Raw genomic sequence first — 461,373 nt, forward strand, 5'->3', positions numbered from 1 at the left:
GCTTGACCAACCGTGCATCCAGGCTGTTTTGCGCCAGGCGTTTGGCCTGGTCCTGGGTCATGCCCAGCGAGGTGTACAGCGCATGGAAGTTCTCGGTGACATAACCGCCGAAGTACGCCGGATCGTCCGAGTTCACCGTCACTTTCACCCCACGCTCAAGCATGTCGAGGATGTTGTGCTGGGACATGTCGTCGAACACGCAGAGCTTGGTGTTGGACAACGGGCACACCGTCAGCGGGATCTGTTCGTCGATGATCCGCTGCATCAGGCGCTCGTCTTCAATGGCGCGTACGCCATGGTCGATACGCTGGATCTTCAGCAGGTCGATGGCTTCCCAAATGTACTCCGGCGGGCCTTCTTCACCGGCGTGGGCGACGGTCAGGAAACCTTCGTGACGGGCACGATCAAACACGCGCTGGAACTTGCTCGGTGGGTGGCCCATTTCCGAGCTGTCCAGGCCCACGGCAACAAACGCGTCACGGAATGGCAGTGCCTGGTCGAGGGTTTTTTCGGCCTCTTCTTCGCTCAAGTGGCGCAGGAAGCTCAAGATCAAACCGCTGGTGATGCCCAGTTGTTGCTCGCCGTCTTTCAAGGCGGCGGCAATGCCGTTGAGCACCACTTCGAACGGTACGCCACGGTCGGTGTGGGTCTGTGGGTCGAAGAACGGTTCGGTGTGGATCACGTTCTGCGCCTTGCAGCGCAGCAGGTAGGCCCAGGTCAGGTCGTAGAAATCCTGGGAAGTGCGCAGTACATCGGCGCCCTTGTAGTAGAGGTCGAGAAACTCTTGCAGGTTGTTGAAGGCGTAGGCCTTGCGCAGGGTTTCGACGTCGTTCCACGGCAGCGCGATCTTGTTGCGTTCGGCCAGGGCGAACAGCAGCTCAGGCTCCAGCGAGCCTTCCAGGTGCAGGTGCAATTCAGCCTTGGGCAGGGCGTTGAGCCAATCGTACATTTATAAATTCTCATCAGGTGCAATGGCGGCATTCTACAGGCGCACGCCGAAATAATCGGCAAAACCTGACCAAGCGGTGAGCATCCACAGGCACCGTGCAAGCAGTGCATGAACTAAGGTGTAACGAAACGTTAGCGGCGCGGTGCAGTCTGTACCCCATCAATGACGGATTCGCCGCGTTCAAAAGGCCTGCAATGCTCACATCTATCAAGCAAGAAAAATTCATGCTGCTGGCGCTGATTGCCGCCATCGCTGCCTACCCGCTGGAGCACTGGATGCTGCACAGCGGGCAGATGGTGGCGCTGTTGGCTGGCATAGCGCTGATCGGCTTTATCGTCGTGGCCTCGATGCGCGTGGCCCATCACGCCGAGCAACTGGCGGAAAAGGTCGGCGACCCCTACGGCACCATGATCCTGACCCTCGCCGCCGTGCTGGTGGAAGTGGTGATCCTGGCGATCATGATGAGCAACGAGCCCTCGCCGACCCTGGTGCGCGACACCATTTATTCGGCGGTGATGCTCGATATCAACGGCATCCTCGGCCTGGCCGCGCTGATGGGCGGCATCAAGCATGGTGAACAGTCCTACAACGACGATTCGGCGCGCACCTACAGCGTGATGATCCTTACCGCCATGGGTGTGTCGATGGTGGTGCCGGAATTTATCCCCGAGGCCGACTGGAAAATTTACTCGGCCTTCACCATCGGCGCGATGGTAGTGCTCTACACGTTGTTCCTGCGGATGCAGGTGGGGCCCCACAGTTATTTCTTCAGCTACAGCTACCCGGAAAAACGCCGCAAGAAACAGCCGGAAGAAGAGTCGCCGCCGATCAACCTGGCGTTTTCCATCGGGACGTTGGTGTTTGGCGTGATCGTGATTGGCGCGTTGGCCGAGGTGATGTCCAAGACCCTCGACCTGGGCCTGGAAGGAACGGGTGCCCCACCTGTGATCACGGCGATCATCGTGGCCGCGATTTCCGCCGCCCCGGAGATTTTGACCGCGTTGCGCGCAGCGCTGGCCAACCGCATGCAGTCGGTGGTGAACATCGCGCTGGGGGCTTCTCTGTCGACGGTGATTTTGACCGTACCGGTGATGGAAGCCATGGCCTTGTACACCGGCCAGCCGTTTCAGATGGCGATGACGCCGGTGCAGACCGTGATGGTGTTTATCACGTTGATTGTCAGCGCGATCAACCTCAACGATGGCGAAACCAACGCCATCGAAGGGATGACCCATTTTGTGTTGTTTGCGACGTTTATCATGCTGTCGCTGCTTGGACTGTAACCAATCCTGAAAACACCGCAGAAATAATTGTGGAAACCGGGCTTGTGTGGGAGCGGGCTTGCTCGCGAATACGGAGTGTCAGTCGCCAGATATGTTGACTGACCCAACGCATTCGCGAGCAAGCCCGCTCCCACATTTGAAAAGTGTTTCTTCAGTTAAGTCCGGTTGATCAGTTCCCGCGCCGCCTGGCTGTGATCGGCAATCAAGCCTTTCAGGTCCAGGCCCTCGACCTGCCCGTCGATCACCCGCCATTTGCCGCCGACCATCACCCGGTCCGCTCGGTCGGCGCCACACAGCAGCAGCGCCGAGATCGGGTCATGGCTGCCGGAGAAGCGCAGTTCATCGAGCTTGAACAACGCCAGGTCGGCCTGTTTGCCTACGGCCAGTTCGCCGATGTCGCTGCGACCGAGTAACTGCGCCGAACCTTTTGTCGCCCAACCCAACACCCGTTCCGGGGTGATCTTCTCTGCCCCGTAACGCAGGCGCTGGATGTACAGGGCCTGGCGCGTTTCGAGGATCATGTTCGACGCATCATTGGACGCCGAACCGTCCACCCCCAGGCCAATCGGTGCGCCGGCGGCCAGCAGGTCCAGCGTTGGGCATATCCCGGAAGCCAGGCGCATGTTCGAGCTCGGGCAATGGCAGATACCGGTACCGGCAGCTCCGAGGCGTGCGATTTCTTCAGGGTTGAAGTGAATCCCGTGGGCCAGCCACGTGCGCGGGCCTAGCCAGCCGACGCTGTCGAGGTAATCCACGGTGCGCAGGCCGAAACGCTGCAGGCAGAAGTCTTCTTCGTCGAGGGTTTCCGCCAGGTGGGTATGCAGGCGCACGTCGAGGTTGTTGGCCAGCTCGGCGCTGGCTTCCATGATTTCCGGGGTGACGGAAAACGGCGAGCAGGGCGCCAGGGCGATCTGGATTTGTGCGCCGTCACCGCGCTCGTGGTACTGGCGGATCAGGCGGCGGCTGTCTTCCAGAATCACTTCGCCTTGCTGCACGGTTTGTTGCGGTGGCAGCCCTCCGTCGGCCTCGCCCAGGCTCATGGAGCCGCGCGTGAGCATGGCGCGCATGCCCAGATCGCGTACGCTGTCGACCTGCACGTCGATCGCCTGTTCCAGGCCGTCCGGGAACAGGTAGTGGTGGTCTGCCGCCGTGGTGCAGCCCGAGAGCAGCAGTTCGGCCAGGGCCACTTTGCTCGCCAGGGCGAGTTTTTCCGGGGTGAGTCGGGCCCAGACTGGATACAGGGTTTTCAACCAGGGAAACAGCGGCTGGTTGACCACCGGCGCCCAGGCGCGGGTCAGGGTTTGATAGAAGTGATGGTGGGTGTTGATGAGTCCAGGAAGGACGACATGCTCGCGGGCATCGAATACTTGTCCACAGGGCACGGCCGGTTCTTGGCCCCAGCCCAGCACTTCGGTGATCACACCGTCTTGCAGCACCAGGCCGCCACGGGCGTCGAGGCCATTGGCAGTGAAAATCGCGAGGGGGTTTTTTAACCAGATACGGGTCGCAGGCATTGGCCGGCTCCTCTGAATGATGGGTTCAGGTTTGCCAGCTCAGTGTTGCCCTGTCTGCTGATCCAGGGTCGCCGGGGAGGGCGAGGTGCGCAGTTTACGTGTGGATCGTTATCGACGGCAATCGGCCGATAACGATCCCGGTTTTTTTACCAGGCGATGGTGTCGCCCTTGTAGTCCACAAAGTGATGGCCGCCCTTGCCGGTGTAGGCATTCACCTGGTCAACCAGGCCGCGCACGCTGGTGGGCACGTCGATGTGGGCGTTTTCGCCACCCATGTCGGTCTTCACCCAGCCCGGGTGCAACGACAGCACGGTCAGTTTCTGATCGCCCAATTGGGTGACGAAGCTGTTGGTCATGGAGTTGAGGGCGGCCTTGCTGGCCTTGTACAGCGCCAGGTCCGAGCCGTCGGGAATGGTGACACTGCCCAGGATCGAACTCATGAAGGCCAGCACGCCGGTGCCTGGGCGGATCTGCCCGACAAAACGCTGGGCCAGGTTGATCGGCGCCACGGCGTTGGTGAAAAACAGTTGGCCGACTTCAGCCAGGGTGGCGTGGCCCGGTTCCTGGTTGGCCGGGCCTTTGACACCTGCGTTGACGAACAGCAGGTCGAAGGTTTTTTCCTTGAGGCGCTGGCTGAGGGCGATTACCGCCTGCTGGTCATCCATGTCGAGCTTTTCGATTTGCACCTCGCCCAAGGCCTTCAAGGCATCGGCCTTTTGCGGGTCGCGCACGGTGGCGGTCACCTCCCAGCCGTCCGCCAGCAGTTGCTTGGCCAGGCCAAGGCCCAGGCCCCGGGAGGCGCCGATAATCAGTGCGGTTTTTGAAGTGGACATGAATGGCTTCCTTTGACGGTGGAGGTTCACGGGTTCAGTGGACAACGCTGGCCGAGCCTTTGCTGCAACTCTTGGCGCAGTTGGTCGAGTTCGGCGATGCGGGTTTCGATCAGGTGGAGCTTGTCTTGCAGGAGCTGGGTCACGGCGCTGTCGGGGTCTGGAGCTTGCCATAATGCGCCGACGCTGTTGCCGATTTCACCCAGGCTGAAGCCCAGGCGCTGGGCGGTCTTGATGTACAGCACCAGTTGCACCATGTCGGCGGGGTAGTCACGGTAACCGTTGGCACTGCGTTGCGCGGCAATCAGCCCGCGTTGCTCGTAGAAACGCAGGGTGTCGCGACTGACCTGGCTGGCCTGGGCTAATTCGCCGATACGCATGTAGAGGGCTCAAGGGGGCTTGACCCTGGAGCATACTCCAGGCTTTAGCCTGCTGGCTTCTTGAATTTAAGGAGCTTACGGCTATGTGGACCGCACACCAATACCGTCGACTGGTTCGGGCCAGCGGTTGGTACGACCTGATCGTCACCGCCGCACTGGTCACACCCTGGACGTTTGTCCTGCTGCATAACGCCCTGGTGGCGTTGAACCTGCCCGGCGAGCTGCCGCCGTTCGCGCCTGTGCATATGTTGATGGCGAACCTGATGGGCTCGATTGTCTGCGTGTGGTCGGTGCTGCGAATCCGCGACCCACAAGCGATCTTTGGCCGCTACGACGCCGCCGGCCGAGTGCTGTTTGCCACCTGGCAGATCTACGCGCTGGCCCATGGTGCCAGTACTGTATTGGTGATTGTCGTGGTGTTTGAAGTGCTGTGGGCGGTGGCTCAGTTGATACCGGTGCGCCGAGTAGCAAGTTGATCAAAAAATGCTCAGTTGTGCCGGAACGTTGCAGGCTCTGCTGCGGGGTCACTCTTGCACGGGTTATCCACAGGTTGCTCCACAGTAATTGTGCGCAAGCGTGACCGGTGGATATAAGCGCTGTGGCCCTTTGTTCTAAAGGACATAACCCGCCTAACTGACTGTTTTTGAGCTGGATTAATACTTTCGTGCAGTGCCTTGAACAAAAACTGTACAACCGCCTGAAACCCTGATGACAGAAGGGTTACAGGCGAGTGTGCTCAGGTTATCCACAGGCAGGTGCACAGTAGATGTGGGCAGTTTCAGCGCTCCAGCAGAATGCGCCCGCGACTCAGGTCGGCGAGCTGCGCTTGCAGGGTGTCGATATGTGCCTCGCCGAGGGCCAACTGCAGGTCGACGCCATTGGCGGTGAAGGTTTCTTCCATCACCAGCCCACCCAGTTCGGCCACTCGCAGCTTCACCAACTGCAGCTCGGCAAAACCACAGGAGCAACTCAGCGGCACCCGTTTGATCAGCTCGACGCGTTCGGCGGCTTGCAGGCATTTGTTCGCGCCGCCGCCATAGGCGCGGGCCAGGCCGCCGGTGCCCAGTTGGATGCCGCCGTACCAGCGGATCACCAGCACCACGACCTGGTCGCAATCCTGCGCTTCGATCGCGGCCAGGATCGGGCGCCCGGCCGTCCCGCCGGGTTCGCCGTCGTCGTTGCTGCGGTATTGATCGCCGAGTTTCCAGGCCCAGCAGTTGTGCGTGGCGTTCAGGTCGCTGTGCTGGTCGATGAAGGCCTGGGCGTCCTGGGGGCTGCTGATCGGGGCGGCTAGGGTAATGAAGCGGCTTTTGCGAATTTCTTCGCGAAACTCGCAAAGGCCGGTAAGGGTGAAAGGCATGGGTAACTTCGTTTAGAGGGCCGGCTTGATGCCACAGCCTTTGAGAATGATGTGGATAAGGTTGGTGCCGGCGTCTTCCATGTCCTGCTTGGTCAGCTTGGTGCGCCCGGTCACGCGGCAGATCTGGGTGGCAAAGTCGGCGTAATGCTGGGTGCTGCCCCACAGCAGGAAGATCAGGTGCACCGGGTCGATAGGGTCCATCTTGCCGGCGTCGATCCAGGCCTGGAATACCGCCGCACGGCCGCTGAACCAGGCGCGGTAGTCCTGGCTGAAATATTCGGTCAGGCACTCACCGCCGCTGATGATCTCCATCGCGAAGATCCGCGAGGCTTGTGGCTGGCGCCGGGAGAATTCCATCTTGGTGCGGATATAGCGGGTCAGGGCGGCCGCCGGGTCATCCTCGGCGGTCAGGGTGTTGAAGGTGCTGTCCCACAATTCGAGGATGTTGCTGAGCACCGCGATGTACAGGCCCAGCTTGTTGGTGAAGTAGTAGTGCAAGTTGGCTTTCGGCAACCCGGCACTCGCCGCGATGGTGTTCATGCTGGTGCCTTTGTAGCCATGACGGGCGAACTCGTCTTCGGCGGCCTGCAAAATCGCTTGTTCGTTCTTTTGGCGAATGCGGCTTGCAGGTTTTCCGGCGTGGTTGCTGTGGGCAGGAACTTCGAGGCTCATGGAGGTTTCCGTGCAGATCGATGAAGGCGACGTGTGCACAGATAACCCACCCTCAAGCCCCAGACAAGTCCCGATACGATAAAACCCTTAAAGCGGCTCCAGAGTGTCGCTTTCCAGGGTCCGGTTTGCGGCATCCACGGGAGCCTTGGCTTCAGGTAGCAGCAGGCACAATACGATGGCGGTCAGGCCGCCGCTGGTGATGGCCGAGTCGAACAGGTTCTGCACCAGGGTTGGCATCAGGTGCAGCAGGTTCGGTTGCGCCGCGATCCCCAGGCCGACGCCGAACGAGGTGGCGATGATCAGCATGCTGCGCCGATCCAGCGGGGCCTGGGCGAGAATGCGCACGCCGGCCGCCGCTACGCTGCCGAACATCACCAGGGTTGCGCCGCCCAGCACCGGCTTGGGGATTTGCTGCAGCACCGCACCAATCAACGGAAACAGCCCGAGGCAAAACAGTACCGCGCCGATGTACAAGCCGACGTAACGGCTGGCCACGCCGGTCAGCTGGATCACGCCGTTGTTCTGGGCGAATGTGGTGTTGGGAAAGGCACTGAAGGTGGCGGCGATCATGCAACTGATGCCATCTCCCAGTACGCCACCCTTGAGTCGGCCTATATAGGAAGGGCCGCTGATGGGCTGGCGGGCGATCATGCAATTGGCAGTGAGGTCGCCGACGGTTTCGATGGTGCTGATCAGATAAATCAGTGCTACCGGCAGGAAAGCGCTCCAATCGAAATTGAAACCGAAGTGGAACGGTGTAGGCAGGCTGATCAATGGCAAGTCAGGCAAGGCTTGGGGCACCAACTTGCCGCTGAACCAGGCGGCGAGGCTGCCCAGTGCGAGGCCGATGATGATGGCGGAGAGCCGTACCCATGGCGTGTTCGAGCGGTTCAGCAGGATGATGGTCAGTACCACGAACAGGCCGAGTGCCAGGTTGGTTGGCGCGCCGAAGTCCGGGGCATTGAAGCCGCCTCCAAGGTCAGTGATGCCGACCTTGATCAGGCTGATGCCGATCAGTGTGATGACGATGCCGGTCACCAGCGGCGTGATTACCCTTTTGAGCTGACCGATGAAACGGCTCAACACGACCTGCACTGCGGCGCCAAAGAAGCAGATACCGAAAATCATCGCCAGGATGTCTTCCGGGCTGCCGCCGCGTTGCTTGACCAGAAACCCGGCCGACAATACGGCGCCGAGAAACGCGAAGCTGGTGCCCTGCAGGCAGATCATCCCGGCGCCAATGCCAAACGGCCTGCGCGCCTGGATGAAGGTGCCCACACCGGAAACCATCAATGCCATGCTGATCAGGTAGGGCAGGTGGGCGGTCAGGCCCAGGGTAGAGCCGATGATCAGCGGCGGGGTGATGATGCCGACGAAGGCAGCCAACACATGCTGCAACGCGGCAAGCAATGCAGGCAAAGGTTTGGGCCGATCGTTGAGGCCGTAGATCAGGTCGCTGGGGGTGTTGGATTCTGGCGTCATGGCGGGGAACTCATGGCTGACGGTTCGAGATCCCCTTGTCTTGCAAAAAGCTGTCCAGCTGCTCAGGTTTTTCTGTAAGGCCCGTGTTAGCGCGTTGCGGCCAGACTTTCGAGAAAACTTTCCAGCACCAAATGAGGGCGACGGCCCTTGCGCGTGACCGAAGCGAGGCTCAAATCGTAAAAACGTGTAGCCGGTTTCAGCGCGCGCAGTCGGCCTTGTTGTACCCACAGGCTGGCGTAGTGGTCGGGCAGGTAGCCGATGTAGCGGCCGGTCAGGATCAGGAAGGCCATGCCCTCGCGGTCCGAGGCACTGGCGGTGCAATTGAGTGCCTGGTAGTGCGCCTGGATATCCGCGGGCAGGCGGAAGGTCGGGGCGATGGCGTCCTGGCTGTTGACGCGGTCGTCGTCCAGTTGCTTGTCGTCGGCGTAAAACAGCGGGTGGCCCACTGCGCAATAGAGCAGCGAGCGTTCGCTGTACAGCGGCTGGTATTCAAGTCCCGACAAGGCGCTGGCCTGGGGGACTACGCCGACATGCAGGCGGCCGTCGAGCACCCCTTGTTCGACTTCATTGGGGGCGATCATGCGGATCTGGATCTGTACATCCGGGCCGCGTTCCTTCAACTGTGCCAGGGCGTGGGTGATGCGCATGTGGGGCAGGGTGACCAGATTGTCGGTCAGGCCGATGATCAGTTCGCCGCGCAAGTGTTGGTGCAGGCCGTTGACCTCGGTGCGAAAACTTTCCAGGGCGCTGAGCAGCTGCAACGCCGACTGGTACACCTCGCGTCCCTCCTCGGTCAGGGAAAACCCCGCCCGCCCGCGTTGGCACAGGCGCAGGCCAAGGCGCTGTTCAAGATCACTCATTTGCTGGCTGATGGCCGAGCGGCCAATCCCCAGTACGGTTTCCGCCGCCGAGAAGCCACCGCACTCCACCACGCTGCGAAAGATGCGCAACAGTCGGATATCGAAGTCGCTGACTTGGGCCAGAGGGTCGGGTCGACGGCTGCTCATAGTTTAGTGAAGGCCTGACTGAAGGTTAGAAGAGTTGGATTTCACCGACTTTATCCCCGTGGCAATTTAGCTGCAACAACGCTTTTCAATCCCGACGCTGCCTTTTGCCTTGCGAGGTTTTGCTCATGAACATGCCCGAAAACGCTCCGTCCACCCTGGCCAGCCAATTGAAGCTGGACGCGCACTGGATGCCGTACACCGCCAACCGTAACTTCCATCGTGACCCGCGCCTGATCGTGGCGGCCGAAGGCAGCTGGTTGACCGATGACAAGGGGCGCAAGGTGTATGACTCGCTGTCGGGTCTGTGGACCTGCGGCGCCGGGCACACCCGCAAGGAAATCCAGGAAGCGGTCTCCAAGCAACTGGGTACGTTGGACTACTCGCCGGGCTTCCAATACGGTCATCCGTTGTCGTTCCAACTGGCAGAAAAGATTACCGACCTGACCCCGGGCAACCTGAACCATGTGTTCTTCACCGACTCCGGCTCCGAGTGCGCCGATACCGCGGTGAAGATGGTGCGTGCGTACTGGCGCCTGAAAGGCCAGGCGACCAAGACCAAGATGATCGGCCGTGCCCGTGGTTATCACGGCGTGAACATCGCCGGTACCAGCCTGGGCGGCGTGAACGGTAACCGTAAGATTTTTGGTCAGGGGCTGATGGATGTTGACCATCTGCCTCACACCCTGCTGGCGAGCAATGCGTTCTCCCGTGGCATGCCGGAGCTGGGCGGGATTGCCTTGGCGGACGAGCTGCTCAAGCTGATCGAGTTGCACGATGCGTCGAACATCGCCGCGGTGTTTGTTGAGCCGATGGCGGGCTCTGCCGGCGTGCTGGTTCCGCCGCAGGGTTACCTGAAGCGTCTGCGTGAGATCTGCGATCAGCACAACATCCTGTTGGTGTTCGACGAAGTGATCACCGGCTTCGGTCGTACCGGTTCGATGTTTGGTGCTGACAGCTTCGGTGTGACCCCGGACCTGATGTGCATTGCCAAGCAAGTCACCAACGGCGCGATCCCGATGGGCGCGGTGATTGCCAGCACCGAGATTTATCAGACGTTCATGAATCAGGCGACGCCTGAGTACGCGGTGGAGTTCCCGCACGGCTACACCTACTCGGCCCACCCGGTTGCCTGCGCGGCTGGCTTGGCGGCACTCGACCTGCTGCAGAAGGAAAACCTGGTGCAGAGCGTGGCCGAAGTCGCACCGCATTTCGAGAATGCGCTGCACGGCCTGAAGGGCAGCAAGAACGTGATCGACATTCGTAACTATGGCCTGGCCGGTGCGATCCAGATTGCCCCGCGTGATGGTGATGCCATCGTGCGTCCGTTCGAAGCGGGCATGGCCTTGTGGAAAGCCGGCTTCTACGTGCGCTTTGGCGGCGACACCCTGCAGTTCGGCCCAACCTTCAACAGCAAGCCGCAGGACCTGGATCGCTTGTTCGATGCGGTCGGCGAAGTGCTGAACAAGATCGACTGATTCCTCCTTCTATATAGAACAACTTTTCAGGAGCCCTGCATGAGCCTCATCCAGCATTTGATCAACGGCCAATTGGTCACCGAAAACGGTCGCACTGCCGACGTGTACAACCCGTCGACTGGCCAGGTGATTCACCAGGTGCCGTTGGCCAGCCGTGAAACCATTCAAAGCGCCATCGATTCGGCCAAGGCAGCTTTCCCGGCCTGGCGTAACACGCCACCGGCCAAGCGTGCCCAGGTGATGTTTCGTTTCAAGCAATTGCTTGAGCAGAACGAAGCGCGTATCTCCCAGCTGATCAGCGAAGAGCATGGCAAGACCCTGGAAGATGCGGCCGGTGAGCTCAAGCGCGGGATCGAGAACGTGGAGTACGCGTGCTCGGCGCCGGAAATCCTCAAGGGCGAGTACAGCCGTAACGTTGGCCCGAATATCGATGCCTGGTCTGACTTCCAGCCGTTGGGTGTGGTGGCCGGTATTACGCCGTTCAACTTCCCGGCGATGGTGCCGTTGTGGATGTATCCGCTGGCGATCGTCTGCGGTAACTGCTTCATCCTCAAGCCGTCGGAGCGTGATCCAAGCTCGACGCTGCTGATTGCACAGTTGTTGCAGGAAGCTGGCTTGCCTAAAGGCGTGCTGAGTGTGGTGCATGGCGATAAAGGCGCGGTGGATGCGCTGATCGAAGCGCCGGAAGTCAAGGCGTTGAGCTTTGTCGGCTCGACGCCGATCGCCGAGTACATCTATTCCGAAGCCACCAAGCGCGGCAAGCGTGTACAGGCGTTGGGCGGGGCGAAGAACCATGCGGTGCTGATGCCGGATGCGGATCTCGATAACGCTGTCAGTGCCTTGATGGGCGCGGCGTATGGTTCTTGCGGTGAGCGTTGCATGGCGATCTCTGTTGCCGTGTGTGTCGGCGACCAGGTGGCTGACGCATTGGTCGCCAAGCTGGTGCCGCAGATCAAGGCGCTGAAGATTGGTGCGGGCACCACGTGTGGATTGGACATGGGGCCGCTGGTCACTGGCCAGGCGCGCGATAAAGTCAGTGGCTATATAGAGGACGGCGTTTCTTCGGGTGCTGAGTTGGTCGTCGATGGTCGTGGCCTGAGTATTGCCGGTAATGAAGATGGCTTCTTCCTGGGGGGCAGTTTGTTCGACCGCGTGACCCCGCAGATGCGCATCTATAAAGAAGAGATCTTCGGGCCGGTGCTGTGTGTGGTTCGGGTGAACAGCCTGGAAGCGGCCATGCAGTTGATCAACGATCACGAGTACGGCAACGGCACCTGTATCTTCACCCGTGACGGTGAGGCGGCGCGGTTGTTCTGTGACGAGATTGAAGTGGGTATGGTTGGCGTCAACGTGCCGTTGCCGGTGCCGGTGGCTTATCACAGCTTTGGTGGCTGGAAGCGCTCGCTGTTTGGCGACTTGCATGCCTATGGGCCGGATGGGGTGCGGTTCTATACGCGTCGCAAGGCGATTACCCAGCGCTGGCCGCAACGGGCCAGTCATGAGGCGTCGCAGTTTGCCTTTCCTAGCTTGTAGGTTCGGTAAGTAGAAGGCCGGCCCCTTGGGGCCGGCCTTTGCTTTTCAGGGCTTTTTTGACCGATATGACAGTATTGTGAAAAAAGGTGTTGACGGCAGATTCTGGAAGTCTATAATTCGCCCCACTTCCGGCGCAGTCGAAACGGAAAACTCCTTGGTAAACAAAGAGTTATGTAGGTTTCGACAGCGGGTTGCTTCAGATCATCGAAGCCTAGAAGGAGTTAGTAAGGCAGTGTTGTTTGGCCCTATTAACGTTTCGATCTTCTCGGTCGAAAGCGGAGAAAAAGAGGTGTTGACAGCAGCGTGTAACGCTGTAGAATTCGCCTCCCGCTAACGAGAGATCGGAAGCGCAAGTGGTTGAAGTTACAAAGGAAACTTTGAAAACTTCTGAAAATAATCACTTGACAGCAAATGAGGCTGCTGTAGAATGCGCGCCTCGGTTGAGACGAAAGATCTTAACCAACCGCTCTTTAACAACTGAATCAAGCAATTCGTGTGGGTGCTTGTGGAGTCAGACTGATAGTCAACAAGATTATCAGCATCACAAGTTACTCCGCGAGAAATCAAAGATGTAACCAACGATTGCTGAGCCAAGTTTAGGGTTTCTTAAAAACCCAAAGATGTTTGAACTGAAGAGTTTGATCATGGCTCAGATTGAACGCTGGCGGCAGGCCTAACACATGCAAGTCGAGCGGTAGAGAGAAGCTTGCTTCTCTTGAGAGCGGCGGACGGGTGAGTAATGCCTAGGAATCTGCCTGGTAGTGGGGGATAACGTCCGGAAACGGACGCTAATACCGCATACGTCCTACGGGAGAAAGCAGGGGACCTTCGGGCCTTGCGCTATCAGATGAGCCTAGGTCGGATTAGCTAGTTGGTGGGGTAATGGCTCACCAAGGCGACGATCCGTAACTGGTCTGAGAGGATGATCAGTCACACTGGAACTGAGACACGGTCCAGACTCCTACGGGAGGCAGCAGTGGGGAATATTGGACAATGGGCGAAAGCCTGATCCAGCCATGCCGCGTGTGTGAAGAAGGTCTTCGGATTGTAAAGCACTTTAAGTTGGGAGGAAGGGCAGTAAATTAATACTTTGCTGTTTTGACGTTACCGACAGAATAAGCACCGGCTAACTCTGTGCCAGCAGCCGCGGTAATACAGAGGGTGCAAGCGTTAATCGGAATTACTGGGCGTAAAGCGCGCGTAGGTGGTTCGTTAAGTTGGATGTGAAATCCCCGGGCTCAACCTGGGAACTGCATTCAAAACTGACGAGCTAGAGTATGGTAGAGGGTGGTGGAATTTCCTGTGTAGCGGTGAAATGCGTAGATATAGGAAGGAACACCAGTGGCGAAGGCGACCACCTGGACTGATACTGACACTGAGGTGCGAAAGCGTGGGGAGCAAACAGGATTAGATACCCTGGTAGTCCACGCCGTAAACGATGTCAACTAGCCGTTGGGAGCCTTGAGCTCTTAGTGGCGCAGCTAACGCATTAAGTTGACCGCCTGGGGAGTACGGCCGCAAGGTTAAAACTCAAATGAATTGACGGGGGCCCGCACAAGCGGTGGAGCATGTGGTTTAATTCGAAGCAACGCGAAGAACCTTACCAGGCCTTGACATCCAATGAACTTTCTAGAGATAGATTGGTGCCTTCGGGAACATTGAGACAGGTGCTGCATGGCTGTCGTCAGCTCGTGTCGTGAGATGTTGGGTTAAGTCCCGTAACGAGCGCAACCCTTGTCCTTAGTTACCAGCACGTAATGGTGGGCACTCTAAGGAGACTGCCGGTGACAAACCGGAGGAAGGTGGGGATGACGTCAAGTCATCATGGCCCTTACGGCCTGGGCTACACACGTGCTACAATGGTCGGTACAGAGGGTTGCCAAGCCGCGAGGTGGAGCTAATCCCAGAAAACCGATCGTAGTCCGGATCGCAGTCTGCAACTCGACTGCGTGAAGTCGGAATCGCTAGTAATCGCGAATCAGAATGTCGCGGTGAATACGTTCCCGGGCCTTGTACACACCGCCCGTCACACCATGGGAGTGGGTTGCACCAGAAGTAGCTAGTCTAACCTTCGGGGGACGGTTACCACGGTGTGATTCATGACTGGGGTGAAGTCGTAACAAGGTAGCCGTAGGGGAACCTGCGGCTGGATCACCTCCTTAATCGACGACATCAGCTGCTCCATAAGTTCCCACACGAATTGCTTGATTCATTGAAGAAGACGATAGAAGCAGCTTTAAGCTCCAAGCTGATAGCTCTTAGCTAATCAGTTACGCGCTCGAAATTGGGTCTGTAGCTCAGTTGGTTAGAGCGCACCCCTGATAAGGGTGAGGTCGGCAGTTCGAATCTGCCCAGACCCACCAATTTTGTTATGGGGCCATAGCTCAGCTGGGAGAGCGCCTGCCTTGCACGCAGGAGGTCAACGGTTCGATCCCGTTTGGCTCCACCATTAACTGTTTCTACTGTTAGAGTTTAGAAATGAATATTCGCCAATGAATATTGATTTCTAGTCTTTGATTAGATCGTTCTTTAAAAATTTGGGTATGTGATAGAAAGATAGACTGAACGTTACTTTCACTGGTAACGGATCAGGCTAAGGTAAAATTTGTAAGTAATTGCGAATTTTCGGCGAATGTCGTCTTCACAGTATAACCAGATTGCTTGGGGTTATATGGTCAAGTGAAGAAGCGCATACGGTGGATGCCTTGGCAGTCAGAGGCGATGAAAGACGTGGTAGCCTGCGAAAAGCTTCGGGGAGTCGGCAAACAGACTTTGATCCGGAGATGTCTGAATGGGGGAACCCAACCATCATAAGATGGTTACCTTACACTGAATACATAGGTGTATGGAGCGAACCAGGGGAACTGAAACATCTAAGTACCCTGAGGAAAAGAAATCAACCGAGATTCCCTTAGTAGTGGCGAGCGAACGGGGACTAGCCCTTAAGTGGCTTTGAGATTAGCGGAACGCTCTGGAAAGTGCGGCCATAGTGGGTGATAGCCCTGTACGCGAAAATCTCTTAGTCATGAAATCGAGTAGGACGGAGCACGAGAAACTTTGTCTGAATATGGGGGGACCATCCTCCAAGGCTAAATACTACTGACTGACCGATAGTGAACTAGTACCGTGAGGGAAAGGCGAAAAGAACCCCGGAGAGGGGAGTGAAATAGATCCTGAAACCGTATGCGTACAAGCAGTGGGAGCAGACTTTGTTCTGTGACTGCGTACCTTTTGTATAATGGGTCAGCGACTTATTTTCAGTGGCGAGCTTAACCGAATAGGGGAGGCGTAGCGAAAGCGAGTCTTAATAGGGCGTCTAGTCGCTGGGAATAGACCCGAAACCGGGCGATCTATCCATGGGCAGGTTGAAGGTTGGGTAACACTAACTGGAGGACCGAACCGACTACCGTTGAAAAGTTAGCGGATGACCTGTGGATCGGAGTGAAAGGCTAATCAAGCTCGGAGATAGCTGGTTCTCCTCGAAAGCTATTTAGGTAGCGCCTCATGTATCACTGTAGGGGGTAGAGCACTGTTTCGGCTAGGGGGTCATCCCGACTTACCAAACCGATGCAAACTCCGAATACCTACAAGTGCCGAGCATGGGAGACACACGGCGGGTGCTAACGTCCGTCGTGAAAAGGGAAACAACCCAGACCGTCAGCTAAGGTCCCAAAGTTATGGTTAAGTGGGAAACGATGTGGGAAGGCTTAGACAGCTAGGAGGTTGGCTTAGAAGCAGCCACCCTTTAAAGAAAGCGTAATAGCTCACTAGTCGAGTCGGCCTGCGCGGAAGATGTAACGGGGCTCAAACCATACACCGAAGCTACGGGTATCACCTTCGGGTGATGCGGTAGAGGAGCGTTCTGTAAGCCTGTGAAGGTGAGTTGAGAAGCTTGCTGGAGGTATCAGAAGTGCGAATGCTGACATGAGTAACGATAATGGGTGTGAAAAACACCCACGCCGAAAGACCAAGGTTTCCTGCGCAACGTTAATCGACGCAGGGTTAGTCGGTCCCTAAGGCGAGGCTGAAAAGCGTAGTCGATGGAAAACAGGTTAATATTCCTGTACTTCTGGTTATTGCGATGGAGGGACGGAGAAGGCTAGGCCAGCTTGGCGTTGGTTGTCCAAGTTTAAGGTGGTAGGCTGGAATCTTAGGTAAATCCGGGATTCTAAGGCCGAGAGCTGATGACGAGTCATCTTTTAGATGACGAAGTGGTTGATGCCATGCTTCCAAGAAAAGCTTCTAAGCTTCAGGTAACCAGGAACCGTACCCCAAACCGACACAGGTGGTTGGGTAGAGAATACCAAGGCGCTTGAGAGAACTCGGGTGAAGGAACTAGGCAAAATGGCACCGTAACTTCGGGAGAAGGTGCGCCGGTGAGGGTGAAGGACTTGCTCCGTAAGCTCATGCCGGTCGAAGATACCAGGCCGCTGCGACTGTTTATTAAAAACACAGCACTCTGCAAACACGAAAGTGGACGTATAGGGTGTGACGCCTGCCCGGTGCCGGAAGGTTAATTGATGGGGTTAGCTAACGCGAAGCTCTTGATCGAAGCCCCGGTAAACGGCGGCCGTAACTATAACGGTCCTAAGGTAGCGAAATTCCTTGTCGGGTAAGTTCCGACCTGCACGAATGGCGTAACGATGGCGGCGCTGTCTCCACCCGAGACTCAGTGAAATTGAAATCGCTGTGAAGATGCAGTGTATCCGCGGCTAGACGGAAAGACCCCGTGAACCTTTACTATAGCTTTGCACTGGACTTTGAATTTGCTTGTGTAGGATAGGTGGGAGGCTTTGAAGCGTGGACGCCAGTTCGCGTGGAGCCAACCTTGAAATACCACCCTGGCAACTTTGAGGTTCTAACTCAGGTCCGTTATCCGGATCGAGGACAGTGTATGGTGGGTAGTTTGACTGGGGCGGTCTCCTCCTAAAGAGTAACGGAGGAGTACGAAGGTGCGCTCAGACCGGTCGGAAATCGGTCGTAGAGTATAAAGGCAAAAGCGCGCTTGACTGCGAGACAGACACGTCGAGCAGGTACGAAAGTAGGTCTTAGTGATCCGGTGGTTCTGTATGGAAGGGCCATCGCTCAACGGATAAAAGGTACTCCGGGGATAACAGGCTGATACCGCCCAAGAGTTCATATCGACGGCGGTGTTTGGCACCTCGATGTCGGCTCATCACATCCTGGGGCTGAAGCCGGTCCCAAGGGTATGGCTGTTCGCCATTTAAAGTGGTACGCGAGCTGGGTTTAGAACGTCGTGAGACAGTTCGGTCCCTATCTGCCGTGGACGTTTGAGATTTGAGAGGGGCTGCTCCTAGTACGAGAGGACCGGAGTGGACGAACCTCTGGTGTTCCGGTTGTCACGCCAGTGGCATTGCCGGGTAGCTATGTTCGGAATAGATAACCGCTGAAAGCATCTAAGCGGGAAACTAGCCTCAAGATGAGATCTCACTGGAACCTTGAGTTCCCTGAAGGGCCGTCGAAGACTACGACGTTGATAGGTTGGGTGTGTAAGCGCTGTGAGGCGTTGAGCTAACCAATACTAATTGCCCGTGAGGCTTGACCATATAACACCCAAGCAATTTGCGTCGAAGAGACCAGATTGCGGTGTGTGAAGACGAAACGAACCGAAAGTTCGAGATCTTGCAAAACACCGAAAGCTATCACATACCCAATTTGCTGAAGCGAGGCCAGCTGGCCGCGACTCAGTACCCGAATTTCTTGACGACCATAGAGCATTGGAACCACCTGATCCCATCCCGAACTCAGCAGTGAAACGATGCATCGCCGATGGTAGTGTGGGGTTTCCCCATGTGAGAGTAGGTCATCGTCAAGATTAAATTCCAGAACCCCTGATTGCTTACGCAGTCAGGGGTTTTGTTTTGCGCGGTCGGAAAGTATGGCGAGCGTCTCCAAGTGTTCCTCACTTGCAGCCTACGATTGTCTTCAATGCTAAAGTCCATCCCTCGATTTTGCTTTTCCCAAGGAAGCCGTTATGCCGGATGCGACGTCCCTCAGTGCTGGATTCATGGTGGTTCACGGCAACCGCCTGGATGAGCTGCGCAGCCTGGTTGTCAGCTGGATGCGCCGTTACCCGCTGGCTCCCCTGGAAAACGAAATCGCCCTGGTACAAAGCAACGGCATTGCCCAGTGGCTGAAACTGGCGCTGGCTGAAGACCCTGAAGACGACGACATGGGCGGTTGCGGCATCGCTGCCGCTATTGATGTGCAGCTTCCCGGTAGCTTCATGTGGCAGCTCTATCGCATGGTCCTGGGCAAAGACGAAATCCCGCCCAAGTCCCTGCTGGATAAAGCCCCACTGACCTGGCGCCTCATGCGCCTGTTGCCGGAGCTGATCGATCAGCCCCATTTCGAACCCCTGCAACGCTTCCTGACCCACGATACGGATCTGCGCAAACGCTACCAACTCGCGGAACGCCTCGCCGACCTGTTCGACCAATACCAGGTCTACCGTGCCGACTGGCTGGAAGATTGGGCTGCCGGTCGCCATCAACTGCGCAATGGCCGTGGCGAATCCAAACCCTTGAGCCCGGCCAACTGCTGGCAAGCCGAACTGTGGCGCGCCCTGCTGTTGGACGTAGGAGAGGAGGGCATGGCTCAAAGTCGCGCCGGAGTTCACCAACGCTTTATCGAGCGCATCAATAGCCTGGAGCAGGCACCGATAGGCCTGCCCTCCCGCGTGATCGTGTTCGGCATTTCCTCCTTGCCAGCCCAAGCGCTGGAAGCCCTTGCCGGCCTCGCCCGTTTCAGCCAGGTGCTGCTGTGTGTGCACAACCCTTGTCGCCATCACTGGTCCGACATCGTCGCCGACAAAGACCTGCTCCGAAACGAATACAAGCGCCAGGCACGCAAGGCCGGAATGCCGGTCACCATCGACCCGCAAACCCTGCATCAGCACGCCCACCCGCTGCTCGCTGCCTGGGGTAAGCAAGGTCGCGACTACATCAACCTGTTGGACAGCTACGACGACCCCAACAGTTACCGCTCGGCATTCCGTGACGGTCGTATCGACCTGTTCAGCGAGAGCGAGCCCACCACCTTGCTCAACCAACTCCAGGACGACATCCTCGAACTGCGCCCCCTCAACGAAACCCGTGAACTCTGGCCAAGCGTCGACCTGGCGCGCGACACTTCCATTCGCTTCCACATCGCCCACAGTGCCCAACGCGAAGTTGAAGTTCTTCACGACCAGTTACTGCAGCGCTTCAGCGCCGACCCCACGCTGCGCCCACGGGACATCATCGTCATGGTCCCCGACGTCGACAACTACGCGCCGCATATTCGCGCCGTATTCGGCCAGCTTGAAAGAAGCGACCTACGCTTCATTCCGTTCACGCTTACGGACCAGGGCCAGCGCGGCCGCGATCCGTTACTGATCGCCGTCGAGCACCTGCTCAAGCTCCCGGACAGCCGCTTTCCGGTCAGCGAAATCCTCGACCTGCTCGACGTCCCGGCCCTGCGGGAACGCTTCGCCATCAAGGAACGCGACCTGCCGACCCTGCACCGCTGGATCGAAGGCGCCGGTATCCGTTGGGGCCTCAACGCCGAACAACGCGCCGGCCTCGGCTTACCCCAGGAGCTGGAGCAAAACAGCTGGCGGTTCGGCCTGCGTCGCATGCTCCTGGGCTACGCCGTCGGTACGGGCTCTGCCTGCGATGGCATCGAGCCGTACGATGAAATCGGCGGCCTCGATGCTGCCTTGATAGGACCGCTGGTCGCACTGCTCGATGCGCTGCACGACGCCCACCAGGCACTTTCGCAACCTGCCGCACCGACAGAGTGGGGCGAGCGCCTGCAAAACCTGATGCAGCTGTTCTTCCTCCCGAGCAACGAGCACGACGACTACCTGTTGGGTCAGCTCGAGCAACTGAGAGAAACCTGGCTGGAAACCTGCGAGTCCGTCGGACTGCATGACGAATTACCCCTGACCGTAGTCCGCGAGGCCTGGCTGGCAGGCCTCGACCAAGGCCGACTGTCCCAGCGCTTCCTCGCGGGAGCTGTCAATTTTTGTACCTTGATGCCCATGCGCGCGATCCCATTCAAGCTGGTTTGCCTACTCGGCATGAACGATGGCGACTACCCACGCGCACAACCGCCGCTGGACTTTGACCTGATGGGCAGCGACTACCGCCCAGGCGATCGGTCACGTCGCGAAGACGACCGCTACCTGTTGCTCGAAGCCCTGCTCTCCGCCCGCGACCAGCTCTACATCAGTTGGGTCGGTCGCAGTATCCGCGACAACAGTGACCGCCCGGCATCGGTCCTGATCGGGCAGTTGCGCGACCACATTGCCAGCGGCTGGCACACCACCAGTGGCGAACCACTCCTGGAAGCCACCACCCAGGAACACCCGCTCCAGCCCTTCAGCGCCCGCTACTTCCATGAAGGTGACGAGCTGTTCAGCTACGCCCGCGAATGGCAGTTGCTCCACGCAATCCCGGACAGCCTGCCCGATACCGGCAGCCTCGCACCCTACACCCAGGAAGAACCGCTGAGCCTTGGCCAACTGCAAGACTTCCTGCGCAACCCGGTCAAACACTTCTTCAGCCAGCGCCTGAAAGTATTTTTCGAAGCCGCCGAAGTCCCGCTGGAAGATGAAGAACCCTTCGTCCTCGATGCACTGCAGCGCTATAACCTGAGCGACAGTTTGCTCACGGCGGCACTCACCCGCCCCGACAACCTCGACGAAGCCCTCAACGCCCAGGCCCTGCGTCTGCAAGGCAGTGGCTTGTTGCCGATGGTTGGTTTCGGCGAATGCCTGCGCAAAGAACTGATCGAGCCTCTGCCCGACCTGTTGCAGCGTTACCAGCAACTCCTGGCACTCTGGCCCACTGCGCACACCAGCGCCGAACCGATCATTTTTGAGCATCAAGGCATCCAACTGGAAGGTTGGATCAGTGGCCTGCATCAACGCAGCGATGGCGGCTTTCTAAGCGTCACCGCCATCCCCAACAGCATCGGCTCGATCAAGACCCGTAAGTGGCATCGCCTGATTCGCCCATGGGTCAACCACCTGGTGGCCTGTGCCTGCGGCCTTCCGTTAAGTACCGGCCTGGTCGCCAGCGACGACACACTGCTATTGGCCCCACTTGAGCAAGCCACAGCCCGGGAGCTCCTCGGCAACCTGCTGCTCGCCTGGAAAACCGGCATGAGCGAACCACTGCCGGTCGCCGTTAAAACCGCATTCGCCTGGCTCGGTCAAACCGACCCGGCCAAAGCGCAAGCCGCCGCCAGCAAAGCCTACGAAGGCGACGGCCAAACCAGCGACGGCGAGCGCCGTGAAAGCCCTGCGCTCATCCGACAGTTCCCCGACTACGCCGCCTTGATGGCCAGCGAAGAGTTCGAAGGCTGGTGCGAAACCCTCTATCGACCGTTGATCAACGCTCCCTGGCGATCACTCACCAGCGCGGAGGCCAGCGCATGAGCGGTACAAAACCCCTGGCCCTGGCCTTCCCGCTCAAGGGCAGCCAACTGATCGAAGCCAGTGCCGGCACAGGCAAGACATTTACCATCTCAGCGCTCTACCTGCGGCTGGTACTCGGCCACGGAGGGGACGAATCGGGCTTCGGCCGCGAGTTGCTGCCGCCGCAAATTCTCGTCGTGACCTTTACTGATGCCGCCACCAAAGAGCTGCGTGAACGCATCCGAATCCGCCTGGCAGAAGCCGCGCGTTTTTTCCGCGAAGAAATCGAAGAACCCGACGCGTTGATCGCGGAACTGCGCGACCAATACAGCCCCGAACAATGGCCCGGCTGTGCCAATCGCCTGGACATCGCCGCCCAGTGGATGGATGAAGCCGCCGTCTCGACCATTCACAGCTGGTGCCAGCGCATGCTGCGCGAGCACGCCTTCGACAGCGGGAGCCTGTTCACCCAGACCCTGGAGACCGACCACAGCGACCTGCTCGGCGAAGTGCTGCGCGACTACTGGAGGCTGTTCTGCTACCCGATGCACGACGATGCGCTGAACTGGGTGCGCAACAATTGGGGCGGCCCGGCGGCCCTGATGCCACGGGTACGCGCGCTGTTCGGCAGCGAGCGGCCCACGGATGAAACGCGTGACCCCGCCGAGCTGATCAACGAATGCCTGCAAGAGCGCCGCCAAGCACTCGTCGCGCTCAAGGCACCCTGGCAACAATGGGCAGAAGAATTGCGCAACATTTGCCTGCAGGCCGTCGCCGCCAAAACCGTCGATGGTCGCAAGATGCAAGCCCGTTACTTCGAACCCTGGTTCGAAAAAATCAGCGCCTGGGCAGCTGACGAGTCTCTCGAACAACTGGACATCGGCACCGGTTTCACCCGCCTGACCCCCGACGGCATGGCCGAAGCCTGGAAAGGCGAACCACCACGCCATCCGGGTATCGACGCCATGGCCAGTCTCAAGGCCAGCCTCGACGCCCTGCCAACGCCCGATGCTGCTGTGCTGCAACACGCCGCCGGCTGGGTGGGAAAACGCTTCGAAGAAGAAAAGCGCCGGCGCGCCGAAATGGGCTTCGACGACATGCTGATCCGCCTCAACGCCGCCCTGCAAGCCGACGGCGGCGAGCGTTTGGCCAGCGTGATCCGCGAGCAATTCCCGGTCGCCCTGATCGACGAGTTCCAGGACACCGACCCGGTGCAATACAGCATCTTCGACAGCATCTACCGCATCGAAGAAAACCACCTCGACAGCGGCCTGTTTCTGATCGGCGACCCAAAGCAGGCGATCTACGCCTTCCGTGGCGCCGACATCTACACCTACCTGCGCGCGCGCCAGTCCACCACCGGCCGCCATCACACCCTGGGCACCAACTTCCGTTCGAGCCACGCCATGGTCGAGGCGGTAAACCACGTATTCCAGCGCGCAGAAAAAGGCCGTGGAGCGTTCCTGTTCCGTGAGCCCGACGGGACGAATCCGGTGCCGTTCCAGTCGGTATTGTCCCAAGGCCGTAAGGAACAACTGCAGGTCAACGGTCAGACGTTGCCTGCGCTGAATCTCTGGCATCTACCCACCGACCAGCCGATCTCCGGCGTGCTCTACCGCCAACAGTTGGCCGCGTCCTGTGCCAGTCAAATCGTCGCGTTACTCAATGGCGGCCAGCAGGGAACTGCCGGATTCCTCGGCAAAGACGCTAGCTTCAAAGGCGTGCTGCCGTCAGACATCGCCATCCTCGTGCGCGACGGCAAGGAAGCCCAGGCCGTGCGCGGTGAACTGGCTGCCCGTGGCGTGCGCAGCGTTTACCTCTCCGATAAGGATTCTGTGTTCGCCGCCCAGGAAGCCCACGACCTGCTGGCCTGGCTCAAGGCCTGTGCCGAGCCGGACGTCGAGCGCCCACTGCGCGCCGCCCTGGCTTGCGTCACCTTGAACCTGTCGCTGCCCGAACTGGAGCGTTTGAACCAGGACGAACTGGCGTGGGAACAACGCGTAATGCAGTTCCGCGATTACCGTACGATCTGGCGCACCCAAGGCGTGCTGCCGATGCTGCGGCGCCTGTTGCACGACTTCAAATTGCCGCAAACCCTGATCACCCGCAGCGATGGCGAGCGGGTATTGACCAACCTGTTGCACCTCTCGGAATTGCTGCAACAGGCGGCCGCAGAGCTGGACGGTGAACAAGCGCTGATTCGCCATCTGGCCGAACATCTCGCGCTTTCCGGCCAGGCCGGTGAAGAGCAGATCCTGCGCCTGGAAAGTGATGAACAACTGGTCAAAGTGGTAACGATCCACAAATCCAAGGGGCTGGAATACGACCTGGTTTTCCTGCCGTTCATTTGCTCGGCAAAACCGGTGGATGGCAGCCGCCTGCCGTTGCATTACCACGACGCAAACGGCAAATCCCAGGTCAGCCTCAGGCCCACCGCCGAGTTGATCGCCCAAGCCGACGATGAACGGCTGGCCGAAGACTTGCGTCTGTTTTACGTGGCGCTGACCCGCGCCAAACACGCCTGCTGGCTGGGCATCGCCGACCTCAAGCGTGGCAATAACAACAGCTCGGTGCTGCACCTGTCGGCCCTGGGCTACTTGCTCGGCGGCGGCGCTTCACTTGGCGAGTCCGGCGGCCTGGCCCGCTGGTTGCTTGACCTGCAGGAAGGTTGCCCGGCACTGCATTACGCAGAAATGCCCGAGGCCGATGCGGTCGTATTCCACCCGCCGCGTAACCAAGCCACCTTGCTCGCGCCGCTGCTGCCCAAGCGCAAGGCGGCAGAAAACTGGTGGATCGCTTCCTACAGTGCGCTGCGTATCGGCGAGAGCATGAGTGCGGCGAGCCTCGAAGCGCCGGAAAGCCCACAAGCGCAGAAGCTGTTCGATGACGAACGCCTCGACCCGGATGCCCCACGCGAAGTGCCGGCTTCCGGTGGCGATATTCACCGTTTCCCACGCGGGCCGAATCCCGGCACCTTCCTCCATGGCCTGCTGGAATGGGCGGGCGGCGAAGGCTTCAATGTTACCCCGGAGGCCATCGAAGATGCGGTTGCCCGCCGCTGCAACCGACGTGGCTGGGAAGGCTGGATCGGCACACTCGGCGGTTGGCTCGGGCATCTGTTGCAAGCCCGGTTGCCGCTGGGCAACGGGCAGGTGGCCCTTAGCGAGTTGCGGCAGTACCAGATCGAAATGGAGTTCTGGTTTGCCAGCCACAAGGTCGACGTCCTCGCACTCGACAAACTGGTGTGCCAGCACACTCACAATGGCGTATCCCGCGTGGCCGCCGAACCGGTGCTGCTCAATGGCATGTTCAAGGGTTTTATCGACCTGACCTTTGAACACGAAGGCCGCTACTACGTGGCCGACTACAAATCCAATTGGCTTGGTCCCGATGATTCGGCCTACACGCAGCAGGCCATGGAACTGTCGATCCTCGACCATCGTTACGACCTGCAATACGTACTTTACCTGCTGGCCCTGCATCGCCAGCTGAAGGCGCGGCTGCCGGATTACGACTACGACCGTCACGTCGGCGGCGCGTTGTACCTGTTCCTGCGGGGCACCCATTCCGCGAGCCAGGGCGCGTATTTCACCCGACCACCCCGGGAATTGATCGAAAGCCTGGACCTGCTGTTCCAGGGCAAACCGCTGCCACCCAAGGCCGAGCCCGCCTGGGAACAAGGAGAGCTGCTATGAGCCTGTCGCCGTTACCGCTTGAGGAGCTGACGCCCCTCAGCCGCGCCGCCGACCTGGTGCAACTGCTCGATCTCTGGGTGCAGCGCGGCTGGTTGCGCGCGCTGGACAAGGCCTTTGTCGGCTTCCTCCACGAACTCGATCCGCAGGCTGATCCTTTAGTCCTGCTGGCCGCGGCCCTGACCAGCCACCAACTGGGCCATGGCCATGTATGCCTGGACCTGTTCGAAACCCTCAAGGCCCCGGATTTCGCTCTGTCGCTGCCACCCGAAGGCGATGTGCAAACCGGCGTCATGCTACTGCCATCACAGTTGCTCGACGGCCTGGACGGCGCCCATTGGTGCCATGCCCTGGCCGCCAGCCGTCTGGTGGCACTGGCCGTCGACGGCAGCGAGGAGGCGCAAAGCCGGCCACTGGTGCTGTCGGGCAAACGCCTGTACTTGCGCCGCTACTGGACCTACGAACGGCGTATCGACAGCGCTTTGCGCCTGCGACTCGCCACCCGGGAAAGCGTTGCCGCCGATCTGCCCGAACGCCTGAATCGCCTGTTCGACCAGGCCCCGCCAGACGGTGTTGTCGACTGGCAAAAACTCGCCTGCGCCTTGGCCACCCGCGGTGCATTCAGCATCGTCACCGGCGGGCCGGGTACCGGCAAGACCACCACGGTGGTGCGTTTGCTTGCGCTGTTGCAGGCCCCCGCCGTGGAAGCGGGCAGCGCGTTGCGCATCCGTCTGGCGGCGCCCACCGGCAAGGCGGCCGCACGCTTGACCGAGTCCATCAGCCAGCAAGTGCTGTCGCTGAAAGTGCCTGATGCGGTGAAGGACAAAATCCCGACCCAGGTCACCACCGTTCACCGTTTGCTCGGCAGCCGTCCCGGCACCCGACACTTCCGGCATCACATCGGCAATCCGTTGCCCCTGGATGTGCTGGTGGTAGACGAAGCCTCGATGATCGACCTGGAAATGATGGCCAACCTGCTGGACGCCTTACCACCCCATGCTCGCCTGGTGCTGCTGGGTGACAAGGACCAGTTGGCCTCGGTTGAAGCCGGGGCGGTGCTGGGGGATTTGTGCCGCGACGCCGAAGCCGGTTTCTACAGCCCGCAAACCCGCCAGTGGCTGCAACAGGTCAGCGGCGAAGACCTCGGCGCCAGCGGCCTGCAGGAAGACCTCGACGGTAGCCACCCCTTGGCGCAACAAGTGGTGATGCTGCGTTACTCGCGGCGTTTCGGCGAAGGCAGCGGCATTGGCCAGCTGGCCCGCTGGGTCAACCAGCAAAACCCTGAGCAGGCCCGCAAACTGCTGGCTGCCCGCAGCCATGCCGACCTGTTTTGCGTCAGCCTCAAGGGCGAGCACGACCATGCCCTGGAGCGCCTGGTGCTGGACGGCCATGGCGACGGTGCCCACGGTTATCGCCATTACCTGAAACTGCTGCAGACCGCGCGTCCGTCCCTGGAGACGCCACGGGATGACGAGGCCTGGACGCTCTGGGCGCAAAAGCTGCTGAAAGCCTTCGACGCATTCCAGTTGCTCTGCGCCGTACGCAAGGGCCCATGGGGCGTGGAGGGCCTGAACCTGCGCATTACCGCCGCGCTGCTCAAGGCTCGGCTGATCGACAGCGACCAGCAATGGTACGAAGGGCGCCCGGTGTTGATGACTCGCAACGATTACGGCCTGGGCCTGATGAACGGCGATATCGGTATCGCCCTCAAGCTGCCCGAAAGCGACGGCGGGCCGCAGGTTCTGCGCGTCGCGTTCCCGCGCAACGATGGCCAGGGCGGCGTACGGTTTGTGTTGCCCAGCCGGCTCAACGACGTCGAAACCGTCTACGCGATGACGGTGCACAAATCTCAGGGCTCTGAATTCACCCACACCGCACTGATTTTGCCGGACGCCTTGAACCCGGTGCTCACCAAAGAGCTGATCTACACCGGCATCACCCGCGCCAAGGACTGGTTCAGCCTGATCGAACCCCGGGGTGGCGTATTCGAAGAGGCGGTGAGCCGCAAGGTGAAACGCTTGAGTGGGCTGATGCTGGAACTGGGCACTTGATCGTCAAAGAAGCTGACCGATGGGACATCTAAATTTTCTGATCCAAATGTGTGATTTTTCTTAATAAAATGTCGGAATCCTCCTGGGTGTCACCTCGGGGGTTTTCCGCCGTTGTGCTATCGTTGCGGCATCATCCCGAGAAGATCAAAGAGAATCGCTGCATGAACGTGGCTGTCTCGCCCACAGAGCGAAGTTTGAGCTGGAGACGAATGCTGCTGTTGGCGCTTCTGTGCGTGTTCACGCCCCTCGTTTTTGCCCAGCCGCCTGCCGGCATGGCCGATCAGCGGGCCAAGGCCGTCACCCAAGTGGTCCTGGGAATTCTCAGTTACGCCCGCTGGCCGGTAGAGCCCGCGCAATTGCGTTTGTGCATCGTCGGGCCAACCCAATACACCGATGACCTGGTCAAAGGCACCACCCAGGCTACCGGCCGTCCGGTAGTGGTGCAGCGTTTGCTGGCCGACCATCCAGACATCGCCAATGCCTGCGATGCCGTGTACATCGGCCAATTGACCAGCGACGAGCGCAGCCGCCTGTTCGCGGCATTGATCGGCCATCCAGTGCTCAGCATCAGCGAAGGCGGCGACCAATGCACCGTGGGCAGCCTGTTCTGCCTGCGGGTAGCCGACGAACAGGTGTCGTTCGAGGTCAACCTGGATTCCGTTGCCCGTAGCGGTGTGCGCATTCATCCGAGTGTGCTGCAGCTGTCCCGACGTCGAGCGCCGGGGTCATGAGTGTCGATAAGGCGCCAGTGCGTCCTACCTTGCGTTCAGTGATCGGGCGCGGGCACCTGAGCCTGGCGCTGATGGCCGTCAGCATGGCCAGTATCTCCCTGACCCTGCTCGGCGTGCTCGCGCTGCGGGTGTATGCCGACCACAATCTGCACCTGATCGCCCGCTCCATCAACTACACCGTGGAAGCGGCCGTGGTGTTCAACGACAGCGCGGCGGCCACCGAGGCGTTGGGCGTGATCGCCTCTGAGGAAGAAGTGGCCGAGGCGGAAGTCTTCAACGTCGACGGCAAGCAACTGGCCCATTGGGAGCGCCCTGAAACCGGGATGCTGTCGATGATTGAGCTGCAGTTGGCGCATGCCCTGCTCGAACAACCCATCACCCAGCCGATCCTGCACCAGGGCCAGGTCATCGGCAGCGTGCACCTGACCGGCCACGGCGGCAGCCTGTTGCGCTTCCTGCTCAGCGGCCTTGCCGGGATTCTGGTGTGCACCGCCCTCAGCGCCTGGGTTGCACTGTACCTGGCGCGGCGTTTGTTACGCGGCATCACCGGACCGTTGCACAGCCTGGCCTCGGTGGCCCACGCCGCCCGAAGCGAGCGGGCCTTTGACCGACGCGTACCGCCGGCGAAAATCGCCGAACTCGACAGCCTGGGCAATGACTTCAATGCCCTGCTCGACGAACTGGAGGCCTGGCAGACCCACCTGCAAAGCGAAAACGAAACCCTCGCCCACCAGGCCAGCCACGACAGCCTGACCGGGCTGCCCAACCGTGCGTTCTTCGAAGGGCGGCTGATCCGCGCCCTGCGCAGCGCCGCCAAGCTCAACGAGAAAGTGGCGGTCTTGTTCCTCGACAGCGACCGCTTTAAAGACATCAACGACAACTTCGGCCACGCCGCCGGCGATGCGGTATTGGTGGCAGTGGCTAAGCGCATTCGTGCGCAACTGCGAGAAGACGACCTGGTGGCACGCCTGGGCGGCGATGAATTCGCCATCTTGCTGTCGCCTCTGCACCGACTTGAGGACGCCCAGCGCATTGCCGAAAAAATCATCGCCAGCATGGACGCGCCCATTGCGCTGCCCGGCGACGCCCACGTATTGACCTCACTCAGTATCGGCATCGCCGTCTACCCCGATCATGGCGCCACCCCCGGTAACCTGCTCAACGCCGCCGATGCGGCGATGTACCAGGCCAAACGGCTTTCCCAGGGTGGCCAGCAAACGGCGGAATCGGAGTCCCCCGCCGCCGACGTTCAACACAGGAGTTGATCCCTTGTTCTCGACCGCACGCTTTTTATTCATCACCTTGCTCGTGGCTCTGCTCGCCCTGAGCGGCTGCCAGACCCCGCCGCCAAAAGGCCTGACACCGGCGCAAATCGCCGTGCTCAAACAGCAGGGTTTTGAACTGACTGACGAAGGCTGGGCCTTCGGCCTCTCGGGCAAGGTGCTGTTTGGCAGCGACGTCGAAAGTCTGAATGCCCCCAGCACCGAGATCGTCCAGCGCATCGGCAAGGCGCTGCTGGGCGTGGGCATTCAGCGCGTGCGGGTCGACGGCCACACCGACGCCTCGGGCAAGGAAACCTACAACCAGCAACTGTCCCTGCGCCGAGCCAAAAGCGTCGCGCACGTGTTGGCAGGGGTTGGGATGAAAGAAGAAAACGTACAACTGCGCGGGCTGGGCAGCAGCGAGCCGGTGGCGTCCAACGCGACAGCGGCGGGGCGCACCGAGAATCGCCGGGTGTCGATTGTGGTGATTGCGGACTAGTCTGGCTTTCGGGCCGTTCGAGTTGCAATGCAATCAATGTGGGAGCCGGGCTTGCCCGCGATGGCGGTGGATCAGTTGATGTATTGGGTGACTGACACACTGCTATAGCGGGCAAGCCCGGCTCCCACATTTTATTTAATCGGCAAACACCATCTCCCGCGTTTCCCCCATCAACAACGGCTGATTCTGCTCCGTCACCTCACGGATGTAATCCCACAGCAGGGTGATCCGTTTCAACTTCCTCAAGTCCTCGCGGCAGTACATCCAGAACTGCCGCGTGATATTGATTTCCTTGCCCAGCACCGGCAGCAATCGCGGGTCCTGCGCCGCCAAAAAGCACGGCAGGATCGCCAGCGAGCGCCCTTGCTGCGCCGCCACATACTGCGCAATCACGCTGGTGCTGCGCAAACTGGCGCTGGCGCCGGGCACTACATTGGCCAGGTACAGCAGCTCTGAACTGAACGCTAAATCATCCACGTAGCTGATAAACGGATGCTCGGCCAGGTCCGCCGCCCGGCGGATGGGCGGGTGCTGGTCCAGGTATTCCTGCGTCGCGTACAGCTGCAGCTTGTAGTCGCACAGCTTGCAGCACACGTACGGCCCGTGTTCCGGCCGCTCCAGGGCGATGACGATATCCGCCTCGCGCTTGGACAGGCTGATGAAGTGGGGCAGGGGCAGGATGTCCACCGAGATCGCCGGGTAGGTGTCGACGAAGTGGCTCAGTTGCGGGGTGACGAAGAAGCTGCCGAACCCTTCGGTGCAGCCCATGCGCACGTGGCCGGACAGCGCCACGCCGGAGCCGGAGACCTGTTCGCAGGCCATGTGCAACGTGCTTTCGATGGACTCGGCGTAACCCAGCAGGCGCTGGCCTTCGGTGGTCAATACGAAGCCGTTGGTCCGGGACTTTTCAAACAGAAGAGTGCCCAACGATCCTTCAAGGGAACTGATACGCCGCGACACCGTGGTGTAGTCCACGGCCAGGCGCTTGGCAGCGACGCTGGCCTTGCGGGTACGGGCGACTTCGAGGAAAAACTTCAGGTCATCCCAGTTCAGGGAGCCCAGTGACGTGATGTTTTTTTGCATATTGGACCGGCTTTTATGTGCGTTCTTATTAGAAGTTTGCACATCTATACTCCAAAAACAGTCCGAACGCCTCATCCTCAAGGCGATTCAACGCCTTGGTTCTCTGCATACCTACAAGAATTGGAGACCACATGAACGCATCTGCCGATATTTCCGTAAAACAGGTCAAGCTGCTGATCAACGGCGAGTGGGTCGAATCCAGGACCACCGAATGGCAAGACATCGTCAACCCCGCTACCCAGCAAGTGCTGGCCCGCGTACCGTTTTCCACCCCTGAAGAAGTCAACGCTGCCATCGACGCCGCCCATCGCGCCTTCCAGACCTGGAAGCTGACGCCGATCGGTGCGCGCATGCGCATCATGCTCAAGCTGCAAGCCTTGATCCGCGAGCACTCCAAGCGCATCGCCGTGGTCCTGAGTGCCGAGCAGGGCAAGACCATTGCCGACGCTGAAGGCGACATTTTCCGTGGCCTGGAAGTGGTCGAGCACGCGTGCTCCATCGGCACCCTGCAGATGGGCGAATTCGCTGAAAACGTCGCCGGCGGTGTGGACACCTACACCCTGCGCCAGCCGATCGGCGTGTGCGCCGGCATCACCCCGTTCAACTTCCCGGCGATGATTCCGCTGTGGATGTTCCCGATGGCCATTGCCTGCGGTAACACGTTCGTACTCAAGCCATCGGAACAGGACCCGCTGTCGACCCTGCTGCTGGTTGAACTGGCGCTGGAAGCCGGGGTGCCAGCCGGCGTGCTGAACGTGGTTCACGGCGGCAAGGACGTGGTGGATGCGCTGTGCACCCACAAAGATATCAAGGCCGTGTCCTTCGTCGGTTCGACCGCCGTCGGTACCCACGTCTACGACCTCGCCGGTAAACACGGCAAGCGCGTGCAATCGATGATGGGCGCCAAGAACCACGCCGTGGTGCTGCCGGATGCCAATCGCGAACAAACCCTGAACGCCCTGGTCGGCGCCGGTTTCGGTGCGGCGGGTCAGCGTTGCATGGCAACTTCCGTGGTGGTGCTGGTAGGCGCGGCCAAGCAATGGCTGCCGGACCTCAAGGCCCTGGCGCAAAAGCTCAAGGTGAACGCCGGCAGCGAAGCCGGCACCGATGTGGGTCCGGTTATCTCCAAGCGCGCCAAGGCACGCATTCTCGACCTGATCGAAAGCGGCGTGAAAGAAGGCGCCAAGCTGGAACTGGATGGCCGCGGCATCAAGGTGCCGGGTTTCGAGGACGGCAATTTCGTCGGCCCGACGTTGTTCTCCGGCGTGACCACCGACATGCAGATCTACACCCAGGAAATCTTCGGCCCGGTGCTGGTGGTGCTGGAAGTCGACACCCTCGACCAAGCCATCGCCCTGGTCAACGCCAACCCGTTCGGCAACGGCACCGGCCTGTTCACCCAGAGCGGCGCGGCGGCGCGTAAATTCCAGAGCGAAATCGATGTGGGCCAGGTCGGCATCAACATCCCGATCCCCGTGCCGGTTCCGTTCTTCAGCTTCACCGGTTCCCGTGGTTCGAAACTCGGCGACCTGGGCCCGTACGGCAAGCAAGTGGTGCAGTTCTACACCCAGACCAAAACCGTCACCAGCCGCTGGTTCGACGACGACAGCGTCAACGATGGCGTCAACACCACCATCAACCTGCGCTGATCGAGGAGACGACCATGAAGATTGCATTTATCGGCCTGGGCAACATGGGCGCGCCGATGGCGCGCAACCTGATCAAGGCTGGCCATGCGCTGAACCTGTTCGACCTGAACCAGACCGTGCTCAAGGAACTGGCGGAACTGGGCGGCACCATCAGCGCTTCACCGCGCGCGGCAGCCGAAGGCGCCGAGTTGGTGGTGACCATGCTCCCGGCTGCGGCCCATGTGCGCAGTGTGTGGCTCGGTGAAGACGGCGTGCTCGCCGGCATCGGCAAAGGCGTGCCGGCGGTGGATTGCAGCACCATCGACCCGCAGACCGCCCGCGATGTAGCGGCGGCGGCAGCGAAACAAGGCGTGGTGATGGCGGATGCTCCAGTGTCCGGCGGCACCGGCGGTGCCCAGGCTGGGACGTTGACCTTCATGGTCGGCGCCACCCCGGAACTGTTCGCCACCCTGCAACCGGTGCTGGCGCAGATGGGCCGCAACATCGTCCATTGCGGCGAAGTCGGCACCGGGCAAATCGCCAAGATCTGCAACAACCTGCTGCTGGGTATCACCATGGTCGGCGTCAGCGAAGCCATGGCCCTGGGCGATGCGCTGGGCATCGACACCCAAGTGTTGGCGGGAATCATCAACAGCTCCACCGGGCGCTGCTGGAGTTCGGACACCTATAACCCATGGCCCGGGATTATCGAGACGGCGCCGTCGTCCCGGGGTTATACCGGTGGGTTTGGTGCAGAACTGATGCTCAAGGATCTGGGACTGGCCACTGAAGCGGCCCGCCAGGCACACCAGCCGGTGATCCTCGGCGCAGTGGCGCAGCAGTTGTATCAATCGATGAGCCAACGTGGGGAAGGGGGCAAGGACTTCTCGGCGATCATCAACAGCTATCGAAAACCAAAGTAGGGCGATTGTCCTTCTTCACTGTGGGCCCCTGATTTTTTACTGCGTAGACCTTCCAGCACCAGCTCACTACTGGTGCTTTTTTTTGGCCTGAATAAACCCCTTCGCGACGGTTGTGGGAGGGCGGTATTACTTATCGACTAATGCCTAGGGATAAGGTTTTTTTGCATTGTTATAGTTGTGAAATAAACTTTTACAAGTTTCAGGTGTGACGCTGAAATATCATGTTTTTGATCATGGGTTATTCATTTGGTGAGTGTCCATGGGGCGCTCGATTATCATGCCGTTATAATTGATTTCTCGGTTATGTGTGTTCGGTTTGTCGTGGCTTCCCTCATTAAATACCCATGTTTATTGCGTGTTTACATTTCTCTTTGATGTTGACTACTGCCTCGCTAGTATCGGTTTTGCGAGCGTTGTCATGGTTGCTGCGTCTCGATAACTTCCGCCGAAGCGTTGTACTTTCAAAGTTGTGCAGGTGTGTCAGAGATGGCTAGCGAATGGATGCGTACATCGGGTTTCCCAGGGCTATCGGCCTCATCGAACGAGGCCGCCCTGGAACTTGAAAAAGCCCGCATCCTGGCCCGCCACCTCTCCCGGTTGCTCGACCTCTGGGCTGCGATGCAGTCCAGCCCAAGGCCCGGGCAGGCTTATTCTGACGCCAAGGATGTGCCACCTCATTCGGTGTCAGCGTGTTGCAAGCGCACGCGTGTGGGTCTGCAATGTCGTGAAGAAACCGGCGTCGGTTGATCGCTGTAAATCCTGACCAGTCCTATATAAACGCAAAAAAAGTTTCGTGCTCGGCGGTAACTACCGTCGTGGGCATTCGCTCGCGCTGAAATACGTGTGTCCATATAAAAAACGGGTGAGAGATGAAAAACATAACTATTGTCGACAAGGCAACGGGGACGGCGACAGAGCATGCCTTTGGCAACGCCAGCCTCAAGGGAACCAGCATTGTAAAACTGCCGTTCGGACAAGAAAGCGTTCAATCGTTTCAACAGTCCGGCCAAAACCTGGTGGTCACTCTAAAGTCTGGAGAAACCATCACCATTCAGAACTTTTTTGTGGTGGGAGCCGACGGCTCCGCTAACCAACTGGTACTGGAAAATGCCGACGGAACATTGTTGCTCGGCAACTATTCCACGCCGTATTCGGGTTTCAACTTCACCGAAATCTCGACCCTGGACGACCTGGGTGTGGCAGCCATTGCCGCTGACAGTGCGGTGCCGGACTGGGTGCTGTGGGGCTTGGGCATCCTCGCCGTCGGCGGTACCGCCGCGGCATTGAGCGGTGGTGGCGGTGGTGGTGGCCATCATCATCAAACGCCAGTTCCTGCACCCGGTGCTGCGACCGGTTTGTCGGTCAACAGCGCGGGCACGGTGGTCAGCGGTAAAGGTCAGCCTGGCACCACCGTCACGGTCAAGGATGCCGCCGGTAACGTACTGGGCACAGGCACTGTGGGTACCGACGGCAACTTCCAGGTCAACCTGGACAAGCCGCAAACCAATGGCGAAACCCTGCAAGTCGTCCTCAAGGATGCCGCGGGTCAGGAATCGCAACCTGCGTCTGTGGTAGCGGGTGATACAACCGCCCCCGCCGCACCGAACGGTTTGGCCGTCAGTGCAGACGGTACAACCGTCAGCGGTAAGGGCGAGCCTAACTCGACCGTGATCATCAAGGATGCCAATGGCGAGGTCCTCGGCACCGGCACCGTGGATGCTGAAGGCAACTTCCAGGTCACCCTGGGAACTGCGCAAACCAATGGCGAAACCCTGCAAGTCACCCTCAAGGATGCTGCCGGCAATGAATCGTCCGCCAGCCCCGTGGTGGCTGGCGACAGCACCGCCCCGGATGCGCCGACCAACCTGGTGATCAGTGCCGATGGCGCAACTGTCAGCGGTAAAGGTGAACCGAACGCTGCCGTGAGCATCAAGGATGCCAGCGGCAACGTGATCGGTACGGGCACCGTCGGCGCGGATGGCAATTTCCAGGTTTCGCTCGACACACCCGCGTCCGAAGGCGAAAGCCTGGCGATCACGCTCAAAGACGCTGCCGGCAATGAGTCGGCTCCGGGTGCGCTGGTTGTCGCCGATATTGAGACACCGCTTGCGCCGCGCAACCTGGCAATCAGTGACGTGGGTGACACGCTCAGCGGTGAAGGCGCCGCGGCCCACAAAGTCATCATCCTCAACGATGCTGGTGAAGTGGTCGGCAGCGGAACAGTGGCAGATGACGGCACATTCCTGGTGCAACTGAACTCGCTGCACATCAATGGCGAGCGGCTACGCGTGTTCCTGCGCAACTTCTCGGGCAAGGAATCCCTGCCAGGCATCGTCATCGCGGGGGACACCATCGCCCCGGATGCCCCAACAAACCTGGTGGTTGGCGAAGATGGCAGCACCGTCACCGGCAAGGGCGAACCGCGCGCGACCGTTACCGTGAAAGACGCCGATGGCAACGTGATCGGTACTGGCACGGTCGGCGACGACGGTAATTTTCAAGTCACCCTGGATCCGCTTCAGGTTAACGGCGAAACACTGGCTGTCACATTGACCGATGCAGCAGGCAACGAGTCTGTTCCGGCTTCTGTGATCGCTGTTGATATTGATGATACGGACGCTGATGCGGATGCGGATGCTGACGCGGATGCCGATGCCGATGCCGATGCCGATGCGGACGCTGACGCTGACGCTGATGCGGATGCGGATGCGGATGCCGACGCTGATGCTGATGCTGATGCGGATGCGGATGCCGACGCTGATGCTGATGCGGACGCCGATGCTGACGCGGATGCTGATGCGGACGCCGATGCTGACGCGGATGCTGATGCGGACGCCGACGCCGATGCGGACGCTGATGCGGATGCTGATGCTGATGCGGATGCCGACGCCGATGCTGATGCTGATGCCGACGCCGACGCCGACGCCGATGCGGACGCTGACGCTGACGCTGATGCGGATGCGGATGCGGATGCCGATGCCGATGCTGACGCGGACGCGGATGCGGATGCCGACGCTGATGCGGATGCTGATGCGGATGCGGATGCGGATGCCGACGCTGATGCTGATGCTGATGCGGACGCCGATGCCGATGCCGATGCCGATGCCGATGCTGATGCGGACGCTGATGCGGATGCCGATGCCGATGCCGATGCCGATGCTGATGCTGATGCTGATGCCGATGCTGATGCGGACGCCGATGCTGATGCCGACGCTGATGCTGATGCTGATGCCGACGCTGATGCTGATGCTGATGCCGACGCTGATGCTGATGCTGATGCTGACGCTGACGCTGACGCTGATGCTGACGCTGACGCTGACGCTGATGCTGATGCTGATGCCGACGCTGATGCTGATGCTGATGCTGACGCGGATGCTGATGCCGACGCTGATGCTGATGCTGATGCTGATGCTGATGCTGATGCTGACGCGGATGCTGATGCTGATGCGGACGCCGATGCTGATGCCGACGCTGACGCTGACGCTGATGCTGATGCTGATGCTGATGCTGACGCTGACGCTGACGCTGACGCTGACGCTGACGCTGACGCTGACGCTGACGCTGATGCTGATGCTGATGCTGATGCTGATGCTGATGCCGATGCTGATGCCGACGCCGACGCCGACGCCGACGCCGATGCTGATGCCGACGCTGACGCTGACGCTGATGCGGATGCTGACGCGGATGCCGATGCCGATGCCGATGCCGACGCTGACGCTGATGCGGATGCGGATGCCGACGCGGATGCCGACGCTGACGCTGACGCTGACGCTGACGCTGATGCTGATGCTGATGCCGATGCGGATGCGGATGCTGACGCGGATGCCGATGCCGATGCCGATGCGGACGCTGACGCTGATGCCGACGCCGACGCCGACGCTGATGCCGATGCCGATGCTGATGCGGACGCCGATGCTGATGCCGATGCTGATGCGGACGCCGATGCTGATGCCGATGCCGATGCCGATGCCGATGCCGATGCCGATGCCGACGCGGATGCGGATGCTGACGCCGATGCTGACGCCGATGCCGATGCCGATGCCGATGCCGATGCCGATGCTGACGCTGACGCTGACGCTGACGCTGATGCGGATGCGGATGCGGATGCGGATGCGGATGCGGATGCGGATGCGGATGCGGATGCCGATGCCGACGCCGACGCCGACCTCGAAGCCTTCGACGACCTCGCCACCGGCGAAGTAACCATCAAACCCGTAACATCCAACACCGGCCTGGCCGATATGCGCGTGTTCACCCTGTTGGGTGTCGGCGGCATCATTCTGGGCGATCACACCAAGCAGCAGGAGTTCTCGGTTGCCGAGGGTTCCAGCGGAACGCTGAACCTGCAGTTTGCCCAGGCCGACCTGGTCTCGCTGTTGGGCGGTGGCTTCACTGCCACGCTGGAAGTGAGCGACGGTGCCGGTGGATGGTTGCCGGTGCAACAAGGCAGCAACGGTTCGGGCTTGCTCGACCTGTTGGGTCTGTTTGGACAAAGCTCCAGCGCCAAAATCGAAGGCCTGGAAGCCGGGCAGTATCGCTTTACCCTCAAGCTCGACCCCAACCTGGTCAGCGTTGGTGCAGGGGCCACGGCCAAGTTGAGCGTCACCAATGACAGCCTCACCGACTTCACCGGTGAAGCTGGGCCGGATGTCACCGGCAACGTCATCACCGACCCGGGCATTGGCGGTAAACCGGATGAACCGGGAACCGGCGGGCCAGTGAAGGTGCAGGTCGAGGTCAACGGCGAATTCGTCGATGCCGACGCCACCACCGGCACGGTGCTGCAGGGCCAATATGGTCAGCTGACCATCTTCGCCAACGGCGAGTACAAGTACACCCCGAACGGCGATGTCGCCAGCATCGGCAAGGTGGATGCCTTCGAGTATCACCTGGTCAATGGTGCCGGTGCTTCGGCCTCGGCAACCTTGTATGTGCGTATCGACAGCCCGAGTGTCAACGTGGACTGGAGCGCTACCGATCCATCTGCGCCCGGCGTGATCAACACGGTTGCCAATGATGACCTGGGTTCGGCGCAGATCGACATCGTCAACCTGGTCACCCAGGCCGACCTGGCGCCCCTGAGCTACAATCTGGCACTGCTCGGCAGCAGTACGGGTACGGGTGCAGCGATCAACGTTGCCACGGGCACGACCGCAGAGCTTGCGATCAACGTCACCGTCACCGGCATTGCGTTGTTGCCAGGCACGACCGTCAATCTGCAGAAGTTCATCGGTAACGAATGGGTCACGCAGCAGACCACTACCCAGGCGAACCACACGTTCCAAGGGTTGGATGCCGGGACCTATCGCGTGACCGGGACGACCGGTGCCGTGCTGTCGCTGAGTGCGCTGCACATTGCGCAGAAGCTCACTACCACCTCCCTCACGGAGTTCGTGACCGGTGCAATGAGCAATGCGACTGGCAACCTGCTGTCCGACAGCTTGTCCGGGCCGGATGTCCTCGGTTCGCCGCTGACGGTACTCAGTGTGCTGGTCAACGGGGTCTATGTGATTCCTGGGCAAACGGGGACGAAAATCAACGGTGACCACGGCACATTGACCGTGTTTGCCGATGGTAAGTACGTCTACACCCCGCATGCCGGGCTGACGCTGGACGAGATTGGCCAGGTGGATAAATTCACCTACAAGCTCACCACGCCAACCGGCCAGGAAGACACCGCCGACCTCTACGTGCGCATCGACTCGCCGGATCGCGACCTGGTCTGGGACGACGCCAACCCGGGTGCGCCAGCCACTGAAGGTGCCGGCATTGCCGCTGCCCACAGTGCGGTGGACCAGGCGGCGGATGACGGCGCCAACGTTGACGGCGATCACCACGATGCCGTGGTGGCCGACGACACCGACTTCACCCATGTCGATGCTGGCGCGGGTGCAGACGGGTTGTTGTGGGAAGGCGGCGATGCAGCCATCAACCTCACCGACCTGATTGGCACAGTCAGTGGGGTGCACAGCATCGACCTGAACGATGTCAGCGCCGTCGACCTGACCCTGAGCCTCGAAGACCTGGTGTCCATCACCGGGCCTGAGTCGGATCGCTTGATGATCCAGGGCGACGATCAGGACAGCGTGCACCTGACAGGTGACTGGAGCGCCGGTGCGACCCAGGTAGAGAACGGTCTTGAGTACGTGATCTACACCAGTCCGGAAGATGAAACCCATCAGCTCTGGGTACAGAGCGGCATCAGCGTGGTGTAACGCCACCCCTGCCGGCCGGGCCGCAAGGCCCGGTTTTCCCTACCAACGGTAATGCAGCGATGGGCCGTGACGTCAGTCACGGTCCGTTGTTGTACTCATCAGGTTTGACAACAGTCAGGTGACTAGCAGTGAGGCAAAAGAGTTTGGCCAAGCAGCTGTCTGCCGTAATTCTGGCAGTCGCAATGATCGCGCCCGAGCGTGCGCCGGTCATGGCAGCGTCGTATATCGACGATGAAGAACGCGTCAACATCATCAGCCCGAGCAACCTGGGCACACATTTACCCGGCGGGCCAACGGGCGTCAGCGCACCGGTGGCACCCGAGCACGTCATACCGAGCAACCTTGACCTGACACGCGCCATTCAACTGGCGGTGGAATGGCACCCGGCAATTTCCGAGGCGATCGGCCAGCTGTACCAACAAAACGAGAACGTGAACATCGCCCGTTCCGGTTATTACCCGCAAGTCAGCGGTGGCTTCAACTCCGGCTACGACAGCGGCCTGAGGGGCAACGGCCAGAGCCGTGCGTTTTCGTTGTCGGCGTCGCAGATGCTTTATGACTTCGGCAAGGTCTCAAGTTCTGTCGACAGTGCGCTGGCACGGGTCAGTGCCAGCCAGGCGTCGGTGTTGCTGTCGATCGATCAGGTGGCGCGCGATACCTCGTTCGCCGTGATCGAACTGCAGCGCTCGCAGTTGCTGGTGCAACTGGCTCGCGAGCAAATCGACGGCATTTCGGCGATTGCAGAGCTGGCCAAAAAGCGCAGCGACATGGGCGCCAGCACCCGTTCGGACCTGATCCAGGCCCGCTCGCGGGTCGAGGCCTCGGTGGCGACGCAATTGCAATTCACCGCGCAATTCAATCGCTGGCGCAGCACGTTGAGCAGCCTGCTTGGGTCGCAGGCGCCAGTGAGCGTGGTGAATGGTTTTCCGGCAAGCCTGGAGCAATCCTGCGTGGGCGTGGTACCCGATACGGCAGTCACGCCGACCCTGCTGATCGCCCAGGCGCAGCGTGTCGATGCGCTGGCGCTGATTGCACAAGCCCGTGCCGAGGCGTTGCCGACCGTGTCGCTGGACCCGTCCATCACGCACTACCTGGACAACAACGACGACAGCAACGTCCCCGGCGGCCGCGACCGTACCCGTTATGGCGTATTTCTCAACGTGAAAATGCCGCTGTACCAGGGCGGCGCAATCACCGCCCGCAAATCCGCCGCGCAACAGGCCCTGCGTTCCGCCGATGCCGCCAACGACGCCGCGCGCCTTGCGGTTCGCCAGGGGTTGCTGGAGGCGCGGGATCAAATCTCAAGCCTCAGCCAGCGACTATCCACCCTGGATTTTCGTGAGCGCAGCATCTCCGAAACCCGCGACCTGTATCGCCAGCAGTACCTCGAACTGGGCACACGGCCGTTGCTCGACCTGCTGAATGCCGAGCAGGAAATTCACCAGGCACGCATGGACCGGGAAAACACCGCCGCTGACCTGCGCCGCCTGAAAATCGATTGCCTCTACAACACGGGCGCACTGCGCACGGCGTTCCACCTGGACAACAGCACCCTGCAAGGTGTGGAGATTCGGCCATGAATGATGCTGTGATGCTTGCGGACGAAACCAACGCAGTACAAACACCGCTGAACCCGGCGCCCGCAGTGGATTATGAAGTGTGGCTGGAGGCCGTCCTGAGCGTGGCCCGGCATTACCGCCTGGAATGCTCGGCCCAAAGCGTGCGCATCGCTGCACAATGGACCGAAGGCGCTTCGGTGGAAGAGGTGGTACGGCAGATGGCCCGCCAGGCGGGGTTGAACTGCGTGATTGCCGACTTCAGCGAAACCACGCTGATGCAGCGCCAATTACCGGTGGTGCTGCAATTTGCCGACGGCCAGGTGGGTGTGCTCGAAACCCTCGGCGACGGCGACAACCTGGGCATCGCCTACAGCGGCGACGGCGGCCTGCAAAGCCGGCTCACCCGCCAGGACCTGTTGGAGCAAGCGCGCAAGAGCGTGATTCTGCGACCCATGGCGGCAGTGCGTGACCGGCGTGTCGACGACTACATCAAGCCTTACGAGAAGGCGTGGTTCAAAAACATCGTGCTGCGCGACCTGCGGCCCTATGGCTATGTGATGCTCGCGTCGCTGGTCACCAGCGTGCTGGGGTTGGCCGGGGTACTGTTTTCGATGCAGGTGTACGACCGGGTGATCCCGGCCGAATCCATGCCCACCCTGTATGTGCTGTTTGGCGGGGTGATGCTGGCGCTGGTGTTTGATTTCATCATGCGCATCACCCGTGTGCGCATCACTGACATGCTCGGCAAACGCGCGGATCTGCGCGTTTCCGACCTGGTGTTCGGGCATGCCATTCGCTTGCGTAACAGCGCCCGGCCGAAGTCCACCGGCTCGTTCATTTCGCAGCTCAAGGAACTGGAACAACTGCGTGAGCTGATCACCTCCAGCACCGCCACGGCGCTGGCCGATCTGCCGTTCTTCCTGCTGTTTCTGGTGATCTACTGGTTGATCGCCGGCCCGCTGGTGGCGGTGCCAATGGTGGCTGTGCTGTTCCTGATAGTGCCCGGGCTGTTGGCGCAGAAAAAACTCGCGGCACTGGCGAATGAGTCGATGCGTGAAAGCTCGTTGCGCAGCGCCATGCTGGTGGAGACCATACAAGGCCTGGACGACATCAAGGCGTTGCAGGCCGAACAGCGCTTCCAGCAACAATGGAATCACTACAACGCCACCTGCGGCGACGCCAGCCTGCGCCTGCGCCTGCTCACCAACAAACTGGTGGCCTGGAGCAACAATGTGCAGGGCTCGGTGTTTGCCGTGGTGGTGGTGTTCGGTGCGCCGATGGTCATGGCCAGCGACATGACCACCGGTAGCCTTGTCGCGGCGTCTATCCTGGCGTCGCGGATGATGGCGCCGATGTCCCAGATCACCCAGGTGCTGACGCGCTGGCAGCAGGCCAAGGTTGCGCTGCAAGGCCTGAACCGGATCATGGAATTGCCGGTGGACCATCCCGAGGGCAGCAAGCGCGTGCACCTGCCGGTGATCAAAGGCCAATACGCGCTGAGCCAGGCCACATTCCAGTATTCCGACGATGCCCCCGTGCCGGCGCTGCGTGTGGCCGACCTGAAGATCCAGCCGGGCGAGCGCATCGCGATTCTGGGGCGTAACGGCGCGGGTAAATCCACGCTGTTGCAGGCATTGGCCGGGATGCTCGACCTCAAGGCTGGCACCATCAGCCTGGATAGCGTTGCCCTCAGCCACATCGACCCCGCCGACGTGCGCCGCGACGTGGGGCTGATGACACAAAACTCGCGGCTGTTCCACGGCACGCTGCGCGACAACCTGATCATGGGGGCGCCGCATGCCAGCGATCAGGAAATCCTCCAGGCCCTGGCGCTGACCGGTGCGGGCGACTTCATCGGCAAGTTCGCCGACGGCCTGGACCACATGATCCTGGAAGGTGGCCTGGGCCTGTCGGGCGGGCAGCGTCAGTCGCTGCTGCTGTCGCGGCTGATGATTCGCCAGCCGCATATCGTGTTGCTCGACGAGCCCACCGCGTCCCTGGATGAAGCGACCGAGCGCCAGTTGATCCACAACCTCGACCGCTGGGCAGCCCACCGCACGCTGATTATCGCCACGCACCGCATGAGTGTATTGAGCCTGGTGAATCGGGTGATCGTGGTCGACAACGGCCAGATCATCGTCGATGACAGCAAAGCCAACGCGATTGCGCGCCTGTCCAAACCGAAGGGGAAAACCCAGTGAAAAGCCCTGCGCCGAAAACCATACCCCTGCTCGCCACCGAAGACGAAGGCGCCCGGCATACCCACGACGGCGTGGATGAACGCACCGTGGTGCGCGCCACGCGCGTGGTGGGCTGGGTGTTTGTCATGCTGATTGCGTTTGGTGCCTGGGCCTACTTTTTTGAAGTGGACGAAGTCTCGACGGGCAGCGGCAAAGTCATCCCGACCTCGCGTGAGCAAATCATCCAGTCGCTGGAAGGCGGCATCGTCACGGAGTTGAATGTGGGGGAGGGCGATATCGTCAAAAATGGCCAGACGTTGGCCAGGCTTGACCCGACCAAGACCGAATCCAACTTTGATGAAAGTGCCGCCAAGTACCGGGCGTCGCTGGCCAGCGTCGCGCGTTTGCAGGCCGAGGTAGACGGCAAACCGTTACTGTTCCCCCCGGAACTTGAGCGTTACCCCGCACTGGTGCGCGCCGAAACCGACCTGTTCAACACTCGGCGCAAGGGCCTCGAAGAATCATTGGCCGGCGTGCGTTCGTCGCTCGGGCTGGTGCGTAGCGAGCTGGAAATCACCGAAAACCTGGCCAAGGTCGGCGCCGCCAGCAACGTTGAGGTGTTGCGCCTCAAGCGCCAAAAGGCCGAGCTGGAGTTGAAACTGACCCAGGCCCGCTCCGAGTATATGGTGCGGGCCGGTGAGGACCTGGCGAAGGTCAATGCCGACGTCGAGACGCTGTCGTCAGTCATGCGCGGGCGCTCCGACTCGGTGACCCGCCTGACCCTGCGCTCGCCGGTGCGCGGTATCGTCAAGGGGATAGAGGTCACCACCATCGGCGGGGTTATCCCGCCCAACGGGCGCCTGATGCAGATTGTGCCCCTGGATGAGCAGTTGTTGATCGAGGCGCGTATCTCCCCGCGAGATATCGCCTTTATCCATCCCGACCAGGTGGCCAAGGTCAAGATCACCGCCTACGACTACGCCATTTATGGCGGCATGGACGGCAAGGTCGTGACCATTTCTCCGGACACTATCCAGGACGAGGTCAAGCCAGAAGTTTTTTACTATCGAGTGTTCATCCGCACCGACGCTGACACCTTGAAAAACAAGGCCGGCAAGTCGTTTTCGATTGTGCCTGGGATGATTGCCTCGGTGGATATCAAGACCGGCCAGAAAACCGTGCTCGACTATTTGATCAAGCCCATGAACCGTGCGCGGGAGGCCTTGCGCGAGCGTTAGGCGAGGTGGCTGTGGCCAGGTTTACGTTGTGGTGGATGCTGTTGTGGGCCGGCGTGCCGGGCGCGTGGGCCCTGAGTGAGGGGTCGACACCGTTGCTTTGGAACACCCCGGCCGACCAGTCGACCTGCAACCAGGTCGACTCTTCACTTTGGGTCGAGTTGGCCGGGGGCGATGAGTGCATTCGCTATTTTTCCGGGGCGGTGCTGAGCCGTGCGCCCGTGGTGATCGTGATGTTTCATGGTGACCGCAACGTGGAAATGCACCGCTCGCCCGAGTCGATCCGTGGCAATACCCTGGCCGCCAAGGCCAGGCAGGCCAAGGCCCTGAGCCGGCGTGCGGGCGTACCGGTGGTGATTGTGGCGCGACCTGGCACCTACGGTTCCAGCGGCAACCATGGGCAGCGGCGCCAGGCGCGGGAATTCATTGTGCTGGACGCTGCGCTCAACGAGCTGCGCAAGCGTTACGGCATCGGGCAGTTTGTGTTGCTGGGGCACAGCGGCGGCGCCACGGTGGCCGCGGCGTTGTTGACCTTGGGGCGTACCGATGTGAAGTGTGCAGTGATGACTTCCGGCGCGTTTGCCCTGGTGCAGCGCGCGCAGATGTTGCGTCAAAGCAAAGGCCTGCCTTCGCGTCCGGGACGCGACACCAATGGTTTATTGCACCCCTACGATCCCCTGGAGCACATGGCCGGCATTGCCGTTGCGCCTGCGCGGCAGTTGTTCGTGATTGGCAGCGTGGATGACCAGGTAACCCCATTTGTGTTGCAGGAGCGTTTTTACCGGGCGTTGATTCGCGCCGGGCATCAGGCGCAGTTGGTCAAGGCGCAGGGTGTGCCTGCGATGTTTCACCAACTGCGCAATGACATTGGCCTGAAGACAGCAGCGGGCTGCGCGGGCTAACCCGCCGGCACCGCCTGTTCGGTCGTGTTCAGCCAATCACAGATCTGCGACAACCCGGTACCACCGGAGCTTTTCACCAGTACCCAATCCCCCGCCTGGAACCACTGGCCGGGGTGGCGCGCCAACGCCTGGCCTAATGCCGTGGCATCCTCGAACCACTGCACTGACAGCTCACTGCGCAGCACCCGGTACACCTCACGCATCAGCGGCCCGCACAGCACCAAATGCCGGGGCGCCGCCGCGCGCAGCGAGTCAGCCAGTTCCAGGTGGTAGCGCTGGGCGTCGGGGCCCAGCTCCAGCATGTCGCCCAACACTACTACCCGGTGCCGCGAGGCCACGGGCAGGTCGGCCATCGAGCGCAAGGCCGCAGCCATCGAGCCCGGGTTGGCGTTGTACGCATCGTTGATCAGCTGGAAATGCCCGTCGGTGCATTTGATCGAGCGGATATTGCCGCGACCTTCCACCGGTTGGAAGCCGGTCAGCACTTCCAGTGCCTGGTCGGCGTCAAGCCCGGCGGCGAACAGCGACGCCAGCACCCCCAGTGCGTTGAGCACCATGTGTCGGCCGCGAGCACTCAGGCTGAAATCCAGCCGTTGCGTGTCACGTTGCGCGGTGACGTAGACCCGGTCGGCCTCGCTGCACACGTCGAGCAGGCGCACATCGGCATCAGCGTGTTCGCCATAGCTGGTCACGTGCAAGCGCGCGACTTCGGCGGCCTGGGCGAACACCTCGTAGTGCGGCATATCGCGGCACAGCACCGCGTGCCCACCCGGTGCCATCGAGCGGAAGATCGCGCTCTTTTTACGCGCCAGGTTTTCCAGGGTGCCATGGTATTCCAGGTGCGCCGGAGCCAGCCCGGTCACGATAGCAATGTGTGGGCGCACCAGCTCCGAGTTAATCGGCATGCGGCCCACGGCCATTTCCAGTACCCAGAATTTGGCCGGCCGGGGCATGCTCGCCAGGTTCCAGGCGATCCCATGGGGCAGGTTGGCGTTGGCCTCGGTGTGGCCCACTTCGCCCCAGTGTTTCAGGGCGTGGCCGAGCATGGCGACCACGGTGGTTTTACCGAAGCTGCCGGTGACGCCGAACACCTGGCCAGTGAATTGCTGCCTGGCGTATCGACCCATTTGCAGCATGGCCTCGCTGGTATCGGCGACCTGTAACACCGGCAGGCCGCTGTCCAGGTAGGGCGTCGGGTCTACACACAAGAACGCCGAGGGGCGCCGCTCAGGACTGGCCTGGGCCCAGCGCAGCGCCGACTGCACTTCGTTCGGTCCCACCTTGCTGGGGTGCCGATTGAGCATGCGCTGGGGTTTGAAAAACTGCATGGACGGCGTCAAACCCGACGTGTACCAACCGGGCGGTGGCTGTTTGGCCCAGGTGCCGTGTGTCACCCGAGCCAGGGTGTTGGCGTCCCAGACCCAGCCGAGGGGCGCTGCGTCCTGGGCCAGGCTCACTTGCGGCGCGCCGTCGAGCAGGTAGCGGTGGTAGGCAATCAGCCCCGAGAGGTAATGCTCCACGTCGTCGATGCGCACCCTGAACGCGTGGTGACGGATAAAAAACGAACCGGCAATGCGCGCAGGATTGGCGAAATACATCGCCGTTTCCGGCCAGAAATACCCGTTGAACAAGTAGCGCGCACGATGATGCAGGGCGCGGTAAAACGCGTGCAGGTCGATCTCGGTGAGCAGGTGGCGCAATTGCGCTTGCTGGGCGATGCGTTCGAGCATCTGCTGCGCAGCCATCATCAATTCCAGTAGCGTCGGAAAGGTGGTGATGCGCTGTTGCACGAACCCCAGATAACCGGCGACGTTATTCAGGCCGAAGCGGAAATACTTTTCGTCAGGTCGGTAGCGGGTCAGTTCGTTCACGCAATAGCTGAGCCAGTGATCGTGCTCGCGCCAGTGCTGTTTTTCGATGAAGTAGTCGAAGGCTTTTTCCACCACGGTTAACCAGCGCTCATCGCCGGTGAGGCCGTAGAGGCGGATCAACCCGAACGCGGCCTCGCCGTCGTAGTAGATGATCCGGAACGCCTCTTTGACGGTAAGGTCACGGCCATGCAAGACGTGCACGAAGGCGCCGGTGGTCGCGTCCTGCATCCAGGCCATGCCATTGGCCAGGGCTTCCAGCACGGGTAGGTAGTGGCGGGTGCCGGTGACTTCGCTGTATTTGACCAGCGCCAACAAACACACGGCATTGCCACCCAGTTTGATCTCGTCACCGGTGTCCAGCAGATACGCCGCCACACTGCCGTCGGGCAGCACGTAGGACTTGATCAGTTCCTGGGTAAGGTAGGCCAGCGAGCGGTCGATGGCGGATTTAAGCGCCTCATCGCCGGTCAGTGCCCAGGCCTCGATCATCGAATAGGTGGTACTGGCGTGGCGCAGGGTGTTGTAGTTTTTTATCGCCCGGTCAAAGCACGGGAAGTAGCCGTAGACGAACTGGCCGCTGTCCTGCACCTGAGTGCTCAGGTAGCTTGCGGCGCTGATGATGCTCGCCTTTACCATGCCGGGCTCCAGCGCTGCGAGGGTGCGCCAGCCGGTTTCTGTCGGGCCAGGGTTCAGCGGGTGGGGCACGCCGTCTTCGGCACAAAAAACGCCCTTGGTGTCGAACAGGAACACGGGGGTCTCGGGTTCAAGTGTGGCGATCAGGTCGGCTGTATTGAGCCCGGTAAAACGGCGCCTGGCGTACACCGAAAAATTGCCGGCATTGAAGCTCGCGTGATTGATAGCGTTGCCGCCATACAGGATCGCGTTGGCGTTCAGTTCCTGTTCGGTGATCGCGATGTGCAGCGCCGCATCGAAGGCGATGCCGCGCCGGAAGTAATTACGCTTGTGGCGCTTGAAGCGCGCATTGAGTTCGGCCCAGGTGATGGCGGTTACGTTGATCGCGCATTCGACGCGTATCCATGAACGTTCGACGATGTTGCCTGACTGCGCACGGTCTCGTTCGTAGGCTCCCTGCAAGCGCTGCACACCGGTTTGCCAGGCGGCTTCGAAGTTATCTGCCGTGATATGAAAAACATGCGCGCGCTGGGTGCCGTCGCTCATGGAGAAAAACAAGGTACAGGGCTGCGCGGTGTCTGATGATACAGCAGGCCCGTTCATTTCTTTGCTTAGATGAGCATAACAAGCAAGCCATTGCTGTTTCACAGGCATAGTTCATCACCAGTCTTTAACTTGGAGAGGGGTGGCGCGCAGTGTTCATGATTAAACTGCGCGCCAGCTGATAAATAAGCAGAAAGTTATGCCGCACAGTTTTATAAAGGCAAATTAACCAGGCTTATATATCAAGAGCAGAGCGATGAATCCTCTTTCTCCGGCTCCAGCACGGAGGGCGGGACTTGGCTCTCGTATTGCTGGAGATGGTCACGAATCAGCTTGCGAATAACCTGAGAAATAGTAAGGTCAACTTCCTCGGACAGCGACTCCAGACGCTGCTTGGTCGGGAAGTCGATGAGAATGGTCAGACGTGTTGTTTTTTCAGGCATTTTCTTGATCCTTTTGCAAAAGCGCGGTCTCGACTGCCGCGTGCAGTAAGTGCTGGAAGACGTGTGGAGTCCTTAGAACAAACCAATGGGGTAATCAACTGATTCATTGGAGTCTAATTCAAATCGCTGCGCGTTTTCCATCAATGTGCAGTGAAGGTTGCGATTATGTGAAGTTCTGCACCTTCTCCGTACCTCTTATTATCATCGGGTTATAATGCTATGAGATTCGAGTATAGACCGGTTGCAAGAAAGCTATCTCAAAGTGTAGGGGGTGTCAAAAGTCAATCTTATCTATAACTAAAGTAGTGGTTGTACTGTTTGGTGAGTTTGATTATGTATTTTGCGCATTACGTCATGAGATTTTTTCAAGAACTTGGCGCTCACAATATTCTGTCACAAAATACTAATTGATTGTTTTCGAATATCAAGGGTTGTTGTCACGAATAACAGCGATTGTTATTGGAAGAGGGGCAGGGAGGTGCTGCTTTTATCAGAAGGGCGCGACGGTCGTCGTTGAGGTAAAAGGGGCCAGGGCGACCCCTTTCCAGGAGGTGGGATCAGGCAAACACAAAATACTTACGCACCGTCTCGACCACTTCCCACGTCCCCTTCATCCCCGGCTCCACCACAAAGATATCCCCAGCCCGCAAATGGATCGGCTCCAGGCCGTCCGGGGTGATCACGCAGTAGCCTTCCTGGAAGTGACAGTATTCCCACTTCACATACTCCACCCGCCATTTGCCGGGGGTGCAGATCCAGGTGCCCATGATCTTGCTGCCGTCCTCGCTGGTGTAGGCGTTGAGGTTGACGGTGTGCGGGTCGCCTTCGAGTTTTTCCCATTTGCAGGCGTCCAGCACCGGCAGTGGATGGGTGTCGCGCAGTACGGTGATTGGCTTGGACATGATGATTCCGAGGCAGTGGAAGGGAAGTCCGAACCCTATCGCCTTGGGCGGCCCGCCAGTGGTCTGGACTCGACATCGGGATGCCCAGAAGCGCAGTCATTTGCACAGCCGTGAGTCACTGCCAACCCCTGTGGGAGCCGGGCTTGCCCGCGATGGCGGAGTGTCAGGCGATGGAAGGACACGCTGTGCCGACCTCATCGCGGGCAAGCCCGGCTCCCACAGGGGATATTTGTTGTTTGAAGGATTGAGTCGGTACGAAATATCTGTGCGCCAATCAGCCATTTCCTCGCAGTAAGTGCGAAAGATTTCCCGCTTTGCGCTGGAATTCGCAAGAATATTTACAGCCGGCCCTCGTATCATTCACCCCAGTAACGACCGAGAGCCTTGAAATGAATCCAATAAAAACGTGGTGGGACATCAGCCCGCCCTTGAGCACCGCGACCCCGACCTGGCCGGGTGATACGCCGTTTCAGGAAGAGCGGGTCTGGCAGTTCGGCCCCGAGTGCCCGGTGAATGTCGGGCGCATCACCCTGTCGCCCCACACCGGCGCCCATGTGGACGCGCCGTTGCACTACAGCACGGACGGCGCGCCGATTGGCGAAGTGTCTCTGGATGTGTACATGGGCCCGTGCCGGGTGCTGCATTGCCTGGGCAGCGGCGCGCTGGTGCAGCCGCATCAGTTGGAAGGCCGCCTGGAAAACCTGCCGGAGCGTGTACTGTTGCGCACTTATCAACAGGCGCCGCTGGATGCCTGGGATTCGAATTTCACCGCCGTCGCCCCGCAAACCGTCGAGTTGCTGTTCAGCCTCGGTGTGCGCCTGATCGGTATCGACACACCGTCCCTGGACCCGCAGCAGTCCAAGACCATGGACTCCCACAACGCCGTCGCCCGGCATGGCATGGCGATTCTCGAAGGCATCGTCCTCGACGACGTGCCGGAGGGAGATTACGAGTTGATCGCGCTGCCGCTGCGTTTTGCCAACCTCGATGCCAGCCCGGTACGAGCCATTCTCCGCCCGCTCAAGGAGCCCACGCGATGAGCCAGTGTCCTTTCTCCCCTGACTACCAGCCGCCGGAAGAATGGCATAACGCCGAGCTGAATTTTTCCGAGTCCATGAGCTACGGCGACTACCTGGACCTGGGCAAAGTGCTCAGCGCCCAGCACCCGCTGTCGCCGGACCACAACGAGATGCTGTTCATCATCCAGCACCAGACCTCGGAGCTGTGGATGAAGTTGATGCTCCACGAACTCAAGGCCGCCCGCGAACACGTGCGCCTGGGTGAGCTGCCGCCGGCGTTCAAGATGCTGGCGCGGGTGTCGCGGATCTTTGACCAACTGGTGCACGCCTGGGCGGTACTGGCGACCATGACGCCGTCGGAGTACAAGTCGATCCGCCCGTACCTGGGGCAGTCGTCGGGTTTCCAGTCGTTCCAGTACCGGGAAATCGAATTCATCCTCGGCAACAAAAGCGCGGCGCTGTTGCGGCCTCACGCCCACCGGCCGGAGTTGTTGAAGGAGCTGCAGGTGGCGATTGCCACGCCGTCGCTGTATGACGAGGCGATCAACCTGATGACCAAGGCCGGGCTGGCGATCGACCCCAAGCGCGCCGAACGCGACCCGACGGCGCCAACGGTTCACGATGATTCCGTGGAGGCGGCGTGGCGCGAGGTTTATCGCGATCCGAGCCGGTATTGGGACCTGTACCAGTTGGCCGAAAAGTTTATCGACCTGGAAGATTCCTTCCGCCAGTGGCGCTTCCGCCATGTCACCACCGTGGAGCGGATCATCGGCTTCCAGCCTGGTACGGGCGGCACCGAAGGCGTGGGCTACCTGCGCAAGATGCTCGACACCGTATTGTTCCCCGAGCTGTGGCGAGTGCGTTCCACGCTGTAATCAAGGCCCAACAAAAAGCCCCGGTACTCATCAGTACCGGGGCTTTTCATTTGCAATACGATCCAAATGTGGGAGCGGGCTTGCTCGCGAAAGCGGTGGGTCAGTCAATACATCAGGTGACTGACACGACGCCTTCGCGAGCAAGCCCGCTCCCACACAAGCCCGCTCCCACATGGGTTATTGCGCTGTTACTGCCTTCGCGTTGTTCAACCGCAACCGGTACGCCACATAGATAATCCCGACCCAAACCGGAATCGCATACACCGACGCCCGTACGCCCGGAATCGCCAGCATCACGCAGATGATCATCAGCATGAACGCCAGGCACAGGTAGTTGCTGAACGGGAACCAGAAGGTCTTGAACGACGGCACCACGCCTTGCTCGCCCATGGCCTTGCGGAACTTGATGTGGGTCAGGCTGATCAGCGCCCAGTTGATCATCAACGAGGCAACCACCAGCGCAAACAACAGCTCCAGTGCGTCATGCGGCGCGACGTAGTTGATCACCACACACAGCAGCGTCACCAGGGCCGAGATGCCCAGGGCACGCAGCGGCACGCCTTGCTTGTTCAACTTCATCAGCGCTTTCGGCGCGTCGCCTTGCTCGGCCAGGCCGAACAGCATGCGGCTGTTGCAGTACACGCCGCTGTTGTACACCGACAGTGCCGCGGTCAGGACCACGAAGTTGAGGATGTGGGCGGCGGTGTCGTTACCGATCAAGGAAAAGATCTGCACGAACGGACTGCCGCTGTAGGCATCGCCCGACGCGCCGAGGGTTTGCAGCAGTTGGTCCCATGGGTACAACGACAGCAGCACGGTAAGGGCGCCGACGTAGAAAATCAGGATCCGGTACACCACCTGGTTGATCGCCTTCGGGATCACCTTGCGGGGTTCGCTGGCTTCGGCGGCGGTAATACCCACCAACTCCAGGCCGCCGAACGAGAACATGATGAACGCCATGGACATCAACAGCCCCATGCCGCCATTCGGGAAGAACCCGCCGTGGCTCCACAGGTTGCTCACCGAGGCTTGCGGGCCGCCGGTGCCGCTGAACAGCAGGTAGCAGCCGAGCACGATCATGCCGACAATCGCCACCACCTTGATGATCGCGAACCAGAACTCGGTCTCACCGAAGAACTTCACGTTGAGGGTGTTGATCAGGTTGACCAGCACAAAGAACACCACCGCACTGACCCAGGTCGGAATTTCCGGCCACCAGAACTGGATGTACTTGCCCACCGCTGTCAGCTCGGCCATGCCCACCAGCACGTAGAGTACCCAGTAGTTCCAGCCGGCGAGGAAGCCTGCGTAACCGCCCCAGTACTTGTGGGCGAAGTGGCTGAAGGAGCCGGCCACCGGTTCCTCGACGATCATTTCGCCCAGCTGGCGCATGATCAGGAACGCGATGAACCCGGCTACTGCATAGCCCAGGATCATCGACGGCCCCGCCGACTTGAGCACGCCCGCCGAGCCGAGGAACAGCCCGGTCCCGATCGCCCCTCCCAAGGCAATCAGCTGAATATGCCGGTTCTTCAGGCCACGCTTGAGGCCCACCGGGTTAACCATGTCATCCGCCATTAACATTCCCTTCTACTTGTTTTTTTCAGGGTTGATCGCACACCGAACCAGCCCCTCAAACCGCTGAGGGGTCAGATATTACTCTCGGTAAACTTTTCGTAATACAGCTGAACGCCATCAAGTGCCTGATCCAGCAGCCATTGTTTGATGGATTCGACCATCGGAGGGGGGCCGCAGACGTACATATCTGCCGATTGATCCCGCAATTCGGCCAGGTCGAAATGCTCGGTGAGGTAGCCGCGTTTGCCGGCCCAGTCCGAAGGTGGGTCGCTGAGTACCTCGGTGTAGCGAAACCCCGGGATCGTATCGGCGTAGGCTTTTATGCGTGTTGCCTCGCATAAATCGGCCGCACCCCGCACGCCGTAATACAGGTGCACCGGCTGTTGGCAGCCGCTGGCGGCCAGGTCATCGAGCATGCCCAGCAGCGCCGATAAACCAGTGCCACCGGCCACCAACACCAGCGGTCGGGTGACATGCCGAAGGTAGAAGGCACCCAATGGCGCTTCCAGCAGCAACTCATCACCGACCTGGCAGCGTTCGCGAATGTAGTTGCTCATCACGCCATCGGGCAGCAGGCGGATCAGGAACTGCAACTGATTGCCCGGGCGGTTGGCGAAAGAGTAGGAGCGCCAACTGTCGGTGCCGGGAATCGACAGGCGGGCATATTGGCCCGGCAAAAAGTCCAATGGGTGTTCAAGCTGCAGGTGCAGGATCGCGGTGCTGGCCGAGACCTGTTGCACTTGGCTCACCGTACTGCGGATTTGTACTGGCCCCGGCGCGTTGCACAGGCTGGAATCAAAATCGAAGTAGAACGCCGCATCGGATTGGACCCGGGTCTGGCAGCTGAGCATTTTGCGTTGTTGCAGGTCGAGGCTGGAGAGGGCTTCCTCGTCTACGTAGTCCTGGCTGTAGTCGCCGGACTCGCAGCGGCCCTGGCAGGTGCCGCATACGCCTTCGCGGCAGTCGAGCGGGATCTTGATGCCGTTGCGCAACGCCGCATCCAACAGGATCTCATTGGCGCCCACCGGGAAAAACAGGGTCTTGCCGTCGGCAAAACTGAAGGCCACTTTGTGATTCATTCGCAGAACTCCGCGAGTTTGATTTTCTATGCCTGCGATTTACCTGTGGCGAGGGAGCTTGCTCCCGCTGGGCTGCGCAGCAGCCCCAAAAAGCCGGGGGCGCTACGCACTGGAGCGCCAACCCGGTCCAGCGGGAGCAAGCTCCCTCGCCACAGGTGTAATGCATCAGGTCACAGGTGATAGAAATCCAGCACCGAGTTGATGGTGTCGTTGAGCAGCAGCGCGTGCTTGCGGGTGATCAACCAACTGTCGCCATCGGGCTTGAGGCTGTAGGTGGCGCTGCCATAGAACTGCTCCGACGTCGCCAGCCGATAGAACAACGTGTGCCAGTTCAACTTCACTTCCAGCAGCCCGCCCGGTTGCTCGGCAATCCGCACGTTGTTGATCAAATGCAGCGTCCTTGGCATCGGCGTGGCCGACGCAGCCTTGCCCGTACGCAGGCGAAACACCCGATCCTCCAGCCCCGAGCGGTTGGCGTAGTAGATCAACGACATTTCGCGCTTCGGGTCGCGGGTGTAGACATGTTCCGAATCCCACTGCGGCAGGTGGAATTCACTCTGCGGGTCGAACAGCTGCACGTAGGCGTCCCAGTCCTGGGCATCGCACAGCTCGGATTTACGATAAAAAAACTGCTCGATCCGGTACTGCAATTGCGCATTCATCATTCCACCTCCCGCAGTTTCAGGGCTTGCTGGTCGAGCCCGTCCAGCAGGAATTTCTGCCAGTTGCGGTGCTGGTTGACGTACAGCCCTTCGTGGGTGAATTCGGTGCCGGTCATCGCCGGCTGGATACCGATGGATTCGCTATTGGGGGTCGGCCCGGTTTCCCAGCGGTGGCTGCCACGGGAAATATCGCTCCAGCGCTCCAGGCGGCCCTGGAAGCCGCGCTGGGCTTCGCGAAATTCCACCAGGTCATCCGGCGTGCCCATGCCCGAGACGTTGAAGAAATCCTCGAACTGGCGAATACGGTTTTCACGGTCGGCGTCAGACTCGTTCTTCACCCCCAGGCACTGGCTGATGATTTCGGTCTTGTTCCACGCGATGGGCCGGATGATCCGCAGCTGCGAGCTGATCTGGTCGAGGAAGAACAGGCTTGGGTAGATGTTCAGGTTGCGTAGGCGGTGCATCATCCATTCGGCTTTTTGCTGGCCGTGTTCTTCGATCAGGCGCGGCATGATGGTGGCGTAGCCCGAACGCACGGTGGGGTTGGGCATGTCGCTGAACAACAGGCTGTGGCCATTGTTGAAGGCGAACCAGCCGTCATCGGTGTTCGCGTCGCCGGCGCCGAGCTTGCTGTAGTCCAGTGTCGTGCCCGAGCCGGTGCCGTTTTCCGTATTGACCTGCTGGCGATGCTGCACCGTGGCCACGTAGTTGTAGTGCACGGTGCTGACGTGATAACCGTCCAGGCCGTTCTCGTTTTGCAGTTTCCAGTTACCGTCGTAGGTGTAGGCGGACTTGCCCGGCAGCACTTCCAGCTCACCGGTGGCCGATTGGGCGACCATCATGTCGAAGAACACTTTGGCGTCGCCGAGGAAATCTTCCAGGCTGTTGGTGCCGTTCACGTCGAGGCTGATGAAGACGAAACCCTTGTAGCTCTCGATCCGCGCTTTTTTCAGGCCGCGAGTGGCCTTGTCGAAGCCTTCCGGGTATTCCCCCGGCGCCTTGACCTTCACCAGCCGGCCATCGCTCTTGTAGCACCAGGCATGGAACGGGCAGGTAAACGTGGACTGGTTGCCCTTGCCAACCCGGGTCAGGGTAGTGCCGCGATGCTGGCAAGCGTTGATCAGCGCGTTGAGCTGGCCTTCGCCGTCGCGGGTGATGATCATCGGCTGGCGCCCGGCGCGCATCGTCACGAAGTCGTGCTTGTTGGCCAGTTCGCTCTCGTGACAGGCATAGATCCAGTTTTTTTCGAAGATCAGCTCCATTTCCAGCTCGAACAACTCCGGCTCGGTGAACATGTCCCGGGCGATGCGGAACACCTCATCCACCGGACGGAAGTCCAGGCAGCCTTCGATAAAGCTTTTCCACTGCTCGACGCTTCTTGCACCACTCATGGGAGGCACCTTTTTGATAATGGCTAGACGGGTAGGCCATTAAGAGGCTGCGGCGGGGCACCGGGCTATCCGGTTAATGGGGGAAGGTGGGCCACTTAGTTGGGCACGAAATACCCACGGCGGTGCAGGGCGGTGGCGGAATGCGCTACTGTCTTGCAAGGCGATTGTCGGAAAAGTCTGCTTGTTATCCACTTAGTCGACGGTTGCTATCCACCCAGTGGCGATCCCGCTGGCGTGGCGCAAAACTTGCTGTCGATCTACCAGGACGCGCCGTCAGAGCGCGCCGGCCACAATTGCCGTGGGTGCCCCGTGATGAGTAGCAATACACGCGATATACGTATCGAGCGCTTCGACCTTGAAGGCGCCTGCAGCTGGATGTCCGGCATTTGCGGGCCGCACCGCCTGCAAACCGCGACGCCGGAGCGCATCCGCTTTCACCACAGCGCCAATGTGTTCAAGTCCCGCGCCACGACGCTGGGGATTATCGAATACGGCACCGACGTCACCATCGACATCGAAGACGCCGAGCACTTCAGCAGCTACAGCCTGACCCTGCCGCTGGTGGGCGAGCAGGAACTGAGCAAGAACGGCGTACGGCTCAGCTCCAACCGTGACCAGGGCGTGATCATTTCGCCCAACGAACATCAGGTGCTGGAGATCTCCGGCGACTGCCGCAAGTTGCAGGTGGTGATCACCCGCGCGGCGATGAGCGAATCCCTGGAAGGCCTGCTGCAGCGGCCGATTGAAGCGCCGCTGCGCTTCGAGTCGGCGATGGACGCGGTGGACGGCGCTTCCGCGTCGTGGTGGCGCATGGCGCGGTATTTCATCGCCGAACTGGAGCGCAGCAGCGAGCTGTATGACCAGGTGGCGTTTACCCGGGACCTGGAAAGCTCGCTGATCAAGGGCCTGATCCTGGCCCAGCCGAACAACTATTCCGAAGAACTGCGGGACGTGCTGGGGGTGAAGCTGCCGCACTATTTGATTCGTGCCCGACAGTACATCCACGACAACGCCCGGGAAGCGGTGCACCTGGAGGATCTGGAGGCGGCGGCGGGCGTTTCGCGCTTCAAGCTGTTCGATGCCTTCCGCAAATACTTCGCCCTGTCGCCCATGGCCTATCTGAAGAAATACCGCCTGGGTGCCGTGCGCCAGCAAATCCTCGAACATGGCTCCACGCGCACCATCTCCGAAATCGCCCTGGGCTGGGGCTTTACTCATCTGGGGCGATTCTCGGCCGAATACCGCAAGCTGTTCGACGAATCCCCCAGCCAGACCCTGCAACGCAACGACGCCCGGCGCATGCGTGGATGAATACCTTACGCAAAAACAACGGAGATCAACTGTGGGAGCGGGCTTGCTCGCGAATGCGGTGCATCAGCCAACTCATTCGGTGACTGACACTGCGCATTCGCGAGCAAGCCCGCTCCCACATTGGATGTGTGGTGTTCTTTTAAATCAACTCTTCCACCAGTTGCAGGCAATGACTGAGCCCCGGCGACTGGTCATTGATCCGCCGGCTGAGAATGATCGGCGACGTGGCGGTGGCCTCCACCACCGGCGTATAGCCAATGTCTGCGCGGTGCAGCACCTGCACCGAGGCGGGTACCAGGGTCACGCCCATGCCTGCGCCGACCAGACCAATGGCGGTCTGCAATTCGTTGGTCCACTGCGAAACCTTCAGGCTCAAGCCATGGGCATCGAACAGCGCGATCACATGGTCGGCGTAGCTCGGGCGCGGGTTGCCGGGATACAGCACGAAGGGTTCAGCGGCCAATTGCGCCAGGGTGGCCGGGGCGCCCAGCAGGGGATGTCCGGCGGGCAACACCGCCACCAACCGGTCCTCCACCAACACCCGCTGCACAATGGCCGGGTCGTCGATGCGAATCCGCCCGAAGCCCACGTCAATCCGCCCGGCCTTGAGAGCTTCAACCTGTTGCAGCGTGGTCATCTCCGACAGGCCCAACTCCAGCTCCAGGCCATCGTGGCTGCGCAGCCGGCGAATCAACTCCGGCAGCACGCCGTACAGCGTCGACGGCGCAAAACCGATGCCCAGCCAGGTTTTCTGCCCAAGGCCGATGCGCCGGGTGTTGTCACACACCTTGCCCAGTTGCTCCAGCAGCACATTGGCGTGCTCATAGAAAAACCGCCCGGCTTCGGTCAGGCGCAACGGGCGCCCACGTTCCAGCAGCACCACACCCAGTTCGTCCTCCAATTGCTGGATCTGCCGGCTCAGCGGCGGCTGGGCAATGTGCAGGCGTTCGGCGGCGCGGGTGAAGTTGAGGGTTTCCCCCAGCACCTGGAAGTAACGCAGATGGCGCAGTTCCATAAAGACTCCATTCATACCTTAAGGGTATTGTTCGAGACTCATTCTATATTGGAAGCCAGCAGAGATCCGGAACAGAATCAGGCCAAATCTATAAAGAACCCAACGGGTATTGCCATGCCGATTTGCGCCATCGAGTCGATCGAGACCATCATCGTCGATCTCCCTACCATCCGCCCGCACAAGCTGGCGATGCACACGATGCAGAACCAGACCCTGGTGATCATCCGCGTGCGCTGCGCCGACGGTATCGAAGGCATCGGTGAATCCACCACCATCGGCGGCCTGAGCTACGGCAATGAAAGCCCCGACAGCATCAAGATCAACATCGACCGGCACTTCGCGCCGCTGCTGCTCGGCCAGGACGCGAGCAACATCAATGCCGCCATGTTGCGCCTGGAGCGCAGCATCCGGGGCAACACCTTTGCCAAGTCGGGTATCGAAAGCGCCTTGCTCGACGCCCTCGGTAAACGCCTGAATTTGCCGGTCAGCGAATTGCTCGGCGGCCGCGTGCGGGACGCCTTGCCGGTGGCCTGGACCCTGGCCAGCGGCAACACCGAAAAAGACATCGCCGAGGCCGAGAAGATGCTCGACCTGCGCCGCCACCGCATTTTCAAATTGAAGATCGGCGCCGGTGAAGTCAGCCAGGACCTGGCCCACGTCATCGCGATCAAAAAAGCCCTGGGCGACCGCGCCAGTGTGCGGGTCGACGTCAACCAGGCCTGGGACGAAGCCGTGGCCCTGCGCGCCTGCAAGGTGCTGGGGGACAACGGTATCGACCTGATCGAACAACCGATCTCGCGCAACAACCGCGGCGGCATGGTGCGGCTCAACCTGTCGAGCCCGGCGCCGATCATGGCCGACGAATCCATCGAATGCGTGGAAGATGCCTTCAACCTGGCCCGCGAAGGCGCGGCCTCGGTGTTCGCCCTGAAGATCGCCAAAAACGGCGGGCCGCGTGCGGTATTGCGCACCGCGGCGATTGCCGAAGCGGCGGGCATCGGCCTGTACGGCGGCACCATGCTTGAAGGCGGTATCGGCACCCTGGCCTCGGCCCATGCCTTTCTCACCTTGAACAAACTGGCGTGGGACACCGAGCTGTTCGGCCCGCTGCTGCTCACCGAAGACATCCTCGCCGAGCCGCTGGTGTACCGCGATTTCCACCTGCATGTCTCCACCGCTCCGGGCCTGGGCCTGGCCATCGATGAAGAGCGCCTGGCGTTCTTCCGTCGCGATAACTAACAAGAGGACACCTGCGATGTTGTTCCACGTAAAAATGACCGTGAACCTGCCCGTCGACATGAACCCCGAGCGCGCTGCCGGCCTCAAGGCTGAAGAAAAAGCCTTCTCCCAGCGGCTGCAGGAGCAAGGCAAATGGCGCCACCTGTGGCGCATCGCCGGGCTGTACGCCAACTACAGCGTGTTCGATGTCGACAGCGTGCAGGAACTGCATGACCTGTTGATGCAACTGCCGCTTTATCCTTACATGGCCATCGAAGTGAATGCCCTGTGCCGGCATCCATCGTCGATCCGTGAGGATGATCGCTGAGTCTGTTTTTTCACCTAATAATTACAAGATGAGGATTGCACCATGTCCATCCGACTTTCCCAGACTGCTCATGCCCAACAGTTTCTCGAAGAAGCCAGCGGCAACCTTAACGACGGCGGCAACCCACGGGCCAAGGCGCTGATCTACCGGATCCTGCGGGACACGGTGAACATCATCGAAGACCTGGAAGTGACTCCGGAAGAGTTCTGGAAGGCGGTCAACTACCTCAACGAACTGGGCAAGAACCAGGAAGCCGGCTTGCTCGCGGCAGGCCTGGGCCTGGAGCATTACCTGGACATGCTGATGGACGCGGCGGACGAGGAAGCCGGCAAGTCCGGCGGCACCCCGCGCACCATCGAAGGCCCGCTGTATGTGGCCGGTGCGCCGCTGTCCAAGTTCGAGGCGCGGCTGGACGACGGGCAGGACCCGGGCGTGCCGCTGTTCATGCAGGGCCAGGTGCGCGACACCAATGGCAAGCCGTTGGCGGGGGCGATTGTCGATGTATGGCAGGCCAATACCGGTGGTACGTATTCGTGGTTTGACAGCACGCAGTCGGAGTTCAACCTGCGTCGGCGAATCGAGACCGATGCCCAGGGCAACTACCGTTTTCGCAGCATCGTGCCGTCGGGGTATGGCTGCCCGCCGACCGGCCCGACCCAGCAGTTGCTGGACCAGTTGGGGCGCCATGGCCAGCGGCCGGCGCATATCCACTTCTTCATCTCGGCGCCGGGCCATCGGCACCTGACCACGCAGATCAACCTGTCGGATGATCCGTACCTGCATGATGATTTTGCCTATGCGACGCGGGATGAGTTGATCGCCGAAATTCGCTTCAGCGAGGACGCGAACCTGGCGAAGGAATTTGGTGTGGAAGGGCAGTTTGCGCAGATTGATTTTGACTTTGAGTTGCAGCCTGCGGCGGCGCCGGTAGAACAAAAGCGCATGCAGCGAGTGCGCGCCCTCGAAGACTGAACGCGGTAAAAAAATGTGGGAGCGGGCTTGCTCGCGAATGCGGTGGATCAGTCAATATTTCCGGTGACTGACACTCCGCCTTCGCGAGCAAGCCCGCTCCCACATTGGCGCTGTATCGTTTGGCCTATTTGCGAACAACCAGATCGAGCAGATCATCCCGATCCTTGATCTTCTGCAGCACGATCTCCGAGCGAATATCCATCACCCCCGCCGTGCGGTTCAGGTGGTTCACGATAAAGTCAGAAAAATGCTTGAGGTTGCGCGCCTGCACCCGCAGCACATAATTGCTCGCCCCGGTAATCACGTACGCACTGGCCACCTCCGGCCACCCTTGCACCTTCTTGATAAACGTCTCGTGCCAATCCTCCACATCCTGGCGTAACGACAGGTGGACGATGGCCTCCAGCTCGATCCCCAGCTGCTCGGCGTTCAACACCGCCCGATAACCACTGATGATTCCCTCGCTTTCCAGCAGGCGCAAACGCCGCAGGCAGGCCGACGGCGACAGGGCGACTTTCTCCGCCAGTTCCTGGTTACTGATACGGCCATCCTGTTGCAGGAAATGCAGAAGGCGCAGGTCGGTGGCGTCGAGAATCATGGTTAGAATAAATCCGCGTGTTTGGGGGTTAAATTCGAATTTCCTACAGCTTAATTAGCCTGTTGCCCACCACTTTGCACGAAAATTCTCTAAAGCTTCGTTCATTATTTGGCTCATTGTTACTACAACAACAGGACTGACCATGACCACCCGCACCCATTGCCTGACCCTCGACGCCCAGGATCCGCTGGCGCCATTGCGCAACCAATTCGCCTTGCCGGCCGGGGTCATCTACCTCGACGGCAACTCCCTCGGTGCGCGCCCGGTAGCGGCACTGGAACGGGCGCAAGCGGTGATCGCCGAGGAGTGGGGCAATGGCCTGATTCGCAGTTGGAACAGTGCCGGCTGGGCCGACCTGTCCCAGCGCCTGGGCAATCGCCTGGCACCGCTGATCGGTGCCCGCGACGGTGAAGTGGTGATCACCGATACCACCTCCATCAACCTGTTCAAAGTGCTCAGCGCCGCGCTGACCGTGCAACGCGAACGCGCGCCAAGCCGCAAGGTGATCGTCAGCGAAGCGAGCAATTTCCCCACCGACCTGTACATCGCCGAAGGCCTCACCGAACTGCTGCAACAGGGCTACTCCCTGCGCCTGGTCAACAGCCCGGACGAACTGCCGAAAGCCATCGACCAGGACACGGCCGTGGTGATGCTTACCCACGTCAACTACAAGACCGGCTACATGTACGACATGCAGGCCCAGACTGCCTTGAGCCATGAATGTGGCGCGCTGGCGATCTGGGACCTGGCGCATTCGGCGGGCGCGGTGCCGATCGACCTGCATCAGGCCGGTGCCGATTATGCGATTGGTTGCACTTACAAATACCTCAACGGCGGGCCCGGCTCCCAGGCGTTTGTGTGGGTCAACCCGGCGCTGGTGGATGTGGTTACGCAGCCGCTGTCGGGCTGGTTCGGGCATACCCGACAGTTCGCCATGGAATCGCGTTATGCGCCGAGCCAGGGCATCGCCCGCTACCTGTGCGGCACCCAGCCGATTACCTCGCTGGCGATGGTGGAGTGTGGCCTGGATATTTTCGCCCAGACCGATATGGCCAGCTTGCGCTCTAAATCCCTGGCGTTGACCGACCTGTTCATCGAGTTGGTGGAAAGCTGTTGCGCCGCCCACGACCTGACCCTGATCACCCCGCGTGAGCATGCCCGACGGGGTAGCCACGTCAGCTTCGAACACCCGGAAGGCTACGCGGTTATCCAGGCCTTGATCGCTCGTGGCGTGATTGGTGATTATCGCGAGCCGCGCATCATGCGTTTCGGGTTTACCCCGCTGTACACCAGCTTTGCTGAAGTGTGGGATGCGGTGGAAATCCTGGGTGAGATTCTCGATCAGAAAACCTGGGACCAGCCGCAGTTCAAGGTTCGCCACAGCGTCACCTGAGTAAACGCAGAGCAAAACTGTGGGAGCGGGCTTGCTCGCGAATGCGGTCTATCAGTCTCTGATGTATTGACTGGCACACCGCATTCGCGAGCAAGCCCGCTCCCACAGGGAACAGTGTTTCAACCAGAAAGCAGTGCAATCACAATAATAAAGGGGCACGCCACGTGACCACGCCAGACCAAGGCTTTGCCGAAATCACCAATCGCGAACTGGGCCTCAGGCGCCAGCTCACTTCCGGCCAGATGAGCATGATCGCCATCGGTGGCGCCATCGGCACCGGGCTGTTCATGGGCAGCGCCTACGCCATCGGCTATGCCGGGCCCAGCGTACTGGTGAGCTATGCCATCGGTGCGCTGATCACTTTGCTGTTGATGGGCTGCCTGGCGGAGATGACCGTGGCGCATTCCACCTCGGGCTCCTTCGGCGCGTATGCCGAATTTTACGTCAGCCCGCTGGCCGGTTTCCTGGTGCGTTATGCGTACTGGGCGGCGATTGTGCTGGCGGTGGGCGCCGAGGTCACGGCGGTGGCGATGTACATGAAGTACTGGTTTGCCAACGTGCCGGAATGGGTGTGGATCGTCTCGTTTTCCAGCGTGCTGATCGTACTCAACGCCATCAGCGTCAAGACCTTCGGCAACTTCGAGTACTGGTTCTCCACGATCAAGATCAGCGCCATCGTTGGCTTCATCATCCTCGCGGTGTACGTGGTGTTCGGCTCCGGCAATCCGGATTACGGTGTGCAGAACTACGCGGCCCACGGCGGCTTTTTCCCGAACGGGTTGAGCGGCATGTGGATCGCGGTGATCGTCTCGATCTTCAGTTACTTGAGTGTGGAAATGATCGCGGTGGCCGCCGGTGAAGCGGCCGACCCGGAGCAGGCGGTGAAAAAAGCCTTCCGCGCGACCATCGTGCGGCTGGTGGTGTTCTACCTGCTGACCCTGGCGCTGATGTTGGCCATCGTGCCGTGGAACCAGGCCGGCCACGCCCAGAGCCCGTTCGTCACGGTGATGCAGACCATCGGCATTCCCGGCGCCACCGGGGTGATGAACTTCGTGATCCTGATCGCTGCGCTGTCGGCGATGAACAGCCAGCTCTACATCACCACCCGCATGATGTTCAGCCTGTCCCGCGCCGGTTTCGCGCCCAAGTCCATGGGCGCCTTGAGCAAGAGCGGGATCCCGTTGAACGCCTTGTTGCTGTCCGGCTCGGGCATTGCCCTGGCGACCCTGCTGAACGTGGTGTACCCGGAAAGCTCGTTCACCCTGATGATGGCGATCTCGATGTTTGGCGCGATCTTCACCTGGTTCATGATCTTCCTCACGCACCTGTTTTTCCGCCGCTACCGCAAGCGTCACGGCGGGGCGAAGCTGTCGTTCCAGCTGGCGCTGTTTCCCTACAGCACGCTGCTGGGCCTGGTGCTGATGGGCGCGGTGATGATCACCACGTTTTTCACCGATGCGTTCAAGATGACGCTGGTGTTCGGGGTGCCGTTCCTGCTGATTCTGTCGGCGGTGTACTACGTATTTTTCCGCAAGGGCGCGGCCAAGGCATCGAACAAGGCTTTGGCATAACCCGGCAATTGCTCGAACTCTCGGGCGCATAACAGCAGTTTGCGACAGGCCCAATCCTCGCTCAGGGGTTGGGCCTTGAAGCGCCGCTCCAACGGCCAGCGTTCCAGCGCGGCCAGGGGCACGATCCCCAGCCCGGCGCCCCGGGCGACCATGCGAATCAGCCCGTCAAACCCATCTGCACGGATGCGTGTCTGCAAGCGAAAGCCTGCGTGCAATGCCTGTTCCTCCAGGTACACCGCCAGCGCGCTGTCGGCGGCCAGGCCCACATAGTCGTGCTGCAAGCTGTCGATAAAACTCACGGTGCGCCCGGCCAGCGGGTGATCCAGCGGCATGATCAGCACCAGCGGGTCGTCGCGAAAGGGCAGGGTTTGCAGGCCGTGGGTATCTACTGCGTCGGAAATAATCCCCAGGTCTGCCGCGCCCTGGCGCAAGGCGTGGGTGATGCGCAGGCTTGGCAGTTCCTGCAGGTCGATGTCGAGGTTGGGGTGCTCGTGCAGAAAGTCCGCCAACAGTTCCGGCAGGTATTCGCTCAGGGCGGTGGTGTTGCACAGCAGGCGCACCTGGCCCTTGACGCCGTTGGCGTATTCCGCGAGGTCTTGCTGCAGGTGATCGGCTTGCTGCAACAGCAGGCGGGCGTGACGGGCGAGGGCTTTGCCCGCAGCAGTCGGGGTGACGCCACGGCGGCCACGTTCAAGAAACTCGATGCCCAGGGAGGCTTCCATCGCCCGGATCCGCGCACTGGCCGCCGCCAGGGACAAATGGCTGCGGCCGGCGCCGGCGGTGATATTGCCGGTGTCGAGGATGTGCAGGTACAGGCGCAGGTCGATCAGGTCAAAGTGCATGGGCTGGGGATCTCAGTGTCTGTACGGGCCTCTTCGCGAGCAAGCCCGCTCCCACATTTAGATCTGTGAACCCTTTCAAAATGTGGGAGCGGGCTTGCTCGCGAAGAGGCCATCTGCCTCATGCAAAACAAGAGGCTGCCTCAGTATATGGCGAATTTTCAGACATCACCCAAACCTGCAAAATCGACCCATGAATACCTTACTCGCGTTCTACCAAAACCTCGGCCCGGCCTTGACTTTGCTGGTGATCGGCACCTTCCTGCTGGCCGGTACGGTCAAGGGCGTCATCGGCCTGGGCCTGCCCACCGTCGCCATGGGCATGCTCGGCCTGGCTATGTTGCCGGCGCAGGCTGCGGCGTTGCTGATCATCCCGTCCACCGTCACCAACCTCTGGCAACTGGCCTTCGGCGCTCACCTGAGCGCGTTGATCAAACGCCTGTGGCCGATGCTCCTGCTGATTTTCCTCGGCACCGGGCTGGGCTCGGTGTGGCTGGGCATGGATGGCGGGCATTGGGTGGTGCGGGCGTTGGGCGGCGCGCTGCTGGTGTATGCCTTGAGCGGGCTGTTGCTGCCGACGTTCAAGGTCAGCCCGGCCACCGAGCGCTGGCTGGGCCCGCTGTGCGGCGTGCTGACCGGGGTCATCACCTCGGCCACTGGGGTGTTCGTGATACCGGCGGTGCCGTATCTGCAAGCGTTGGGCTTGAACCGCGATCAGCTGGTGCAGGCGTTGGGGCTGTCGTTCACCGTGTCGACCCTGGCGCTGGCAGCCGGGCTGTTCTGGCGTGGCAGCCTGGGCGGCGGCGAATTGAACGCCTCGTTGCTGGCGCTGGTTCCCGCGCTGCTCGGGATGTGGCTGGGCCAGGCCCTGCGCCAGCGCATCAGTGCCGTGCTGTTCAAGCGGGTGTTCTTTATCGGCATGGCCGCGCTGGGAGGTCATCTGCTGATCAGTGGTTAACAATATGCCGTTGATTCGTGCGCTTTGGTCAAATGTATTTTGCCGCCGGGACGCTTATTCCAAAGCACCGACCCCGTTACCCTGCCTTCAGACATTTTTAATCTTTAGGCACCCCCTATGAAAAAAGTACTCCTGCTCAACGGCGGTAAGAAATTCGCCCATTCCGACGGTCGCTACAACAGCACCCTGCATGAAGCCGCCCTGGCGGTACTGGACCGTGGCGGCATCGACGTCAAGGAAACCCACATCGACGCCGGCTACGACGTGGCCGAAGAAGTCGCCAAATTCCTCTGGGCCGACGTGATCATCTACCAGATGCCCGGCTGGTGGATGGGCGCTCCGTGGATCGTCAAGAAGTACATCGATGAAGTCTTCACCGAAGGCCATGGCAGCCTGTACGCCAGCGACGGCCGCACCCGCTCCGACGCGTCGCAGAAATACGGCAGCGGCGGCCTGATCCAGGGCAAGCAATACATGCTGTCCCTGACCTGGAACGCTCCCCAGCAAGCGTTCGACGACCCCACCGACTTCTTCGAAGCCAAGGGCGTGGACGCGGTGTATTTCCCGTTCCACAAGGCCAACGAGTTCCTCGGCATGACCGGCCTGCCGACCTTCCTCTGCGTGGACGTGATGAAACGCCCGGCCATCGAAGCCGACGTGGCGCGTTATGAACAGCATCTGGCACAGGTGTTTAACCTGAGTCTGTAATGCGGCTAGTATCCGTGCAGCCGCTATAAAGAGGATTCACGTTGAAAGCCCGGTCCGATGAGCTACAGATCTTCGTCTGCGTGATTGAATGCGGGTCGATTTCCGCCGCAGCCGAGCAGGTCGGGCAGACGCCGTCGGCGGTCAGCCGCACTTTGTCGCGCCTGGAAGCCAAGCTCGACACCACCCTGATCAACCGCACCACCCGGCGCATGGACCTGACCGAAGAGGGCAAGTATTTCTTCGAGCGGGCCAAGGTGATCCTCGAGCAGATGGACGACCTGGAAGAACGCCTGTCGTCGCGCCAGCAAACCCCGTCGGGGCGCCTGCGGATCAACGCGGCGTCGCCGTTCATGCTGCATGCGATCGTGCCGTACATCGCCGAGTTTCGTGGCCTGTACCCGGATATCCAGCTGGAACTGAACAGTAACGACCTGATCATCGACCTGCTGGAACAGAGCACCGACATCGCGATCCGTATCGGAGCCCTGGCCGACTCGACGTTGCACGCCCGCTCACTGGGTTGCAGCCCGCTGCATATCCTCGCCAGCCCGGTGTATCTGGAACAGCACGGCACGCCCACGACCGTTGCCGAACTGGCCGAACACACGTTGCTCGGCTTCACCCAGACCGAAACCCTCAACCACTGGCCGTTGCGCCATGTGCACGGCGATCGCTGGCAAATCCAGCCCGGTGTCGCCGCTTCCAGCGGTGAAACCTTGCGCCAGCTGGCGCTGGAAGGGCAGGGCATCACCTGTTTATCGGACTTCATGACCGCCCAGGACATCAAGACCGGACGCCTGATACCGGTGCTGGCCGAGTTCAACAGCGGCTATCGTCAACCGATCAACGCGGTGTACTACCGCAACTCGCAATTGGCCTTGCGCATCCAGTGCTTCCTGGACTTTATCCAGGGCAAGCTGGCCAGCTACGCCAGCTGATTCGTGACCTCTGCGCAAGATTGAATTGGGCAATACGGACTTATTCGGAATGGATAGGTCCGCAATACTGAGTCCATCAATTACTCACGCAGGGAGACACCTCCATGAACGTATTCATCACCGGCGCTGCCGGTTTTATCGGCGGTTCCATCGCTACTGGCCTGGTCAAGGCCGGCCATAACGTCACCGGCCTGGTGCGCAGCACCGAACAGGCTGCGGAAATGACTGCACTGGGCATCACGCCGGTAATCGGCACGCTGGATGACAACACGCTCTTGACCGAACAGGCGAAGAAAGCTGACGCGGTGATCAACGCCGCCAGCAGCGACCATCGCGGCGCCGTGGAAACCTTGCTGGCCGCGCTGCGCGGTTCCAACAAAACCTTCCTGCACACCAGCGGTTCGAGCATCGTTGGCGATGCGTCGGGCGGTAAGTCCAGCGATGTCATCTACTTTGAAGACAACCTGCCGGCGCCGACTGTCGACAAGGCTGCTCGCGTGGCCATCGACAACCTGATCCTGGCTGCCGCCAAAGATGGCGTGAACTCGGCAGTGATCTGCAACACCCTGATCTACGGTCACAGCCTGGGCGTCAAGCGCGACAGCGTGCAGTTGCCACGCTTGCTCAAGCAGGCACGCAAAAGCGGTGTAGTGCGGCATGTAGGCACCGGGCAGAACATCTGGTCCAACGTGCACATTGAAGACGTGGTTGCGTTGTACCTGCTGGCCCTGGAAAAGAATGTGCCGGGCACTTTCTACTTTGTGGAGAGTGGCGAAGCGGCGTTTGTCGACATGACCACCGCGATTGCCGAAGCGCTGAAGCTGGGTGAACCACAGGATTGGCCATTGGCGGATGCCGAGTCCGAGTGGGGTTATGAAATGGCCAACTATGGCCTGGGCTCCAACAGCCGGGTGCGCGGCAAGCATGCGCGGGAATTGCTGGGATGGGCGCCGAAGCGGACTTCTGTAGTCGAGTGGATTCGCAACGAGATGGTGTGATGTTCGCTTGAGACCGAGGCGAGCTCTTCGCGAGCAAGCCCGCTCCCACACTTAACCGAGTTCCCACTTTGGAATGCGGTCAAATGTGGGAGCGGGCTTGCTCGCGAAAGGGGCGACTCGGTCCAACGGTCTTACCCAACACTAGCCCCACCCCGCCCAATTCCGTACCATCCCCCGCCTAATCCCTCGCAACTCCCCGGTACTTCAATGAACCTCACCCGTCTGCGCGCCGACGCCCTGGCCGGACTCACCACGTCTTTTGCCTTGCTGCCCGAATGCATCGCCTTTGCCCTGGTGGCTCATCTCAACCCGCTGATGGGCCTCTACGGCGCATCCATCATCTGCACCCTCACCGCGCTGTTCGGCGGCCGGCCCGGCATGGTCTCCGGGGCCGCCGGCTCGATGGCGGTGGTGATCGTCGCGCTGGTGGTGCAGCACGGCGTGCAGTATCTGTTGGCCACGGTATTACTGGGCGGGTTGATCATGGTCGCCTTCGGCCTGTTGCGCCTGGGCAAGCTGGTGCGCATGGTGCCGCACCCGGTGATGCTCGGGTTCGTCAACGGCCTGGCGATCATCATTGCCCTGGCGCAGCTGGAGCATTTCAAGAGCGGTGACACCTGGCTCAGCGGCACGCCGCTGTACGTAATGACCGGGCTGGTCGCGGCCACCATGGCCATCGTCTACCTGCTGCCGCGCCTGACCCGCGCCGTACCGCCAGCCCTGGTGGCGATCCTCGGCGTGGGCCTGGCGGTGTACCTGCTCGGCCTGCCGACCCGCACCCTGGGCGACATGGCCCACATCGCCGGCGGCCTGCCGACCTTCGCGTTGCCGCAGATTCCCTGGACCCTCGAAACCCTGCACATCATCGCGCCTTACGCGATCCTGATGGCCATGGTCGGCCTGCTGGAAACCCTGCTGACCCTCAACCTCACCGACGAAATCACTGAAACCCGCGGCTACCCGGACCGTGAAAGCGTGGCCCTGGGCGCAGCCAACATGGTCTCGGGCTTGTTTGGCGGCATGGGCGGCTGCGCGATGATCGGGCAAACCGTGATCAACCTCAGCTCCGGCGGGCGCGGGCGCTTCTCCGGTGTGTTTGCCGGGGTGATGATCCTGTTGTTCATTCTGTTTCTGTCACCGCTGATCGAGCGCATTCCGCTGGCGGCGCTGGTGGGGGTGATGTTTGTGGTGTCCCAGCAGACCTTTGCCTGGGCGTCCCTGCGGGTGATCAACAAGGTGCCGCTCAACGACGTGCTGGTGATCATGGCGGTGACGGTGATTACCGTGTTCACCGACCTGGCGACGGCGGTGCTGTGCGGGATTGTGATTGCGGCGCTGAACTTCGCCTGGCAGCAGGCGCGCGAGCTGTACGCGGATGAGCACATGGAAGCGGACGGCAGCAAACTCTATCGGGTGCACGGCACGCTGTTTTTTGCCTCGACCACGCCGTTTTTGAATCGCTTCGATCCGGCCAACGACCCGGCCCAGGTGACGCTGGATTGCCGTCACTTGAGCTTCGTCGACTATTCAGCGATTGCTGCGTTGATGACCCTGCGCGAGCGCTACACCAAGGCCGGCAAGCATTTGCGGGTGCTGCACCTGTCCGAGCGCTGCCGCAAACTGCTCAAGCGCGCCCGGGTGCAGCACGACTGACCGTTGTTGAAGTGCGATGATCGTTCCCACGCTCTGCGTGGGAACGATCATGGTCCGACCAGGTTTTCCAGTTCCTGGGCGCGGGTCTGGGTCATGTCCAGCACGCAGCCGGAGCCGTTGACCTGATCAATAGTGCCGCCGGTGGCCGAGCCGATGAAGCCGCAATTGGCATCGCGAAACTTGAGCCACTGGCGTTGTACGTCCTGCAACTGCTGCTTGCGGTTGCCTTCCATCGCGGTCATCGCGGTTTTGTAGGCGGTATTCAGGCGCGCGTCCTGCACCTTGGTTTCCTTGGCGTTGCAATCGACCATGTCGGCGGTGGTGTTGGCACCGTCCATGCATTTTTTCAGGGCCGGGTTCTCATCGGCCGAGGCCGTGCCGCACAAGGCCAGCAACAGTGCGCCGGCGGCGAAAGGAACAAGCAGGGGGTTACGATTCATTCTGGGTTTTCCTGGTCATGAGTCGGTGTGCAGTCTAAGACTCGGCCTGCGCAGTTGAGTTTCCAGCCCCGGCGATCTTTATGTAAGAACGCCTCCCGAATTTTCATCCACTGACCCCGGGCATATCCCTGCGCGACAGGGCTTGTCTGTGGGCGAAAATTACTTTCATAAAAATTGAAAATACACCCCGGTAATGATTTATGACTTTCACAACCTATTCGACGTGACCCTTTCCGAGGAGTACCGCATGGCCGCATCACCGGGGTATTGGCTGTTGATCTACGCCGCCATCGCCATCATTGCATTGATCGTATTGATCGCGCGTTACCGGCTCAACCCGTTTATCGTCATCACCCTGGTGTCTATCGGCCTGGCGCTGTTGGCCGGGATGCCGGCGGACACGATCATGGGCTCCTACGAGGCGGGCGTCGGCAAGACGCTGGGGCATATTGCGCTGGTGGTCGCGCTGGGCACCATGCTCGGCAAGATGATGGCCGAGTCCGGTGGCGCCGAGCAGGTGGCGCGCACGCTGATCAACCGGTTCGGCGAGCGTAACGCGCACTGGGCAATGGTGTGTATCGCGTTCCTGGTGGGGCTGCCGCTGTTTTTCGAGGTCGGTTTTGTGTTGCTGGTGCCGATCGCGTTTACCGTGGCGCGGCGGGTGGGCGTGTCGATCCTGATGGTCGGCCTGCCGATGGTGGCCGGCTTGTCGGTGGTGCATGCGCTGGTGCCGCCGCATCCGGCGGCGATGATGGCGGTGCTGGCCTATAACGCCTCGGTCGGGCAGACGGTGCTGTATGCGATTTTGATCGGCATACCCACCGCGATCATTGCCGGCCCGCTGTACGCCAAATTTATCGTGCCGCACATTCACCTGCCGGCGGAAAACCCGCTGGAACGCCAGTTCATCGACCGCGAGCCGCGCACCCGCCTGCCGAGTTTCGCCCTGACCATGGGCACCATCCTGTTACCGGTGGTGCTGATGATGATCGGCGGCTGGGCCAACCTGATTTCCACACCGGGCACCGCCTTTAACCAGTTCCTGTTGTTTATCGGTAACTCGGTGATTGCGCTGCTGGTGGCGACCCTGGTGAGCTTCTGGACGCTGGGCCTGGCCCAGGGTTTCAACCGCGAATCGATCCTCAAGTTCACCAACGAATGCCTGGCACCGACCGCCAGCATCACCTTGCTGGTGGGCGCGGGCGGTGGTTTGAACCGGATTCTGGTGGACGCCGGGGTCACCAATGAGATCCTCGGCCTGGCCCACGCCTTCAACCTGTCGCCTTTGGTGATGGGCTGGCTGTTCGCCGCGCTGATGCGCATCGCCACCGGCTCGGCCACCGTGGCCATGACCACGGCCTCAGGCGTGGTTGCACCGGTTGCGATGGGCCTGGGTTATCCCCACCCGGAATTGCTGGTGCTGGCCACCGGCGCGGGTTCGGTAATCTTTTCCCACGTAAACGACGGCGGCTTCTGGCTGATCAAGGAATACTTCAATATGACGGTGATCCAGACCTTCAAGACCTGGACCGTGCTGGAGACCCTGATTTCGGTGGTCGCCTTCGGTCTGACTTATGGTTTGTCCTGCATCTTGTAACCCGGAGCCGAACCGATGGACATCCTCTACCAGATCCGCGCCCGCCAGGATTCCTTCAGCGCCGGCGAAGGGCGTATCGCCAAGCTGATGCTCGATGATGTCGGCTTTGCAGCGTCCGCCAGCCTGGAAGAATTGTCCCAACGGGCCGAGGTCAGCACCGCCACCTTGTCGCGTTTTGCCCGCAGCGTCGGCTGCCGCGACCTGCGTGACCTGCGCCTGCAACTGGCCCAGGCCAGCGGTGTCGGCAGCCGTTTCCTCGACCCGGCGGGCCTGCCGGAGCAGTCGGCGTTTCACCGGCAGATTCTCAGCGATATCGAGGCGACGTTGCGCCGGCACCTGTCCGGTTTCAACCAGCGCAGTTTTGTCGACGCCGTGAGCCTGCTGGGCAATGCGCGGATGATCCACGCGTTCGGCATGGGCGGGCCGTCGAGCCTGTGCAGCGACGAGTTGCAAGTGCGCCTGGTGCGCCTGGGCTACTCGATCAACGCCTGCCACGACCCGGTGATGATGCGCGTGACCGCCGCCACCCTGGGGCCGGAGCATGCGCTGATCGTCTGCTCGCTGACCGGCATCACCCCGGAGGTATTGGGCGTGGTGGCGCTGGCGCGCAACTACGGCGCAAAAATCATCGCCATCACCCTGCCGGACTCCCCGCTGGCGCAGTTGGCCGACGTGCTGCTGCCGCTGCAACCGGCCGAAACCAGTTTTATCTACAAGCCAACGGCGGCGCGCTACGGAATGCTGTTGGCCATCGACGTGCTCGCCACCGAGCTGGCCTTGGCCATGCCGGATGACAACCAGGAACGCCTGCGACGGATCAAGCTGGCCCTGGACGATTATCGCGGCGGCCCTGACAGCCTGCCGCTTGGAGATTGAGATGAAGTACCACACGCTGATCCGCCAGGCGCTGATCATTGATGGCAGCAACACCCCCGGCTATGTCGCCGATGTGGCAGTGCACGAGGGCCGTATCGAGAAGATCGGCGACCTGTCCCGGGACAGCGCCGAGCATGAAATCGACGCTGCCGGGCGCGTATTGGCGCCGGGGTTTATCGACGTGCACACCCACGACGACACGGTGGTGATCCGTCACCCGCAGATGCTGCCCAAGCTGAGCCAGGGCGTGACCACGGTGATTGTCGGCAACTGCGGCATCAGCGCCTCGCCCGTGAGCTTGCAGGCTGATCCGCCGGACCCGATGAACCTGCTGGGCACCGCCGAGGCCTTTGCCTACCCACGGTTCAGCGATTACCGGGCGGCGGTGGAAAACGCCCACCCGGCCGTCAATGTGGCGGCGCTGATCGGCCACACCGCGCTGCGCAGCAACCATATGGACGACCTGCACCGTACCGCCACGCCGGGTGAAATCACCGCGATGCGCGCGCAGTTGCAGGAGAGTCTGGCGGACGGTGCCCTGGGTTTATCCACCGGGCTTGCATACGCCAGCGCCTTCAACGCCGAGACCGATGAAGTGCTGCAGTTGAGTGAAGAACTGACGGCGTATGGCGCGGTGTACACCACCCATTTGCGCAGCGAATTCGAACCGGTGCTGGAGGCGATGGACGAGGCTTTTCTGATCGGCCGGCATGCCAAGGCGCCGGTGATCATTTCCCACCTCAAGTGCGCGGGCGCCGGTAACTGGGGGCGCAGTCCGCAGTTGTTGGCCTCGCTGGAACACGCGGCGAAGACCCACCCGGTGGGCTGCGATTGCTACCCGTATGCGGCCAGCTCTTCGACCCTGGACCTCAAGCAAGTCACCGATGCGTTTCGCATCACCATCACCTGGTCTGCGCCGCATCCGGAAATGGGCGGGCGGGATCTGCAGGATATCGCCGCCGAGTGGGCGGTGCCGCTGATGGACGCCGCACGCCGCCTGCAACCCGCCGGGGCGGTGTATTACGGGATGGACGAGACCGACGTGCAGCGCATCCTGGCGCATCCGCTGTCGATGATTGGCTCGGATGGTTTGCCGGAAGATCCGTTTCCTCATCCACGTCTGTGGGGCGCGTTTCCCCGGGTACTGGGGCATTTCAGCCGGGACCTTGGCTTGTTCCCGCTGCACACCGCCGTGCACAAGATGACCGGACTGTCGGCGGCGCGCTTTGGCCTGGCCGGGCGCGGTGAGATCCGTGAAGGGCATTGGGCCGACCTGGTGCTGTTTGATCCGTTGCGGGTGCGGGATGTGGCGGACTTCAAAGAGCCGCAGCGCGCGGCGGAAGGGATTGACGGTGTGTGGGTCAACGGCGTGCTCAGCTACAGCGACGGGCAGGCCAACGGGCAGCGTCCCGGACGATTCCTGGCGCGCAGCGGAGATTTGCGAAAGGGTTTTGTCACTCTATAGTGGCTGCTCTCAAACACGGAGCAATCGCCATGCACTTAGGAAAAGTCACCCCCATCTTGCGCAGTTTCGACGAGGCCAAAACGTTGGAGTTCTACGTCGACTTCCTGGGGTTCAAGGTCGATTGGCAGCACCGGTTTGAAGACAACTTTCCGCTGTACCTGCAGGTGTCGCTGGGGGGCTGCGTGCTGCACTTGTCCGAGCACCATGGCGATTGCACGCCAGGTGCGGCGGTGCGGATTCAGGCTCAAGGGTTGGAAGCGTACCAGCAACAATTGCTGGCCAGGAATTACCGCAACGCCAAGCCCGGTATTGAAGACACGCCGTGGGGCAGCCGCGAGATGAGCATCAGCGACCCGTCTGGGAACCGGTTGGTGTTTGTTGAAGAAGTAGCGGTTTAAACCCGTTCCAATGTGGTGAGGGAGCTTGCTCCCGTTGGGCTGCGCAGCAGCCCCAAAACCAGGCGCCGGGTTTACCTGAACGGTCTCGGTTGTCTGGACTGGGGCCGCTACGCGGCCCAACGGGAGCAAGCTCCCTCGCCACAGTTTGAGGGTGCTTGCGTTGAAGGTGTGTTTACACCCGGAAATGGCTGACCATCTGCTGCAACTGCCCGCCCAAACGCGCCAGTTCCACACTCGACTTGGCCGTCTCGTCACTGGCCGCTGCCGTCTGCTCCGACACGTCCCGCACATTCACGATGCTGCGGCTGATCTCTTCCGCCACGGCACTCTGCTGCTCGGCGGCTGCGGCGATCTGCTGGTTCATCGACTGGATATTCGACACCGTACGGGTGATGTTTTCCAGTGACACACCGGCCTTGCGCGTCAGTTCGACGCTGCTGTCGGTGAGGCTGCGGCTGTTGTTCATCACGGCGGCCACTTGCTGGGTGCCGTTCTGCAAACCGGCCACCAGGCCTTCGATTTCTTCGGTGGATTTCTGGGTGCGCTGGGCCAGGCCGCGCACCTCATCGGCGACCACCGCAAAACCGCGACCGGCTTCACCGGCACGGGCGGCTTCGATGGCGGCGTTGAGCGCCAGCAGGTTGGTCTGCTCGGCCACGGCCTTGATCACGTCCATCACGCTGCCGATCTTGTTGCTCTCTTGTTGCAGGTGCGTCATGGCGTCGGTGGAGCGCGCCACTTCAGCTGCCAGGCGTTCGATCTGGGCGATGGCTTCGGCCACCACTTTGTCACCGGCACGGGCTTCGCCGTCGGCGGCCGAGGCAGCCTGGGACGCTTGTTCGGCGTTGCGTGCGACTTCCTGCACGGTGGCAGTCATTTCGTGCATGGCGGTGGCCACTTGATCGGTCTCGATCTTCTGGCTGTTGACCCCGGCGCTGGTCTGTTCGGTCACGGCTGACAGCTCTTCGGCGGCAGCGGCGATCTGGGTCACGCCGTCGCGGATGCCGCTGATCAGTTCACGCAGGGTGGTGCCCATGCGCTGAATGCCTTGCTGCAACACGCCGAGTTCGTCGCGGCGGGTCACCTGGATGTTGTGGCTAAGGTCGCCGGAAGCGATGCGCTCCACCACCGCGAGGGTCTCGCGCAATGGGCGGGTGATCTGGCGGGTGATGATCACGGCCGCCACGATGCCCACCAGCAAGGCCAGCAATGTGCTGATCAGTTGCAGGCTGCGGGCCTGGGCGCTTTCGGCGTCGCGGCGTTGCAGCTGGATGTCGTACAGCTTGTCGCTGATGGTCACGATGTCGGCACCCTGGGTGGTCATTTCTGCCCGGGCCGAGACGATGTTGACGTTGGCTGCCTTGTAGTTCTGGACGGCGCTGCGATAGGCGCCGAGGGCGGTTTCCAGGGCCGTCAGTGCAGGCTGTTGGCTGGCGCCAAACGCTGCGTGCAGGCCTTTCAGACCGTCGATGGCTTTCTCGATCTGCGCGGCGGCACGGGCTTCAGTCTCGGCGTTGACGTTGCCGGTGTAGCCGCGCACTTCGTAGCGGGCCAACTGGAACTGTTCCTTGGCGCTGGTCACGGCCTCGAACTGGGCAAAGCGCTCGGTGCTCTCGGGCATCTGGCGCACGCTGGCGTCCAGGGCACTGATCTGCGCATTGGCGATGTCAGCCTTGTCGCCCATGACCTGGCGCGCGGCGTTACCGTTGCGGTAGGCCTCGCGCATTTTGTTCAAGGACTGCTGGTAAGCGGTGATGATCGCTTTTTGCTCATTGAGCAGCTTGAGGTTGTCCGGGCTCTTGAAGCTGTCCAGCAGCTTCTGTTGCTGGGCCACAAAACTGTCGAGGTTGGTCTGCACGTTTTGCGCCACGGCTTCGTCGCCGTTGGCCAACATGTATTGCAGGCGCACGATGCGCAGTTTGGTCAGCGAAGCGTTGAGCTGGGTGATGTCGCTCATCCAGTTGCTGCGGTCGATCAGGCCGCCCAGGCTGGTCCAGCCGGTGAGCGCGAGGATCGAGGTGAGGACCAGTACCAGGCCGAAGCCCAGGCCCAGTTTCATGTTGACGCTGATGTTGCCGAACCAACTATTCATCGCATTCCTCCAGGAACAGATTTGCGGGTACATCCGGTTGCTGGAAGTAGCGACCAGCCGATGGGTAGTCAGGAGGTATCGGCAGCCCTGGCGAGAGCTGAAACGGTTTTTTCGTGAGGGGAAGATTTATGGACCGTGAGCGACGAGCGGTCGCACCGCCCTCATGCAGAGGGCGGTGCGAGGGTCAGTGGACTTGGCGCATTCTTTTGCTGGTGGTGATGATGTCGATCAACGCTTCCCTGCTGCGGAAACGGCGGTCATCCAGGTTCCAGCGATTGACGAAGTGCCCCCTGGCATCCTGCTGCAACGAGGTGTGGACCAGTACACCGTCGCGGTTTTTATGGACCATCTCCAACCCGTCGTCCAAGGTGCGCTGAAGCAGGTAATCGCCTTTGCGCCGCAGGCGTTGTTCGAGGCTGAGGGACGGCGCGGGCACGACCGGTGGCGGCAATGGCGCACCGGCGACTTCGACGTTTTTCTTGAAGTCGTAGCGCACCAATGGCCATTGCTGCTCGCGCGGCAGCGCCTGGACGCTGGCGGGCTCACGCACAAAGCCGCTGGCCGAGCCGGGAGGCACATCGTCCAGCAGCAGACTGATGCCGGTGTTGAGCTCGGCAATGCCCGGCACGCCGCGATGGGTATTGGCGTGCGTTTCGCCTACCAGTGCGACCCACTTGTGTGGCCCCTGTTGAAGCTGGTCGGCGCGGATCACCTGGGTTGCAAAGTAGTTGAACATTGATGTCCTGGAGGCGGGCATGCCGTCCACCCGCAAGCTGGCGACACAGTCGAGCGCGCGGATCCGCACGTTATGCTTCATCGCCACCTGCACCAGGCTGACAAAACCGTAGGGGCTGTCGGCCGGTACGCCGTGGCCTTTGTCCAATGCGTTGAGGTAGCTCCACAGTTCATCTGGCATAAAGCCCAGGCTGTGGACGATATCCAGGTCGGCTTGATGCAGATCGGTGGTGAGTTGCTCCATGTACAGGGTTTTTACTTCTCGCGGGCCCTTCAGGTATTCCATGTGCCGGCTGAGGAAGCCTTTGCTCGACGTACCGGCGTGGGCTTCGCCGACGACCAGGCCATCGGCGGTGTCCAGCAGTTGATCGATAAACTTCGCCTCATCCAGGGCCGGGTCGACCGCAGGCAGTGCTCCCCGCGCAGGCGGTGTGTGTTCGGTAAAAAACGCCTGGGCCTGATCCTGAAGTTTTTTGCGAGTCTGGTCGAACGTGGTTTGCGCCGCGCGACGGCTGCTGGCGGTCTCCCTGTAGGCGGTGGCGAAGAGCGCTTCACGCGTGCCCATCGGCAAGGTGATTTCTTCGCTGATCAGGCCCAGGTGTTCATGGGGCAGGTCAAAGGTGCTGAAGTGGCGCGGCGCCTCAACAGGCAGAGGGCGCGTTGGCCGTAGCGCATGTGAGCGCTCCACCAAGGGGCCCGGGTGCGGCGCCGGTTGGCGTGCCGTGTGCAACGACAGCTTCAGGTCGCCCTTGGCCAGGGCATCGCCGGGAATGCCGCCGGCCACATCCGCGATGACTCGGGTGGGTTGGTCGAAGGCGTCGTCGACCCGCAGGGCAATGCTCTTTTGCAGGTCGGCCAGGCCCGGCGTGCCGCGATAGGTACTCATGCGTTTTTGATCAACCAACGCTATCCAGCGTTCGCCCGGTTTTTTCGCCTGGTCGTCGTTGATGAGGGTGTGGGAGTAAAAGTTGGTCAGCCGGTTGGCGCGAATCGGTGCCGGGCGTGAATCAAACAGGCACAGGGTGTTTTCCAGGTCGTAGGAGCTTGAGGCGTTCAACGGCCGAACCTCAATCCCGTGCTGTTGCGCGGTGTTTACCAGCATCCAGTGGCCGTGCAACCCGTCGGGGTCGCGGTAATTTTCCTTGTCGATGGATTTGAGCTGGCCCTCGGCCCGTTTGGAGAGACCACTGGAAAACCGTGAGTGGGTTTTCAGGTGATGAATGTCGCGCCACAGCGGCTCGATATAGAGAACCGTGACGTTCAGTTCGCGCAGGTACTGCATGTTTTCGATCAGCACCTGTTTAGCCACGGTGGAAAACGGTGCCTCGCCTACCACCAGGTTGTGCGCGTCATCGATCAGCAGCTTGAGCAAATCACGCAGGGCAATGTCTGGCGCCGGGTTCAGGGTTTCGGCCCGGGGAACCACGGCAGGCAACCGTGCAAAAAACGCGTCGGCGTCATCCGTCAGGGCCCTGACATTGTCCAGGTGCTGTTTGAGTGCCGGGGCGAGTTGCCGACGCGAGATCCAGATGCTGTGGGTATTGAGGTCTCGATCCAGGTAGGCGATCTGCAGGAACAGCGCCGACCGGTCCTCGGGGGCGATGACAGCCGATACGTCCCGGCGAAACTTTTCCGACAACTCATAGGGCTGCCCGAGCCTTTCCGGGCCAGGCATGCCACCGATGACACCGGAGCGCTGCCACTGGCCGTCCACCGTCTGGTTCACCAGCTTGCCGGTGGAGCGCAATTGCCCGCTGGTGTTGTCGTAGCGAAACAACAGGAATCGCCCCAGGCTGTCCGGGGTGTGCGAGGCCCACAGGCTGTCGCCGGCAAACAGCACAGGCTGCATGCCCTGGGGCAATGGGGGCTGCGGTTGCAGTTGCTTGATCAAGGTCATGGCCTGTTGGTCCTTGGGCACCCGGGCAATATGGCGTAACGGCGGACGGGCGAGCTTGACGGGGGCGAACAGCAGGGGTCGCAGGTCGGTCAACAACGTCCCGCCGGCATTGAGCAGCGCACCCAGATAGTGTCCCAGCGCGGCGGCGGTGTCGTTGCGGCTGTAGGCATGCAGGGCGAGCATCGAATCCTTGAACACCAGCAAGCCGCCCAAGGCCAGGCTCAGTGCCGGGAAGGGCGCGGTCAGCACGGCAATGGTGATTTCGCCGATGACGCTGACCAGTTCCATGATCATCTGCAAGCGCCCGGTGGTGGTGCTTTTGACTTCGTCGATACGGTGACGCAGCTTTTTGTCGTAGGTGTGGTAATGCAGGTTCTTCAGCGGCAGTGCGGTGCGAGGCACTTCGTCGAACACCGGCTTGGAATACAGCCCCTTGAGCTGTGCCGGCAGGCCGGCCACCAACGCATGCAACCTCGGCTCGAACGCCGCGCGCTCAACGCTGGCGACCCGGCTGATGTAGTAGGTGTCCATGCCTTCAAGGTTTTTCAGGCGTTCGTTGAATTCCCGTTGCGGCCTGAAGGCGATGCCATCCGGTACGTGCGGGGTGTAGAGCAGGGGCAGGTCGTTGGCGTGGTGGAACAGGTAGCAGCCATCGATCACTTGCCCGCTGATGTGCAGGGGATAGAGCCGATACCGATTGCGCACGGCATCGCTGTTATCGGCCAGGCTGTCGATGCTTTTTTCCAGCCAGGCCAGGTCGCTTGTTGCCAGGCAGCCTTGCAGGCAGCACTCAAGCGCAGCGACGTGCATGTGCAGTTGGGCAACCTCCAGGGCCATGTTGCGGCGCCATGCATAGTGGGGGCCTTGCGGGTCCAACAGGGTTTTCTCGACCTCGGCGACATAGCGGTCACCGATCCAGGTGCCTCTGACCGAGTTGCTCACCGTTTGCGCGGTGAGTCGACTCAGGTCGACGCCGGGCGGTCCCTTGAACTGCGCGGTGGTGCTGGCGTCGGGGTTGATAAAGCCCAGGCTGGCGTCGTAGCCATTGCGGTACAGCGTGGTGTAGCTGACGCGTTCGCGCGGGGTGATCACGCCCACGAGATTTGGGTCTACCGCCGGGATCGGGTTGCCGAGCAGTTGGTTGAGGGCGGTTTTTGCCGCCTTGTGCAAGTAACTGTCGAAGTCGGGAAACTGTTCTGGGCTACCCGGGCTTGCGGCGTAGGCCTTTGCCGCGCCCAGTGCCTGTTCCTTGAGATCGGCGAGTTTCTGTCGGTCGGCTGCCGATGCCTGGCTCAGCCACTTGGGCATCTGATACAGGTATTCATCGGCCTGCATGGCCAGCGTCGTGGTGCTCATTTCCACCAGGCACGCCTCATAGGTGGAGGGCGCGCCGAAACTGATCATCAAATACTCAAGGCTGGCCGGGGTAAAACCCAGGGCGGAAAGCATCGCGCTGTATTTGGGCCGGATCCGGCTGACCAGTTGTTCAAGCAGGTAGTCTTTCATGCTGCGCGAATCGGGAGCGGACGCTATCTCCTGGCTCCAGCCGAGGATATGCGCCTGCAATTCCCGCTCGCTGCCAAAGGCCTGGAACTGTTCGGCGCGTGGCGCGTGAGGCGTGCACAGCAGCAAGCGTTTGACCGCGCCCGTTGCATCGGTCTGGCGCAGCACCCACAGGTCCTTGAGCGGAGCCTTGTGCAGGAACAGGCAGCAGGCAGTGAGTGTGGGCGAGGGGCCTTCACTCAGGGTTTGCAGCAGTGCGTAGTCATCTGCACTGATGTGGTTTTGCAACGACGCACTGTAGGCCAGCGCGTGCAGGCGGCTGTCGAGCATCTGCTGCATGGCTTCCTGTACGGCGGGCAAACTGTGGGCGCGCTTTTGTTCTTCGGCGAAGGTCAGGCTTGGTTGAACCTTGGCCAGCAGCTCGGCGAGGTAAGCCGGGGTGACGTCTTGGAACTCGGGCGGCAATGGCTGCTGGGCGTAGGTCAGTTGGGTGTGCTCGAGAAACTCGGAACCGGCGTGTTCATCGCCACGGTGCAAGCCACGTACCGCCAGTTGCACCAGGTTGTTGTGCTGGTTGTACGAGTTGCCTGACTTCAGGGTGCGCTCGGTGCTGATCTGCAGTTGCTCGGGGATCAGGCCCTGGATATCCAGGTCGTCGTCCAGGTGCTCAAGCAATTGCAGGCGCGCCATGGCCTCGGGCGAGGCCGCCGGGCCGAGCAGCGCCAGCACTTGCAGGCTGAGATGTTCGTAAGTGCGCAGGTGTTCGGCGAGGGTTTTGCGCTGGGCCTCATTGGCGCTGCGGTACCAGTCGGGGGCGGATTCGTGCAGCAGTTTTTCCAGTAACTGTTGCGCGCGCAGTTCCAGGCGCGAGGACAAGTCCCAAGGCGAGCAGCGCAGCGCCTGGTCCAGTTCGAGGTTCATTCTGGCGACGTCTGTCGGCGCGGGGTGGCCGTCCAGGCCAAGGGCAAACGCGATGTCCTGATGTTGTTTGTCCTGCAGGGCGTTGTAGGTGTGTTCGTTCAGCGGGAGGCTGTCGATAGGGCCTGGCACCGGCGGCCAGATACTTGCCGCGCGCAAGTGCTGGTAACGGCGCGGCAAGTGTTGCAGCAGCTCCTGGCGCCAGGCCGCCTGCTTCATGCGCTCTTGCAACGTGCGATCCAGGTGTTTGAGCGAGGTGAAAGCCTCCAGGCCTCGGGAAGGGGTGAACAGCAACACATCACCGTCCTCGATCTCCAGGTGGGTGACCGGTGTCTGGCTGCGCGTGAGTATGAACACCCCGGCGAACTCGATGGTCTGCTGGCGGTAGCGAAACGTCAGGCGATGGATACCCGGGCGCAGCTCGGGGCCGCTGACGATATTCGTCACCAGCAGCTGGTCGGCAGGGCTGAGCAGGCGATCCTTGACCTTCAGCCTGGCCTCGGCCTCCAGCATCGGCTGATGGCTGTCGAGTATCCAGTTCTTGCGTAGATGGCCGTTGGGACGCCTTTCGATTTCCAGGGCGGCCAGCTTCTTGTGCAATGCCTGGCTGATGCGCGTGCGGTTCAACCGGCCGGGCTCGCCCTGGATCAGCCAGTCGCCGGGGACGGTGTAATGCACTTGTGCGTTCTGCAGGCTCCAGCGGCTTTCTTCTGCCAGGGCGGTGTGCAATGCCTGCACCTCCAGCAACTCGGTAGAAGACTGCGCTGCCGGTGCGTGGCCGTTGGGGAAAATCTGTAGACGATGACCGATTTGCAGCAGGTAGCCGTTCAGTTGTTCCGGGGTAAGTGGTGATGTGTTCGGGGGCTGGGCGGGCATGGCCGGTCCTCAGGGAGTCAATGGTCCCTGAGGGTGCGCAGTCTCGGCGTGTGGATGGCGGTAGTTAGTTACTCAAGGCCTCGACCACGGTCAGTATCAGGCGTGACGGGCAATCGGTACTCAGGTGTAGCGTGTTGCGCGCCACCCTGGGATGTTTTGCCTGGCCGGGTGCTTCGCCGCTGTTGGGGTTGACGTCAAAGCGCGGGAAGTTGCTGCTGGCGATATCCAGGCGCAACCGGTGGCCGCGCTGGAACAGATTGCAGGTGGCGAAGGGTTCGATCACCACCTTGACCCGCTCACCTGGGGTCAGCAGGGTGGGGTGCTCCCAGGTGTTTCGGTAGCGGGCCCGCAGGATGCCGTCGGTGATGTTCATGGCGTAGCCGTCCGGGTAGACGTCGACCAGTTTGGCGGTGAAGTCGGTGTCGGGCGCATCGCTGTCGATCCACAGTTCCACGCGCAGCGGGCCTGCGACGATCAGGTCGTGGCTGAGTGGCTCGGTCTGGAAGCTTAAGACATCGCTGCGCTCGGCCAGGGGGCGCTGGTCGCCACGGGTACCGAAGAAGTCCGCCCGCTCGCGTTGGTCGAAAGCGCCGCCGACAAAAATCGGCGCGCCGGAGGTCAGGGCGCCACCGATGGTCGGCACCGGATCGGCCGGGTCGGCGCAGTAGCTGAGCTGGCCCTCGGTGGTCGGCGGTTCAGGTTGCAGTTGGCGTTGTGCGGTGAGGTGCAGGGTGAGTTGCCGGCTATCCGGTAGCGGCCATTGATGACTGTCGATCCAGTGCCCGCCATGTTGCAAGCGCCCCTGTTGATCGCGCTCACCGGTGCCACCGCCCATCAAGAACACCTTCACCGCAGCGGGTGCAGGCAGCGGCGAACCCTTGAGGGTGCGTTCAAACCAGTCCAGGCGGCAGCTCAACCAGTCTTTCGCCACCTGCCCGTCGAAAGCCGCTGGCGCACCAAATTGCGCATCGCCACTGTGAGTGATATTGCGATCACCATGCAGCCAGGGGCCCATGATCAACTGATGCTGCGCCGTACTGCCGGCGCAAAACGCCGCGTAGTTGGCGAGGGTCGAACTGACATAGGCGTCGTACCAACTGGACATGAACAGCACCGGGATATCCGGCAGATCGTGGTAATGCCCTTCGGCGTAGATGCCCGGCGCTTGCCAGTACGGGCCGAAGTCGCCCTGGGCCCACTGCTCCAGCAGATAGGCTTCGTACTCCGGCACATGCCGCAGGGGCGATTGCCCGGCGTGCCACGGCATGCGCTTGAACCACTGGTGGATGTCTTCCTGTTCGAGGGCTTCGAGGATCTTCGGATCCGCCAGTGCCGCCGGGCTTTCCTTGGCCTGGCGAAACGCCCAGGTGGCTTGCTTGAGCTCCAGCGCGCCGCCCTGGCGAATCCCGCATTGGTAGGCGTTGGCGAAGCCGCCGCTGTCCAGCACCATGCTGGCGAGGCCCGGCGGATGCAGGCAGGCCATCGCCAGTTGCGTGTGGGCGGCGTAGGACAGGCCCATGCTGCCAATCTTGCCGTTGCACCACGGCTGCTCGACGATCCAGGCCAGGGTGTCGCAACCGTCTTCGCCCTCGGCGGTGTATTTGGTGAACACGCCTTCGGAGGCATAGCGCCCGCGGCAATCCTGGAAGATCGCGACAAAGCCCTGGGCCGTGAACCGCGCGGCCATTTGCTCGCGGGAGATGTGCTGGCCGTCGAGCTGGATTTCCGAGCGCGATGGTTTGCTCTTGTCGTACGGGGTGCGTTCGATCACCACCGGAAAAGGGCCTGGACCGTGGGGCAAGTAGATATCGGTGGCCAGGTGGATGCCGTCGCGCATGGCGATCATCTGGTTGTGCAACGTCTGCATGGGAAAAACACTCATGGGTTCAGTACCCGGTGCCTACGGCAATGGCCAACAACACCATCGCCAGCACCGCATAGATCAGAAACAGCGGCAGGATGTAGCGTGCCCACTGGCCCCAGCCGACGTTGGCGGTGGCCAGCAATACCAACAGGCCGCTGGAGGTCGGGGTGATCATGTTGGTCAGGCCGTTGCCCATCAAAAACGCGAACACCGTGGTTTGCGGGCTGACGCCGGAGAGCTGTCCCAGCGGCCCGAAGATCGGCATGGTCACCGCCGCCTGCCCCGAGGTGGACGGGATCAGTACATCCAGGCCCAGTTGTGCGAAGAACATGCCGTAGGCCGAGACCACCGGGCCATGATCGCCCACCAGGTTGGCGAGGCTGTTGACGATGGTGTCGAGCACCTGGCCGGTGCTGAGGATGATTTCCACGGCGGTCGCCAGGCCGATCAACACACCGGCGATCAGCACCTTTTTCATGCCGTCGACAAAGGCGCTGGCGGCGGTGCTGGCACCCAGGCCGGCGATTACGCTGAACGCCACGGTCAGCAGCAGGTAGAACGCCGACAGCTCGTGGTATTTCCACTCCCAGCGGTTCGAGGCGTATATCAGGAAACCAATACCGGCCCCCAGCACGATCAGGTTCAGCAGGTGGCGCAGGGGCAGCGGTTTGCGTTCGAAGGTGATCTGCGCGCTGGCATCAAACCCATGCTTGCGGATACTCCACAGTACGAACGCGATGCCCACCAGCAGGAACGTGCAGTAGGCCAGGACGCGCATGCTCAGGCCGCTGAAAATCGGCAGCCCCACCATCGGCTGCGCCACGGACAGCGCCACCGGGTTGGAGATGGAGGCCAGGTAGCCGATCTTCACCGAGATGGCCACGATGGCCAGGCCGATCAGGTTCGACAGCCCCAGGCGGTTGGCCATGGCCACCATCAACGGCACGATCAGGATGAATTCCTTGGCCAGGCCCATGAAGGTGCTGCCGGCGGAAAACACCAGCATCAGGCTGGGCACCAGCACGTAGATATTGCCCCGGGTCAGCCCCAGCAGGCGTTCAAGACCGGCATCAATCACACCGGCCTTGTTCAACACGCCGAACATCCCACCGATGAACAGCACCATGAAAATCAGTGCGGCGCGTTTTTCGATGCCTTGGGGAATGGCCATGAAGCCCTCGACCAACGATACCGGCCGAGCGACCGTATCGCTGGCCTTGCGCGGTTCGAGGGAGAACAGTTGGCCCAGGGAGTCGTGCTTTTCCAGCACCTGATAGGAGCCCGGAACCACCAGGCCGTTCTGGCGCTGGAACTTGCCCGAGTTCACCGCGTAGGTGAAGGCGACAGCCAGCAGCACGATGCTCAACAGAATGATGGCCGGGTTGATCTGCTTGCGCTGCGCGGGTTTTTCCACCGGCGTTTCAGTGGGCGAGTGGGTACGGACGATCTGCGGTTCGGTCATGCTGGTTGCCCCGGTGTGCGCTGTTATTGTTGTGTCGGGTGACACTTGTGGTGCGGACACTAGGGCAAAGTTTTAGCGGCGACAACGTTATGCGCGGGCTGGGTTGGGCTATGCGTTTTGTGCGGCCAGGCGGTGCTTGAGGTGCTCGGCAAACGCCGTCACCACCTTGGACCTGGGTTCATCCGCGCGAAACGCCAGGCCGAATGCATAGGGCAACGCGGGTCGAAACGGGCGGACCACAATCGGCAAATGCATGAAGTGGCTGGCCAGCAAACCATTGACGATCGACACCCCCAACCCCTCGGCGACAAAACTGCATGCGGCGCCCACCGAGTGCACTTCCACCCGCACCTGGGGCGTCAGGTTGGCTGCGCGAAACACCTGGTTCAACTCCGCCCGCAGGGCCCGTTGCCGGCCCAGCATTACCAGCGGCACGTCCCGCAAGTGTTGCACTTCGATGCAGGCGTGGCGGGTCAGCGGATGGTCAGCGGGCATCACGCACACGCCTTCGGTTTCCAGCACCGGTTCAATCTCGAAGTCGGGAATCTCGGTAGGCAAGCGCACAAAACCGAGGTCGGCGGAGCGGTCGAGCACGGCCCGTTCGATCATGTCGTAGGAACCGGTCAGCAGCTCGACGACGATGTCTTCCCGGCCCTTGAGAAACTCGGCGACGATCCGCGGCAGCAGCTCCTGGGTCATGCTGGTGGGCACCCCGACCTTGATCAGGCTCTTGCGCGAACGGCCCACGCGCATCTCATCTGCCAGGCGCTGGATACGCTGCATGCCGTCGACCAGGCCGGCCACTTCGGCGAGCAGTTCTTCAGCCTCCGGGGTCGCCATCAAGCGGCCCTTTTTGCGCAGGAACAACGCGAAACCCAATGCCTCTTCCAGCTGGCTCAACAACCGGCTGACCGCGGATTGCGACAGGCCCATGCGGGTCGCCGCACCGATGGTCGAACCGGTGGACATGATCGCCTTGAAGGCTTCGAGCTGCTTGAGATTCACCGTGATTTTCCTGTGGTTTGAGGGCTTTGCGCATAGCCTGATGCGCTTCTCGCATAACGTTGCCGGGCGTTCGAGGAGCCGTTAGTGTCCGCCGCAATGCGAGGCGCCGTCCAGCGTGTCGCAGGCAGCAACTGCCCATAAAAAATCACAATACGGCATTCGGGAGACGGTTATGCGTGAGCTTTTCACGAGGGGAGCAGTGGTGTGCACGGGCTTGCTGGCGAGCCTGTCACCGGCACTGATGGCCCAGGGTTTCTGGGAGGATTCCCACGGCAAATTGACCTTGCGCAATTACTATTTCAACGACGGTTACCGCGACGGCGGCGAGGACCGCAAGGAGTGGGCCCAGGGCTTTTTGCTCAACCTGCAATCGGGTTATACCGAAGGCACGGTGAGTTTCGGCCTGGATGCGCTGGGTTTGTCGGGGATCAGGCTCGACTCCAGCCGCGCCCATGCCGGCACCGGGCTGTTGCCGGTGCACGACGATGGCCGCGCGGCCAGCGAATTCTCAAGCCTGGGCGTGACCGCGAAGATGCGCATCGGTGAAGCCGTGGTGAAAACCGGCACGCTGCTGCCGAAGATTCCAGTGCTGGTGTACAACGATGGCCGGCTGTTGCCACAAACATTCCAAGGCACTCAAGTCGAGTACAGCGGCGTCCGTAACCTGTACGTGCACGCCGGGCACCTGGACAAGTTCAAGCTGCGAAACTCGACCGACAGCGTGGACATTTATCCCCAGGGTTACAGCGGCAAAAAGGGCAGCGACTTTGATTTCGCCGGCGCCACCTATGCCTTCACGCCCAAGCTAAGCGGTACCTGGTACTACGGCGAAATGCGTGAATTCTATCGCCAGCAGTTCTTTGGCCTGGTGCATAAACAGCCAGTGGGTGCCGGCAGCCTCACCAGCGACTTGCGTTACTTCATCAGCAACGAAGCGGGCGAGGCACGCAATGGCAAGGTCGACAGCGACATGTTCAGCGGGTTGTTCACCTACCGGCTAGGGCCGCAGGCGCTGGGCGTGGGTTATCAGAAAGTCACCGGTGATACCGCGTTGCCCTACGCCAGCGTGTCGACGGTGTATTCCTTCAGCAACGCCGGCGTCGGCAAATTCATCCAGGCTGGTGAGCAAACCTGGATGCTGCGTTATGACTACGACTTGGTCGCTGTGCTGCCGGGCCTGACCTTCATGACCCGTTACTACAAGGGCCAGAACGGTGACTTCAAGGGCCGCGAAGCCCGTGAGTGGGAGTCGGACACCAACCTGCGCTACGTGATCCAGGACAGCACCTTCAAAGGCGTAGGCATCGAGTTGCGCAAGGCCACGTATCGCTCGACCTATGCGAGCGATCGTGACAACTACCGGGTCTACCTCACGTACGACCTGGCGCTGTGGTGACAGGCCCTACTGCTCGACGAAATAGTACGGCTGACGGTTGATCGCCATCTCCTTGACCACCCTCACCGGGACGTTCAGCCGGTCAGTATTGTCCACCAGGGCCACGTTGCCGGGCTTGGCGGCGAGGTAACTTTTGAGTTCCTCCGGCGTCTGCAGAATCGTCAAATAGGCCTGCATGTAGAACACCCCGGCGCCGGCGATTCGCTCGTTGGCCTGATACAACACCACCTCTTTGCCCTGCGCCTGCATTGCCTGGATCTGGCTGATTACCGGCACAAACGACTGGCGCACATCGGCCTTGGGCGCGAACCAGAAAGCCGCAATCAGGTAGCAGGCCACCACCACGGTGAAGAAGCCACCTACCAGCCCCCGCCGGTTTTCATAAACGTGTTCGGCAACGTGTGAAACCTGCCCACGACTTTTCAGCCAGCCCAGCAGCACGCCGCCATACTCGGCGGCCAGCACTGCCGCGGCGGGCGTCAAGGCCATCAGATAAACCGTGCGCTTGCTGGAGGCGAACGTCAGCAGGGTGAACTGCGCCACCAGCCATATGCTGAAAAACAGCCGGTAGCGGTTGCGCACCAGGCTCTTGCGGAAGTGCCACAGCCCCAGGTACACCAGGATATTCCAGGGCAAAAAGGCTTCGGGCAGTTTGACGATGTAGTAATAGAACGGCTCGTAGTGGCCGGCTTCGACAAACGAACCGCTGAAGCGCCCGACGCTGTTGGTCAGCAGCACTTCACGTACCCCCTGCAACCCGTCGCGCTGGTAGAGGAAACCCAGCCAGATCATCAGCGGCACCAGCGCCAGCAGCGTGAACAGCCCGGGCTTGATCCAATCGCCGAGCTTGAAGCGTTTATCCATCAGGCTGGTACTGGCCAGATAGACGAAGATCACCACGCCCGGCATGGCCAGGCCCAGAACCCCTTTGCTCAAGGTGGCGATGACCATCCCAAAGGTGAACAGCAACCAGGTGCCCAGGTTGGAACGGTCGCGCTCCGACTCGGGGCGGTTGGCTTGATAAAACGCCAGCAGGGCCATGGTGACCCCGAGGGTGAGCAGCGAATCCTCACCCACACCGCGCACGTTGCTCCAGTAACTGGCCATGGTCGCCAGCATCAGGCCCGCGACAAACGCCAGCGTCTTGGGCCGGCCAAACTTGCGCAGCATCCCGTACAGCAGCATCACACTGAACAGCCCGGCAAACGCCGACGCCAGACGCACTGCCCAAGTGGTACCGCCAAACAGCCGGATCGCACCGGCGTCGAGCCACAGGCTCAGCGGCGGTTTCTCCAGGAAGGGTTCACGGAACAGTCGCGGCACCACCCAATCGTTATCCAGGTGCATGGCCATGGCGATCCCGGCCACACGGGCCTCGGTCGAGCCTTGCAACTCGTGATTGCCAAGGGAGAAGAAGAACAACAGCGCAGCGAGCAGGAGCAGCAGAGGAGCGGAACGCGTCATGGATTCTGGCTACCGGGGCAGGGGGCCGTTCGGGGGAACAGTCCGGGCGATCGGTGAGTATACGAGGGGGATTCTTAATAATTCGTGAATGAATGTTAGGTTTTTGTAGGGTCAGGGTTGTTTCAGCAGTGGCCAGTGGGTTAGCCAGCCTTTGGAGGTGATGCGTTGTTGGTAGATGGCGTGTTTTTCCTGGGTAAAGCGGGGCGTGGGTTTGAGTTGGAGATTGAACAGGTCTTCCAGGCCGAGAGGGGCTGCAACTTCACATAGGTCTTCTGCGGTTCTCCTGACGGCTACTGCGGTGGCGGTTTCGGGCCAGAAGCGCATGGCGTCGCTGGCGTTGCGATAGGGCGCATCGCCGTTGCGCAGGTGCATGCGGGCCTGGTTTTTGACGGACCAGTCGATGGAGGGTTCTGCTGCGTGTAAGAGGGCTTCGAGGCGGCGGTCTTCGTCGGGGCTGGTGCAGGTGGCGTCGAACCACAGTACGTCGACGTCACCGGTCAGTGGAGATAGTGGGCGACCGTGGAGGTGATCCCATACCGCGTTGCGTACGAAGCCGGCGCCGATCCAGCAGTCGGGGAGGGCGAGGGAGCGGACGATGTCCAGTAGGTGCCAGCGTTGGGCATCGCTGCTGATCAGGGTCTGGAGGGCTTTCTCGCTCAAAGGATAACGGCCTCTTTCACAACGATCCCCAGGTCATTGCTGACTTTCACCACCCTCACTTCATCGCGATAACCGATCCACGTGGGGCGGCAGATTTTAATCGTATTATTCAGCTCAGCATCGAAGACCGTGATTCCGCTGCAGCTTTTACTGCCGCCTGACGAATATTCGTAGTGAGCCGTATAGCTGCTGCGGGTGCCGCCCGAACATAAAATGGCCAACGAAAACAGCGTTACCGAGAACAGCGTGCATAGGATGAACATCCCGGCAAACGCCTTAAGCAGGGTCCATTTTTTTTCGAGCCGCAGCTGAGGTTTTCTTACCCGCCAGACAATCACGGACGCAGCCAGGGTCAGGACGAGAGATACGGATAAACAGGCTTTCTCCGCGACCGGTTTGAAGTGGATGGCTGGTGAGATGCTGAACTGCCATATAAACAGCACGGCCAACAGAAGCTGTACGCCCAGCACGACAGGTATCAGGTAGGCGTAGGAATTCTTGTTCACTGCGGCACACATCCTTATGTTTCAACAAAGGTGGGGTTTATCTTAAAAGAAAATAGACCCTCACCTTTTTCTTACTTTTGGGGCGCTCAAACGGATCGTCATGTTTCCTGTCAGGAAACGGACCTTCCCGTAGCTTCTGAATCTGCCGTTGGCACAAGAATGTCCAGTGCGCGCTTCACCAGCAACTCACCGAGGACGCTCAATTGCTGGGTGGCCAGGAGTTTATGGCGAAAGGCGCCATCGAACTCGAAAGCCAGGTCGGTAGTGAGCGCGTTCAGTGAGGCGAGGGTTTCGCAGGCCTGTACGAGCAGGGTTTCGGGGTCGATGTTTTGGGCGATACAGAAGATATCCGTGCCGGATTGGCTGGGGCATGGAGGATTGGGGGTGTGCTTTTTCATGACTGCAACTCCTTGATTGGTGGAGTCGCCAGACATCGCTGCTAAACGAAAAGGGTGGCGACTGTACGCGGGTTAGCAGACCAGGAATCAAGGAACCCAGCGCACTCGAAAGTGCCCCACGCACAGCCGCCATAACGCGGACTAGCGAACGCGGATGCTCGCTTGAACGGATGGTGGCATTGCATGCCTTGATATTAACCGAGCTGCTAAACCCGGTCGCTGATTTTGCAGCGACGTTTCAAGGCTAGTCGTGTCGATTGATGAGCACCAGTTCACCAAGGGCGCGATGTCTTGCGGGAAAAATCCGAAGGGCTAATCTGCTGTGTGCTTCCAGGAGCACAGAAACAACAAAACCCGCACAAGGCGGGTGCCGGGGTAATCTGAACAAGTCATCCAATATTATGATTAATAAAGAAATTATCTGTTGAATTATTTTAATGGAATACCATTTGGAATACCGATTCATAGATTGCGGGGAAATACGATGCGTCCCATTTTTCTTAGGGAGTCACTAGGTTAACGGTTTTCCGATTTCCGTCAGGTATTTCCCTGCTTTCGCTTCTGCTGTAATCAGCCGCTCCAAAAACGAGCCACGCTTTAGATCGTGCGTTTTTGCCAGCTCATCGAGGAGTGTGATTACGTTTGTCGACAACATAACGTTGACTTGCTTCTTATCTGGTGTGCGTTCGCCGAACTGCTGGCGGCTCCATCGCTGCTTGATACGCTGAATAATGGCCTTCTGCTCGTTTCTCTCAATCTTCGCTCTGTCGAAGAAGATGAGCAGGTCTTCATAGCTGCTGATAGGCAGCTGTGTAGTGGTCAACTAATCCCGGACACGACGTTAAGTTTTTCTTCGGCCCGAGCTGGCGCCAGCCCACCGTTGAATTGATGGGGTCGAATCCAGTTGTACCGATCCATCAAGAATTGGCTGATATCGCGCTGGGCTTCTTGAGCCGTTCTGTAACCCGTGGTCGGTACCCATTCCGTTTTCAAACTGCGGAACACGCGCTCCATTGGCGCATTGTCCCAGCAATTTCCCCGGCGACTCATGTTCTGGCGCATTCGATAGCGCCACAGCCGCTGGCGAAATAAACGACTCGCATATTGCGACCCTTGATCCGAGTGAAACAGCAGGCCCTGAGGCCTTCCTCGTTGTTCGTAAGCCATATCCAGCGCCTTGATAACCAGATCGGCGTCCGGCTTTTCCGACAACGCCCAGCCCACTACCCGGCGCGCGCAAAGATCCAGCACGACCGCCAGATAGTGCCATTTCCCCTGGGCCCAAATGTAGGTGATGTCGCCGCACCACACCTGGTTGGGTGCCGGAACATTGAACTCGCGGTTCAAGGTATTCGGGATATCGAGTCGTTCTACCGTCGCTCTTTTGTAGGCATGTGATCCGGGTTGTTTGCTGACTAGATCAAGCTCGCGCATCAAGCTGCGCACTTTGAATCGACCTAGCTGCTCACCGTCGTCACGCATCAGCGACAGGATGCTGCGGCTGCCCGCAGCACTACGACTTTGCGTGAATAACTCGCTCACCCGACTGCGCAACCGAAGCCGTTCGACATCAGGCGTGCGGCGCCTAAGGCGCTGGGCGTAGTAGCACGAACGGGTGACTTCAAACACCTTGCACAGCCAGTCAACCGGCTCATAGACGCTCAACTGATTGATCAGCGCGTACGCTCGTGATCTTCCGACATCAAGAGCGCGGTAGCCTTTTTTAATATCGATTTTTCCCGTTCCAGGCGGGCGATCCGGGCTTCCAACTCCTGGATTTTCTGCTGTTCCGGGGTCAGCGCTTTGCTCTGCGGGGTAACGCCTTTGCTCTCTTGTTGAACCTGGTCGACCCAACGGCGTAGTGCCGACTCGCCGACGCCGAGTGAACGGCTGGCTTCGATGTAGCTGTAGTTTTGCTTGAGCACGAGGTCGGCAGCCTCGCGTTTGAATTCAGCAGAAAAGGAACGGCGTTGTTTGGTCATTTGACACCTCGATCTGGCGAGCATTCTCGCCTAAATGGGTGTCCGGTTTCATTAGACCACTACACTGTCTTCTCGGCATGGACTGATGGTTTTTCTCCAACCACTCCCATGCGCATTCGCAGCGTTTTGCGCCTGTCTTCTTATCTTCAAACCAAGCGAACGCGCCGTCCCCTGCTTTGTGCCTAAGCCACTCTCGACGGAGGCGTTCGATTTCGTCTGCCTTATCTGCAATATCGGCATTCCAGAGGTCGAGCATGGCTATCAGGCGGTTTCTTCCGGCGAGGTGTACTGCTCCTCGGGGTAGACCTCGAAGAGGCCCTAAATCCGTGATGTCTTCAATCCGGCCTAGCAGCCACTGATATTGCCTTTCGTCGCCGTCAATCCATTTGAGGTGTTCATCCAGGACCATAAACCGGTCTTTCTCCTGGCTCAATCTCCTGCGCACATCATTTTTCCGCGTTAGGCACTGAGCGATCGTATTCCTCATGGTCAGTCCGTTGCACGTGGCGGGGTCTAGGTCGGCCTTTTCAAAATGGTAAAGGTACAGCCATAACCAGATGTCGCGACGGGGGCTCTGTTTCGACTCGTTGAGTAGCTCAGCCAGCTCATCTCGCCCAGCATCTTTTACAAAAAGCAACGCCATCTCTTACTGTCATAGGTAAATCCTATCAATAATAAAAAATATTAAGTTTATAGCTATGTCTATAGGTCGCTATTCTAGTGCAGTTCTATGTCAGCTCTATGAATATTCAAGGAGAATTCTATATCTATTCTAGGTTGATTCTATGTTTTAAATAATCGTAAAAAGCTTTGTATTTATTGGAGTCTATAAGGGTTTTTAAAGGGTTAGTCGGTAAGCGGATGATGCATTTACCGTATGATTTTCTCAATTTTAGTGAGGCTCTTTTTTTGGAGCTGCCACAAGGGCGCTGGCGGATGGTTGAAACAGAGGTTGTGTCGAGTACCGATGAGGTCAGTCGGAGCCGGCGGAGGCGTTGATGGTGGTGCTCTCATTGCCAATGAGTTAGTGACGTCGACTGCACCTATGAGCGGTCACGGGAGAGGAGATAGGGTTTGCCTCTATGGGCCCGTCGCGGCTTATCCAGGCAAAGGACATGGTCGAGGGAAGGGCTGTTCGCGGCGGGGGGGGCATTTGTCGTCATGGCGATTGAGCGGCTAAGGTATTTGCGGAGCGACTGACATCGGAATGGATGGGTAGCCATTGAAATCCTCACGCCCATCGACTCGCGCTTGCAGGTAGGTTTTGCCTTGGCGGATTCAAGCCAGTTGAAGCATCAGGAAATGCTAGGGCGATTTACGTTGCGAGGGAAGTAACCAGTTTTTTCATACCGGCCCCGCCAATTCTCTGAACCAATCAGAGGGCTGCGGCCATGAAGAAATTGCTCCGTAAGAAAGACGTGCTGGCGGCTACAGGCTTTAAGAACTCAACGCTGTACAAATACATCTCCGAGGGCAGATTCCCGAAACCTGTGTCATTAGGGGAGCGTGCGGTCGCGTGGGTCGAAAGTGAGGTCGAGGCTTGGATCGAAGCGCGGATCAGTGCGCGTGATTTGGCTGAAGAGATGTAGGCCGGCGACCACGGTGACGGGTCTGAGTAACGATTCTTTATGATACGCCATGACCGCCTCGCTGCCGGTCATGGCGTTTATGCGGCCTGGGGTGGGTGTACTCTCGGCTAACTCACTCAGAAGGCGGTTGGGTGAATTTCTCGGCAGGCTTGGGAGCTTTGATCCTTATTGCCCTATCTGGTCGGGAGCGTTCACTTGAGTCGGAGCTGCATCTATTTATATAGCTTCTAGTTAGACATTCACTACCAATCTACTAGCCATGAGACAGTCATGAACGACCTATGAATAATCTACCTGTAGTCCAGTCATCGCTGGTTATCAAGTAGGAGGGCCACCAGTTATAAATTGCACAGTCGGTATCTGGTATGTGAGCAACCAGCCAGGTGCATAACCATGACTCATTACAACCCTTACACCAGTCTTTCCCAATCAGATATCGCCATCGAGATTGAGCGGCTCGTCAAGTCCATCGAGCAATACGACACCCCTGCATTCCGGTTGCCAGGCATACGCTCAGCTCATGAGCAGCCAGAGCGGACGAGGCTCTCCCGGTACTTCGATCGCATCCAGCAAATGGTTGATTTATTCGATGATCGTTGCCAATACCGTTACAGCGAACACCTGCAAGCGTTCTGGGACGCCTGTCAGGACATTGGGCTGGAGCGGAGTCCTGTCGGGCCTGTGTGCTTGAACGAGAGCGCTACAGCCTACCTGGATCATCACCGCAGCATGAACGTACTCGTCGAGCGCATCCGTCAGCTAACAGGTAAGCGATGGTACCGCCGCCCGAAGGGAGACCGACGTCAGCAAGCCAGGGTCAATGCTGTGCGTGTCTGTGACTACTCAGACGCGATGCTTGCTCGCTACTCGCGGACTCTGATCATTCGGGTCAACCTGTATTACTACCAACAGGCCCAGATCAGGTTGCGAGTCGAGCAAGTATTCGATGATCTCGACCGGTTGCTTGCTGAACGTGAGCGTAACCCGATATTCGACCACCTTATTGGCTATATCTGCGCAGTAGAGCAGGGGGAGGATCGCGGCTACCACATCCATGCGGCTTTCTTCTTCAGCGGTAACGAGGTATGGGCTGACGTCTACAAGGCCCAGCAGATTGGTGAGTTGTGGGAGCGCATTACTTGGGGGCAGGGCTATTTCCACAGCTGTAACCACGACAAGGAAAAGTACAAAGACGAGGAGGAGGACAGGCTGGGTATAGGCATGATTCTTCGAAGCGACCAAGATATCCGTCCCCATATCCACTATGCGATGCGCTACCTGGTCAAAGATGATCAGCAGCTCCGGTTGAAGCCCTCGGGGGCTCGATGCCTGCGGATGGGGCAGATTGGAAGATAGCTCGTCAGCGATAGAGTCAGGGGGGGGCGCGTGGGCGGCAGCGTGGAGCTTGGCGCGCGGCGACAGGGTAAGTGGTTTGCTGACTGCCTCAAGTGTGGAAGCCAGAATTTAAGCCAACGGCGGGCAGGAGTTATGGATCGAACGCTGGGCGACGCGATCCTCGACCGGCTGTGCATAACGCTTATCGGATCGAACTGAAGGGCGAAACGATGCGCAGACGCGTGACGAAATTAACGATGACAGGGGCTTCAGATTAACAATGCAAACCTGCGTCGCTGCACTCCGACTGTCTGGCGGGGTGAGCGTGGAAGAGGTGGCCGGATATTGGCGAGCTTGGTGGCCGGATAGCGTGGAATGCGCAATTGAATCCTGAAAATCAGCTTTAACCTTATTTAAACGGGCAAAAACCGCTAATATCAGCACGTTTTTTTATCGGCAGATTTAGCTATGACTGATCGTTGGCACAGTGTTGATGAAATTGCCGAACACCTCGGCGTCAGCAAGGACACCGTTTATGCATGGATTGCCAAACGCAGTATGCCCGCCCACAAGGTCGGTCGGTTGTGGAAGTTCCAGAAGGTTGAGGTGGATACCTGGGTCAAAGCTGGTGGAGCCAGTGACGAATCACAGCAGGCGCGAAGTGATGGCTGAGCGTTATCGTCTTTCTTTCACCACGGGCGGCCTGTTTTTGCAGGAAGCACCGCTGGTTGTGGAGCGCTATCTAAAGCTGCGTGATTGGAAGCAAACACGGGAGCAGGTGCGTGGTGAGAATCTGTTGCAAGTTCGTACAGCAGCTGCTGCGACACGTATCAGTAAGGAGTTGATCGCGCGTCTAGAGCTTTTGGATCTAGATGAGCTGGAGTTTTTGGTGGATGGCAGCCTGCGTGAGCAAGGCTACCTTCTGTGGGCTGCAACTTGCCGGCGCTATGCCTTCATCCGCGACTTCGCTTGCGAAGTTCTGCGCGAGCATTACCTGCTTATGCGCCGCCAACTCACGACAAGCGATTACGATGCGTTCTGCAATGCCAAAGCTTTGTGGCATACCGAGCTGGATGAATTGGCTGCGTCCACGCAAAGCAAATTGCGGCAAAATCTGTTCCGCATGTTGCGGGATGCCGACTTGATCAACACACAGCACCAGATCCAGCCTGTGTTGATAACTTCAGCGCTGGCCCATTTACTTGCTCGTCACGATATCGAGCAATTGCTGATATTCCCGGCAACTGACCATGAACTTAAAAGGTGGCTGCAATGAGCCAAAAAATCAGTCAGCAGCCGCTGGCAGCCCGCTTTGAACACCTGTTGAATGTCATGAGCGGTCAGCGCTTTCTGGAAATGAAGGGGCTGAATAATGATCTGCCGTTCTACATCTGCGAATTCAAGGCGGCTGAAGCCTTTGAGATACAACGCATGCAGCGGCAACTGGTCAACACGCTGGCCGGTCTGCGTGTCGATTGTTTGCAGGGGCGTGGTGTAAAGGTATTGGAAGTCAGCTTGTACGACCTGACCATCGACTTGCTAAAGGCTCGTGAGGGCAGTGACGAAGGTGTCAGCTTGTGGGAGCAGATCCGGGCGGTTGAGCCCGATGTGGAAAAAGAAGTTCTGCTAGAGCTTTTGCAGGGTGTATTGGACATCAAGGAACACCTGGTCCCGGCTATTGGCGAACGTATTGCCCAGGAGGATTACGACGTGCTTTTCCTTTCCGGCATCGGTGAAGTATTCCCCTATATTCGCTCGCACAACGTACTCAACAATCTGCAAAGCACGGCCAAGGACAAACCCACGGTGATGTTCTTTCCCGGTGAGTATCGGCATTCGCTGGAGCAGGGCGCGTCTCTGGAATTGTTTGGCTTGCTGCACGATGACAAGTACTACCGTGCATTCAATATTTTCGAGTCTCAGGTGTAAGGAAGCAGTCGATGAAGCTCCATGGAATTTTCGAGAACCCGGTCAGCCGTCCGATTGAGGGCGTGATCAAAGCCGATGACGAGACTAGCCTTTATAACGAGCTGAGTGAGTACGTCCTTACTGACGAGGTCGCCAAGCGGTTAGAACATTTTCTTGATGCCTATACCGACTACCACCACGCTAACGGCGTCTGGGTGTCTGGCTTCTTTGGTTCGGGTAAGTCGCATCTGCTGAAAATGCTCGCCCTATTGATAGAAAATCGCCAGGTCGACGGCAGTACAGCGCTGGATATTTTTCTGCCCAAGATTAAGACTGACGATGAGCTGCTGCGCGCTCAGCTCAAGAAAGCTGTCGCCATTCCGTCGAAAAGTATTCTGTTCAACATCGACCAGAAGGCCGACATCATCAGCAAGACTCAGGTCGACGCTTTGCTCTCGGTGTTCGTCAAAGTCTTCAATGAGATGTGCGGTTATTACGGCAAGCATGGCTACATTGCCCAGTTTGAGCGAGATCTGGACAGCCGCGAACTGTTGCTGCCGTTTAAGGCGGCCTACCAGAGCATTGCCAATAAGCCCTGGGAGCGTGGCCGCGAACAGGCGTTACTGGAGTCAGGCAACATCGCTAAGGCCTACGCCCAGATAACAGGTGAAGACCTCTCTTTGGCCAAGGGCATCCTCGATAAATACCGCGCCCAGCACAGTGTTTCTATTGAAGACTTCGGCAACCAGGTCAGGGAGTGGTTGGACAAACAGCCGTCCAACTTCCGCCTGAACTTCTTTGTAGATGAGGTTGGCCAATACGTTGCAGAAAACTCCAAACTCATGACCAATCTACAAACAGTGGCGGAAAGTCTGGCCACCAAGTGCGAGGGGCGAGCGTGGATCATAGTCACTGCACAGGAGGATATGGACTCCGTGATGGGCGATATGAGCAAGCAACAAAGCAACGACTTCACCAGAATTCAAGCTCGCTTTGCCAACCGCCTAAAACTCACCAGCGCCGATGTCGCAGAGGTGATCCAGAAGCGTCTGCTAACCAAGAACGATACGGGTGCTGACCTGCTAAAAACCGTTTACGAGCAGCAGTTCAATAACTTCAAAACCCTGTTCGATTTTACCGATGGTGCGCAGCACTACACGAATTTCCGTGATATCGCGCACTTCACCTACTGTTACCCCTTCGTGCCTTACCAGTTCCCGCTGTTCCAATCGGCTATTCGTGGCATCTCCATGCACAACGGTTTTGAGGGCAAGGCCAACTCGGTGGGTGAGCGCTCCATGCTTGGTGTATTCCGCGAAGTCGCCATGGCTATCGACAACGAGCCAGTCGGGCAGCTGGCTACCTTCGATCGTATGTTCGAAGGTATTCGAGGCGCACTGAAAAGCGCCATTCAAAGCGCCATCAATAACGCCGAGCGGCATCTGGGTGACCCTTACGCGGTGCGCGTGCTCAAGGCCCTGTTTCTGGTCAAGTACGTCAAGGAGTTCAAAGCCTCTCTGCGCAATCTCAATGTATTGATGCTGGAGCGTTTTGCTGAAGACGCTCCAGCTCAGCGCAAAAAGCTTGAGGGCGCGCTCGACCTGCTTGAGCAGCAGACCTACATTCAGCGTAATGGTGAGCTTTACGAGTACCTGACTGACGAAGAGAAGGATGTCGAGGAAGAGATCAAGAATACCGAGATCGAGTCCACCGATGTCATCAAAGAGCTGGAGACGCTGCTGTTCGATGGGGTGATTAAACAGCGTAAAATTCGCTATGAAAACGGTCAGGACTTCGCCTACACGCGTAAGATGGACGATCGTTCGCTCAGTCGTGAGTCTGAGTTGGCCATTCACATAGTCACCCCGTTGAGCGACAACTTTGACAACCCCACCGTACAGCGCATGCAGAGCATGGGGCGCGACGAGTTGCGCGTGGTGCTGCCGGCCGATGCCCGCTTTATGCAGGATCTCACCCTGCACAAGCGCACTGAGAAGTACATCCGCCACAACAGCAGCACCCAGCAGGAAGCGATCAAACGCATCATTGATGCTAAGGGGTTTCAAAATACTGAGCGGCTGGCCGATCTGCAGGATCGTGCCAAAGAATTGCTTGGCAAAGCGCACTTGATCATCAATGCGGCCGACGTCGAGGCCACTAGCAACGACGGCCAGACACGCATCCTCAAGGGTGTCTACCAACTGATCGAAACCACCTACCCGAACTTACGTATGTTGCGCGATGTGCCGTTCAATGAGAACGACATCGGCAAATATCTGCGTCAGGCCCAAGATGGCTTGCTCGGCAACGACGCAACCAGCCTGACTGAGCCGGAGCAGGAGCTGCTGGCTTATATCCAGAGCAACGCTCGAAGTGGTGTGCGCACCACGGTAAAAACGCTGCTGGAGCGCTTTGAGCGCAAGAACTACGGCTGGTACTACGCGGCTATTCTCTGCAACCTCGCATTGGTCTGTGCGCGTGGCAAGGTAGAAGTGCGGCAAGACAGCAATCTGTTGGAAGGCGATAGCCTAGAACGCAGTTTGCGTAACACCAACGCCCATACAACCCTAGTGCTTGAGCCTCAAATCGAGTTCAGCGCCTCCCAAGTTCGTCATCTCAAAGAGTTCTGTGCAGACTTTTTCGACCGTCCAGCCAGCAGTAACGAAGCCCGTGCCCTGGCGCGTGAAACCATCGACGCAATCAAGGAGCTAGAGATCGAACTGGCCGATCTGCACGGGCAAAAAGCCCAGTACGGGTTTCTTGGGGTGTTGGATGGCGTGATGGCCACCCTTAAGGAAGTCGCAGGAAAAAACGTCAGCTGGTTCCTTACCGACCTATCCCGCGCCTCGGATGCCTTGCTCGACGCTAAAGAACAGATTATTGAACCTCTGCGTCGCTTTATGAGCAGCCCGCAAAAAGCCATCTACGATCAGGCTCGCCAACTGGTGCAGGCGCAAGAAGACAACTTCGCTTACGTATCCGCTAACGAAGTCGAGGCCATCAAGGCGCTGCTCGTAGACAGCAAACCTTGGCAAGGCAACCGCTTACAACTGGCTAAACCGCAGCTCGATAGCCTTGCGCAAGCCATTGCCCATCAAGTGGCCTGCGAGAAAGACTCAGCGGCACAGCGACTGACTGAACGGGAGCAGAGCCTGCAGGGTACCGACGAATACGCCAAACTCAGCACTGCACAGCAAGCGCCGCTGGTTCAGCCCTTTGTCGACGCTCGCCAGGCACTGCAAGGGCAAAAGCGCATAGCCATGATTCGCGATCAATTGCGACATTTTGAAGACGTTCTCTATCCGCACCTGTTGCTGCAACTTGAGCTGCTCGCTCGCCCCAAGCCTGTCGAACAACCCAAACCGCAGCCAGGCTCAGGTACATCCGTTGAGAGTCCCATTCCCGGAAGCCCCGGCGATGGTGCGCCTCCCCCAGCGCCGGTCGTGATCCCTGAGCAGCGCGTAGTGCCCGCGCGCACCATCAAAGTGGGTTACAGCAAGCCTTGGCTGACCAGCGAAGCTGATCTGGATGATTACCTGCGACAGCAACGCGAAGCTTGGTTGAAAGAAATTTTGGCCGGCAACCGCGTACAGATCTGACAAGGACCAGTGCCTTGAGCATTTGCATGACAGTATGCAAATGCTCAAGAGCCGATAAAGAGAAGAATGATGGAAACCAGCAAACTCAAGAAATTTGCCCAGCAGGCACGTCGCCTGCTCTTGGAGCAAGTGGGTGCCAAGCTCGCCCTGGTGTTAGATACCAGTAGCGCTGCCCGCCGTGAGAATCTGCAAGCCGTGGCTCAGCTGGAAAAGCAGATTGCCGCTAGCGGCCGCGAACAGCTGATCGATAAGGTCGCCTACACCTGGTTCAACCGCATCTGCGCCCTGCGCTTTATGGACGTCAACGGCTACACCCGCATTCGCGTGGTTTCCCCTGCGGAAGAAGGCCAGTTTCAGCCAGAAATCCTCGCTGAAGCCAAAGCCGGTCATATCGATGAAGAGCGCGTGCCGAAGCAAATCCGCCAGCAGATTCAGGCTCTGCTCAGTGGCACCGCACCCAGCCGTGATCCGCAGCAGGAAGCCTATCGCCTGCTGGTGGTGGCCGAGTGCAACGCCTTCCACAGTGCAATGCCGTATCTGTTCGAGCGCATTGCTGACTACACCGAGTTGTTGATGCCCGATGACTTGCTTTCGGGAAACTCCGTTTTGGCCTACACCCGTGAAGCGATGACGCCTGATGCTTGTCAGGACGTAGAAGTCATCGGCTGGCTGTACCAGTTCTACATCTCGGAGAAAAAGGACGCGGTGTTTGAAGGGCTGAAGAAAAACCAGAAGATCAAAGCGAAAGATATTCCTGCCGCCACCCAGCTATTTACCCCGCACTTTATTGTGCGTTATCTGGTCGAGAACTCCCTGGGCCGCCTGTGGTTGCTCAACCACCCCAGCTCATCATTGGCCGGGCAGATGGACTACTACATCAAACCTGATGCGCCAGAAACCGACTTCCTTAAGCTTGCTCGCCCCGAAGACATTAAAGTGTGCGATCCAGCCTGCGGTTCTGGTCACATGCTTACCTACGCCTTCGACTTGCTGTATGCCATCTACGAAGAAGTGGGTACCGACCCCAGCGAAATCTCGGAGAAGATCCTTACCCATAACCTCTATGGCATCGAGCTGGACGAACGAGCAGGGGAGCTGGCAGCTTTTGCGTTGACCATGAAAGCGCGCGCCAAGCAGCGGCGCTTTTTCAACAAGGCTATCAAGCCAAACATCTGCGTGCTGGAAAAGGTGGAGTTTAGCCACGGTGAGTTGGATGAATACATCACTGCTGTGGGGCGTGACCTGTTCACTCTCGACCTGCGCGAAACTCTCAAACAGTTTGAGGAGGCCGATAACTTTGGATCGCTGATCCGCCCCAAGCTCACCAGCGTACAAAATGTATTGTCCGTGCTGGAGGCTAAGGACATGGCAGGCAACCTGTTCCTTAAAAGCACACACGAAAAAGTGTTGAGGGTGCTGCTGCAGGCAGACTATCTGAGCCAAAAATACCAAGTGGTTGTCGCCAATCCACCCTATATGGGCGGCAAGGGCATGAATGCGCGATTGGCTGCATGGGCCAAGGAAAGCTACCCCAGCAGCAAGTCCGATCTGTTTGCCATGTTTATCGAGCGTAATCTCGATCTGGCTGTGCCTGCAGGAGCGGTGGCCATGATCACCATGCAAAGCTGGATGTTCCTGTCCTCATTCGAGTCGCTGCGCGCCCGTATCCTGAACCAGAACACCATTTTGTCCATGGCACATCTGGGCGCACGGGCCTTCGACAGTATCGGTGGCGAAGTGGTCTCAACGACGGCTTTTGTGCTGGAGAACCAACACAAACCGGAATACAGGGGGGCCTATCTGCGCCTAGTGGATGGCACTTCCGAAGCCAAGAAGGCCGCAATGCTCAAGGAGGCCATTCAATGATGGCGACCAGCACGCTGAAAGTTAGAGATGACCACCGCCCTGTTTGTTTTGAAGCTGCAGTCGAGGCCAGTAAGTTCAAGCCCTGCGAAGGTGCGGACACAGTATTAGAGAGTGAAACCGATGAGTGACGAGCGCGAGCAAGCGGCCGAAGCTGGGGTGGGTATGGAGCAGTATTTCTTTCGGGCTTCGGCGGCGGATTTTAAGAAGATTCAGGGGAGTCCGATTGCGTATTGGGCCTCTGAAGCACAGCTAAAGCTATTCGATAGCCCCAAAATTTCCGACTACGGAAGGGTAGGTGTGGGGCTTCAAACAGGAAATAATGACAAATATATTCGCTATTGGTTTGAGGTTGGCTTTCTAGGTGTGAATTTTCTAGGGGCTAAAGGAGATCGTTCTTCAACATGGTACCCATGCAATAAGGGTGGAGACTATCGGAAGTGGTATGGCAATGGGTTAGAGGTCATAGTTTGGAAAAATAATGGGGCTGCAGTAAAAGCAAATACTCCGAGTGCGGTTATAAGAAATGAGTCATGCTATTTCAAACCTTGCGTGACGTGGTCGCGAATAACGTCAGGATCCATTTCGTTTAGATATCTTGGTGAAGGTTTTATTCATAATGATGCAAGCTGCTTTGTGGTTGGGTTCGACGATGACGTTAACAGAAATCTGCTTGCATATCTGAATTCGCCACTTAGAAAGCTGGTGCTTGAAAGTATCAATCCAACGCTTAATCTTTTGCCAGGGCAAGTAAATGACACGCCTTACTTGAATTGTCAGAATGCAGGGGTAGGTGAGCTTGTTGATATTGGTAAAGCAGACTGGAACTCATACGAGACTTCATGGGATTTTACCGGCCTGCAGATGCTTCACCCAGATAATCGCCAGCCCAAGATAATAGCCACCTATCAGCAACTCCGGATCCATTGGAGTGAAAGTACGCGGGAAATGCAGCGCCTCGAAGAAGCGAACAACTGCATCTTCATCGACGCCTATGACCTGCAGGACGAGTTGACACCCAAAGTACCACTGAAGGAAATCACCCTTACCTGTAATCCGTATTACCGCTATGGCGGTGAAAAGACCGAGGCCGAGCTTGAATCGCTTCTGCAGGCGGACACCATGGCCGAGTTTCTCAGCTACGCCGTGGGCTGCATGTTTGGTCGCTACAGTCTGGATAAGCCGGGGCTGGTATTGGCTAATCAAGGCGACACGGTGGCTGAGTATCTGCGCCAGATCCCCGAGCCGAGTTTTATGCCGGATGAGGACAATGTCATCCCGCTGTTGGATGGTGAGTGGTTTGCCGACGATGTAACCGAGCGTTTCCGCACTTTCTTGCGCATGACCTTTAGTGAAGAGCATTACGAAGAAAATCTAGCCTTTATCGAGCAATCGCTTGGCAAGGATGTGCGCAAGTACTTTGTCAAGGACTTCTACATCGACCATGTGAAACGCTACAAGAAGCGGCCGATCTACTGGCTGTTCGCCAGCCCAAAGGGCACCTTCAGCGCACTGATCTACCTGCACCGCTACCGCCAAGATACTGTGAGTGTGGTGCTGCAATACCTGCGCGACTTCCGCAAAAAACTGGCTTCTCGCCTGGACTATCTGCAACAGGTAGGCATCAGCACCAGCGTCAGCCAAGGTGAAAAGACCCGTGCCCTGAAGGAAATCGAAACGCTTAAGAAGCAGCTGCTAGAGTTGGACGACTACGAGCGCGACACCCTCTATCCGCTGGCTACTGAGCAGGTGGCGCTGGACTTGGATGACGGCGTCAAAGTGAACTACCTCAAGCTCGGCCCAGCATTGAAGAAGATCGTCGGGCTAGATGCCAAGGGGGATGAATGAGGGCGAATAAGGAGCAGACACAATGCTGATTCAGTCCATCCAGCTGAACAATTTTTTGAGCTTCGGCGCGTCATCTGCCGTCATTCCGCTGGGGCCGTTGAATGTCATCATCGGGCCTAATGGTTCACCTTGGGCCAGGCGATTTGTCGAAACGCTGCAGGCTCGGATGTGGAATGCATGAACATGAGTAACCCCAAAATCACTCAGGCTCTGAGCAACCTGTTCGACAAGCAGCGCATAGTGTTCTGGTATGACACACGCCAGGAGTTTCGCGCTGATTTCGAGACGCTGCAGCTGCCGGATGTCGAGAAAATCGAGCTGGCTAACAATGAGTTTGGCGTGAAGTACCGCCTACTGCGCGAGCAGCCGGAACAGAAGTTTCTGCTCTACCGTGAAGGTGCCGAACCTCCGCATTTGCAGAATTGGTTGTTGGATGTGCAGCTCGCCAGTGGCAATTGCTTCCGTACTGATCAGGTTGCCTTGTGGCTGGCTGAGCTGGAGTTGGGGCCGGACTGCTATCCGCTGTTGGAAGCCCACGTGGCGTTTTTTGAATCCGCCAAGCGCCGTGAGGCCCTGAGTAAGTTACTTGAGCCGGGTGATTCGCAGAACCTGCTGCAACGCAAGATGCTCGCCGTGTGTGCTGGCAACGAGCCGCGCCCGGATGTAATTCTGGAAAGCCTGCTGGGTGATCTGGCCGCTGGCAAAGATGTGCGGATCAAGTTAATCGAAAGCAGCGGCTTGAATGCCTATCTGTGGGAGCAGGTGAAGCGCGCCTATGGCTATAGCTCCGAGCAACCAGGGTTGCACGATTTCGTTATCGAGCTGTTTAAGGCTTGTTTCATGCTTGGGATCGATCCGGCTTACAAGGCGCGACTGTCCGCAGAGGCGCTGGTGTTCCTCAAGCGCTGGAAGGACAGTCGTTCGCATGAGCAGAGTTTCGAGACACTGTCTGAGCAATGCGCGGCGGTGCTGCAGATCGACGATAAGCTACAAACTCTTGACTGGCGTAGCCTGCTGGAACTGGATTATTTCGAGCTGATCGACCGCAAGATCCTTAGTGAGCTGGTACGTGCCGTAGTGGCCCGTACGGTGACCGCTCAGGAGGTGGAGCAGTGGGTACGCCAGCGCCGTCAAAGCCACTGGTTTGAGCGCTTCAAGGATGTATACCTGGCGCTGGAGCACGCAGCGCAGTTCATCCAAATGCTGGACATAACGCAGCTGCAAATGGAATCGCTGACTGATGGCGTACAAAAGTACGCCAGTCAGTGGTTCAGGCTGGATCAGCGTTACCGCAAGTTCGTCTATCACCTGCGTGAGTCCGGTCAGGCTTCGCTGCTGGGTGAGTTGGCTATGCAGGTCGAGAATCTGTACGTCAACAACTACCTGGGCCGCCTTAACGACCGCTGGCAGCAGCATGTGGATGCGGCGCAGCAGTGGGAGGCCGCGCCCGTAGTGCTACAGCGCAATTTCTTCAGCCGCTATGTACAGCCCTTTGTGGAGCGCAGAACTAAGGTGTGTGTGCTAATTTCCGATGCGTTCCGCTATGAAGTAGGCGAGGAACTGCAAAGTCTGATTCGTCAGGAAGATCGCTTCGATGCCGAGCTGGATCCGATGCTGTCGATGCTGCCAAGTTACACCCAGCTAGGAATGGCGGCGCTGCTACCCAACAGCAGTCTGCAACTGGCCGACAATGACAGTGGTGATGTCATAGTGGATGGTCAGAGCGCTCAAGGCTCGGTCAACCGGGGCAAGATACTGGCGACCAGGGTGCCAGCATCTCAGGTGGTACGAGCCAAGGATCTACTGGCGATGAACCAGGCTGATTCTCGTGCCTTGCTGCGCGACAACGAGGTGGTTTACGTCTATCACAACCTGATCGACAAGACCGGCGACACTCGTGATACCGAGGAACGGGTCTTTGCGGCGGCCGAAGAAACGCTCAGTGAGCTGATCCGTCTGGTGAAGAAGCTGACCAACGCCAATGCCAGTAACCTGCTGATCACTGCCGATCATGGCTTCATCTATCAGAATCATCCGCTGCAGGAGAGTGATTTTCTCAGTAGTGAGCCGGAGGGCGGTGAGGTCCTCTATCGCGATCGGCGTTTTTTACTGGGTCGTAGCTTGCGCGAGGGAGCCAGCTTCAAAACGTTCAGCCCGGGGCAGATAGGGCTGACGGGTACGCTTATGGTGCAGATTCCTAAGTCCATTAACCGTCTACGCCTGAAAGGCTCCGGCAGCCGTTTTGTACACGGTGGTGCTACGCTGCAAGAGGTTGTGATCCCGGTCATCCGAATTAACAAGAAGCGCCAGAGCGATGTGGGCCGGGTGGATGTGGAGTTCATCGGTGGCGGTGGGAAGACCATCACCACCGGGCAGTTGGCCGTGGTGCTCTATCAAATCGAGGCAGTGACCGAGAAACTGCAGTCGCGCCGTCTGCGAGCAGGTCTGTTCACGCTGGATGGTGAGCTAGTATCCGATCAGCATGAGCTGTTGTTCGACTTCAGCTCTGCTAACCCGCGTGAACGGGAGTTGCCCGTGCGCTTCATTCTCAGCCGCAAGGCAGATGAAGCGAACAATCAGCAGGTGGAGCTGCTCCTTGAAGAGACCGTGGAAGGCACTTCACACTTCACACGGTACAAAGCCGCGCGTTACTCCATTCGCCGCTCGTTCAGCAGCGAGTTTGATTTTTAAGCAGGAGCTCTAATGAGTCAGCTCGACGACAAGATCAACCAGCACTTTGCCGGCCTGGTGGTGCGCAAGGACCTGGTCAAGGCGGTGAAGGGCAACGCTATTGTGCCTTCGTATGTGCTGGAGTACTTGCTCGGCCAGTACTGCGCGACCAATGACGAGGCGACGATTCAGACCGGTATCGAGACGGTCAAGGAGATCCTGCGCAAGCACTATGTCCACCGCAACGAGGCGGGGCTGGTGCGTTCGACCATCAAGGAAAAGGGCAGACACAAGGTCATCGACCGCATTAGTGTCTCATTGAATGACAAGGATGACGTGTACGAGGCCGAGTTCGCCAACTTGGGCATCAAGAAGGTGCTGATCGACTCCAGCACCGTCAAGGCTCACCAGAAACTGCTCGTAGGCGGTGTTTGGTGTATCGCGGACGTGGAGTATGAGTACACCGAAGACAAGACAGCTTCGCCGTGGATATTGGCTTCGCTTAAGCCGATTCAAATCTCCCGCTTTGATTTCGATGGCTACCTGGAAGCGCGCAAGCAGTTCACAACAGATGAGTGGATCGACCTGCTGATCCAGAGCGTCGGGTTCAATCCGCAGATGTTCGGTAAGCGCAATAAGCTCGCGCAACTTATTCGCTTGATCCCGTTCTGCGAGCGCAATTACAACCTGATCGAACTGGGGCCGAAAGGTACCGGTAAGTCGCACGTTTATTCAGAGTTCTCGCCCCACGGCATTCTGATCTCCGGTGGTGAGGTGACGGTGCCAAAGCTGTTCGTCCATAACGGCACAGGTAAGCTCGGCCTGGTGGGTTACTGGGATGTAGTGGCTTTCGATGAGTTTGCCGGCAAGCAAAAGCGAGTGGACAAGGCGCTGGTGGATATCATGAAGAACTACATGGCCAACAAGTCGTTCTCACGGGGAGTGGAAACCTTGGGAGCAGAGGCCAGCATGGTGTTTGTGGGTAATACCGATCATACCGTGCCGTACATGCTTAAGCACACGGACCTATTCGACCCGCTGCCGGAAAAGTTCCACGATTCAGCCTTTCTCGATCGCATTCACAGCTACATCCCCGGTTGGGAAGTGGATGTCATCCGTGGCGAGATGTTCTCCAGTGGTTACGGCTTCGTGGTGGACTACCTGGCCGAGATCCTGCGCTCGCTTCGTAGTCATGATTACTCAAATCGCTATAAAGGCCAATTCACCCTGTCCGACCAGATTTCCACCCGCGACCGGGATGGCATCAACAAGACCTTTTCTGGTTTGATGAAGATCCTGTACCCGCATGGCGAGGCGACAGACGCTGAAGTGGAAGATGTATTGCGCACTGCAATTGAAGGGCGCAAGCGGGTGAAGGATCAGTTGCTACGCATTGACGCTACCTATCCGGCCGTTCGTTTTGCCTACAAGGGGGCTGATGCTCAGGAACGGCTGGTGAGCACTCTGGAAGAGGATGAGTATCCCAATCAATACCATCGAAGGGGAGCGACTGCAGTTTCTACTGCAGACTTACCCCAAGTTGGCACTGACCCTTTGGCGCTTATCGAGGCAGCGCCAGCCATGCAAGGGCCAACTTCGCGCGCATTCAATCCTGCGCCAATGGAACCAGTGCTGAGGGAGCAGCATTTGGTCTTCCACGAAAATCAGCGAGGACTGAGTTTTGACAAGTTGTTCAGTCCCTATCTGGCAGGTGCCAAGCGCATCATCATCACAGACCCCTATCTTCGTATGTTCCATCAGTTGCGCAACTTGATGGAACTGATGGAGAGCATCAGCAAGCTGCAAGGCCCAGAAGATGAGGTGGTTGTTCATGTGGTGACCGTTGAGGATGATTCCAATGGTGATCGTCAGACCGAAAGCCTGCAAAAAATTGCAGATGCTTGCATAGGTGTTGGAATTCACTTTACCTGGGCTTACGACACCTCTGGCACCAAGCATGACCGTGACATCACCACTGATTCGGGTTGGAAAATTGTGCTTGGTCGTGGCTTGGACGTGTTCCAGCGCTTTGAACTGAATGATGCCTTCAGCTTTGCTAATCGCTTGCAGCAGCATAGGCAGTGCAAAGAGTTCAGCGTGACCTTTGTCAGGCTTGAGCCGGCTGCTGATTCGTAAGTTGTTTATGTTGACCAAGTAATTTGCGGTCTGGTTGCTGCTTGGTGCCAGGCATAAGGATAAAAAGGCTAATATCAACCGCCTAAGGGCGTTCGCTACTAAGCGACACATAAACCAGACATGGCAAAAAAACGAGGCGTGTATTGAGAGCGATGTTAGTGGTGCCGCCGGATTCTACGACAGCTCCAAGAAACACTACGCATTCACCCTACGTTCCGCGAGCGGAGCTGATTTTGTTCCAGAACTCGACTACATATACTCATCGGAGGCCGCCCAGGCATGGCGTAAGGCGTCGATGTGTGCTACGTCGGCCGAGGTTGAGGAAAATGTGCGAAAGCCAATATCAGCGGATACCGTAGAAATGCCCCTGAAGAAGATTAGCTAGTTAGATCGAGTTGCACGATTCTTGAAATAAGGGTAAGCGTCAGGCGGACACACCTTTCTGAATGCGCTGGCGTCCTGACTACACGTGACGCGCTCATGACCATAAGGCCGGCGGCACATGCGGCAGTTCAATTGTTGGATTCCCGCTACCGGCGATCAAAACCCGCACCGTGTTCAAAACTTTCAGTTCGCACGGTGGCGGTGGGTTTAACGAACTGCGTATCGAAGATAAGAAAGGTACGGTACAAGTCTTTCTGTATGCCCAGCGCGACTGGGACGAAAACATCGAACACTACCAAATAATCCGCGTCGGCAACGAGCGGCATTACTGTAGTGGTCAACTAATCCCGGACACGACGTTAAGTTTTTCTTCGGCCCGAGCTGGCGCCAGCCCACCGTTGAATTGATGGGGTCGAATCCAGTTGTACCGATCCATCAAGAATTGGCTGATATCGCGCTGGGCTTCTTGAGCCGTTCTGTAACCCGTGGTCGGTACCCATTCCGTTTTCAAACTGCGGAACACGCGCTCCATTGGCGCATTGTCCCAGCAATTTCCCCGGCGACTCATGCTCTGGCGCATTCGATAGCGCCACAGCCGCTGGCGAAATAAACGACTCGCATATTGCGACCCTTGATCCGAGTGAAACAGCAGGCCCTGAGGCCTTCCTCGTTGTTCGTAAGCCATATCCAGCGCCTTGATAACCAGATCGGCGTCCGGCTTTTCCGACAACGCCCAGCCCACTACCCGGCGCGCGCAAAGATCCAGCACGACCGCCAGATAGTGCCATTTCCCCTGGGCCCAAATGTAGGTGATGTCGCCGCACCACACCTGGTTGGGTGCCGGAACATTGAACTCGCGGTTCAAGGTATTCGGGATATCGAGTCGTTCTACCGTCGCTCTTTTGTAGGCATGTGATCCGGGTTGTTTGCTGACTAGATCAAGCTCGCGCATCAAGCTGCGCACTTTGAATCGACCTAGCTGCTCACCGTCGTCACGCATCAGCGACAGGATGCTGCGGCTGCCCGCAGCACTACGACTTTGCGTGAATAACTCGCTCACCCGACTGCGCAACCGAAGCCGTTCGACATCAGGCGTGCGGCGCCTAAGGCGCTGGGCGTAGTAGCACGAACGGGTGACTTCAAACACCTTGCACAGCCAGTCAACCGGCTCATAGACGCTCAACTGATTGATCAGCGCGTACGCTCGTGATCTTCCGACATCAAGAGCGCGGTAGCCTTTTTTAATATCGATTTTTCCCGTTCCAGGCGGGCGATCCGGGCTTCCAACTCCTGGATTTTCTGCTGTTCCGGGGTCAGCGCTTTGCTCTGCGGGGTAACGCCTTTGCTCTCTTGTTGAACCTGGTCGACCCAACGGCGTAGTGCCGACTCGCCGACGCCGAGTGAACGGCTGGCTTCGATGTAGCTGTAGTTTTGCTTGAGCACGAGGTCGGCAGCCTCGCGTTTGAATTCAGCAGAAAAGGAACGGCGTTGTTTGGTCATTTGACACCTCGATCTGGCGAGCATTCTCGCCTAAATGGGTGTCCGGTTTCATTAGACCACTACATTACACCATTGAGAAGAACACTTACACCGAGCTGAAGGCTGAAAAGCGCTGCATATTATCGGAATCGGATTGAAATAGTTGAGTCGTTTTATAGGTGCTAAAGGTTGTAGCTGTACACAATGTTTTTCATTTAAACAAAAAATAAAGGCACGGGAAGATCCGTGCCTTTATATTAGTTGATTCCGACAGGGTGATCATTTTTATCATAGCAAATTGGATACTCGCAGTGTCCGCCTGCGTTGAGAACTTCTAGTTCGTAGACAGCTGGCAGGTATTGCTTAAGCTCCTCCTTGAGCACTTTCTCACCGTTGATGGTGCATTCATCGTCTGCGCGCGGGTTGCACCAGGCTTCCTTTACGTCGATTGTTTTGGTGGGTTTTGTCATGGGTGTCTTTTTGACCTGTGGTTCATCATCGATTGATAGGCCACTCGTTGCATTCGCATCCAGTGAGTAGGCAGCAATAGAGTCTTTTAAGCTCGTATTACTAATGCCGTGATCAAGTAAAAAGTTCTGAAGTATTGTCCGGGATTGAGCGTAAGTAACTTGTTTCCCCTTTTTATTTGGTCCACCATCCATGCGATAGGCAATCGGATAACCATCCTCACTTTCATAGATGTAATAGTAAATGGAGAGACTAAAACTGAGGTCTTGGCCGTACATGCCATAGATACCTGAACCATTGGATGCACGGCAAGTGCCTCGCACGCATTTACCGCTGATGTGGTTGCTGAAGGTGACGTTGCGCTGTTGCTGTGCATTCCATTGAGTGATATTTCTTGGAATTCTATACCAGGTGCAACGGTAGAATTTTGCCCCGTACTGGTTTTTGGCCTCTGCGCACGGAATGGCATAAGGTAAATCGTTCATATTTTGTTCATTGGGTAGCATGGGTGGATACATGTACCCGTAGTCAACTTCGGCTTGTGCGTTCAATGAAAGTGCAAGCGCCAAGCAGCTTGCTGCTTTGAGTGCAACTGATTTTATATTCACTGTCTTAAACTCAGTGTGGGAGGAAGGAAGAGATTGGAGTCTTTTGTAAGTTATTTATGAATGACTTTCGGTGTTAAATCGGCGATAGGTGTTTAGGGATGTCGTCAGCATTTAACGTGCCGACAATCTGTATTTCATTTTTGCTTGTTGTTTTTGCAAATAGGAGACTCCCGTATTCGGGGCTCCATGATTGCCTGTGTCCACTGGATTTTATTATATCTTTCATGCAGGTGTTGTGGGTCATCACTATAAGATTTCTGCCGGAGTTTTTGTGTTCGAGTAGCTTATCCACGATGTCGTTTCCCCAAATGGCCTCTCTATCGGATAGCAGGCTCGCTTTGCCTAGCATGAAGTCGGATGTTTGAACTGTTCTAGTCATTGGGCTAGTGAAAATAACAGCATCGTCAAAATCAAAGAGTGCTTTTAAATGAATACCTGTTTCTTCTGCTCTCTCGCTTCCAAGAGCTGTGATTCCTTCGTCTGGGCCTAAGCAGGGGTTGTTTGAGCGATCACAGCGCTCTTCGTGCCTTATTAACAAAATAACGTTCCCACCTTTCCAGTATTCAGAAAGTCCAGAGTCGATTAGTTTTTTATGTGAGTCTAAATTTTTTACGGTTTTTCTTGTAAAAGCCTCGTAAGCAAAAAATGTTGCGCTTATAAAACCAGTACTTAGTAGTATTTTTTGTAGACTGATATTTACTATTTGGGATGTCCAATATTTTAATTCTTATTGGTTGCGGTCGGTATTCATAGACTTTTTGAGCGTGAGTGCGAGCGCGGGCTGACTGTGTTGATTGCTATTTTTTGTAGATGACTTTCAGTTTTTTATTGACGTAGTCTTTTATGATTTCGTAGTCGGGATTGTAGGTGGCTAGAGTGTGGCCAGTACTGGCGACGGTAGCCGCAGCGGCTAAGACGACGCCAACAGGTAGAGATGCAGCTCCAATTACAGCGCCCAATATACCGCCTTGAGCGATAGCGCCTTTCATGTCGCTTTTGATTCGACACTTCAGCCCCTGGCTTTCAATCTTGGTTTCGACAAGTTTGATACCTGGCATGAAGTTACCTCTGAGGCCATGGATCTCGAAGGACGTTTTGCTTCTCACGAGGTCTTCAATCTGCGATTCGTTCAGGCCTTTTATGACATTCATGGTTTTTCTGAGCTCCTTGCAAGAGGTGGTAGTCAAAAAGATGGGTTGGATATCAACCTTTAGGGGTGAGTTACGTCCTGTAAGGTCCTTCATGTCAACGGGTTGATGGTCAACCATCCAGGTTGGACTGGAGGGTGGCATGTCAAAAACCAAATCGAAGCAGCTGGCGGAACTCGTTGGGCAGGCGATTGCCCGCCAGCGCGTTCGTTGCAAACTGAACCAGGAGCAGGTTGCGGAAAAGCTTGGAATTGGAAGCGAGGCTGTATCCCTTATCGAGCGCGGAATTGTCATGCCTAACATCGAGCGCTTGGTTGAGTTGGCGGCAGTTTTTGGTTGTGAAACCGCTGACTTGCTGACCGAAGGGAGTTCTCGCCCAGAGGACCAGGCGCGCAGGCTTTCTGGTTTACTCTCCAGACTTGGGGCGCATGACCGCGACTTTGTCCTGGATATGGTGGAGCGTCTTGTCACTAGACTTGATCGCGGCTGATTGGCTCCATCATGAGGGGCCCATAGATTTTGTCTTGCCGATGTCCTCAGCACAGGCAGGTTTGACTTAGTTGGCCTGCGAAGCGAGAGATTCCAACTTGTCCGCGAGGGAGTTGGTCGTTGGTAGCGACTCACCTTGGCTTCTGGTGCTAGCGGCCTCCGTGTTTCCAAAGAACTCCTCGATTACGACGTGACTGTCCTCCTCGCTGTCTTCGAGGGCGCCATTGCCGAAACCCCGGCGAGCGGCGTCATCCAGAGCCGTCTGGTCGAAACCAACTGCTATGCGCTGTGTATCAAGTTCGCTCGCCTTCTGTAGTGCTTCGGTCATGTCCATGCCACTACGTACCGTGAGGTCGACGTAGAAAATCGGAGTACCGTGGCTCTGGCGAGTGGACTTGCCGCGTAGACGCAGCTCCAGCGGTATGCAGGCCAGTCGACCGCCTGAGATTGCTTGGAAGTAATGTAGACGAGCGGACAGGGTGCGAATGCTATTGAAACCGGTGGTGCGGAACACAAAGCTACCCAGCGAATCCTCATCACCAATGATCACATTCAGTCGGCCATAAGGCTTACAGGCACCTCCCTTGGCCAGTAGGCAAGCATCCGGCGAAGGGCAGGGCAGCGACTGCATGCCGTCCTGGGTCATGCGTTTGCAGGTTTCGCCGTTGCCGACACATAGCGGGCGTCCGGATTGCCGGTCGAACAGGGTGTAGTCGGCCCGGAAATTCAGCTCCGGCTCGTTGAACAATAGACGTACTGGAATGCTGCGCAGCTTGTCCTCCTTACCCTGGCGCAGTTCATCGTTAAGTGGGTGCAGTAACCAGCCATCCCTGCTTTGCACCTGTGAGGTGATGGTGAATTGATCGTCTTTCTCCGGTAGGCGCTTACCGTTTCTCTCGACGATTTTACCAATGGAAATACGTCCGAGCACGGGCGGTGTAATGACCAGGCCTTTGAGCATGGTGGTTCTCCTTGGAAGTGAAAATGGCCCCCCGAAAACTGAATCGCGTAGGGACGGCCAGCGAGGAAAAGATCAGTTGATAAGGAAGCGGCGGCTGCCTTCCTTGCGCTTGCTGAAGCGGACTTGCAGATAGGGCTTCTCCTTCAGCAGGCGCTCGACATCCAGCACTGTGCTGTCTTTGGAGCGTTTCCAACTGATAAAGCCATTGCTGAACTGCGCACGTGTGGCTTCGCCCATGGCTTGCAGCAGGATCTGTTTCAGTTGAGATTCGCGGCTTTCTTTTGCCGTAATGGACTGCCGAACAGCTTTGAGTTCGAGGTAGGTCGCGGCCAATCCAGCATTGGCGCTGAAGTCCACGGTTCGGCCGTTGTTCTGAGGGTAGAGGCAACGCAGTGCCGCTTCAGATGAGGCGCTGCCATCGACCGGAGGCGGGGTGTCGGTTTGTACGTATTGCCAGAACTTGCGTTCCAGTTCGATCAGGCGAGCAATCATCTGCTCGTCCCGTTCGATGCGGTAAATCTCTAAATGCTGGCCACCAAGCAGAACTGCAACATCAGCCGCCTGCTTGCCGGTGACAGCTAACTGGTGCATGACCTGCAATTGCACATACTCAGGCACGCCTTCTTTCCAGAGGCGTGCTCCGTTTATGCCGGCAGTCTTGCATTCAAGGATTTGTACATCGTCGGCACCGTTCACTTCGCGGTCGATATTGGCGAGCATCCAGGGCAGTTCTGGGTCAGGGTGCTGTAGCACGGCGTTTATTCGTCGCACCTTCTTGCCGGTGCGTTTGCTGTAATGCCAGGCCACGATGGGCTCCAGCACATTGCCCCAATAGGCAGGGCTTTCCTCATCATGAGGGTCTATTTTCGGTAACGTGGCATCCCGTTCCGTCTTTTCAAGCCACAACTCCAGCTGCGATTTATACGGGTTCAGGCCAACCGCTGCGCCTGCGTCTGAGCTGCCAATGCCTTGTTTGCGCACGGTGAGCCAGTCTTCACGGGGCAGTTCTTTGGTGCCGATTAAACGAAGGGCCGGACGGCTCTTGTAAGCATTTTCATTTCTAGGAATCGCTTTCATGAGAGATACCTTGCGGACATAAAAACGCCCGTTGAGCTTGATGCTGAACGGGCGTTATGGTTGAAGAGGAGAAGGCATTTCAGGCCGCGAGTTGCAGGGCCGCATCCAATGCCCGTTGCTTGATTTGCGCCCCCTGGCCGAACCAGGCGGAGTCCATGCGGTACTCGTTGCTACGTGCTCTGCGCTCGTGATCGACATACTCGGTCACGGCGTTGAGCAGGCCCCAGGCAGTGCCTTGTGACGATTCAAGCGTTGCGCCACGCCCACGTCCTTCGTACAGGCTTTGTACTTTGCGCAGGGCACGTTCGTTGGGCAGGACTTCAGGTAGTTTGCTATTGGGTGTTACTTCACACAAAACGTTCATGAAGAACCCAATAGCTTCATGCCACTGAACTTTGCGCTCGGCCAGCACGCGCATGCGATACATGAACTCGTCCCATTGCGAGACGGCTACACCCAATTGCTTTTTGACGGCCCTGGCATCGAACCTGGTGCTGTGCGGCACCTTGATGGCGCGCGTGGTGCCATCCAGGGCGATGGTCAAAGTGTTGTTGCAGACCACGCGAACGGTGGTCGGCGTGGCCGTGGTGGCGAGCGTGCCGTCACAGGAGGTCGCCAGCAACAAATAGCCGTTGACCTGATCGTTGCCCTTCAAGTTGGCGTTCTGCCCGGTTCTCGCTAATGCCCAGAACTTACGCCCTCCCTTCAGAACACCTGCCGTTTCCAACTCATAGCCGGACACTTCAGTCAGGTCTCGGTAGAACTCCATCACCTCACGCGGCTGAACTATTTGATAGCGATTGGAAACCACCGACAGCGGTGCTTTGGTGTCGGAGCGGTAGAGTACCTTTTGCTCTGGGAATGAGTGAATGCTGCCCATATGGCCGATAGCGTCGGCCTTGAAGTGAACCGGACTTTCCTGAATCTGCCAGTCCATACCGGCTTCATGCTGCCAGACTTCGATCGGCTGTTTCTGTGTCAATTGACGGTCGAGGCCGTGTCACGGGGTTGCGCCAACGTAAGCCATTTGTTCGATTTGATGAGCCATGATTAAGGTTCCTTGTGGTGCAGTTCGGCATAAACGCCACGCATCGCGTGGCAATGTCCGGACGTAATAGAAAGAAAGGAGTAGAAGACGGATTAAGCAGGGAGGTTGAAGCGATGCCCGCAGATCAGGCAGAGGTTGTGGGCGAGTACATGGCGGTCAAGCTTGTCGCCGAGTTGAGCGCCTAATGCACAGCCGCCAGCGCCGCCAACAAGGCCGCCGAGGATCGCCCCAGAAACGGCTCCGAGAGTGACGCCGAGCGGGCCTGCAACTGCGCCGACGGTGGCACCCGCCTGACCGCCAGCCAGTGCTGCACTGACGCCGCGTGCTGCACCGCCGACCGTACCGATGGCCGCTGCAATTTTCATGGCTTGGTGGAAGGAACCGATTTTGGGTGAGTTACAGCGAGGGCACTGCAATGACATGGTTTGAAGCTCCATGGTGGGGATGTCATAGCAGTGATGTAGGGCTGAAATTTCTTTGAGATACAGCTAGTTAGGTAACCGGCGTTGGCTTTGATGTGGCCGAGTAAGATGACTAGGAGCGACTCCGGCTATTTTTAACGAATTCCTACGTTTACATACCCGCCCAGCTGGTAGAGACATACAGCACTATGCCACTATTCTCAGTATCCATAAGGTACGACAGAAGAAATTACAGGAGTAGTAAAAATGGCCGTGGAGCAGGCAAAAATTACATTCTACAAAGTTAATCAAGCAGGGTTTTATCGCTGGGGAGAAAACGAGAATCCTGAGTTTGGCGGAGCAGCTGGAATCCTTGCGGAACTACAGGGGTGGAGTCGTGGAAAGCAATTGGCTATGACAAAAACCTACGAGCCAGCAGACGGTTCTGATTTGCTTCCCGTTTACCTAATGGACATTACCACAGATCAGAATGGATGTTTGGTCACCATGTGGAACCAAACTCCGGCTACAGAAGGTAAAGTCGCATCAGCTATGGGCAATTCTGCTGTGGGCAATACTGAGGTAGTGATGAATGACATTCCCGAGGGCGGGATACCTGGTTTCGCGACCTACTTTTGGTTTATGCCTGATGCCGGAGTGTTTGCCAGCATTCGCTTTCAGCATCTGATTACCGGGCAGAAACCTATGCAAGAGTTTATGGAGTCATATCTCGGTCAATATTCTGGAAACGTTGTCCTTACAGAGCCAGACCCTGGCGTCGATGTGGAGTTGCTAGGATATCGTCAGAGTTCTGCTCATCCCGTACGGACAGATGTATATCCGAGATTTCGTACGCAGCTTATGAGGCGTGCTGGTGAATATGATCTTCTCTTGGAACAGGCTCATAGGATTCGCAAGATACACCGTAAAACGACGCTCAGACTTAATCGACCCGAGGAACTGGCTTTTTGGCAGAAAGCTTACCAAATCGCGACCTTGCGCCGTCCGCAGAACTTACCTGATATAATCAAATTCAAATACGAGGTGAAGGCGGAAATGAACCGTGATCAGGTCCAAGAAATTATTAACTCTTGGCTTGCGGATCATGATCGAGAATGGGACGACTATGGTTTTTTGCTTAGCGGTGAGCAATCTCCTCATTGGCTCAGTCACTCTATTGCTCGAGACGAATTTCCTTTGGATGTTGATAGAAATAATTTGGAAATTGTAAATCCAGAATCCCTTCTTCGAGCCATTACCGGCGGACTTGATGAGATACTCGCCCTAATTCGATAGGTTACCTATTGTGATAGCTAAGATTTTTGCATTCATTTGCTCAATTGCCATAGTCGGCTTGGCATTTTGGCAAGGTCGATCTGTGCCTTTTCAGGAGCAATGGCCTCTTTTTGAGGCGTTACGAGCAACTGCATCAATTATTTTCGCAGTAGTTGGGGCCTGGCTTGCCATTATCTATCCTGATCGATTAAAGATTTCATTTAGAAAGGGCGAGCCGTCTAAACCTACGAATGGGAGTGGAATGGCTAGGCTATTCACTCCAATTGTTCATTCTACGGCAATACTTTGCGTAGTCCTGCTAATAGGTATTATTGCTCCGCTCTTAAAGCGATTTGATTTTTTGATTGAACATGTTGAGGTTATGAGGTCCCTTTCTTACGGTTCATTGGCGACTCTCACTCTCTGGCAACTTTGGACTGTGGTTCTATCTCTTGTTCCTGCTGATATTATAAAAACCAAGGCTGATCATGAAGAGCGACAAATAAGTACAGTGGAGCAGCTCACACAGAACACTGGATTCGTACCTCGAGGGACTGACAATGGCTCAAAGGATTGACACTTACAGTAAAGAAGTTAAGCTGGCTTCAGAGAGCGCGCCTGGGGAGAACAATACGTCTGCGGCGCCGACCTATCTGCTGTCTTTAGGGGCATCACCTTTATCGATTTGGAATGACGGTTACCGTGAGGGTGATCTGAGTGATATTAGTGTTGGCGATGAGCTGACATTGTTTTGCAATGCTCCTGCGCGTGAAATTGGAGATACGGTATATTTGATTCGCTTGTTTGAAGAGCCTCGCGGAATTGTGGCTAAAGGCGTAATTACCAGAACTCTTCAAGTAAAAACAGATGCCGAGGATCGCTTAAACCCTACCAATAGAGTGAGCTGTCGCATTGATGAGCTAAGGAAAACCTGTGCCGATAGTTTGTTGCCCTTATTGTTGCTCAAAAAGGCGCTTGCCGATCAGAGTTGGGATGACCAAACATCTGGCAGAAAAATTGCTGAGTCAGTCGTGCCGACGCTAAATCAATTGTGGCAAGCGGGTAAGGGCAAGCACAGCTTGCGCCAATACATCGAGTGGAGTTCGGCTGATGGAAAAGAGTCGCGCCCTAAATGGCTAGACAGCTATAGAGCCATTACCCAATGGGCGAGTACTCTGAGCGATGGAAAGAGCGAGCTGGATCAATTGGCTCTGGAGCGTCTATGGCTAGAGCGTGATAACGGCGTTTCCAGCCTCAAGCAAGGTGTGTTATCGCGCAGCGAGCTTAATACCCAGCGGGAGAAGGTCGCCAAAATGACGCAGTTAATAATGGCGGCGCCGACGGCCGAGACCTTCAAGCAGATTCTTGATCAATGGAAAGTCGGCGTTCAGGCCGGCGACTTCAACAAGAATCGACCCGCGATGATCAGCCGGGTGTTCGCTGCCTTCGCCCCTGACCGTTACACCTCTCTATTGAAGACAGATGCCTGCCAATCTTTGCTAGCCGGCCTAGCCTCGCATTTCCAATTGGTCAAGGATGCTACCGGGGGGCAAGACTGGTGCAGCCTAAATCAGCAGATTAAAGCTCTCATGGCGAATGCTGGAGTAGATGGTACTCCCGTATTGGAGAACAACATTGCCATGTGGCAGTTATCGGAAACGCTGCATGGGGGTGAGGTTGTTGATAGCGATGGCTCTGCGCAAGGAACGATTGTAATGAAACACTTGAATATCCCACTCAACCAGATTCTGTTTGGTCCTCCCGGTACTGGAAAAACCTACTCTACTATCGATCATGCATTACAAATTCTTGATCCTACAGTGCTGGTGGAGAGTGGTCGCAGTGATGTAGAGATGCGCAGGCGCTTGAAATCCCGTTTCGATGAGCTGGTAGCAGAAAGGCGTATTCGGTTTGTGACTTTCCATCAGAGCTTCAGCTATGAGGACTTTATCGAGGGGCTGCGCGCAAGTACCGATAATGGCCAGATTCGATATCACCCCGAGGATGGCATCTTCAAGAAAATCTGTGCGGATGCGGCTGCCATTACGGGTGTGCCAACCCTGGATGACTTACTGCAACAATTCGTCGAGCGCGCCGCGGAGGAACCAATCACACTTGAAACTTCAAGGGGGAAACGATTCCGTGTAGAGCATCGTGATGGAAATACGACGCTTAGTTGTTTTCCTCAAGCTTCTGTCTCCGCAAGCGGACTTCCGGCAAATATAGAGCATGTTCGTCAATTACTTCATGGTGTGCGGCCGAGCAATATCTATTGTGAGAGTTACGTCAAAGGAATTGCGGATTATATAAAGGCAGGTCTTCCGGAGGACGGAGCCTCTACTAAAGAAATACGTAAACCATATGTGCTTATTATAGATGAGATCAACCGTGGAAATGTATCACGCATATTTGGTGAGTTGATCACCTTGATTGAGCCTTCCAAGCGCCAAGGCGCGGATGAGTGCTTGCCTGTAGAGCTGCCTTACTCGCGAGAGTCTTTCAGCGTGCCAGACAATCTTTACATCATTGGCACTATGAACACGGCGGACCGATCGTTGGCAGGGTTGGATATTGCATTGCGCCGTCGCTTCACCTTTACAGAGATGCTTCCTCAGCCTGATCTATTGGATGAGGTGGTGGTGGAGGGTGTGAATATAGGTCAACTACTGCGAGTGCTAAACCAGCGTATCGAAGTATTGTTGGATCGCGATCATTGCTTGGGGCACGCCTACTTTATGCCGTTGCTAGAAGATCGCAACCTGGAACGGCTGGAATTGATCTTTCGCAATCAGGTGCTGCCATTGCTGCAGGAGTACTTCTTCGAAGACTGGCAGCGTATTCAGTGGGTGTTGAATGATCATCGCAAGCCTCCTGTGGATCGTTTTGTTGTGCGTTACAAGCAGGACCTCGTCTCGCTATTTGGTAGCAGTGTGCCGGCACAAGACCAGGTATGGCGTATCAATGTGTCTGCTTTCAAGCAAATTACCGCATATGTTGGCGTGATAGCGGTTAAGGCTGAGGCCAAAGTACAGAGTGAAGAGCTTGAGGCGTTTGGCGTTTGAGTACCCAAGTTACTATTCGGGAGTACGCTAAGCTTACGACAGCTGTCGTCCCGCTTGGCAATCTTGACTGTGCACAAATATCTGAAACCGCCTTCGATTGGCTTTGCGACCTAAGTGCTCGCTTCAATCGCGGAGGTGCCACCCTGTTGCAAGTTGAGGGGCGACGATCGCTTCGGTGGGACAGCTACGTAGGTGTGCTTGAAACGCCTTGTGGCACTCGTTTGGAGGTTCTACCTAAGCATTTTGAGCAAGGGGATTGCGAGCGTGAGAGTCGAGCTCTGTTGCGTAAACTGATTCAAGCTGCTTTGTCTCTCAAACCGCGCCAAGTGTCAGTGACCGGGCTGGAACTATTCAATGCCCCGCTTACAGAGTGGGTAATGGGGCAATTCCTTAATGAACTCGATCGTTTGGTCAAGCGTGGCATACGTTTTGACTATAAGCGTTTAGAAGAAGAGCAGCGCTTTCTGCGTGGCCAGCTCAATATAGTAGGGCAGATGCGCCAGCCACTGGGGCGTCAGCATTACTTCCAGATTCGCCATGATGTATTTTTACCTGATCGGGCAGAGAATCGCTTGCTCAAGCTGGCGCTGGAGCAGGTGTTTAAGGCTACTCAGGATGCAGCTAATTGGCGCTTAGCGAATGAATTGCGTTCGATACTCGCTGAGGTTCCGGCCAGTCGACAAATGCAGGCAGACTTCAGAGTCTGGAGCTGCGATCGACTGATGGCGCACTATCAGGCGCTCAAACCTTGGTGCGAACTGATTCTAAAAAAACAGATGCCGATTGCGGTGGCCGGTGACTGGCAGGGTATGAGCCTACTGTTCCCGATGGAGAAGTTGTTTGAGCGCTATCTTGAGACTTGGTTTCGTAAGCAACTGGATGCAAGTGCTTCACTCAAGTCGCAAGTGGCCAGCGAATATTTGTGTGATCATGATCAAGAAAAGATGTTCTGCCTTAAGCCTGACTTACTGATTGTGCAGGGTAACAAGCCGATGTGGGTGCTGGATGCCAAATGGAAACGCTTGGATGGCTCTGCCCGCGAGCGCAAGTATGATCTGAGCGAGGCTGACTTCTATCAGTTGTTCGTCTACGGTCAGAAGTACCTGCACGGTAAAGGTGAGATGGCCCTGATCTATCCACGTTGGTCCAAGTTTAAAAAGGCCTTGCCACCGTTCCAACTTGGCGATCATTTGCGGTTGCATGTGCTACCTTTTGACCTGACGGACGAACGCCTTTACGGCGTGGAGCTCATGAGTCTGCCACTGAGCGACAGCTACTTGGCCAAGCAAGTTGAAGAGGGCTGAGGTTTGTCAATGATGAGTAGTAGTTGCAAGGGGCTGGATTAGAGTCAACTCACTATCAAATCACCTCCCGGTCAATTCTCCTTTTCCCGCGACGCATCCTCAATGCGGCGTCGAACCATGTCTATGACCCCATTTCTCAACCATTGATTGGCCGGGTCATCGAAACGACTTTTTTATCTCGGTTTTCTCTGATAGCTGATACAGACAGGTTGCCGGTAGCTGCTTCCTGGATATGGTTGCTCCACCAAGCCATCATCGGGTGTCGGCGCTCGATATAGTCCGCTCGGTTATAGGCGCTTCGAACCTCGTCTTTATTGACATGGGCAAGCGCTACCTCGATCAGCTCTGGGTCCCAGCCGTGTTCGTTGAGGATAGTACTGGCCATGGAGCGCATACCGTGACTCACCAACCTACCTTCAAATCCCATACGTTTCAGGGCCATGTTTGCCGTCTGGCTGTTGGTATGATCCCGTGGGTCTCTGTCGGCTGGGAACACGTACTCTCTGTGGCCGCTATAGGGCTTTATCGTCTCCAGCAGAGCGAGTGCGTGTTCGGTCAGTGGTATGACATGCGCACGTCGTTTCTTCATACGCTCCGCCGGGATCGTCCAGATTTTCTTTTCTAGATCGATGTCAGCCCAAGACGCCGTAGCGGCTTCCGCTGGGCGAGTCATGGTGTGCAGTTGCCATTCGATCAGGCAGCGCGTTGTTCTTTTAATGCTCGCATTGGCGATTGCGACCATTAGCTCTGGCAATTCTTCAGGGCGGAGGGCTGCCATATTCTGTTTTTTCGGTTTCTTGAAAACGGCCCGAATGCCGGTGAGTGGATTAGCAAAGATCATTCCCGAGTTCACGCCGTAGGTCATGATCTCGTTGAGTCGTTGGGTCAGTCGCTTCACTGTCTCCAGGCTACCTTTGGTTTCCAAAGGGCGCAGCAGCTCGATAACTCTCGGGGCATTGACCTGCGAGATGGGTGTAGTGCCAAGCGATGGAAAGACATGCAGCGTAAGTGAGCGCCAGATGTCCTCGGCATAGGCCGGGGTGACCGAATCTTTTTTCAGCTCAAACCAGGCCAGCGCCACGTTCTCGAATGTGTGCTCGGTTGCCTGCCTTTTTGTCTGCGCCAGCTCGCTACGTTGTTCTTTCGGGTCGATGCCCTGAGCGAGAAGTTCTCTGGCTTCGACCGTTTTCTTCCTGGCTTGAGCGAGCGAGAGTTCTGGGTAGGTGCCGAGGCCCATATTGATGCGGTTTTTGGTAATCGGCTGCCGGTAGTTGAAGTTCCATAGCGTAGAGCCATTGACCCTCACACGCAGCTGTAGACCGTCACCATCACTGAGGACGTAGTCCTTGTCTTTCGGCTTTACCGCTTTGAGCTGGCGGTCAGAGAGGCGGGTGGCTTGGGCGCACATGAGGTGTTCCATGACATCAATTGGTATTCCAAAAATTACCACTGAAGGGCTTGGAATACCACTTGGAATACCCGATGACGTAGCTTGTGCGGGACGTCTATGGACGCCGGTAGACGCTAAGACCTTGATTTTTCTGGATTTCAGGCACAAAAAAAGACGTCCGTGGACGTCTTTAGATGTTGAATTGGTGGAGCCGGGGGGATTTGAACCCCCGTCCGCCAGTACTCCGCTGTCGGTACTACATGCGTAGCCGTTTCTATTAAGTTAACCCTCAGCGACCCGAAGGGCAGGGTGCTTTGGGCGAGTTGTGTAAGTTTTAGCCGCTTCGTCCACAACGTACTGCACGGCGATTCTGTTCTATATGACAATCACTTTGGGTTTACAGACATCCCCTGATGATTGCTGGACCCGAAGGTACCAGGAGGGAAGGGCTAAGGCTGCTTACGCAGCGAGAGCGTATTCCCCGTAGGTTTCGTCATTGGCAACTATAAGAAGTTGCAACAGTGGATTTACGAGTTCTGTTACCAACTCGGCATGCACCTAAAGTTTCGCAACCGGCGTCGAATCCTAAACGGCCCCGTGCTTGTAACTCGTTGTTTCTTAGTGAGTGACAAGCCTGTGCAGTGTACGTCAATCGGTCACAGAAGGCCAACCCGAAGGTTGGCCTGAGCAATCAGCGAGTTACTGATTGCCGCCTTTGTCCGTGTCTTGCAGGCTTTGCAGGGCCTTGGAGGTGATCTCGATGCATTTCTTGTCATCGCCTGCCGCATGGGCTGCCTTGGCTTGGGAAACGGCGGTGTCGATTTCGCCAGATTTGCCGCTGGTGTCGGTGGCGAGCAACGCTTTACCGTTGTTGATTTTGTCCAGGTTGATTTGGCACAGATCGTCTTTTGTTCCGGCCGCAAACGCGGGGGACGCCAGCATCGCAGCGGTAATGAACAAACCAGCAAGAGCGGAACGCTTCATGGGTATCTCCTTGTGCAAATAGGGCTCGATGCTGCCGGTTTTCCGTGCAGCCAGCGAGGTCACTGATGAGCCTCGTTTGTCGAGGCCTATGCAGATGACTACGCCGGCGCGCAGGGGTTCTGTTTTGTCGCTGGATTAGTCGAAAAACCCCGAAATCATTAGGTTTTGCACCCAAAGAGGGCGGCCCTAGTGGGCGCGCGCCTGGGTTACTCGATCCACCAGGTACACCAGGCCGTGGTAATCAATTCCACCGTGTTGTGTCAGGCCAATCTCACACGTACGGCTGGTGGAGATGCCTTCGCTGCAATACTGCACCGCGTCCTTCAGGCTGCGTAGCGAGTGGGCATTCAGTTCGGGCGTGGTAAAGCCTTTGTCGCCGGCAAAACCACAACAATGAATGCCTTCAGGGATCACCACGTTTTTGCTGCACTGCCTGGCCAGGTCGATCAGCGCCTGGCTCTCTCCCAGGTGTTGGGTGCTGCAGGTGACGTGCACGGCGATCGGGGCTTCCTGGGGGGTGAAGTCGAGGCGGTCCATCAGGTGCGTGCGGATAAAACGCACGGGGTCGTATAGGTCGAGACGGGTTTCGGCCAGGTCCTGGACCAGGCGCAGGGTGCACGGGCTGGTGTCGCAGTAGATCGGGTCAAGGCCGCCCCGGCTGGCGTGGAGCAGGGCGCCGATCAGTTCCTGGCGTTTGTGTTCGGCTTGTTCGGCGTAGCCCTTGGATGCGAATGGTTGGCCGCAGCAGAGGTTGTCCTGATTGTCGGGGAAGACTACCTGGTAACCGGCTTTTTCCAGCAGGCCACGGGTTTTGTCGTACAGCGACATCTGTTCGTGGTCGCCGGCTGCCGGGCCCATCGCGCGTGAGACGCAGGCGGCGAGGTACACCACACGGGGTCGCTCATCGCTCACGGCGGGGCTGAAGCGAATGGCCTTTTCCGGTTGCGGCATGGCGTTGGTCCATTGGGGGATTTGCCCCTTGGACAGCCGGGTTACCGTGGCCGAGAGCTTCGCCAGTCGCGGAGCGCCCAGCAGCATGCGCGCACCGTTGGCCACGTGCAGGGTGAAGCGCGCACCTTGCAGTGCCGTGGCGAAATGCGTCGACAACCATTCGGCGGTTTTCGTACGGTCGGCGTCGCGGCTGCGAAGCTTTTTCACCAGGTCGCCGGTATTGATGCCTACCGGGCAGCGTTGGGCGCAAAGCCCGGTGGCCGCGCAGGTGTCGATGCCTTGGTATTGATAGGCCGCTTCCAGTTCAGTGGTGTCGAGACCGGCGCGTTTCCTGGCCTGGATATCGCGCCAGATCACAATGCGCTGGCGCGGGCTCAGGGTCAGTCCTTTCGACGGGCAAACCGGTTCGCAGAAACCGCACTCGATGCACTTATCCACAAGCTCGTCGGCGGCGGGCAGTGGCTTGAGGTGCTTGAGGTGGATTTGCGGGTCGTCGCTGAGCACCACGTCCGGGTTGAGAATGCCGTTGGGGTCGAGCAGGCGCTTGAGCTGCCACATCAATTGGTAGGCATCGCTGCCCCATTCCAGCTCGACAAAGGGCGCCATGTTGCGACCGGTACCGTGCTCGGCCTTCAGCGAGCCGCCAAACTCCACGGCCACCAACTGGGCGACGTCTTCCATGAATGCCTGGTAGCGTGCGACTTCTTCCGCGCTGTTGAAGCCTTGGGTGAACACGAAGTGCAGATTGCCTTCCAGGGCGTGTCCGAAAAGGATCGCTTCGTCGTAGTGATGTTTGTCGAACAGTTCGATCAGGCGATTGACGCCGATGGCCAATTGTTCGACCGGGAAGGTCACGTCTTCGATGATCACGGTGGTGCCGGTTTTACGCACGGCGCCGACGGCGGGGAAGGTGTCTTTGCGGATCGCCCACAGGCGGGCGTTTTCCACCGGGTCTTCGGTGAAGTCGACTTGTTTCTCCACTGGGAAGCTGGCCAGGGAAGCCATGATCAGCGCCAGTTGCTCATGCAGCAGCGAGGGCGAGGCGGCGCGGGATTCGATCAGCAGGGCGCAGGCATTTTCCGATAGCTGCTGTACGAAAGCCGGCATGCCGGGTTTGTCCTGCACCGAACGCATGCTGCGGCGGTCCAGTAGTTCAACCGCTGAAACAGGTTGGGTTTTGAGTACGGTCACCGCGTTGCAGCAGGTTTCCACATCCGGGAACACGATCAGGGCCGAGGCTTTGTTCGGGTGGTCGATCACCGTGTCGTAGGTCACTGCGCTGATAAAGCCCAGGGTGCCTTCGGAGCCGACCAGCAAATGGCTGAGGATATCCAGTGGCTCGTCGAAATCCACCAGGGCGTTGAGTGACAAGCCGGTGGTGTTTTTCAGACGGTATTTGTGGCGGATTTTTGCAGCCAGCTCAGCGTTTGCCCGGGTTTCGCGACCCAGGGTTGCCAGGCGTTCAAGCAGGTCGCCGTGACGTTGGCGAAAGGCCGCAACACTGGCCGGATCTTCCGTATCTAGGCGGCTGCCGTCGGCCAGTACCAAGCGAATGCCCGCCAGGGTGTGATAGGTATTCTGCGCCGTGCCGCAGCACATGCCGCTGGCATTGTTGGCGACGATGCCGCCAATCTTGCAGGCATTGATCGACGCCGGGTCCGGGCCGATCTTGCGCCCGAACGGTGCCAGCCAGGCGTTGGCCTGCGCCCCGATCACGCCGGGCTGCAAACGGATTTGTGTGCCCTGGCCGCGAATCTCGCGCCCGTTCCAATTGTCCCCCAGCACGATCAGTACCGAGTCGCTGATGGCCTGTCCCGAAAGGCTGGTGCCCGCCGCACGAAAGGTCACCGGCACGCGATCGCGTTGGGCCAGTTGCAGCAGCGCCACCACCTCATCTTCCGACTCGACACGGATCACCAGTTGTGGGATCAGTCGGTAAAAGCTGGCGTCGGTGCCGAAGGCGAGGGTGGAAAGTGGATCGTCGAAACGACGATCTTTCGGGATCAGTTGTGCGGCGTCGCTCAGAAAAGCAGCAGGCAGGCTCATCGGTCCTCCAGAAATAGCAGACGCCGGAATCGCTGCCCGGCGTCGGTTCTTACCCTATCGCGTGCAGGTCTCAGTGCACCAGCATACCGGTGAACCAGTAAGCCTGGGCCAAGGTGATCAGCCCGACGATCGTCGCGAAAAACAGGCTGTGCTTGAGGGTAAAGCGGAACAGATCGGATTCCTTGCCCACCAGGCCAGTGGCGGCGCATGCCACGGCAATCGACTGCGGCGAGATCATCTTGCCGGTCACGCCGCCGCTGGTGTTCGCCGCTACCAGCAAGGTGTCGTTGACGCCGATCTGGTGCGCGGTAGTGGCTTGCAGCGAGCTGAACAGAGCGTTGGATGAAGTATCAGAACCCGTCAGGAATACGCCGAGCCAGCCAAGGAATGGCGAGAAGAACGGGAATGCCGCGCCGGTAGCCGCCAGCACCAGGGCCATGGTTGATGACATGCCCGAATAGTTGGTGACGAAGGCAAAGGCCAGCACCATGCCGATGGAAAGGATCGGCCAGCGCAGCTCATAAAAGGTTTCTTTCAAGGTGGTCAGACCAGTTTTGAAATCAATCTTCAGCACCAGCATCGAAACCAGGGCGGAGAAGAAAATCGCCGTGCCGGTGGCGGAAATCGGATCAAGCTTGAATACCGCCGGGATGGCTGTCGGGGTGGCAACGATGGGCGCAACCTTGATCACCAGTTGATCCAGGTGCGGGATCGCAAAGTTGAATACCGAGCTGTACATCGCGCCGCCGGCGGCGAACATCGCCTTGAACGGCTTGAGGGTCCAGATGGTGACCAGCACGGTCAGGATCAGGAACGGCGACCAGGCCTTGAAAATTTCCCCCAGGCTGTAAGGCGAAGCCAGGGTGTTGCGAGGCAGGCCAAAGCCACCGGCGCTGGCAGTGACGGCAGTGCCGGACGTTGCGCCAACGATTTGCGCGCCGGCACTGCGCTTGGGCTGCCAGACTTTCAGGAACAGGGTCAGGGAAATCAGGCTGGCCAGGGCCGAGGTGATGTCCGGTAGTTCCGGGCCGATGTAGTTCGAGGTGAAGAACTGGGTAACGGCGAAGCTCAGGCCCGCAACCAGCGCGGCAGGCCAGGTTTCCTTGACGCCGCGCAGGCCGTCCATCATGAACACCAGCCAGAACGGCACGAACAGCGACAGCAGCGGCAGCTGGCGACCGGCCATGGCGCCGATCTTGAACGCGTCGATCCCGGTCACTTGCCCGGCCACGATGATCGGAATCCCCAGTGCGCCGAACGCAACCGGGGCGGTGTTGGCAATCAGGCACAGGCCGGCGGCGTACAGCGGGTTGAAACCCAGGCCTACCAGCAGTGCGGCGGTAATCGCCACCGGTGCGCCGAAACCGGCGGCGCCTTCCAGGAACGCGCCGAAGCAGAAGCCGATCAGCAGCACTTGCAGGCGCTGGTCGTCGGTAATCGACAGCACGGAGCTGCGGATGATTTCGAACTGGCCGCTCTTGACCGTCAGTTTGTACAGGAATACGGCGGCGACGATGATCCAGGCGATTGGCCATAGGCCGTAGGCGAAGCCATAACCGGCGGCGGCGAGCGCCATGTCGACCGGCATCTGGAAGGCAAAGATCGCCACCAGGATCGACAGTGCCAGGGTGATGCTGCCCGCAACGTGGCCTTTGAGGCGAAACACCGCCAGGGCCAGGAAGAAAAATACGATGGGAATGACGGCGGCCAGTGCGGACAGGCCGAGGCTGCCGAGCGGGCTGTAGAGCTGTTGCCAGGTTTGCATATGGGGTGGCCCCTAATTGTTGTTGGTCAGGCACTGCTTGGATGATTTGGGTAATTGGTATTACCAATTTACAATCACCGTTGGCTAGGTTAAAAGCCTTCTGGGGGGTGTGTCAATTTGCCGCTTGTGAATCTTTGGTCGTAGGTCGGGGTTGGTGGGTGCTGATTGGCTTAAACGAGGGCGTTCTGATAGGTGCCGGATACGCGGCGATAGGCCAGAATAGGTGCCCCGGCGAGTGGTCGGGATGGTGGAGAGTGAGTTATGGGGTTTGATCAGGTGCGTCAGCGCCGTTTGTCTGACGACATCGTCGAGCAGCTTGAGGGCATGATCCTTGAGGGCACGCTGAAGTCGGGCGAGCGCTTGCCGGCCGAGCGCGCACTGGCCGAGCAGTTCGGGGTGTCGCGGCCGTCGTTGCGTGAGGCGATCCAGAAGCTGGTGGCAAAAGGTTTGCTGATCAGTCGCCAGGGTGGTGGCAATTATGTGGTGGAGTCGCTGGGTTCAACCTTCAGTGATCCGCTGCTGCATCTGCTGGAAAATAATCCGGAGGCTCAGCGTGATCTTCTGGAGTTTCGTCAGACCCTGGAGGCCTCGTGCGCGTATTACGCAGCGTTGCGTGCCACTGAGGTGGACCGCGAGCGGCTGACCGCGGCGTTCGAGGAGTTGCAGGATTGCTACACGCGGTCGGATGAAGTGAGCCGGGCGGAAGAGGGCGCGGCGGATGCGAGGTTTCACCTGGCCATCGCCGAGGCCAGCCATAACGCGGTATTGCTGCACACCATTCGCGGCCTGTTCGACCTGCTCAAGCGCAACGTGGTGACCAACATTGGTGGCATGTATCAGCAGCGTACGGAGACCCGCGACATGCTGATCAATCAGCATCGGGACCTGTACCTGGCGATTATCGAGGGGCGTGCCGAGCAGGCACGGGAAGTATCAACACGTCACCTGCTGTATGTGCAGGAAGTGCTGGAGGAAGTGCGGCAGGAGGTTCAGCGCATGGCCCGGGCGGAACGGCGCAAAGGGATGTAGCAAATGCTGTGGATGAGGGAGCGGGCTCCCTCGGCCACATCAAGTCACAAGAAAGTCAGTCTTCCTTGCCCTTGTTGCGCACGGCACGCTGCAATTCCCGGTTGGAATCGCGCTCGCGCTCGGTATCACGCTTGTCGTATTCCTTCTTGCCCTTGCCCAGTGCGATCTCGCACTTGACCAGGTGCTTGCTCCAGTACCACGACAGGCAGACACAGGCGTAGCCCTTTTGCTGCACGGCGGCGTGGAGCTTTTCCAGCTCGCGGGCATTGAGCAACAGCTTGCGCGTGCGCACCGGGTCGGCGATCACGTGGGTGCTCGCGGTCATCAGCGGCGTGATATGACTGCCGAGCAGCCATGCCTCGCCGTCTTTGAGCAGCACATAACTGTCGACCAGCTGCAGCTTGCTGGCACGCAGACTTTTTACTTCCCAGCCGGCCAGGACCAGACCAGCCTCGAAACGATGTTCGATGAAGTAATCGTGTCGCGCCTTTTTATTTTGCGCGATGGTCCCTGTTGGGTGTTTCTTTTGTTTAGCCATAGGGGCGGCATTATAGGGAGTTGCGAGCGCGTCGGCTACGGTCAACCTGCGTGCTTGAGCGTGTTGAATGAATCCCGGACAATGCAGGCTGGTTTTTGATTTTTTTCTTTCGCGAATCCTGTTGTCCTTTCGCGATGTTTGCCGCTCAGCTGTGGAAATAACGCTCACATGACGACGCATATTCAACGTTCGGCCCTGCTGCCTTATCCGGCACAGGCGCTCTATGACCTGGTCAACGACGTGGCGCGTTACCCGGAGTTCCTGCCTTGGTGTTCGACTGCCGAGGTGTTGGAGAGCAGTGATGAGCACATGGTTGCCAGCGTGGGGGTGGCAAAGGGCGGCTTGAGCCAGCACTTTGTCACGCGCAACACGCTGGTGCCCGGGCAGTCCATCGAGATGAATCTCGAAGAAGGTCCGTTCACTCAGTTGCACGGTGTGTGGGTGTTCAAGGCGTTGAACGAGAAAGCCTGCAAGATCAGCCTGGACCTGTCGTTCGACTATGCCGGCCCTATCGTGCGTGCCACCCTGGGGCCACTGTTCAATCAGGCGGCCAATACTCTGGTGGACGCGTTTTGCCAGCGCGCCAAGCAAATGCATGGCTGAGCCATTGGTTGAAATCGAGGTGGTGTACGCCGCGGTGGATCGCCAGGTGTTGATGAGCCTGGCAGTAGCGCCGGGCTCAACCCTCAGGGCCGCAGCGTTGGGCTCGGGAATGGCTGCGCAATTTCCGGAGCTGAATCTGCAGGATTGCCCCTTGGGGATTTTCGGCAAGGTGGTGGCAGACGCTGACGTGCGTGTGGTGCAGGCTGGAGACCGAATCGAGATCTATCGGCCATTGCTGGCAGATCCGATGGAGATACGTCGCTTGCGTGCGGCGAAGGCTGCCAAGGCAAAACAGCAGAATTCATAGCTTGAGAAACGGCAGACAACAAAAAGCCCGGCATGCCGGGCTTTTTATCGAGCGTTACAAACTTACTGCGGGCTGGCGTCCAGAGGTTCTGGAGTTGGCACCGGAACGGTTTGCACGCCGTCGACGCCTTTCTGGATCTCGTCCAGCAACGAGCCAGGCTTGGCCGGTACCTCGGACTTGGGCTTCTCCTCGTTCTGCGCGGGCGCAGGAGCGGTGGTGCCGTTGTCCTTGCCCAGCAAGGCTTCATCGCGGCTTACGCCCGGTTTGAAGTCCCCCGACAGGCTGACGAGCTGGTCATTGCCATTGAAGATGACACTGACCCGCTCCTGCTGGCGTTCACCGCCACCAGGTTGGATGCTATAGAGATAATCCCAGCGATCGGCATGGAATGTGTCGGTCAGCAGGGGATTGCCCATGATAAACCGTACTTGCCGTCGGGTCATTCCCGGGCGTAACTGGTCTATCATGTCCTGCGTGACGACATTGCCCTGCTGGATGTCGATTTTGTAAACCCCGGGGAATGAACAACCGGCGAGTGCGAGCAGTCCCACAAAGGTGAAACTGGTTAGCAAGAGCTTGGTGTTTTGCATCGGTGGGCGACTTCCACTATCTTGGCTGGGACAACGTAAACGCCGATCATACCCGTATTAAGAGAAGCTGCGAAGCAGCATCCGCGAGAAAGCTAACCATGGTTGAAAATAGCGAACTACGCAAAGCCGGTCTTAAAGTGACTCTGCCACGAGTCAAGATTCTACAAATGCTCGATTCTGCTGAGCAGCGCCACATGAGTGCCGAGGATGTATACAAGGCGCTGATGGAGTCTAACGAGGACGTCGGCCTGGCCACGGTTTACCGTGTTCTGACCCAGTTTGAAGCAGCAGGACTGGTGGTTCGTCATAATTTCGACGGCGGTCATGCAGTGTTCGAACTGGCCGACGGCGGTCATCACGACCACATGGTTGACCTGGATACCAATGAGGTTATCGAGTTCACCAGTCCGGAAATCGAGAAGCTCCAGCACATGATCGCTGAGCAGCATGGATTCGATTTGGTGGACCACAATCTGGTTCTCTACATACGTAAGAAAAAGTAAGAAAGCTACGCAGATTCGCTCTGCGAAACGATCGAAGGCGACCCTAGGGTCGCCTTCGTGCTTTCTATAGAAAGAAAATACTCAGTAAGCCAGGCTTCAGACCTTCGCGGTTACCACCATTTTCTTCGCGTGAGCCAGGGACTCCTTGGTCAGGTCGATGCCGCCGAGCATCCGCGCCACTTCTTCTACCCGTTCGGTCTTGTTCAGCTTGGACACGGCGGTATGGGTCGCATCGCTGCCTCGCACCTTGTGCACGAACAAGTGCTGATGCCCTTGGGCGGCTACTTGTGGCAAGTGGGTAACGGTCAGTACCTGGCCGCGATCGCCCAGCCGGCGCAGCAACTGGCCCACGATCTCGGCCGTCGGGCCGCCGATCCCTACGTCCACTTCATCGAATACCAGTGTTGGCACGCGAGAGGTCTGGGCTGTGATCACCTGAATCGCCAGGCTGATCCGCGACAGCTCGCCGCCGGAAGCTACCTTTGCCAGTGCCTTGAGTGGCTGGCCCGGGTTCGCGCTGACCAGCAGTTCTACCTGTTCAAGGCCGTTGGGCAGCAGTTCATTGCTGGTGTTGGTGTGCAACTCGATGGTGAAGCGCCCGCCGGGCATGCCCAGGCGCTGGATTTCCTGCTCTACCGCACTGGCCAGGCCGGTCGCTGCCTGATGGCGCAGGTCGCTGAGTTCTCGGGCTTTCTCGTGATAATGGCGAGCGAAGGACGCCAGCTCTTCACCCAGTCGCTCGATGGATTCGTCGTTGGCGTTCAGGGTTTCAATTTCATCCAGCAGCTTTTGCTGCATGGTTGCGACTTCAGTCGGCTGGATCCGGTGTTTGCGCGCCAGGGTGTAGATGGTGTCCAGGCGCTCTTCTATATCCTGCAGGCGGGCTGGGTCGGCATCGAAGTGATCGAGAAAGCGGTTCAGTTCGCCCACGGCTTCTTCTACCTGGATTTGCGCGCTGGTCAGCAAGGTGGTGGCTTCGTTCAGCGAGCCTGATGCGTTATTCACGCTGGATAGCCGGTTCAGGCTGGCAGTCAGGGCGTTGAGCACATTGCCGGAATCACTTTCGCTGCACTGCTCCACCACTTGCCGGCAGATACCCAGCAGGGTTTCGGCGTTGGTGAGGTTCTTGTGTTCCTGTTCCAGTTGCTCCAGTTCCGTCTCGCCGAGCCCCAGGCTTTCCAGCTCTTCCAGTTGGTAGCTGAGCAATTGGTGGCGGGCACGCTGCTCATCGCCGGAGTTGGAAAGGCGCTCCAGCTCCTGGCGGGTCTGGCGCCAGCGCTGCGCAGCCAATTGCACCTGGCGCGCAAGATCGGTGGCACCGGCGTATTCGTCGAGGAGTCGGCGATGGGTGTCGGTTTTCAGCAGGGACTGGTGTTCATGCTGGCTGTGGATATCGATCAGCAGTTCGCCCAGGGCTTTCAAATCGCCGAGCGGGCAGGGCGTGCCATTTATATAGCCGCGGGAGCGCCCTTCGGCCGTGATCACCCGGCGCAGGATGCACGGGCCTTCATTGTTAAGGTCGCGCTCGGCAAGCCAGGCCTCGGCTTCCGGGATATCGGCCAGGTCAAAGGTGGCGAGGATATCGGCCTTGTCGGCGCCCGGGCGTACCACCCCGCTGTCGGCGCGATCACCCAGGGTCAGGCCCAGGGCGTCGAGCATGATCGACTTGCCGGCGCCGGTTTCGCCTGTGATTACGCTCATCCCGCGATCCAGTTCAAGATCCAGATGTTCAACGATGGCGTAGTTATGTACGGACAGGTGCACCAGCATGACGGCCGCTCCCAGGCTTTAGGTCTGGTTATTTATACAGTGTTTTGTTTGGAGGTGACAATCCTGATGCTTAGTCCGATTTGCTTGAATAAATCGCTTTTTAAGCGCAACAGGGAATGATTGATAAGAATTGATCCAGGACAAGTGAAAGACTTTTGGTAACGCCTCGACCCTTGAACCTGAAAATTGTGGCCCCATATACCGGAACAGAAGCGCGAGTCGAGTTCGCGCATGATTTTGAAAGGAGAAATCTATGGCTGACGAACAGACGCAGGATACGCAAAATCCAGACGCCAACCAGGCCGCAGGTGAAGACCTGGCCGCTCGTGTGCAAGTGCTCGAAGAGCAATTGGCAGGCGCACAGGATCAATCGTTGCGTGTTGCCGCTGATCTGCAGAACGTCCGCCGCCGCGCCGAGCAGGATGTAGAAAAAGCTCACAAATTCGCCCTGGAAAAATTTGCCGGTGATCTGTTGCCGATCATCGACAGCCTGGAGCGTGGCCTTGAGCTGTCCAACCCGGACGACGAAAACATCCGCCCAATGCGCGAAGGGATCGAACTGACCCTGAAAATGTTCCAGGACACCCTGAAGCGTTATCAGCTGGAAGCCATCGATCCGCAAGGCGGCGAGCCGTTCAATGCCGAACATCACCAGGCAATGGCGATGCAGGAAAACGCTGATCTTGAGCCGAACAGCGTATTGAAGGTGTTCCAGAAGGGTTACCAGCTCAATGGTCGCTTGCTGCGCCCGGCAATGGTTGTGGTGAGCAAGGCTCCTGCACCGGTTGCACCTTCTATTGATGAGCAGGCTTGAAATAAGTCGTAACGGCCCCATCTATAAGTCAAGCGTTTAAGTACTGCCGCAGTTAGCCACCACTGCTGCGGCAAAAAAATCTAAGTTTCGGGAGAGTAAATCATGGGCAAAATTATCGGTATCGACCTGGGGACTACCAACTCCTGCGTCTCCGTGCTGGAAAACGGCGTATCCAAAGTTATTGAAAACGCCGAAGGCGCACGCACCACTCCGTCCATCGTGGCTTATGCCAACGACGGCGAAATCCTGGTGGGCCAGTCCGCCAAGCGTCAAGCTGTGACCAATCCGCATAACACCCTGTACGCGGTGAAGCGTCTGATCGGTCGTAAGTTCGACGAAGAAGTCGTACAGAAAGACATCAAGATGGTTCCGTACAAAATCGCCAAGGCTGACAACGGTGACGCCTGGGTTGAGGTGAACGGCCAGAAAATGTCGCCGCCGCAAATCTCGGCTGAAATCTTGAAAAAGATGAAGAAAACCGCCGAAGACTACCTCGGTGAAGCCGTGACTGAAGCGGTGATCACCGTTCCGGCCTACTTCAACGACAGCCAGCGCCAGGCGACCAAAGACGCCGGCCGTATTGCTGGCCTGGACGTGAAACGTATCATCAACGAACCAACCGCAGCCGCTCTGGCCTACGGTATGGACAAGGCCAAGGGCGACCACACTGTGATCGTTTACGACCTGGGTGGCGGTACCTTCGACGTTTCCGTGATCGAAATCGCTGAAGTCGATGGCGAGCACCAGTTCGAAGTGTTGGCCACCAACGGTGACACGTTCCTGGGCGGTGAAGACTTTGACATTCGTCTGATCGACTACCTCGTTGACGAATTCAAGAAAGAAAGCGGCATGAACCTCAAGGGTGACCCGCTGGCCATGCAGCGCCTGAAAGAAGCCGCAGAGAAAGCCAAGATCGAACTGTCTTCGAGCAATTCGACCGACGTGAACCTGCCGTACATCACTGCAGACGCTACCGGTCCTAAGCACTTGAACGTGAAAATCTCCCGCGCCAAGCTGGAAGCGCTGGTAGAAGACCTGGTTCAACGCACCATCGAGCCTTGCCGCATTGCGCTGAAAGACTCGGGTATCGACGTTGGCGCGATCAACGACGTGATCCTGGTGGGCGGTCAGACCCGTATGCCACTGGTTCAGAAGCTGGTTACCGAGTTCTTCGGTAAAGAAGCGCGTAAAGACGTGAACCCGGACGAAGCAGTTGCCATGGGTGCTGCCATCCAGGGCGCGGTATTGGCCGGCGACGTGAAAGACGTTCTGCTGCTGGACGTAAGCCCGCTGACCCTGGGTATCGAAACCATGGGTGGCGTGATGACTGCGCTGATCGAGAAAAACACCACGATTCCTACCAAGAAATCGCAAGTGTTCTCGACTGCCGACGATAACCAGGGCGCCGTGACCATTCACGTCCTGCAAGGTGAGCGTAAGCAAGCCGGTCAGAACAAGTCCCTGGGCAAGTTCGACCTGGCCGAGATTCCACCAGCACCACGTGGCGTGCCACAAATTGAAGTGACCTTCGATATCGACGCCAACGGCATTCTGCACGTAGGCGCCAAAGACAAGGCCACCGGCAAGACTCAGTCGATCGTGATCAAGGCTAACTCGGGTCTGTCCGAGGAAGAAATCCAGCAGATGATCCGTGACGCTGAAGCCAACGCTGACGAAGACCGCAAGTTCGAAGAGCTGGCCGCTGCCCGTAACCAGGGTGATGCACTGGTTCACTCGACTCGCAAAATGATCGCTGACGCTGGCGACAAAGTGACTGCCGAAGAGAAAACTGCAATCGAAGCTGCAGTAGTTGCCCTGGAAGCCGCCGTTAAAGGCGACGACAAGGCCGCCATCGAAGCCAAGGTTGAAGAGCTGTCGAAAGTCTCTGCGCCAGTGGCTCAGAAAATGTACGCCGAACAAGGCCAGCCGGCTGACGGTGCTGCACACCAGGCAGAACCTGAAGCCAAGCACGACGACGTTGTCGATGCCGAGTTCGAAGAAGTCAAAGACCAGAAGTAACTTGGTCGCCCGGTTGACCGCTCACAAGCGGTGACTGGTAGGATGTCGCCGCGCGGGAGCTTGCTCCCGCGTTGGCGTGTCTGGGGTACGCGAATTTTTACAGCATGCGACAACGCTCGGATGCTGGCGGTGTGATCGGGAATGCTCCTGCTTTCCGGACGACAGTCACCGCGTTTTTGGCCGGTTTCCGGTTGAAAGCAGTAACGACCAGGATCGTTGAATTGACGTGAGTTGGGTCCGGGCCTGTATTGGGGCTCAACGAGTTTGGCAAGGCTCAGGAGGGTTTTGCCGGACGTCCTTAAGAGTGCAAAGACTTATGGCAAAGCGTGACTATTACGAAGTGTTGGGTGTGGAGCGCGGCTCCAGCGAGGCGGACCTGAAAAAGGCTTACCGTCGTCTGGCAATGAAGCACCACCCGGACCGTAATCCGGATAGCAAAGAATCCGAAGAGCTGTTCAAAGAGGCCAATGAGGCCTACGAATGCCTGTGTGATCCGAACAAGCGCGCCGCTTACGACCAGTATGGCCATGCCGGTGTCGACCCAAGCATGGGTGGCGGCGGTGCCGGTTTCGGCGGGCAGAACTTCTCCGATATTTTCGGCGACGTGTTCAGCGACTTCTTTGGCGGCGGCCGCGGTGGCCAGCGTGGCGGTGCCCAGCGTGGCAGCGACCTGCGCTACACCCTGGAGCTGAACCTGGAAGAAGCGGTACGCGGCACCAGCGTCAATATCCGTGTTCCGACGCTGGTCAATTGCAAGCCGTGCGACGGTTCGGGCGCCAAGAAAGGCTCCTCGCCGATCACTTGCCCGACTTGCGGCGGTATCGGCCAGGTACGCATGCAGCAAGGCTTCTTCTCGGTGCAGCAAACTTGCCCGCGCTGCCACGGCCAGGGCAAGATCATTTCCGATCCGTGCGACTCGTGCCACGGCGAAGGGCGTGTCGAAGAGTACAAGACCCTCTCGGTGAAAGTGCCGGCGGGTGTTGATACCGGCGACCGCATTCGTCTGTCGGGCGAAGGCGAGGCGGGCACTCAGGGCGGCCCGACGGGCGACCTGTACGTGGTGATCAATGTGCGCGAGCACTCGATCTTCCAGCGCGACGGCAAGCATTTGTTCTGTGAAGTGCCGATCAGCTTTGTCGATGCGGCCCTGGGTGGCGAGCTTGAGATTCCGACGCTGGACGGTCGGGTCAAGCTGAAGATCCCTGAGGGTACGCAGACCGGCAAGCAGTTCCGTATCCGTGGCAAAGGCGTTGCGCCGGTGCGCGGTGGCGGTGCTGGCGACCTGATGTGCCGTGTGGCGGTAGAGACGCCGGTGAACCTGGGGCGTCGTCAGCGCGAACTGCTGGAAGAGTTCCGCAGCTCCCTGGCCGGCGATGACACTCATTCGCCAAAAACCACCGGCTGGTTCGAAGGCGTGAAGCGCTTCTTCGGCGACCTGTAAGGAAGTGAGTATGCGACGTATCGCGGTGATGGGCGCTGCCGGGCGCATGGGCAAGACCCTGGTCGAGGCCGTGCAGGCGCGCTCGCCGGCCTCCGGGCTGACGGCGGCGATTGTTCGTCCCGGCAGCACCTTGATTGGTGCGGACGCCGGTGAGTTGGCGTCCCTGGGGCGGATCGGCGTTTCGTTGTCCGGCAATCTGGAGCAGGTTGCCGACGAGTTCGACGTGCTGATCGATTTCACCCTGCCGGACGTGATGCTGAAAAACCTGGCGTTCTGCCGCAAGGCGGGCAAGGCCATGGTGATCGGCACAACGGGCCTGAGCGCCGAGCAAAAGCAGCTGCTGGTGGAGGCGGGCAAGGATATTCCAATCGTGTTCGCGGCCAATTTCAGCGTCGGCGTCAATCTGTCGCTGAAGCTGCTCGACATGGCGGCGCGGGTGATGGGTGATGAGGCTGACATCGAGATCATCGAGACTCATCACCGGCACAAGATCGATGCGCCGTCCGGTACGGCATTGCGTATGGGCGAGGCGATTGCCGATGCCCTGGGTCGTGACCTGTCGAAGGTGGCGGTGTATGGCCGCGAAGGCCATACCGGTGCCCGCGCCCACGACACCATCGGTTTTGCCACCGTTCGCGGCGGTGATGTGGTGGGCGATCACACGGTGTTGTTCGCAACCGAGGGTGAGCGTCTTGAGATCACCCACAAGGCCTCGAGCCGCATGACGTTCGCCAAGGGTGCCGTACGTGCGGCGCTGTGGCTGGAGGGTCGTGCGCCGGCCCTGTACGACATGCGCGACGTGCTGGACCTGCATTAAGAAGTAGCTAAAACGGGGTCTCAGGAATATGCTGAGGCCCGGTTTTTACCCGCTAGGCGACGTCCTGTCGCATTCCCCTGCCTTTAAGGCTCATTAGCGGTGGACCAAAAAAGCCTTTTTCTGTAAGCTACAGCTTTAGTGTGTCCACTAAAAGCGCGCAGAATAATTCAGTGAAGAAGCGGGGTGACGTGTCCATACGTCACTCCGCTTTTTTACAACCTGCGATCGCCCTTTCAGGCTTTATTTACGGGAGGTCTTCTTGACTAAGCCAGCCATACTCGCCCTTGCTGATGGCAGCATTTTTCGCGGCGAAGCCATTGGAGCCGACGGTCAGACCGTTGGAGAGGTGGTGTTCAACACCGCCATGACCGGCTATCAGGAAATCCTTACTGATCCTTCCTACGCCCAACAGATCGTTACCCTGACCTATCCGCACATCGGCAACACCGGTACTACACCGGAAGACGCCGAGTCTGATCGTGTCTGGTCGGCTGGCCTGGTCATTCGTGACCTGCCACTGGTAGCGAGCAACTGGCGTAACACGATGTCCCTGTCCGATTACCTGAAAGCCAACAACGTTGTGGCGATCGCCGGTATCGATACGCGTCGCCTGACACGCATCCTGCGTGAAAAAGGCTCGCAGAACGGCTGCATCATGGCCGGTGACAACATCTCCGAAGAAGCAGCGATCGCAGCGGCCCAAGGTTTCCCTGGCCTGAAAGGCATGGATCTGGCGAAAGTCGTCAGCACCAAGGAAACGTACGAGTGGCGCTCCACCGTCTGGGACTTGAAGACCGACAGCCACGCGACCATCGAAGCTTCCGAACTGCCGTACCACGTCGTGGCCTACGACTACGGTATCAAGCACAACATCCTGCGCATGCTGGTCGAGCGCGGTTGCCGCGTGACCGTGGTGCCTGCGCAGACCCCGGCCAACGACGTACTGGCCCTGCAGCCCGACGGCGTGTTCCTGTCCAACGGCCCGGGTGACCCGGAGCCTTGCGACTACGCCATCAAGGCGATCAAGGAAGTGCTGGAAACCGAGATCCCGGTGTTCGGCATCTGCCTCGGCCACCAGTTGCTGGCCCTGGCCTCCGGCGCCAAGACCCTGAAAATGGGTCACGGCCACCACGGTGCCAACCACCCGGTGCAGGACCTGGACACTGGCGTCGTGATGATCACCAGCCAGAACCACGGTTTTGCGGTGGATGAAGCGACGCTGCCGGGCAACGTCCGGGCGATTCACAAGTCGCTGTTCGACGGTTCCCTGCAAGGTATCGAGCGCACCGACAAGAGCGCGTTCAGCTTCCAGGGCCACCCTGAAGCAAGCCCGGGCCCGAACGACGTAGCGCCGCTGTTCGACCGTTTCATCAATGAGATGGCCAAGCGACGCTAACTGAGCGGCCTGAGGGCGGCCCGGGAAACCGGCGGCCCCCTCGGGCTCTTCAAAGATTGTTCAAGACGGCTTGCCGACTGACCTGCGGATTTGAGTGACAAACCCATGCCAAAACGTACAGACATAAAAAGCATCCTGATTCTCGGCGCTGGCCCGATCGTGATCGGCCAGGCCTGCGAATTCGACTACTCCGGCGCCCAGGCCTGTAAAGCCCTGCGCGAAGAGGGCTACCGCGTCATCCTGGTGAACTCCAACCCGGCCACCATCATGACCGACCCGGACATGGCCGACGCCACCTACATCGAGCCGATCAAGTGGCAGACCGTTGCCAAGATCATCGAGAAAGAGCGTCCGGACGCCCTGCTGCCAACCATGGGTGGCCAGACCGCCCTGAACTGCGCACTGGACCTGGAGCGCGAAGGCGTCCTGGAGAAGTTCGGCGTAGAGATGATTGGCGCCAATGCCGACACCATCGACAAGGCTGAAGACCGTTCGCGTTTCGACAAGGCCATGAAGTCCATCGGCCTTGATTGCCCGCGTTCCGGTATCGCCCACAGCATGGAAGAGGCCAACGCGGTCCTTGAGCGCCTGGGCTTCCCGTGCATCATCCGTCCGTCTTTCACCATGGGCGGCACCGGCGGCGGTATCGCTTACAACCGTGAAGAGTTCGAAGAAATCTGCGCCCGCGGCCTGGACCTGTCTCCGACCAAAGAGCTGCTGATCGACGAATCCCTGATCGGCTGGAAAGAATATGAGATGGAGGTTGTCCGCGATAAGAAGGACAACTGCATCATCGTCTGCTCGATCGAAAACTTCGACCCGATGGGCGTGCACACCGGTGACTCGATCACCGTTGCGCCGGCACAGACCCTGACGGACAAGGAATACCAGATCATGCGTAACGCCTCTTTGGCGGTGCTGCGTGAGATCGGTGTGGAAACCGGTGGCTCCAACGTCCAGTTCGGCATCTGCCCGGACACTGGCCGCATGGTTGTGATCGAGATGAACCCGCGTGTATCGCGTTCTTCGGCGCTGGCATCGAAAGCTACCGGCTTCCCGATTGCGCGCATCGCCGCCAAGCTGGCGATCGGTTACACCCTGGACGAGCTGCAGAACGAAATCACCGGCGGCGCAACGCCAGCTTCCTTCGAGCCGTCGATCGATTACGTCGTCACCAAGCTGCCACGTTTCGCTTTCGAGAAATTCCCGAAAGCCGACGCCCGCCTGACCACTCAGATGAAGTCGGTCGGTGAAGTCATGGCCATCGGCCGGACCTTCCAGGAGTCCCTGCAGAAAGCCCTGCGCGGCCTGGAAGTGGGCGTTTGCGGTCTGGACGAGAAGCTCGACCTGAGCAACCCGGAAAGCATGAGCGTGCTCAAGCGCGAGCTGACCGTGCCGGGTGCCGAGCGTATCTGGTACGTGGCCGATGCTTTCCGCGCCGGCATGACCGTCGAAGACATCTTCGGCATGAACATGATCGACCCGTGGTTCCTGGTGCAGATCGAAGATCTGATCAAGGAAGAAGAGAAGGTCAAGACCCTCGGTCTGTCCTCCATCGACCGCGACCTGATGTTCCGCCTCAAGCGCAAAGGTTTCTCCGACATGCGTCTGGCCAAGCTGCTGGGCGTGACCGAGAAGAACCTGCGCACCCATCGCCACAAGCTGGACATCTTCCCGGTCTACAAGCGCGTTGATACCTGTGCGGCCGAGTTCGCCACCGACACCGCATACATGTACTCCACCTACGAGGAAGAGTGCGAAGCCGCGCCGTCGGGCCGCGACAAGATCATGATCCTGGGCGGCGGTCCAAACCGTATCGGCCAAGGCATCGAGTTCGATTATTGCTGCGTACACGCCGCTCTCGCCCTGCGCGAAGACGGGTACGAGACCATCATGGTCAACTGCAACCCGGAAACTGTTTCCACTGACTACGACACTTCCGACCGTCTGTACTTCGAGCCGGTAACGCTGGAAGACGTACTGGAAATCTGCCGTGTCGAGAAGCCAAAAGGCGTGATCGTCCAGTACGGCGGCCAAACCCCGTTGAAACTGGCGCGCGCACTTGAAGCTGCTGGCGTGCCGATCATCGGTACCAGCCCTGACGCTATCGACCGCGCCGAAGACCGTGAGCGCTTCCAGCAGATGGTTGAGCGCCTGAACCTGCGTCAGCCGCCAAACGCCACTGTGCGCAGCGAAGACGAAGCGATCCGCGCGGCCAGCAAGATTGGTTACCCGCTGGTGGTGCGTCCGTCCTACGTGCTGGGCGGCCGGGCGATGGAAATCGTCTACGAAGAAGACGAACTCAAGCGTTACCTGCGTGATGCGGTGAAAGTGTCCAACGACAGCCCGGTGCTGCTGGACCACTTCCTCAACTGCGCCATCGAGATGGACGTGGATGCGGTCTGCGACGGCACCGACGTGGTGATCGGCGCGATCATGCAGCACATCGAACAGGCTGGCGTTCACTCCGGTGACTCCGCTTGCTCGCTGCCGCCATACTCGCTGCCTGCACACATCCAGGACGAGATGCGCGAACAGGTCAAGAAAATGGCCCTGGAGCTGGGCGTGGTCGGCCTGATGAACGTACAGTTGGCGCTGCAAGGCGAAGACATCTACGTCATCGAAGTCAACCCGCGCGCCTCGCGTACCGTGCCGTTTGTTTCCAAGTGCATCGGTGTTTCCCTGGCAATGATTGCTGCCCGTGTGATGGCCGGTAAGACCTTGAAGGAAATCGGCTTCACCAAGGAAATCATTCCGAACTTCTACAGTGTGAAAGAGGCGGTGTTCCCATTCGCCAAATTCCCTGGTGTGGACCCGATCCTGGGCCCGGAGATGAAGTCCACCGGTGAAGTGATGGGCGTGGGCGATACCTTCGGTGAAGCGTTCGCCAAAGCCCAGATGGGCGCCAGCGAAGTGCTGCCGACCGGCGGTACTGCGTTCATCAGCGTACGCGATGATGACAAGCCACTGGTTGCAGGTGTGGCCCGTGATCTGATCAACTTGGGCTTCGAAGTCGTGGCCACTGCCGGGACCGCCAAGCTGATCGAGGCTGCCGGCCTGAAAGTGCGTCGCGTGAACAAGGTGACGGAAGGCCGTCCACACGTGGTCGACATGATCAAGAATGACGAAGTCACCCTGATCATCAACACCACCGAAGGTCGCCAGTCGATCGCGGACTCCTACTCCATTCGTCGTAACGCCTTGCAGCACAAGATCTACTGCACCACCACCATTGCTGCTGGCGAAGCTATCTGCGAAGCGCTGAAGTTCGGTCCTGAAAAAACCGTGCGCCGCTTGCAGGATCTACACGCAGGATTGAAGGCATGATCAAATACCCAATGACCGTCCAGGGCGCAAAAGCCCTGGAAGAAGAGCACGCCCACCTGACCAAGGTCGTCCGTCCGAAGCTGAGCCAGGACATCGGTACGGCCCGGGAATTGGGTGACCTGAAGGAAAACGCTGAATACCATGCTGCCCGCGAGCAGCAAGGTATGGTCGAGGCGCGGATCCGTGACATCGAAGGCCGCCTGCAGAATTCTGTGGTTATCGACGTCACGACCATCCCGCATACCGGCAAGGTGATTTTCGGCACCACCGTGGAAATCGCCAACGTCGAGACTGACGAAAGCGTGGTTTACCACATCGTGGGTGAAGACGAGGCCGACTTCAAACTCGGCAAGATCTCCGTCGGTTCGCCGCTGGCCCGCGCCTTGATTGCCAAGGAAGAGGGTGACGTGGTGGCCGTCAAAACGCCTGGTGGCGTGATCGAGTACGAGATTGTCGAAGTTCGTCACATCTGAAAGACGGCGCCCGCTTCGTGCGGGCGCCATGCTTTGGCAGTTTGCCCAGATGCTTTGGGTTGGCGGCCTATGGCTGTTACATATTGGTGTGCTGCCGGCGCTGGGCCTGATTGGCCTGGCACCGTTGCTGATCGATGAGGTCAGCGGATTATTAAGCGCGTTGCTGGTAGGTTTTGCAGCGGCGTGCGTGACGCTTCAGGCGCTGGTGCTGATCAAGGCCGAAGGCTTGGGGAGTCTGTGGCGGGATATTCGCGGGCAACTGCTGTTGATGGCGCTGTATGCGTGCGCAATGTTTTGCGTGGTGCGCATCTTTCTGCCGGAGGCGTTGCGCTGGCAGCTGTTCAGCTATCTTGTGCTAGGGTTTTCCGGGTTGGTGCTGGTTGTACAGCCGGCGCCAGGATGGAGTGGCAGGGCGTGCGAAGCACGCCCGTGACCCTTGTTTCACTTGAAGCGGTGTACGTTCGACAGTTGCTTGTTGGCGCTGAAGTTCTTGCGATACAGCAGCGCCATCTTGCCGATGACCTGAACCAGGTCCGCTTTGCCAGCCTTGCACAGTTCTGCAATAGCTGCCAGGCGCGCCTCGCGATCAAGGATGCTGACCTTGATCTTGATTAGCTCGTGATCGCCCAATGCGCGTTCAAGTTCGGCTAACACACCTTCAGTCAAACCGTTGTCAGCCACAATCAAAACTGGTTTCAGATGGTGGCCAATGGATTTGTACTGTTTCTTCTGCTCTTGAGTGAGCGGCATAATCTGACCCCTGCGTCTGATCTTGTAAAAAGCGGCGGCCAGTTTACCCGAGCGAGTCCGGGACCGCCCAGTTAATCACGACCCGTTTTATTTTCGAGGTGGCCCGTGGCCCGTTCCAAAACTAGCCTTAAGTGGCTGCAAGAGCATTTCAACGACCCTTACGTCAAAATGGCGCAAAAGGATGGCTACCGTTCCCGGGCCAGCTACAAACTGCTGGAGATCCAGGAAAAGGACAAGTTGATCCGTCCTGGCATGAGCGTTATCGACCTGGGTGCCGCCCCGGGTGGCTGGTCCCAGGTGACCAGTCGTCTGATTGGTGGACAAGGTCGTTTGATCGCTTCCGACATCCTGGAAATGGACAGCATCCCTGACGTGACCTTTGTTCACGGCGATTTTACCCAGGACGAAGTGCTGGCACAGATCCTTGAGGCCGTCGGAAATTCGCAGGTAGACCTTGTGATTTCCGATATGGCCCCCAATATGAGTGGATTACCGGCTGTTGATATGCCGCGAGCCATGTTCTTGTGCGAATTGGCACTGGACCTGGCAGGACGGGTACTGCGTCCGGGTGGTGACTTCCTGGTCAAGGTCTTCCAGGGTGAAGGCTTCGACGAGTATCACAAGAACATCCGCAAACTGTTCGACAAGGTACAGACACGCAAGCCTGACTCTTCCCGGGACAGGTCTCGCGAGCAGTATTTGCTGGGTCGCGGCTTCCGTGGCATTGAAGGCGCTGCCAGTGAAGAGCGTTTTTGAGAAATTTGACGGAGGCGATAGGTTTTTTTATATCGCTTTCGTCACGAAGCTTTACGAATATTGTGTAGTCAAAGTTTCACAAAGGGTTACAGACGGCGCCTGCCAGAGTTGTAGGTAATGTAGTAAGTTAGGCCGGTGAATATCATGCGAAGCACGCGCCAGTAGCGGAGCTTGCTTCAGAGGGTAGTTAATTGAACGATATGGCAAAGAATCTGATCCTGTGGTTGATCATCGCGGCTGTCCTCGTGACGGTGATGAACAACTTCTCCAGCCCTAACGAGCCGCAGACCCTCAACTATTCCGACTTCATCCAGCAAGTTAAGGATGGCAAGGTCGAGCGCGTAGCAGTTGATGGCTACGTGATTACCGGCAAGCGCAACGATGGCGACAGCTTCAAGACCATCCGTCCGGCAATCCAGGACAATGGCCTGATCGGCGACCTGGTGGATAACCACGTGGTTGTTGAAGGCAAGCAGCCTGAGCAGCAGAGCATCTGGACCCAACTCCTGGTGGCCAGCTTCCCGATACTGGTGATTATCGCCGTGTTCATGTTCTTCATGCGCCAGATGCAAGGTGGTGCGGGAGGCAAGGGCGGGCCGATGAGCTTCGGCAAGAGCAAGGCGCGCCTGCTTTCCGAAGATCAGGTGAAAACCACCCTGGCTGACGTTGCTGGTTGCGACGAAGCCAAGGAAGAAGTGGGCGAACTGGTTGAGTTCCTGCGCGATCCGGGCAAGTTCCAGCGCCTGGGTGGCCGTATTCCTCGCGGTGTGCTGATGGTTGGCCCGCCAGGTACCGGTAAAACCCTGTTGGCCAAGGCCATTGCCGGCGAAGCCAAAGTACCTTTCTTCACGATTTCCGGTTCCGACTTCGTCGAAATGTTCGTCGGTGTAGGTGCCAGCCGTGTTCGCGATATGTTCGAACAGGCCAAGAAGCACGCTCCGTGCATCATCTTCATCGATGAAATCGACGCCGTTGGTCGCCATCGTGGCGCCGGCATGGGCGGCGGTCATGATGAGCGTGAGCAGACGCTTAACCAGTTGCTGGTTGAGATGGACGGCTTTGAAATGAACGACGGCATCATCGTGATCGCCGCAACCAACCGTCCAGACGTACTCGACCCCGCGTTGCTGCGTCCGGGCCGTTTTGACCGTCAGGTCGTTGTCGGGTTGCCAGACATCCGTGGTCGTGAGCAGATCCTGAAAGTGCACATGCGCAAAGTGCCAATGGGCGACGACGTGGCTCCGGCCGTGATTGCCCGTGGTACTCCAGGCTTCTCCGGTGCCGACCTTGCCAACCTGGTGAACGAGGCGTCGCTGTTTGCCGCCCGTACCGGCAAGCGCATCGTTGAAATGAAGGAGTTCGAGCTGGCGAAAGACAAGATCATGATGGGCGCCGAGCGCAAATCCATGGTCATGTCCGAGAAAGAGAAGCAGAACACCGCTTATCATGAAGCCGGTCACGCCATTGTTGGTCGCGTTGTGCCTGAGCATGACCCGGTCTACAAGGTATCGATCATTCCTCGTGGCCGGGCGCTGGGCGTCACCATGTTCCTGCCGGAAGAGGATCGCTACAGCCTCTCCAAGCGTGCCTTGATCAGCCAGATCTGCTCGCTGTATGGCGGCCGGATCGCCGAAGAGATGACCCTGGGCTTCGATGGTGTTACCACCGGTGCCTCCAACGACATCATGCGTGCCAGCCAGATTGCACGGAACATGGTGACCAAGTGGGGTCTGTCGGAGAAACTCGGTCCTTTGATGTATGCCGAGGAAGAAGGCGAAGTATTCCTGGGTCGCGGTGGTGGTGGTCAAGCTGCCAGCTTCTCCGGCGAGACAGCCAAGCTGATCGACTCCGAGGTGCGCAGCATCATTGACCAGTGCTACGGCACGGCCAAGCAGATCCTCACCGACAACCGCGACAAGCTCGACGCCATGGCTGATGCCCTGATGAAGTACGAGACCATTGATGCCGAGCAGATTGACGACATCATGGCCGGTCGTACGCCTCGCGAGCCTCGCGATTGGGAAGGTGGTTCGGGTACTTCGGGCACGCCGCCAGTGGTACAGAACGAACGCCCTGAAGCCCCGATCGGCGGCCCTGCTGCTGACCATTAAGGTTTGAAATGACTTCTGCGTTGTCCTCGACCCGGTTGCCTTGCGGCAGCCGGGTTCTTGATTTGGCCCATACACACGTTATGGGCATTCTTAATGTAACCCCTGATTCCTTTTCCGATGGTGGTCGCTTCAGTCAGCTTGATGCTGCGTTGCGCCATGCGGAAGCGATGGTGGCTGCCGGTGCGACTCTGATTGACGTCGGTGGCGAATCAACCCGGCCCGGCGCGCGCGCAGTTTCTCCCCTGGAGGAACTGGAACGGGTTGCTCCGATTGTCGAGCGTATCCATCAAGAGCTGGACGTCATCATCTCTGTCGACACCTCGACCCCTGCCGTTATGCGCGAAACTGCGCGGCTGGGTGCAGGGTTGATCAACGATGTGCGCTCTTTGCAGCGCGATGGCGCTCTGGATGCGGCCGCCGCGACGGGGCTGCCGGTTTGTCTGATGCATATGCTTGGCGAGCCGGGCACGATGCAGGACGACCCGCATTACGACAATCTGGTCGGTGAAGTGAAAGGCTTCCTTGCTGAGCGCATGGCTCAATGCGCGGCGGCGGGGATTGCTCCCGAGCGGATAATCCTCGACCCGGGATTTGGCTTTGCCAAGACCTTGCAGCACAATTTAAGCCTGTTCAAGCATATGGAATCCCTGCATGCCCTTGGTCGCCCCTTGTTGGTCGGGGTTTCGCGCAAGAGCATGATAGGTCTGGCGTTGAATCGTCCCGTGGGTGAGCGGCTGCATGGCGGCCTGGCACTTGCGGCACTTGCCGTGGTCAAGGGTGCGCGCATCTTGCGCGTGCATGACGTGGCCGAGACGATAGATGTAGTGCGGATGATCGCAGCGGTTGAATCAGCCGAATAAGAATGATGGAGCACTTATGACTAAAAAGTATTTTGGCACCGATGGCATTCGCGGTCGGGTCGGCGAATTCCCGATTACTCCCGATTTCATGCTCAAGCTGGGCTGGGCCGCCGGCATGGCGTTCCGCAGCATGGGGGCCTGCCGTATCCTGGTGGGTAAGGACACGCGTATCTCGGGTTATATGTTTGAGTCTGCGCTGGAGGCAGGTCTGTCTGCTGCCGGCGCTGATGTGATGCTGTTGGGGCCGATGCCTACGCCGGCGATCGCTTACCTGACACGTACCTTTCATGCTGAAGCCGGTATCGTGATCAGCGCTTCGCACAATCCCCATGATGACAACGGCATCAAGTTCTTCTCGGGCCAGGGCACCAAGCTGCCGGATGAGATCGAGCACATGATCGAAGAGTTGCTGGATGCGCCGATGACCGTCGTCGAATCGAGCAAGCTGGGCAAGGTTTCGCGGATTAACGACGCTTCCGGCCGTTACATCGAGTTCTGCAAAAGCAGCGTGCCAAGCAGCACCAATTTTGCCGGGTTGAAGGTCGTCATCGACTGCGCCCACGGCGCGACGTACAAAGTCGCACCGAGTGTGTTCAAGGAGCTTGGCGCAGACGTTACTGTACTGTCGGCGCAGCCGAACGGCCTGAACATCAACGACAACTGCGGCTCAACCCACATGGGGCAGTTGCAGGCGGCTGTCCTGGCTGAGCATGCCGACTTGGGCATCGCGTTCGATGGTGATGGCGACCGCGTATTGATGGTCGACCACACTGGCGCGATCGTCGATGGCGACGACCTGTTGTTCATCATCGCCCGTGACCTGCATGAGCGTAACAAGCTGCAAGGCGGCGTCGTCGGTACCTTGATGAGCAATCTTGGCCTGGAACTGGCCCTGGCAGATCTGGGGATCCCGTTTGTGCGCGCCAATGTCGGTGACCGCTACGTGATTGCCGACCTGCTGGAGCGTAATTGGCAGGTGGGTGGCGAAAATTCCGGTCATATCGTCTGCTTCCAGCACACGACTACCGGGGATGCGATCATTGCGGCGCTGCAGGTGCTGCTGGCGCTGCGTCGCCGTGAAGAAAGCCTGGCCCAGGCGCGGCAGGCGTTGCGCAAGTGCCCGCAAGTGCTGCTCAACGTGCGCTTTGCAGGCGGTGACAACCCTATCGAGCATCCGGCTGTCAAAGAGGCCAGTGAGCGCGTGACTGCCGCCATGGCGGGGCGTGGTCGGGTCTTGCTGCGCAAGTCGGGTACCGAGCCTTTGGTGCGTGTAATGGTCGAGGGCGAGGACGAAACACAGGTTCGCGGCTATGCCGAAGAGCTGGCAAAACTGGTAACTGAAGTTTGCGCCTGAATTCGGCTTGCCAGTGATGATGTGGTTGGGTAACATCTGCGCCCACTTTGACCGACGAGGTACAGCATGCGTCGCACTATGGTAGCTGGTAACTGGAAGATGCACGGTACCCGCGCCAGTGTCGCTGAGCTGATCAATGGCCTTCGTCATTTGGCCTTGCCTAGCGGTGTTGATGTCGCGGTATTCCCGCCTTGCTTGTATATCAATCAAGTGATTGATGGCTTGAAAGGCAAGTCGATCCAGGTCGGCGCGCAGAACTCTGCGGTGGAATCCATGCAAGGTGCGTTGACCGGTGAGATTGCACCGAGTCAGCTGGTTGATGCGGGTTGCTCCCTGGTGCTTGTTGGGCACTCCGAGCGCCGCCAGATCATGGGCGAGCGTGATGGGACACTCAATCGCAAATTCGCGGCGGCACAGGCTTGCGGCTTGGTTCCGGTGTTGTGCATAGGGGAGACCCTTGAGCAGCGTGAGTCCGGTAAAACTCTTGAGGTTGTCGGGCGTCAGCTGGGCAGCATCATCGAGGAGCTGGGAGTCGGTGCCTTTGCAAATGCAGTAATTGCTTACGAGCCGGTCTGGGCCATTGGCACCGGGCTGACTGCTTCGCCGCAACAGGCGCAGGATGTGCACGCAGCCATCCGCGCGCAGTTGGCGGCAGAGAATTCTGAGGTCGCACGAGGTGTGCGGCTTCTATACGGCGGCAGCGTGAAGGCGGCCAATGCGGTCGAACTGTTCGGCATGCCGGATATCGATGGGGGGCTCATTGGTGGAGCTTCCCTGAATGCAGATGAGTTCGGTGCGATCTGTCGCGCCGCGGGAAACTGAAAAAATGCTGGAAACAGTCATCGTTGTTTTTCATCTGCTGGGTGCACTGGGCGTAGTTGCTCTGGTTTTGCTGCAGCAGGGTAAAGGTGCGGACGCTGGTGCGTCTTTCGGGGCAGGTGCTTCAAATACTGTGTTCGGAAGCCAAGGTTCCTCTACCTTTCTTAGTAAGTTTACTGCTATACTTGCCGCCGGTTTCTTCATAACCAGCTTGGGGTTAGGTTACTTTGCTAAAGAGAAAGCTCATGTGCTGACTCAAGTAGGTCTCCCAAACCCAGCAGTGTTGGAAGTACCAAAAGCAAAACCGGCTTCTGATGATGTCCCGGTGCTTCAAGAGCAAAAGTCGGCTACTCCAGCGACTGACGTACCTCCAGCTCAAGAGCAGAAGTAAGAAGGTTGTAAACGCTGTATTGCCGAGGTGGTGGAATTGGTAGACACGCAACCTTGAGGTGGTTGTGCCCATAGGGTGTAGGGGTTCGAGTCCCCTTCTCGGTACCAATTATCAGGAGAGCCCGCTGTTGCGGGCTTTCTTGTAGGTGGAAGGTTACATTGACCCTGTAAGGGATCGGTCGTATACTTCCGCCCCAGCTTTGTCGCGGGGTGGAGCAGTCTGGTAGCTCGTCGGGCTCATAACCCGAAGGTCGTCGGTTCAAATCCGGCCCCCGCAACCAGTTTTAGCGGAGCCCCTTTTAAGGGGCTTTTTGTTAGCTGGACACTTTCAACGCCGCTGTTCGACGGCGTTTCAAGGATGGGCGTTTCGCCCATTTTTTTATTTTGCACAGCATGCACATACATGCACGAGGGGGTTCAGGTGTCGAGCAAGCTAGAAGAGTTGCAGGCCTTGTTGGCCCCGGTGGTCGTGGCCCTAGGCTATGAATGCTGGGGTATTGAGTTTTCGGCTCAAGGTCGCCACTCAATGTTGCGCGTTTATATCGATAAAGAGGGCGGCGTGCTGGTGGACGATTGTGCCATTGTCAGCCGTCAGATCAGCGGTGTCCTGGATGTTGAAGATCCGATCTCCGTTGAATACACCCTCGAAGTTTCCTCGCCTGGCATGGAACGCCCACTGTTCACTATTGATCAGTTTGCAAAATTTGCCGGTGAACAAGTGAAGATCAAGCTGCGCTCTCCCTTTGAAGGGCGACGCAACTTTCAGGGCCTTCTGCGCGGTGTAGAAGAGCAGGACGTCGTGGTGCAGGTAGAAGACCATGAGTTCCTGTTGCCGATCGATATGATCGACAAGGCCAACATTATTCCCAGTTTTGACTGAGACGCGGATCCCGCGGATCCAATGGCTTGCGAAAGGCGAGGCGTACGATGAGCAAAGAAGTACTGCTGGTTGTTGAGTCGGTATCCAATGAAAAGGGCGTACCGGCAAACGTGATTTTTGAAGCGCTGGAGCTGGCCCTGGCCACTGCTACCAAAAAGCGTTTTGAAGACGAAGTTGATCTGCGTGTGGAAATCAACCGCCACACCGGTGCCTACGAGACTTTCCGTCGCTGGACGGTCGTCGAAGAAGCCGATCTTGATGATCCGGCCATCGAAACCTGGCCGAGCAAGGTTGCTGAAACGCATCCGGGCGCCCAGGTCGGTGATGTCGTCGAAGAAAAGATCGAATCCATCGAGTTCGGCCGCATCGCTGCACAGACTGCCAAGCAAGTCATCGTGCAGAAGGTCCGCGAAGCCGAGCGCGCTCAAGTCGTTGACGCTTATCGCGAGCGCCTGGGGGAAATCATCTCCGGCACCGTGAAAAAAGTCACCCGCGACAACGTGATCGTCGACCTGGGTAACAACGCTGAAGCGTTGCTGGCCCGCGAAGACATCATTTCCCGCGAAACTTTCCGGGTTGGCGTGCGCTTGCGTGCGCTGCTCAAGGAAATCCGCACCGAGAACCGCGGCCCTCAGTTGATCCTGTCGCGTACCGCGCCGGAAATGCTGATCGAGCTGTTCCGCATCGAAGTGCCGGAAATTGCCGAAGGCCTGATCGAAGTCATGGCTGCGTCCCGCGATCCGGGTTCACGCGCCAAGATCGCGGTCCGCTCCAAGGACAAACGCATCGACCCGCAAGGCGCTTGCATTGGTATGCGCGGTTCGCGCGTCCAGGCAGTGTCGGGCGAATTGGGCGGTGAGCGTGTGGACATCGTCCTGTGGGACGATAACCCTGCGCAGTTCGTGATCAACGCAATGTCGCCTGCTGAAGTGGCGGCAATTATCGTTGACGAGGATGCCCATGCAATGGACATCGCCGTTGGCGCAGACAATCTGGCTCAGGCCATCGGTCGCGGTGGTCAGAACGTACGTTTGGCCAGCCAGTTGACCGGCTGGACCCTGAACGTGATGACCGAATCGGACATCCAGGCTAAGCAGCAAGCAGAAACCGGTGACATCCTGCGCAACTTCATCGACGAGCTGGAAGTCGACGAAGACCTGGCACAGGTGCTGGTAGATGAAGGCTTCACCAGCCTGGAAGAGATTGCCTACGTACCGTTGGAAGAAATGCTCAACATCGACGGCTTTGACGAAGACACCGTCAACGAGCTTCGCGCTCGGGCCAAGGATCGTTTGTTGACTAAAGCCATCGCTACTGAGGAAAAGCTGGCAGACGCCCATCCGGCCGAAGACCTGCTCTCGCTTGAGGGTATGGACAAGGATTTGGCGATGGAACTGGCGGTGCGCGGCGTAATTACCCGCGAAGACCTGGCCGAGCAGTCTATTGACGACCTGCTCGACATCGACGGCATTGACGATGATCGTGCCGGCAAGTTGATCATGGCCGCCCGAGCCCATTGGTTCGAGTAATTAGGCGCGGCCTGAGGAGAGAAGTGCATGACGCAAGTCACGGTGAAACAACTGGCCGATGAGGTCAAAACACCGGTAGAGCGCCTGTTGCAGCAGATGCGTGAGGCAGGTCTGCCGCACACCGCCGCCGATGAAGGTGTGAGCGATAGTGAGAAGCAGTCTTTGCTGACTCACTTGAAGAGCAGCCACAAGGCGAAAGTGGAAGAACCGCGCAAGATTACATTGCAGCGCAAAACCACCAGCACCCTGCGTGTTGCTGGCAGCAAGAGCATCAGCGTTGAAGTACGCAAGAAGAAAGTCTTCGTACAGCGCAGCCCGGAAGAAATCGAAGCCGAGCGCAAACGCGAACTGGAAGAACGTCGCGCAGTAGAAAATGCTGCTCGTCAGAAGGCTGAAGAAGAAGCCAAGCGTCGCGCCGAAGAAGAAGCGCGTCGCCAGCCTGCTGCTGCGCAACCTGCTAACACTGAGGCCGTTGCTGCGCCTAGCGCGCCTGTTGAAGCTGTTCGTGAGGCCGCTCCGGTTGCCGCCGCGCCAGCTCCTGCAGCCGACGCTCGCAAACGCGAAGAACCTCGCCGCCCGGACAAACCACGTGCCGACGATAACAATCGTCGTGGCAGTGGCGATGGTGAGCGCAAAAACGCTCCACATCGTGCTTCGGTCAAAGAGAAGGCGCCAGCGCCACGCGTTGCCCCACGTACTACCGACGAAGAAAGCGACAGCTTCCGTCGCGGTGGTCGCGGCAAGGCCAAGTTGAAGAAGCGCAACGCCCACGGTTTCCAGAGCCCAACCGGCCCTGTCGTGCGTGATGTGCAGATCGGCGAGACCATCACTGTTGGCGACCTCGCCAATCAGATGTCGGTCAAGGCTGCTGAAATCATCAAGTTCATGTTCAAACTGGGTACCCCAGCGACCATCAACCAGGTACTGGACCAGGAAACTGCCCAACTGGTTGCTGAAGAACTGGGCCACAAAGTGACCCTGGTCAGCGACACCGCCCTGGAAGATTCCCTGGCCGAGTCCCTGAAGTTTGAAGGCGAGACTTTCTCCCGTGCGCCAGTCGTGACCGTAATGGGCCACGTTGACCATGGTAAGACCTCGCTGCTCGACTATATCCGTCGTGCCAAGGTAGCTGCAGGCGAAGCCGGCGGCATCACCCAGCACATCGGTGCATACCACGTTGAAACCGAACGCGGCATGGTCACCTTCCTCGACACCCCTGGTCACGCCGCGTTTACCGCCATGCGTGCCCGTGGTGCCAAGGCGACTGACATCGTGATCCTGGTAGTTGCAGCGGACGACGGCGTAATGCCACAGACCATTGAAGCTGTCCAGCACGCTAAAGCCGCTGGTGTTCCTCTGGTTGTTGCAGTGAACAAAATCGACAAGCCGGGCGCCGATCTCGATCGCATCCGTAGCGAACTGTCGGTTCACGGCGTGACTTCCGAAGAGTGGGGCGGTGATACGCCATTCGTTTCGGTTTCGGCGAAAGTCGGTACCGGTGTAGACGAACTGCTTGAAGCTGTCCTGCTGCAAGCCGAAGTTCTCGAACTGAAAGCAACCCCATCGGCCCCGGGTCGTGGTGTTGTGGTTGAATCGCGTCTCGACAAGGGGCGTGGCCCGGTTGCAACCGTTCTGGTTCAAGACGGTACCCTGCGCCAAGGCGACATGGTCCTGGTCGGTTCGAACTATGGCCGTGTACGTGCCATGCTCGACGAGAACGGCAAGCCAATCAAGGAAGCCGGTCCTTCCATCCCTGTCGAGATCCTCGGCCTGGACGGTACCCCGGACGCTGGCGACGAGATGAGCGTGCTGTCGGACGAGAAGAAAGCCCGTGAAGTGGCTCTGTTCCGTCAAGGCAAGTTCCGCGAAGTCAAGCTGGCCCGTGCTCACGCCGGCAAGCTGGAAAACATCTTCGAGAACATGGGCCAGGCAGAGAAGAAGACGCTTAACATCGTCCTCAAATCTGACGTTCGTGGTTCCCTCGAAGCGTTGAACGGCGCCTTGAATGGCCTGGGTAACGACGAAGTGCAAGTGCGTGTGGTCGGCGGCGGTGTCGGTGGTATCACCGAATCCGATGCCAACCTGGCGCTGGCCTCCAACGCTGTACTGTTCGGCTTCAACGTGCGTGCCGATGCTGGCGCACGGAAGATCGTCGAGCAGGAAGGCCTGGACATGCGTTACTACAACGTCATCTACGACATCATCGAAGACGTCAAGAAAGCCCTCACCGGCATGCTTGGCAGCGACGTCCGGGAGAACATCCTGGGTGTGGCCGAGGTGCGTGACGTGTTCCGCTCGCCGAAATTCGGCGCGATCGCCGGTTGCATGGTTATCGAAGGTGTTGTGCACCGTAACCGTCCAATCCGTGTACTGCGTGAAGACATCGTTATCTTCGAAGGCGAGCTGGAATCCCTGCGCCGCTTCAAGGATGACGCTTCCGAAGTACGTGCCGGCATGGAATGCGGTATTGGCGTCAAGAGCTACAACGACGTCAAGGCGGGTGACAAGATCGAAGTCTACGAGAAGGTCCAGGTTGCTCGCAGCCTCTAACTCGCGTACTTCAAGGGCCACACAGCGCCCGGGCATGCAAATGCCTGGCGCTGTGTCCGGACTCTAAACGCAACGCCCGGTCTGGCTTTTGTCAGGCCGGGCGTTTGCCGCTTTCAGACCCCACGGGTTTCACCGTGTGGCAGCAACAGGTAACAAGACATGGCAAAAGAATACAGCCGTACCCAACGTATCGGCGATCAGATGCAGCGTGAGCTGGCACAGCTGATCCGTCGTGAAGTAAAAGACCCACGTGTTGGCCTGGTCACCATCACCGCCGTTGAAGTCAGCCGTGACGTTGGTCACGCCAAGATCTTCATCACCGTGATGGGCCAGGACAACAGCGAAGAAATCGCGCAAAGCATCAAGGTGCTCAACTCCGCCGCAGGTTTCCTGCGTATGCAGTTGGCCCGTGAAATGAAGCTGCGCAGCGTTCCTCAGTTGCACTTCCACTACGACGAAAGTGTCGTGCGTGGCGCGCACCTGTCGGCACTGATCGAGCGGGCCGTGGCTGAAGACAATCAGCACCCGGAATCCGCCACGCCTGAAGACGCCAAGGAGTAATCGGTGGCTCAGGTCAAACGTATCCGTCGTAATGTCAGCGGCATCATTCTGCTCGACAAACCCATTGGTTTTACCTCCAATGCGGCGTTGCAGAAGGTTCGCTGGCTGCTCAATGCCGAGAAGGCAGGGCACACCGGCAGCCTCGACCCCTTGGCCACCGGCGTGTTGCCGTTGTGCTTCGGCGAGGCCACCAAGTTTTCGCAATACCTGCTCGATTCCGATAAGGGCTACGAGACCCTGATGCAACTGGGCAAGACCACCACCACGGCAGACGCCGAAGGTGATGTTTTGCAGGTTCGCGAGGTGACCGTTGGTCGTGCTGATATCGAAGCTGCCTTACCTGCTTTTCGTGGGCAAATCAGTCAGATACCGCCGATGTACTCGGCTCTCAAGCGTGATGGCCAGCCTCTTTACAAGCTGGCACGTGCAGGGGAAGTGGTGGAGCGCGAACCGCGTTCTGTTACTATTGCGCGCTTGGAATTGCTCGCCGTTGAAGGCGACACTGCCCGGTTGGCGGTGGACTGCAGCAAAGGCACCTATATCCGTACCCTCGTGGAAGATATCGGTGAGCAACTAGGCTGTGGCGCATACGTTGCAGAACTGCGACGCACCCAGGCAGGCCCTTTCACCCTGGCCCAGACGGTCACGCTGGAAGAGCTGGAAGCAGTGCATGCCGAAGGCGGCAACGAAGCGGTTGATCGCTTCCTGATGCCATCGGACAGCGGTTTACTGGATTGGCCATTGCTGCACTTCTCGGAGCACAGCGCGTTCTACTGGCTTAACGGCCAGCCGGTACGTGCACCGGATGCCCCGAAGTTCGGCATGGTGCGGGTACAAGATCACAACGGTCGCTTTATCGGTATCGGTGAAGTGAGCGAAGACGGGCGCATCGCGCCGCGTCGACTGATTCGGTCAGAATGACCGAAACCAGTTTGTGGTAAAAGCGCAGTAGCTTTTACTCAAACTGGAACGAGGGTGGCTGTTAGCAGGCATGGTCACTACTCATTTTTAGATACAGGGATTTGTCCCTGGCCTGTTGAAACTGCCCTTTGGGTGGTTTCCTGAAAAAAGGATTGCCTCATGGCTCTCGACGTTCAAGAAAAAGCACAAATCGTTGCTGACTATCAGCAAGCTGTTGGTGACACTGGTTCGCCAGAAGTGCAAGTTGCACTGCTGACCCACAACATCAACAAGCTGCAAGGTCACTTCAAGGCCAACGGTAAAGATCACCACTCCCGTCGTGGTCTGATCCGCATGGTAAACCAGCGCCGTAAGCTGCTGGACTACCTGAAAGGCAAGGATCTGGGTCGTTATCAGACTCTGATCGGTCGCCTGGGTCTGCGTCGCTAATAAGCGATTGCGCTAGAGGTTGGTTGGCTGTCGTGTGTCAGTGGGTTTCCCGCTGGCCCATGGCAGGCTTCCAGCCTCAAGTTTTATCTGGATACACGTTTTACCCTGGACAGGCGTTGGGCCGATTCCCGACATTGCCCAAGAATTTCGCAAGAAGACAAGTTCCCCAAGAGCCACAAAGAAGGTAGGACACCGTGAACCCGGTTATCAAAAAATTCCAGTTCGGTCAGTCGACCGTTACCCTCGAGACAGGCCGTATCGCCCGTCAAGCCTCCGGCGCAGTGCTGGTTACCGTTGACGACGACGTCACCGTATTGGTGACCGTTGTAGGCGCCAAGACCGCTGACCCAAGCAAAGGCTTCTTCCCTCTTTCCGTTCACTACCAGGAAAAGACTTACGCTGCCGGTAAGATCCCTGGTGGTTTCTTCAAGCGTGAAGGCCGTCCTTCCGAGAAAGAAACCCTGACTTCCCGACTGATCGACCGTCCGATCCGTCCGCTGTTCCCAGAAGGCTTCATGAACGAAGTGCAGGTTGTCTGCACCGTCGTTTCCACCAGCAAGAAGACCGATCCGGACATCGCTGCGATGATCGGTACCTCGGCGGCCCTGGCCATCTCCGGTATTCCTTTCGATGGCCCGATCGGCGCTGCCCGTGTTGCATTCCACGAAAGCACCGGCTACCTGCTGAACCCGACTTACGAACAACAGAAAGCTTCGAGCCTGGACATGGTCGTTGCCGGTACTTCGGAAGCCGTGTTGATGGTTGAATCGGAAGCCAAAGAGCTGACCGAAGACCAGATGCTGGGCGCTGTACTGTTTGCTCACGACGAGTTCCAGGTTGTGATCAACGCTGTCAAGGAACTGGCCGCTGAAGCTGCCAAGCCAACCTGGACCTGGGCTCCTCAGCCAGAAGCTACCGCACTGCTGGGCGCTATCCGCTCCGAGTTCGGCACCGCTATCTCCGACGCCTACACCATCACCATCAAGGCCGACCGTTACGCTCGCCTGGGTGAGCTGAAGGACCAGGTTGTTGCCAAGCTGTCCGGTGAAGAAGGCCAGCCTTCTTCCAGCGAAGTCAAAGCAGCCTTCGGCGAAATCGAATACCGCACCGTTCGCGAAAACATCGTTAACGGCAAGCCACGTATCGACGGTCGCGACACTCGCACCGTACGTCCGCTGAACATCGAAGTCGGCGTTCTGCCAAAAACCCACGGTTCGGCCCTGTTCACCCGTGGCGAAACCCAGGCCCTGGTTGTTGCAACACTGGGTACTGCCCGTGACGCACAGCTGCTGGACACCCTGGAAGGCGAGAAAAAAGACCCGTTCATGCTGCACTACAACTTCCCTCCGTTCTCGGTAGGTGAGTGTGGTCGCATGGGTGGCGCTGGTCGTCGCGAAATCGGTCACGGCCGTCTGGCCCGTCGTTCGATTGCAGCCATGTTGCCTGCCGCCGACGTGTTCCCGTACACCATTCGTGTTGTGTCGGAAATCACCGAGTCCAACGGTTCCAGCTCCATGGCTTCGGTCTGCGGCGCTTCCCTGGCTCTGATGGATGCCGGCGTTCCGATGAAGGCACCGGTTGCCGGTATCGCCATGGGCCTGGTTAAAGAAGGCGAGAAGTTCGCCATCCTGACCGACATCCTGGGCGACGAAGACCACCTGGGCGACATGGACTTCAAAGTAGCCGGTACCGCCAAAGGTGTTACCGCGCTGCAGATGGACATCAAGATCAAGGGCATCACCGAAGAAATCATGGAAATCGCTCTGGGCCAAGCCCTGGAAGCGCGCCTGAACATCCTCGGTCAGATGAACCAGATCATTGGCCAGTCCCGTACCGAACTGTCGGAAAATGCTCCGACCATGATCGCGATGAAAATCGACACCGACAAAATCCGTGATGTTATCGGTAAAGGCGGCGCGACCATTCGTGCGATCTGTGAAGAGACCAAGGCTTCGATCGACATCGAAGACGACGGCTCGATCAAGATCTTCGGCGAAACCAAGGAAGCGGCTGAAGCGGCACGTCAGCGCGTCCTGGGTATCACTGCTGAAGCCGAGATCGGCAAGATCTACGTCGGTAAGGTTGAGCGCATCGTCGACTTCGGCGCATTCGTCAACATCCTGCCGGGCAAGGACGGTCTGGTTCACATCTCCATGCTGAGCGATGCTCGCGTTGAGAAAGTGACCGACATCCTGAAAGAAGGCCAGGAAGTGGAAGTGCTGGTACTGGACGTGGACAACCGCGGCCGTATCAAGCTGTCCATCAAGGACGTAGCAGCAGCCAAGGCTTCGGGCGTTTAATCACCCCGTCGCTGCAAGCTGAAAAAGGACTCTTCGGAGTCCTTTTTTTATGCCTGCGGGAAACTGTCGCGAAATCAGGCGTTTAGCCATACCCCAAAAACCGCAACTTGCATGCAGGCACGTTCGCCTTCATGCAAGTTGCACGATTCCGAAAATCACCTGCTTTCATAACGTGTTGTTTTATAAGGATTTAATTGGCCGCGTCGAGTTGGCACACTGTCTGCAATATCCCTGTTAACGCTGCAGCATCAAGGTTTACATACTGCAGACTTTTAATAAAACAGGAGTTACTCGTATGAAGAAGTTCGCTCTCGCTACTGCTACCGCTCTGACCCTGGCCATGGGTGCTAACGTAGCCTTTGCTCAGACTTCCCAAGCCCCTATGACGCTGGCGGCCGGTGAAGTCACTAAGGCTAAAGAGTCCACTTCGGATACCTGGATCACCACCAAAGTCAAAGCTGACCTGCTGACCGAGAAAGGTATTCCTGGTTCGGACATTAAGGTTGAGACCAACAAAGGTGTGGTTTCCCTGTCCTCGACAGTTGCTATCTCTGACGCTCAGAAAGCTACTGCTGTAGCGATCACCAAGAAAATCAAAGGCGTAACCGCAGTTTCGGCTGACGGCCTGATGGCTGGCGGCGCTACCAAGGCTGATAACGTCGACAAAACCAAAAGCGCAGCTGCTGGTGCCAAAGAGTCCACCTCGGACACTTGGATCACCACCAAAGTGAAAGCTGACCTGGTAACCGAGAAAGGTATTCCTGGCACCGACATCAAAGTCGAAACCAACAAAGGTGTAGTTTCCCTGTCGTCGACCGTCGCAGTGACTGAAGCGCAGAAAACCACCGCGGTGAACATCACCAAGAAAATCAAAGGCGTTAAAGCTGTATCGGCCGACGGCCTGAAAGCAGAGTAACGCTTAACGAATCGCCTGAGCTAGGCGGAGGCGGCCACGAGCGAGTCTAGTTATCCGCTCAATGCACCTCACAGGTTCATGCGACCGACCACACGGATGTGGTCATTACAGGCCCCGGCACTTGTGTCGGGGCCTGTTCTATTGTGGGTAGAAAAGTGGGGAGGTCAGCGAGGCTCTTGTGGCGAGGGGGCTTGCCCCCGTTGGGCTGCGTAGCGGCCCCTTGGTATGACGACGGTGATCCGCCTGAATGACCGCGACGCCCTCATTGGGGCCGCTACGCAGCCCAACGGGGGCAAGCCCCCTCGCCACAGGTGCTCACCGGGTGCCGGTTTATTCGGCATCCAGATGCATCGGTGTTACCACCCGACCATCTTTCTCTGCTTCCCCAAGGTTTGCATCGATAAAGTAAACCCGCTCATCTTCCAGCTGCGCCTTGTCTACCAGGTAGTCCTTGATCGCGCTGGCGCGGTCCTGGCCCAGTTGGCGCAGCAACACGTCACTGCCGCTCCAGAACTTGATCACACCGTCCCGCAGCTTGGCGGTGCGTTCGTCATTGCTCAGGTCTTTCCATTCGGCCGGAGGCTGTTGTTTCAGGCGGGTGCGGTAGATGCCTTCCAGCAGCGGCGCCTTTTCCTTTTCCGGTACTTCGAGCAGCGACGCCTGGGCCGGCACCTTGTCGCCACGGCGCTGGAGGATCTTGTAGTAGTTGTACTGGTATTCGCGTTCCAGCCGTTGTGCGGCCAAAAGCGGGCCGTCACTGCTGGCAGCGGCGGTGCCTTCGATCTCCAGGCGCAGCGCAGGGCGCTCCTTGAGGGCTTTGGCCAGGCTGTCGAGGGCCGACTGGGAATCCTTGCTCAGCTCGCTCGAGCCTGCGGCAAACGACACGTTGCCAAGGTCTTGGGCACCACCACCGCTGATCAGGCCGCCAATGAACTTGAATGGCGCCGTGGCCGCACGTACTACCAGGTTGCGCAGGGTCTGCCAGACAATCGGCATGACGCTGAACTGCGGGTTGTTCAAGTCGCCGGTCACCGGCAGTTCGATCGAGATCTTGCCGTCTGAGTCCTTGAGCAGGGCTATCGCCAGGCGAATCGGCAGGTCCACGGCGTCGGCGCTGTCGACCTTCTCACCCAGTTGCAGTTGCTCGACCACCACCTTGTTTTCGGCCTTCAACTGGCCCTTGGTGATGACGTAATGCAGGTCCAGGTTGAGCCGACCCTTGCGGATGCGGAACCCGGCAAACTTGCCCGAGTATGGCGTCAGGGTGGTCAGTTCGACGCGTTTGAAGCTGGTGGCGATATCCAGTGCGGCCATCGGGTCAAACGGATTCACGCTGCCCTTGATGGTGACCGGTGCATAACGGTCAACCTTGCCCTTGACGTCGACGCTCGCCGGTTTGGCCTGGCGACTGTCAATGGTGCCGATCTGGCCGTTGAGCTGCTGGATGGCCGTGGCGAAGTTCGGGGTCAGGCTGAAGTCGGCGAAGTTGGCCGAGCCGTCGTTGATCGCAATTTGACCAATATGAATGCCCAGGGGCTTCTCTTTGCTGGCCGCAGGTTTCGCCGCGGACTTGCCGGGGCTGTTGGCCGGCTGCGGGATCAGCAGGTCATCGATGTTGGTGGTGCGGTCATCGTTGATCATGAAGCGCGCATAGGGCTGCAACAGGTTGACCTTGTCGATCGACAGGCTGTCGCCATGTTGATAATTCACGCCTTCCAGCACCAGGCGCTGCCACTTGAGGAAGTCGCGGGTCTTCATGGTGTCCAGGGTGTGCAACTGGTCGACCTGGGCCCGGCCGGTCACCTGGAATGCCAGGGGGGCGGTGCTTTTCAGGTTCACGTCGAGGTTGCTGCCGAGCATGCCGCTACGCAGTTCCAGGCGGATAAACGGGCTGATATAGGACTGGGCGACGCGCAGGTCGATGTCTTTGGTGTCCACTTTCAGCTTGGCGCTGACCGGGCTCAGGTTGACCTGGCCGGTCGCCTGGAGCTTGCCCTGTTTGCCTACGCCGGTATCCAGCTTGAGGGTAAAAGGGCTTTGGTTGAGGCTGTCGAAACCCTGCAGGTCAAGGTTCAGCGGCCCGACTTCCAGGGCGACTGCCGGTTTGGCCGAGCGGTCAGCCAGATGCACTTGATAGTCGCGCAGTTGCACGTCCTTGAGCAGCACTTGCCAAGGCTTGCTCGGCGCTGCCGGTGCAGGTTTTGGCGAGTCGGCGGTAGCGGGTGCGGTGGCTGGCTCGGCTGCGGGTGCAGTTGCAGGTTTGCTCGGATGGCTGGCAAACAGCTTCTGCCAGTCCAACTGGCCGTCGGCTTCAAGGGCGGCCCAGGTTTCGAGTTTATTACTGCGGATCTTGCCGACGATCACTTGCTGTTTGGCCAGGTCCACGGTGGTTTCGCTGACGTCCAGCTTCTGCAGGCGCGCGAGCGGCCGGCCAGCCGGGGCCTTGATCGCAAACGGCGCGACACTCAGGGCGACGTTGGTCAGGTTCAGCTCGGTTTCCTTGGCCAGGCTCAGCTTGTAGTCGGTGCTGAAGTTAAGGATGCCGTCTTCCAGAACCAGCGGCACCGCGTCACGCACATACGGCCACCAGACTTTCATCTTGCCGTCGGTAACCTTGAGTTTGCCCTCGGAGGCGATCGGGATCAGGCTGAAGTTGCCGGTCCAGTCGATCTGGCCGCCTTCAGGGCCGGCTGCCACCAGGGTCATGTCGGCGTTGTCATCGGGCAGCGTGCTGAGGTTTTTCAGCTCGAAATCGAGTTTGTCGTAGAGAAACTCGATCGGCTCGCTCGGGCGCAAATCCTGGAAGTGCACATAGCCGCCTGCCAGCTTGATGTTATCGATGCGCAGCGGGAATGGCTTGGCGTTCGGATCGGTTGGTGTCGGTTCGCTGGCCGGGAGTTTGAACAGCTGCGCCAGGTTGAGCTGGCCGGATTTGTCGAACAGCAGCTCGGTCTTGGGCTTGTCGAGTTGTACGTCGGCCAGGTGCAGGGCGCGGGTCCACAGGCTGTCGATCTGCAGGTTGGCATAGAGGCGTTCAAAGGCCACTTGCTCCTTGCCCGGCTCACCGATATTCAGGCCCCACACGGTCAGTTCGAGGCTGAACGGGTTGAGCTCGATACGCTCGACACGCGCCGGCACCGTGGCGTAGTTGGCCAACTGTTGGTTGGCCACGCGAAGGGCAATGCCGGGGAGAATCAGGAAGCCCAGCAAGCTGTACAGGGCAAGGGCGGTCAGCAAGGCGCCAGCGGCGCGAATCAATCCTTTGGGCATATGTGACGCCATCTATGTCAATCAAGAGTGCCTTGGAGTATGGCACGGGTTTACGGTTCCGAAGAGCCGGGCCTTTATTACTGCGCCCTGACCCTTTTGGGACAAGTCCTACAGTTGCAGGATCAGGGTCTTCAGCGGTGGTTGCTGGTCGTGGGACGGGAAGTCTGCGCCGGGTGTCATGACCTGCCAGTCGCGCACCGGGCGCCCGGCCTTTTCCGCGCAGCGCAGGACCTGGTCACGCCAGTCGTCCATGCCGACTTTCGCCAGGTTGTTGCAGCAGATCAGCACGCCGTTGTCGGCCGTGGCCAGCAGCGCCGGCTTGAGCAGGCTCTGGTAGTCGCGCAGCAGGTCGACGGTACCGAAGGCGCTCTTGGCCCAGGCGGGAGGGTCGAGCAGTACCAGATCGTATTGACGCTGCTCCAGGCGCGGGTAACTCGGCAGCTTCTGCCCCCGACGCTGGCTGATGGGCAGGCCGGCCAGTTGGCGGATTGCCGGGAAGTAGTCGGACTGGATGAATTCCATCGTCGGCAATTGCGGGTTGAGCTGGCCGTTTTCGCGACCGACCGCCAGGTTGCCCTCGGCAAAGTCCAGGTTGCACACCTCACGAGCGCCACCGGCAGCAGCACTCAGGCCTACGCCGCAGGTGTAGGCAAACAAGTTCAGCACGCTTTTGCCGGCGCTGTGTGCCTTGACCCAGCCGCGGGTGTTGCGCAGGTCCAGGAACAACAGCGGGTCTTGCCCGGCATGGCGGCCGCGCACGCGGTAATTGAGGCCCCATTCGTGGCCGACCAGGTCTTCCAGGGCTGCGGGCTCGGCGCGGTACACCGTGTCTTCACGGTCGATGCGCGAGTTGCCCCGGGAGCGGTCGTTGTAGACCAGCAGCAGTTCAAGCCCCAGGTGCTGGTTGATTGCTTGATGCAGGTGCAACAGGTCGTCGCTTTCCAGCGACTGGTGAAAACTCTGCACCAGCAGTTGCGGGCCGTAGCGGTCGATCGTCAGGCCACCGGCGCCTTCCTGGCTGCCGTGGAACAGGCGATAGCAATCGGTACCTTGTGCATGCAGCTCGGCGAGCAGGTCCTGGCGATGATCGAGGGCGGCGCGCAGCGCCTGATTCAAGGAAGACATAGTGCGCGCCTTGCAGAGTAATTGGGGCGCGGGAGTTTAACAGTTATGGCTCCAGCAGGCCCATTCGCCTGTGGGCCCGCTGCACCGAACCATTGCGCATGGCCCAGCGCAACAACGGCGCGCTGCGCCTGACCCCGGCACGAATCATCTGGCGCTGGATCGGGCTTTGCTTCTGCCCGAGCATGTCGCTGGCCCAGTCCGGCAGCAGGTCGATACCGGCCTGCATCATCAGCGAGCCAAACGGCTTGGCCAGGGTGCTGGGAGACGGCGCGTTGAGCAGCAGGCGCAGGACTTCGTGGCTGCGCTGGTCACACAGCAGTTGCGGGCGGATACGCTCAAGGTAATCGGAAACTTCCTGGCGCGAACGCGGCACATGGCGCGCGCCCAATTGCTCGGCCACCAGGGCGATTTCGCTGTAGTAGCGGTCTTGATCCCTCAGAGATAAATCCGGGTTGCGATAACGCAGGTGGGCCGCGAGAAAGTTGCTGACCTCCGCCACATGCACCCAGGTCAGCAACTCGGGATCACTGGCGGCATACGGTCGACCGTCCGGTGCATGGCCGACCACTTGCAGGTGAATGGTGCGCACTTTCTCGATCAGCCATTCGGCGTCACGCCGCGAACCAAACGTGGTGCCGGAAATGAACTGCGAGGTGCGTCGTAACCGCCCCAACATGTCCTGCCGAAAGTTCGAGTGGTCCCACACGCCGGCCAACGCCAGCGGGTGCAATGCCTGCAACATCAACGCGCTGATGCCGCCGATCAACATGCTGCTGAAGTCGCCATGGACCTTCCAGCTCACCGAGTTCGGCCCAAAGAGACCCGGATCGCCCTTGGGGTTCTCCAGGTCGAGTTGGCCCAGCGACAAGCCGGTCAGGCTCATCAGCTGGTTTTCGATGCGGCTGCGAATGAATTCCATGGGTTCCTAGCGGTTGAGGCGCTTGTCGATCAGGCCGTCCACCACGCTCGGGTCGGCCAGTGTGGATGTATCTCCCAGGCTGTCCAGTTCGTTGCAGGCAATCTTGCGCAGAATCCGCCGCATGATCTTGCCTGAGCGGGTTTTCGGCAAGGCCGGCGCCCATTGAATCAGTTCGGGCTTGGCGAAGCTGCCGATTTCCTTGCTGACCAGGTCCAGCAGGTGCTTTTTCAGCGCGTCGTCGGGCTCGACGCCATTCATGGGCGTGACGAAGGCATAGATGCCCTGGCCTTTTACGTCGTGTGGATAACCGACCACCGCGGCTTCTGCGACCTGATCATGCAGCACCAGGGCGCTTTCGACTTCGGCGGTGCCGATGCGGTGCCCGGAAACGTTGATCACGTCGTCGATGCGCCCGGTGATCCAGTAGTCACCGTCCTCGTCGCGCCGCGCGCCGTCGCCGGTAAAGTAGTAGCCGGGGTAGGGTTTGAAATAGGTGTCGATCATCCGCTGCGGGTCGCCGTACACGCTGCGGATCTGCCCTGGCCAGCTGGATTTGATCGCCAGCACGCCGCTGCCGGCGCCACTGATTTCCTTGCCTTGCTCATCAAGCAGCACCGGCACTACGCCAAACATCGGCTGGGTAGCGCAGCCGGGCTTGATGCGCTGGGCGCTGACCAGCGGGCTGAGCATGATGCCGCCGGTTTCGGTCTGCCACCAGGTGTCGACAATCGGGCAGCGTTGTTCGCCGACCGCGTTGAAGTACCAGTCCCAGGCCTCCGGGTTGATTGGCTCGCCGACACTGCCCAGCAGGCGCAGGCTGGCGCGGGAAGTGTTTTCCAGTGGGCCGTGGCCTTCCCGCATCAGCGCGCGTAACGCGGTCGGCGCGGTGTAGAAGATGTTGACCTTGTGTTTGTCGATCACCTGCCAGAACCGCGAGCTGTCCGGGTAGCTCGGCACGCCTTCGAACATCAGCGAGGTCGCACCATTGGCCAGTGGCCCGTACACGATATAGCTGTGGCCGGTGACCCAGCCGACATCGGCGGTGCACCAGAACACTTCGCCTTCGCGGTAATCGAGCACGTACTTGAAGGTCATCGCAGCTTGCAGCAGGTAACCGCCGGTGGTGTGCAACACACCTTTGGGTTTGCCGGTGCTGCCGGAGGTGTAGAGGATAAACAGCGGGTCTTCCGCATCCATCGGCTCGGGCGGACAGTCGTCGCTGGCTGCATCCAGGGCCTGTTGATACTTGAGGTCGCGCCCTTCAGTCCAATTGACTGCCGCGCCAGTGCGCTGCACCACCAGTACCGTGCTGACACCCGGGCAACTGGCCAGGGCCTTGTCGACATTCTGTTTCAGCGCCACCGGCTTGCCGCCGCGCACGCCTTCATCGGCGGTGATCACCGTGTGGCAATCGGCGTCGAGAATGCGGTCGCGCAGGGCGTCCGGCGAGAATCCGCCAAACACCACCGAATGCACCGCGCCGATCCGCGTACAGGCGAGCATCGCGTAGGCCGCCTCGGGAATCATCGGCATGTAGATGCACACCCGGTCGCCTTTCTTCACGCCACGGCTTTTCAGCACGTTGGCCAGGCGGCTGACGTTTTGGTGGAGCTGGCGGTAGGTAATTTTGGAAGACGTCGCAGGATCATCGCCCTCCCAGATGAAGGCCGGCTGATCAGCGCGTTGCGCGAGGTGACGGTCGATGCAGTTATAGCTGACGTTCAGTTGGCCTCCGGCAAACCATTGGGCGGAGCCGGTCTTGATGTCGGATTTCTGGACGGTCTGCCAGGGCGTGCTCCAGTCGAGAAAACGCTTGGCCTGTTCGGCCCAGAACGTATCGGGTTGCTCGACGGATTGGCGGTAGAGGCGCTGGTAGTCCTCTTGACTGAGTTGCGCAGCCCGGCGGACGGCATCGGCGGTGGGGAACGTGCTGATATCGAACATGAGGGATCCTTATTCTTGTTTTTTGCGACAAGAGGGGAGCTTTGCGACCCTCGTAGGAGCTGGCTTGCCAGCGATTGCATCACCTCGGCATTGAGTTTCACCGAGGTGTTTGCATCGCTGGCAAGCCAGCTCCTACAAGGGTCCGCTCCCGCAGGTTCAGACCCTCATTGTAGTGCCGATACCATCAACCGCGGTGACGGCCGCGGAAGTAGTTGATCAACCCCTGGGTGGACGCGTCGTCCGCAGGCTGTTCTTCAGTGCCGGTCAGGCGGTTGTAAACGCCTTTGCCCAGCTCCTTGCCCAGCTCCACGCCCCACTGGTCGAACGCGTTGATGCCCCAGATGACGCTCTGCACGAACACTTTATGCTCATACATCGCCACCAGTGCACCAAGACGGCGAGGGCTGATGCGTTCAACCACAATGGTGTTGCTCGGACGGTTGCCCGGGATCACCTTGTGCGGTGCCAGCTTCTGCACTTCGGCTTCGTCCATGCCCTTGTCGCGCAGCTCGGCTTCAGCCTCGGCGCGGGTCTTGCCGAGCATCAGGGCCTGGCTCTGGGACAGGCAGTTGGCGTACAGCCACTGATGGTGGTCGGAAACCGGGTTGAAGCTGACGATCGGCACGATGAAGTCGGCCGGGATCAGTTGGGTGCCCTGGTGCAGCAGCTGGTGGTAAGCATGCTGGCCGTTGCAGCCTACGCCGCCCCAGATAACCGGGCCGGTGTCGGTGGAAACCGGCGTACCGTCCTGGCGCACGCTCTTGCCGTTGGATTCCATGTCCAGCTGTTGCAGGTGCTTGGTGATGTTACGCAGGTAGTGATCGTACGGCAGGATTGCGTGGCTCTGCGCGCCCCAGAAGTTGCCGTACCACACGCCCAGCAGGCCGAGCAGCACCGGCATGTTCGCCTCGAATGGAGCGGTCTGGAAATGCTGGTCCATGGTGTAGGCGCCGGACAGCAGTTCCTTGAAGTTGGACATGCCGATGGCCAGCGCGATGGGCAGGCCGATGGCCGACCACAGCGAGTAACGACCGCCCACCCAGTCCCACATCGGGAAAATGTTCTCTTCGCGGATACCGAAGGCCACGGCCGCCGCGTTGTTGCTCGATACGGCGATGAAGTGGCGATACAGCTCGGCTTCCGAGCCACCCTGGGCCAGGTACCAGGCGCGGGCGGCCTGGGCGTTTTTCAGGGTTTCGAGGGTGTTGAAGGATTTCGACGAGACGATGAACAGCGTGGTCTCGGCGCGCAGCTTCATGGTCAGCTCGTGGAACTCGCTGCCGTCGATGTTCGCCAGGTAATGGCAGCGCACGCCTTTGTGGGCGTAGGACAACAGCGCTTCAGACACCAGCTCCGGGCCGAGGAACGAGCCACCGATACCGATGTTCACCACGTCGGTGATCGGCTTCTCGGTGTAGCCACGCCACAGGCCGTCGTGGATGCGGCCGACCAGGTCAGTGATCTGGTTCAGCACCTTGTGCACGTCCGGCATGATGTTCACGCCGTTGACCGACAGTTTGTCACCCACTGGGCGGCGCAGCGCGGTGTGCAGCGCCGGACGGCCTTCGGAAGAGTTGACCGGCTCGCCGTTGAACAGCGACTTGATCGCGCCCTGAAGGTCGACTTCCTTGGCCAGGCCTACCAGCAGGTCGCGGGTTTCGCTGGTGATCAGGTTTTTCGAGTAATCGAGGAAAAGTCCGCAGCTGCTCAAGGTGAACTGGGTAAAGCGCTGGGGATCGGCATTAAAGGCTTCGCGCATGCTGAAATCCTGCATGGCTTGGCGATGTTGATTGAGCGCTTGCCAGGCGGGCAGAGCGGTAACGTCATGAGGAGTGCGGTAGTACGCCATCGCTGCGGGTTTCCTTTTTATTGCTGGGACTGCTTTTAGGACACTTGAAAGCCGGGAATGTCCTGTCTTTGTGAAGATGACAGGCTCCGGTCAACGCCAACGAAGAGCGTAGGGCGAATACATTAAACCTAGCGTGTCGATCTGTCTTGGCTTTGTCTGCGCTGTGGCCGGTACTTTTTTATACCGGCCGATCAGGCAGTGCAACAGGCGGGGTGTGCGGCGGGGTCAGTTCAGGTGCAGATGCAGGTTGTCGATCAGCCGGGTGGCGCCCAGGTAGGCGGCGACCAGGATCACCAGGTCCTTGTCTTCGGCGGTGGCCGGACGCAGGTGCAGGCCCTGGCGAACCTCCAGGTAGTCCATGCGAAAACCTGCCGCTTCGATTTGCTGGACCTGTGCGGCGCGCAGTTTGGCGAAGTCGCGATCGCCCGCTTCAATGGCGGCGGCGATCTGGCTGAGGCTGCGGTACAGCACCGGTGCGATCGCGCGCTGTTCGTCGGTGAGGTAACCATTGCGCGACGACAGCGCGAGGCCGTCGTCGGCGCGCACGGTCGGCTCGCCGATAATCTGGATCGGCATGTTCAGGTCATGGACCATGGCGCGAATCACCGCCAGTTGCTGGTAGTCCTTCTGGCCAAAGATCGCCAGGTCCGGCTGGACCATGTTGAACAGCTTGCTGACCACCGTGGCCACGCCTTCAAAATGCCCGGGCCGGCTGGCGCCGCACAGGCCTTCGGACAGTTGCGGCACGCTGACGCGAGTCTGGCCGGCCATGCCGTCGGGGTACATCTCCTCGACGGTCGGGGCGAACAGCAGGTTGCAACCGGCTTGCAAGAGCTTCTCCTGGTCGGCCGCCAGGGTGCGCGGGTACTTGTCCAGATCTTCGCCGGCGCCGAATTGCAGCGGGTTGACGAAAATGCTCGCCACCACGAAGTCGGCTTGTTGCGCAGCCTTGGTGACCAGCGTGGCATGGCCGCTGTGCAGGTTGCCCATGGTGGGCACGAAGCCGATGCGCTTGCCCGCACTGCGGGCATGGGTGACGGCGGCGCGCAGTTCGCGCACGGTCTTGACGGTGTTCATGCGGAGAATCCGTGTTCGGCGCCCGGGAAGGTGATGGCTTTGACTTCGCTGACATAGGCGGCGAGGGCTGATTGGATGCTGTCCTGGCCCGCCATGAAGTTCTTCACGAACTTGGGTACGCGGCCGGTAAGGGACAGGCCCAGCATGTCGTGCAGTACCAATACCTGGCCGTCTGTGGCAGAACCGGCGCCGATACCGATCACCGGTACTTTAACGGCCTGGGTGATTTCCGCTGCCAGCTCGCTTGGCACGCATTCGAGCAGAATCATGCACGCCCCGGCCTGTTCAAGGGCGATGGCATCGGCCCGCATCTGGCGCGCCTGGGCTTCGCCGCGGCCTTGCACCTTGTAGCCGCCGAGGATATTCACCGACTGTGGCGTCAGGCCCATGTGCGCGCAAACCGGCACGCCGCGTTCAGCCAGCAAACGAATCGACTCGGCGAGCCAGGCGGCACCTTCAACCTTGATCATGTGTGCACCGGCACGCATCAGTTGAGCACTGTTGGTCAGGGTCTGTTCGATGGTGGCATCGGCCATGAAGGGCAGGTCGGCAATGATGAAGGCGCCTTCGTTGCCGCGCTTGACGCAGGCCGTGTGGTAAGCGATTTCATCATTGGTAACGGGCAGGGTGCTGTCATTCCCTTGTAGAACCATGCCCAGGGAGTCCCCCACCAGCAACACTTCAACTCCTGCCTGGCTGCTGGCCTGGGCAAAAGTGGCGTCGTAGCAGGTCAGCATGGTGATCTTTTCACCTTTGAGCTTGAGGCTCTGCAAGGTGCTCAGGGTAACGTTTGGCATGAAAAGGGTCCTCATTCAGGCGCTTGGAAACAGCGAGTAACGCGCGTGAGTCTTCGTTTATACAGGCGCACTTTCTTAAGGATCAGTGCTTATAAGGCCTGGATTGCGCCCTTTAGCGCCGGGTAGGCGGCAGCGGGACGCCTATAGTCGTGAGGAGGACTCTGGAAGTCAATTGGATGTGTTACCGCATTGTTACGGCGGTGGTGTTACCGCTGTTACTGATGCGATTCAGCAGTAAATGATGCGTAGTAAATGCAGGAGCGAGCTAGCTCGCGAAGGTCGTCAATGATGACGCGGGAAGCCTGGCGCCCAGCGGTGTTCTCAGGTTTTTCGCGAGCAAGCTCGCTCCTACAGGTTTGAAGGCAGGCGTTCCAGGCCGACAAACGGGCAGGCATCCAGCAGGTCGCCGAGCAGGCGGCCATCGGCCAGTTGCAGGCTGGCCGGGGCCAGTTCTGCCAGCGGGTAAAGCACGAACGCCCGCAGGTGCATTTGATAGTGCGGCACCTTCAGGCGCGGCTCATCGATCAGCCGGTCGCCAAACACCAGGATATCCAGGTCCAGGGTGCGCGGGCCCCAACGCTCAAGACGCTCGCGGCCCTGGTCATTCTCGATGGCTTGCAGCGCATCGAGCAGTTCCAGTGGTGCAAGCGCGCTGTCCAGGGCCGCGACCGCATTGGTATAGCGCGGCTGGCCCGGGAGCAGGGAATCACTTTGATAGAAGGCGGAGACGCCCGCCAGCGTGGTGTCCGGCAATTGCGCGAGGGCCTCGATGGCGTCTCGCAATTGTTGCTCAGGGGCAGCCAGGTTGCTGCCCATGCCGACGTAGATACGTTCCACGTGCTTACTCGCCCGACGCGCTCGATGAATCGCCAGCGCTGCGTTTGCGCTTGCTGCCACTGCTGCGGCGACGTTTTTTCGGGCCATCGCCGGTGGCTTCGCCTTTGCTGCTGAGCTCTTTGATCATCTCGCGGCGCTGGCTGTCGTTGGCGTCCTGGTAGTCGGTCCACCATTCGCCCAGGCCGTCGGTCTGTTCGCCGGCGCTTTCGCGCAGCAGCAGGAAGTCATAGCCGGCACGGAAGCGCGGGTTGTCCAGCAGCAGATCGGCGCGTTTGCCGCTGCGGCGTGGCAGGCGCTCCTGCATGTCCCAGATCTCGCGGATCGGCATGGTGAAGCGTTTCGGGATGGCGATGCGCTGGCATTGCTCGGCGATCAGCTCGTGAGCGGCTTCCTGCATGGCCGGAATTGCCGGCATGCCACGGTCTTGCAAGCGCATGACGCGTTTTGGAAGCGCTGGCCACAACAGGGCGGCAAACAGGAACGCCGGGGTTACCGGTTTGTTCTGCTTGATGCGCAGGTCGGTGTTGATCAAGGCTTCGCTGATCAGCGTGTGGGTGTAGGTCGGGTTGTACTCCAGTGCTTCGGCGCTGGCCGGGAACAGTGGGTCGAACAACTGCAGGTCTACCAGCATTTCGAAGGTGTCGGCAGCATAGCCGGAGAGGAACAGCTTGAGCACCTCTTCGAACAGGCGTGCCGAGGGGATTTCCCGCAGCATCGGCGCCAGGTCGCGAATCGGCGCGGCCGTGTGCTTCTCGATGCCGAAGTTCAGCTTGGCGGCAAAACGCACGGCCCGCAGCATGCGCACCGGGTCTTCCTGGTAGCGTTGCGTCGGGTCGCCGATCAGGCGCAGCAGGTTGTTGCGGATGTCGTGTACGCCATTGGCGTAATCGAGGATGCGCTCACTGACCGGATCGTAATACAGGGCATTGATGGTGAAGTCGCGGCGCTGCGCGTCTTCTTCCAGGGTGCCGTAGACGTTGTCCCGCAGGATGCGCCCGCTTTCGTTGCGGGAAGACTGGTTAGTGTCTTCTTCTTCATCGTTTTGCGGATGGTTGGCGCGGAAGGTCGCGACCTCGATGATCTCGCGACCAAAGTGGATGTGCACCAACTTGAAGCGCCGGCCGATGATCCGCGCATTGCGGAATTCGGCACGCACTTGTTCCGGCGTGGCGCTGGTGGCGACGTCGAAATCCTTGGGAGTGATATTGAGCAACATGTCGCGCACGCAACCGCCAACCAGGTAGGCCTGGTAGCCGGCGTTCTGCAAACGTTCGACGATGTTCACCGCATAACGGCTGAACTGGGCGCGTTGCAGCGAATGCTGGCTGCTATTGAGCACTTCAGGCGTGCTGCGTTTGTGTTGCGTACGACGCAAGGGAGAACGGAATGACTGGAACAACTTCTTCAGCATGGGATGCACTGTTTGAAGGAATGTTCGGCCATAACGAAGAATGACCGCATGATGGGCCGGGATTCTAGCATTTAGTCAGGGGATGGTGTAGGAACTAGCTGCAAGGCTTGAGCCAGAAGCTTAAAAGAAGGGTGGCAGGTGCCAAATCGCGGAAACTACAAGGGGAGCCGAAGCTCCCCCAGAAGTAGTTGCGTGCTCTATTTTTATTATTGGTTTCGGGCTTCTTGTTTTTGTTGATCGCCCTCGCCATGAAGCTTCACCTTCATGACACTCCCAATCGGGAGCCAAGAGCAAACGGATTGCTTTGGTCGCTGTGTTGCTGATCTACGATCCAACCAGTTCAGGCTCTGCCTTAGGGCAGTTTTTGTTGTTCTCGGCCTGGTTGCGGGGCAAGCCCCAAATGCAACGCCTCTCCAAAAGAATCAGTTAGCTGCGCCTCCGCCGTGTTGTTTTTGTTATGCGTGAGTCGATTCGTCTTATTTTTATTGTCTTGTACATTTGCTTGTTATTGTTTTTGTACTAAGCATATAGCAGGGTGCGTGCCAACTTTTGCGAGGCCCAGCAAAATAAGGGGTTCGGGGCGTTTTCGGGTTTGTTGAAGGCGAAAAAAAGCCGGGGCTTCGTTACCGTAAGCCCCGGCTTTTGTTACGTGAAAAATCAGCGGTAACAGTTTTTTCACATCTGAGGGTGTTACCTGTGGGGGCAACCCACTCAGCTTTCGCTGGCAACCCCGGTCTTGCGCCGCGGGATACCCAGGCGCTGGCGCCGTTCCCACAGGCATTTACGGCTGACGCCCAGTTTGCGCGCCAGTTCGGTCTCGGTCATGTGGTCCTGGTGCTCCAGCACGAAATGCTGGAAGTAATCTTCCAGTGACAAATCTTCTGTCGGCTCGTGGCTGTTATTACTGCCGCCACCTTGCTGCGGTGGCAAACCGATGAAGTCATCATCATCCAGGTCGCTGAGCTCGATATCGATCCCCAGCAGCTCGGCGGAAATTTCCGGGCTCTCCGACAGAATCACCGCACGCTCTACCGCGTTTTCCAGCTCCCGCACGTTACCCGGCCAGGAGTAGTGACGAATCGCCTGCTCGGCATCGGCAGCAAACTTCAGGTCGGTACGGTTGATTCGCGCACTCTGGCGCGCCAGGAAGGCCGTGGCGATTTCGTTGACGTCGGCGCCGCGCTCACGCAAGGCCGGCAGTTTGAGAGCGATCACGTGCAGGCGGTAATAAAGGTCTTCACGGAACTGGCCAATCTTGGCCAGGCTCTTCAGGTCACGGTGAGTGGCCGCAATCAGTCGCACGTCGACCTTCTGCGACTGTACCGAACCGACGCGGCGTATTTCGCCTTCCTGGAGTACCCGCAGCAAGCGTGCCTGGGCTTCCAGCGGCAGTTCGCCAATCTCGTCGAGGAACAGCGTGCCGCCGTCGGCGGCCTCAACCAAACCCGCACGGCCAGCGCTGGCGCCGGTAAAGGCGCCTTTTTCATGGCCGAACAATTCGGATTCGATCAGGGATTCGGGGATCGCGGCGCAGTTTACCGAGATCATCGGTGCCTTGGCGCGCTTGGACAGGTTGTGCAGGGCACGGGCCACCAGTTCTTTACCGGTACCGGACTCGCCCTGGATCAGTACATTGGAGTCGGTTGGCGCCACTTTGCGGATCTTGCTGTACAGGTCCTGCATGGGTGGGCAGGAGCCGATGATGCCGATTTCGCCGTTACTGTTGTCAATACCGGGTTTTTCAGAACCATTGGCGGCCTTGCCCGCTGCCGGGCGTTCAGCCGGTGCGCTGCTGGCCGATTGACGGTCACGCAGGATGCGCGCTACGGCCTGGAGCATTTCGTCGTGGTCGAAGGGCTTGGCGATGTAGTCCACCGCGCCCATCTTCATGGAGTCCACGGCCGAGCGCAGGCTGGCGTAGCTGGTCATGATCAGCACCGGAGTGCCTTGGCCGAGCTTGATCAGCTCGGTGCCGGGGGCGCCTGGCAAACGCAGGTCACTGACGATCAGGTCGAACGTGGGAATGCTGAAACGCTCTTGGGCTTCCTGCACCGAGCCGGCTTCGCTGACCTGGTACTGATTACGTTCAAGCAGGCGACGCAAGGCAGAGCGGATAATGGTTTCGTCTTCGACGATCAAAATGTGCGGCATTGATTCAACTCTCTCGACGGTCTCAGTTCACAGCGGACGTCGCTTCGACATGACGCGGCAAGGTCACCCGAATACGGGTGCCGCGTTGGCTTTCGGTGTCAGCCGGGCTGTCGATGGTGATTTGTCCATAATGCTCTTCAACGATGGAATAGACCAGTGCAAGGCCCAGACCGGTACCTTCACCCGGATCCTTGGTGGTGAAGAAGGGTTCGAACAATCGATCCATGATGTTCTGTGGAATGCCGCTGCCTTCGTCCTCGACGATCAGATCGACCGTGTGCTCGAAAGCCTCGCTCTTGACCCGTACTGCGCTGCCGGCCGGCGATGCGTCGCGGGCGTTGGACAGCAGGTTGATCAGCACTTGGGCCAGGCGTTGTGAATCACCGTCGACCCAGTGTTCCGGGTCGCACAGGTTGAAGAACTGTACTTCGAAATTGCGCCGGTTCAATGCCAGCAGCCCAATGGCATCCTGGGCCACTTCGGCCAGGCACACCGCTTCGTCGTGATTCTGATGGGCGCCCGCGTGGGCAAAGCTCATCAGCGACTGCACGATGCGCGAAACACGCTTGGTCTGCTCGAGAATCTGCCCGCTGATTTCGATGATTTCGCCGTCTTCTTCGCGCTCTTCCCGCAGGTTTTGCGCGAGGCAGGCGATACCGGTGATCGGATTGCCGATTTCATGGGCCACACCCGCGGCCAGGCGCCCGATGCTGGCCAGGCGCTCGGAGTGCACCAGCTTGTCTTCGAGCATCTGGGTTTCGGTCAGGTCTTCCACCAGCAGCACCAGGCCGCTGTTGCCGGGCGCCAGTGGCTCGTCGATGGCGGCCTTGTGCAGGTTGAGCCAGCGGGTCTGGCCATCCAGCGCCAGGTGCTGTTTGTGCAAGTGTTCGTCGGGCAGGTTGATGAAGCCCTGGAGCAATTCTTTCCACGGGTCGCCAATGGTGTTCAGGCGCGAGCCCACCACACGTTGGGCGGCGATGCCGGTGAGCTCTTCCATGGCCTTGTTCCACATCAGGATCTCTTGATCCTTGGCCAGGGAGCAGACGCCCATCGGCAGTTCCTGCAACGTCTGGCGGTGATAGCGGCGCAGGGCATCGAGTTCGGCGGCAAGGCCGGTGAGGCGGGAGTGGTAATCCTCCAGCCGGCTCTCGATGAAGTGGATGTCTTCGGTCACGTAGTTTTCGCCGCCGGCCTTGTAGGGCAGGAAGGTCTCGACCATGTCCTGGGACACGCTCGGGCCCATCAGGCCGGAAAGGTTGGCTTCGATACGGTCCCGCAGGCGGCGCAGGGCATAAGGCCGGCGCTCGTCGAACGGCAGGTAGAGATCGCGCAGGGCCTGCTCGACCTCCTTTTGTGCGGCCTTGGCGCCCAGCGGCTTGGCCAATTGCGTCGCGAATTCCTGGGGTGAGGCGGCGTGCAGTTCGCGGCGTTGCGGGCGACGGACGTTGTCCACTGCGCAGGCTTCGGCGGCGCTGGTTTCTTCGGGGCTGGCGTTGGTGAACAGCGAAATCAGGGTGAACATCAGCACGTTGGCCGCCAGCGAGGCAATTGCCGCCATGTGCCAACTGGTGTCATCCAGCACGTAGATCATGTTCAGCAGCGGGATGTAGAAGCCCTGCAGGTTGCCCACCAGCGGCAGCAGCATGGTCACGGTCCATACCAGGATCCCGGCGAGCAAACCGGCGATAAAGCCTCGGCGGTTGGCGGTCGGCCAGTACAGCACCGACAGCACGCCCGGCAGGAACTGCAAGGTGGCGACGAAGGCGACAATCCCCAGGTTGGCCAGGTCCTGTTCTGCACCCAGCAACAGGTAGAAGCCATAGCCGGCCATGATGATCGCGACGATCAGGGCCCGGCGGGTCCATTTCAGCCAGCGGTAGATATTGCCTTCGGCCGGCGGCTGGTAGAGCGGCAGCACCAGGTGATTCAGCGCCATCCCCGACAGCGCCAGGGTACTGACGATGATCAGCCCGCTGGAGGCCGATAATCCGCCGACATAGGCCAGCAATGCGAGGGATTTGCTGTTGGCTGCAATACCCACGCCCAGCGTGAAGTATTCGGGATTGGTGGTGGCGCCAAGTTTCAGGCCGGCCCACAGGATCAGCGGCACCGCCAGGCTCATCAACAGCAGGAACAGCGGCAAGCCCCAGCTGGCGCTGACCAGCGAGCGCGGGTTGAGGTTTTCGGTGAAGGTCATGTGGTACATGTGCGGCATCACAATCGCCGAGGCGAAGAACACCAAAAGCAGCGTGCGCCATGGGCCTTCCTGCAACGGCGTGTGCAGTGCGGCCAGGGCGGTCTGGTTTTGCAGCAGCCACAGTTCCAGCTGTTGCGGGCCGTCGAATACGCCATACAACGCGTACAGACCGACGCCGCCGATGGCGATCAGCTTGATCACCGATTCAAACGCGATCGCAAACACCAGTCCTTCATGTTTTTCACGGGTGGCGATATGCCGTGAGCCGAAGAAAATCGTGAACAGAGTGATCAGTGCGCAGAAGCTCAATGCCACGCGGTGTTGCACCGGTTCGCGGGTGAGGATGCTGATGGAGTCGGCCACGGCCTGGATCTGCAATGCCAGCAACGGCAGCACGCCGATCAGCATGAAAATCGTGGTCAGTGCACCGGCCCAGGTACTGCGAAAACGGAACGCAAACAGGTCGGCCAGGGACGACAACTGATAGGTGCGGGTGATTTTTAGGATCGGATACAACAGCACCGGCGCCAGCAAAAACGCGCCGGACACCCCGAGATAACTGGACAGAAAGCCGTAACCGTACTGATAGGCCAGGCCCACGGTGCCATAAAACGCCCAGGCACTCGCGTACACGCCCAAGGACAAGGTGTAGGTCAATGGATGGCGAATGATCGCCCGCGGAATCATCCCGCGTTCACTGATCCAGGCTACCCCGAACAACGCGGCCAGGTAGGCGGCGCTGATCAGCAGCATCTCGGTCAGGCTAAAGCTCATCGGCATCTTTTTGGCTCTGCAGGATGAAAGTCACGACGATCAGAATCAGCCAAAGCAGATAGGGCCGGTACCAGGCGCCTGTGGCGTCGATCCACCAATCCATGATGGCGGGAGAAAACAGGTAGATCCCGACGACCAGCAGCAGGACCAATCGATAGATGTACATGTTGGCCTCTGATTGAAAAACTGCGGCGATGGTAACGGATGGCTCGCAAGCTGCAAGCGCCTTCAGCGCAATTGCGCTTCGGCCAGCGTGAGTGTGCGCGGGATCTGTGTGGCATCCCAGTGTTGAATGCCCCAATCCAGCAGTTCCCGTGGGCTGGCGTGGTGCAGTTCGTCGCCCGCCGGCTGGCCCAGGGCGCGCAGTGCTCTTAACAGCAAAGGCGTGGCCTGGTCAGTGGTCAAGGGCGGTGAGCGGTAGGATTTGCCCAGCTTGTTACCGTCCGGCTGGATGATCAACGGCACATGCAGGTAACGCGGTTGGCGCAGGCCCAGCAGTTCTTGCAGATACAGTTGGCGGGGCGTGGAGTCGAGCAGGTCGGCGCCACGCACGATGTCGGTCACACCTTGCCAGGCATCATCGAGGACTACCGCCAGTTGGTAGGCATACAGGCCGTCGCGACGGCGGATGATGAAGTCGCCTACGTCGCGACCCAGATGCTGTCGGAATTTGCCTTGTACGCGGTCGGTAAAGTGGTACTCCAACTCCGGCACTCGCAGGCGGATGGCGGCATCTTGCTGGTCATGCCCGGCATTGCGGCACAGTCCCGGATAAATCCCGGCATAGGGCTCCAGTTGCTTGCGCGAGCAGGTGCAGGCGTAGGCCAGGCCATGATTGAACAGGCGGTTGAGCACTTCAGCGTAGGCATCGTGCCGCTCGCTTTGTCGGACCAACTCCCCGTCCCATTCAAAACCATAGCGTTCCAGGGCATTCAGGATGGCGGCCTGGGCGCCGGGCTCTTCCCGTGGCGGATCGAGGTCTTCCATGCGCATCAGCCAGCGGCCTTGGTTGGCACGGGCGTCGAGGTAGGAGGCGAGGGCGGCGACCAGGGAACCGAAGTGCAGGTGTCCGCTGGGCGTGGGGGCGAAACGCCCGATATAGGAGGAGGCTGTCATGGGCCGGATATTACTGGAAAACCAGCAAACGCCAGAAACAAAAATGGGGCGTTCGCACGCCCCATTTGTCCAGCCCGGCAGTGATTACTTGCCGACCTGTTTTTCCTTGATTTCAGCCAAGGTCTTGCAGTCCACGCACAGGTCGGCGGTAGGACGCGCTTCCAGGCGGCGAATACCAATCTCGACGCCGCAGGACTCGCACCAGCCATACTCTTCGTCTTCGATGAGTTGCAGGGTCTTGTCGATCTTCTTGATCAGCTTGCGCTCGCGATCACGGGCGCGCAGTTCAAGGGCGAACTCTTCTTCCTGGCTGGCACGGTCTGCCGGGTCCGGGAAGTTGGCCGCTTCGTCCTTCATATGGTCAACGGTACGGTCAACCTCTTGCATCAAGTCCTGTTTCCACTGCTTCAGGATCTTGGAGAAGTGTTCGCGCATGGGCTTGCCCATGTATTCCTCACCCTTCGCCTCGACGTAGGGTTGGAAGCCGCTGATGCTCTGTTGCTTTGCTTGGGTGGGCATGAATGGACCGCCTCTCACTCTTCTAATCCATTGCGCAGGATTGCAACATCACCGACACCTGCCGGCCCTGCGGCTGCAAGCGGGCGAACTTACCAGATAGATTCGGGGTGCGCCACTCCCGGTTGTCGAGGCACCGTCTCCTGAGGCTTGCAAACCGCCGCAGGCCCCAGCAGGGCGGGCTTGTACGGTCTCGAATGTTGATTTTAGCTGTTTTGCAGGTAGTTGCTTGCCGTGCTTGCTACATGTCTTGGGGCAATAGAGCAGGTTTTGCGCGGCGGGTTGGGTAGAATCGGGGTTTGTCCTCAGAGTTAAGGAAGGCTAATGGCTCAGCCCTACAGTGCGCGCAGCCGCGCTATCGAACCTTTCCATGTCATGGCGTTGCTGGCGCGGGCCAATGAATTGCAGGCCGCCGGTCACGACGTGATTCACCTGGAAATCGGCGAGCCGGACTTCACCACCGCCGAGCCCATCATCAAGGCCGGGCAGGCGGCGCTGGCCAATGGCAAGACCCGCTATACCGCGGCCCGCGGGCTGCCGGAGTTGCGGCAAGCCATCAGCGGTTTCTACCAGCAGCGCTACGGGTTGAGCATCGATCCCGAGCGAATCCTGATTACACCCGGCGGCTCGGGAGCCTTGTTGCTGGCGAGCAGCCTGCTGGTGGATCCCGGCAAGCACTGGCTGCTGGCAGACCCTGGCTACCCCTGCAACCGCCACTTCCTGCGGCTGGTGGAGGGCGCGGCCCAACTGGTCCCGGTCGGCCCCGAGGTGCGTTATCAACTGACCGCCGACCTGGTGGCGCGCCATTGGGATCAGGACAGCGTGGGCGCGTTGGTCGCGTCGCCTGCCAACCCTACCGGCACCATCCTGACGCGGGACGAGTTGGCGGGGTTGTCGAGCGCCATCAAGGCGCGCAATGGGCATTTGGTGGTGGATGAGATCTACCACGGCCTGACCTACGGCACCGATGCCGCCAGCGTGCTGGAAGTTGACGATGAAGCCTTCGTTCTAAATAGTTTTTCGAAGTATTTCGGAATGACCGGCTGGCGCCTGGGCTGGCTGGTGGCGCCGCCTGCTGCGGTGGGTGAGCTGGAGAAACTGGCGCAGAATCTCTACATCAGCGCGCCGAGCATGGCCCAGCATGCGGCCCTGGCCTGCTTCACCCCGCAAACATTGAACATTCTTGAAGATCGCCGGGCCGAGTTTGGCCGGCGTCGCGACTTCCTGCTGCCAGCGTTGCGCGAGTTGGGTTTCGGTATTGCCGTGGAGCCGGAAGGCGCGTTCTACCTGTATGCCGATATCAGCGCATTCGGCGGCGATGCCTTCGCGTTCTGCCGGCACTTCCTCGAAACCGAGCACGTTGCGTTCACGCCGGGCCTGGATTTCGGCCGTTATCAAGCCGGTCACCATGTGCGCTTTGCCTACACGCAAAACCTTGATCGCCTACAGCAAGCCGTTGAACGGATTGCCCGCGGCCTGCGGAGTTGGCAAGGCTGATGCGCTTTAATCCTCCCCTTGAAGAAGGCCGGCTGATCCGCCGCTACAAGCGTTTTCTCGCCGATATCGAAACCGTTACCGGCGAGTTGTTGACCATTCACTGCCCGAACACCGGCTCGATGTTCAACTGCATGGTGGAAGGTGGCCAGGTCTGGTTCAGCCGCTCCAATGACCCCAAGCGCAAGCTGCCGGGCACCTGGGAAATCAGCGAAACCCCACAAGGGCGCCTGGCGTGTGTGAACACGGCGCGGGCCAATCAGTTGGTTGAAGAAGCGCTGCGCGCGGGGGTTATCACCGAGCTCAATGGCTTTACTGCCTTGAAACGCGAAGTCGCCTACGGCCAGGAAAACAGCCGGATCGATTTTCGCCTGGATTACCCGGCGGGCGCGGCATATGTCGAAGTCAAAAGCGTCACCCTCGGGTTTGACGGGACCTCGACGGCGGCGTTTCCCGATGCCGTGACCCAGCGCGGTGCCAAGCATCTGCGTGAGCTGGCGCATCTGGCGCGTGAGGGTGTACGGGCAGTGCAGTTGTACTGCGTCAACCTCTCGGGGATCGATGCGGTGCGTCCTGCCGAAGAAATTGATGCCGGTTACGCGGCAGCGTTGCGTGAGGCCAAGGCGGCGGGCGTCGAGGTGCTGGCCTATGGCGTACGAGTGACGTCAGAGGAAATCTGCGTCGATAGCCGGCTGGAAGTATTGCTCGGCGACTAGAGTTGTACCCACAGGCCTTGTTCATCCTCGCGGCCGGGCAGGGCTGTCAGGCTCTGGCCGGCGCAAGGGCCGGCGACGCACTCACCGCTTTCGATCAGGAACAGCGCGCCATGGGTGGCGCACTGGATCAGGCTGGCGCTGGGGTCGAGAAACTGGTGCGGCTGCCATTCCAGCGGCACCCCGCGATGTGGGCAGCGGTTGATATAGAAGTAGGCAATGCCTTCGCGGCGCACGGCAAACAGCTTGCGGCCGTCGATATCGAAACCGAGGCTGGCGTTGGGTGCGAGTTCGCTGGAGGCGCAGAGAAACTTCATATCGATCCTTAAGTGCCGCCGTTTGCGGGCTGCAAGGCTATCCTGGTTTTTGCCGCAGAGCCCGGTGCTTGACGTGCAAATGCAAACAATTATCAAATGCTGGCTTCGCCCGTAAGCTGACTGGGCGCTCTGTACGATGTCGGGCAGCCTTGATCTGTCACATTGCGAGTGTTTCAGCGGGCTCACCCCTTGGAAGGAAACCCTTTTATGCGCCTGAGTGCCAGTGCTATCGCGCTCGTTGTCGGACTGCTGGTCAACGCTGGGGCCCAGGCCTCTGAACTGCCACAACGCTGGGTCAGCGCCGGTGGTGCGTTGTCGGAATGGGTGACGGCCCTGGGCGGTGAGTCAAAGCTGGTGGGCGTGGATACCACCAGCCAGCATCCGGAATCCCTCAAGGCGTTGCCGAGCATTGGTTACCAGCGTCAGTTGTCGGCGGAAGGCATTCTGAGCCTGCGCCCGCAAATCCTGGTGGGCACCGAGGAAATGGGACCGCCACCGGTGTTGGCGCAAATCCGCAATGCCGGTGTGAAAGTGGAGCTGTTTTCAGCCGAGCCGGATCTGCCGACGCTGCAGGGCAACCTTCAGCATTTGGGCAAGCTGCTGGGTAACGAAGCGAAGGCTGCAGAACTATTCAGTGACTATCAGCAACAACTTGACCAACAAAAGAACTGGGTGGCCAAGGCCCAGGCCACTCAAAAGGCGCCTGGAGTGCTGTTGCTGCTGGGACATGCCGGCGGCAAACCGCTGATTGCGGGCAAAGACACGGCGGCTGACTGGATGTTGCAGCAGGCCGGCGGCCATAACCTGGCGACCCACGATGGTTACAAGCCGTTTTCCGTAGAGTCGCTGGCGGGGCTCAATCCTGAGGTGCTGGTGTTTGCCGATCGCGCTTTGACCGGGGATGCGGCCCGCGCCGCGTTGTTCAAGGAAAACCCGATCCTGGCTTCGACGCCAGCGGCCAAGAATGGACGCGTCTATGAGTTGGACCCAACGCTGCTGGTGGGTGGGCTTGGGCCGCGCTTGCCGCAAAGCCTGGTGAGGCTGTCTGCCGGGTTCTATCCGTCTCAGGCTAATACCGCCCCATGACCACTCTGGTTAAACCGCGAACCCTGTTTATCGGCTTGAGTCTGCTGTGTGTATTGGCGACCTGGTTGTCATTGGCCCTTGGACCGGTGAGTCTGCCGTTAATGGACACACTGCGGGCAGCCTTACGCTTGATGGGTGTGCCAATCGAGGCCCAAGGCCTGGAGCAGGCGGAGTTGATCCTCGGGCAGATTCGCCTGCCGCGTACGTTGCTGGGATTGGCCGTCGGTGGGGTTCTGGCACTTTCCGGCGTTGCAATGCAGGGGCTGTTTCGCAACCCCTTGGCTGATCCCGGGTTGGTCGGGGTTTCCAGCGGTGCGGCGTTGGGCGCGGCGATTGCGATTGTCGGTGGTTCGTTTTTTGGCGGTTTGCCGGATGCCCTCGGGCCTTATCTGCTGTCGTTGTGTGCCTTCCTCGGCGGTTTGGGGGTAACAGCGCTGGTCTATCGCCTGGGGCGGCGCAACGGCCAAACCAACGTCGCGACCATGTTGCTGGCGGGTATCGCCCTGACGGCGCTCGCCAGTTCTGCGGTGGGCCTGTTCACCTACCTGGCAGATGACGCTACCTTGCGCACCCTGACGTTCTGGAACCTGGGCAGCCTGAATGGCGCCAGCTACTCGCGCTTATGGCCGCTGCTGCTGGTCAGCGCCGGCGTAGCACTGTGGCTGCCGCGCCGGGCCAAGGCGCTGAATGCACTCCTGCTGGGTGAGTCGGAAGCCAGTCACTTGGGCATTGATGTTGAAGGCCTCAAGCGCGAACTGGTGTTCTGCACCGCGCTGGGCGTGGGCGCGGCCGTGGCGGCTGCGGGGATGATCGGCTTTGTCGGGCTGGTGGTGCCGCATCTGGTACGCCTGCTGGCGGGGCCGGATCATCGGGTGCTGCTGCCAGCCTCGGTGCTGGCGGGGGCGAGTTTGCTGTTGTTTGCCGATCTGGTGGCGCGCCTGGCCTTGGCGCCGGCGGAATTACCGATCGGCATTGTTACCGCGTTTATCGGTGCGCCGTTTTTCCTCTACCTGTTGTTACGAGGGCGCGCCTGATGCTGCGAGTAGAAGACCTGCAGATCTGCCGTGGGCGCAAAACTGTGCTGGCGGACATCACCCTGGACCTGTTGCCAGGAGAAGTGCTCGGCGTATTGGGCCCCAACGGTGCGGGAAAAAGTACATTGCTCGGTGCGTTATGCGGCGAGTTGCAGCCCGACCAAGGCCTTGTGTGGCTGGATCAGCGTGAGTTGAAAGACTGGGGCGGAGCGCAGCGTGCCCAGCGGCTGGCGGTGTTGCCGCAGACCTCGACCCTGGACTTTGCCTTTCGCGTCGAAGAGGTGGTGGGCATGGGGCGCTTGCCTCATCAGACGGGCCGGGTGCGTGACGATGAAATCATCAATGCTGCCTTGCAGGCTGCCGACGTCGGCCACTTGAGCGGGCGCAGCTATCTGGCGTTGTCGGGCGGCGAGCGGCAGCGTGTGCACCTCGCACGGGTGCTGGCGCAGCTATGGCCGGGTGAAGCGGGGCAGACCTTGTTGCTGGATGAGCCGACATCAATGCTTGACCCGCTGCACCAGCACACCACCTTGCAGGCGATCCGGCGCTTTGCCGACCGTGGCGCGGCGGTGCTGGTGATCCTCCACGACCTGAACCTGGCGGCGCGCTACTGTGATCGCATCCTGTTACTGGAGGATGGCCGGCCCCATGCGTTGGACACACCGGCACAGGTGTTGCGGCCTGAGCTGCTGAGGGCGGTATTCGGGCTGGATGTGTTGGTGCAGCCGCATCCGGAGCTCGGCCATCCGTTGATCATTGCCCGCTGAAAATCGCCGCAGTTTTTTATGGGCAAAAAAAGACCCGGCAAGAGCCGGGTCAAATAACCGTGATTAGCCTGATGAGGAGATAATCTGAGAGTCCGAACCAATGGTCTTTCAGTTATCGGCTGATCTCGCGACCAGTTGTGATAATCATAACGATTCTCATTTGAGAGTCAACATTTGTTTTTGCGGCCTCTTCGAATTTCCTCAAACTTCTGCTTGGAATCCCCGTAAACGCGGGTGCAAGTTGGCGTCTCAATTCTTTTGGCGTGCGGTCAGAGCGTCCAATTGACGATTTAAAGCTTCCTTGCGTTCAACGGGAATGTCATTCCAGTGCACATCCATCAGCGCGCCTTCAATGGCATACAACAACACTTTGGATGCCCTGAAACCGCGGGTGCGTACGGCACGGTACGCGTCGACTGCCCCCAGGCGGCGTAGGTCGGACGCACTGTGGATGCCCACCGCATGCAGCCATTGCGCCGACGTCTTGCCAAGGTTTTTCAGGTGTTGCAGCTCATCATTCATCAAGCCTCCTTGCGACGGCCGAATGGTTCGGTGGGTATCGTGACCAGGCAAGCCTGAAAGGAGTGTAGCGCTCAGTAGGAAAAGCGTAGTTCTTTGGTCGGCAACGACCTAAAAGCTTCTAAGGCAGGCGGGGGGGGGGGGGGGGGTTAGCGTAGGAAAGGGTGAAGCCCCCGGTACCTTGTGCGTAGCCGGGAGCCGATGCAGCGGTTTAGCGTGTGCGGTAGCGCAGGCGTGTGCCGAAATTGACGGACATCAGGATCTCGTCGGCGCTTAACTCAGGGGGGAAATAAGTGCCGGAGATCTGGGCGTGCGCCAGGCTCGCGCCTTCCAGTGGGCAGTCACGCAAATCCAGGCCGCGCAAGTCGGCGGAGCGGAAATAAGCGTCGGTGAAATCCACGCCATCGGCATTCAGGTCGCGCAGGTCCAGGCCGCGAAAGTCGCCACCGCGCATATCGATGGTGCCGTCTTTCGGACGCTCCTGGTTGAAGCCGCGGATATCATCTTTATGCAGAAGCGCGTACAGCGGGGTATCAAGTAGCTTCGGCTGGCTCACAATGGCGACTCCCGTGTTGGAATTATGGCGCCATTATAGTGCCACTATTTCTCGGCCGTGAGCCCCGGAAGGCTGCACGACCAAGAAATATTTCTTACAGCCCCGGCAGACGCTGGCGAATATGTGCCACCAATGCGTCCAGGGTCCCGCTTTCATTGGTCTCCACGCGCTTGCTGAGCAGCAACTCCTCGGCGCTGAGCGGGTCACGGGTGGCCTGCTGTTCTTCGATGATGGCCAGGGTGGCGTCGGAAGGGTCGTTCTTGTCCGCCTGACGTTGTGCCAGCCAAGCGGCGATTACCGCCTGTGGCGCATTGCAGTCAAGGATCAGGAATGGCGCGCCGGTGGCCTCGGCGATCTTGGCCGCCGCGTCGCGTTGTTCTCGCTTGAGGAAGGTCGCGTCCAATACCACCGGGAAACCGGCGCGCAGTACGGTGTCGGCGATTTCGTTCAGGCGCGCGTAGGTCGCGGCGCTGGCGTCTGCGGCGTAGATCCCGGCCTGCGGCGTGTTCTCGACCTTCTGCTCGCCGAACAGGCGCTTGCGCTCTACGTCCGAACGCAGCCGAATCGCCCCCAATGCTTCTACGAGGCGCATGGATACATGGCTTTTGCCAACGGCCGATACCCCATGGGTGATGGCCAGGAAGCGCGATGGGATGGTGCTGTAGCTTTCTGCCAGGTTGGCGTAGTTGCGGTACTGGCGCAGGGTGGTAGCGCGCTGCACCGCATCCGCCTCGGAAGGCATGCTGAACAGCGCGATCTTCGCGCGTACCAGGGCGCGGTAGGCTTTATAGAAGTTCAGTACTTCCAGGCCTTGATAGTCGCCGGTCAGCTCCAGGTACTGGCTGATGAAGCGTCGTGCCAGGCTCTTGAGGCCGCGGTCTTCCAGGTCCATCGCCAAAAAGCCGGTGTCGGCATACACGTCGGTGAAGCGGAACGGCTCGTTGAACTCGATGCAGTCGAAGATGACCACGTGGCCATCAATCATCGTGGCGTTGCCCAGGTGGATATCACCGTGGCATTCGCGGGTGAAGCCATTGAGCTTGCGTTGTTCAAACAGCGGCTTGAGACGCTCGAAACTGCTTTCGGCCCAGGCCTGCAAGGCGTCCAGTTGTGCCAGGTCGGCCTTGTCGCTGAGGAACGGACGGATCTGCTCGAAGTTCTGCAGCACCGGTGCCATGACATCGTGCGGCGTGCCAGCAGAGTTAGTGGCCGGCACTTTCGGGGCATTCAGGTGAAAATGCGCGATCTGCCTGGCCATTTCGTCGATGTGTGCGCTGGTCAGTTCGCCGTTGGCCTGCAGAGTGCTGAGCAGTTGGCTTTGCGGGAACTGGCGCATTTTCAGCATGTAGTCGACCACCGGACCGTCGCCGCCCAGCTGCGGTGCCTCGGCGCTACCGGTGATCGGCAACACTTCAAGATACAAATCATCGGTCAGGCGCTGGTTGAGGCGCAGCTCTTCATTGCAGAAGTGTCCGCGGGCTTGCAGGGTGGTGAAATCGAGGAAACCGAAATTCACCGGCTTCTTCATCTTGTAAGCATAGGGCCCAGTGAGCAGGACCCAGGAAATATGGGTCTCGATGACTTGGAACTGATCCACCGGATGGGGAAACAGGGCCGGGTTTTGCAGGGCAGCAATCAGGGACTGGCTCACGGGCGATCCTTCAGAGTCTGGGAAAATTCATGGCGGGCATTATGGCTCCTACAGGCGGTCGTGCAAACCGCTGTCCGGCTCATGTTGGTCATCAATAAAGTGCGTATAATCCGCCGCCATGACTCGTACCCGATCTCCCCGTTCCCGTAAAAAACCTCCTTCCCGCGGCCTGCGCCCTTGGCTGGGCTGGGCGCTTAAGCTCAGCCTGGTAGGGCTTGTCGTGATCGCCGGCTTCGCGGTTTACCTCGATGCCGTGGTCCAGGAGAAGTTCTCCGGCAAGCGCTGGACCATTCCGGCCAAGGTCTACGCGCGCCCGCTGGAACTGTTCAGCGGCCAGAAGCTGAGCAAGGATGACTTCCTCACCGAGCTCGATGCCCTGGGCTATCGCCGCGAACCCGTGAGCAATGGCCCCGGCGCCGCTGCCGTCAGCGGCAACACGGTTGACCTGAACACCCGCGGCTTCCAGTTCTATGAAGGCCTGGAAAAACCCCAGCCGGTGCGCGTGCGTTTCTCTGGCGACTACGTAGCCGAACTGTCCTCGCTCAACGGCTCGAAGTTGCCGGTGGTGCGCCTGGAACCCTTAATGATCGGTGGGATTTATCCGAAAAACCTGGAAGACCGCATCCTGATCAAGATCGATCAGGTGCCGCCTTACCTGCTGGATACCCTGATCGCCGTCGAAGACCGGGATTTCTACAGCCACTGGGGCGTATCACCGAAGTCCATCGCGCGCGCCCTCTGGGTCAACACCTCCGGCGGCAAGATGACCCAGGGCGGCAGTACGCTGACGCAGCAATTGGTCAAGAACTTCTACCTGACCAACGAGCGCAGCCTGACCCGCAAGCTGACCGAAGCCATGATGGCGATGCTGCTGGAGCTGCACTACAGCAAGCAGGAAATTCTTGAGGCGTACCTCAATGAAGTATTCGTTGGCCAGGACGGTCAGCGTGCCGTCCACGGTTTTGGTCTGGCCAGCCAGTTCTTCTTCGGCCAGCCGTTGTCCGAGCTGAAGTTGCACCAGGTGGCGCTGCTGGTGGGCATGGTCAAGGGGCCGTCCTACTACAACCCGCGTCGCAACCCGGAGCGGGCGCTGGAGCGCCGTAACCTGGTGCTGGATGTACTTGAGCAGCAAGGTGTCGCCACCCCTGAACAAGTGGCCGCCGCAAAGAAAATGCCACTGGGTGTAACCACCCGCGGCAAGCTCGCCGACAGCTCCTTCCCGGGCTTTATCGACCTGGTCAAACGCCAACTGCGTGAAGACTACCGCGACGAAGACTTGACCGAAGAAGGCCTGCGGATCTTCACCAGTTTCGACCCGATCCTGCAGATGAAGGCCGAAGCGTCGGTCAATGACACCTTCAAACGCCTGACAGGTCGTAAAGGCTCTGACGACGTCGAGGCTGCGATGGTGGTGACCAACCCGGAAACCGGTGAAGTCCAGGCCATGATCGGCAGTCGCCAGGCCAGCTTTGCCGGGTTCAACCGGGCGCTGGACGCGGTGCGGCCGATTGGCTCGCTGGTCAAGCCGGCGGTGTACCTGACCGCGCTGGAAAAACCGAGCAAGTACACGCTGACCAGTTGGCTGTCCGATGACCCGCTGTCGGTCAAAGGGGCTGATGGCCAGATGTGGACGCCGCATAACTTTGATCGTCGCTCCCACGGTACGATTTTCCTGTACCAGGGCTTGGCGCATTCCTACAACATCTCGACTTCCCGCCTCGGCCTTGAACTGGGCGTGCCGAACGTGCTCAAGACGCTCGGCCGGTTGGGCATCACACGTGAGTTCCCGGCGTTCCCATCGATGCTGTTGGGTGCGGGTGCGATGAGCCCGATGGAAGTGGCGACCATGTACCAGACCCTGGCCAACGGTGGCTTCAATACGCCGATGCGTGGGATCCGGAGCGTGTTGACGGCCGAAGGCGAACCGCTCAAGCGTTATCCGTTCCAGATTCAGCAACGCTTTGACCCGGCCTCGATCTACCTCATCCAGAACGCCATGCAGCGCGTGATGCGCGAAGGTACCGGACGCTCGGCCTACAACGTGCTGCCGGCCAACCTGACACTGGCCGGCAAGAGCGGTACCAGTAACGATTCGCGGGACAGCTGGTTCGCAGGGTTCAGCCAGGACCTGCTGGCAGTGGTTTGGCTGGGGCGTGATGACAACGGCAAGACGCCGTTTACCGGTGCCACCGGCGCGTTGCAGGTATGGACCAGTTTCATGAAAAAGGCCGATCCACTGCCGCTGAACATGCCGCAGCCGGACAATATCGTCCAGGCCTGGATCGATCCGCACACCGGCCAGGGTTCCGATGCCAACTGTCCGGGCGCGGTGCAGATGCCGTATATTCGCGGCAGCGAGCCACCACCCGGTGCAGCGTGCGGAGCCAGTGCGCCCGCCAGTGCTGAATCGGTGATGGATTGGGTCAAGGGCTGGATGAATTAAGCAAAGAGGGTTTCACGTGAACAAGTTGTTGATTCCAGCTATTACAGTTTTGGCATTGCTCGGTGGTTGCGCCAGCGTGGAGCGGGGCTCTATTCCGGTGGTGGACTCCAGTACAACGGTGTCCAACAACGACCGGATCTCGGCCAACGGCGGCTTCCGCCAAACCGTTACCAACCGCCCTGCCCAGGCCCGGCCCCAGGCGCAAGCCGTGCCTCAGGACTCTGGTGTAGTGGTGATGATCCCGGGTGGCGGTGCTGCCACCTCGGCTCCGATCAGTACTCACCCGTGGACCCCAGGCCCAAGTACATCGGGCCCGATCGACGCCACGCCGATTCAAACGGCACCGATCAACCAGGGCACCTACAACATGCCGTCGACGCCGAGTGGAATTCCTTCCGCCAGCAGTGCCGGCGGCCTGTCAGCCGATGAGCAGTTGGATGGCCCGGTGCTGGCGTTGCTCACCACTGCCCAACAGCAGCAGTCGGGCGGCGATCTGAACGGCGCATCGTCGAGCCTTGAGCGCGCCCAGCGCGTGGCACCGCGTGAACCGCAAGTGCTATACCGCCTGGCTCAGGTTCGCATGGCCCAGGGCGATGCCCCGCAAGCTGAACAATTTGCCCGTCGCGGCCTGACCCTGGCCAATGGCCGTCCAGACCTGCAGGCCAGCCTGTGGAACTTGATCGGTGATGCCCGCGAGAAGCAAGGCGATGCTGCCGGCGCCGCTCAGGCTCGGCAAAAAGCCAAGGTAAGCCTCTGATGGATGCACGCTTTCCGGCGATTGCCGAACAGTTGTTGTTGATCGAGCGCGAACTGCGCTTGCAGGGCTGGTGGGACGAAGTGTCCCCCAGTGCTGAAGCCTTGAGCAGTGTTGAGCCGTTTTCCGTCGACACCCTGGACTTTCACCAGTGGCTGCAATGGATTTTCCTGACACGGATGAAGCAAATCCTCGAACAGGACCTGCCATTGCCCAATGCGTCGGGGATTCTGGAGATGGCCGAGATGGTTTACGCCGATCGGCCACTTGAGAGCCTTGGCCTGCGGACTGCGCTGAAAAAGTTCGATCAACTGATCGTCGACGCTCGTTAATTGCCTGGCTGCCGGTTTTTCCGGCAGTCTTGCGCATATTTCTACCGCTTTGCGCCATTCAGGCGAGTTTTATCCCTCCTCAAGCCCCTTTCTTCTACGTTCTCATGCGCTTAGTTGGAAAAAAGCGCAATTATTGCTTGACTTGGAGGGGCTGAAACAGAAGAATCCAAAGTCCGCTGTAGAGGGACTGCCAGAAGCAGACCCACTCAGCAGATCATGAGGCGCATACCCGCGCCGACCTGTTACACCCGCAACGCGTTACCTCGCGCTGGGTGGGAAAATCCCGCAACACTTGGGACGCTCCCAATACTTGCTCAGTCAGTGCTGACGTAGTCGGCGACCACCGTCGCTCATGCTCTGCTGAGAAGTAAACCTATTAAGACCCGTCGGTTTTTAACGGACGGTATTCTGGCGTTTTAGAGGTGAACAACGTGGAGCTTTTATCTGGCGGTGAGATGCTCGTCCGCTTTTTGCGTGACGAAGGCGTCGACTATATCTACGGGTACCCAGGTGGTGCTCTGCTGCATGTCTACGACGCACTGTTCAAGGAACCGGCTGTTACCCACATCCTGGTTCGCCACGAACAAGCTGCTACCCATATGGCTGACGGTTACGCCCGTGCCACCGGTAAAGCCGGTGTGGTACTGGTGACTTCCGGCCCTGGCGCGACCAATGCCATTACCGGCATCGCGACGGCCTATATGGACTCCATCCCGATGGTGATCATTTCCGGCCAGGTGGCGAGCACCATGGTCGGTACCGATGCATTCCAGGAAACCGACATGATCGGTATTTCCCGGCCGATCGTGAAACACAGCTTCATGATCAAGCATGCCTCGGAAATCCCGGAAGTCATGAAGAAGGCGTTCTACCTCGCACAGTCCGGTCGCCCGGGTCCTGTGGTGGTCGATATCCCGAAAGACATGACCAACCCGGCGGAAAAATTCGAATACATCTTCCCGAAGAAAGCCAAGCTGCGTTCCTACAGCCCGGCCGTTCGCGGGCACTCGGGGCAAATCCGCAAGGCGGCAGAAATGCTGGTGGCGGCCAAGCGTCCGGTGCTCTATTCGGGTGGTGGGGTGATTCTGGGCGGCGGTTCTGCACCGCTGACCGAACTGGCCAAGCTGCTCAACCTGCCAGTCACCAACACCTTGATGGGCCTCGGCGCGTTCCCGGGTTCGGACCGTCAGTTCGTCGGCATGCTCGGCATGCACGGCAGCTACACCGCCAACCTGGCCATGCACCATGCTGACGTGATCCTCGCCGTCGGTGCGCGGTTCGATGACCGGGTGATCAATGGCGCGAGCAAGTTCTGCCCGAATGCCAAGATCATCCACATCGATATCGACCCGGCATCCATCTCCAAGACCATCAAGGCCGACGTGCCTATCGTTGGTCCTGTGGAAAGCGTGCTGACCGAAATGGTCGCTGCGCTGAAGGAAATCGGCGAAGCCCCGAACAAGGATTCCGTTGCCAGCTGGTGGAAGCAGATCGACGAGTGGCGCGGTGATCGTGGCCTGTTCCCTTACGACAAGGGTGATGGCAGCGTCATCAAGCCACAGACCGTGATCGAAACCCTGTGCGAAGTGACCAAGGGCGATGCCTTTGTGACCTCCGATGTGGGCCAGCACCAGATGTTCGCGGCGCAGTACTACAAGTTCGACAAGCCTAACCGCTGGATCAACTCCGGTGGCCTGGGCACGATGGGCTTTGGTTTCCCTGCGGCCATGGGTGTGAAGCTGAGCTTTCCGGATACTGACGTTGCGTGCGTCACCGGCGAAGGCAGTATCCAGATGAACATCCAGGAACTGTCGACCTGCCTGCAATATGGCTTGCCGGTGAAGATCGTCTGCCTGAACAACGGTGTACTGGGCATGGTTCGCCAGTGGCAGGACATGAGCTACGGCAGCCGTCACTCCCATTCCTACATGGAGTCTCTGCCTGACTTCGTCAAATTGGTTGAAGCCTATGGCCATGTCGGCATGCGCATCACCGATCTGAAGGATTTGAAGCCGATGATGGAAGAGGCGTTCGCCATGAAGGACCGCCTGGTGTTCCTCGATATTCAGGTCGACACCAGCGAGCACGTCTACCCGATGCAGATCAAAGACGGCTCCATGCGCGATATGTGGCTGAACAAGACGGAGCGTACCTAATCATGCGGCACATTATCTCCCTGCTTCTGGAGAACGAACCGGGCGCTCTGTCACGTGTGGTCGGACTGTTTTCGCAACGCAACTACAACATCGAAAGCCTTACGGTGGCGCCGACCGAAGACCCGACCTTGTCGCGTCTGACGTTGACCACCGTTGGCCATGATGAGGTGATCGAGCAGATCACCAAGAACCTCAACAAGCTGATCGAAGTGGTCAAGCTGGTCGACTTGTCGGAGAGTGCCCACATCGAGCGTGAGCTGATGCTGGTCAAGGTCAAGGCTACGGGTGCACAACGGGCCGAGATCAAGCGCACTACCGACATTTATCGCGGGCAGATCGTCGATGTGAGCGCCAGCGTTTATACCGTTCAACTGACCGGTACAAGCGACAAGCTGGACAGCTTCATCCAGTCGATCGGGACGGCCTCGATTCTGGAAACTGTACGCAGTGGCGTCACCGGGATTGCTCGTGGCGACAAAGTACTCAGCATCTAACTCAAATTTAGCGAATGGCCTTAAACGGCCTGGATATATAGAGGAACCTCATGAAAGTTTATTACGATAAAGATTGTGACCTGTCGATCATCCAGGGCAAAAAAGTCGCCATCATCGGCTACGGTTCCCAGGGCCACGCCCAAGCGTGCAACCTGAAAGATTCCGGCGTTGACGTGACCGTTGGCCTGCGCAAAGGCTCGGCCACTGTTGCCAAGGCTGAAGCCCACGGCCTGAAAGTGACTGACGTTGCTTCTGCTGTTGCTGCTGCCGACCTGGTCATGATCCTGACCCCGGACGAGTTCCAGTCCGCGCTGTACAAGAACGAAATCGAGCCGAACATCAAGAAGGGCGCCACCCTGGCCTTCTCCCACGGCTTCGCGATCCACTACAACCAGGTTGTGCCGCGCGCCGACCTCGACGTGATCATGATCGCGCCGAAAGCACCGGGCCACACCGTGCGCTCCGAGTTCGTCAAAGGCGGCGGTATCCCTGACCTGATCGCGATCTACCAGGACGCCTCGGGCAACGCCAAGAACGTTGCACTGTCCTACGCTGCTGGCGTGGGTGGCGGTCGTACCGGCATCATCGAAACCACCTTCAAGGACGAGACTGAAACCGACCTGTTCGGCGAACAAGCCGTTCTGTGCGGCGGTACCGTTGAGCTGGTCAAAGCCGGTTTCGAAACCCTGGTTGAAGCTGGCTACGCGCCGGAAATGGCTTATTTCGAATGCCTGCACGAACTGAAGCTGATCGTTGACCTCATGTACGAAGGCGGTATCGCCAACATGAACTACTCGATCTCCAACAACGCCGAATACGGCGAGTACGTGACTGGCCCGGAAGTGATCAACGCCGAGTCCCGTCAGGCCATGCGCAACGCCCTGAAACGTATTCAGGACGGCGAATACGCCAAAATGTTCATCAGCGAAGGTGCAACCGGCTACCCTTCGATGACCGCCAAGCGTCGTAACAACGCCGCTCACGGTATCGAGATCATCGGCGAGCAACTGCGCTCCATGATGCCGTGGATCGGTGCCAACAAGATCGTCGACAAAGCCAAAAACTAAGTCGTACGGATCAAGGGAAAACGCGGCTTAGGCCGCGTTTTTTCGTTTGCGGGGCAGGTTCTGGTATAAAGCTGCATCGTTTGCGGGCGAACACTCGCCGCAAGTTTCTGTCGAAATTTTTCACACCGTTGCAAGGTAAAGTCCATGAGCGAACGTCCCGAAGAGCCAAACCAGGCCTCTGACGCCGAAAGCCTGCTACCGATCGATGAACATGTCGAAGAAGGGCACGATGCTGAAGGCCGTAAAGTCCGGCATCGTGGCATCTATCTTCTGCCCAATCTGTTCACCACTGCGAACCTGTTCGCGGGGTTCTACTCCATCATCAATTCCATGAGTGCCCAGAGTGCGTTGGCGGCCGGCGATGCGGCCGGGGCCAGCAAGTACTTTGGTTTTGCCGCGATAGCGATCTTCGTCGCCATGGTCCTTGATGGCCTGGATGGCCGGGTTGCGCGGATGACCAACACCCAGAGTGCCTTTGGCGCCGAGTATGACTCGCTGTCGGACATGGTTGCCTTCGGTGTGGCGCCGGCGTTGCTCGCATTTGCCTGGGCGCTGGGTGATATGGGCAAGGTTGGCTGGATGGTTGCCTTCATCTATGTGGCGGGCGCGGCATTGCGTCTGGCGCGCTTTAATACCCAGGTGGGGACTGCCGACAAGCGCTACTTCATTGGCTTGGCCAGTCCGGCTGCGGCGGGTGTGGTAGCCGGTATTGTCTGGGCATTCAGCGACTACGGTATCCAGGGTTCCAAGATGTCGTTCCTGGTGGCCTTGATGGTTGCGGCGGCCGGCATGCTGATGGTCAGCAATATCAAGTACAACAGCTTCAAGGAGCTGGATCTCAAAGGGCGTGTGCCGTTTGTGGCTATCCTGGCAGTGGTGCTGGTGTTTGCCGTGGTCTTCAGTGATCCGCCGCGAATCCTGCTGCTGGCTTTCCTTGTGTATGCCGCGTCCGGCCCGGTGCAGTACCTTCTGCATCTTCGTCAGCGCAAAACGTTGCCTTAATGTAATTTCCCCCATACTCCGCAGTCTATTGGTGCATCTGTCCTCCAAAGCTGCGGAGTTGCCATGTTAATCAAGTTTCCCAAAGCGTCTGATTGCCAAGAATCGGATGTCACGCCTGAATCCCTCTATTTCTCTCGCCGCAGCTTGCTCGGTGGTGCGCTTGCCGGCCTGGCTGCCAGCAGCCTGCCGCGTTGGGCCAGTGCGGATGATGCGGCACGTTATGCCGATGTCGAGCCGGGCAATGCACCTGGCTGGTTTGCCGAAAAGCTCCCGGGTACCAAATGGCAGGCGATTACCGTCAAGGACGAGGCCATCACCCCTTTCAAGGACGCAACCCACTACAACAACTTCTATGAGTTCGGTACGGATAAGGGCGACCCTGCAGCCAATGCCGGGTCTCTGAAGACTGAGCCGTGGAGTGTGGTGATAGATGGTGAGGTCGCCAAACCTGGGCGCTATGCGCTTGAAGACTTCATGAAGCCCTATCAGTTGGAAGAGCGAATCTATCGACTGCGCTGTGTAGAGGCCTGGTCGATGGTCATTCCGTGGATAGGGTTCCCTATATCGGAACTGCTCAAGCACGTCGAGCCGACCTCGAACGCCAAGTACATTCGTTTTGAAACCCTGCAGGACCCCAAGAGCATGCCGGGGCAGCGGTCCAACTTCGCCTTGATCGACTGGCCTTATGTAGAAGGGCTGCGATTGGATGAGGCGATGAATCCCCTGGCGATCCTTGCGGTGGGCATGTATGGGCGGGAGCTGCCGAACCAGAACGGCGCGCCGTTGCGGTTGGTGGTGCCGTGGAAGTACGGATTCAAGAGCGTCAAGTCGATCGTACGCATCAGCCTGGTCAGCGAGCAGCCGAAAACCACCTGGCAAAGTATTGCCGCGAGTGAGTATGGGTTTTACGCAAATGTGAATCCTACCGTCGACCATCCGCGTTGGACCCAGGCGCGGGAGCGGCGGTTGCCCAGCGGGCTGTTCAGTCCCAATGTGCGTGAGACACAAATGTTCAACGGCTACGCCGATGAAGTCGCCTCTCTTTATACGGGCCTCGATCTGCGGAAGAACTATTGATGCGCTATCCGATCTGGCGCATCGGCGTCTTTATAGCAGCGGCGGTGTGGCCGCTGTTCTGGCTGTACGAGGCCTGGAGCTTTGCGCTGGGACCTGATCCGGGCAAGGTGCTGATGGATCGGCTCGGGCTTGGCACCTTGATTCTGTTGTTAATAACCCTGGGTATGACACCGTTGCAGAAGCTCAGTGGTTGGGCGGGGTGGATCGCCGTGCGACGGCAACTGGGATTGTGGTGCTTTGCCTATGTGGTTTTGCATCTCGCTGCTTACTGCGTGTTTATCCTTGGGTTGGATTGGTCGCAGTTGGGGGTTGAGCTACGGAAGCGGCCTTACATTATTGTGGGTACGTTGGGATTCCTTTCTCTATTGGTGCTGGCAGTCACCTCCAACCGATACAGCCAGCGTCGCCTTGGTGTGCGCTGGAAGAAACTGCATCGTTTGGTTTATGTGATTCTCGGGCTTGGTTTGCTGCATATGCTGTGGATCGTGCGGGCAGATCTCAAGGAGTGGGCTATCTATGCATCTATAGGGGCGCTGCTTCTGGTCCTGCGTATACCGCCGGTGATGCGCCGAATTCCCCGTCTTATTGCTAAAAAACCATCTTCTGCAACAAAAGCGTAATTAACCCTTGACGGCAGATTCTGGAAGTCTATAATTCGCCCCACTTCCGGCGCAGTCGAAACGGAAAACTCCTTGGTAAACAAAGAGTTATGTAGGTTTCGACAGCGAGCTGCTTCAGATCATCGAAGTCCAGAAGGAGTTAGTAAGGCAGTGTTGTTTGGCCCTATTAACGTTTCGATCTTCTCGGTCGAAAGCGGAGAAAAAGAGGTGTTGACAGCAGCGTGTAACGCTGTAGAATTCGCCTCCCGCTAACGAGAGATCGGAAGCGCAAGTGGTTGAAGTTACAAAGGAAACTTTGAAAACTTCTGAAAATAATCACTTGACAGCAAATGAGGCTGCTGTAGAATGCGCGCCTCGGTTGAGACGAAAGATCTTAACCAACCGCTCTTTAACAACTGAATCAAGCAATTCGTGTGGGTGCTTGTGGAGTCAGACTGATAGTCAACAAGATTATCAGCATCACAAGTTACTCCGCGAGAAATCAAAGATGTAACCAACGATTGCTGAGCCAAGTTTAGGGTTTCTTAAAAACCCAAAGATGTTTGAACTGAAGAGTTTGATCATGGCTCAGATTGAACGCTGGCGGCAGGCCTAACACATGCAAGTCGAGCGGTAGAGAGAAGCTTGCTTCTCTTGAGAGCGGCGGACGGGTGAGTAATGCCTAGGAATCTGCCTGGTAGTGGGGGATAACGTCCGGAAACGGACGCTAATACCGCATACGTCCTACGGGAGAAAGCAGGGGACCTTCGGGCCTTGCGCTATCAGATGAGCCTAGGTCGGATTAGCTAGTTGGTGGGGTAATGGCTCACCAAGGCGACGATCCGTAACTGGTCTGAGAGGATGATCAGTCACACTGGAACTGAGACACGGTCCAGACTCCTACGGGAGGCAGCAGTGGGGAATATTGGACAATGGGCGAAAGCCTGATCCAGCCATGCCGCGTGTGTGAAGAAGGTCTTCGGATTGTAAAGCACTTTAAGTTGGGAGGAAGGGCAGTAAATTAATACTTTGCTGTTTTGACGTTACCGACAGAATAAGCACCGGCTAACTCTGTGCCAGCAGCCGCGGTAATACAGAGGGTGCAAGCGTTAATCGGAATTACTGGGCGTAAAGCGCGCGTAGGTGGTTCGTTAAGTTGGATGTGAAATCCCCGGGCTCAACCTGGGAACTGCATTCAAAACTGACGAGCTAGAGTATGGTAGAGGGTGGTGGAATTTCCTGTGTAGCGGTGAAATGCGTAGATATAGGAAGGAACACCAGTGGCGAAGGCGACCACCTGGACTGATACTGACACTGAGGTGCGAAAGCGTGGGGAGCAAACAGGATTAGATACCCTGGTAGTCCACGCCGTAAACGATGTCAACTAGCCGTTGGGAGCCTTGAGCTCTTAGTGGCGCAGCTAACGCATTAAGTTGACCGCCTGGGGAGTACGGCCGCAAGGTTAAAACTCAAATGAATTGACGGGGGCCCGCACAAGCGGTGGAGCATGTGGTTTAATTCGAAGCAACGCGAAGAACCTTACCAGGCCTTGACATCCAATGAACTTTCTAGAGATGGATTGGTGCCTTCGGGAACATTGAGACAGGTGCTGCATGGCTGTCGTCAGCTCGTGTCGTGAGATGTTGGGTTAAGTCCCGTAACGAGCGCAACCCTTGTCCTTAGTTACCAGCACGTTATGGTGGGCACTCTAAGGAGACTGCCGGTGACAAACCGGAGGAAGGTGGGGATGACGTCAAGTCATCATGGCCCTTACGGCCTGGGCTACACACGTGCTACAATGGTCGGTACAGAGGGTTGCCAAGCCGCGAGGTGGAGCTAATCCCAGAAAACCGATCGTAGTCCGGATCGCAGTCTGCAACTCGACTGCGTGAAGTCGGAATCGCTAGTAATCGCGAATCAGAATGTCGCGGTGAATACGTTCCCGGGCCTTGTACACACCGCCCGTCACACCATGGGAGTGGGTTGCACCAGAAGTAGCTAGTCTAACCTTCGGGAGGACGGTTACCACGGTGTGATTCATGACTGGGGTGAAGTCGTAACAAGGTAGCCGTAGGGGAACCTGCGGCTGGATCACCTCCTTAATCGACGACATCAGCTGCTCCATAAGTTCCCACACGAATTGCTTGATTCATTGAAGAAGACGATAAAGAAGCAGCCCGAAATTGGGTCTGTAGCTCAGTTGGTTAGAGCGCACCCCTGATAAGGGTGAGGTCGGCAGTTCGAATCTGCCCAGACCCACCAATTTTGTGTGGGAAACGCCTGTAGAAATACGGGGCCATAGCTCAGCTGGGAGAGCGCCTGCCTTGCACGCAGGAGGTCAACGGTTCGATCCCGTTTGGCTCCACCACTACTGCTTCTGTCTTGAAAGCTTAGAAATGAGCATTCCATCGATGTGATGGTGAATGTTGATTTCTAGTCTTTGATTAGATCGTTCTTTAAAAATTTGGGTATGTGATAGAAAGATAGACTGAACGTTACTTTCACTGGTAACGGATCAGGCTAAGGTAAAATTTGTAAGTAATTGCGAATTTTCGGCGAATGTCGTCTTCACAGTATAACCAGATTGCTTGGGGTTATATGGTCAAGTGAAGAAGCGCATACGGTGGATGCCTTGGCAGTCAGAGGCGATGAAAGACGTGGTAGCCTGCGAAAAGCTTCGGGGAGTCGGCAAACAGACTTTGATCCGGAGATGTCTGAATGGGGGAACCCAGCCATCATAAGATGGTTACCTTACACTGAATACATAGGTGTATGGAGCGAACCAGGGGAACTGAAACATCTAAGTACCCTGAGGAAAAGAAATCAACCGAGATTCCCTTAGTAGTGGCGAGCGAACGGGGACTAGCCCTTAAGTGGCTTTGAGATTAGCGGAACGCTCTGGAAAGTGCGGCCATAGTGGGTGATAGCCCTGTACGCGAAAATCTCTTAGTCATGAAATCGAGTAGGACGGAGCACGAGAAACTTTGTCTGAATATGGGGGGACCATCCTCCAAGGCTAAATACTACTGACTGACCGATAGTGAACTAGTACCGTGAGGGAAAGGCGAAAAGAACCCCGGAGAGGGGAGTGAAATAGATCCTGAAACCGTATGCGTACAAGCAGTGGGAGCAGACTTTGTTCTGTGACTGCGTACCTTTTGTATAATGGGTCAGCGACTTATTTTCAGTGGCGAGCTTAACCGAATAGGGGAGGCGTAGCGAAAGCGAGTCTTAATAGGGCGTCTAGTCGCTGGGAATAGACCCGAAACCGGGCGATCTATCCATGGGCAGGTTGAAGGTTGGGTAACACTAACTGGAGGACCGAACCGACTACCGTTGAAAAGTTAGCGGATGACCTGTGGATCGGAGTGAAAGGCTAATCAAGCTCGGAGATAGCTGGTTCTCCTCGAAAGCTATTTAGGTAGCGCCTCATGTATCACTGTAGGGGGTAGAGCACTGTTTCGGCTAGGGGGTCATCCCGACTTACCAAACCGATGCAAACTCCGAATACCTACAAGTGCCGAGCATGGGAGACACACGGCGGGTGCTAACGTCCGTCGTGAAAAGGGAAACAACCCAGACCGTCAGCTAAGGTCCCAAAGTTATGGTTAAGTGGGAAACGATGTGGGAAGGCTTAGACAGCTAGGAGGTTGGCTTAGAAGCAGCCACCCTTTAAAGAAAGCGTAATAGCTCACTAGTCGAGTCGGCCTGCGCGGAAGATGTAACGGGGCTCAAACCATACACCGAAGCTACGGGTATCACCTTCGGGTGATGCGGTAGAGGAGCGTTCTGTAAGCCTGTGAAGGTGAGTTGAGAAGCTTGCTGGAGGTATCAGAAGTGCGAATGCTGACATGAGTAACGATAATGGGTGTGAAAAACACCCACGCCGAAAGACCAAGGTTTCCTGCGCAACGTTAATCGACGCAGGGTTAGTCGGTCCCTAAGGCGAGGCTGAAAAGCGTAGTCGATGGAAAACAGGTTAATATTCCTGTACTTCTGGTTATTGCGATGGAGGGACGGAGAAGGCTAGGCCAGCTTGGCGTTGGTTGTCCAAGTTTAAGGTGGTAGGCTGGAATCTTAGGTAAATCCGGGATTCTAAGGCCGAGAGCTGATGACGAGTCATCTTTTAGATGACGAAGTGGTTGATGCCATGCTTCCAAGAAAAGCTTCTAAGCTTCAGGTAACCAGGAACCGTACCCCAAACCGACACAGGTGGTTGGGTAGAGAATACCAAGGCGCTTGAGAGAACTCGGGTGAAGGAACTAGGCAAAATGGCACCGTAACTTCGGGAGAAGGTGCGCCGGTGAGGGTGAAGGACTTGCTCCGTAAGCTCATGCCGGTCGAAGATACCAGGCCGCTGCGACTGTTTATTAAAAACACAGCACTCTGCAAACACGAAAGTGGACGTATAGGGTGTGACGCCTGCCCGGTGCCGGAAGGTTAATTGATGGGGTTAGCTAACGCGAAGCTCTTGATCGAAGCCCCGGTAAACGGCGGCCGTAACTATAACGGTCCTAAGGTAGCGAAATTCCTTGTCGGGTAAGTTCCGACCTGCACGAATGGCGTAACGATGGCGGCGCTGTCTCCACCCGAGACTCAGTGAAATTGAAATCGCTGTGAAGATGCAGTGTATCCGCGGCTAGACGGAAAGACCCCGTGAACCTTTACTATAGCTTTGCACTGGACTTTGAATTTGCTTGTGTAGGATAGGTGGGAGGCTTTGAAGCGTGGACGCCAGTTCGCGTGGAGCCAACCTTGAAATACCACCCTGGCAACTTTGAGGTTCTAACTCAGGTCCGTTATCCGGATCGAGGACAGTGTATGGTGGGTAGTTTGACTGGGGCGGTCTCCTCCTAAAGAGTAACGGAGGAGTACGAAGGTGCGCTCAGACCGGTCGGAAATCGGTCGTAGAGTATAAAGGCAAAAGCGCGCTTGACTGCGAGACAGACACGTCGAGCAGGTACGAAAGTAGGTCTTAGTGATCCGGTGGTTCTGTATGGAAGGGCCATCGCTCAACGGATAAAAGGTACTCCGGGGATAACAGGCTGATACCGCCCAAGAGTTCATATCGACGGCGGTGTTTGGCACCTCGATGTCGGCTCATCACATCCTGGGGCTGAAGCCGGTCCCAAGGGTATGGCTGTTCGCCATTTAAAGTGGTACGCGAGCTGGGTTTAGAACGTCGTGAGACAGTTCGGTCCCTATCTGCCGTGGACGTTTGAGATTTGAGAGGGGCTGCTCCTAGTACGAGAGGACCGGAGTGGACGAACCTCTGGTGTTCCGGTTGTCACGCCAGTGGCATTGCCGGGTAGCTATGTTCGGAATAGATAACCGCTGAAAGCATCTAAGCGGGAAACTAGCCTCAAGATGAGATCTCACTGGAACCTTGAGTTCCCTGAAGGGCCGTCGAAGACTACGACGTTGATAGGTTGGGTGTGTAAGCGCTGTGAGGCGTTGAGCTAACCAATACTAATTGCCCGTGAGGCTTGACCATATAACACCCAAGCAATTTGCGTCGAAGAGACCAAATTGCGGTGTGTGAAGACGAAACGAACCGAAAGTTCGAGATCTTGCAAAACACCGAAAGCTATCACATACCCAATTTGCTGAAGCGAGGCCAAATGGCCACGACTCAGTACCCGAATTTCTTGACGACCATAGAGCATTGGAACCACCTGATCCCATCCCGAACTCAGCAGTGAAACGATGCATCGCCGATGGTAGTGTGGGGTTTCCCCATGTGAGAGTAGGTCATCGTCAAGATTAAATTCCAGAACCCCTGATTGCTTATGCAGTCAGGGGTTTTGTTTTGGGCGGTCGGAAAGTATGGCGAGCTTGCTGGCGAAAAACTCCAACGGTAACGCGGGCTTCCTGATGCCACGCATTGGTCTAAATCCCCTCGTCCCAATCCCCTCTCGCGCGCACAAACGCTACTGAATCCCCCGACAAATTTGCACAGTTATTTCTGAACCAGAACACTAGAATAGGCACCTAATCTTTTTTAGAGTCCGAGCCCTATATGCCCGACCCGGTTGATACCCTTGAGGTGTCAGACTTACCGCTGGACGAACTGGTGGCATGCCATGAGTGCGACCTGCTGATGCGCAAGCCGGAGCTTGCCCGCGGTGAAAAGGCCCAATGCCCACGCTGCGGCTACGAGCTGTACGCTCACCGCCACAACGTCGTTGAACGAAGCCTGGCGTTAGTGATTGCCGCGCTGCTGTTGTACGTCCCCGCGAACTTTTTACCCATCATGCAGCTCAATCTACTCGGGCAGTCCTCGCAGGACACCGTGTGGACCGGCGTGGTCGGTCTGTTCGACACCGGTATGCAAGGCGTCGCCGTGGTGGTGTTCCTCTGCAGCATGGGCATTCCATTGCTCAAGCTCCTGTGCCAACTGGCGGTATTGCTGAGCATCCGCTGGAACATCGGCCGTAGCTACGGCCTGCTGTTTTATCGCATCTACCATCATCTGAAAGACTGGGGGATGCTCGAGGTCTATCTGATGGGCGTGCTGGTGGCGATCGTAAAGCTGGCTGACATGGCCACTATCACCGTAGGGCTCGGTCTGGCCTGCTTCGTCAGTCTGTTAATGGTCCAGATATTGTTGGAGGTGGTGATGTCACCTCACCAGATCTGGGAAGCGCTGTCAGGAGAGGATGCTCATGCGGGCGATTGATGCGGGCATTCTGATCTGTACCGAATGCCACGAACTAAACAAACAAGACCCGGACACCGACGAGCAAACCTGCACCCGTTGCGGCGCGCTGGTCCACGCCCGTCGTCCGAACAGCCTGACGCGCACCTGGGCGCTGCTGATCACGGCAGCCATCTTGTACATCCCGGCCAATTTGTTGCCGATCATGACCGTAAGCTCCCTGGGCCAAGGCGATCCGAGCACCATCATGTCCGGCGTGATCCAGTTGATGCAGCACGGCATGTTCCCGATCGCCGCTGTAGTGTTCATCGCCAGCATTCTGGTGCCCACCTTCAAGCTGGTGGGCATCGGCTTGTTACTGTTCTCGGTGCAGCGTCACCAGCCACTTTCCGCGCAACAACGCATTATCATGTACCGCTTTATCGAGTTCATTGGCCGCTGGTCCATGCTGGATATCTTCGTGATTGCCATCCTGGTGGCAGTCGTAAACTTTGGGCGACTTGCCAGTGTCGAGGCCAATCTCGGTGCCGTAGCGTTCGCCAGTGTGGTGATCTTGACGATGCTTGCCGCAGTAACTTTCGATCCCCGACTGATTTGGGATAACACGGAGTCGGACGACGACCATGAGTGATTTGCCTAAGGCTAAAACCCGCCCAGCTTCCAACTGGTCGGCCATTTGGGTGCTGCCCCTGATTGCCCTGATCATCGGTGGCTGGTTGGGATGGCGTGCGTACAACCAGCAAGGTATCGAGATTCAGGTACGCTTTGAAAGCGGCGAAGGCATCCAGGCCAACAAGACCGAAGTGGTCTACAAAGGCATGTCCGTGGGTAAGGTCAAGACCCTGGCCCTGGATGACGAAGGTAACAATCGCGGAGTGATTGCCACCATCGAGATGAACAAGGATGTGGAGCAATACCTCAAGACCAACACCCGCTTCTGGCTGGTAAAGCCAAGTGTCAGCCTGGCCGGGATCACCGGCCTGGAAACCCTGGTCTCGGGTAACTACATCGCCGCCAGCCCAGGCGATGGTGAGCCGACGCGCAAGTTCAAGGCCCTGTCCGAAGAACCGCCTTTATCCGACGCCAAGCCCGGCCTGCACCTGACGATCAAAGCTGATCGACTCGGCTCGCTGAACCGTGGCAGCCCGGTGTTCTACAAGCAGATCCAGGTCGGCCAGGTCAAAAGCTACCTGCTCTCCGAAGACCAGACCACCGTTGAAATCAAGGTCTACATCGAGCCGACCTACGCCAGCCTGGTGCGCAAACACACGCGTTTCTGGAACGCCAGCGGCATCAGCATCGACGCCAACCTTTCCGGCGTAAAAGTCCGCAGTGAATCCCTGGCCAGCATCGTTGCCGGCGGTATCGCCTTCGCCACGCCGGAGAACCGCAAGGACAGCCCACCGACGGACCCGAGCCTGCCGTTCCGCCTGTACGAAGACTTCGATGCAGCTGCGGCGGGCATCAAGGTCAAAGTCAAACTCACCGACTTCGAAGGCCTCCAGGCGGGCCGCACCCCGGTGATGTACAAAGGCATCCAGGTCGGCAGCCTGAAAACCCTGAAGATCGATCCGGACCTGTCCAGCGCCAATGCCGAGTTGACCCTCGACCCACTGGCCGAAGACTACCTCGTCCAGGACACCCAATTCTGGGTAGTCAAACCGTCTATCTCCCTGGCGGGCATCACCGGGCTGGAAGCGTTGGTCAAAGGTAACTACATCGCCATCCGTCCCGGCGACAAGGGCACCGCGCCACAACGGGAGTACGTCGCCCGGGCCAAGGCGCCGCCACTGGACCTGCGTTCCCCCGGCCTGCACATGGTGCTCTTCACCGACAACCTCGGTTCCCTGGATGTCGGCAGCCCGATCCTCTACAAGCAGGTCAAGGTCGGTTCCGTGCAGAGCTACCAGTTCTCCCGCAAGAACAAGCAACTGGTGATCGGCGTCCATATCGAGAAAGAATACGAAGGCCTGGTCAATGGCTCGACCCGTTTCTGGAATGCCAGCGGCGTGACCCTGACCGGTGGGCTTACCGGCGGCATCCAGGTGAAAAGCGAATCCCTGGCCAGCCTGATGGCGGGCGGTATCGCCTTCGAAACCCCGGAGCCGAATGTGCCGCTGAAAAAGCGCATCCCGCGTTTCCGTCTGTTCCCGGATCGCGAAGCCGCCAACCAGCACGGTACGTTGGTGACCATCAAGGTCGACCGCGCCGATGGCCTGCGCCCGGGTACGCCAGTGCGCTTCAAGGGCCTGGACGTAGGCAAGATCGAAAGTGTCGACCTGAGCGCCGACATGCAATCGGTGGTGCTCAGCGCGCGTATCACCCAAGTGGCCGACCGCATTGCACGGGCCGGCAGTCAGTTCTGGGTGGTCAAGCCTGAACTGGGCCTGATGAAAACGTCGAACCTGGAAACCCTGGTGACCGGCCAGTACATCGAAGTACAGCCAGCGACCAAAAGCATCGGCCCACAGAAGAGTTTCGTCGCGCTGGACAAGCCGCCAGAAGCCGTTCATCAGGAGGAGGGCCTGAGCCTGGTACTCAGCGCCGCACGCCGTGGCTCGTTGAAGGAAGGCGTTCCGGTCACTTACCGCGAAGTCACCGTAGGCAAAGTTACCGGCTACGAGCTGGGCCAGACCGCCGACCGTGTGCTGGTTCACATCCTGATCGAGCCCAAGTACGCGCCTCTGGTGCGCAGTGGCAGCCGGTTCTGGAACACCAGCGGCTTCGGGCTCGACTTCGGCTTGTTCAAGGGCGCGACTGTTCGCACGGAGTCCCTGGAGACCCTGGTCGCCGGCGGGATCGCCTTTGCCACGCCGGACGGCGAGCGTATGGGCAACGCTGCACGGCCCCAGCAGACCTTCCCGCTGTTCGACAAGTTTGAAGATGAATGGCTGACCTGGGCGCCTAAAATCCCGCTCGGCAAATAGACCGAGGCGCGGCCTTCGCGAGCAAGCCCGCTCCCACATTTGACCCAGTTCCCATTGGAGGAACCCGATTGAATGTGGGAGCGGGCTTGCTCGCGAAGAGGCCCTCAAGAACACCAAAAAAAGGCCGCGATCCAGAAGATCGCGGCCTTTTTGCATTTCAGCGCAACTGATTAAACCTCATCCAGCTCCGGCTCATCCGCCTGCACATTCACCGTCGCCTTCACCACATCGTGACGACGGATGTACTTCCAGTCCGCTTCATCAATGTAGATCCCGTTCGGCCCGCTGCCGCCTTCCAAGTCGATCGCCACCTGGGCGGAAACCTGCGGCTTCACACTCGCCAGAATCGGCACGAAGCCCAGTTGCAAGCTGGTCTCCAGCAATGCTGCCTGGTTCTTCTCATCGATGTCCGCGGCCTCATCGAGATAGTACGGCAGGCGCACACGACCGGCCTGGTCGCGGTCCATCAAGTGCAGCAACAAATACATGTTGGTCAGCGCCTTGATGGTCATGGTGGTGCCGTTGGAGGCGGCGCCATCGATGTCGGTGTGAATGATCGGCTGGCCGTTGACCTTGGTGATCTCGAACGCCAGTTCGAACAAGTCCTTGAGGCCCAACTGGTTATGGTTGGCCGCTACCAGGCGCGCCAGGTATTCCTTGGCCTCCTCGTTTTTGTTGTCCTGTTCGGCGCTCTGGCTCAGATCGAACACCGAGAGGGTTTCGCCTTCTTCATACTGGCCGGCACTGTGGATGATCTGGTCGATATGCTTGAGGGCTTCCTTGTTCGGCGCGAGCACGATGCGGAAGCTCTGCAGGTTGGACACCTGGCGCTTGTTGATCTCGCGGTTGAACAACGCCAACTGGTGCTCAAGGCTGTCGTAGTCGCTGCGGATATTGCGCAAGGTGCGTGCGATATCGGTGACGGCCGCACGCCGGGCCTTGCCCAGGGTCAGCGCTTCATCGGTACGGTGCGCGTAAGCGTTGATCAACAGATGCAGGCGGCGCTCCATATCGTCTTCACTGTCGAACTTGGCCACGCCCTTGAGGCGCACCTGTGCGTACAGCGCGTCGATCTGGCCATCAGCGCGCAGCAGGCCTTGCCAGCTGTCCTGGTAGTCATTGAGCAGCGGCAGCAGGTTGTCCATGGAATCGTCGACCGGGTCCATGAACGGCGTACCAAACGGCAAGTCTGCCGGCAGCAACTGGCGACGACGCAACGCGTCATCCAGGGTGCGCTGCTTGGCTTCCATATCACCAATCTGCCTGCCTACCAATTGCAGCTTGGCCGACAGTTGCTGGACGCGCTCGGTAAACGCATCGCTGGAGCGTTTCAATTCGTCCTGGGCCGCTTCCATCTGCGCCAGGCTTTCCAGCTTCTCGCCTTCCTCGGCGCTCAGGGTTTGTGCACGGCGGAAATCTTCCAGCGCCTTCTGCGCGTCCAGTACCTGTTGGTACAGCGCTTCAGTCTGGGTCTTGCTCGCCGCGCGGTCGGCCGCCACGGCTTGCTGGGTTTTCAGTTGCTTGAGTTCTTTTTCCAGACGCTCTTTCTGGTCGCGCAACGCGGCGCGGTCAGCCAGTGCCTGCAACGCTGGTGGTTCAATGTGCGAGATGTCGATGGCCAGCCCCGGCACTTCAAAACGCTCGCCCTTGAAGCCATCAAGGATCTGCTCCAGGGATTTCACCCACAGGCCGTCCTCGTCCAGCGTGATGCCATGCTCACCCAGCGGCAAGCTGAACAGCGAACTGTTGAACAGGCGCATCAGACGCTCGACATCCTGCTGCGAGAATTCTTCCCGCAGCTTGGCGTAGCTGTTGTTGTCGGCGTGATCGAGTTGCTGCTTCACCGACTTCAGGCGTTTTTCCAGGTCCCGCAGACGTTCGTCCAGATCCTCGGCGCTGAACTGACGCGACTGCGCCAAGGCCCCGGCCAGTTCATCGTGAGCATCCTTGGCGGCCAGCAGTTGCTGCTCCAGCACCTTGACGTCATCCACCAGCGCGAAGCGGTGCTTGAGCACCGACAGCTCACCCAGCCAGCGCTGAATCCCGCTGATTTCCCGCTCCAGGCGCATCAGCTCCTGAGTGCCGCCGCGCTGGTCGTTCTGCAGCGAATCCTGCTCGTTGCGGTAATGCTCGGCCTGGATCGTCAGTTCTTCCTTGCGCGCACTGGCGTAGTCCGACCAGGTGCCCAGCAACGAATCCAGCAGCGGTGACAGGCGATGCAGCTTGCCCCGCAGAATGTCCCGCTGCTTCACGCCGTTGGCCAAGGCTTCTACCAGAGGGCCGGCAGCCACCAGCGAGTTGTAGTCCTGCTCCATGCGTCGTACATCGCGGAAGGCTTCTTCGCACGCCGCGATGTAATCGACACTGCCGGAACGCAGGCTGTGTTCGAACGCATCCAGAAACAGCTGCTTCAACTTGGCCGCGGTGATTTCCCGCATGTGCAGCAAATTGATAAACAGCGCGCGGAAGGTCTTCAGGCTCTGCTCGCTGGTGGAGCGCAGCGGAATCAGGGTCAGGTCCAGCGGGATCGACGTATGGCCGCCCACCAGCAAACGCCGCAGCTCATCGGGCTTGAGCTCATAGGCTTTCAGGCCTTCGCGCTCAAGGTTGGTGAACAGCTCTTTCTGGCGCAGGCAGGTGTCGTTCTTCTGGTAGTGCGCCAGGTCCAGCTTGCCGGCGTAGGCAAAGAACTGGTGACCGAAACCACCGCCCGGGCCGCGACCGACCACGCCGATCACGTGCGGGCCATGGGGAAGCGAGACTTCCACGAGGATGTAGCTGGTGTCGGTGGCAAAGTAGAAACGCCGGGATTGCTCCAGGGTGTACTTGCCGAAACTCATGTCCGACATGCGCGCCAGAATCGGGAACTGCAAGGCGTTGATCGACGCCGATTTGCCAAGGTTGTTCGCGCCGTATACCGACAGCGGTTCTTCCAGCGGGAACAGGCCCAGGCTGTAACCGGCGGTGTTCAAAAGGGCGAAGCGGCGAATGCCGTAGCGTTCCTTGCTCATGCGTCGGTCTCCTGTTCTTCGGCAATGGCGCGGGCCAGGGCGTCTTCTTCGCTTTCTTCTGCAAAGTCACTCAAGTCCAGCGGGTCATCGGTCTTCAGCAGTTTTTCATCGCTGTCTTCGTCGATGATCACCGGGGCCGGCAACGGCAATACGCTGTGGATGCTCGCGGCCAGGTCGCGGTCTTGCTGGACCGAGAGGCACACATCGAGGAAGCGGTGCATCGGCGGCAGGAAGCGGTAGATGCCGTTCTCTTCACCGGCAAAACCCAGCTGGGTCATGCGGCGCATGATTTTTTCTTCCAGTTCCTCGACGGTCTGCACTTCGGCCTGGATAAACAGGTCGCGGTACTTTTCCAGCAACGACGGCAGTTCGTCACGGCCCAGGCTGCCACCGTCGAGCACGGCGATCGGGTCGCGGCCCTGGTCGGCCAGGTGCTCGACGATGATGAAGGTGAACAACGCCAGGCGCTGGGCGGTCTTGTTGACCTGCGCGGCGGCCACGGCCGAGTCCGGCACGAAGTAGTAGAAACCCCGCGTGTCGCACACCAACTCAAAGCCCAGGGCCTTGAACAACGTGCGGTACTGGTCCTGGAAGTTCGACAGTTGGGCGTACAGCTCCGGGTCGCGGCGGCTGACGTGGTAACCCTTGAACAGCTCGCGAAAGATCGGCGCCAGCTGGGACAGTTCGGATAGATCAAGATGCATGAGGGGTGCTCGCAGAATTCCCGGCCGTATCAATACTGGCTGGAAGCAGGGCGAATGAGCGCAGGCTGACCTGGTGCTCGTGAGTGTGGTAATCCCGTCGTTCCAGACGTTCACGCTTGAAGCGTTTTTCCCGCGACAGGCGTGAGAACCAGTACAGCAACTCGTCGGTTGCGCCGTCCGGTTCCTGCTCCAGCAGCCAGGTCATCAGGTCCGGCATCGGCAGCGCGTCTTCACAGCGCTCGAGCATTTCCTTGACCGTGCGCGGTGCGCGAGGGGCTTCGCCCTTGTGGGATTTGTGCGCCTTGGGGAAACGCGCCGGCTTCGGTTCGAAGTTGGCCAGGGCGTACACGTAGGCTTCGACCTGGCTGGCACTGCCGAGAAATGTGCTTTGCGGCCGGGTGAACATCGGCATCGCCGCTTGCGGCACCGCGTCCAGGCCCTTGCGGCGAATCGCCGACAAGGCCAGCGCCGCGCCCCGGGTCACGGCGTTGTGCCGGCGTGCTTCTTCCCGCAACGGCAGCAGCAGTTCCCGGGCGTGACGCAAGGTCAGTTGGGCGCTGGTCTGCATTTCGAGGATGCGCGCGTGGGTGCGCAGCAGCATGTCGTCGTCCACCAGGTGGCCGAGGCGCTGCTGCTCGGTGAGCATGCGCAACAGTACGTTTTCCACCTTGCGCACGCCTTGTTCGAAGGCGCCGTCGGCGTTCACCAGTTGAATCATCGGCTCGACGTATTCGTCCCAGGTCGCCAGTACTTCGGCGTAGCGCTGGCGCAACGGGATCTGCCGGTCGCTGGTCTTGGCGCGATCGGCCACGGCAGCGAGGGCCTGTTCGTCGTTGGCGAGTTTTTTCAGCACGTCGCGCACGCGCATGTCCAGCAGGCGCAATTGGCGCGCCAGGTCATGGCCGTCGCGGATGTCGAAGGCGTCCTGGATATAACCCGCCAGGCGCTCAAGGTGGCGCAGGTAGGCTTCGATTTCCAGGCACAGGCCTAGCCGGTGCTCCTTGCGAAGATACGCCAGGAAGTCGTGGATCTGTGCGTTGAGCTCGAAACGGTTCGGGCTCTTGGCGACAGGCACCAGGATATCCAGGCGAATCCACACGTCCAGCAGGCTGGTGATGTCCTGTGGCGTGCTGTCCAGTTGTTGGGCGGCCAGCTGGGCGCGCAGTTCGCTGAGGCTCAGGGTGCCTTGGTCGAAGTGTTCGCACAGTGGCTCAAGCAGGGCCCAGTGTTCGGCGAGGGCGCGCAAGACGCGCTTGGGTTCGATCATCGGAATGGCCGGCTGGTTAGCGATTAAAAGCAGCGATTGTACTGCATCGGTGCCGGGATTTATCCACAGCCGGTCGTGAGGCGCTCACCGGAGCGATCAACTGCGGGCGATCTTCGTCGAAGGGCGGTAGAATCCCTGTTCTTTAGTTATCCACAAGTGGCCGACCTTTGCTTATCGAGTCCCGACGTCGCGCTTACTTGACCGCCATGCAGGTGGTCAACTGGCTGCCGCGCACTGAATTACCGTTCGCCGCCCCTTCGCGGCCCGAGCTGTTGGAGGCCCCGGAACCGTTCGAGGCTTTCGAGCCTTCGGGTGAGGAGGCGGCTGCGCCGGTGCCGCTGGTCAAGCCCGTGGCAGAAACCCCGGTGGTCCGGCCAAAGGTCGAAGTGCCGCGCCCGTCGCCGGTGGCCAAGCCGGTCGTCGCCGAAGAGGCGCCTGCCGTGGTCAAGGCTCCGGTCGTACCGCCGCCACGCTTTGCCCTGCAACTGCTGCGGGCCGGGCGATGCCTGCTGCTGGTGGAGTTACCCACAGGCGAGCGCTTCCAGGCCCGCGACCCGGCCTATCTGCTGCTCAAGGACATGTTGCGCGCCGCCGGCCTGCCCGACAGTCCGCAAATCGTTGGCGAGCCGGTGCGCTGGCCGCTGCTGGCCCGGGGCACCATGGACCAGGGCCCGGAAGCTGCACGGGATTTTGTGCAAGGTTTTGTCTCGGCGCGCCTGGAAGACGAACCCTGCGTGTGCCTGTGGCTGATCGGCCTGCCCGCCGTGCGTTTTGCCGGCGAAGCGAATGCCGAGGCCTGGTACCGCGAACTGCAGGTCGAAGGCCTGGGCTCCGTCTGGGCCCTGCCGGGCCTGGAACTATTAATGGAAGAGCCACAGCGTAAGGCTGATGTCTGGCAAGCCATGCGCCGGCTGATGGCGCGCTGGAAAAGTACCGATGAGTGAAGCTTTATCCTTCCGCCCGATGACCGAGGCGGACCTCGACGCTGTACTGAAGATCGAATACGCAGCGTTCAGCCACCCCTGGACCCGCGGGATTTTTCTCGACGGGCTGGGCAAGTACCAGATCTGGCTGATGTTCGAAGGTGAGCAGCAGGTGGGCCACGGGGTGGTGCAGATCATCCTCGATGAAGCGCATTTGCTGAACATCACCGTCAAGCCGGAAAACCAGGGCCGTGGCCTGGGCTTGAGCTTGCTGGAGCACCTGATGTCCCGGGCCTACGAGGCCAAGGCGCGGGAATGTTTCCTGGAAGTGCGCGACAGCAACACCGGCGCGTTCCGGCTGTACGAGCGTTATGGTTTCAACGAAATTGGCCGTCGGCGGGATTATTACCCCGCCGTCGGTGGCCGCGAAGATGCGGTGGTGATGGCCTGCACCCTGGTCGACTAAACACAGGGCCCAATGTGGGAGCGGGCTTGGTGGGAGCGGGCTTGCTCGCGAAGGCGATGGTCCAGTCGCCAGATGTAATGACTGACACACCGCCTTCGCGAGCAAGCCCGCTCCCACATTCAGTTCGGCAGGGTGTCAGCGGTTGCCGTCTACTGGATCGACATCGGCCAACTCGGCCTCATCCAGGCCATTGCCGCCGCCGATCTCGTCTTCATCGACGATACTCAAATCGTAATCCGCCGGATGGTCTTCACCTGCTTCCTGCGCATCCCGCGCACCATCCTCATGGATCAGCGTTTCCGGGCTCATGTCATCATCGGTTGAATCATGATCGTCAGTGGAAGCACCGGTCATCCCGGCTTCGCGCACCCGTTCGTCGGGCATCAGGTGCTCACGCTCCCGAGGCGGAATTTCGTCGCCGATTTCCGCAGTCGGCTCCTCCTTGTCAAAATCCAGCTCGCGCATTTCGCCCATGCGATCTTCGTTGTCATCAATCGGTTCCGGCTGTGTAGCGCCGTAGGGACGTCGTGATTCAGTCATGGCGATTCCTCATACTGTGGGGCTTATAGTGTGTGGACAGGCATGGCTCCCCAAGATTCAAGAAATTGCCGCCGGCTATCTTTATTGTTGGCGTGACCCGGACGGGCGGTCGAGTGTCAAAACTGCGCATCATTCCTGAGGCTTTCCCTGATGAACGAACTACAAGACTTGCTTGATAACAACGAACGCTGGGCGGATGCGATCAAACAGGAAGATCCCGAATTCTTCGCCAAGCTCGCCCGCCAGCAAACCCCGGAATACCTGTGGATCGGCTGTTCCGACGCCCGCGTGCCGGCCAACGAGATCGTCGGCATGCTGCCTGGCGACCTGTTTGTGCACCGCAACGTGGCCAACGTGGTATTGCACACCGACCTCAATTGCCTGTCGGTGATCCAGTACGCAGTCGACGTGCTCAAGGTCAAACACATCCTGGTGACCGGCCACTATGGCTGCGGTGGCGTACGCGCCTCGATGCAGGACAACCAGTTGGGCCTGATCGACGGCTGGCTGCGCACCATCCGTGACCTGTACTACGAAAACCGCGACGTGCTGGCCCAGTTGCCCACGGAAGAGGAACGCGTAGACCGCCTGTGCGAACTGAACGTGATCCAGCAGGTGGCCAACGTCGGCCACACCAGCATCGTGCAGAACGCTTGGCACCGCGGGCAGAGCCTGTCGGTTCATGGCTGCATTTACGGGATCAAGGACGGCCGCTGGAAAAGCCTGAACACCACCATCAGTGGCTTCGAGCAACTGCCGCCGCAATACCGCCTGCGCCCGCTGGGTGCGGTCTAAGGGCTTTTGCGTTCGCGCCACTGCTCCATGAATTGCTGACCCTCGGGATTCAACGGCTCCTTCATGCCGGTGATCCAGCCCCGGCAGTTGAGCTCGCCGCACTGGCAGCGAAACTGTCGGAACAATACGTCCTCGGTGTGGGCGTAATCCATGGTCAGCAGGGCACCAGCGGGAATGGGCTGAACGGACCACAGTTCCAGGTATGTCATGTCGAGAAACGCGTTCGGGTTGCACGAGTGCGAAAGCAGGCCGCTGAACCACGGGTCGTACAAGTGGATACGCGAGGACATCTGCACCGTATGCAGGCGCCGCTCATTCAATGCGTAGCCGGACACCCTGGCGATGCACAGGCGGCTGTCAAAGGCGACGCGGGTCTTGATTCCGTCGCCTGAACCGTCTCGGGTACGCACCACTTCATAGTCGCGAGCGCGGGGGTAGCCGTGTTCGGCGAGGGCGGTCGCGAACGGGTAAAGACACTTGCTCACAGCGGTTTTAGCCTTGTCCATGGCTTGAGTTTTCATGACTCTCCAGGAGGGGCTGCATCGACCTGCCGGTGGTGTCTTGACTGCCAGTCTTGCAGCGGATGGGCGCGGCTCAAGACTCGCTTAAGTGGGAACCAATTTCTACTGTCAAATCTGACAGTAGAAATTGGCTATCTTTTATGTAGGAAAACGCCCTTCTTGCAGCCTGCTTCAGAGCGCCGGTGCTTCAATCGCCGGTTCTGGCACTGCGCTTTTCAATTGCCTCAGCTGGGTTTTGATCGCCGGCTGGGCACACTTGGCGTTCGCTTGATCGGGCGTCAGCTCGCGGATAGAGGTGTAGAACAGTTCGCAGGTCTGCTCCTTGCGCGTTACCTGCCAGGTGTTCATGCAGCCTTTGAGCTGCACATTCGGATCGCTGGCGGGCTTCTGGCCCATCGAGGCCTGCCAGCAGGCGGCGCTCAAGTCCTGGCCCATCACCTTCAAACCGGCCTCGTCGGCCTTTTGCTCGTCACCGTCGTAGGTGTCGGGGTTGGCGGCATACCAGATGTAGCTCGGGTGATTGGCACCCAGTACGGCGACCTGGCTCCCGACGGCCGGGCTGATTTGCGCCAGGCCCAGTACGGCAACGGTTTGCCCGTATTGCTGCTTGATCCAGCTGCGCACCGGCGCGCCGAAGGCCACCATCGGCAACGCGCCGCCCGCGTGCTGGCTCAGCTCCTTGACCATCCGGGTCTGATAGTCGGTGAAGTAACCGTACACACCTTCCAGGTCCTTGCCCGCCGTGGCAGGGGCGGCGATCGGGGCGATGTCGATGATGGTCTGGTATTCCGGCGTCTGGGTCGCCGGGATGCCGTTGGCCGTGAGCAAGGTCGCCCAGCGGTCGGTGGTGGCCGACTCCAGGTAGTCCTGGAAGTGGGTCAGGGAATAATCCGGCGGGAAGTGCAGCAGCTCGATGCTCTTGCGGTTTTCCAGGGCCATGCCCAGCGGCAGGAACAGGTACCAGTTGAACTGCCATTTGCCATCACCATTGAGTTTGCTGGCGCCCTGGTAAGCCAGGTCGGCGGTATCGAGCAAGGTGGTCAACGGCTGGCCATAACCGTCTGGCACGCCGCTGAACGTGGCCAGCACCTGGTCATGCTCGGTTTTGACGCTGACTTTGGCCCGGCTGTAACCGTCGCGTTGCAGGCTCTGGTTCAGGTAGTGCTCGACGGTCTGTTCCAGCGTCCAGGGACGAAAACAGATGACGCTGCAATTGTTCGGGTACGCGAACAACTGGGTGACCCGTTGCGGGGTACCCAGCGGTACGGTGATATCAGCCTGTACGACCGCACTCAAGGTCAGTGCGGCCAGGGTGAAGGACAACCTGGTGAGTTTGAACATGGATGGTTCCCTGTCAGCGAAAGCCCGTCTGCGCGGGGTGAATGCCCACCCTCACACAGTAGCGGTTGACCGGGAAAAGCGCGTAGAAAAACTGCGCGCTTGTCGCTTTTGAGCAAGTGCGTCTACACCTTGAAGTGCAGGGCGTTGCTCAAATCCCCCATGGGCTTCTGGCCGCGCGCGGTCATGGCGTCGTCACGCTGCTTGAGCCCGTCGAGGGTTTCCAGCTGGAACACCCGGGTGATCAGACGCAGGATCGACGCGGTGTCGTAGACGGTATGGTCCACCGTGCCCTTGCGCGCGAACGGCGAGACCACCAGTGCCGGAATCCGCGTGCCCGGGCCCCAACGATCGCCTTTTGGCGGTGCAACGTGGTCCCACCAGCCGCCGTTTTCATCGACGGTGACGATCACCACCATGTTCTTCCACTGCGGGCTTTCCTGCAGCACCTTCAAGGCGCGGGTGATATGCCGGTCGCCCGAAGCGACGTCGGCGTAACCGGCGTGCATATTCAGGTTGCCCTGGGGTTTGTAGAAGGTCACCGCAGGCAGCTTGCCGGCCTGGGCATCGGCGAAGAACTTGTTGGTGCTGACGTCATCCCCCAGGCCGCCATCGCGCAGGCGTTTATTGCGCTCAGCCGGGTTTTCCGGGCCTTGCTGCTTGAAGTAGTTGAAGGGCTGGTGGTGGTACTGGAAGTTCGGAATCTTCGGAATGCCGCCCGAGTCCTTGAACTGATCCAGCGTTGCTTGCCACGCACCGGCGTACCAGGCCCAGTCGACGTTCTTTTTCGACAGTTTGTCGCCGATGTGCTCGTGGGTTTGTGGCACCAGCACGTTAGGCAAGTCGGGCTTGGAGTAATCCGGGCGCTCGGGGTCGCGAATCCAGGTAGGCCAGTAAGGCGGGGCCAGGGTGTTCACGCCGAAACCGTCCGGGGTCAGTGCGCTGGGGCCGAATTGCGGCGGGCCGGTCATGGCGCTGGCCGGGGACTTGTCCAGAGGCTTGAGGCGCGGGTCGGTCGGGTCGTCGCTTTGCAGCGTGGCGATCTGTGCCTTGGCCACCGATTGCGCAGCGTTTGGGTACACCGGCGGGGTGGCGCTGATCAGGTATTGGTGGTTGAGGAACGAGCCGCCAAACGCGCCCTGGAAGAAGTTATCGCAAAGCACAAACTCCTTCGCCACGTCCCACAAGCGCAGGGCGTAACGGCTCTGGGCGTAATGGCCCATCAGCAGGCCGCCGGAGTCGCCCCAGGCGACGAACGCATCGTTTTTACCGCCATTGATCTGCATCTGGTTCTGATAGAACACGTGCCACAAATCCCGGGTGACCAGGCTCAGGGGCTGGTCTTCGCCGTTCGGGCCCTTCAAGGCGTAGGGGGCGTTAGGCAGGTTTTCCTGGTATTGCACTTCGCTGGGGTAGGTCACGCCATCGACGGTCTGCGGGCCGATTTGCAACACGCCGCCCCAGGTCGGGGGCAGGGTGCTCAGCAGGCTGCCGTCGCGGTCGCGCTGCTGATAGTCCGCAGGGGCGAGGGCCGACAATGGTTTCTCGACCCCGGGGAAATCCGCAAACAGGTTGTTGAAGCTGCGGTTTTCGGCGTAGATCACCACCACGGTTTTAACCTGTTCGTGCAAGGCCTTGTCCAGCTCTTGCGGCGTCAGCGGGCGATCCACCGGCTTGCCGGGTGCCTCGCTGGTATTGCCGCAGGCACTCAGGGTCGCACCCACGCCCAGCACGGCCGCGCCTCCCAGGAAGCGCCGCCGGCTGGTGTCGACTGGCGGTTTGGCTTCAATGTCTTGGGAAGGGCGGTCTTTGTGCTCGTCGCTCATTGCTGGGAGTCCATGCGGGTTAGTTGTTGCAATATGTTTCGCCGGAACGGTAGCAATGGAATGTGACGGAACGAAGACAGCGGTGTGATCATGTGGGCATGCTTCCTGATCCCAAGCACTGCTAGACTGGCCCGATATTGCATACCGCAGAGGTGCCCCATGAAACCTTCAACTGCCCTGGATCTCAAGAGGGCTGCCGTGCGTGAAGTAGTAGGACGTTTCCATACCTCCAACCCAAGGGTGTTTGGGTCCGTTTTGTTGGGGACTGATAAAGACGGCAGTGATCTCGATTTACTGGTTGATGCGCTACCGGGAGCGACCCTTTTTGACCTTGGTGGGCTGCAGGTGGAGTTGGAAGACTTGCTCGGGGTAAACGTCGATTTGCTGACGCCTGGCGATCTGCCTCTGAAGTTTCGTGCTCAAGTCTTGGCTGAGGCCCGGCCCGTATGATCTCAAATCGGATTGGCGACTACCTGGAGCACATGCGCCAGGCATCGTCCGACGCGATCACCTTTGCCGAAGGGGTGAGCAAACCTGAGTTTTTGAAGACAAGCGTACCCAACAAGCCGTGATCATGAGTTTGATCATCATCGGCGAAGCGTCGACCAAAATAATGGATCAACATCCAGAGTTTGCAGCCGCCCAACCGCAGGTGCCTTGGCGCAGTATGCGCGGGATGCGCAACCGGATTGCCCATGGTTACTTCGACATAAATCTTGAAGTGGTATGGGACACGGTTCAGCACGCGCTACCTGAGCTGCTGAACAACCTGCCAGCCGCACCCGCCTGAAGAGCGGGTGCAGCTTCAGATAATTAAGGCATCACCGGCGGCAAATATTTAAGCGTCGTGCCCAACGCCCACAGCAGGAACAACACCAGCGGCGTATGCACCAGCAGCTGCACAAACGAAAAACCGATCAAGTCCCGCGCCTTCAACCCCAGCACGCCCAGCAGCGGCAGCATATAGAACGGGTTGATCAGGTTCGGCAGCGCTTCGGCGGCGTTGTAGATCTGCACCGCCCAGCCCAGGTGATATTCCAGGTCATTGGCGACCTGCATCACGTACGGCGCCTCGATGATCCACTTGCCGCCGCCCGACGGGATGAAGAAGCCCAGCACCGCCGAGTACACGCCCATCAACAGCGCGTAGGTGTCGTGGGACGCGATCGAGGTGAAGAAGGTCGAGATATGGTGCGCCAGGGTCGCGCCGTCACTGCCTTTCACCACGGTCATCAGCGCGGCAATCGAGCCATATAGCGGGAACTGGATCAGCACCCCGGTGGTGGTGGGTACCGCACGGGCCACCGCATCGAGAAAACTGCGCGGACGCCAGTGCAGTAGGGCACCGACCATCAGGAACAGGAAGTTGTAGGTGTTCAGCCCCGAGATCGCGCTGATCGCCGGCTTGGTCGAGAATTCATGGAACAACCAACCGGCGGCCAGCAACGCCAGCAGGATGGTCAGCAACGGGCTGTGCTCCAGCCACTCGCCCGGACGGGTCGGCGGTTGCGGCTTGGGCATGTTGAAGGCCGGGTCGATACCGCAAGCCTTGGCGTCACGGGCGGAGTTCGGGCCGGGCGCGGTGGCGTAGGCGATGATCAGCGACACCACGATCAGCGCCAGCAACAGCACGCCGGACTGCCACAGAAAGATGGTGTCGGTGAACGGGATCATCCCGGTGATCGACAGGATCGACGGCGGCAAACTGGCCGGGTTGGCCTGCAACTGCGCCGCTGACGACGACAGCCCCAGCGCCCAAACGGCACCCAGGCCGAGGTAGGCCGCAGCACCGGCCGCGCGGTAATCCATGCGCAAATCCGTACGCCGGGCCAGCGCACGCACCAGCAAACCACCGAACACCAGGGACAGGCCCCAGTTGAGCAACGAGGCGACCATCGAAATCAGCGCCACCCAGGCCACGGCAGAACGGCCGTTCTTCGGGATGCGCGCCAGGCGGTCGATCAATTTCACGGCGGGCGGGGAGCTGGCGACCACGTAACCGCCAATCACCACAAAGGCCATTTGCATGGTGAACGGGATCAAACTCCAGAAACCGTCACCAAACGCCTTGGCGGCCTCGGTCGGCGCGGCGCCCATGCCCAGGGTCGCCACGGCGACAATGATCACGGCGAGGGCGGCAAACACCCAGGAGTCAGGGAACCAGCGCTCGGCGAAGTTTGAACAACGCAGGGCGAATCGGGCGTAGCGGCTGTCTTCGATAGCATCGGCCACGTTCAGTACCTCTATTTGTATTTATTATGGGGGCGGCAGTTTTGCTGCATGTTCCTCTACGGCTATTCATTTGGGAATGTAGTTATCTTCATTGATCAATGAGTAAAGCAAATATATCCGGCGAGATTGCCATCACCGGGCCCAGCTCATAACCTGCAGTCCATTTCGTTTGTCTGCCGAGCTTTTCCATGACTGCCACCTCTTATCCACAGGCGCAGCGTTTCTCCCGCTCCGACTACAAAACCCTGGGCCTGGCCGCCCTGGGCGGGGCCCTGGAAATCTACGACTTCATCATCTTCGTATTTTTCGCGCTCACCCTCAGCCAGCTGTTTTTCCCGCCGGAAATGCCCGAGTGGCTGCGCCTGCTGCAAAGCTTCGGCATCTTTGTCACCGGCTACCTCGCGCGCCCGCTGGGCGGAATCCTGATGGCACACTTCGCCGATCACCTGGGGCGCAAACGGGTGTTCAGCCTGAGCATCCTGATGATGGCGCTGCCGTGCCTGCTGATCGGCATCATGCCCACCTACGCACACATCGGTTATTTCGCACCGTTGATCCTGCTGGCGCTGCGCATCCTCCAGGGTGCGGCAGTGGGCGGGGAAGTGCCCAGCGCCTGGGTGTTTGTCGCCGAACACGCTCCGGACAACCATCGTGGTTATGCCCTGGGCTTCCTCCAGGCCGGGCTGACCTTCGGCTACCTGCTCGGCGCGCTGACGGCGACGCTGCTGGCGCAAGTCTTCACCCCGGCCGAAATCCTCGACTACGCCTGGCGCTTCCCGTTCCTGCTCGGCGGCGTGTTCGGCGTGATCGGTGTCTGGCTGCGGCGCTGGCTCAGCGAAACCCCGGTGTTCCTGCAAATGCAGGCCCGTCGCCAGGCCGGCGCCGAACTGCCGCTGCGTACCGTCCTGCGGGAACATCGCAGCGCGCTGCTGCCGGCGATGATCCTCACCTGCGTGCTCACCTCGGCCGTCGTCGTACTGGTGGTGATCACCCCGACCATGATGCAGAAAACCTTCGGCATGAGCCCCAGCCACACCTTCGCCCTGAGCGCGTTGGGCATCGTGTTCCTGAATATCGGTTGCGTGTTGGCCGGGCTGCTGGTGGACCGCATCGGCGCCTGGCGTGCGGTGTTGGTCTATAGCCTGCTTCTGCCGGTGGGGATTGCCGTGCTCTATGCGAGCCTGATTGCCGGTGGCGTGTGGCTGGGCGCAGCGTATGCAATTGCCGGCTTGAGTTGCGGGGTGGTGGGCGCGGTGCCGTCGGTGATGGTCAACCTGTTCCCGGCGCAGGTGCGGGTGTCGGGGATTTCCTTCACCTACAACATTGCCTATGCGCTGTGGGCGAGTACCACGCCGCTGATGTTGATCGCGTTGATGCCGACCAGCCCGTGGATCTGCGTGGGGTATTGCGTGGCGATGGGCGCGGTGGGCGCAGTGAGTGCGGCGCATTTTGGCAAGCGCCTACCCACCTGATCGTTCCCACGCTCTGCGTGGGAACGCCTCACTGGACGCTCCGCGTCGGCTCGTGTGACGCGGAGCGTCACGGATGCATTCCCACGCGGAGCGTGGGAACGATCATTACGTCAGGAAGTGCCACATCAGCAATGTGCCCACCAGGCCCACCACCGACACAATGGTCTGCAACACCGACCACACCCAGATCGTCTGCTTCAGTTGCAAGCCGAAGTATTCGCGCACCATCCAGAAGCCGGCATCGTTGACGTGGCAGAAGAACACCGAGCCGGCACCAATCGCCAGGGCGACCAGTGAGCTTTGCGTCGCCGCCAATCCCGCCATCATCGGCGCGAGGATGCCCGCCGTTGTCGTGGTGGCGACGGTCGCCGACCCCGTGGCCTGACGCAGCGCCACCGCAATCAACCAGGCCAGCAACAGGTAAGGCATGTGCGCGCCTTCGGCCACCTTGCTGATGGTCTGGCTCACGCCGGCATCCAGCAGGGTTTGCTTCAACCCGCCACCGGCGCCGATGGTCAGCAGCAGCACCGCGATCGGCGCCAGCGCCTTGCGCAGGGTGTTGCCGACATCGGCCCGCGGCATGCCGCTGGCCCAGCCCAGGCAAATCACCGCGGCAATCACCGCCAGGCCCAGCGCGATCAACGGCTCACCGAGGAACTTCAAGGTCAGTGCCACCGGGCTTTCCGGCGACATGGCAACCTTGGCCAGGGTGCTGCCGAGCATCAGGATTACCGGCAACAGGATGATCAGCAGCGACACACCAAAACTCGGCTGGCGCGGCGCCTTGGGCGGTGCGCTGAACAGCGCGCCAATGTCGGCCGGCTCGTCCACGTGCATGCGCTTGGACAGCCAGTTGCCGTACAACGGGCCGGCCAGAATCACGGCCGGTACCGCCAGGCAGAAGCCCAGCAACATGGTCAGGCCCAGGTCGGCGTGCAACGCGCTGACCGCAATCAGCGGCCCCGGATGCGGTGGCATCAAGGCGTGCAGGGTGGTCATCCCCGCCAGCGCCGGAATTGCGATTTTCAGCAGCGGCTGGTTCGAACGCTTGGCCATCACAAAGATGATCGGCACCATCATCACCAGGCCCACTTCGAAGAACAGCGGCAAGCCAATCACCATCGCCACCAGCGCCATCACCCACGGCAACGACTTGCCCTTGCCCAACCCCAGCAGGGTGGTGGCGATACGGTCGGCAGCGCCGGACTCAGCCATCAACGCGCCGAGCATCGAGCCCAGGGCAATGATGATCCCGGCTTCACCGAGAATCGCCCCGGCGCCTTTGCTGAAGGCCTTGGCCACTTCTTCCGGCGGCAAGCCCGCGCCGACACCTGCGATAAACGTACCGATCAGGATCGACAGGAAGGGCGGCAGCTTGGTCGCGCTGATCAACACAATGATGCTGGCGATGGCCAGTAATACGCAGAACATGAGGCGGGTGTCGTGAACCATCCACGCGGCAGTCGATAACTCCAAAACGGGACTCCTTATCGAACAGGTTGGCTAATATGTTTCTTTTTGTTTCCTGCTCGAAAAGCATACCTGATACAACGGTTCCAGAGCGTTCATGTTCAATTTTGGTGCGTATGGCTTAACGCTCAGCTGACGGCGAGATGACAATTTTGCAACTCGTGCCGGTGGTTTTGGCCTATAGCTCTATGATCAACCGGACCACGACCCACGAGGACATTTCATGAGCGCAGGACACAGCCACGCCCAGGTACGCGCCGGCCACGAACGGCTGTTATGGATCGCATTGGCACTGACCGGCAGCTTTATGATCGCCGAGGTGATCGGCGCCTTTATCACCGGCAGCCTGGCGCTGTTGTCCGATGCCGCGCACATGATGACCGACGCCCTGGCGCTAGGGATTTCCCTGGTGGCGATCCAGGTCGCCAAGCGCGCCGCCGACCGCAAGCGCACCTTCGGCTATGCGCGTTTCGAGATCCTGGCGGCAGCGTTTAATGCGCTGCTGCTGTTCGGCGTGGCGTTCTACATCCTGTATGAGGCGTATCAACGCTTGCAGGCGCCCGCCGAGATCCAGTCCACCGGCATGCTGGTGATCGCGGTGCTGGGGCTGGTGGTCAACCTGATTTCCATGCGATTGCTGAGTGCGGCCAGCGGCGAAAGCCTGAATGTGAAGGGCGCTTACCTGGAAGTCTGGAGTGACATGCTCGGCTCCATCGGCGTGATCATCGCGGCGCTGGTGATCATGTACACCGGCTGGGGCTGGGTGGATTCGGTGGTGGCGGCAGCGATTGGCTTCTGGGTGTTGCCCCGCACCTGGACGCTGCTCAAGGAAAGCATGAACGTGCTGCTGCAAGGTGTGCCGGATGGCATTGATATCGACAAGGTGGAGCAGGCGATTCGCGGCGTTCCCGGGGTCAAGGACGTGCACGACCTGCATATCTGGGCCCTCACCAGCGGCAAAAATGTGCTGAGTACTCATCTGGTGGCGGATTCGGCGCAAGGCAGCGAGCAACAGATCCTCAGCCAGGTGACGGAGTTACTGCATGAACAATTCGATATTTCCCACGCCACGATCCAGATCGAGGGCGAAGGTTTTCAGCACGACGAGCACGACGAGGTGCACGCCTGACCGTCACTCACGGTCTTCCAGCACATAACCCACGCCGCGCAAGGTATGGATCAACTTGCGCTCGAACGGGTCATCGATCTTCGCCCGCAGGCGGCGGATCGACACTTCCACCACATTGGTGTCGCAATCAAAGTTCATGTCCCATACGAACGAGATAATTTGCGTGCGCGACAGCACCACGCCGCTCTGGCGCATCAGCAGGTGCAGCAGGGCGAATTCCTTGGTGGTCAGGTCGATGCGCTGCAACCCGCGAAACGCCCGGTGGCGGCCCTGATCCAATTCCAGGTCGGCCACCCGCAACACATCCGGCACCGGCGAATGCACGCTGCGGCGCATCAAGGTGCGCACCCGCGCGAGTAATTCGGGGAACTCAAACGGCTTGACCAGGTAATCATCGGCGCCCAGGTCCAGGCCCTTGATCCGGTCGGCGAGGCGGCCCTGGGCGGTCAGCATCATGATGCGGGTGCTGCTGTTCTGGCGGATGCGTTGCAGCACGTCCCAGCCATCCATCAACGGCAAATTCACGTCGAGCATCACCAGGTCGTAGGCGTGCTGGCGAGACAAATGCAGGCCGTCGGCGCCGGTGGCGGCACAGTCGACGATATAGCCACTTTCGCTCAATCCCTGATGTAGATAATCGGCGGTTTTAGGTTCGTCTTCGATAACCAGAATACGCATGTCGAGGATCCCGCTGGGCAGTGGAAAAGTTGCCCGGAGCTTAAAGCAAAAGCCCGCGCCAGAGCCGTTGCTAACGGATTTGTAATGTTCTGGCCACTCCTCTGATAAGTACCGAAAGTTACATTGCCCACCTGTTAATTCATGGGCATGGAACTCTTGTTATGCCAACTTTTGTCCGCACGTTTATCGGCGCTTCGGTGCTGTTGCTGATGACGGTCCAGGGCGCAAACGCGCAAACCCTGACCCTCGAATCGGCCCTGCAAACCGCCTTCGCCAACAACCCCGACATGGCCGCTGCGCAGTGGGAAATCGACATCGCCCAAGGCGGTCGCCAGCAGGCCGGTTTGATCCCGAATCCGGTGGCCTCCTGGGACGCCGAAGACACCCGCCGCAACTCGCGCACCACCACCGTAAAACTGAGCCAAACCCTGGAGCTGGGTGGCAAGCGCGGCGCCCGGATTGATGTCGCCACCCGTGCCCAGGAGGCGGCCGCACTCACCCTGGAACAGCGCCGCAACGGTCTGCGAGCGGAGGTCATCGACGGTTACTACGGTGCACTTCGCGCCCAGGAACGCCTCGACCTGGCCCAGCGCTCAGTGGCATTGGCCGAGCGCGGCCTGGTGGTGGCCAATGGTCGCGTCACCGCCGGCAAAACGTCCCCGGTGGAAGCCACCCGCGCCCAGGTGCAACTCTCGGAAATCCGCCTGGAATTCAACCGCGCGCAGATGGGCCTGACCGATGCCTACCGGCGCCTCGCCGCCAGTACTGGCGCGGCCAGCACCGATTTCCAGGCCGTCGCCACCCAAGCCCAGGCCGCCCCGGCGTTACCGTCGCCCACGCAGTTGCTGGGGCGCCTGGAACAGACCGCCGAACTGCGCCTGGCCGAGCTGCAAATCGTCCAGGGCGAAGCGGCCCTGGGCCTGGAAAAAGCCCAGCGCATTCCCGACCTCGACGTGTCCATCGGCAGCCAATACGACGCCAGCGTGCGCGAGCGGGTCAACGTGGTGGGCGTGTCGATGCCGATCCCGCTGTTCAACCGCAACCAGGGCAACGTGCTGGCCGCGAGTCGCCGTGCCGACCAGGCCCGCGACCTGCGCAACGCTACCGAACTGCGCCTGCGCACCGAAACCCGCCAGGCCCTGGACCTTTGGCAAACCGCGAATACCGAAGTGCGCTCGTTCAACCAACAGATCCTGCCCGCCGCCCAAAGCGCGGTGGACAGCGCCACCCGCGGTTTCGAGATGGGCAAGTTCAACTTCCTCGACGTACTCGACGCCCAGCGCACCTTGATTGCGGCCCGCACCCAATACCTCGCGGCGACCGCCCAGGCCACCGAAGCCTGGGTGCGCATCGAACGGATTTACGGCGACCTTGCCCGGTTTTGATTTTTTCAGGAGCGTTCCATGAACAACAAACACAGGATGGCGCTGGCCGTTGCGCTGATGCTGGCGTGGCCGGCCATCAGCGGTGCGGCAGAGGCGGAAGAGGAAGGCAAGATCGAGCTGACCGAACAGCAGGTCCAGGCCGCCGGTATTCAACTGGCCCCGGCGCAATCCCGGCAGATCAGCACTGTGCTTTCGCTGCCGGGCGAGGTGCGTTTCGACGAAGACCGCACCTCCCACATCGTGCCGCGTGCTGCCGGCGTGGTGGAGTTGGTGAAGGTCAACCTCGGCCAATCGGTGAAGAAGGGCGAGCTGCTCGCGGTGATCGCCAGCCAGCAGATTTCCGATCAGCGCAGTGAACTGGCGGCCAGTGAGCGCCGGGTGGTACTGGCCCGCACCACCTTCCAGCGCGAGCGCCAGTTGTGGCAGGACAGGATCTCCGCCGAACAGGATTACCTGCTGGCGCGCCAGGCGCTGCAAGAGGCCGAAATCGCCCTGAACAATGCCCGGCAAAAGATGAACGCCCTGAGCGGCAGCGCCGTATTGGTTGGTGGCAATCGCTACGAACTGCGGGCGCCGTTCGACGGCGTGGTGGTGGAAAAACACCTGGGTGTCGGCGAAGTGGTGAGCGAGACCAGCAACGCCTTCACCCTGTCGGACCTGTCCCAGGTGTGGGTCACCTTCGGCGTTTTCCCCAAGGATTTGAACAAGGTCCGGGTCGGCAAACCGGTGAAGGTCACGTCCTCGGAAATGGGCACCGAAGTGCTCGGTACCGTGGCCTATGTCGGCAACTTGCTGGGGGAGCAGACCCGCACGGCCACCGTGCGCGTCACGGTGCCGAACCCTGATGCTTCGTGGCGTCCAGGGCTGTTCGTTTCCGTGCAGGTCGCCACCGACACCTACCCGGCCAAGGTCACCGTCCCCCAGGAGGCGATCCAGACCGTCGAGGACAAACCCTCGGTGTTCGTGCGCACCAGCGACGGCTTCATGACCCGGCATATCGAACTGGGCGTCAGCGAAAACGGTTTCGTCGAAGTGCGCCAGGGCCTCGACGCCGGCGCGCAGGTGGCCACCGTCGGCAGCTTCATCCTCAAGTCCGAGTTGGGCAAGGCCTCGGCCGAGCACGCCCATTGACCCTGCGAGTGATTTCCCATGTTTGAGCGCCTTATCCAATTCGCCATCGAGCAGCGCATCATCGTGCTGTTGGCGGTGCTGTTGATGGCCGGTGTCGGTATCGCCAGCTATCAGAAATTGCCCATCGACGCCGTGCCGGATATCACCAACGTCCAGGTGCAGATCAACTCGGCGGCGGCGGGTTTTTCGCCGCTGGAAACCGAGCAGCGCATCACCTTTCCCATCGAGACCGCCATGGCCGGGCTGCCGGGCTTGCAGCAGACCCGCTCGCTGTCGCGCTCGGGCTTGTCCCAGGTCACGGTGATTTTCAAGGACGGCACCGACCTGTTCTTCGCCCGCCAGCTGGTCAACGAACGCTTGCAGGTGGCTCGCGAGCAACTCCCCGATGGCATCGAAAGCATGATGGGGCCGATCTCCACCGGGCTCGGGGAAATCTTCCTGTGGACCGTGGAGGCGAAAGACGGCGCGCGCAAGGAGGACGGCTCAGCCTATACGCCGACCGACCTGCGGGTGATCCAGGACTGGATCATCAAGCCGCAACTGCGCAACGTGCCGGGGGTGGCCGAGATCAACACCATCGGCGGGTTTGCCAAGGAATACCAGATCGCCCCGGACCCCAAGCGCCTGGCGGCCTACAACCTGACCTTGGGCGACCTGGTCACGGCGCTGGAGCGCAACAACGCCAACGTCGGCGCCGGCTACATCGAGCGCAGCGGCGAGCAATTGCTGATCCGTGCGCCGGGGCAAGTCGCGTCCATCGACGACATTGCCAACATCGTCATCACCACTTCCGACGGTACGCCGATTCGGGTGCGCAACGTCGCCCAGGTCGACATTGGCCGCGAGCTGCGTACCGGTGCCGCCACGGAGAATGGCCGCGAAGTGGTGCTGGGCACGGTGTTCATGTTGATCGGCGAAAACAGCCGCACGGTGTCCCTGGCGGTCGCGAAAAAACTCGAAGAGATCAACCGTTCGCTGCCTGAAGGTGTGGTGGCCGTCACCGTCTACGACCGCACCAACCTGGTGGAAAAAGCCATCAGCACCGTGAAGAAAAACCTCTTCGAAGGGGCGCTGCTGGTGGTGGCGGTGCTGTTTCTGTTCCTCGGCAATATCCGCGCTGCGCTGATCACCGCGATGGTGATTCCCCTGGCCATGTTGTTCACCTTTACCGGGATGTTTACCAACAAGGTCAGCGCCAACCTGATGAGCCTCGGCGCGTTGGATTTCGGGATTATCGTGGATGGCGCGGTGGTGATCGTCGAAAACGCCATCCGCCGCCTGGCCCACGCCCAGCAGCGCCACGGGCGATTGCTGACCCGCAGCGAGCGCCTGCATGAAGTGTTTGCGGCGGCCAAGGAAGCGCGGCGCGCGCTGATCTTCGGGCAACTGATCATCATGGTGGTGTACCTGCCGATCTTCGCCCTCACCGGGGTGGCCGGGAAGATGTTCCACCCGATGGCGTTCACCGTGGTGATCGCGCTGCTGGGGGCAATGATTCTGTCCGTGACCTTCGTGCCGGCGGCCATTGCGCTGTTCGTCACCGGCAAGGTCAAGGAAGAGGAAAACCTGGTGATGCGCAGCGCACGCCGTGTCTACGCGCCGGTGCTGGATTGGGTGATGGCGCGCCGGCCGCTGGTGTTCGGCCTGGCGGTGCTGGCCATCGTTGCGTCGGGCCTGGTGGCCAGTCGCATGGGCAGCGAATTTATCCCCAGCCTCAGCGAGGGTGATTTCGCCCAACAAGCGTTGCGGGTGCCGGGCACCAGCCTGACGCAGTCGGTACAGATGCAGCAGCAACTGGAAAAGACCTTGATGGCCGAGGTGCCGGAAATCGAGCGGGTATTCGCCCGCACCGGCACCGCGGAAATCGCCTCCGACCCGATGCCGCCGAACATCTCCGACAGCTACGTGATGCTCAAGCCCAAGGACCAGTGGCCCGACCCGAAGAAGTCCCGTGAGGCAATCATTGCCGACATCCAGCGCGCCAGTGCGATTGTGCCGGGCAGCGTGTATGAACTGTCGCAACCGATCCAGCTGCGCTTCAACGAACTGATTTCCGGCGTGCGCAGTGACGTGGCGGTGAAGGTGTTTGGTGACGACATGGCGGTGCTCAACAAGACCGCCGGGGAAATCGCCGAGACCTTGCAAACCCTCAAGGGCGCCTCGGAAGTGAAGGTGGAACAGACCTCCGGCCTGCCGGTGCTGACCATCAATATCGACCGCGACAAGGCCGCGCGTTTCGGCCTGAACGTGGGCGATGTGCAAGACACGATCGCCGTCGCCGTGGGTGGGCGCCAGGCCGGGACGATGTACGAAGGCGACCGGCGTTTTGACATGGTCGTGCGTTTGTCGGACGCGCTGCGCACCGATATCGAAGGCCTGTCGCGGCTGTTGATTCCGATCCCGGCGCTGGCGAATAACGCGGCGGGGCAGTTGGGTTTTATCGCGCTGTCGGAAGTCGCCAGCCTGGACCTGGTGCTCGGCCCCAACCAGATCAGCCGTGAAAACGGCAAGCGCCTGGTGATCGTCAGCGCCAACGTGCGTGGGCGGGATATCGGCTCGTTTGTCGAGGAAGCCGGGACGGCCATCGACACTCAGGTGAAAATCCCCGCGGGCTACTGGACCACCTGGGGCGGCCAGTTCGAGCAGTTGAAGGAAGCTTCCGAGCGCTTGCGCATCGTGGTGCCGGTGGCGTTGCTGCTGGTGTTCGGGTTGCTGTTCATGATGTTCAACAACCTCAAGGACGGGCTGCTGGTGTTCACCGGGATTCCCTTCGCGTTGACCGGCGGGATCATGGCGCTGTGGCTGCGGGACATTCCGTTGTCGATCTCGGCGGGCGTGGGTTTTATCGCGCTGTCGGGGGTGGCGGTGCTGAACGGGTTGGTGATGATTGCGTTCATTCGCAACCTGCGGGAAGAGGGGCGCTCATTGTCGGTGGCCATCAACGAAGGCGCCCTGACGCGCTTGCGCCCGGTGTTGATGACGGCGTTGGTGGCGTCGCTGGGGTTTATCCCCATGGCCCTGGCCACCGGCACCGGCGCCGAAGTGCAGCGCCCGTTGGCGACGGTGGTGATTGGCGGGATTATTTCGTCGACGCTGCTGACCCTGCTGGTATTGCCGGCGCTGTATCACTGGGCGCACCGGCGTGAAGAACAGGAAGACCGCCTGATGCCTGGCCAATAACCTGTGGCGAGGGAGCAAGCTCCCTCACCACAATGGGTTATTGGCAGATAGCGTTGGTATGAAGGGGAAACACCAACCGAAACACAGTGAAATCTCCGGGCTCGCTGCTGACTTCTGCCAGGCCTTGATGCAGGGTCATGATTGACCGCACGATGGCCAGCCCCAGCCCGGTCCCCCCTTCGGAGCGGGCGCGGCTGCTGTCGACGCGGTAGAAACGCTCGAACAGGTTCGGCAGGTGGTGCGCTTCAATCCCCGGGCCCGGGTTGCCCACCGAGAGCGACACCTGCTGCCCGTGGGTTTCCACCTGCAACGACACCGTGGAAGCGTGTGGCGTATGCCTGATGGCATTGGACAACAAGTTGGAAATCGCCCGCTGAATCATCAGGCGGTCGCCATGCACCGAGGCATCACCGTGAAGGCTCAGGCTCAGTTGCTTGTCTTCGGCACTCAACGCAAACAGTTCCATCACCCGGCGTGCTTCAGCGGCCAGGGACACGGGCGCAAACGAAACCCGCGCCGCCGGGTGGCTGACCTGTGCCAGGAACAGCATGTCGGAAACGATCCGCGCCAGCCGCTCCATTTCTTCGGTGCTGGATTCCAGCACCGCCTTGTACTCCTCGGGAGGTCGCTCCCGGGACAACGTCACCTGGGCCTTGCCCATCAAGTTGGTCAGTGGCGCGCGCAGCTCGTGGGCCAGGTCATCGGAGAACTGCGACAACTGCTGCACACCGCCATCCAGGCGTTGCAGCATGAAATTGATGCCCTGCGCCAACTCGCCCAACTCGTTGGGCAAGTTATCCACAGCCAGGCGGTGGGTCAGATCCTGTGTGGTGACCTTGGCCGCGACGCGGCTGAACTGTTGCAGCGGTGCGAGCCCGCGTTGCACCACCCACCACGCGCCGATGCCGATCAGCAGCAACAGCAGCGGCAGGGCGATCACCGTGGAACGCAGGTAAGCACTGAGCAATGCCTGATCGTCCCTGCGGTCCAGGGACAGCAGCACCCGCACGCGTTCGCCGCTGGACAGGCGCATCAGGCTGGAGGCGCTGAGCACCTGGTTGCCGTTGCTGTCGTCCCAGTTCAGGTAACCGAGGGTCTGGCGTGGTGCGAAGTCGGTCAGCAACGGTTCCTGTGGCTTGGCACCGACGCTTAGCAGCACCGCTTCATCGGGTGCGGTGCCGACGATGGTCAGGTAGAAATTGTCATGCCCCATCACCAGGTCCATCAGCGAATGCGGGCGGGCTTTTATGTCGCGGGTGTCCAGGCCGAGGGCGAGGCTGTGCTGGATCTGCTCCATCTTGCTTTCCAGGCCCTTGCGCGCCAGTTTCTCAAGCTCGTGGGTCAGCGCCAGGTAGGCCAGTGTCGCGAGCAGCACCACCAGGCCCGCGCCCATCAGGCTCACCGTCAGCCCGAGGCGCATCGACAGGCTGCTGGCTTTCATTGGCGGGCCTCCAGCACATAGCCCACGCCGCGAATGGTATGGATCAGCTTGACGTCACTCTGGTCGTCGACCTTGGCCCGCAGGCGGCTGATGGAGACCTCCACCACGTTGGTGTCGCAGTCGAAATTCATGTCCCACACCAGGGAAATAATCTGCGTGCGGGTCAGCACTTCGCCGGACTGACGCATCAGCACATGCAGCAGCGCGAACTCCTTGGTGGTCAGGTCAATGCGCCGGGTGCCGCGATAGGCGCGGTGGCGGCGCGGGTCCAGTTCAAGGTCCGACACGCGGAAGACTTCCGGCACCGGTATGTGCTCGCTGCGGCGCAACAGCGTACGCACCCGGGCCAGCAATTCGGGGAATTCGAAGGGTTTGACCAGGTAATCATCGGCGCCCATGTCCAGGCCCTTGATCTTGTCAGTCAGCCGGCCACGGGCTGTGAGCATCATCACCCGTTGGTTGCTGTCGCGGCGCAGTTGCTCAAGCACTTCCCAGCCGTCCTTGGCCGGCAGGTTTACATCGAGAATCACCAGTTCATAGGCGTGTTGCCCGGCCAGGTGCAGGCCGTCCACGCCGCTGGCGGCGCAGTCGACCACGTAACCGCTTTCGGTCAGGCCCTGCTGCAGGTAGGCGGCGGTTTTTTGCTCGTCCTCAACCACAAGGATACGCATGGGGGTTTACCTTTTACTGATAGAGAGAGACTGAAATTCGAATTTTCCGAAGCCTGAAGGCTGAAGTAACTACAGGGTCAATCAGCCAGTTTGTGACTGGTTGTTGCGTTGCAGAACGGGCGGGCAAAAAAAACGCCCCATCCGGGGCGTTAAAAATTCATCTCTTTCCAAAGGAGCTACACAAAAGCTTCAGAGATGAATGTGCTCGGTGTGCGCCGTTCAGATCGACTGCTTCTGTGCGTCGGCGGGCGCGGTCTCGGCCACGGACTGTTCACCGTGGACCTGTTGCTGTTGCTGGCGGAACTCGGCGAGGAACTGCCGGGAGCGGTCGGCGCCGTCGTCGGCGAATGCGAGGGTGGAAGTGGCGCCGAGAAAACTGATCAATAACAGGTGGGATGGCTTCATGACGTGTCTCCAAATAAGGCGTGTGCCGTTAGTTGTGACCAGTATATGAAGCGCAACTTAACGAGAAGGTGAGGCGCATATTACAGTTCTGACAGGCTTCAATTTGTGAACAGATGTTAGTCAACGGCAAATGAATGTAAGCATTTGCCGTTGTGTTCATTTACAGAATTGCCAATGGGTATTCGACAATCAACCGAACTTCTTCCAAGTCCGACTCAAAGGCACTTGAGCGAACGGTCGCCTGGCGCAAACGCAGCGACAGGTCTTTCAAGTTACCGCCCTGCACCACGTACTTCGCCTCGATATCCCGCTCCCAGCGGCGTTGATCGGTCAGCGGGTCGCCGGCCGCGTCACGGCGCATGTACACGCTGTTGGCGTTGCTGTAGTCGGCGCCGGTACCTTTGCCATAGCGGGTCATGAAGGTCAGGCCAGGAATGCCGAAGGCCTGCATGTCGAGGTTATAGGCGAGCATCCACGAGCGTTCCTTGGGCGAGTTGAAGTCGCTGTACTGGATCGAGTTGTTGAGGAAGATCGAGTCCGACATGCGCAGGTAGTCAAAGTCGTCATCGCCGTTGTTGCGCTGGTGCGACAGGGCCAGGCTGTGGGCGCCGACCTTGACCCCAAGCCTGGCGCTCCAGATGTTGTTATCGAACTCGCCAAGGCGTTTCTTGCCCTCGTCCACGGCCTTGTAATAGTTGAAGTCGCCAAACAGCGACACGTCATCGTTCAGCGGGTAGCTGGCGGCGCTGCCGAAGTAGTACTGGTCCCAGGCATCCTTCAGGCGGCTGGTGTACAGGCTGACGCTGAGGTGTTTGTTCACCTGGTAGTCGCCGCCGGCATAGCCGATCCAGGGTGAATCCACCTTGCCCGCATAAAACGTCGCGAAGCCTTTATCCATGCCGCTTTGGGTGGGCTGGCTCATGCCGCTCAAGTGCCCGGCCTGCAAGCTCAAGCCGTCAATGCTGGTGTTTTGCGCGGTGACGCCACGGAAGCTTTCCGGCAACACCCGCGAGTCGCCGTAGGCCACCACCGGGGTCAGCGGGAACACGTCACCGGCCTTGATCACGGTATCCAGCAGGCGCACTTTTACCGCGCCGCCGAGCTTGCTGTAGCCATCCTCGGGGTGGTTGTCGCTGTCTACCGGCAGTACGCCGAACGAGCCCTTGCCGCCGCTGCGGCCGGTGCCGGAGTCGAGTTTCAGGCCATACATCGCAAACGCATCGAGGCCGAAACCCACCGGACCCTGAGTGAATCCGGATTCGAACTTGCCGATAAAACCCTGGACCCAGGCTTCGGAATAGCCATTGCCGGTGGGACTCGACTGGCCCTTGCGGTCATCGCGGTTGAAGTAGAAGTTGCGGGCCAGCACGTTCAAGGTGCTGCCTTCGATAAACCCTTCGGGTTTTTCTTCCACGGCCATGCCTGACAGCGGGGTGAGCCCCGCCAGGGCGGCAATCATGGAGAGTGAAAATGTGCGGTTAGTGCTCATGTAGCGCTCCTCGGTAGTGGCAGCTATCAGCTTCTTATCGATGGGGCATTCTTGTTGTGATGGTGCCCGGGCAGATAGTTGCAAACACGAGATAACGGCGAGGTGGCGCACAGATTACAATTTTGGAATTTCAATAAAACATAACGGATAAGTAATCTTTCGGTGAACTTTGCGACAGGCTTGGTTAGTTATTCTTGCTCTGAACTTTTAATTCAATAAGTCAGACGAGGACGCCCTCATGAATACCCTGAAAACCACTGTCGCTGCATTGGCCCTGATCGTTTCCGCCGGCGCGATGGCCGAAGGTGGAGGCGACCGCACCTTCGCCCAATTGATGCAAAACAATGAGCAAGCCATGGCCGCCTACGCCGCCAGAAAGGGCAAGCCTGCGCCCGAGGTGATGGTGTATCGCTACGGCATGAAGCTGGACATTGCCAGGGTGGTGAATGTCACGCCGCCGATCCGCTCGTGCAGCGCGGTGCCGTCACGCATGACCTACGAAGACTCCACCGGCAAGCTCAACACGCTCCACTACCAAGTGATGGGCATCTGCCGTAACAACGGCAGTTGAGGGGCTGAAAAAATATAGTTGGGCAATGGGCTAAAGCTCTCTTAAGAAAATGCCGGCAGCGCCGATGCAGGTCAGATCCCGCCCTCATTTGCCCACCGGTGCCTCCATGTTCAACACCCGTCTCAAGCAGGAGCTGTCTGCTCTTCGCGAAGAATTATCCAGTTTGCAGCAGGTCAAGGAGAGCCTGGAAAGCGAAATGATGGCCCTGACCCTGGATCCCGAAGGGCGCATCGAGTCCGTCAATGCCATCTTCCTTCAAGAGATGGCTTACCAGGCAAGCCAGCTGCAAGGCCGCCTGATCGAGGATCTGGTGCCGGCGCACGTCAAGCACGACACCTTTCAACTGCGCTTCACGAACGCCCTGGTGCGTGGCGAACACTTCGCCGGTTCCGTACGCCTGATGCGCGGCAACGGCAATGAGGCGTGGCTGCGCTCCATCGTGCAACCGGTGCGTGGCAGTGACGGGCGTATCAAGCATATTTCGATGTACTCCAGCGACCTGACCCGCACTATCGAGGCGTCCCGCGAGCACGAAAACCTGATCACCGCGCTGGTGCGTTCCACGGCAGTGATCGAGTTCGACCTCAACGGTAATGTACTGACGGCCAACGACCGTTTCCTCAGCGGCATGGGTTACAGCCTGGCGCAGATCCAGGGCAAACATCACCGGATATTCTGTGAGCCGCAGGATGCCGGCAGCGTCGAGTACCAGCAGTTCTGGAAGCGCCTGAACGCCGGTGAATTCGTCGCGGGCCGCTTCAAGCGAGTGGACAGCCACGGGCGGGTGGTGTGGCTGGAGGCTTCGTATAACCCGGTGCTCGACGCCAACGAGCGGCTGTACAAAGTGGTCAAGTTCGCCACGGTGATCACCGACCAGGTCAACCAGGAACAGGCCGTGGCCGACGCGGCCAACATCGCCTACAGCACCTCGCTGCACACCGACAGCAGCGCCCAGCGCGGCACCACCGTGGTCACCCAGGCGGTGGAGGTGATGCGCGACCTGGCCAAGCACATGGAGCAGGCGGGTGAGGGCATTGAAGCGCTGAACGCCCAGTCCCAGGTGATTGGCAGCATCGTCAAGACCATCAGCGGCATCGCCGAGCAGACCAACCTGCTGGCACTCAACGCCGCCATCGAAGCCGCCCGCGCCGGTGAGCAAGGCCGTGGTTTTGCGGTGGTGGCCGATGAGGTTCGGCAACTGGCGTCGCGTACCAGCAAGGCCACCGAGGAAATCGTCGGCGTGGTGCGCCAGAACCAGGACATGGCCCGCGATGCAGTGGCGTTGATGACCGATGGCCGCCTGCAGGCCGAGCAAGGGCTGGCCCTTGCGGCCGAGGCGGGCACGGTGATCGTCGAGATCCAGGACGGCGCCCAGAAAGTGGTCAGCGCCGTAGGGCAATTCGCCAATCAACTGAGCAGCTAGTCACCCGGGCTCATGCTTGAGGTATCGTAGGTTTTTTTTCCGAGCCTTTCGTCCATGAGCCCTAACCATCGCCGTCCCGTCCCGCTGTCCAAGGCCTACCGCTTGCTCAACCACGGCCCGACCGTACTGGTCAGCGCCGCGCACAACGGCCAGCGCAACATCATGGCTGCGGCATGGGCGATGCCGCTGGATTTCGAACCGCCCAAAGTCGCCGTCGTGCTGGATAAGGCCACCTGGACCCGGCAACTGCTCGAAGGCGCCGGCACTTTCGTGCTCAACGTACCGTGTGCGGCCCAGGCCGATATCGTGCAGACCGTGGGCAACACCACCGGCAGCGAGACCGACAAGTTCGCCGCATATGGCTTGCAGACGTTCAGCGGCGAACACACCGAAGCGCCGATGCTCGAAGGCTGCGTGGCGTGGCTGGAATGCCGCTTGCTGCCGGAACCGCATAACCAGCAGACCTACGATCTGTTCCTCGCCGAAGTGGTGGCCGCCCAGGCTGATGAGCGCGTATTCAGCGACGGTCGCTGGCATTTCGAAGGGCAGGATGCGCTGCGTACCTTGCACCATGTGGCGGGCGGGCATTTCCTGACGATTGGTGAGCCGATTGATGGGCGACATCTTTAAGCCCAGTGCCAATTCTTCCGGTACAGCCTGGTTTTGTGGCGAGGGAGCTTGCTCCCGCTGGAGCGCGAAGCGGTCCCATTGTTTCCTGCCAATACACTTGGTCGGTAGATATACGACTGCTGCGCAGCCGAGCGGGAGCAAGCTCCCTCGCCACAAAGGTTGTGCTACCACTGCGCCTTGCTGAGCGCCTCGGCAAACGCCATCAACTTCGGCGAGTACTGCCGCGATGGCGGATACACCAGCGATATCGCCCGACTGCGCCCGGCAAATTCCTCCAGCAAGGGCACCAGGCGCCCGGCCGCCAGATCTTCCCGCACCGCAAAGTCCATCACCTGGGCGATGCCGAATCCGCCCAGCGCGCCGTCCACCAGCGCATCGCCGATATCAAAGATCAACCGCCCCTCGACACTCACGTCCTGCACCCTGCCATCGAGCATGAACTGCCAGTCCACCAGCCGGCTGGTGCGCAGGTTACGTACGGTCAGGCAGTTGTGGTCCTGGAGTTCATCGACGGTTTGCGGCGTACCAAAACGCGCGAGATAAGCCGGTGCGGCGACGGTGACCCAGCGCAGCGGTGGCAGTGCCCGGGCGATCAGGCGTTGGTCCTGGATGTCGCCGGTGCGCAGCAAGGCGTCAAAGCCTTCGTCGACAATGTCCACCAGGCGGTCGGTCATTACCGCTTCAATGCGCAGGTCGGGGTATTGCAGGGTCAGCTCGCCGATCACCGGCATCACCACCTTGCGGCCAAACAACGAGGGCGTGCTGATCTTCAGCAAACCGGACGGTGAGGCACGGCGGTCGAGCATTTGCCGCTCGGCTTCGGCCAGTTCCGCCAGCAGCGGCGCGCTGCGTTCATACAGCATCTGCCCGTCGGGCGTGAGGCTGACGCTGCGGGTGTTGCGTTGCAGCAGGCGCACACCCAGCTGGTTTTCCAGCCGGGAAATGGCCCGGGACAAGCCCGATTGGGTCAGCCCCAGGTCTCCGGCGGCGCGAGTGAAACTGCGGGTTTCGGCGACGCGCACCAGCAGGCGAACAGCATTCAGATCCATGATTAAAGTCATTACTGAAAGAGTGATAGGGCTATTTATCATCTGTTGGGCATGAAAGAAACTGGCGCCTCTCATTTTCAGGCAGGACGCTGTGATGTCTTCTTCTCGACCCTCTGGCTGGATGCTGTTGCTGCTGGCAACCGCGCAACTGATCATCGCCCTCGACGCGACCATCGTGTTTGTCGCGCTGCCGCAAATCGGCAGCCACCTGGGTTTTTCTGCCCAGCAATTGCAGTGGGTGGTCAGTGCCTACAGCGTGGCGTTTGGTGGCTTCCTGTTGCTGGGCGGTCGGGCGGCGGACCTGTTGGGCAAGCGGCGCTTGTACATGCTTGGCCAGTCGCTGTACGCGCTGTCTTCCCTGGCGGCGGTGCTCGGTGGCAGCGCCTTGCTGCTGGTGCTGGCGCGGGCGGTGCAGGGTGTGGGTGGGGCGCTGTTGTTCCCGGCCACGCTGGCGCTGATCAACACCCACTACGCCGAAGGGCCCGCGCGTAATCGGGCGTTTGCCGTGTGGAGCGCGGCGTCTGCGGCGGGCCTGGCATTGGGCGCGTTGCTCGGCGGCGTGCTGACCCAGGCCTGGGGCTGGGAAGCGGTGTTCCTGGTGAACGTGCCATTGGCCGGTGCCTGTGCCCTGGCGGCGCGCTACTGGATTCCCGCCGATGGCGAGCGGGCCCGCGGGCGCAACTTTGATATCAGCGGTGCGTTGACCGTGACGCTGGGCGGCACCTTGCTGGTGTTCTCCCTGGTGCAGGGGCCGGAGTGGGGCTGGGCGGCGCCGTCGACCCTGGGCTGCATGGCCCTGGCGTTGGTGCTGCTCGGGTTGTTTGGGTGGATCGAACACCGGGGCCGTGATCCGTTGATGCCGCTACGCTTGTTGGGCTATCGCGAGTTGCGCATGGCCATGGTGTTGACGGCGGTGTTCATGAGCAGCTTTGGCGTGCAGTACTACTTTCTGGCGGTGTACTACCAGCAGGTCTACGGCTACAGCGTGTTGCAGGCGGGGTTGGCGTTTTTGCCGGCGACGCTGGTGTGCACCGCGGGTATCTGGCTGGCGGAGCGTTCATTGGCGCGTCTGGGGTTGCGCAACACCCTGGTCAGCGGCCAGTTGGCGGGCGCGGTGGGTATCGCTTTGGTATGTGTGGCGTTGCCGACGGGGGCGGGGTTCTGGTCGTTGCTGCCGGGGATTTTCATCCTGAGTATTGGCCAGGGCATGACCTGGACGGCGATGTGGGTGGCCGCCGGGCTGGGCATCCGGCCGGGCGAGCAGGGCGTGGCGGCGGGCATGGCGTCCACCAGCCAGCAGATTGGCGGTGCGTTGGGGCTGGCGTTGCTGGTGTCGTTGGCGAACGCCGGTGGGTCGACGGGCGCGGCGCAGGCGGGCGGGATTGAACTGGCGTTGTGGTGGAGCGCGGCGATTGCCCTGGCGGGGGCGGTTCTGGCGTTGGCCCTTAAGGAACGAGCTCCAGCGTCGAATACGATTTCGGCAGCGACATAGTTCAACTGTAGGAGCTGGCTTGCCTGCGATAGCGGAGTGTCAGCCAACAATTTATTAACTGATCCACCGCTATCGCAGGCAAGCCAGCTCCTACAGGTTGATCGCGTTTCAAGGCGGGATTTCAGCGCCCGAGCATCTTCACCCAGCGCGACGGCGGCATGCCGAAAGTGCTGCGGAACTGGCGGGTCATGTGGCTCTGGTCGGTGAAGCCGGCGGTCAGTGCCGCATCCACCAGTGACTGGCCCTGGCCCAGCAGGCTGCGCACCAGGTCCAGGCGGCGCATGGTCAGGTAGCGATAGGGGCTGGTGCCGAACAACAAACGAAAATCCCGCGACAACGCCCAGCGGTCGCGGTTGGCGTATTCCGCCATTTCATCGAGGGTAATCGGCCGGCCCAGGGCACTGTGGATAAATTCCCGTGCGCGCTCGGCGGCCCGGTAGTCGAAGGTCTTGCGATTGACCGTGATGCCCGACGCGTTATTCAGCGCCTGGGCCAAGTCAAACATCGCGTCCTGTTCCTGCAGCGGGTCAATCGGGCAATCCAGGCTTTGCAGCAACACTTCACTGGCGCGGTACAGCCACGGGTCGCTGGACAATCCGCCGGGGATGAACGGTAACGGCTTGCCGCCGAGCACCTGCTGGATCAGCGCCGGCTCCACGTAAATCATCCGGTATTTGAAACCTTCCTCGCTGCCGGCCCAGCCGTCATGCACTTCATCGGGATGGATCACCATGGTCCGCCCCGGCAGGCTGTGGGTCATGCCGCCGCGATAGTGAAAACTCTGCACACCGAACAGGGTACGGCCGATGGCATAGGTGTCGTGGCGATGGGGGTCGAAGCCAAACCCGGCAAAATACGCCTCGATACGCTCCAGGCCACTGGCGTGGGGCGCGCGGTGCAGCCAGTCGATATTGGTCGCCATGATGAGTTGTCGCGCAAAGAGATGGAAATACGGTAACCCAGTCTGAATCCGCTGTCTGCCGGGGTCTTGTACGATTGTGCAGGGCGGGTACCGGGCATATGATCCTTATTCCTGCACTGCCCTCGGCGGAATCCCAAATGGAATTGTTCAATCCGGCCTACGCGGCGCCTCTGGTCTCGCTGGCCCTGCTCTGGACCGTCGCGGTCGTCACGCCCGGCCCGAACTTCTTCAACACCGCGCAACTGGCCGCCAGTTGCTCGCGTCGCCACGGCGTGGTGGCGTCCTCGGGCGTGGCCACCGGCACCGTGATGTGGGGTCTGGCAGGCGGTTTGGGGATCAAGTCGCTGTTCACCGCAGCACCCATGTTGTACCTGGCGTTCAAGATCATCGGCGGCTGCTACCTGATTTACCTGGGGTTGAAACTGTTCCGGCGCTCGGCACCGTCGATGGCCCAGAACCTGTTGCCCGACGAACCTCGGCGTTCACTGTTCTCCGCCTGGCGCCTGGGTTTGCTGGGCAACCTGTCCAACCCCAAGGCGGCGCTGTTCGTCGCGACGATCTTTGCATCCACCATGCCGCAGTCACCGTCGCCGACGCTGCTGACCCTGGCCGTGATCACCATGGCGACCTTGTCATTCAGTTGGTACTCCTGCGTGGCGCTGGTGTTTTCCAGTGAGCGGATGGCCAACGTCTATGCCCGCTCGCGCAAGTGGCTGGACCGGTTTGCCGGTGGTTGTTATGTGCTGTTCGGGGCCACGCTGGTAGCGAATCGCTGACGGCTCATGGTAAGAAGCCTTACTTTCAAACGTGAGGCCGATCATGAGCAAGCTGCGGGTAGGGATTATTTTTGGTGGCCGTTCGGCCGAGCACGAAGTGTCGCTGCAATCGGCGCGCAACATCGTCGATGCACTGGACCGTTCGCGCTTCGAGCCGATCCTGATCGGCATCGACAAGGCCGGCCACTGGCACCTCAACGACACCTCGGGCTTTCTGCTCAACGAAGAAAACCCGGCGCTGATCGCTCTCAATCAATCCAATCGTGAACTGGCCGTGGTGCCGGGCAAGGCCAGCCAACAACTGGTGGAAACCGCCAGCCAGGCCTCGTTGGAACATGTCGATGTGATCTTCCCGATCGTCCACGGCACCCTCGGCGAAGACGGCTGCCTGCAAGGCCTGCTGCGCATGGCCGACTTGCCGTTTGTCGGCTCCGACGTGCTGGGCTCGGCCGTGTGCATGGACAAGGACATCAGCAAACGCCTGCTGCGCGATGCCGGGATTGCCGTGACACCGTTCATTACCCTCAACCGCAGGAATGCGGCGCGTACCACCTTCGAACACGCCCAACAAAAACTCGGATTGCCGATGTTCGTGAAACCGGCGAACCAGGGTTCGTCCGTGGGCGTGAGCAAGGTGGGCAGCGAGGCTGAATATCATGCCGCCGTAGAACTGGCCCTCGGGTTTGATGAAAAGGTGCTGGTGGAGTCGGCGGTAAAAGGCCGGGAAATCGAATGCGCCGTGTTGGGTAACGAGAATCCCATCGCCAGCGGCTGTGGCGAGATCGTGGTGCGGGACGGGTTCTATTCCTACGACAGCAAATACATCGATGACCAGGCAGCCCAGGTGGTGGTGCCGGCGGACATCAGTGTTGAAGCCAGCGAGCGTATTCGTGCGTTGGCTATCGAAGCGTTTGAAACCCTGGGCTGTGCCGGGCTGGCGCGGGTGGATGTGTTTCTGACGGATGAGGGTGAGGTGCTGATCAACGAGATCAACTCGTTGCCGGGCTTTACGCGCATCAGCATGTACCCGAAATTATGGCAGGCGGCTGGCATGAGCTACAGCGAGCTGGTGAGCCGGTTGATCGAGCTGGCGCTGGAGCGGCATGCGGGGCGCAAGGGGTTGAAGATCAGCCGCTAAAGATCAAATGTGGGAGCTGGCTTGCCTGCGATAGCGGTGGATCAGTGAATAAAATATTGACTGACACTCCGTCATCGCAGGCAAGCCAGCTCCCACACTAGATTTGCGCAGTCCTGGAAATCCACGAATACAACAACGTCTTGCGCTCCGTACTGTCATGGGTCCTTCGGCGGTAACTCGCAAATGCAGGCGAGGTGCAATACGTACACACCTCGCTCACCTCAACCTGCTCAGGTTTTATCCCTGCCGCCTCCAGCAAGATCAGCGCATACCGGCCCAAATCAAACCACGCACTCAACGCCTGCCTGGGTTCTGGCGGCTGAATCTCCGGTGCCAACAACGGCCCCGGCTGCTCAAACGTCCACGGCGCATTTCCATCCCGCCACAAATGCCCCTGGCTCGCCTGCAACTGCGCCACAAACTCGCCACTCACCTCATAACAACACGGCTTGATCGACGGCCCGATCGCAATCCGCAACTGGTCCAACGCCACTCCCTCGGCGGCAAACCGTTGCATGGCATTGGCGATGATCCCGCCTTGCAGCCCCTTCCAGCCGCCATGAATCGCAGCGACAAAATCCCCGCTCTCCGAGGCCATCAGCAACGGCAGGCAATCGGCGGTGATCACCGCAATCGGCTGCACATCCCGGCTGAAAACCCCGTCAGCCTCCACCGTATTGGGCATAAGCTCCGGGTGCCATTCAATGGTCGTGGCGCTGTGCACCTGCTTGCAGATGAACACCTCGTCGGGCCGCAATGGATCGTCAATCGTACAAAACCCATGGTCGACGCCAGCCAGGGCGCCGAGGTTATTTGCCTTGTGCACGCGCAGCTCTCCAGTGAGTCAATTCAATCCCCCAGCGCTTCGCCTTCACGGCGTGGATCAGCCCCGCCGATCAACGACGCTTTGCCCTGCGCATCGCGCACCCGGACGATCGCCTGGGCGCCGCTGGTCATGTCGATTTCGCTCAGGGCGTGGCCCTTGTCCTTGAGCGCCTGTTTCAGCTGAGCACTGAACAACCCGGCTTCCAGCTCGGTCGCGCCGTTGCGGCTGCCGAAGTTGGGCAGGCCGACGGCCGCTTGCGGGTCGAGGTTCCAGTCGAGCATGGCCACCAGGGATTTGCTCACATATTCGATGATCTGCGAACCGCCCGGCGAACCCACCGTGGCCACCCACTCACCACTCTGGCGATCAAACACCAGGGTCGGTGCCATCGACGAACGCGGGCGCTTGCCCGGCTCGATCCTGTTGGCCACCGGCTGGCCGTTCTCTTCGGGGATGAAGGAGAAGTCGGTCATCTGGTTATTCAGCAAAAAGCCCTGGACCATTACATGGGAACCGAATGCGGACTCCACCGTGGTGGTCATCGACACCGCGCCACCCACGTCATCCACCGCCACCACTTGCGAGGTGGAAATGCGCAACGGCGAGCGATCCGGCGCGTAGGCCACTTCAATTCCCGCAGGCTTGCCCGGCTTGGCGACGCCCATGCTGCGCTCACCAATCAATGCGGCACGGCCGGCCAGATAGTCCGGCGCGACCAGCCCGGCCACCGGCACTGGCACGTAGTCGGAATCCGCCACGTACTGGGCGCGGTCGGCATAGGCCAGGCGGTCGGCCTCGGCGATCAGGTGCACCGCTTCGGGCACCGGTTCCAGGCCGGCCGGGGAGTCGTTCTTCACCGGCTTCAACAGCCCAAGCGTCATACGCGGGTCGCGGGTTTCCAGGGCCTGCAACGTGCCGAGGATCTGCGCAATGGCGATCCCGCCCGACGACGGCGGCGGCATGCCGCAGACTTTCCAGCGTTTGTAGTCGGTGCACAACGGCGCCCGCTCAACTGCGCTGTAGCCCTTGAGGTCGGTCAGCGTCAGGCTGCCGGCGTTGCTGTTGCCTTGCACCTTGCGGGTGATTTCGTCGGCAATCGGGCCGTAGTACAGCGCGTCCGGCCCTTCCTTGGCGATGCGCTTGAACACGTTGGCCAGCGCCGGGTTTTTCAGCAGCGTACCGGTGGCCTTCGGGCTGCCGTCGGCATTCAGGAAGTACGCGGTCATTTCCGGCGAGCGGCTGATGTAGCGGTCAGCGGCAATCAGGCTGTGCAGGCGCGCAGAGATCGGGAAACCCTCTTCGGCCAGGCGAATGGCCGGCTCAAACAGTTTGGCCCATTGCAGGTGGCCGGTCTTTTTATGGGCCATTTCCAGGGCACGCAACACCCCCGGGGTGGCCACCGAACGCCCGCCAATCTGCGCCTGCGGGAACGACATCGGCGTGCCATCGGCGTTGAGGAACAACCGCTCGGTAGCGCCCGCCGGTGCGGTTTCGCGACCGTCGTAGGCGTGCACCTGCTTGCCGTCCCACAGCATGATGAACGCGCCGCCGCCGATCCCGGAGGACTGCGGCTCCACCAGGGTCAGCACGGCCTGCATGGCAATCGCGGCGTCGATGGCCGAGCCGCCCTTGCGCAATATCTCGCGCCCGGCTTCGGCGGCCAGCGGGTTGGCGGCGGCGGCCATGTGGCGCTCGGCGTGGCGGGGGCTCATGTCGGTGCGATAGCCCGAGCCGAGCTCCGGGGCGGGCGGCAGTTCCGGCGCGGTGGCGCTGTGGCAGGCGGCGAGGGTGAGGGCGGCGGTGATCAGCGAGAGGGTGGTAAGGCGTTGGCGGCGAAAAATCGAAAACACGCGATGACTCCGTTCATTTGAGAATGATCTGTTGTCCGTGGGGAGGGAATGTACCTCAGTGGTTTGCAGGTTGGGAGATTGATCTGTATTTGGTTGTGCGGTACAACTATATCCTTCGTCATTCGGGCAAGAGGTTTCCCCCCGTGAACCGTTCCAAGCCAGACCTTATCGATCAGATCCGCTGTGCCTCGCGTCTTATGGTGCGAGAGCTGGGCTTCATGCAGCCGAAGTTGGCGGCCAGCAGTTACCCACCGTCATCGGTGCACACGATTGTTGAAATCGGCGAGCATGGCGCGCTGACAGCGGCTGAACTGGTCATGTTGCTGGGGCTGGAAAAGTCGTCGGTGAGCCGCATGGTGCGCAAGCTGGTCGAGGCGGGCGAGCTGGAAGAGTTTGCCAACGAGGACGATGCCCGTTCGAAAAAGCTGCGGCTCACCACACGAGGCCAGAAGACGTTACGCGACATTGAAACGTTTGCCCGGCGCCAGGTGGGCGAGGCGATTGGCGACTTGTCCAGCGAACAGCAACAGGCCGTCAGCCGCGGGCTCGATCAGTACGCCGCAGCCCTGCAAACCCAACGTACCGGCGCCCGGCAGCCGAGGCACTACCGCATTGCCCATGGCTACCGGCCAGGCATCATCGGGCGTATCGCGCAGATGCACGCCGAGTACTACGCCCAGCATGCGAATTTTGGCCAGCCGTTTGAAAGCCTGGTGGCGGCGGACATGGCCGAGTTGATGGGGCGCCTGGCCAACCCGCGCAACCAAGTCTGGGCAGTGCTGGACGCAGAGCAGATCGTCGGTTCGATCGCGATTGATGGCGAGGGCGAAAACGGCGAGGCGATCCTGCGCTGCTTCATCCTCGCCCCGTCGGCTCACGGCCAGGGCTTGGGTAAACGGTTGTTGAAAGAGGCGCTGGATTTCTGTGACGGGCACCGGTTCCCGGCGGTGCGGCTGTGGACGTTCAAGGGCCTGGATGTGGCGCGCAAGCTCTATGAAAACGCGGGCTTTGTGCTGGAGTCGGAACAGGAGGGGCAGCAGTGGGGCAAATCGGTGGTGGAGCAGTGTTTTGTGCGGCACGCTGTTTGACGCAACAGCGCCCCACGTCACGGGGCGCTGGCGCCTGGCCGGTTAGAAGTCCCAGCGCGTGGTGAGCATCACGTTGCGCGGGGTGCCGTAATAGGCCGTGTTATAGAAGCCGATGTTGGTGTAGTACTGCTTGTCGAACAGGTTGTTGACGTTCAGCGTCGCGGAAAGATGTTCGCTGACCTGATACTTGGCCATCGCGTCCACCACCCAATACGCTTCCTGCGAGAACTCTTCGTTTTGCGCCTTGGGCCGGTTGTACACCACTTGCCAGCTTCTGCTCTGCCAGCGCGCGCCGCCGCCGACGGTCAGGCGGTCCAGCGGACCCTTGAGTTTGTACGAGGTGAAGAAACTGAGCTGGTCCTCCGGCTCCCAGGTCGAAGCCTTGTCGCCATGCTCATCCCGCAGGATCTTGTGGGTGTAGCCGGCCTGGGCCTGCCAGCCCGGCGCAAGCTCGCCGGACATCTCGGCCTCGAAACCCTTGGTTTTGGCCTTGATGCCTTTCTCGGCATACCCGAGGGATGGGTTGGTCGGCGCGGCGTTGTATTCGGCGTCCGGCTCCGCACGGTTGGTTTCGTGCACTTCGAAGTAGGCCATGCTGGTGTTGAGCCGGCCCTCGAAGAACTCACCCTTGAGGCCGGTCTCGTAGTTCTTGCCTTCATCCGGTTCCAGCAATTTGTTGTTGCGGTCGCGGCTGTAGGTCGTCGGCATGAAGATGTCGGTGTAGCTGGCATACGCGGTGAAGTTGTCGTTCAGGTCGTAGGTGACCCCGGCGTAGGGCACCAGCTTGCCGGTCTCGGTGGAGTCGTCTTCGCCACGCAATTTGTAGTTGGCCACGCGGCTGCCGAGGAACAGGTTCAGGTCATCCATGAGGTTGAAACGTGCGGCCATATAGCCTGCGGATTGGCGGGTCGTGGCATCGATGATCCGTGTCGGTTCACCCCAGTTCGGCTCCGGAGCGTTGCCATCGAAGTTCCAGAAATCGATCTCGTTGTTGCCCACATAAGTGGGGGCGCCGTAGTCCTTTCCGGTCCAGTGGGAGTTCGAGGCCGACGCGCCAATCACCAATTCATGGGTACGGCCCAGCAGGCTGAACGGACCGCTGGCGTAGACATCGCCCGAGTCGGCGCGGGTGTTGCCGGTGAACTTGTTCGCGTACAGGGACGACAGTCCGGTGGCGGGGAACGGGCCACTCATGATCGAGCCCAGGGGCGCGTCGTAGCCCATGAGTTGGTGGGTGTATTGGCCCTTGATCACCCAGCCATTGTCGAAGTTGTGTTCCAGGGTGGAGAACACGCTGCGGGAGTACTGCTCCCAGCGGCTCCACTTGGCGCCGTTGTTGTAGGAGCGTTTTACATCGATGCGGTTGCCGTTGCGATCGAACAGCGCACGGCTGCCGGACCAGCCCGAGCCTTGCGGGTCGCTGTCCAGGTAATCGAAACCGACGGTGAGCAGGGTGTCGTCGGTCAGGTCGGCTTCCAGCGTGCCGAAATACACATTGGTGCTGCGCTGGTAGTGGTCCATGAACGAGTGCTTGTCCTGGTACGCCGCCACCGCACGCCCGCGCACGTTGCCGCTGTCGGTCAGCGGGCCACTCACGTCGATCTGGGAACGATAGTTGTCCCAGCTGCCGGCGCCGAGTTCGACGCTGGCCTTGAAGTCCCGCGTGGGCTTTTTGCGGATCAGGTTGATCGTCGCGCCAGGGGCGCCGGCGCCGGTCAGCAGTCCGGTGGCACCCTTGAGGATTTCCACGCGGTCATAGATCGCCATGTCGCTGAGGGTCTGGCTGGACGAGTAGGCGGAGTTGCGCAGGGTCGGGATGCCGTCGTACTGGAAGTTTTCCACCGAGAAGCCGCGGGCGTAGTAATTGTTACGCTCGCTGTCGAAGGTCGACACGGTGATGCCCGGTGTATGGCGCATCACGTCGTCGATCGAAGTGAGCGCGAAGTCATCCATATGCTGGCGCGTGATCACGGTGATCGACTGCGGGGTTTCCCGTGGGGTCAGCACCATGCGCGTGGCGGTGGCGATGGTGCCCGGGGTGTAGGAACCGCTGCCCTCAGTGATGGTGCCCAACTGATTCGCGGTGATCTCTGTGGCACCCAGCGACAGCGCGCCGCCGGCCACCGGCAGGCTTTCCAGCTGGTAGCCATCGGCATTGCCGCGTGCTGCGAAGCCGGTGCCGGCCAGCACCTGCGCGAACCCGTCCTCCACGTTGTAGCTGCCGCGCACGCCGGGGCTGTCCAACCCGGCCACTTGTTGCGACAGGAACGAGATCGGCACGCCGGCGGCCTGGGCGTAACACGTCAGCACGTCACCGAGTTTTCCGGGGGCGATGTCGAACGCCTGTACCTGCTGCTGCGCGTAGGCCAGGCCCGGCACCGCCAGGGGCAGGCAGCCAAGCAACAGTCGACTGGCCAGCAACAGGCCGCCGCGTGTGGGGGTTGAAGACATGTTATCGGTGCTCCTTTGGATGTTGGCCAAGGAAAGGACGCGGCAAAACCGAAAACACGCAACGGTGCGTAAGAATTATCCGGCGGGGGATTTCAGGCGCACACGTGTGAGCCACGGGGTGTAGGTGCTGACTTCAATCGGCAGGGTGCGTGTGAGCAGGCGCAATGCGCGGTCGCTGTCGTCCGTCGGCAGCATCACCGTCACCCGAATGCCTTGCAGCGCCTGGCGATCGAACATCAGCACACCCGGGCGATGCCGCGCCAGGCGCTCAAGTACATCCGCCAGCGGCTCGTCGTTGGCCAGCAACTGGTGGGCCGTCCAGGCTTGCTGCTGCGCTTGCACATCAACGCTTTTCGGCGTGCCGGGCCCGCTTGCATCCAGGCGCACCTGCTCGCCGGGGCCGAGGGTAATCGTATGCCCGGCACTGTCGATGCGGGTCGAGGATTCGAGCATCTTGACCACGGTGGCGGTGTCGCTGAGTTCGACGATAAAACGCGTGCCCAGGGCGCGAATGCTGCCCTGCGGGGTGTCGACATAAAACGGGCGCTGGGTGTCCTTGGCCACTGTTACCAGAATCTCACCATGCAGCAGTTGCACGCGGCGCTGGCTGGCGTCCAGGTGCAGGTTCACCGCAGAGCTGCCTTCCAGTTGCAGGTCGCTGCCGTCGGCCAGCAGCGTCTGGCGCCATTGGCCACGGTCGGTGCTCAGGTCGGCGAACAGATAGCCACGTTGCTCGTACTGGTACGCCGGCACCCCCGCGAGCAGCAGGGCCAGGGCGAGACACTTGACCAGCGTTGCCCCTTGGCGAGGCTGCCGGGCCCGGCGCAATGCGGCACGGGCCGGGGCTTGTTTGAGAGGCAGCAAGTGGCCCTGAAGGCGGGCAATGGCTTGCGGGTGCTGCGGGTCGGCGGCCAGCCAGGCGCGAAACGCCTGTTCGTTGGCGGCATTGCCTTCGTGATCCAGCCGCACCAGCCATTCGGCGGCCTGGCGCAGCACAGCGTGGGGCAGAGGCTGGTTCATGGCTGGGCGCACGCATCGCACGCCAGCAAGGCTTCCACCAGATCGTTCTGTACTGTGCGCACCGAGACACCCAGGCGCTGGGCGATTTGCGCCTGGTCCAGGCCTTCGAGGTAACGCAGGATGAAGGTGTCGCGGATCCGCTTGTGCATGCGTGCCAAGGCCCGGTCGATCGCCTCAAGCATTTGCGCGGCTTGCAGGATCTGCTCCGGCGAAGGCGCCTGTTCAAGGTACGCGGCGCAGCGTTCGAGCTCTTCGCGGTAGGCCTGTTCCAGGCGTCGGCGGCGGCCATTGTCCATCAGCAACCGGCGCGCGATGGTGGCCAGATAAGCCCGTGGCTCACCCGGCGCCACGTAAGTACCCGATGCCAGCAAGCGTACGAAAGTGTCTTGCGCCACGTCGGCCGCCTGATGGGAGCAATGCACGCGACGCCGCAACCAGGTCAACAACCAGCCGTGGTAGCCGCGGTACAGCGCATCGAGCGTAGGAGCGTCGGTGGGCGAAGACAGCTTCATGAGAGAGAGTCGTAAGTGAGAATTAATCCCATTCTAGTGGTTTAAAACTTCGGGCTGCAATAGACGGTCGCTTGCCGGATTGATCAGTGCCGTTAACACATGGTCCGCCCAGACCCCGTTGATCCTCAGATACGCCCGCGCCTCGCCCTCTTTTTCAAACCCCAGCCGTGCCAGCAGGCGCGCACTGCGCTCATTCTCTGGGCGGTAGTTGGCCATGATTCGGTGCAGCTGCATGGCGTCGAACACATGGGCAATCGCCGCCGTCAGCGCTTCGTGCATCAAGCCTTGGCCTTGGGCGGATTTAGCCAGCGCATAACCCAAGTGGCAGGCCTGAAACGCACCGCGCACGATGTTGCTGAAGTTGCAGGCGCCGATGATTTGGTCCTGGCTGAATATCAGCAGGTGCAACGCTTCGCCGCTGGCGGTTTTGTCGGCCATGGCGTGGAGGCGTTCGGTGATGGCGTCCGGTTCAAAAAAGGCGTCGTCACGCGAAGGCTCCCAAGGCTGCAGAAAGGCGCGATTTTGCAGCAGGTACATTTGCAGGGCGCGAGCGTGGGAAGGGTGGGCGCCCAGCAGTAAGAGGCGGTCAGTGCTGATGCCGGTAGCGGGGAATGTCATGCGTCACCTTCTTGTGGTTTGCCAGCCGGGCTATCCTGCCGCTTCAGTCGTACAGAATCCAGCCAGGCTGGCATTCACATAATTCTTACCCGGGCACGGCTATGATGCTCGTCCTTATGCAATAAGCCTGACAGGGCAACCCATTATGAATGTGAGCGTTCTCTACGCGTTGGCTGCTGCGGCGTTGTTCGGCGCCAGCACTCCGCTTGCCAAGCTCTTGGGGCTGGATACGCCGCCCATCCTGTTGGCAGGGCTGCTCTATCTGGGCAGCGGCCTGGGACTGGCCATCGTTCGGTTTGCTCGCGACCACGGCTGGAAACGGCCCGGGCTTGCAGCCGGAGAGTGGCCCTGGTTGGTGGGCGCCATTGTCTTTGGGGGCGTGCTTGCGCCTGTGGCGCTCATGTACGGGCTCACCCGCACAGCGGGCGCCACCGCATCGCTGATGCTCAATCTTGAGTCGGTGCTCACGGCCGTGCTGGCGTGGGTCGTGTTCAAAGAGAACGCAGATCGCCGCATCGTGATCGGCATGATCGCTATTGTTCTGGGCGGGATCGTTTTGTCATGGCCGCACGGGACAGCGACGGCTCATGATTGGACGGGGCCGCTGGCCGTGGCGTTCGCCTGTTTTTGTTGGGCCATCGACAATAACCTGACCCGTAAGGTCTCTGCCTCGGATGCGCTGTTTATCGCCGGCAGCAAAGGCTTGGCGGCGGGTGTGGTCAATTGCTGTTTGGCGTTGGCCATCGGGTCGCAACTGCCAGCGGTGGCCACGCTCGGGTCAACCATGGTGGTTGGGCTGCTTGGGTATGGCGTGAGTCTGGTGCTGTTTGTGCTCGCTCTGCGCGGGCTTGGCAGTGCGCGCACCGGCGCCTATTTTTCCACGGCTCCTTTCCTGGGCGCGGTCATCTCGATCCTGATCCTGGGCGAGTCAGTTTCGCTGATGTTCTTGCTCGCGGCCGCCTTGATGGCCATCGGGGTGTGGATTCATCTGATGGAACATCATGCGCACGAGCATCAGCACGATCCCCTCATGCACGGTCATCGCCATACACACGATGAGCACCACCAGCATGTGCATAACTTTGCGTGGGACGGTACCGAGCCACATAGTCATGCCCATGAGCACGCACCGATCCAGCACAGTCATGCGCATTTTCCCGATGTACACCATCGGCATAAACACTGACGTCTGTGGGGCAATAGGGCGGTTTACTTTTCTGCAGGCATAAAAAAACGGCCTACCTTTCGGTAAGCCGTTTTTAGTACTTGGTGGCTACACAGGGACTTGAACCCCGGACCCCAGCATTATGAATGCTATGCTCTAACCAACTGAGCTATGTAGCCAAGTGGCGCGCATTATTCGCGGAGAACGGGAATGCGTCAAGCGCTTTTTTTGAAAATTTATCTACGCTATCAACTGTTTAACGGGAAACACCGGGTTTGGTGACGAGCGGTTGGGGTTTGCGCAGGTCCCAAGGCAGCGAAGATCAAAAGGTGGGAGCGGGCTTGCTCGCGAATGCGGTGTGTCAGTCAGCAGAGGTATTGGCTGGTCCACCGCCTTCGCGAGCAAGCCCGCTCCCACATTTGATCTGCGGTGTTCTGGCGTTCGCGCGTCAGGTTTTGCGCGGGTGCAGGCACTCTATCGAGCGGTCGACCATGGCCTTGGCGATTTCCAGCAGGTGCCATACCGCGAGGACTTTCGCACGCTCGGGGCTTTGCAGTTGTTCGCCACAGTCGAGCGCGGTGGCCGAGGCGCTGTGCAGCAGGTCGGCAGTGAAGAGCAGGGAGTCTTCGAAGCTGATTTCGTCGCTGATGGCGTAGAAGTTTGTCGAGGGTTGCGGCGGATCGGTCGGCAAGTAGTGGTCGAGCGCTCGGGTGAAGGCGGCGCGGTCTTTGGCCTGGTCACGGGGTGGATCGGGGACAATTTTAAACATGGCATAGCTCCTGATTAACTTGGAGCCGTACCGCTCGCGACTAAACGAAGGGTGGCGGCTGTACGCAGGTTAGTCGACCGGCTAATCAGGAAAACCCGGCGCACCCGAAGGTGCCCTGCGCACAGCCACCATGAAACCTCATGGGAGCATGCGCCTGATATAAGTCCGGGCGACTAAACCCGATCACTGAAAACCAGCGACGGACCGAAGACTAGCCACCGACTCCCCCAGGCACAAGGCCGAAAGATTCTCTAGGAAACGTCCCGCAAATTAAAGGGATTCATCTTGCTGGCCCTTTACAAACCATGACCGCTGCATCGATTCATCTACTCGTTAGCCTGCTAACGGGATAGCCTTCCTGCACCCAAAAGTGGCACATTGTCGCACCTGCACCTGTGCATCCATCTGCTGTACGGAAAACCTCCCATGGCTCTGAGCAATTCCCAGCCCTCCGTGGCTACGGCGCCTGCCGCCGGGCAAACCAGCCCGTTGGTGATGCGTGTAATCGGCGCGGTGGCGCTGGCGCATTTGATCAATGACTTGATCCAGTCGGTACTGCCCTCGATCTACCCGATGCTCAAGGCCAATTACGGCCTGACGTTCACCCAGGTCGGCCTGATCACCCTCACGTTCCAGCTCACCGCGTCCCTGCTGCAGCCGTGGGTCGGTTATTACACCGACCGTCATCCCAAGCCGTACCTGTTGCCCTGCGGGATGATCTGTACGCTGGTGGGCATCCTGATGATGTCCCAAGTGGGCAGCTTCCCGCTGATCCTGCTGGCGGCGGGGCTGATTGGTATCGGCTCGTCGACCTTCCACCCGGAAGCCTCCCGCGTGGCGCGCCTGGCCTCGGGCGGGCGTTATGGTTTGGCGCAGTCGACGTTCCAAGTGGGCGGTAATGCCGGCTCGGCCTTCGGCCCGTTGCTGGCGGCGGCGATCATCATTCCGTTCGGCCAGGGCAATGTGGCCTGGTTCGGCCTGTTCGCGGTGTTTGCGTTGTTTGTGCTGTATGCGATCAGCCGCTGGTACGCCCACCACTTGAACCTGTTCAAGCTCAAGCAAGGCCAGGCGGCCACTCACGGCCTGTCCAAGGGCCGGGTGCTGAGCGCGCTGTTGGTGCTGGGGCTGCTGGTGTTTTCCAAGTACTTCTACATGGCCAGTTTCACCAGTTACTTCACCTTCTACCTGATCGAGAAGTTCGACCTGTCGGTGGCCAGTTCCCAGCTGCATCTGTTCCTGTTCCTCGGCGCGGTGGCGGCGGGCACGTTCTTTGGCGGGCCGATTGGCGACAAGATCGGCCGTAAGGCAGTGATCTGGTTTTCGATCCTCGGCGTGGCGCCGTTCACCCTGATTCTGCCCCATGTGGACCTGTTCTGGACCAGCATCCTGAGCGTGGTGATCGGCTTTATCCTGGCTTCGGCGTTCTCGGCGATTGTGGTGTACGCGCAAGAATTGGTGCCGGGCAATGTGGGGATGATCGCCGGGGTGTTCTTCGGTCTGATGTTCGGTTTTGGCGGGATCGGTGCGGCGTTGCTGGGGCACCTGGCAGACATCCACGGCATCGAGTACGTGTACACGCTGTGCTCGTTCCTGCCGCTGTTCGGGGTGTTGGCGATTCTGTTGCCGCGTACCAAAAAGGCCTGATACTAGGTCAATCGAGTCGGGCAGATATCCCTGCTGCCCAACGCTTGCGTCAAACGGGTAAATCAACTGCTCCTGCAAAGGGTGTCGGCGTTGCGCCGGTGCCCTGATTTACGCCTACAGCGGGTTGTAGGTGGCCCGCTTCAGGTGTTCGCGCGCCCGGGACAAACGTGAGCGCACGGTGCCAATGGGGATGTCCATGGCGTCGGCGGTGTCCTGGTAGCTGCCGTCGGTCTCCAGTGAGGCGTACAGCGTTTTACGCATTTCCAGCGGCAAATCCGTGATCGCCCGCAGGGTTCTTTCGAGCTTGCGGTTGACCTCGAACTGCCAGTCCAGGTTGTTGTTGTCTTCCTGCCCATGCCACAGCGCCTCATCGAACTCGCAATGCACCGGCTTGGCATACATGCGCCGAAAGTGATTGCGGATCAGGTTCTGGGCAATCCCGCACATCCACGTGCTGACGGTGGCCTGGCCGCTGAAGCGGTCTCGGCTGCGCCAGGCCTCCAGGTACGTCAGTTGCAGAATATCGTCTGCATCTTCCGGGTTGAGTACGCGTTTATGAATGAAGCGCCGGAGTTTCTTGTGGTGGTCTTCCGACAGGTTCTGGATGGAGCGGTGCGGGTCAGGTGTAAGGTGAACTAAAACATCGATAGGGATATCCATGATTTTTTCCTCAGGGTAGACACGGTCGAAATGATTTCGACGGGAACCCTCTTAGCACTGCCTGTGCCAAGGGAAAAAAATTCACAACTAATTGATTTATATAAATAAATATCTTGTTTCCAGGCTTTTTTGTGCAAGGTTTTGCACAAGTGGCTGCGGGCGCGTGCCGATCTTTTCACATGCCCGGTATCGTCGATAAACATGGAACCGTAACGGGATTGCCAGCCACACAAGGAAACGAAACTTCCTGTCCAGGCATCTCCATGAAACTTGATCCTTCTATTGATGTGCAAAAAAACCAGAGCCTGGATCAGCCTGTTCCAGCGAGTATTGATAACCCGCCAGTTCGCCAGGCACCCGCCGGGACGGCGGTCGACAATTTCGAGGCGCTGTTCGGCCTGGAGGTTGAACTCAACAGCAAGGCCTTGAGCCGGCGTATGTTGGGGCTGGGCGTGACGCCTGTGGCGCAGTTGACACAACTCTATGAGCAACTGGGCCATCCCGCTCAGGCAACACTGGCGACCATTGCGCGCTCCATCAGGGTTCAACTGTTGCTCAAGCCCAGCCTCGAGAAGTTGCTGGAGCTGACAGGAAACGACCCGGCCCGTACGTTTGTCGTACTCAAGCAGGTGGCTGCGCAGGCACAAGCTGAAGCGCGTACCTCCGAGGCGGCGCTGGCCAGCGATGCCCTGGCGCGGCTGGAGGTCCGCTTCAAGCCGCAGATCCAGGCCGGCCTGAACATCGCGCAGGCCTTGCAGGCAAGCAGTGACGACCCGAGTTTGCGGCAGGCGGTACGCAGTGTGTATTACGCCAGCGTGGTCGCCCGGCAATCGCTCGCCAGCATGATGCAGGCGCTGTTGGGGTTGTTCGGTGGCGATGAGTTTGGCCGCGGGTTGAAATTGATGCGTCGGGCCCTGGCAGACGACATTGCGGCGTATTGCCCTTCGCTCCCCACCGCCCAGCTGCGCACCTTGCTGTTGGGGTTGAGCAGTTGTGGTCAACTGGGCAGTGTGCTGGCCAGCTGCCGTGACTTGATCGATCGGCTGGCCGTATTGCACCCCGAAATTGATCGGGACACCGTAGCGCTGCTGCAGCGCATTCTCGGTTACGCGGGCACGGGCATCGCGTCTGCCGAAGTCCAGCGCCTGGCCTGCGAGTTGGGTGGGCCGGCATCATCCGTCCAGATTGTTTCGCTCAATGCCCTTTACCCCGTGCTCGGGAGCCTGCCCCTGGCGTTGTGGCGCGACAGCAAGGGCCGCCAGGAAGCGTTGCACAATTTCATGGTGGTAATGGATGAGTACGCTCGCATCGAACGAGGCTCCCGGCATGTCGGCGCGCTGCCGATAAACCACTCATGAGTGCGCTGCGGGCAGTCAACGCGATACTGCTCAAGGTTGCACAACGCGCCGAGGTGCTGGGTGCGGTCGTGATCCTGGGCATTGTGTTCATCTTTATCGTGCCGTTGCCGACCTGGCTGGTGGATATCCTGATTGCCGTCAACATTTGCATTTCGTGCCTGTTGATCGTGCTGGCGCTGTACCTGCCCGGGCCGCTTGCGTTTTCCTCGTTCCCGTCGATCCTGCTGTTGACCACCATGTTCCGCCTGGCATTGTCGATTGCGACCACGCGCCTGATCCTGCTGGAGCAGGACGCCGGTGACATTGTGGAGGCCTTCGGCAACTTCGTGGTGGGGGGCAACCTGGCGGTGGGGTTGGTGATCTTCATGATCCTGACCATCGTCAACTTCCTGGTGATCACCAAGGGTTCGGAGCGTGTCGCCGAAGTGGCGGCGCGCTTCAGCCTGGATGCCATGCCCGGCAAGCAGATGTCCATCGACAGCGACTTGCGTGCCGGCCTGATCGATGGTGGACAGGCGCGCGACAAACGCGAGCAGTTGTCCCGTGAGAGCCAGCTGTTCGGGGCGATGGACGGGGCCATGAAGTTCGTCAAGGGCGATGCCGTGGCCGGGCTGATTATCGTGGTGATCAACTTGCTGGGCGGGTTCAGCACCGGCATGTTCCAGCATGGCATGAGCGCCGCCGACTCCATGGCGCTGTATTCGGTACTGACGATTGGCGATGGCCTGATTGCGCAGATTCCCGCACTGCTGATCTCCCTGACGGCCGGCATGATCATTACCCGTGTAGCACCGGCCGGGGCGAATAAAGGGGCCAATAACATGGGCGCCGAAATCGCCCGGCAAATGACCAGTGAGCCCAAGAGCTGGATCATTGCTTCGATCGGCATGCTGGCTTTTGCAGCGCTTCCGGGCATGCCGACGGTGGTCTTTATCCTCATTTCGCTGATGACGGGCTCGCTGGGTTATTACCTCATGCGTCAGCGTCAAAAGCAGGACGCGCCTGCAGATACGGCGGCTGACGCCGTCCCGGCGGAGATCAACGGTGACGAAGACCTGCGCGCCTTTGATCCATCCCGGCCTTACTTGCTGCAGTTTTCATCGGGCCTGCAGGGCTCTGACCGAACAGCGCAAGTGGTTCATGGCATTCGCCAGGCCCGAAACCGCCTGGTTGCCCATATCGGCCTGACACTGCCGCCGTTTAACGTCGAGTTTATTCCCGCCTTATCCGACGATGAGTTTCGCTTTTGCGTGCACGAAGTCCCTGTGATCAAAGCTACCTTCGGTGATCGGGTCGCGGTGGAATCGGCGGCGCTGGGCGTCGAGCCACAAGCAGGTACCCAGGGTCTGGCGGAGCGAGACGAGCAAGACTGGTTATGGTTGGCGCCCGATGATCCGCTGCTCGACGATGCACAGCTTGAACGCCATACCGCCCATGACTTGATCATCGAGCGCATGACACGCGCGATGCTGCTCAGCGGGCCGCAGTTTCTCGGTATCCAGGAGTGCAAGTCGATTCTCAGCTGGCTCGAGTTCAACCAGCCGGAGCTGGTTCAGGAGCTGCAGCGGATCATGCCGCTTTCGCGCTTCTCTGCCGTGTTGCAGCGCCTGGCCAGCGAGGGCGTTCCGCTGCGGGCGGTGCGGTTGATTGTCGAGTCGTTGATCGAGTACGGCCAGCATGAGCGTGAAGCGGATGCCCTGGCCGACTATGCGCGAATCGCCCTCAAGTCGCAGATTCTGCACCAGTACAGCGAAGCTGATGGCCTGCACGCCTGGTTGTTGTCACCGCATACCGAGAATGTCCTGCGCGAGGCGCTGCGCCAGACCCAGACCGGGGTGTTCTTTTCCCTCGACAACGACAGCAGTGCGACGCTGGTGAGCTTGCTCAAGCAAGCCTTTACCGTGCGGGCCAAGAGCAAAAGTGTGCTGCTGGTTGCGCAAGACTTGCGCAGCCCCCTGCGGACATTGCTTGTGGAAGAGTTCAACCATGTGCCGGTGTTGTCGTTTGCCGAGTTGGGCAGTTCGTCGAAGGTCAAGGTGCTGGGGCGGTTTGACCTGAGTCATGACGATCTGCTGCGTGGGGCCGTGGCATGAGTACTGTTTTGGCGATTGCGCATTGCCTTGAAACGGACGGTGCTGCGTGGGGCCGTTTGGTCCGTGCGGCCATGAGGGCCTGACAATGTTTGAGCTACGAGTACTCGATGGTTTGCACCAGGGGGCGGCGCTGCCGTTGTTCGGCGAGCAGTGGAGCATTGGTGCGCACCCTGACGCTGACCTGGCGCTATACGACCCGGGCATTGCCGAGCGTCATGTGCGATTGCAGTGTGTTGACCAGCGCTGGTCGGTGCAGGCCGAGGGAGGGGTGATGCAGGATGCCGCCGGCCTGATCCTGGCGCAGATTGCCGACCTGGCACTCAACACGACATTTTCGATTGGCAACGTTCGGCTCTGCGTCACCCGCGCCGACCAGCCCTGGCCTCAGCCGACGGTGACTGCCGAACAGGCGCCCACGCCAGCGGCCGAGCCCCTCGTGCCGCTGAAGCTTTCTTCAATTTCGAGCACGCAGCAGAAACGCTTGATCAGCCTGGTCGTCGTCGTTGCGGTCATCATCACCGCGCTGGGCATGACCACTAGCGGTGACCGCGAAGCCCAGGCGTCGTTGATGTCACCGGTGATCCGCAAGAACGAGCTGGCCTCACCTTTCGAGGTGCGCCAGCAGTTGCTCAGGATGCTCAGCGAGCGCGAATTGATCAACCGTATAAGCATCCAGTTGGTCAATGACCAGGTGCTGCTCGACGGCGATGTACTCCAGGAAGACATGGAGTTGGTATCGCGCATGCTCAGCCGGTTTGGCGAACAGTTCGATACCGCGGTGCCGGTGATGAGCCGGGTCAGGACTCGCGACGGAACGTTCCCTTTCAAGATTTTGCAGATTGTCGGCGGCCCCAACGGTCACGTGGTTCTGGAACAGGGGAACCGACTGTTTGTGGGGGATGAAGTGGACGGCTTGCGACTGGTGCTGATCGATAACACCAAGGTGGTGTTCGACGGTAAGCAACGCTTCGAGGTGCGCTGGTGAGCCGTGACCTGCAAGCCCGTCTTGAGGCCTGGGAGCAACGCCAGTCGAGTGCGCTGGTCAGCTTCGCACCGGTGTCGGTGCGCGGTCGTATCCAGCGGGTGAACGGCATGTTGTTGCAATGCCGGCTGCCCCAGGCGCGCATCGGTGATTTGTGCCAGGTCGAAAAGTCCATCGGTGAATACATGCTGGCGGAGATCATCGGTTTCGACCAGCAGGATGCAGTGCTGAGTGCGTTGGGCAATCTTGAAGGCGTGCGCGTGGGTGCCAGTGTGCAACGCCTGGGGGTGCCACACCGGGTACGGGTCGGCGACGATTTGCTCGGCCAGGTGCTCGATGGGTTTGGCCGGCCGATTGCGGGCGATGGCCCCAGCGCCTTTGTGGAGGCCGACATCGCAGAGGCGAGCACGGTGTTGTGCGAGGCGCCGTTGCCTACCGAACGCCCCAGAATCAGCCGGGCGTTGTCCACCGGCGTACGCTCGATCGATGGATTGATCACGCTGGGAGAAGGGCAGCGCGTCGGCCTGTTCGCCGGCGCGGGCTGCGGCAAGACCACCTTGTTGGCCGAGATCGCCCGAAACGTCGAGTGCGATGTGATCGTGTTCGGGTTGATTGGTGAGCGCGGCCGCGAGCTGCGGGAATTTCTTGACCATGAGCTGGATGATCAGCTGCGCGCCAAGGCGGTGCTGGTGTGTGCCACCTCCGACCGCTCAAGCATGGAACGCGCCCGCGCGGCGTTCACTGCGACAGCGCTGGCCGAAGGGTTCCGGCGCAAGGGCCAGCGGGTACTGCTGCTGATTGACTCCCTGACCCGATTTGCCCGGGCCCAGCGTGAAATCGGCCTGGCCGCGGGCGAGCCCCTGGGCCGCGGCGGCTTGCCACCGTCGGTATACAGCCTGATGCCGCGCCTGGTGGAGCGGGCCGGGCTGACCCGTGACGGAGTGATTACCGCCATCTACACCGTGCTGATCGAGCAGGACTCGATGAACGATCCGGTAGCGGATGAAGTGCGCTCCCTGCTCGACGGCCACATCGTGTTGTCACGCAAGCTGGCCGAGCGTGGCCACTACCCGGCGGTGGATGTGCTGGGCAGCCTTTCGCGGATCTTGAGCAACGTCGCCACGCCCGAGCATATAAGGGCGGGCACCGCCTTGCGCCGCTTGTTGTCGGCGTACCAGCAGATCGAACTGATGCTCAAGTTGGGCGAGTACCAACCCGGCAGTGATGCCCTGACCGACCTGGCGGTGGACAGCCGCCAGGCCGTCGATGGCTTTCTGCGCCAGGACCTGCGTGAGCCGGCCGCGATGGCGATGACGCTGGACCAATTGATGGAGTTGACCACCGATGTCCCTTTCTGAAATCGATACCTTGCGGCGTTTGCGCAAGCACCGGGCTGACCGGGCGGAGCGCGCGCTGCGTGCCGCCAAAAGGCAACAGCAAGCGCTGCTGTTGCAGATCCGGCAGGCGGCGGATGCCCTTGAGCAGACCCGGCTGGACGAAGCCCGGAAAACCGCTGAGTTGCTGAGCAAGCATCAAGGGCAAGTGATCTCGTTCCAGGACATCAAGTCCTGGAATGCCCAGGAGCGCACGTTGTCCGCCGACACCCGCCGCGAAGAAGGGCAGTTACATGAGCTGCACGGCCAGCGCGATGAGCAGTTGATCCACATCGACAGCGCGCAGAAGCAGGTTACCCAGTGCTTGCGCGAGGTTGAAAAACTCCAGGAACTGTCCCTTTTGTTGGGGCAGGAAGAAGCCGTGCAGGAAGAAACATGACGCAAGTTCCAGTGAACAGTCCTGAGCGCCCGCGTCCGGGCGAGCCTCGGGATGAACGTGAACCCGGCCCGGGGGCGATAGTGCCATGGGAGCACGGACGGTTATTTGCCCAGCTGTTTGGCAACGATGATGAAGGGGGCGGTTTCGGTTCCGCCCTACCGGGAACCCCTGCATCAAGTCATGCCGCGATGATCGCGGCCATGACCGAGCAGTTGGCACCGCGGATTCACGCCGCTGTTCAGTGGCCTTTGCACGCTGTGCTTTACCTGCCGAGCCTGGGGCGGATCAACGCCAGCGTGCGCCGCGAGCAAGGTACCTGGAACGTTGAGCTGGAGGCGCAGGAAGAGCGCACCGCGCGCTGGTTGCCTGGGGTGCGCCAGCACCTTGAGGACGGGCTGGCCGGCGCGTTGGCGCAGCCTGTCACCGTACACCTGGCACCTGTGGACCCGGCATGATCATGCCGTTTTTAACCTTGCCGGTGGTCAGCGGCGCCAATGTCGCGGCGCGGCGCAGGCTGGGGCGCGGCTTGCGCATGGCGTTTCAGGTCGCGGGGCAGAACGGTGAACTGTTGATGGAACCGGGCCGTGCCCCCGCAGGCGTCAAGCCGCTGTTTTTCGAGAGCGCCTGCGGGGTGCTGGCTTTCGCCGAACCAGGGCCGCTGTTCAGCCTGCTGGGGGAGTGCCCGGTGACGCTGGCGGAGGCCGACAACGATCCAGACTCGTGGTTCTGGGAACTGTTCCAGCACCACCTGAGCCCGCAGGTGCGGGGGCTGTTTGGCTTCCTGCGGTTGCTGCCGGCGCCCAGGAAATTGAACTTCGGTTGTCGCTTCACGGTGACGCTGGGGAAGTCCAGGGTCGTGGGTTACCTGTGGCTGACTCCAGAGCGCTTGCTGGCACTGTGCGAGGCCGGCCCGTGGCAGTCGATAGCGGGGCCATTGCCGGCGTCGTTCCAGTTGGCAGTGGCGATGACCCTGGGCCGCCTGAAGCTATCCATCACGCAATTGAGCGGTGTCCGTGCCGGTGACGTGGTGATGCTTGAGCAACCCTTTTTCGATGTGCAGGGCAATGGTCACCTGTATGTCGGCAAGCACCGGCTGCAAGGGTGCATTGATGATGAATCCGGGCCGTTGTGCCTGACGCTTGTTTCGATCGAGGAAACGTCCGTGGACGAGGATTTTGCAACATCGCAGTACCCGGGGGATGAGCTGGATGAACCGGTAGTGGATGTCTTTGGCCACGAGCCTTTCGATGAGTTGAACATGGCCCTGACGGTACGTTGTGGCACCCTGAACCTGACCCTGGGCGAACTGCGCAATCTCGCCCCCGGTGCGGTGTTGGGCATTGCCGGGTACGCGCCGGGCATGGCCGGGCTTTATTACGGCGACAGGCCGATAGGGCAAGGGCAGTTGGTGGAAGTAGATGGGCGCCTTGGTTTGCAGTTGTCCCGCGTGATTTTTTCGCGATGACATTTCAGGGGGTCGACCCTCTTGTCCTGGCGCTGTTTTTAGGTTCGTTGTCGCTGATGCCAATGCTGCTGATCATCTGCACATCGTTCTTGAAGATCGTGATTGTGCTGATGATCACCCGTAACGCCATCGGCGTGCAGCAGGTACCGCCGAGCATGGCCATCAACGGAATAGCGCTGGCTGCGACACTGTTCATCATGGCGCCCGTGGGGTACCAGATCGCCGAGAACGTCAAGGCCTCGCCCGTGGACACGAGTAGCGTGCAAAGCCTTCTGGAAACCGGGCAGGCGGCCATACAGCCGTTGCGTGCGTTCATGCTGCGCAACACCGATGCCGATGTGTTGACTCACCTGCTGGAAAACAGTGCGCGCATGTGGCCGCCTGAAATGGCGCAGAGCACCCAGCGCGAAGACTTGATCCTGCTGGTCCCGGCCTTCGTGCTGTCGCAACTGCAGGCGGGGTTCGAGATCGGCTTTCTGATCTACATCCCGTTCATCGTCATCGATTTGATTGTGTCCAACCTGCTGTTGGCCCTCGGTATGCAGATGGTCTCGCCCATGACCATTTCGCTGCCGCTCAAACTGCTGTTGTTCGTCATGGTTTCCGGGTGGTCGCGGCTGCTCGACAGCCTGTTCCTTTCTTACCTCTGAGTGCCCTATGGAACCGATCGTGCTGTTCAAGCAGGGCATGTTGCTGGTGGTGGTGCTGTCGGCGCCGCCGCTGATCGTGGCGGTGGTCGTCGGTGTGTTGACGTCGCTGGTGCAGGCCCTGATGCAGATACAGGACCAGACGCTGCCCTTTGGCATCAAGCTGGTTGCGGTGGGCATCACGCTGATTTTGACCGGTCGCTGGATTGGCGTGGAGCTGATCCAACTGATCAACCTGATGTTCGACATGATTGCCCGCTCGGCATTGAACTGAGGGCCTGCGTGTGCTGCTTTATCTTGAATTCCTGCCCAGCCTGCTCGTGGCCATGGCGCGCATTTATCCCTGTGCATTTCTGGTGCCTGCGTTTTGTTTCCAACATATACGCGGTATGCCCCGCCACATCATCGTGATGGTCATGGCGTTGATTCCGGCGCCCGGCATTCATGCCGTCCTGGCTGCCAAGGATTACTCCGCGCTGATGATCAGCGGGTTGGTACTCAAGGAAGCTGCCCTGGGGTTTTTGCTGGGGATTCTGTTGGCCATGCCGTTCTGGATGTTCGAGTCAGTGGGCGCACTGCTGGATAACCAGCGGGGGGCTTTGGCGGGTGGCCAACTCAACCCCTCGCTGGGGCCGGATGCGACGCCGATCGGGCACCTGTTCAAACAGTTGGTGATTTATTTGCTGATTGCCGTCCTGGGCTTGAGCGTGCTGACCCAAGTGATCTGGGACAGCTACCTGATCTGGCCGCCAACCGCCTGGTTGCCGCTGCCGGCGGTCAATGGGTTCAGTGTATTCATCGGGCTGCTGGGCGATACTTTTACCCACATGATGCTGTATGCCGCACCGTTTATTGCCGTGCTGCTGTTCCTGGAGTTCGGCTTCGCCTTGTTGGGCCTGTACAGCCCGCAATTGCAAGTCTCTACCCTGGCAACGCCGGTCAAGAGCCTGGCGGGGCTGGTTATCCTGCTGCTGTACTTCCCGCTGTTGCAGGACTTGATCGTCGGGCGCATGGCGCAGTTGGGAGACCTCAAGCATTCCCTCGGCCTGATGTTCAGGGGCTCGGGACATGAGTGATTCGGGTGAGAAAAAACACGCGGCCACGCCCAAGAAACTCAAGGATCAGCGCCAGAAAGGCCAGGTCGCCCAAAGCCAGGACGTCGGTAAGCTACTGGTGTTGACCGCCCTCAGCGAAATCGCGTTGTTCACCGCCGAAACCAGCATGCAGCGCTTCCAGCAGTTGCTGGTGATGCCCATGTCACGTTTCGGGCAGCCCTTTGTGCGGGCGCTGGAGGAAGTGCTGACGGAAGGCTTGATCGTGTTTTTTTCCTTCGCCTTGCTGATGGCCGGACTGGCGATCGCGGTGAAGTTGATCAGCGGCTGGATTCAGTTCGGTTTCCTGTTTGCGCCGGAAAGCCTGAAGCTGAATTTCAGCCGTCTCAATCCACTCAGCCAGGTCAAGCAGATGTTCTCTGCCAAGTCAGTGACGAACCTGTTGATGGGGTTGGCCAAGGCGCTACTGCTTGCGCTGATTTTGTACGTGGTGATCAGGCCGTCACTAGGGGCCTTGATCAATCTGGCCACCAGCGACCTGCAGAGTTACATCCTCGCGCTGATCATCCTGTTTCGCCATCTGCTGCACGCTTGCCTGGGATTGCTGCTGGTCCTGGCATTGATCGACATGGCGCTGCAGAAGCACTTCTTTGCCAAGAGCATGCGCATGACTCAGGTAGAGGTGGTCAAGGAATACAAGGACATGGAGGGCGACCCTCACGTCAAGGGGCAGCGCCGCGCCCTGGCCCAACAGCTGGCCCAGGAGGAGCCGAAGGTCAAGCTGCCCAAGCTGGAGGAGGCTGACATGTTGGTGGTCAACCCGACGCACTTTGCGGTCGCGCTGTACTACCGGCCGGGCAAAACGCCGCTGCCGCTGCTGGTGGATAAAGGCACGGATGCCGAGGCCCGGAAACTGATAGACCGGGCCAAGGCGGCCGACGTGCCGGTGATCCAGTGTGTATGGCTCGCGCGCACGCTGTACGAGAAGAAGCTTGGGGCGAACATTCCCCGGGAGACGTTGCAGGCGGTAGCGTTCCTCTACCGCACCCTGCGTGAGCTCAATGACGAGGCCAAGCGTGAAACGCTGGAGTTTCCGGAGCTTAAGCAACGTTAACGGTAGCGGTGCACGTCCAGCATATCGAGGCAGCCCAGCGAAAGCAGCTTGCCGATGATGTCATCTGCCTCCTCTGCACCTGCCGGCAGCGCGTGCCAGATCACCAGGGCATCCCTGGCATCGAGACAGGCAAAGCAGCCGTCAAACGCCACCGCCTGTTCAAAAAGCCGCTCCAGTACCCGTTCCAACTGTCCGGCTTCCAGCGCTCCACGGTCGACCAGCAACGCAAGCCCGGGTTTACCACCGGCCTTTAACCGGCACACGCTTATGCCCGGGCCGAGGGACAGGTGGGCGTCCTTGCCGCCCACCAGGTTATCCAGGAATACCTGGCGAGACGACGTATCGTTCGGCCCCATGGAACTTACCGTTCCAGTGAGATCGTTTGATAGTCGGAGCGCTCGCCGGCAGGGCCGGATTCGACGCGCATCTGCGGCGGCCACCAGACCACCAGCTTATCGGCGCCCGATTGCGGGCGTGAACAGGAGTCGCCCTTGCACGTCGGCGTACAACCAACGATAAGCAGGGCCAGGCCGAGGAGGGTGAGTAGGCGTTTCATGGCGCGTTCTTCCGGGTGGGGGTGATCAGGGAGGGGCGGGACACACCGATGTGTTCATCTTTGACCACGGGCCGCATGGCGATAAATACCTCCGCCTCTTCTCCCGGCTTGAGCCAGGCACGTGGCCAGACGCTGACGGCCAGGGTCTGGGAGTTGCTGCATTCTTTTTCATCGATGCGCACGTTACGGTTGAACTGATTGCGTACCACCACCACGGCCACATTGAACTGCGGGCCTGCATACCATTGGCTGCGTTCGGTGTTCAGGGCCAATAGCTCGCGGGTGCTGCACAAGGTGTCCAGGCCCAGTGGCATGGGCGCGGCCTTGAAGGCCGTGGGTACTTGCCCGCTGACGAGGTGAGCCAGGGTGCTGGTGATGTCGCTGCGCTTGATCACCGGTTGATGCTCGGCATACCGCCGGGCCAATGGCTTGAGTGCGGCCTGCAGTTCGGCTTGATCCTCCTGGGGCAAGTAGCGTGAAGGATCAGCCTGATCGCCGATCACGCGCGGCGTCAGGATAAACAGGCGTTCGCGCCGGTTGTTCTGGCGCTCGGAGGAAGAAAACAGGGCCTTGCCCAGCAGCGGAATGTCTCCCAGAAGAGGGATCTTGCTTTGTTTGTCGGTGCTTTCAGTGACATGGAAGCCACCGACCACCAGCGAACGTTTTTCCGCCATGACCGCCTGGGTGCTGACTTTGCCGCGGCGTACATCGGGGCTGGTGCGCGCGGGGTTGGACTCGTCGAAGTTACCGTCCTCGATATCCACCACCAGGTGGATCTGGTGATTGCCGCGGGTAGTGATCACCCTCGGTACCACCTGGAAGCTGGTGCCGACCGTGATGGGCAGGATGGTTGCAGTCTCGGTGCCGGCGGTGAGGTATTGGGTGCGGTTGAAATCGATCACCGCCGGCTGGTTTTCCAAAGTAAGCACCGACGGGTTGGACACCATGGTCGCCAGGCCACGTTGCTCCAATGCGCGAATATCGGCGTTGAAACGATCACGGTGCTCGATCGACAGCTGTGATGAAGACCCGGGCGCCATGTTCACGCCACCCCGGAAACGGCTGTTTTGAAAACCCCATCTAATCCCGAATTCCCGCAGTTGAGTGCGCTCGATATCAAGAATGATCGCATCGATTTCCACCAGCTTGCGGGCTACGTCGAGCTGGCTGATCAGCTCACGGTACATCGCCTGGCGCTCCGGCAGGTCGTAGATCAGGATGGCGTTGTTGCGCACATCGGCTTCGACTCGGATTTTGCTGGTGGAGACCGGTGCCCGAGGGGTGAGTGACATGCCGGTGTCCGACGGCACCGGGTTCATCGCCTGGCCGAGCATTTGCCCCAGCATCGGGTTACTCAGGCGCGGAAATACCGGGGTTATGGGTGAGGGTTGGGAGGCAGAGGGAGGGCGTGGGCTCATGCCTGAAAGCGTCGAGGCCGTGCGAGGTTCCAGCAGCCCCCGCAGCATGCTGGCAACGCCTGGGATGGTCAGTTTCTCGCCGCGATAATCAATCTGGCGGTCCGCCGCATTGGCGAACTTCAGCGGGTAGCTGAGGACGCTCTGCTTTTCATCCGGGGACTTGCGCTGGCTGCTGAACTGCTTGATCTGTTCGATATAGCGCTTGGGCCCGGAGACCAGTACGACGCCGTCCTCAGGCAATTCGCCCCAGCCGAAGCGGCTATCGAGCAAGCCTATATCGGTGAGGGCCTGCTTGAGGTCGGCGATGGTCTCGGAAGAGACCTCCAGGCGTGCAGATTCCTGTTGGTCCAGGGTGCTGACGTACAGCGTGTTGTTGTACAGGTACCACTGGAAGCGGTGCTCGACGCCGAGCCTGTCGAGAAGCGATTGTGGGGTATTGGCGCGTATCTTGCCGTTGACGTTGCCTTCGAGGAGGCCGTCGATTTGCAGTTGGGTGCCGAAGGTCTGGGCGAAGTCTTCCAGCACATCCCGCAGGGGCTTGTGTTCGGCCTCATAGGCATAGGCGGTGTTTTTCCATTCGCTGGGGACGGCGGCCAGGGTGCTTTCCAGGGGCGCCAACAACCAGGGCATGAGGATCAGGTAGCGCCAACGGGCAGGCTTTACGGCGGCGGCAGGCGAATTGACGCGCAAGCGGATGTGCTTGTCGATCTTGTTAGGCATTGAGAATTCTCTGTTTTAGTGACGCAGCGACCGAAGCGAAGTAGGCCTAAGTTTCCGGGCTGGGCTGGCAAGGTGCGCAACAATGCCCCGCCAGGTATCACGCTGGTTCAGCAGGGTTTCGAGTTTGCCAAGCAGGTGGGGCAGGGCACAGTCGCCAGGGAGTTTTTGAAGCAGCCAAAGATGACCAGTCATTGCTTCCTGCGCCAAGGCACCCTGGAAATGCCTCAGACTTTCCAGTCCGAGGCGCATCCACGCCTCCAAGGCTCTTTTGTCGACCCGATGGTGGGTCAGTTGAACACTGATCAAAAAAGCTTGTTGGTCGCGCCGCACCTTGATTTCGTCATTATCTTCAAACAACGTGATCAGCGGTTCGCTGCTACTCAACCAACGACCGAGTAACGCTTCCACTCACTGTATGCCTTCGATAACGGTCTTGGCTGTTTCGCTCATGTAATTGGTGTAGGTGGAACTGGCTGATAACGTGGCCGCGAGGAAGACTTTTTCGTCATTCATTGCCGCCAGGGCTTCGTCGTTGTTCAATCCATCGCGTTCTATCTTTTCAAAGCGCTTTTGCGAATTTTCCAGTTGCCTGTAGAGATTCGCTTGCAGGCGATAATCAAAGCTCATTGGTTTTGCTCCAGAGGATGTTACGTTCTGTGTGGCTCGACGCGTGATTCCAGTTCCACGGGTATTTCGTTAAACATCAGCGCTCGTTGAACCGCAGCCCCTGCGTGTTATTGGGTTGAACCCGACGTGCCGGAATTCCATAGGGTTTCCACCATCGAATCCCAGTCGATCCGAAATCCACCTTCGGGCGTTTCCAGAATGAGCATTTGAGGTGCGATGTTCTCCTCGGTGCGCAGTGTCCAGGGAAGGTCTTTGTGCCTGCTCAGCCACTGGTCTACGTTTTTACGGTCCAATGGATTGCAGAGCAAAGTGGCTTCGATTCGCGGGACCTGGGTGGCCAGTAATTGCTTTAGCAGGACGCTCAGGCGTTGGGGGGAGACTGTTTCCTCCAGCAGGTTACGAATGGCCAGGCTGGTGATGGAGGCGGCAATGGGTTCAATGTTGTCGCAGATAGCCTGGCGTTCAATCTCCCAGCGTTGCAACTGAGTGTTGGCGCGTTCCCAGAACTCACGGCAAGCATTTGCGTAAAGTATTTCGCGCTGCTCTTCGGCCTGGCGTAGTAGTTCGCGCGCTTCGGCTTTGGCGCGAATAAGTAATGTGCCCGCCTGAGCACAGTCGATAAGCATCTCTCGGGCAATCAGGGTTTGTGGCAGGTCCTGGCCTTTATTCAGCTCAATTTTACGTCGGCATAACATGCAGGTTGGTTGCTCCTGATCAGGGCCACGCGTGATCATTCGTGATGGCGGTAGCTCGCCAGATGACGGCTCGCCACAGAGTATCCAGCCGACCATGACGGTCGGGCAGGTTGGAATATTTCTCCAGGTCGACTACCCGTTGATTCGCAAAGCCAAGTCGTAGGCGTTGCCATACCGCAGGCTCAACCCAGGCGCGCAGGTACTGCAGAGGATCGTCTGTGTTCAGTACCCGTGAGTCCGCAGGGAGCGCTTTGGCAAGGCGCTGACACCAGAGGTATTCATCCTCCTCCAGCAAGTGGCCGCGTACAGGCTGGCAGACACTGCCGATCAGCGTCAGCATGCGGTCGCGTTGTGGTGGGGAGGCTTGCACCAGGTGCAGCAAGGCAGGGGAGGGTGAGGGTGGCAGGCAGGGGGTGATGGCCAGTGCGGTGCTCACTCGTTCATGCCGGCTGCGACATAGATCGGTCGAGGCGATATATGGGCTGAGGACCTCCCAGTCACACGCTGGCGTTTCCCATGGGCGGGCCCACCATCGAACCCACGCCAGCTGATTACTCATGAACAGACGGGTTTAGTGAGGCATGAGCCGGTACGACAGATGAGTCGTGTTGTTGATTCACCCCCCGCTTGCGCCAGATAAACGCGCCAGCCCCCGCAAGCGTCATTATGATGAGGAATGCGGTAAGACTCATGCGCCAGAAACCGAGATCGTTATCCTGAACCAGGAACGGACCAAAATAGGTCAGACGTTGCTGCTCCAGATACGCCGCGGCGGGGACAAACACTACGGTTAATTTTTGAGTGTTTTCTACAGCAGCTGCCATGCCGGGGATACTGCTGGCCACCATCCTGCGTACTCGGGGGCGGATATTATCAGGCTCAAGTCGTGGATCATGTTTGATGAACACCGAGGCTGATGCCGGTTGTACGGGTTCACCCGGGGCAATCCGTTCGGGGAGCACGACATGAACTCGAGCGACGATGACCCCGTCGATGTTCGACAAGGTTGCCTCCAGCTCCTGAGACAATGCATAGATATAGCGGGCACGTTCTTCCAGCGGTGTTGAGATAACGCCTTCTTTACGGAAGATATCGCCCAGGGTCGACCGGGCCAGTTTGGGCAGGCCAGCGGCCTCGAGCGTCCGGACCGCCCTGCTGATGTCCGACGCGTTGACGCGCACAACAACGCCGTCTTTGGCTGGCACTTTTTGGGCCCGGATTTGTTTATCCGCGAGTTCTGCAACAACCTCATTAGCCTCCTGTTCGGACAGTCGGCTATGGAGTTCTACTTTTTCACCGCAACCGGCCAGCAGCAATGCCAATGATAAAACTAATGGGGTGGTGATCCAGCGGAGCATGACTTACCTACTGAAGGTTGGTTATTTTCTCGCAACATTGCACGGTTTTGCTGATGACCTTGACTGACATGGACAGCTCCCGATGGGCGTCTGAAAGTGACTTGGCAATTTGATGCATTTCCGTTGATTTTTTATTAAGGCTCAGGTCACGCAAACCTTTGGTCGCACGTTTTGATAGCCTCGTTAAATGAGAAGACTGTTCGGATAGCGCGTTCGTACCGACTATTGAATTTTGGCTACCCGGGGAAGACGCGCGATCAACCAGGCTGGCTTGGAAAAAATTCATGTCGGAAGCAGAGGTATCAACACCTCGCGATTCAACCGTTCGTGAAACCGGGCGTTCTGTGAAGTCGTCAGCGAGCACGCGCATGTAAACCTCCGGCAAGACGCTAGGAACGTTCTTGTTGGTTTGGGAGTAATGTTGGTTTTTTTCGATTGTTCAGCATGAGCCATGCTAGCAAACGGGTTGCTTCCTCTATGTTTAATAGAGGAAGCAAAGGTTTAAAACCTTAGTTTGCCTATGTTTTCGAGTTCTTTTGTCAGTATTTCGTTTTGAACCTCCTCTATTTTAAGTCGACGCATTTCTCTTTTTTTGGCCTCGTCGATATCTTTATTTTCGCCTCCACTGAAAACGCTGGAAGTAACCGGCTTGTTATTATCGATTTCGCTCATAACATCACCTCTGAGTTGCTTGATTTAAATTTTTGTTTGCTTATGCGTTGATGCTTAACCACGAACGTAGACCCATCATTGCCCGTCAGGCATATGAGCCAAGCACATGGCTGGCCCGATCGGCGAAGTTGCTGATCATGTAGATGGCCTTTCCTTGAGTGGTTAAATGAAGATTTCAGTTCCAGAAAAAACTGCTGGTCCTGGGTTTAACCTGTTCCGCCGAGTGATATATCCAGTTGTTTCATCCTGTAGTACAGCGTGCGCTTGGCAACCCCCAGTTCCCCGGCTACTCCATCCACGTTGCCGCCGTGACGGCGCAGCGACTCTTCAATCAGCGATTTCTCGATTTGCTGTAGCCGCGCCTTGAGGTTCATCTCTATGTCCTGATGGTCCCTCATCGACTCTGAAAGCGGCGGAAGATCCAACACAAAGCGCTTGGCTGTCGAGCGCAGTTCGCGGACGTTGCCCGGCCAGGAATGGCATAGCAATTGTTGCAGCAGCGAGCTGGATGCCAGGGGTATCGGGTATTTAAAGTACTCGGCTTCCTGGCGGACGATGTTCAGGAACAAGGGGATAATCTGCTCGCGACGTTCGCGCAGGGGAGGGAGGCTGATGCTGATTACGTTCAGGCGAAAATACAGGTCGCGCCTGAACAACCCTTGCTCGACCATTTCGTGCAGCGAATGCTGGGCGGACGCGATAACGCGCATGTCCACCGGGATAAAGCGGGTAGAACCCAATCGCTCAACGCCCCGGGACTCCAGTACCCTCAGCAGTTTGGCTTGCAGGGTGAGGGGCATGCTGTCTATTTCGTCGAGGTACAAAGTACCCAAGTGTGCGGCTTCGACAAAGCCTGCCCGTGATTGCATCGCACCGGTGTAGGCGCCGCTGTTGACCCCGAACAGTTGGCTTTCCGCCAGGCTTTCGGGAATTGCAGCACAGTTGACGGCGACGAAGTTGCCTCGCCGGCCCGATAAGCGATGGATGCGTTGGGCCAGGGTATCTTTACCGGTGCCGGTTTCCCCCAGCAAAAGTATGTCGATGTTTAAAGCCGCAGTATTGTTGATAGTGGCTTCAATGGTTGGGCATTCAGTAAATGGATCATCCGTTTCAAACGTGCTTTGATAGGAGGCCGACATATCGCTGTTGCTCCTATTGTGTCTCATTGTTTTACTGAGGGGCTTCCCTGCTGATATGGATAAGTAGAACGGAATTTAGCTGATTTGTCATTCTGTCGGAGAGTGCGAAATAGACGTTTGTGATGTGTGAAAAACCAAAAAATCTTAAGTTAAATATTATCAAGTGGGCGCTCGCTCGTGATTGCCTGATAATGGGTCGGAATAATCTTAAACTCGGGGGTGTCAGGGAGGATTGGCGTATTTTTACGTATTGAGGGCTGTGGTTGTTTTATATGTTTGCCGTATTAAGATGTCAGGGGATATTTCAAAGTCGATCTTTGTGGAAAGTTGCAAACATCGCCCACAAAAAAGCCGATGCAGTGCATCGGCTTTTTGTTTTGCGGCATAGGCCGCAGGTAAAGCTTATACGTTGAAGCGGAAGTGCATCACGTCGCCATCCTTGACGATGTATTCCTTGCCTTCCAGGCGCCATTTACCGGCTTCCTTGGCACCGGCTTCACCCTTGAACTGGATGAAGTCGTTGTAGGCGATGACTTCGGCGCGGATGAAGCCTTTTTCGAAGTCGGTGTGGATCACGCCAGCCGCTTGCGGGGCAGTGGCACCGACCTTGACGGTCCAGGCGCGTACTTCTTCAACACCGGCGGTGAAGTAGGTCTGCAGGTGCAGCATTTCGTAGCCGGCACGGATCACGCGGTTCAGGCCAGGCTCTTCCAGGCCCAGGGCCTCGAGGAACATGTCTTTCTCTTCGCCGTCTTCCAGCTCGGCGATTTCCGCTTCGATCTTGTTGCACACTGGAACAACCATCGCGCCTTCTTCTTCGGCAATTGCCATGACCACGTCGAGCAGCGGGTTGTTCTCGAAACCGTCTTCAGCCACGTTGGCGATGTACATCACCGGCTTGGTAGTCAGCAGGTGGAAGCCCTTGATCACCGCCTTTTCGTCGGTGCTCATGTTCTTCATCAGGCTGCGTGCCGGCTTGCCCAGAGTGAAGTGGGCAATCAGTTGCTCCAGCAAGGCTTTCTGGACCACTGAGTCCTTGTCGCCGCCCTTGGCGTTACGCGTGACCTTTTGCAGTTGCTTCTCGCAGCTGTCGAGGTCGGCGAAGATCAGTTCCAGGTCGATGATCTCGATATCGCGTTTCGGGTCGACGCTGTTGGAGACGTGAATCACGTTCTCGTCTTCGAAGCAGCGGACCACGTGGGCGATGGCATCGGTCTCGCGGATGTTGGCGAGGAACTTGTTGCCCAGGCCTTCACCTTTCGACGCGCCGGCTACCAGGCCCGCGATGTCGACGAACTCCATGGTGGTCGGCAGGATGCGCTTTGGATTCACGATGGCCGCCAGGGCGTCCAGGCGTGTATCGGGCATCGGCACGATACCGGTGTTCGGTTCGATGGTGCAGAAGGGGAAGTTCTCCGCCGCAATACCGGATTTGGTCAGGGCGTTGAACAGGGTGGACTTGCCGACGTTAGGTAGGCCGACGATGCCGCAATTGAATCCCATGGTGTTTCCCCTCGGGTAAAGAGTCAGGCCTTCTGGCTGTGCAGGTTTTTCATCGCACGGTTCCATTCACCGGCGAAGATATCCGGCAGCACGCCGAGGGCAAAATCGATGCTGGCATCGAGTTTTTCCTGTTCGGCGCGTGGCGCACGACCCAGGACGAAATTTGAAACCATACTGGCAACGCCCGGGTGGCCAATGCCAAGCCGCAAGCGGTAGAACGTATTCTGATTGCCCAACTGCGCGATGATGTCGCGCAGGCCATTATGCCCGCCATGGCCGCCGCCTTGCTTGAGCTTGGCAACGCCGGGTGGCAGGTCTAGTTCGTCATGGGCCACCAGGATTTCTTCGGGTTTGATCCGGAAGAAGCCCGCAAGCGCCGCGACAGCCTGGCCGCTGCGGTTCATGTAGGTGGTGGGAATCAACAGACGAACATCCTGACCCTGATGCGAAAAGCGTCCGGTCAGGCCGAAATATTTGCGATCGGCCACAAGATTGACGCCTTGGGCGTGGGCGATGCGCTCAACAAAAAGGGCCCCCGCGTTATGCCGGGTCTGTTCGTATTCGGCGCCTGGATTTCCCAGGCCAACGATCAGTTTAATGGCAGTCACGACAGGGGCCCTTCCTTTGGAGTTGTGGATAACATCGCCGTTGGTGCGGCGAAAGTGGACGACAAAAACTCATTAACCGTTAGAGGCCAACTTCGCATTCTCGCCCGCTTTCTCGCTACGTTCCGGTCCGCGATGTTTCCTCAAGCTCCGGCATTACAGAGTGAATTACTCTGCAGCGCCTTCTTCAGCTTCTGGTGCAACGCGTGGAGCGTGTACGTTTGCAACAGCTTTGTCGTCACCGTGAGCCAGTGCAACGAACTCAACGCCTTTAGGAGCCTTGAGGTCGGACAGGTGAACGATTGCGCCGATTTCCAGAGCCGACAGGTCGACTTCGATGAACTCAGGCAGGTCTTTCGGCAGGCAGGTCACTTCGATCTCGGCGATAACGTGCGAAACTTCGCCGCCTTTCTTGACCGGAGCTTCTTCACCAACAAAGTGCACAGGCACGATAGCGGTCAGTTTCTGACCAGCTACTACGCGTACGAAGTCAGCGTGCAGCACGTGGCCTTTAGCTGGGTGACGTTGCAGTGCCTTGATGATGACGTTCTGCTTGGTGCCGCCAACGTTCAGCTCGATGATGTGGCTGTAAGCCGCGTCGTTTTCGAGCAGTTTGGCGATTTCTTTAGCCAGCATGCTGATGGATTCAGGGGCTTTTTCGCCACCGTAAACTACAGCTGGAACCAGGCTTGCGAGACGACGCAGGCGGCGGCTCGCACCTTTCCCCAGGTCGGAACGCAGTTCAGCATTCAAAGTAAAATCGTTCATGTTGTATCTCCAAAATAACCACATTCGCCCTAGCGTTTGCGACCAGCGCTAAAGGCGATATGGGCAAAAAAGCCCCGCCCCAACAGAATGCTGGGGCGGGGCGCTTTTCGTCAGGTTGATGCTGCTAAGGTTTGACCCTTAACGGAACATCGCGCTGATCGATTCTTCGTTGCTGATGCGGCGAACCGCTTCGGCAACTACCGGTGCGATATCCAGTTGACGGATACGCGAACAGGCTTGAGCGGCAGCGGACAACGGGATGGTGTTAGTCACCACCAGTTCGTCCAGCATTGAGTTCTCGATGTTCTCGATCGCTCGGCCCGACAGCACAGGGTGTGTGCAGTAGGCGAAGACTTTTGCTGCACCGTGCTCTTTCAAGGCTTTCGCCGCGTGGCACAGGGTGCCGGCGGTGTCGACCATGTCATCAACCAGAATACAGGTACGCCCTTCGACATCACCGATGATATGCATCACTTCAGAGTGATTGGCTTTCTCGCGGCGTTTGTCGATGATCCCGAGATCCACGCCCAGGGATTTGGCAACAGCCCGTGCACGCACGACGCCACCAATGTCCGGGGACACGATCATCAGGTTTTCAAAGCGCTGGTCTTCGATGTCATCCACCAGGACGGGGGAGCCGTAGATGTTATCTACCGGAATATCGAAGAACCCCTGGATTTGGTCAGCGTGCAGGTCAACCGTGAGAACACGGTCGATACCTACCACGGTCAGCATGTCAGCAACGACTTTCGCGCTGATAGCCACACGTGCGGAACGCGGACGGCGATCCTGACGGGCATAACCAAAGTAAGGGATTACAGCTGTGATTCGAGTCGCTGAGGAGCGGCGGAAGGCATCAGCCATCACGACGAGTTCCATCAGGTTATCGTTGGTCGGAGCGCAAGTCGGCTGAATAATGAAGACATCTTTACCGCGGACGTTTTCATTGATCTCGGCTGTAATTTCGCCGTCGGAGAATTTACCGACAGAGATGTCACCGAGAGGGATATGCAGCTGACGTACAACACGCCGAGCCAGATCGGGGTTAGCATTCCCCGTAAAGACCATCATCTTGGACACGCGCAGTACCTAGAGGCTGAGGGTAACCTGGATGAGTATAGAAAATGGCAGGGGCGGCTGGATTCGAACCAACGCATGGCAGGATCAAAACCTGCTGCCTTACCGCTTGGCGACGCCCCTGTATCTGTTGCAACGAGTACCCAGTACTCGGTTCCTTTAGAGCAGACTTTGCAGCTTGCGATGCAACATCGAAACGTTGCTTCCCTTTGCTACAAACCCTGTAAGGGTCTCTGTAAGAAGGGCCGAGACTTTATCAGCTTCAGCTTTGCTTGGGAAGCCCCCAAACACACAACTTCCAGTTCCGGTTAATTTTGCTTCGGTAAAATTACCTAACAAATTCAAAGCGTTACGTACATCTGGATAACGCCTTGCTACAACCGGTAAGCAGTCATTTCGACTGTTTCCCTTGGGAACGGGGCGCACTTTAATGGGAGGAGAGTTACGTGTCAACAGTGGATCTGAAAAAATTTCTGCTGTACTTACAGATACTTGCGGAACAAGCACGACATACCACGGCTCTTCGGGGTCTACAGGGGTGAGTTTCTCCCCCACGCCTTCGGCAAAAGCGGCGTGCCCACGCACGAAAACCGGGACGTCCGCGCCCAGTGTCAGGCCCAGCGCCGCCAGGCGATCATGGTCCCAACCCAGTTGCCACAAGTGATTCAGGCCGAGCAATGTCGTTGCGGCATTTGAGCTGCCGCCACCGATGCCGCCGCCCATGGGCAGGATTTTTTCGATCCAGATGTCGATGCCCAATGGGCAACCGGATTGTTCCTGGAGTTTTTTCGCGGCCTTCACAATCAGGTTGCTGTCGTGAGGCACGCCGTCGAATTCGGTGTGCAACTGGATCACGCCGTCATCGCGAACGGCGAAGGTCAGCTCATCGCCGTAGTCGAGAAATTGAAAAATCGTCTGCAACTCGTGATAGCCGTCTTCACGGCGACCGAGAATGTGCAGCATCAAATTCAGTTTGGCCGGGGAGGGCAGGGTCAGGCGTTGCTCGTTCATCTCACTGCCCCAGCTTGCGCGGTTGCCAGTCCTTGATCACCAGCGTGACGTCAAGGTCGGTGCCATGCAGCTTGATGCGCTCGGGCAGCCAGTAACCGTTCTGTTGCACATAGCTCAGGTATTCGACCTGCCAGCCATCCTGTTCCAGCGAAGCCAGGCGGCTGTCGCCATTGAGGCTCAGGCGGCTCTTGCTGTCTGGCGCAGGAAGACCGCGTACCCACCACACCAGGTGCGATACGGGGAGTTTCCAGCCCATCTGTTCTTCCAGCAGGGCTTCCGGCGTTGGCGCTTCATAGCGGCCCTGATTGGCCACTTCCAGGCTGACTTGCCCCGGCCGGCCGGTCAGGCGTGCCGCACCGCGGCCCAGCGGGCCAGACAGGCGAATGTCGTAATAGTCCTGGCGTTGCAGCCAGAACAAGGTGCCGCTGCCCGAATCTTTCGGGGCGCGAATGCCCACCTTGCCCTCGATCTGCCAGCCATCAAGGCTGCTCAGTTGATCCTTGTGCTGCTGCCACTGCGCCGGGTTGCCCGGGCCTTCGACAGATTCACGGGTGCCAAGACCGGAACAGCCGGCAAGCAGGGCAATAAAGCTGAAAACGATAACGTGGCGCAAAAACATAAAGTTAAAGGGTCTCGGATCCGGTCAGGCGCTTGATGGTGCTGCGCAGGATTGGGCTTTCGGGCTGTTCCTTGAGGAACTTCTCCCAGATTTGTCGCGCTTCACGCTGCTTGCCATTGGCCCAGAGCACTTCGCCCAGGTGTGCGGCGACTTCCTGGTCGGGGAAGCGCTCCAGCGCCTGGCGCAACAAGCGTTCGGCTTCGTCCAGGTTGCCCAGGCGGTAATTCACCCAGCCGAGGCTGTCGAGTACGGCCGGGTCTTCCGGGTTGAGCTGGTGAGCTTTTTCAATCAGCTCCTTGGCTTCGGCGTAACGCGTTGTACGGTCGGACAAGGTGTAACCCAGGGCGTTCAGTGCCATGGCATTGTCCGGATCGCGCTTGATGATCAGGCGCAGGTCTTTTTCCATCTGCGCCAGGTCATTGCGTTTTTCCGCCTGCATGGCGCGGGTGTACAGCAGGTTCAAGTCGTCCGGATATTGCAGCAAGGCTTGCTGGAGGATTTTCCAGGCGCGATCGCCCTGCTTGTTGGCCGACAGGGTCTCGGCCTGGATCAGGTACAGCTGGATCGCGTAGTCCGGTTCGGCATCCCGTGCGGCAGCCAGGCGTTTTTCCGCCTCGTCGGTACGGCCGTTGTTCATCAGGATATCGGCCTGGCGCAGTTGCGCAGGCAGGTAGTCATTGCCGGCGCCGACCTGGGCGTATTCAAGCAATGCAGCCTGCGGGTCGTTACGCTCTTCAGCGATACGGCCCAGGTTCAGGTGCGCCGAATCCACGTGGCTCTCGCGGGCGATCAGGTCTTCCAGGTAACCCTTGGCCTCATCCCAGGCCTTGGCTTCCAGGCACACCAGCGCCAGGGAGTAGCGCAATTCGTCATCGTCCGGGTATTGCTGCACGAGGTTGGCGAACTGCACCTTGGCGTCTTCCATGCGGTCCTGTTCAACCAGCATGCGGGCATAGGTCAGCAGCAGGCGTTTGTCGCCCGGGTACTTCTTGATGCTTTTTTCCAGCAGCGGAATCGCTTCCTTGCCGCGGTTGAGGTTTTGCAGCAGGCGGGCACGCAGCAGGATCGGCGCGATCTCGCCCTCTTCCGGCGGGTGTTGCTCCAGCAGCTTCAGCGCAGCCTCGGGCTCATCATCCTGTTGCAACAACAGCGCCTTGCCGAAAATCAGCTGGCTGTTGTTCGGGTGTTTTTGCAGCAGGCGGTCGAAACTCTTCATCAGGCCGTTGCGGGTGTCCTGATCGGTGTCGGCGGCCGACAGCGCGAGGAAGTCGAAATGCGTGTCGCCCTTGCCCTGCAGGACCTTCTCCATATACACCATGGAGTCGTCATAGCGCCCGGCGCGGGCCAGTTGAATGGCCGCTGCCCGTTGTGCCTCGAGATCGTCCGGGGCGTTTTTCGCCCAGATCAGCGAGGAGTCCAGGGCCGCCTGATCGGCGCCCAGGTACTCGGCGATGCGAAACGCCCGCTCCGAAATCCCCGGATCCTGAGTATTGATGGCCTGGGTCACGTAGTTATCCAGGGCAATGTCGAAACGATTGCGCTGGCCGGCCAGCTCCGCGCTCAGCAGGCTGAAGATCGTCTCTTCACTGAACGAGGAATAAACCTTGGGCTTTTCAGGGGCGGGGGTGCTGTCTTCTACCGGCGGCGTACCGTCCGGCGACACGGGTGCCATGGCCTGGCAGCCGCTGAGAAAGACAAAAGCAAGGAGCAACGCGGAAGATCTATTCATATAGGAAGAGGACGACTAACCTGCGGTCGGATCATCATGACACAAGCCTTCGGCCAAACATAACCGTGTAGGAGCGAGCTTGCTCGCGAAGAACCAGAGGACAACGCGTTTTATCCCGTAAGCCAGCGTTATCGTTAACGACCATCGCGAGCAAGCTCGCTCCTACAGATGGCCTTTATAGGCGTAAGCTACTAGGACAATAGCCTACGGTGGTTGTTCTGAATCATTCGAAGTAGGACAATTGTCGGCTTCCCGACATCATCAGCGATATTGAATGGCCTTCCTTGCACTCGGTATTAACCACAAGACTGCTTCTGTAGACGTCCGCGAGCGCGTGGCTTTTACTCCCGAGCAGTTGGTTGAGGCCTTGCAGCAGCTCTGCCGGCTCACCGACAGTCGCGAAGCTGCGATCCTTTCGACCTGTAATCGCAGCGAGCTCTATATAGAGCAGGAACATCTTTCAGCGGATGTGGTGCTGCGCTGGCTGGCCGATTACCACCATTTGAGCCTCGATGAGCTGCGCCAAAGCTCATATGTGCACGAAGAGGATGCGGCAGTTCGTCACATGATGCGCGTCGCCTCCGGGCTGGATTCGCTGGTGTTGGGCGAACCGCAGATTCTCGGCCAGATGAAGTCCGCCTACGCCGTGGCCCGCGAGGCCGGCACCATCGGCCCGCTGCTGGGGCGCCTGTTCCAGGCCACCTTCAACTCCGCCAAGCAGGTGCGCACCGACACCGCCATCGGTGAAAACCCGGTGTCCGTGGCGTTTGCCGCCGTCAGCCTGGCCAAACAGATTTTCAGTGACTTGCAGCGCAGCCAGGCCCTGCTGATCGGCGCCGGCGAGACCATCACCCTGGTCGCCCGCCACCTGCACGAACTGGGCGTAAAGCGCATCGTCGTCGCCAACCGTACCCTGGAACGCGCCAGCATCCTGGCCGAGCAGTTCGGTGCCCACGCGGTGTTGCTCTCCGACATCCCGGCCGAGCTGGTGCGCAGCGACATCGTCATCAGCTCTACTGCCAGCCAGTTGCCGATCCTCGGCAAGGGCGCGGTGGAAAGCGCCCTGAAACTGCGCAAGCACAAGCCGATCTTCATGGTGGATATCGCCGTTCCCCGGGATATCGAGCCTGAAGTCGGCGAGTTGGACGACGTTTACCTCTACAGCGTCGACGACCTGCACGAAGTGGTCGCCGAAAACCTGAAGAGTCGCCAGGGCGCTGCCCAGGCTGCCGAGGAAATGGTCAGCACCGGTGCCGACGATTTCATGGTGCGCCTGCGTGAACTGGCGGCAGTGGACGTGCTCAAGGCCTACCGTCAGCAAGGCGAACGCCTGCGGGACGAGGAATTGATCAAGGCCCAGCGTATGCTCGCCAACGGCAGCAGCGCCGAAGACGTGCTGATGCAGTTGGCGCGCGGCCTGACCAACAAATTGCTGCATGCTCCCAGTGTCCAGTTGAAAAAGCTTACCGCCGAAGGCCGCCTCGATGCGCTGGCCATGGCCCAGGAACTCTTTGCCCTCGGTGAGGGCGCGACAGAAAGCTCTTCGGATAAAAAACCGCAATGAAAGCGTCACTGCTCAATAAACTGGACGTCCTTCAGGACCGTTTCGAAGAACTGACCGCCTTGCTCGGCGATGGCGAGGTCATCTCCGATCAGACCAAGTTCCGCACCTATTCCAAGGAATACGCGGAAGTTGAACCGATCGTGGGCACCTATAAACAGTTGCTCAAGGTTCAGGCTGACCTCGAAGGCGCCCAGGCGCTGCTCAAGGACAGCGACCCGGACATGCGCGAAATGGCCGTTGAAGAAGTGCGAGAGGCCAAGGACAAGCTGATCGAACTGGAAGGCGACCTGCAACGCATGCTGTTGCCCAAGGACCCGAACGATGGGCGCAACGTGTTCCTTGAAATCCGCGCCGGCACCGGCGGTGACGAAGCGGCGATTTTCTCCGGCGACCTGTTCCGCATGTATTCGCGCTATGCCGAGCGTCGCGGCTGGCGTGTGGAGATTTTGTCCGAGAACGAAGGCGAACACGGCGGCTATAAAGAAGTCATCGCCCGGGTTGAGGGCGAGAATGTCTACGGCAAACTGAAGTTCGAATCCGGCGTGCACCGCGTGCAGCGGGTGCCGGCCACGGAATCCCAGGGCCGTATCCACACCTCGGCGTGCACCGTGGCCGTGTTGCCCGAGCCCGACGAGCAGGAAGCCATCGAGATCAACCCGGCAGACCTGCGGGTCGACACCTACCGCTCATCGGGCGCCGGTGGCCAGCACGTCAACAAGACCGACTCGGCGATCCGTATCACTCACTTGCCTTCGGGCATCGTGGTGGAGTGCCAGGAAGAACGTTCCCAGCACAAGAACCGTGCGCGGGCCATGTCCTGGCTGTCGGCCAAGCTGAATGACCAGCAGACCAGCGCCGCCGCCAATGCGATTGCCAGCGAGCGTAAGCTGCTGGTGGGCTCGGGCGACCGTTCCGAGCGCATTCGTACCTACAACTTTGCCCAGGGCCGGGTCACCGACCACCGCGTCAACCTGACGCTGTACTCCCTGGACGAAATCCTCGCCGGTGGCGTCGATGCGGTAATCGAGCCGTTGTTGGCCGAATACCAGGCCGACCAGCTTGCGGCGATAGGTGAATAAATGACCATTATTGCCAGTTTGTTACGCGCCGCCGACCTGCCGGACTCGCCGACTGCGCGCCTGGACGTGGAATTGTTGCTGGCCGCCGCCTTGGGCAAGTCCCGCAGCTACCTGCACACCTGGCCGGAAAAAATCGTCAGCAGTGAACACGCGCTGACCTTTGCCGACTACCTGCAACGCCGTCGTGCCGGCGAGCCCGTGGCCTACATCCTCGGCCAGCAAGGCTTCTGGAAGCTCGACCTGGAAGTGGCACCGCACACGCTGATCCCGCGTCCGGAAACCGAGATGCTGGTGGAAGCCGCCCTGGAATTGCTGCCTGCCACACCGGCCAAGGTCCTGGACCTGGGCACCGGCAGCGGCGCGATTGCCCTGGCCCTGGCCAGCGAACGCCCGGCCTGGCAAGTCACGGCGGTCGACCGCGTGCTGGAAGCTGTGGCCCTGGCCGAACGCAACCGCCAGCGCCTGCACCTGAACAACGCCACGGTGCTGAACAGCCATTGGTTCAGTGCCCTCGAAGGCCACACTTACAACCTGATCATCAGCAACCCACCTTATATAGCCGACACCGACCCGCACCTGGTGGCCGGTGACGTGCGCTTTGAACCGGCCAGCGCGCTGGTATCCGGGCATGACGGCCTGGACGACCTGCGGCTGATCATCGCCCAGGCACCTGCGCACCTCGACGCCGCAGGTTGGTTGCTGCTGGAACACGGTTACGACCAGGCGCCCGCCGTGCGCGACCTGCTGCTGGGGGAAGGCTTTGAAGAAGTCCACAGCCGCATCGACCTGGGCGGCCACGAACGCATCACGTTGGGACGCCGCCCGTGATGAACGACCAGGAGCTGTTGCGCTATAGCCGGCAGATTCTGTTGCAGCATGTCGACATCGAAGGCCAGTTGCGCCTGAAAAACAGCCGCGCGCTGATCGTCGGCCTGGGTGGCCTCGGTTCGCCGGTGGCGCTGTACCTGGCGGCGGCGGGGGTGGGTGAGCTGCATTTGGCGGATTTCGACACTGTCGACCTGACCAACCTGCAACGCCAGATCATTCACGACACCGACAGCGTCGGCCTGAGCAAGGTCGACTCGGCGATTCGCCGCCTGGGCGCGATCAATCCTGAAATACAGCTGGTTGCCCATCGCAGCGCGCTGGATGAGGATTCCCTCGCGGCCGCCGTGGCGGTGGTCGATGTGGTACTGGATTGCAGCGACAACTTCTCCACCCGCGAAGCGGTCAACGCTGCGTGTGTCGCTGCCGGCAAGCCTTTGGTGAGCGGTGCGGCGATTCGCCTCGAAGGCCAGCTGTCGGTGTTCGACCCTCGTCGCGCCGAAAGCCCCTGCTACCACTGTTTATACGGGCACGGCAGCGACGCCGAACTGACCTGCAGCGAAGCCGGCGTCATCGGCCCGTTGGTGGGCCTGGTCGGCAGCCTGCAGGCCCTGGAAGCCTTGAAGTTACTGGCCGGTTTCGGCGAGCCGTTGGTGGGGCGGCTTTTGTTGATCGACGCCCTGACCACGCGTTTTCGCGAGCTGCGGGTCAAGCGTGACCCCGGTTGCATCGTCTGCGGTAGCCAACATGGTTAAGGATGCGCCGATTGGTGTGTTCGACTCCGGTGTCGGCGGCCTGTCGGTGCTGGACGAAATCCAGCGTCTGCTGCCCCATGAGTCGCTGCTGTACGTGGCGGATGGCGGGAATATCCCCTACGGCGAGAAAACCCCGGCGTTCATCCTCGATCGTTCGCGACAGGTGGCGGCGTTCTTCCGTGAGAAGGGCGCCAAAGCGTTTGTGATTGCCTGCAACACGGCGACCGTTGCGGCGGTTGCCGATTTGCGCCAGGACTATCCCGACTGGCCATTGGTGGGCATGGAACCGGCAGTCAAACCCGCGGCTGCCGCGACCCGCAGTGGCGTCGTCGGCGTGCTGGCGACCACCGGCACCCTGCAAAGCGCCAAGTTCGCCGCCTTGCTCGACCGCTTCGCCACCGATGTGCGGGTAATCACCCAACCCTGCCCGGGCCTGGTGGAGCTGATCGAAACCGGCGACCTGGACAGCCCGGCCCTGCGCCTGCTGTTGCAAGGCTACGTGGAGCCGCTGATTGCGGCCGGTTGCGACACCATCATCCTTGGCTGCACCCACTACCCGTTCCTCAAGCCCCTGCTCGCCGAGATGCTCCCGCCGACGATCATTTTGATCGACACCGGGGCGGCAGTAGCGCGTCAATTGCAACGTCTTTTGAGTGATCGCGAACTGCTGGCCACTGGCAATCCGCCGCCTGTACAGTTCTGGACCAGCGGCGATCCGCAGCATCTAAGAAATATCCTACCGACCCTATGGAAATCTCCCGGAGTTGTGCGTAGTTTTGGCGTGTGAAAAAAACGTGAAATAACGCCTTTATCCGCTGAACTTCTGGCTATACGGCAGCTTCTATAGCAAGTTAGCCGGTACAAAATCATACAACTTCGTTCGGAAGGGATGTTTCTCTATGAAGCGCTTGTTCTGTTTGGCTGCGATTGCGGCCGCAATGTTGGGGCACTCTTTTTCCGCACAGGCGGCAGGCCTGGAACTTGGGGTGGGAAGTACGAGCGATTCGACCATGACCTATCGGTTGGGGCTGACCTCGGACTGGGATAAAAGCTGGTGGCAGACCGATACGGGGCGCGTGACCGGGTACTGGAGCGGCGCCTACACCTACTGGGACGGTGACAAGCGGGCCAGCGTCAGCAGCCTGTCGTTCTCACCCGTGTTTGTGTATGAGTTTGCCGGGGAGAGGGTGAAGCCGTACATCGAGGCCGGCGTGGGTGTGGCCGTGTTCTCCCGCACGCGGGTAGAAGACAACAATATCGGCCAGGCTTTCCAGTTTGAAGACCGGCTGGGCTTTGGCTTGCGCTTTGTCGGTGGCAGTGAAGTGGGGATTCGGGCCACCCATTACTCCAATGCCGGGATCAGCAGCAATAACGATGGTGTAGAGAGTTATTCGCTGCACTACACGCTGCCGTTGTAGTTTTTTAAGCACACTGCAAAACCATTGTGGGAGCGGGCTTGCTCGCGAAAGCGGTATATCAGCCACGAATCAGTTGACTGACACACCGCTTTCGCGAGCAAGCCCGCTCCCACATTGGCTACTCATTGGTTCCGAAATCAGCGATACACCGTCGCAATCCCCTGGCGCTCATCGATGCACTCCGGCGCGCCCATCTCGAATTCCCGGCAGATCAGCGGCCGCTTCTCGTAAATCGTGCACATCATCGTGTCGCGGTCCAGCGCCGCGCACCAGCCGTCATCCAGGCGCAGCATGACTTCGCCGCCCCAATCGTCGGTATCGATAAAGCGATCGGGCACGCCGGTGTCGGTGATCAGCATGACTTCCAGCTGGCAGCAGCACGCGGCGCAGGTGGAGCAGGTGACGGCAGGTTCGGCGATTTGGGTATGGGGGATGTTGGTCATAGGCGCGCAGTGTAAGGCAAGCGGCTCATAGGTGTGTGAAAGGGCTGACGGACGTCAATGCGCCAACTGCCTGGCGACCCAATGCAACAACGGAAAAATCATCCCCCAGAGTAACGCCAGGCCGATGACGGTCGGCACGGTGCCATAGCCGAAACTCACCCCGGCCAGTTGGCTGCCCGCGTAATAGGACAACGGCCCGCCCACCGCCCCCAACAAGCTCGCACGCCACCAGGGCTGCGCGCTCCAGGCCAGGCAATGGCGTAGCGTGGTCGCTAGCAATGCCCACAACAGGATCAGCCACCATGGTGCCAACGGTCCGGGCAGGCTGAAATGAAACACGCCGAATGCTCGTAGCACGGTGTCGATCACGGTGCCCAACATGGTGACGGCAAGAATCACCTGGCCTTCCGCTGACCACGAACTTATCCACAGCAGGTGGATTACCAGCACCGCCAACCCCACCAACAGCCACAGACTGTCGCCGCCCAGCACACAGGCAAACCAGCCGCACTGGAACAGCACGGCATTTGCCAGTGGTTTAAGCATCAAAGCGCCCGAGCAGTGGCTGGGTCAGCGCCGCCGGCTTGGCCAGCAGCATCTGCGCGGTGCCGATGGTGCGCTCCATAAAGCCGCCTTCGCAGTAGCACAGGTAAAACTCCCACAGCCGCAGGAAGTATTCGTCGTAGCCCATTTCCGTCAGGCGGCTGTGGGCGCGACGAAAGTTCTCATGCCACAGGCGCAGGGTTCGCGCGTAGTGCAGGCCGAAGTCCTCCATGTGCAGCAGGTTCATGTCAGTGTCGCGGCTGACGACCTCCAGCATCTTCTGTACACAGGGCAGGGCGCCGCCGGGGAAGATATAGCGCTGGATAAAATCCACGCTGCTCTTGGCCTGTTCGTAGCGCTGTTCACGAATGGTGATGGCTTGCAGCAACATCAGGCCGTTGCTCTTGAGCAACTGCGCGCACTGTTTGAAATAGGTCGGCAGGAAGCGGTGGCCCACGGCTTCGATCATCTCGATCGACACCAGCTTGTCGTACTGCCCGGTCAGGTCGCGGTAGTCCTCCAGCAGCAACGTCACCTGATTCTGCAAACCCAGGGCCTCGATGCGTTTTTCAGTGTAGGCAAACTGCTCTTTGGACAGGGTCGTGGTGGTGACCTTGCAGCCGTACTGCTGCGCGGCATAAATCGCCATGCTGCCCCAGCCGGTGCCGATTTCCAGCAGGTGGTCGGACGGTTTCAGCGCGAGCTTCTGGCAGATGCGTTCCAGTTTGTTCAGTTGTGCCTGTTCCAGTGTGTCATCGGCGGTGAGGAACTGCGCGGCCGAATACATCATGGTCGGGTCGAGGAATTCCTCGAACAGGTCGTTGCCCAGGTCGTAGTGGGCGGCGATGTTTTTCTGCGAGCCCTTGCGCGTATTGCGGTTGAGCCAGTGCAGGCCCTGGGTGAAGGGCCGCGCCAGTTTCGCCAGCCCACCTTCCAGCGCATCCAGCACGTCGAGGTTGCTGACCATCACCCGTACCACGGCGGTCAGGTCCGGGCTGCTCCAGTAACCATGGATAAATGCCTCGCCGGCGCCGATGGAGCCGTTGGCCGCCACCAGCCCCCACACGGCTGAATCGAGGATCTGGATCTCCCCCAGCAGGTGCGCTTCCCGTGCGCCGAAGACTTGCCGTTCGCCGTCCTCGATCACCACCAACTGGCCGTGGCGCAGTTGGCCGAGCTGGCGCAGCACGGCTTTGCGCAGCAGCGCGGCGGTCATGCCGTTGACGTTCAAGCGGTTGGATTTGACCGATAAGCTAGGGGATTTCATGGCGGCGATCCTTGGTGTAACCGACTGCGGTGCGAGAAGCGCCTTCGGCGGCGTGATGGGAAAAAATCGGCGTGCGTTTAAGCAAGAGGCGCAAGGCCTGCCAATAAATGGCCAGGCAGGTCTTGGCTGTCATCCACGGGAAGCGCCACAGGTAGCGGTGCAGGCTGGCGCGGTTCAGGGCTTCGCGTTGCAGGCTCAAGGTGGCGTCGAAGACTTTCAGTTCGCCCTGCCAGTCGGCCATATGCACGCCGAGCCTGGCGGCGGGCGGGCTGAAGCTCATGCGGTATTCCAGGTCCCGGGGCAAGAACGGCGACACATGAAACGCCTTGGCCACGGCGAAGTGCTGATGCTCACCGGCAGGCAGCGCCTGGGCTGGCAGCACGTAGTGATAGCGCTCGCGCCACGGGGTGTTGGTCACTTCACAAAGGATCGCGGCCAGCGTTCCGTCGGCCTCGAAGCAGTAGAAGAAACTCACCGGGTTAAAGGCCAGGCCCCAACTGCGGGCCTGGGTCAGCAGGCAGATAACGCCCGAGGGGATGCGCCCCAGGGCCTTGCCGACTTCTTGGCGTACGGCATCGGTCAAGCTCATGCCGTGACGGGTAAATTCACGCAGGTAATCCTGCTGGCGAAACGCGAACGGCGCCCAGCGCTCGCCCGCCAATGGCGACAAGCCGAACACTTCGTCCTGTTCGCTGAGGTCCAGGTACAGCAGGCCGATCCGGTAGCGGAAGGCATGGCCCTTTGGCGTAAACCGCCGATGGGCGATCCAGCCGCTGTACAGGGCGCTGTTCACAGGATTTCCCCGAACGCCTTGGCCACGCGCAATGCGCTGACCACGCCGTCTTCGTGGAAACCGTTGGCCCAGTAGGCGCCGCAATAATAGGTGTGCTGCGTGCCGTGCAGTTCTTCCCAGCGCGCTTGGGCGGCCACGGCGGCCAGGCTGTATTGCGGGTGGGCGTAGGTGTAGCGGGCGAGGACTTTGAGCGGGTTGATCAGCGCCGTTTGATTGAGGCTCACGCAAAAGGTGGTGGTGCTGTCGATGCCCTGCAGGATGTTCATGTCGTAGGTCACCGCCGCCTGTTTTTGCGCGCGGCCATCCAGGCGGTAATTCCAGCTGGCCCAGGCCAGTTTGCGGTCGGGCAGCAGACGGGTATCGGTGTGCAGGACGACGTCATTGTCGGCGTAGGGCAGGGCGCCAAGGATCTGTTGCTCGGCCAGGCTCGCATCCCCCAGCAAGGCCAGAGCCTGGTCGCTGTGGCAGGCGAACACCACCTTGTCGAATGCCTCGCTGCCGGCGGCGCTGTGGATAACTGCGCCGATGGCTGAACGCTCAACCCGGGTGACCGGGCAATTGAGGCGGATATTTTCGCGGAAGGACTGGGTCAGCGGTTCGATATAGCGGCTGGAACCGCCTTCGATCACGCACCACTGCGGCCGGTTGCTCACCGACAACAAGCCATGGTTCTTGAAGAACCGCACGAAGAATTGCAGGGGAAACCCGAGCATGTCAGCCAGGGACATCGACCAGATCGCCGCGCCCATCGGCACGATGTAGTGCTGGATAAATCGCTGGCCGTAGCCGCCCGCTTGCAGGTACTCGCCCAGGGTCATCTCGGCGCTGATGCGTTGCTCTTGCAGGTCCAGGGGCGCCTGGCGGTTGAAGCGCAGGATATCGCGCAACATGCCCCAGAACCCCGGCGACAGAATATTCCGGCGCTGGGCAAACAGGCTGTTGAGGTTGTTGCCGTTGTACTCGAACCCGGCGTTCGGGTCGCACACCGAAAAGCTCATCTCGGTGGGTTTGTACGTCACGCCAATTTGCCCCAGCAGCTTGATGAAGTTGGGATAGGTCCAGTCGTTGAACACGATAAAGCCGGTGTCCACCGCATGGCTTTTGCCTTCCACTGTGACATTCACCGTGTGAGTGTGGCCGCCGATGCGGTCGCCCGCTTCGAACAGGGTGATGTCGTGGCGGCGACCGAGCAGGTAGGCGCTGGTCAGCCCGGCAATGCCGCTGCCGATAATGGCGATCTTCACAGGTCGTCCTTTCTCGGCGGCGGGCTGCGCAGCATGCGTTTGCCAATGATCAACTGGACGCGGTTCGGCAGTTTCGACAGTGGCCACAAGGCGGCAATAAACAGGGCAGGGAAGGCAATTTCCAATGGGCGGTTTTGCAGCTTGGCGAAGATATGTCGCGCGGCCTTGTCCGCCGGCCAGCTCAGGGGCATCGGGAAATCATTGCGGGCGGTCAGCGGCGTGTCGACAAACCCCGGGCTGACCACGGTGACGTCGATCCCTTCAGGCGACAGGTCGATACGCAGGGACTCGAACAGGTAACGCAGGCCCGCCTTCGACGCACCATAGGCTTCCGCCCTGGGCATCGGCAGGTAGGTCACCGCACTGGCCACACCGACCAGGTGCGGTGTATGACCGGCACGCAACAGCGGCAGCGCGGCCTCTATGCAGTAACTGCTGGCCAGCAGGTTGGTGCGCACCACGTGCTCGATGATCGAGGAATCAAACTGCCTGGCATCCACGTATTCGCAGGTGCCGGCATTCAGGATCACCGTATCCAGCGAACCCCAGGCCACCGCGATGTGTTCACCGATCTCGCGTACGGTCTGGCTGTTGGTCAGGTCGCCGGCCACCACCAGCACTTGCCCGGGGTATTGCTGGGCAAGCTGTTCCAGGGGCGCCTTGGAGCGGGAACTGAGGGCCACATGGGCACCGCTTTCGAGCAGCGTCTTGGCCAGTTCGGCCCCGATGCCACTGCTGGCACCGGTCAACCAGTAACGACGTGGAAGGTTAAGGCTCATCCCATTCTCCTTTTCAGCCAGCTGACCACACCGCCAAGGACCGGCACGTGTTCATACAGCAACTGTCCAGCGTCAAAATAATCCCGGTGGCGATACACCTTGTCGCGCCACAGCAGGTGCGAGCAGCCTTCCACACGAATCACTTCGCCCTTGGCCAGGCGCGGGTGGCAGAAGCTCATTTTCCAGCGCAGGTAGCCTTCGCCTTCCGCCACTTGATCAAAGCCATGGAAGTCAAAGCGCAACTGGGTAACGTTGTCGTACAGCTCGGCGAAGTAGCGGTGCAACGCCGGCAGCCCGTGCACCTCGTGCAGTGGGTCGGTGAAACTGATGTCCTGGCTGTACAGGCCGTCGAGCAGGTGCAGGTTGTGCTTGTCCACACTGGCGAACACCTGGGCGAAGCGGCGCAGGAAATCACTCATAAGCACCTCCGACCGCCTGGCGTGAAGGCAGGCTGCGGAAAGCGGCGAGGGCGCGCTCGCGGGATTTTTTCAAGTCGACGATAGGACGAGGATAGTCGGCCACACCAAACAGGCCGCCCACGGCGTCGGGGTTGTGCACTTCCTTTTTGTTCAGCGCCGCCAGTTGCGGCAGCCAGTGCTTGATAAATACACCTTCGCCGTCGAATTTTTCCGATTGGCTCAAGGGGCTGAAAATCCGGAAGTACGGGGCCGAGTCGGTGCCGGTGGACGAACTCCACTGCCAGCCACCGTTGTTGGCTGCCAGATCGCCGTCGATCAGGTGACGCATGAAAAAGCGCTCGCCTTCGCGCCAGTCGATCAGCAGGTTTTTGGTCAGGAACATCGCCACCACCATGCGCAGGCGATTGTGCATCCAGCCGGTTTCCAGCAGCTGGCGCATGGCGGCGTCGATGATCGGCAGGCCGGTGCGTGCTTCCTGCCACGCTTTCAAGTCTTCCGGGCTGTTACGCCAGGCCACGGCTTCGGTCTCCGGGCGGAATGCGCGGTGGCGCGAGACCCGTGGGTAGCCCACCAGAATATGTTTGTAGAACTCGCGCCACAGCAGCTCGTTGATCCAGGTAATCGCGCCGATGTCGCCGCTTTCGAATTCACCCTGGTTGCTTTGCAGCGCGGCATGCAGGCACTGGCGCGGTGAAACCACGCCCGCTGCAAGGTAGGCCGAAAGCTGGCTGGTACCGGGCTTGGCCGGGAAGTCGCGTTCGTCCTTGTAGTAGCTGATTTGTGCGTCGGCGAACTGGTCGAGACGGCGCCGGGCTTCGGCTTCGCCGGCAGGCCACAGGGCGCGCAAGGCTTCGCTCGGGGTAGCGAAGCCCTCGACGTGATCCGGAACCTCGTCGCTTTTGAGTGTGAGCGGCGCCTGCGCCTTGGGCGTGGCGACCAAACGCGGCAAGGCGCCATGCAGGCGGCTGTAGCAGACCTTGCGGAACTGGCTGAACACCTGGAAGTAGGTGCCGGTCTTGGTCAGCACGCTGCCGGGCTGGAAAAACAACTGGTCCAGATAGGTGTGGAATGTGATGCCTTGAGCTTCGAGGGCCTTGGCCACAGCGGCGTCGCGGCGCTCTTCGTGGATGCCGTATTCGTCATTGACGTGCACCGACTCCACCGACAGTTCCTGGCACAGGCCTGCCAAAACTTCAGGTGCTTGATCCCAAGTGTCGGCATGGCGGATCAATAACGGAATGTTCAACTCGCTCAGTGCCGAGCTCAAGCGCTGCAGGTTGCGCAGCCAGAAATCGACCTTGCACGGCGCGTCATCGTGGGCCAGCCATTGCCCGGGGCTGATCAGGTAGACGGCCGCTGTCGGGCCACGCTGTGCGGCGGCGGCGAGGGCGGTGTTGTCATGTAGGCGCAGGTCGGTGCGCAGCCAGATCAAGTGCATTTAAATAAGTCCACGCTGGATCAGTACCTGATGGGCCGACAACGGGTCTTCGGCCAGGAGCAATTCAGGAATCTCTTGGGTTAATACGGACAGCTCCGCCTGGTGGATGCATACCGTTGGTCCGGTTATCAGTTTTGGGCAACTGAAGCCGCTCAACAGTTTGCCCAGCACCGAGGTATGGAGTGCCTTGCTCGAATACAGCAGTACCGCACGGGGTTGCAGATGCTCGACGGCCAGGGCCAGTTCGCCCACCGGCAATGGCCAGTCGAAAACTTCCACCGGGCAATCGGCGCTGCTGGCGAGCCAGGCGGTGAGCCACAGGTGCGGCTCCAGCGGCAGGTCGGAATGGTTGATCAGCAGCAGGGGGGCGCCGTTGAGCTGGCGGTTGTTGTGATACATCCGCGCACCGAATTTGCTGCGCAGCCAGGAATAGAAAAATACCCGTTCCATCTGCGCGCCGAACTGGCCTTGCCAGCGCAGTTCGAGCTCCTTGAGCAACGGCAATAACAGTTGCTCGCACAAGGTGCGCGGCGGGTACAGCGCCATGGCCTGGTTGAAGGCATCATCCACCCGGCGCTCGGCCAGTTCGCTGATGGCCTGCACCAGGTGCTGGCGGCGGTTGTGCCATTCGTTTTCCACCGGCGGTTCGCTGGTGGCTTGCGCGGTGTCGATCAGGCTCTTGACCTGGCTGACCGGCACACCGCGGTTGAGCCAGGTCAGGATGGTATGGATGCGTTGCACGTGCTCGGCACTGAACAGGCGGTGCCCCTTGGGCGTGCGCTGGGGCACGATCAGCCCGTAGCGCCGCTCCCAGGCGCGCAAGGTCACGGCGTTGACGCCGGTCTGGCGCGCCACTTCGCGGATCGGCAGCCAGCCTTGTTCGATGGCCTCGGCGATGTCTTCGCCAGGTTCTTGCAGGGGAAAAGTCATAGGTTAAATCGCATTACGCAGGCTGAGGTTTTCCGGGTGCGGTTGCAGGTAGGCCTGCTGCGCGATATAGCGGTCCGGATGCTGGCGAAAGTGGTGCTTGAGCAGCGTCAGCGGTACCACCAGCGGCACGATGCCCTGGCGGTATTGGCTGATGATGGTCTGCATTTCCTGTTTATCTTCGGCGCTGATGGCTTGCTTGAGGTAGCCGCTGATGTGTTGCAGCACGTTGGTGTGGGTGCCGCGTGTGGCGCACTGGGTCAGGGCGCTCATCAGTTCGCTGAAGTAGCCGGCGGCCAAGGCGCCCAGGTCGACGTCCCTGGGCATGCTGCCCAGCAGGTTGCCGAGGCTTTTGTAATGCACCGGGCTGTGGGCCATCAGCAGGTATTTGTAGCGCGAGTGAAATTCCAGCAGGCGGTGACGGGTCAGGCCTTCGGCGAGCAGTTGCTGCCAGGTGGCGTAGACGAACACCCGGGTCAGGAAGTTTTCCCGCAGCACCGGGTCATTCAGCCGACCGTCTTCTTCCACCGGCAGGTTGGGGTGGCGCGCACAAAACGCCTGGGCGTAGATGCCGCGCCCGCCGCCGTCGATGGGCATGCCGTTGTCCTGATAGACCTTGACCCGTTCCAGGCCGCAGGACGGGGATTTCTGCATGAAGATGTAACCGCAGAGGTCGGTGTGTTCAGCGGCCATTTGCTGGCCGTAATCGTCCAGCGGCTGGGTCACGTTAAGTTCGCGGTTTACGGTGCCAACGGCCTGTGGATTGAGCGGGTCGCCCACCAGGCGAATCGGCTCGCGGGGGATGCCCAGGCCAATGGCGACTTCAGGACACAGCGGCACGAAGTCGAAATAATCGGCCAGGGTCTGGCTACACAGCTGGGATTGTTTATGCCCGCCGTTGAAGCGCACGTTCTCGCCCAACAGGCAGGCGCTGATGGCGATTTTCGGTTTGCCGGTGGCGGGCAGGGTGCTGGACATGGCCAAACCTCGATGAAATTCCTGTACAGAGTTAAATTTCTGTACAACTTAATCTCATCATAGGTTTGAAGCTGTACAAGTCAAATAATTTGTACAGGTATTTGCGGAATGGCTATTTCCAGCCGATTTTCCAGTCTTCGGCGTTTTGCAGGGTTTGCCAGGCCAGGCGCTGCACGCGATGGCTCATCACGGCTTCCAGCTCGATTTCCTGCACATCGCCTTCGTCATCACGCAGCAGTTTGGTCACCAGAAAATGTTTTTCCTTGTACTGCGGGCGGGCTGCTGTCCACTTCGACAGCAGCAACTTGGCGGGATTGATGCGGTTCATCGCAGGTGCTCGATCAACCGCCGCGCCGCCTCCTGGCCGCTGAGCCACGCACCTTCCACGCGGCCTGACAGGCACCAGTCGCCACATACATACAGGCCCAAGTCGGCGTCGGCCAGCACGCCAAATTCATGGCTGGTGGACGGCCGCGCGTACAGCCAGCGGTGGGCGAGGGTGAAGGATGGCGCCGGCATGGCGCTGTGCAGCAGTTCGGCAAAGGCGCCGTGCAGGTGTTCGATCACGGCTTCCTTGGACAGGTCCAGGTGTTGCTTGCTCCAGGTGCTGGTGGCGTGCAAAACCCAGGTGTCGAGGGTGGTGTCGCGCCCCGGTTTGCTGCGGTTGCGCGCCAGCCAGTCCAGCGGGCTGTCCTGGACGAAGCAGCCTTCCATGGGCGTATCCAGCGGCTTGTCGAAGGCCAGGGCAATGGCCCAGGTCGGGTCCATCTTGACCCCGGCGGCGACACTCGCCAGCTTGGGCGCAGCGGCCAGCAAGGCAGTGGCCTGGGGCGCCGGGGTGGCGATGATCACGTGGCTGAACGGGCCGTGGCTTTCGCCGTCGGCGTCCAGCAGGTTCCAGTGATGTTTACCCTGGAACACCTCGGTGATGCGGCAACCGAACTGCACCGGCAAGTCATCGAGCAGGGCGCGGGTGATCGCGCTCATGCGCGGCGTGCCGACCCAGCGGATCTGTTCATCGGGGGAGGGCGTCAGTTGGCCGGACTTGAAGTTGTACAGCTGTGGCTTCCATTGCTCGGCGCAACCATTGGCCTGCCAGCGTTGCACCTCGTTGACGAAGCGCCGGTCGCGGGCGGTGAAGTACTGTGCGCCCATGTCCAGCGAGCCCGCATCGCTGCGCTTGCTGGACATGCGACCGCCACTGCCGCGGCTTTTATCGAAGAGTTGTACAACGTGCCCCGCGTCTTTCAACGCTCGGGCGGCGGAGAGACCGGCGATGCCGGTGCCAATGATCGCGATGGGAACAGTCATGGGAGGCCTCGTTTTACCGTTGGGTACAGACTACGCCGACACCAATAGCTGTACAATATTGTTTTTTGGTATAAGTTTTGGCGTACCTGATCGTTTGGCGTGACCTATGGTTAAACCTGAAGGTTTAACCAGCGTTGCGCCCGATTAAAACATCCCTGTTTATAAAATAGACTAACGGTGGTCGGCGAACGTTACACGAGGAACAACTCATGCACATTTTGCTGACCGGCGGTACCGGTTTGATCGGCCATCAACTTTGCCAATACTGGCTTGCCCAGGGCCATCGCCTCACGGTCTGGAGCCGCCATCCCGAACAAGTGGCTAAATTGTGCGGCGCCCAGGTGCGTGGCGTCGCCCGCCTGCAGGACATAAACGAGGCGGTGGACGCGGTGGTCAACCTGGCCGGCGCGCCGATTGCCGACCGGCCCTGGACGCATAAACGCAAGGCGCTGTTGTGGAGCAGCCGTATCGGCCTCACCGAAACGCTGCTGGCCTGGCTTGAGGGCCTTGAGCACAAACCGGCGGTGTTGATCTCCGGTTCCGCGGTGGGCTGGTACGGCGACGGCGGTGAGCGCGAGCTGACCGAAGACAGCGGCCCGGTGCAGGACGATTTCGGCAGCCAGTTATCCATTGCCTGGGAAGAAACCGCCCAGCGTGCCGAGGCATTGGGCATCCGCGTGGTACTGGTGCGTACCGGGCTGGTGCTGGCGGCGGAGGGCGGCTTTTTGTCGCGGCTGTTGCTGCCGTTCAAACTGGCGCTGGGCGGGCCTATCGGCAATGGTCGGCAGTGGATGCCATGGGTCCATATAAAGGATCAAATCGCCCTGATTGATTTTCTTCTGCACAAGACCGATGCCAGCGGTCCTTATAATGCCTGCGCGCCACACCCGGTACGCAACCTGGAGTTCGCCAAGACCCTGGGCAAGGTGCTGCACCGCCCGGCGTTCATGCCCATGCCGGCGTTTGCCTTGCGTATCGGCCTGGGCGAGTTGTCCGGTTTGTTGCTGGGTGGCCAGCGGGCTTTGCCGCAGCGGCTGTTGGCGGCCGGTTTCACTTTCCAGTTCACTGAGTTGCATGCGGCCCTGGACGACTTGTCCAGCCGCCTCTAGAGATAGGATGTTGCATGACGGATCACGCGTTGTTACTGGTCAACCTGGGTTCACCGGCGTCCACTTCGGTGGCGGATGTGCGCAGCTACCTCAATCAGTTCCTGATGGACCCTTACGTCATTGACCTGGCATGGCCGGTTCGGCGTTTGCTGGTGTCGCTGATCCTGATCAAGCGCCCGGAGCAATCGGCCCATGCCTACGCCTCGATCTGGTGGGACGAAGGCTCGCCGCTGGTAGTTCTTAGCCGTCGCTTGCAACAACAGATGATTGCACAGTGGACCCAGGGGCCGGTGGAGTTGGCCATGCGCTATGGCGAGCCGTCGATTGAAAGCGTACTGACCCGGCTGGCGTCCCAAGGCATCCAGAAAGTGACCCTGGCGCCGTTGTACCCGCAGTTTGCCGACAGCACCGTGACCACGGTAATCGAAGAGGCCCGGCGCGTGGTGCGGCACAAAAAGCTGGCGATCGAGTTTTCGATTCTGCAGCCGTTCTACGATGAACCGGAGTACCTGGACGCCTTGGCCAACAGCGCCAGAGCCTATGTGGAAGAGGATTTCGATCACCTCCTGCTGAGCTTTCATGGGTTGCCCGAGCGCCACCTGAAAAAGCTCGACCCTACGGGGCAACACTGCTTCAAGGACGCCAACTGCTGCCAGAACGCCTCTCCCGAGGTGCTTGCCACGTGCTATCGCGCGCAGTGTTTCAGCGTTGCGCGGGATTTTGCCGAGCGCCTTGGCTTGCCGGATGGCAAATGGTCGGTGGCGTTCCAGTCGCGGCTGGGCCGGGCCAAGTGGATCGAACCGTACACCGAGGCACGCCTTGAAGCGTTGGCTCAACAGGGCGTGAAGAAGCTGCTGGTGATGTGCCCGGCGTTTGTTGCGGACTGCATCGAGACACTGGAGGAAATTGGTGATCGCGGCCTGGAGCAATTCCGCGAGGCGGGGGGCGAGGAGTTGGTGTTGGTGCCGTGCCTGAATGATGACCCGCAGTGGGCGGCGGCGCTCAATACCCTGTGTGAAAGAGCGCCGGTCGCGCTGTAATCAAGCCGAGTGAGGACTGAATGTGGGAGCGGGCTTGCTCGCGAAGGCGGTGGGTCAGTTAATGAAGATGGCGACTGACACACCGCTTTCGCGAGCAAGCCCGCTCCCACATTGACTGTGCCCACTCTGAATTTTCGGTGTTACTCGTGATGCGGCTCGCCCAGGAAGGTCAGGGAACTGGAAAAAGCGCCGGTTGCACTGTAATCAAGCCGAGTGAGGACTAAATGTGGGAGCGGGCTTGCTCGCGAATACGGTGGGTCAGTTAATAAAGATGGCGACTGACACACCGCTTTCGCGAGCAAGCTCGCTCCCACATTGACTGTGCCCACTCTGGATTTGCGGGGTTACTCGTGATGCGGCTCGCCCAGGAAGGTCAGGGAACTGGAAAAAGCGCCGGTTGCACTGTAATCAAGCCGAGTGAGGACTAAATGTGGGAGCGGGCTTGCTCGCGAATACGGTGGGTCAGTTAATGAAGATGGCGACTGACACACCGCTTTCGCGAGCAAGCCCGCTCCCACATTGACTGTGCCCACTTTGGATTTGCGGGGTTACTCGTGATGCGGCTCGCCCAGGAAAGTCAGGGAACTGAACAGTCCGCGAGTCGCGACATCAGCATTGTCTTTAAGCGGGATTTCCACCTGCGCCGCAATCACATTCAATCCTTCATTTCTCACCAGCACCTGGGCGCGACCTTCTTTATCGGTCTCGGTGCTCAGGGTGTTCGGTGCGTTGCGATAGTCTCCGATCAGCTTGACCCCAGCCGCCGGCTTGCCATCCAGCAGCACCCGTACCGGCAGTGATTTACCCGGGCCGACCGTCAGCGGATCAACTTCCGGCAAGATCAGTAGCTTGATCTGATCCAGCTGCGGCAACTTCGCCCCCGGCTGGTAGATCGCCAGGCTGTACTTGAAGGTCTGGGTCGACTCAATCGCCCCCGGCACCTTGCTGCGGCCCTCGTTGATCCACTTCTTGTCAGGCGTCTGTGACCACATCCCGTTATCCAGGGCGACCGCCAGTACAGCCGGCGATTTGAGCGGCTTCAGGCGCGCATGGTCGGGCAGACGTTCCACGGTCACCGGGATCATTTTGCCGCTGGCGTCGTAGGCCCAGGCGCCGCTGATTTTCTGCGCCTTGAACGCGTTGTCTTCGGCGCCGTGGCCGTAGATCACTTCGATATTGCCGCGCCGTTGTTCGGTCCACAGTCCGTGGGCCGAGACTTGGGTGGCAAACAGCAGGCCGAGCACGGCCAGGGATTTGAAGGCTTGCATGGAGACGTCCTTTTACAGGTTGAGGGTCAGGCTGACGGTGAAGTTGCGCGGCTCGCCGGGATTGACCCAGTAATTGCTGTAGGAGCGCTCGTAGTACTTTTCATCGAACAGGTTGTTGAGGTTCAGGCCCACGGTGACGTTGTCGCTGGCCTTGTAATGGGCCAGCAAATCGACGGTGTGGTAGGCCGGTAATTCAAAGCGGCCCCCGGCTTCACCGGAGCGATCGCCGACGTAGGTAAAGGCCGCGCCGAGGTCGGAGCCGCGCAGCAAGCCGTCCTGGAATTCATACACTCCGAGCAAGCTGGCGCTGCGTTTGGCTACGCCGAGAATCCGGCTGCCGGTGGGGATGGCTTTGTCGCCTTTGGTCACTTCGGCGTCGATGTAGGCAAAGGCGCCGATCACCCGTACGGCGTCAGTCACCTGGCCGGTCAGTTGCAGGTCAAAACCCTGGCTGCGGGCCTTGCCCATGGCGCGCTGTGTGTCGGTAGCCGGGTCCAGGGCCAGGACATTTTCTTTCTCGATATGGAAGGCGGCGAGGGTGGTGCTCAGGCGGTCGTCGAACAGCTCGCTCTTGATCCCGATTTCATACCCCACGCCTTCTTCCGGCTTGAAGGATTTGCCGCCGGCGTCCAGGCCATTGTTGGGTTTGAACGAGGTGGAGGCGTTGGCGAACAGGCCCACTTCAGGCGTCAGTTGGTAGAGCAAGCCGGCGCGTTGGGTCAGGGCGTCGTGGGTCTGCCGGCTTTTGGCATGGTTGCGGCTGAAGTCGTCGGTGCGCTGCTCGAAGTGTTCGAACCGCGCGCCGATCATCCCGCGCAGGCGGTCGGTGAAGATGATCTGGTCCTGCAGGTTCAGCGCCTGGCTTTTCACCTGTTCGAAAAAGTCAGTGCCGGAGCGCTTGCCGTTCGGTTTGGGCTGCCCATAGACCGGGTCATAGATGTCGATGGCGTAATCGCCGCCGGCGATGGCGGTCACCCGTTCTTTCTTGCGGTAGTCCTCGTACTCGGTGCCGATCAGCAACTCGTGCTGCCAGCTGCCGATGTCGAACCGACCGCGCAGTTCGAGCTGGGTGATGCTGTCATGCCAACCGGTGGAGCGCTCGCGGTAGCGGCGGCTGAGGGTGTGGCCATCGGCATCCAGCGCGCGGTTTTCCGAGGCGTTGCCCCACAGGCTGCCCTGTTTGTAATGGCTGGCCAGGCGCAGTTGCCAGGCATCGTTGAGGTGATGCTCGAGGCTGGCTTGCAGGCGGTTGTTGTGGTTGCGGATATCGCCGTCGTCGGGCTCGCCGAGAAAGGTCGAGCGGGAGACGCCGCTCCAGCGGTTGTTGGGCGCGACGATGCCGCGGTCGAAAGTGGAGCGGTGACGCACGAATTCACTTTCCACCAGCAGGTGTGTGTCCGGGTCCAGTTGCCAACTGATGGAGGGCGCGACGAAGACCCGTTTGGCCTCAACGTGGTTGCGGAAGCTGTGGTTGTCTTCCACCGCCAGGTTGACCCGCGATAACACGTTGCCCTCGCTGTCCAGCGGCGTGTTCACGTCCAGCGCGGTGCGGTAGCGGTCCCAACTGCCGGCGCGGGTCTGCAGTGTGGTGAAGGCCTCGGGCTGCGGCTTTTTGCTGACGATATTCACCGTACCGCCTGGGTCACCACGGCCATACAGGCTGGCGGCGGGGCCCTTGAGCACCTCGATGCGCTCGATGTTGGCCGCGTCCGGCGTGCTCGGGTAACCGCGGTTGGCGCTGAAACCGTCCACGTAAAACTCTGACGTGGTGAAGCCGCGAACGCTGTATTCGTAGAGCGTCAGGCCGCCGAAGTTGTTCTGTTTGGACACGCCGCCGGCAAACTCAAGGGCACGCTCGACGTTGGTGCTGCCCAGGTCGTTGAGTACCGAAGCGGGAACCACGCTGATGGATTGTGGGATATCCCGCAAGGCGGTGTCGGTTTTTGTGGCGCTGGCGGAGCGGGTGGCGCGATAGCCCTTGACCGGGCCGGTGGCTGATTCGTACGCCTCGCTGGTGATGCGGGTGGCTTCCAGTTCAATGGTCGCGGTGTCTTCGGCGTAGGCCGGGTCCACCAGCAAACCCAGGGCGATTCCCGCCAGCGGGGCAAATCTTCGAGACGGCATGATAGAGCGTTCCAATAGCGATATTGAAACAATATAACATGACTAATGAGAATGAATTTCTTTTGAAATATTAGGTAACAGGAGCCCGCGAACGGGCTCCCGAAGCCGTTATTCCTCTTCTTTCACCGGTGCAGGCGGCGGACGCAGGCCGATTTCCGCCGACAGCTTGATTTCCTTGCCATTGCGCATCACCTGGATCGCCACCTTGTCGGTGGGTTTGATCCGCGCCACCTGGTTCATCGACTTGCGACCATCCCCGGCCGGCTCGCCGTCGATGCTGAGGATCACATCCCCCAGTTGCAGGCCGGCTTTCTGCGCCGGGCCGTCGCGGAAGATCCCGGCGACCACGATGCCAGGGCGCCCGGTCAGGCCAAACGACTCGGCCAGTTCCTTGGTCAGCGGCTGGACTTCAATCCCCAGCCAGCCACGAATCACCTGGCCATGCTCGATGATCGACTTCATCACTTCAGTGGCCAGCTTCACCGGAATCGCGAAACCGATGCCTTGGGAGCCGCCGGACTTGGAGAAGATCGCGGTGTTGATGCCGGTCAGGTTGCCGTTGGCATCCACCAGCGCGCCGCCGGAGTTGCCCGGGTTGATCGCCGCGTCGGTCTGGATGAAGTCTTCGTAGCTGTTGAGGCCCAACTGGTTACGCCCGGTGGCGCTGATGATGCCCATGGTCACGGTCTGGCCGACGCCGAACGGGTTGCCGATGGCCAGCGCCACGTCACCTACGCGCAGCCCTTCGGAGCGCCCGATGGTGATCGAGGGCAGGCCTTTCAAATCGATTTTCAGCACCGCGAGGTCGGTTTCCGGGTCGCTGCCGACCACGCGGGCCAGGGTTTCCCGGCCATCACGCAGGGCCACCACAATCTGGTCGGCGCCGGTGGTCACGTGGTTGTTGGTGAGGATGTAGCCTTCCGGGCTCATGATCACACCGGAGCCGAGGCTGGATTCCATGCGCCGCTGCTTGGGCGAGTTGTCGCCGAAATAGCGACGAAACTGTGGGTCTTCAAACAGCGGGTGCGCCGGTTTGTTGATGACCTTGGTGGTGTACAGGTTGACTACGGCGGGGGCGGCGATCACCACCGCATCGGCGTAAGTCACCGGGCCTTGTACCACCGCGCTGGTTTGCGGTGCCTGTTGCAGGTTGACATCAAGGGTCGGCAGGCCGACCAGTTGTGGATAACGCTGAATAATCAGCATCGCGATCAGCACGCCAGCCAACAATGGCCATCCAAAAAAACGCAGTGCCTTGAGCATGAAGAAAAATCCTGACAGGTTGCAGGGGGCGGGAGAGCGCCCATAATGTCGCGCATTATACGAGGCCGTGAGCGCCTCTGAACGGGATATTTAGGAGTCTTTTATGGCCGTTGCCCTGAGCACCTTAGTCGAGGAAGCGGACCGCTACCTTAATAGTGCCAAAATCGCCGATTACTGCCCCAACGGCCTGCAGGTCGAGGGCCGTCCGCAAGTGCTGCGCATCGTCAGCGGCGTGACCGCCAGCCAGGCATTGCTGGACGCGGCGGTCGAAGCCCAGGCCGACCTGGTGCTGGTGCACCACGGTTATTTCTGGAAAGGCGAAAGCCCGTGCATCACCGGCATGAAGCAGCGCCGCCTGAAAACCCTGCTCAAGCACGACATCAGCCTGCTGGCCTATCACTTGCCGCTGGACCTGCACCCTGAGGTCGGCAACAACGTGCAACTGGCCCGGCAACTGGACATCACCGTCGAAGGCCCGCTGGACCCGGACAACCTCAAGGTCGTCGGCCTGGTGGGCTCCCTGGCCGAGCCGGCGTCGCCCCGTGATTTTGCCCGCCGCGTGCAGGAAGCCATGGGCCGCGAGCCGCTGCTGATCGAAGGCAGCGAGATGATCCGCCGCGTGGGCTGGTGCACCGGTGGTGGCCAGGGCTATATCGACCAGGCGGTGCTCGCCGGGGTTGACCTGTACCTGAGCGGCGAAGCCTCGGAGCAGACCTTCCACAGCGCCCGGGAAAACGACATCAGCTTTATCGCGGCCGGGCACCACGCCACCGAGCGTTACGGCGTGCAAGCCTTGGGCGATTACCTCGCACGGCGCTTCGCCCTCGAACACCTCTTCATCGATTGCCCAAACCCGATCTAACGAACACCACCGGATACATGTGGGAGCGGGCTTGCTCGCTCCCACATTTGATCGAGTCGAGCCAAACCCAGCGGTATATTGATATACCGTTTCGATCTAGCCAGGCCCCTCAATAGAATCAGGCGCTGTGCTAGCATGCCCCGCTCGAACACGGCCCGCTGGCCGTCCATAAGATCGTTTTTCCGTGAGTAACCATGGTCGACAAACTGACGCATCTGAAACAGCTGGAGGCGGAAAGCATCCACATCATCCGCGAGGTCGCCGCCGAGTTCGATAACCCGGTGATGCTCTACTCGATCGGTAAAGACTCCGCCGTGATGCTGCACCTGGCACGCAAGGCCTTTTTTCCGGGCAAGCTGCCGTTTCCGGTGATGCACGTCGACACCCGCTGGAAATTCCAGGAGATGTACAAGTTCCGCGACAAGATGGTCGAAGAGCTTGGTCTTGAGTTGATCACTCACGTCAACCCGGACGGGGTGGCGCAGGGCATCAACCCGTTCACCCACGGCAGCGCCAAGCACACTGACATCATGAAGACCGAGGGCCTGAAACAGGCGCTCGACAAGTATGGTTTCGATGCTGCATTCGGCGGTGCCCGTCGCGATGAAGAGAAATCCCGTGCCAAGGAGCGCGTGTACTCGTTCCGCGACAGCAAGCACCGCTGGGACCCGAAAAACCAGCGCCCGGAGCTGTGGAACGTCTACAACGGCAACGTCAACAAAGGCGAGTCGATCCGTGTGTTCCCGCTGTCCAACTGGACCGAGCTGGATATCTGGCAGTACATCTACCTGGAAGGCATCCCGATCGTCCCGCTGTACTTCGCCGCCGAACGCGAAGTGATCGAGAAGAACGGCACGTTGATCATGATCGACGACGACCGCATCCTCGAGCACCTGTCCGACGAAGACAAAGCCCGAATCGTCAAAAAGAAAGTACGTTTCCGTACCCTTGGCTGCTACCCGTTGACGGGCGCGGTGGAGTCCGAAGCCGAGACGCTGACGGACATCATTCAGGAAATGCTCCTGACGCGAACTTCCGAGCGCCAGGGCCGTGTCATCGACCACGATGGTGCAGGCTCGATGGAAGATAAAAAACGTCAAGGCTATTTCTAAGGGGCTGTCATGTCGCATCAATCTGATTTGATCAGCGAGGACATCCTCGCCTACCTGGGCCAGCACGAGCGCAAGGAAATGTTGCGCTTCCTGACCTGTGGCAACGTCGACGACGGCAAGAGCACCCTGATCGGGCGCCTGCTGCACGACTCCAAGATGATCTACGAGGATCACCTGGAAGCCATCACCCGCGATTCGAAAAAATCCGGCACCACCGGTGACGACATCGACCTGGCGTTGCTGGTCGACGGCCTGCAGGCCGAGCGTGAGCAGGGCATCACCATCGACGTTGCCTACCGCTACTTCTCCACCGCCAAGCGCAAATTCATCATCGCCGACACCCCCGGCCATGAGCAGTACACCCGCAACATGGCCACCGGTGCCTCCACCTGTGACCTGGCGATCATCCTGATCGACGCCCGCTACGGCGTGCAGACCCAGACCCGTCGCCACAGCTTCATCGCCTCGTTGCTGGGCATCAAGCACATCGTGGTGGCCGTCAACAAGATGGACATCAATGGCTTTGACCAAAGCGTATTCGAGTCGATCAAGGCTGATTACCTGAAGTTTGCCGACGGTATCGCGTTCAAGCCGAGCACCCTGGCCTTCGTGCCGATGTCGGCCCTCAAGGGCGACAACGTGGTGAACAAGAGCGAGCGTTCGCCCTGGTACACCGGCCAGTCGCTGATGGAGATCCTCGAGACCGTCGAGATCGCCAACGACCGCAACTACACCGACCTGCGTTTCCCGGTGCAGTACGTCAACCGTCCGAACCTGAACTTCCGTGGTTTTGCCGGCACCCTGGCCAGCGGCATCGTGCACAAGGGCGACGAAGTCGTGGTGCTGCCGTCGGGCAAGAGCAGCCGCGTCAAATCCATCGTCACCTTTGAAGGTGAACTGGAAAACGCAGGTCCCGGCCAGGCCGTGACCCTTACCATGGAAGACGAAATCGACATCTCCCGTGGCGACCTGCTGGTGCATGCCGACAACGTGCCGCAAGTGACCGACGCTTTCGACGCCATGCTGGTGTGGATGGCTGAAGAGCCGATGCTGCCGGGCAAGAAATACGACATCAAGCGCGCCACCAGCTACGTGCCGGGTTCCATCACCAGCATTGTGCATCGCGTGGATGTGAACACCCTGGAAGAAGGCCCGGCGAGCGCCTTGCAGTTGAACGAGATCGGCCGGGTCAAGGTCAGCCTCGACACGGTCATCGCCCTGGACGGTTACGCGAGCAACCGCACCACCGGCTCGTTCATCGTCATCGACCGTTTGACCAACGGCACCGTGGCTGCGGGCATGATCATCGCGCCGCCGGTGACCCATGGCAGCGCGGCGCAGCACGGCAAACTGGCTCACGTGGCCACCGAAGAGCGCGCCCAGCGCTTCGGCCAGCAACCGGCGACCGTGTTGTTCAGCGGCTTGTCGGGCGCCGGCAAAAGCACCCTGGCCTACGCGGTTGAACGCAAGCTGTTCGACATGGGCCGTGCGGTGTTTGTGCTGGACGGCCAGAACCTGCGCCACGACCTGAACAAGGGCTTGCCGCAGGACCGTGCCGGGCGTACCGAGAACTGGCGTCGTGCCGCGCACGTGGCGCGTCAGTTCAACGAAGCCGGCTTGCTGACGTTGGCGGCGTTTGTTGCCCCGGATGCTGAAGGGCGTGAACAGGCCAAGGCGCTGATCGGCGGTGATCGTTTGCTGACCGTGTACGTGCAGGCTTCGCCGCTGGTGTGTGCCGAGCGTGATCCGCAAGGTTTGTACGCGGCGGGCGGCGATAACATCCCGGGTGAGTCGTTCCCGTATGACGTACCGTTGAATGCGGACCTGGTGATCGATACCCAGGCGTTGTCGCTGGAAGACAGCGTCAAGCAAGTGCTGGAACTGCTGCGCCAGCGCGGCGCGATCTAAGCTTCAAGTGCACAAAAAAGCCCGCCATGTTGGTGGGCTTTTTTTATGGGGCCTTGGAAACAACTCGGTCAAATGGGGGAGCGGGCTTGCTCGCGAAAGCAGAGTGTCAGCCGCCACATGTATAGGCTGGCACACCGCATTCGCGAGCAAGCCCGCTCCCACATTTTGATCAGTGACTGGCGGGATAATCTGTGTGCAATTTGGCGAGCAACACATCCTTCTCTTCCCACAACCGGTTGATCCAGCCCTGGAACGCCAACCGATACTCCCCATCCTGCTCATAATTCTTGCCGATAAACTCGGCCGGAATCTGCACCTCTTCAAACTGCACGACAACGTCCTTCACATTCCCGCACAGCAAATCCCAATAACCGGGGCGCCCACCAGGATAGTGAATGGTCACGTTCACCAGCGATTTCAGCTGTTCACCCATGGCATCCAGCACAAAGGCAATGCCGCCGGCCTTGGGCTTGAGCAGGTAGCGAAACGGTGACTGTTGCTGTGCATGCTTGCCCGGGGTAAACCGCGTGCCTTCGGCAAAGTTGAAAATGCCCACCGGGTTATGGCGAAACTTCGCGCAGGTCTTGCGGGTAGTTTCCAGGTCCTTGCCTTTCTTTTCCGGGTGCTTTTCCAGGTACGCCTTGGTGTAGCGCTTCATGAACGGGAAGCCCAGCGTCCACCACGCCAAGCCAATCACCGGGACCCAGATCAGCTCCTGCTTGAGGAAGAACTTCAGCGGGCGAATGCGCCGGTTGAGCACGTATTGCAGCACCATGATATCGACCCAGCTCTGGTGGTTGCTGGTCACCAGATATGAGTGTTCATAGTCCAGGCCTTCCAGGCCTTTCAGGTGCCAGCGGGTGCGTCGCACCAGGTTCATCCAGGCCTTGTTGTTGCTGATCCAGGCCTCGTGGGTCTGGTTCATCAGCCATTCACTGAAGCGTTTGGCAAACGGCAGCGCCTTGAACAGCGCCACGATAAACAGGAACGAGCACAGCAAAATCGTATTCAACGCCAGCAACAGCGAGGCGATCACCCCGCGCACGGCGGCAGGTAGAAAATCCAGCATTTAGACATCCATAGGTCGGTTGGCGGCTTGAATCGCGGTCAATGCGATCGTGTACACGATGTCGTCCACCTGCGCCCCGCGGGGCAGGTCGTTCACCGGTTTGCGCAGGCCTTGCAGCATTGGGCCCAGGCTGACGCAATCGGCACTGCGCTGCACGGCCTTGTGGGTGGTGTTGCCGGTGTTGAGATCGGGGAACACGAACACCGTGGCCTTGCCCGCCACCAGGCTGTTGGGCGCCAGTTGCCGGGCCACGCTTTCGTTGGCGGCGGCGTCGTACTGCAACGGGCCGTCGATCAGCAGCGAGCTTTGGGCTTCGTGGGCGAGCAGGGTGGCTTCGCGGACCTTCTCGACCTCCTCGCCCGTGGCCGAATCACCGCTGGAGTAACTGATCATCGCCACCCGTGGCGTGATACCGAATGCGGCGGCCGAGTCGGCGCTTTGCAGGGCGATTTCCGCCAGCTCCGCCGCGCTGGGGTGCGGGTTCATCACGCAGTCGCCGTATACCAGCACTTGCTCGGGGAACAGCATGAAAAACACCGACGAGACCAGGGTGCAGCCCGGCGCGGTCTTGATCAGTTGCAAGGCCGGGCGAATGGTATTGGCAGTGGAGTGGATGACGCCGGAGACCAGGCCGTCCACTTCATCCAGGGCGAGCATCATGGTGGCGATCACCACGGTGTCTTCCAGTTGCTGCTCGGCCATCGGCGCGTTGAGGCTTTTGGTTTTGCGCAGGGCCACCATCGGCTCCACGTAGCGCTGGCGAATCAAGTCCGGGTCGAGAATCTCCAGGCCTTCGGGCAACTCGATGCCATGGGCGCGGGCCACCGCTTCCACGTCCGCTGGCTTGGCCAGCAGCACGCAACGGGCAATCCCGCGCGCCTGGCAGATGGCCGCAGCCTGTACGGTCAGCGGCTCGCTGCCTTCGGGCAACACGATGCGCTTGTTGGCGGCCTGGGCGCGCTGGATCAGTTGATAGCGGAACACCGCCGGCGACAGGCGCATCTCCCGCGGCGTGCCGCAGCGCTGGTGCAGCCAGCGGGCGTCGAGGTGGCTGGCGACGAAATCGGTGATGATCTCCGCACGTTCGCGGTCATCAATCGGGATTTCCTTGTTCAGGCTGTTGAGCTGGTTGGCCGTGTCATACGAGCCGGTGCTCACCGACAGCACCGGCAGCCCGGCCTGGAACGCGCCACGGCACAGGTCCATGATCCGTGGGTCGGGCAGGGTGTCGCTGGTCAGCAACAGGCCCGCCAGCGGCACGCCGTTGATGGCGGCCAGGCTGACGGCGAGGATGATGTCGTCGCGGTCGCCGGGGGTCACTACCAGCACGCCGGGCTTGAGCAGCTCCACGGTGTTGCGCATGGTGCGCGCGCAGATGATGATCTTGGTCATGCGCCGGGTTTCATAATCGCCGGCGTTGAGGATCTGCGCGCCCATCAGGTCGGCCACGTCGCGGGTGCGCGGGGCGTTGAGTTCCGGCTGGTAGGGGATGCAGCCCAACAGGCGGAAATCGCCGCTGCGCAACAACGGCGAATGCTCTTTGAGCCGTGCCGAGAACGCCTCCATGCTTTCGTCGGTGCGCACTTTGTTGAGGATCACGCCCAACACTTTTGGATCTTTCGGGCCGCCGAACAGCTGGGCCTGCAATTCCACGCGGCCGGAGAGTTCGGTCAGCACTTCGTTTTCCGGGGCCGAGACCAGGATCACCTCGGCGTCCAGGCTCTTGGCCAGGTGCAGGTTGACCCGGGCCGCATAGCTGGCACTGCGGGTCGGCACCATGCCTTCGACGATCAGCACGTCCTTGCCCACGGCGGCTTGCTGGTAAAGGGTGATGATTTCTTCCAGCAGCTCGTCGAGCTGGCCGTCGCCGAGCATCCGTTCGACATGGGCCAGGCCCAGAGGCTGGGGCGGTTTCAGGCCGTGGGTGCGGGCCACCAGCTCGGTAGAGCGCTCGGGGCCGGTGTCGCCGGGGTGCGGCTGGGCAATCGGTTTGAAGAAGCCGACTTTCAGCCCGGCCCGTTCAAGGGTGCGCACCAGCCCAAGGCTGATGGAGGTCAGACCCACACCAAAATCGGTGGGCGCGATAAAAAAAGTCTGCATGCGAATTCTCTGGAGGTGCATGGCTTCGGTGGCGGCCTATGGCTGGCTGCCTACCGGGAATCAGGTGCCAAGGTTATCTTTATCTGAGCCTTGCGCACACCAGCCGCACGTAAAGGGCTTGTCTATTTTTTCAAGGCGTTGCGCCGGGTCCGTGACCCAGGCCCGGGATTGCCAGGGTGGCTGGTGGCGCAGGTGCTGGGTGTGGCCGCAGGAAAGCTCGACGACCCAGTGCCGGTCTTCGTCCTGGTGAAATCCGACGACCGTCGGGTCAGTTGTTCGACCCCGTCCGTCCGGGTTGTGTTCGCTTTCGGGCAAATCCTTGTTTAGACTTGTCCGTTCTTCATTCTTCTGCAAAAGGTCTCGCCCCATGCCGATCGCCGCCAATAAGGCTGTCTCCATTGACTATACCCTGACCAACGACGCTGGTGAGGTCATCGACAGTTCTGCCGGCGGCGCGCCGCTGGTCTACCTGCAAGGTGCAGGTAACATCATCCCGGGCCTGGAAAAGGCCCTGGAAGGCAAAGAGGTCGGTGACGAACTGACCGTTGCCGTAGAACCTGAAGATGCCTACGGCGAATACGCTGCCGAACTGGTCAGCACCCTGAGCCGCAGCATGTTCGAAGGTGTCGACGAGCTGGAAGTGGGCATGCAGTTCCACGCTTCCGCTCCGGACGGCCAGATGCAAATCGTCACCATCCGTGACCTGGACGGCGACGACGTGACCGTCGACGGCAACCACCCGCTGGCTGGCCAGCGCCTGAACTTCCAGGTGAAGATCGTCGCTATCCGTGACGCTTCCCAGGAAGAAGTGGCCCACGGCCACGTGCACGGCGAAGGTGGTCACCACCATTAATTGACTGAGCGACGCTCTGTCAGTTGGAAAAAGGCGCCTTCGGGCGCCTTTTTCATTTGGCGGCTATTCTTGCCGACTTGGCGGCTGTAATCTCGAATGGCCGTTACGAAGAACATGGGATATCTGGAGTTCGTCATGAGTGCTTTCCACGACCTTAAACTCAAAGCCCTGGATGGTCAGGAGCTGCCTCTGGCGCCCTTCAAGGGGCAAGTCGTGCTGGTGGTCAACGTCGCCTCCAAATGTGGGTTGACCCCACAGTACGCCGCGCTGGAAAACCTCTATCAGCAATACAAAGACCAGGGTTTCACCGTACTCGGGCTGCCGTGCAATCAATTTGCCGGGCAGGAACCGGGTACTGAAGAAGAAATCCAGGAATTCTGCAGCCTCAACTACGGCGTGACCTTTCCCCTGGGCAGCAAGCTTGAGGTGAATGGCCACGATCGCCACCAGCTGTATCGATTGCTGGCGGGCGAGGGCGCCGAATTTCCCGGGGACATCACCTGGAACTTCGAGAAATTCCTGTTGGGCAAGGACGGCCGGGTGCTGGCGCGTTTCTCGCCGCGTACACCGCCGGATGACCCCTCCATTATTCAGGCGATCGAAAAAGCATTGAACTGATACTTTTCAGCATTCTCGAGTGAGTTTCTGTGGCAAGGGAGCTTCCTGTGGCAGGGAGTTTCCTATGGCAAGGGAGCTTGCTGTGGCGAGGGAGCTTGCTCCCGCTGGGCTGCGAAGCAGCCCCATGCCCTCCCGCTTTTACCCCTTAATCACCCCAATCAATAGTGCTATCCAACACGCTGCACACTCCATATTATCCACATCATAAATTCCTTTCCGATGGAGTGCTCCCATGCCTGTCCAAGCTTTGTTCAAACCGTTCCAGCTCGGTGCACTGCAACTGCCGAGCCGCGTGGTCATGGCGCCGATGACCCGTTCCTTTTCTCCGGGTGGCGTGCCCAACTCCAAAGTGATCGAGTACTACCGCCGCCGCGCCGCCGCCGGTGTCGGCCTGATCATTACCGAAGGCACCGTGGTCGGCCACCCGGCTTCCAACGGCTACCCGAACGTCCCGCATTTCTATGGTGAAGCCGCCCTGGCCGGCTGGAAGAAAGTGGTCGACGCGGTACACGCCGAAGGCGGCAAGATCGTTCCGCAACTGTGGCATGTGGGCAGTGTTCGGCGCATCGGCACCGAGCCGGATGCCAGCGTCCCGGCTTACGGCCCCACCGAAAAACTCAAGGACGGCAATGTCGTCGTCCACGGCATGACCGTGCAAGACATCAAGGACGTGATCGCCGCGTTCGCCCAGGCTGCCAAGGATGCCCAGAGCATCGGCATGGACGGCGTTGAAATCCACGGCGCCCATGGCTACCTGGTGGACCAGTTCTTCTGGGAAGGCACCAACCAGCGCACCGACGAATACGGCGGCAGCCTGGCCAACCGTTCGCGTTTCGCCATCGAATTGATCCAGGCCGTCCGTGCCGCCGTGGGGCCGGACTTCCCGATCATCCTGCGTTTCTCCCAGTGGAAGCAGCAGGACTACACCGCGCGCCTGGTGCAAACCCCGGAAGCCTTGGGTGAATTCCTCAAGCCGCTGTCTGACGCCGGCGTGGATATTTTCCACTGCTCCACCCGCCGTTTCTGGGAGCCGGAATTCGAAGGCCCCGAGCTGAACCTGGCCGGCTGGACCCGCAAGCTCACCGGCAAGCCGACCATCACCGTGGGCAGCGTCGGCCTGGACGGCGAGTTCCTGCAGTTCATGGTCAACACCGATAAAGTGGCGCAACCCGCCAGCCTGGAAAAACTGCTGGAGCGCCTGAACAACGACGAGTTCGACCTGGTCGCTGTGGGCCGTGCGCTGCTGGTGGATCCGGATTGGGCGCTGAAGGTTCGCGAAGGCCGTGAAGGCGACATCCTGCCTTTCAGTCGTGAGGCGTTGACGACCCTCGTTTGACGCGCACACGTTTAACTGCGTGGCTGCAAAAAATGCCTGGAACCAGTTTCCAGGCATTTTTGCCAAGTTGCCTTGAGTTGTATTAAAACTTCAGCTGGTTTTTTTCCTGCTTCTGCTGCTGCTGCAATGCAAGGAGGCCTGCTTGTTGATCGTCAGGCCGCTTGCCGCGAATACCCCCGTTCTCTAAGCCCGAAGGCGCAGGAGGCAGACTGAACGACGAAGGCTGGATGCTGTTGAGTGGCATCGACATGGGAGAACTCCACATATTTTATCTAAGAGTATTTGGGCTTTATGGCTGGTTCTTCCTATGACCCTGAACAACCGCCACTGATGTTGTGGCGTTCACCTGCGCACTAGTTCCCAACTGCAACTCGCAACATTCCCCCTCACGCAGCACTGAGTTGGCTTGTCTACTGGTCATTCAAGGGTGTTCGCTTGGGCAGATCAAAAATATCTACATCGAATACTAGACATTCATAGTGTTGCTGCTGACTTTGTACACACTCGATATGCCCCTGCATACATCCAGTAACTTGCTTTCAAACTGCTCAATAATTGCCGGCCAGCCCTGGCGACTGGCGTGTTGTCGGGCATTGAGCCTGACCCTGCGCAAACTTTCACGCTCCTCCAACAACCAGTTGGCGGCATCACAAAATGCCTCCTCGTCCCCAGGCATCGCCAGCACACCGTTGTAACCATGGCGAATATGCTGGGTTGCAGCTGCCTGGTCGTAAGCCACCACCCCCAGCCCTGCGGCCATGGCCTCTAACACTACATTGCCAAAGGTTTCGGTCAGGCTGGGGAACAGAAACAGATCCCCTGAGGCGTAGTGCCGAGCCAGCTCCTCATCGCGTCGGGTACCGCAAAAAATTGCCTGAGGCAGCGATTTCTCAAGCATTGTCCGTTGGGGGCCATCGCCGACAATGATCAGTTTCAACCGGCGCTGTGGGTAAGTGGTTTGCAGCGAGTCGAAGCAGCGCTTGAGCAGCCCGAGATTTTTTTCCTGGGCCAGGCGTCCGACGTGCAGCACGGCGATGTCTTCATCGCTCAGCCCCCACTGCTCGCGCAGGGCTGGGTCGCGTTTTGCCGGGTGAAACAGCTGGCTGTCGACACCGCGCGCGAGCATGCCCAGGCGCTCGAAATGGCGCCGCTCCAGCTCCAGGCGCTGGCTGGCGCTGGGCACCAGGGTCAGGGTCGAGCGGTTATGGAACCAGCGCAGATAGTGGGTCAGCACCCGGCTCAGCATGCCCAGGCCGTACTGGTTGGAATACTGCTGGAAGTTGGTGTGAAAGCCACTCACCACGCTGATCCCCAGGCGCCGCGCCGCCCGCAACGCCGACAAACCCAGCGGGCCTTCCGTGGCGATATACAACACATCCGGGCGCTGGCGGGTCCAGCGCCGCAACAGCTTGTGCATCGACGACTGGCCCCATTGCAGCCCCGGGTAGCCCGGCAGCGGCCAGCCGCGACAGAGCATCAGGCCGTCGTCGCTGGGCCGGCTCTGGTCGCTGCCCTGGCGCGGGCGAACCAGTTCGACTTGATGCCCACGCGCGCGCAAACCGTCACACAGGCGGCCAAGGGTATTGGCCACCCCGTTGATCTCTGGCGGGAAGGTTTCGGTGATCAGGGTGATGTGGAGCGAAGCTGTCGTCATGACCCACAGTGTCGGCGTGGGCCATGTCGTCATTGTGTCTTTTGGATGATGGATTTGTGACGGCTCAGGCCTTTTTAATGGCCATGGCCTCGGCGCCTTGCTCACGCACCCAGAACAACGTCGCCCCGGCCACCGCTGCCGGCATCATCAGCAGGTTGACCACCGGCACCAGCAACACCAGGTAAACGATCCCGCCAAAACTCATGCTCTGCCAGCGCTTCTGGCGCAGCCAGGCGAGCATTTCGTTCCAGCCCAGCTTGTGGTTGTCGGCCGGGTAGTCGATGTACTGGATCGCCATCATCCACACACCAAACAGCAGCCACAGCGGCGCCGCCACCAGGTTGACCACTGGGATGAACGACAGGATAAACAGGCCGATGGCCCGGGGCAGGAAGTAACCCAGTTTGCGCATTTCCCGGGCCAGGGTGCGCGGGACCATGGCCGCCAGTTCGCCCCAGCTGAACGCCGGGAAATCATCGGTGCCGCGCACCACCACTTCGACCTTTTCCGACAGAAAGCCGTTGAACGGCGCGGCGATAATGTTGGCAAGCATGGTGAAGGTGAAAAACACCATCAGCACCACCAGCACCACAAATAAAGGCCACAGCAGATAATTGAGGAAGCTCAGCCAGCTCGGCAGCGTCGGCATGAGTGTGTCGACCCACAGGCTGAACTGATGGCCGGCGAAGTAGATCAATCCGACGAACAGGATCAGGTTGATTGCCAGCGGCAGCAGCACAAACAGCCGCAGGCCGGGGCTGAGTACCAGTTTGAGACCTTCGCGCAGGTACTGTGGGCCTGAAAGAACGGGGGCGGGCATGGATAACTCCGGGCAATAGGGGCGAACGCGCCGACCTTACCGGCTTTGGGAGTACCGGGAAAGCACGGCCCGCATCGCGACATTAACGGTAACAAAGGTGTCGATTAATAGAAGGCATGGGATAGAGACCACCTATGAGCTGGATTGTTAATCCGTATTTCCTTAATCTTGCCTCCCTCTATACGCTGCACCCATTATTTTCAGGATCTGCGAGTTCAAGCCTTCCCCAAGTGCTTCGCGGTCCTTTTTTATTCCAGCCGTTCTGTAGTCCGGGCGGTCGATAGGAGTGAGTCATGTCTGATACCCGTCATTCGCGAGTGATTATTCTCGGTTCCGGCCCTGCCGGTTACAGCGCTGCCGTCTACGCTGCCCGGGCCAACCTCAAGCCGTTGCTGATCACCGGCATGCAAGCGGGCGGTCAGTTGACCACCACCACTGAAGTCGACAACTGGCCGGGCGACGTCCACGGCCTGACCGGCCCGGTGCTGATGGAGCGCATGAAAGAGCACGCCGAGCGTTTCGAAACCGAGATCGTGTTTGATCACATCAACAAGGTCGACTTCTCCAAGAAGCCTTACAGCCTGACCGGCGACAGCGGCGTGTACACCTGTGACGCGCTGATCATCGCCACCGGCGCCAGCGCTCGGTACCTGGGCCTGCCGTCGGAAGAAGCGTTCATGGGCAAGGGCGTTTCCGCCTGCGCAACCTGCGACGGTTTCTTCTACCGCAACAAGCCAGTGGCTGTGGTCGGTGGCGGCAACACCGCGGTGGAAGAAGCGCTGTACCTGGCCAACATCGCCAGCACCGTGACCCTGGTTCACCGCCGCGAGACCTTCCGCGCCGAGAAGATCCTGATCGACAAGCTGCATGCCCGCGTGGCCGAAGGCAAGATCATCCTCAAGCTCAACGCCACCCTGGATGAAGTCCTGGGCGACAACATGGGCGTGACCGGTGCTCGCCTGAAGAACAACGACGGCAGCTTCGACGAGCTGAAAGTCGACGGCGTGTTCATCGCCATCGGCCACACTCCGAACACCTCGTTGTTCGAAGGCGTGCTGGATGCCAAAGACGGTTACCTGATCGTGCAGGGCGGCCGTGAAGGCAATGCGACTGCCACCAACATCGAAGGTATCTTCGCTGCCGGTGACGTGGCCGACCACGTGTACCGCCAGGCGATCACCTCCGCCGGCGCCGGTTGCATGGCGGCACTGGATGCCGAGCGTTACCTCGACGGTTTGAAGGACGCTTCGTTCTAAACCGTAGAAACAAAAAAACCGGCTGCGAGGCCGGTTTTTTTATGCACGGGATTTGATGATCACCGCAGTCCAAATGTGGGAGCGGGCTTGCTCGCGAAAGCGGTGTGTCAGTCACCCGATGTATTGACTGACACTCTGCTTTCGCGAGCAAGCCCGCTCCCACATTTTGATCTATGTCTGACTCAGGATTTGCGGGTCAGTGGCTGTGCGGCAAACTTCACACCCGCCAACCCATGCTCGATCAGCGCACGAATGTTGCCATGGTCACTGCCTTCAGGCGTGGCCAGCACCGAACGGTAATGCTCGCCAAACGCCAACAGCGCTTCCTGGTCGCTCAAGCCTTCCAGCAGCGCCAGGCCCAGGGTCTTGCACGAACCTTCGTTCTGCCCGGCGGCGTTTTCCACGCTGCCATTGGTGAACGCTTGTGGCTGGTAGTCGTAACCGGCAGCTACAAAGGCCAGGGTATCGGCAAAAACATGTTCGCCACTGTTGAGGCTGGCGCGCAGGGTGTTCAGGTCAGTCATGGGGTTTTCCTTTGGCGAATGCCGCTTGCTGTTCGGCACTGGCTTCTTGCTGATATTGGGCTTTCCACTCGGCGTACGGCATGCCGTACACCACTTCACGGGCGTCATCGAGGCTCAGCTCGATCTGGCGCTCGTCGGCCTCGGCCTTGTACCACTTGGACAAGCAGTTGCGGCAGAAGCCCGAGAGGTTCATCAGGTCGATGTTCTGCACATCCTTGCGGCTGTCCAGGTGGGCCACCAGCCGGCGGAAGGCGGCGGCTTCGAGTTCGAGGCGTTGTTGATCGTTCATGATGCTCACTGCAAAGGTAAGGGTTAGCGACTGGCCGCCAGGGTGATCGACACCGATTCGGCAAAACGCAACGCATGGGGTTTGTCGACTTCGACTTCGGCGTACAGCACCGATGTATTGCTCATCACCAGGTCGAGGATCTCCTGGGTCAGGCGCTCCAGCAGGGCAAAGCGATTGCCTTCCACATGGGCGATGATTGCCTTGGTGATGGTGCGGTAGTTCAGCGCGTGGTCGATGTCGTTGTCGCGCACGGCTTCCTGGGCGGCATACAGGATGGTCAGGTTGATCAACACATCCTGCTTGTTGAGGATTTCATCCTCGTTGATCCCGATAAACGTGCGCAGGCACAGGTCCTTGACCCGGATGCGCGCCATGCCTGGCTGAAGTTGTGGCATTGCTACTTGCTCCGTCCAATCAGTTGCAGGAACTCCATGCGCGTGGTGTTCGACTCGCGGAAGGCGCCGAGCATCACCGAGGTGTTCATGGTTGAATTCTGTTTTTCGACACCGCGCATCATCATGCACATGTGCCTGGCTTCGATCACCACCGCCACGCCGGCGGCCTGGGTCACCGTCTGGATGGCGTCGGCAATTTCCCGCGTGAGGTTTTCCTGGATCTGCAGGCGACGGGCGAACATGTCGACGATACGCGCCAGCTTCGACAGGCCGAGCACCTTGCCGGTCGGAATATAGGCCACATGGGCCTTGCCGATAAAGGGCAGCAGGTGATGCTCGCACAGCGAATACAGCTCGATGTCCTTGAGGATCACCATCTCGTCGTTGTCGGAGGAAAACAGCGCACCGTTGACGATTTCTTCCAGGTTCTGCTCGTAGCCGTGACACAGGTACTGCATGGCCTTGGCGGCACGCTTTGGCGTGTCGAGCAAACCCTCGCGCTCGGGGTCTTCACCCAGGCCCTTGAGGATCTCGCGGTAGTGGTGGGGCAGGGACAAAGTCATACAACATCCTCGCAAACGGCTTACTTGATATGCCGCCCGCCGTTGACGGTCAGGGTGGTACCGGTGACATAAGGGTTATCCAGCAGGTAGCGCACGCTCTGGTAAATCACCTCGGGGCCGGGCTCGATGCCCAGTGCCGCCTTGGCCAGGACCTTGGCGCGGTAAGCCGCGTCGTCGCCCTCGTTGAACATCACCATTGCCGGGGCAATGCCGTTCACCTTGATATCCGGTGCAAGCTGCGCGGCAAACGACAAGGTCAGGCTGTCGAGCCCGGCCTTGGTGGCGCAGTAGGCAATGTGCTGGCGGCTGCCCTTGCGGGTCACGTCATCGCTGATGTGCACGATATCCGCAGGCGTGGAGCGTTGCAGCAGGTAAGCACAATGCAGGTTGATCAGGTACGGCGCAAGCATGTGCACGCTGAACATGTCGGTAAAGGCGCGGCTCTCGTCGCCGGGCGCTTCCGCCACCCAGGCCGAGGCATTATGAATGATCGCCCGCAGGCTTTGGGTGTGCGTCTTCAGTTCGTCGATGAAGGCGAGAATACCGGTCTCGTTGGAGAAGTCGGCAAACACACCGATCGCACCGCGTTCGCGCAAGGCTTGCACGCCGGGACGTTCGCTGCGGTAGCTGAAAATCACTGGCTGCCCTTCGTCCAGCAGGCGCTGGGCGCAATGCAGGCCGACGCGCTGGCCGGCACCGGTGATCAGGATCGGGGCGGGTGTTGAAGACATGGGAGGCTCGAATCGCTGGCAGGCTAAAACTATACCAGCGAGCGGCCTCCCTTGTACTCAAGCAGCGGCTTCGGTGGCCTTTACCCGGGCTGGCGCCGGATGCAGCCAGCCGGCCAGCAGGTGGGTCGACAACGGGATAAAGAAGTAAACCATCAATGGCGTGAGCGCGAGGGTGCTGACCAGCACACGGCTCAACAACCCCAACTCGCTGAGCAGCGGCTCAAGGCCGAAGTTGAACAGCAGCGACACCGGGAAAAATGCCAGCCAGATGGCCACGGCCTGCTTCCAGCGCGGCGGACGTGCGGCGGCGGCGCCAAACCAGCCGTCGATACCGCGTACGCGATGCTCCGACGGCGCAGCAAACAGCTCACTGCCACGCCCGAGCCATGCACCACGGGAGGCGGAAAACTCCCACGCATGCAGGGTTTTTTCGTCGGCGAAGCGGAAAATAATCTGGAACTCGTCATCGTTGGGCGGCGGTGCAAGCACGCCTGAACCCAGGTAACCGGGGAAGTCCGTGGCCAATTGCTCGCCTTCGCGCAGCCAGGCCATCAACTCTTCATAGCGACCCTTGGCCACGCGGCGCGCAACCATCAGGGTGACGGGGGAGGTAGACATTGTGTATCTCCATAAGGATCAGGTGCACTGGGCCGGGTAGGCGGCGCACGAACGAAGCTGCGGGGTAAGCAGCCACGTTGAAAAAACAGGCAAGGATTATTCCTGTTTTGCAGAAATACACCAGCGACATTGGTCGGCTTGTCGAAGACCTTGAATCGGACAGCTGTATGGGCGTTAAATGGGATCCAAGTTCCTGACAGTATATTGATGCCCTGATGTCTGTAATGACTGCTCCACGTACCGACATGGCCCTTGGCAACCCTGCCGATTCCGATGATCTGTTTCCGATTCGCGAAGTCGCGAGATTGACAGGCATCAACCCTGTCACCTTGCGTGCCTGGGAACGGCGTTACGGGCTGATCCACCCGGTTCGCACCGAAAGTGGGCACCGCCTGTATTCGCGCACCGATATCGAGACCGTTCATCGCATTCTTGACTGGATCGAGCGTGGCGTGGCCGTGAGCAAGGTCGGCAAGATCCTCGCCCGCGACGATCATCAAGTTGAAGCGGCGGCTGCTTCGCCGGCAGGTGCAGAGCATGAATGGGCCCAATGGCAGGCGCAGTTGCGAACGGCCGTCGGTGCCTTCGACGACCGGCAACTGGACCGGTTGTATGGCCAGATTTTCGCTGCCTACCCGGTCGCGGTGGTGTTCCAGGACATCCTGATGCCCCTCTGGCAGCAACTGTTGCGACATCAGGGGTTGTTTGGACAAACCAGTGAATGGCTGTTTTTTGATGGATTTCTGCGCAGCCGAACCTGGAAACGCCTGCAGATAGGCTGTGCCTCAGCGGCGCCACGGGTATTGCTGGCGGCCATTGCGGGGGAGTGCCGAGAGCTGGAGTTGTTGGTCGCAGGCCTGTTGATGAGCGGTGACGAGTTGGCGGTCAAGGTTCTGGCTGTGGGCCAGCCGATGGATGAATTGACCCTTGTCTGTGAAAAAACCAGGCCACAAGCCCTTGTGGTGTTCTCCAATCACTCTCCGGCCAATGGCTTGCCTCGGCGCCTTGAACGGCTGGCCCTGACCCTGGATTGCCCGCTGTTGCTGGCCGGCGATGCGGCGGAGTTGGCGCAGGAACAACTGGCGGGTTCATCCGTTGGCTGCCTGGGTAACGAAGGGCGATTGATGCAGCGCCGCTTGCAGCAGTTTCTGCGCGGTAACCTGGATACCTGACTTCAGGCGTGGACTTCGGGGTGAAACAGGCGGTGTTGCTGCAGGATAAACTGGCGCAGGCGCTCGGTCTCATCCACATCGTTCTGGCTCAGGCGGTAGGCGAACAATCCTCGGGCAGTTTCCCGTTCCAGCGTGCCCCGCACCGAAATGCGCTCGTACCCGGACGGACTGAACCACAGCGAAAAGGTTCTTGGCGCCTTGATCCGCCCGCGAATTTCCACCAGCAATCCCTTGAATGACACCTCATGCACCCACAGCGCACCGGGCTGGCCCTTGATGTTTTCCAGGGGTACCGGCTCTTCGAGCGCCAGGCGCCACGGGCGGATCATCGGCCCGTCTTCGAAAATACTCGGTACACCCAGCCGCAGATGCACGGCATGAAACTCGTCTTCCACCAATTGCAGCGGAAACGTCATTTGCTGGTTGTCGAATTGGGCCTGGAGGGTGACATGGTCATGGGCGGCCAGGCGGGTGAGCAGATCTCGAATCTGCGCACCGCCATTGACCGTCAGGCTCGACGACGCGTCCCGCACATTGAGTTGCGGGTTATGGTGCATGGTCTGAATAAAATCCAGCTCGTCCTGCGTCAAAAGCGCGTCGCGTTGCATTGATCTTGCTCAAGAAAAAGGTATTAAAACGCCATTATCTCTTTAAAGACCGCGTTTTCTAGTTTTTGTTAGATCCGCTCGTCGCCTTGAGTGCCGCAAGCTCCGCCTTGAGGTCAGCCAACTGGGCTTCCAGTTGCGCGACACGCTGCTGGGCCTTGACCTGAACGGTCACATCCTTCTGCACACCGACAAAGTAGGTCTGCTTGTCGGCCGGGTTATAAACCGTCGATAACGACAGCTCGTTCCAGAAATGCGTGCCGTCCTTGCGGTAATTGCGCAGGATTTCCCGGCAGGCGCCGCCACTCTCCAGGGCTTCGCGAATCGCCATCAGCCCCGGCTGGTCACGATCGCCCGATTGCAGGAAGCGGCAGTCCTGATAGAGGATTTCGTCGAGGGTGTAGCCAGTCATGCGCTCGAAGGCCGGGTTCACATAAATCAGTGGCTTGTCCTTGCCTTCGCGCTCGGCGATAACGATGCCGTCGTTGGAAGCGTTGATCACCAGTTGCATCAGCTTGGCGTTAATCATTGAGCGGTCCATGGCTTGTAGTTGGAGTTTGCAGTTTAAGACATGCCGGCAGCCTGTCCATGGGCCCCAGCTGTTAATATCCCAGGCTTTTAGTCAGCTACAGGATCAGATTGATGAAAGTCGCCATCCTTTCCGGCTCGGTGTACGGCACGGCTGAAGAAGTCGCCCGTCATGCTGCAAGCATCCTCAACGCTGCCGGCTTCGACGCCTGGCACAACCCGCGGGCAACCCTCGCCGACGTACAGGGCTTTGCTCCGGAAGCCTTCCTGGCCGTGACGTCCACCACTGGCATGGGCGAACTGCCCGACAACCTGCAGCCGCTTTACTCGACCATTCGCGACCAACTGCCGGCCGCCTGGCGAGGCTTGCCCGGCGCGGTGATCGGCCTGGGCGACGCCAGCTATGGCGACACGTTCTGCGGCGGCGGCGAGCAAATGCGCGAGCTGTTTGCCGAGTTGGGCGTGCACGAAGTGCTGCCGATGCTGCGCCTGGACGCCAGCGAAAGCGTGACCCCGGAAGCCGACGCCGAGCCGTGGCTGGCCGAGTTGGTCACTGCACTGCGCGGTTGACCGGGAACTCGCGCAATAACGCCAGCCAGGCCTGGGCGGCTTTCGACAGGTAGGCACCCTCACGCCAGATAAAGGCAATGTCCCAGCGCAGGTAGTCCGGCGCCTTGAGCGTCAGGCGCACCACGCCGGGCCTTATCAGGCCCCGGGCTACTACGCTGGGCAGCAGCACCACGCCTTGGCCGGCGGCCACCAATGCGGCGAGAAAATCCGCCTGGCCACTGCGCCCGCTTTCCTTCGGGGTGAAGCCCAATTGCTGACAGGCCTGTAGCAGGCGGTCGTTCAACACAAAACTGCGCTGATACATCAGGAACGGCGTGTCAGCCAACTCCTCCAGGCGGATCTGCGCGTTATCGGCCAATGGATGGTCCATCGGCAGCAGGGCATCCAGCGGTTCATCGCAGAATGCCTGCCAGGCGAATGCCGGGTCGCTGGGCATCAGGCTGCCGCCCACTTCCAGCTCTCCGCTCAAGATCGCCTGCTCGATATTGCGGCTGCCGCCTTCCAGCAACTGGATGGTGACGTTCGGATAACGGCGGCGGTATTCGGCAAACAGCCCGGCGAACAACGTGTCGCCGCCCAACTGCGGCAGGCCCATGCGCAACTCGCCACGGGTCAACTGATTCAAGTCATCCAGCTCACTGAGCAATTCGGTTTGCTGGCGCAGCATGGCCTCCGCCCGCTGCAGCACCACTTGTCCGGCAGCCGTCAGGCGAATCTGCGAACCCAGGCGATCCAGCAGCGGCGTGCCCAGGCTTTGCTCCAGTTGTGCCACCTGCTTGCTGACGGCGGATTGGCTGATGTGCAGGGTTTTGCCGGCCTGGGTAAAGCCGCCGCGGTGGATCACTTCGACAAAACTGCGCAGTTGTTTAAATTCCATCGACATGATTCCAGTTTGGAATAGCTTGCAGTCTAACAATTCGCTGTGGGGATGCCAGGGGCCTCTTTAAAATGGGAGCCCTGCGAGGACCCAAAGCTCATGAAACGTTTCACCTTCAAAGTCGTCGGTCGGTTGTTGACTGAACTGATTGTGCTGCTGGCCATATATTTTCTGGGCTGCCAATTGGCCGCCTGGCTGAGCTGGCCTATTCCCGGTGGTGTGGTCGGCCTGGGCCTGTTGTTGCTGACCTTCGCCACCGGCCTGGTAAAACCGGCGGCTCTGCAACTGGGCGCCGGTGTACTGATGGCCGAGATGCTGCTGTTCTTTATTCCTGCCTTGATGAGCCTTTTGGACTACGGTGGCCTGGTAAAGCACGACGGCTGGCGGATCATGTTGGTGATCGGCTTCAGCACCTTGTCGGTGATGCTGGTGACTGCGTTTACCGTGGAATTCGTCTGCCGCTGGAAGCTGCGCCATGAAGCTTGAGCTGATGCCGATGTTCTGGCTGGCGCTGACCCTCGGTGCCTACGGCTTCAGCCGCTGGATCTACCGGCGCACCGGGCGCTACCTGCTGTCGCCGCTGATCCTGGTGCCGGCGCTGCTGCTGGCGGTGGCCGTGCCGATGAAAACCGCCTATGCCGAATACGCCACCGACACCCACTGGCTGATGCTGGTGCTGGGCCCGGTGACCGTGGCGTTCGCGATTCCGATCTGGCAACAGCGCCAATTGCTGATGCGCCACTGGTCAGCGTTATTGCTGGGGATGGTCGCGGGCAGCGCGGCGTCCATCGCCACTTCGTATGGCCTGGCCAAGGCCCTCGCTCTCGACAGCTCGGTGACGATGTCGTTGGTGCCCCGTTCGATCACCACCCCGTTCGCGATGCCGGTGTCTTCCGACCTGGGCGGCGTGCCGGAACTGACGGCGGTGTTCGTGATGTTCACCGGGGTGTTTGGCGCCATGCTCGGCGGCGTACTGCTCAAGTGGTTACCGTTGCGCACGCCATTGGCCCGTGGCGCATTGTTTGGCGTGGGCGCTCATGGCGCGGGTGTCAGCCGGGCTCATGAGGTGGGCGGTGAGGAAGGCTCCGTGGCGGGCCTGGTAATGGTGCTGACCGGCTTGCTCAACCTGTTCGCCGCGCCTTTATTGGCGTCGCTTCTCTGACACGCGCAGAACAAAATCGAACTATCCTCAGGACTGACCCGTTCGGTCATCAAGCTGGCTGCCAATGCAACTACGGCGGCCTCGAGGTCTGACTAGACTGCCTCTTCACTCAAAAAAACAATAATAAGCGCGCCAAGGAGGTCATTGCCGTGAGCCTAGCCACTGTTCAATCGACACACAGCGTAAAAGACCAGGTCAGCGCGGCCGAATGGCAGGCCCGCGTCGACCTCGCCGCGTGCTATCGCCTGGTGGCGATGCATGGTTGGGACGACCTGATTTTCACCCACATCTCGGCCAAGGTGCCGGGCACCGAAGACTTCCTGATCAACCCTTATGGGCTGATGTTCCACGAGATCACCGCGTCGAGCCTGGTGAAGGTCGATCAGGCCGGCAACAAACTGATGGACAGTCCCTACGAGGTCAACCCGGCGGGCTACACCATCCACAGTGCGGTGCACGAAGTACGGCACGATGTGGTCTGCGTGCTGCACACCCACACCGCTTCCGGCATTGCCGTCTCCGCGCAGAAACAGGGCGTGCTGCCCATCAGCCAGCAATCGTTGTTCGTGCTGTCCAGCCTGGCCTATCACGCCTACGAAGGTGTCGCGCTGAACCACGAGGAAAAGGCCCGCTTGCAGGCCGACCTTGGCGAAAACAATTTCCTGATGCTGCACAACCACGGTTTGCTGACTTGTGGTGGGAGCATCGCCGATACGTTCCTGATGATGTTCATCTTCCAGCGCACCTGCGATATCCAGGTGATGGCGCAGAACGGTGGCGCTGAACTGATCAGCATTGCGCCGCAGATATTGGCCGGTGCCCGGGCGATGATCGCTGGGGTCACCAAAAGCGCTCAGGGCATGGGCGGCGCGCTGGCGTGGCCGGCGTTGCTGCGCAAACTCGATGCACTCGACACCGGGTATAAAAGCTGATGCCACTCGCCGAGATCCCGCTGCGCATCTGGCGCCAGCGTGCCCAGAGCTTTGAGTTTCGCGGCCGCACCATTCGGTACTGGGTGGCGGGGCAGGGCGAGCCGTTGCTGCTGATCCATGGTTTTCCCACGGCCAGTTGGGATTGGCATTACCTCTGGCAGCCGTTGGCCCAGCGCTATCAAGTGATTGCCTGCGACATGCTGGGGTTTGGCGATTCGGCCAAGCCGCTGGACCACACCTATTGCCTGCTGGAGCAGGCGGACTTGCAACAGGCGTTGCTGGAGCATCTTTGGGTGCAGCAGCCGGTGCATGTGCTGGCCCATGATTACGGTGACAGTGTTGCGCAGGAGTTGTTGGCGCGGCATTACGAAGGCCGGTTTCGGATGGGCAGTTGTGTGTTTCTCAACGGTGGGTTGTTTCCGGAGACGCATCGTCCGGCGTTGGTGCAGAAGCTGTTGCTGAGCCCATTGGGTTGGATGATCGGGCGGGCGTTTGGGCGTAATGCCCTGGCTAACAGTTTTGGGCAGATTTTCGGGCCGGCGACTCGGCCCAGTGAGAGTGCGCTGGATGATTTCTGGAGCTTGATCGAGAGCCAGGATGGGCCGCGGATTTTGCACAAGTTGATTGCGTATATTCCTCAGCGTCGGCGGCAGCGGGATCGCTGGGTGGCGGCCATGCAGCGGGGGGAGGTGCCGTTGCGGGTGATCGATGGGGAGGTTGATCCGATTTCCGGGGGGCATATGGTTCAGCGTTATCGTGAGCTGGTGCCGCACGCGGATACGGTGTTGCTGGCGAATATTGGGCACTACCCGCAGATTGAGGCGCCGGTGCAGGTGTTGAAGCATTATTTGGCGTTTCGGGAGGGGCTTGGGGTTGGGGCTGCTCGGGTGGCTTATTCTTGATTGGGGTTGAGTACATATCCGTTATTTAGGTAACGGCGGCTTATGGTTCCGCTCTTACAGCGGGTCACTTTTGAAAAGCGCAAAAGTAACCAAAACGCTCTGCCCCGCCTGTCGGCGCCTCGCTAGGGCTCGGCGTTCCCTCACTCCGGCACCGCGAAGCGGGCCGCCGCGACGGGCCATCCATGGCCCGGCGCGGCTAAACCGGCGTCCTGCCGGTTTACCCGCTCCGCAATACCTGCGTTCGGCCTCGGGCTTATTGGGGCAGTCAGATCAAAATCAAAAGCAAGAGCACAGCGGCCTCCCGGCCGGCTTGAGTGTTAAAAGCAAAAGCAAAAACCAGAGGGAAAACAGAGCTGCTTTTCTGTGGGAGCGGGCTTGCTCGCGAAAAACCTGAGAGCGCCGCGTTCATCCAGAATGTCCGCGTCATCGTTAACGACCTTCGCGAGCAAGCCCGCTCCCACATTTTTTGGACCGTGCCCGCTTTAGCTTTTGATTTTGCTTTTCAACACTCAAGCCGGCCGGTAGGCCGCTGTGCTCTTGATCTGCTTTTGATCTTGATCTTGGGCGCCCCGTTAAACCACGCTGGCCGAACGCAGGCTTTGGAGCGTGGGTAACCCGGCAGGACGCCGGGTTAGCCGTCCTGGGCCAAGGATGGCCCATGACGGCGGCCCACGGTCCAAAGCCGGAGTGAGGGCACTCCGAGCCTAGGCGAGGAGCCGAGTGGTGGGGCAAGAGCGTTTTGCTTACTTTTGCGCTCTTCAAAAGTGAGCCGCTGTAAGAGCGGAACCATAAGCCGCCGTTACCTAAATAACGGATATGTCCCCCATCTAACCCACACCAATCATCCCCCAGCCTTATCGCGCACCATTCACCCCCAACCGTATTTATTGTGACCACAAGCCCCGTGCCTGACACTCAACCCATCCACCCCTAACCACCCCTGGAGTCCCCAATGAGTGAGCCTGTGCAGTTCCAAGACAAGGTCGTGATCGTCACCGGTGCCGGCGGCGGACTAGGCCGCGCCCACGCACTCCTGTTCGCCAGACACGGAGCCAAAGTGCTGGTCAACGATCTTGGCGGCTCAACCCAGGGCGAAGGCGCCAACGCCTCGGCGGCCGACCGCGTCGTAGCCGAAATCCGCGAAGCCGGCGGCATCGCCGAGGCCAACCACGACTCCGTCACCGACGGTGACAAGATCGTCCAGAACGCCCTCGACGCCTTCGGCCGCATCGACGTCGTGGTCAACAACGCCGGGATCCTGCGGGACAAAACCTTCCACAAAATGGAAGACAGCGACTGGGACCTGGTCTACCGCGTACACGTCGAAGGCGCCTACAAAGTCACCCGCGCCGCCTGGCCCCACCTGCGTGAACAAGCCTACGGCCGGGTGATCTTCACCGCCTCCACCTCCGGTATCTACGGCAACTTCGGCCAGTCCAACTACGGCATGGCCAAGCTCGGCCTGTACGGCCTGACCCGCACCCTGGCGCTGGAAGGTCGCAAGAACAACATCCTGGTCAACGCCATCGCCCCCACCGGTGGTACACGCATGACCGAAGGCCTGATCCCGCCGCAAGTCTTCGAACGCCTCAAGCCGGAATTGATCAGCCCGCTGGTGGTGTACCTGGGCAGCGAGGCGTGTCAGGAAACCTCCGGGCTGTTTGAGGTGGGCGGCGGCTGGATCGGCAAGACCCGCTGGGAGCGCAGCCTGGGGGTTGGGTTTGATCCTGAAGCCGGGTTCTCCCCGGATGATGTCGCCGCCCACTGGCAGCAAATCTGTGACTTCGACGGGGCCGCTCACCCCAAGGACAACATCGAGGCCTTGAAGGAGATGATGGCCAACCTGCAGAAGTACAGCCTGTGATCATTACGTGAAAAAGTTTTAATCAAGCGGGGCGCCATGGCGCCCCGCTTTATTTTAGGCATAAAAAAAGCCGCTGCAAAGGCAGCGGCTGAAGTAAGACGTTTGATCAAGGAGCAATAAATCAACGTCAGTGAACACCGGTAACAGATTGAAAATATTGATCAATCCATAAAAAACTGGCTGTTCCTCCAGGTTCTGGAAGCGGGCGGTTTGCCCTGAAAGCCAGGCAAGAATAGGCTTTTGTTACAAAATGAAAAATAGCGATTCGAGACAAGGACTGTTACCAAACCCGCAACAGTGGCAATAACACCTCATCCATCCTCCTGATAATCCTTCATCCATCTCGTCCATGGCCTCTCCAAGACCCCGGCCAGAGCGCCCTCTCATCCTTTCGAGCGACAACACGAATACCTCCTTGGTGCGCTTATCGCTCTTGATCGCGGGCAGTAGGGTGGGGCCTTCTGTCACACCACCGGGGAAGACGCATGACAAAAACAACAATGCGCGCCATCTTCAGGCCACAGGCGCTGGCCGCTGCGGTTGCTTTAGGTTGCTGTGCCCAGGCGCAGGCTGTTTCGTTCAACATCGGCGAGATCGAAGGGCAATTCGATTCCTCGCTGTCGGTCGGTGCCAGCTGGGGCATGCGCGATGCCGACAAGAAGCTGGTGGGCATTCCCAACGGCGGAACGGGCCAGGCTTCCACCGGCGATGATGGTCGCCTGAACTTCAAGAAGGGCGAGACCTTCTCCAAGATCTTCAAGGGCATCCACGACCTGGAACTCAAGTACGGCGACAGCGGCGTGTTCGTGCGCGGCAAGTACTGGTACGACTTCGAACTGCAGGACGAAGACCGCGAATTCAAGCAGATCAGCAATAACCACCGCGACGAAGGCGCACGCTCTTCCGGCTACGAATTACTCGACGCGTTTGTCTATCACAACTATTCCATCGGCGATTTGCCGGGCAACGTGCGCGTCGGCAAGCAGGTGGTCAGTTGGGGGGAAAGTACGTTCATCGGCAACTCCATCAACAGCATCAACCCCATCGACGTTTCCGCGTTTCGCCGCCCTGGCGCCGAGATCAAGGAAGGCCTGATTCCGGTCAACATGGTGTTCGCCTCCCAAAGCCTCACCAACCAGTTGAGCGTGGAAGGTTTCTACCAGTTGAACTGGGAAAACACGGTGGTGGACAACTGCGGCACCTTCTTCGGTAACGACGTGGTGGCCCATGGCTGCAACGGCAACTACACCGTCGGCAGCCCGGCGATTGCACCATTGCAACCGGTAGCGGCGGCGTTTGGCCAGGGCTTCCAGGTTACGAAAGAAGGCGTAGTGGTGCAGCGTGCAAAAGACCGCGAGGCGCGCGATGGCGGCCAGTTCGGCATGGCGTTGCGCTGGCTGGGAGATGACACCGAGTACGGCCTGTACTTCATGAACTATCACAGCCGCACGCCCACCGTCGGTACCATCACCGCCAACACCAACCTGGCAACCATTGGCGCTATTGCCAACGCGGCCAACGGGATCGCACCGGGTACCGGCGCCGGCCTGGCGCAAAGCACGATGCTCGGTCGCGGCCAGTATTACCTCGACTACCCGGAAAACATTCGCCTGTTCGGTGCCAGTTTCTCCACCACCTTGCCCACCGGCACCGCCTGGACCGGCGAAATCAGCTACCGCCCGAATGCTCCCGTACAACTCAACACCACCGACCTGACGCTGGCCCTGGTCAACCCGATTGCCGGCAACGCCGCTTCACCGATCAGCAGTTCCTTCGGTGCCGACAACGCCGGCTACCGCCGCAAGGAAATCACCCAGATCCAGAGCACCATGACCCAATTCTTCGACCAGGTACTGGGCGCCGAACGCCTGACCCTGGTGGGCGAGGCGGCCTTTGTGCACGTCGGCGGGCTGGAGGCGAAATCCAAGCTGCGTTATGGCCGTGACTCGGTCTACGGCCAGTACGGGTTCGGCGGCGACACCGATGGGTTTGTCACGGCCAACTCCTGGGGTTATCGCGCCCGGGCCATCCTCGATTACAACAACGTATTCGCCGGGGTCAACCTCAAGCCCAACGTGTCGTGGTCCCAGGACGTCAGCGGCTACGGCCCCAACGGCCTGTTCAACGAAGGCGCCAAGGCCATCAGCGTCGGCGTGGATGCGGACTACCGCAACACCTACACCGCGAGCCTGAGCTACACCGACTTTTTTGGCGGTGACTACAACACCCTCACCGACCGCGACTTCATCGCCCTCAGCTTTGGCGTGAACTTCTGATTTGGCTTAAGTAAGGACAAGAGACTATGCGCAAAATGATTCTGCAATGCGGGGTGTTGGCCCTGAGCCTGTTGGCCGCCAACGTGATGGCCGCAGTGTCGCCGGAAGAAGCGGCCAAGCTCGGCACTACCCTGACCCCGGTGGGCGCCGAGAAGGCCGGTAACGCCGATGGTTCGATCCCGGCATGGACCGGTGGTATCCCGAAAAACGCCGGGGCGGTGGACAGCAAGGGTTTCCTCGCTGACCCGTTCGCCAATGAAAAGCCGCTGTTCGTGATCACCGCCGCTACGGTCGACCAGTACAAGGACAAACTCTCCGAAGGCCAGGTGGCGATGTTCAAGCGCTACCCGCAAACCTACAAGATTCCGGTGTACCCGACCCACCGCACGGTCAACCTGCCGCCGGAGATCTACGAGTCGATCAAGCGCAGCGCGCTCAACGTACACGCGATCAACGACGGCAACGGCCTGGAGAACTTCACCGGCAACCGCTACTACGCGTTCCCGATTCCGAAGAACGGCGTTGAGGTGCTGTGGAACCACATCACCCGTTACCACGGCGGCAACCTGCGCCGCATCATTACCCAGGCCACGCCGCAGACCAACGGCAGCTACACGCCGATCCGCTTCGAAGAAGAAGTGGCCGTGCCGCAGCTGATCCCGGACATGGACCCGGTCAAGGGCGCCAACGTACTGACCTTCTTCAAACAATCGGTGACCGCCCCGGCGCGCCTGGCCGGCAACGTACTGTTGGTGCATGAGACGCTCGACCAGGTGAAGGAACCGCGCCTGGCCTGGGTCTACAACGCCGGTCAGCGCCGGGTACGCCGTGCGCCGCAAGTGGCCTACGACGGGCCGGGCACTGCGGCCGACGGCCTGCGCACCTCGGATAACTTCGACATGTTCTCCGGCGCCCCGGACCGCTACGACTGGAAGCTGGTGGGCAAGAAGGAGATGTACATTCCCTACAACAGCTACAAGCTCGACTCGCCGACCCTCAAGTACGACGACATCATCAAGGCCGGCCACATCAACCAGGACCTGACCCGCTACGAGCTGCACCGGGTCTGGGAGGTGGTGGGTACCGTCAAGCCGAGCGAGCGGCACATCTACGCCAAGCGCCACATGTACATCGACGAAGACAGCTGGCAGGTGGCGCTGGTGGACCACTACGACGGCCGCGGCCAGCTGTGGCGTGTTGCTGAAGGTCACGCGCAGTTCTACTACGACCACCAGGTGCCGGCCTACACCGTCGAAACCCTGTACGACATCATCGCCGGGCGCTACATCGCCCTGGGCATGAAGAACGAAGAGAAGAGCAGCTTTGTGTTCGGCTTTGCGGCCAAGGCGGCCGACTACACGCCGGCAGCATTGCGCTCGGAAGGCGTGCGCTAAAACCTGATTGAAATGCGATCAAACTGTGGGAGCGGGCTTGCTCGCGAAAGCGGTCTGTCAGTTAAAGCATCAGTGACTGATACACCGCCTTCGCGAGCAAGCCCGCTCCCACATTTACGGTGTTCCACCTTTAGAACGAGTGCCGGGTGGCCTTTTGGCTCCCGGCTTTTTTATGCCCGCCAATCAGCCTGCTGAATACTCCTCAACAACCGCCAGCCACAGGACTAGGGTAGGGCGCACGCCGCCTAATAATAAAAAACAGGGACGCAGTAATGACCGCCATGACCCGTTGTCTGGATCGTCCTGGATTCATGCCACGCTTGTCTCCCCATCATCTGTTGCGCCCGCGCCTGGCCGTGCCGCTGCTCAACGCCACTGCGCGGGTGAAGTTGCTCTGCGCCCCGGCCGGCAGTGGCAAGAGTGCATTGCTCGCCGAGTGCGCGTTGCAGGCGCCTTCGCAGTGCCAGGTGTACTGGTTGCCGCTGAATGGCGTGGCCTCGGATTTGTGTCAGCGCCTGGCGCAAAGCCTTGGCCTCGACTTTGTTGATGAGCCCACCTTGCTGCTGGCCCTGAACCGCTGGCAAGCGCCGGCCTGGTTGTTTCTCGATGACTTCTGCCGCGTGCCGGCGCCTGAACTGGATGGGTTGCTTGACCGCATTCTGGCGGCCAGCAGCCCGGCCTTGACCTGGTGGATCGGCGCGCGGCGGCGGCCGGCCTGCAACTGGCCCCGGCTGTTGCTTGATGATGAGCTGTGGGAATGCAGCGCTGCCGAGTTGGCGTTTGACCCCAGCGAAATCCAGCACTTGGCCGGGCCCAGTGCCGACAAGGTGTTGCAGTTCAGCGCCGGCTGGTGCGCCGGAGTGCGTATCGGATTGCTTGAAGGCGACGGGCACCCGGACAAAACCTTGCTCGACTACCTGCAACACGAACTGTTCACGGGCCTGGCGCCGGAATTGGCTGAGGCCTGGCGCGTGCTCGCGCACCTGCCACGCTTCAACCCGAGCTTGTGTGACCACCTGTTCGGCTTTGGTGACGGTGGCGACTACCTGCGAGACTTGCAGACGCTGGGCGCCTTTATCGAGCCCTGGGAGGAGTCCACCGACTGGCTGCAAGTCTTCCCGCCACTGGCCCAACTGATGCGCGCCGAACCCTGGCCAGCCAGGCGCTCCTGGCACCGGCGCGCGTGCCAATGGTTTACCGCCGCCGAGGACTGGCAAGCAGCGTTTGAGCAAGCGTTGCAGGCCGAAGAGTACGAAGTGGCCGTAAGCCTGTTGCAGCATTTCAGTTTTGAAGACCTGTTCCGCCAGCAAAACGCGGTGCTGTTGTTGCGCCTGCATGAGCAGCATGGTGATGAATTGATGCTGGGCTCGGCGCAACTGGTGGGCTTGGTCACGGCGGCGTTGCTGTTTGCCGGGCGTTTCGACCAGGCGGCGTTGTGCATTGACCAACTGGCGCGTTTCACTCCGCAACCGACCGCGCACCTGCAGCGTTATCTGCTGGCCCGCTGGCAGGCGCAATGGGGCTGGCTGTTGCATCTGGGCGGCGAAGCCGCACGGGCCCGGGAACATTTTCTCGAAGCCCTGCAAGACTTGCCCGAGAGCGCCTGGACGTCGCGCCTGATGTGCCTGTCGGGCCTGACCCAGCAAGCCTTGCTGCGTGGCGAGCTGGACGTGGCCCAGGCGCTGAACCGCGAGGCGTTGTGCCTGGCGCGCTCCCACGGCTCACTGCTGTTGGAGGCATTGTTGGAGCTCGATCATGCGCAGTTGCTGGAGCAGCGCGGCGCGCCGTATCGGGCCCAGAGCCTGCTGGAAAATGTGCAGCGCATGCTGGTGCAACAGCGGCTTAAAGCCGGGCCGTTGATGGGGCGGATTTGCTTGCGACGTGGGCACCTGGCGCTGCGCCAGGGCCACGACGGCGTGGCCGCCGAATGCTTCGAATCCGGCCTGGGCATGTGCCTGCACAGCCAGGACAAACGCGTGCTCTACGGCTACCTGGGACTGGCGCTATTGGCCGCCAACAAGGGCGATTACGCCCAGGCGTTTATCCAGTTGCGCGACGCTGAGCGCCTGATGCAGCAACGCCAGGTGCCCGACACCGTCTATCGCGCCGTATTGCTGTTGCTCAGCGGGCATTTCTGGCTGCAACAGGGTCGCGCCGAACTGACCCTGGAGGCGGTGACCCGGGTGCTGCGGCACTACCGTGGCCCCAAGGCGAAACAAGCACCGCCGGCCACCCTGGAGTTGATCCCCAGGCTTGAATATTTGCAGGTGCTGGCCGAAGTGAAATTGCATCGCGCCGAAGAGCCTGTCGCCCGCCTGAGTGCGTTACTGGAGGCCGCCCGTCAGCGGGGCATGCTGTGCCTGGAAGCGGAGTTGCACTTGGTGCTGGGGGAAGTGGCCTGGCAAGTCGGCGATCGCCCGTTGGCCGTGCGCTCGCTGGAAGCCGGATTGGAACTGGCGGGGCGTTGCCAGGTACAGCAGGCGATTCGCGAGCTGCGCCTCAGGCAACCGGGGTTGTTGAGTGCATTGGGGCTGGAACCGCAGGAATGCCCGGCGGCGGCGGGGGAAAATCCCCTGAGCCAGCGCGAACTTGAGGTGCTGCAACTGATTGCCCAGGGCAATTCCAATCTGGAAATTGCCAGCCAATTGTTTATCTCGCTGCATACGGTAAAAACCCATGCGCGGAGGATTCACAGCAAGTTGGGGGTGGAGCGGCGCACCCAAGCGGTGGCGAAAGCCAAGACGCTGGGCTTGATGGCCTGAAGCCATGCACTATTCGTCAAATAATGAAGATCAAATGTGGGAGCGGGCTTGCTCGCGAATGCGGTGTATCAGTCACTGATGCTTTAACTGACAGACTGCATTCGCGAGCAAGCCCGCTCCCACATTTTGTTCTGTTGGGTGCCTGATACTAAGCGTTACGGCTGATAACCCATGCGCCAACTCACCGCCTGGGTCGCCGCCAGCAAACGCTTCGCCGCCGGGCCGTCTTCATCGGCATGGAACAGCGACGTCGGCCCCACCACGGTCAACACCGCCGCCACTTGCCCGACCGCGTTGAACACCGGCGCCGACAACGCGTCCACACCCGGCATCAGCAAACCATGCACAAAGTGCAAGCCGCGCTGGCGGATCTGCTCACAGGTGGTCGCGTATTCCTGGTCATCCGCCAACGCATGGGCAACGCCCGCCTGAATCTCCCGCTCGCGCAACTCCACGGTTTCCCGCGACGGCAGGAACGCACTGAACACCAGCCCGGTGGACGAACTGAGCAACGGCAACACCGAGCCCAATTGCGTGACCACCGTCACCGCGCGCACCGCCGGCTCGATATGCACCACCGTCGCGCCCTGGTTACCCCAGACGGCCAGGAAGCAGGTTTCATTCAACTCATCCCGCAGTTCCGCCAGGGGCAGGGCGGCGACTTTCAGCACGTCCATGCTGCCCAGCGCGGCCAGCCCCACGCGCAAGGCTTCGCGGCCCAGGCCGTAATGGTTGGTGGCGGTGTTCTGTTCGGCAAAACCCGAGGCAATCAGCGCCTGCAAATAGCGGTGGACCTTGCTCGCCGGCATTTGCACGTGCTCGGCCAGGCGCGACAACGAGGTGGCCGGCGACAGTTCAGCCAGGGCCTTGAGGATGTCGGTGCCCACTTCAGCCGAGCGGACTTTCTGTTTACCGGTGTCGCGGGGGGCGGGCGGCTTTTCCATGGAAGGCATGAATCCGAAAGACGAATGGGCGTCTTTATAGCTTGACGGTCAACAGGTATCAAATTACGTTATGCGTAACTGGATTACGATAAAAACAACTTCCGCTCAGAGGACGATCCATGACCCTCGAATACCAATCGGGTTTTGGCAATGAATTTGCCACTGAAGCCTTGCCCGGTGCATTGCCCGTCGGCCAGAACGCCCCGCAGAAAGCGCCCTACGGGCTGTACACCGAACTCTTTTCCGGCACCGCCTTCACCATGGCCCGCAGCGAAGCCCGGCGCACCTGGTTGTACCGCATCCAGCCGTCGGCCAATCACCCGGCGTTCGTCAAGCTGGAACGGCAATTGGCCGGTGGACCGCTGGGCGCTGTGACGCCCAACCGCCTGCGCTGGAACCCGCTGGATATTCCGGGTGAGCCGACAGATTTCGTCGATGGCCTTGTAGGCATGGTCGCCAATTCCGGATCGGAAAAACCCTCGGGCATCAGCATCTACAACTACCGCGCCAACCGTTCGATGGACCGCGTGTTCTTCAACGCGGACGGCGAACTGTTGATTGTTCCCGAGCAGGGCCGCCTGCGCATTGCGACCGAACTGGGTGTGCTGGAAGTCGAGCCACTGGAAATCGTCGTGCTGCCCCGCGGCCTGAAATTCCGCGTCGAACTGCTGGATGCCCAGGCCCGCGGTTACGTCGCCGAGAACCATGGCGCGCCACTGCGCCTGCCGGACCTTGGTCCTATCGGCAGCAACGGCCTGGCCAACCCACGGGATTTCCTCACGCCCGTCGCCCATTACGAAGACCTCAAGCAACCGACCACGCTGGTGCAGAAATTCCTCGGCGAACTGTGGGGCTGCCAGCTCGACCATTCGCCGCTGAACGTGGTGGCGTGGCACGGCAACAACGTGCCGTACAAATACGACCTGCGTCGTTTCAACACCATCGGCACCGTGAGCTTCGATCACCCGGACCCATCGATCTTCACCGTATTGACCTCGCCCACCAGCGTGCACGGCCTGGCCAACCTCGATTTCGTGATCTTCCCGCCCCGCTGGATGGTCGCCGAAAACACCTTCCGGCCACCGTGGTTCCACCGCAACCTGATGAACGAATACATGGGCCTGATCCAGGGTGCCTACGACGCCAAGGCCGAAGGCTTCGTGCCCGGCGGCGCGTCGTTGCACAGCTGCATGAGCGCCCACGGCCCGGATGGCGAGACCTGCACCAAAGCCATCAACGCGACGCTTGAGCCCCACAAGATTGATAACACCATGGCGTTCATGTTCGAGACCAGCCAGGTGCTGCGTCCCACCCAGTTCGCCCTTGAATGCTCGCAGCTGCAACCTTCCTACGACGCTTGCTGGGCCTCGCTCCCTGCAACCTTCAACCCGAATCGGAGATAACCCATGACGCAGCCTAATCTCACCCGCAGTTGGGTGGTTTCCGCCAACGGTCACCGGGATTTCCCGCTGCAAAACCTGCCGTTGGGGGTGTTCAGCGTTAATGGCTCGGCACCGCGCAGTGGCGTGGCGATTGGCGAGCAGATTCTTGATCTGCACGCCGCGCTGGAATGCTTTGAAGGCGAAGCCCGCCGGGCCGTTGAAGCCACCGCTGGCGGCCAACTGAACGCATTTTTCGAACTCGGCCGTGGCCCGCGCGTGGCCCTGCGCGAACGCCTGCTGGAACTGTTGGCCGAAGGCAGCGACCAGCAAGGCAAACTGCAAGCTGCGCTGCACCCGGCTGCCGATTGCCAAATGCACCTGCCGGCCAGGATCAACGACTACACCGACTTCTACGTGGGCATCGAGCACGCGCAAAACGTCGGCAAGCTGTTCCGCCCGGACAACCCGCTGCTGCCCAACTACAAGTATGTGCCGATCGGCTACCACGGCCGCGCGTCGACGATTCGCCCGTCGGGCACCGAGGTCCGCCGCCCGAAAGGCCAGACCCTGCCAGCCGGCCAGACCGAGCCGACCTTCGGCCCCTGCGCACGCCTGGACTACGAGCTGGAGCTGGGCATCTGGATCGGCCAGGGCAATGCCATGGGCGACTCGATTGCCATCGGCGACGCGGCTGATCACATCGCCGGTTTCTGCCTGCTCAACGACTGGTCGGCGCGGGATATCCAGGCCTGGGAATACCAGCCGCTGGGCCCGTTCCTGTCGAAGAGTTTCATCACCAGCATTTCGCCATGGGTGGTGACGGCTGAAGCCCTGGAACCGTTCCGCAAGGCACAGCCGGCGCGCCCTGAAGGCGACCCGCAACCACTGCCATACTTGCTGGACAAGCGCGACCAGGCTGCCGGTGGTTTTGATATCGAACTGGAAGTGCTGCTGACCACCGCCTCGATGCGTGAGCAGAACCTGCCGGCCCATCGCTTGACCCTGAGCAATACCCAACACATGTACTGGACCGTCGCGCAGATGGTTGCGCACCACAGCGTCAATGGCTGCCAGTTGCAGGCGGGTGACCTGTTTGGTTCGGGCACCTTGTCGGGGCCTGAAGCCGGACAATTCGGCAGCCTGCTGGAAATCACCGAGGGCGGTAAAAAGCCGATCGAACTGGCCTCCGGCGAGGTGCGGAAATTCCTCGAAGACGGCGACGAAATCATCCTGCGTGCCCGCTGCACCCGCGACGGGTTTGCCTCCATCGGCTTCGGCGAATGCCGGGGTACCGTGGTCGCGGCGCGCTGAGAGGGCAGGGCCATGGAACTCTATACCTACTACCGCTCCACTTCGTCGTACCGGGTGCGGATTGCGCTGGCCCTCAAGGGCCTGGGCTTCACCGCCGTGCCGGTCAACCTGCTGGTGCCCAAGGGCGGCGCCAACCGCCAGCCGGAATACCTGGCGATCAACCCGCAAGGTCGCGTGCCGGCCTTGCGCACCGATGAGGGTGATGTGTTGATTCAGTCGCCGGCGATCATCGAGTACCTGGAGGAACGTTATCCACAGGTGCCGTTGCTCTCCACGGATCTGGCAACCCGTGCCCATGAGCGCGCGGTGGCGTCGATCATCGGTTGCGACATTCATCCGCTGCACAACTCCAGTACCCAGAATCTGCTCAAGCAATGGGGGCACGATGAAGCGCAGGTGCTGGAGTGGATCGGGCACTGGATCAGCCAGGGCCTGGCGGCGGTTGAGCAGTTGATTGGTGATCAGGGTTATTGCTTTGGCGAGCAGCCGGGGATGGCGGATACGTTCCTGATTCCACAGTTGTATGCGGCCGAGCGGTTCAAGGTGTCGCTGGCGGCGTACCCGCGCATTCAGCGGGTGGCGGGGTTGGCGGCGCAGCATCCGGCGTTCATGGCGGCTCATCCCGCCAACCAACCCGATACCCCACCAGTCTGATCGTTCCCACGCTCTGCGTGGGAATGCCGCCCTGGACGCTCTGCGTCCGTGACGCGGAGCGTCACCTGATTCATTCCCACGCGGAGCGTGGGAACGATCTACACCACTATAAAAACAATACAGGTCCCTTGCGATGCACAATCAGATTGCCAGCTTTCGTGCGGCACTCGACGCCCGTCCGGTGTCGCGCTATCAGTGGTTGATTCTCCTGTTGCTGGCACTGTTGCTGGTCACCGATGGCTACGACGCCCAGGTCCTGGGCTACGTAGTACCGGCGCTGGCCAAGGACTGGGGCTTGGAAAAAGCCGCGTTCGGCCCGGTGTTCAGCGCCAACCTGCTGGGGCTGACGCTGGGCTCCCTGGCCGTCACGCCGCTGGCGGATCGCTTCGGGGTGCGGCGCATCCTGCTGTGCTGCGTGCTGATCTACGCCAGCCTCACGGTGCTGATGGTGTTCGCCAACTCTCTCAATACCTTGATGGCCGCCCGCTTTATCTGCGGCATCGGCATGGGCGGTGCAATGCCCAGCGCCATGGCCTTGATGTCGGAATACTCACCACCCCGCCTGCGAACATTGATGGTGACGCTCGCCGCCTGTGGCTTCTCTTTCGGCGGTGCGGCCGGTGGTTTTGTCGCGGCCGGGTTTATCGACAGCTTCGGCTGGCAGGCGGTGTTCCTCGCCGGTGGTGTGACGCCATTGCTGTTGTTTCCGTTTCTTGCCTGGATGTTGCCCGAATCCCTGCCACGCCTGCTGCGTGATGCACCGCCGTATGCGCGCCTGCAAAAAGTCACCGCGCGAATGCTGCCAGGCTGGCAACCGCCGCCAGCGAGCGAGGCTGAAAACCGCCAGGAGCAAGGCAGCAAACTGACGGTGGTGGAGCTGTTCCGCCATGGTTATGCGCGCCCGACCTTGCTGCTGTGGGCGACGTTTTTTGTCAGCCTGATCCTGCTGTATTTCATGATCAGCTGGCTGCCTTCGCTGTTGCTGGAAAGCGGTTTGGGCCTGAACGAAGCCAATCTGGTGACCTCGATGTTCCTGTTCGCCGGGACCTTGGGCGCCATCGGCATGGCCTGGATTGCCGACCGGCTCAAAAGCAAAGTGCGCCTACTGTCCGGCGTGCTGGCAGCGGCTGCGGTGTGCACCATCCTGCTGGGGCTGAATCACGACAATCCGCGGTATCTGGTGGCCTGCGTGTTTGCGGCGGGCTTCTGCATCATCGGCGGTCAACTGACCCTGAACGCGTTCGCCAGTAACTTCTACCCGGCTCACGTGCGGGCCACCGGTACAGGCTGGGCACTGGGTGTCGGGCGGTTCGGGTCGATCCTGGGGCCGCTGTTCGGCAGCCTGCTGCTGGCGATGCACATACCGGTGCAGCAGATTTTCTTCTTCTGCGCGATTCCGGCGGTGATAGCGGCGTTGTTGATTATCCAGGTGCGCTCGCCAGTCAATGCACCACAGAGTTCGGCGGCAAATGCCCCAGCCGTTCGGTCAGGCGTAGACGCTGGATCGGGTCTTCGCTGAGCATCAACGCGTGTTCCAGGTCAAAACGCTCGGCGTTCGGGCAATCCAGGCGCTGATACAAACTGGCCCGGGCCAGGTAATCGGCGGCGCTGGCATTGCCCAGCTCCAGCACGCGTTCGGCGTCCACCAGAGCGGCCAGGTGGTCGTCGTTGGACAGGTGCAACTGGCGCAGATTACGCGACAGCCGTTGCAGGATCGATCGCGGCTCGGCGGTGTGCAGGTGGTCGGCCTGCAACTTGAGATTGGGCCCGTACTGGCGGGTCAGCAGGTCGCGGCAATCGTTGGGGTACAGGCGTCGGCCGCCGCAGGGGTCGAGCAGGTGATCGGCGCCCGGCACCCGCAACAGGAAGTGCCCCGGGAAGTTGACGCCCACCAGCGGAATGTCCAGGCGCCGCGCCAGCTCCAGGGCAATCAGCCCGAGAGCCAGCGGCTGCCCGCGTTTACGCTTCAACACCTTGTCCAGCAGCGCGGCGGCGGGGCGCAGCGGGGTGTGGTCATCCTGGGCGAACCCCAGGTCGTTCATGCGCCGCAGCAACGGTTGTCCGAGTTCATCCGCCGGCAGCATCGGCATGCTGAGGCTGACCAATTGCTGCAATACCTTGAAGTCCTGCAGGATGGCCAAGGGGTCCACCGCCGGGTCGTGCTCGGCCGCCATCCACAGCGCGGCTTCAAACAGCGCGGGCGGTGACCGTTCCAGGCAGGCAAAAAAGGCGTCGCGGGGCTTCATTGGGTTCTCCGGCGGATGTCTCGTTTTAGCCTTGCTGTGAACTTTCGTCCAGTGCCTTAAGACAGGTCCTACCTGTTTATGTCGCAAACCCTTTAAAACCGGTGGTCTTATTCCTGCGCGCTTCAGCAGGGTTTCGCTGGCAGTCCTATACTTGGCGCCTACCAGAAGTGATTCGGGAGCTTGACGATGTTTGCGCTCATGCACAGCACCCGCCTTGAATCGCTGCACCTGAGCGTTGACCCGGCCACCGGGTTGAAGGCGGTCATTGCCATCCACAACAGCCGCCTGGGTCCCGCCCTTGGAGGCTGCCGCTACCTCTCTTACCCCGACGATGAAAGTGCCGTGGCGGATGCCGCGCGCCTGGCGCAGGGCATGAGCTACAAGGCCGCGCTGGCCGGTTTGCCGGTGGGTGGCGGCAGCGCGGTGATCATCCGCCCCGCCCATGTGGAAAGCCGCGCGGCATTGTTTGAAGCCTTCGGCCGCTGCATCGAGCAGCTGGATGGCCGCTACATCACCGCCATCGACAGCGGCACCTCGGTGGCCGACATGGATTGCATCGCCCAGCAGACCCGCTATGTCACCAGCACCACGGCGGCCGGCGATCCCTCGCCCCACGCGGCGATGGGCGTGTTCGCCGGCATCCGCACCACCGCGATGGCTCGCCTGGGCAGCGATAACCTGGAAGGTCTGCGCGTGGCGATCCAGGGCCTGGGCAACGTCGGTTATGCCCTCGCCGAGCAGCTGCACGCCGCCGGGGCTGAATTGCTGGTGAGCGACATCGACCACGGCAAGGTGCAACTGGCCATGGAGCAACTGGGTGCGCACCCGATTGCCAACGAAGCCTTGCTCAGCACTCCGTGCGATATCCTTGCGCCCTGCGGTGTGGGCGCGGTGTTCAACCGCTACACGGTCGCGCAGTTGCGATGCGCAGCGGTGGCCGGCTCCGCCAGTGCGCAACTGACCAACCTGCAAGTGGCCGATCAGTTGGAAGGGCGTGGGATTCTTTACGCGCCGGACTACGTGATCAACTCCGGTGGGCTGATCTACGTGGCCCTCAAGCACGGCGGCGCGGAGCTGGAAACCATCACCGCGCACTTGTCGAACATCGGCACACGCCTGACCGAAATCTTCGCCCATGCCCAGGCTGAAAAACGCTCACCCGCGCGGGTAGCGGATGAGCTGGCGGAGCGCTTGCTGTACCGCTGAGGCGGGTCAAAGCTGATATTTCTCCCGGGCCAGTTGGCCCACGCCCATACGATCAAGGATGTGCATCGGGCACAGGATCGTGACCCGCACGGTTCCCGGCAGGCGGCTGATTTCAATCGAGCCGTTGATGGTCGCGCGGTTGCGCACTTCGTCGAGCGGCAGCCCGGTCACGGCGGCGGCGCGTTCCAGTCCGTTGTCTGTCGCGACGTTGAGATTGGTCCCACTGCCGATGAAGGTGATAGGCGCGTTCTCCTCGATCTCCACCTGGCCCCAGCGCTCCCCCAGTGCCTTCACCCGCAGGCGTTGCTCCGCGGTCATCGGGCGCGCCATGGGCGGCAGGTCATCGAGGTTTTGCAGCAGGATCGGCCCGTCCAGGCTCAGGCCCTTGATCACCTGCACCGTCAGTTCGGTTTCCCCCGACACATCGGTGGCATGCCCGGCAATTTCGCCATTGCCCTGTTGAGCATGCATATCGCCCATGTACACCCCGGCGCCGGGGACCTTCACCGGGCAGATCAGGATGCAGCCTTCTCGCACGGAATTGGTGTCCATGTGGCCATCGGTTTTCGCGGCGTGCAGTTCATCATGGGTCATGCTGTAGCGATGGGGCGCGCCCACTAGGTACTGGCCGAAGTCGCCGCAGTTGTGGGAATCCGGCAGATCCCGTGAAGGCGTGGTGCCGATGTTGCCCAGGAATGGGCGCATATGCGCGGCCAGGCCCGGGATATCGGCGCGGGCCAGGGACAGGATCGAGTGCTGGGCAGACAGTTCGGGCAGCGCCGACATGTCCGATGCCTTGCCGGCCAGGCGATCCGCCACGGCCTGATTGACCGTCAGGCTCACCTGATGCTCGGCATCCAGAACGATCACGTAACCATTGCTGAAACGAAACGCACTGACCTCGGCGCCACAGGCATCGCAACGAATGGCGTCATCGCCAATGCCTTCGACGTGGCTGGCGGGATGCTCTTGCCCGCAGTTGGAGCAGAACTTCGCGACGAACGGGTCGCCATGGTAACGCCCTTCGACAAAACTCATGACCCCCGAGGACGTGGCCAGGGAGGTGACGCGCATGCGCTTGATCTTCAGCGCCACCGCGTCGCCGATGTCGGCGCCGGCGATGAACACGGGCTGGGTCACTTCATGGCCACCCTCAAAGGCCGGCGTGATCATCGGGCCCCAGCAACCGGGCGGGGTGCCGGTGATCAAGGTGCCACCGTCGGCCAGCGGGCCGAGCATTTTCTGGCTGGGGCCGAGCAGCCCATTGGTGTAGGAGGTGACGGTGAGACGGTCGACAGAAGGGAGGTTATTCATTTTATTTTCCGGGCCCTGGGTGATTGAATGTTGAACAGGCTTCATCACTTAAGCGCCGATGTGTATCTGTCGTGTGTCGCGCTGCCGCGATTGCCGGTACGTGTGTATCTCAGGGGCATCCATACACACTCTGATACACCCGCAGTGGCGGACACGTGCAAATACAGATATCTCTGTTATCGGCTTACTTTTTCAAACCCATCAGAACGAGGTTGGCATGTCCAAACAAACAGCAGGGCGCTCCAGCGGGCGCATGATTACCTTCAAACGCCCGGATGGCGCTGACGTCAACGGCTACCTGGCCAGCCCGGCGGTACTCGAAGGCGCGCCGGCGATCGTGGTGATCCAGGAATGGTGGGGCGTAAACGATCAGATCAAGGGCGTGGCCAATCGACTGGCCGAATGCGGTTACCGCGTGTTGGTGCCGGACCTTTATCGCGGCGTGTCGACCGTGGAAGAGGAAGAGGCTCACCACCTGATGGATGGGCTGGATTTTGGTGACGCGGTTTCCCAGGACATCAAGGGCGCCGTGCAGTACTTGCAGGCGGATTCGAAAAAAGTCGGTGTGACCGGTTACTGCATGGGCGGGGCGTTGACGTTGCTGGCGTTGAACGCGATTCCGGAAGTGGCTGCGGGCGTGGTGTGGTACGGCTTCCCGCCGCTGGAGTATCTGGATGCTTCGAAGATCAAGGCGCCGCTGATCGGGCATTGGGGCACGCAGGATGCCTTCTTCAATATCGACACCGTGGCGGAGCTGGAGTCAAAACTGCATGCTGCGGGTGTGGACGCGACTTTCCATCGCTACCTGGCGCGCCATGCGTTTGCCAACGAGACGGCGATTGGTGATGGTCGGATTGCAGACACGCAATACGATGCCGCCTGGTCGCAACTGGCGTGGGACCGCACGTTGACGTTCTTCGGCAAGACCTTGTGGCAGGCATGACACATGTGAAAGGCATCAACGCATAACCTGTGGCGAGGGAGCTTGCTCAAAGCAAGCCCTTTCGCCACTACTGGCAATGCATCACTCAGCCGCTGGCTGCCCAATCTCCGCCAATGCACTCGCATTGTTCTTGAACGCCGCCGCAAACGCCGCGCGGTTCTTGGCCATGAAAATACCGGCATCTTCAGCCTGCTTCTCGCTCAAGCCTTCGACGTTTTTCAACAGCACTTCCATCAGGGACTCTGCCAGTTCAAGCATCTGGTCGTGTGCGTCGGCAAGTTTGCGATCCACGAATGTAGTCTCCAGGTCACGGGTACTGCGATACAGGGTTTCAACAGCCATTTTTCGGCCTCGTCATCGGTGCAGTATTGAAGGGAGTTGCCCTTGGTTCGAATGTCGCCAAGCGTTCTCGCGACTACTGTATTTATATACAGCTAAAAGCATAAGCCAATCCATGGGCTTTGGGTAGTGGCTTTTCAATGTAGCTGGCAAATGCTGGTTTGCCCTATCGGAAACTTCTCACAGGTTGGTGGGGTTGCAGGAGCGTCATTCAGTGGCTTACCTTCTCCGGGCTTCGCTTATGCGGTACACGAGTTTGGCGGCTCGAATTTAAGGAGCAAACATCTTGTAAATCCAAGGAATGCACCATGGTAAAAATGACTGCCTGTTTTTCTGAATCGCCTATAAAGCCGCCTACCGCGCTTTTCGCTGTGACCCCAAATACTGACACTGAAACATTACTCGCCAATGCCAGCGAAACCTTGAACAGTGCCCGTGAAATGGCCAGTAGCCTGGCTTTTGAGCTTGAAGGACCACAGCGAAGTTTGCTTCTGGCGATCCATCAACTGCTGGAAATGAGTGGTTTATTGGTCGATCAAGCGTTGGATCAAGTCGCCCCGACCTGACCTGAATCACCCGGTCACCTAGATGGATCGTTCCCACGCTCTGCGTGGGAATGCATACCGTGACGCTCCGCGTCACCTCTACCCGAAACCCTGGGGCATGGGACGCGGAGCGTCCGGGGCGGCATTCCCACGCGGAGCGTGGGAACGATCATCAAGCAGCAAGATAAGTGCCTCATATCACCCCGCCACCATCTCACTTCCTGTTCCCTGGCCTTTTTTCTGCATGCAGAGAAACCGTCACGTCCAACCCGCATTATCCGGTCGAGCCGACCTAAGGAAGCATCATCGTGAAAATCAACTGGGCTGAAAACCTGCGCAAGACCGTGCACCAACTGGCCGAGTCCTTGGGAAATCTGTTCGTCGAGACCTTCCACTACCTGGCACTGTTCGCCATTGGTGCGGTGACCGCCTATGCCGCGGTGATGGAATTTCTGGGGATGCTGGAGACGGGGCACATCAAGATCGATGACATCTTGCTGCTGTTCATCTACCTGGAACTGGGGGCGATGGTCGGGATTTATTTCAAGACCAACCACATGCCGGTGCGCTTCCTGATCTACGTGGCGATCACGGCGCTGACCCGTCTGCTGATTTCCAACGTGTCTCACCACAACCCGCCCGACATCGGCATCATCTACCTGTGCGGTGGGATTCTGCTGCTGGCGTTCGCGATTCTGGTGGTGCGGTATGCGTCGTCGGCATTTCCGTCGGTGAAGGTCGAAGGCCCGCGCCGCAAGGGCGAAGCGAGCCTTGAAACAGAGAAGGGCGAGCTCTAGAACCCTGCGTTGAGCGGCGGCCTGCTGACCGGCGGCCGCTGCAGTACCTGGTGGCTGTCCCCATCGGTCATCACCGCCAATATCTCCATCGCGCTGTGCCCCTGCTCGATCGCAATCCCGAATTGCACACTCTGCACCAGCCGTTTCAGGCGCTGGGGGTCGTTGCGTTGTTCGGCGCTGATCATGCGTTTGGCCACGACGCCGTCTTCATCGGACAGGGTCAGCATGATGCTGCCGTCCAGCCGCTGGATGCTTAAATTGACCCGGTATTTCGGGGCGAAGGTGTCGGTGATGATCTGAAAAGGGTTGTCCATGGTGCGTTACCGCCTGATAAGAACATGCAGTCATTGACGACCGGTGTCGGGATTAGTTCGCGTTTCCTGACCACCGGCCATTCGCTCGCTGAGGCTTTCACAAGGTCCGTTTTCCTCAGTAGCTGTACAGCAAGGGGCGTGCCGTACAGCAATCTGCCTGCCATCAAATTTCCCCTGTGGGAGCGGGCTTGCTCGCGAATGCGGTGTGTCAGCTAATGATTACTCGGCTGAAGGACCGCTTTCGCGAGCAAGCCCGCTCCCACAGTGGGTGGGTGGTGTTTTTGAGTTCGGTGATCCGTTTCAGGGCATCACGGAAAAAACGATCGCAGACAGCGCAATCAAACCGATCAACACCACAAACACGTTGGACGCCTGGCCCGAGTACTGGCGCAAAGATGGCACTCGGCGGATGGCGTACATCGGCATCAGGAACAACAGGCAGGCGATGATCGGCCCGCCCATGGTTTCGATCATGCCGAGGATGCTCGGGTTGAAGGTGGCCACGGCCCAGCAGGTGAGCACCATGAACAGCGCGGTGCAGCGCTCCAGCCACTTGGCCGACATGCTGCGGTTGCGCCCGCGCAGGGATTTGACGATCAGGCCCTGGAAGCCTTCGCTGGCGCCGATGTAGTGGCCCAGGAAGGATTTGGTGATCGCCACCAGCGCGATCAACGGTGCGGCGTAGGCGATGACCGGGGTCTGGAAGTGGTTCGCCAGGTACGACAGGATCGAGATGTTCTGCGCCTTGGCGGCGGCGAGGTCAGCCGGCGACAGGGCCAGCACGCAGCTGAAGCAGAAGAACATCACCGTCAGCACCATCATGCTGTGGGCCATGGCCAGGATGCCGCTGCTTTTGCGTTCGGCTTGCGGGCCGTACACGCGTTTCTGGTCGACGGCGAAGGCGGAGATGATCGGCGAGTGGTTGAAGGAAAACACCATCACCGGGATCGCCAGCCACAAGGTCTTGAAGAAGGCCGGCAGGGGCATGCCTTCGCTGGCGGAGGCGAAGAACGCACCGTTCCAGTTGGGGATCAGGCTCACCGCCAATAGCAGCAGGGCGGCGACGAAGGGGTACACCAGCACGCTCATGGCCTTGACGATCACGCCCTGGCCGCAGCGCACAATGGCCATCAGGCCGAGGATCAGCACCAGCGACAGGATTGCCCGGGGCGGTGCAGCCAGGTGCAGTTGGTGTTCCATAAAGCTGGTCAGGGTGTTGGTCAGCGCCACGCTGTACACCAGCAAAATCGGGAAGATCGCGAAGAAGTACAGCAGGGTGATCAGCTTGCCGGCGCCGATACCGAAGTGTTCTTCCACCACTTCGGTGATGTCGCCGGATTTGCCCGACAACACAAAGCGCGTCAGCCCACGGTGGGCGAAGTAGGTCATCGGAAAGGCCAGCAGCGCCAGCACGATCAACGGCCAGAAGCCGCCCACGCCAGCGTTGATCGGCAGGAACAAGGTGCCGGCACCGATGGCGGTGCCGTAGAGGCCGAGCATCCAGGTGGTGTCGTGTTTGTTCCAGCCTTGTGTAACGGTGGTCGGCGTCAGGTCTACAGCGGGATTTTCGGCAGCAGGTGTACGTACATCGGTCATCGTTATTGCCTCGTTATTATTTTTGCGCGGGCTCACGTTGGGGCGATCAGGGAATGCTCCTCAGCACTCCACCCAGCTGACGGCCAGGCCGCCCCGTGAAGTTTCTTTGTATTTGTCGTGCATGTCGGCGCCGGTGTCGCGCATGGTGCGGATCACGCGGTCCAGGGAGATGAAGTGTTTGCCGTCGCCGCGCAGGGCCATTTGCGTGGCGTTGATCGCCTTGACCGCGGCGATGGCGTTGCGCTCGATGCACGGCACCTGGACCAACCCGCCAACCGGGTCGCAGGTCAACCCCAGGTTATGTTCCAGGCCGATTTCGGCGGCGTTTTCCAGTTGCTCCGGGGATGCGCCGAGCACGTCTGCAAGGCCGGCAGCGGCCATGGCGCAGGCGGAACCCACTTCGCCCTGGCAGCCGACTTCGGCGCCGGAGATCGAGGCGTTTTTCTTGCAGAGGATGCCGACGGCGGCGGCAGCCAGGAAGAAATTCACCACGTCATCGTCGGATGCGTCCGGGTTGAACTTCATGTAGTAGTGCAGCACCGCCGGGATGATTCCCGCCGCGCCATTGGTCGGTGCCGTCACCATGCGCCCGCCGGCGGCGTTTTCTTCGTTGACGGCGAGGGCGAACAGGTTGACCCATTCCATGGCCGACAAGGTCGAGGTGATAACGTTGGGTTTGCCGATTTCCAGCAGGCTGCGGTGCAATTTCGCCGCGCGCCGTGGCACATCCAGACCGCCGGGCAGGATGCCTTCGTGGCGCAGGCCTTGTTCGACGCATTCACGCATCACCGACCAGATATGCAGCAGGCCGCTGCGGATCTCGGCATCGCTGCGCCAGGCCCGCTCGTTGGCCATCATCAGCTCGGAAACCCGCAGGCCGTGCTTGTTGCACAAGGCCAGCAGTTCGACGGCGCTCGAAAAGTCGTAGGGCAATTGCACTTCGCTGGTAGGCGCGATACCGGACTCGGCTTCTGCCGCTTCGATGATGAAACCGCCGCCCACCGAGTAGTACGTTTGCTCGCTCAACGGGCCGTTTTCGCCGTAGGCATGCAGGGACATGGCGTTGGGGTGGTAGGGCAGGCTTTCGTCCAGCAGCAGGAGGTCGTGTTGCCAGTTGAAGGCAATCGACGTGCGGCCGCCGAGCAGCAATTGGCCGGACTCGCGCAGTTGCTGGATGCGTGGGCCGATGCTGGTGGGGTCGATGCTGTCTGGCCATTCGCCCATCAGGCCCATCACACAGGCGCGGTCGGTGGCGTGGCCGACACCGGTGGCGGACAGCGAGCCGTACAAACGCACTTCTACCCGACGGGTTTCGTCGAGCAATTGCTGGTCGATAAGCGCTTGGACGAAGGTCGCCGCGGCCCGCATCGGGCCGACGGTATGGGAGCTGGAAGGACCAATGCCCACTTTGAATAGATCGAAAACACTGATAGCCATGCTAAACCCTTACAAGCAATGGAGTAGGAATCGCTGCCATGTTTTGTAGGACAAGCGGAATTGGCGCGATACTGAGCCTCTGGATCGGCACTGACCAACGAATTATCCTAAGACACCCTTTAGTAGGACTAAACCCTATGGCTCGCCCGCTTCATGGCCAGACCTACGTCTGGTTGCACGTTTTTTCCTGCGCGGCACGGCATTTGTCGTTCACCCGCTGCGCCGAGGAACTGCACATCACCCCGGGCGCGGTCAGCCAGCAAATCCGTCAGTTGGAGGAGCGTCTGGGGTTTCGCCTGTTCCATCGGCGCGCACGCGGGGTTGAGCTGAGCGCAGAGGGCCAGCGGTTGGCGATCACCGTGGGCGAGGCCTATGGCAGCATCGATGCCGAGTTGCAGCGGCTGGACGCCGGGATGATCAGCGGCACCTTGCGCCTGCGCTCGATCCCGTCGTTTCTCGGCAAATGGCTGACCCCGCGTTTGCCGCGTTTGCAGCAGCGCTTCCTGGATATCCAGCTGCGCATGGTTGCCGAAGACAGCAGCGTCGCCCTGCACGAGGGCGACTTCGACCTGGCCATCGACCTTAACGACGGCAGCTATCCCGGCTTGTTGTCCACAGCCTTGCTGGACGAGCAGATTTTCCCGGTGTGCGCACCGAGCCTGCTGCGGGGGCGACCGCCACTGCATGGCCCCGCTGACCTGGTGCATTTCCCGCTGCTGCACGACATCACTGCCTGGCGTGGGAGTTATGAGTACGCAGAGTGGGAGTTCTACCTGAATGCCATCGGCTACGACGCTGCCGACGTACGGCGCGGGCATACCTTCAACCGCAACCACCTGACCATCGAGGCGGCGATTGCGGGCATGGGCGTGGCGATTGCCCGGCGAACCTTGCTCAATGACGAACTGGAACGCGGCACCTTGATCGTGCCATTCGGCCTCGCCGTCCCCAACCACAAACGCTATGTGCTGTTGTACGCGCCGGGTGCGTTGAGCCATCCGGGCGTGCGGGCGGTGCATGACTGGCTGGTGGAGGAAGCGGAGATTTTTCGCGGATTGCACCCGTTGGGAGAGGGGCAATTGTAAGGAAGTTGGCGGTAAGAAGATGTAACCAACTCCCCACCCTAACAGCGTTTTTGGTTGTAGTCAGGGTTAATTTGTAATGTGGGATTTATCTTTGCAAAGGGGTTGAAATGTTCCTCTGTCTGCTCAATTGTGTAATCAGGAGGTCATGGTTTTCACCCATCCGGTGAAGCAGGAATGGCCTTCGGCGAGCTAGCTGAAATAAGGGAAAACTATGCAAATCCAAGTCAATAGCGATAACCATATTGAAAGCAGCATCCGACTGGAGGAGTGGGTACGTACCACCATTGAGAGCACGCTCGAACGTTACGAAGAAGATCTGACCCGCGTCGAGGTTTACCTGCGGGACGAGAACGGTGACAAGCCCGGCCCACACGATCTGAGTTGCCGACTGGAAGCACGGCCAAAAGGCCATCAACCGCTTTCGGTCCTCCATAAAGCCGATACGCTGGAACAGGCGATCGATGGCGCAGCGACCAAGCTGGAGCATGCCCTGGAGCATCTGTACGGCAAACTGCGCGGCAAACCACGCGCCGCGGGTCAAAGCCTGCCCAATACCAAGGCCGACGAGGCCGAGCTAGAAGAGGAATTCCTGGAAAACGAACAGGCTGCGCTTAACGGCTGATAGCTGATACTTTTTTCAACCCCACTGAAAACGGGCCTGCAGATGCAGGCCCGTTTTTTTATGCGCAAAAGGTCAGCGCGGGCTGCGCCGGAAAAAACAGGCGCTCAAGGCCGCCAGTGCGCACGCTCCAACGCCGGCATACAGCATGGCCCATCCCGCACCGTTGCGCAGCGCGGCCTGGGCGATCAGTGGGCCCTGCGGCAACACGTCCAGCTTGCCGGCGGCGATGTCCTGACTGAGGGTGGCCAACTGTGCCGTGCCAGGCAATATGCCAGCCAGGTAATGAGCGATCCCGAGTATCAACACCAACCCCATCAACGCGATATTCAGCGCCAGGGTGATCAGACGTGCACTGAAGTCGATGCCCGAGGCCATCCCTGCGCGGTCGGATGAAACTGATCCGGTGGTGGTGTTGGTGGTGGGCGAGTTGGTAAACGCCAAGCCGCTGCCGGCAATCCCACAGGCGATCAGGACCCATACCACACTGGGCTGGCCGCTATGATTGATCGCCGCCATTGTCACAAACCCCACGCCCATCAGGCCCAGGCCCAATGGAATGATGCGTTCGGCGCCATAGCGCAGGGCCAGGCGTTCAGCCAGCGGCGGCACCACGAACGTGGGCAGGGTATAGGCGAGCAGGGCGAGCCCGGTGAGCATGGTGTCGTAGCCCAGGCCGGCCTGGAAATACAGCGGCAGGTAGATCATGAAGGGCCAGAAGCTGAAGTTCATGCCGATCGAGCCCATCAGCGCGCCGTTGAAGCGCGGGATGCGAAACACCGAGAAGTCGAACATCGGATGCAGGCTGCGCCGCTCGACAACCACGAACAACAACAGGCTGCCCACCGACAGTCCGGCCCAGCCGAGCATGGCCGGGGTGGCAAAGCCGCTCTCGGTGCCCTGGGTGATGAAATAAACCAGGGCGAACACTGCCAGGGTGAGGGTGGCCATACCGGCTATATCGAGGCGATGGGCCGCCGGGTCACGGGATTCCTGCACGCTGATGCGCAGCAACACCAGAGTGAACAAGGTCAACGGCACATGCACCAGGAACACCCAGCGCCAATCCGCCACCGCCAGGATCAATGCCCCCACCATCGGCCCGAAACCCAGGCCCACCCCGGCGATCACGCCCCACACCGCAAAGGCCCGGGCCCGGGTCGCCGGCTCGCGGAACTGGTGCGACAGGATCGCGAACTGGCAGATCATCATCGCCCCGCCACCCACGCCCTGGACAAAACGCGCCGCGATCAGCGTGGACGCATCGTTCGCCAGCCCGCAGGCGAGCGAAGCCAGCCCGAATACCCACAGGCACAGCACCAGCATGCGTCGGCGGCCAAAACGATCGGCCAATGTGCCGGCGGCCATCAGCACGCTGGTGCAGGCCAGGGTGTAGGCGTTCATGATCCATTGGGCGTCCTGGAAGCCGGTGCCCAGTTGCTGCTCAAGGGTGGGCAGGATGACCGGCACGCTGGAAATCTCCAGCCCGAACATCAACGCCACCAGGCACACGGCGGTGAGCGCAAGGCCGTCCCGGGCGGTACGTGGCGGGTTGATGGCAGATACAACGGCGTCGGGTGGCATGGCCTCTTCCTTTCAATGGGGGAAGGTGTCATTTTCACGGGAATCTGATTCTTTATTAGCGATACTTCTTCCTGTGATAAGGGAATATAGGGCGACAAACGACCATGGCCACTCCGCGTTTTGATGGTGTTGAACTGTTTTTGCAGATCGTCGAGAGCGGCAATCTGACGGAGGCCGCCGAACGGCTGAACCTCACGCGCTCGGCGGTGGGCAAAGGCCTGGCGCGGCTGGAGGCGCGGTTGGGGACGTCGCTGTTGCAACGCTCCACCCGGCGTCAGCGTTTGACCGAGGACGGGCAGGCCTATTACGAGCATTGCCTGCGTGCGCTGGCGGAACTGGAAGCCGCCGAATCCGTGCTGGAAAGTGGCCGTCAGCAGCCACGTGGACGGTTAAGGGCCAGCTTGCCTTTGGCGTTCGGTCATCACTATGCGGCGCCGGCGTTGTGGGGGCTGATGGACCGTTTTCCGCAACTGGAGATTGAAATTTCCTTCTCCGACCGACTGATCGACCTGGCCCAGGAAGGCTTCGATCTGGCGGTACGCATTGGCGCGCTGCCTGACACCGACCGCCTGAGCGCCCGCCGCCTGGGGGAACAGGCGATTGCCTTGGCGGCGTCACCCGCGTACTTGCAGCGCACACCTCGGATTGACTCCATCGACGACCTGGCCGGGCACCGGGGCATTGCCTATCGCAGCAATGCCCCGCACCGCGAGCGAGTCGCCTCGCCGTTGATCCTCGATGACCTGCAGGCCGTGGCCGATGCCGCCATCGCCGGGGTCGGCCTGGCCTGGTTGCCCAGTTGGCTGATCGCCCACTACGTGTTGCGCGGGCAACTGCAGGCGGTACTGCCGGGCCACCGCGAGCAACCGATGCCGATCCATGTCATCTGGCCCACGGCGACGCACATGCCGGCCAAGACCCGGTGCGCCATCGACGCGTTGGTGGCCGGCACACCTTCGTGCCTGGCGGGTAGCTGATCAGAACGCGATGGACGTCTGCACATACAGCGTGCGCGGCTCGCCGACGTATTTGCCCTTGTTGTTATCGTCAAACGAGCGGGTGTAGTACTGCTTGTTGAAGATGTTTTTCACACCCACCGCCACGTTCAAATCCGACAGCTGCGGGCCAAAGTCGTACGCCGCGCGGCTGCTGAACAGCATGTAGCCAGGAATGCGTCCGGTGCTGCCATCAGCACTTTCTGCTTCAGTGTTGGCGTTGTCGGCAAACTGGCTGCTCTGGTAGCTGCTGTCCACGTTCAACTTCCAGCGACCTTCGGTGTAACCCACACCCAGCGTGCCCTTGTGCTTGGAGGAGAAGGGTACGCGGTTGCCTTTGTTCGGGCCGTCTTCGCGGATGGTGGCGTCGATGTAGGCGTAGGTGGCGTACACATCAAAACCGGCGAGCGCCGGGCTCAAGCCGTCGAGGGCGTAGTTGATGCTGGACTCGATGCCCTGATGGCGGGTTTCGCCGCGGGCGATCACGGTGTCGTTGGTCTGGTTGCTGTCGTACTGGTTGTCGAAGTTGATCAGGAACGCACCGATTTCGGCCCGCAGGGTGCCGTTGTCATAGCGTGTGCCGAGTTCCCAGGTGCGGGCTTTTTCCGGCTTCACTTCGCCACTGGTCACACGGTTGGGCATCTGGCTGTACTGCACGCTGCCGAACGACCCTTCGGTGTTGGCATAGAGGTTCCAGTCGTCCGTCAGGTGGTAGAGCACGTTCAACGCCGGCAGGGCGGTGTTGTAGTCACCCTTGTATTTGACGTTGCTGAGGTTGTTGGTCTGCTGGGACTCGATCATCTCGTAGCGGATGCCCGGGGTGATGGTCCATTTGCCGATATCAATCCGGTCGTCGACGAAGAACGCATTGGCTTCGGTGCTGCCCCGGGTGTCGCGGTCGTTGCGGCTGTCGGTGGTCGGCAGTTGCTGATTGGCGGAAATCGGCGTGCGGTAGCGCAGTTCGTGGCCGGCCTCGTTGATGTAGCGGTAGCCCACGCCGACTTCGTGGCTGGTTGGGCCGAGGTCGAAGCCTTGGGCGAAACGGGTTTCCAGGCCGCGTACCCAATACTCGCGGGGCGACAGGGAGAGGAAGTTGCCCTGGTCCAGGTAACCGCTGCGCAGGGTGGTGGTGAAGAAGCTGTTGACCGTGAATTCCCGGCGATCTTCCTGGTAGCGATAGCCCGCGTTGAACATGGTACGCCGGCCCCAGAACTGGTCGTAGGGGCGGGTGGACTGATACGGGTCGGCCTTGTAGGCCGCAGTGCTCAAACCACCGGGCATATCCGCCTTGCCTTCGTAGTACTGCGCCATGGCGTTGAAGCTGTTGGCGTCGTCCAGCTGGTATTTGCCCTTGAGGATCAGGTCGTCGATGCGGGTGTCGCTGTTCTCGCGCCAATCACCACCACGGGTGCCGGAATACAGGATCGCGCCGCCCAGGCCGTTGTCCGCCGTGCCGCCGGCCAGCAGGTTGCCGGTGGTCTTGAAGCCATCGTGGCTGGAAGACGGGCTGGTTTCGGTTTGCAGGCCGCCTTTCACCGTTGGCGCATCGGGAATCGCGCGCGTGACGAAGTTGACGATGCCGCCGACGTTCTGCGGGCCATAACGCACTGCGCCGCCGCCGCGTACCACGTCCACGGCATCCATGTTGCCCATGCTGATGGGCGCGAACGACAACTGCGGCTGGCCATACGGCGCGAACGGCACCGGGATGCCGTCCATCAAGACCGTGGAGCGCGAGGCCAGGCGTGGGTTGAGCCCGCGAATGCCGAAGTTCAGCGCCATGTCGTGGCTGCCGGTGCCGTTGTTTTCCGGGGCGTTGACCCCGGGAATGCGGTTGAGCACGTCGCGGGCCTGGGTGGCGCCCTGGCGTTCGAATTCTTCGCGGCGGATCACGTCCCGGGCGCCAGGGTGCTCGAAGACGTTGGTTTGCGCCGCGTCCCCCAGCCAGTCGCCGACCACGTTGGAGGTGCCCAATTCGAGGGTGGCCGGAGCATTCGCCGGTTGCAGGCTGAAGGCGTTGTTGCCCTCGGCACGGGCTTGCAGGCCGGTGCCTTTGAGCAACGCATTCAAGCCTTCTTCAGCGGTGTAGTTGCCCGACAGGCCGTGGCTTTGCACGCCGGCGGTCACGTCCGAGCCAAATGAAATCAGCACGCCGGCTTCCCGGCCAAATTGATTCAGCGACGCTTCCAGTGACGTAGGGGCGATGCGGTAGGGCTTGGCGTCGGCCGCCATTACGTAGGGAACGGTGCTGAAACTGAGGCTGGCCCCCAGCAACAAGTGGCGCAGGGTGCGGGCGAGTGGCGTCAGGCGAGTCGGTTGCTGGGGCATGAAGTGCGGTCCTGAGAAGGAAGGATCAAGGTGGCTTTCCTTCTCTGTCACGCGAGGTGCGGAAAACGGCTCACGGGGTTTGAAAATATTTCAGGCACGGGCTTCGACAGTGACCCAGTAGCGGGTAAACCGCCGGACCCTGACCGGCAGGCTGACTTGCAGCAGGTCCAGGATTCGTTCGCTGTCGTCCAGCGGGTAGCTGCCGGAAATCAGCAGGTTGGCCACCTGCGGGTCGCAATTGAGCTGGCCACGGCGATAACGGCTCAATTCGGCGAGGAAATCTTCCAGGCGCATGTGGGCCGCCACCAGCATGCCGTCGGCCCAGGCGCCGCTGCCGGCGTCGGTGGGGCGGGCGGTATCCCAGCCTTTGCGGGTGAAATTGACCTGATGGGCTTTCTCCACCGACAACGGCAAACCGCTATAGGTGTTGGGCATCACGTCAACGTGCCCATCAAACACCGCCAGTTGTGTGTGATCGTTGAATTGCCGCACGTTCAGCCGCGCGGCCTGGGCGCTGAGCAGGCCCTGGGAAGTGATGACCCGCAGCGGGGCGTTGCCGGGTTTGGCGGTCAGCAGGATTTCGCCTTCGAGCAGGCGGATCAAGCGTTGCTGGCCATCAAAATGCACATCCACCGCACTGCCGGTGTTGAGCTGCAACTGGCTGCCATCCGCCAGCTGGAACTTGCGCCGTTGGCCGATGGGGCTGCGGTAGTCGGCACTCAACGGCGGCAATATATGTTGCTGGCGCAAACCCCAGGCCGCTGCCGACCCGGCGCCGAGTATCAGCAACAACTTCAGGGCCTGACGACGACTGTTGGATTTCGGTGCATTCAAGGCGGCATGGGCCAGGGGTGATGGCATCCCGCGCAAGCGCTGGTTCACTCGCTGGATGTGCTCCCAGGCCCGCTGATGTTCGCTGTGGGCGTCCAGCCACTGTTGCCAGGCCGCTTGTTTGCGTGGGTTGAGCGGGCCCTGCTGCATTTCCATCAGCCAGTGCACCGCTTGTTCGGCGACTTGCGTTGAGAAACTCATAGGGCGAAGTAGCAGCGCATCGCCGCTTTATTCAGATGGCGCTTGACCGTGGCGATGGAGATCCCCAGTTCCGCGCCGATTTGCGCGTAGGTCAGGCCGTCGAGCTGGGACAGCAGGAACGCGCGTTTGACCAGGGGCGCCAGGCCATCCAGCAACTGGTCCAGCTCCATCAGGGTTTGCAGGATGATTGCCCGCTCTTCCTCCGACGGCGCCACGTGTTCGGGCATTTGTGCCAGGGCGTCGATGTAGGCGCGCTCCAGGTCCTGGCGGCGGTAATGGTTGCACAGCACACGCTTGGCGATGGCGGTGAGGAAGGCGCGAGGTTCGATCAGCGTCGGTGTTTCCCGTGCGGTGAGCACGCGGATGAAGGTGTCCTGGGCCAGGTCGGCGGCGCTTTCCGGGCAGCCGAGCTTGCGTCGCAACCAGCCGGTGAGCCAGTGGTGATGGTCGTGGTACAGGACTTCGACGGTGTTGGACGGCTGCAACGCGCACACTCCGGCAGCATGGGCATGCTTTAGAGAACAAGAATTGTTCGCATTGTAGGGCGCGCAGGCGGGTTCGGCAATTGCCAGTGATGCGTTCTCTTTTGCTTATGAGAACCTTTATCATTAATATTGCGTGCTGACGAACCTGGCGCCCTGTGCATGAAACGCAAAACATCACTTCCCGTTTCCTACCGTCTTGCCGTGACTTCGCGGGTGCTGGCGGCTGTGGTCGGCGGTTACTTGCTGGCGTCCCTGGCCAGCGTGTGCATGACCTTGTGGCTGCCCACCAGTCGCGCCGATGCGGTGATCAGCGGCATGCTGAGTTCGTTTGTGTTCTACCTGTTGGCGGTCATCTGGTGCTTCGCCTGTCGCACGGCCTGGCGCGCCTGGTTTGGCGTGTTGCTGCCCAGCGCGATAATGGCCACGTTCGCCGGGTTGGCGTACTGGATGGCGCGCACATGAAAGAGGGCTTCCGCCAGGCCATGGCCTGGTTGCACACCTGGGCCGGGCTGATCTTTGGCTGGCTGCTGTTTGCGATTTTCCTGACGGGCACCCTGTCGTATTTCAAGGACGAAATTACCCACTGGATGCAGCCCGAAGTGCAGGCGCATCCCGTCGATGACGCCCGTAGCCTGGCCGCCGCCCAAACCTATCTGCAACAACAGGCGCCCAATGCCGCGCGCTGGTTTATCACCTTGCCGAGCAGCCGTGAGCCGGGCCTGTCGGTGATGTGGCAAGACAAGGTCGACCCGGGCAAGCGCGGCAATTTCGTCGAAAAACTCCTCGATCCCGTCAGCGGCCAGCAGGTCCAGGCCCGGGAAAGCATGGGCGGCGAATTCTTCTATCGTTTCCACTTCCAGCTGCAAATGCCCTATCCGTGGGGGCGCTGGCTGTCGACCATCGCCGCGATGGTGATGTTCGTAGCGTTGATCACCGGGATCATTACCCACAAGAAAATCTTCAAGGACTTCTTCACCTTCCGTCCGCGCAAGGGCCAGCGTTCCTGGCTCGACGGGCACAACGCCGTGGGCGTGCTGGTGTTGCCGTTCCACTTGATGATCACCTACAGCAGCCTGGTGATTTTCATGAGCATGGTAATGCCGGCGAGCATCCTCGCTTCCTACGGCAACGATACCCGTGCGTTCTTCAACGATGTGTTTCCGGCCACCGACAATGCGCCGGCCCTCGGCCAGCCGGGGCAATTGCTGCCACTGGGTCCGATGTACGAGCAGGCGCGCGAGCAATGGGCCGGCGGGCATGTCGGACGGCTGGTGGTGAATAATCCAAGCGATGTAAACGCCTCGGTCAATGTGTTCCGCGCCGGGTCGGATCGAGTGGTGCATGACTTTGGCAGCACCGTGTCATTCAACGGCACTACCGGCGAACTGTTGCGGGTGAGCGGCGAGCAGTCGCTGCCGGCGGCGATTGGTGGCAGCTTCTACGGTTTGCACATGGGCCATTTCGCCGGCCCGGTATTGCGCTGGCTGTATTTCATCTGCGGCCTCGCGGGCACGGCAATGATCGGCACCGGGCTGGTGATGTGGCTGGGCAAGCGTCAGCTCAAGCACACCAAAACCGGTGTGCTGCCCTTTGAGCTGCGGCTGGTGGAAGTGCTGAACATCGCCAGCATGTCCGGCTTGATGATCGCCATCGCTGCATTCTTCTGGGCCAACCGCCTGTTACCAGCCAGCTTTGCCGGGCGCTCGGACTGGGAAGTACAAGCCTTCTTTATTGCCTGGGGCTTGAGCGTCGTGCACGCGATTGTTCGCCAGGGGCGCCGCGGCTGGGTTGAGCAATTGAGTGTGGGCGCGCTGCTGTTTATCGGCGTGCCGGTGCTCAACGCGCTGACCACGACCCAGCATTTGGGTGTGTCCCTGGCCAACGGCGACTGGGCCATGGCCGGCTTCGACCTGACGTGCCTGGGCAGCGGTGTGTTCCTCGCCTGGGCTGCCTGGAAAATGCAGCACCGCCGCGTCCCTCAGCCCAAGGCCGAACGTGCCCGGCCATTGACCCTCAAGGGCGAGGTGAACTGAATGCTCCTGGCGCTATTGCTGTGTTACGCAGGGTTTACCGCGTTGTGCCTGTCCATGGACCGGCACCATGGCGAACTGCTGCACAGTAAACCTTCGCCTCGTCGGCGCCTGGGTTTGCGCGTGGGCGGCTGGCTGCTGTTGATTGTCTCGATCTGGCCGGCGGTGCTCGCGACCGGGTGGAGCCAGGGGTTGGTGGAGTGGTGCGCGGTCTTGATGCTCAGCGGGTTGTTGCTGGTGTTGCTGTTGCCGTATCGGCCAAGGCTGGCCTTGATCCTGGCGGGCCTCGGCCTGCTGGCCAGTCCGGTTGCGGCCTTCGCGACCCTTTGAGTCCACCGTTGATGATCACCACGCCCCCCGAACATCCAGAGCAGCACGCAGACGCGGCGGGCGGACGGGCGCATTTCCTGCAGGTGTTCCTGTCCCAGCGCTCGCAGATGGAAGCGCTGGTCAGCCGCCGCGTGGGCTGCCGTGCGACGGCGGCGGACCTGGTGCAGGATTTGTTCCTGCGCTTCTGGCGCCGGCCGCTGGTGCAGGTCGAGGAGCTCAGCACCTACCTGCTGCGCTGCGCCGGCAATATCGCCATCGACCACCTGCGCAGCGAAGGCGCCCGGGTGCGCAGCAGCGAAGGCTGGCTGCCGGAACAACAGGATAACCAGGGCTGCGAACCCCAGGCCGCGCTGGAGGCGGGCAATGATCTGCGTCACGTTGAAGCAGCCTTGCGCAGCCTGCCGGAACGTACCCGGCAGATTTTCCTGCTCAACCGCATCCATGGCCGCAAGTACGCGGAAATCGCCAAGGCCATGGGCCTGTCCCAAAGCGCCGTGGAAAAACATATGATGCGTGCCCTCGAAGCCTGCAAGGCCAGCCTTCGTGAACCATCGCCAAGGAAAGCCCCGTGAACGCCACTGCCCGCGTCACCCCGACGCCCGACCAGGAACAGGCCGCACTGGCCTGGTTGAGCCTGTTGCATGACCAACCCAGCAGTGGCGACCAGGCCACGTTCAGCCGTTGGCTGCGGGCCGATCCTGCGCATGTGGAAGCCTACGCCCAGGCCCAGGTGCTGTGGGAATTGAGTGAAGTACCGGCCAGAACGTTGGCGGATGAGGATGCCCTGGCGCTGCAGGGTTACTTGAACGCGATGAATACCTCGAAACGCTCCAGCGTGCGGCGCTGGTCTGGCGCCCTGGCCATGGCCGCCTGCCTGCTGGTGATGATCTCGATGGGCGCCGGCTGGCAGCCGTCACGCTGGGTCGATGACTTCGGCGCGGATTACGTCACCGCGCCGGGTGAGGTGAAGACCGTGACCCTGGCCGATCAAAGCCAGGTCACCCTGGACGCCGACAGTGCGATCGCAGTGGATTTCAAGCATGGCGAGCGCCATATCCAGCTACGCCGTGGCGCCGGTTTTTTCAGTGTGACCCACACTGGCGAATCCTTTGTGGTCGAGGCCGGCAGCGGCGAAGCACGGGTGCTCGGCACGCAGTTTGAGGTGCGCCTGCAACCGGCAGGTGCGCAGGTGACGGTGTTGTCCGGTCGGGTTGGGGTAACGCCGTCGAAGTATGCTCAGCAACAGATTCTGACGGCCGGCCAGCAAGTGGCCTATGCCGACGGTGTCGCCGATGAGCTGCACGCGGTCGACAGCGAGTCGCGCCTGGCCTGGCGCGATGGTTGGCTCAACTACTACAAGGCGCCGCTGGCCGATGTGGTGCAAGACCTCGGCCGCTACTATCCGGGGCGCATTCTGCTGCTCAACGAAGACCTCGGCGCCCGGCGTGTCAGCGGCAGTTTCCCGAGCAAGGACCCCCAGGCGGTGCTCAATGCGTTGCAGGCGGTCTTGGGGTTTGAACAACACTCGCTGCTCGGTCGGATGATCGTATTGCGCTAGATACAGAGCGCTACGCCGCAATGGCGTGGCGCTGTCATTACTTGCACCACCTTCCCTTGAAAATCCCCATGCCTTGGCACATCCGTGTGTGTGGACCTTTCATTTAACCTTCATCGCAATCGCCAAAACCTGTAACCAAATCGTTACGTGATGCACGGATGATCCTCGGATTCCTGAGCAGGTGGTCAGGAAGATTGGCGGCGCTGTTCACCCGGCCGAGATCGCCAATACCTCCCCCATAACAACAGATAGATGCATGTAAGGGATCTACTCGTGACCTACAACAAACTCTATGCCCTGCTTTTAGCATCGGGCCTGGGCGGCTTTGCGCCGCTGGTTTTGGCAGACGATTCCCAGGATGTCGGTTCGGTGCACGTCGCCGGCGAACGTACCCTGGGCACCGGCCACATGATTCAGGAAGAAAGTGCCAAGGCCCGGTCCACGGTGACCAAGGAAGCCATGGATGAAATGTCCCCGACGGCCAACGCCATCGACAAGCTCAAGTACACCCCGGGCATCAACGTTTCCAACGACGACGCCAGCGGCATGAGCGGCACCAGTTTCACCATGCGCGGCATGAACTCCGACCAGGTCGGGGTTTCCATGGACGGCGTGCCGATCAACGACTCCGGCAGCTACGGTGTTTACGCCAACCAATTGGGCGACCCGGAAAACGTCGGCGAAGTATTTGTCACCCAGGGCTCCTCGGAAGCGGACGGCCCGCACATTGGTTCCAGCGGCGGCAACATCGGCATGGTCACGATCCGGCCGACCAAAGAGCCAGGCTTGTTCGTCAAACAATCCATGGGTTCGAACAACCTGACAAAGTCCTTCGCCCGTATCAACACCGGCGACCTCGGCGGCTTCAAGACCTGGGTGTCGGCCTCTCACACCGAGGGCGACAAGTGGCGCGGCAAGGGCACCTTGCGGGGCGACAAGGTGGAGTGGAGCACGCTGTTCGAAGACGACAACGGCAACACCAGCAACTTCACCATGAAGTACAACACCCAGGAAAACTACAACTACAACACCCTGAGCAAGAGCCAGTTCCAGCAACAGGGCCGCCGCCTGGATTACGCGGAAACGCCGGTCTACAAGAACGGATTGCTGTCGTCTTCCTACAAGCTCAACCGCAACCCATTTGAAAGTGTCATGACCACCTTCACCCAGCGCTGGCGCCTGCGTGATGACCTGGCCCTGACGGTTGCGCCTTACTACTACTGGGGCAACGGCGGCAGTTTCAGCGGCCAGACCGCGACCAACCTGGGGCCGAAATCCGACAAGGCCGGTAACTACGACCTGGGTAACCTCCAGTCGGCCAACTACTACCGGCCGTCGTGGACCGAAACCTGGCGCCCTGGCGTCACAGTCAAAATGAAATGGGACATCAACGAGGAGCACAGCCTGGATTACGGTTACTGGTACGAGCGCGCTCGCCAGCGCCAGACCCAGCCGTATATCGGGATCAACAGCGAAGGTGCACCAGACGACATCTGGGGTGATTACAACAGCGGCGGCCAGGTGGTCGACAAGAACGGCAAGACCGTCCAGGGCCGTCACCAGTACACCGTGACCCCGGCCCAGAAACTATGGGTGCAGGACAGCTGGCAAGCCACGCCAGACCTGAGCTTTGTCGGCGGGTTGGCGTACCAGTACGTCGAGCGTGACGGCGACAACCTCGGTAGCCTGTACGACAAGCCGGAAAAGCGTAACGCCCGCTACCATCAGTTCCTGCCGAACTTCAGCGCCAAGTACCAGGTCGACGAGAGCAACCAGGCGTTCTACAACGTCACTCGCAACATGCGCACACCGCAGAACTACGTGCTGTACAACAAGGGTGACTCGCTCAACCTCAACCCCGAGCTGAGCTGGAACCAGGAGCTGGGCTGGCGCTACACCGAAGAGAAAATGGCCCTGAGCGCCACCCTGTTCTACATCACCTTCAAGGACCGTCAGCTGTCGACCACCGACTTGAACGGTGACTACGTGATGGCCAACGTCGGTGACGTGACCAACAAAGGCCTGGAGTTGGAGTGGAGCGGCCTGCTGCCGTACAACTTCAACTACTACGCGTCGTACACCTATACCAAGTCCGAGCAGCAGGACGACTTTGTCAGCAAGAACGTGTTGTTGCCGACCAAGGGCAACCAGTTGGCCAACGTGCCGGAAAACATGCTCAACCTGGTGTTTGGTTACGACGACAAGCGCTACTACGGCAACATTGCCGGCAAGTATGTCGGGGCCTTCTACGGTGATTTGACCAACAACGAGAAAATCTCCGGGCGCACCGTGTTCGACCTCAACGCCGGTATCTACCTGCCGGTGGACAAGAAGGTCTTCAAGTCGGCCGCGCTGCGCTTCTCGATGCTCAATGTATTTGATAAGGAATACTTGAGCTCGGCGCGCACCGTGTCGTTCAACTCGGCGCCGGTGAATGGCCTGGCGGCCAGTTCGGCGTATTACAACGTGGGTGAAGAGCGTACGGCGATGGTTTCCCTGGAGGCCAATTTCTAACGCGTACGCAAACCCAATGTGGGAGCGGGCTTGCTCGCGAAAGCGGTGGGTCAGTCGCCAGATGTATTGACTGAACCAGCGCATTCGCGAGCAAGCCCGCTCCCACATTTGATCTGCGGTATTTTACAGAGTGAGTTACTTCAGCGCCGCCATGATCGCTTCAGGGTTGTAGTCGCGAATCAGCGTGCCGTTCACGTCCACAAACGGAATCCCGCCGCCCCCCAACGCCTCGTACGCCTTGCGCGCCTGGGCGTCCTTCTCGATATCAAACGCCTGGTAGGGAATCCCCTTGGAATCCAGAAAGCGCCGGATCTGTTTGCAGTAGCCGCACCACTCGGTGGAATACAGCACCACGCGCGCTGCCGCGCGTGTCTGCTCCGGCACCACCTGGGAGGGGTTGAACAACCGCTCGATCTTGCCCCAGTTCTGGAAAACCACCACCACCAGCAACACCAGCAGGACTTTCTTCAGAACCCCGCCCAGCATCAGTTGCGACGCTTGAGCTGGTCGGTCAACTGGGTCGGCAGGCCCTTGATGATCAAGGTGCCGGCGGCTTCGTCGTATTCGATCTTGTCGCCCAGCAGGTGCGCTTCAAAGCTGATGGACAAGCCTTCGGCACGCCCGGTGAAACGGCGGAACTGGTTGAGGGTGCGTTTATCCGCCGGGATTTCCGGCGACAGGCCGTAGTCCTTGTTGCGGATGTGATCGTAGAAGGCTTTTGGCCGATCTTCATCGATTAACCCGGACAGCTCTTCCAGGCCCATCGGCTCGCCGAGCTTGGCCTGGCTGCTGGCGTAGTCCACCAGGGTCTTGGTTTTCTCGCGGGCGGACTCGTCCGGCAGATCCTCGCTTTCAACGAAGTCGCTGAAGGCCTTGAGCAGGGTACGGGTTTCGCCCGGACCGTCGACGCCTTCCTGGCAGCCGATAAAGTCGCGGAAGTACTCCGAGACCTTCTTGCCGTTCTTGCCCTTGATAAAGGAGATGTATTGCTTGGACTGCTTGTTGTTCTGCCACTCGGACACGTTGATCCGCGCTGCGAGGTGCAGTTGGCCAAGGTCGAGGTGGCGCGACGGCGTCACGTCCAGCTGGTCGGTCACGGCCACGCCTTCGCTGTGGTGCAGCAGGGCGATCGCCAGGTAATCGGTCATGCCCTGTTGATAGTGGGCAAACAGCACGTGGCCGCCGATGGAGAGGTTGGACTCCTCCATCAGCTTCTGCAGGTGTTCCACGGCAATACGGCTGAAGGCGGTGAAATCCTTGCCACCGTCGAAATATTCCTTCAACCAGCCACTGAACGGATGCGCGCCGGACTCGGCATGGAAAAAGCCCCAGGCCTTGCCTTGTTTGGCGTTGTAGCTCTCGTTGAGGTCGGCGAGCATGTTCTCGATCGCTGCCGACTCGGCAAGCTCGGAGTCGCGGGCGTGGAGAACTGCGGGTGTGCCGTCGGGTTTTTTGTCGATCAGGTGGACGATGCAATGACGGATCGGCATGGGCTTCTCGGCTGGTTGAAGGGGAGGGGTGGGGCTCCCGGAAAAAGTCGCCAGTGTACCGCACCCGCTGGGGATGGCGCTGTTCGGAGGGCGTTTTGAGCGCCATCCGACGGGCCATATGCCTTTTTTTCACGGTTTAGAGCGATAAAGCTGACCAAATGGGTATGTTGAGGCGGATATTTCCCCGTCTCTGTGCTAGTTTTGCCCCGTCTTACGCGCAGTCTGGGCGTTAAGCGTGCATTCAGCATTTGTCAGGTCGAACCAAACCCGGTTTCAGGTATCTATAACCCCGATCTTCGTGGTTATAGCCCTTGGGTGCCAGGCCTTGATGGCAGGGCTCGATGGCTGACACTGCACTCTGCAATCCAAATGAATTTGATAGGGAAGGAACACCACAATGGCTATTACTAAAGACCAACTGATCGCTGATCTGGCTGAAGCTGTAGACGCACCGAAAACCACCGTGCGTGCTCTGCTGGACCAACTGAGCCAGATCGTTGCTGATCAGCTGGAAAACGGCGGCGAAATCACTCTGCCAGGCGTTGGCAAACTGAAAGTGACCGAGCGTCCTGCCCGTACTGGCCGTAACCCTTCGACTGGCGCTGCCATCGAAATCGCTGCCAAGAAAGTTATCAAGCTGGTTGTGGCCAAAGGCCTGACCGACGCTGTTAACAAGTAAGACGCAGCAAAAAAAACCGTGCTCCGGAGCGATCCGGGCACGGTTTTTTGTTGCCTGCGATTTATCAGTCTTTACGGGCCCAACGCTGGCGCCACACCTGTTGCTCGCTCGGGGTCTGGAACGTCCAGGCGACGAAGCGGCTCTGCTTCTGGCCCTGGGACATCTCTACCACCTGGCTTTCCAGCACACCGGCCTTTTTCAGCGCTGTCTGAATGGCCGGCAAGTTCGACGCTTTCGACACCAGCGTGCTGAACCACAGCACCTTGTGCTGGAAATGCGCGCTTTCAGCGATCAGTTGCGTCACGAACCGCGCTTCACCGCCTTCACACCACAACTCCGCCGACTGGCCACCGAAGTTCAGCACCGGCAACTTGCGTTTCGGATCAGCCTTGCCCAGTGCGCGCCATTTACGTTCGCTGCCCTTGGTCGCTTCATCCATGGACGCGTGGAAGGGCGGGTTGCACATGGTCAGGTCAAACCGCTCGCCCGGCTCCAGCAAACCCAGCAGGATCTGCTTGGGGTTGGTTTGCTGGCGCAGCTGGATGGCCTTGTTCAGCCCGTTGGACTGCACGATCGCCTTGGCGGCGGCCACGGCGGTCGGGTCGACTTCCGAGCCGAGGAAGTTCCAGCGGTACTCGCTGTAGCCAATCAACGGATAGACGCAGTTGGCGCCCATGCCGATGTCCAGCACCTTCACCGGCGCGCCACGGGGGATCACGCCTTCGTTGACGCTCGCCAGCAGGTCGGCGAGGAAGTGCACGTAGTCGGCACGCCCCGGTACCGGTGGGCACAGGTAGTCAGCCGGGATATCCCAGTGATTGATGCCGTAGAACGCCTTGAGCAACGCCCGGTTGAACACCCGCACCGCGTCTGGGCTGGCAAAGTCGATGCTTTCCTTGCCGTACGGGTTGATGATCACGAATTGCGCCAGTTCGGGCGTGGTCTTGATCAGCGCCTGGAAGTCGTAACGGCCCTGGTGGCGGTTACGTGGGTGCAAGGTGGCCTCTTTGCGCGGAACGACGGGCTTGGCCGGCGTACTGGATTTTGGCTTCTTGCGCGGTGCTTTGGGTGTGCTGGGGGCGGTCATGGGCTGCGTCGATTCTGCGTTTGTTTCAAAAGTGGCGGGTATTGTCACACATTCCTTGGTCGAACTCGGTCAAATGTGGGAGCTGGCTTGCCTGCGATGCAGGCGACTCGGTGTATCTGCCAGACCGAGGCGATGCCATCGCAGGCAAGCCAGCTCCCACATTGGTCGGGTTTCCAAAGAGAAATAGCGGTGTTTTTCCAAGCAAAAAAAAGAGACCCGAAGGTCTCTTTTTCCGCACGGGCAGCCTCTTACAGGCTGGAAATCCGTGCGTGTTGCTCCGCCAGCTTGCCCAAAGCCTGTTCAGCTTCAGCCAGTTTGGCGCGTTCTTTCTCGATCACTTCAGCAGGAGCCTTGTCGACGAACGCCGCGTTGGACAGCTTGCCGCCCACCCGCTGCACTTCGCCTTGCAGGCGCAGGATTTCCTTGTCCAGGCGCGCCAGTTCGGCACCCTTGTCGATCAGGCCGGCCATCGGCACCAGCACTTCCATCTCGCCCACCAGTGCGGTGGCGGACAGCGGTGCTTCTTCGCCAGCGGCCAATACGGTGATCGACTCCAGCTTCGCCAGCTTCTTGAGCAGCGCGTCGTTCTCGGTGAGGCGACGCAGGTCTTCGCTGCTGGCGTTCTTCACGAACACGGCCAGTGGCTTGCCCGGACCGATATTCATCTCGGCGCGGATGTTGCGCGTACCCATCATCAGGGTCTTGAGCCACTCGATATCGCTTTCGGCTGCCTCGTCAATGCGGGCTTCGTTGGCCACCGGCCAAGGTTGCAGCATGATGGTCTTGCCGTCTTTGCCCGCCAGCGGCGCGATGCGCTGCCAGATTTCTTCGGTGATGAACGGCATGAACGGATGCGCCAGGCGCAACGCCACTTCCAGTACGCGCACCAGGGTTTGACGGGTGCCGCGCTGACGTTCGATCGGCGAGTTCTCGTCCCACAGCACGGGCTTGGACAGTTCCAGGTACCAGTCGCAATACTGGTTCCAGATGAACTCGTACAGGGCCTGCGCCGCCAGGTCGAAGCGGAACTGGTCGAGTTGACGGGTCACTTCGGCTTCGGTGCGCTGCAGCTGGGAGATGATCCAGCGGTCCGCCAGGGACAGCTCGATGGTCTCGCCGTTCTGGCCGCAGTCTTCGCCTTTATCCAGTACGTAGCGCGCGGCATTCCAGATCTTGTTGCAGAAGTTGCGATAGCCTTCGACGCGGCCCATGTCGAACTTGATGTCGCGACCGGTGGACGCCAGCGAGCAGAAGGTAAAGCGCAGGGCGTCGGTGCCGTAGCTGGCGATGCCGTCTGCGAACTCGTCGCGGGTCTGCTTCTCGATCTTCTTCGCCAGTTTCGGCTGCATCAGGCCCGAGGTGCGTTTCTGCACCAGGGTTTCCAGGTCGATGCCGTCGATGATGTCCAGCGGGTCCAGGACGTTGCCCTTGGACTTGGACATCTTCTGGCCCTGGCCATCACGCACCAGGCCGTGCACGTACACGGTCTTGAACGGTACCTGCGGGGTGCCGTCTTCGTTCTTCACCAAGTGCATGGTGAGCATGATCATCCGGGCGACCCAGAAGAAAATGATGTCGAAGCCGGTGACCAGCACGTCGGTGGAGTGGAATTTCTTCAGGAATTCGGTCTGTTGCGGCCAGCCGAGGGTGGAGAACGTCCACAGGCCCGAGCTGAACCAGGTGTCCAGTACGTCGTTGTCCTGTTGCAGCGCCACGTCCGCGCCAAGGTTGTGCTTGGCACGTACTTCGGCTTCGTCGCGGCCCACGTAGACCTTGCCCGACTCGTCGTACCAGGCCGGAATCCGGTGGCCCCACCACAGCTGGCGGCTGATGCACCAATCCTGGATGTCACGCATCCACGAGAAGTACATGTTTTCGTACTGTTTCGGCACGAACGCGATGCGGCCGTCTTCCACGGCAGCAATCGCGGGCTCAGCCAGCGGCTTGGTGGACACGTACCACTGGTCGGTCAGCCAGGGCTCGATGATGGTGCCGGAGCGGTCGCCCTTCGGCACTTTCAGGCCGTGGTCGTCAACGCTTACCAGCAGGCCGGCGGCGTCGAAGGCGGCAACGATCTGCTTGCGCGCCTCAAAACGGTCGAGGCCGGCGTATTCAGCCGGGATCTTGCCGTCGATGCTCTCGTTCAGCGTGCCGTCGAGGTTGAACACCTGGCAGGCCGGCAGAACGGCGGCGTTTTTATCGAAGATGTTCAGCAGCGGCAGGTTGTGGCGCTTGCCGACTTCGTAGTCGTTGAAATCGTGGGCCGGGGTGATTTTCACGCAGCCGGTGCCGAATTCAGGGTCGCAGTAGTCATCCGCGATAATCGGGATGCGACGGCCAACCAGCGGCAGCTCGACGAACTTGCCGATCAGCGCCTGGTAGCGCTCATCGTTCGGGTTGACCGCGACGGCGGCGTCGCCGAGCATGGTTTCCGGACGGGTGGTGGCGACGATCAGGTAATCATTGCCTTCGGCGGTCTTGGCGCCGTCAGCCAACGGGTACTTGAGGTTCCACAGGAAACCTTTCTCGTCGTGGTTTTCCACTTCAAGGTCGGAAATCGCCGTGTGCAGCTTGGTGTCCCAGTTGACCAGGCGCTTGCCGCGATAGATCAGGCCGTCTTCATGCAGGCGCACGAAGGCTTCCTTCACGGCTTCCGACAGGCCGTCGTCCATGGTGAAGCGCTCGCGGCTCCAGTCGACGGACGAGCCCAGGCGACGGATCTGACGGCTGATATTGCCGCCGGACTGATCCTTCCATTCCCAGATTTTCTCGAGGAATTTCTCGCGGCCCAGGTCGTGACGGTTCTGGCCGGTGGCTTCCAGTTGGCGTTCCACCAGCATCTGGGTGGCGATACCGGCGTGGTCTGTACCTGGTTGCCATAGGGTATTGCGACCCTGCATGCGGCGGAAACGAATCAGGGCATCCATGATCGCATTGTTGAAGCCATGGCCCATGTGCAGGCTGCCAGTGACGTTCGGTGGCGGAATCATGATGGTGTAGGCATCGCCCGCGCCTTGCGGAGCGAAATAATTCTCGGACTCCCAGGTCTGGTACCAGGAAGTTTCAATAGCGTGCGGCTGGTAGGTCTTATCCATGCGCGGCGGGACCCTAGTTGGCATTAATTCAGGAAAGCCGACAAGTATAACGGGGGATAGGGGAGAGGGGTAGGAGCGAGCTTGCTCGCGAAAAACCTGAGGGCGGCGCGTTCATTCAGGATGTACGCGTTATCGTTCACGCCCTTCGCGAGCAAGCCCGCTCCCACAGGGGATATGTGTCAGCCTTAGTTCTGGTACTGGCTCAACAACCGTTCCATGCGCGCATCCAGCCGGCGCTTGATCTCGGTTTCGATATGCGGGGCAAAATCGTCGATCACGTCTTGCATGATCAGTTGCGCGGCGGCGCGCAGTTCGTTGTCCAGGTGCAGCAGCAGGGCGTCGGGGGCTTTTTCGGCGGCAGGTACGGCAACAGCCGCAGCCGGCGCAGCTTGTGCCACGGGCGTTTCGACAGGTTCCGGCGTAACCGGCTTGCCACCCACCATATCGAACAGCAGGGGAATTTGTACGTCACCGTTGACCGCATCGGTCAGCAATGGCGGTTGCAGGTCATCATCACCGAGCAGCTTGCGGATCGACTCAAGGTCGTCCAGCAGGTGGTCAGAGTCTTTTAGCGGGTTTGGAGTGTCCATCGTGTGCTCAAAGTCGTTGTAGCCGGTGATCTTGCAGAGAATAGCCCTGTTCGCGGTAGAAACGGAAACTCTCCCGCGCGGCCTGACGAATAGCCGGGTCTTCCACCACCACTTCCGCCACGCGGGCGAAACCCTTGGCGAAGGCCGGTACTTTCAGGTCAAGGTTGACCAGCAGGTCTGTGTGATCGCCGCAGCTGTCGCCCAAACCCAGTACCACCAGGCCTTCCGGTTCTGATTCGGCGGCACCGTGGGGCACGAAGCTTTCGCCCTTGAAGCGCCACAGGCGGGCGTCGAGGTCGTCACGCTGGGCGGCATCGCTGCAATGCAGGTAGATACGGTGGCCCATGCGCCAGGCTTTTTCGGTGAGCTTGCAGGCAAAGTCCAGGCGCGCGGAAGGATCGGCGCTGGGCAATATATAGAAGTCGACTTGGGTCATTGCGGTTCCTGAGCCCCGGGCGGCTTTACAAGCGCCCGGGGATCTTCATTTTCAGGCTTTGGCGCGGTCCAGCAGGTACTGGGTCAGCAATGGAACCGGACGGCCAGTGGCGCCCTTGTCCTTGCCGCCGCTGGTCCAGGCGGTGCCGGCGATGTCCAGGTGGGCCCAGTTGAAGTTCTTGGCGAAACGCGACAGGAAGCACGCCGCAGTGATGGTGCCGGCTTTCGGGCCGCCAATGTTGGCGATGTCGGCGAACGGGCTGTCCAGCTGTTCCTGGTACTCATCGAACAGCGGCAGTTGCCAGGCGCGATCGTCTGCAGCCTGGCCGGCGCTGAGCAGTTGGCCGATCAGTTCGTCGCTGTTGCCCAGCAGGCCCGACGTGTGGGCGCCCAGGGCAACTACGCAGGCACCGGTCAGGGTGGCGATGTCGATCACGGCTTGCGGCTTGAAGCGCTCGGCGTAGGTCAGGGCGTCGCACAGCACCAGGCGGCCTTCGGCGTCGGTGTTGAGGATTTCCACGGTCTGGCCGCTGAGGGTGGTGACGATGTCGCCCGGACGGGTCGCGCCGCCGCTCGGCATGTTCTCGGCGCAGGCCAGGATGCACACCAGGTTGATCGGCAGCTTGAGTTCCAGCACGGCACGCAGGGTGCCGAACACGCTGGCGGCGCCGCCCATGTCGTACTTCATCTCGTCCATGCCCAGGCCCGGCTTGAGGCTGATGCCGCCGGTGTCGAAGGTGATGCCTTTGCCGACCAGGGCAAATGGCTTCTCGGACTTCTTGCCGCCGTTGTATTGCATCACGATCAGGCGTGGCGGCTGGTCGCTGCCCTGGCCCACGGCATAGAACGAGCCCATGCCCAGTTCCTTGATCTTCTTCTCATCCAGGACTTCGACTTTCAGGCCCTTGAATTCCTTGCCCAGCGCCTTGGCTTGCTCGCCCAGGTAGGTTGGGTGGCAGATGTTCGGTGGCAGGTTGCCCAGGTCACGGGTGAACGCCATGCCGCCGGCGATGGCCTGGGCGTGGGTCACGGCGCGTTCGACTTCAGCCTGGGCCGCCTTGATGGTCAGCAGGGTGACTTTCTTCAGGGCGCGGGGTTCGGCCTTGGTGCTCTTGAACTGGTCGAAGACGTAGCCGCCGTCCAGCAGGCTTTCGGCCAGCAGGCGGGTCTTGCCGTAGCTGTCGCGGCCCTTGACCACGACTTCGTCCAGCGCCAGGGCCGCGTCGGTGCCGCCCAGGCCCTTGAGGGTGTTGAGGATGCCGGCGATGATCTTGCGGAACGGACGGTCGCCCAGTTCGGCGTCTTTACCAACGCCCACCAGCAATACGCGGTCGGCTTTAAGGTTAGGCAGGCTTTGCAGCAGCAGGCTTTGGCCGACCTTGCCGGCCAGGTCGCCGCGCTTGAGGACTGCGCTGATGGCGCCGCCGCTCAGTTCGTCCAGTTGCTTGGCGGCAACGCCGAGCTTGCGGCCTTCGCCGACAGCGACCACGAGGGTGGCGGTTTTCAACGTTTCGGGGCTAACGCTTTTTACAACCAGTTCCATTTTCGGGTCCCTTATAAAGGTCAGTGAGCCAGGAGTCTGTACTCCGGCTTGTAAGCTTGGCAGCCTGTAGGCCGCCCGCGACAAAGGCCGCAGTTTGAACCTCGCCGCCCGAGCCTGACAACCCTTGCGGGCAGCTTTGTGCACGCGTATGAGCAAGCTCCGTGACAGGTGCGGTCAATCACAGGATAATGCGCCATCTTTTTAGCCGGCCTGCAGCAATGGGTCGACTCGATATGCTTGCTTGTTTGGCCGCCTTAGCCTGACAACCCTGGAGTGTCTGGTTTGATCGTCTTCCGTTATCTATCCCGCGAAGTCCTGTTGACCCTGAGTGCCGTGAGTGCGGTATTGCTGGTCATCATCATGAGTGGTCGCTTCGTCAAATACCTCGCCCAGGCTGCCTCGGGTGCCCTGGATCCGGGTTCGCTGTTCCTGATCATGGGCTTTCGCCTGCCGGGCTTCCTGCAGTTGATCCTGCCATTGGGCCTGTTTCTCGGGATTCTGCTGGCCTACGGCCGCTTGTACCTTGAAAGCGAAATGACCGTGTTGTCGGCCACCGGCATGAGCCAGCAACGTTTGCTGGCCATGACCATGGTTCCGGCCACCGGTATCGCGCTGGTGGTGGCCTGGCTGAGCTTGAGCCTGGCACCCCAGGGCGCCATGCAGTTCCAGCTGGTGCTGAACAAACAGGACGCCATGACCGAATTCGACACCCTGGAGCCGGGCCGCTTCCAAGCGCTCAACGACGGCACCCGGGTGACCTATACCGAGCAAATGTCGGATGACCGTGCCAACCTGGGAGGGGTGTTCATCTCCCAGAAAAACCTCGGCCAGAACCAGAAAGACCGTGGTATTTCGATTCTGGTGGCCGACAAGGGGCGCCAGGAAGTGCGCCCGGATGGCAGCCGTTACCTGATCCTGGAAGATGGCTATCGCTATGACGGCAGCCCCGGTCAGGCCGATTACCGCGCAATCAAGTACGACACCTATGGCGTGATGCTGGCCCGGCCGGATGTCAGCGATGAGGTCACCGACCGCGACGCGATCCCGACCCCAGACCTGATCGGCAGCAAGGAACTGCGTTCGATCGCCGAGCTGCAATGGCGGATTTCCCTGCCGCTGCTGGTGTTCATCGTGACCTTGATGGCCGTGCCGCTGTCCCGGGTCAACCCGCGCCAGGGCCGCTTCCTCAAGCTGCTGCCGGCGATCCTGCTTTATATGGCTTACCTGACCATCCTGATTTCCGCCCGCGGCTCCCTGGAGAAGGGCAAACTGCCGCCGGCCCTTGGGTTGTGGTGGGTCCACGGGGTCTTCCTGGCCATTGGCCTGGGGCTGCTTTATTGGGAGCCGATGCGGTTGAAGATGCGGAGTCGTCGCAGCGTGAAGGAGATGGCCCGTGGTTAAGCTCGACCGCTACATTGGTAGCAGCGTCCTGGTCGCAATCCTTGCGGTATTGGGCATTATTCTAGGGCTGGCCTCGTTGTTCGCCTTCATTGATGAAGTCGGCAACGTCAGCGATACCTACACCGTTACCGACGTCCTGAGCTACGTGGCGCTGACGGCGCCCCGTCGCCTGTACGACATGATGCCGATGGCTGCGCTGATCGGCTGCCTGATCGGCCTGGGCAGCCTGGCCAGCAACAGCGAGCTGACCATCATGCGCGCGGCGGGTGTTTCCATCGGTCGCATCGTGTGGGCGGTCATGAAGCCCATGCTGTTGCTGATGGTGGTCAGCGTGCTGATCGGTGAATACGTGGCGCCTCCAGCCGAGTCCACGGCCCAGGCCAATCGTGCCCTGGCCCAGGGTTCGGGCGATGCCCAGAGCTCCAAGCATGGCCTGTGGCACCGCCAGGGTGAGGAGTTTATCCACATCAACGCCGTGCAGCCGGGTGGCTTGCTGGTGGGTGTCACCCGCTACCACTTCGACAAGGAACGTCACCTGCTGTCGTCGAGTTTCGCCAAACGTGCACAGTACGCCGACGAAAAGTGGCAACTGAGCGATGTGACCACCACCTATTTCCGTGATATCGGCAAGGGTGCGGCATCGACCACCGAAGTGATCAATGTGCCGACGGAGCAGTGGGATATTTCCCTCAAGCCCGAATTGCTGAATACCGTGGTGATGATCCCGGAAAGCCTGCCTATCTCCGGCCTGTGGGGGTATATCCATTACCTCAAGGACCAGGGCTTGAACAACGGCCGTTACTGGCTGGCGTTTTGGGTCAAGGTGTTGCAGCCGGTGGTGACGGCTGCGCTGGTGCTGATGGCGATCTCGTTCATCTTTGGCCCGTTGCGTTCCGTGACCCTCGGCCAGCGCGTGTTTACCGGCGTACTGGTGGGTTTCACCTTCCGTATCGCCCAGGACCTGCTGGGGCCGTCCAGCCTGGTATTCGGTTTCTCGCCGCTGTTTGCGGTGCTGGTGCCGACCGCCATCTGCGCCGTGGCCGGCTTCTGGCTGTTGCGTCGGGCCGGTTGAGCCCGCGCTTATGAACAAAAATGCCCCGTTCGAACGACCGGGGCATTTTTGTTCTTGGTCGCCATGGATGACGTCTGGTCTGCGCATCAGGTACAATTCCCGGCTATTTTTCAGCGGGCAGTCTGCCTGCAGCCTTTTTGAGTGTTGATCCGTGAGTGATTTGAGTCATATCCGCAATTTCTCCATCATCGCCCACATTGACCATGGCAAGTCGACGCTGGCCGATCGATTCATCCAGATGTGCGGCGGCCTTGCCGAGCGTGAAATGGAAGCCCAGGTGCTGGACTCCATGGACCTCGAGCGCGAGCGCGGGATCACCATCAAGGCCCACAGCGTAACCCTGTACTACACCGCCAAAGACGGTATCAAGTACCAGCTCAACTTCATTGACACCCCGGGTCACGTCGACTTCACCTATGAAGTCAGCCGCTCCCTGGCGGCCTGCGAAGGTGCGTTGCTGGTAGTGGATGCGGGCCAGGGCGTTGAAGCCCAGTCCGTGGCCAACTGCTACACCGCCATCGAGCAAGGCCTGGAGGTGATGCCGGTGCTGAACAAGATCGACCTGCCACAGGCCGATCCGGACCGCGTCAAGGAAGAGATCGAGAAGATCATCGGCATTGACGCCACCGACGCCGTCGAGTGCAGCGCCAAGACCGGCCTGGGCGTCGACGAAGTGCTCGAGCGCCTGGTCAAGACCATTCCGGCTCCCACCGGCAACTACGAAGATCCGCTGCAAGCGTTGATCATCGACTCCTGGTTCGACAACTACCTGGGCGTTGTTTCCCTGGTACGCGTACGCCACGGCCGTGTGAAGAAGGGCGACAAGATCCTGGTCAAGTCCACCGGCAAGATCCACCTGGTGGACAGCGTCGGTGTATTCAACCCGAAGCACACGGCTACCACTGATCTGAAAGCCGGCGAAGTAGGCTTCATCATCGCCGGTATCAAGGACATCCACGGTGCACCGGTAGGTGACACCCTGACCTTGAGCTCCACCCCTGACGTCGACGTGCTGCCGGGCTTCAAACGCATCCAGCCGCAGGTTTACGCCGGCCTGTTCCCGGTCAGCTCCGATGACTTCGAGGACTTCCGCGAAGCCCTGCAGAAGCTGACCCTCAACGACTCGTCGTTGCAGTACACCCCGGAAAGCTCCGACGCCCTCGGGTTCGGCTTCCGCTGCGGGTTCCTGGGCATGCTGCACATGGAAATCATCCAGGAGCGCCTTGAGCGCGAATACGACCTGGACCTGATCACCACCGCGCCGACGGTTATTTTTGAACTGGCGCTGAAAACCGGTGAAACGATTTACGTCGACAACCCGTCCAAGCTTCCGGATCTGTCTTCCATCGAAGACATGCGCGAACCGATCGTGCGGGCCAATATTCTTGTGCCGCAAGAGCATCTGGGCAACGTCATTACCCTGTGTATCGAAAAGCGTGGCGTACAGCACGACATGCTGTTCCTCGGTACCCAGGTGCAAGTGACCTACGATTTGCCGATGAACGAAGTGGTCCTGGACTTCTTCGACCGTCTCAAATCCACCAGCCGCGGCTATGCTTCGCTGGATTACCATTTTGACCGTTACCAATCAGCTAATCTGGTGAAGCTGGATGTACTGATCAACGGCGACAAGGTAGATGCCCTGGCGCTGATCGTGCACAAGGACAACGCGCACTACAAAGGTCGCCAGTTGACCGAGAAGATGAAAGAACTGATTCCGCGCCAGATGTTCGACGTTGCGATCCAGGCCGCCATTGGCGGGCAGATCATTGCACGGACTTCCGTCAAGGCACTCAGAAAGAACGTACTGGCCAAATGCTATGGCGGCGACGTCAGCCGTAAGCGCAAGCTGCTCGAGAAGCAAAAGGCCGGTAAAAAACGCATGAAGCAAGTGGGTAACGTGGAAATTCCACAAGAAGCCTTCCTTGCGGTGCTCAGGTTGGATAGTTAGGTCCTATGTCACTAAATTTCCCGCTGTTGCTGGTCATCGCCGTTGCCGTTTGCGGTCTATTGGCGTTGCTCGATCTGGTGTTCTTCGCCCCGCGTCGCCGGGCAGCCATCGCGTCCTATCAGGGCAGCGTCAGCCAGCCCGATGTGGCGGTGATCGAGAAACTGAACAAAGAGCCGATGCTGGTTGAATACGGCAAGTCGTTCTTCCCGGTGTTGTTCATCGTGCTGGTGCTGCGTTCGTTCCTGGTGGAACCGTTTCAGATCCCTTCGGGCTCGATGAAACCTACCCTGGACGTGGGCGACTTCATCCTGGTGAACAAGTTTTCCTACGGGATCCGCTTGCCGGTGATCGACAAGAAAGTGATCGAGATCGGTGACCCGCAGCGCGGCGATGTGATGGTGTTTCGCTACCCAAGCGACCCGAACGTCAACTACATCAAGCGTGTAGTGGGCCTGCCGGGCGACGTGATTCGCTACACCAGTGACAAGCGCCTGTTCGTCAACGGCGAGTCGGTGGCAGAAAAACTGATCGGTTCCGAGCCGAACACCCTAGGCAGCGCCGAGCTGTACCAGGAAAAACTCGGGGCGGTAGAGCACGAAATCCGCAAGGAGATGAGCCGCTACCGTTCGCCGCCTGACAACCAGTGGACAGTGCCTGCCGGGCACTACTTCATGATGGGCGACAACCGCGACAACTCCAACGACAGCCGCTACTGGGATGACCCGAATATTCCCAAGGACCTGCTGGGCATGGTCCCCGACCAGAATATCGTCGGCAAGGCCTTCGCGGTATGGATGAGTTGGCCGGAACCCAAGCTCAGCCACCTGCCGAACTTCTCGCGGGTCGGGCTGATCAAGTAATCCATGCGGCGCTGTGAACACAGCGCCGAATGCTTTTCTGGGGCTTGGACAAAACCAGGCCCCATGCAGCAACCACCAGGATTTGAATTTGAACACAGCGTTAATCGTCGCAGGCCACCGGTGCCTCGAACTGAATGTGGGTAAACCGTGAGCGTTTCTCTAAGCCGTCTCGAGCGCCAGCTCGGCTACACCTTCAAGGATCAGGAATTGATGATCCTTGCCCTCACACACCGCAGTTTTGCCGGGCGTAACAACGAGCGCCTGGAATTCCTCGGTGATGCCATCCTCAATTTCGTCGCCGGCGAAGCCCTGTTCAATCGCTTCCCGCTGGCCCGCGAAGGCCAGTTGTCGCGCTTGCGTGCGCGCCTGGTGAAAGGCGAGACCCTGGCTGTACTGGCCCGTGGTTTCGACCTGGGTGATTACCTGCGCCTGGGCTCCGGCGAGCTGAAGAGCGGCGGTTTCCGTCGCGAGTCGATCCTGGCCGACGCCCTTGAGGCACTGATCGGCGCGATCTACCTCGACGCGGGCATGGAAGCGGCGAAAGAGCGCGTAGTCGCCTGGCTGTCGACCGAAATCGAAAGCCTGACGCTGGTAGACACCAACAAAGATCCAAAGACCCGCCTGCAGGAATTCCTGCAGTCCCGTGGTTGCGACCTGCCGCGTTACGAAGTGGTGGATATCCAGGGTGAACCGCATTGCCGAGTCTTCTTCGTCGAATGCGAAATCACCTTACTGAATGAAAAAAGCCGAGGTCAGGGTGTGAGCCGTCGTATTGCCGAACAGGTAGCGGCCGCTGCAGCACTGATTGCCCTGGGCGTGGAGAATGGCCATGACTGATTCAACCGCAACTCGCTGTGGCTATGTTGCCATCGTCGGCCGTCCGAACGTGGGCAAGTCCACGTTGCTGAACCACATCCTGGGACAGAAGCTGGCGATCACCTCGCGCAAGCCCCAGACCACCCGCCACAACATGCTGGGCATCAAGACCGAAGGCGCCGTACAGGCTGTCTACGTTGATACCCCGGGCATGCACAAAGGCGGCGAAAAGGCCCTCAACCGCTACATGAACAAAACCGCTTCGGCCGCGTTGAAAGACGTCGACGTGGTGATCTTCGTGGTCGACCGCACCAAGTGGACCGACGAAGACCAGATGGTTCTGGAGCGCGTGCAGTATGTCACCGGCCCGTTGATCGTCGCGTTGAACAAGACTGACCGCATCGAAGACAAGGCCGAGCTGATGCCGCACCTGAGCTGGCTGCAGGAACAACTGCCGAACGCCCAGATCATGCCGATCTCGGCCCAGCACGGGCACAACCTCGAAGCCCTGGAACGTGTGATTGCTGGCTACCTGCCGGAGAACGAACACTTCTTCCCGGAAGACCAGATCACCGACCGCAGCAGCCGTTTCCTCGCCGCCGAACTGGTACGCGAGAAAATCATGCGCCAGATGGGTGCCGAGCTGCCGTACCAGATCACCGTCGAAATCGAAGAGTTCAAGCAGCAGGGCAAGACCCTGCATATCCATGCGTTGATCCTCGTTGAGCGTGACGGCCAGAAGAAAATCATCATTGGCGACAAGGGCGAGCGCATCAAGCGCATCGGCACCGAAGCGCGCAAGGACATGGAATTGCTGTTTGATTCCAAGATCATGCTCAACCTGTGGGTGAAGGTTAAGGGTGGTTGGTCCGATGATGAGCGCGCGTTGCGTTCGTTGGGTTACGGCGACCTGTAACAGGTCTCCGGAACACCGCAGGACAAATGTGGGAGCGGGCTTGCTCGCGAATGCAGGGTGTCAGTCACCAGATGTGTTGACTGACACCCTGCATTCGCGAGCAAGCCCGCTCCCACATTGGATAGTCGTTGTTTTCCAGACCGTGTTCCCGCAGCGAGAACCCCATGTCTCAAACCCCACCCACCGGCCAACCCGCCTACGTCTTGCACAGCCGCGCCTACCGCGAGACCAGCGCCCTGGTGGACTTCCTCACGCCCCAAGGCCGCCTGCGCGCGGTCTTGCGCAGTGCACGCGGCAAGGCCGGCACCCTGGCGCGGCCCTTCGTGGCCCTGGAAGTGGAGTTTCGTGGACGCGGCGAGCTGAAGAACGTCGGCCGCATGGAAGCTGCCGGCGCCTCCAACTGGCTCAACGGTGAGGCGCTGTTCAGCGGCCTCTACCTCAACGAATTGCTGATCCGCCTGCTCCCCGCCGAAGACCCGCACCCCGGCGTCTTCGATCATTATGCCGCCACCTTGCTCGCCCTCGCCGAAGGCCGTCCCCTGGAACCGCTGCTGCGCGCATTCGAATGGCGCCTGCTGGATGACTTGGGCTACGGCTTCGAACTGAGCAACGACCTGCACGGCGAGCCCATCGCCGCCGACGGCATGTATCGCCTGCAAGTGGACGCAGGCCTGGAGCGGGTCTACCTGCTGCAACCCGGCCTGTTCCAGGGCACCGAATTGCTCGCCATGAGCGAAGCCGACTGGACTGCCCCCGGCGCCCTGTCCGCCGCCAAGCGCCTGATGCGCCAAGCCCTGGCCGTGCATCTGGGCGGTCGGCCACTGGTCAGCCGCGAGTTGTTTCGAAAGCCCTGACATCCCCGTGTATGCTGTGCAGCGATTCCTTCCCTCTTCAGGAGCGCTTTTCGTGACCACCAGCAATCGCATTCTTCTCGGCGTGAACATCGACCACGTAGCCACCCTGCGCCAGGCCCGGGGCACCCGTTACCCGGACCCGGTCAAGGCCGCGCTGGACGCCGAAGAAGCGGGCGCCGACGGCATCACCGTGCACCTGCGCGAAGACCGGCGCCACATCCAGGAGCGCGATGTGCTGCTGCTCAAGGACGTGCTGCAAACCCGCATGAACTTCGAAATGGGCGTCACCGAGGAAATGATGGCGTTCGCCGAGCGCATTCGCCCGGCGCATATCTGCCTGGTGCCGGAAACCCGCCAGGAACTGACCACCGAAGGCGGCCTCGATGTGGCTGGCCAGGAAGCGCGGATCAAGGCTGCCGTGGAGCGCCTGTCGAAGATCGGCAGTGAAGTCTCGCTGTTCATTGATGCCGACGAGCGCCAGATCGAAGCTTCACGCCGTGTCGGTGCCCCGGCCATCGAACTGCACACGGGCCGTTATGCCGACGCGACCACGCCGACCGAAGTTGCCGACGAATTACAGCGCATCATCGACGGCGTCAACTGCGGCCTGGGCGAAGGCCTGATCGTCAACGCCGGCCACGGCCTGCACTACCATAACGTCGAAGCCGTGGCTGCGATCAAGGGCATCAACGAGCTGAACATCGGCCATGCACTGGTGGCTCATGCGCTGTTCGTCGGCTTCAAAGGCGCCGTCGCCGAGATGAAAGCCTTGATTCTGGCCGCCGCCAAACATTAAAAGAGCGCTGAAGATCCAATGTGGGAGCGGGCTTGCTCGCGAAGGCGGTGGGTCTGTTACTCATGCATCGTCTGACACGCCGCTTTCGCGAGCAAGCCCGCTCCCACACAAGCCCGCTCCCACATGTGGCAATGCGAACCCTTACTGTTTAGGTGATGCCGGTGTATGGTATCTGCCCTTTGCGGGTCTCGGACCCGCGGCAGATACGTGAGGTTGTTGTGTCCCAATCGTTTTCCCGTCGACAAATCCTGGGTGGTCTTGCCGGTCTCGCGGTGGTGGGCGTCGGTGCCGGTGGCGCCTATCGCTACTGGCTCGGGAAGGTGGCCGAGGCCGAGGCGGGGCACGATTACGAGCTGATCGCCGCGCCGCTGGACGTGGAGCTGGTGCCGGGGCACAAGACCCAGGCCTGGGCCTTCGGCCCTTCGGCGCCGGGCACCGAGTTGCGGGTGCGCCAGGGTGAATGGCTGCGTGTGCGCTTTATCAACCACCTGCCGGTCGCCACCACCATCCACTGGCATGGCATACGCCTGCCGCTGGAAATGGACGGCGTGCCGTATGTCTCGCAATTGCCGGTACTGCCGGGCGAATACTTCGACTACAAATTCCGCGTGCCCGATGCCGGCAGCTATTGGTATCACCCCCACGTGAACAGCAGCGAAGAACTGGGCCGTGGCCTGGTGGGCCCGCTGATCATCGAGGAGCGCGAACCCACCGGTTTCAAGCACGAACGCACCTTGAGCCTGAAAAGCTGGCACGTGGACGAAGAGGGCGCCTTTGTCGCCTTCAGCATTCCCCGCGAAGCGGCCCGGGGCGGCACCGCCGGACGCCTGTCGACCATCAATGGCGTGTCCCAGGCGGTGATTGATTTGCCGGCCGGGCAGATCACCCGTGTGCGCCTGCTCAACCTCGATAACACCCTGACCTATCGCATCAACATCCCCGACGTTGAAGCGCAGATCTATGCCCTGGACGGCAACCCCATCGAACCGCGCCCGCTGGGCAAGGAATACTGGCTCGGCCCTGGCATGCGCATCTGCCTGGCGATCAAGGCGCCGCCCGCCGGTGAAGAGTTGTCGATCCGCAACGGCCCGGTACGCCTGGGCACCTTCCGCTCGGTGGCCAGCACCGACACGGCGACCGAATGGCCGCCTGCGTTGCCGGCGAACCCGATTGCCGAGCCGGACCTGGCCAATGCCGAGAAACTCAACTTCAATTTCGAATGGGTTGGATCGGTCTCGGTGAACGTGGACAATAAGCCACCGAGCCTGTGGCAGATCAACGGCCAGGCTTGGGACATCACCGACAAGACCTGCGCCGACCGCCCGATTGCCAAGCTTGCAAAGGGCAAGAGCTACATTTTCGAACTGAAGAACATGACCCAGTACCAACACCCGATCCACCTGCACGGCATGAGTTTCAAGGTCATCGCCTCGAACCGCCACAAGGTGATTCCGTACTTCACCGACACCTACCTGCTGGGCAAGAACGAGCGTGCCCGCGTGGCGCTGGTGGCGGATAACCCGGGTGTCTGGATGTTCCACTGCCATGTGATCGACCACATGGAAACCGGCCTGATGGCCGCCATCGAGGTGGCGTGATGCGTCAGTTTCGCCCCACGGCGATTATCGACCGCAGCCGCGACCAGGACTTCATGCGTGAAGCGCTGGCCCTGGCTGCCCAGGGTGCCGCGCTGGGCGAAGTGCCGGTGGGCGCGGTGCTGGTGCAGGATGGCGAAGTGATCGGGCGCGGCTTCAACTGCCCCATCAGCGGCAACGACCCCAGTGCGCATGCCGAGATGGTCGCGATTCGGGCCGCTGCTCAGGCTGTCAGTAATTATCGACTGCCGGGCAGTACGCTCTACGTCACGCTGGAGCCGTGCAGCATGTGCGCCGGGCTGATCGTGCATTCACGGATTGCCCGGGTGGTGTACGGTGCGCTGGAGCCGAAAGCCGGGATTGTGCAAAGCCAGGGGCAGTTTTTTACCCAGGGCTTTCTCAACCATCGGGTGCTGTATGAAGGCGGGGTGTTGGCCGAGGAGTGCGGGACGGTGTTGAGCGAGTTCTTCAAGGCGCGAAGAGCCAAAGGCTGACACGATGCCCTGTGGCGAGGGAGCTTGCTCCCGCTGGGCTGCGTAGCGGCCCCAAAATCCGGGGAGCGCTGCGCACTCCAGCGGGAGCAAGCTCCCTCGCCACAACAGCAGTCTTATTTCTTCAACACAACAGCAGTCTTATTTCTTCGCGACAATCACCGCCCGCATCGGCGCCGGCAGCCCTTCGATGGTCTTGCTGTGATCTTCAGGGTCCAGGAAGTCGCTGAGGGACTGATACTTCATCCACTCCGTGCCGCGCTGTTCCTCGACCGTGGTCACGCTCACATCCACACAGCGCACCTCACTGAAGCCCGCACGTCGCAGCCACAGCATCAGCGCCGGCACCGACGGCAGGAACCAGACGTTGCGCATCTGCGCGTAGCGGTCTTCCGGCACCAGCACTTGCTGCTGATCGCCTTCAACCACCAGCGTCTCCAGCACCAGCTCCCCACCCTTGACCAGGCAATCCTTCAGCGCCAGCAAATGCTCGATGGGCGAGCGGCGATGGTAGAACACGCCCATGGAAAATACCGTGTCGAAGCCTTCCATGTTCGACGGCAGGTCTTCAAACGGGAACGGCAGGTGCCAGGCCTTGGGCGTCGGCAGATAACGCTGCACCGCCTGGAACTGGCAGAAGAACAACCAGTTCGGGTCGACGCCAATCACACTGTCGGCGCCGGCGCCGAGCATGCGCCACATGTAATAGCCGTTGCCGCAGCCCACATCGAGGATCCGTTTGCCCTTGAGGTCCAGGTGCGGCGCGACCCGCGACCATTTCCAGTCCGAGCGCCATTCGGTGTCCACGTGCACGCCGAACAGATCGAACGGGCCCTTGCGCCACGGGCAAAGGCCCATCAGCGCAGTACGCATTTGCGCACGGGTGTCGTCGTCGCAGTCGGTATCGAGCACGAGGCCGTTCAGCAGGTCGATTTCACTGGGCATGATCTTCGGCAGCGCATCCAGCGCGCTCTGCCAGCGTTCCAGGTCGCCATGGCCTTTTTCCATCTTTGCATCGAGTTGCGCTTGCAGGCCCTGGGCCCAGACGGCCAGGGGAGTGCCGACCAGATGGCGGGCGAGGGGAGACAGATCAATCATGGCAAGGCAATCAACGAGGCAAAGTTAAGACACTGGAACCACGGCACGACTTTCGAGAACCCGGCCGCCAGCAGGCGTTCGCGGTGTTCTTCGAGGCTGTCGGGCTTCATGACGTTTTCGATGGCGCTGCGCTTCTGGGCGATTTCCAGTTCGCTGTAGCCGTTGGCACGCTTGAAGGCGATGTGCAAATCGGTGAGCAGCGCATGTTCTTCCGGGTCATTGAAGCGCAGCTTTTCCGAAAGGATCAGCGCGCCGCCCGGCAGCAGCGATTGGCGAATGCGCGAGAGCAACGCCTGGCGTTGTTCGGGGGCGATAAATTGCAGGGTGAAGTTCAGCGCCACCACCGACGCCGGCTGGAATTGCAGGGCGAGGATATCGCCCTCGATCACCTCCACCGGCAGCAACTCCTGGAACATCGAGTCCTGGCCGTTGAGGTATTCGCGGCAACGCTCGACCATCGCCGCCGAGTTATCCACAGCGATCACCCGGCAACCGTCGGTGCGCACGTGACGGCGCAGGGCCTGGGTCACGGCGCCGAGGGACGAACCGAGGTCGTAGAGCACGCTATTGGGCTGGGCAAATTGCGCCGCGAGCACGCCGAGGTTTTCGACGATGGTCGGGTAGCCGGGCACCGAGCGCTTGATCATGTCCGGGAAAACTCGCACCACGTCTTCGTTGAAGGCGAAGTCCGGCACCTGGGGCAGGGGCTGGGCGAATAGGCGATCGGGTTCTTTGCTCACGGCTGTTCCGGCGACGAAGGGGGAAAGCCGGGCATTTTAGCGTAGGAGCTGGCTTGCCGGCGATGTTCGTTAACGATGACGCGGACTTTCTGGATGAACGCGGCAACTGTGGGTTTTTTCGCTGGCAAGCCAGCTCCTACAGGTTGACGGTTTTTTTCTGAGGAAAGGAAGAGGCCGTAATGCCCCACTGCCCCAGCCAGTAGCTGACAATCAGCAAATACGGCGCCGCTTCAAACGCCACCACAAACCGATTGATCCCGATCAGCGTGTCGGAGAACACGAACGACACCGCACCTGCCGCCGCCAGGTACGCCGAGCGCTTGGGCACTTCGCTGCCCAACCGCGCAAGCGCTCGCCACAGCATCGCGCTGATCACCAGCGCGTAAACCACCACCGGTACCAGCAATGGGCCAAGGCCGTGGGAAATCAGGATGCTCAGCAAGATCGCGCCGACGACCAGCGCCAGCACCAGCGGCAAAATCGCCGGGCGGCGGCAGTCGCTCAAGTAGGCTTTCAGGTACGCCAGGTGCGCGAACAAAAACGCACCGAGGCCGAAGATGAACAGGTCGCCGGGCCAGGCCAGCAGCACGTCGCCCACCAGGGAAAAAATCAGCCCCAGGCTGATCCAGCGTCGATAGTCAGTGGGCGGCGCATCATGCAGCCAGCCCAGCAGCGCCAGTACCGGCAATGGCTTTACCAACAGGCAGAGCAGGGTGGCGTGGGTGCTTAGGCCGTAGATAAAGGTTACCGCCCCCATCAACGCAAGGATCATCCATGGCATATCAGTTCACCGTAATGGCGCAGTCGAAGGTTTCGGCCGGTTCAGCTTCCGGCTCCCAGGGTTGTTGTGAGGTGAGGCGCAAACGGCCCTGGCCGGCGTTGAAGGCCTGGAAGCGCCAGGTGGATTGGCCGCCACTGCCGACCACGCCGGTGTCGTCGGTGTTGCTGTAGACCTCGGGGCTCAGGCTGCGCAGCACGCCGCCGGCCGAGTCCTGGATGGCCCAGCGGTAACCGGTGGTGGGATTGCTGGGCAGGGTCAGGATCAGGTTTTGCCCGGTCTTGAGTTGCAGCGGGCAGGCGCTCTGTTTTTCCACGGTGACGTTTTGCTTCGGCGCACTGGCGCAGGCGGCGAGCAGGCAAAGGCTCAGGGGGAGAAGCAGACGGGCAGCGGTCATGGGGGCTCCGTTGTTTGGCGACGAAGGGCGAGCATAACCGAAGATGAGACAAGGTGTGACAGATGGCGTTGTGTTGGCTGCACCGGCCTCTTCGCGAGCAAGCCCGCTCCCACATTCGACCGCATTCCAAAGCATGGACTCGGTCAAGTGTGGGAGCGGGCTTGCTCGCGAAGAGGCCAGCTCAGGCGCTACATAACTATCAGAACAACACCTTCGCCACATCCGCAAAGCGCTTGGCAAAGTGCACCGTCATCCCTTCCTTCAGGTACTCCGGCAGCTCTTCAAAGCTCCCCCGGTTAGGCTCCGGCAAGATCAACTCGTGAATCTTCTGGCGCCGCGCCGCAATCACCTTCTCGCGCACCCCGCCAATCGGCAGCACATGCCCGGTCAGCGTCAGTTCACCGGTCATCGCCACGCCTTTTTTCGGCGGCTGGTTACGCGCCAGCGACAGCAGCGCACTGGCCATGGTCACGCCCGCGCTCGGGCCGTCTTTCGGTGTGGCGCCTTCCGGCACGTGCAGGTGCACGAAGGCTTCATCGAAGAACTTCGGGTCACCGCCAAACGACTTCAGGTTCGAGCTGATGTAGCTGTAGGCAATCTCGGCCGACTCCTTCATCACTTCACCCAGTTGCCCGGTGAGCTTGAAGCCACGGTTCAGCGTGTGGATGCGCGTCGCCTCGATCGGCAGGGTCGCGCCGCCCATGCTGGTCCAGGCCAGGCCGGTGATCACACCGGTGCCCGACAGCACTTGCTCGTTACGGAACACCGGCATGCCCAGGGAGGCTTCCAGGTCCTTGTTGCCGATCTTGATCACCGAGTCCGGCTCATCCAGCAGCTTGACCACCGCCTTGCGCACCAGTTTGCCCAGCTGTTTCTCCAACTGACGCACCCCGGCTTCGCGAGCGTAACCATCGATCAGGGCGCGCAGGGCGCCGTCGCTGATGGACAGGCTGTTTTTCGACACGCCGGCTTTTTCCAGCTGCTTTGGCCACAGGTGACGCTTGGCAATCGCGACCTTTTCTTCGGTGATGTAGCCCGACAGGCGAATCACTTCCATCCGGTCCAGCAACGGGCCGGGGATCGAATCCAGGGTGTTGGCGGTGCACACGAACAGCACTTTGGACAGGTCCAGGCGCAGGTCCAGGTAGTGGTCGAGGAATTCGACGTTCTGTTCCGGGTCGAGGGTTTCGAGCAGGGCCGAGGCCGGGTCGCCCTGGTAGCTCTGGCCCATCTTGTCGATCTCGTCGAGCATGATCACCGGGTTCATCACTTCCACATCTTTGAGGGCTTGCACGAGCTTGCCCGGCATCGCACCGATGTAGGTGCGGCGATGGCCCTTGATCTCGGCCTCGTCGCGCATGCCGCCGACGCTGAAGCGGTAGAACGGCCGGCCGAGGGATTCGGCAATTGATTTGCCGACACTGGTCTTGCCCACGCCCGGCGGGCCCACCAGCAACACGATGGAGCCGGCGACTTCGCCCTTATAGGCGCCCACGGCGAGGAACTCGAGGATGCGACTCTTGATGTCGTCCAGGCCGGCGTGGTGTTTGTCGAGCACTTTGCGGGCGTGTTTCAGGTCGAGTTTGTCCTCGCCATACACGCCCCACGGCACCGAGGTGGCCCAGTCCAGGTAGTTGCGGGTGACCGCGTACTCCGGCGAACCGGTTTCCAGGATCGACAGCTTGTTCATTTCTTCGCTGATGCGTTTCTGCGCCTGGGTCGGCAGGACCTTGTCCACCAGGCGTTGTTCGAATTGCTCGACGTCGGCGCTGCGATCGTCCTTGGTCAGCCCCAGCTCTTGCTGGATGACCTTGAGTTGTTCCTTGAGGAAGAACTCGCGCTGGTGTTCGCCGATCTTGCGGTTCACTTCGGCGGAGATTTCTTTTTGCAGGCGCGCGACTTCGACTTCCTTGCGCAGCATCGGCAGGACTTTTTCCATGCGCTTGAGCATGGGCACGCAGTCCAGCACTTGCTGCAGTTCAGTGCCGGTGGCCGAGGTGAGGGCGGCGGCGAAGTCGGTCAGCGGCGACGGGTCGTTGGGGCTGAAGCGGTTGAGGTAGTTCTTCAGTTCTTCGCTGTACAGCGGGTTGAGCGGCAGCAGTTCCTTGATCGCATTGATCAGCGCCATGCCGTAGGCCTTGACCTCGTCGGTCGGCTGGGTCGGCTGGTGCGGGTATTCGACTTCCACCAGGTACGGTGGGCGGTGGTGCTTGAGCCAGGTCTTGATCCGCACGCGGGTCAGGCCCTGGGCGACGAATTGCAGCTTGCCGTTTTCGCGGCTGGCGTGGTGCACCTTCACCAGGGTGCCGTACAGCGGCAGGCTGGAGGTGTCGAAGTGGCGCGGATCTTCGGGCGGGGTTTCCATGAAGAACAGGGCAAGGGAGTGGTGGTCGGACTTGCTCACCAGCTCCAGGGTTTCGGCCCACGGCTCTTCATTGACGATCACCGGCAACACTTGCGCCGGGAAGAAAGGCCGGTTGTGGATCGGGATGATGTAGACCTTGTCGGGCAGGTTTTGCCCTGGGAGGGCCAAGCCAGTGTTTGCGGAAGTGTGTTCAGCGTTTTCCGGGTCGGCGTAGTCGTTGAGGTCGATGTCCGGGAATTCTTGCTGGTCGCTCATGGGGCACCTGCATAGGGAAGTATGCAAGTTAGATGGGGCGGGTCGGCAGTGGTTTCAATGGGGGGGGTGAGATAGCAACATATTGCACAATATTTTCAAAAGCACCGCTGAACAAATGTGGGAGCGGGCTTGCTCGCGAAGGCGGTCTGTCAGTCGATGCATCTGTGACTGATGCGCCGCCTTCGCGAGCAAGCCCGCTCCCACATTTTCGATTGTATTTCGTCAGCTGAGTTTGTGCAGGTAGGCCGGTAAAGGTTGTTCAGGCAGCACCGACAGCACTTTCAAGCGCTGCAACATCCGCTGCCGGGCCCGTTGCAGGTGCTCGCGCAGGTTCAGGGCGGCGGCGTCGAAGGCGCCATGCAGCAACAGCTCAAGGATCAGCCGGTGCTCGGCCAGCATCGCCGGATCGGCACCGATGCCCAGCAGCCGGTAGAAAATCCGGCTGATGATCATCGGGCTCTGCCCCTGGCGGATCAGCGCGGCGATCTTGCGATTTTGCAGGCCGGCGAGGCAGTGCTGGTGCAGGTCTTCCTCGATCTGCTCGATCTCTTCCAGGCTGCAATGGGCGCTGTTTTGCGCATCGAGCACGCGCTGCAACATGGCGTGCAGCAGGTCGCGGTCGAGGTTCGGCGCGCTCTGGCGCAGGGCTTCGGGCTCCAGGCAGGCGCGCAGTTCGTAGTCTTCGGTGACTTCCCGGGCAGTCAGTGGCCCGGCCAGCCATTGGGAATAGGGTTCCTTTTCCACCAGGCCACGGTCCCGCAGGCGCATCAGCGCTTCACGCACCACCGCGCGGCTGACGTTGTAGTGCTCGGCGGCGGCCTGTTCATCGAGGCGATAATGCCCGAAGGCGATACAGGTCGAGAGCGCCGCGCCGATTTCCTCGACGATGCGCTCCCCCAGTGGCCGGGTGTCCACCAATTCATCTTCACCGTTGAGGCCCAGGTGCGCATGGCTCAGGGGCAGGCGCAGCGGCTCCATGTCCAGGCCGTCGGGGTTGATCAGGTAACCCCGGCCATCGAAGCGGCAGATCAACCCTTCGTCATGCAACAGGTTCAGCGCCTTGCGCACCGGCACCCGGCTGGTGCCGAACAATTCGGCCAGCGGCGCTTCCAGCAACACCAGGCCATGGCGGGCGGTGCCGTGGGTGATGGCGTCGCGCAGAACCTGGTGAATCATCGCGTAACGGGAAGCCGAGGCTGACACTGCTTTCATCGGGCTCTCTGGAGCAAACGGGTCGGTGGCCGGGGATTCTCTCATAGTTGCGCCTGTCACTCTGCGCCACGTCGGTGGCACTTTTTTGGGGCCTTCAGAGGGTTGATGTTACTTTTCTGCACCAAAATGTATTTATTAATAAAAGATACATTATTTCATTCCTGGCGAGCCTTAAACACCAGCCGATATTTCTTTTAATGCCTGAAACCCATCTAGCCCGTGGATCTGCTCCAAAGTGCCAGGTGTGGCAACCGAGCTGTCCACGAGACTGGCACGAAAGCTGCCTTTGTAAAATGTACATTTTATTAATATGTACATTTTTCAAAGGTCATTCCTATGTCAGACGCCACTTCAATGGCCGAGGATTTCGCCAGCGGTCGCAGCGACCCGGTGCAGGTCCTGGAACAGGCACTTGCCCACGCGAGCATGGCCCCCGGCGTGTTCGTCTCCCTGACCGCCGAGCGCGCCCGCCGTGAGGCCGAAGCGTCGGCTGCCCGTTGGCGTGCCGGCCAGCCGTTGAGCGTGTTCGACGGGGTGCCACTGGCCTGGAAAGATCTGTTCGATGTGGCCGGCAGCATTACCACGGCGGGCGCGGCCTATCGCCGTAATGCGCCGGCCGCCTTGCTGGACGCGCCAAGTGTGGGCCTGTTGTGCCGCGCCGGAATGGTCAGCGTCGGCAAGACCAACCTCAGCGAGCTGGCCTATTCCGGCCTGGGCCTGAACCCGCATTTCGGCACGCCGCACAACCCGAGCAGCGTCGACCAACCGCGGATTCCCGGCGGTTCGTCGTCGGGTTCGGCAGTCGCGGTGGCGGCCGGCATCGTGCCGATCGCCATGGGCACCGACACCGCCGGCTCCATCCGTATTCCGGCTGCGCTGAATGGCGTGGTGGGGTATCGCAGCAGTTGCCGGCGCTACAGCCGCGACGGCGTTTTTCCGCTGGCTCACACCCTCGACAGCCTCGGCCCGCTGACCCGCAGCGTGCGCGATGCACTGGCCATCGACGACCTGCTCAATGGTCGCGAGCAGCGCCCGCCCCGCCCGCCCCGCAGCCTCAATGGCCAGCGGTTCTGGGTCGAGCAAAGTGTGCTGGAAGACGCACGGGTTGAACCTGCGGTGCGCGACAACCTGCAACGTTGTGTGGACCGATTGAAGGCAGATGGCGCACTGATTGAGGTACGCCCCTCGAAGACCTTCCAGGCCACCCTCGACCTGATCCAGCACCAGGGCTGGCTCGGCGCCTTCGAAGCCTTCGCCCTCCACGAAGCCCTGCTCGACAGCCCTGATGCCGAGCAACTCGACCCCCGCGTTCGCCGTCGCCTTGAAGCGGCCCGCACACTGCCGGCCAGCCAACTGCTGGCGCTGTACGACGCCCGTCGCTGCCTGCAACAGCAGCTTGTCGACGAACTCGACGGCGCGATCCTCATCACCCCCACCGTGGCCCATGTGGCCCCGGCCCTGGCGCCGTTGGAAGCCGACTTTGAGCTGTTCGTCAGCACCAATCTCGCCACCCTGCGCCTGACCATGCCCGGCAGCCTGCTGGACATGCCCGGCGTCAGCCTGCCCAGCGGCCGTGATGCCCTGGGCCTGCCCACCGGCCTGTTGCTCAGCGCCCCCAGCGGCGAAGACGCGCGCCTGCTTCGGGCCGCGCTGTCAGTAGAAACCGCACTCACTTTTTAAGGAGACACATCATGGCTAAAGACATCCTCTGTGCATTTGGCGTCGACGTCGACGCGGTCGCCGGCTGGCTCGGTTCCTATGGCGGCGAAGATTCCCCGGACGACATTTCCCGCGGCCTGTTCGCCGGTGAAATCGGTGCGCCACGCCTGCTCAAATTGTTCGAGCGCTACGGCCTGCGCACCACCTGGTTTATTCCCGGCCACTCGATGGAAACCTTCCCCGAGCAGATGAAGGCGGTGGCCGACGCCGGTCACGAAATCGGTGTGCACGGCTACAGCCACGAAAACCCGATTGCGATGACGGCCGAGCAGGAAGAAATCGTCCTCGACAAGTCCATCGAGCTGATCACCCAGGTCACCGGCAAACGCCCCACCGGCTACGTCGCGCCGTGGTGGGAATTCAGTAAGGTCACCAACGAACTGCTGCTGAAAAAAGGCATCAAGTACGACCACAGCCTGATGCACAACGACTTCCACCCGTACTACGTGCGCAAGGGCGACACCTGGACCAAGATCGACTACAGCCAGCACCCCGACACCTGGATGAAACCCCTGGTGCGCGGCGAAGAAACCGACCTGGTGGAGATCCCGGCCAACTGGTACCTCGACGACCTGCCGCCGATGATGTTCATCAAGAAAGCCCCGAACAGCCATGGCTTCGTCAACCCGCGTCACCTCGAAGAAATGTGGCGCGACCAGTTCGACTGGGTCTACCGCGAGCACGAACACGCGGTGTTCACCATGACCATCCACCCCGACGTGTCCGGCCGCCCGCAAGTGCTGCTGATGCTTGAGCGGCTGATCGAACACATCCAGAGCCATGCCGGCGTGCGCTTCGTCACCTTCGACGAAATCGCCGATGACTTTATCCGCCGCCAACCGCGTACCTGACACCCGTACCTAAACCCTGGCCAACCTCCCGAGGCGCGATTCATGTCTATCTACAACAAGCTTGATCTGACTGGCTGGAAACCCCGGCAACTGACGCCCAAGGAAGTGCGTTTCGCCACCTGGATCGCGTTTTTCGCCTGGGTGTTTGCGGTGTATGACTTCATCCTTTTCGGCACCTTGCTGCCGGAAATCGGGCGGCACTTTAACTGGGGTGAAGTGGAGCAGGCGGAGATTGCGACATGGGTGGCGGTAGGCACCGCCGTGGTCGCGCTGGCCATCGGTCCGATCGTGGACAAACTGGGTCGGCGCAAAGGGATTATTTTCACCGTGGCCGGTTCGGCGATCTGCTCGGCGCTCACCGCCATTGGTGGTGCGTGGGGCAAGTCGTCGCTGATCCTGATCCGTTCGCTGGGCGGCCTGGGGTATGCCGAGGAAACCGTCAACGCGACTTACCTGAGCGAACTGTACGCCGCTTCGGATGATCCAAAACTGGCCAAGCGTCGCGGCTTTATCTACAGCCTGGTGCAGGGCGGCTGGCCGGTGGGCGCGTTGATCGCGGCGGGTTTGACCGCGCTGTTGCTGCCGGTGATTGGCTGGCAGGGGTGCTTCGTGTTTGCGGCGATCCCGGCGATTGTGATCGCGGTCATGGCGCGCAAGCTCAAGGAAAGCCCGCAGTTCCAGATTCACCAGCGCATCAGCGAGCTGCGTAAAAGCGGCGCGGTGAAAGAGGCGCAAAACGTCGCCGTGACCTACGGCGTGGACTATGACGAACACAGCAAGGCCGGCCTCAAGGCCGCATTCCGTGGCCCGGCCCGCCGTGCAACCCTGGTGATCGGTGCGGCGCTGCTGCTCAACTGGGCGGCGATCCAGGTGTTCAGCGTGCTGGGTACGTCGGTGATCGTCAGCGTGCACCACATCTCGTTCGAGAACTCGCTGATCATCCTCGTGCTGTCGAACCTGGTGGGCTACTGCGGCTACCTCAGCCACGGCTGGATGGGCGACAAGATCGGCCGGCGCAATGTCATCGGCCTGGGCTGGATGCTCGGCGGGCTGTCGTTTGCCGGGATGCTGTTTGGCCCGAGCAACATGGCGATGGTGGTGGGGCTGTACAGCCTGGGCCTGTTCTTCCTGATCGGGCCGTACTCGGCGGCGCTGTTTTTCATCAGTGAAAGTTTCCCCACCAGCATCCGGGCTACCGGTGGCGCGATCATCCATGCCATGGGGCCGATTGGTGCGGTGGTTGCCGGGTTCGGCGCGACCCAGGTGTTGTCGGCCGGGAGTGACTGGCAGACCGCTGCGCTGTGGTTTGGCGCAGTGCCGTGCTTCCTCTCCGGTGCGTTGATGTTTGCCGCGCGCCATGTGCGTCCGGAAACCGTCCAGTAAGGAGTTGATTCGATGAGTCGTAAAGTTGCATTGATTACCGGTGCCGCCAGCGGCATCGGCCAGGCCCTCGCGGTGGCGTATGCCCGCAGCGGCGTGGCGGTGGTGGGCGGGTATTACCCGGCCGATCCCCATGACCCGCATCACACAGTTGCGCTGGTGGAAGAGGCGGGCGGTGAATGCCTGATGTTGCCGCTGGACGTGGGCGATACAACCTCTGTGGATAACCTGGCGGCGCAGGCGGTCCAGCACTTCGGTCGCCTCGATTACGCGGTGGCCAACGCCGGATTGTTACGCCGTGCGCCACTGCTGGAAATGACCGACGAGCTGTGGAACGAGATGCTCAACGTCGACCTGACCGGGGTGATGCGCACCTTCCGGGCGGCAACCCGGCACATGCATGAAGGCGGTGCGCTGGTGGCGATTTCGTCGATTGCCGGTGGCGTGTATGGCTGGCAGGAGCACGCGCACTATGCGGCGGCCAAGGCCGGTGTGCCGGGGTTGTGTCGGTCGCTGGCGGTGGAATTGGCGCCGTTGGGGATTCGTTGCAACGCGGTGATTCCGGGGTTGATCGAAACGCCCCAGTCGCTGGACGCGAAGAACTCCCTCGGGCCGGAAGGGCTGGCGAAAGCGGCGCGGGCGATTCCGTTGGGCCGGGTCGGGCGGGCGGATGAAGTGGCGTCCCTGGTGCGGTTTTTGACCAGTGAGGAATCGAGCTACCTGACCGGGCAGAGCATCGTGATTGATGGTGGCTTGACCGTGCGCTGGCCGGACTAACCCCCAGTTTTAAGCCGGACTCGCTCCAAATGTGGGAGCGGGCTTGCTCGCGAAAGCGGAGTGCCAGCCAATACATGTGGAACTGATCCACCGCATTCGCGAGCAAGTCGAATCGTCGCACCGCCGCTCCCACATTTTTGACCGCGTTCGCCGTTTGATTATTTCAGGAGTTCACCATGCCCCAACTCGCTAACCGCCGTGCCGTGATCACTGGTGCCGGCAGCGGCATCGGCGCCGCCATCGCCCGTGCCTACGCCGTCGAAGGCGCGCACCTGTTGCTAGCCGACCGCGATGCCGCCACCCTCGCCGAAACCGCCATCACCTGCCGCAACCTCGGCGCCGAAGTCCTCGAGTGCGTTGCCGATGTCGGCACCGTCGACGGCGCCCGGGCCAGCGTCGATGCCTGCGTCACCCACTACGGCGGCATCGACATCCTGGTCAACAACGCCGGCATGCTGACCCAGGCCCGTTGCGTCGACCTGACCCTGGACATGTGGAACGACATGCTGCGCGTCGACCTCACCAGCGTGTTCGTCGCCAGCCAGCGCGCCTTGCCTCACATGATCGCGCAGCGCTGGGGCCGGATCATCAACGTCGCCTCGCAACTGGGGATCAAGGGCGGCGCCGAGTTGACGCACTATGCGGCGGCCAAGGCCGGGGTGATCGGCTTCACTAAATCCCTGGCCCTGGAAGTGGCCAAGGACAACGTACTGGTCAACGCTATCGCACCCGGGCCTATCGAAACGCCATTGGTAGGCGGCATCAGCGACACCTGGAAACGCGCCAAGGCCGCCGAGTTGCCCCTGGGTCGTTTCGGCCTGGCGGACGAAGTCGCGCCGACTGCCGTGCTGCTGGCCAGCGAGCCGGGCGGCAATCTGTTCGTCGGCCAGACCCTTGGCCCGAACTCCGGCGACGTCATGCCATGAGCGGGTATTAAGCATGTGCGGACTTTGCGGCCTGTTGGGCGAAGACCTGCACTGGAGCGATCCCTTGGGCGATGAATTGCCGCGCCGACGCGAACGCCTGCGCCGCATCGCGGCGATCAACCAGGTGCTGGCGGTGTTCCGGCTCAAGGTCGAAGACTTCCAGGGCGCGTCCTATCTGCTGCTGGGCGCCACCGGCAAACAGGAACTGGCCAGCGGCCTGGATCAATTGTGGCAGGCGGCAGAGACCATGCTCGGTCGACCGCTGGACCCGTTGGACCCGCGCCTGCTCGATCATCTGGAACTGTAGGAGCCCGGCTTGCCGGCGATGGCGTCCTTGATATCGCCATCGCCGGCAAGCCGGACTCCTGCAGGGGCATCATTGAGGTAGAACTATGAGCATCGCGCTAAACGTCATCACCGGCTTCCTCGGCAGCGGCAAGACCACCTTGCTCAAGCGCCTGCTGCAAGGTGAAAGCCTGGGCGACACGGCGTTGCTGATCAATGAGTTCGGCGACGTCGGCATCGACCACCTGCTGGTGGAGGAAGTCGCGCCGGACACGGTGCTGCTGCCCAGCGGCTGCGTGTGCTGTTCGATTCGCGGCGAGTTGAAAGACGCCTTGCTCGGCCTGTTGCAGCGTCGTGAGCGGGGTGAGATTCCGGCTTTCAAGCGGGTGATCCTGGAAACCACCGGCCTGGCCGACCCGGCGCCAATCCTCGCGACCTTGAACAACGACGTGCAACTGCGCGGGCGCTTTCATATCGGCCTGGTGGTGACGCTGGTGGACGCCAGCCACGCCGCTTTGCAAGAGCGCCTGCACCCGGAATGGCTGGCGCAAGTGGCCGCTGCCGATCGCCTGCTGTTGAGCAAGACCGACCTCGTCGAAGACTGTGGCCCGTTGCGCTTGCACTTGCAGGCACTGAACGCCGGTACGCCGATCCTCAATACCTGCGATATCGACAGCGGTGAACAACTGCTGCTTGGCGAAGGCCTGCGCAGTGCCGAGCCCGTTGCAGAAGTCCGCCGCTGGAAACTCCATCAAACCACCGCCGCCAACCACGGCGCTGCGCAAGTCTGTTGCCTGACCTTCGATCAGCCGCTGGATTGGGTCGGTTTCGGGGTCTGGTTATCGATGCTGTTAAGATGCCACGGCGAACGTATTCTTCGCGTCAAAGGACTGCTCAACGTGAACGCCAGTAACGCTCCCATCGTCATTCATGGCGTGCAGCATTGCCTGCATGCCCCGGTTCACCTGCCTGCCTGGCCGGGGACCGATCGGCAATCGCGCCTGGTGTTTATCCTGCGCGGGCTCGACCCGGCTCTGCTGCGGCGCTCCTTTGAAGTGTTCTCCAGAAGGTTCGCCGCATGATCACGCTTCGCGTCCTCGGCACCTCGGTGACCTTGCTCGAAACCTTGCGTGTGCGAGCGGAAAAAGAGCTGGGCATTCGCCTGGTGTACCAGGTGCATGATGTCGAGCAGGCCCAGCGCATTGCGGTGATGCAGCCTGACAGCTACGACCTCTACGACCAGTGGTTTCACAACGTCGACTTCGTGTGGCCGGCGCGGGCGATCCAGCCGATCGACACCCGGCGCATCGCGCTGTGGCACGAGATCAACGACCTGCCCAAGCGCGGACGCTTGTCCGCCAACGACCGTCTGGGCAGCGGCAGTGTGCCCAGCGAGCGCCTCTTCGTGCAGCACGACGGCAGCCTCGGCAGCACCGTCACCGAACGCATCAGCATGCTGCCCCTGACCCACAACGCCGACAGTTTCGCCTACCGCCCCGAGCGCTTGCCCGAAGGGTTCAACCGCGGCAACGAGAGTTGGGGCTGGTTGCTGGACCCGGCCTGGGGCGCACGCACTGCGTTGCAGAGCGACGCCGCCATCGGCGCCCTGGACGCGGCGCTGGCCGTGCAAGGCGCGGGCCTCGCGAGCTTCAAGGACATCGGCAACATGAGCATCGAAGAGATCGATGTACTGGCCGATATCCTGGTGCGTAAACAGAAGGAAGGCCACTTCGCGGCGTTCTGGTCCGATGACGAGGAAGCCGCGCAACTGATGCTCAGCCCGAGCATCGATATCCAGAGCCTGTGGTCACCGACCCTGATGCGCCTGCATCGGGCCGGGGTCAAATACCGCCTGGCGGTGCCCCGTGAAGGCTATCGCGCCTGGTTCGGCGGGTTGTCGCTGTCGCGCCATGCCAAGGGCCCGGTGCTGGATGCGGCCTATGCCTACCTCAACTGGTGGCTGTCCGGCTGGCCGGGTGCGGTGATGGCGCGCCAGGGTTATTACATCGGCAACCCGGCTCGCAGCCGTGATCACCTGAGCAGTGCCGAATGGGACTACTGGTACGCCGGGCTGCCCGCCCGGGAAGAGCTGTTGGGCAGCGATGGCTTGCCGCTGATCGATGTGGGTGACGTGCGCGACGGCGGTTCCTATGAACAGCGCATGGGGCATATCGCGGTGTGGAACTCGGTGATGGATGAGCACAACTATCTCGTGCGGCGTTGGGGGGACTTCATGCGGGCGCGAACGTCTTAACGGCAGCCTGTCGCCAAATTAATGACATATAAACTCCCGTATTTATTGGGTGCACTTCTTCTCTTGCGCAGCTAATCTGGATAATTCAAATATCCCTGTAAAAAGGATATTTATTTGACGCCGGTTCAGCTATCGCGAGGGACGCGTATGACGAAGGGACGTTTCGGCTGGAGGGGGCAGGCGCTGCCAGAGGGCAACAGAATGAGGTGGCGCCATACGTTTCAAACCCGGATTGCCGGGGTGCTGGCGCTGCTGTTGCTGGTGGTCGTGGCGGCGGTGTATTTCGCGGTGAAGACCGCCACCAATCGCGCCGTGGAAAACCAGGCCCAGGTGCAGCTGGAAACCGGCAGCCAGGTGTTCGAACGCCTGCTCGACCTGCGTGGCCGGCGCCTGCAATACGGCTTGAACTGGCTGACGGCGGACCTGCCGTTTCGCCAGGCTGTCGCCGATGGCGAACCCGACGCGATTCTCGCGACCCTGCGCCGGCATGGTACCGGCCTGAGTTCCAGCGAGGTATTTGTGCTGGGGCTCGACGGCCGCGTGATGGTCAGCACGTTACCGGCGCTGACGTCCGGCCAGGCCTTTCCCTATAACGATGCCTTGCGCCAGGCCCGGCGCAGCGGCCTGCAAATGTTGATCGTGGCCCTGGATGGCCGGCCTTTCCTGCTGGTGCAACAGGAAGTCGTCGACCCCGCACCGATCGCCCGTGTCGCCATGGGCTTTCCCATGGACGAAATCTTTGCCAGTGAATTGCGCTCCATGAGCAACCTGGAAGTGTCGTTCATCAGCGCGCAGCATGGCCAGCCCGGCGAATTGTTCAGTACTCAGCCCGAGGCGCTACAGGCGTCGATTGCCAGCGACCTGCAGGGCGCGTACATCACTCCGGTGGCGCAATTGAACCTGTTCCACGGCCAGCGCTATCTCAGCCAGGTGCTGCCGTTGGGCAACACGGCAGACGGTGGCGAGGTCCGGGTGCTGCTGCAAAGCCCGCTGGACCACGCCCTTGAATCCTTCGCGCCGCTGGACCGGCAATTTCTCGCGATCGCCCTGGTGGTGCTGCTGGTGTCGCTCGCGGGTGCGTTGTTTCTGGCGCGGCGGGTTTCACGCCCACTCAATGCGTTGGTGCAGGCGGCCGAACGCATCGGGGCCGGTGACTACCGCACACCGGTACAGGTGCGCAGCCACGATGAATTCGGCCTGCTGGCCCAGGCCTTCAACGCCATGCAAACCGGGATCGCGGTACGTGAGCGACAACTGGCCCACAACGCCTTGCACGACCCGCTCACCGGCCTGCCTAACCGCGCGCTGGCCATGGAGCGCCTGGGCAGCGCCATCAGCGCCGGCCGGCCCGTGGTGTTGCTGTACCTGGGGATTGAAAACTACCGGGTGATCAACGAAGGCTACGGCCCGGAAGGCGTGGAAGAAATGCTCCGCGAAGCCAGCCGCTGCCTGCTGTCGAGCCTGTCGGCCAGCGACACCGCCGCGCGCATCACCGGCAGCGAGTTTTTGCTGCTGCTGGAAAACACTGCGATCGACCGCGCGGTGGCCCTGGCTGACCGCTTGTATGGGCTGCTCACCGAACCCCAGCGCATTGGTGGCGATGAATTGCGCCACGAAGTGAGCATCGGCATCGCCGCCTACCCGGCCGACGGCCAGCAGGTTGAAGAGCTGATCAGCCGCGCCGCGATTGCCCGCCACGATGCGGCAGCGTTCCCGGGTTACTTACAGATCTACCAGCAGGACCGCGACCTCGCCCATCAACGCCAGATCAGCCTGATTCGTGACCTGCGCCGGGCGCCGACGGAGGGCGAGTTGTACCTGTGTTACCAGCCCAAGCTCGACCTGCACCATGGCCATGTGCGCCAGGCCGAAGCGCTGTTGCGCTGGCAGCACCCGATCCTGGGCCTGGTGTCGCCGGCCGAGTTCATTCCCCTGGCCGAGCGCACCGGCAGCATGGGCAGCCTGACCCAGTGGGTGATCGAAGAAGCCATTCGCCAACTGGCCGAGTGGGCGGTGCGCGGGTTGGAGGTGCAGTTGTCGGTGAACATCTCGGTGGATGACCTGGCCGATGACGGCCTGGCCCTGCGGGTGACCGAGTTGCTGGCGCACTACCGGGTATCGGCCCGGCAACTGATTTTCGAAATCACCGAAAGCGCGATCATGCACAACCCGGCCCAGGCCCTCAGCGTGCTGGAGCAACTGCGCGCTTGTGGCATCAGCCTGTCGGTGGATGACTTCGGCACCGGCTATTCATCCCTGGCGCAACTGCAACGCCTGCCGGTGCAGGAATTGAAGATCGACCAATCGTTTGTGCGCAACCTCGACAGCACTTCCGGCGACGGCGTGATCGTGCGCTCGACCATCGAAATGAGCCACAACCTGGGGCTCAAGGTGGTGGCCGAAGGGGTGGAGTTCGAGCCCAGCCTCAAGCTGCTCAAGCTCTGGAAGTGCGACACGGCCCAGGGCTATCTGATCAGCCGGCCGTTGAATGCCATGGCGTTTGAGATGTGGATGCGCCGCGAGCGCGTGCCGGTCTAGGGCGTCGGTGGCTGCACCGACGCCGGTCTTTCAGTGTTCCACCGTTGCATCGACCAGGCTTTGCAACCGTTCCCACAAGCCTTCGACGTGGTGGCGCTCCGTCCCCAGCGCGCCAATGGACACGCGTACCATCCAGCGCTCGTCGAGCACGGCGGGAGTGACGTAGGCGCTGCCTGAATGGTTGAGCTTTTCCGCCCAGGCCCGGGTGTAGTTATCCAGCGCCTCACCATCAAGGCCTGGTGGCTCGTGGCGAATGCACAAGGTTTGCAGGGTGACGGCGGCTACCAGTTTCCAGTGTTTGCTGCCTTCAATCTGTTCTGCCAGCCAGCGGGCATTCGCCAGGTCACGCCGCAGCCGGGCCTGCAGGCCGCTGACGCCTTGCTCGCGGATCAGGAACCACAGCTTCAGCGCGCGGAACCGGCTGCCCAGGGAGATCCGCCAGTCGCGGTAGTTCCTGACCTGGCCGTCAGCCTTGGACTGTAGATAGCTGGGGTTGGTGGTCATGATGCGAATCAAGTGCTCGGGGTCGCGTACAAAGTACACCGAGCAATCAAACGCCGCCCCCAGCCATTTGTGAGGGTTGAGGACCAGCGAGTCGGCGTTCTCGATGCCGTGCCACAGCGCGCGGCATTCCGGGAGGATCATCGCGGCCCCGGCCATGGCTGAGTCGACATGTAACCACAGGCCGTGGCGTTGCGTCAGGGCGCCGATGGCTTCCAGGGGGTCGATGGCCATGGCTGCCGTTGTGCCGGTGGTCGCAATCACCACACAGGGTCTGTTCCCGGCAGCCAGGTCTTGTTCGATTGCCCGCTCCAATGCATGCGGTGACATTGCATTGTGTTCGTCGGTTGCCACGGTACGGATATTGTTCTGGCCGAACCCCGCCAGGATCGCGGCCTTGTTCACTGAACTATGGGCGTGGGCCGAGGTGTAGACGATCAAGGGGGCGCCGCTGTTTTGCAGGCCATCGTGCATCAGCGCGTAGTGGGAGCTGCGTTCGCGGGCGCTGATCAGCGCCACCAGGGTGGAAGTCGAGGCCGAGTCCTGGATCACTCCGCTCCAGTTGGCGCTCAGGCCGATCATGTCGCGCAGCCAATCGGTGGTGACTTCCTCGATTTCGGTCAGGGCCGGGCTCGATTGCCACGACAATCCCACCACGCCCAGGCCGGTACTCAAGCAATCGCCGAGGACGGAGGACAGTTCCACATTCGACGGGAAGAACCCGAAGAAGCTTGGATGCTGCCAATGCAACAGACCGGGCATGATCAGTGTTTCGACGTCGCCCATGATCTGTTCGAACGGTTCGGCTGTCTCAGGCGGGCTGGCCGGCAATGCGGACCTGATTTCGCCCGGGGCCGTGGTGGGTTGCACACCGCGTTGCTCAATGTTTTGTCGATAGTCTGCAATCAGGTCGATCATGGCGTGGCCATGTCGGCGGAATTCTTCAGGTGTCATATCAGGGTGTCCGTCAGGAAGAGAAATAAAGGCGTTAGCACCAGAAGTAAAACGGTTGGCCAGTGGTATAGCCGATAAACGACTGGATGCTGATGCGCTTGCCTGAATCGAAACCGCAAATGGCATGGGGACGGCGAGTATTGATAATCACCAGTTCGTTTTTCTGCGGCTGGATGCGCAGCGGTTTTTGCAAACGATCTTCGGGCAGTTCCGCCCCTTCGAAACGGATGACCTCGTCGTAGGTAAACGCCTCGGTATCCCAAATGACCAGTTCACCTCCGGAAGGGGGTACTTCGAGGTAAATATTCGCGCTGAATTGATGTTCCAGTTCGGCAATCGACAAGGGCAGGCAATCGACATGGGGGACTGTTTCGGAGAGGTGGGCTGTCTCCGGGAACATGGCGCGGATAATGCCGCAGAACATCGGCTGGCCCTGGAACGCCGCGGTTGTCGCACCTTCTGGCCACACCTGCCGGATATGCTCCATCAGTAGATGGATGGGTGGTTTGCGCGGGGCACAGAGGTCATCGATCACGCAGCGCATGTGGGTGGCGTCTGCGTAGTATTTCTGTTGCGAATAGCTATCTGCGGCCTTGCCGTAGGTGGAGTTGAACGGTGTTCCCCAGCGATGGACACCATAGAAATGCTGGACAACTTTTCCGTGCTCATAGGTCTCGTGGTTATATTCCTGGAGCGTCGCCGTTTCGTTGATATGTTTATTTAGTACTTCGCTGGTTTGTTCATTCGCGTAGTCAGGTACCCGGATGGCAAGTATTTCTCCGCGAATAAGTTTTTCCAGGCTGAGTGTGTCGAGTTGCTCAAGCGCCAGGATCCCGGGCGCCTGGCTATGCGGGACTGCAGGTATTGATTCAACGCTGTTGAGGTCCGTCATGATGAAAACTCCATGTTAGTTACAGCACGTCATATAGATAACGTTTGTTTGGCTGGGGATTTACTGGCGACAGTGAGCGTCGGATGGCGCAGGGCCAAAGTTGAGGGAAAGACTTTTGGGGAGGTATAGGACTTTTCCGAGTAAACTTTTAAATACATCGGCGCTATCGGATCGCTTTATTTCACGCATAAAAAAAGGCGGCTACCCACTTAGGTAGCCGCCTTTTTCTTACTGCCGGTTTTGCTTAATCCGGCAGTTTGAACGCCATCACATAGTCACCCTGCTTGGTGCCCAGGGAACCATGACCGCCGGCCATGACCAGCACGTACTGCTTGCCGTCCTTGCCGGTGTAGGTCATTGGTGTGGTTTGCGCGCCTGCTGGCAGGCGGCCTTCCCACAACTGCTTGCCGTTTTTCACGTCATAGGCACGCAGGTACTGGTCAAGGGTACCGCTGAGGAAGGACACGCCACCGGCGGTGGTAAAAGTCCCGCCCAGGCTTGGCACGCCCATGGTCAGTGGAATCGGAACCGGCGAGCTGTCACGCACGGTGCCGTTCTTGTGCATCCAGATGGTCTGGTGGTTGGTCAGGTCGACCGCGGCCACATAACCCCACGCCGGCGCCTGGCACGGCAGGCCCAGTGGCGACAGCATGGCTTCGAGGATCACACCGTATGGCGCGCCTTTGTTCGGCTGCACGCCTTCGGTTTCGCTGACCCGTGGGCCTTGCTTGGCAATGTCGGCGGCCGGGATCAGTTTCGATTTGAACGCCATGTAGCTTGGGTTCACGAACGCGATCTGGCGAACCGGGTCGACGGAAATGCCACCCCAGTCGAACACGCCGAAGTTACCTGGGTAAACGATCGAGCCCTGCAGCGACGGCGGGGTGAACGGACCGTCGTAGCGCATGGATTTGAAGTCAATCCGGCACAGCATCTGGTCGAACGGCGTCACGCCCCACATGTCACGCTCCTTGAGGGGCGGTGGCATGAAGTTCAGGTCGGACTTCGGTTGGGTCGGTGCGGTGTGATCGCCGGCCACTGCGCCTTGCGGTACAGGGATTTCATTGATCGGCACTACAGGCTGACCGTTCGAGCGGTCGATCACGTAGATGCTGCCTTGCTTGGTCGACGCCATCACCGCTTGCTTCACGCCGTCAGCGGTCTTGATGTCGATCAGCGAAGGCTGGCCGCCCACGTCCATGTCCCACAGGTCATGGTGAGTGAACTGGAAGGTCCACTTCACGTGGCCGCTGTCGATGTCCAGGGCAGTCAGGCCGGCGCTGTACTTCTCGGAGTCCGGAGTCCGGTCGCCGCCGTACTGGTCGGGCATCTGGTTACCCATCGGCAGGTAGAGCATGCCGAGTTTTTCGTCCACCGCGAACATCGACCACATGTTTGGCGAGTTGCGGGTGTAAGTCTTGCCCTCGGCCAACGGGGTGGTGTCGTCCGGGTTGCCGCTGTCCCAGTTCCACACCAGCTTGCCGGTGTGCACGTCGAACGCACGGATCACGCCGCTAGGCTCGTCGGTGGAGACGTTGTCGGTCACGTGACCGCCGATTACCACCAGGTTCTTGGTGACGGCCGGTGGCGAGGTGGAGTAGTAACCGCCCGGGGCGAAGGTGCCGATGTTGGCACGCAAGTCGATCTGGCCTTTGTCACCGAAGTCTTCGCACATCTTGCCGGTGTCGGCGTTCAGGGCGATCAGACGGGTGTCGGCGGTAGGGACGAAGATGCGTTTCGGGCAGGCATTCGGCGCGGCGGCCGGGCTGGCGCTGCCAGTCGGGCTCTGTTCCGAGGCATACACGGCATCATCGTGATACGACACGCCACGGCAGGTCATGTGCGCCCAACCCTTGAAGTTGGCAGCGCCTTCGCTGCTAATCTTCGGGTCGAAACGCCAGATTTCCTTGCCGGTGTCCGGGTCCAGGGCAATCACCTGGCTGTGGGGCGTGCACACGTAGAGCATGCCGTTGACTTTCAGCGGGGTGTTTTCCGCGGTGGTTTCACCGGGATCGCCTGGGCCAGGGATGTCGCCAGTACGGAAGGTCCAGGCTGGAACCAGCTTGTGGGCGTTTTCCGGAGTGATCTGTGCGAGTGGCGAGTAACGATCACCGAAGGCCGAACGGCCGTAGGAGTTCCAGTCACCATCAGCCTGGGCCGGCGCAGTGCTGGCCATGCCCGGTACCGCATCGCGGTCCAGCTGGCCTTTCTTGACCATGGCGCCCGGGTCGGTGAATTGGCTGGCCAATGCAGCGGCGCCGGCCAGTACGACCGCGACGCTCAGCGCGCCAGTGCCCAGCGGCGAGGCTTGGCCACGCAGCAACGGACGGCGGAACCACGGGAGCAGCATGACGATGCCGAGAGCAAACAGCAGGGCCAGGCGCGGTACCAGTTGCCACCAGTCCAGGCCGACTTCCCACAGCGCCCATACGGTGCTGGCAAACAGCACCAGTGCGTACAAGCCCAGCGCCGCACGGCGTGTTGCCAGCAGCAACAGGCCTGTGACGGTGATGCCGAGACCGGCCAGCAGGTAATACAGCGACCCGCCGAGCATGCTCAGCTTGATCCCCCCGGCCAACAAGGCCAGGCCCATTATCAGCAGCAAGATCCCCAGCAGCCTGGGCAGCAGGCGACTTGGACTTGAAGCACCATCAGTGCTCATAGTGTGGTTCTCCGTTACGTTTTGAATTGATTGCGCACAGTTCACTGTAGATGACGTTCCGGCGCAGGCTTGGTTCAGGGCTAATTCGTTTTCTTCAGAATTTACTTACAACGTCAGAATGAGCTTTGCAGCTTGATCCCGCCGATGAGCGCGTCATCCACCTGGGCCACGGCTCCGGGGTGACGGATGTATTGCAGGTTCGGGCGCACCGTCAGCCACTGGGTGACATGGATGCCGTAATAGAGCTCAGCGCTGTATTCCGTGTGTTGAATCGGCAGGTAGGATGGGTCATCGAAGTCGTATACCGCGTGGGCCTGGTTGCTTGCCTCGGCATTCTTGCGGTAGGCCGGGTTGACGTGCACCCGGGCCACGGCGAAACCGATATCGTCCTTGGCGCGAGCGTCGAACAGGCCCTTGTAGACCACGCCGGCTTGCACGTAGTTATCCACAGCGTTGGTTTTCTTGTCGTGCATCGTGCCGTTGGCGAACACGTTCAAGCCCCGAGAATGGTCGCTGGCCAGGCTGGTGACTTGCTGCTGCACCCCCAGCCACACCCCGTGCTTGCTGGAGGCGCTGCGATAGGCCTCGCCGCTGAGGGCTGCCGGCTGGTCGTTGCGGTCTTTATACACATCGCTGGCCTTGGCGCTGCTGTAGTAGTAGCCGGCGCGGTATTCGCCGGGCAGGCCGTTCAGCGTAGGCGTCCACACCAGCTCAACCGGGAGCAGGGCGCCTTGGGTGCCGCTGCCGCTGAGCTTGAAGCCGTTGCCGCGATCGAGGTTGGACGGGTTCTGTTCGTAGGCGCCGACCTGGGCGTACAACTCGGGCGTCAGGTGATATTTGACCCGCAACGCCCACTGGCTCACCGGCCAGTTGTACCAGATGCTGCCAACCCAGTTACCGACCTGCGAGCCGCAGAATGCGAGGTTCTGGAAGTCGCAGGGGAAGCTGTTGAAGTCTTCACCTTCGCCAAAGCGCCCGGCCTTGATGTCGAGCTTTTGGTCGAAGAATTTCTGCTGGTACCACATCTGCGTCAGGCGCCAGGTCTGGCCACGGCCCCAGACTTCCTGGGACGAGGTAAAACCGCCCACACGCGGATCGTTGACCCGGTCATTGGTGATGTTGTTGCCGCTGCGCTCGGTCACCGTCAGCTGGAACTCGGCGTCGTGCCAGCCGAGGATCTTCTGCAGATCCATGTGCGTGCCCAGGCCGAATTGGTCGCTGTAGCGCGCAGTGCGGTCGTGATCCGAGCCGCCGTGCAGGTTGCTGCCCATTTCGCCGGTGTAGTCGAATTTGAAGTCGTAGCCTTGTTGAGACAGCGCTGTCCGAGTGCCGCCGAAATCACCCAGCATCCACGGTGATTCAGCGTCAAAGGCAGGTGCGGCCTGGGCACAGTTGATCAGGCCGAACGGCAACAGCGCAGCGCACAGGCGCAGGTTTGGGAAAGCAGGCATAGGCAAAATGGGGTCTTAATATTTTATGGTTTTGAAACGCAAACAGCGGCCTGGCGCGTTCGCACAAGGGCGTTGAACACGGGCGGTCGATGGTTTGGTGGAATGATGAAACGTTTCAGTTTGTTGCTGACAAGGATAAAGCCCTGGCGCGGGGAGAGAAAGGGCTAAACGGAAGATGGATTCTTTCGGATTTGGTAATAGTGCGCTGGATCGTCGGATTTGGTAGCAATCTGTGCGTTGGTTTGTGTTTGAGGGCGTGGTTATCTGCGTCACCAAAACAGATGGGGGGTCGACATGGAAGGCGACGACAACGTAGGTGAGGCAAAGGCCGTAACAGCCGGGGAACTAGTCATTATTCTCGGTCAGTATCACAGTGCAATGTCCAGACTGGGCTCCGGGATCATCAGTTTGTCCGGTGCTCTGAAACACAGTGAAAATGCCGAAGTGAAAGAGGCGGCAGATGAGGCTTGGTTAAAACTGAATGAGTTTATCGATTACATGGACAGCGTCGCTGATGATTTAAACGCGTTGGCCAAGGAAAAAGGCATCCCAAATGGCGAATGACCTCAAGAATAATGTGAGTTATCTTCGACACGAGTATCGTCAAGCCTCTTCACTCGAGAGTACCCGCAAAAGTGGTGGAGGCAGCGGAGGAGGAAACGACTTGGAAAAGCGTATTGATACGATTGAAAAAGCACTTCCTGATATACGCGATCGGCTTTCGCGAGTAGAGACGAAGCTCGATGGCATAAAAGAACAGATGGTGACCAAGGCTGACCTGATCGCCACAAGGGCCGAGTTTCGTGAAGACACATCAGGGCTGCGTCTTGAGATCGCCAATTTCAGGACAGACATGCAATCAATGGAAACCCGTATCCTGAAATGGTTTGTTGGAACTGCGGGCGTTCTGTCTGCCATCGCCTTTGGCGTCGCCCGACTCGTCCACTGACGTTTTCCGTTCGAAGCCCAGCTTCCCGCCGGGCTTTCTGGTTTTTAAGCCAACTTCGGCAAACACTCTTCAAGAATATCCAGCCCTTCCTCCAGCACCGCCGCTTCAATCGTCAACGGCGCCAGCAGGCGGATGATATGCCGCGATTTGCCGCTGGGCATCAGCAACAAACCCGCCTCGCGGGCCAGTGCCAGCAGCTGGGCCAGTTGTTGTGGCGCCGGGCTGCCGTCGGCGTTGGCCAGTTCGATGCCACGCATGGCGCCCACGCCGGTCAAGCGGCCGAGGTAGGGGGAGAGCCTTTTCGAACACCATGATTCATAGCGACTGACGATCGCTTCTTCCTGCTGAGTGCCCCAACCTTGCAGGTGCTCGTCCGTCATTTCATCCAGGGTGGCCAAGGCCGCCGCGCAGGCAATCGGGTTACCGGAGTAGGTGCCGCCGAGGCCGCCTTTTGGCAGGTTGTCGAGCAATGTCTTGCGACCCACCACCGCACCCAACGGCACACCGCCGGCGATGCTTTTGCCCAGCAGGATCAGGTCCGGTTCGATGCCCAGGCGTGAGAAGGCGAAGCGCTGACCGGTGCGGCCGAAGCCGGACTGGATTTCATCGGCAATCAACAGGATGTTTTTCTCATCGCAGAAGCGTCGCAGGGCCTGGGCAAATTCCACGTCCAGCGCCAGGAAACCACCTTCGCCCTGCACGGGTTCGATGATGAAACAGGCCACGTCGTCGACGTCGATTTCCACGCTGAACAGGCGGTCCATCGCCTTGAGTGCTTCGCCGCAGGTCACGCCGTTGTCGCGGCTGGGGTAGGGCAGGTGGAACACCGGCCCCGGCAATACGCCGACTTTTTGCTTGTAGGGCGCGACCTTGCCGTTGAGATTGAGCGTCGCCAGCGTGCGCCCATGAAACGCACCGTCAAAGGCGATGACGGCGGTGCGGCCAGTGGCGCCGCGGACAATTTTCAGGGCGTTTTCCGCCGCTTCCGCTCCACTGTTGGTGAGCATGCCACTGACCGGGTAATCCACCGGGATGAATGCGGTAAGACGGTCCATCAGTTCGATGTAGGGCGCGTGAGGCGCGGCATTGAAGGCGTAGTGGGTGAGCCTGGTGGCCTGGTCGCGGATCGCCTCCACCACACGCGGGTGGCAGTGGCCCAGGTTGAGCACGCCGATGCCGCCGACGAAATCGATGAAGCGCTTGCCGGTGGTGTCCCAGACTTCGGCGTTCCGGCCATGGCTGAGGCTGATGGGGTGGACGATGGAAATCGACTGGCTGATGGTTTCGCGGCTCATGGATCCGGGACTCAAGAATAGGATGCGTCCTTTTATCTAAGCCGTGAGCCGCCTTGCCCCGCAAACGAAATAAAGTCGCCGGATCATTATTAAAAGTCGGGATGTGCTATGGCGAGGGAGCAAGCTCCCTCGCCACATCCACCATCCAGTTCAGGAACGCCTTCACTTTCGGGATCTCCCCGGCATGCTCGGCATGGGCGATAAAGTGCGCGCCGGCACTCGGCATTCTGTAATCCCAGGGGATCATCAGGCTGGCGTTCGCCAATTCCTCGGCCACCAGATACTGCGGCACCAACGCCACGCCGTACCCCGATTGCGCGGCGCGGATGCACATGTAGAACGTGTCGAAACGCGGCCCGTGGTAGCTGTTTTGCGAGTGCAGGCCCTGTTCCAGAAACCACTCGTGCCAGGCTTCCGGGCGCGAGGTGCATTGCAGCAAGGTGTGGCGGGACGAGGCGTCGCTGCCAGCGGCAACAAACCCGGGGGCACAGACCGGCACCACGGCTTCGCGAAACAACTCGATGCAAGTTGCCCCCGGCCACGCTCCCTGGCCGAAGAAAAACGCGATATCTGCCTTGGCCTGCAACACGTCGAACGGCTCCAGTTCGTTGCGCACGTCCAGATGGATATTGGGATGGCGCGCGGCGAAATCCTTGAGCTTGGGCACCAGCCAGCGGTCACCGAAGGTCGGCTGGGTGGCGATGCGCAGCACTTCGGTCTCGCCACCGTAGGTGAGGATGTAGCGGCTGGAAATATCTACCTGGTTGAGGATCTTGCGTACTTCCTCCAGGTACAGCGAGCCCGCCGGCGACAGGTACAAACGCTGGCGCACCCGCTGGAACAGCGGGTGGCAGAGCATCTCTTCGAGCTGTGCCACCTGCTTGCTCACCGCGCTCTGGGTCAGGTGCAGTTCTTCGGCAGCGCGGGTGAAACTCAGGTGGCGGGCGGCAGCTTCGAAGCACTGCAGGGCGGTCATCGAAGGGGTCAAGCGTTTCGAGATCATGAGAAGTTCATTCCAAATCGGAAGGAGCCTTTGCCTAAACGTCGTTTGTGGCCAAGGTGTAAAGCCGTTGATACTGACCGGCAACACTATAAACGGCGCGGGTTTGTGGCGCCGAATAATAAAGACCGACAGGGAGCGCCTTGCATGAAGCACATGAAATCCACGTTGGCGGCATTCACCGCCGCAGCACTATTGGGGCTGGCCGCAAGCGTACACGCGGGGGCGACCCTGGATGCGATCCAGAAGAAGGGTTTTATCCAGTGTGGGGTCAGTGATGGGTTGCCGGGTTTTGGCGTGCCGGACGCCAACGGCAAGATGACCGGCATTGATGTGGACGTGTGCCACGCCGTCGCCGCAGCACTCTTTGGTGACGCGTCGAAAGTGAAGTTCAGCCAGTTGACCGCCAAGGAGCGTTTCACTGCGTTGCAATCCGGCGAGATCGACCTGATTTCCCGCAACACCACCTGGACCAGTTCCCGTGACGCGGGCATGGGCATGGTGTTCACCGGCGTGACCTACTACGACGGCATCGGGTTCCTGGTGAACACCAAGCTCGGTGTGAAGAGCGCCAAGGACCTGGACGGCGCGACCATCTGCATCCAGGCCGGCACCACCACCGAGCTGAACGTCTCGGATTACTTCCGCGCCAACGGCCTGAAGTACACGCCGATTACCTTCGACACTGCTGACGAAAGTGCCAAGGGCCTCGAAGCGGGCCGCTGCGACGTGCTCACCACCGACCAGTCGGGGCTGTACGCCCAGCGGATCAAGATGGCTCACCCGGATGAGTTCGTGGTGTTGCCGGAAGTGATTTCCAAGGAGCCATTGGGCCCGCTGGTGCGCAAGGGCGACGACGAGTGGTTCAGCATCGTCAAGTGGACGCTGTTCGCCATGCTCAATGCCGAGGAAATGGGCATCACTTCGCAGAACGTTGAAGAGCAAGCCAAGTCCAGCAAGAACCCGGACGTCGCCCGTTTGCTCGGCGCAGACGGTGACTACGGCAAGGACCTGAAACTGCGCAAGGACTGGGTCGTGCAGATCGTCAAGCAAGTGGGCAACTACAGCGAGGTGTTCGAGCGCAACATCGGCCAGGGCAGCGTGCTGAAGATCAAGCGCGGCCTTAATGCCCTGTGGAGCAATGGCGGGATCCAGTACGCGCCGCCGGTTCGCTGAGGTTTCACGAAGAAACCGTGTCCTTGCCCGCCGCCTTGGAGCGATACAACGCCTGATCGGCCCTGGCCATCAGGCAGGCGGGTGACTCATCGTTGCGTCGCTCTACCACGCCGAGGCTCAACGTCACCTTGAAGCTGCCCACGGCGGGCAAGTCCTTGAGCGCACAGCGCATCCGCTCGGCCAATTCCCGCGCGGTCTCCAACGTGCTTTTGGGCACGATGACCATGAATTCATCGCCGCCCCAGCGGGCCAGCAAGTCGCCGTGGCGAATGCAGGCCTCCAGGCATTCCACCACGCGCACCAGGGTTTCATCGCCTACGGCATGGCCGTGCTGATCGTTGATGGGCTTGAAGTCGTCAATGTCCATGGCGATCAGCGAGAGCGGCAGGCGAAACCGTTGGGCGCGAGCGCACTCTTCCAGCAGGACGCGTTCAAGGCGGTAACGATTGGCCACGCGAGTCAAGGCGTCGCGTTCGGCCAGGGAGCGATTCTCGTCCAGTTGCAACTGCAGTTGTTGATTGACCCGCGACAGCTCGCGGGTGCGCTCGGCCACCAGGGCTTCAAGGGATTGATTGCGGCGCTCCAGCTGTTCGATGGACTGTTTGCGCGCCTGGATACTGCGGTGGGCGCCGACCATGCGTGCCACCGAGCCGTCGTCGTTACGTGCGATCACGTAGCCGCGGTCTTCGATCCACAGGTAGGAGCCGTCTTTCTTGCGGCAGCGGTATTCGGCTTGATAGTGAGTGGTGCGGCGGTTGATGTAGTTATCAAACAGCACCATCACTTGGGGATAGTCATCGGGATGAATCACGTTTTCCCAGGTGAATACGCTGTTTTCCAGGGAGTGATGGGCATAGCCGAGCATTTCGTACCAGCCGGGGTTGCGGTAGACGAACCCGGTGTTGGCGTTCCAGTCCCAGATCCCGTCGCTGACCAGCTCCATGATGGCATGCAGCATGTCGGCGTTAAGGTCGCAAAAGTCCTTCCTTGACGGTTCGCTGCCGGATGTATCGTCCATTGCGCACTCCCTGCGTGGACTGGCTCCTGGGGCCAGCCAAAATTGATGCCGATACTCCGTGGCTGGCGGTACTGTACAACGGCGCCTTGGCGCTTAGAAGGGGGTCTTTGGTCTAGTGAGAGTGTGGCTAAAAGCCACTACTTGCTTGGGTTCAGCTTCTGATCAGGCGCCGCCATCCTGGTCCTGGGCGCCCCATTGGCATTGTGCTGATAAATCGCCTCAGGCTGCCCCTGCCGGTTAAAAAACACCTGCCCGATCCCGGCAGAATTCCAGAGCCGTTCGCCCGCTTCAGCGTGTTCCGGAATATGCGGCACTACCTGCATGAGTCGGCGACGGGTGAACCAGTTCAGCGGTGAGCGCGGTGAGTAGAGCCATCGATTGAGACGGTCGAACCATTCCAGCAAGCGCGGCGGGAATTCGTTCTTGATGCCGCTGCTGGTGATCTGCCAGATTTTTGGACCGGCATTGCGGTGGCGAATCAGCACTTCATAGACGAACGAGTAGTGCACGTCTCCCGAGAGGATCACGTAGTTGCCCGGTGTGCGGGAGTGACGAAAGATGTTGAGGATCACCTGTGCCGCGCCCCGGTGGGCCATCCAGTTTTCCGCGTCCACCAACAGCGGGTAGCCGCACCAGCTGAAGGCCTTCTGCACGGTTTCGATCAGCTTGACGCCGAAGATAGGCGCCGGTGAAACGATGATCGCGCAAGGGTGATCCAGCAGCTCCTGTTGCAGTTCGCTCAGTGCTTCCCAGTCCAGCAGGCCGGAGGGTTGCTTGAGGTTGAACTCGCTGCGCCAGCGCCGGGTACGGGTGTCGAGCACTACCAGTGCGGGGGTGGTGGGCAGTACGTAATGCCATTGCTGGAACTTCAGCAGGTCATCCACCAGCTCATCTTGAGCGTCAGGCTGCAGGTAGTTGTCGTGGGCCTGTGTGGTGAGCGCCAGGGTTTTGCCGATCACCGTATCGAACGCATCCGGGTTATTGCCCCAGCCCTGGCACAGCATGTAGGCCAGCAGTGCGTTGCCGATGATGCGCTTGGAGAACGGATGCCCGTAGGCGGTTTCTTCCCATTGGGCGCTGAGGTTCCAGTCGTCGGTGATGTCGTGATCATCGAAGATCATCAGGCAGGAGAGGTGGGCGAACACCCTGGCCACGCCACCCAGGCCGTCACGGAACGTGTCGATCTGCACTTGCTCGTGCCCATAGCGTACGTGCCCTTCGGCGCGCAGTTGCGGCGCTTGCGGTGTGATCAGCTGCCACGGTACGGGCGACCACGCCAGCAGGTACATCGCCATGACTTCGGCAAAAGTCACCAGGTGGTTGTCGGCGCTGCTGCTGGTGAAAATAGGCTTCTTCACCCCGCCAAAAAAACGCTCGCGCAGGGTCTCGTTGCTCTTCAGGGCGGGCAACAGGTCGGCTCGATGGTAGTAGCTGGCGGCATGCTCATAAAGCGCGGCGCTGTTGTCGACGACGGCACCGTCGAGGTGTTCATCGAACAGGCCGAGGCGCGTGATCAGCGCATGAATGGCCCGCAGCATCGGCCCCGCGACATCGTCGGCGTAGACCTGGTCGCCACTCATCATCAACAAGGCCGGGCGTTCCTCCAGGGTGTTCGATTCGGCCAGCAGCCGGTCGACACACAGCAAACCGTCGGCTGCGCTGTGATGGGGCTTGCGGCAGGAACCGTGGACCAATTGGTGGATGCGGCTGTGCAGGACGAAATGCGGGCCTTGTGCGCCCGGGTAGAGCAGGTGCGGCGCCCATTCGGCGATACCGGCACGGTTTACCAGCAGGTCGTAGCCGATGCTCACGTCCTGGGGCAGGGCTTCCGCCAGCGGTATGTCGATCAGATGGATAAAGGCCTGGCGCCCGACGGGCACCACCTTGCATTGGCTGGCGTCCAACTCGATATCGAGCGCCGCGCCTTGGGCGACTTGCAGCCTCAGGGTCAATGCCAGGGGACGACTTCCCACCAGCCACATCACCAGGCGCCGCGGTTCCAGGCGTCGCAGCAACGGGCCGGCGAGTACAGCGGGAAGTGTGTCGGGGTGAGGCATCAAGGCAACGGCTCTGGGCAAGGTTGGGCCGAAAAGGTAACGCATTGAATGTCAGCGTTTTGTTAAGGCGCGATACCCGGGCGAGCGGCAAATTACCCGGCGCCCACTGGCCCGGGCTATAAACCTTTCATCTCAAATCATGACTGCGTGGCGCAGGTCTCGCCTTCGGCAATCATCCAGCGCAGCACTTCGGCCAGGGCCACACTGTGCTGGCGCTCGACCCAGCGCACACCCTGCGGGCTGTACCGTTCGACATAGCGGCTCAGCACCAGGCGGCCCTGCTCCGACGACAGGCTCAGGCGGATCTCCCGGCAGAGCAGGGCGCTGGTCCCGCGTTTACGAACCTGACGTTGCAGGACCAGTGAGCTTGATTCAGAAATCATCGCCGGCTCCCTGTGCACAATTATCGGCCTGAGGCGACGTCGCCCCCTGCTTGCCCTCCAGCACAAAGGCCGCGCGGTGTTCGGCCACCACGTTACGCAAGGCACTGTAGTAGTCCGGCAGCTTTTGCAGGCTGTCGGTCAGCGGCAGCAACGAGGCGCGCGTGTCCACTGTGCCACCCACCAGGCTGATGGTGCCCAGGGTTTGCACGGTATCGCTGTCGCCCAGCGGCGCCACCAGGAAGTTCAGGACCTTGCCCGCCGCATCGCGGCTGTTGCCGGTGCCCAGCAACGGCAGTTCGACAATCGGCCCGTTGCCAATCCCCCACACGCCAAAGGTCTGGCCGAAATCGGCGGTGTGGCGAGGGATGCCCAGCGGGTCCGAGACATCAATCAAGCCGACGATCCCCACGGTGGTGTTCACCGCAAAACGTCCCAGGGTGTTGATCGAACGCCGTGGGTTGCCTTGCAGCAGGTCGTTGATGAAGACCTTGGGCTCGCTGAAGTTGCTGGCGAAGTTATGCACACCCTGCTGGAAAAACTCCGGCATGTATCGGTAGCCTCGGGCTACAGGCGCCAGGGCGTAGTCATCCACCGCGCGGTTGAAGGCGAACACGCCCCGGTTGACTGGTTCGGCGGGGTCATACACCGGGTAGGAAACCTGTGCGCAGCGTGTGGTACTCGTTACGTTGGCCGGGCTCGCGCAGCCTGTGAGGTAAGACACAGTCAGCAACAACACCGCCTGGCGAGCCAGGTGCTGGGGATACGTCAGCGAGCGCATGGGGTCAGTCTCCGGGAAAAGGAAGCCGATGCTGGCAGCCGCAGCTTGCGCAAAGATGTCTGCTTTATTGCGCCGTTGACGCTTTATTGCACGATTGAAATATATGACGGGCCGCGTCGAATGGTTTTAGATGGCGCATCGACAAGACCAAGTGATGCCCATCGGTGAGCCATCTTTTAATCGTGGACGATGACCTCGAGGTCCTCGCCCTGCTGAAGAAATTCTTCCTGCAACATGGCTACACGGTCGAGACCGCCGCCAATGGCGCCGAGCTGTGGGCGGCCATGGAGCGTACACCTGCCGACCTGATCATCCTCGATCTGATGCTGCCGGGGGATAACGGCCTGTTGCTGTGCCAGCGCCTGCGCCAGCAATACGCAACACCGGTGATCATGCTGACCGCCATGGGCGAACTGAGTGATCGCGTGGTGGGCCTGGAAATGGGCGCCGATGATTACCTGAGCAAACCTTTCGATGCCCGTGAATTACTTGCCCGGGTGCGCGCCGTACTGCGTCGGGCGGGTGAAAACCGGCCGACGTTGGGCGACGTGTCGCGCCCGCTGATTCGTTTCGCCGGCTGGCAACTGGACCTGACGCGCCGTGAGTTGCGCTCGCCGGACCAGGTGATGATCCCGTTGTCGTCCGGGGAGTTCGACCTGCTGCTGGTGTTCGTCGAACACCCGCAGCGCGTGCTCACCCGCGAGCAATTGCTGAACCTGGCGCGGGGCCATAGCCACGACGCGTTCGACCGCAGCATCGACGTGCAGGTCAGCCGCCTGCGACGCAAGCTGGAGTTCGACACCAAGCGCCCGGCGATGATTCGTACGGTGCGCAACGGTGGTTACCAGTTCACCGTCGCGGTGACCCGCTCATGAGCCGCTTCAAACCTCGGGACACCGTGGCCCGCTGGATTGCCCTGACCATCCTGATTGCGATGCTCACTGCGCTGGCCTTCAATGCGCTGTTTGTGCAACTGGCTGGCGTTTGGGCCAGGCCGCCGTTGGGTGAAACCGGCCTGTTGGAGAAGGTCGCGGTGATCGTGCGGATGATCGAAGCGGCGGAGCCGTCCCAGCGCGCGCAACTGACTCGGGCAGTGGCCGATGACAGCTTCAATGTGAGTTGGTCGGCCACCCGCACAGGCATTGATGTGCCGGTTCTGGAAGACCCGGGGTTTCACTCCGACCAGGTGTTCAAACAGCTGCTCAAGGGGCCGGAGCGGCGAATGGAAGCCTACGAACCGTCCGACTGGCCTGGCCCCGGCGGGCGCTATGCGCTGGTGGTGCAGCTGGTGGATGAATCCTGGCTGATGTTCAGCGCGCCGTCGCGCAGCTGGGGCCTGGCGGAAGGCCCGCGAAGCCTGATCGTGCTGATGCTGGTACTGATTTCCACCGCGCTGGTCACGCTGATCGCCACCCGGCGCCTGGCCCGGCCGCTGCAGTATTTCGCCCAGGGTGTGCGACGTTTCGGCGCCGACTTTCGTGCGCCGCCTATCGAGCCGGTCGGCCCCCAGGAAATCCGCCAGGCGATTCTCGCGTTCAACGGCATGCAGGCGCAGTTGCAGCACTTCATCCAGGACCGCACCCAGATGCTCGCCGCGATTTCCCATGACCTGCGTGCGCCGCTGACCCGCCTGCGCCTGCGGGGGGAATTCATCGAAGATGCCGACCAGCAGCACCGCCTGTTCCGGGATGTCGACGAGATGCAGGCGATGATCAACACCGCGCTGGAATTCTTTCGCGACGATGCGCGTCTGGAACAGGCTACCCAACTTGACCTCGCTGAGTTGCTGCAAACGCTGATTGACGATTACCGCGACCAGTCCATCGACATCACCTTCAATGGCCCGCCACGGCTGGTGTATTTCGGTCGCCCGCTGGGGCTCAAGCGAGTGATGACCAACCTGATGGACAATGCGATCCACTACGGGCGGGCGCCGGAAATCGAACTGCAACAGAGTCCGGGCGTGGTGACGATACGGGTACTGGACCGTGGCCCGGGCATCCCGCAGGAGCAGCATGAGCAGGTGTTCCTGCCGTTCTTTCGGCTGGAAGGCTCACGCAATAAAAGTACCGGCGGGGTCGGTTTGGGCCTTTCCACGGCACGGGCGATTGTCCTGGAACACGGTGGAACGCTGACGTTGGAGAATCGCCCGTGTGGCGGGTTGGCCGCCGTGGTGGTGTTGCCGGTTTAGGAAGGCTTAAACCCTCACGGCAAATTCCCTTTTCCCAGATCAGTCAGATTACCGCTATTCGACTGAAAAATTTGCTGGTTGGAGCTGCTACGCGAGGGCTCATCGTTTGGTTTGAGGGCCGGCTGAACAGGTTGGACGGGTTGAGTGGCTTGAGGCGAATGAGTGGGTTGATTGAAGGATTGGATATGGAAAGCGCTGCCAATGATTGGAAAGGACATAGATGTTGGCTCTCATTAGAAAGGACGTGAAGTGTGCGCATTCACCTCCCTTTGAGTGCGTCCTGATCAGTGGCCCTGGCCCGGTCCGGCGTTCCGGGCCTTTGGGTTTCCATATGCTTCGCCGTCTCGATGAGGCGCCGTTTCAAGCCGGCTTGGGCACCGTAAACCGAAATTCGCTGCCTCGCCCCAACTCACTCTCAGCCTCGATCCGCCCGCCGTGGGCCTGCACGATGCCTTGGGTGATGTACAAGCCCAGGCCGCTGCCGGTGGGATTGTTTTCGGTTTGCGTCCAGTAGCGATCAAACACGTGAGGCAACTGATCAGGGGCGATCCCTTCGCCGGAGTCACGCACCGAAAACACAATCTCTTCGCCATTGCTCAACGCACTGATGCCGATATTGCCCTGGCGCGGGGTGAACTTGATGGCGTTGCCGATCAGGTTCGACAGCACCTGGAACAACCGTTCCGGGTCGGCATGGATTTGCAGCCCGGGTTCGGCATTGAAGGACAGGTCGATGCCCTTTTCCATCGCCAGGGGCGCGAGCAGTGAATAGGCCTCCTCGAACATCTGGCTCACGTCCAGGGCCACCGGCTTGACGGTGTAGCGCCCGGCTTCGATCTTCGAGGTGTCGAGCAAATCTTCCAGCAGCACATTCATGCGCCCAGCGGCTTGTTGCATGGTATCGATGGCCGAGGAAATCCGTCGCGAGGTGTGTGGGCCATCGGAACTGAAGGCCTTTTGCATCATGCCGCAGAGCATCGAGATCACCGTCATCGGGTTGCGCAGGTCGTGGGAAACCACCGCCACCAGTTCATCCCGGGCGCGCACCGCCTGTTGTTCACGCAGCACCTGGCGGGCCAGGTCATTTTCCAGGGCCGAGCGGCGCAGGTCGTTGGCGGCGAAGCGGTCACCGTGGCTCCATTTGGTGGAAATGCCGGCCATCTCCACCTTCCAGATTTCAAACGAGGTGCGTGGGCGAAGGTGCAGGCCCGCGTCTGTGCTTTCCAGGTCCAGGGGTTTGTTCGGGTCGCCGCTCCAGTTGATGTTTTCCTTCACTTCGGGACGAAACCACAACACGCCGTTGTCCACCGGCTTGGGCAAGCTCATGGCCAGCACGCCACTGGCTACGTGCTGGTATTCAGCCGCCGGCGGGTAAACCGAGGCCAGGTTATGGCTGGCAAACACCGGCTGCCCGGTCTCTTGCAGCCACTTGTGCAGGGCGCGAATCTGCGCAGGTTCCGGGCAATTGCCGTAACGGTGCAGTTGCTTGTCTTCGATGATCGCCACACCGCCTGCGAGGGTCAGGTCCATCAGCAATTGCGGACGCTGCGCCAGGCCATCGAAGACGTTTGCGGGCGAGGCCTGCATGGCCTGGCTGAGCAAGGCCAGGGCCTCGACTTTTTCTTCGCGCTGGCGGCTTAGGTCCAGGGCCTCCATGGCGCTGATCTGCAACGACAGCACCTGGCCGATAGTCTGGCACGCGGTGCGCAAATCATTGGGCACCAGCAGCGGCTGGCGGTTGCCGCAACTGATCAGGCCCCAGAGTTTGTCGCCCGCCATCAGGGAGATGCTCATGGACGACAGCACCCCCATGTTTTTCATGTACTGGCAGTGAATCGGCGACACGCTGCGCAGGGTGGCGAAGCTCAGGTCCAGGGGCTGGCCGGTGTCCGGGCGCAACCTGGGCACCAGCGGCACTGCCTCGTAATCGGCATTGGGGATGATCCGCAGCCAATTGGTGCGGTACAGCTCCCGGGCTTGTTCGGGGATGTCAGACGCCGGGAAGAACAGGCCGTTGAACAATTCCATCGACGGGGCGGACGCTTCGGCGATCACCTGGCCGTGGCCTTCCTCTTCGAAACGATAAATCAGCACCCGGTCGTAGCCGGTCATGGCCTGGATTTCGTTGACGCTGATTTCATACAAGGCTTGAAGGGTTTTCGCCGCCTGCAGGCGTTGCAGCATCTTGCCCAGGTTGCTGGTCCGGCCATTGAGTGCCCGCGGCTGGAAGTCCTTGAGCCGTGGTTCGAACTCCAGCACCAGTACATCCTGATGGCGGTGCAGCAAGCCTTCGAACTCGGCGCCGTTGAGGGTCATGTGCAGCGGTGCGGCGTCGAAAAAGCTGTTTTGCGTGACCATGGCCCGGACGGCTTCGGCATGTTCAATGCCGATCAATGTGTGCAGCGGCTGGCCCAGCAGGGATTCCGGTGAGTGGTTGAACAGTTCGGCTACGTTGGCGCTCACCTGCACGATATGCAGTTCCGGCTCGGACAGGGTCAGCAGCGCACCGTGGGGCTGGATGGCCCCCGGGAAGCGGATGGGTTCGTCTGCACAGTTGGCAAGCAACTCTTCAAAATCTTCGGGTTTCATAGCAGTACCTCCTGGCTGTCGAGCCATTGCTCAAAGCAGCTGAATGTCGAGCGGGCCGCGTTCACGGCGCGCAGTTTGGCGTGCGCATCGAGGGGCACATGGCTCAGGTAGTCGAGAAAGTCTTTCCAGCGCCGACCGGTTTCAGCGCCGTACACGTTGAGAAACGCGCCGCCGTTGTCGGTATCCAGTCCCAGGCGCTGGGCCATTTCCCGGCGCAGGATCTGCCCGCCCAGGGTGGCGCCTTCCAACACATACAGCGCGCCCAGGCAGGCGGCCGGCGTGTCGAGGAGCGGTAGCGACATGCAATGGGGAAGGGCGGCGATGGCTCGGGCGTCCAGGCCCAGAGCGTGAAGATCCGTCAGCAAGGTGGGAGCTTTGCGACGCAGCACCTGATCAAACCCCACGGGTATCAAGCCGCTGTCGTGCAGCGTCGTTTCCAGAGGGTTGTAGAACCCGTAATAGGCCTGGAGCAGGCGTTTATACCGAGTGTGATCGAGCTGCGGGGAGAAAAACGGCAAGCGCTTTTCCAGGGCGACGTGCAGTAAAGCGGTACCCGAGCGCAGGGCTTCAAGTACAGGGGGCGCACCAACGTCATGGGCCTGTGAATGCATTCAGTAAACTCGAACTGGGGGCCTGCTGGCCATGTAAGGTTGCTTAATAACTGACCGCAGGAGTCGCCGCGAAGTTCGCCTTGGCTGATATCGCGATGCTATCAGTGCATGGGCGAACCCTGCACCAGGGCCGACTGCACGCAGTCGATCAGGCGCTTGGTGGTCCACGGCTTGGGCAGGAACCGCACGGTGCTGCCCAACTGCGAGGCCATTGCGGTGTTGCCCGAGGTCAGCACCACCGGCAGCGTCGGCCAGCGATGGGCGACCACCTTGCTCAAGTCGTAGCCATTGAGCAGGCCGGGCATCTGGATATCGCTGACAATCAAGTCTACCGGATCACTGGCCCGTTCAAGAAAAATCATTCCTTCGTCTGCGGACGGGAACGAGGTCACCACCGCGCCGAAATCCTCCAGTACATCTACCATCAACGAGCGAATGATTTCGTCGTCTTCCAGCACCAATATCGATGGCTGAGCCATGATCCTTACTCCACCATCCGGGTTAAGTAAGGTGGAGTGGGGCGCCGTTGAATAGGTTCGATTGGATGTTTTTTTTGCGATGGGTGGTCATTTGGTTGCCTTTGAATTGCGTCAGGGCAGGGCGCTCCACTGGCGAAACCTGCTAGAAGCGTTCATCCAGCAGCGCCGGCAACGTCAGCTCCTTGACGAAACTGGCGCCGGACAGGCTTAAGACCATACGCACCACCTGCACCACGTCATGCACCGGAATCAATTGGCCCTCACCGCGCTGTTCGGCCTGGGTGCGTGAGGTGCTCAAGGAATCTTCGGTATTCAGATAGCCCAGGTTCAGGCAAGTGACACCCAGGCGTTGCTGGCGATAGCCTTCACGCAGCGCATCGGCGATGCCGCGCAAGGCGAATTTCGAGGCGCCGAACGCCACTTCGGGCCGGCCGCTCTGGGGCAGTCCCGAGGTCGAGCCTGTGAGGATGATGCGCGGCTGTGGGCTCTTCAATAACACCGGCAGCAGCCGCTTGATCAACAACAGCGGTGCGGTGATGTTGCAACTGACGATGGCTTCCAGTTGCGTGTCCTCGTCGGTGAGATAGCTGTACGCCGGATCAAACGCCCGCGCCTCCCAGATGCCCAGGTTATAGATCAGTGTGTCCAGCCCGCCTGCCTCCACCGCCTGCTCGATGACGTGCGCCGCTTGGCCAGGCACGCCAAGGTCTGCTTCCACCCAGCGCACCTCGGCGCCAGTGCTGCACGTCAAGGGATCAGGGCGACTGCGGGACACCCCGATCAGCGTATCCCCAACCCCGCCCAGCCCTTCCATCAAGGCCCTGCCCAATCCTTTGCTTGCACCGACCACCATGGTTTTCATCGCTTGTCTCCTGAACCGCTGTGCCGAGAGGAGCGGGCATGCAAGCAGAGTGGTGGGGTGATATCAATTGAGTGGCTGTTTCCAGATGTTAATCTCAGGTGTTTCAACGATCCCGGGTTGCCTCATGCTCACTGTTATCCGACTTGCCGCCGCACCCGACGCAGTGTGTTTACCTGCAATAGAGCGCAGTGCGGCCCAGTCCTTTCGTGCGATCGAATCCTTGAGCTGGCTGGCCGATGCCGAGGTCATGAGTGTTGAACGTCATCTGCAGTTGATCGCGTGGGGTACGTGTTGGGTGGCGGTGGATGCTGCTGGCCAGGTCCAGGGTTTTCTCAGTGCACAGATGCTTGATGACGACCTGCACATCCATGAACTGTCGGTGGCGCAGGTCATGCAGGGCCGTGGCGCAGGGCGGCAATTGCTTGAGGCCGTGATGAATGAGGCTCGCTCGCGCCGGTTGCGGGCAGTCACCTTGACCACATTTTGCGACGTGCCCTGGAACAGCCCGTTTTATCAGCGGCTGGGATTTGAGCAAGCACATTCGCTGGCGCCGGATCATCGTTTGGCAGAGGCTCTGCGTGAGGAGTATCGTCACGGTTTTGCGCCGGGCAGTCGCTGTGCCATGTCATGGCAAGTCCCCAGCTGAACCGGCACAACGGATGGAAAGTTACCCATGAAGTACGTCGTATTATTCAGCCTCGCCCTGATTGCCGGTCTCGTCAGCCTGCCGGCAGCGGCGGCGGGAGACGCCGAAGCCGGTGGAAAGTTATTCAGCAAAACCTGCGGCGGTTGCCATAGCGTCGGCGAAAATGCCCGGGGCGGTTTCGGGCCGCAGCTCAACGGCATCATTGGCCGCCCGGCCGGCACGACCACTGATTACCAGTATTCAGATGCGATGAAGAATTCAGGCGTGGTCTGGACGCGGGACAAGCTGGCCGCCTACATCGAGGCACCGAAAAAGGTCGTGAGCGGCACCCGGATGATTTTCTGGGGGATCAGCGACCAGGAGAAGATCGATAACCTGCTGGCGTACCTTGCGACGTTCCAGGCGCAGTAATTCACATTGATTGACGGCACGCGTCCCGATAATGCCTCGGGGCCTTTCCTGTCACTCGCTTGAAGGCGTTGCTGAACGCACTTTCGGATCCGTACCCCAACGACTGCGCTAACACGCCCACTGACAGATTCCCCTCGCGCAACGCTCGTTGTGCAAGGCGCATGCGCCACTCGGTCAGGTACGCCAACGGTGGTACCCCGGCAACGCTCTTGAAGTAGTGCGAAAAGGTGGTGCGCGACATCGCAGCCGCCGTAGCCAGGTCTTCCAGTGTCCAGGCACGCCCCGGCTCGCTGTGCATCAAGCGCAGCGCGGGGGCCAGGCGCTTGTCGCTGACCGTGCGCAGCCAGCCTTCGGGTAATACGCCCGAGGTCTCGACATAGGCCCGCAGGATCTGGATAAACATCAACTGCGCCAGTTGCGCCGACGCCAAGCTTGCCCCGAGCAAATTGGCTTGCCCCTCATGTGCCAACTGGCCGAGTAGCCATTGCACGATTGTCGCTTGCGGCGACGTGGCCCGCACGTGGATCAGGGGCGGCAGCGCGTTGGCCAGCAGGCCGCCACTCTCCGGGTCCAGTTGCACGTAGCCGCCGATTTGCACACAGCCCTGGCCGTCACCGATTTGCGGGAAGCGGCCGGCGTCAGCGAATAATTGCCGCGCTTCCAAAGGCGCGACCGACACATCGCCTGCAAGCACAAACGAGCGTTGCGCACACAGCAGGAACACATCGCCCGCCTCAATCAACACCGGCGCCAGTTCGCCATCCATCCACAACCAGCACTGCCCCTTCACCACCCCGAAAAACTTGATCTTGTCCGGCGCGGGAAAACGCAGGGCCCAGGCGCCGCCCGCGCTGAAGCCGCCGGTCATAACCGATTGGGCATTCACGAACGTGAGAATCTCGGAAAACGGGTCGCTGGGCATATTCGTACTTTTACGCATGTAAATGGGATAATCGAGTATTCAGAGTACGGCTTTCGAGGGGTAGCGTGTTAACCACACGTCCAATGGAGACTCTGTCATGCCCACAGTACAAAAACCGATCCACAGCGGCTATGGAGCAGCAACCACCGTCGCCGAAGTCATCCGGGGCGTCGATCTCTCGGGCAAGGTGGCGATTGTCACGGGCGGCTACTCCGGCATTGGCCTGGTCACCGCCCGTACCCTGGCTGCCGCGGGCGCCCGCGTGATCGTCCCGGCCCGTGACCTGGCCAAGGCACGCGCCGTCCTCAAACCTTACCCACAGCTGCAACTTGAACCCCTGGACTTGATGGACGCCCAGTCCATCGAACAGTTTGCCGAGCGCTTTCTGGCGACAGGCTGCCCGCTGCACCTGCTGATCAATAACGCGGGCATCATGGCGCCGCCGCTGAGCCGCAATGCCCAGGGCTACGAATCTCAGTTCGCGACCAACCATCTCGGGCATTTCCTGCTTACCCAGCGCTTGTGGCCGGCCTTGCAGCGCGCCGAAGGTGCACGGGTGGTGACGCTGTCCTCGCGGGGGCATGTGCACGGCGCCGTCGACTTTGACGACTGGAATTTCGAGCGCCAGGCCTACGATCCATGGAGGGCCTACGGTCAGTCCAAGACTGCCAATGCGCTGTTCGCCGTGCATCTGGATACGCTCGGTGCGGCGAGTGGGGTAAGGGCTTTTGCGGTGCATCCCGGTGGAATCATTACCGATCTGGTGCGGCACATGAAGCCTGAAGTCTTGCAGGCATCAGGCTATGTCGACGAGCACGGGAAACCGGTGATCGACCCTGAGCGGAACATGAAAACCCCGGAGCAAGGCGCGGCCACCAGTGTGTGGTGCGCGGTGAGTGGGCAGTTGGCGGGAATGGGCGGGGTCTATTGCGAGAACTGTGATGTGGCGGCGGCAGTGAGTGCGGAATCGGAAGAGCAGTTGGGTGTCAGGCCGTGGGCGGTGGATACCGGGTTGGCGCAGCGGCTGTGGATACTTAGCGAGCAGCTTGTCGCAGGGCGATAGGCCGCAGTGTGGGGTCAGCTCACTGACCCCATCGGCCCATCAAGAACCCTGCGGCGTTTCTCCGCGCGCCAAACGCGCATTGATATCGTCGATCACCGCCGGCAGTTCGACGATGGTGTCGATCAGGTAATGCGGCCGCGAGCCCTCGAACATCTGTGTAATGCGCGCACGCTCCAGCGCCAGCTCAGCAGCAGGCAGCGCCTTGTATTGCTCGTAGGTCAAACCCAGTGCGTTGCCGGAACAGGTCAACGCCACCGTCCACATGCCGGCGCTACGGCCTTCCAGGATCCCCGGCCAGGTGTCGTCGACCTTCACGCACGCGGCCACATCGCTGACCCCCAGGGCAATCACGTTGGCCAGTGCCTGCGCCGGATGCGGGCGCCCGTTGGGCACTTCGTCGGTCGCCACCACATGGTCGGCGACGTAGCCGTTCTGTCGCGCCAGTTCGACCACCTTGGCCATCACCACCGCCGGGTACCCGGAGCAGGAGCCAATCTTCAAGCCCTGCCCGCGCAGGGTGTTGATCGCCTCAAGGGCGCCGGGAATGACCGCCGAATGCAGCGCGATTTTCTCGATCTGCAACGGCATGAAGCGCTCATACAGTGCGGTGACATCCTCGTCAGTCGGCAAGCGATCAAATACCGCCCGATAACGCTCGGCAATCTGTGGCAGGTTGCACAAGGTGCGGATGTGATCCCACTTGCCCATGCCCATCGGGCCGCGGGCTTCCTCCAGGGAAACGGCGACGCCGAACTCACCGAACGCCTCGACAAAAATCTGCGTGGGGGCGAAGGAACCGAAGTCGACGACGGTGCCGGCCCAGTCCAGGACCACGGCTTGCAGCTTGGAAGGTTGTTGGTAGTGCATGGCAAGTCTCCATTTTCAGGTGTGAGCAGGCCGTCCCTCTCTCAAAGAAGAGGTAAGCGCCTGGTGAGGGTTTAAACGGTCAAGACGATCAGGTGGCCGGGATCGGGCTGGCCTCGAATAGCTCGGCGATCATCGGTCGGTTGCGGCGGATGCCCAGGCAACACAAGTGGTAGTCGATGAAAAACGGATGGTCGACGAAGGTGATCGGCGTGGTGCCCGGGGTTTCGGCGTATTCCACGGCAGACACAAAGCCGATGCCGATGCCCTTGGTGATCGCGTGCACAATGGCTTCGCGACTGTTCAGCTGCATCACGCAGTTCACGGCGATGCCCTGGCGCTTGCAGCTTTCTTCCACCAGTTGCCGGGTGCGTGAGCTTTTCTCGCGCATCACCCACTTTTCGCGGCTGATCTGTTCCACGTGCACCTCTTTCTGCCGGGCCCACGGGTGGTCATCGCGCACCACTGCAATAATCGGATAGCGCCGGTACAGCTGGGTATCGAAGCGCTGGTCGAACTCCGAAAGGGCCAGGATCGCCACGTCGATATCGAAGTTGAAGAGCCGGTCCAGGGTTTCCTTTTCCGGGGAAAACGAGGTTTCCAGTTCGATGTCCGGGTGGCGCTGCATCAGCTCGTAGGTCAGGTTCATCGCGATCGGCGGCGACACCGCGCCCAGGCGCAGCAGTCCGGTCTTGCGCTGCTTGAAACTCTGCAACAGTTGCATGGCTTCATCCTCCTGGCCGAACAGCCCCTGGGTGATCCCGTAAAGGGTGTGCCCGGCGGCACTCATCTCGATAAACCGCCCGCGACGGTGGAACAGCTCCACCGAGAACTGCTTCTCCAGCCCGTTGACCTGCTCGCTGACCGTCGGCTGGCCGACGCTCAGGTATTCGGCGGCGAGGGTGAAACTGCCGGTCTTCGCCACCGCATGAAACGAGCGCAGCCACTTGTGGTACTGGTACATAACGAGTCCTGTTCCTGAGGTCCGCCGGGCCGGTCATCAACGTCGGATAAACAACGCCACCGCTGCGCTGCACAGGCAGGCCGAGGTCACGACGATGAAGATCAGCGAGGTATTGCCGGTACTGTCGAGCATACTGCCGATCAGCGGTTCCGCCAGGCCGGCGAACAGATAGGATGAGAAATTCATCACGCCCGTGGCCGTACCCGCACGCTTGGCGCCGACCAGGTCCGGGCACAGCGCCCAGAAACTCGACGCCGGGCCATACACGAAGAACCCGCAGAGGAACAACGCTACCAGGCCGATTGCGCTGTGGGGCGGCAAACTCCACATCCACAGGCTGGTGGCGGCGCCGAGGAACATGTAGAGCATGATCGCCAGGTAGCGTTTGGAGCCGAACAGCTTGTCCGAGACCCAGCCGTTGCTCAGGGCGCCGATGGCCATGCCCACCGGCAGGGCCACGGTGATCCACTTGGGGTCGATCATGCTGTCGCCGCTTTTCCAGTTGGCCCCGAGGAAGTGCACCGGCACCCAGACGATCAGGCCGTAGCGGGCGGCGTTCTGGAAACCCAGGGAGATCGCGGCGATGATCAGCCGCGGATTTTTCAGCACCGCCTTGTAGCGCTGCGCCGAGGATTCGACTTCGCCGTGGGCCACTTCATGATTCTTGTCTTCGGCATTCGCCACGCCAGTATCGGCCAGGGGCTCGAAGCCCATGTCTTGAGGCCGCTCGCGGGCCACCAGGTAGAAAATAATGCCGCCCGCCAACATCAACAGCACCGGCAGGCGGAAGATCCAGCGCCATTCCAGTTGGAACACTTCCAGCACCACGATGGAGGTGACGTACGACAGGACCGAGGCGCACCCGGCCGCGAACACATAAAAGCCATACACCTTGCCGCGCTCGCCGGCGCTCCACCAATTGGAAATCAGCCGGCTGCCGGGTGCCCAGCCGAGGGCCTGGAAGTAACCGTTGATGCCCCACGGCAGGATCAGCCCGGCAAAGCCGCTGGCGAAACTGGTGACCCAGTTGGCCGCGCAGGACAGCACCGCGCCCAGGGTCATGATGCGGCGGCCGCCGAACTTGTCGGCGAGGTTGCCGTTGATCGCCTGGCCAATCGCGTAGGCCCAAAGCATCGCCGCGGAGGCCCAGCCGAGGGTTTCCTTGGTCAGGCCGAACTCGGCCTGGATCCCGGGGATGGCAAAGCCGAAGGTCTGGCGGCCGGTGTAGAAAAACAGATAACAAAACATCGCCGCCAGCAGCATGCGCCACTGGGCTACGCGAAACGATGAGGTACGGACGGCAGGAACAGGCAGCACGTGTGTACGATTCATGATGTTTTCCTTATTGTTATTCGCCCCGGCGACCGCAGCCGCAGGGGGGCACTCTTGATAGGTGCAACAGGAAACGACCGAATTACGGTGAGTCTAGGCCGCTTGCGCGCCGATGAAATTCTTGCCGCGTGCGCCTTGCAGGGCGAAGCGGATCATCGCCTCGGCCTCGGTGGCATTCACGCCGTAGTCGGCAAATTCGGTCTTCACGTCCAGGCTGTGGAGGAAGTCGCGCAACTGCGCCTGGGCCTGCTGCAGGTCGGTGCCGAATACCCGTTGCAGAGTGCGGTCCCGCGCGGCGTCGTGCCCCCATGCCAGGCCCAGTACCAGCGGCAAAGTGAAGGAACAGGCGATGCCATGGGGCAGGCCGTGGTGCAGAGTCATCTCATAAGAGATGGAGTGGGCGAGGGCGGTCTTGGTGTTGGAAAAAGCCAGGCCGGCTTTCAGCGCCGCCAAGGCCATGCGCGAGCGCAATTCCTGGTTGCCGAGGTCACGCCGCAAGCGCGGCAGGCATTCCAGGATGTCTTCGATGGCGGAGATGGCGAAGGTGTCCGAGACCGGGTTGGCGTTGACGTTCCAGATCGATTCCAGCGCATGGGACAAGGCATCCAGCCCGGTGGACACCGTGACCCCGGCCGGCACCGTCAGCATCAACTGCGGGTCGATGATCGCCACTGTCGGCCAGGTGCAGTCCAGGTGCAGCGAATACTTCTTGAGGCTGGCGGAGTCCCAGATCGTCGCCCATGGCGTGACTTCGCTGCCGGTGCCGGCGGTGGTCGGTGCGGCAATCAACAGCTTGTGGCGGGCCGGCGCGAAAGGTTTACCGGTGGCCAGCAACGCCAGCAGCTCGTCGAAATCCCCGGAATCTGTGCCGACGATCAAGGCCTTTGCCGTATCAATTGCACTGCCACCGCCGACGGCGACCACCACCTGGCAGTCACCGGCCTGCAGCCAGAAACGCTCGTAGGTGTCGCGCAGTTGGGCCACGTCAGGGTTGGGCTGTACGTCTTCGATGACGTACACCAGGCGTTCGCCCAGCAGGGCCTGGATGCGGTCTACCAAACCGAGCCCGCGGGCTTCGGGAAAGGTCACGAGGGCGACGCTCTGGCCTTCGGTAAGAGCGGCGAGTTCTTGCAGGCAGCCCCAGCCGAAGCGGGTGTCTACCGGGTTGTGGAAGCGGGCAGTCATGGCGGGTTCCTGGTTTTTGTTATTGGAAGTGCCGCCATAGTCGGGGAGGGTGAGGTGGACCTCAAATCGATAGATTGTGGGGATGGATTGGCTGGGCCGATAGTACAGCCCGACCGTCAGGTGACTTCAGCGCACGTTCCGGAACAACATCAATCGCGCACTCTCATGCAGGCCACGGGTCAGCCCCTGCAACCGCTCAAACTCCTCGGGATACTGCTGAGCCACATTGTCCCTCGGCGTTTGCGACGCCAGGTCATGCAGGGTCGGCGAGCTGCCGTCGTGCTCCATTTGCAGCAGGAAGTCCTTGGTCACGCCACCGATCAGCGGGAACGTGCCCTCGCGCAATACCAGCGGCACCACGCGCTCGCCTTCCGGCGCAGGTTGCTGGATATCCCGGCCCATCGCGCCATTGCGGAACGGTATGCCCGCCATGCCGGCCACGGTCGGCAGCAGGTCCGCCAGGCCGACGGCTTCTTCGATCACCCGGGGTTGCAGGCCGGGCGCGTGGATCATCATCGGCACGTTGTTGCTTTCCAGCCCAAGCTGCTCGAATGCCGGCGCCATGTGCGGAATCTGGCTGATTCGGGTGTTGTGGTCGCCGAAGAACACGAAGATGGTGTTGTCGTAGTAACCGCCAGCCTTGGCGATTTCCATCAGGCGGCCGATGTTGAAGTCCAGCAGGCGCACGGCGTTGTACTGCTCGACGCTGCGGCTGCCTGCGGCCTGGACTTGTTCCACGGTGAGGTCATGCACCTTGAAGCCATCGTTGGTCTTGGGGATGGTAAACGGTCGGTGGTTGCCGGAGGTTTGCAGGTAGGCGAAGAACGGTTGGTCCTTGGGGATGGCCCGCAGCAGTTCGTCGCCTTCCTTGAACAGGTCCAGATCCGAAACGCCCCACACGTCCACCCGTGGCGAGCGCCAGTGGCTTTCGTCATACAGCTTCACGCCGTCGATGCTCTGGCGGATCAAGGCGTTGATATTCGCCCAGCCGGCATTGCCGCCGATCATGTAGAGCTTCTGGTAGTCCTCGAACGCATTGATCAAGGTGTGTTGCCGGGTGATCAGCGGGTTGCGGGTCGCCGTCTCCTGGCGGGTAACGTCGGGCACGCCGGTGATGCTCGCCCACACGGTTTTGGCGGTGCCGGTGACGGGCACGTAGAAGTGTTTGAAGAACCAGCTTTCCTTCGCCAGCTTGTCGAGGTTCGGCGTGGGGTTCAGCGGGTTGCCATAGGCGCCCACGGCGCTGGTGCCGAGGGACTCGAGCATCACGAAGATCACGTTCGGCGGGCGCTCGCCCTTGAGCTGATAAGGCTGCACGGCTTGTTCACGGGCGAAGTTCAACTGCTCGGGGTCGGGCTGGCTGACCCCCAGATAATTCGCGACTTGCGGGTAATGCTCTCGTACCCGCGCCTCATCGAATTGCGACTGGCCGACCTTGAGGGTGTCGTACAGAAACAGCACCGGGTTGAGGCCCACGGCGGCGATCTGGTTGTTGCCGGAAAAGAACGCGTCGCTCCAGCGCAGGGGCACCGGGTTTTCGATATTGAGGTTGGCGACGCGGCCGAGCAGGGCCAGCAATACGGCGATCACGCCGACGGTGGCCACGGATGCGATGGCCAACTTGCCAATGGGTTTGCGTTCGCCATCCAGGGTGATGCGTTCAAGGCGAACCAGGGCGTAGGTCCATAGGCCGACGGCGGCAAGCCAACTCAAGGTTATCCACAGCACCGGGTAGGTTTCCCACACCATCTGTTGTGAAATCTGCGCGTCTTCCAGGTAACGCAGCACCGTGGCGTTGATGCGCACACCGAGGTAGGCGTAGTGGCCGAAGTCGATGATGTACACCAGCCCGACGATGGCCAGCGCCAGCAGCAGATAACCCCGTGCCAGCCAGCGCAGGGCGGGGACAGTCACCAGGTTCCAGCGTGGCAGCCAGGCGAGCAGTGCCAGGGGCAACAGGATCAGCACCGCCAGGCGCAGGTCGAAACGCAGGCCGATGCCCACGGTTTCCAGCAGTGCGGGCTCCCTCAGGCCGACCCCGGAAAATCCCCATACAAACACCAGCCGCAGTGCCGCCAGCAACGCAAATACCAAACCGATCGCGCCCACGCCGTAGCGCAGGCGGCGCGAGTGCAACCATCCCATCATTGACCTCTGTGCAATTTTAAAAGAGGGCGCCAGGCAGCCATCGCCAGCATCCACAACCCGGCCACCAGGCAGTAGCCCGTCAGCAGTGGGTCGATCAGATAGTCCCAGTAGTTTTCCGAGGCCTTGAGCCGCAGCGCGAACGCCAGGGTGCCCGCCGCGAGCATCCACACCGCCAGCGTATTACGCAGCCAGAGCATCAACAGTGCTGCCGCGCCTATCAGCACGATCATCGGCCGAGGGTTGAAACCCCAGCGGTAGGGGTCGAAATACGTCAGGCCCATCGTCGCCGGGTACAGCACCAGGCTCAGGGCGCCAAACAGCAACAGCACCTGGACCTTCTGCGGGCGCTGGAGCGGCTGCACCACGCCCAACCGGCACAGGCTGACCCACGCCAGCAACACCAGGGTGCTGATGGCCAGGTCATCGGTGAAGCTGCGCACATACGCCGCCAACGGCAGTTCGTTGACCGGGATAAAACTCACCACCACCAACACCGGCAGCAGCCAGGGGCGCCAGGGTGTTGTGACGCGCAACAGGCTGAGCAGCACAAAACCCAACAGCACAAAACTCAAATGCGCTTGCCATACAGAAACCATCACAGGCGCTCCGACAGCCAGGCTTCGTTGAAGCTGACATGTTTGATAAAGGTGTTATTCCACGAGTACACCAGGTGGTACATGCCGTCCGGGCTGCGGCTGAAGTACGGGTACTCGTATTCGAAATCGCAGCCACGGGGCTTGCACACCCGGTAGTCCAGGTTGCTGAGGAAGCGTTGTTCCAGCGGCAGGCGCAGGGCGCCGCTGGAGGCGCGGAAGCCTTCGCCGATGATTTCCTTGTAGGCCTCGGGGGAGAACGGTTGGCCCAAGGGGTCGGGGGATTGATCCAGTTCCACCACGGTGCGCCACTGATTGAGCTTGGCATCGGTGCCGTACAGGCTGAGCTTGAAGCGGCCGTCCTGCAGGTCGTTGAGGGCCACGAGCAAACCGTCGCCTTCAGTGCTGACGGCTGCCAGCGAGGAGTTGGGATTGGACGGTTCCAATGGGTAAGGCTCGCTCCAGGTTTGGCCGGCGTCTTCGGTGCGACTGGCGAGGACTCGGTGATGGGTTTCGCCGGCGTAACGCAACATGGCGATGGCGCGCTGGCCATCCTGCGGGACGATGGTCGGCTGCAGCGAGTTCTTCCCACGGCTGATACGGAATTTGTCGACCACCGCACCGTCGGGGCTCAAGTACAGGTACTCGGCGAATTTGCCCATGAACTCGTGGTACACCGGCAGGCCGATGGAACCGTCAGCGTGGAATACCGGTGCGGCGCGCACCAGCGTGCTGATATTGAAGAAAGGCGAGGTGATCAGTTGCCGAGGGGCCGACCAGTTCGTCCCGAGGTCATCCGAGACCATCACGTTGATCGCGCTGGTGGCCCAGCCGCCTACCGACACCGAAACGTAGAACATCCACAGGCGATTGTCCGGTGCCAGGGCGATCACCGGGTTGCCCAGCTTGCGGATGTAGCGGTGCGTGCCGTCGCGCGTGCTTTCGCGGGTGGCCAATACTTGCTCCGGGCCCCACTCGGCACTTTTCGCGTCAAAGCGCGCGGTGCGCACCTGCACATCGGCGGCGCCCTCGCGGGACCCGGCAAACCACACGGCCATCAGGTCGCCGCCGGGCAGGGCGGTGACCGAGGAGGAATGCACAAAGTCATTGAGCTGCGAGGAGACAAAGCGGCTGCTGTATTGCGGGGCGGCCGCTGTTGGCGAGCTGTCCTTGGGGCCTTGGGCAAACGGCGCCAATACGTGGGGCGGATGGCTTTGCCAGGCAGCGAAAAACACCACCAGCAGACTGCAGATCATTAAAAGCGGGCGCATAGAGAACCTGTCGGGAAAAAGGATTACTGCGCACGGTCATCCGGCAGGCGCCTCCTGCGGCCGGTGAGCATGGATAACGGCAGGTTGTCCCGCACCTGGATACTTTCAAACAACGCCGCCAGCACATGCACGCCTACCAGGCCGGCCAGTACATTGGCGGCAGTTTCGTGCAACAGCAGCGGCCAATCGGCGCCCCACAGGGCGTCGACTTCCTGCATCAAAAAGCCACTGGCACCGATAGCCAGCAGCGCCAGCAACATCAGAATCATCACCAGCGCGCCAATGGGCGAATGGCCCAGGCGGTGCTGCGGCCGGCGGTTGAGCAGTGAACGCACATGGCCCATGAGCCGTTCCGGTGTTGGCCAGAAGTCCGCCCAGCGCGCGCTGCGCGGACCGACAAATCCCCACACCAACCGCACCAGCAACCAGGCCATGGCGTAATAGCCCAGCCATACGTGCCAGTCGTCGCCTGCTTCGTTGAAGAAGTAATTGGCCACAAAGACGCCGGCGATGGAGAGGTGAAACACCCTCACCACCGGGTCCCAGAGGCGCAGGGAGGTGGCTGGCATCAGCCCTTGATCTCTGTCTTCACGGCCTTGCCGGTGACTGGATCGTGGTAGATCTCGACCTTGCGCTTGTCCTTGTCAAAGCCATAGATCTCGTAGCAGTTGCCGTCAGTAACCTTGAACTTGCTGATCTCGTAGCCCTGGGCCTTGAGTTGCTCCTGAAAGGCCTTCTGGTCCTGCCATTGCGAGCGCTCGGCAGTGGTGCATTGCGGGCCGGCGAAGGCCATGGGGCTGGCGATAATCAGCGACAGCAAGAGAATTTTGCGCATGGAAGCACTCTCAGCAGATGTGGGAGATTTCACTGTGCAAAACCAACCTTAGCGAAAGCTTAGTTGGCAACGGCCCGTAACATCTTTCCCGAAATAGCCTCGACGGTTACAGGGCATCATGCCGCCGGTTACTCCAGAGAATCAGTTATGCGCCTGCTCCTTGTCGAAGATGATCGTGCCCTTGGCCAAGGGATCCGCGTGGCCCTGGGCGCCGAAGGCTACACCCTGGACTGGTTGCAGGATGGCGTCAGCGCCTTGCACGCGTTACGCACCGAAAGCTTCGACCTGCTGCTGCTCGACCTCGGCCTGCCGCGCCTTGACGGCCTCACACTCCTGCAAACCCTGCGCGCCGAGCAATACGACCTGCCGGTGCTGATCCTTACCGCACGCGACGGCACCGCCGAGCGCATCGCCGGCCTGGACGCCGGCGCCGACGACTACCTGGTCAAACCCTTCGACGTCGAAGAGTTCAAGGCCCGTGTGCGCGCCCTGTTGCGCCGCAGCCAGGGCCGCGCGCAGCCATTGCTGGAGCATGCGGGCGTGAGCCTGGACCCGGCGACCCAACAGGTCAGCTATCAAGGCGAGGACGTTGTGGTCACGCCGATGGAATACCAACTGCTCCATCAACTGATGGTGCGCCCCGGCAAAGTCGTCACCCGCGAGCGGTTGTCCCGCGCGCTGTACGGCTGGCAGGACCGCGTCGAAAGCAACACCCTCGAAGTCCTTATCCACAACCTGCGCAAAAAACTCTCCACCGAACTGATCCGCACCGTACGCGGCGTGGGCTACGTGGTGGAACTCAAGCCATGAACTCGGTCCGCGCGCGCATCCTCATTCCGGTACTGGTGCTGATCCTGCTGGGTGATGGCCTGATCAGTTGGCTGGTGCTGCGGGACAGCCACCACGAAATCGAAGAAGTCTACGACGCTCAACTCGCCCAAAGCGCCCGTTTGCTGCAAGGCGTACTACGCCAGCGCGATCCCGGCGATGCCGACTGGGACCGCCTCTACCAGGCTTTCGATCAAGCCATGAGCCGTGTCGGCGAAGACGGCGCCGCGCACCCCTACGAAACCCGCCTGACCTTCCAGGTATGGCGCGCCGACGGCCAACTGCTGGTGCGCTCCACCGACGCGCCGATCCTCAACGCACCGCCCACCACCCTCGGGCCTCACGACCTGATGGAAAACGGCAATGACTGGTGCGCGTTCATGCTCGCCGACATGCAACAAGGCCTGCTGATCTGGGTGGGCGAGCGCGACGACATTCGCCAGGACGTGATCCAGCGCATCATCCGCCACACCCTCTGGCCCATCCTGATTGGCGTGCCGCTGCTGGCGTTGTTGATCTGGCTGACCATCGGCTGGGGCCTCAAGCCCCTGCGCGCCATGGCCCAGGCCATTCGCGGGCGGGACAGCAATACGTTGCGACCGCTGCAACTTGAACCGTTGCCGGCGGACCTGGAACCGATGCAAACCGCGCTGAACCGCCTGCTGGTGCAGGTGGATGACCTGCTGGAGCGGGAGCGTCGGTTTATCGCGGACGCGGCGCATGAACTGCGCACGCCGTTGGCGATATTGCGCATTCACGCGCAGAACGCCCAGAGCGCGGAAACCGAGGAGCAGCGGCGAGAGGCGTTGGACTTCCTGGTGAATGGCGTGGACCGGGCGACGCGTATTGGCAGCCAACTGCTGACCATGGCGCGCATCGAGCCGCAGTTGAACAACACCGTACGAGTGCGTGTGCCGTTGACGGAGTTGGTGCGCGAAGAACTTGCGGAACTGACGCCCCTGGCGATGGAGAAAGGCGTTGAGTTGGTGCTGGAAGGGGATGAGGAATGCTGGATTGAAACGGACCCGATAGCGTTGGCGATTGCGCTGCAGAACCTGGTGACCAATGCGCTGAATTTCTCGCCGGCGGGGAGTGAGGTGAGGGTGGTGGTGCGGGAGGAGGATTCGGGCGTGGTGCAGCTGTGTGTGGAGGATGCGGGGCCGGGGATTGATGAAGGGGAGATTGGGCGGTTGTTCGAGCGGTTTTATAGTCGTGGGAATGCGAATGGGGCGGGGTTGGGGTTGGCGATTGTGCAGATGATCGTGGGGAAGATTGGGGGGCGGTTGGAGTTGTATAACCGGGAGGTGGGTGGGTTGTGTGCGCGGTTGAGTTTTAGCGAGGGGGCTGCTTGAAAAGGCCGTCGTTATAAGCACGGCTTTCATCGCAAGGCTATGGTGCTGTGCTGAATAAATGCGGATGTTCTGCCTGAAATGCTTTGAAAGTCTTGTACTTCCAGCGGTCGCCGCCCGGGTCTTCATCCGATGAACTGACCTCGCCGAAATACCAATGCTCTGACTCGAACTGTTCTCCGTCCTCATCTTCGTGGATGAAGTGAAAACCCACCTCGTGTAGGCCTGGGGGGATGATCAACCCCCATTCGTTTGCAAGGCTTCTGCCCGTTATTCGGGTTTGGCGAAAGTAGTCGTAGTCGAAGGGCAGAATAGCGCCGAGGTAGCGGCTTTTATCGATGTAGACGCAGACTTCGCTTGAGAACATGTCGGGCACAAGAATGGCTGCTACGATCCAGCATTCAGGTGTTTCATCGGGCCGGGCTTGAATCAGGTGCGCGGCCGCGTTGATCAATTGCTGAGCGCAGTGTGCCTGGATCGCCGGGGTTGTTTGCTTGCCTTCGACCAAGGTTTCTATGACGGGGATTTTGAAGTTTTCAAATCCTCGCCTCACTGGGAAGTCTTCTAAAAACCAGCCTTCGAAACTATCTGCCCATCGGCTTATTTCGCGCAAGCGCCTGGGGATGTTGCGGAGTTTTTTGTCTGAAAGTGCAAGACGACGCATAGGGTATGAATACTCTTGGTTTGCTTCTGTTTGTGAGGCCCGGGCTTATTCTTGATCACCAGGACTTTCTATAATCGAGAGCGAGAAAGTAGTCACTTTCCGACGAAATAATTTTGTGGCTGAAGAGCGGCTGTATAGTTAATAGCCATTCTTCACGCAGCTGGAACATTCCGTTGTTAATGTCGTCTTCAACGGACAGTCTGAGCGAGTCGACAACGGTATAGTCCTCGCCCAAGTCTGCGGAGCGCTCTATGCCTAAACCAAGCTCTGTCGACTTATCGAACCATTCCAGTCTTAATTTCAGTCCCATATGCCCTCACAAAAATTTTTTGATATTTCGTTTTTTCTTAGGCTTTTTCAGCCGTTCACCAGTTATGTGGTTGAACGCCCCCAAGTGACTGCCATCGCTTGCTCTATACGCCTCTAGTTCGCCGTGCTGCGAGTCCCACTCGTAAATTATCCGTCCTTTGTCATCAATCCAGCGCTCTCTAAGCCCTGCCCCACCTTGCTTTGGGGTCTTGGGTTTTGCCTTGCTCAGGTTTAGGAAACCGGTGATTTCGTCTGTGCCGGGAGCGGAATGGTATTTGTGATCGCCCGCCCTAACGCTAACCACCACATACAGCGGCCGAACCCCCGACTCCACCGGAAACACCAGAATAAAATCCCGATACTCCGGCGGATAAATCGGGTTAACCAGAATCTGCTCGGCAGCCTCCGTCGGCGGATAAATCCACATCACCGGAGCTTGCGGTGCAGCTTCCAATGCCGGAATGCCAAGGGTGTCGCCAGGATCAATGGCCGGCGTCCAAATCAGCTCCACACCCTCGCCAAGATCCGCCACGAACTGACTGTCACGACTCTGAAACTGCACCACATCGATCATCTGCCAGTCGGTATTTTTACCGGTGTAAAACCCATACCCCTTGAGCGTCCCGTCGTCGCGTTGCTCGATATGCAAGCGCATCCGCGAGCGGGCTTTTTGCAGGTGACGAAGCTGCTCTTCGCTATAGAGCGCACTGTCGCCAAGCTCCGACGGCCAGGCCAGCGCCACCAGCCCTGCAAGCAAACCCCCAGCGGCGGCACCGACCGCCGCAGCCGCGGACTCCAACGCGGATGTACGCAGCACAAGCTGGCCAAGCCCAACGGGTAGGGCACTACCGCTGATTTTCCTGAGGGAAACGCCGCCTTGGCTGTCCACTTCCCGTCCGCCTAACAGCGTGAAGTGGCCGTAATCCTTGATCAGCTCAAGCGGCACATAACCGGTGGGGTTGTTGTAGCTGATGATCCCGTCGGGCAACTGGCACGACTTGGCGAATACATGGCCTGGAATTCTCGCGGGTTCAGGCGTGGGCGCGGGAGGGGCTTCATACAAATCAATGAACGGTGAATACGGAATCTGCTTAGGCTGCGGCGTCAGGATTCGCCGCTTCAGCTGCTCTTCTTCGGTAATTGGATACGCGCGCTCTGTCATGGCTGCTCACTTCCCTGTGCAAGGAAGCGAGCCTATGAGAGCGGAGAAGAACCTGAAATTCTCGTTGTTCGATGGGAGGTGTGGGAAAAGTCACTTTAGCAATCGCTACATTGATTCAAGCACGCTTACTCTGCCTGAGAGCGCTGTATCTGCGCGCCCAACTGCGCGGCTTTATTACGTAACCCGTCCAACCGGTCGTTCAACTCCTTGTATCCAGGCTTCCAGAAAAAAACGCCGCCTTCGCTGCTTTGTCCAAGAACGAGGTCATTGAACGAGCCCATTCCGCCGTATGCAGAGCGCAAATAGGTGATTCCGGAGTAATCGGATGCTTGCAATAAGGTTTTGGCCTTACGCATCCATCGGCTCCAGTGATTGTCCCCATCGCTTTCCAGCAGGATGGCAAGTTCCTCAAGCACATCGATTAGCTCTGCGGTTTTTGGGCCCATAGTGGGAAATCCTTAAAAGCGGAGTTTTCGTAACGGTTCAAAGCACATGCCGGGAAATCACCCTCGATATCTCAACAATCGACGTCTTCCCCGTGAACTCAAACTTCACTTTCCCCACCGCCGAAAAGTAAATCTCCAGCTCCGAATCCAGATCGAACGTCCCGGAGGTTTCCACCGAATACGCGACGATGTTTTTGTACGGCAGGGACGTGAAGTCTTTTTTGCTGCCGGTAATCCCTTGCACGTTCACGGCGATGATGCGCTTGGTGGTGAACACCACCCCATCGCGCATGGCCTTATAGGAATCGATGACCTGCTCATCATCCAGCAGCAATGACGAAACGCGCTCGGCGTATTCGTTGTTCTGCTTGAGCTTGAAGAAGCCTTTGTTGTTGAAGTCGATCATGTGCCTTTCCTTGGGTGAGTGGTGCAGCAGACGCCGGTACCGGTGTATGACGTTTTGCTCGCGGATCTGTATCTAACGGCGTTCCTTTTATCGACCTACCATGGCGCCAACAACCCGCCGGCCATCACAAGGTTTTACGTCGTCAAGGAGCCACACCATGCCCGAACTCTCCAGCCTGCTTGCCTACGGCCTGATCTCGCTCGGCATGGTACTGACGCCCGGCCCGAACATGATTTACCTCATTTCGCGGTCGATCTGCCAGGGGCGATTGGCCGGGCTGATTTCCCTGGGCGGCGTTGCGATGGGTTTTGTCGTCTATATGTTCTGCGCGGCATTGGGTATCACCGCGTTGGTGATGGCGGTTCCCTATGCCTACGACGCGCTGCGGCTCGGCGGGGCGCTGTATCTGGTTTACCTGGCCTGGCAGGCGGTGAAGCCGGGTGGCCGGTCGCCGTTCCAGGTGCGGGACTTGCCCAAGGACAGCCCGCGCAAGCTGTTCATGATGGGCTTTGTCACCAACCTGCTGAATCCCAAAGTGGCAGTGATGTATCTGTCGTTGCTGCCCCAGTTTATCGACCCCAACGGGCACGGCAGTGTGCTCTCGCAATCGCTGGTACTGGGCTTTACGCAGATCATGATCAGCGTTAGCGTCAACGGGCTGATCGCTCTGATGGCGGGCTCGATCGCGGGGTTCTTCATCCGCAAACCGGTCTGGCAAACCGTACAGCGCTGGTTGATGGGCTCGGTGCTGATGGGCCTGGCTGTACGCATGGCGGTCGAAGGCAGGCGTTAAAGGATCGCCTTCAGGTAATCCTTGAGTGCGTTGAGCGGGGCATTGAGTTCTTCGAGTGTCGTCGCTTGGCGCGCTTCCACCGCAAGCCGTTGCAGCTCGCGGCCCATCACGGTGTGTGCACCGCCCAGGGATTCGAGGGCCAATGCCAGGCACTCGTCGATCTTATGCTGGATGGCATTGATATCGCCCTTGCGCACCAGCAAGCCAAACACCTCCCGCTCATAGCCGTCCATGACCAGGTCGTCCCGCAGAATCGGGCTCGCGCCTTCGGTCTCATGCACCAGCTTGAGCGCAAAAAGCGCTACAGCTTCCAGCGTCTGTTCCATGGCCAAGGTTCCTCTTTTCTCGCGTTCGCCCGCCCATCATCACTTTCCTGCAGGCGAAAAAAAAGACCTTGGACTTCAAGGTCTTTTTAAGATGGTCGCCTCATTGGGAGGGCCAAGCTATTCAGCAACCTTGAGGGCCATAGGTGTTTCAAGTTCGTCCATACACGTGACCATAGAGGAAGGTTTGTGTGACGACGTTTTGTTGCAACTGTTGCCCTGTGAAGATGGCGGGCCGCGACAAGTATACTTACGCAGTGTGCTTACTGTCTGCCTTTGAGGTTGATCCAAACATTGGCCGAGATTTGAAGGGGAGGCAGGGTCGTACGATCAATGTCCAGTAGGCGCATCATATCCTTGGTCGGGCGCGCCGCTCAGTCCAGGGCAACGCTGGTCACTGCGCTTGGCGCTACGGCAGGCTTATCGAATCGAGCGCTCACGTGGTGCCAGAATTTAGGGGGGCTGAGAAATCCCTACACATTTCTTTACTTTTATACTGTTTATATGTACAGTTGTTTCTCGCCAGGAAGGCGAGACGATTTAATTTAAGGAATAAGGTAACCAATGTATCAAGATACTCCATATGTGTTTATGCCAAGCGCATCGCTCGATAACGGGCCACAGCTAAGATCAATCATTCAGGCTGGATATCGTTGGATTCAAATCAATCGGGACGTATGCCCGATCAAGACCCCCGTATCTCTCAATAAGTTGGATTTAACTCCGGCTCATGGCCTCATCATCGAGCCAGCACCGGGGATTGAAAAGGTACGAATTGATTCAAGCGGAATCGGCCGCAACCCCAACTCCCCTACCGATCCAAGTTATGCTGCGTTTGATTACCAAGGAAAGGTACGCCCGGCAAGTTATCTTGTTCGCGCAGCAGGTCTGAATCAAACTGAAATTTTCGTCGCTGACGCGACAAAGTATGTGGCGGGGGATTGGATTGTAATTTCGGATGCATCGACTAATTTTGCAAGTATGCCTCTGCCACTCGACGGACCGATGGAGGTTCGCCAAGTTCTCCGCGTGCTTGGTGGCTCCTTGGTAATTAATAACGCCTTGAAGACGGCACATCCTAACGGCGCTATCGTGGCAACTTGTGTGCCGATTCGTAACGTCTTTATTCGAGGTCTTGAATTTACGGGGAACTCCGCCGTAGGCGTGCATTTACATTACGCTCAGCATTGTACAGTGCAGAACATCACGTCGGTTAATTGGAAAGGACGAGCGCTTGTTCTTATTGATAATGGCGGCAATAACAACTCTGTGATCGACTGTTATTGCACCGGCACTGTGCCAGGCGGTGGGCCAGAGCAGAATGCTTGGGGTGTCGTGATGGAAGGGCAGGACTCATCCCGCATGATAAATAGCGGCGGCGAGCTTTGTGGGAATGGCAGTGCAATGAATTACTGTATTGACAGCGTGTCGGTCGACGCAAGGGCTCGTCGCAATAATGTTAACGTTGGAGTCTACACTCAATCGCTGAGAAGTGGCTTTCTTCGCCCGAGGACCGACATGCCTCTCATCCTTGATCGTTACGAAAGCCCGGAAAACACTGAATGCTATATTTCTAATATGCAAAGTTTTTCTTAAGCGAGTGGCGCATTGTGTTGAGGGGTACTATTGTAATTTAGTCTCCAACTGTAAGCCTTGAAGCTCTCGAGTTGAGATAGTCATTCTGCGCCATTGATGAAACCGCCCCGCCCAAAAAAGCGGGGTGGTTGCTATTTGTTTGGGATAAAGATTTCTGCAGATCCGCTAATGACTTTCTTGCCTTTTACGCTACAGATAGTATCGAAAAAAACTCGGCGTTTTTCCAAGTCTACTTTAGTTACTGTAACTTCTGCAACGATAGTGTCGTCAATATAGACGGGGCGTAAAAAATTCAGGCTCTGCGATACATACACACAACCAGGCCCCGGGATTTTTGTGCCGAATATGGCAGAGAAAAAACCAGCAGACATTAATCCATGTGCGATACGCTTGCCAAACCTTGAAGCCTCAGCATATTCTCTGTCGACGTGTACAGGGTTGTGGTCGCCACTAATACCTGCAAATGCCTTGATATCAGCGTCCGTTATAGTTTGAGAGTAGCTTGCCTTCATTCCAACTGTAATTTCAGCAATGGGAACGGACCCCATGGTAAAGTCTCTCATCAGCTGCCCAGTCCCTTTCGAAGTGGTTTGGCCGGGTTTCCGACAACTACGGTGCCCGGTGCAACGCTCTTGGTCACTACGGCTCCCATCCCAACAACAGCCCCTTCACCAATGACAATTGGTTTTTCTGGTGTTCCCTGCTTAATAATGGCACCTGTTCCTATATAGGCATGATCTTCTATGGTGACGTTACCGTTACATTTTACGCTTGGTGCGAAAGTTACGAAGTCACCTATCGTGCAATCATGTGCGACATAAGAGTACAGGTTGGCGTGAAAGTATTTCCCGATTTTTGTATTGGATGTAATGGTTGTGAATGGGCATAAAATTGCGCCCTCACCTATTACGTTGCAGTCTAAACTTACACTGTTATTGATGGAGTGTATTGTGAATGGCAGCGCTCCCGAAGAAATCATTTCGGCGGCAATTCGCTCGCGAATCCTGCTATTACCTATGGCGATGTTGAAGAATTTTTTGCCTGATGACAATGCATTGAATTCAGCGGTGGTCATCACTGCTACGCCGTTAATCTCTGCCGCTTGCGATCCATCATCGACAAATACAATCTGAAATTTTTCCTCGCTGAGCACGCCGAGTTTCTCTCTTACGAGTGGCAGCACTTCTCGGCCAAATCCCCCAGCTCCAACAATTGCATAAGTATTCATGTTGACTCCTTTTAACGAATTTGGGCAGCTGTCAAGTCACGGCCGGCCCCGAATGAAATTGCTTCGTCACCGACGAGTTGTTGTGTGCCTGCCTTTTGTCATCGTGCCTGGGCTATACCGTCAAAACGATGCGCTGCATGACGATGTTCCTTGTGATTGTCTATCGTCTTGTAAAGAGGCGGCGGTTCTAAAGGGGTTGATTGTACTGTGTTCTGTTGTAATGAGCTTCTACCGGGTGCTCACCTTCGTGCTGAGCTCTGGCCTGAAGCGGCCGGTCAGGGCGTCGCCTGACGCGTCCTTGGCTCGCACATGGATCATGTTCCGCAGTGACTGGCAGGCTTGCTTGCGGCGCACGGAAGTAAGTACGAGCGACGTCATAGGTCTCACAGCACTGCTTGGCTTCGGGTTCAAGTGATAACAGGACTGTGTCAGCGAGAAGGGCGCGCTTGATGCCGGACCGCTTCAATTTTCATGGAGCCAAGTTCGTATTTTTGGCGAACATACATCAACGCCGAATAAGACAACAAGGAACATACTGGAAAAAGAAGGGATAAGCAGAAACAAGAAAGCCGGCGCAGTGGCCGGCTTTGCTGTGTATCAGCAGCATGTCAGAACAACATGAAACCTTTAGATGGTGCCCCGAGGGAGACTCGAACTCCCACTCCTTTCGAAAACGGATTTTGAATCCGCCGCGTCTACCAATTCCGCCATCAGGGCTCAATGGCGGCGAAGTATAGAGATGAGATTACCGTTGGTCAATCACGTTTCATGGTCAATTTTCACTATTTCCGCTAGACTTCCCGGCCCTGCTAGACGAACCCCATCATGCGCGTTGCTGACTTTACTTTTGAGCTCCCTGATTCGCTGATCGCTCGCCATCCTTTGGCCGAGCGTCGCGCCAGTCGACTGCTGACCCTGGACGGGGTCAGCGGTGCCCTCGCACACCGTCAATTCACTGATTTGCTTGAGCATTTACGCCCAGGCGACTTGATGGTTTTCAACAATACCCGGGTGATTCCGGCTCGCCTTTTTGGCCAGAAAGCATCCGGCGGCAAGCTGGAAATTCTGGTGGAGCGGGTGCTGGACAGCCATCGCGTGCTGGCCCATGTGCGCTCCAGCAAGTCGCCGAAACCGGGTTCGAAGATCCTTATCGATGGCGGTGGCGAAGCAGAAATGCTGGCCCGTCATGATGCGTTGTTCGAGCTTGGGTTTGCCGAGGAAGTGTTGCCGCTGCTGGAACGCGTCGGCCATATGCCGTTGCCTCCTTATATAGACCGCCCGGATGAAGACTCGGACCGCGAGCGTTATCAGACGGTGTATTCCCAGCGACTGGGCGCGGTGGCTGCACCGACGGCGGGGCTGCATTTCGACCAGCCGCTGCTGGATGCGATTGCCGCCAAAGGCGTTGAAACGGCCTATGTGACCCTGCACGTGGGGGCCGGCACGTTTCAGCCGGTGCGTGTGGATAACATCGAAGACCACCATATGCACAGCGAGTGGCTGGAAGTCAGCCAGGACGTCGTGGATGCGGTTGAAGCGTGCAAGGCGCGCGGCGGGCGGGTGGTGGCGGTCGGTACGACCAGCGTGCGCTCGCTGGAAAGCGCGGCGCGCGATGGCGTGCTCAAGCCGTTCAGTGGCGACACAGACATCTTTATATACCCGGGCCGGCCGTTTCATGTGGTCGATGCCCTGGTGACCAATTTCCATTTGCCGGAATCCACGCTGTTGATGCTGGTGTCGGCATTTGCCGGTTATCCCGAGACCATGGCCGCTTATCAAGCCGCCATCGATAACGGATACCGTTTTTTCAGCTACGGTGATGCGATGTTTATCACCCGTAATCCGGCGCCGCGCGGCCCAGAGGAACAATCATGAGTCGTATGTCGTTTGAATTGCTGGCCACGGATGGTAAAGCTCGCCGCGGCCGTTTGACTTTCCCTCGCGGTACCGTCGAGACCCCGGCCTTTATGCCGGTCGGTACCTACGGCACGGTAAAAGGCATGCTGCCGCGTGACATCGTCGCCACGGGCGCCGAGATCATCCTCGGCAACACCTTCCACCTGTGGCTGCGCCCGGGCACCGAAGTGATCAAGAAGCATGGCGACCTGCATGACTTCATGAAGTGGCAAGGCCCGATCCTCACTGACTCCGGTGGTTTCCAGGTGTTCAGCCTGGGCGCCATGCGCAAGATCAAGGAGGAGGGCGTGACCTTCGCCTCCCCGGTGGACGGCGCCAAAGTGTTCATGGGCCCGGAAGAGTCGATGCAGGTGCAACGTGACCTGGGCTCCGACATCGTGATGATTTTCGACGAGTGCACGCCGTACCCGGCCGATGAAGACGTTGCGCGGATTTCCATGGAACTGTCGTTGCGTTGGGCCCAGCGCTCGAAAAACGCCCATGGCGATAACACCGCTGCCCTATTCGGTATTGTGCAGGGCGGCATGCATGAAAGCTTGCGCAAGCGCTCGCTCGAAGGCCTGGACAAGATCGGCTTCGACGGCCTGGCCATCGGCGGCCTGTCAGTGGGCGAGCCCAAGCACGAGATGATCAAGGTGCTGGATTACCTGCCGGGCCTGATGCCGGCTGACAAACCTCGTTACCTTATGGGCGTTGGCAAACCGGAGGATCTCGTAGAGGGTGTGCGCCGCGGTGTGGACATGTTCGATTGCGTGATGCCAACCCGTAATGCCCGCAATGGGCATCTGTTCATCGATACAGGCGTGCTGAAGATCCGTAACGCGTTCCATCGCCATGATGAATCGCCGCTGGATCCTACCTGTGACTGCTACACCTGCCAGAACTTCTCGCGCGCTTATCTGCACCATCTGGACAAGTGTGGGGAAATGCTGGGTAGCATGTTGAATACCATCCACAATTTGCGTCACTACCAAGTCCTGATGGCTGGTTTGCGCGAGGCTATTCAACAGGGTACATTGGCCGCCTTCGTCGATGCCTTCTATGCCAAGCGCGGGCTGCCTGTGCCGCCCTTGGACTGAGTTTTCCGACCCTAAGATTCACTATTTGCAACTGGAGTGCTAAATGAGCTTTTTTATCTCTAATGCCATGGCTGATGCCGCTGCACCGGCCGCTGCCGGTCCTATGGGCGGTGGTTTTGAGTGGATTTTCCTGGTCGGCTTCCTGGTCATCTTCTACCTGATGATCTGGCGTCCACAGGCCAAGCGCGCCAAAGAGCAGAAGAACCTGCTGGGCAGCTTGCAGAAAGGCGACGAAGTCGTGACCACTGGCGGCATCGCCGGCAAGATCACTAAAGTGTCCGACGCTTTCGTGGTTCTGGAAGTCTCCGACACCGTAGAAATGAAGTTCCAGAAGGGCGCCATCGCCGCCACGCTGCCAAAAGGCACGCTCAAAGCGATCTAAGTAACAACCTTTACCAATCGACGGGGCGCGCAAGGCGCCCCGCGTTATAAGCGGGCGGCGTGATGCTGAACAAATACCCTCTGTGGAAATACGTACTGATCCTGGCGGTGCTGGCGATCGGTTTTATTTATTCCGCTCCCAATCTCTATCCTGATGACCCGGCTATCCAGATCACTGGCGCCAGCACTGCGCTGCAGGTCAATCAGGCTGATCTGGACCGTGCGAGCAAAGCGCTCACCGACGCGGGTATCCAGGTTAAAGCGGCAAGTTTGGCTGCTGATGCGAAGGGCGGCTTGTTGCGCCTGACCAAGCAAGAAGACCAATTGCCGGCAAAAGACGTTGTGCGCAAGGTCATGGGTGATGACTACGTCGTCGCACTGAACCTGGCACAGACCACGCCAAAATGGCTGCGCGCGATCGGCGCACACCCGATGAAGCTGGGTCTGGACTTGTCCGGTGGTGTGCACTTCCTGCTGGAAGTGGACATGGACAAGGCCCTCGACGCTCGCCTGAAAGTCTACGAAGGCGATGTGAAGAGCCTGCTGCGTAAAGAGCGCCTGCGTTATCGCAGCCTGCCGCAGCTCAACGGTGCCATCCAGCTGGGCTTTGCTGACGAAGCAACCCGCGAACAGGCCCGTGCGCTGATCCGCAAGAACTTCAACGATTTCGACATTGTTCCGGCCGACCTCAATGGTCAGGCGGTACTGCGTCTGGCGATGACCCCGGCCAAGCTGGCGGAAATCCGTGAATACTCGATCAAACAGAACTTGACCACGGTACGTAACCGCGTCAACGAGCTGGGTGTGGCCGAGCCGATCGTTCAGCGCCAGGGTGCCAACCGCATCGTGGTTGAACTGCCGGGCGTGCAGGACACCGCTGAAGCCAAGCGTATCCTGGGTAAAACAGCCAACCTGGAATTCCGCCTGGCGGCTGAGCCGGGTGCTACCCGTGCTACTGCAGAAGAGTTCGAGTTCCGTGAAGGCAATCGTCCTCCTGCACTGATCGAGCGTGGCTTGATCATTACGGGTGACCAGGTGACCGACGCCAAGGCTGGTTTCGGCGAGCACGGTACGCCTGAAGTGAACATCCGCCTGGATGGCCACGGCGGCGAACTGATGAGCCGCGCAACCCGCAGCAACGTCGGTCGCAGCATGGCGGTGATCTTCATCGAGCAACGTCCTGTCACCACCTACACCAAGCAAGTGGTTGACGGCGTCGAGAAAGACGTACCGGTACAGACCTTTAAAGAAGAGAAGAAGATCATCAGCCTGGCGACCATCCAGTCGCCGCTGGGTGCTCAATTCCGCATCACCGGCCTGAACGGCCAGGGTGAGTCGTCCGAACTGGCGCTGCTGCTGCGTGCCGGTGGCCTGGCCGCCCCGATGTACTTCGCTGAAGAACGTACCATCGGCCCGAGCCTGGGTGCTGACAACATCACCAAGGGTATCGACGCTGCTCTGTGGGGCATGCTGTTCGTCTCCCTGTTCATCATCGCCATCTATCGCTTCTTCGGCGTCATCGCCACCGTCGCGCTGGCGGGCAACATGGTGATGCTGCTGGCCCTGATGTCGCTGCTGGGTGCAACGCTGACCCTGCCAGGTATCGCCGGTATCGTACTCACCATGGGTATGGCGGTTGACGCCAACGTACTGATCTTCTCGCGGATTCGTGAAGAGATTGCTGCGGGCATGACCGTGCAACGGGCAATCAACGAAGGCTTCGGCCGGGCATTTACTGCAATTCTCGACTCCAACCTGACCACCCTGTTGGTCGGCGGGATTCTCTTTGCCATGGGCACCGGCCCGGTCAAAGGTTTTGCGGTGACCATGTCCCTCGGTATCTTTACCTCGATGTTCACGGCCATCATGGTGACCCGCGCAATGGTCAACCTGATCTTTGGCGGACGTGACTTCAAGAAGTTGTGGATTTAAGGGGCTGCCATGTTACGTACAATCAACTTCATGGGCGTTCGCAACGTTGCGTTCGGCTTCACCATGCTCCTTACCGTTCTGGCGTTGTTCAGCTGGTTCCATAAGGGCCTGAACTACGGTCTGGACTTCACCGGCGGTACGCTCATCGAGCTGACCTACGAGAAGCCGGCCGACGTTAGCCTGGTGCGCAACGAGCTGGTCAAGGCCGGCTATCACGAAGCCATCGTCCAGAGCTTTGGTGCAACCACCGACCTGCTGGTGCGTATGCCGGGCGAAGACCCGCAACTGGGTCACCAGGTAGCCGAGGCCTTGCAGAAGGTCGGCGGCGACAACCCGGCGTCGGTCAAGCGCGTCGAGTTCGTGGGCCCGCAGGTAGGTGAAGAACTGCGTGACCAAGGCGGCCTCGGCATGCTGATGGCGCTGGTCGGCATCATGATCTACCTGGCTTTCCGCTTTCAGTGGAAGTTCGGTGTCGGCGCCATTGTGTCGCTGATCCACGACGTGATCGTGACCGTGGGTATCCTGGCCTACTTCCAGATCACCTTCGACCTGACGGTATTGGCGGCGGTGCTGGCAATCATTGGCTACTCCCTCAACGACACCATCGTGGTATTCGACCGGGTTCGTGAGAACTTCCGGGTGCTGCGCAAGGCGACGTTGATCGAGAACATCAACATCTCCACCACCCAGACCCTGCTGCGCACCATGGCGACTTCGATCTCCACCTTGCTGGCGATTGCCGCACTGATGGTGTTCGGTGGCGACAACCTGTGGGGCTTCTCGCTGTCGCTGTTCATCGGCGTGCTGGCGGGTACCTACTCGTCGATCTACATCGCCAACGTGGTACTGATCTGGCTGAACCTCAACAGCGAAGACTTGATCCCTCCTGCCAGCACCGGCAAGGAGGTCGACGACCGCCCTTGATGGGTGATTGTTGATCTGCTGTTACAAATAAGGCGCGAGTATTGAACTCGCGCCTTTTTTTTTGCTCCAAGGCTGGGTATAGCGCGGATCGTTCGGTCCGTTTGTGATGGTCAGGAGGTTCACGTGAACAAGTCGTTACTGGTTGGTGCGGTATTGGGTGCTGTCGGTGTGACTGCCGGGGGTGCTGTTGCCACCTACAGCCTGGTAAAAAGCGGCCCTGAGTATGCGCAAGTGCTGGCGGTGCAGCCGGTGAAAACCCAGATTAAAACCCCGCGTGAAGTCTGCAAGGATGTTGCCGTAACCCGGCAGAAACCTGTGCAGGATCAGCATCAGATCGTCGGTACGGTGGTCGGTGCGCTGGCGGGCGGCCTGTTGGGTAATCAGGTCGGCGGCGGTAATGGCAAGAAGCTGGCCACCGTGGCCGGTGCGGTCGGTGGCGGTTACGCTGGTAACAAGGTTCAGGAAGGCATGCAGAACCGCGATACCTACACCACCACGCAAACTCGTTGTAATACCGTTAATGACATCAGCGACAAGGTTGTCGGGTACGACGTACGTTACACCCTGGACGGCAAGGAAGGCTCCGTGCGCATGGATCGTGATCCAGGCAACCAGATCCCCGTCGACAAGGAAGGGCGCCTGGTTATCGGTCAGAACCAGCCGCAGCAGTAATCCCAGGTATAAAAAAAGCACCCCGAGGGGTGCTTTTTTGTGCTCGCTCGCTTAGCGCTTCAGCGAAGCCGGCAGGTGCGGCTGGATCGCCGTCAGGACTGCCTTGAAGCATTTGGTGTTGCCGGCAACCACGTGACCCTTCTCCAGGAAGTCGTGACCACCGGTGAAGTCGCTCACCAGGCCGCCCGCTTCTTGAATTAGCAGTGCGCCTGCAGCCATGTCCCACTCGGACAGGCCCGACTCCCAGAACGCATCAAAACGACCGGCAGCGACATACGCCAGGTCCAGGCTGGCTGCGCCGGCGCGACGGATGCCGGCGGTCTGGCCAACCAGGGCGCGGAACATGCCCAGGTAGTTTTCCAGGTTGTCCATCTGGTCGTCACGGAACGGGAAGCCGGTACCCAGCAGGGCGCCGTCGAGGCTGGTGCGACCGCTGACGCGCAGGCGGCGACCGTTCAACTGGGCGCCACGGCCACGGCTGGCGGTGAATTCTTCCTGGCGAACCGGGTCCAGCACAACGGCGTGTTCCAGGCGGCCACGGTATTTGCAGGCAATGCTCACGGCAAAGTGCGGGATACCGCGCAGGAAGTTGGTGGTGCCATCCAGTGGGTCGATGATCCACAGGTAGTCTTCGCCTTCGCCGCTACCTTTGTGCAGGCCGGTTTCTTCACCGAGGATGCCGTGGGTAGGGTAGGCCTTGCGCAGCGCGTCGATGATTTTCTGCTCGGCGGCGCGATCCACCTCGGATACGTAATCCTTGGCGTCTTTTTCGTCGACCTTGATGGTATCCAGGCGCTCGATGGAGCGGAAGATCAATTCACTGGCGCTGCGGGCGGCGCGCAGCGCGATATTCAGCATGGGCTGCATGGATGTGTCACCTAAGGTTGTTAAAGAAAGCCGAGCATTCTAGCAGAAACTTTCTTCAGGTGAAGGACGACGTTACCTTTCATGGCATAACCTTAGGCTGTTCTGTAAGATTTGCTCCCCTTTCCCGTGTCCGAGAGCGCCTCCCTTGCTGCAAAACATCCGTGTCGTCCTCGTCAATACCAGTCATCCCGGCAATATCGGCGGCGTGGCGCGAGCCATGAAGAACATGGGGCTGACGCGCCTGGTGCTGGTGGAGCCGCGTGTGTTCCCGCACCACGAGGCCGATGCGCGCGCGTCCGGCGCCAATGACATCCTCGAAAAAGCCCAGGTCGTTGCCACCCTGGAAGACGCCCTGGTCGGCTGCAACCTGGTGCTCGGCACCAGCGCTCGCGACCGTCGCATCCCCTGGCCGCTGCTGGATCCTCGCGAATGCGGGACCAAAGTCGTGGAAGAGGCCGCCGGCGGCGCTGAAATCGCCTTGGTATTCGGCCGTGAAGACTCCGGCCTGACCAATGAAGAGCTGCAGCGATGTCATTATCACGTGCACATCCCATCAGACCCCGAGTTCAGTTCGCTGAACCTCGGGGCAGCGGTGCAGGTGTTGAGCTATGAAGTGCGCATGGCCTGGCTGGCTGCTGAAGGCCAGCCAAGCAAGGTTGAAAAGGATGAGGTTGCATCGACCAAGAGTGGCGAACTGGCCACCATGGACGAGCTGGAGCGATTCTATGAGCACCTGGAGCAAACCCTGGTGGCCATCGAGTTCCTCGATCCGGAAAAACCGCGGCACTTGATGGCGCGTCTGCGCCGGCTATACGGACGCAGCTCGGTCAGCCGGGCAGAAATGAATATATTGCGTGGCATCCTCACGGAAACCCAGAAAGCGGCCCGTGGCGAGCTTCTTAAGCGGAAGGATTAAAAATGTTCGAGCGTTTGCGAGAAGATATCCAGAGTGTTTTCCACCGTGACCCGGCGGCGCGCAACGCCTTTGAAGTGCTGACCTGCTACCCGGGCATGCACGCGATCTGGATCCATCGCCTGTCCGGCGCCTTGTGGGGCATGGGCTGGAAATGGCTGGCGCGGCTGGTGTCGAACTTCGGCCGTTGGTTGACCGGGATTGAGATTCATCCGGGCGCCAAGGTCGGTCGCCGCTTTTTTATCGACCACGGCATGGGCATCGTTATTGGCGAGACCGCCGAGATTGGTGATGACGTGACCCTGTACCAGGGCGTGACCCTGGGTGGCACAACCTGGAACAAAGGCAAGCGCCACCCTACGCTGGAAGATGGCGTTGTAGTCGGGGCGGGCGCGAAGGTGCTCGGTCCGTTTACCGTGGGTGCGGGCGCCAAGGTCGGCTCCAATGCTGTGGTGACCAAGGCTGTACCGCCTGGCGCAACGGTTGTCGGCATTCCGGGGCGGATCATCGTCAAGCCGGAAGTGGGTGATGAGCAGGAAGCCAAGCGCAAGGCCATGGCCGAGAAGATCGGCTTCGATGCCTATGGCGTCAGCGAAGACATGCCTGACCCGGTAGCGCGTGCCATCGGTCAGTTGCTGGATCACCTGCAAGCGGTGGACGGCAAGCTGGACGGTATGTGCGGTGCCCTGAAAGACCTCGGCAGCAGCTACTGCGCCAAGGATCTGCCTGAGCTGCGCAAGGAGGACTTCGCCGAGATCAAGGACGAAAGTGCCGCCACCAAGGCTGGCTGAAGTCTCGCAATCACTGCAAAACCCATGTGGGAGCGGGCTTGCTCGCGAAAGCTGCGCGTCAGTCACCGAATATATTGACTGAATCACCGCATTCGCGAGCAAGCCCGCTCCCACATTTTGACCTTCATTAGCCCCGAATTCCCGCTTGGCCCTGTTCCCGCTGGTCCATCCCGTCCCGCCCTGCTATGATTCGCGCGCCCTTTTTACGGGTATTCCTGACTAAAGTACTAGGTCTTATAGTTGACTTAAATACTCGGGAATCGCATACTTGCTCCCATTCTGAAACACCTTGGTACTTGTCCATGAGACTGACTACAAAAGGCCGATACGCGGTGACCGCCATGCTTGACCTGGCCTTGCACGCGCAAAATGGGCCGGTGTCCCTGGCCGATATCTCCGAGCGCCAAGGCATTTCCCTGTCCTACCTCGAGCAGTTGTTCGCCAAGTTGCGCCGCAGCAATCTGGTTTCCAGCGTTCGTGGTCCAGGCGGCGGCTATCAATTGTCCCGCGACATGCAGGGCATCCAGGTCGCCCAGGTGATCGACGCGGTGAACGAATCCGTCGATGCCACCAAATGCCAGGGCCTGGGTGATTGCCACGCAGGCGACACCTGCCTTACGCACCACTTGTGGTGTGACCTGAGCCTGCAGATCCATGAGTTTTTGAGTGGTATCAGCTTGGCTGATCTTGTGACTCGCCGTGAGGTGCAAGAAGTAGCCCAGCGTCAGGACCAGCGCCGTTGCAACACCAAGGCGCCGCGTCTGGACAAGATTGAAGCGTCCGCCGTCGAGTGACAGCCGAAGAGCTAAC

399 protein-coding genes, 9 tRNA genes, 6 rRNA genes, 1 other RNA gene and 7 pseudogenes (1 of these 422 only partly in view) are annotated in these 461,373 nt (G+C 59.9%); 223 read left to right on the forward strand and 199 right to left on the reverse strand.

The annotated features are described in order from the left end of the window. On the reverse strand, positions 1–949 hold the 5' portion of the coding sequence (locus C0058_RS03385; protein ID WP_008430770.1) for an adenosine deaminase. The gene continues 5 nt to the left of window position 1, outside the view; the window shows 949 of its 954 coding nt (coding positions 1–949); its start codon is at positions 947–949; its stop codon lies off the left edge, out of view. A 194-nt stretch (positions 950–1,143) separates the two neighbouring features. Between C0058_RS03385 and C0058_RS03390 the strand changes: the two genes are divergently transcribed. Further along, positions 1,144–2,232 carry a calcium:proton antiporter gene (locus C0058_RS03390; RefSeq protein ID WP_003211166.1) on the forward strand — a complete coding sequence of 363 codons (1,089 nt, stop codon included), beginning with the start codon at positions 1,144–1,146 and terminating at the stop codon, positions 2,230–2,232. Between the two features lie 155 nt (positions 2,233–2,387). On the opposite strand, the gene C0058_RS03395 is transcribed toward C0058_RS03390, so the two are convergent. The 3 genes from C0058_RS03395 to C0058_RS03405 form a co-directional block, all read right to left on the reverse strand. Beyond that, positions 2,388–3,746: an 8-oxoguanine deaminase gene (locus C0058_RS03395; RefSeq protein ID WP_003211168.1), complete on the reverse strand. Its 1,359-nt coding sequence runs from the start codon at positions 3,744–3,746 to the stop codon at positions 2,388–2,390. Between the two features lie 146 nt (positions 3,747–3,892). Next, positions 3,893–4,579, reverse strand: a complete 687-nt coding sequence (locus tag C0058_RS03400; protein WP_003211169.1) for an SDR family oxidoreductase — start codon at positions 4,577–4,579, stop codon at positions 3,893–3,895. Positions 4,580–4,605: 26 nt separating this feature from the next. Further along, positions 4,606–4,956, reverse strand: a complete 351-nt coding sequence (locus C0058_RS03405) for a MerR family transcriptional regulator (protein WP_102368021.1) — start codon at positions 4,954–4,956, stop codon at positions 4,606–4,608. Between the two features lie 83 nt (positions 4,957–5,039). Here C0058_RS03405 and C0058_RS03410 point away from each other — a divergent pair, with 83 nt between their 5' ends. After that, the gene (locus C0058_RS03410) at positions 5,040–5,432 is read left to right on the forward strand and encodes a hypothetical protein (RefSeq protein ID WP_003211172.1); all 393 of its coding nucleotides are present in this window, start codon (positions 5,040–5,042) and stop codon (positions 5,430–5,432) included. A 302-nt stretch (positions 5,433–5,734) separates the two neighbouring features. On the opposite strand, the gene C0058_RS03415 is transcribed toward C0058_RS03410, so the two are convergent. The 4 genes from C0058_RS03415 to C0058_RS03430 form a co-directional block, all read right to left on the reverse strand. Continuing rightward, positions 5,735–6,316 carry a YigZ family protein gene (locus tag C0058_RS03415; protein ID WP_102368022.1) on the reverse strand — a complete coding sequence of 194 codons (582 nt, stop codon included), beginning with the start codon at positions 6,314–6,316 and terminating at the stop codon, positions 5,735–5,737. Between the two features lie 12 nt (positions 6,317–6,328). Continuing rightward, positions 6,329–6,988, reverse strand: a complete 660-nt coding sequence (locus C0058_RS03420) for a TetR/AcrR family transcriptional regulator (RefSeq protein ID WP_003211175.1) — start codon at positions 6,986–6,988, stop codon at positions 6,329–6,331. 87 nt (positions 6,989–7,075) lie between these two features. Beyond that, a complete protein-coding gene (locus tag C0058_RS03425; protein WP_102368023.1) occupies positions 7,076–8,470 on the reverse strand; it encodes a uracil-xanthine permease family protein in 1,395 nt (464 codons plus the stop codon). 86 nt (positions 8,471–8,556) lie between these two features. Then, entirely contained in the window at positions 8,557–9,477 is a 921-nt protein-coding gene (locus tag C0058_RS03430) for a LysR family transcriptional regulator (protein ID WP_087693467.1), read from the reverse strand. Positions 9,478–9,602: 125 nt separating this feature from the next. Between C0058_RS03430 and C0058_RS03435 the strand changes: the two genes are divergently transcribed. The 13 genes from C0058_RS03435 (at position 9,603) to C0058_RS03500 (ending at position 30,144) form a co-directional block, all read left to right on the forward strand. Then, positions 9,603–10,952 carry an aspartate aminotransferase family protein gene (locus tag C0058_RS03435; RefSeq protein ID WP_008430786.1) on the forward strand — a complete coding sequence of 450 codons (1,350 nt, stop codon included), beginning with the start codon at positions 9,603–9,605 and terminating at the stop codon, positions 10,950–10,952. A gap of 39 nt (positions 10,953–10,991) precedes the next feature. Beyond that, entirely contained in the window at positions 10,992–12,485 is a 1,494-nt protein-coding gene (locus C0058_RS03440; protein ID WP_003211182.1) for a CoA-acylating methylmalonate-semialdehyde dehydrogenase, read from the forward strand. A gap of 626 nt (positions 12,486–13,111) precedes the next feature. Beyond that, positions 13,112–14,647: ribosomal RNA gene (locus tag C0058_RS03450) — 16S ribosomal RNA — on the forward strand. A 124-nt stretch (positions 14,648–14,771) separates the two neighbouring features. Continuing rightward, positions 14,772–14,848 (forward strand) — tRNA-Ile (locus tag C0058_RS03455). 10 nt (positions 14,849–14,858) lie between these two features. Further along, positions 14,859–14,934, forward strand: a tRNA-Ala gene (locus tag C0058_RS03460). A 224-nt stretch (positions 14,935–15,158) separates the two neighbouring features. After that, positions 15,159–18,052 (forward strand): 23S ribosomal RNA (locus C0058_RS03465). A gap of 153 nt (positions 18,053–18,205) precedes the next feature. Then, positions 18,206–18,321, forward strand: a 5S ribosomal RNA gene (rrf, locus tag C0058_RS03470). Together the 16S, 23S and 5S rRNA genes with 2 tRNA genes alongside form the textbook arrangement of a ribosomal RNA operon. Positions 18,322–18,480: 159 nt before the next feature. Then, positions 18,481–21,930 carry an exodeoxyribonuclease V subunit gamma gene (gene recC / locus C0058_RS03475; RefSeq protein ID WP_102368024.1) on the forward strand — a complete coding sequence of 1,150 codons (3,450 nt, stop codon included), beginning with the start codon at positions 18,481–18,483 and terminating at the stop codon, positions 21,928–21,930. Further along, entirely contained in the window at positions 21,927–25,604 is a 3,678-nt protein-coding gene (recB, locus tag C0058_RS03480) for an exodeoxyribonuclease V subunit beta (protein ID WP_102368025.1), read from the forward strand. The genes recC and recB overlap by 4 nt, the downstream gene beginning before the upstream one ends. Beyond that, positions 25,601–27,652, forward strand: coding sequence for an exodeoxyribonuclease V subunit alpha (recD, locus tag C0058_RS03485; RefSeq protein ID WP_008430617.1), 2,052 nt, complete (start codon positions 25,601–25,603; stop codon positions 27,650–27,652). The genes recB and recD overlap by 4 nt, the downstream gene beginning before the upstream one ends. 161 nt (positions 27,653–27,813) lie before the next feature. Then, the gene (locus C0058_RS03490) at positions 27,814–28,383 is read left to right on the forward strand and encodes a YfiR family protein (protein ID WP_032898591.1); all 570 of its coding nucleotides are present in this window, start codon (positions 27,814–27,816) and stop codon (positions 28,381–28,383) included. Beyond that, positions 28,380–29,648, forward strand: coding sequence for a diguanylate cyclase domain-containing protein (locus C0058_RS03495; RefSeq protein WP_102368026.1), 1,269 nt, complete (start codon positions 28,380–28,382; stop codon positions 29,646–29,648). Before C0058_RS03490 ends, C0058_RS03495 begins: the two co-directional genes overlap by 4 nt. 4 nt (positions 29,649–29,652) lie before the next feature. Beyond that, a complete protein-coding gene (locus C0058_RS03500; RefSeq protein ID WP_102368027.1) occupies positions 29,653–30,144 on the forward strand; it encodes an OmpA family protein in 492 nt (163 codons plus the stop codon). Between the two features lie 135 nt (positions 30,145–30,279). On the opposite strand, the gene C0058_RS03505 is transcribed toward C0058_RS03500, so the two are convergent. Then, positions 30,280–31,227 (reverse strand): LysR family transcriptional regulator, encoded by a 948-nt coding sequence (locus C0058_RS03505; protein WP_008430612.1) that lies wholly within the window; start codon positions 31,225–31,227, stop codon positions 30,280–30,282. 131 nt (positions 31,228–31,358) lie between these two features. On the opposite strand from C0058_RS03505, the gene C0058_RS03510 reads away from it, so the two are divergent. From C0058_RS03510 to C0058_RS03545, 7 genes are all read left to right on the forward strand, one after another. Next, positions 31,359–32,876 carry a CoA-acylating methylmalonate-semialdehyde dehydrogenase gene (locus C0058_RS03510; protein WP_008430611.1) on the forward strand — a complete coding sequence of 506 codons (1,518 nt, stop codon included), beginning with the start codon at positions 31,359–31,361 and terminating at the stop codon, positions 32,874–32,876. 14 nt (positions 32,877–32,890) lie between these two features. Further along, positions 32,891–33,778, forward strand: a complete 888-nt coding sequence (mmsB, locus tag C0058_RS03515) for a 3-hydroxyisobutyrate dehydrogenase (protein WP_003214181.1) — start codon at positions 32,891–32,893, stop codon at positions 33,776–33,778. A gap of 869 nt (positions 33,779–34,647) precedes the next feature. Next, positions 34,648–39,993 carry a BapA/Bap/LapF family large adhesin gene (locus C0058_RS32930; protein WP_218274255.1) on the forward strand — a complete coding sequence of 1,782 codons (5,346 nt, stop codon included), beginning with the start codon at positions 34,648–34,650 and terminating at the stop codon, positions 39,991–39,993. A 182-nt stretch (positions 39,994–40,175) separates the two neighbouring features. After that, a complete protein-coding gene (locus C0058_RS03530; protein ID WP_174717771.1) occupies positions 40,176–41,573 on the forward strand; it encodes a TolC family outer membrane protein in 1,398 nt (465 codons plus the stop codon). Then, positions 41,570–43,753, forward strand: a complete 2,184-nt coding sequence (locus C0058_RS03535) for a type I secretion system permease/ATPase (RefSeq protein WP_102368029.1) — start codon at positions 41,570–41,572, stop codon at positions 43,751–43,753. The genes C0058_RS03530 and C0058_RS03535 overlap by 4 nt, the downstream gene beginning before the upstream one ends. A gap of 26 nt (positions 43,754–43,779) precedes the next feature. Then, the gene (locus tag C0058_RS03540; RefSeq protein ID WP_087693464.1) at positions 43,780–44,970 is read left to right on the forward strand and encodes an HlyD family efflux transporter periplasmic adaptor subunit; all 1,191 of its coding nucleotides are present in this window, start codon (positions 43,780–43,782) and stop codon (positions 44,968–44,970) included. A gap of 35 nt (positions 44,971–45,005) precedes the next feature. Further along, positions 45,006–45,869 (forward strand): S9 family peptidase, encoded by an 864-nt coding sequence (locus C0058_RS03545; RefSeq protein WP_102368030.1) that lies wholly within the window; start codon positions 45,006–45,008, stop codon positions 45,867–45,869. Here C0058_RS03545 and C0058_RS03550 read toward each other — a convergent pair. The 3 genes from C0058_RS03550 to C0058_RS03560 form a co-directional block, all read right to left on the reverse strand. Continuing rightward, positions 45,866–48,919, reverse strand: a complete 3,054-nt coding sequence (locus C0058_RS03550) for a UDP-N-acetylmuramoyl-tripeptide--D-alanyl-D-alanine ligase (protein WP_174717772.1) — start codon at positions 48,917–48,919, stop codon at positions 45,866–45,868. The two genes, C0058_RS03545 and C0058_RS03550, sit on opposite strands and share 4 nt — an antisense overlap. A gap of 239 nt (positions 48,920–49,158) precedes the next feature. After that, on the reverse strand, positions 49,159–49,359 hold the full coding sequence (locus C0058_RS03555) for a hypothetical protein (RefSeq protein WP_003212332.1): 201 nt from the start codon (positions 49,357–49,359) through the stop codon (positions 49,159–49,161). Between the two features lie 557 nt (positions 49,360–49,916). Then, positions 49,917–50,261, reverse strand: coding sequence for a cupin domain-containing protein (locus C0058_RS03560; RefSeq protein WP_003212331.1), 345 nt, complete (start codon positions 50,259–50,261; stop codon positions 49,917–49,919). A 389-nt stretch (positions 50,262–50,650) separates the two neighbouring features. Here C0058_RS03560 and kynB point away from each other — a divergent pair, with 389 nt between their 5' ends. Both kynB and kynA read left to right on the forward strand, forming a co-directional pair. Further along, positions 50,651–51,301, forward strand: a complete 651-nt coding sequence (gene kynB, locus C0058_RS03565) for an arylformamidase (protein WP_102368032.1) — start codon at positions 50,651–50,653, stop codon at positions 51,299–51,301. After that, the gene (gene kynA / locus C0058_RS03570) at positions 51,298–52,155 is read left to right on the forward strand and encodes a tryptophan 2,3-dioxygenase (protein WP_008436669.1); all 858 of its coding nucleotides are present in this window, start codon (positions 51,298–51,300) and stop codon (positions 52,153–52,155) included. The genes kynB and kynA overlap by 4 nt, the downstream gene beginning before the upstream one ends. A gap of 177 nt (positions 52,156–52,332) precedes the next feature. Here the strand turns inward: kynA and C0058_RS03575 are convergent, their stop codons facing one another. From C0058_RS03575 to antA, 4 genes are all read right to left on the reverse strand, one after another. Then, a complete protein-coding gene (locus tag C0058_RS03575; protein WP_003212324.1) occupies positions 52,333–53,733 on the reverse strand; it encodes an amino acid permease in 1,401 nt (466 codons plus the stop codon). A gap of 71 nt (positions 53,734–53,804) precedes the next feature. Continuing rightward, on the reverse strand, positions 53,805–54,812 hold the full coding sequence (gene antC / locus C0058_RS03580) for an anthranilate 1,2-dioxygenase electron transfer component AntC (RefSeq protein WP_102368033.1): 1,008 nt from the start codon (positions 54,810–54,812) through the stop codon (positions 53,805–53,807). Between the two features lie 170 nt (positions 54,813–54,982). Next, a complete protein-coding gene (gene antB / locus C0058_RS03585) occupies positions 54,983–55,474 on the reverse strand; it encodes an anthranilate 1,2-dioxygenase small subunit (protein ID WP_102368034.1) in 492 nt (163 codons plus the stop codon). Further along, a complete protein-coding gene (antA, locus tag C0058_RS03590; protein WP_003212318.1) occupies positions 55,474–56,865 on the reverse strand; it encodes an anthranilate 1,2-dioxygenase large subunit in 1,392 nt (463 codons plus the stop codon). The genes antB and antA overlap by 1 nt, the downstream gene beginning before the upstream one ends. A gap of 312 nt (positions 56,866–57,177) precedes the next feature. Between antA and C0058_RS03595 the strand changes: the two genes are divergently transcribed. Further along, the gene (locus C0058_RS03595) at positions 57,178–58,176 is read left to right on the forward strand and encodes a helix-turn-helix domain-containing protein (protein WP_008436676.1); all 999 of its coding nucleotides are present in this window, start codon (positions 57,178–57,180) and stop codon (positions 58,174–58,176) included. A gap of 139 nt (positions 58,177–58,315) precedes the next feature. On the opposite strand, the gene C0058_RS03600 is transcribed toward C0058_RS03595, so the two are convergent. Beyond that, positions 58,316–59,191 (reverse strand): LysR family transcriptional regulator, encoded by an 876-nt coding sequence (locus C0058_RS03600; protein WP_003212314.1) that lies wholly within the window; start codon positions 59,189–59,191, stop codon positions 58,316–58,318. Between the two features lie 114 nt (positions 59,192–59,305). Between C0058_RS03600 and C0058_RS03605 the strand changes: the two genes are divergently transcribed. Genes C0058_RS03605 through catA form a run of 3 tightly spaced genes read left to right on the forward strand, consistent with a single transcriptional unit; the run spans position 59,306 to position 61,709 of the window. Next, entirely contained in the window at positions 59,306–60,430 is a 1,125-nt protein-coding gene (locus C0058_RS03605; RefSeq protein ID WP_003212312.1) for a muconate cycloisomerase family protein, read from the forward strand. Positions 60,431–60,446: 16 nt separating this feature from the next. After that, complete coding sequence (catC, locus tag C0058_RS03610; RefSeq protein ID WP_003212310.1) at positions 60,447–60,737, forward strand: muconolactone Delta-isomerase; 291 nt, start codon at positions 60,447–60,449, stop codon at positions 60,735–60,737. Positions 60,738–60,779: 42 nt separating this feature from the next. Further along, a complete protein-coding gene (gene catA / locus C0058_RS03615) occupies positions 60,780–61,709 on the forward strand; it encodes a catechol 1,2-dioxygenase (protein WP_003212307.1) in 930 nt (309 codons plus the stop codon). 124 nt (positions 61,710–61,833) lie between these two features. On the opposite strand, the gene C0058_RS03625 is transcribed toward catA, so the two are convergent. Beyond that, entirely contained in the window at positions 61,834–62,307 is a 474-nt protein-coding gene (locus C0058_RS03625; protein ID WP_003212305.1) for an Lrp/AsnC family transcriptional regulator, read from the reverse strand. A gap of 142 nt (positions 62,308–62,449) precedes the next feature. Here C0058_RS03625 and kynU point away from each other — a divergent pair, with 142 nt between their 5' ends. Together kynU and C0058_RS03635 are read left to right on the forward strand one after the other, a co-directional pair. After that, positions 62,450–63,700 carry a kynureninase gene (kynU, locus tag C0058_RS03630; protein ID WP_102368035.1) on the forward strand — a complete coding sequence of 417 codons (1,251 nt, stop codon included), beginning with the start codon at positions 62,450–62,452 and terminating at the stop codon, positions 63,698–63,700. 164 nt (positions 63,701–63,864) lie between these two features. After that, the gene (locus C0058_RS03635) at positions 63,865–65,271 is read left to right on the forward strand and encodes an amino acid permease (RefSeq protein ID WP_102368036.1); all 1,407 of its coding nucleotides are present in this window, start codon (positions 63,865–63,867) and stop codon (positions 65,269–65,271) included. Here C0058_RS03635 and C0058_RS03640 read toward each other — a convergent pair. Further along, the gene (locus C0058_RS03640) at positions 65,217–66,113 is read right to left on the reverse strand and encodes a LysR substrate-binding domain-containing protein (protein ID WP_102368037.1); all 897 of its coding nucleotides are present in this window, start codon (positions 66,111–66,113) and stop codon (positions 65,217–65,219) included. The genes C0058_RS03635 and C0058_RS03640 overlap by 55 nt on opposite strands. Positions 66,114–66,303: 190 nt before the next feature. Between C0058_RS03640 and C0058_RS03645 the strand changes: the two genes are divergently transcribed. The 5 genes from C0058_RS03645 to C0058_RS03665 all read left to right on the forward strand — a co-directional run bounded on the left by C0058_RS03645 (position 66,304) and on the right by C0058_RS03665 (position 71,365). Continuing rightward, the gene (locus tag C0058_RS03645; RefSeq protein WP_102368038.1) at positions 66,304–67,068 is read left to right on the forward strand and encodes a sulfite exporter TauE/SafE family protein; all 765 of its coding nucleotides are present in this window, start codon (positions 66,304–66,306) and stop codon (positions 67,066–67,068) included. A 117-nt stretch (positions 67,069–67,185) separates the two neighbouring features. After that, positions 67,186–67,776, forward strand: coding sequence for an NAD(P)H-dependent oxidoreductase (locus C0058_RS03650; protein ID WP_063033256.1), 591 nt, complete (start codon positions 67,186–67,188; stop codon positions 67,774–67,776). Positions 67,777–67,817: 41 nt separating this feature from the next. Beyond that, positions 67,818–68,714: a LysR family transcriptional regulator gene (locus tag C0058_RS03655; protein WP_102368039.1), complete on the forward strand. Its 897-nt coding sequence runs from the start codon at positions 67,818–67,820 to the stop codon at positions 68,712–68,714. A gap of 104 nt (positions 68,715–68,818) precedes the next feature. Further along, the gene (locus C0058_RS03660) at positions 68,819–69,712 is read left to right on the forward strand and encodes an NAD-dependent epimerase/dehydratase family protein (protein ID WP_102368040.1); all 894 of its coding nucleotides are present in this window, start codon (positions 68,819–68,821) and stop codon (positions 69,710–69,712) included. Positions 69,713–69,919: 207 nt separating this feature from the next. Further along, the gene (locus C0058_RS03665) at positions 69,920–71,365 is read left to right on the forward strand and encodes a SulP family inorganic anion transporter (RefSeq protein ID WP_102368041.1); all 1,446 of its coding nucleotides are present in this window, start codon (positions 69,920–69,922) and stop codon (positions 71,363–71,365) included. Positions 71,366–71,412: 47 nt separating this feature from the next. Here C0058_RS03665 and C0058_RS03670 read toward each other — a convergent pair whose 3' ends face one another. Continuing rightward, positions 71,413–71,805, reverse strand: a complete 393-nt coding sequence (locus tag C0058_RS03670) for a lysozyme inhibitor LprI family protein (RefSeq protein WP_003212286.1) — start codon at positions 71,803–71,805, stop codon at positions 71,413–71,415. 193 nt (positions 71,806–71,998) lie between these two features. Between C0058_RS03670 and C0058_RS03675 the strand changes: the two genes are divergently transcribed. Genes C0058_RS03675 through C0058_RS03690 form a run of 4 tightly spaced genes read left to right on the forward strand, consistent with a single transcriptional unit; the run spans position 71,999 to position 76,141 of the window. Beyond that, positions 71,999–73,402, forward strand: coding sequence for a gluconate:H+ symporter (locus tag C0058_RS03675; RefSeq protein WP_017478510.1), 1,404 nt, complete (start codon positions 71,999–72,001; stop codon positions 73,400–73,402). Between the two features lie 15 nt (positions 73,403–73,417). Next, the gene (locus C0058_RS03680) at positions 73,418–74,278 is read left to right on the forward strand and encodes a MurR/RpiR family transcriptional regulator (protein WP_102368042.1); all 861 of its coding nucleotides are present in this window, start codon (positions 73,418–73,420) and stop codon (positions 74,276–74,278) included. A gap of 1 nt (position 74,279) precedes the next feature. Next, positions 74,280–75,743, forward strand: coding sequence for an amidohydrolase family protein (locus C0058_RS03685; RefSeq protein WP_102368043.1), 1,464 nt, complete (start codon positions 74,280–74,282; stop codon positions 75,741–75,743). A 29-nt stretch (positions 75,744–75,772) separates the two neighbouring features. Beyond that, positions 75,773–76,141, forward strand: coding sequence for a glyoxalase superfamily protein (locus C0058_RS03690; RefSeq protein ID WP_102368044.1), 369 nt, complete (start codon positions 75,773–75,775; stop codon positions 76,139–76,141). A 172-nt stretch (positions 76,142–76,313) separates the two neighbouring features. On the opposite strand, the gene C0058_RS33190 is transcribed toward C0058_RS03690, so the two are convergent. From C0058_RS33190 to C0058_RS03715, 6 genes and pseudogenes are all read right to left on the reverse strand, one after another. Further along, positions 76,314–77,177 (reverse strand): methyl-accepting chemotaxis protein, encoded by an 864-nt coding sequence (locus C0058_RS33190; RefSeq protein ID WP_371857023.1) that lies wholly within the window; start codon positions 77,175–77,177, stop codon positions 76,314–76,316. Continuing rightward, positions 77,169–78,266 (reverse strand): annotated as a pseudogene (locus tag C0058_RS33195) (methyl-accepting chemotaxis protein); the annotation flags it as partial. The pseudogene C0058_RS33195 and the gene C0058_RS33190, both read right to left, overlap by 9 nt. Before the next feature lie 151 nt (positions 78,267–78,417). Further along, on the reverse strand, positions 78,418–84,162 hold the full coding sequence (locus tag C0058_RS03700) for a membrane-targeted effector domain-containing toxin (RefSeq protein ID WP_102368046.1): 5,745 nt from the start codon (positions 84,160–84,162) through the stop codon (positions 78,418–78,420). Between the two features lie 64 nt (positions 84,163–84,226). Continuing rightward, on the reverse strand, positions 84,227–86,029 hold the full coding sequence (locus tag C0058_RS03705) for a CocE/NonD family hydrolase (protein WP_102368047.1): 1,803 nt from the start codon (positions 86,027–86,029) through the stop codon (positions 84,227–84,229). A gap of 19 nt (positions 86,030–86,048) precedes the next feature. Next, complete coding sequence (locus C0058_RS03710) at positions 86,049–87,488, reverse strand: YfcC family protein (protein ID WP_102368048.1); 1,440 nt, start codon at positions 87,486–87,488, stop codon at positions 86,049–86,051. Between the two features lie 108 nt (positions 87,489–87,596). Continuing rightward, the gene (locus C0058_RS03715) at positions 87,597–88,493 is read right to left on the reverse strand and encodes a LysR family transcriptional regulator (protein ID WP_003212270.1); all 897 of its coding nucleotides are present in this window, start codon (positions 88,491–88,493) and stop codon (positions 87,597–87,599) included. Positions 88,494–88,665: 172 nt separating this feature from the next. Here C0058_RS03715 and C0058_RS03720 point away from each other — a divergent pair, with 172 nt between their 5' ends. Then, positions 88,666–89,889: an OprD family porin gene (locus tag C0058_RS03720; protein WP_174717773.1), complete on the forward strand. Its 1,224-nt coding sequence runs from the start codon at positions 88,666–88,668 to the stop codon at positions 89,887–89,889. Positions 89,890–89,895: 6 nt separating this feature from the next. Here C0058_RS03720 and C0058_RS03725 read toward each other — a convergent pair whose 3' ends face one another. The 7 genes from C0058_RS03725 to C0058_RS03755 all read right to left on the reverse strand — a co-directional run bounded on the left by C0058_RS03725 (position 89,896) and on the right by C0058_RS03755 (position 95,542). Then, positions 89,896–91,353, reverse strand: coding sequence for a glycosyltransferase family 39 protein (locus C0058_RS03725; RefSeq protein WP_102368049.1), 1,458 nt, complete (start codon positions 91,351–91,353; stop codon positions 89,896–89,898). Between the two features lie 111 nt (positions 91,354–91,464). Then, positions 91,465–92,013 (reverse strand): nucleotidyltransferase family protein, encoded by a 549-nt coding sequence (locus C0058_RS03730; protein ID WP_102368050.1) that lies wholly within the window; start codon positions 92,011–92,013, stop codon positions 91,465–91,467. Next, complete coding sequence (locus tag C0058_RS03735) at positions 92,010–92,519, reverse strand: hypothetical protein (RefSeq protein ID WP_102370220.1); 510 nt, start codon at positions 92,517–92,519, stop codon at positions 92,010–92,012. Before C0058_RS03735 ends, C0058_RS03730 begins: the two co-directional genes overlap by 4 nt. A gap of 110 nt (positions 92,520–92,629) precedes the next feature. After that, the gene (locus C0058_RS03740; protein WP_102368051.1) at positions 92,630–92,917 is read right to left on the reverse strand and encodes a DUF6124 family protein; all 288 of its coding nucleotides are present in this window, start codon (positions 92,915–92,917) and stop codon (positions 92,630–92,632) included. Between the two features lie 511 nt (positions 92,918–93,428). Further along, entirely contained in the window at positions 93,429–93,740 is a 312-nt protein-coding gene (locus tag C0058_RS03745; RefSeq protein WP_102368052.1) for a hypothetical protein, read from the reverse strand. Then, a protein-coding gene (locus C0058_RS03750) for an IS3 family transposase (protein ID WP_102368053.1) occupies positions 93,737–94,899 on the reverse strand; the annotation gives its coding sequence in 2 pieces (ribosomal slippage) (positions 93,737–94,644 and positions 94,644–94,899; 1,164 coding nt in all). Before C0058_RS03750 ends, C0058_RS03745 begins: the two co-directional genes overlap by 4 nt. Beyond that, the gene (locus C0058_RS03755; protein ID WP_102368054.1) at positions 94,868–95,542 is read right to left on the reverse strand and encodes a hypothetical protein; all 675 of its coding nucleotides are present in this window, start codon (positions 95,540–95,542) and stop codon (positions 94,868–94,870) included. The genes C0058_RS03750 and C0058_RS03755 overlap by 32 nt, the downstream gene beginning before the upstream one ends. Before the next feature lie 748 nt (positions 95,543–96,290). On the opposite strand from C0058_RS03755, the gene C0058_RS03760 reads away from it, so the two are divergent. From C0058_RS03760 to C0058_RS32975, 14 genes and pseudogenes are all read left to right on the forward strand, one after another. Then, positions 96,291–96,488 (forward strand): AlpA family transcriptional regulator, encoded by a 198-nt coding sequence (locus C0058_RS03760; RefSeq protein ID WP_102368055.1) that lies wholly within the window; start codon positions 96,291–96,293, stop codon positions 96,486–96,488. 393 nt (positions 96,489–96,881) lie between these two features. After that, positions 96,882–97,844 (forward strand): inovirus-type Gp2 protein, encoded by a 963-nt coding sequence (locus C0058_RS03765; protein ID WP_102368056.1) that lies wholly within the window; start codon positions 96,882–96,884, stop codon positions 97,842–97,844. A 135-nt stretch (positions 97,845–97,979) separates the two neighbouring features. Further along, positions 97,980–98,101, forward strand: a pseudogene (locus C0058_RS32935) (ATP-binding protein); the annotation flags it as partial. A 190-nt stretch (positions 98,102–98,291) separates the two neighbouring features. Beyond that, positions 98,292–98,495: a helix-turn-helix domain-containing protein gene (locus tag C0058_RS03780; RefSeq protein ID WP_010463602.1), complete on the forward strand. Its 204-nt coding sequence runs from the start codon at positions 98,292–98,294 to the stop codon at positions 98,493–98,495. Next, a complete protein-coding gene (locus C0058_RS03785; RefSeq protein ID WP_102368057.1) occupies positions 98,488–99,099 on the forward strand; it encodes a DUF1819 family protein in 612 nt (203 codons plus the stop codon). The genes C0058_RS03780 and C0058_RS03785 overlap by 8 nt, the downstream gene beginning before the upstream one ends. Further along, positions 99,096–99,752, forward strand: a complete 657-nt coding sequence (locus tag C0058_RS03790; protein WP_102368058.1) for a DUF1788 domain-containing protein — start codon at positions 99,096–99,098, stop codon at positions 99,750–99,752. The genes C0058_RS03785 and C0058_RS03790 overlap by 4 nt, the downstream gene beginning before the upstream one ends. A gap of 11 nt (positions 99,753–99,763) precedes the next feature. Then, the gene (gene brxC / locus C0058_RS03795) at positions 99,764–103,330 is read left to right on the forward strand and encodes a BREX system P-loop protein BrxC (RefSeq protein ID WP_102368059.1); all 3,567 of its coding nucleotides are present in this window, start codon (positions 99,764–99,766) and stop codon (positions 103,328–103,330) included. Positions 103,331–103,399: 69 nt separating this feature from the next. After that, positions 103,400–105,196 (forward strand): BREX-1 system adenine-specific DNA-methyltransferase PglX, encoded by a 1,797-nt coding sequence (gene pglX, locus C0058_RS03800; protein ID WP_102368060.1) that lies wholly within the window; start codon positions 103,400–103,402, stop codon positions 105,194–105,196. Continuing rightward, a complete protein-coding gene (locus tag C0058_RS32970; RefSeq protein WP_256579554.1) occupies positions 105,193–105,324 on the forward strand; it encodes a hypothetical protein in 132 nt (43 codons plus the stop codon). Before pglX (C0058_RS03800) ends, C0058_RS32970 begins: the two co-directional genes overlap by 4 nt. Beyond that, a complete protein-coding gene (pglX, locus tag C0058_RS03805) occupies positions 105,317–107,041 on the forward strand; it encodes a BREX-1 system adenine-specific DNA-methyltransferase PglX (RefSeq protein WP_102368061.1) in 1,725 nt (574 codons plus the stop codon). Before C0058_RS32970 ends, pglX (C0058_RS03805) begins: the two co-directional genes overlap by 8 nt. 22 nt (positions 107,042–107,063) lie before the next feature. After that, positions 107,064–107,222 carry a hypothetical protein gene (locus C0058_RS32550; protein ID WP_158660271.1) on the forward strand — a complete coding sequence of 53 codons (159 nt, stop codon included), beginning with the start codon at positions 107,064–107,066 and terminating at the stop codon, positions 107,220–107,222. Between the two features lie 2 nt (positions 107,223–107,224). Further along, positions 107,225–109,732 (forward strand): BREX-1 system phosphatase PglZ type A, encoded by a 2,508-nt coding sequence (gene pglZ, locus C0058_RS03810; protein WP_102368062.1) that lies wholly within the window; start codon positions 107,225–107,227, stop codon positions 109,730–109,732. Positions 109,733–109,744: 12 nt separating this feature from the next. Then, entirely contained in the window at positions 109,745–111,847 is a 2,103-nt protein-coding gene (gene brxL / locus C0058_RS03815; RefSeq protein WP_102368063.1) for a BREX system Lon protease-like protein BrxL, read from the forward strand. 518 nt (positions 111,848–112,365) lie between these two features. Next, positions 112,366–112,557: pseudogene (locus C0058_RS32975) on the forward strand (type VI secretion system tip protein VgrG); the annotation flags it as partial. An 11-nt stretch (positions 112,558–112,568) separates the two neighbouring features. On the opposite strand, the gene C0058_RS03830 reads toward C0058_RS32975, so the two are convergent. From C0058_RS03830 to C0058_RS03845, 4 genes are all read right to left on the reverse strand, one after another. Beyond that, positions 112,569–113,731, reverse strand: a protein-coding gene (locus C0058_RS03830; RefSeq protein WP_102368065.1) for an IS3 family transposase whose coding sequence is annotated in 2 segments (ribosomal slippage) — positions 112,569–113,476 and positions 113,476–113,731 — 1,164 coding nt in all. Because the reading frame shifts where the segments join, the coding sequence is not laid out codon by codon here. A 236-nt stretch (positions 113,732–113,967) separates the two neighbouring features. After that, positions 113,968–114,663: a hypothetical protein gene (locus tag C0058_RS03835; protein WP_256579555.1), complete on the reverse strand. Its 696-nt coding sequence runs from the start codon at positions 114,661–114,663 to the stop codon at positions 113,968–113,970. Between the two features lie 196 nt (positions 114,664–114,859). Beyond that, positions 114,860–115,324, reverse strand: a complete 465-nt coding sequence (locus C0058_RS03840) for a histidine phosphatase family protein (protein WP_256579556.1) — start codon at positions 115,322–115,324, stop codon at positions 114,860–114,862. 259 nt (positions 115,325–115,583) lie between these two features. Continuing rightward, positions 115,584–115,937 carry a hypothetical protein gene (locus C0058_RS03845; RefSeq protein WP_102368068.1) on the reverse strand — a complete coding sequence of 118 codons (354 nt, stop codon included), beginning with the start codon at positions 115,935–115,937 and terminating at the stop codon, positions 115,584–115,586. 139 nt (positions 115,938–116,076) lie between these two features. On the opposite strand from C0058_RS03845, the gene C0058_RS03850 reads away from it, so the two are divergent. Next, positions 116,077–116,424, forward strand: a complete 348-nt coding sequence (locus C0058_RS03850) for a helix-turn-helix domain-containing protein (protein ID WP_102368069.1) — start codon at positions 116,077–116,079, stop codon at positions 116,422–116,424. Between the two features lie 66 nt (positions 116,425–116,490). Here the strand turns inward: C0058_RS03850 and C0058_RS03855 are convergent, their stop codons facing one another. From C0058_RS03855 to C0058_RS03870, 4 genes and pseudogenes are all read right to left on the reverse strand, one after another. Continuing rightward, on the reverse strand, positions 116,491–117,384 hold the full coding sequence (locus C0058_RS03855) for a hydrolase or metal-binding protein (protein WP_102368070.1): 894 nt from the start codon (positions 117,382–117,384) through the stop codon (positions 116,491–116,493). A gap of 72 nt (positions 117,385–117,456) precedes the next feature. Beyond that, positions 117,457–118,461: a YqaJ viral recombinase family protein gene (locus C0058_RS03860; RefSeq protein WP_102368071.1), complete on the reverse strand. Its 1,005-nt coding sequence runs from the start codon at positions 118,459–118,461 to the stop codon at positions 117,457–117,459. Between the two features lie 79 nt (positions 118,462–118,540). Continuing rightward, positions 118,541–119,509 (reverse strand): annotated as a pseudogene (locus tag C0058_RS03865) (DUF932 domain-containing protein). 92 nt (positions 119,510–119,601) lie between these two features. Then, positions 119,602–119,931 (reverse strand): hypothetical protein, encoded by a 330-nt coding sequence (locus C0058_RS03870; RefSeq protein ID WP_102368072.1) that lies wholly within the window; start codon positions 119,929–119,931, stop codon positions 119,602–119,604. A 246-nt stretch (positions 119,932–120,177) separates the two neighbouring features. Between C0058_RS03870 and C0058_RS03875 the strand changes: the two genes are divergently transcribed. The 3 genes from C0058_RS03875 to C0058_RS03890 all read left to right on the forward strand — a co-directional run bounded on the left by C0058_RS03875 (position 120,178) and on the right by C0058_RS03890 (position 125,551). Continuing rightward, positions 120,178–121,206, forward strand: coding sequence for a hypothetical protein (locus C0058_RS03875; RefSeq protein ID WP_102368073.1), 1,029 nt, complete (start codon positions 120,178–120,180; stop codon positions 121,204–121,206). A 539-nt stretch (positions 121,207–121,745) separates the two neighbouring features. Beyond that, positions 121,746–124,247 (forward strand): McrB family protein, encoded by a 2,502-nt coding sequence (locus C0058_RS32940; RefSeq protein WP_102368075.1) that lies wholly within the window; start codon positions 121,746–121,748, stop codon positions 124,245–124,247. Further along, the gene (locus C0058_RS03890; protein WP_102368076.1) at positions 124,244–125,551 is read left to right on the forward strand and encodes an McrC family protein; all 1,308 of its coding nucleotides are present in this window, start codon (positions 124,244–124,246) and stop codon (positions 125,549–125,551) included. The genes C0058_RS32940 and C0058_RS03890 overlap by 4 nt, the downstream gene beginning before the upstream one ends. Before the next feature lie 136 nt (positions 125,552–125,687). Here the strand turns inward: C0058_RS03890 and C0058_RS03895 are convergent, their stop codons facing one another. The 5 genes from C0058_RS03895 to C0058_RS03915 all read right to left on the reverse strand — a co-directional run bounded on the left by C0058_RS03895 (position 125,688) and on the right by C0058_RS03915 (position 132,687). After that, positions 125,688–126,959 carry an integrase domain-containing protein gene (locus tag C0058_RS03895; RefSeq protein WP_102368077.1) on the reverse strand — a complete coding sequence of 424 codons (1,272 nt, stop codon included), beginning with the start codon at positions 126,957–126,959 and terminating at the stop codon, positions 125,688–125,690. Between the two features lie 185 nt (positions 126,960–127,144). After that, positions 127,145–127,538, reverse strand: a transfer-messenger RNA (tmRNA) gene (gene ssrA, locus C0058_RS03900). Positions 127,539–127,640: 102 nt separating this feature from the next. Further along, entirely contained in the window at positions 127,641–127,925 is a 285-nt protein-coding gene (locus tag C0058_RS03905; RefSeq protein WP_003212250.1) for a hypothetical protein, read from the reverse strand. Positions 127,926–128,111: 186 nt separating this feature from the next. After that, complete coding sequence (locus C0058_RS03910; protein WP_102368078.1) at positions 128,112–130,922, reverse strand: FAD-binding and (Fe-S)-binding domain-containing protein; 2,811 nt, start codon at positions 130,920–130,922, stop codon at positions 128,112–128,114. Between the two features lie 70 nt (positions 130,923–130,992). Further along, entirely contained in the window at positions 130,993–132,687 is a 1,695-nt protein-coding gene (locus C0058_RS03915) for a lactate permease LctP family transporter (protein WP_003212243.1), read from the reverse strand. 261 nt (positions 132,688–132,948) lie between these two features. Between C0058_RS03915 and C0058_RS03920 the strand changes: the two genes are divergently transcribed. Continuing rightward, positions 132,949–133,716, forward strand: a complete 768-nt coding sequence (locus C0058_RS03920) for an FCD domain-containing protein (protein ID WP_003212240.1) — start codon at positions 132,949–132,951, stop codon at positions 133,714–133,716. 55 nt (positions 133,717–133,771) lie between these two features. Here C0058_RS03920 and smpB read toward each other — a convergent pair whose 3' ends face one another. Then, positions 133,772–134,254 (reverse strand): SsrA-binding protein SmpB, encoded by a 483-nt coding sequence (smpB, locus tag C0058_RS03925; RefSeq protein WP_003212238.1) that lies wholly within the window; start codon positions 134,252–134,254, stop codon positions 133,772–133,774. Between the two features lie 168 nt (positions 134,255–134,422). Between smpB and C0058_RS03930 the strand changes: the two genes are divergently transcribed. Beyond that, positions 134,423–134,857 carry a type II toxin-antitoxin system RatA family toxin gene (locus C0058_RS03930; RefSeq protein ID WP_003212236.1) on the forward strand — a complete coding sequence of 145 codons (435 nt, stop codon included), beginning with the start codon at positions 134,423–134,425 and terminating at the stop codon, positions 134,855–134,857. Continuing rightward, positions 134,850–135,164, forward strand: a complete 315-nt coding sequence (locus C0058_RS03935) for an RnfH family protein (protein WP_003212234.1) — start codon at positions 134,850–134,852, stop codon at positions 135,162–135,164. The genes C0058_RS03930 and C0058_RS03935 overlap by 8 nt, the downstream gene beginning before the upstream one ends. A gap of 62 nt (positions 135,165–135,226) precedes the next feature. On the opposite strand, the gene C0058_RS03940 is transcribed toward C0058_RS03935, so the two are convergent. Continuing rightward, positions 135,227–135,754, reverse strand: coding sequence for an outer membrane protein assembly factor BamE (locus C0058_RS03940; RefSeq protein WP_003212232.1), 528 nt, complete (start codon positions 135,752–135,754; stop codon positions 135,227–135,229). A 98-nt stretch (positions 135,755–135,852) separates the two neighbouring features. Between C0058_RS03940 and fur the strand changes: the two genes are divergently transcribed. Beyond that, a complete protein-coding gene (gene fur, locus C0058_RS03945; protein ID WP_003212228.1) occupies positions 135,853–136,257 on the forward strand; it encodes a ferric iron uptake transcriptional regulator in 405 nt (134 codons plus the stop codon). 96 nt (positions 136,258–136,353) lie between these two features. Here fur and recN read toward each other — a convergent pair whose 3' ends face one another. Then, positions 136,354–138,027, reverse strand: a complete 1,674-nt coding sequence (gene recN, locus C0058_RS03950) for a DNA repair protein RecN (RefSeq protein WP_087693402.1) — start codon at positions 138,025–138,027, stop codon at positions 136,354–136,356. A gap of 253 nt (positions 138,028–138,280) precedes the next feature. Here recN and grpE point away from each other — a divergent pair, with 253 nt between their 5' ends. The 8 genes from grpE to C0058_RS03990 all read left to right on the forward strand — a co-directional run bounded on the left by grpE (position 138,281) and on the right by C0058_RS03990 (position 148,747). Then, the gene (grpE, locus tag C0058_RS03955) at positions 138,281–138,841 is read left to right on the forward strand and encodes a nucleotide exchange factor GrpE (protein ID WP_003212224.1); all 561 of its coding nucleotides are present in this window, start codon (positions 138,281–138,283) and stop codon (positions 138,839–138,841) included. Between the two features lie 102 nt (positions 138,842–138,943). Further along, a complete protein-coding gene (gene dnaK / locus C0058_RS03960; RefSeq protein WP_003212222.1) occupies positions 138,944–140,860 on the forward strand; it encodes a molecular chaperone DnaK in 1,917 nt (638 codons plus the stop codon). Between the two features lie 316 nt (positions 140,861–141,176). Further along, a complete protein-coding gene (gene dnaJ, locus C0058_RS03965; RefSeq protein WP_003212219.1) occupies positions 141,177–142,301 on the forward strand; it encodes a molecular chaperone DnaJ in 1,125 nt (374 codons plus the stop codon). A 10-nt stretch (positions 142,302–142,311) separates the two neighbouring features. Next, the gene (gene dapB, locus C0058_RS03970; RefSeq protein WP_003212216.1) at positions 142,312–143,118 is read left to right on the forward strand and encodes a 4-hydroxy-tetrahydrodipicolinate reductase; all 807 of its coding nucleotides are present in this window, start codon (positions 142,312–142,314) and stop codon (positions 143,116–143,118) included. A 259-nt stretch (positions 143,119–143,377) separates the two neighbouring features. After that, positions 143,378–144,514: a glutamine-hydrolyzing carbamoyl-phosphate synthase small subunit gene (gene carA / locus C0058_RS03975; RefSeq protein WP_003212214.1), complete on the forward strand. Its 1,137-nt coding sequence runs from the start codon at positions 143,378–143,380 to the stop codon at positions 144,512–144,514. A gap of 105 nt (positions 144,515–144,619) precedes the next feature. After that, complete coding sequence (carB, locus tag C0058_RS03980) at positions 144,620–147,841, forward strand: carbamoyl-phosphate synthase large subunit (protein ID WP_003212212.1); 3,222 nt, start codon at positions 144,620–144,622, stop codon at positions 147,839–147,841. Further along, the gene (gene greA / locus C0058_RS03985; protein WP_003212209.1) at positions 147,838–148,314 is read left to right on the forward strand and encodes a transcription elongation factor GreA; all 477 of its coding nucleotides are present in this window, start codon (positions 147,838–147,840) and stop codon (positions 148,312–148,314) included. The genes carB and greA overlap by 4 nt, the downstream gene beginning before the upstream one ends. 28 nt (positions 148,315–148,342) lie before the next feature. Next, positions 148,343–148,747, forward strand: coding sequence for a hypothetical protein (locus C0058_RS03990; RefSeq protein WP_003212207.1), 405 nt, complete (start codon positions 148,343–148,345; stop codon positions 148,745–148,747). 8 nt (positions 148,748–148,755) lie between these two features. Here C0058_RS03990 and yhbY read toward each other — a convergent pair whose 3' ends face one another. Beyond that, the gene (yhbY, locus tag C0058_RS03995) at positions 148,756–149,064 is read right to left on the reverse strand and encodes a ribosome assembly RNA-binding protein YhbY (RefSeq protein WP_003212205.1); all 309 of its coding nucleotides are present in this window, start codon (positions 149,062–149,064) and stop codon (positions 148,756–148,758) included. A gap of 105 nt (positions 149,065–149,169) precedes the next feature. On the opposite strand from yhbY, the gene rlmE reads away from it, so the two are divergent. The 16 genes from rlmE to C0058_RS04075 all read left to right on the forward strand — a co-directional run bounded on the left by rlmE (position 149,170) and on the right by C0058_RS04075 (position 165,440). Next, positions 149,170–149,820 carry a 23S rRNA (uridine(2552)-2'-O)-methyltransferase RlmE gene (gene rlmE, locus C0058_RS04000; RefSeq protein WP_003212203.1) on the forward strand — a complete coding sequence of 217 codons (651 nt, stop codon included), beginning with the start codon at positions 149,170–149,172 and terminating at the stop codon, positions 149,818–149,820. Positions 149,821–150,020: 200 nt separating this feature from the next. Next, entirely contained in the window at positions 150,021–151,931 is a 1,911-nt protein-coding gene (ftsH, locus tag C0058_RS04005; protein ID WP_008436840.1) for an ATP-dependent zinc metalloprotease FtsH, read from the forward strand. Positions 151,932–151,939: 8 nt separating this feature from the next. After that, positions 151,940–152,791 (forward strand): dihydropteroate synthase, encoded by an 852-nt coding sequence (gene folP, locus C0058_RS04010; RefSeq protein WP_102368079.1) that lies wholly within the window; start codon positions 151,940–151,942, stop codon positions 152,789–152,791. A 16-nt stretch (positions 152,792–152,807) separates the two neighbouring features. Further along, on the forward strand, positions 152,808–154,145 hold the full coding sequence (gene glmM, locus C0058_RS04015; RefSeq protein ID WP_003212196.1) for a phosphoglucosamine mutase: 1,338 nt from the start codon (positions 152,808–152,810) through the stop codon (positions 154,143–154,145). A 66-nt stretch (positions 154,146–154,211) separates the two neighbouring features. After that, positions 154,212–154,967, forward strand: coding sequence for a triose-phosphate isomerase (tpiA, locus tag C0058_RS04020; protein ID WP_003212194.1), 756 nt, complete (start codon positions 154,212–154,214; stop codon positions 154,965–154,967). 4 nt (positions 154,968–154,971) lie between these two features. Beyond that, complete coding sequence (gene secG / locus C0058_RS04025) at positions 154,972–155,355, forward strand: preprotein translocase subunit SecG (protein ID WP_026078118.1); 384 nt, start codon at positions 154,972–154,974, stop codon at positions 155,353–155,355. A 21-nt stretch (positions 155,356–155,376) separates the two neighbouring features. Then, positions 155,377–155,462: transfer RNA gene (locus tag C0058_RS04030), tRNA-Leu, on the forward strand. A 96-nt stretch (positions 155,463–155,558) separates the two neighbouring features. Continuing rightward, positions 155,559–155,635: transfer RNA gene (locus C0058_RS04035), tRNA-Met, on the forward strand. A gap of 140 nt (positions 155,636–155,775) precedes the next feature. Then, positions 155,776–156,234 (forward strand): ribosome maturation factor RimP, encoded by a 459-nt coding sequence (gene rimP, locus C0058_RS04040; protein ID WP_003235029.1) that lies wholly within the window; start codon positions 155,776–155,778, stop codon positions 156,232–156,234. Positions 156,235–156,281: 47 nt separating this feature from the next. Continuing rightward, the gene (gene nusA, locus C0058_RS04045; protein WP_003212187.1) at positions 156,282–157,763 is read left to right on the forward strand and encodes a transcription termination factor NusA; all 1,482 of its coding nucleotides are present in this window, start codon (positions 156,282–156,284) and stop codon (positions 157,761–157,763) included. A gap of 27 nt (positions 157,764–157,790) precedes the next feature. Then, positions 157,791–160,313, forward strand: a complete 2,523-nt coding sequence (infB, locus tag C0058_RS04050; RefSeq protein ID WP_003212186.1) for a translation initiation factor IF-2 — start codon at positions 157,791–157,793, stop codon at positions 160,311–160,313. A gap of 159 nt (positions 160,314–160,472) precedes the next feature. Beyond that, a complete protein-coding gene (rbfA, locus tag C0058_RS04055) occupies positions 160,473–160,874 on the forward strand; it encodes a 30S ribosome-binding factor RbfA (protein ID WP_003212184.1) in 402 nt (133 codons plus the stop codon). A gap of 3 nt (positions 160,875–160,877) precedes the next feature. Then, the gene (gene truB / locus C0058_RS04060; RefSeq protein WP_102368080.1) at positions 160,878–161,795 is read left to right on the forward strand and encodes a tRNA pseudouridine(55) synthase TruB; all 918 of its coding nucleotides are present in this window, start codon (positions 160,878–160,880) and stop codon (positions 161,793–161,795) included. Positions 161,796–161,954: 159 nt separating this feature from the next. Then, a complete protein-coding gene (rpsO, locus tag C0058_RS04065; protein ID WP_003177875.1) occupies positions 161,955–162,224 on the forward strand; it encodes a 30S ribosomal protein S15 in 270 nt (89 codons plus the stop codon). Positions 162,225–162,418: 194 nt separating this feature from the next. Continuing rightward, positions 162,419–164,524: a polyribonucleotide nucleotidyltransferase gene (gene pnp, locus C0058_RS04070; RefSeq protein WP_003212180.1), complete on the forward strand. Its 2,106-nt coding sequence runs from the start codon at positions 162,419–162,421 to the stop codon at positions 164,522–164,524. Positions 164,525–164,819: 295 nt separating this feature from the next. Next, positions 164,820–165,440: a BON domain-containing protein gene (locus C0058_RS04075; RefSeq protein ID WP_003212178.1), complete on the forward strand. Its 621-nt coding sequence runs from the start codon at positions 164,820–164,822 to the stop codon at positions 165,438–165,440. Positions 165,441–165,770: 330 nt separating this feature from the next. Here C0058_RS04075 and C0058_RS04080 read toward each other — a convergent pair whose 3' ends face one another. The 14 genes from C0058_RS04080 to dksA form a co-directional block, all read right to left on the reverse strand. Then, on the reverse strand, positions 165,771–168,710 hold the full coding sequence (locus C0058_RS04080; protein WP_102368081.1) for a DUF748 domain-containing protein: 2,940 nt from the start codon (positions 168,708–168,710) through the stop codon (positions 165,771–165,773). A 108-nt stretch (positions 168,711–168,818) separates the two neighbouring features. Beyond that, on the reverse strand, positions 168,819–169,835 hold the full coding sequence (locus tag C0058_RS04085; RefSeq protein ID WP_102368082.1) for a class I SAM-dependent rRNA methyltransferase: 1,017 nt from the start codon (positions 169,833–169,835) through the stop codon (positions 168,819–168,821). Between the two features lie 43 nt (positions 169,836–169,878). Then, complete coding sequence (locus C0058_RS04090) at positions 169,879–170,754, reverse strand: oxygenase MpaB family protein (RefSeq protein WP_102368083.1); 876 nt, start codon at positions 170,752–170,754, stop codon at positions 169,879–169,881. Positions 170,755–170,760: 6 nt separating this feature from the next. After that, the gene (gene acs, locus C0058_RS04095) at positions 170,761–172,698 is read right to left on the reverse strand and encodes an acetate--CoA ligase (protein ID WP_102368084.1); all 1,938 of its coding nucleotides are present in this window, start codon (positions 172,696–172,698) and stop codon (positions 170,761–170,763) included. Between the two features lie 184 nt (positions 172,699–172,882). Then, positions 172,883–174,547, reverse strand: coding sequence for a glucose-6-phosphate isomerase (pgi, locus tag C0058_RS04100; RefSeq protein WP_003212168.1), 1,665 nt, complete (start codon positions 174,545–174,547; stop codon positions 172,883–172,885). Positions 174,548–174,772: 225 nt separating this feature from the next. Continuing rightward, a complete protein-coding gene (gene panC, locus C0058_RS04105; RefSeq protein WP_003212166.1) occupies positions 174,773–175,624 on the reverse strand; it encodes a pantoate--beta-alanine ligase in 852 nt (283 codons plus the stop codon). Next, the gene (panB, locus tag C0058_RS04110) at positions 175,621–176,421 is read right to left on the reverse strand and encodes a 3-methyl-2-oxobutanoate hydroxymethyltransferase (RefSeq protein ID WP_102368085.1); all 801 of its coding nucleotides are present in this window, start codon (positions 176,419–176,421) and stop codon (positions 175,621–175,623) included. Before panB ends, panC begins: the two co-directional genes overlap by 4 nt. Before the next feature lie 348 nt (positions 176,422–176,769). Next, complete coding sequence (folK, locus tag C0058_RS04115) at positions 176,770–177,258, reverse strand: 2-amino-4-hydroxy-6-hydroxymethyldihydropteridine diphosphokinase (protein WP_003212163.1); 489 nt, start codon at positions 177,256–177,258, stop codon at positions 176,770–176,772. A gap of 4 nt (positions 177,259–177,262) precedes the next feature. Next, the gene (locus tag C0058_RS04120; RefSeq protein ID WP_003212161.1) at positions 177,263–178,669 is read right to left on the reverse strand and encodes a polynucleotide adenylyltransferase PcnB; all 1,407 of its coding nucleotides are present in this window, start codon (positions 178,667–178,669) and stop codon (positions 177,263–177,265) included. Positions 178,670–179,380: 711 nt separating this feature from the next. Then, the gene (locus C0058_RS04125) at positions 179,381–180,820 is read right to left on the reverse strand and encodes a sigma-54 dependent transcriptional regulator (RefSeq protein ID WP_003212159.1); all 1,440 of its coding nucleotides are present in this window, start codon (positions 180,818–180,820) and stop codon (positions 179,381–179,383) included. Positions 180,821–180,842: 22 nt separating this feature from the next. Next, a complete protein-coding gene (locus C0058_RS04130; RefSeq protein WP_023659379.1) occupies positions 180,843–183,797 on the reverse strand; it encodes a sensor histidine kinase in 2,955 nt (984 codons plus the stop codon). Then, on the reverse strand, positions 183,781–183,957 hold the full coding sequence (locus C0058_RS04135; protein ID WP_003176118.1) for a hypothetical protein: 177 nt from the start codon (positions 183,955–183,957) through the stop codon (positions 183,781–183,783). The genes C0058_RS04130 and C0058_RS04135 overlap by 17 nt, the downstream gene beginning before the upstream one ends. Positions 183,958–184,019: 62 nt before the next feature. Then, entirely contained in the window at positions 184,020–184,907 is an 888-nt protein-coding gene (gene gluQRS / locus C0058_RS04140) for a tRNA glutamyl-Q(34) synthetase GluQRS (RefSeq protein WP_102368086.1), read from the reverse strand. A gap of 84 nt (positions 184,908–184,991) precedes the next feature. Then, positions 184,992–185,426, reverse strand: a complete 435-nt coding sequence (gene dksA, locus C0058_RS04145) for an RNA polymerase-binding protein DksA (RefSeq protein WP_003212154.1) — start codon at positions 185,424–185,426, stop codon at positions 184,992–184,994. Positions 185,427–185,747: 321 nt separating this feature from the next. On the opposite strand from dksA, the gene C0058_RS04150 reads away from it, so the two are divergent. Together C0058_RS04150 and sfsA are read left to right on the forward strand one after the other, a co-directional pair. Further along, positions 185,748–186,920, forward strand: coding sequence for a pyridoxal phosphate-dependent aminotransferase (locus C0058_RS04150; RefSeq protein WP_008436881.1), 1,173 nt, complete (start codon positions 185,748–185,750; stop codon positions 186,918–186,920). Further along, positions 186,920–187,633, forward strand: a complete 714-nt coding sequence (gene sfsA / locus C0058_RS04155; RefSeq protein WP_102368087.1) for a DNA/RNA nuclease SfsA — start codon at positions 186,920–186,922, stop codon at positions 187,631–187,633. Before C0058_RS04150 ends, sfsA begins: the two co-directional genes overlap by 1 nt. Here the strand turns inward: sfsA and C0058_RS04160 are convergent. Beyond that, positions 187,630–187,947 (reverse strand): Rieske (2Fe-2S) protein, encoded by a 318-nt coding sequence (locus tag C0058_RS04160; RefSeq protein WP_003212149.1) that lies wholly within the window; start codon positions 187,945–187,947, stop codon positions 187,630–187,632. The genes sfsA and C0058_RS04160 overlap by 4 nt on opposite strands. A 207-nt stretch (positions 187,948–188,154) precedes the next feature. Between C0058_RS04160 and C0058_RS04165 the strand changes: the two genes are divergently transcribed. From C0058_RS04165 to C0058_RS04175, 3 genes are read left to right on the forward strand one after another with little or no spacing between them, the layout of a single operon-like run. Beyond that, positions 188,155–189,033 carry a hemin ABC transporter substrate-binding protein gene (locus tag C0058_RS04165; protein ID WP_102368088.1) on the forward strand — a complete coding sequence of 293 codons (879 nt, stop codon included), beginning with the start codon at positions 188,155–188,157 and terminating at the stop codon, positions 189,031–189,033. Beyond that, on the forward strand, positions 189,030–190,067 hold the full coding sequence (locus C0058_RS04170; RefSeq protein WP_102368089.1) for an iron ABC transporter permease: 1,038 nt from the start codon (positions 189,030–189,032) through the stop codon (positions 190,065–190,067). Before C0058_RS04165 ends, C0058_RS04170 begins: the two co-directional genes overlap by 4 nt. Continuing rightward, positions 190,067–190,834, forward strand: coding sequence for a heme ABC transporter ATP-binding protein (locus C0058_RS04175; RefSeq protein WP_102368090.1), 768 nt, complete (start codon positions 190,067–190,069; stop codon positions 190,832–190,834). The genes C0058_RS04170 and C0058_RS04175 overlap by 1 nt, the downstream gene beginning before the upstream one ends. A 249-nt stretch (positions 190,835–191,083) precedes the next feature. Here the strand turns inward: C0058_RS04175 and C0058_RS04180 are convergent, their stop codons facing one another. From C0058_RS04180 to C0058_RS04190, 3 genes are all read right to left on the reverse strand, one after another. Further along, positions 191,084–191,356 carry a TfoX/Sxy family protein gene (locus tag C0058_RS04180; protein ID WP_003212140.1) on the reverse strand — a complete coding sequence of 91 codons (273 nt, stop codon included), beginning with the start codon at positions 191,354–191,356 and terminating at the stop codon, positions 191,084–191,086. 208 nt (positions 191,357–191,564) lie between these two features. Then, positions 191,565–191,909 (reverse strand): pentapeptide repeat-containing protein, encoded by a 345-nt coding sequence (locus C0058_RS04185; protein ID WP_003212138.1) that lies wholly within the window; start codon positions 191,907–191,909, stop codon positions 191,565–191,567. A 94-nt stretch (positions 191,910–192,003) separates the two neighbouring features. Then, complete coding sequence (locus tag C0058_RS04190) at positions 192,004–193,560, reverse strand: bifunctional aminoglycoside phosphotransferase/ATP-binding protein (RefSeq protein WP_003212136.1); 1,557 nt, start codon at positions 193,558–193,560, stop codon at positions 192,004–192,006. 118 nt (positions 193,561–193,678) lie between these two features. Between C0058_RS04190 and mrcB the strand changes: the two genes are divergently transcribed. From mrcB to C0058_RS04280, 17 genes are all read left to right on the forward strand, one after another. Beyond that, on the forward strand, positions 193,679–196,003 hold the full coding sequence (gene mrcB / locus C0058_RS04195) for a penicillin-binding protein 1B (protein WP_003212132.1): 2,325 nt from the start codon (positions 193,679–193,681) through the stop codon (positions 196,001–196,003). Positions 196,004–196,019: 16 nt separating this feature from the next. Then, on the forward strand, positions 196,020–196,760 hold the full coding sequence (locus C0058_RS04200; protein ID WP_102368091.1) for a M48 family metallopeptidase: 741 nt from the start codon (positions 196,020–196,022) through the stop codon (positions 196,758–196,760). Then, positions 196,760–197,089, forward strand: a complete 330-nt coding sequence (locus C0058_RS04205) for a YqcC family protein (protein WP_003212129.1) — start codon at positions 196,760–196,762, stop codon at positions 197,087–197,089. The genes C0058_RS04200 and C0058_RS04205 overlap by 1 nt, the downstream gene beginning before the upstream one ends. Before the next feature lie 431 nt (positions 197,090–197,520). After that, positions 197,521–199,245 carry an acetolactate synthase 3 large subunit gene (locus tag C0058_RS04210; protein ID WP_102370221.1) on the forward strand — a complete coding sequence of 575 codons (1,725 nt, stop codon included), beginning with the start codon at positions 197,521–197,523 and terminating at the stop codon, positions 199,243–199,245. A 2-nt stretch (positions 199,246–199,247) separates the two neighbouring features. Then, the gene (ilvN, locus tag C0058_RS04215; RefSeq protein ID WP_003176102.1) at positions 199,248–199,739 is read left to right on the forward strand and encodes an acetolactate synthase small subunit; all 492 of its coding nucleotides are present in this window, start codon (positions 199,248–199,250) and stop codon (positions 199,737–199,739) included. A 50-nt stretch (positions 199,740–199,789) separates the two neighbouring features. After that, positions 199,790–200,806: a ketol-acid reductoisomerase gene (ilvC, locus tag C0058_RS04220; RefSeq protein WP_003212125.1), complete on the forward strand. Its 1,017-nt coding sequence runs from the start codon at positions 199,790–199,792 to the stop codon at positions 200,804–200,806. A gap of 144 nt (positions 200,807–200,950) precedes the next feature. Next, positions 200,951–201,808 (forward strand): CDP-diacylglycerol--serine O-phosphatidyltransferase, encoded by an 858-nt coding sequence (gene pssA / locus C0058_RS04225; RefSeq protein ID WP_003212123.1) that lies wholly within the window; start codon positions 200,951–200,953, stop codon positions 201,806–201,808. 63 nt (positions 201,809–201,871) lie between these two features. Next, the gene (gene msrP / locus C0058_RS04230) at positions 201,872–202,885 is read left to right on the forward strand and encodes a protein-methionine-sulfoxide reductase catalytic subunit MsrP (RefSeq protein ID WP_003212121.1); all 1,014 of its coding nucleotides are present in this window, start codon (positions 201,872–201,874) and stop codon (positions 202,883–202,885) included. Continuing rightward, complete coding sequence (msrQ, locus tag C0058_RS04235; protein WP_102368092.1) at positions 202,885–203,505, forward strand: protein-methionine-sulfoxide reductase heme-binding subunit MsrQ; 621 nt, start codon at positions 202,885–202,887, stop codon at positions 203,503–203,505. Before msrP ends, msrQ begins: the two co-directional genes overlap by 1 nt. 544 nt (positions 203,506–204,049) lie before the next feature. Then, positions 204,050–205,586 (forward strand): 16S ribosomal RNA (locus tag C0058_RS04245). An 83-nt stretch (positions 205,587–205,669) separates the two neighbouring features. Next, positions 205,670–205,746, forward strand: a tRNA-Ile gene (locus C0058_RS04250). Positions 205,747–205,776: 30 nt separating this feature from the next. Next, positions 205,777–205,852 (forward strand) — tRNA-Ala (locus tag C0058_RS04255). A 232-nt stretch (positions 205,853–206,084) separates the two neighbouring features. Beyond that, positions 206,085–208,978 (forward strand): 23S ribosomal RNA (locus C0058_RS04260). A 153-nt stretch (positions 208,979–209,131) separates the two neighbouring features. Next, a 5S ribosomal RNA gene (gene rrf / locus C0058_RS04265) occupies positions 209,132–209,247 on the forward strand. Positions 209,248–209,503: 256 nt separating this feature from the next. Further along, positions 209,504–210,163, forward strand: a complete 660-nt coding sequence (locus C0058_RS04270) for a paraquat-inducible protein A (RefSeq protein ID WP_017478595.1) — start codon at positions 209,504–209,506, stop codon at positions 210,161–210,163. Then, entirely contained in the window at positions 210,150–210,773 is a 624-nt protein-coding gene (locus C0058_RS04275; protein ID WP_003214366.1) for a paraquat-inducible protein A, read from the forward strand. Before C0058_RS04270 ends, C0058_RS04275 begins: the two co-directional genes overlap by 14 nt. After that, positions 210,766–213,069, forward strand: coding sequence for a PqiB family protein (locus tag C0058_RS04280; RefSeq protein WP_102368093.1), 2,304 nt, complete (start codon positions 210,766–210,768; stop codon positions 213,067–213,069). The genes C0058_RS04275 and C0058_RS04280 overlap by 8 nt, the downstream gene beginning before the upstream one ends. 170 nt (positions 213,070–213,239) lie before the next feature. Here C0058_RS04280 and mksF read toward each other — a convergent pair whose 3' ends face one another. Genes mksF through mksB form a run of 3 tightly spaced genes read right to left on the reverse strand, consistent with a single transcriptional unit; the run spans position 213,240 to position 218,051 of the window. Further along, positions 213,240–216,080 (reverse strand): Mks condensin complex protein MksF, encoded by a 2,841-nt coding sequence (gene mksF, locus C0058_RS04285; RefSeq protein ID WP_008437530.1) that lies wholly within the window; start codon positions 216,078–216,080, stop codon positions 213,240–213,242. Continuing rightward, on the reverse strand, positions 216,077–216,784 hold the full coding sequence (gene mksE / locus C0058_RS04290) for an Mks condensin complex protein MksE (protein ID WP_003214375.1): 708 nt from the start codon (positions 216,782–216,784) through the stop codon (positions 216,077–216,079). The genes mksF and mksE overlap by 4 nt, the downstream gene beginning before the upstream one ends. Further along, positions 216,774–218,051, reverse strand: coding sequence for an Mks condensin complex protein MksB (gene mksB / locus C0058_RS04295; protein WP_003214377.1), 1,278 nt, complete (start codon positions 218,049–218,051; stop codon positions 216,774–216,776). Before mksB ends, mksE begins: the two co-directional genes overlap by 11 nt. A gap of 206 nt (positions 218,052–218,257) precedes the next feature. Here mksB and C0058_RS04300 point away from each other — a divergent pair, with 206 nt between their 5' ends. Next, the gene (locus tag C0058_RS04300) at positions 218,258–218,995 is read left to right on the forward strand and encodes a hypothetical protein (RefSeq protein WP_003214379.1); all 738 of its coding nucleotides are present in this window, start codon (positions 218,258–218,260) and stop codon (positions 218,993–218,995) included. Continuing rightward, on the forward strand, positions 218,988–219,440 hold the full coding sequence (gene rimI / locus C0058_RS04305; protein ID WP_003214382.1) for a ribosomal protein S18-alanine N-acetyltransferase: 453 nt from the start codon (positions 218,988–218,990) through the stop codon (positions 219,438–219,440). The genes C0058_RS04300 and rimI overlap by 8 nt, the downstream gene beginning before the upstream one ends. 135 nt (positions 219,441–219,575) lie before the next feature. Here the strand turns inward: rimI and C0058_RS04310 are convergent, their stop codons facing one another. Continuing rightward, entirely contained in the window at positions 219,576–219,980 is a 405-nt protein-coding gene (locus C0058_RS04310; RefSeq protein ID WP_102368094.1) for a serine kinase/phosphatase, read from the reverse strand. Between the two features lie 150 nt (positions 219,981–220,130). Between C0058_RS04310 and can the strand changes: the two genes are divergently transcribed. Continuing rightward, positions 220,131–220,775, forward strand: a complete 645-nt coding sequence (gene can, locus C0058_RS04315) for a carbonate dehydratase (RefSeq protein ID WP_003214385.1) — start codon at positions 220,131–220,133, stop codon at positions 220,773–220,775. Here can and C0058_RS04320 read toward each other — a convergent pair. The 3 genes from C0058_RS04320 to acpA all read right to left on the reverse strand — a co-directional run bounded on the left by C0058_RS04320 (position 220,772) and on the right by acpA (position 224,460). Next, the gene (locus C0058_RS04320; protein WP_003214386.1) at positions 220,772–221,296 is read right to left on the reverse strand and encodes a hypothetical protein; all 525 of its coding nucleotides are present in this window, start codon (positions 221,294–221,296) and stop codon (positions 220,772–220,774) included. The two genes, can and C0058_RS04320, sit on opposite strands and share 4 nt — an antisense overlap. Before the next feature lie 171 nt (positions 221,297–221,467). Beyond that, positions 221,468–222,637 (reverse strand): hypothetical protein, encoded by a 1,170-nt coding sequence (locus tag C0058_RS04325; RefSeq protein WP_003214388.1) that lies wholly within the window; start codon positions 222,635–222,637, stop codon positions 221,468–221,470. Between the two features lie 122 nt (positions 222,638–222,759). Further along, a complete protein-coding gene (gene acpA / locus C0058_RS04330) occupies positions 222,760–224,460 on the reverse strand; it encodes an acid phosphatase (protein ID WP_102368095.1) in 1,701 nt (566 codons plus the stop codon). 159 nt (positions 224,461–224,619) lie between these two features. Here acpA and C0058_RS04335 point away from each other — a divergent pair, with 159 nt between their 5' ends. Both C0058_RS04335 and C0058_RS04340 read left to right on the forward strand, forming a co-directional pair. Next, on the forward strand, positions 224,620–224,910 hold the full coding sequence (locus C0058_RS04335) for a nucleotidyltransferase family protein (protein WP_003214393.1): 291 nt from the start codon (positions 224,620–224,622) through the stop codon (positions 224,908–224,910). Beyond that, positions 224,907–225,250, forward strand: a pseudogene (locus C0058_RS04340) (DUF86 domain-containing protein). The gene C0058_RS04335 and the pseudogene C0058_RS04340 overlap by 4 nt, the downstream one beginning before the upstream one ends. Positions 225,251–225,273: 23 nt before the next feature. On the opposite strand, the gene C0058_RS04345 reads toward C0058_RS04340, so the two are convergent. Further along, positions 225,274–226,692: a short-chain fatty acid transporter gene (locus C0058_RS04345; RefSeq protein ID WP_008437512.1), complete on the reverse strand. Its 1,419-nt coding sequence runs from the start codon at positions 226,690–226,692 to the stop codon at positions 225,274–225,276. Positions 226,693–226,880: 188 nt separating this feature from the next. On the opposite strand from C0058_RS04345, the gene C0058_RS04350 reads away from it, so the two are divergent. Beyond that, positions 226,881–228,164, forward strand: a complete 1,284-nt coding sequence (locus C0058_RS04350) for an MFS transporter (protein ID WP_102368096.1) — start codon at positions 226,881–226,883, stop codon at positions 228,162–228,164. Between the two features lie 105 nt (positions 228,165–228,269). Here the strand turns inward: C0058_RS04350 and C0058_RS04355 are convergent, their stop codons facing one another. After that, the gene (locus C0058_RS04355; protein WP_008437508.1) at positions 228,270–229,640 is read right to left on the reverse strand and encodes a gluconate:H+ symporter; all 1,371 of its coding nucleotides are present in this window, start codon (positions 229,638–229,640) and stop codon (positions 228,270–228,272) included. A 217-nt stretch (positions 229,641–229,857) separates the two neighbouring features. Between C0058_RS04355 and C0058_RS04360 the strand changes: the two genes are divergently transcribed. After that, positions 229,858–230,763 carry a cation diffusion facilitator family transporter gene (locus C0058_RS04360; protein WP_008437507.1) on the forward strand — a complete coding sequence of 302 codons (906 nt, stop codon included), beginning with the start codon at positions 229,858–229,860 and terminating at the stop codon, positions 230,761–230,763. A gap of 3 nt (positions 230,764–230,766) precedes the next feature. Here C0058_RS04360 and C0058_RS04365 read toward each other — a convergent pair whose 3' ends face one another. Beyond that, positions 230,767–231,441, reverse strand: a complete 675-nt coding sequence (locus tag C0058_RS04365; protein WP_008437506.1) for a heavy metal response regulator transcription factor — start codon at positions 231,439–231,441, stop codon at positions 230,767–230,769. 161 nt (positions 231,442–231,602) lie between these two features. Between C0058_RS04365 and C0058_RS04370 the strand changes: the two genes are divergently transcribed. From C0058_RS04370 to C0058_RS04380, 3 genes are read left to right on the forward strand one after another with little or no spacing between them, the layout of a single operon-like run. Then, positions 231,603–232,826, forward strand: coding sequence for a TolC family protein (locus tag C0058_RS04370; RefSeq protein WP_102368097.1), 1,224 nt, complete (start codon positions 231,603–231,605; stop codon positions 232,824–232,826). 18 nt (positions 232,827–232,844) lie between these two features. Further along, the gene (locus tag C0058_RS04375) at positions 232,845–233,957 is read left to right on the forward strand and encodes an efflux RND transporter periplasmic adaptor subunit (RefSeq protein WP_102368098.1); all 1,113 of its coding nucleotides are present in this window, start codon (positions 232,845–232,847) and stop codon (positions 233,955–233,957) included. An 18-nt stretch (positions 233,958–233,975) separates the two neighbouring features. Next, complete coding sequence (locus tag C0058_RS04380) at positions 233,976–237,137, forward strand: CusA/CzcA family heavy metal efflux RND transporter (RefSeq protein WP_102368099.1); 3,162 nt, start codon at positions 233,976–233,978, stop codon at positions 237,135–237,137. A gap of 37 nt (positions 237,138–237,174) precedes the next feature. Here C0058_RS04380 and C0058_RS04385 read toward each other — a convergent pair whose 3' ends face one another. From C0058_RS04385 to C0058_RS04400, 4 genes are all read right to left on the reverse strand, one after another. Beyond that, positions 237,175–238,578, reverse strand: coding sequence for a heavy metal sensor histidine kinase (locus C0058_RS04385; RefSeq protein WP_102368100.1), 1,404 nt, complete (start codon positions 238,576–238,578; stop codon positions 237,175–237,177). Then, complete coding sequence (locus tag C0058_RS04390; protein ID WP_003214417.1) at positions 238,575–239,249, reverse strand: heavy metal response regulator transcription factor; 675 nt, start codon at positions 239,247–239,249, stop codon at positions 238,575–238,577. The genes C0058_RS04385 and C0058_RS04390 overlap by 4 nt, the downstream gene beginning before the upstream one ends. Positions 239,250–239,468: 219 nt before the next feature. Further along, the gene (locus tag C0058_RS04395) at positions 239,469–239,654 is read right to left on the reverse strand and encodes a hypothetical protein (RefSeq protein WP_008437498.1); all 186 of its coding nucleotides are present in this window, start codon (positions 239,652–239,654) and stop codon (positions 239,469–239,471) included. A gap of 160 nt (positions 239,655–239,814) precedes the next feature. Further along, positions 239,815–241,143 carry an OprD family porin gene (locus C0058_RS04400; protein ID WP_102368101.1) on the reverse strand — a complete coding sequence of 443 codons (1,329 nt, stop codon included), beginning with the start codon at positions 241,141–241,143 and terminating at the stop codon, positions 239,815–239,817. 238 nt (positions 241,144–241,381) lie between these two features. Here C0058_RS04400 and C0058_RS04405 point away from each other — a divergent pair, with 238 nt between their 5' ends. From C0058_RS04405 to C0058_RS04415, 4 genes and pseudogenes are all read left to right on the forward strand, one after another. Next, positions 241,382–241,714 (forward strand): DUF2790 domain-containing protein, encoded by a 333-nt coding sequence (locus C0058_RS04405; protein ID WP_102368102.1) that lies wholly within the window; start codon positions 241,382–241,384, stop codon positions 241,712–241,714. Positions 241,715–241,913: 199 nt separating this feature from the next. Next, positions 241,914–242,597: pseudogene (locus C0058_RS33200) on the forward strand (PAS domain-containing protein); the annotation flags it as partial. 111 nt (positions 242,598–242,708) lie between these two features. Continuing rightward, positions 242,709–243,137 (forward strand): annotated as a pseudogene (locus C0058_RS33205) (methyl-accepting chemotaxis protein); the annotation flags it as partial. 54 nt (positions 243,138–243,191) lie between these two features. Next, entirely contained in the window at positions 243,192–243,767 is a 576-nt protein-coding gene (locus C0058_RS04415; protein WP_102368104.1) for a flavin reductase family protein, read from the forward strand. 164 nt (positions 243,768–243,931) lie between these two features. On the opposite strand, the gene C0058_RS04420 is transcribed toward C0058_RS04415, so the two are convergent. After that, complete coding sequence (locus tag C0058_RS04420; protein WP_102368105.1) at positions 243,932–244,816, reverse strand: LysR family transcriptional regulator; 885 nt, start codon at positions 244,814–244,816, stop codon at positions 243,932–243,934. Between the two features lie 121 nt (positions 244,817–244,937). On the opposite strand from C0058_RS04420, the gene C0058_RS04425 reads away from it, so the two are divergent. Then, positions 244,938–246,308, forward strand: coding sequence for an MFS transporter (locus C0058_RS04425; RefSeq protein ID WP_214499967.1), 1,371 nt, complete (start codon positions 244,938–244,940; stop codon positions 246,306–246,308). Positions 246,309–246,429: 121 nt separating this feature from the next. Here the strand turns inward: C0058_RS04425 and C0058_RS04430 are convergent, their stop codons facing one another. Next, positions 246,430–247,230, reverse strand: a complete 801-nt coding sequence (locus C0058_RS04430; protein ID WP_003214430.1) for an AraC family transcriptional regulator — start codon at positions 247,228–247,230, stop codon at positions 246,430–246,432. Positions 247,231–247,367: 137 nt separating this feature from the next. Between C0058_RS04430 and C0058_RS04435 the strand changes: the two genes are divergently transcribed. Next, positions 247,368–248,006 carry a LysE family translocator gene (locus C0058_RS04435; RefSeq protein ID WP_102368107.1) on the forward strand — a complete coding sequence of 213 codons (639 nt, stop codon included), beginning with the start codon at positions 247,368–247,370 and terminating at the stop codon, positions 248,004–248,006. A gap of 43 nt (positions 248,007–248,049) precedes the next feature. Continuing rightward, the gene (gene ddlA, locus C0058_RS04440) at positions 248,050–249,144 is read left to right on the forward strand and encodes a D-alanine--D-alanine ligase (protein ID WP_063033162.1); all 1,095 of its coding nucleotides are present in this window, start codon (positions 248,050–248,052) and stop codon (positions 249,142–249,144) included. A 97-nt stretch (positions 249,145–249,241) separates the two neighbouring features. Here the strand turns inward: ddlA and C0058_RS04445 are convergent, their stop codons facing one another. Then, positions 249,242–249,970: a polyphenol oxidase family protein gene (locus tag C0058_RS04445; protein WP_102368108.1), complete on the reverse strand. Its 729-nt coding sequence runs from the start codon at positions 249,968–249,970 to the stop codon at positions 249,242–249,244. A 23-nt stretch (positions 249,971–249,993) separates the two neighbouring features. After that, on the reverse strand, positions 249,994–251,820 hold the full coding sequence (ggt, locus tag C0058_RS04450) for a gamma-glutamyltransferase (RefSeq protein WP_102368109.1): 1,827 nt from the start codon (positions 251,818–251,820) through the stop codon (positions 249,994–249,996). 197 nt (positions 251,821–252,017) lie between these two features. On the opposite strand from ggt, the gene C0058_RS04455 reads away from it, so the two are divergent. After that, complete coding sequence (locus C0058_RS04455; protein WP_256579623.1) at positions 252,018–252,908, forward strand: bifunctional helix-turn-helix transcriptional regulator/GNAT family N-acetyltransferase; 891 nt, start codon at positions 252,018–252,020, stop codon at positions 252,906–252,908. A gap of 42 nt (positions 252,909–252,950) precedes the next feature. Here C0058_RS04455 and C0058_RS04460 read toward each other — a convergent pair whose 3' ends face one another. From C0058_RS04460 to rimJ, 4 genes are all read right to left on the reverse strand, one after another. Continuing rightward, a complete protein-coding gene (locus C0058_RS04460) occupies positions 252,951–255,359 on the reverse strand; it encodes a TonB-dependent siderophore receptor (protein WP_102368111.1) in 2,409 nt (802 codons plus the stop codon). 75 nt (positions 255,360–255,434) lie between these two features. Then, entirely contained in the window at positions 255,435–256,379 is a 945-nt protein-coding gene (locus tag C0058_RS04465; RefSeq protein ID WP_102368112.1) for a FecR domain-containing protein, read from the reverse strand. Continuing rightward, positions 256,376–256,891: a sigma-70 family RNA polymerase sigma factor gene (locus C0058_RS04470; protein WP_003217834.1), complete on the reverse strand. Its 516-nt coding sequence runs from the start codon at positions 256,889–256,891 to the stop codon at positions 256,376–256,378. Before C0058_RS04470 ends, C0058_RS04465 begins: the two co-directional genes overlap by 4 nt. A 33-nt stretch (positions 256,892–256,924) precedes the next feature. Beyond that, positions 256,925–257,509: a ribosomal protein S5-alanine N-acetyltransferase gene (gene rimJ / locus C0058_RS04475; protein WP_087693775.1), complete on the reverse strand. Its 585-nt coding sequence runs from the start codon at positions 257,507–257,509 to the stop codon at positions 256,925–256,927. A gap of 145 nt (positions 257,510–257,654) precedes the next feature. Here rimJ and C0058_RS04480 point away from each other — a divergent pair, with 145 nt between their 5' ends. After that, on the forward strand, positions 257,655–258,695 hold the full coding sequence (locus tag C0058_RS04480) for a DMT family transporter (RefSeq protein WP_102368113.1): 1,041 nt from the start codon (positions 257,655–257,657) through the stop codon (positions 258,693–258,695). An 81-nt stretch (positions 258,696–258,776) separates the two neighbouring features. Here C0058_RS04480 and C0058_RS04485 read toward each other — a convergent pair. Next, positions 258,777–258,853 (reverse strand) — tRNA-Met (locus C0058_RS04485). Positions 258,854–259,122: 269 nt separating this feature from the next. After that, the gene (locus C0058_RS04495) at positions 259,123–259,443 is read right to left on the reverse strand and encodes a DUF6124 family protein (RefSeq protein ID WP_102368114.1); all 321 of its coding nucleotides are present in this window, start codon (positions 259,441–259,443) and stop codon (positions 259,123–259,125) included. A gap of 426 nt (positions 259,444–259,869) precedes the next feature. Between C0058_RS04495 and C0058_RS04500 the strand changes: the two genes are divergently transcribed. Continuing rightward, positions 259,870–261,087, forward strand: a complete 1,218-nt coding sequence (locus tag C0058_RS04500; protein WP_102368115.1) for an MFS transporter — start codon at positions 259,870–259,872, stop codon at positions 261,085–261,087. A gap of 114 nt (positions 261,088–261,201) precedes the next feature. Here the strand turns inward: C0058_RS04500 and C0058_RS04505 are convergent, their stop codons facing one another. Further along, the gene (locus C0058_RS04505; RefSeq protein ID WP_003208348.1) at positions 261,202–261,747 is read right to left on the reverse strand and encodes an RNA polymerase sigma factor; all 546 of its coding nucleotides are present in this window, start codon (positions 261,745–261,747) and stop codon (positions 261,202–261,204) included. A 263-nt stretch (positions 261,748–262,010) separates the two neighbouring features. Between C0058_RS04505 and sctW the strand changes: the two genes are divergently transcribed. The 11 genes from sctW (at position 262,011) to sctU (ending at position 272,231) form a co-directional block, all read left to right on the forward strand. Further along, complete coding sequence (gene sctW / locus C0058_RS04510; protein ID WP_008430704.1) at positions 262,011–263,105, forward strand: type III secretion system gatekeeper subunit SctW; 1,095 nt, start codon at positions 262,011–262,013, stop codon at positions 263,103–263,105. Further along, on the forward strand, positions 263,102–265,198 hold the full coding sequence (sctV, locus tag C0058_RS04515) for a type III secretion system export apparatus subunit SctV (protein ID WP_102368116.1): 2,097 nt from the start codon (positions 263,102–263,104) through the stop codon (positions 265,196–265,198). The genes sctW and sctV overlap by 4 nt, the downstream gene beginning before the upstream one ends. An 85-nt stretch (positions 265,199–265,283) precedes the next feature. Further along, positions 265,284–266,183: an FHA domain-containing protein gene (locus C0058_RS04520; RefSeq protein ID WP_102368117.1), complete on the forward strand. Its 900-nt coding sequence runs from the start codon at positions 265,284–265,286 to the stop codon at positions 266,181–266,183. Then, entirely contained in the window at positions 266,180–267,538 is a 1,359-nt protein-coding gene (locus tag C0058_RS04525) for a FliI/YscN family ATPase (RefSeq protein ID WP_008430699.1), read from the forward strand. The genes C0058_RS04520 and C0058_RS04525 overlap by 4 nt, the downstream gene beginning before the upstream one ends. Continuing rightward, positions 267,525–267,953, forward strand: a complete 429-nt coding sequence (locus tag C0058_RS04530; protein WP_003208357.1) for a YscO family type III secretion system apparatus protein — start codon at positions 267,525–267,527, stop codon at positions 267,951–267,953. The genes C0058_RS04525 and C0058_RS04530 overlap by 14 nt, the downstream gene beginning before the upstream one ends. Then, positions 267,950–268,408 (forward strand): type III secretion system HrpP C-terminal domain-containing protein, encoded by a 459-nt coding sequence (locus C0058_RS32980; RefSeq protein WP_256579557.1) that lies wholly within the window; start codon positions 267,950–267,952, stop codon positions 268,406–268,408. Before C0058_RS04530 ends, C0058_RS32980 begins: the two co-directional genes overlap by 4 nt. Continuing rightward, entirely contained in the window at positions 268,405–269,418 is a 1,014-nt protein-coding gene (locus C0058_RS04540) for a FliM/FliN family flagellar motor switch protein (RefSeq protein ID WP_008430697.1), read from the forward strand. Before C0058_RS32980 ends, C0058_RS04540 begins: the two co-directional genes overlap by 4 nt. Beyond that, positions 269,415–270,068 carry a type III secretion system export apparatus subunit SctR gene (gene sctR / locus C0058_RS04545; RefSeq protein WP_003208361.1) on the forward strand — a complete coding sequence of 218 codons (654 nt, stop codon included), beginning with the start codon at positions 269,415–269,417 and terminating at the stop codon, positions 270,066–270,068. Before C0058_RS04540 ends, sctR begins: the two co-directional genes overlap by 4 nt. Before the next feature lie 7 nt (positions 270,069–270,075). Next, positions 270,076–270,339 (forward strand): type III secretion system export apparatus subunit SctS, encoded by a 264-nt coding sequence (gene sctS, locus C0058_RS04550; protein WP_003208363.1) that lies wholly within the window; start codon positions 270,076–270,078, stop codon positions 270,337–270,339. A 10-nt stretch (positions 270,340–270,349) separates the two neighbouring features. After that, on the forward strand, positions 270,350–271,141 hold the full coding sequence (gene sctT / locus C0058_RS04555; RefSeq protein ID WP_003208364.1) for a type III secretion system export apparatus subunit SctT: 792 nt from the start codon (positions 270,350–270,352) through the stop codon (positions 271,139–271,141). Beyond that, the gene (gene sctU / locus C0058_RS04560) at positions 271,134–272,231 is read left to right on the forward strand and encodes a type III secretion system export apparatus subunit SctU (RefSeq protein ID WP_102368119.1); all 1,098 of its coding nucleotides are present in this window, start codon (positions 271,134–271,136) and stop codon (positions 272,229–272,231) included. The genes sctT and sctU overlap by 8 nt, the downstream gene beginning before the upstream one ends. On the opposite strand, the gene C0058_RS04565 is transcribed toward sctU, so the two are convergent. Genes C0058_RS04565 through sctC form a run of 3 tightly spaced genes read right to left on the reverse strand, consistent with a single transcriptional unit; the run spans position 272,228 to position 274,925 of the window. Next, on the reverse strand, positions 272,228–272,587 hold the full coding sequence (locus tag C0058_RS04565) for a transcriptional regulator (protein WP_102368120.1): 360 nt from the start codon (positions 272,585–272,587) through the stop codon (positions 272,228–272,230). The two genes, sctU and C0058_RS04565, sit on opposite strands and share 4 nt — an antisense overlap. A gap of 5 nt (positions 272,588–272,592) precedes the next feature. Beyond that, positions 272,593–272,787: an HrpT family type III secretion system protein gene (gene hrpT, locus C0058_RS04570; RefSeq protein WP_003208370.1), complete on the reverse strand. Its 195-nt coding sequence runs from the start codon at positions 272,785–272,787 to the stop codon at positions 272,593–272,595. After that, on the reverse strand, positions 272,784–274,925 hold the full coding sequence (sctC, locus tag C0058_RS04575; RefSeq protein WP_102368121.1) for a type III secretion system outer membrane ring subunit SctC: 2,142 nt from the start codon (positions 274,923–274,925) through the stop codon (positions 272,784–272,786). The genes hrpT and sctC overlap by 4 nt, the downstream gene beginning before the upstream one ends. A gap of 72 nt (positions 274,926–274,997) precedes the next feature. On the opposite strand from sctC, the gene C0058_RS04580 reads away from it, so the two are divergent. Continuing rightward, positions 274,998–275,324 (forward strand): hypothetical protein, encoded by a 327-nt coding sequence (locus C0058_RS04580; protein ID WP_173406097.1) that lies wholly within the window; start codon positions 274,998–275,000, stop codon positions 275,322–275,324. 9 nt (positions 275,325–275,333) lie between these two features. On the opposite strand, the gene C0058_RS04585 is transcribed toward C0058_RS04580, so the two are convergent. The 15 genes from C0058_RS04585 to C0058_RS04645 form a co-directional block, all read right to left on the reverse strand. Continuing rightward, entirely contained in the window at positions 275,334–275,552 is a 219-nt protein-coding gene (locus tag C0058_RS04585; RefSeq protein WP_003208375.1) for a hypothetical protein, read from the reverse strand. A 107-nt stretch (positions 275,553–275,659) separates the two neighbouring features. After that, on the reverse strand, positions 275,660–276,247 hold the full coding sequence (sctL, locus tag C0058_RS04590; protein WP_102368122.1) for a type III secretion system stator protein SctL: 588 nt from the start codon (positions 276,245–276,247) through the stop codon (positions 275,660–275,662). Between the two features lie 19 nt (positions 276,248–276,266). Beyond that, on the reverse strand, positions 276,267–276,587 hold the full coding sequence (locus C0058_RS04595; protein ID WP_256579558.1) for a type III secretion protein: 321 nt from the start codon (positions 276,585–276,587) through the stop codon (positions 276,267–276,269). 211 nt (positions 276,588–276,798) lie between these two features. After that, positions 276,799–277,605: a type III secretion system inner membrane ring lipoprotein SctJ gene (gene sctJ / locus C0058_RS04600; RefSeq protein WP_102368124.1), complete on the reverse strand. Its 807-nt coding sequence runs from the start codon at positions 277,603–277,605 to the stop codon at positions 276,799–276,801. Positions 277,606–277,612: 7 nt separating this feature from the next. Beyond that, positions 277,613–277,975, reverse strand: a complete 363-nt coding sequence (locus C0058_RS32555; protein WP_158660272.1) for a hypothetical protein — start codon at positions 277,973–277,975, stop codon at positions 277,613–277,615. Positions 277,976–278,106: 131 nt separating this feature from the next. Further along, positions 278,107–278,277: a hypothetical protein gene (locus C0058_RS32560; protein WP_158660273.1), complete on the reverse strand. Its 171-nt coding sequence runs from the start codon at positions 278,275–278,277 to the stop codon at positions 278,107–278,109. Positions 278,278–278,483: 206 nt separating this feature from the next. Then, positions 278,484–279,416, reverse strand: coding sequence for a sigma 54-interacting transcriptional regulator (locus C0058_RS04605; protein WP_102368125.1), 933 nt, complete (start codon positions 279,414–279,416; stop codon positions 278,484–278,486). Positions 279,417–279,818: 402 nt separating this feature from the next. Beyond that, positions 279,819–280,919 carry a redox-regulated ATPase YchF gene (gene ychF, locus C0058_RS04610; RefSeq protein ID WP_102368126.1) on the reverse strand — a complete coding sequence of 367 codons (1,101 nt, stop codon included), beginning with the start codon at positions 280,917–280,919 and terminating at the stop codon, positions 279,819–279,821. A 23-nt stretch (positions 280,920–280,942) separates the two neighbouring features. Next, positions 280,943–281,527, reverse strand: coding sequence for an aminoacyl-tRNA hydrolase (gene pth / locus C0058_RS04615; protein ID WP_003208389.1), 585 nt, complete (start codon positions 281,525–281,527; stop codon positions 280,943–280,945). Between the two features lie 165 nt (positions 281,528–281,692). Next, a complete protein-coding gene (locus tag C0058_RS04620; RefSeq protein WP_003208391.1) occupies positions 281,693–282,292 on the reverse strand; it encodes a 50S ribosomal protein L25/general stress protein Ctc in 600 nt (199 codons plus the stop codon). Positions 282,293–282,430: 138 nt separating this feature from the next. Further along, a complete protein-coding gene (locus tag C0058_RS04625; protein ID WP_003208392.1) occupies positions 282,431–283,372 on the reverse strand; it encodes a ribose-phosphate pyrophosphokinase in 942 nt (313 codons plus the stop codon). A gap of 45 nt (positions 283,373–283,417) precedes the next feature. Further along, positions 283,418–283,492, reverse strand: a tRNA-Gln gene (locus C0058_RS04630). Between the two features lie 36 nt (positions 283,493–283,528). Further along, entirely contained in the window at positions 283,529–284,380 is an 852-nt protein-coding gene (ispE, locus tag C0058_RS04635) for a 4-(cytidine 5'-diphospho)-2-C-methyl-D-erythritol kinase (RefSeq protein WP_003208395.1), read from the reverse strand. Between the two features lies 1 nt (position 284,381). Then, positions 284,382–284,999 carry a lipoprotein insertase outer membrane protein LolB gene (gene lolB / locus C0058_RS04640; protein WP_008432261.1) on the reverse strand — a complete coding sequence of 206 codons (618 nt, stop codon included), beginning with the start codon at positions 284,997–284,999 and terminating at the stop codon, positions 284,382–284,384. A 4-nt stretch (positions 285,000–285,003) separates the two neighbouring features. Then, positions 285,004–286,728: a tetratricopeptide repeat protein gene (locus C0058_RS04645; protein ID WP_008432263.1), complete on the reverse strand. Its 1,725-nt coding sequence runs from the start codon at positions 286,726–286,728 to the stop codon at positions 285,004–285,006. Between the two features lie 274 nt (positions 286,729–287,002). On the opposite strand from C0058_RS04645, the gene hemA reads away from it, so the two are divergent. The 6 genes from hemA (at position 287,003) to C0058_RS04675 (ending at position 292,369) form a co-directional block, all read left to right on the forward strand. Next, on the forward strand, positions 287,003–288,292 hold the full coding sequence (gene hemA / locus C0058_RS04650) for a glutamyl-tRNA reductase (protein WP_008432265.1): 1,290 nt from the start codon (positions 287,003–287,005) through the stop codon (positions 288,290–288,292). Then, complete coding sequence (prfA, locus tag C0058_RS04655; protein ID WP_003208405.1) at positions 288,289–289,371, forward strand: peptide chain release factor 1; 1,083 nt, start codon at positions 288,289–288,291, stop codon at positions 289,369–289,371. Before hemA ends, prfA begins: the two co-directional genes overlap by 4 nt. Continuing rightward, a complete protein-coding gene (gene prmC / locus C0058_RS04660) occupies positions 289,372–290,199 on the forward strand; it encodes a peptide chain release factor N(5)-glutamine methyltransferase (RefSeq protein WP_003208408.1) in 828 nt (275 codons plus the stop codon). Continuing rightward, positions 290,196–290,951, forward strand: a complete 756-nt coding sequence (locus C0058_RS04665; protein ID WP_102368127.1) for a molybdopterin-synthase adenylyltransferase MoeB — start codon at positions 290,196–290,198, stop codon at positions 290,949–290,951. The genes prmC and C0058_RS04665 overlap by 4 nt, the downstream gene beginning before the upstream one ends. Further along, positions 290,944–291,738 carry a glutamate racemase gene (gene murI / locus C0058_RS04670; protein WP_003208413.1) on the forward strand — a complete coding sequence of 265 codons (795 nt, stop codon included), beginning with the start codon at positions 290,944–290,946 and terminating at the stop codon, positions 291,736–291,738. The genes C0058_RS04665 and murI overlap by 8 nt, the downstream gene beginning before the upstream one ends. A 112-nt stretch (positions 291,739–291,850) precedes the next feature. After that, positions 291,851–292,369, forward strand: coding sequence for an acyloxyacyl hydrolase (locus C0058_RS04675; protein WP_003208415.1), 519 nt, complete (start codon positions 291,851–291,853; stop codon positions 292,367–292,369). Positions 292,370–292,506: 137 nt separating this feature from the next. On the opposite strand, the gene C0058_RS04680 is transcribed toward C0058_RS04675, so the two are convergent. The 12 genes from C0058_RS04680 to C0058_RS04735 all read right to left on the reverse strand — a co-directional run bounded on the left by C0058_RS04680 (position 292,507) and on the right by C0058_RS04735 (position 302,511). After that, positions 292,507–292,812, reverse strand: coding sequence for a YkgJ family cysteine cluster protein (locus tag C0058_RS04680; protein WP_003208416.1), 306 nt, complete (start codon positions 292,810–292,812; stop codon positions 292,507–292,509). A gap of 54 nt (positions 292,813–292,866) precedes the next feature. Then, positions 292,867–293,358 (reverse strand): DUF2878 domain-containing protein, encoded by a 492-nt coding sequence (locus tag C0058_RS04685; protein WP_102368128.1) that lies wholly within the window; start codon positions 293,356–293,358, stop codon positions 292,867–292,869. Then, on the reverse strand, positions 293,351–294,622 hold the full coding sequence (locus tag C0058_RS04690; RefSeq protein WP_087693767.1) for a cyclopropane-fatty-acyl-phospholipid synthase family protein: 1,272 nt from the start codon (positions 294,620–294,622) through the stop codon (positions 293,351–293,353). Before C0058_RS04690 ends, C0058_RS04685 begins: the two co-directional genes overlap by 8 nt. Further along, positions 294,609–295,415 carry a DUF1365 domain-containing protein gene (locus C0058_RS04695; protein WP_003208422.1) on the reverse strand — a complete coding sequence of 269 codons (807 nt, stop codon included), beginning with the start codon at positions 295,413–295,415 and terminating at the stop codon, positions 294,609–294,611. The genes C0058_RS04690 and C0058_RS04695 overlap by 14 nt, the downstream gene beginning before the upstream one ends. Next, positions 295,412–296,659, reverse strand: coding sequence for an NAD(P)/FAD-dependent oxidoreductase (locus C0058_RS04700; RefSeq protein ID WP_102368129.1), 1,248 nt, complete (start codon positions 296,657–296,659; stop codon positions 295,412–295,414). Before C0058_RS04700 ends, C0058_RS04695 begins: the two co-directional genes overlap by 4 nt. After that, complete coding sequence (locus C0058_RS04705; RefSeq protein WP_102368130.1) at positions 296,656–297,438, reverse strand: SDR family oxidoreductase; 783 nt, start codon at positions 297,436–297,438, stop codon at positions 296,656–296,658. Before C0058_RS04705 ends, C0058_RS04700 begins: the two co-directional genes overlap by 4 nt. Then, the gene (locus C0058_RS04710) at positions 297,435–297,857 is read right to left on the reverse strand and encodes a nuclear transport factor 2 family protein (protein ID WP_003208426.1); all 423 of its coding nucleotides are present in this window, start codon (positions 297,855–297,857) and stop codon (positions 297,435–297,437) included. The genes C0058_RS04705 and C0058_RS04710 overlap by 4 nt, the downstream gene beginning before the upstream one ends. Then, positions 297,850–299,295: a deoxyribodipyrimidine photo-lyase gene (gene phrB / locus C0058_RS04715; protein ID WP_102368131.1), complete on the reverse strand. Its 1,446-nt coding sequence runs from the start codon at positions 299,293–299,295 to the stop codon at positions 297,850–297,852. The genes C0058_RS04710 and phrB overlap by 8 nt, the downstream gene beginning before the upstream one ends. Next, on the reverse strand, positions 299,296–300,225 hold the full coding sequence (locus C0058_RS04720; RefSeq protein ID WP_008432286.1) for a MerR family transcriptional regulator: 930 nt from the start codon (positions 300,223–300,225) through the stop codon (positions 299,296–299,298). It lies immediately after the preceding gene. Positions 300,226–300,228: 3 nt separating this feature from the next. Next, positions 300,229–301,200, reverse strand: coding sequence for a DUF523 and DUF1722 domain-containing protein (locus tag C0058_RS04725; protein ID WP_008432288.1), 972 nt, complete (start codon positions 301,198–301,200; stop codon positions 300,229–300,231). 112 nt (positions 301,201–301,312) lie between these two features. Then, positions 301,313–301,528, reverse strand: a complete 216-nt coding sequence (locus C0058_RS04730; protein ID WP_008432289.1) for a TIGR02450 family Trp-rich protein — start codon at positions 301,526–301,528, stop codon at positions 301,313–301,315. Continuing rightward, entirely contained in the window at positions 301,525–302,511 is a 987-nt protein-coding gene (locus tag C0058_RS04735; RefSeq protein ID WP_003208434.1) for an NAD(P)/FAD-dependent oxidoreductase, read from the reverse strand. The genes C0058_RS04730 and C0058_RS04735 overlap by 4 nt, the downstream gene beginning before the upstream one ends. 209 nt (positions 302,512–302,720) lie before the next feature. On the opposite strand from C0058_RS04735, the gene C0058_RS04740 reads away from it, so the two are divergent. Together C0058_RS04740 and hemH are read left to right on the forward strand one after the other, a co-directional pair. Beyond that, a complete protein-coding gene (locus C0058_RS04740; protein WP_102368132.1) occupies positions 302,721–303,620 on the forward strand; it encodes a TIGR01777 family oxidoreductase in 900 nt (299 codons plus the stop codon). Between the two features lie 14 nt (positions 303,621–303,634). Then, the gene (gene hemH / locus C0058_RS04745; protein ID WP_102368133.1) at positions 303,635–304,660 is read left to right on the forward strand and encodes a ferrochelatase; all 1,026 of its coding nucleotides are present in this window, start codon (positions 303,635–303,637) and stop codon (positions 304,658–304,660) included. Between the two features lie 548 nt (positions 304,661–305,208). Here hemH and C0058_RS04755 read toward each other — a convergent pair. The 3 genes from C0058_RS04755 to algW all read right to left on the reverse strand — a co-directional run bounded on the left by C0058_RS04755 (position 305,209) and on the right by algW (position 309,315). Continuing rightward, on the reverse strand, positions 305,209–305,928 hold the full coding sequence (locus tag C0058_RS04755) for a DUF4198 domain-containing protein (protein ID WP_102368134.1): 720 nt from the start codon (positions 305,926–305,928) through the stop codon (positions 305,209–305,211). 12 nt (positions 305,929–305,940) lie between these two features. Beyond that, a complete protein-coding gene (locus tag C0058_RS04760; RefSeq protein WP_102368135.1) occupies positions 305,941–308,052 on the reverse strand; it encodes a TonB-dependent siderophore receptor in 2,112 nt (703 codons plus the stop codon). A gap of 108 nt (positions 308,053–308,160) precedes the next feature. Next, entirely contained in the window at positions 308,161–309,315 is a 1,155-nt protein-coding gene (gene algW / locus C0058_RS04765; RefSeq protein WP_003208442.1) for a Do family serine endopeptidase AlgW, read from the reverse strand. Positions 309,316–309,418: 103 nt separating this feature from the next. On the opposite strand from algW, the gene C0058_RS04770 reads away from it, so the two are divergent. From C0058_RS04770 to cysN, 3 genes are all read left to right on the forward strand, one after another. Continuing rightward, entirely contained in the window at positions 309,419–310,177 is a 759-nt protein-coding gene (locus tag C0058_RS04770) for a Nif3-like dinuclear metal center hexameric protein (protein ID WP_003208444.1), read from the forward strand. A gap of 194 nt (positions 310,178–310,371) precedes the next feature. Further along, a complete protein-coding gene (cysD, locus tag C0058_RS04775) occupies positions 310,372–311,289 on the forward strand; it encodes a sulfate adenylyltransferase subunit CysD (RefSeq protein ID WP_003208447.1) in 918 nt (305 codons plus the stop codon). Between the two features lie 9 nt (positions 311,290–311,298). Then, a complete protein-coding gene (gene cysN / locus C0058_RS04780; RefSeq protein ID WP_008432291.1) occupies positions 311,299–313,197 on the forward strand; it encodes a sulfate adenylyltransferase subunit CysN in 1,899 nt (632 codons plus the stop codon). Between the two features lie 169 nt (positions 313,198–313,366). Here the strand turns inward: cysN and C0058_RS04785 are convergent, their stop codons facing one another. From C0058_RS04785 to C0058_RS04795, 3 genes are read right to left on the reverse strand one after another with little or no spacing between them, the layout of a single operon-like run. After that, entirely contained in the window at positions 313,367–314,266 is a 900-nt protein-coding gene (locus C0058_RS04785) for an acyltransferase (protein ID WP_003208452.1), read from the reverse strand. After that, entirely contained in the window at positions 314,267–316,366 is a 2,100-nt protein-coding gene (pta, locus tag C0058_RS04790) for a phosphate acetyltransferase (protein WP_003208454.1), read from the reverse strand. Positions 316,367–316,426: 60 nt separating this feature from the next. Beyond that, positions 316,427–316,765, reverse strand: a complete 339-nt coding sequence (locus C0058_RS04795; RefSeq protein ID WP_003208456.1) for a DUF3565 domain-containing protein — start codon at positions 316,763–316,765, stop codon at positions 316,427–316,429. Between C0058_RS04795 and C0058_RS04800 the strand changes: the two genes are divergently transcribed. From C0058_RS04800 to C0058_RS04810, 3 genes are all read left to right on the forward strand, one after another. After that, positions 316,734–317,219, forward strand: a complete 486-nt coding sequence (locus tag C0058_RS04800; protein ID WP_003208457.1) for a peptidylprolyl isomerase — start codon at positions 316,734–316,736, stop codon at positions 317,217–317,219. The two genes, C0058_RS04795 and C0058_RS04800, sit on opposite strands and share 32 nt — an antisense overlap. Positions 317,220–317,354: 135 nt before the next feature. Next, complete coding sequence (locus tag C0058_RS04805; RefSeq protein ID WP_102368136.1) at positions 317,355–317,837, forward strand: glutathione peroxidase; 483 nt, start codon at positions 317,355–317,357, stop codon at positions 317,835–317,837. Between the two features lie 232 nt (positions 317,838–318,069). Then, positions 318,070–319,173 (forward strand): NADH:flavin oxidoreductase, encoded by a 1,104-nt coding sequence (locus C0058_RS04810; protein ID WP_102368137.1) that lies wholly within the window; start codon positions 318,070–318,072, stop codon positions 319,171–319,173. 82 nt (positions 319,174–319,255) lie between these two features. Here C0058_RS04810 and C0058_RS32565 read toward each other — a convergent pair whose 3' ends face one another. The 3 genes from C0058_RS32565 to cysZ all read right to left on the reverse strand — a co-directional run bounded on the left by C0058_RS32565 (position 319,256) and on the right by cysZ (position 321,647). Further along, the gene (locus C0058_RS32565; RefSeq protein WP_158660274.1) at positions 319,256–319,423 is read right to left on the reverse strand and encodes a hypothetical protein; all 168 of its coding nucleotides are present in this window, start codon (positions 319,421–319,423) and stop codon (positions 319,256–319,258) included. Positions 319,424–319,639: 216 nt separating this feature from the next. Next, positions 319,640–320,827 carry a glycosyltransferase family 1 protein gene (locus C0058_RS04815; protein WP_102368138.1) on the reverse strand — a complete coding sequence of 396 codons (1,188 nt, stop codon included), beginning with the start codon at positions 320,825–320,827 and terminating at the stop codon, positions 319,640–319,642. Between the two features lie 64 nt (positions 320,828–320,891). Further along, the gene (gene cysZ / locus C0058_RS04820) at positions 320,892–321,647 is read right to left on the reverse strand and encodes a sulfate transporter CysZ (protein WP_003208468.1); all 756 of its coding nucleotides are present in this window, start codon (positions 321,645–321,647) and stop codon (positions 320,892–320,894) included. Between the two features lie 293 nt (positions 321,648–321,940). On the opposite strand from cysZ, the gene trxB reads away from it, so the two are divergent. Then, positions 321,941–322,903, forward strand: a complete 963-nt coding sequence (gene trxB / locus C0058_RS04830) for a thioredoxin-disulfide reductase (protein WP_003208470.1) — start codon at positions 321,941–321,943, stop codon at positions 322,901–322,903. Positions 322,904–323,085: 182 nt separating this feature from the next. Here the strand turns inward: trxB and C0058_RS04840 are convergent, their stop codons facing one another. From C0058_RS04840 to C0058_RS04865, 6 genes are read right to left on the reverse strand one after another with little or no spacing between them, the layout of a single operon-like run. After that, a complete protein-coding gene (locus C0058_RS04840; RefSeq protein ID WP_008432300.1) occupies positions 323,086–323,427 on the reverse strand; it encodes a HopJ type III effector protein in 342 nt (113 codons plus the stop codon). After that, entirely contained in the window at positions 323,420–323,716 is a 297-nt protein-coding gene (locus C0058_RS04845; RefSeq protein WP_003208473.1) for a DUF1244 domain-containing protein, read from the reverse strand. Before C0058_RS04845 ends, C0058_RS04840 begins: the two co-directional genes overlap by 8 nt. Positions 323,717–323,739: 23 nt before the next feature. Then, the gene (folX, locus tag C0058_RS04850) at positions 323,740–324,111 is read right to left on the reverse strand and encodes a dihydroneopterin triphosphate 2'-epimerase (protein ID WP_003208474.1); all 372 of its coding nucleotides are present in this window, start codon (positions 324,109–324,111) and stop codon (positions 323,740–323,742) included. A 2-nt stretch (positions 324,112–324,113) separates the two neighbouring features. Beyond that, a complete protein-coding gene (gene folE / locus C0058_RS04855; RefSeq protein WP_003208476.1) occupies positions 324,114–324,674 on the reverse strand; it encodes a GTP cyclohydrolase I FolE in 561 nt (186 codons plus the stop codon). A 20-nt stretch (positions 324,675–324,694) separates the two neighbouring features. Then, positions 324,695–325,405, reverse strand: a complete 711-nt coding sequence (gene folM / locus C0058_RS04860) for a dihydromonapterin reductase (protein WP_003208477.1) — start codon at positions 325,403–325,405, stop codon at positions 324,695–324,697. A gap of 57 nt (positions 325,406–325,462) precedes the next feature. Continuing rightward, the gene (locus tag C0058_RS04865; protein ID WP_008432309.1) at positions 325,463–326,023 is read right to left on the reverse strand and encodes an antibiotic biosynthesis monooxygenase; all 561 of its coding nucleotides are present in this window, start codon (positions 326,021–326,023) and stop codon (positions 325,463–325,465) included. A gap of 215 nt (positions 326,024–326,238) precedes the next feature. On the opposite strand from C0058_RS04865, the gene C0058_RS04870 reads away from it, so the two are divergent. Beyond that, complete coding sequence (locus tag C0058_RS04870; protein ID WP_371857014.1) at positions 326,239–327,195, forward strand: MerR family transcriptional regulator; 957 nt, start codon at positions 326,239–326,241, stop codon at positions 327,193–327,195. Positions 327,196–327,197: 2 nt separating this feature from the next. Here the strand turns inward: C0058_RS04870 and C0058_RS04875 are convergent, their stop codons facing one another. Next, positions 327,198–327,803 (reverse strand): hypothetical protein, encoded by a 606-nt coding sequence (locus C0058_RS04875; protein WP_003208483.1) that lies wholly within the window; start codon positions 327,801–327,803, stop codon positions 327,198–327,200. 58 nt (positions 327,804–327,861) lie between these two features. Then, complete coding sequence (locus C0058_RS04880; protein WP_003208484.1) at positions 327,862–328,329, reverse strand: PAS domain-containing protein; 468 nt, start codon at positions 328,327–328,329, stop codon at positions 327,862–327,864. Between the two features lie 113 nt (positions 328,330–328,442). On the opposite strand from C0058_RS04880, the gene C0058_RS04885 reads away from it, so the two are divergent. Further along, the gene (locus tag C0058_RS04885) at positions 328,443–328,898 is read left to right on the forward strand and encodes a flavodoxin (RefSeq protein WP_003208486.1); all 456 of its coding nucleotides are present in this window, start codon (positions 328,443–328,445) and stop codon (positions 328,896–328,898) included. On the opposite strand, the gene C0058_RS04890 is transcribed toward C0058_RS04885, so the two are convergent. Continuing rightward, positions 328,879–329,775, reverse strand: coding sequence for a LysR family transcriptional regulator (locus C0058_RS04890; RefSeq protein WP_003208487.1), 897 nt, complete (start codon positions 329,773–329,775; stop codon positions 328,879–328,881). The genes C0058_RS04885 and C0058_RS04890 overlap by 20 nt on opposite strands. Before the next feature lie 99 nt (positions 329,776–329,874). Between C0058_RS04890 and C0058_RS04895 the strand changes: the two genes are divergently transcribed. The 8 genes from C0058_RS04895 (at position 329,875) to C0058_RS04940 (ending at position 341,067) form a co-directional block, all read left to right on the forward strand. Then, positions 329,875–330,261: a CidA/LrgA family protein gene (locus tag C0058_RS04895; protein WP_087693754.1), complete on the forward strand. Its 387-nt coding sequence runs from the start codon at positions 329,875–329,877 to the stop codon at positions 330,259–330,261. Then, positions 330,251–330,937 carry an LrgB family protein gene (locus tag C0058_RS04900; protein WP_102368140.1) on the forward strand — a complete coding sequence of 229 codons (687 nt, stop codon included), beginning with the start codon at positions 330,251–330,253 and terminating at the stop codon, positions 330,935–330,937. Before C0058_RS04895 ends, C0058_RS04900 begins: the two co-directional genes overlap by 11 nt. Before the next feature lie 149 nt (positions 330,938–331,086). After that, positions 331,087–331,869 carry a class II aldolase/adducin family protein gene (locus C0058_RS04905; RefSeq protein ID WP_102368141.1) on the forward strand — a complete coding sequence of 261 codons (783 nt, stop codon included), beginning with the start codon at positions 331,087–331,089 and terminating at the stop codon, positions 331,867–331,869. Further along, complete coding sequence (locus C0058_RS04910; protein WP_102368142.1) at positions 331,869–332,771, forward strand: alpha/beta fold hydrolase; 903 nt, start codon at positions 331,869–331,871, stop codon at positions 332,769–332,771. Before C0058_RS04905 ends, C0058_RS04910 begins: the two co-directional genes overlap by 1 nt. A gap of 952 nt (positions 332,772–333,723) precedes the next feature. Further along, positions 333,724–334,635 (forward strand): SDR family oxidoreductase, encoded by a 912-nt coding sequence (locus C0058_RS04925; RefSeq protein WP_008438591.1) that lies wholly within the window; start codon positions 333,724–333,726, stop codon positions 334,633–334,635. A 485-nt stretch (positions 334,636–335,120) separates the two neighbouring features. Next, positions 335,121–336,911, forward strand: a complete 1,791-nt coding sequence (locus tag C0058_RS04930; protein ID WP_023659149.1) for a DUF1302 domain-containing protein — start codon at positions 335,121–335,123, stop codon at positions 336,909–336,911. Positions 336,912–336,937: 26 nt separating this feature from the next. Next, entirely contained in the window at positions 336,938–338,305 is a 1,368-nt protein-coding gene (locus C0058_RS04935; protein WP_102368143.1) for a DUF1329 domain-containing protein, read from the forward strand. A 272-nt stretch (positions 338,306–338,577) separates the two neighbouring features. Beyond that, the gene (locus tag C0058_RS04940) at positions 338,578–341,067 is read left to right on the forward strand and encodes a LuxR C-terminal-related transcriptional regulator (protein WP_087695185.1); all 2,490 of its coding nucleotides are present in this window, start codon (positions 338,578–338,580) and stop codon (positions 341,065–341,067) included. Positions 341,068–341,222: 155 nt separating this feature from the next. Here the strand turns inward: C0058_RS04940 and C0058_RS04945 are convergent, their stop codons facing one another. After that, complete coding sequence (locus tag C0058_RS04945; RefSeq protein WP_008438587.1) at positions 341,223–342,011, reverse strand: IclR family transcriptional regulator; 789 nt, start codon at positions 342,009–342,011, stop codon at positions 341,223–341,225. A gap of 119 nt (positions 342,012–342,130) precedes the next feature. On the opposite strand from C0058_RS04945, the gene hmgA reads away from it, so the two are divergent. From hmgA to C0058_RS04965, 4 genes are all read left to right on the forward strand, one after another. Continuing rightward, positions 342,131–343,414: a homogentisate 1,2-dioxygenase gene (hmgA, locus tag C0058_RS04950; protein WP_102368144.1), complete on the forward strand. Its 1,284-nt coding sequence runs from the start codon at positions 342,131–342,133 to the stop codon at positions 343,412–343,414. A gap of 3 nt (positions 343,415–343,417) precedes the next feature. Beyond that, positions 343,418–344,704, forward strand: coding sequence for a fumarylacetoacetase (fahA, locus tag C0058_RS04955; protein WP_102368145.1), 1,287 nt, complete (start codon positions 343,418–343,420; stop codon positions 344,702–344,704). A 12-nt stretch (positions 344,705–344,716) separates the two neighbouring features. After that, on the forward strand, positions 344,717–345,358 hold the full coding sequence (gene maiA, locus C0058_RS04960) for a maleylacetoacetate isomerase (protein WP_102368146.1): 642 nt from the start codon (positions 344,717–344,719) through the stop codon (positions 345,356–345,358). Positions 345,359–345,491: 133 nt separating this feature from the next. Next, a complete protein-coding gene (locus C0058_RS04965; protein WP_102368147.1) occupies positions 345,492–346,877 on the forward strand; it encodes an aromatic acid/H+ symport family MFS transporter in 1,386 nt (461 codons plus the stop codon). Here the strand turns inward: C0058_RS04965 and C0058_RS04970 are convergent. Continuing rightward, positions 346,801–347,604, reverse strand: coding sequence for a SirB1 family protein (locus C0058_RS04970; RefSeq protein ID WP_003212796.1), 804 nt, complete (start codon positions 347,602–347,604; stop codon positions 346,801–346,803). The two genes, C0058_RS04965 and C0058_RS04970, sit on opposite strands and share 77 nt — an antisense overlap. A gap of 186 nt (positions 347,605–347,790) precedes the next feature. On the opposite strand from C0058_RS04970, the gene C0058_RS04975 reads away from it, so the two are divergent. Next, entirely contained in the window at positions 347,791–348,810 is a 1,020-nt protein-coding gene (locus tag C0058_RS04975; RefSeq protein WP_102368148.1) for a Glu/Leu/Phe/Val dehydrogenase dimerization domain-containing protein, read from the forward strand. 6 nt (positions 348,811–348,816) lie between these two features. Here the strand turns inward: C0058_RS04975 and C0058_RS04980 are convergent, their stop codons facing one another. Then, entirely contained in the window at positions 348,817–350,124 is a 1,308-nt protein-coding gene (locus C0058_RS04980) for an acetamidase/formamidase family protein (protein ID WP_102368149.1), read from the reverse strand. Between the two features lie 217 nt (positions 350,125–350,341). On the opposite strand from C0058_RS04980, the gene C0058_RS04985 reads away from it, so the two are divergent. Continuing rightward, a complete protein-coding gene (locus C0058_RS04985; protein WP_102368150.1) occupies positions 350,342–351,067 on the forward strand; it encodes a dienelactone hydrolase family protein in 726 nt (241 codons plus the stop codon). Positions 351,068–351,148: 81 nt separating this feature from the next. Here the strand turns inward: C0058_RS04985 and C0058_RS04990 are convergent, their stop codons facing one another. Then, positions 351,149–351,409, reverse strand: coding sequence for a YebG family protein (locus C0058_RS04990; protein ID WP_003212789.1), 261 nt, complete (start codon positions 351,407–351,409; stop codon positions 351,149–351,151). A 305-nt stretch (positions 351,410–351,714) separates the two neighbouring features. Here C0058_RS04990 and C0058_RS04995 point away from each other — a divergent pair, with 305 nt between their 5' ends. Next, positions 351,715–351,972 (forward strand): DUF6124 family protein, encoded by a 258-nt coding sequence (locus C0058_RS04995; protein ID WP_008438570.1) that lies wholly within the window; start codon positions 351,715–351,717, stop codon positions 351,970–351,972. A gap of 287 nt (positions 351,973–352,259) precedes the next feature. Further along, positions 352,260–352,748, forward strand: a complete 489-nt coding sequence (locus tag C0058_RS05000; RefSeq protein WP_003212783.1) for a phosphate-starvation-inducible protein PsiE — start codon at positions 352,260–352,262, stop codon at positions 352,746–352,748. Here the strand turns inward: C0058_RS05000 and C0058_RS05005 are convergent. The 3 genes from C0058_RS05005 to C0058_RS05015 all read right to left on the reverse strand — a co-directional run bounded on the left by C0058_RS05005 (position 352,745) and on the right by C0058_RS05015 (position 356,095). After that, positions 352,745–353,062, reverse strand: a complete 318-nt coding sequence (locus tag C0058_RS05005) for a DUF3509 domain-containing protein (RefSeq protein WP_003212781.1) — start codon at positions 353,060–353,062, stop codon at positions 352,745–352,747. The two genes, C0058_RS05000 and C0058_RS05005, sit on opposite strands and share 4 nt — an antisense overlap. Positions 353,063–353,362: 300 nt before the next feature. After that, entirely contained in the window at positions 353,363–354,658 is a 1,296-nt protein-coding gene (locus C0058_RS05010; protein WP_087695177.1) for a serine/threonine transporter, read from the reverse strand. A 60-nt stretch (positions 354,659–354,718) separates the two neighbouring features. Next, positions 354,719–356,095, reverse strand: coding sequence for an L-serine ammonia-lyase (locus tag C0058_RS05015; protein WP_008438553.1), 1,377 nt, complete (start codon positions 356,093–356,095; stop codon positions 354,719–354,721). 137 nt (positions 356,096–356,232) lie between these two features. On the opposite strand from C0058_RS05015, the gene C0058_RS05020 reads away from it, so the two are divergent. Together C0058_RS05020 and C0058_RS05025 are read left to right on the forward strand one after the other, a co-directional pair. Then, positions 356,233–357,180 carry a LysR substrate-binding domain-containing protein gene (locus C0058_RS05020; protein ID WP_102368151.1) on the forward strand — a complete coding sequence of 316 codons (948 nt, stop codon included), beginning with the start codon at positions 356,233–356,235 and terminating at the stop codon, positions 357,178–357,180. Positions 357,181–357,391: 211 nt separating this feature from the next. After that, entirely contained in the window at positions 357,392–357,802 is a 411-nt protein-coding gene (locus C0058_RS05025; protein ID WP_003212772.1) for an HPF/RaiA family ribosome-associated protein, read from the forward strand. 72 nt (positions 357,803–357,874) lie between these two features. Here C0058_RS05025 and C0058_RS05030 read toward each other — a convergent pair whose 3' ends face one another. Continuing rightward, positions 357,875–359,383: an MFS transporter gene (locus C0058_RS05030; RefSeq protein WP_102368152.1), complete on the reverse strand. Its 1,509-nt coding sequence runs from the start codon at positions 359,381–359,383 to the stop codon at positions 357,875–357,877. Positions 359,384–359,487: 104 nt separating this feature from the next. Here C0058_RS05030 and C0058_RS05035 point away from each other — a divergent pair, with 104 nt between their 5' ends. Then, positions 359,488–360,360 carry a LysR family transcriptional regulator gene (locus C0058_RS05035; RefSeq protein ID WP_008438547.1) on the forward strand — a complete coding sequence of 291 codons (873 nt, stop codon included), beginning with the start codon at positions 359,488–359,490 and terminating at the stop codon, positions 360,358–360,360. On the opposite strand, the gene fecA is transcribed toward C0058_RS05035, so the two are convergent. The 3 genes from fecA to C0058_RS05050 form a co-directional block, all read right to left on the reverse strand. Next, positions 360,361–362,706, reverse strand: a complete 2,346-nt coding sequence (gene fecA / locus C0058_RS05040) for a TonB-dependent Fe(3+) dicitrate receptor FecA (protein ID WP_102368153.1) — start codon at positions 362,704–362,706, stop codon at positions 360,361–360,363. A gap of 90 nt (positions 362,707–362,796) precedes the next feature. Further along, the gene (locus C0058_RS05045; protein ID WP_087695174.1) at positions 362,797–363,738 is read right to left on the reverse strand and encodes a FecR domain-containing protein; all 942 of its coding nucleotides are present in this window, start codon (positions 363,736–363,738) and stop codon (positions 362,797–362,799) included. Next, positions 363,735–364,223 (reverse strand): sigma-70 family RNA polymerase sigma factor, encoded by a 489-nt coding sequence (locus tag C0058_RS05050; RefSeq protein ID WP_102368154.1) that lies wholly within the window; start codon positions 364,221–364,223, stop codon positions 363,735–363,737. Before C0058_RS05050 ends, C0058_RS05045 begins: the two co-directional genes overlap by 4 nt. A gap of 159 nt (positions 364,224–364,382) precedes the next feature. Between C0058_RS05050 and C0058_RS05055 the strand changes: the two genes are divergently transcribed. The 6 genes from C0058_RS05055 (at position 364,383) to C0058_RS05080 (ending at position 370,655) form a co-directional block, all read left to right on the forward strand. Further along, positions 364,383–364,685 carry a DUF3649 domain-containing protein gene (locus tag C0058_RS05055; RefSeq protein ID WP_003212759.1) on the forward strand — a complete coding sequence of 101 codons (303 nt, stop codon included), beginning with the start codon at positions 364,383–364,385 and terminating at the stop codon, positions 364,683–364,685. Next, the gene (locus C0058_RS05060) at positions 364,682–366,256 is read left to right on the forward strand and encodes a PepSY domain-containing protein (protein ID WP_102368155.1); all 1,575 of its coding nucleotides are present in this window, start codon (positions 364,682–364,684) and stop codon (positions 366,254–366,256) included. Before C0058_RS05055 ends, C0058_RS05060 begins: the two co-directional genes overlap by 4 nt. Next, positions 366,257–366,583: a DUF3325 domain-containing protein gene (locus tag C0058_RS05065; protein WP_003212755.1), complete on the forward strand. Its 327-nt coding sequence runs from the start codon at positions 366,257–366,259 to the stop codon at positions 366,581–366,583. It begins immediately after the preceding gene. An 11-nt stretch (positions 366,584–366,594) separates the two neighbouring features. Then, positions 366,595–367,155 carry an RNA polymerase sigma factor gene (locus C0058_RS05070; RefSeq protein WP_003212753.1) on the forward strand — a complete coding sequence of 187 codons (561 nt, stop codon included), beginning with the start codon at positions 366,595–366,597 and terminating at the stop codon, positions 367,153–367,155. Further along, entirely contained in the window at positions 367,152–368,141 is a 990-nt protein-coding gene (locus C0058_RS05075; protein WP_003212751.1) for a FecR family protein, read from the forward strand. The genes C0058_RS05070 and C0058_RS05075 overlap by 4 nt, the downstream gene beginning before the upstream one ends. 273 nt (positions 368,142–368,414) lie before the next feature. Continuing rightward, positions 368,415–370,655, forward strand: a complete 2,241-nt coding sequence (locus C0058_RS05080; protein WP_102368156.1) for a TonB-dependent receptor — start codon at positions 368,415–368,417, stop codon at positions 370,653–370,655. A gap of 135 nt (positions 370,656–370,790) precedes the next feature. Here C0058_RS05080 and C0058_RS05085 read toward each other — a convergent pair whose 3' ends face one another. Beyond that, entirely contained in the window at positions 370,791–371,141 is a 351-nt protein-coding gene (locus C0058_RS05085; protein ID WP_003212747.1) for a glutaredoxin family protein, read from the reverse strand. Then, positions 371,141–372,145: a nucleoid-associated protein YejK gene (gene yejK / locus C0058_RS05090; RefSeq protein ID WP_102368157.1), complete on the reverse strand. Its 1,005-nt coding sequence runs from the start codon at positions 372,143–372,145 to the stop codon at positions 371,141–371,143. The genes C0058_RS05085 and yejK overlap by 1 nt, the downstream gene beginning before the upstream one ends. Positions 372,146–372,542: 397 nt before the next feature. Here yejK and C0058_RS05095 point away from each other — a divergent pair, with 397 nt between their 5' ends. Then, positions 372,543–372,824, forward strand: coding sequence for an HU family DNA-binding protein (locus C0058_RS05095; RefSeq protein ID WP_003212743.1), 282 nt, complete (start codon positions 372,543–372,545; stop codon positions 372,822–372,824). Between the two features lie 64 nt (positions 372,825–372,888). Here the strand turns inward: C0058_RS05095 and rlmF are convergent, their stop codons facing one another. From rlmF to C0058_RS05120, 5 genes are all read right to left on the reverse strand, one after another. After that, positions 372,889–373,911, reverse strand: a complete 1,023-nt coding sequence (gene rlmF, locus C0058_RS05100; RefSeq protein WP_003212741.1) for a 23S rRNA (adenine(1618)-N(6))-methyltransferase RlmF — start codon at positions 373,909–373,911, stop codon at positions 372,889–372,891. Between the two features lie 248 nt (positions 373,912–374,159). After that, complete coding sequence (locus C0058_RS05105) at positions 374,160–377,006, reverse strand: valine--tRNA ligase (RefSeq protein ID WP_102368158.1); 2,847 nt, start codon at positions 377,004–377,006, stop codon at positions 374,160–374,162. A 185-nt stretch (positions 377,007–377,191) separates the two neighbouring features. Then, positions 377,192–377,596 (reverse strand): DNA polymerase III subunit chi, encoded by a 405-nt coding sequence (locus tag C0058_RS05110; protein WP_102368159.1) that lies wholly within the window; start codon positions 377,594–377,596, stop codon positions 377,192–377,194. Between the two features lie 7 nt (positions 377,597–377,603). Beyond that, positions 377,604–378,032 carry a DNA polymerase III subunit chi gene (locus C0058_RS05115; protein WP_003210446.1) on the reverse strand — a complete coding sequence of 143 codons (429 nt, stop codon included), beginning with the start codon at positions 378,030–378,032 and terminating at the stop codon, positions 377,604–377,606. Between the two features lie 51 nt (positions 378,033–378,083). Then, a complete protein-coding gene (locus C0058_RS05120; protein ID WP_003210444.1) occupies positions 378,084–379,574 on the reverse strand; it encodes a leucyl aminopeptidase in 1,491 nt (496 codons plus the stop codon). Between the two features lie 282 nt (positions 379,575–379,856). Between C0058_RS05120 and lptF the strand changes: the two genes are divergently transcribed. The 10 genes from lptF (at position 379,857) to tadA (ending at position 390,329) form a co-directional block, all read left to right on the forward strand. After that, positions 379,857–380,975, forward strand: coding sequence for an LPS export ABC transporter permease LptF (lptF, locus tag C0058_RS05125; protein WP_003210442.1), 1,119 nt, complete (start codon positions 379,857–379,859; stop codon positions 380,973–380,975). Beyond that, positions 380,968–382,047, forward strand: a complete 1,080-nt coding sequence (gene lptG / locus C0058_RS05130; protein ID WP_003210440.1) for an LPS export ABC transporter permease LptG — start codon at positions 380,968–380,970, stop codon at positions 382,045–382,047. Before lptF ends, lptG begins: the two co-directional genes overlap by 8 nt. 151 nt (positions 382,048–382,198) lie before the next feature. Beyond that, positions 382,199–383,998 (forward strand): translation elongation factor 4, encoded by a 1,800-nt coding sequence (lepA, locus tag C0058_RS05135; RefSeq protein WP_003210439.1) that lies wholly within the window; start codon positions 382,199–382,201, stop codon positions 383,996–383,998. A gap of 5 nt (positions 383,999–384,003) precedes the next feature. Then, positions 384,004–384,858: a signal peptidase I gene (gene lepB / locus C0058_RS05140; protein ID WP_003210437.1), complete on the forward strand. Its 855-nt coding sequence runs from the start codon at positions 384,004–384,006 to the stop codon at positions 384,856–384,858. 147 nt (positions 384,859–385,005) lie between these two features. Further along, on the forward strand, positions 385,006–385,695 hold the full coding sequence (rnc, locus tag C0058_RS05145; RefSeq protein WP_003210434.1) for a ribonuclease III: 690 nt from the start codon (positions 385,006–385,008) through the stop codon (positions 385,693–385,695). After that, positions 385,688–386,590: a GTPase Era gene (gene era, locus C0058_RS05150; RefSeq protein WP_003210432.1), complete on the forward strand. Its 903-nt coding sequence runs from the start codon at positions 385,688–385,690 to the stop codon at positions 386,588–386,590. Before rnc ends, era begins: the two co-directional genes overlap by 8 nt. A gap of 164 nt (positions 386,591–386,754) precedes the next feature. Continuing rightward, positions 386,755–387,444, forward strand: coding sequence for a DNA repair protein RecO (recO, locus tag C0058_RS05155; protein WP_003210428.1), 690 nt, complete (start codon positions 386,755–386,757; stop codon positions 387,442–387,444). A gap of 52 nt (positions 387,445–387,496) precedes the next feature. After that, positions 387,497–388,240 carry a pyridoxine 5'-phosphate synthase gene (gene pdxJ, locus C0058_RS05160; protein WP_003210427.1) on the forward strand — a complete coding sequence of 248 codons (744 nt, stop codon included), beginning with the start codon at positions 387,497–387,499 and terminating at the stop codon, positions 388,238–388,240. Positions 388,241–388,458: 218 nt separating this feature from the next. Then, entirely contained in the window at positions 388,459–389,838 is a 1,380-nt protein-coding gene (locus C0058_RS05165; RefSeq protein WP_087695164.1) for a multicopper oxidase family protein, read from the forward strand. After that, entirely contained in the window at positions 389,838–390,329 is a 492-nt protein-coding gene (tadA, locus tag C0058_RS05170) for a tRNA adenosine(34) deaminase TadA (protein WP_003210422.1), read from the forward strand. Before C0058_RS05165 ends, tadA begins: the two co-directional genes overlap by 1 nt. Positions 390,330–390,467: 138 nt before the next feature. On the opposite strand, the gene cmoB is transcribed toward tadA, so the two are convergent. From cmoB to C0058_RS05200, 6 genes are all read right to left on the reverse strand, one after another. After that, a complete protein-coding gene (gene cmoB, locus C0058_RS05175) occupies positions 390,468–391,424 on the reverse strand; it encodes a tRNA 5-methoxyuridine(34)/uridine 5-oxyacetic acid(34) synthase CmoB (protein WP_003210420.1) in 957 nt (318 codons plus the stop codon). Beyond that, entirely contained in the window at positions 391,421–392,164 is a 744-nt protein-coding gene (gene cmoA, locus C0058_RS05180; RefSeq protein ID WP_003210418.1) for a carboxy-S-adenosyl-L-methionine synthase CmoA, read from the reverse strand. Before cmoA ends, cmoB begins: the two co-directional genes overlap by 4 nt. A gap of 136 nt (positions 392,165–392,300) precedes the next feature. Continuing rightward, complete coding sequence (locus tag C0058_RS05185) at positions 392,301–392,945, reverse strand: lysoplasmalogenase (protein ID WP_102368160.1); 645 nt, start codon at positions 392,943–392,945, stop codon at positions 392,301–392,303. 1 nt (position 392,946) lies between these two features. Then, entirely contained in the window at positions 392,947–393,339 is a 393-nt protein-coding gene (locus C0058_RS05190; RefSeq protein ID WP_003210413.1) for a protease inhibitor I42 family protein, read from the reverse strand. 199 nt (positions 393,340–393,538) lie between these two features. Then, positions 393,539–395,959, reverse strand: coding sequence for an endopeptidase La (gene lon, locus C0058_RS05195; protein ID WP_003210412.1), 2,421 nt, complete (start codon positions 395,957–395,959; stop codon positions 393,539–393,541). 222 nt (positions 395,960–396,181) lie between these two features. Continuing rightward, positions 396,182–397,171 (reverse strand): GntR family transcriptional regulator, encoded by a 990-nt coding sequence (locus C0058_RS05200; RefSeq protein ID WP_003210410.1) that lies wholly within the window; start codon positions 397,169–397,171, stop codon positions 396,182–396,184. 336 nt (positions 397,172–397,507) lie between these two features. On the opposite strand from C0058_RS05200, the gene C0058_RS05205 reads away from it, so the two are divergent. The 9 genes from C0058_RS05205 to C0058_RS05245 all read left to right on the forward strand — a co-directional run bounded on the left by C0058_RS05205 (position 397,508) and on the right by C0058_RS05245 (position 407,901). Continuing rightward, a complete protein-coding gene (locus C0058_RS05205) occupies positions 397,508–398,851 on the forward strand; it encodes an amidase (protein ID WP_102368161.1) in 1,344 nt (447 codons plus the stop codon). An 11-nt stretch (positions 398,852–398,862) separates the two neighbouring features. Beyond that, a complete protein-coding gene (locus C0058_RS05210) occupies positions 398,863–399,741 on the forward strand; it encodes a polysaccharide deacetylase (RefSeq protein WP_003210406.1) in 879 nt (292 codons plus the stop codon). Between the two features lie 42 nt (positions 399,742–399,783). Then, complete coding sequence (locus C0058_RS05215) at positions 399,784–401,124, forward strand: MFS transporter (RefSeq protein ID WP_003210404.1); 1,341 nt, start codon at positions 399,784–399,786, stop codon at positions 401,122–401,124. A 12-nt stretch (positions 401,125–401,136) separates the two neighbouring features. Beyond that, positions 401,137–401,898, forward strand: coding sequence for an SDR family NAD(P)-dependent oxidoreductase (locus C0058_RS05220; protein ID WP_003210402.1), 762 nt, complete (start codon positions 401,137–401,139; stop codon positions 401,896–401,898). A gap of 176 nt (positions 401,899–402,074) precedes the next feature. After that, on the forward strand, positions 402,075–402,824 hold the full coding sequence (locus C0058_RS05225; protein ID WP_102368162.1) for an SDR family NAD(P)-dependent oxidoreductase: 750 nt from the start codon (positions 402,075–402,077) through the stop codon (positions 402,822–402,824). A 13-nt stretch (positions 402,825–402,837) separates the two neighbouring features. After that, the gene (locus tag C0058_RS05230; RefSeq protein WP_003210398.1) at positions 402,838–403,131 is read left to right on the forward strand and encodes a hypothetical protein; all 294 of its coding nucleotides are present in this window, start codon (positions 402,838–402,840) and stop codon (positions 403,129–403,131) included. 85 nt (positions 403,132–403,216) lie between these two features. Then, complete coding sequence (locus C0058_RS05235; protein ID WP_102368163.1) at positions 403,217–404,191, forward strand: GTP-binding protein; 975 nt, start codon at positions 403,217–403,219, stop codon at positions 404,189–404,191. Next, positions 404,188–405,363, forward strand: a complete 1,176-nt coding sequence (locus tag C0058_RS05240; RefSeq protein ID WP_102368164.1) for a PotD/PotF family extracellular solute-binding protein — start codon at positions 404,188–404,190, stop codon at positions 405,361–405,363. Before C0058_RS05235 ends, C0058_RS05240 begins: the two co-directional genes overlap by 4 nt. A 201-nt stretch (positions 405,364–405,564) precedes the next feature. Further along, positions 405,565–407,901, forward strand: coding sequence for a bifunctional diguanylate cyclase/phosphodiesterase (locus C0058_RS05245; protein ID WP_102368165.1), 2,337 nt, complete (start codon positions 405,565–405,567; stop codon positions 407,899–407,901). Between the two features lie 30 nt (positions 407,902–407,931). Here the strand turns inward: C0058_RS05245 and C0058_RS05250 are convergent, their stop codons facing one another. The 4 genes from C0058_RS05250 to C0058_RS05265 form a co-directional block, all read right to left on the reverse strand. Further along, on the reverse strand, positions 407,932–409,356 hold the full coding sequence (locus C0058_RS05250) for a pyridoxal-dependent decarboxylase (protein ID WP_008438501.1): 1,425 nt from the start codon (positions 409,354–409,356) through the stop codon (positions 407,932–407,934). A gap of 34 nt (positions 409,357–409,390) precedes the next feature. Continuing rightward, entirely contained in the window at positions 409,391–410,248 is an 858-nt protein-coding gene (locus C0058_RS05255) for a 2OG-Fe(II) oxygenase (protein ID WP_102368166.1), read from the reverse strand. A gap of 244 nt (positions 410,249–410,492) precedes the next feature. Continuing rightward, positions 410,493–412,910, reverse strand: coding sequence for a glucose/quinate/shikimate family membrane-bound PQQ-dependent dehydrogenase (locus C0058_RS05260; protein WP_008438499.1), 2,418 nt, complete (start codon positions 412,908–412,910; stop codon positions 410,493–410,495). A gap of 113 nt (positions 412,911–413,023) precedes the next feature. Then, complete coding sequence (locus tag C0058_RS05265; protein WP_102368167.1) at positions 413,024–414,361, reverse strand: carbohydrate porin; 1,338 nt, start codon at positions 414,359–414,361, stop codon at positions 413,024–413,026. Between the two features lie 294 nt (positions 414,362–414,655). Between C0058_RS05265 and C0058_RS05270 the strand changes: the two genes are divergently transcribed. Continuing rightward, the gene (locus tag C0058_RS05270) at positions 414,656–414,925 is read left to right on the forward strand and encodes a hypothetical protein (RefSeq protein WP_102368168.1); all 270 of its coding nucleotides are present in this window, start codon (positions 414,656–414,658) and stop codon (positions 414,923–414,925) included. A 100-nt stretch (positions 414,926–415,025) separates the two neighbouring features. Next, positions 415,026–415,310: a CCDC90 family protein gene (locus tag C0058_RS05275; protein WP_250884721.1), complete on the forward strand. Its 285-nt coding sequence runs from the start codon at positions 415,026–415,028 to the stop codon at positions 415,308–415,310. Between the two features lie 44 nt (positions 415,311–415,354). Here the strand turns inward: C0058_RS05275 and C0058_RS05280 are convergent, their stop codons facing one another. Together C0058_RS05280 and C0058_RS05285 are read right to left on the reverse strand one after the other, a co-directional pair. Continuing rightward, entirely contained in the window at positions 415,355–416,605 is a 1,251-nt protein-coding gene (locus tag C0058_RS05280) for an aspartate aminotransferase family protein (RefSeq protein ID WP_102368170.1), read from the reverse strand. Positions 416,606–416,711: 106 nt separating this feature from the next. After that, positions 416,712–417,608 (reverse strand): LysR substrate-binding domain-containing protein, encoded by an 897-nt coding sequence (locus C0058_RS05285; protein ID WP_003210377.1) that lies wholly within the window; start codon positions 417,606–417,608, stop codon positions 416,712–416,714. Positions 417,609–417,752: 144 nt separating this feature from the next. Here C0058_RS05285 and C0058_RS05290 point away from each other — a divergent pair, with 144 nt between their 5' ends. Beyond that, positions 417,753–418,781, forward strand: coding sequence for an amino acid ABC transporter substrate-binding protein (locus tag C0058_RS05290; protein ID WP_102368171.1), 1,029 nt, complete (start codon positions 417,753–417,755; stop codon positions 418,779–418,781). A gap of 4 nt (positions 418,782–418,785) precedes the next feature. Here C0058_RS05290 and C0058_RS05295 read toward each other — a convergent pair whose 3' ends face one another. The 4 genes from C0058_RS05295 to C0058_RS05310 all read right to left on the reverse strand — a co-directional run bounded on the left by C0058_RS05295 (position 418,786) and on the right by C0058_RS05310 (position 423,017). After that, positions 418,786–419,799, reverse strand: a complete 1,014-nt coding sequence (locus tag C0058_RS05295; RefSeq protein WP_023659140.1) for a diguanylate cyclase — start codon at positions 419,797–419,799, stop codon at positions 418,786–418,788. Positions 419,800–419,936: 137 nt separating this feature from the next. Next, positions 419,937–421,856: an alkaline phosphatase D family protein gene (locus C0058_RS05300; protein WP_102368172.1), complete on the reverse strand. Its 1,920-nt coding sequence runs from the start codon at positions 421,854–421,856 to the stop codon at positions 419,937–419,939. Between the two features lie 137 nt (positions 421,857–421,993). Then, a complete protein-coding gene (locus C0058_RS05305) occupies positions 421,994–422,239 on the reverse strand; it encodes a hypothetical protein (protein ID WP_102368173.1) in 246 nt (81 codons plus the stop codon). After that, entirely contained in the window at positions 422,229–423,017 is a 789-nt protein-coding gene (locus tag C0058_RS05310) for a VacJ family lipoprotein (RefSeq protein ID WP_003210369.1), read from the reverse strand. The genes C0058_RS05305 and C0058_RS05310 overlap by 11 nt, the downstream gene beginning before the upstream one ends. Positions 423,018–423,181: 164 nt before the next feature. Between C0058_RS05310 and C0058_RS05315 the strand changes: the two genes are divergently transcribed. Together C0058_RS05315 and C0058_RS05320 are read left to right on the forward strand one after the other, a co-directional pair. Continuing rightward, positions 423,182–423,892, forward strand: a complete 711-nt coding sequence (locus C0058_RS05315; RefSeq protein WP_023659139.1) for a response regulator — start codon at positions 423,182–423,184, stop codon at positions 423,890–423,892. Continuing rightward, on the forward strand, positions 423,889–425,208 hold the full coding sequence (locus C0058_RS05320) for an ATP-binding protein (RefSeq protein ID WP_102368174.1): 1,320 nt from the start codon (positions 423,889–423,891) through the stop codon (positions 425,206–425,208). Before C0058_RS05315 ends, C0058_RS05320 begins: the two co-directional genes overlap by 4 nt. A 360-nt stretch (positions 425,209–425,568) precedes the next feature. Here the strand turns inward: C0058_RS05320 and C0058_RS05325 are convergent, their stop codons facing one another. The 4 genes from C0058_RS05325 to C0058_RS05340 all read right to left on the reverse strand — a co-directional run bounded on the left by C0058_RS05325 (position 425,569) and on the right by C0058_RS05340 (position 429,749). Further along, a complete protein-coding gene (locus tag C0058_RS05325; protein WP_008438474.1) occupies positions 425,569–427,797 on the reverse strand; it encodes an ATP-binding protein in 2,229 nt (742 codons plus the stop codon). Next, the gene (locus tag C0058_RS05330) at positions 427,794–428,408 is read right to left on the reverse strand and encodes a biliverdin-producing heme oxygenase (RefSeq protein ID WP_102368175.1); all 615 of its coding nucleotides are present in this window, start codon (positions 428,406–428,408) and stop codon (positions 427,794–427,796) included. The genes C0058_RS05325 and C0058_RS05330 overlap by 4 nt, the downstream gene beginning before the upstream one ends. 101 nt (positions 428,409–428,509) lie before the next feature. Next, positions 428,510–428,887: a response regulator gene (locus C0058_RS05335; RefSeq protein WP_003210361.1), complete on the reverse strand. Its 378-nt coding sequence runs from the start codon at positions 428,885–428,887 to the stop codon at positions 428,510–428,512. A gap of 142 nt (positions 428,888–429,029) precedes the next feature. Next, entirely contained in the window at positions 429,030–429,749 is a 720-nt protein-coding gene (locus tag C0058_RS05340) for an SDR family oxidoreductase (RefSeq protein WP_102368176.1), read from the reverse strand. 124 nt (positions 429,750–429,873) lie between these two features. Between C0058_RS05340 and C0058_RS05345 the strand changes: the two genes are divergently transcribed. Continuing rightward, a complete protein-coding gene (locus C0058_RS05345) occupies positions 429,874–430,395 on the forward strand; it encodes a GNAT family N-acetyltransferase (protein ID WP_158660275.1) in 522 nt (173 codons plus the stop codon). Positions 430,396–430,422: 27 nt separating this feature from the next. After that, positions 430,423–430,806: a cytochrome c family protein gene (locus C0058_RS05350; protein ID WP_003210355.1), complete on the forward strand. Its 384-nt coding sequence runs from the start codon at positions 430,423–430,425 to the stop codon at positions 430,804–430,806. A gap of 1 nt (position 430,807) precedes the next feature. Here C0058_RS05350 and C0058_RS05355 read toward each other — a convergent pair whose 3' ends face one another. Further along, positions 430,808–431,728, reverse strand: coding sequence for an AraC family transcriptional regulator (locus tag C0058_RS05355; protein ID WP_102368177.1), 921 nt, complete (start codon positions 431,726–431,728; stop codon positions 430,808–430,810). Positions 431,729–431,825: 97 nt separating this feature from the next. Here C0058_RS05355 and C0058_RS05360 point away from each other — a divergent pair, with 97 nt between their 5' ends. Beyond that, complete coding sequence (locus tag C0058_RS05360) at positions 431,826–432,791, forward strand: oxidoreductase (RefSeq protein WP_087695147.1); 966 nt, start codon at positions 431,826–431,828, stop codon at positions 432,789–432,791. Between the two features lie 39 nt (positions 432,792–432,830). On the opposite strand, the gene phnX is transcribed toward C0058_RS05360, so the two are convergent. From phnX to C0058_RS05405, 9 genes are all read right to left on the reverse strand, one after another. Next, complete coding sequence (gene phnX, locus C0058_RS05365) at positions 432,831–433,658, reverse strand: phosphonoacetaldehyde hydrolase (RefSeq protein ID WP_003210349.1); 828 nt, start codon at positions 433,656–433,658, stop codon at positions 432,831–432,833. An 88-nt stretch (positions 433,659–433,746) separates the two neighbouring features. Next, positions 433,747–434,619, reverse strand: a complete 873-nt coding sequence (locus C0058_RS05370) for a LysR substrate-binding domain-containing protein (RefSeq protein WP_102368178.1) — start codon at positions 434,617–434,619, stop codon at positions 433,747–433,749. Positions 434,620–434,655: 36 nt separating this feature from the next. Then, complete coding sequence (locus C0058_RS05375; RefSeq protein ID WP_102368179.1) at positions 434,656–435,951, reverse strand: MFS transporter; 1,296 nt, start codon at positions 435,949–435,951, stop codon at positions 434,656–434,658. A 93-nt stretch (positions 435,952–436,044) separates the two neighbouring features. Next, on the reverse strand, positions 436,045–437,136 hold the full coding sequence (psrA, locus tag C0058_RS05380; RefSeq protein WP_003210343.1) for an iron-containing alcohol dehydrogenase PsrA: 1,092 nt from the start codon (positions 437,134–437,136) through the stop codon (positions 436,045–436,047). Between the two features lie 126 nt (positions 437,137–437,262). Next, a complete protein-coding gene (locus tag C0058_RS05385) occupies positions 437,263–439,281 on the reverse strand; it encodes an LTA synthase family protein (protein ID WP_102368180.1) in 2,019 nt (672 codons plus the stop codon). Further along, the gene (locus tag C0058_RS05390; RefSeq protein ID WP_102368181.1) at positions 439,281–439,880 is read right to left on the reverse strand and encodes a hypothetical protein; all 600 of its coding nucleotides are present in this window, start codon (positions 439,878–439,880) and stop codon (positions 439,281–439,283) included. The genes C0058_RS05385 and C0058_RS05390 overlap by 1 nt, the downstream gene beginning before the upstream one ends. After that, complete coding sequence (locus tag C0058_RS05395; protein ID WP_102368182.1) at positions 439,880–441,148, reverse strand: exo-alpha-sialidase; 1,269 nt, start codon at positions 441,146–441,148, stop codon at positions 439,880–439,882. The genes C0058_RS05390 and C0058_RS05395 overlap by 1 nt, the downstream gene beginning before the upstream one ends. Positions 441,149–441,171: 23 nt before the next feature. Continuing rightward, a complete protein-coding gene (locus tag C0058_RS05400; RefSeq protein ID WP_003210336.1) occupies positions 441,172–441,717 on the reverse strand; it encodes a cytochrome b/b6 domain-containing protein in 546 nt (181 codons plus the stop codon). Beyond that, a complete protein-coding gene (locus C0058_RS05405; RefSeq protein WP_003210334.1) occupies positions 441,717–441,983 on the reverse strand; it encodes a PepSY domain-containing protein in 267 nt (88 codons plus the stop codon). Before C0058_RS05405 ends, C0058_RS05400 begins: the two co-directional genes overlap by 1 nt. 147 nt (positions 441,984–442,130) lie before the next feature. On the opposite strand from C0058_RS05405, the gene C0058_RS05410 reads away from it, so the two are divergent. After that, entirely contained in the window at positions 442,131–442,793 is a 663-nt protein-coding gene (locus C0058_RS05410; protein ID WP_063033007.1) for a response regulator, read from the forward strand. Further along, entirely contained in the window at positions 442,790–444,163 is a 1,374-nt protein-coding gene (locus C0058_RS05415) for a sensor histidine kinase (protein WP_102368183.1), read from the forward strand. The genes C0058_RS05410 and C0058_RS05415 overlap by 4 nt, the downstream gene beginning before the upstream one ends. Before the next feature lie 37 nt (positions 444,164–444,200). Here C0058_RS05415 and C0058_RS05420 read toward each other — a convergent pair whose 3' ends face one another. The 5 genes from C0058_RS05420 to C0058_RS05440 all read right to left on the reverse strand — a co-directional run bounded on the left by C0058_RS05420 (position 444,201) and on the right by C0058_RS05440 (position 447,147). Beyond that, complete coding sequence (locus C0058_RS05420; protein WP_102368184.1) at positions 444,201–444,824, reverse strand: DUF3916 domain-containing protein; 624 nt, start codon at positions 444,822–444,824, stop codon at positions 444,201–444,203. A gap of 55 nt (positions 444,825–444,879) precedes the next feature. Next, positions 444,880–445,134 (reverse strand): colicin E3-like toxin immunity protein, encoded by a 255-nt coding sequence (locus C0058_RS05425; RefSeq protein WP_102368185.1) that lies wholly within the window; start codon positions 445,132–445,134, stop codon positions 444,880–444,882. A 6-nt stretch (positions 445,135–445,140) separates the two neighbouring features. Then, positions 445,141–446,295, reverse strand: a complete 1,155-nt coding sequence (locus C0058_RS05430; protein WP_102368186.1) for an S-type pyocin domain-containing protein — start codon at positions 446,293–446,295, stop codon at positions 445,141–445,143. A gap of 125 nt (positions 446,296–446,420) precedes the next feature. After that, positions 446,421–446,741: a hypothetical protein gene (locus C0058_RS05435; RefSeq protein WP_008438441.1), complete on the reverse strand. Its 321-nt coding sequence runs from the start codon at positions 446,739–446,741 to the stop codon at positions 446,421–446,423. A gap of 37 nt (positions 446,742–446,778) precedes the next feature. After that, positions 446,779–447,147: a PH domain-containing protein gene (locus tag C0058_RS05440; RefSeq protein ID WP_003210321.1), complete on the reverse strand. Its 369-nt coding sequence runs from the start codon at positions 447,145–447,147 to the stop codon at positions 446,779–446,781. Between the two features lie 157 nt (positions 447,148–447,304). Between C0058_RS05440 and C0058_RS05445 the strand changes: the two genes are divergently transcribed. Beyond that, positions 447,305–447,940, forward strand: coding sequence for a LysE family translocator (locus C0058_RS05445; protein WP_102368187.1), 636 nt, complete (start codon positions 447,305–447,307; stop codon positions 447,938–447,940). On the opposite strand, the gene C0058_RS05450 is transcribed toward C0058_RS05445, so the two are convergent. Then, on the reverse strand, positions 447,937–448,266 hold the full coding sequence (locus C0058_RS05450; protein WP_102368188.1) for a hypothetical protein: 330 nt from the start codon (positions 448,264–448,266) through the stop codon (positions 447,937–447,939). The genes C0058_RS05445 and C0058_RS05450 overlap by 4 nt on opposite strands. Positions 448,267–448,827: 561 nt before the next feature. Here C0058_RS05450 and C0058_RS05455 point away from each other — a divergent pair. Next, complete coding sequence (locus tag C0058_RS05455) at positions 448,828–449,859, forward strand: hypothetical protein (protein WP_083853252.1); 1,032 nt, start codon at positions 448,828–448,830, stop codon at positions 449,857–449,859. Positions 449,860–449,990: 131 nt separating this feature from the next. On the opposite strand, the gene C0058_RS05460 is transcribed toward C0058_RS05455, so the two are convergent. The 3 genes from C0058_RS05460 to C0058_RS05475 form a co-directional block, all read right to left on the reverse strand. Next, positions 449,991–450,422 carry a MaoC family dehydratase gene (locus C0058_RS05460; RefSeq protein ID WP_087695135.1) on the reverse strand — a complete coding sequence of 144 codons (432 nt, stop codon included), beginning with the start codon at positions 450,420–450,422 and terminating at the stop codon, positions 449,991–449,993. Beyond that, the gene (locus C0058_RS05465) at positions 450,422–451,087 is read right to left on the reverse strand and encodes an acetyltransferase (protein WP_102368189.1); all 666 of its coding nucleotides are present in this window, start codon (positions 451,085–451,087) and stop codon (positions 450,422–450,424) included. Before C0058_RS05465 ends, C0058_RS05460 begins: the two co-directional genes overlap by 1 nt. 632 nt (positions 451,088–451,719) lie before the next feature. Further along, positions 451,720–451,804 (reverse strand) — tRNA-Leu (locus C0058_RS05475). A 108-nt stretch (positions 451,805–451,912) separates the two neighbouring features. Here C0058_RS05475 and queA point away from each other — a divergent pair. From queA to C0058_RS05505, 6 genes are all read left to right on the forward strand, one after another. Further along, positions 451,913–452,962 carry a tRNA preQ1(34) S-adenosylmethionine ribosyltransferase-isomerase QueA gene (gene queA / locus C0058_RS05480; protein ID WP_008438293.1) on the forward strand — a complete coding sequence of 350 codons (1,050 nt, stop codon included), beginning with the start codon at positions 451,913–451,915 and terminating at the stop codon, positions 452,960–452,962. 5 nt (positions 452,963–452,967) lie between these two features. Next, positions 452,968–454,083 carry a tRNA guanosine(34) transglycosylase Tgt gene (gene tgt, locus C0058_RS05485; RefSeq protein WP_003210314.1) on the forward strand — a complete coding sequence of 372 codons (1,116 nt, stop codon included), beginning with the start codon at positions 452,968–452,970 and terminating at the stop codon, positions 454,081–454,083. Between the two features lie 43 nt (positions 454,084–454,126). Continuing rightward, entirely contained in the window at positions 454,127–454,465 is a 339-nt protein-coding gene (gene yajC, locus C0058_RS05490; protein ID WP_003175975.1) for a preprotein translocase subunit YajC, read from the forward strand. A gap of 62 nt (positions 454,466–454,527) precedes the next feature. Next, positions 454,528–456,396, forward strand: coding sequence for a protein translocase subunit SecD (gene secD, locus C0058_RS05495; protein ID WP_003210312.1), 1,869 nt, complete (start codon positions 454,528–454,530; stop codon positions 456,394–456,396). A 9-nt stretch (positions 456,397–456,405) separates the two neighbouring features. Next, the gene (secF, locus tag C0058_RS05500; protein WP_003210311.1) at positions 456,406–457,320 is read left to right on the forward strand and encodes a protein translocase subunit SecF; all 915 of its coding nucleotides are present in this window, start codon (positions 456,406–456,408) and stop codon (positions 457,318–457,320) included. A gap of 123 nt (positions 457,321–457,443) precedes the next feature. Further along, the gene (locus tag C0058_RS05505; protein WP_003210309.1) at positions 457,444–457,992 is read left to right on the forward strand and encodes a glycine zipper 2TM domain-containing protein; all 549 of its coding nucleotides are present in this window, start codon (positions 457,444–457,446) and stop codon (positions 457,990–457,992) included. Positions 457,993–458,043: 51 nt separating this feature from the next. Here the strand turns inward: C0058_RS05505 and suhB are convergent, their stop codons facing one another. Further along, complete coding sequence (suhB, locus tag C0058_RS05510; protein WP_003175971.1) at positions 458,044–458,859, reverse strand: inositol-phosphate phosphatase; 816 nt, start codon at positions 458,857–458,859, stop codon at positions 458,044–458,046. A 145-nt stretch (positions 458,860–459,004) separates the two neighbouring features. Here suhB and trmJ point away from each other — a divergent pair, with 145 nt between their 5' ends. From trmJ to iscR, 3 genes are all read left to right on the forward strand, one after another. Then, positions 459,005–459,775 (forward strand): tRNA (cytosine(32)/uridine(32)-2'-O)-methyltransferase TrmJ, encoded by a 771-nt coding sequence (trmJ, locus tag C0058_RS05515; protein WP_003210307.1) that lies wholly within the window; start codon positions 459,005–459,007, stop codon positions 459,773–459,775. A 2-nt stretch (positions 459,776–459,777) separates the two neighbouring features. Continuing rightward, entirely contained in the window at positions 459,778–460,563 is a 786-nt protein-coding gene (cysE, locus tag C0058_RS05520; RefSeq protein WP_008438291.1) for a serine O-acetyltransferase, read from the forward strand. A gap of 302 nt (positions 460,564–460,865) precedes the next feature. Beyond that, positions 460,866–461,357 carry a Fe-S cluster assembly transcriptional regulator IscR gene (gene iscR / locus C0058_RS05525; protein ID WP_003210305.1) on the forward strand — a complete coding sequence of 164 codons (492 nt, stop codon included), beginning with the start codon at positions 460,866–460,868 and terminating at the stop codon, positions 461,355–461,357. The last annotated feature ends 16 nt before the right edge of the window (positions 461,358–461,373 follow it).

Source organism: Pseudomonas sp. NC02, assembly GCF_002874965.1.
Classification (GTDB): Bacteria; Pseudomonadota; Gammaproteobacteria; order Pseudomonadales; family Pseudomonadaceae; genus Aquipseudomonas.

Bases quoted from the DNA above. Each gene is read 5' to 3' on its own strand.
- folX (WP_003208474.1), bottom strand. From the start codon at position 324,111: ATGCCACAACTTCAGCCAGGCATGGCGCGCATCCGGGTCAAGGACCTG.
- C0058_RS05460 (WP_087695135.1), bottom strand. From the start codon at position 450,422: ATGAGAGACTTTACCATGGGGTCCGTTCCCATTGCTGAAATTACAGTT.
- recO (WP_003210428.1), top strand. From the start codon at position 386,755: ATGTCTCAAACCCCACCCACCGGCCAACCCGCCTACGTCTTGCACAGC.
- C0058_RS03430 (WP_087693467.1), bottom strand. From the start codon at position 9,477: ATGAGCAGCCGTCGACCCGACCCTCTGGCCCAAGTCAGCGACTTCGAT.
- C0058_RS04160 (WP_003212149.1), bottom strand. From the start codon at position 187,947: ATGAAGTTTCTCTGCGCCTCCAGCGAACTCGCACCCAACGCCAGCCTC.
- C0058_RS04425 (WP_214499967.1), top strand. From the start codon at position 244,938: ATGCTGTTGCTGCTGGCAACCGCGCAACTGATCATCGCCCTCGACGCG.
- C0058_RS03740 (WP_102368051.1), bottom strand. From the start codon at position 92,917: ATGAAAAAGCACACCCCCAATCCTCCATGCCCCAGCCAATCCGGCACG.
- C0058_RS04480 (WP_102368113.1), top strand. From the start codon at position 257,655: ATGAATGTGAGCGTTCTCTACGCGTTGGCTGCTGCGGCGTTGTTCGGC.
- psrA (WP_003210343.1), bottom strand. From the start codon at position 437,136: ATGACTGCCCGCTTCCACAACCCGGTAGACACCCGCTTCGGCTGGGGC.
- kynB (WP_102368032.1), top strand. From the start codon at position 50,651: ATGAATCCAATAAAAACGTGGTGGGACATCAGCCCGCCCTTGAGCACC.
- C0058_RS05450 (WP_102368188.1), bottom strand. From the start codon at position 448,266: ATGGAACAGACGCTGGAAGCTGTAGCGCTTTTTGCGCTCAAGCTGGTG.
- C0058_RS04495 (WP_102368114.1), bottom strand. From the start codon at position 259,443: ATGTTTAAAATTGTCCCCGATCCACCCCGTGACCAGGCCAAAGACCGC.
- C0058_RS04605 (WP_102368125.1), bottom strand. From the start codon at position 279,416: ATGTCGGCCTCCTATCAAAGCACGTTTGAAACGGATGATCCATTTACT.
- C0058_RS03510 (WP_008430611.1), top strand. From the start codon at position 31,359: ATGAACGCATCTGCCGATATTTCCGTAAAACAGGTCAAGCTGCTGATC.
- C0058_RS05360 (WP_087695147.1), top strand. From the start codon at position 431,826: ATGCCCACAGTACAAAAACCGATCCACAGCGGCTATGGAGCAGCAACC.
- C0058_RS04125 (WP_003212159.1), bottom strand. From the start codon at position 180,820: ATGCCGCACATTTTGATCGTCGAAGACGAAACCATTATCCGCTCTGCC.
- C0058_RS05245 (WP_102368165.1), top strand. From the start codon at position 405,565: ATGAGGTGGCGCCATACGTTTCAAACCCGGATTGCCGGGGTGCTGGCG.
- C0058_RS04300 (WP_003214379.1), top strand. From the start codon at position 218,258: ATGCAGGTGGTCAACTGGCTGCCGCGCACTGAATTACCGTTCGCCGCC.
- carB (WP_003212212.1), top strand. From the start codon at position 144,620: ATGCCAAAACGTACAGACATAAAAAGCATCCTGATTCTCGGCGCTGGC.
- cysE (WP_008438291.1), top strand. From the start codon at position 459,778: ATGTTCGAGCGTTTGCGAGAAGATATCCAGAGTGTTTTCCACCGTGAC.
- C0058_RS03665 (WP_102368041.1), top strand. From the start codon at position 69,920: ATGAACCTCACCCGTCTGCGCGCCGACGCCCTGGCCGGACTCACCACG.
- sctL (WP_102368122.1), bottom strand. From the start codon at position 276,247: ATGTTATGCCGACGTAAAATTGAGCTGAATAAAGGCCAGGACCTGCCA.
- recD (WP_008430617.1), top strand. From the start codon at position 25,601: ATGAGCCTGTCGCCGTTACCGCTTGAGGAGCTGACGCCCCTCAGCCGC.
- C0058_RS03605 (WP_003212312.1), top strand. From the start codon at position 59,306: ATGCCGATTTGCGCCATCGAGTCGATCGAGACCATCATCGTCGATCTC.
- C0058_RS04310 (WP_102368094.1), bottom strand. From the start codon at position 219,980: ATGACTGAATCACGACGTCCCTACGGCGCTACACAGCCGGAACCGATT.
- C0058_RS04930 (WP_023659149.1), top strand. From the start codon at position 335,121: ATGACAAAAACAACAATGCGCGCCATCTTCAGGCCACAGGCGCTGGCC.
- antA (WP_003212318.1), bottom strand. From the start codon at position 56,865: ATGAGTGGTGCAAGAAGCGTCGAGCAGTGGAAAAGCTTTATCGAAGGC.
- C0058_RS04710 (WP_003208426.1), bottom strand. From the start codon at position 297,857: ATGAGTGATTTCCTGCGCCGCTTCGCCCAGGTGTTCGCCAGTGTGGAC.
- cysZ (WP_003208468.1), bottom strand. From the start codon at position 321,647: ATGCCCGCCCCCGTTCTTTCAGGCCCACAGTACCTGCGCGAAGGTCTC.
- phrB (WP_102368131.1), bottom strand. From the start codon at position 299,295: ATGCACTTGATCTGGCTGCGCACCGACCTGCGCCTACATGACAACACC.
- C0058_RS05220 (WP_003210402.1), top strand. From the start codon at position 401,137: ATGAGTCGTAAAGTTGCATTGATTACCGGTGCCGCCAGCGGCATCGGC.
- rlmF (WP_003212741.1), bottom strand. From the start codon at position 373,911: ATGACCGCCCCCAGCACACCCAAAGCACCGCGCAAGAAGCCAAAATCC.
- C0058_RS05405 (WP_003210334.1), bottom strand. From the start codon at position 441,983: ATGCGCAAAATTCTCTTGCTGTCGCTGATTATCGCCAGCCCCATGGCC.
- C0058_RS05330 (WP_102368175.1), bottom strand. From the start codon at position 428,408: ATGCATTCACAGGCCCATGACGTTGGTGCGCCCCCTGTACTTGAAGCC.
- fur (WP_003212228.1), top strand. From the start codon at position 135,853: ATGGTTGAAAATAGCGAACTACGCAAAGCCGGTCTTAAAGTGACTCTG.
- C0058_RS04470 (WP_003217834.1), bottom strand. From the start codon at position 256,891: ATGAAGCTGTCTTCGCCCACCGACGCTCCTACGCTCGATGCGCTGTAC.
- C0058_RS04795 (WP_003208456.1), bottom strand. From the start codon at position 316,765: ATGGAGACAGCCTTATTGGCGGCGATCGGCATGGGGCGAGACCTTTTG.
- C0058_RS05235 (WP_102368163.1), top strand. From the start codon at position 403,217: ATGAGCATCGCGCTAAACGTCATCACCGGCTTCCTCGGCAGCGGCAAG.
- C0058_RS04965 (WP_102368147.1), top strand. From the start codon at position 345,492: ATGCACAATCAGATTGCCAGCTTTCGTGCGGCACTCGACGCCCGTCCG.
- C0058_RS04415 (WP_102368104.1), top strand. From the start codon at position 243,192: ATGAGCCCTAACCATCGCCGTCCCGTCCCGCTGTCCAAGGCCTACCGC.
- C0058_RS04320 (WP_003214386.1), bottom strand. From the start codon at position 221,296: ATGAAAACTCAAGCCATGGACAAGGCTAAAACCGCTGTGAGCAAGTGT.
- C0058_RS33190 (WP_371857023.1), bottom strand. From the start codon at position 77,177: ATGGGCACCACCCTGCGTGAACTGATCAGCGGCATCCGCGACGGCGTG.
- C0058_RS03850 (WP_102368069.1), top strand. From the start codon at position 116,077: ATGTCAAAAACCAAATCGAAGCAGCTGGCGGAACTCGTTGGGCAGGCG.
- C0058_RS04895 (WP_087693754.1), top strand. From the start codon at position 329,875: ATGAAACGTTTCACCTTCAAAGTCGTCGGTCGGTTGTTGACTGAACTG.
- C0058_RS03760 (WP_102368055.1), top strand. From the start codon at position 96,291: ATGAAGAAATTGCTCCGTAAGAAAGACGTGCTGGCGGCTACAGGCTTT.
- C0058_RS05110 (WP_102368159.1), bottom strand. From the start codon at position 377,596: ATGGACACTCCAAACCCGCTAAAAGACTCTGACCACCTGCTGGACGAC.
- C0058_RS03910 (WP_102368078.1), bottom strand. From the start codon at position 130,922: ATGAGCCTGCCTGCTGCTTTTCTGAGCGACGCCGCACAACTGATCCCG.
- C0058_RS04270 (WP_017478595.1), top strand. From the start codon at position 209,504: ATGCCCGACCCGGTTGATACCCTTGAGGTGTCAGACTTACCGCTGGAC.
- C0058_RS04785 (WP_003208452.1), bottom strand. From the start codon at position 314,266: ATGCTGGATTTTCTACCTGCCGCCGTGCGCGGGGTGATCGCCTCGCTG.
- C0058_RS03920 (WP_003212240.1), top strand. From the start codon at position 132,949: ATGGGGTTTGATCAGGTGCGTCAGCGCCGTTTGTCTGACGACATCGTC.
- sfsA (WP_102368087.1), top strand. From the start codon at position 186,920: ATGCGCTTTAATCCTCCCCTTGAAGAAGGCCGGCTGATCCGCCGCTAC.
- C0058_RS04090 (WP_102368083.1), bottom strand. From the start codon at position 170,754: ATGGAATTCATTCGCAGCCGCATCGAAAACCAGCTGATGAGCCTGACC.
- rpsO (WP_003177875.1), top strand. From the start codon at position 161,955: ATGGCTCTCGACGTTCAAGAAAAAGCACAAATCGTTGCTGACTATCAG.
- C0058_RS04875 (WP_003208483.1), bottom strand. From the start codon at position 327,803: ATGCAACGCGACGCGCTTTTGACGCAGGACGAGCTGGATTTTATTCAG.
- C0058_RS05425 (WP_102368185.1), bottom strand. From the start codon at position 445,134: ATGGGACTGAAATTAAGACTGGAATGGTTCGATAAGTCGACAGAGCTT.
- C0058_RS05390 (WP_102368181.1), bottom strand. From the start codon at position 439,880: ATGGTTTCTGTATGGCAAGCGCATTTGAGTTTTGTGCTGTTGGGTTTT.
- C0058_RS04760 (WP_102368135.1), bottom strand. From the start codon at position 308,052: ATGCCGTCTCGAAGATTTGCCCCGCTGGCGGGAATCGCCCTGGGTTTG.
- C0058_RS05465 (WP_102368189.1), bottom strand. From the start codon at position 451,087: ATGAATACTTATGCAATTGTTGGAGCTGGGGGATTTGGCCGAGAAGTG.
- C0058_RS04815 (WP_102368138.1), bottom strand. From the start codon at position 320,827: ATGACGACAGCTTCGCTCCACATCACCCTGATCACCGAAACCTTCCCG.
- C0058_RS04935 (WP_102368143.1), top strand. From the start codon at position 336,938: ATGCGCAAAATGATTCTGCAATGCGGGGTGTTGGCCCTGAGCCTGTTG.
- C0058_RS04365 (WP_008437506.1), bottom strand. From the start codon at position 231,441: ATGCGTATTCTGGTTATCGAAGACGAACCTAAAACCGCCGATTATCTA.
- C0058_RS03940 (WP_003212232.1), bottom strand. From the start codon at position 135,754: ATGCAAAACACCAAGCTCTTGCTAACCAGTTTCACCTTTGTGGGACTG.
- C0058_RS04705 (WP_102368130.1), bottom strand. From the start codon at position 297,438: ATGAGCCTTAACCTTCCACGTCGTTACTGGTTGACCGGTGCCAGCAGT.
- C0058_RS32555 (WP_158660272.1), bottom strand. From the start codon at position 277,975: ATGCGCGTGCTCGCTGACGACTTCACAGAACGCCCGGTTTCACGAACG.
- yejK (WP_102368157.1), bottom strand. From the start codon at position 372,145: ATGCCGATCCGTCATTGCATCGTCCACCTGATCGACAAAAAACCCGAC.
- C0058_RS05105 (WP_102368158.1), bottom strand. From the start codon at position 377,006: ATGGATAAGACCTACCAGCCGCACGCTATTGAAACTTCCTGGTACCAG.
- C0058_RS03420 (WP_003211175.1), bottom strand. From the start codon at position 6,988: ATGAGCCTCGAAGTTCCTGCCCACAGCAACCACGCCGGAAAACCTGCA.
- C0058_RS05015 (WP_008438553.1), bottom strand. From the start codon at position 356,095: ATGGCTATCAGTGTTTTCGATCTATTCAAAGTGGGCATTGGTCCTTCC.
- ychF (WP_102368126.1), bottom strand. From the start codon at position 280,919: ATGGGATTCAATTGCGGCATCGTCGGCCTACCTAACGTCGGCAAGTCC.
- phnX (WP_003210349.1), bottom strand. From the start codon at position 433,658: ATGCACTACCAACAACCTTCCAAGCTGCAAGCCGTGGTCCTGGACTGG.
- C0058_RS04075 (WP_003212178.1), top strand. From the start codon at position 164,820: ATGAAGAAGTTCGCTCTCGCTACTGCTACCGCTCTGACCCTGGCCATG.
- C0058_RS03765 (WP_102368056.1), top strand. From the start codon at position 96,882: ATGACTCATTACAACCCTTACACCAGTCTTTCCCAATCAGATATCGCC.
- secD (WP_003210312.1), top strand. From the start codon at position 454,528: ATGCTGAACAAATACCCTCTGTGGAAATACGTACTGATCCTGGCGGTG.
- tgt (WP_003210314.1), top strand. From the start codon at position 452,968: ATGTCGTTTGAATTGCTGGCCACGGATGGTAAAGCTCGCCGCGGCCGT.
- recB (WP_102368025.1), top strand. From the start codon at position 21,927: ATGAGCGGTACAAAACCCCTGGCCCTGGCCTTCCCGCTCAAGGGCAGC.
- C0058_RS03675 (WP_017478510.1), top strand. From the start codon at position 71,999: ATGATTTATGACTTTCACAACCTATTCGACGTGACCCTTTCCGAGGAG.
- C0058_RS03505 (WP_008430612.1), bottom strand. From the start codon at position 31,227: ATGCAAAAAAACATCACGTCACTGGGCTCCCTGAACTGGGATGACCTG.
- C0058_RS03390 (WP_003211166.1), top strand. From the start codon at position 1,144: ATGCTCACATCTATCAAGCAAGAAAAATTCATGCTGCTGGCGCTGATT.
- C0058_RS03915 (WP_003212243.1), bottom strand. From the start codon at position 132,687: ATGCAAACCTGGCAACAGCTCTACAGCCCGCTCGGCAGCCTCGGCCTG.
- C0058_RS04680 (WP_003208416.1), bottom strand. From the start codon at position 292,812: ATGACCAACATCCCCCATACCCAAATCGCCGAACCTGCCGTCACCTGC.
- C0058_RS03400 (WP_003211169.1), bottom strand. From the start codon at position 4,579: ATGTCCACTTCAAAAACCGCACTGATTATCGGCGCCTCCCGGGGCCTG.
- ddlA (WP_063033162.1), top strand. From the start codon at position 248,050: ATGAGCAAGCTGCGGGTAGGGATTATTTTTGGTGGCCGTTCGGCCGAG.
- ispE (WP_003208395.1), bottom strand. From the start codon at position 284,380: ATGAACGAGCAACGCCTGACCCTGCCCTCCCCGGCCAAACTGAATTTG.
- C0058_RS05255 (WP_102368166.1), bottom strand. From the start codon at position 410,248: ATGACGGACCTCAACAGCGTTGAATCAATACCTGCAGTCCCGCATAGC.
- C0058_RS05420 (WP_102368184.1), bottom strand. From the start codon at position 444,824: ATGCGTCGTCTTGCACTTTCAGACAAAAAACTCCGCAACATCCCCAGG.
- msrQ (WP_102368092.1), top strand. From the start codon at position 202,885: ATGCGCTATCCGATCTGGCGCATCGGCGTCTTTATAGCAGCGGCGGTG.
- C0058_RS04885 (WP_003208486.1), top strand. From the start codon at position 328,443: ATGAAAGTCGCCATCCTTTCCGGCTCGGTGTACGGCACGGCTGAAGAA.
- C0058_RS05005 (WP_003212781.1), bottom strand. From the start codon at position 353,062: ATGGACAACCCTTTTCAGATCATCACCGACACCTTCGCCCCGAAATAC.
- C0058_RS04420 (WP_102368105.1), bottom strand. From the start codon at position 244,816: ATGGATCTGAATGCTGTTCGCCTGCTGGTGCGCGTCGCCGAAACCCGC.
- algW (WP_003208442.1), bottom strand. From the start codon at position 309,315: ATGCTCAAGGCACTGCGTTTTTTTGGATGGCCATTGTTGGCTGGCGTG.
- C0058_RS04520 (WP_102368117.1), top strand. From the start codon at position 265,284: ATGTTTGAGCTACGAGTACTCGATGGTTTGCACCAGGGGGCGGCGCTG.
- C0058_RS05290 (WP_102368171.1), top strand. From the start codon at position 417,753: ATGAAGCACATGAAATCCACGTTGGCGGCATTCACCGCCGCAGCACTA.
- C0058_RS04280 (WP_102368093.1), top strand. From the start codon at position 210,766: ATGAGTGATTTGCCTAAGGCTAAAACCCGCCCAGCTTCCAACTGGTCG.
- C0058_RS05240 (WP_102368164.1), top strand. From the start codon at position 404,188: ATGATCACGCTTCGCGTCCTCGGCACCTCGGTGACCTTGCTCGAAACC.
- C0058_RS03845 (WP_102368068.1), bottom strand. From the start codon at position 115,937: ATGAATGTCATAAAAGGCCTGAACGAATCGCAGATTGAAGACCTCGTG.
- C0058_RS03875 (WP_102368073.1), top strand. From the start codon at position 120,178: ATGGCCGTGGAGCAGGCAAAAATTACATTCTACAAAGTTAATCAAGCA.
- C0058_RS05410 (WP_063033007.1), top strand. From the start codon at position 442,131: ATGCGCCTGCTCCTTGTCGAAGATGATCGTGCCCTTGGCCAAGGGATC.
- C0058_RS05415 (WP_102368183.1), top strand. From the start codon at position 442,790: ATGAACTCGGTCCGCGCGCGCATCCTCATTCCGGTACTGGTGCTGATC.
- C0058_RS04395 (WP_008437498.1), bottom strand. From the start codon at position 239,654: ATGAAGCCATCCCACCTGTTATTGATCAGTTTTCTCGGCGCCACTTCC.
- C0058_RS03710 (WP_102368048.1), bottom strand. From the start codon at position 87,488: ATGACCGAACCGCAGATCGTCCGTACCCACTCGCCCACTGAAACGCCG.
- sctC (WP_102368121.1), bottom strand. From the start codon at position 274,925: ATGCCTAACAAGATCGACAAGCACATCCGCTTGCGCGTCAATTCGCCT.
- C0058_RS04725 (WP_008432288.1), bottom strand. From the start codon at position 301,200: ATGTCCAGCACCCTGCCCGCCACCGGCAAACCGAAAATCGCCATCAGC.
- C0058_RS04350 (WP_102368096.1), top strand. From the start codon at position 226,881: ATGACTGCCACCTCTTATCCACAGGCGCAGCGTTTCTCCCGCTCCGAC.
- C0058_RS05320 (WP_102368174.1), top strand. From the start codon at position 423,889: ATGAGCCGCTTCAAACCTCGGGACACCGTGGCCCGCTGGATTGCCCTG.
- C0058_RS03905 (WP_003212250.1), bottom strand. From the start codon at position 127,925: ATGAAGCGTTCCGCTCTTGCTGGTTTGTTCATTACCGCTGCGATGCTG.
- C0058_RS05115 (WP_003210446.1), bottom strand. From the start codon at position 378,032: ATGACCCAAGTCGACTTCTATATATTGCCCAGCGCCGATCCTTCCGCG.
- C0058_RS04755 (WP_102368134.1), bottom strand. From the start codon at position 305,928: ATGCAAGCCTTCAAATCCCTGGCCGTGCTCGGCCTGCTGTTTGCCACC.
- secF (WP_003210311.1), top strand. From the start codon at position 456,406: ATGTTACGTACAATCAACTTCATGGGCGTTCGCAACGTTGCGTTCGGC.
- C0058_RS05020 (WP_102368151.1), top strand. From the start codon at position 356,233: ATGGCTCGCCCGCTTCATGGCCAGACCTACGTCTGGTTGCACGTTTTT.
- C0058_RS04900 (WP_102368140.1), top strand. From the start codon at position 330,251: ATGAAGCTTGAGCTGATGCCGATGTTCTGGCTGGCGCTGACCCTCGGT.
- trxB (WP_003208470.1), top strand. From the start codon at position 321,941: ATGTCTGATACCCGTCATTCGCGAGTGATTATTCTCGGTTCCGGCCCT.
- C0058_RS05010 (WP_087695177.1), bottom strand. From the start codon at position 354,658: ATGACCGATGTACGTACACCTGCTGCCGAAAATCCCGCTGTAGACCTG.
- C0058_RS05355 (WP_102368177.1), bottom strand. From the start codon at position 431,728: ATGCCCAGCGACCCGTTTTCCGAGATTCTCACGTTCGTGAATGCCCAA.
- C0058_RS04870 (WP_371857014.1), top strand. From the start codon at position 326,239: ATGTCTGTAATGACTGCTCCACGTACCGACATGGCCCTTGGCAACCCT.
- C0058_RS04455 (WP_256579623.1), top strand. From the start codon at position 252,018: ATGGTGCGAGAGCTGGGCTTCATGCAGCCGAAGTTGGCGGCCAGCAGT.
- C0058_RS05430 (WP_102368186.1), bottom strand. From the start codon at position 446,295: ATGACAGAGCGCGCGTATCCAATTACCGAAGAAGAGCAGCTGAAGCGG.
- C0058_RS05295 (WP_023659140.1), bottom strand. From the start codon at position 419,799: ATGGACGATACATCCGGCAGCGAACCGTCAAGGAAGGACTTTTGCGAC.
- lepB (WP_003210437.1), top strand. From the start codon at position 384,004: ATGTCACTAAATTTCCCGCTGTTGCTGGTCATCGCCGTTGCCGTTTGC.
- lon (WP_003210412.1), bottom strand. From the start codon at position 395,959: ATGAGCGACCAGCAAGAATTCCCGGACATCGACCTCAACGACTACGCC.
- C0058_RS05205 (WP_102368161.1), top strand. From the start codon at position 397,508: ATGTCAGACGCCACTTCAATGGCCGAGGATTTCGCCAGCGGTCGCAGC.
- C0058_RS04180 (WP_003212140.1), bottom strand. From the start codon at position 191,356: ATGAATGATGAGCTGCAACACCTGAAAAACCTTGGCAAGACGTCGGCG.
- catC (WP_003212310.1), top strand. From the start codon at position 60,447: ATGTTGTTCCACGTAAAAATGACCGTGAACCTGCCCGTCGACATGAAC.
- yhbY (WP_003212205.1), bottom strand. From the start codon at position 149,064: ATGCCGCTCACTCAAGAGCAGAAGAAACAGTACAAATCCATTGGCCAC.
- nusA (WP_003212187.1), top strand. From the start codon at position 156,282: ATGAGCAAAGAAGTACTGCTGGTTGTTGAGTCGGTATCCAATGAAAAG.
- C0058_RS04690 (WP_087693767.1), bottom strand. From the start codon at position 294,622: ATGAAATCCCCTAGCTTATCGGTCAAATCCAACCGCTTGAACGTCAAC.
- C0058_RS04120 (WP_003212161.1), bottom strand. From the start codon at position 178,669: ATGCTGAAGAAGTTGTTCCAGTCATTCCGTTCTCCCTTGCGTCGTACG.
- C0058_RS32565 (WP_158660274.1), bottom strand. From the start codon at position 319,423: ATGTCGATGCCACTCAACAGCATCCAGCCTTCGTCGTTCAGTCTGCCT.
- C0058_RS05435 (WP_008438441.1), bottom strand. From the start codon at position 446,741: ATGGGCCCAAAAACCGCAGAGCTAATCGATGTGCTTGAGGAACTTGCC.
- C0058_RS04375 (WP_102368098.1), top strand. From the start codon at position 232,845: ATGAACAACAAACACAGGATGGCGCTGGCCGTTGCGCTGATGCTGGCG.
- C0058_RS04595 (WP_256579558.1), bottom strand. From the start codon at position 276,587: ATGCTGACGCTGATCGGCAGTGTCTGCCAGCCTGTACGCGGCCACTTG.
- hemH (WP_102368133.1), top strand. From the start codon at position 303,635: ATGACGGATCACGCGTTGTTACTGGTCAACCTGGGTTCACCGGCGTCC.
- C0058_RS04845 (WP_003208473.1), bottom strand. From the start codon at position 323,716: ATGAACGATCAACAACGCCTCGAACTCGAAGCCGCCGCCTTCCGCCGG.
- C0058_RS04730 (WP_008432289.1), bottom strand. From the start codon at position 301,528: ATGAACCGCATCAATCCCGCCAAGTTGCTGCTGTCGAAGTGGACAGCA.
- C0058_RS03395 (WP_003211168.1), bottom strand. From the start codon at position 3,746: ATGCCTGCGACCCGTATCTGGTTAAAAAACCCCCTCGCGATTTTCACT.
- C0058_RS03595 (WP_008436676.1), top strand. From the start codon at position 57,178: ATGAGTAGCAATACACGCGATATACGTATCGAGCGCTTCGACCTTGAA.
- C0058_RS03670 (WP_003212286.1), bottom strand. From the start codon at position 71,805: ATGAATCGTAACCCCCTGCTTGTTCCTTTCGCCGCCGGCGCACTGTTG.
- C0058_RS03490 (WP_032898591.1), top strand. From the start codon at position 27,814: ATGAACGTGGCTGTCTCGCCCACAGAGCGAAGTTTGAGCTGGAGACGA.
- C0058_RS04720 (WP_008432286.1), bottom strand. From the start codon at position 300,225: ATGACTTTTCCCCTGCAAGAACCTGGCGAAGACATCGCCGAGGCCATC.
- tadA (WP_003210422.1), top strand. From the start codon at position 389,838: ATGCGTCAGTTTCGCCCCACGGCGATTATCGACCGCAGCCGCGACCAG.
- C0058_RS03440 (WP_003211182.1), top strand. From the start codon at position 10,992: ATGAGCCTCATCCAGCATTTGATCAACGGCCAATTGGTCACCGAAAAC.
- C0058_RS05055 (WP_003212759.1), top strand. From the start codon at position 364,383: ATGAAACGCAAAACATCACTTCCCGTTTCCTACCGTCTTGCCGTGACT.
- C0058_RS04500 (WP_102368115.1), top strand. From the start codon at position 259,870: ATGGCTCTGAGCAATTCCCAGCCCTCCGTGGCTACGGCGCCTGCCGCC.
- mmsB (WP_003214181.1), top strand. From the start codon at position 32,891: ATGAAGATTGCATTTATCGGCCTGGGCAACATGGGCGCGCCGATGGCG.
- C0058_RS05035 (WP_008438547.1), top strand. From the start codon at position 359,488: ATGGCCACTCCGCGTTTTGATGGTGTTGAACTGTTTTTGCAGATCGTC.
- C0058_RS04390 (WP_003214417.1), bottom strand. From the start codon at position 239,249: ATGCGTATCCTTGTGGTTGAGGACGAGCAAAAAACCGCCGCCTACCTG.
- C0058_RS04175 (WP_102368090.1), top strand. From the start codon at position 190,067: ATGCTGCGAGTAGAAGACCTGCAGATCTGCCGTGGGCGCAAAACTGTG.
- C0058_RS03550 (WP_174717772.1), bottom strand. From the start codon at position 48,919: ATGAGCGACGGCACCCAGCGCGCGCATGTTTTTCATATCACGGCAGAT.
- greA (WP_003212209.1), top strand. From the start codon at position 147,838: ATGATCAAATACCCAATGACCGTCCAGGGCGCAAAAGCCCTGGAAGAA.
- C0058_RS03720 (WP_174717773.1), top strand. From the start codon at position 88,666: ATGCGTGAGCTTTTCACGAGGGGAGCAGTGGTGTGCACGGGCTTGCTG.
- C0058_RS05200 (WP_003210410.1), bottom strand. From the start codon at position 397,171: ATGAAAGCAGTGTCAGCCTCGGCTTCCCGTTACGCGATGATTCACCAG.
- C0058_RS05185 (WP_102368160.1), bottom strand. From the start codon at position 392,945: ATGCCATGGATGATCCTTGCGTTGATGGGGGCGGTAACCTTTATCTAC.
- C0058_RS03575 (WP_003212324.1), bottom strand. From the start codon at position 53,733: ATGGCGGATGACATGGTTAACCCGGTGGGCCTCAAGCGTGGCCTGAAG.
- C0058_RS03700 (WP_102368046.1), bottom strand. From the start codon at position 84,162: ATGCCCGCCCAGCCCCCGAACACATCACCACTTACCCCGGAACAACTG.
- C0058_RS03780 (WP_010463602.1), top strand. From the start codon at position 98,292: ATGACTGATCGTTGGCACAGTGTTGATGAAATTGCCGAACACCTCGGC.
- recC (WP_102368024.1), top strand. From the start codon at position 18,481: ATGCCGGATGCGACGTCCCTCAGTGCTGGATTCATGGTGGTTCACGGC.
- sctW (WP_008430704.1), top strand. From the start codon at position 262,011: ATGAAACTTGATCCTTCTATTGATGTGCAAAAAAACCAGAGCCTGGAT.
- C0058_RS05230 (WP_003210398.1), top strand. From the start codon at position 402,838: ATGTGCGGACTTTGCGGCCTGTTGGGCGAAGACCTGCACTGGAGCGAT.
- C0058_RS05300 (WP_102368172.1), bottom strand. From the start codon at position 421,856: ATGCCTCACCCCGACACACTTCCCGCTGTACTCGCCGGCCCGTTGCTG.
- maiA (WP_102368146.1), top strand. From the start codon at position 344,717: ATGGAACTCTATACCTACTACCGCTCCACTTCGTCGTACCGGGTGCGG.
- cmoB (WP_003210420.1), bottom strand. From the start codon at position 391,424: ATGATTGATCTGTCTCCCCTCGCCCGCCATCTGGTCGGCACTCCCCTG.
- secG (WP_026078118.1), top strand. From the start codon at position 154,972: ATGCTGGAAACAGTCATCGTTGTTTTTCATCTGCTGGGTGCACTGGGC.
- C0058_RS04910 (WP_102368142.1), top strand. From the start codon at position 331,869: ATGCCACTCGCCGAGATCCCGCTGCGCATCTGGCGCCAGCGTGCCCAG.
- fahA (WP_102368145.1), top strand. From the start codon at position 343,418: ATGACGCAGCCTAATCTCACCCGCAGTTGGGTGGTTTCCGCCAACGGT.
- C0058_RS05085 (WP_003212747.1), bottom strand. From the start codon at position 371,141: ATGCTGGGCGGGGTTCTGAAGAAAGTCCTGCTGGTGTTGCTGGTGGTG.
- C0058_RS04080 (WP_102368081.1), bottom strand. From the start codon at position 168,710: ATGCCCAAAGGATTGATTCGCGCCGCTGGCGCCTTGCTGACCGCCCTT.
- C0058_RS03405 (WP_102368021.1), bottom strand. From the start codon at position 4,956: ATGCGTATCGGCGAATTAGCCCAGGCCAGCCAGGTCAGTCGCGACACC.
- glmM (WP_003212196.1), top strand. From the start codon at position 152,808: ATGACTAAAAAGTATTTTGGCACCGATGGCATTCGCGGTCGGGTCGGC.
- C0058_RS04380 (WP_102368099.1), top strand. From the start codon at position 233,976: ATGTTTGAGCGCCTTATCCAATTCGCCATCGAGCAGCGCATCATCGTG.
- folM (WP_003208477.1), bottom strand. From the start codon at position 325,405: ATGTCTTCAACACCCGCCCCGATCCTGATCACCGGTGCCGGCCAGCGC.
- C0058_RS05375 (WP_102368179.1), bottom strand. From the start codon at position 435,951: ATGAATCGTACACACGTGCTGCCTGTTCCTGCCGTCCGTACCTCATCG.
- prfA (WP_003208405.1), top strand. From the start codon at position 288,289: ATGAAAGCGTCACTGCTCAATAAACTGGACGTCCTTCAGGACCGTTTC.
- C0058_RS32550 (WP_158660271.1), top strand. From the start codon at position 107,064: ATGCTGATTCAGTCCATCCAGCTGAACAATTTTTTGAGCTTCGGCGCG.
- tpiA (WP_003212194.1), top strand. From the start codon at position 154,212: ATGCGTCGCACTATGGTAGCTGGTAACTGGAAGATGCACGGTACCCGC.
- C0058_RS05455 (WP_083853252.1), top strand. From the start codon at position 448,828: ATGTATCAAGATACTCCATATGTGTTTATGCCAAGCGCATCGCTCGAT.
- C0058_RS05310 (WP_003210369.1), bottom strand. From the start codon at position 423,017: ATGCGCTCGCTGACGTATCCCCAGCACCTGGCTCGCCAGGCGGTGTTG.
- C0058_RS05025 (WP_003212772.1), top strand. From the start codon at position 357,392: ATGCAAATCCAAGTCAATAGCGATAACCATATTGAAAGCAGCATCCGA.
- C0058_RS05350 (WP_003210355.1), top strand. From the start codon at position 430,423: ATGAAGTACGTCGTATTATTCAGCCTCGCCCTGATTGCCGGTCTCGTC.
- C0058_RS03705 (WP_102368047.1), bottom strand. From the start codon at position 86,029: ATGCAGACGTTGCACAACCAGATGATCGCCATGCGCGACGGCATCCAC.
- C0058_RS04130 (WP_023659379.1), bottom strand. From the start codon at position 183,797: ATGCCGATGAGCTTTAGCCTGACCGAGATGCTGCTGATCAGCGCCGCC.
- C0058_RS04740 (WP_102368132.1), top strand. From the start codon at position 302,721: ATGCACATTTTGCTGACCGGCGGTACCGGTTTGATCGGCCATCAACTT.
- C0058_RS05260 (WP_008438499.1), bottom strand. From the start codon at position 412,910: ATGAGCACTGATGGTGCTTCAAGTCCAAGTCGCCTGCTGCCCAGGCTG.
- sctR (WP_003208361.1), top strand. From the start codon at position 269,415: ATGACATTTCAGGGGGTCGACCCTCTTGTCCTGGCGCTGTTTTTAGGT.
- sctJ (WP_102368124.1), bottom strand. From the start codon at position 277,605: ATGCTCCGCTGGATCACCACCCCATTAGTTTTATCATTGGCATTGCTG.
- mksB (WP_003214377.1), bottom strand. From the start codon at position 218,051: ATGATCGAACCCAAGCGCGTCTTGCGCGCCCTCGCCGAACACTGGGCC.
- grpE (WP_003212224.1), top strand. From the start codon at position 138,281: ATGGCTGACGAACAGACGCAGGATACGCAAAATCCAGACGCCAACCAG.
- C0058_RS04645 (WP_008432263.1), bottom strand. From the start codon at position 286,728: ATGAATAGATCTTCCGCGTTGCTCCTTGCTTTTGTCTTTCTCAGCGGC.
- queA (WP_008438293.1), top strand. From the start codon at position 451,913: ATGCGCGTTGCTGACTTTACTTTTGAGCTCCCTGATTCGCTGATCGCT.
- C0058_RS05340 (WP_102368176.1), bottom strand. From the start codon at position 429,749: ATGAAAACCATGGTGGTCGGTGCAAGCAAAGGATTGGGCAGGGCCTTG.
- folP (WP_102368079.1), top strand. From the start codon at position 151,940: ATGACTTCTGCGTTGTCCTCGACCCGGTTGCCTTGCGGCAGCCGGGTT.
- C0058_RS03790 (WP_102368058.1), top strand. From the start codon at position 99,096: ATGAGCCAAAAAATCAGTCAGCAGCCGCTGGCAGCCCGCTTTGAACAC.
- C0058_RS05210 (WP_003210406.1), top strand. From the start codon at position 398,863: ATGGCTAAAGACATCCTCTGTGCATTTGGCGTCGACGTCGACGCGGTC.
- C0058_RS03530 (WP_174717771.1), top strand. From the start codon at position 40,176: ATGATCGCGCCCGAGCGTGCGCCGGTCATGGCAGCGTCGTATATCGAC.
- C0058_RS03425 (WP_102368023.1), bottom strand. From the start codon at position 8,470: ATGACGCCAGAATCCAACACCCCCAGCGACCTGATCTACGGCCTCAAC.
- C0058_RS04735 (WP_003208434.1), bottom strand. From the start codon at position 302,511: ATGACTGTTCCCATCGCGATCATTGGCACCGGCATCGCCGGTCTCTCC.
- rimJ (WP_087693775.1), bottom strand. From the start codon at position 257,509: ATGACATTCCCCGCTACCGGCATCAGCACTGACCGCCTCTTACTGCTG.
- C0058_RS03640 (WP_102368037.1), bottom strand. From the start codon at position 66,113: ATGCACTTTGACCTGATCGACCTGCGCCTGTACCTGCACATCCTCGAC.
- C0058_RS03545 (WP_102368030.1), top strand. From the start codon at position 45,006: ATGCTGTTGTGGGCCGGCGTGCCGGGCGCGTGGGCCCTGAGTGAGGGG.
- C0058_RS05445 (WP_102368187.1), top strand. From the start codon at position 447,305: ATGCCCGAACTCTCCAGCCTGCTTGCCTACGGCCTGATCTCGCTCGGC.
- C0058_RS03625 (WP_003212305.1), bottom strand. From the start codon at position 62,307: ATGATTCTCGACGCCACCGACCTGCGCCTTCTGCATTTCCTGCAACAG.
- C0058_RS04335 (WP_003214393.1), top strand. From the start codon at position 224,620: ATGAAACCTTCAACTGCCCTGGATCTCAAGAGGGCTGCCGTGCGTGAA.
- gluQRS (WP_102368086.1), bottom strand. From the start codon at position 184,907: ATGACAGCCTCCTCCTATATCGGGCGTTTCGCCCCCACGCCCAGCGGA.
- C0058_RS05400 (WP_003210336.1), bottom strand. From the start codon at position 441,717: ATGCCAGCCACCTCCCTGCGCCTCTGGGACCCGGTGGTGAGGGTGTTT.
- C0058_RS05190 (WP_003210413.1), bottom strand. From the start codon at position 393,339: ATGACCGCTGCCCGTCTGCTTCTCCCCCTGAGCCTTTGCCTGCTCGCC.
- C0058_RS03495 (WP_102368026.1), top strand. From the start codon at position 28,380: ATGAGTGTCGATAAGGCGCCAGTGCGTCCTACCTTGCGTTCAGTGATC.
- C0058_RS04980 (WP_102368149.1), bottom strand. From the start codon at position 350,124: ATGAATAACCTCCCTTCTGTCGACCGTCTCACCGTCACCTCCTACACC.
- antB (WP_102368034.1), bottom strand. From the start codon at position 55,474: ATGAATGCGCAATTGCAGTACCGGATCGAGCAGTTTTTTTATCGTAAA.
- cysN (WP_008432291.1), top strand. From the start codon at position 311,299: ATGTCGCATCAATCTGATTTGATCAGCGAGGACATCCTCGCCTACCTG.
- sctV (WP_102368116.1), top strand. From the start codon at position 263,102: ATGAGTGCGCTGCGGGCAGTCAACGCGATACTGCTCAAGGTTGCACAA.
- C0058_RS04990 (WP_003212789.1), bottom strand. From the start codon at position 351,409: ATGGCTGTTGAAACCCTGTATCGCAGTACCCGTGACCTGGAGACTACA.
- C0058_RS04945 (WP_008438587.1), bottom strand. From the start codon at position 342,011: ATGGAAAAGCCGCCCGCCCCCCGCGACACCGGTAAACAGAAAGTCCGC.
- C0058_RS04400 (WP_102368101.1), bottom strand. From the start codon at position 241,143: ATGAGCACTAACCGCACATTTTCACTCTCCATGATTGCCGCCCTGGCG.
- C0058_RS05305 (WP_102368173.1), bottom strand. From the start codon at position 422,239: ATGATTTCTGAATCAAGCTCACTGGTCCTGCAACGTCAGGTTCGTAAA.
- C0058_RS03410 (WP_003211172.1), top strand. From the start codon at position 5,040: ATGTGGACCGCACACCAATACCGTCGACTGGTTCGGGCCAGCGGTTGG.
- brxL (WP_102368063.1), top strand. From the start codon at position 109,745: ATGAGTCAGCTCGACGACAAGATCAACCAGCACTTTGCCGGCCTGGTG.
- C0058_RS04840 (WP_008432300.1), bottom strand. From the start codon at position 323,427: ATGACTGACCTGAACACCCTGCGCGCCAGCCTCAACAGTGGCGAACAT.
- C0058_RS05095 (WP_003212743.1), top strand. From the start codon at position 372,543: ATGGCTATTACTAAAGACCAACTGATCGCTGATCTGGCTGAAGCTGTA.
- C0058_RS03560 (WP_003212331.1), bottom strand. From the start codon at position 50,261: ATGTCCAAGCCAATCACCGTACTGCGCGACACCCATCCACTGCCGGTG.
- C0058_RS03725 (WP_102368049.1), bottom strand. From the start codon at position 91,353: ATGACGCGTTCCGCTCCTCTGCTGCTCCTGCTCGCTGCGCTGTTGTTC.
- panB (WP_102368085.1), bottom strand. From the start codon at position 176,421: ATGCCAAACGTTACCCTGAGCACCTTGCAGAGCCTCAAGCTCAAAGGT.
- C0058_RS04370 (WP_102368097.1), top strand. From the start codon at position 231,603: ATGCCAACTTTTGTCCGCACGTTTATCGGCGCTTCGGTGCTGTTGCTG.
- C0058_RS03555 (WP_003212332.1), bottom strand. From the start codon at position 49,359: ATGCCTGAAAAAACAACACGTCTGACCATTCTCATCGACTTCCCGACC.
- hmgA (WP_102368144.1), top strand. From the start codon at position 342,131: ATGACCCTCGAATACCAATCGGGTTTTGGCAATGAATTTGCCACTGAA.
- C0058_RS05215 (WP_003210404.1), top strand. From the start codon at position 399,784: ATGTCTATCTACAACAAGCTTGATCTGACTGGCTGGAAACCCCGGCAA.
- C0058_RS03685 (WP_102368043.1), top strand. From the start codon at position 74,280: ATGAAGTACCACACGCTGATCCGCCAGGCGCTGATCATTGATGGCAGC.
- C0058_RS32970 (WP_256579554.1), top strand. From the start codon at position 105,193: ATGATGGCGACCAGCACGCTGAAAGTTAGAGATGACCACCGCCCTGTT.
- C0058_RS05345 (WP_158660275.1), top strand. From the start codon at position 429,874: ATGCTCACTGTTATCCGACTTGCCGCCGCACCCGACGCAGTGTGTTTA.
- C0058_RS05440 (WP_003210321.1), bottom strand. From the start codon at position 447,147: ATGATCGACTTCAACAACAAAGGCTTCTTCAAGCTCAAGCAGAACAAC.
- C0058_RS04430 (WP_003214430.1), bottom strand. From the start codon at position 247,230: ATGGCGACCAATATCGACTGGCTGCACCGCGCGCCCCACGCCAGTGGC.
- C0058_RS05280 (WP_102368170.1), bottom strand. From the start codon at position 416,605: ATGAGCCGCGAAACCATCAGCCAGTCGATTTCCATCGTCCACCCCATC.
- C0058_RS04620 (WP_003208391.1), bottom strand. From the start codon at position 282,292: ATGAACGATTTTACTTTGAATGCTGAACTGCGTTCCGACCTGGGGAAA.
- C0058_RS04685 (WP_102368128.1), bottom strand. From the start codon at position 293,358: ATGCTTAAACCACTGGCAAATGCCGTGCTGTTCCAGTGCGGCTGGTTT.
- C0058_RS04805 (WP_102368136.1), top strand. From the start codon at position 317,355: ATGAGTGCTTTCCACGACCTTAAACTCAAAGCCCTGGATGGTCAGGAG.
- dnaK (WP_003212222.1), top strand. From the start codon at position 138,944: ATGGGCAAAATTATCGGTATCGACCTGGGGACTACCAACTCCTGCGTC.
- C0058_RS32930 (WP_218274255.1), top strand. From the start codon at position 34,648: ATGAAAAACATAACTATTGTCGACAAGGCAACGGGGACGGCGACAGAG.
- recN (WP_087693402.1), bottom strand. From the start codon at position 138,027: ATGCTGGTGCACCTGTCCGTACATAACTACGCCATCGTTGAACATCTG.
- C0058_RS32940 (WP_102368075.1), top strand. From the start codon at position 121,746: ATGGCTCAAAGGATTGACACTTACAGTAAAGAAGTTAAGCTGGCTTCA.
- prmC (WP_003208408.1), top strand. From the start codon at position 289,372: ATGACCATTATTGCCAGTTTGTTACGCGCCGCCGACCTGCCGGACTCG.
- C0058_RS03870 (WP_102368072.1), bottom strand. From the start codon at position 119,931: ATGTCATTGCAGTGCCCTCGCTGTAACTCACCCAAAATCGGTTCCTTC.
- C0058_RS03680 (WP_102368042.1), top strand. From the start codon at position 73,418: ATGGACATCCTCTACCAGATCCGCGCCCGCCAGGATTCCTTCAGCGCC.
- C0058_RS04360 (WP_008437507.1), top strand. From the start codon at position 229,858: ATGAGCGCAGGACACAGCCACGCCCAGGTACGCGCCGGCCACGAACGG.
- C0058_RS04925 (WP_008438591.1), top strand. From the start codon at position 333,724: ATGAGTGAGCCTGTGCAGTTCCAAGACAAGGTCGTGATCGTCACCGGT.
- C0058_RS03755 (WP_102368054.1), bottom strand. From the start codon at position 95,542: ATGGCGTTGCTTTTTGTAAAAGATGCTGGGCGAGATGAGCTGGCTGAG.
- C0058_RS03645 (WP_102368038.1), top strand. From the start codon at position 66,304: ATGAATACCTTACTCGCGTTCTACCAAAACCTCGGCCCGGCCTTGACT.
- C0058_RS04085 (WP_102368082.1), bottom strand. From the start codon at position 169,835: ATGTCTTCCTTGAATCAGGCGCTGCGCGCCGCCCTCGATCATCGCCAG.
- panC (WP_003212166.1), bottom strand. From the start codon at position 175,624: ATGAACACCGTCAAGACCGTGCGCGAACTGCGCGCCGCCGTCACCCAT.
- C0058_RS03650 (WP_063033256.1), top strand. From the start codon at position 67,186: ATGAAAAAAGTACTCCTGCTCAACGGCGGTAAGAAATTCGCCCATTCC.
- C0058_RS05120 (WP_003210444.1), bottom strand. From the start codon at position 379,574: ATGGAACTGGTTGTAAAAAGCGTTAGCCCCGAAACGTTGAAAACCGCC.
- C0058_RS03990 (WP_003212207.1), top strand. From the start codon at position 148,343: ATGCTTTGGCAGTTTGCCCAGATGCTTTGGGTTGGCGGCCTATGGCTG.
- C0058_RS04585 (WP_003208375.1), bottom strand. From the start codon at position 275,552: ATGAGCTTTGATTATCGCCTGCAAGCGAATCTCTACAGGCAACTGGAA.
- hemA (WP_008432265.1), top strand. From the start codon at position 287,003: ATGGCCTTCCTTGCACTCGGTATTAACCACAAGACTGCTTCTGTAGAC.
- C0058_RS03660 (WP_102368040.1), top strand. From the start codon at position 68,819: ATGAACGTATTCATCACCGGCGCTGCCGGTTTTATCGGCGGTTCCATC.
- C0058_RS04770 (WP_003208444.1), top strand. From the start codon at position 309,419: ATGGCCGTTGCCCTGAGCACCTTAGTCGAGGAAGCGGACCGCTACCTT.
- smpB (WP_003212238.1), bottom strand. From the start codon at position 134,254: ATGGCTAAACAAAAGAAACACCCAACAGGGACCATCGCGCAAAATAAA.
- C0058_RS05270 (WP_102368168.1), top strand. From the start codon at position 414,656: ATGGAAGGCGACGACAACGTAGGTGAGGCAAAGGCCGTAACAGCCGGG.
- C0058_RS05285 (WP_003210377.1), bottom strand. From the start codon at position 417,608: ATGATCTCGAAACGCTTGACCCCTTCGATGACCGCCCTGCAGTGCTTC.
- C0058_RS04975 (WP_102368148.1), top strand. From the start codon at position 347,791: ATGTTTGCGCTCATGCACAGCACCCGCCTTGAATCGCTGCACCTGAGC.
- C0058_RS04275 (WP_003214366.1), top strand. From the start codon at position 210,150: ATGCGGGCGATTGATGCGGGCATTCTGATCTGTACCGAATGCCACGAA.
- C0058_RS04890 (WP_003208487.1), bottom strand. From the start codon at position 329,775: ATGGAATTTAAACAACTGCGCAGTTTTGTCGAAGTGATCCACCGCGGC.
- C0058_RS03930 (WP_003212236.1), top strand. From the start codon at position 134,423: ATGACGACGCATATTCAACGTTCGGCCCTGCTGCCTTATCCGGCACAG.
- C0058_RS04150 (WP_008436881.1), top strand. From the start codon at position 185,748: ATGGCTCAGCCCTACAGTGCGCGCAGCCGCGCTATCGAACCTTTCCAT.
- C0058_RS04460 (WP_102368111.1), bottom strand. From the start codon at position 255,359: ATGTCTTCAACCCCCACACGCGGCGGCCTGTTGCTGGCCAGTCGACTG.
- rbfA (WP_003212184.1), top strand. From the start codon at position 160,473: ATGGCAAAAGAATACAGCCGTACCCAACGTATCGGCGATCAGATGCAG.
- C0058_RS04435 (WP_102368107.1), top strand. From the start codon at position 247,368: ATGGAATTGTTCAATCCGGCCTACGCGGCGCCTCTGGTCTCGCTGGCC.
- C0058_RS32980 (WP_256579557.1), top strand. From the start codon at position 267,950: ATGACGCAAGTTCCAGTGAACAGTCCTGAGCGCCCGCGTCCGGGCGAG.
- C0058_RS04465 (WP_102368112.1), bottom strand. From the start codon at position 256,379: ATGAACCAGCCTCTGCCCCACGCTGTGCTGCGCCAGGCCGCCGAATGG.
- pglX (WP_102368061.1), top strand. From the start codon at position 105,317: ATGAGTGACGAGCGCGAGCAAGCGGCCGAAGCTGGGGTGGGTATGGAG.
- C0058_RS03415 (WP_102368022.1), bottom strand. From the start codon at position 6,316: ATGCCTTTCACCCTTACCGGCCTTTGCGAGTTTCGCGAAGAAATTCGC.
- pglX (WP_102368060.1), top strand. From the start codon at position 103,400: ATGGAAACCAGCAAACTCAAGAAATTTGCCCAGCAGGCACGTCGCCTG.
- ftsH (WP_008436840.1), top strand. From the start codon at position 150,021: ATGGCAAAGAATCTGATCCTGTGGTTGATCATCGCGGCTGTCCTCGTG.
- C0058_RS05370 (WP_102368178.1), bottom strand. From the start codon at position 434,619: ATGTACCAGTACCACAAGTGGCTGCGCTCGTTTCATGCGGTGGCGAAG.
- catA (WP_003212307.1), top strand. From the start codon at position 60,780: ATGTCCATCCGACTTTCCCAGACTGCTCATGCCCAACAGTTTCTCGAA.
- C0058_RS05250 (WP_008438501.1), bottom strand. From the start codon at position 409,356: ATGACACCTGAAGAATTCCGCCGACATGGCCACGCCATGATCGACCTG.
- C0058_RS04995 (WP_008438570.1), top strand. From the start codon at position 351,715: ATGGTAAAAATGACTGCCTGTTTTTCTGAATCGCCTATAAAGCCGCCT.
- C0058_RS05325 (WP_008438474.1), bottom strand. From the start codon at position 427,797: ATGAAACCCGAAGATTTTGAAGAGTTGCTTGCCAACTGTGCAGACGAA.
- C0058_RS04880 (WP_003208484.1), bottom strand. From the start codon at position 328,329: ATGATTAACGCCAAGCTGATGCAACTGGTGATCAACGCTTCCAACGAC.
- pglZ (WP_102368062.1), top strand. From the start codon at position 107,225: ATGAGTAACCCCAAAATCACTCAGGCTCTGAGCAACCTGTTCGACAAG.
- acpA (WP_102368095.1), bottom strand. From the start codon at position 224,460: ATGAGCGACGAGCACAAAGACCGCCCTTCCCAAGACATTGAAGCCAAA.
- C0058_RS04865 (WP_008432309.1), bottom strand. From the start codon at position 326,023: ATGTCTACCTCCCCCGTCACCCTGATGGTTGCGCGCCGCGTGGCCAAG.
- C0058_RS04325 (WP_003214388.1), bottom strand. From the start codon at position 222,637: ATGTTCAAACTCACCAGGTTGTCCTTCACCCTGGCCGCACTGACCTTG.
- C0058_RS04205 (WP_003212129.1), top strand. From the start codon at position 196,760: ATGGATGCACGCTTTCCGGCGATTGCCGAACAGTTGTTGTTGATCGAG.
- dapB (WP_003212216.1), top strand. From the start codon at position 142,312: ATGCGACGTATCGCGGTGATGGGCGCTGCCGGGCGCATGGGCAAGACC.
- C0058_RS05335 (WP_003210361.1), bottom strand. From the start codon at position 428,887: ATGGCTCAGCCATCGATATTGGTGCTGGAAGACGACGAAATCATTCGC.
- C0058_RS05065 (WP_003212755.1), top strand. From the start codon at position 366,257: ATGCTCCTGGCGCTATTGCTGTGTTACGCAGGGTTTACCGCGTTGTGC.
- C0058_RS03935 (WP_003212234.1), top strand. From the start codon at position 134,850: ATGGCTGAGCCATTGGTTGAAATCGAGGTGGTGTACGCCGCGGTGGAT.
- C0058_RS05225 (WP_102368162.1), top strand. From the start codon at position 402,075: ATGCCCCAACTCGCTAACCGCCGTGCCGTGATCACTGGTGCCGGCAGC.
- mksF (WP_008437530.1), bottom strand. From the start codon at position 216,080: ATGAGCAAGGAACGCTACGGCATTCGCCGCTTCGCCCTTTTGAACACC.
- mksE (WP_003214375.1), bottom strand. From the start codon at position 216,784: ATGCATCTTGATCTATCCGAACTGTCCCAGCTGGCGCCGATCTTTCGC.
- C0058_RS03860 (WP_102368071.1), bottom strand. From the start codon at position 118,461: ATGAAAGCGATTCCTAGAAATGAAAATGCTTACAAGAGCCGTCCGGCC.
- C0058_RS05265 (WP_102368167.1), bottom strand. From the start codon at position 414,361: ATGCCTGCTTTCCCAAACCTGCGCCTGTGCGCTGCGCTGTTGCCGTTC.
- infB (WP_003212186.1), top strand. From the start codon at position 157,791: ATGACGCAAGTCACGGTGAAACAACTGGCCGATGAGGTCAAAACACCG.
- ilvN (WP_003176102.1), top strand. From the start codon at position 199,248: ATGCGGCACATTATCTCCCTGCTTCTGGAGAACGAACCGGGCGCTCTG.
- antC (WP_102368033.1), bottom strand. From the start codon at position 54,812: ATGAATCACAAAGTGGCCTTCAGTTTTGCCGACGGCAAGACCCTGTTT.
- acs (WP_102368084.1), bottom strand. From the start codon at position 172,698: ATGTTCGATATCAGCACGTTCCCCACCGCCGATGCCGTCCGCCGGGCT.
- mrcB (WP_003212132.1), top strand. From the start codon at position 193,679: ATGACTCGTACCCGATCTCCCCGTTCCCGTAAAAAACCTCCTTCCCGC.
- dnaJ (WP_003212219.1), top strand. From the start codon at position 141,177: ATGGCAAAGCGTGACTATTACGAAGTGTTGGGTGTGGAGCGCGGCTCC.
- dksA (WP_003212154.1), bottom strand. From the start codon at position 185,426: ATGCCCACCCAAGCAAAGCAACAGAGCATCAGCGGCTTCCAACCCTAC.
- C0058_RS04675 (WP_003208415.1), top strand. From the start codon at position 291,851: ATGAAGCGCTTGTTCTGTTTGGCTGCGATTGCGGCCGCAATGTTGGGG.
- C0058_RS04985 (WP_102368150.1), top strand. From the start codon at position 350,342: ATGTCCAAACAAACAGCAGGGCGCTCCAGCGGGCGCATGATTACCTTC.
- cysD (WP_003208447.1), top strand. From the start codon at position 310,372: ATGGTCGACAAACTGACGCATCTGAAACAGCTGGAGGCGGAAAGCATC.
- C0058_RS05385 (WP_102368180.1), bottom strand. From the start codon at position 439,281: ATGGGATGGTTGCACTCGCGCCGCCTGCGCTACGGCGTGGGCGCGATC.
- C0058_RS04170 (WP_102368089.1), top strand. From the start codon at position 189,030: ATGACCACTCTGGTTAAACCGCGAACCCTGTTTATCGGCTTGAGTCTG.
- folE (WP_003208476.1), bottom strand. From the start codon at position 324,674: ATGACTTTGTCCCTGCCCCACCACTACCGCGAGATCCTCAAGGGCCTG.
- C0058_RS04405 (WP_102368102.1), top strand. From the start codon at position 241,382: ATGAATACCCTGAAAACCACTGTCGCTGCATTGGCCCTGATCGTTTCC.
- C0058_RS04165 (WP_102368088.1), top strand. From the start codon at position 188,155: ATGCGCCTGAGTGCCAGTGCTATCGCGCTCGTTGTCGGACTGCTGGTC.
- C0058_RS04565 (WP_102368120.1), bottom strand. From the start codon at position 272,587: ATGGGGCCGAACGATACGTCGTCTCGCCAGGTATTCCTGGATAACCTG.
- C0058_RS03435 (WP_008430786.1), top strand. From the start codon at position 9,603: ATGAACATGCCCGAAAACGCTCCGTCCACCCTGGCCAGCCAATTGAAG.
- yajC (WP_003175975.1), top strand. From the start codon at position 454,127: ATGAGCTTTTTTATCTCTAATGCCATGGCTGATGCCGCTGCACCGGCC.
- murI (WP_003208413.1), top strand. From the start codon at position 290,944: ATGGTTAAGGATGCGCCGATTGGTGTGTTCGACTCCGGTGTCGGCGGC.
- pssA (WP_003212123.1), top strand. From the start codon at position 200,951: ATGAGCGAACGTCCCGAAGAGCCAAACCAGGCCTCTGACGCCGAAAGC.
- ilvC (WP_003212125.1), top strand. From the start codon at position 199,790: ATGAAAGTTTATTACGATAAAGATTGTGACCTGTCGATCATCCAGGGC.
- C0058_RS04970 (WP_003212796.1), bottom strand. From the start codon at position 347,604: ATGAAGCCCCGCGACGCCTTTTTTGCCTGCCTGGAACGGTCACCGCCC.
- C0058_RS03785 (WP_102368057.1), top strand. From the start codon at position 98,488: ATGGCTGAGCGTTATCGTCTTTCTTTCACCACGGGCGGCCTGTTTTTG.
- C0058_RS05395 (WP_102368182.1), bottom strand. From the start codon at position 441,148: ATGCGCCCGCTTTTAATGATCTGCAGTCTGCTGGTGGTGTTTTTCGCT.
- C0058_RS05070 (WP_003212753.1), top strand. From the start codon at position 366,595: ATGATCACCACGCCCCCCGAACATCCAGAGCAGCACGCAGACGCGGCG.
- rimI (WP_003214382.1), top strand. From the start codon at position 218,988: ATGAGTGAAGCTTTATCCTTCCGCCCGATGACCGAGGCGGACCTCGAC.
- C0058_RS04810 (WP_102368137.1), top strand. From the start codon at position 318,070: ATGCCTGTCCAAGCTTTGTTCAAACCGTTCCAGCTCGGTGCACTGCAA.
- kynA (WP_008436669.1), top strand. From the start codon at position 51,298: ATGAGCCAGTGTCCTTTCTCCCCTGACTACCAGCCGCCGGAAGAATGG.
- C0058_RS04540 (WP_008430697.1), top strand. From the start codon at position 268,405: ATGATCATGCCGTTTTTAACCTTGCCGGTGGTCAGCGGCGCCAATGTC.
- brxC (WP_102368059.1), top strand. From the start codon at position 99,764: ATGAAGCTCCATGGAATTTTCGAGAACCCGGTCAGCCGTCCGATTGAG.
- C0058_RS03535 (WP_102368029.1), top strand. From the start codon at position 41,570: ATGAATGATGCTGTGATGCTTGCGGACGAAACCAACGCAGTACAAACA.
- can (WP_003214385.1), top strand. From the start codon at position 220,131: ATGAACGAACTACAAGACTTGCTTGATAACAACGAACGCTGGGCGGAT.
- C0058_RS03600 (WP_003212314.1), bottom strand. From the start codon at position 59,191: ATGGAACTGCGCCATCTGCGTTACTTCCAGGTGCTGGGGGAAACCCTC.
- C0058_RS04800 (WP_003208457.1), top strand. From the start codon at position 316,734: ATGCCGATCGCCGCCAATAAGGCTGTCTCCATTGACTATACCCTGACC.
- fecA (WP_102368153.1), bottom strand. From the start codon at position 362,706: ATGCCCCAGCAACCGACTCGCCTGACGCCACTCGCCCGCACCCTGCGC.
- C0058_RS04530 (WP_003208357.1), top strand. From the start codon at position 267,525: ATGTCCCTTTCTGAAATCGATACCTTGCGGCGTTTGCGCAAGCACCGG.
- C0058_RS04135 (WP_003176118.1), bottom strand. From the start codon at position 183,957: ATGTACATCTATCGATTGGTCCTGCTGCTGGTCGTCGGGATCTACCTG.
- C0058_RS03835 (WP_256579555.1), bottom strand. From the start codon at position 114,663: ATGAACGATTTACCTTATGCCATTCCGTGCGCAGAGGCCAAAAACCAG.
- C0058_RS05030 (WP_102368152.1), bottom strand. From the start codon at position 359,383: ATGCCACCCGACGCCGTTGTATCTGCCATCAACCCGCCACGTACCGCC.
- C0058_RS04505 (WP_003208348.1), bottom strand. From the start codon at position 261,747: ATGGATATCCCTATCGATGTTTTAGTTCACCTTACACCTGACCCGCAC.
- C0058_RS03895 (WP_102368077.1), bottom strand. From the start codon at position 126,959: ATGTGCGCCCAAGCCACCCGCCTCTCTGACCGCCAGCTCAAAGCGGTA.
- C0058_RS05045 (WP_087695174.1), bottom strand. From the start codon at position 363,738: ATGAGTTTCTCAACGCAAGTCGCCGAACAAGCGGTGCACTGGCTGATG.
- kynU (WP_102368035.1), top strand. From the start codon at position 62,450: ATGACCACCCGCACCCATTGCCTGACCCTCGACGCCCAGGATCCGCTG.
- C0058_RS05060 (WP_102368155.1), top strand. From the start codon at position 364,682: ATGAAAGAGGGCTTCCGCCAGGCCATGGCCTGGTTGCACACCTGGGCC.
- hrpT (WP_003208370.1), bottom strand. From the start codon at position 272,787: ATGAAACGCCTACTCACCCTCCTCGGCCTGGCCCTGCTTATCGTTGGT.
- C0058_RS03690 (WP_102368044.1), top strand. From the start codon at position 75,773: ATGCACTTAGGAAAAGTCACCCCCATCTTGCGCAGTTTCGACGAGGCC.
- msrP (WP_003212121.1), top strand. From the start codon at position 201,872: ATGTTAATCAAGTTTCCCAAAGCGTCTGATTGCCAAGAATCGGATGTC.
- suhB (WP_003175971.1), bottom strand. From the start codon at position 458,859: ATGCAGCCCATGCTGAATATCGCGCTGCGCGCCGCCCGCAGCGCCAGT.
- sctS (WP_003208363.1), top strand. From the start codon at position 270,076: ATGGAACCGATCGTGCTGTTCAAGCAGGGCATGTTGCTGGTGGTGGTG.
- C0058_RS03855 (WP_102368070.1), bottom strand. From the start codon at position 117,384: ATGCTCAAAGGCCTGGTCATTACACCGCCCGTGCTCGGACGTATTTCC.
- C0058_RS04385 (WP_102368100.1), bottom strand. From the start codon at position 238,578: ATGAAAGCCAGCAGCCTGTCGATGCGCCTCGGGCTGACGGTGAGCCTG.
- sctU (WP_102368119.1), top strand. From the start codon at position 271,134: ATGAGTGATTCGGGTGAGAAAAAACACGCGGCCACGCCCAAGAAACTC.
- era (WP_003210432.1), top strand. From the start codon at position 385,688: ATGACTGATTCAACCGCAACTCGCTGTGGCTATGTTGCCATCGTCGGC.
- iscR (WP_003210305.1), top strand. From the start codon at position 460,866: ATGAGACTGACTACAAAAGGCCGATACGCGGTGACCGCCATGCTTGAC.
- pgi (WP_003212168.1), bottom strand. From the start codon at position 174,547: ATGGCGTACTACCGCACTCCTCATGACGTTACCGCTCTGCCCGCCTGG.
- lolB (WP_008432261.1), bottom strand. From the start codon at position 284,999: ATGTTTTTGCGCCACGTTATCGTTTTCAGCTTTATTGCCCTGCTTGCC.
- pta (WP_003208454.1), bottom strand. From the start codon at position 316,366: ATGCAGACTTTTTTTATCGCGCCCACCGATTTTGGTGTGGGTCTGACC.
- C0058_RS04940 (WP_087695185.1), top strand. From the start codon at position 338,578: ATGACCGCCATGACCCGTTGTCTGGATCGTCCTGGATTCATGCCACGC.
- C0058_RS32560 (WP_158660273.1), bottom strand. From the start codon at position 278,277: ATGAGCGAAATCGATAATAACAAGCCGGTTACTTCCAGCGTTTTCAGT.